This window comes from Rhizobium sp. BK313 (assembly GCF_014193655.1).
Classification (GTDB): Bacteria; Pseudomonadota; Alphaproteobacteria; order Rhizobiales; family Rhizobiaceae; genus Rhizobium.
In genome coordinates, this window is the sequence record NZ_JACHZQ010000001.1 from 227,818 (window position 1) to 683,952 (window position 456,135).

Consider the following 456,135-nt stretch of genomic DNA (forward strand, 5'->3'; position numbering starts at 1 on the left):
AAAGGTCTCATCCAACGCGTGCCGGGCTGCGCTATCCGGAACGAGTTCGTAACGCAGGAGCGATCGGCGCGAAGGACTTGGTGTCTGTGCCATGCTTAATAAGTAAAGTACCGCTCAGGTGCTTTTCAATAAGACGAACGGCCAAACATGGATGAATTGTAATGAACAATGGGGGAGCTAGGTTGCATTTTGTTGATGCTGCGCTCTACCTATGCGTAGACTACCATCGGCCCAGGCCGCAGTGTCGGCTTTCCGATGGTCTGGCGGCTCCGGGATTTATCCGGCGAGAACAGGCTAAGACAACTACCACCAGCAGAACGGTATTGGATCGATGCCGTTAATGACCAGAAATCAAGCGTTGAGGATCCGCCTCCGCACAGAACCGCCGTCCGCAGAAGACGGCGGTTTGCTCTGGCAGTGATTGCTATTTTATCGTGCGCACGATAGCCGCGCCGGACGTCATGCCACCGCCGAAGGCGACGAGGCCGAGGTTGAGCGGCTCGGAGCGTTCGTTGGCGACATGCATCATGGCGAGCGGAATGCTCGACGAGCTGGTATTGCCATAGGTTTCGATGACACTGAGCGCCGGCCTGCCACTGCGTTTGGCAATGGTATCGATGATGCGCTGGTTGGCCTGATGCGGCACCAGAAGGTCAAGATTGGCGAGTTCCAGCCCGGCATCGACGCAGGCGTCTTCGATCGAGCGCGACATGGAATGCACGGCTTCGGTGAAGACCGAGCGGCCGTTCATCGAAATGACGCCTTCATCCGGCAGCGGCACATAAAGCAGGTCGCCCGGCTCCGGACGGCCACTGATGACCGGGCGGCTGGCGGCAAACAGCGGATTGCGCGCCATGTCGCGGCTGGTTACCAGACAAGCCGTGGCGGCGTCGCCGAAGAGGATGGCCGTAGAGAAATCGTTCATGTCAAGCAGCGGCGAGAGCACTTCCGAGGTGACGATCAGCACCTTGGCGTCGTTCTGCTGGGCGATGAAGTCGTAAGCCTGCTGCAGAGCGTAGAGGTAGCCGGAGCAGGCGGCCCCCATATCATAGGCGGCCAGCGACGGCCGCACGCCATCTTCGGCGACGGCGACAGCAACGCGACTTGCGAGCGACGGCGTGGCGATATCCGGCGTGCCGGTGGCGGCGATGACGAGATCCATATCGTGGATCGTCGTATTGGTCTGACGCAGCAGATCGCGGACAGCCGTGGTCGCCAGGCTCAATGTGCCTTCATCAGGGCCGACCCAATAGCGGCTCTTGATGCCGGTCAGAGCGAAAATTTCCTCGGCGCGGCGGTTCGGCCAATTGTGGATGATATCTTCATTGCTGACGCGGCGGGCGCCGGTCGCAAAGCCCATGCCGCTTACGGCGATTTCGGAGAAGTTGCCGGAATGGCGGCGCAGCGCCGGGATCGCATGCGACTTCAGGCGGCGCAGCACGAATTTATTCTGGGTCTCCGAGGCCAGTGCGAAATTGCGCTCGCTCAGAGCGCGGTTGGCATCGACAGTCAGAAGTGCGCTGTCGGTAGCGATCTGATCGCCGATCTTGACAAAGACCTCTTGCACCACGCCGCCGATATTGGCGCAGATTTCGACCGAAGCCTTGGTCGCCTCGACCACGGCGACCAGCTGTCCGACCTCGATCGTATCGCCGGGCTTGACCAGAAGGTCGGTCACCAGCACGCTTTCATCTGCAGGGCCGGAGCCAATAGCCTTGATCGCCGCGGTCGGGCCGGTCTTATCCTCTTCGTGCCAGGTGACCTCGCATTCGAGAACCTCGGCCATCAGATCGACCAGCTTGCTGTAGGACGGCAGCGTTTCCAACTGGTTGCGGAAATTGAACGGCACATGCGCATCCGAGCGGGCGAGCCGGCGGACGATGACGGGCACGTCGGTCTTCTCGGTAACAGTCGCGACGATTTCCGCGCCCATGCCGACCGTGCGATTGTCTTCGTGCACCACGATCAGGCGCTTGGTGCGCTTGGCGCTCGCGAGCACTTCCTTTTCGTCCCAGGGCGAGATCGAGCGCAGGTCGATGACCTCCACGGAAAATCCTTGGGCTTCGAAGGCGCTGGCCGCCTTGGCACAAAGCGAAACCGTGTTGCCGTAGGTGACCAGCGTCAGGTCACGGCCGCGGGCGGCATAGCGCGAGAGGCCGGGACGGACGAAATGCTTGTCGAGATCGGTGGATGTGCGGCCATCGGAGTTGTTGAGCACGGCCTTCGGATAAAGGAAGACGGTCGGGCGTCGCGACTCGAAGGCAGCATTGAGCAGGCCGGCAGCATCGCCCGCGCTGGAGGGCATGACGACGTCGATGCCGGGCGTATGCGCGAGCATGCTCTCGAAGCTTTGCGCATGGAATGGCCCCAGGCCCGGCTTGTAGCCGCCGCAGCTCACCATGAGGATAACAGGCGATTCCCAGGCACCTTGGGTGCGCCAGTACATGCTGCCCATTTCCGAGACGATCTGGTTGTAGGCGAGCGGCAGGAAATCGGCGAACTGCAGGAAGGCGACCGGGCGCTGGCCCGCAAGCGCGCGGCCGACGGCGGTGCCGACGATAGTCGATTCACTCAGCGCCGCATTGCGCACGCGTTCGGGGTATTTCGTGCTGAGGCCGCGGGTAACACCGAAGACATCGCCCTTGGGGTCTTCGATATCCTGCCCGAAAAGGACAACATCGGGATTGTTGGCAAGCTGCTTGTCGAGCACGCCGTTCAACGCCTCGCGCATGGTCAGCGTCGCCGCGCTCTTGCCGCCGCGGTATTCGGTTGTCTTGTCGAAAGAGGCCGGGTAGGGCGCCTTTGCTTCAGGCTCGACGTGCGGCGCATCTTCCTTGCGGGCAAGGGCTGCTTCTGCCTGCACCTCGGCGGTCAGGTCTCTCTCGATCTTTTCCAGCGCGGCAGCGTCGACACCCGCCTTGTGGAGGGCGGCGCGTAGATTGACGAGCGGATCGCGGACGGAGCCGGTCTCGATCTCCTCCTGGGTGCGATAGGTCTTCTGGTCGTCGGCATTGGTGTGGTCGGACAGGCGCTCGACGTTGAGAACCACGAGGCTCGGCGTGCGGTTGTTGCGGCTATGGCGGATGGCTTTGCGGAAAGCTTCGCGCGACGCCTGCAGATCGTCGCCATCGGCGCGAATGATATCGAGGCCGTAGAAAGAAGGAGCGGGTCCGTCCGGCAGGTCGAAGAAGGTCTGCTTGGTGGTGCGCGTCGAGATGGAGAAACTGTTGTCTTCGACGATGAAGACGACGGGATATTGGCTGCGCACGGCTTCAGCCACGGCTTCGACGAATTCGCCCTGCTGTGTGGTGCCATCACCGACGCAACAAATGGCGATCGGCATGCTGGACTTGTGTTTCAGCGCCGCGCCAACGCCGACGGAATGCAATGCGTTGTTACCGACGGGGCCGACGATGGAGGTGATGTTGAGAGCGCGGGAGGAAAGATGCGCGCTCATCTGCCGGCCGGCGGAATGGGAATTGCTTGTTGCGAGAAGGCTCGAGAAAAACTCACGAATGGGCATGCCGCGCGCCAGCATCAAGGCTTTGTCGCGATAGTGCAGATGCAACCAGTCGTCATCATGGAGGAATTCATTGAGCAGCGCCGTCGACTCATGTCCAGCGCCGGAAACATGAAAATGTGCTATGCCTTGCTTGATGAATTCTCGTTCCAGTCGGTCTATTTCACGAGATGTGAAAAATATTCTATGGAGTTGCTTGAGATAATCTGTGGTAAATCTCCCTTCCATTTCAATGATTTTCCTAATCTGTCATGGCCATTAATTTGCGTGGGATAGGTAACCCCGTGGGGTGTCTTTTTCAATACACGTTAAATGACAATATCTTCTCGGTTTGAAATAGGTTTCCGAGCATTGGTTGCATGTTGGATTTCGGCGGCGCCGGTTTCAACGAAAAAATCTCTGCGCCTGCCATCCCGAATATGAATGCTGCGGAGACGCGAAAACCTATTTCGTCGCCGCATGAATCTCCGCGATATATCCCCCCGGAAACACCACCATCGCGGCTTCCCGGCTGTCGCTGGCGTAGGGGCCAGTGAGCACGGCAGCACCACTTGCAGTCGCCTTGGCAAGCGTATCCTTCATATCGGTGGTTTCATAGCCGGTGATCTCGTGGCCGTAGGGATAGGGAAGATGCCCGTCGGTGACGAGCACTGTCATCTTGCCAAAAATCGATTCGAGACAGATGCGATGAAAGGTGTCGTTCGGCCGGCCAATCTCAACGCCTGGGGCTTTGGGATCGTCGGAAACGACCCTGCCATGGGAAAAGGCGATGAAATCCTCAACGAAGGCACCGGCACGATCGGGCGAAACGTAGATCCGGTTTTCCGGCACGGTCTGCAACGGCGGATAGCTGGCGGTCACCGTGTGCCAATAGAGCTGCATGTTGACGCCGCCCGGCCACTGGATGACGGCATCGCGGCCGATCGGATCGGGGAAGGGCGCAACGAGGACGTCGGCGCCCGCAGCTTTTGCCGCTGAGACCGCCTCGTCCATGTCGGTGACGAGATAGCCGGTGCGTTCAAGGCCGAAGGGGTAGGGGATCGGCGTCGTGAAGCCGAAGAGCGACACGTAGCCGGCCGGTGTCTGCAACAGTTGTGATGTCGTGCTGCTCGGTGTCGGCGTCACCGTAGTCGTCACCTGCTTTGTGCTGGTGCCGCCGAAGGTGGCGAGGAAGCTTTTCGCAAAAGCATCGGCCTTGTCGGGTGCGACATAGACATGGGTCGTATCATATTGCGGGCCGACGCCTACCTGATCAGTCGCGAAAGCGGAAAGCGGAAAGCGGAGCGCCGAGCGCAAGGCAAAGGCTGGCGAATACCGCGCGTTTCGATGGCAAGCGAGGGATGCTGTTCATGATCATCCCTTAGCTCGTCTTGCGGATCGGCTCGTCGGCTTGTTCGCGAAGGGAAGCCGCCCTTGCTGCCTGTTCTTCCTTGGCCAGCAACTCTTTCGGCTTCTTCCCGATGATCTGTTTGCGGCCCTTGGTCGAGAAAGGCTGTACGAGCTGGGCAAGGAAGCCCTTTGCGACCTTGCCGCTGATACCGATGTCGGTGGAGGAAGGGCGGGGCGGGTTGTAATAGGTCCCAAGGATCTGGTCCCAGATCACGAGGTTTTCGCCGTAGTTGGTATTGCCCTCGGCAAGCAGCTTCGAGTGATGCCAGCGGTGCAGGCGCGGCGTCGAGAGGAACCAATCAAGCGGGCCGGTGCGTACATCAATGTTGCAATGGGTAAGGAGGCCGATGAAGGCCGTCACCGCGCCGATCCACAGGAAGACCGGCAGCGGCGCGCCCAAGAGATAGAGCGGGATCTGGCCGAGCGCGATCTTGAACAGCGAGTCGATGATGTGGAAACGTCCGGTATTGATGACCCACAACCGCTCGACGCTGTGATGCAAGGCATGAAAACGCCAAAGCGACAGGTACTCATGCGCAAGGCGATGGGCGACATAGAGGCCGAATTCGGCAATGACCAATCCAAGCACGACCTGCAAGGCCATCGGCCATTGCTCCGGCCAGATATTTGCCTGGTGGCTCAGGAAAGGTTGCGCTACGGTCGCTACCGCCATCGGAAAAGACGTGCCGATTGCCGCCGCGATCTGTACGCTACCTTTGCTCAAAAGCGTGTGCGCGACATTGTTGAACGTCTCGCCGTCGCGTTCCAGCCAAGTCTCCTCATAGGGCATGAGCCGCTCGAACAGCGCAATCGTCGCCACAATCGAGAGATAGACGACATTGAACCAAAGGAGCTGCATATGCGACTGAAACGCAAAATAGGCGCCTGTCAGCCCGGCGCAAAAGATAGCCGGCCACAACAAGGATGAAACAGCAGCGTAGACACGCGAACTGTTCTGAAATGTCATGCCATTGTCCTCGAATTCTCGTCAATCGGGTGGGTTGGCGCGCAAATATGCGCGATATGTACCGCGATGATTGTGGGCGAGGAAGCGAAATCTTCCGATGATCAATTCCAGTCTGATAAATTGGCTTCTCGGATTGTTGGAGGTCGAGCCATGCGGATAGAGGAAGTCAATCCCGAACATCTGGACGCATGGTCGCGTCTGCGTGCCGAACTTTGGCCGGAAAGCTCGATCGAATATCATCGTGCCGAGCTGACACAGCTTCTGTCGAATGAAAACGCCATTGCCTACCTTGCCTGTGGGCAGGCGGGGGATGTCGTGGGGTTTGCGGAGGCAACACTCCGGCACGACTATGTCAACGGCTGCGAGACGTCTCCGGTGCTTTTCCTCGAGGGTATCTATGTGCTGCCTGGGCATAGGCGGCAGGGCGTCGCGCGATCGCTCTGCAAAGCGGTTGCCGCCTGGGGACGCGCTGCCGGATGCCGCGAATTTGGCTCGGATGCGCTGCTCGACAACGTGGAAAGCCACGCATTTCATATCGCCTCGGGTTTCGAGGAAACCGAACGCGTGGTGTATTTTCGAAAGTCGCTTTAAGACCGCAGACGTGTGCCGAGAGGATAAGGCGTCACTCAAACGTCAGCTTGCTCTTCTGCTGCCCGGCCTCGTCGAAATTTTCAGGGCGTAGCCACCGCTCATAACCGGCCTTCAGGCGCGGCCAGTCGGCGTCGATCATGGCGAACCAGGCGGTGTCGCGGTTCTTGCCCTTGGCGACCATGTGCTGGCGGAAGATGCCTTCGAAGGTGAAGCCGAAACGCTCAGCGGCGCGCTTTGACGGGTCGTTGAGATTGTTGCATTTCCACTCGAAGCGGCGATAGCCAAGCGTGTCGAAGACGTACGTGGCGAAGAGAAAGAGCGTTTCGGTGGTAACGCGGCTGCGGGCGATCGCGGGCCCCCAGAGGATGCTGCCGATCTCGATGACGCCATGCACGGGATCGATACGCATCAGCGCCTGCCGGCCTTCGGCCTTGCCGGTCCGCTTGTCGATCGTAGCAAAGAACAGGGGATCGGTGCTGGCAGCAGCCTTTTCAAGCCAGGGCGTGAAGGCGGCAAGATCGGCTGGCGCTTGCTCAAACAGATAGCGGAAGCGATCCTCCGCGCCGGGCGCTCGCGCCGAAGCGTAGAGGTCGGCGCCATGACGCGCCATGTCGAGCGCCTCCAGTCGGGCATAGCGGCCTTCCAGGGTGATCCGTTCGGGGCGCGACACGCCGTTCCAATTCGCGAGGTCCATATCAAAGTCCTTTGGTATCAATGCGGAGACAATCTATCGAATCCGTCCCGATTGTATCAGCGCCGCGAGCGGTTCGGGTAGCTCTATCCCATCGGGCAATCCAGGCGCGGCTTCCGCTGGAACCAAATGGCTGCGCACCGGCAGGACGCCGGCCCAGACGGGAAAATCCGCCTCGCCGATATCGCCCGGCGGGCCGCTTCGGACCTTGGCCGTCGCCTCCTCGATTTCCATCCGCAATACCGATGTCGCTTTCAATTCCTGTCCGGTCATCGGCCGCAGGCTATCCCATCGGCCCGGAAACAGGTTCTCGACGAAGCGGCGCAGTGCGTCGGCCTTCTCCTCGGCATCCTCCAACAGGCGGGCCGTACCGAAAACCATGGCGGAACGGTAGTTGACCGAATGGTTGAAGGCAGAGCGGGCGAGCACATAGCCGTCCAAGATGCTGCAGGTGAGGCAGACGGGCATATCCTCTGCCGCACGCAGAAAGCGGCTTGCGGCGGAGCCGTGCCAATAGACGTGGTCGCCTTCGCGCCAATGCAGCGTCGGCGTCACATAGGGCGCGCCATTGATGACATAGCCGACGTGACAGAGGGGTACAGCGTCCAAAACCGTATAGACGTCAGCACGGGCATGGCTGCCGCGATGATGTTCCCGCCGCACGCGCGAGCGTTCAGCGGTCGGATAGTCGTCTGACTGCGGCGGATAAAGATCAGCCATGGTTTCCTCATTGGTATCCTTTGATCTTTGCTGCCAAAGAGGTAGGTTATAAACAGCCAGTTTTTCCATTTTTAGCAGACCACTTGAGGCGATGTTATGGCATCTGTTGCACAATGGCCGGCGCTGGATCGGGCCGCAGGCGACCTGGAAGGCCAAGTGTATCGCGTGATGCGCGATCGCATTCTCCGGGGGCAGATGCCGCCGGGGCAACGGCTGCCGTCGACACGGCGGCTGGCGGTCTCGCTCGGCGTCGCGCGCTCCACCGTCGTCAACGCCTATGAGCGGCTGAAAGCGGAGGGCTATCTGCAATCGACGACGGGTGCTGCGACTCGCGTCGCTGCTTTCACTACGCCACCTTTACAGGGACAAGTCGCGGCGACGACGCAGAGCCCGATGCCGGCGATCGAGGCTAACGTGGGCGGCCTCTTCGAGCCCGGCGTGCCGGATGTTGCGGCTTTTCCGCATGCCGCCTGGGCGCGTTGCCTCGGCGCTCGCGGCCGTTCGCTTCGGGTTCACGATCTTGGCTATGGCGCTCACAGCGGTATTCGCGAATTGCGGGAGGCGATCCTCGAGCATATCTCCACCACGCGCGGCGTGATCGCTCGTCCCGAACAACTGCTCATCGTTCCTTCGACCGGAGCCGCCATCGATCTGCTCTCACGCGTCCTGCTGCGGCCGGATCGTCGGGATGGGACCGTCGCCTGGATGGAGGAGCCAGGCTATGGGACGGCGCAAGCGTTGTTGCGGATGGCGGGTGCGGATCTCGTGCCGGTGCCATGCGACGAGGCTGGCATCAATGTCGCCCAGGCTGTCGGTCCGCCACCGCGGCTGATCTACGTCACGCCCTCTCACCAATATCCGACCGGTGTGGCGATGAGCCTGCCGCGCCGTCTGGCCTTGCTCGAATTCGCTCGCGCCAATGGTTCGGTGGTGTTGGAAGACGACTACGATAGCGAATTCCAATATGCCTCGCGCCCCATCGCCGCGCTGCAAGGTATCGATCGGGGGGAGGTGGTTGCCTATCTCGGCACCTTCTCGAAGACGCTCGCGCCGGGACTGCGGGTTGCCTACGCTGTCGTGCCGTCCTGGCTCGTGTCGGAGACTGCGGCCGCGCAGCGGCTGAGAGGGGCCGTCGTGCCGATCCATATCCAGGCCGCTCTTGCCGATTTCATCCGCGAGGGCCGCTTTCGCACTCATCTGAGACATATGAATGTGGTCTACGCTGCGCGCATGGCAGCAGCTGTTTCCGCGTTGCGCCGCCATTGCGGAGACCGGCTCGAGATCGGCGAAGGCACCGGTGGGCTGCAACTGGCGACCTGGTTCCGGGACGCAGGCGTGGATGACCGGGCGATTGTGCAGAGGATCAATGCCCAAGGCTTCGCACTTCGCGCCATGTCTGCCCTGCATCTTGGCCCGCCGCGGCCGGGGCTGCTGTTCGGCATAGCACGCATGGCACCCGAGGCTGCAGACGCCGCGGCGGCAAAGATCGCGCGGCTGACTAAACCTGATTCCAGCGGCGGATGACCGGCTCCGTCACGTCGTGTTCGTAGCCCAGAACGCTGATGCTGGTGGTGTCGAGCACGAGGCGTGCGCCGTCTTGCGGCGGCAGGCCGAGCCAGCGGGCGGCGAAGACCCTCAGGAAATGCGCGCTGGAGAAGATCAGGACGGTGCCGTTCAACTCTCGAAGCTGGCTGATGATCCGATCGGCTCTTGCACCGACATCCTCTGCTGTCTCGCCATCGGGACATCCGTCGCGAAACAGCTGCCAGCCCGGACGCTGAGCCAGGATTTCCTTGGTGGTGATGCCCTCGTAGGCGCCATAATCCCACTCCGCCAGATCGTCCTTGATGACACGCGCATCGCCGAAGCCAGCCAGCGCACTGGTGCTCTTGGCGCGCTGCGACGGGCTCGACCAGACCGCGGCGAAATCGATGGCGGGGAGGCGGCCGGCGACTTTGCGGGCGGCGTCTTCGCCGGCTGATGTCAGAGGGATGTCGGTTCGCCCGGTGTGCCTGCCGGACAGGCTCCACTCCGTCTGTCCATGCCGAACCAGGTAGATTTCCGGATGCGAGCTACTCATTTGAACGCCTCTCAATCGCGCTGAAACTCTCGTGCTTCTTCGCATCTGCGAGACGCTCTGTCGAGGGTGGATCGGCGACTTAGCGATAACCGGTCGCGTCCGCCGGCTTGCCGGCATCCTGAATCTCGGGAACGTAGCGCCAGGCATCCGGGCGGGAGCCGTCGAGGTCGGTGAAGCCATAGACCTGCGCAAGGCCGCCGCTGGAAAGCGATTGACCGTTCCAGCGGGCGCGATCCGGATCTGCGGCAAGCGCTGCGACGGCACGACCGACGAAGCGTGGGGTTTCCGAGATGATGAAATGCGGGACCTTGGCGGTGGCATCGCGCCAATTGTCCTCGCTGACACCATAGCCCTCGAGCATCATTTCCGACCGCAGCCAGCCAGGTGTCAGCGAAACGGAGGTTGCACCATAGGGAGCGAGATCCTTGGAATGCGCCCAGGCCATGCGTGTCGCAGCCACCTTGGCGAGATCGTAGAAGGGCGAAAGCCGGTAGTGGTCGGCATTGTATTCGGCGGTGCCGTCGGTCACTTCGACCAATAGACCACCGCGGCGCTCGATCAGGAGCGGCAGGGCGAAATGCGCGGTAATCAGATGCGTATCGATGCCGAGCCGCAGCAGGCGCAGGCCGGTATCCAGATTGTGTTCCCACACCGATTTGTTCCATTCGAACAATTTTTCGCCGCCCCAGATGTCGTTGACGAGAATATCGAGCTGCCCGTGTTCGGCGCGAATGCGCTCGACCAGCCGTAGTACTTCGTCGGCAATGAGATGGTCGGTCTGCACCGCAATGCCGTGCCCGCCGGCTGCCGTTACCAGTTCCGCTGTTTCCTCAATGGTCTCCGGGCGGGCGTAATCGGATTGATGGTTGCGCGTCGTACGCCCGGTGACATAAACGGTCGCGCCAGCGGCTCCCAATTCGACGGCAATGCCTCGGCCGGCGCCGCGCGTGGCGCCCGAGACCAGGGCGATTTTTCCCTGAAGAGTCATTTTGTCCTCCGATGTTTCCAATGCCTGCTCGACAAAGACTGGCGGAAAACCCCGTGCCTCTCAAGCCTTGAGCGGGATCGGATTGGGCTTGGCGAAGTGACAGGCGGCCCATTGAGCGGGAGCGACTTCGCGGAGCGGCGGTCGCTCTGCGCTGCAGATATCCTTGGCGAGGGGACAGCGGGTACGGAAGGCGCAGCCTGACGGCATATTTGTCGGGCTCGGCACGTCGCCTTCTAGGATGATACGGCGGCTTTTCAGATCCGGATCCGGCTCGGGAGCGGCCGACAGCAGGGCCTGCGTATAAGGATGCTGCGGGAGGTCATAGACCAGTTTCTTGGGGCCGATCTCAACGATTCGGCCGAGGTACATCACCGCCACCCGGTCGGCGATATGGCGCACCACGGCGAGATCATGGGCAATGAACAGGAAGGAAAAGCCCTTCTGCTGCTGCAGATCCTGCATCAGGTTGATGATCTGCGCCTGCACGGAAACGTCGAGCGCGGAGACCGGTTCATCGGCGACGATGAAATCGGGTTCGACCGAGATCGCGCGGGCAATACCGATGCGCTGGCGCTGGCCGCCGGAAAACTGCCGCGGATAGCGATCCATGAAGGCCGGAGTCAGGCCAACCTGCGTCAGGAGATCTGCCACCTTGTCGCGCCGTTCTTTTGCGGAGTGGAGCATTCCGAAAGCATCCAGCGGCTCGGCGACGATCTGCGCGATCGAGCGGCGGGGGCTCAACGATCCATAGGGGTCCTGAAATACCATTTGCAGCTTGCGGCGCATATTGCGCATCGCTTCGCTGGAAAGTGCCGTGATCTCCGTGCCGTCATACCAGACTTTGCCGCCGCTCGGCTGGATCAGCCTGAGCAGCAGTCGTCCCAGTGTGGATTTGCCGCAGCCGGATTCGCCGACCAGCGCGATCGTCTCGCCGCGCTTGATTTCCAGATCGACATCGTCGACGGCGCGAACTTCCTGTTTCGGGGTGCCGAACGACAGACCGCCGCCATCGGAGAAGACTTTGCTGATGCCTTCGGCTCGCAGGATGGCGTTCATTTCACCACCTCCTTCGTAGGTGTCGCCGACATTTCTCTCGACGTTACCCAGCAGGCGGCGCGGTGCGCAGCGCCGAAGGAAAACATCGGCGGCATTTCGGCTGCGCAGCGGTCGATGCGGAGCGTGCAGCGGGCATAGAAGGGACAGCCTCGCTTCACCGAGCCCGCCGCCGGAACCGAACCCGGTATCTGAAACAGGCGCGTCTGGTCGCCGCCGAGGCGCGGGATCGATTTCAACAAAGCGCGGGTGTAGGGATGGGCCGGCGCGCGGAAGACCGAGCGGACGTCGGCATCCTCGACCACCCGGCCGGCATACATGACGATCACCCGGTCGCAGACATCGGCGATGACGCCGAGATCGTGGGAGATGAGGAGCACCGCAGTGTTCAGCGTCTTCCTGATCTTGTGCATCAGCTCCAGCACCTGCGCCTGTATGGTGACGTCAAGCGCCGTCGTTGGCTCGTCGGCGATCAGAAGCTTCGGATTGCAGGCGACCGCCATGGCGATCATTACGCGCTGGCGCATGCCGCCCGAGAACTGGTGCGGATAGGCGTCGAGCCTGCCTTCCGGTTTGGGAATTCCGACAAGGCCAAGCAACTCGATGATGCGGGCACGGCGTTGCTCGCGGCTACCGGGGGAATGCAGCTTTAGCGCCTCGCCGATCTGGTCGCCGATGGTCATGACCGGATTGAGCGAGCTCATTGGCTCCTGAAAGATCATCGCGATATCACGGCCGCGGATCTCCGGCATTTTCGAGCGCGGCAGATCCAGCAGGTTGATGCCGTCATACTCGATGCGACCCTCGGCGATTTTCAGCGGCGGGTCCGGGATCAGCCTCATGATGGCCAGCGACGTTATCGATTTGCCGGAGCCGGATTCACCGACAATGCCGACCGCGCCGCCGGCTTCGATCTCGAAGCTGACGGCGTCGATGAGGCGCACCTTGCCCGCCTTGCTGCTCACTTCCACCGCCAGATTGTCGACCCTAAGCAGTGGTTTCATGAGGCAGTCTCCGGGTCCAGCACGTCACGCACGGCATCGCCGAGCAGATTGAAGGCGAGCACGACGCAGGTGATGGCGCAGCCAGCGCTGATGATAGGCCAGGAGGAGCCAAACATATTGTTGAGGCCGTCGCGGATGATGTTGCCCCAGCTCGGGTTCGGCGGTTGGGTGCCGATGCCGAGAAAGCTCAGCGCCGCTTCCAGACGGATGGCCGAAGCCACCCACAGCGTCATCAGCACGACGATCGGCGCGGCGATATTGGGGATGACATGGCGGAAGATGATGACGGGCGTGCGTACGCCGGCGGCAATCGCGGCTTCGACATAGGGCTCCTGCTTGACGGAGAGCGTCGAGGCACGGGCGACCCGGGCAAAGCCCGGAATGAAGGCGACGGTAATGACGGCGACGATATTCCAGAAACCGCCGCCCAGAACCGCGGCGATGATAATCGCCAGCAGCAGTTCCGGAAAGGCAAGGAGAATATCGATCAGACGCGATACCAGCCGGTCGAGCGTGCCGCCGAAGAAGCCTGCCGTGACGCCGAGCGTGGTACCGAACGCTGCGGCAAGGAGCGGCGAGACGAGGCCGAAGATCAGCGAGTTGCGCGAACCGTAGATCATGCGTGACAGCACGTCGCGGCCGAACTGATCGGTGCCAAGCCAATGCTGGGCCGATGCACCCTTATTGATCGCCAGGAAGCTTTGGGCGAGTGGATCATAGGGTGCAATCAACGGCGCCAGGAGCGCGACCCCGACGAAGATGACGATCAGCAGCAGCGAGAAGATGGTGGACACCCGGCCGAAGAGCAGATGCTGCAGGTGGGTGGAGAAAGTCGGAGCAGGGGCGATCTCGGGGAGATCGCGATCGATGGTCAGCGTCATCTCACTTCACCCTAATTCTCGGATCGACCACGATATAGAGAAGGTCCATCACCAGATTGACGAGAACGACGACCATGGCGAAGACGATGACGCCGCCCTGGATGACGGCATAGTCGCGCTCGGCGATGGCGTTGATCAGAAGCTTGCCGATGCCCGGCCGGTTGAAGACCATCTCGATGGCGACCGAGCCGGAAAGTGTCGTCAGCAGGCTGAGACCCATGCCGGTCGTCAACGGCAGCAGGGCGTTGCGCAGGCCGTGGCGGTAGATGACGCGGGTTTCGCCCGCACCCTTAGCGCGGGCTGTGCGCACATAGTCCTTGCCGAGCACTTCTAGCAGCGACGTGCGCGTCAACCGGCCGATAAATGCGGCCTTGACGAGAGCGAGGGTGAGTGCCGGCAAAAAGACGTGATAGAGGCTATCCAGAAAATTGCTGCCGCCGCCATTGATCGGGAACCAGCCGAGATTGAGGGCGAAGACGATCAGCAGCAACGCCCCGAGATAGAAGTCGGGGATGGCGTAGCCGATGAGCGAGAAGACGCGCATGCCGCTGTCCGGCACACCATTGCGATGGGTGGCGGCAGCGACGCCGAAGGGGATGCCGATGGCGGTGCCAATCAGCATGGCGACGGCGGTCAGCTCGATCGTAAAAGGCAGGTTATAGGCGATCAGACCGAGCACCGATTGGTTGGTCATCATCGACTTGCCGAAATCGAGCGTGCAGGCACCGAGGACGAAATGGATATATTGCAGCCAGAGCGGCGCATCGAGGCCCATCTTGGCGCGGAATTGCGCGAGCTGATCGGCGGTTGCCATGTCGCCGAGCGCGGCGATCGCCGGATCACCTGGTAGGATGCGCATGGCGATGAACACCAGCGTCAGGACCAAGAGAACGGTCGGGATCGCGTCCAGCAACCGCAGCAATAAGTATCGAGCCATAGTTCCATCTCCTCCACGCCACCGATGGGAAACGGCTCCCTCCGTCTCCGATCGGTGGTTTCAAAACGGCTTGGCATCGGGGACAGCCGCCTGCCCGCGCCCGATGTTCGTAAGCTCCTAGATTTGCAATGCCGTGCAATACGGCTCGTTCGCGAGGTTTTCCTCCAGCCCCGGCGACAGCACGGCGCGTCCGTCTTTCTTCGCGCTGATGAAATATTGCAGATGAAACTTGGAGTTCGTGTAGTCGCCGGGAACCACGGCTGAATAGCCTTGTCCGTTGCGCGTCATCGTCATCGCCTTCCAGCGTTCCGCCTGATTGATATGACGATAGTGAAGCACCGGCGCCTCGTCCACCGCGTCTGTGACACGGACTGTAAAGTCACCGCCGGGCTTGAAGGCGAGCGGCGCTTCGATATTGAATGTTTGCGTCAGCACAGGGTTACGGCCGATCAGGGCATCGATTGCCGCCTGCACCGCGGCCGTCGGCTGCACGGATTCCGTCTTGCCGCCGCCGCGGAGCGATTCCAGATCGAGGATCTCCGCCTGGATTTCCGGCAGGCGGGAGTGCCAGGAACCACGCAGCCAGGATTGCGGTCCATAGGTGAGGTCGTCATGATAGAGGTCGCGCGAGACGTCGGCGGCTGTCTGCCAGGCCATAACCGAGCGGCGGGCATGGTCGATGACAGGCTCGATCAGTTTCGACACCTTGGTGGCAATGAACAGCTCGGCCCAACAGGCGGCGCGGAACTTCTCCGCAAAGAAACGGGCGATGCCGCCGCAGATTTGGATATCGACGATCATCCGCTGCACAGCCGGCTTGCCGAAGCTCGCGGTCTTCTTGGCACCGAATACGGCCTGATCGCAGCCGTCGGCCATCTTTTCCAGCCAGTCGGCAACATCGAGCGGCGTATAGCGGTGCGACTCCTTACCGGCGAGCAGCAGTTCGGCGTATTCGCGCGGATTGGCAAAGAGAGAGGAATCGAAGGTCGGCGCGTTGCCGAAACGGACAGGTCCTTCCATGTCGAAGCCGTAGGCGCGCTGCCCGGTTCCTTCTATCAGCGGCATGTTGGTGTAGACCTCCGGCCAATAATGGTTGTTGGACGCGGAAGGACCATGGGTGAGGCTGATGAGGGGCAAAACGCGGCTCGCCCATGAGAGACCTTGTTCGCAGGCCTCGGCCGCATCGCCGCATTCGTGTTCGAGATAGCGCATCCAGCTTTCGCGCGGCGCTTCCGGACAATAGAGCAGACGGCCCCAGACACGGTATTGGTAGTCGTATTTCTGCCAGTCGTAGCGGGTCGGCATGCCGTGTTTCTGGTAGTTGAAGCGAGTGCCGGGGATGCCGGTGCCCATGCGTCCCTTGAAGCTCTGCGGTTCGCACCATTCCACGCCGTCGGAGCCCGCAAACATCGAGCTGCGGCCGTAGCCGGCGGCAAAGGCCGGATCACCCCAGAGTAATACGCGCTGGGTGCCCGCCCAGATGCGGTAGATGACCTTGTAGTCCTTGTCTTTGGTCAGGAGGTCGCCGTAGCTGTAGCGTAGGAATTTGCGCGAGCCTTCGCTCAGTTGCTCGCGCTCACTGCGCGCCACTTCCGGCGGATACTCCTTGTTGCGGATGGCGGACTGGTGGTAGGGCGGTCCCATATGCTCTGCGAGGTATTTCGGGGAAGCGGCGAAGGGCATGCCGGATTGCCGGGCGATCTGCAGCATCTCATGGTCGAGCCCTTTGCCGTGCATGTCGATCTCGACAGGCCGGCCGGCGGCGGCGACACCCGCGAATGCCTCGCGCCAGAAACCATAATCGCCCTCGGCAATGCCGCCTTCGACATGGACACGGAAGGTCAGGCCGGTGATTTCGGGCACTTCTTTCAGGAGCAGAGTCAGCGCATCGCGGCAATAGGGGGCAAGATTATCGTTGGTGACGCCGCGGACGGTATAATTGGCGCGCGGCACGTCGTCGAAATCATAGCGCTGCGTCCAGAGTGCGAGCTGGAATTCCAGCCCGCGTTTCGCCGCCTCGCGGGCGACGAATTTCAACATCTCCAGATTGGTATCGCGCTCCTCCTCGGAAAGCTCGATGACATCCACCTTGTAGCCTGGAACCTGCAGCAGGAACGGGTAGGGGAAATAGAAATAGACGTCTGATATCCAGGGATTGTGGTAGGGGTAGTTGTAGCCCATGCCGAGCGTCAGGGCGAAGCGGTTGAAGCGGTTCGAGACAAGCATGGTCAGATAATCGCGCCATTGCTGCTTGTCGTAGAACCAGACCTTGTCCTCCTCCTCGCTGCAGAACAGCCGCGCCATGCTGCGCACCCGCGCCGAGGGCTGCTCGACGAGCGGGAAGGTGCCGGCGAACAAATCCTCGCCGTCGGCATAACGAACGCGGTCGGCCAATTCCGTCAAAGCATAGACAAGGCCGCGCTCGTCCGCCCCCCAGGCGAGGATCCGGTTCTCTTCGCGGTGGAGCGCGAAGGATTCCTCTTTCTCAGGACGAGGCGCGGAAATCTTCGGCGGGAAACACTGGGCACCGCTCGCTATTTCGATGTTGAGCCCTGGCCCCGCTGTTCCGGCGATTGTTGTCGCGACATCACGTTTGTCCAGCGTCCGCTTCAGCTCAGCCGTCGCCCAGCGAACGGCGTCGGACCCGGATGCATCGTCGTCGCTAAGGACGATCGTGATGGCTGAAAAAATGCCCATATCAAGAGTTCCTCGTAAGATAAGACTAAGCTCCGCACCGCGGATATGAGGCTTGCGGTCCGGTCGTATCGGATCGCACAGGCGCAAAAACCACTTCACTCGAAAGCGAGGCTCCCGGGCGTTTTGAATTCGGTTGCGACGGAGGGTGGGTCAGCCCCCCCGTCAATTTACCGTCAGGTAATCTTCGTCTTCGTCAGACGCCAATGGGCGTAGCCAGACTTGAGTTCGTAGCCGAGATCGACGTTCGGGGCACGGACAAGCATGTAGCCGTTGTCGCAGATCGGCAGCAGCGGCATGTCTGTCAGGAACTTGACCTCGATATCATGCACGAGTTCGATGCGCTTGTTGATGTCCGGCTCGTCCTGTGCCTTCGCCAGCATATCGTCGATCCCAGGGATGACGACGCCATAGTGGCTGAAATTCGGACCGCCGGAACCGTCCGCCTTGACTTCCGCATCTTTGCTCAACTGCTCAATAATGGCGACCGTCGGAACCGGCGGATAGGCGGCAGAACGCTGGTAGAGCGTGTTGGTGTCCTTGCCCTGATCGGCATGGAACGCGGTATGATCCTTGATGTTGAGCTGCATCTCGATGCCGCCGACGCGTAGTTGCTGCTGGATGATCAGCATGATCGACTGATAGTCCTCGCGTTGCGAGGTGTCGGCCTTGAAGGTGAAGCCGCTCGGCAGGCCGGCATCGGCAAGGAGCTTCTTCGCCTTGTCGGGACTGTAGTCGTACCGCACTTCAGCGGGAATGGTGTCCGCGGTAAAGCCGCCGAGATAGGACGGCGGGTTGATGCCGTAAGTTCTGAGGCCGACGGGGGCAAGTGCTGCAGCGATCTCGTCGCGGTTGATCAGATAGGCCATGGCCTGGCGGACGCGGTGATCGTCGAAGGGCTTTACCTTCATATTGAACGAAACCGTAAAGATACTGCCCGGCGAAGCGACATCATAATGATAGCCGGCGCCGCGTTGCTGGATCGACGGTACCCAACCGGGTGCGCGTACGCCCTCGATCATATGCACATCGCCGGAAAACAGCGCCAGCGTGCGGGCCGTCGTGTCAGCGATGTAGAGAATATGCAGGTCCTTGGTCAGCGGCGCCGGACCGAAATACTCCGGATTGGCCGTCAGCTTGACGCCCTGCGAAGGATCGCTCTCGACGCTCACGAGCTGGTACGGACCGGTGCCGATCGGATCCTTTTCGAAATTCTTGCCCTTCTCGGTCACCGCCTTGCGCGGCACGATGCTGGATGAGAAATGACCAAGGGGGCCGACGAGGAATAGCGGATCGGGTTGGCTGAGAGTGAAGGTGACTTGATAGGGTCCATCGGCCTTCACATCGGCGATATTGTTGAAGAGAACGTGGTTGGCGGCGAGCTGCTTGGGATCACGCAGGCGCTCGAACGTGAAGAGCACATCGTCCGAAGTCATCTCGCCATAGCCCTTGTGCCACTTGACACCCTGGCGGAGCTTGAATGCCCAGGTCTTGGCATCCGGCGACATGGTCCAGCTCTCGGCGAGATTCGGCTGAACCTCATCCATGCTGTCGGGGAAATGGCCGAGCGGCACGTCGATCAGTTGGTCGAAGATGTGGATGATCGCCCATTCGTCGGCGCCCTGGATGGAAAAAGCCGGGTCGATGGTGCGCAGCCCGCGGGCGGCAAAGGCCAGTCTAAGCTCGGTGGTATTCTGCGCCGCTGCCGGCATTGCGAAATTGGCAGCCAGGCCGGCGCCGGCGATAACGGCGGCGGAACGGCCCATAAAGGTACGTCTGGTCAATGTCACGCTCGAATCCTCCTCTATCGAGGCGTCGCATCTCTTCCCTACAAATTTTATTGATTTTTTATTGGCTTAGGTGAGTTGACGAGCAACGCGCAGTTACGGTAGCGCTACCAATTAGGGTCGTCAAGCGCATTTCGAATGCCTGTGGCGAATTTCACAAACCGGCTTTGAACACGGGCCGACCTGCCTTACGATTGGTCTTCGTGCAGAAGGCAAGGGGTCTGCATTCGAGCATTTGGGGGAATGAATTTGCGTAGTCGCCGGACCGACGGCCGTCCTACAATCGCCGACGTGGCGCGCCGCGCCGGTGTCGGGGCCATTACCGTATCACGGGCACTGCGCGATCCCACTCAGGTTTCCGAAGCACTGCGGCGGATGATCGATGACGCCGTTCGCGAACTGAACTACGTTCCGAACTTGAATGCCCGCGCCTTGGCCTCGATCCGGACCGATGTGGTCGGCGTCCTTGTTCCCTCGTTGACCCAGAACATCTTCTCAGACGTTCTGAGGGGTGTCTACGACGGTGTCGACGGCAGCAATTTGCAGATACAGGTCGGCAACACCCATTATAACGAGGATGAGGAGGAGCGCCTGATCGGGCAGATGCTGCGACAGAAACCGGCCGGCATGATCATCTCCGGCACCGATCAGAATGCCAGATCCCGCACCATGCTGGAAAATGCCGGATGCCCGGTCATCCAGATCATGGATTTGACGGACGATCCGATCGACACGGTGATTGGTTTTTCCCACTACGAGGCCGGCCGGGCCATTACGCGTCATCTAATCGAGGCCGGTTATCGCAATATCGGTTTCCTGAGCGGCTGGATGAACAGCCGCTCCCTTGGGCGCCTCGCCGGATTGACGGATACGTTGAAAGAAGCGGGCATGTACAATCCAAAGCTGATAACGCCGATCGTTACAGGCCAGCCGGTGCACGAACACAAGGACGAGAAAAAAATGAGCTTCGCTACCCCGCTCGGCGCCCGTAAGCTGTTGAGCGGCCTTCTGGAAGCCGATCCGCGTATGGATGCCGTCTTCTGTAACAACGATAGCATGGCGCTCGGCGTGTTGTTCGAATGCATGCAGCGCGGCATCCGTGTGCCGGAGGATTTCGGTATTGCAGGCTTCAACGACTTCGACATCATGGAGGCGGCGCATCCTTCGCTGAGCAGCGTGCGGAGCCCGCGTTGGGAATCCGGTCATGAGGCCGTGCTGGCCTTGCGTCGCCGACTCGATGGCGATGAGGCGGGCCCGAAGGTCGTCGATCTCGGCTTCCAAGTCATGAAACGCGGCAGCACCGACCGTCATGGAGGTCTCGCCCGGAATCCCGCCAGGGGAACCTGGTAATATCGGGTATTCCGCCCGATTTTTTCCGCTGAAACAATCTTCCAAAACCTCCTGTCGTCCATCGGCGAATGAAAACATAGCCGTTGACGGCCAAAGACGGTAGCGCTACCATCATCACGTGACGACTTGGTTGATGGCCGCATCCGCTCGGCCTGAAAGGCTGAACCGGATGTCAGACCAAGCCGCCATTCGGGAGGATATTTCAATCGATGGGGATGTTGCAGGCGCTCGGCCGTGAGTGGGCGAGGCATGCCTGTGATCGTGCCCGGATTCATTCGGTCGAAAAGGGAGTGATGGCATTCATGGAGGAGAAGGATCTTCACGGTCGCGTCCAATCCGTAGAGAGGGCTATGATGTTGCTGGAAGTCCTGGGGGAGGACGATGAAGGCAACCGGCTGACCGATCTCGTCAGTCGCACCGGCCTTGCGCCATCGACGGTGCACCGCCTATTGACGACGTTGGAGCAGCGTCAGTTCATCCAGTTCAACCCAACGGACCGCCTTTGGCATATCGGCCGCCAGACCTTTGCCATCGGTTCGGCTTTCGCCCGCCAGCGCAGTTTCGTGGCACCGGCCTTACCGTTTCTGCGTCGCCTGCGCGACCAGTCTCATGAGACGGCCAATCTCGGCGTTGTCGAGGATGGCGAAGTGGTGTTGATCAACCAGGTCGAAAGCCGCGAAATCGCCCGTGCCATCAACCGCATCGGCGGTCGCGTGCCAATGCCGGCCTCGGGCATGGGCAAGGCCATTCTTGCTTCATATTCACAGGACGACATTACGGCTGTCCTGTCGCGCTCCGGCCTGCGCCGCTTCACCGCGAACACGCTGACGCGCCGTCCCGCGCTGGAGGCTGACCTCGAAACGATCCGCGAGAATGGCTACGCCATCGATGACGAGGAATTCGTCACCGGCCTACGCTGCGTCGCGGCTGCCGTGTACAATTACCAAGGCGAAAGTGTTTGCGCGATTTCCGTGTCGGGACTGCCGTCGCGTATTCCGATGGAGCGTATTCCGGTACTCGGGCGGCTGGTGGCGGAGACGGCGCGGGAGCTGACCATCGCTCTCGGTGGGGCGATGCCGGGATAAAGCGGGCACCGATAATTCCCTCTCCCGTCCGGGAGAAGAATTTTCGAAAGCTTATTTCAATCAATTATTTGGTGATTGTGAGGCACCGCCGTCGTTGCCTGGCCTCCGTGCACCCTAACCCTCTCCCCGCCGTGCGGGGAGAGGGGAGAGGTTCCCCGATTTCACCGTGACCAATCGACCACGACGACCTCATGGTCGAGTACGTCGCCGACCTCGATGACGAGTTCGTTGCCCTCGGATTTTGCCGCAACCTTCCGACCACTTACACGCAGTGACACTTCGGCGGAATTGCCTGCGCCGGGCTCCTTCCGCAACCGGACGGTCACCGGGCCGATCGGAAGCAGTTCGTTCTGCCGGCCCGGCACGCGCGAGGTCAGGATGCGATTGTTGAGGTGGATGATCTGCCTGCTATCCTGACTGTAGAGCGTCGCGGTGATGAAGCCATGGGTTCCTTCGAGGCTCAGCAGCGAACGGTCACCGAGCATCCAACGCGCGGCATTGGCGATCAACTTGGCATGTTCGAACTGTTCGTCGCGAGCATAGCATCGGTCGAGGTCAGCGACGAACCAGACGAATTTGCCGCCATTGGCCGTCTCGCGCACGGTAATGGCCGGGAGGTCCGAATAGGGCTGGCGCATCCAGGAGGTTTCCGGCGGATAAATCGGGAAATCCGGAATGTAGGTGGCCAATACCTTGACGTCGTGGTCGACGCTGACGACAGGCAGGTAGCCGCCGAAGGGCAGGGTATCGGTTCCGTCCAGCCCGGCAAGCACAGGATGGCGGCTGCCATCGGCGGCCGGCGCGGTCTTGTCCTTCGGGCCGTGTACCTTGGCGCGGAGTTCCGGGGAAAGACGCAGATAGGTGTGGCGGAAGCTGGTTTCGATGTCGGGGTTTGCCGGCTCCTGAGCGCCGCGGCTGCCACCCTTGGCATGGACGCCGAAGAGTTTCGCCAGAGCGAAATCGGCGCGCTTGTCGCCATATTCGCCGTAGAGGCTCGCTTCCGATGAGGCAATGACCGATCCGCCCTGGGCGGCGAAGGCTTCGACGGCGGCGACTTGAGTGTCCGACATCGCCGCAAGGTTGGGCAGGATCAGCACGCCGAAGCGGCCCGCCGCCTTGCCGATATCGTCGGCATGAACGGGCAGATAGGTGATGCCAGCCCTGTCGAGCGCCCGGGTGGCGCCTCGATAGGGGTTCATCGTGCGATCGTTGGCTTGATCCTGGCCGTGGAAGTTATGATTGTTTTGCGACCAGACGACGGCGACATCGGCCTGCGGCTTGCGGTTGACGAGGATGTCCTGATTGGCCTGATGCCAGGTGAAGATCGGCTCCGCGGTGTTGTATTGGCGCCGGTCCTCGTGCAGCGCGCCGATATGGTGCCACCATGGCTGGATGCCGCCGGCAAAACCGGAGGACGACCAGAGCCGCACTTCGGCCGGTGGCATGCTGGCAAGGCGGAAGGCTGGTGAACCGAGCTGATATTGCGGCGTGCTTTCGGGAATGAGCTTGTCCCAGCCACCGACTTCGTGCAGCCGCTTGCCGACTTCGGTATTGTCCTCGAAGCCGTCTGTCGTGTTGCGGCGCTGATGGTCGAGCATGACGATCGGGCTGCGGGCGAGGATGGACGGCAGGTCGATGAAGCGGTTGTTGTTGTTCAGGACATCGCCGCTGATCATGCCCATCCAGGCGCAATGCTCTCCGCCGGCCTTGGTGGTCACCCTGTTGTTGAGTTCCCAGAGATCTGTGCGCCGCTTGAAGTTCCAGCGGATCCAGAGGCGATAGCTCTCGTCGGCCCAGTCGTGGCGGCGCGGCAGCTCGACTTTTGACCATTCTCGGAATTGCTTGGTGCAGTGTTGGCAGTAGCAGATGTTCTTGCGTGGGATACCGGCCCAACTGTTGTCGGCGAAGCCATCGGGCTGGCTGCGGCCGATGATTTCCTCCATGATTTTCGGGAGGTATTCGCTGTAGTAGGGCGAGTTGATGCAGGTGACATACTTGTCGGCCTGGCGATAGGGTTTGCCGTCGATGTCGATGCAGATCCAATCCGGATGCGCGCGATAGAAATCCTCCGCCACACGGTTGGAGTCCATGCGGGCGATGACCTTCAGCCCTTCTTCACGGGCCGCTTTGACGATCTCGCCGTAGAGGTCGCGTTCGCCGAGCGTTTCGGCGCGATGGTGCAGTGGGAATTCGGAGGGGTAGTAGGCGACGATGCCGCCAGCGTTGACGATTACACCCTGGATGCGCGTCTTGCGCCAATGCTCCCGCCACCATTGCTCGTCATAGCGCGCCGGGTCGATTTCGACGAGATTCGTCTGGGCCCAGCGCAGCGTCGTCTTGTACCAGGGTTCCAATGCCATGGATATCGCTCACTCATGTCTCGGTTGATCTGCGTCGCCAAACTAGGGGAAATCCTGATGCAGTCGTCAGCCTTTACACGAGAATTCCACGATGCGGAAAAGCATCCGCAAACCATTCGATACCGGTCCGGGAATGTGATCAAAGAATCCCATGCATTCAGCGCTGGGCATCGGGAGGAGACGATGTCCGCACCCTGAACAGCCAGGAGGAGGGGATCGACATCATGGCCGAGAATAAGACCGCGGACGATTTGGCGACATTTGCAGGCGAGCTTAGTCGCCGGAACCTGCTGCTCGGCGCAGCGATGCTTGCCGGAAGCGGGCTCCTGCCCGAGATCGCTCGGGCGCAGGGAGCTGCCGAAATGCTCGTCGCTTGGTGGGGGTCCGACGATCGGCACCAGAAGACATTGAAGCTCCTGAAGCTGTTCGAATCCAAGCATCCTGGCCTGAAGATGGATGCGCAATATGGCGGCCTCATCGGCTACCAGGACAAGATTTCCACCCAGTTCGCCGGCGGCAGCGCTCCCGACATCATGCAGATCTCCGATAATCGCGAGGCGCTCATCGCCTCTGGTCGCTTGCTGCAGTTGGACGACGCAATAGCCAGCGACAAGATCAATCTCGTCGATGCCAACAAGAGCGTCGTTGAAACCATCAAGGTCGGCGGCAAGCTCTATAGCATCCCCTGGGGACTGGCCTGTGGCTGCTACTTCCTCGACACGAAAGTATTCCAGGACACCAATGTCGCTTTGCCGGGGCCGGATTGGACCTGGGATCAATATGCGGACAAGGCCAAGGCCATCACCAAGGCGAGCGGCGGCAAGGTCTACGGTTCCGCCGACATTTGGGCGCCGGCCGGAACACGCTCACTTTATCCGTTCGAATTCTTCCTGCGCCAGCGCGGCAAGTCCACCTTCACGACGGATGGCCAACTCGGTTTCGAACAAGCGGAGCTGACGGAGTGGTTCACTTTCTGGGACGATCTACGCAAGGCTGGCGGCGTGCCGCCGGCAGAGATCACAGCAGCCGAAGGCGGCTTCGAGACCTCGCCGATCATCACCGGCAAGGCGGCGATGTATCCGGTCAACAGCTCCATCGCATCATCGCTGCAGGCGCTGACCAAGAACAAGCTCGTCTGCGCCGTCGTCCCCAACGGCATCAACAGCAAGGCGCTGTCCGGGCCGACCTTCGGTGCCTTTATCAATGCCAGCATGCAGGTCTTCGTCAACGCCGCTTCGAAGCAGAAGGATTTGGCCGTCGATTTCCTTAACTTCGTGACCAACGACCCCGATGCCGCCAAGATCCAGCTGATGGCGCGCGGCGTACCGCTATCGGCGAAGGTTGCGGAGTCGATCCTGCCTGATGTCTCACCGATCGAGCAGAGCATGGCCGACGTCATCAAATACACCCAGGACCATACCGCCGCGCCCGGCGTCACCTGGCCGACGACCGGCGGGCAGGTGCAGGACCTGATGCAGCGGTCACACCAGGCAGTAGCCTTCGGCCAGAGCAACGTCGCCGATACCGTCACCAAGTTCTTCGATGAAGCCGGGATCATTTTGAACTGATGTCGTCCTCCCAACGTCAAAGCGACATGCAGGCAGCGCGACACGGCGCGCTACCTGCAGCGCTGGCCTCATCTTCTCCCCTGCAGCGCCCCCGGCAGCGTCGAAGACAGCTCGGCGACAACAGCTGGGGCTATCTCTTCCTCACGCCCTGGATCATCGGCATGCTGCTGTTCCTGGCGGGCCCGACGTTGGTGTCGCTCTATCTCTCCTTCACCAATTTCAACCTGCTGAACCCGCCGAAGTGGATCGGGGCGATGAACTATGTCCGGCTGTTCACGATGGACAGCCGTTATCTCACCTCGCTGAGGGTGACCTTCACCTATGTCGCCTTCGCCGTGCCGTTGAATCTCGCTTTCGCGCTGGCGCTTGCCATGTTGCTCAATTCGAAGATCAAGGGGTTGGGACTCTATCGCGCCATCTATTACGTGCCGTCCCTGCTAGGCGGCAGCGTGGCGATCGCCATTCTCTGGCGGCAGGTCTTCGGTCCGAGCGGCATTGTCGCCCAGGTTCTCGCTGTTTTCGGCATCGAGGGCGCGAGCTGGGTATCTTCGCCTAACTCGGCGTTATGGACTTTGATCATCCTGCACGTCTGGCAGTTCGGCTCGCCGATGATCATTTTCCTGGCGGGGCTGAAGCAGATCCCGAAGGAGCTTTACGAAGCGGCCATCGTCGATGGCGCCGGTCCATGGCAGCAGTTCCGGATGATCACGGTGCCGATGCTGACGCCGGTGATTTTCTTCAATCTGATCCTGCAGATCATCAATTCGTTCCAGGCCTTCACGCCGGCCTTCATCGTCAGCGGAGGCACGGGCGGGCCACTCGATTCCACGCTGTTCTATACGCTCTACCTCTACCTTCAGGGGTTCGGAAATTTCCGGATGGGCTATGCCTCGGCGATGGGCTGGGTACTTCTGATCATCATCGGCGTATTCACCGCGCTGGCGTTTCTTTCCAGCAAATACTGGGTTCACTACGAGGATGAGAGGTAGTCGGAGATGGCAAGCCTTGCAGCAAACCCGGTCAGGATGAGGCGCAAACGCCGGGACAAGCGTTGGCTGTTGCATGTCGTGCTTATCGCCGGCGCCTTTCTGATGCTCTATCCGCTGCTGTGGATGATCGGCAGTTCGTTCAAGCCAGAGGGAGAGATATTCTCCAATCTCAACCCGATCCCGACGAGCCTCGATTTTTCCAACTACATCAAAGGCTGGACGCTCGGCACCGGCGCGTCGTTTTCAACCTTCTTTCTCAATTCCTTCATCGTCTGCGTCGGTGCGATCGTCGGCAATCTGCTGTCCTGCTCGCTTGCGGCCTATGCCTTCGCGCGCATCAACTTCCGCTTCAAGGGCATTCTCTTCGCCCTGATGATCGGCACGTTGATGCTGCCGTTCCATGTCACCGTCGTACCGCAATACATCATTTTCAACTCACTCGGCTGGATCAACACCTTCCTGCCGCTGATCGTGCCGAAGTTCTTCGCGGTCGATGCCTTCTTCATCTTCCTAATGGTGCAGTTCATCCGCGGCATTCCGCTCGAGTTGGAACAGGCGGCGAAGGTCGACGGTTGCAATCGGTTCCAGATCTTCACGCTGATCATCCTGCCGCTGATGATGCCGGCACTGGTGACGACGACGATCTTCACCTTCATCTGGACGTGGAACGACTTCTTCTCGCAGCTTCTCTATCTCAATGCCGAGAAGAACTACACGGTTTCGCTTGGCCTTCGGCAGTTCCTCGATGCGTCGGGGCAATCGTCCTGGGGCTCGATGTTCGCCATGACGACGCTGTCGCTCGTGCCGGTCTTCCTTGTCTTCCTGTTCTTCCAGAAGCGTCTTGTCGAAGGCATCGCGACCACGGGCCTGAAGGGATGAGGCGGCCCCCATGGGCAATGGCAAGGACGGAGAAAGGCAATGACTGAGCGTTTGGTGGCAATTCAGGTCGGTGCGGTGTCCTTCATGGACGAGGGCGTCGAGACAGTACTGGACACGGTTCAGCAGCGGGCCGGCGTCAATACGCTGTTTCTTGCGACGCCGACCTGGGACCGCGCCACCGGCGGCCGGGCGGAGCCGGGCCGGCCGTTTCCCGATCATGGTGTAAAGGCGTATGAGCGCGACTGGCGTGGTGGCAACTATGCCAAGACCCATCCGGAATATTACGCCAACACCATCCTGGGGCCGGCGGGCAGAGCGCCGGAATATCCGGATTGGGACATGCTGGGTGACGTCATTCCCGAGGCAAATCGGCGTGGGATCCGAAGCTTCGCCATGATGGACGAAAGCAGCCACGCGCGGCATCTGCGCAGCTATCCGAATTTCCTGAAATGCCTGGAAGTCGATATCTGGAACAAGCCCGCGCGTCGGCCGTGCTTCAACAATCCCGACTATCGCAATTGGCATCTCGGCATGATCGAGGATTACATCAAGAGCTACGATCTTGACGGCATCATGTGGTCGTCGGAGCGCCCAAGCCCGCTCGATCGGCTGATCCAGGAGCCGACGCGGCAGGGTCTGGGGTTGATCACCTGTTACTGCAACCATTGCAAGGCGCTCGGCGCCGAGCGCGGCATCAGCTGGCGGCGGTCGCAGGAAGGATATCGCAAACTGGTTCTCTGGAATGCGGACATCGCCCGGGGAGCTATTCCTTCCGATGGTGCGTTCGTGACCTTCTGGCGCTTGCTGCTCAATTATCCCGAACTGCTCTCTTGGCAATCGCTCTGGGCCGACGGGCAGCATCAGATGTATCGCGACATCTTCGGCACGGTGCGCGCCTATCGGCCGGAGATGAAAGTCGGCTGGAGCATGCCGCAGAACATCACCTTCAGCCCGTTCTATCGGGCGAGCCAGAACTATGCCGATCTCAGCCATATCGCCGATTTCCTGAAGATATCGGCCTATGACAACGCCGCCGGACCGCGCTTTCATACGTTCATTGCTGGCGTCAGCCGCACGATCTTCGGCGATGCCGATCCGGAGCAGGTCTATCCGTTGATGCTGAAGATGTTGGGTCTCGACGAGGGTCCCTATGGCGATCTGCCGAAGACCGGCTTTTCAGCCGACTATGTCAGGCGCGAGACCAAGCGCGCTCTTGTCGGCGGCGAGGGGCGTTGCGTCATTTATGCCGGGATCGATGTCGATATTCCGGTCGGTCAGCCTGATGACACGGAGATTTCGGGGCCGGCGCTTGGCGACGCCGCCATGATCGATGCCGACGACACGTCGGGTCCCGACTTGAGCCGGACCACGCCCGAGCGGGTCAAGGCGGCTGTACTTGCCGCCTTCGAAGGCGGTGCCGCCGGCGTCGTGCTCGGTCGAAAATATTCGGAAATGCGCCTCGACAATTTGACGGGTGTTCGCGCCGCGCTGGCCGAACTCAACTGACGGCGCATGGCTTTCGGGGCAGCGGAGGCTGTCTCACAGATGACATGGAGAGATCGATGCAGAAAATAGCTCTTGGCAGAACCGGGTTGCAGGTATCGCGGATCGCCCTCGGCGGATATCCCTTCGGCGGGCTCAACCGCGCCAACAATTGGGACCCATGGTCGGAAGAGGGGCGGAAATCGGCGATCGCTACCGTCAACCACGCTCTCGATCTCGGCATCAACTATATCGACACAGCCCCCGCCTATGGCGAAGGCAACAGCGAGAGGCTGATCGGTGAAGTGATGAAGACCCGGCGCGAGGAGTGCGTGCTGGCCACCAAGGTTCGCTGGGACGGCGTCGGCAAGGCGGAAGTAATAGCCAGCGTGCACGACAGCCTGAAGCGCCTCAATACCGATCGGCTCGACATCGTACAATTCCACGGCGGCATGTTCTCGGCGGAAGAGTACGAGCATATCGTCAAGGGCGGTCCGCTCGAAGGGCTGCTAGAATTGCAGCAGAAGGGCGAGGTCGGTTTCATCGGGCTGACGGCGGAGGAGCCCTGGACAGCGCGGCAATTCCTGAAGCACAAGGAGTTCGATGTCTTCCAGCTCGCCTATAACTTCATCTATCAGTCGGCGGCGCGGCATATTCTTAACGAGGCGAAAGAGGAAAATGTCGGCGTCGTCACCATGCGCACGATGACCTCGGGCATTTTCCAGCGCGGTGCTCGTTATCTGGCACCCGATTGGCAGAAGGCGAAGGATCTCTTTCAGGTCTGCCTCGAATTCGTACTGTCGGATAGCCGCGTCCATTCGGCCATCGTCGGCATGCGCTGGCCAGAGGAGGTCGATCTCAACGTCAAGCTGGTCAATGATTTCCATCCGGCTTTCGACTTTGCGCAACTGCCCCGCATGACCGTCGATGTCTATCGCGCGCAGGATGCGGAATGACCGCGGCAAAAGGGGAGGACAGTGAGCCAGCCATGAGCGACAATCGTTTGTTGATCGATGCCTATGCCCATGTCGGCATGCCGCGCTTCCAGAGCGTTGCAGATTACGAAGGTGTCATGGCGCGCGCCGGGATCGGTCGCGCCGTGCTCTGCTCATTCGACAGCAGCCCGGATCTCGCTGCCATTCACACGGCGATCAGCCTGTCGCCGGACAAGTTCCGCGGCCTCGGCGTCCCTCTCGGCAAAGACCGCGAAGAGATGGAGAGCGTCGTTCGCGCGCAGCTTGCGGCTGGATTCAGCGGCCTTAGACTGACGGATGAGGATGTCGTTGAACGGTCATGGCTACTGGACATTCTCGCCGCCGAGGACCGGATTGCCATCGTCTGCGGACAGCCGTCTTCCGACAGCACCGCCCGCGCCCTGCTTGCCAATTTCGAGCGCAATCCCGACGCCATCGTGATCGGGGGACATTTCGCGGGCGTCGATAATCCCAGGATTCTCGCTTATGGTCCGGCTGCGATGCTGTTCGCCCATCCTCGTTTTTATGTCGTCTTCTCCCGGCATGGCGGCTTCCCGCCGGCGGCCGTTCTGACCTGGGCGGAGGCTGTCGTCGCTCGGACCGGATGGAGCCGCCTTCTTTGGGGCTCGGAAGCACCGGTTATGTTTTGGCGGACCGAGACCATGCCTGAGGCGATCGACTGGGTTGGGCGACTGTCGCCGACGCCGGAACAACGCGCGGCCTTTCACGGCGGCAATAGTGAGACGCTCTATTTCAGCCGGCCGGTCACTATCGGGCCACTGGTCCTGCCCTTCGATCCCCGCACGCGGGCGCGGTCGTTTCCGGCAACGCTTTGGGCAAACGGCCTGCCGGTGGAACAGGCACTTGCGGGGCGGATGGTTCACGCCTGGCTTACTGCCGGTGGAGAGGGAAATCTCGGTACCTTTATCGAGGCGCTTCTCGATCGCAGTCTTCCGCCGTTGCCTGAACACGAAAGATAAGAGCGTTTGTGTCTATGCCGATCAGGCCTTGTTTCGACCGCTATGAACAGGTGATTTCCCCCGCCGCCCAATAGCTTGCAGGGGAATACTTATCTTATCGTTTCACTGCACGACGGACACTGTAGATCAGGATGGCGAGACAGCCGACGAGCAGCAGAACTCCGCCGAACAGCGGTGGCAGGGCGACAAGCTTTACTGCCGCCGCAACGGCGAGAACCAGGATCAGCGACAGAGCCGCAAGGCTGCCGTCGTCGATGAACATACCGATAAGTTCGGATATGGCGATGCGGATAACGTTCATTGGGCTGCCTTTGCTGTGGGTTTGCCGGCGGAGCCGCGCAAGCTGCGGACAATGGCGAAGGACGCCAGAGTAACGATTGCGAAGATGGCGATAAGTGCAAGATCAGCGCCCGGCCAGTCCGCACCGATGCCTTCACCGGTCCAGAAGATGCCGAAACTGGTCAACATCAGCCCGACGACGAATTTAAGCGTATTTTCCGGCACGGTGGCGAGAGGGCGGTGCACCAGCAGGCCGATCAGCATGACGAGGATGAAGGCGGCCAGAGCGCCGAGGCCGGCATAGAGCGTCAAGCCATGGGCGCCGCCCACGGCGATGACGATGAAGACCACCTCGACGCCTTCCAATAGCACTGCCTTGAACGAGGCAAGGCCGGCGAGATAGTCGGCGCGCCGGTCCTCGGATTGCTGGCGCAAGGCCGCCGTTTCCTTGGAAAAAGCCGCTTCTTCATCATGCAGGGCTATGACGCCGAGTGAGCGCAGAATGGCCTTGCGCAGCCAGCGCATGCCGAACAGGATCAGGAGAACGCCGACAACGAATTGCAGCGTGGTGATCGGCACCAGCGCCAGCAGCGGGCCGAAGATGAGGACGAGGGCGGCAAGCACCGCGAGCGCGAGAGCAGCACCCGTCAACGCCGGACGCCAGCTTCGCGTGACCCCGACAGCAAGGACGATGGTGAAGGCTTCGACGACCTCGACGAAGGAACCGAGGAAAGAAGCCGTTATGGTGGAAAGGATGGGTGTGAGACTGTTCATGCAATGAATCCTGAGTAACGGATAGGTTTTTGATTTCGCATGATCTTATCCGAAAGCCGGTTACATTCTTCGGATAAGATCATGGTCTAGGCAGCAAGGACCATGCAACGTTCGGGCGGCAGGGAGAAGGTCAGTGGTGCGCCGGCGGGCATGGCTTGCGGCCAGTCGAGCCGGATGCGATGCGGCCCGATATCGATCATCAGGCGCCAACAGCGTCCCTGGAAAGCGCTGGACTGAACAATACCCTGAAGTCGGTTGTCGGGATAGGCATCGGATGGTCGCGCATCTTCCGGCCGAACGACGAGGAGAGCGCTGCCGCTTTGGGCGCCGGCCGTGCGCAACGCTTCGATCGGGGTATTCTCGATCTTGAAGTGGCCGTCGCGCGCCACGCCCGGAACGATGGAGAAGCCTCCGATGAAGCTGGCAACGAAGGCGTCGGCCGGCGCCTCGTAGATCGCTTGCGGCGTATCGAACTGCGCGATGACACCGGAGCGCATGACGGCGATACGATCGGACACCGCCATGGCCTCGGCCTGGTCGTGGGTGACATAGATCACCGTGGTGGCCTCGCGGCGCACCAGTTCCATCATCTCTACCCGCATATCCTCGCGCAGGGCGGCATCGAGGTTGCTGAGCGGTTCGTCGAACAGCATCAGGGCCGGCCGGGCGGCAAGGCAGCGGGCAATTGCCACGCGCTGCTGCTGGCCACCCGACAGTTCCGCCGGATAGCGGTTGCGATAGGGGGCCAGGCGGGTGACATCGAGGGCATGATCCAGCCGCGCCGCCACGTCCGTTTCGGACAGGCGTTGTGATTGCAGCCCGAAGGACAGGTTCTGGGATACGGTCATATGCGGCCAGAGGGCATAGTCCTGAAACACCATGCCAACGCGGCGCTTCTCCGGCGGCACGACGGATTGCCTGCTCCAAACGACGGCGTCGTCGAACTTGACGATGCCGCTGTCCGGATTGATCAGCCCCGCAATGATGCGCAACAAGGTCGTCTTTCCCGATCCGCTGGCGCCAAGCAGCGATACGACCTCGCCGGCTGCGATCTTCAGATCGAGATTGCTGAGCACTGCGCGGCCGCCGAGCGATTTGCAGATATCGGAGCAGTCCAGTGAAGCGGTCATTGTGCATTCTCTCCTCTGGTATTGCGGCTACGGTCCGGCATGAAGCGCCGCACCAGCATCCACGCAATGGCCGCGCCGCCGCCGGCAACCGCCATCGCCAACAATGCGATGGCGCAGGCGAGCCCGTCTTGATCGTGGCTGAACAGTTTCAGGATCAGCGTCGGGGCCGCCGGGCCGCTGAGCGGAATGAGCATTTGCGACATCGGCAGTTCGAAGACGGTGCGGATGAAGGTCAGGAGGAAGGCCGTCACCACACTTAGGAAGACCAGTGGCAGGGTGATGGCGAGCAGGCGCCGAATTGCGCCGGCGCCTTGCAGCCGGGCCGCATCCGTCAGGCTCGGCGCTATCTGGCCGATGGCCGAAAGGATGACGACGAGGCAATAGGGCAAGGCGGCTGCGACATAGCCGGTCACCAGGAGCGAGCCGTCACCATAATGCGGGAACGGCCAGTCGCGGAAGCCGGGCAGGCGGTTCCAGACGAGGATGTAGCCGAAGCCGAGGACGATGCCTGGAATGGCGACCGCGCCGAGAGATAGGCCTATGGCGATGGTGCGCATGAGCGAATTGGAGCGGTCGAGCCGGGCTGAGAGAAGCAGGGCGATGCTGCTGGCGATGATCGCCGTCAGGCCGGCATAGCCAAGACTGCGTAACAGGCCCTCGTTCGCCGCCGTGCCGAGGCTCAACGCCGTCTGGACATTGATCAGCGTGAAGTTGCTCCAATCCAGCCCGTGGCCGAGGGTCTGGCTCAATGCCCGGATAGCGACTGCAAGCAGTGGTAGGATCAGCGAAAGAAAGACGACGGCAAGCGCGGCAATCGTCGCAGGCCACCGCCAGAAACCAAGCTCATAACGGCGTGCTGGCCGCGCTCTTCCAGAGATCAAGCGGGGATCGGCGCGGCGGCGCAGCATCCTGTCGGCCGCCACCACGAGCAGGACCAAAGCCAGGAGGATCAGCGCCTGGGCGCCTGCCGAAGCAAAGTCGACGGGATAGTCGCTAGTCGCGGAATAGATGCCGTATGTCAGGACACCGAAGTTCGAGGTTCGGGCGATGGTCGAGGCGAGGCCAAAATCCGACAGCACCTCCGCAAAGGTGGCGATGACGCTGAGGGCGATGGCCGGCGCGAGTAGCGGGCCGTTGATCCGCAGCCATATCTTTAGCGGGGACGAGCCGGACAGCCGCGCCGCGTCCTCGAGCTCGCTGCCGAGCCCGGCAAGCGCGCTGGCGATGATGAAGCTCGCCAATGGGAAAAGGCCGAGCGTGTGGACGAAGACCAGGCCTTCAAGGCCAAAGAAAGCCTCGCTCCAGGACTGCGGCAGAATGCCGAGCTGGGCCAGATAGCCGCCGGACGACATCAGCAGCACCCAGGCCAGTGCCTTGAGATAGGAGGGCGTCAGGAACACCAGCCAGGGCGTGACGGCGATGACGCCGCGCAAGGGCACGTTGCATCGCTGCACGAGGACGGCGAAGGCGCCGCCAAGGGCGGTGGTTGTAACGGCGACTGTTGCGGCCAGTTCCAACGAATTCAGGATCGACTGGAGAATACGCGGCGAGGCGAAGGCATGCGCCAGCGGCTCCAGGCTGAATGCGGTACTGCCGGCCTGGATATCGAACAGCCGCGGCATCACAGCTTGAACCAGTACGAGCGCGAGAGGTAGCCCGATCAGGAGGAGGAACACTGCGTAAATAGCGATCGGCCCGCAGAGGCGGCCTAAGAGAGGCAGCAATTGGTTCGGCGATAAGCGTCCGCTGCTGGAGCCGCGGACGAATGCCGCGGCTCCTTCATGATTCAGAACGGTCATCATGAGCTCCGTTCAATCATGGGACGAAATGATCCTTGTACCATTGCTTCCATTCGGCCTCGTGCGCGGAGGCGACCTTGTCGTCGAGGTGAACGAAGGCGACTTCCGTCTGACGGCCGGGCTTTGCCTTGACGCCCGCAATGACGGGCATGAAGAAGAAGTCGGTGTCGTCGCCGTCCTGCATGGCGGCTTGGCCTTCGGCACTCGTCACGAAGTCGATGAACTTGCGGGCGGCATCCATATGCGTCGTCTTGGCGCTGATGCCGAGACCTTGCGGCAGGGCAATCGAACCCTCAGCCGGGTAGACCGCGATCACGGGTTCGCCACTGGCGATCTTCGCGAAAATGGCGCTGTCCTGGTTGATGCCGACGGAGGCGTTGCCGGTCAGTACGGCGGTGTTAACCTTGCCGCCGCTGGAAAGGCCAGAGAGCGATTTCGTGGTCAGCACCTTGCCGAGCAGATCCTTGCCGGCGTCGATGCCGTTGGTCTGGAAGAAGCCTGCGAGCCACTGATAGGCCGGACCGGAGAGGTTCGGGTCCTTGGCAGCGACTGTGCCGGCGAAATGCGCGAGGTCGGCCCAAGACTTCGGCGTCTTGTCAGCGGCGACTTTCTTGGTGTTCACTTCGAGAGCCGTAGTGCTGGCGCCGGTCGGCAGGAAGGCATGGCTTGCCGGGATCAGCGACTTGCCGAAATCGGTGAAGGCGGCCTTGTCATAGACATCGCCCGGGATCGGCTGCAGGACATGATCCGACGCCATGCGTTCCATCACCGCCGAGCCGTCCAGCCAGACGATATCGAATTGCGGATTGTTGCCTTCGGCCGCGATCTTGCCAAGCACTTCGCCGGTGCTGCCCGGCTCGACGACATCGACCTTGAGGCCGGTCTTGGCTTCGAAGGCCTTGGCGACCTTGCCGCTGAAATCGAGCGCATCGTAAAGGACCAGGTCTGCGGAAAAGGCCGGAGCGGCCATTGACGTCAGCGCTACGCCAAACGCAAGTCCAGCTATAGTTTTATGAAGCATTGCTTTCTCCCGTACTCTTTAGAGAGGATATAGTTATGGCAATTTTATACTATAATTCTTTCTTGAAATATTTATGTCTATCGAGAGTTACTTGATTATTTCTTTTTCTTCGTGCCACGTTTGCTCCATGCCTTGTCGATGGAGCCGCGCAGGACGCTGAGTTGATCGAGACTGTCGAAAGCTGCTTCCCGGCAACGTCCCGCCAGGCCGACGATCATGGCTTCGATCAGCACCATGGTGCCGCCATGCATGGCGAGATGATCGGCCTTGCCACGCGGGATGGGGATAATTTCCGCTACCTTGTCGGCGACGAGTGGGCCGAGATTGTCGCTGATCAGGATCACCGGCACGTCATGTCGGCCGGCCTGGTCGAGCACGACTTCGACTTCGCGGTAAAGCGGCGCATAGGCCATCATCAGAACGGCATCGCCCTTGCCAAGCCAGAGAAGGCGGTCCGCCAAGGCGACCCCCGATGCCGAAAGCGCGTTGGTGGGCAGTCCGATGCGATTGAATTGCAAGCTGGCATAATCCGCCATCGCGCCTGATGGGCCGATACCGAAGACATGACGCCTCGTTGCATCAGCCAGAATATTGATAGCGCGCGCAAAGCTTGCGGCGATTTCCGGACGGCGCAGAACGTCCAGCACGCTTTCGTGGATACCGATGACATGACGAAGCGCGCCGGTAGCATCGTCGCCCGTCTCGGCAAGCGTTCGTTCGAGGCGATTGCCGGGCGACGGCGTTCCGGTCAGTTCGGAGAGCAGGGCCGCACGGAGCGCTGAGAGGCTTTCGAAGCCGAGCGCCCGCGCGGTGCGCACCACGGTCGCGTCGCTGGCGCCAGCAAGTTGAGCGATCTGTGCGGCGGAACTCAACAGCACCGCCTGCTTCTGATCGACAAAGAAACGGGCCACGCGCTGTTCAGCGGGTGCGAGGCCCTCAAGCGCAGCGAGAATCTGAGCGTCGAATGTCGCCTGCGGTTGGGTGTCTGTAGTCATGCCAGTTGCCTATCTCTGCGTAGCAAATGCTACCGATGACGATATAGGTAATGTTTATTACATCAGCATGACAATGATGAGGCGGCGGCGATATCGGATCGCCGCGGAGGTAACCTCGCGATCTCAAGAAAGTTATCGGCAAATCCTTGTCCGCACGCCGCTTAGCCGCTACCGTAGTATTCATTGGAATATAACGCTTGGGAACGACATGTCGCTTTTGGCAGACTATAACCGCCACCGTCAGGCGCAGGGGCTCGGTCAAAGTATTGTCAGCGAACTGACTTTGCCGTCAAAAGCGACGAGTGGACCGATCGGCAGAGATGCCAAGCGGGAACAACGCCGGAAGACGTGGGAGATTTCGCCGACTTTTCATTGCTCGATTATCGGGACATGTTTGACGGCAGCCGAACTCAGGCAATTTCTGGTCAAGTTGGGTGAGCCCGATGCCAGGATGGCAAGCGATCATGTGTTGCACAGTCGCGGCGTGCGGGCGGCGAGCGAGCGCGGCGTAGCCGGAAAGCTGCTCAACAAGGCGCTCGACCGCCGTCATGAGACCATGATCAAACGGTTCTCAAAACTATCGACGGCTGACGAACTTCGCGCGCTCTGGAATGAATGCCTGGAGCAGGGCGAGATATCCGGCGCTTATTGGGCCGTGATGAGCCATCCCGCCACCGATCGGCCTCTCACACAGGAAGTGTTTGGTGAGGTGCATATGTTGTCGCATCTGGTCGGCAGCTCCAGTCGGCTGGATATCGCGCGCCTGCGGGCGCTGCAAATCGAGGTCGATGCGAAGAAGGAAAAGATCGTCCGTCAGGAAGAACGACTTCACGCAGCGGCGAGGGACCGGGCGCGGCTGCAGCAACGGATCGATGAGTTGGAGGAGAGCCTTGTTCGGGTACAAGCCGCAAGGCTTGCCGAGGACGATGTCGTCGAGAACTGTCCCGAACAGATCGCCGTTCTGCACCGGCTGGAGGCGGAGAGCGCGCGGGCAGACGCGCTTGCCGTTCGTCTCGCTCAAGCTGAAGAGCGGGTCAAAGAGCTGGAAAAGCGGGCGGCAGCGCTCGCCCAGCACAATACAGCCTTGCAGCACGAGGCAGACAGCCTGGAGGCCGCTTTTGCCGCAAACGAGATCGACGGCGCCATCGACAATGCGCCGGAGGCGGAGACCGCATCGATCCTCTATGTCGGCGGGCGCCGCAATTTGTTCGAGCGGCTGCGGTTGCTCGCGTCGAAACGCGGCATCGATTTAATGATTCATGACGGCGGCATCGAGGACAATAATTCACTTCTGCCCGGTCTGGTCAGCCAAGCCGTCGCCACGGTCTTTCCCGTCGATTGCATCAGTCATGCCGCTGCCGGCATGGTGAAGCGCCTCTGCCGTGAGAGTGGAAAACCGTTCGTACCGCTGCGTTCGGCGAGCCTTGCGAGCTTTGTTGCAGCAATTGCGGCGCCTGCTCTTTTTACCGACTCCTAGGACGGTGCGGAAAGCCGATCCTGCGATCACGTTTCAGTGCTTCGCCCGCACATGCGTAACAAAATTCGTGTCCGTCCCGTATTATCTATGGGACAGAAAATCGTCCCCTTCATGGGAGGTTCCAGGAATGTTGAACAGACGACTTCTCCTCATCGCGGCTGGCCTCGGTGCGGTCGCGACCCGACTTGGTTTGGAAACAGGCCCTGCCGTTGCGGCCGAGAAATTTCCCGTCACTCACACCGATGAAGAATGGCACAAGTTGCTGACCTCGGACCAATATGCGGTGCTGCGCGAGGAGGGGACTGAATATCCTTTTTCCAGCCCGCTGCTGCACGAAGAGCGCAAGGGCAACTTCGCCTGTGCCGGCTGCCAGCAGGACGCTTTCTCTTCGAGCACGAAGTTCGACAGCGGCACCGGTTGGCCGAGCTTCTGGGCGCCGATCGACGGCGCCGTCGGTACGACAGAGGACCATTCCTTCGGCACGACGCGGACGGCGGTGCATTGCAGCCGCTGCGGCGGCCATCTCGGGCATGTCTTTCCCGATGGGCCAAAGCCGACAGGCCTGCGCTACTGCATGAACGGCGTTGCCATGACATTCCACGAGGTTTCGGCCTAGCCGACGAAAGTTGCAGACTATGGTCCTTTTCGTTCTCGCCTATCTCGGCGGGGTGCTGACGATCGTCAGCCCTTGCATCCTGCCGGTCTTGCCCTTCGTTTTCGCGCGGGCCGGACAACCTTTCCTGAAGAGCACGCTACCGATGCTGGTCGGCATGGCGGCGACCTTTGCAGCCGTCGCGACCCTTGCCGCCGTCGGTGGCGGCTGGGCAGTGCAGGCCAATCAATACGGCCGTTTTGCCGCCATGGCACTGCTCGCGGTCTTCGGCATCATTCTACTGTTTCCGGCGCTGTCGGACTATCTGACCCGACCGCTCGTCTCGCTCGGTGCAAAACTGTCGCAATCCGCCGATCGTGGTAGCCGCGGTGGCGGTTCGACCATAGCCGCGTCGCTGCTGCTCGGCGTCGCTACCGGCCTGCTCTGGGCGCCTTGTGCCGGTCCTGTCCTCGGGCTGATCCTGACGGGCGCTGCTCTTCAGGGCGCAAGCGTCGGCACGACGCTCCTATTGCTGGCCTATGCGCTTGGTGCGGCGACGTCGCTTTGCCTTGCGCTGCTGATTGGCGGGCGGGTCTACCAGACGATGAAAAAATCTCTCGGCGCGGGCGAATGGGTACGCCGCGGTCTCGGAGCCTTGGTCCTTGTCGCCGTCTTCGCTATCGCCTTCGGCCTCGACACCGGTTTCCTGACGCAGGCTTCGCTTGCCAGTACGGCATCGCTGGAACAGGATCTGGTCGATCGCTTCCATGCCCAGCCGGGCGCGGAACAGGATCAGACACAAGGAGGTGCAATGAAATCCGTCGTCATGAACAGTGATGGCGGAGCGATGAAGTCTGTCGTCATGAAGGGTGACGGCGACGCGATCATGAGCGGTAATGCGCCGGTCGGCAATCAAGCCATGATGAGCGCTACAAACGCCATGATGATGCAGGCCAAGCCACAGGCACCGTCGGCCGAACAACTGCCTGTCGAAATGACAACGCCGAATTTTGACGGCGCAATCCAATGGCTGAATTCATCGCCACTCACCGCCGCTTCCCTGAAGGGCAAGGTCGTTTTGGTGGACTTCTGGACCTATTCCTGCATCAATTGCCTGCGCGCCATTCCTTATGTTCGCGCCTGGGCCGAGAAATACAAGGACCAGGGCCTCGTCGTCATCGGCGTGCATTCGCCGGAATTCGCCTTTGAAAAGGATGTCGATAACGTCAAGAAGGCGATCGGCGACTTGAAGATCAACTATCCCGTCGCCATCGATAACAACTATGCCATCTGGCGCGCCTTCGACAACGAGTACTGGCCGGCGCATTATTTCATCGATGCAGAGGGACGCGTGCGCCACCATCATTTCGGCGAAGGCAGCTACGACGAATCCGAACGCGTTATCCAGCAGCTGCTCGCCGAAGCCGGCAAGACCAACGTCTCGAGCGATGTCGTCGATGTCAAGGCAACCGGTGCAGAGGCGGCATCGGATCAGGCGGATGTAAAGTCGCCGGAGACTTATGTCGGCTACATGCGTTCCGAGAATTTCCTAGCCGGCGACAAAGCGGCTAATGACGCACCCTTTATCTATACGGCCTCAACACCGCGGCTGAACGAATGGGGCCTGACAGGCAACTGGACCGTCGGAGCCCAGCAAGCCAGCCTCAATGAAAGCAATGGCAGCGTCTACTATCGGTTCCATGCCCGCGATCTGCATCTGGTGCTTGGTCCCGGTGCCGACGGAAAGCCGGTCCGCTTCCAGGTAACGGTTGACGGCAAGGCACCGGGCGATAACCACGGCGTCGATACCGACGCCGACGGCAATGGCACGGTGACAGGCCAGCGGCTTTACCAACTTGTCCGCCAAAGTGGGCCTGTCGCCGACCATACGTTCGAAATCAAGTTCCTTGATCCCGGCGTCCAGGCATACGCCTTCACCTTCGGCTGAAAATCGAGCGTCAGATGCTCTCGTTTATCCCCGCTCTTACGGCGGGGATAACTTCCTTGGCGTAAAGTTCGATGCAGCGCATCAGTTTCTGATGGCTGAGGGTGCCTGCGCTGTATTTCAACTGGAAACGGCTGATGCCGAGCGTCTTGATGACCGGCGTCAGCTTGGCGGCAACCGTTTCGGGCGAGCCGACATAGAGTGAGCCGTTTTCGATCTCGCTTTCGAATTCGTCGCGCGTCATCGGCGGCCAGCCGCGTTCGCGGCCTATGCGGTCACGCATTGCCTTGTAGCTCGGCCACAGTTCTTCGCGGGCCTGCTCGTCGGTCTCGGCGATATAGCCCGGCGAATGGATGCCGATCGGCTGAACCACTCCGCCCAATTGCGCGAAGGCCCTGTGGTAGAGATCGATATAGGGCTGGAAACGATAGGGGCTGCCGCCGATGATCGCCAGCATCAAAGGCAAATTATACTGCGCCGCGCGAACGACTGACGCCGGACTGCCGCCGACGCCGATCCATGTCTTCAGATGACCGTTCTCGATCGTCGGGAAAACCCGCTGATTGTTGAGCGGCGGCCGGATGCTGCCCTTCCAGGTCACCGGCTCGTTGGTGAGCAGCGCGGCGAAAAGATCGAGCTTTTCCTCGAAAAGCTTTTCGTATTGCGACAGCTCGAAGCCGAACAGCGGGAAGGATTCGGTGAAGGAGCCACGACCGAGAATTACCTCTGCGCGGCCGTTCGATGCGGCATCCACGCTCGAAAAACGCTGGAAGACGCGGATCGGATCGTCGGAACTCAGAACGGTAACGGCCGATCCAAGATGAATGCGTGATGTGCGCCCTGCAATCGCGGCCAGCACGGTCTCCGGAGAGGAGACGGCGAAGTCCTGGCGATGATGTTCGCCGATTCCGAAGAAATCGATCCCGAGCTGGTCTGCGAGCACGCCTTCGTCGATGACGTTACGGATGACCTGTGCATGGGATTCCAGTTTTCCACTCTCGTCGTGGGTAACGTCGCCAAAGGTATCGAGCCCGAATTCGACAAAGCTTGCCGTCATGATCTTTTCCATCGCCTATCGCAATTAAGTTTGGGAGGCATTTACTCGCGTTCTCTCCTGCGAACTACCCGCAAAGTTTCGGAGGTTCCCTTCGAAGAATTCGATATCGCGGCGATGGCGGCATAGGCGGGGAGGATTTCACCCATGAATTCGCCGGGAAACGTTGCGTTTGGCGGAGCTGCCGTCAATATGTCCCGGGCATTCGATGGCTGATGCAAGAAGGAGGAGACGCATGTCAGGGCTGAAAAAAGTCAATCTCACGAAGGCCTTTGCGGCTTTCAGCGAGACCTGGAGTCCGCGGATCGGCGGCGACATCAACGACTTCCAGATCAAACTCGTCAAACTCGAGGGGGCCTTTCACTGGCATCATCACGAAGAGGAGGACGAGTTGTTCCACGTTATCAAGGGCACGCTTCGCATGAAGCTGCGTGAAGAGAACGGCGGCGATATCATCCTGGGCCCCGGCGAGTACATCATCGTGCCGCATGGCGTCGAACACTGCCCGACCGGAGAGCCGACATGCGAGGTCTTGCTATTGGAGAGGAACACGACCCTCAACACCGGCAATGTGGAGAACGAGCGCACGGTGCGTCAGCCGGCGCGACTTTGAACGATGCGGGGCGCATTGCGGTCTCGGCTTAGCGAGACCGCGATTCAAGTTCAAGGCTGGCCGCCATCAATTCAGCTGCGCCAACTTGTTCGGCGGACGGCGGCATTCGGCGAACACGTCCAGGCTGCGGTCATAGACCTTCGTCGCGATATCCATCAGGCCGAGGACGCTGTGGAAGATGTTGTCGTGCGAATGGGTGCCGTCAGCGGCACGTTTTGCTAGGCAGGCCATGTCATAGCCGCCCGTCTTCGCCAGATCGTCGGCCACCCAGACCAGGAAGGGTACATGGGTCTGTTGCGAAGGGGCGATGATATAGGGCGTGCCGTGCAGGTAGATCCCATTCTCGCCGAGCGACTCGCCATGATCCGAGAAATAAACGACTGCGCCGGATAGCGAGCTTGAGCGCTGCTTCAATTTATCGATCACCGCCGAAACGATATGGTCCGTATAGAGGATCGTATTGTCATAGGCATTGGTGATCTCTTCCGGCGTGCAACTGCCGAAATCATTGGCACGGCAGTCGGGCGTGAAGCGGCGGAACTCGTCGGGATAGCGCTGGTAATAAGCCGGGCCGTGGCTGCCGAGCTGGTGCAGTACGAGGACGCTGTCTCCCTTAATGTGGTCTAGCCAGTTGTCGACCTTGTCCACCAGGATCGCGTCCAGGCATTCGCCATCCTTGCAGAAGCGGGGATCGGCCGATGTCGGCAGATAGGTGTAGGGAACGCGGTCGGTGACGTGGTAGCTGCCCGTATCGTTGTCCAACCAGGTCACGTCGACCTTGGCATGGGTCAGCACGTCAAGCAGGTTCTGCGTTTCGAGGCCTTTCAGGTGGGTATATTGCGTCCGCGTATAGACGGAGAACAAGCAAGGGATCGAGGTCGCCGTCGCTGTTCCGCAACTGCTGGTGTTGGGGAAATAGACGACATTCTGTTTCGCCAACTCCGGATTGGTCATCTTGCCATAGCCGCCGAGCGAAAAGTTCTGGGCGCGCGCGGTTTCGCCTGCAACGATGATCGTTACGCGCGGCTTGCCGTTGTCGACCGTGCCGACCCTGTGGGCATCCGTGCCCAAAGGCTGTGCAACGATGCTCGAATCCTTCCGCGAGTCGATGGCGTAGCGCACGGCGCTGGCGATCGGCATAACCGGGTTAAGGGTATCTACCAGATCGCGGTGCGCACGGCCGACGCCCGCGAACGTCTTGTAGAAGCTGGTGCCGGCAATCATGAAGATGGCGACACAAGCGAGGACGACGACGGTGTTATAGGCTAGCTTCTTGAAAACGGGGCGATGGGCGATGCGCACCCAGGCAATTACCAGAGACGGCAAAATACCCGTCAGCAACACATGCGTCGCGAAGCGCAGCGTGATCAGGTGACCTGCCTCGGCGCCCGTCGATACCGCCGCATTGCGGATCATCTCCTTGTCGATGATGACGCCGAACTGATCGTTGAACCACGAGGACACCGACGCCACGAGAACGAAGAAGATCAGGATCGGCTTCGTGACGTATTTGGCGGAAAAAAGCGTGAAGAGCGCCATGATTGCGGCAGAGATACCAACGGCGAACGCGGCGAAGGCGGCAGGGTTAGCGACAAAATAGCCGTAAGCCTTCGTCCAAAACATCCGGTTTGTCACAAGAAGGATATAAAGAGTGGTTAAAAAGCACAGAGTAACGCTACCGATTGCTGGCCGGACGCCCTGTCGGCCAGGCTGAGTACTTTTATCGTTCAATGGTTTTCTCCAAGGCGTTTCCTGCAAGGCGGGTCGGGAAACCGTAAACCGCAGCACGCACAGGACGCGGCTTTGACTATTTAAGCGCGCGACGTTGCCCGCCATTCCTGACATTTACCTGAACAACGCACGCTTTTACACGGCTATTTGGCGATTGTTTGGCGAACGATTCCCGTTATCTGCGCTTTTCGTCGTGCAGTCACGCGGACTTCAGGTCGCCGTCAGAAATCCCGATCATAGCTTCATTCCTAGAATAAGGGGGAAGTCGTGCGGGTTTTGCTGGTCGAAGACAATGCCACTATCGGCAACGCAGTGCAGGATCATTTGCTTGCCGAAGGCTGGGCGGTCGATTGGTCGATGGACCTGAGGTCCGCGATGGCGGCGGTTATTGCCGGCGCTTACGGCGTGGTTCTCCTGGACCTTCGCCTGCCGGACGGAAGTGGCCTGGAACTGCTGAAATACATGGGGACGAAGGTCGATTCCACGCCGGTGATCATCACGTCCGCTTATGACCAGCTATCAGATCAAATGACTGGAATGAATATTGGCGCGGTCGACTATCTCATAAAACCGTTCGGGCTTGCCGAACTTACGGCTCGCATCCGCAAAGCAACGACATCTCCAAGCGCCGGAAAATTGAGGAATCGTCAGGCGAAGTTTCTTCCCAAAACCGGTTGAATGGCGCCGCCACAAAGCTGCTTTCAAGGCTGACGCAGCGATCTGGAGCCGAAGATTTCGAAGACAGTCAAAACGGCTGCAAAAATTACCAGCGACGAAAGCCAACCCAAGACCGCATCGGACAGATAGTGCGCACCGGTCAGAACACGCATCGTCGGCATCATGATCGATACCACGGCGAGCGGTACTCCTAGGGGAAGACGCCAGCGCGGCGGCAGCAGCAGGATGAGACAGAGAAGCCATCCGGCCGATGACGCCTCTCCGGAAATGAAAGAACAATTCCTGAGGCATTTCCCAGCAAACGAGCCTGCCTGAACGAAATCCAGCGTTCCGCCGAAAAGATCGGTATTGCGGGGGCGCGGCCGGCCGGAGAATCCCTTTAGGGCCAGGTTGACGATGAGGCCGCAGCCGAGGGCCAGTGACAACAGCGCCACTATGCACTGGTCGATTTTCGGCGTGCGCCAATGGGATCCAAGCTTCCTCCAGGACAGGAAGGGGACCGCGAGCAGCACGGCGACCGCGATGTAAGGCAAAGCAAGCGTGATGGAGCGCAGGAAGACGAAAAGCCGATCCTTGTCATAGGCAAACATGCCGCAGACCTCGCCGGCCGGATCGGTCGAAGCGCAAGGCGCATTCGTAAAGACGCTGCGGGCGACAGAAAGATCGATCTGGGGAAACCTGTTGAAGAGAAGAAGGAGCAAACACCAAAATACGAACAGCGCGAGGAACGAGGCAAGCGGCTTGCTGAACGACGTCGCATGTTTGGGGTAAGCAGCATAGTCATCATACATCAGGAAACGCCGTCTTCCGTCATCGCACACAGGGTGGGACAATGGTTCGTCGGCCTTCCGCGAAACGCGCTGACGATTCTCGCCCAGCCTTCCCTACGGCAGAAGCCTGACAGTAGCCTGAAACATCAAATGCTTAGGAAACATAGCGGACAGGAAGCTGCACTGATTGGTGTTCTCGCGGCGCTATGGTGGCCCAGCTTGTTTCTTTAAGATATCGTCGATATCGGCGTCTTGCATGATGCGGGCGCGATCGAGCTCGTTGGGAAGGAGACGAGGCGGCAATGAGGAAGAGCTATGGAGGAGGTTGCCATTGCGGTGCCGTCCGTTTCGAGGCGACGGTGGACATCAGCGCCGGCACGGGGAAATGCAATTGCTCGGTCTGCGCGAAACCGCGTCTCTGGACCGTCGACGTTCGTCCCGATGCGTTTCGATTGATCGCGGGCGAAGCTGAATTGATCGACTATCAATTCAATTCGAAAGTCGCGCATCATTTGTTTTGCAGGAACTGCGGCGTGCATGCCTTCGAATGGGTCGATGTTCCCAAATTGACCGGCGAAAAATATTTCAACGTGAACGTCGCCTGCCTCGACGGCGTCGATATCGACGAACTGATGGCTGCGCCGGTCACTTATTATGATGGGCGCAATGATGCCTGGGAGCGCGCGCCCGCGGAGGCGCGACATCTATAGGCCGGCTTGAAACGCGTCCGCCTGACCGTCGGCTCCTCGATTTGCCGTAGCCCTCACTCGCCGGTCTTGAAATAGGCTTCGAGGCGATAGCCGTCGGGGTCGATAATGAAGGCTGCATAATAGAACTGGCTGTAGTCCGGCCGGATACCTGGCTTGCCGTTGTCTTCACCGCCATTGGCGATCCCAGCGGCGTAGAAGGCGTCAACCGCCGCCTGGCTCGGCGCGACGAAGCAGAAATGCAGGCCGGAACCGCGATCCGCCGGGACCGGCCTCTCCACCTGGCTTACCCAGAACTGTGCACGTTCCGCGCCATAGCCGATCGTGCCGTCGAAGTTCGACAGCCGCTCATAGCCGAGCGGCGTTAGCGTCGCATCATAGAATTGTCGCGCTCTTTCCAGGCTTTTGACGCCAATCGAGATGTGATCGAACATAAAACGCAAACTCCTATTGTCCGCTTCCACGGCTTCATGCCTGCCAGGGCTGAGAGTACGTTACCTCTTCAAATTCCAATGGCTTTGGCGTTGGTTCCAACCATCTTTCAACGACCGTTCGAAGTCAATGAAGAGTGCCCGGCGCCCATTTGGAATATTGAGCATGGCGCGCCTTCGATTCTCGACATTCGGCAGGTTGCCCGCGTGTATGCAGAATTGATAGGGTGGTTGTGCTGACGGCTTTCGACGAATTGGAGGCTTTGGCGGGGCGTTCGATCGATCCGCTTCGCCCCCCTGATCGAGTTGGAATCTCAGCCACGCATTTTTTTCAAATCGTCTGTCGATTTCCGAGGGGTTGCTTCGTCGTCGTATTGAGCGAGACAATTCAGCGGCAATGGCGCCAGCGGCTCGCCTCGAAAGGAATGGTCAAATGCGTTTCATGTCTATCATCACTTCCGCCCAAATCGGCATGCCGACGCCGGAACTCATGGAAGCCATGGGTAAGCTCGCCGACCGCGAGATCAAGGCCGGCCGCATGATCGACACCGCTGGACTTATGCCGATGGAAACCGGAGCCCGCGTCAGTATCAAGGACGGAAAGCTCGTCATCGTCGACGGCCCGTTCGTCGAGGCCAAGGAAGTGGTCGGCGGCTACGCGATCTTCGAATTTCAGAACAAGGAGGAGGCACTGGCGCTGACCGTCGAATTCATGCAGCTCCACATCGATTACATGCCGGGCTGGGAAGGGACGTGCGAGGTTCGTCCGTTCTTCACGCCGGATATGGAGAACGTATGCAAACCGCACTCGGCTGCGGTCGCGTGAGGCGAATAGCCGAAAGCGGGGGCGGGCGGCCGTGACGGCCGCCGATGCCCATCGCACGATCCTGGCCGTCTGGCGGATCGAGCAGCCCAGGCTGATCACCAGCCTGGCAAGGATGCTGCGCGACGTGCCGTTGGCCGAAGACCTGACACAAGAGGCGTTGTTGGCGGCCCTTGAACGGTGGCCCGAGACCGGCGTTCCTGAAAGACCCGGCGCATGGCTCATGGCGACCGCCAAGCGCCGGGCGCTGGATCAGCTGCGCCGCCGGCAGATGCTCGAGCGCAAGCATAACATGATCGCCCGGGATATGGACGAGGAGCAGCAGGCCATGCCCGATCTGGACGCTGCCCTCGACGACGACATAGGCGACGAGCTGCTCCGTCTCGTCTTCACCGCCTGTCATCCGTTGCTATCGCGGGAGGCTCGTGTCGCCCTGGCGTTGCGCATGATTTGCGGTTTGACGACAGAGGAGATCGCAAGGGCTTTTTTGCTGCCCGAGGCTACGATCGCCCAGCGCATCGTACGCGCCAAACGAACCCTTTCGCAATCGGGGCTGGCCTATGAGACACCCTGCGGCGAGGAGATCGCACAACGGCTCGCCTCCGTGCTGGAGGTCGTCTATCTGATTTTCAACGAAGGCTATACCGCAGCGCACGGCCAGGACTGGCTGCGGCCGCAACTCTGCAACGAAGCGCTGCGCATGGGCCGCGTCCTGACCTCCATCGCGCCAAACGAACCCGAAGCGCATGCGCTGCTGGCGCTAATGGAACTGAACGCCTCACGCACTGCGGCGCGTACGGACGCAGCGGGCGAGCCGATCCTGCTATTGGAACAGAACCGCGCCCTTTGGGATCAGCTTCAGATCCGGCGGGGACTGCGAGCACTTGCGCGGGCGCGGGACCTTGGCGGTGCGGGCGGTGCTTACGCACTGCAGGCGGCAATTGTCGCCTGCCACGCGGAAGCTCGGACGGCGGACGCGACCGATTGGTCACGCATTGCCGGGCTTTATGGAGAGCTGGCGGCGATTGTGCCTTCGCCGATTATCGAACTCAATCGCGCGGTCGCGGTGGGCATGGCGGAAGGGCCGGAGGCGGGGCTGGCAATTGTCGATCGGCTCGCAGACGAGCCGGCGCTCAGGGGGTATCATCTGCTGCCGAGCGTTCGGGGCGATCTGCTCCAGAAGCTCGCTCGCTACGGGGAGGCGAGAGCCGCTTTCGAGGCGGCCGTTGCACTGGCAGGAAACCAGCGGGAGCGTGATCTGCTGATGCGGCGTGCCGCCGAGGCGGCAGCGCTGTCGTCATGATGGTATTCGCAAGTCGAAACTGTCTGATCGCGGATACCCGCACCCAAAACGGTGCGGGTACTCGCGACGCCGGCTATTCCGCCGCCTGGTAGGCATTCGAACGTGATGTCGATGTCCTTGGTCCCACGGCAGCCAGCAATGTGACCGCGGCAGCCAGTATGGCAATGAAGGCAGTACCGGCGATATAGGGGTTCCAGCCGAAGCTCGGCGCGGCGCTGAAGACCGCCGATGCCGCCGCCAGGATGATGCCACCGCCGATCTGGAAAGAGGCGAACAGCATGCCTGAAGCCAGGCCGGACTGTTCTTCGCTGACGTCAGACAGTGCGGCGACCTGGATCGACGGATAGGTCATCGCATAGCCGACGCCGAGCAGCAGCTGCGAGATGGCGACGAGCACAATCGTATCGATCTGGCCGGCCGACAATACCCAGAAGAGATAGCTGATTGCCTGCAGCCCGACGCCGAACGTCATCAGCAAGGTCGTGCCGCGATTCTGCCCGACCGTGGCGAAGCGAGGCGCGAGGAACATCACGCAGACGCCGCCGAGAGCGAAGGCGAAACCGGTGGCGAATGCCGACCAGCCGACGACCGTCTGGTAATAGAGCGTCGCGATGAACTGGAAGCCGACATAAGCCCCCTGGAACAGTGCGGCGATGGCATTGGCATGGCTGAGCTTGGCGCGGCGGAACATGGCAAGCGGCACCATCGGATCGTGATGGCGGGACTCTACGAGCAGGAACAGCAGGATCAGGATCAGCGCTGCAACGAGCGATCCCCAGGTTGCGAATGCCTGCCAGCCATCGGCTGCGGCATTGGTGACGCCGAAGACGAAGAGCAGCAGGCCTGGGGTGATCGTCAGGGCACCGGCCCAGTCGAAGCGGGCGCGCGCGCCGCTTCGCTTGTGATCGGCGGGCAGGACGAGCGGGGCAACGATGAGCGCCAAGATGGCGACCGGTGCACCCATGACCAGGGTCGCGCGCCAACTGATGATGGTTGCCGCACCACCCAGCACCATGCCGAGCACGAAGCCGGCAGCACCGGTGGAAGAGAATACGCCGAGCGCCTTGGCGCGGGCGCTGCCTTCTCCGAAGACGGAGAGCAGCAATGCAAGGGCTGCCGGTGCGGTGAATGCGGCGGCAATGCCCTTGATCAGGCGTGCGGCGATCAGGGTCGGCGCGCTATCGACGAAGCCGCCGGCAATGCTGGCGGCGGCAAATACGCCGAGCGACCAGAGAAACACGCGGCGGTGGCCGAAGAGATCGGCAACGCGGCCGCCGAGCAGCAGGAAGCCGCCATAGCCGAGCACATAGGCGCTGACGGCCCATTGCAGCGAGGTCGCCTGCATGCCGAGTTCTTTCTGGATTGCGGGCAGGGCCACCCCAATGGTGGAGACGTCCATGGCGTCCAGGAAGTTGGCGGCGCAAAGCAGCAGCAACGCCAATCCGGCCCCGCTTCGGGTAGTGGAAGAAGTCATCGGGATCGTTCCTTTCTATGCTGCCGCCTCTTGGGAGGCTGAGAGCGGCAGGGAACGAGAAAATGTACAGCTTCGAACCCTATTGCAAATTGATAGTAACCATGTCAGGTATTACTGGCGATGATGAATGATGCCACACTTCGAAAGATCGACCTCAATCTGTTGCTCGCCTTTTCCGTGCTCATGCAGGAAAGGAATGTGAGCCGTGCTGCCGAGCGCTTGCTGCTCGGCCAGCCCGGCCTGTCTGCTGCGCTGCGCCGGTTGCGCGAGACACTTGACGACGAATTGTTTGTGCGTGTTGGGCGCGGTTTGCAGCCGACGCCGCGCGCTCTTTCCATTGCTCCCGCCATCGAAGACGCGCTTTCGGGTATCGAACGCGCCATCCGTCCACCGACCGCCTTCGACCCGGCAAGCTGGCAAGGCGAGTTCCGCATCGGTATGTGCGACAATCTCGAATCGGCCTTTTTCGGTCCGCTGATCGCGCGATTGCGCCTGATGGCGCCGGGTTCGCGCTTGATCGGCGTGGCTTTTGACAAGCGCGACGCGGCGCGTTTGCTGGATGAGGGTGCGTATGATTTCAGTGTCTCGGTGCACGAGGAGCCGGCGTCCTGGCATATTCGCGCACCGTTGTTCGAGCAGGCATCGGTCTGTATCTACGACCCTCAGCAGTTAAGGCTCACAGCGCCGCTCAGCCTCGAGGATTTCGCCGCGGCCGCTCATGTCACCGTGTCCTTTGAGGGCAATACATCCAGCAATGTCGATGTCTCTCTGGCCCGCACCGGCCATCGCCGCCAGGTGGTGGCAACCGTGCCCCGCTTTTCGGCCTTGCCGACGGCTTTGCGGGCAATGCCGGCCATCGCCACGATCCCGGAATCGATTGCGCGCTGCATGGCTCAGCTTCATGACCTGACCATTTCGGAACCGCCGCTCGATCTGCCGGCCGAACAGGTGACGATGCTCTACCGGCGTGTCGACCGGACCGACAGCCGGGCCGTGTGGTTCCGCCGACTGTTCGTGGAAATCGCGGCAGAGGCATTGGAAGCTTCCGGATGCCGCATGGGTGTTTCCACCGCCGCCTGCTGCTTCGATCAGGTTCATTTGGCCGAGGCGGTATGAGCCTTCGAGAAATTCGACACACCAAACGTCTGCTTTTGCGAATGCCTGCAGAAGTGGATCTCGATTTCGTCACCGCGCTCTTTGCCCGCCGGGAACTCGTCGCGCATCGGCCTGATCCGACGCCGGATACTCCTGAAGAGAGTGCCCGACGTCTCTCTCGTGACATGGATCACTGGCACAATCATGGTTTTGGACGCTGGGCTGTCGAGGTGGACGGTCGGCTGATCGGCTTTGGCGGCGTGACGGTGTCGAAGGAGTTTGATGGTCTCAACCTTTCCTATCATCTGCACCCGGATAGTTGGGGGTACGGCTTTGCGACCGAATTGGTGAAGGAGGCTTTGGCCTTTTCATTCAACGACTTGCGTGCGGAACGGGTGATCGGCCTCGTCCGTTCAGTCAATGCCGCCTCCAGGCATGTTCTGGAAAAATGCGGCTTCACTTTCGAACGCGAAGTCATGTTGCACGGCGCGCCGACCAATCTCCTTGTACTCGACGCATCCCATCAAATGGTATGATCTCCAAATGGCTGTTATCCTGCCCATATGGGCGTAGACGAATTGCAGGCTCTTCTTTTTGCGCGTCCCATTCCACAATGGGTACGATAATTCGCGCCACGCGTGAGAGTGCAAAGGGGAGACCGCGATGACGGAAACTCGTCTGACAGGGGAAGACGCGCCCAATGCGAGCGTTGGTCAAAACGTGATCTCCGGTTCCGGTGCCGGACATCTCGCCCTGGTTCCCACGTGGCTGCCGTTGGATGTTGCCCCCGCCGCGAACGTCAATTCCGCTGGAAGCGGCGGCGACGGAATTGCGACCGGCCTGATCAGCAGCAATCCCTTGGCCATCTTCGTGCCATCCAACGCAGCATTGGCCGGTCCTCATTCGACAGTGAATGCCTACCAGGGCAATGATGCGTTTATGAATCAACACGTTACCGAACTGTCCGGTATCGGCGGCAATGGCGGAAGCGGCAATGTCGCGATTGGCGGAACTGGCGCTACCGTCAGTCATGCCGGAAGCGGTGGTAACGGCTTGTTTTTCGGCGGTATCGTGAGCTCGGATGTTGCCGTTTTCGCTCCGGTGAATACCGCCGTCGCCGGCGGCCCGGGTTCGGTGGCTCATTCGGAACAGGTGAACAACGCTGCATTTCTGCAAGGCGCAACCCAGATCGGCGGCATTGGCGGCTCGGGTGGCGACCATAACGTGGCTGCCGGGGGCGGGTCCTTCGAGAGTGCCGCTACACACTCTGGAAATTCTCTCATTCTCACCGGCGACAACTATGCGGGCCATGGCGGCGACGGCCACTTTATAGGCAGCATGATCGATGTGAATCTCGCCATTTTCTCGCCAATCAACATCGCGGTCGGTGCTGCCGGCGGCTCGGCGGAAGCCCATCAGACAAACAACGCGATTTTCGACCAGGGCGGTGTCCAGATTGCGGGTATCGGCGGTGATGGCGGTGGATTCAACATGTCGTCGGACACGATCTTCACTGGAAACAGTGTGGGCGGCGGTGGCGGACACGGATCCGCGAACGGTAGTTTGGTCGACGTCAGCATTGGATATTTTCATCCCATCAACATCGCCGTTCCTGCCGGCGGCACGGCCGATGCCCAGCAGATCGACCATGTCCTCACCGATCAGCATACGCTGCAATTGGCAGGCATCGGCGGCCATGGCGGCGAGGGCAACCTGACGGATGCCCATTCGGCCCTCGTCGACGATATCCTCAACTTCCTGCACAGCTAGAGGCGTGTGTTCGCAGGAACACACGCAGGTCGCTCCAATCCCATTCCAACTCTCAATGAAGCATTTGTAACGAAAGTATCGTCTCCGTCGTGGAGCCGTGCGCTCGCCATTCTCTTTTTTTGGGAATGACCTGAGAGTGGCGGGCAAGATGCTCTGGATTCAAAAGCCCGGAGCGTCCTTTGTGCGTTGATTTGAACGCAAGACGCTGTGGCGCCTGGGTATAACCATTTGGGATACATCCTCTTTCCCGGCCATACCCCACCCAAAGGGGCATCTCCGAATATCCGGCTGGTTCATCGGTTGAATCGCGAGCACTGTTTATGAGCGGTTTTCTTGCCTGGTATTGACATACCGGGTATCGGGCCGTGGGAGACATCCGGACCGAATAGGAGAGGAGTCAACTATGTCTATTCCACAGATAAATGACACGATCAAACTCAACGATTCCGACGCGGGCAATGCAAACGCCGGCAATGGCGGTGATGGCTATGGCAAGGGGGATATCCACTACGACCCCAGTGCATACATTAAGAACTCACAGTACGTCGACGGCGCCCACACTGATCTGCACAATGGCGATCATGTCTGGCAAAAGGCCGACTGGGACGCCGGTGGTGGCGGAGCTGGCGGAGCTGCTCACGCTCAGAACGGCTTGCTTGCCGTACAGACCGCCTTGGGTGGAGCTGGCGGCAGCGGCACATCGAACGGCAGCCAAGGCTCGCTGAGCGGTGGCGACACGGCAGCCGTTGCGGCAGACACGACCGCCACGCAATACAACCCGTCGTATGTCATTCAGAGTGGCACCATCCTGTCCGGCGTCGGTGGCGACGGCGGCAATGGCAACACGGCTAAAGGTGGCGATATCACGGCCGCGTTGGTTCATATGGATACCACAACCACAGCGGTGTCGAACGCTTTCGATCATTTCGACAATACTTTCGGCACCATCGACGTGCACCACCTCGGTTCATAATCGATTATGCCAGCCGGCCCGTGGATTCGGGTCCTGAGGATCGCCGGTTCCGACTAGCGATCCTCGTATTTATGACGATTCGATTAAGCATTCGCCTTGTCATAATCCAGAGTTGCGAGATCTGATGATGCCGACGAGTCTTGCACAACCCCAGCGTCCGCAGACTCAACTGGTCATGGCTCTTCGGGCCTGCGCCGGAGCCTTCGGCTTGGTTTTCCTCTATAGCTGCGGCTACAATCTCTTTCTTCTCGCGCCTTCTATCTATCTCTTACAAATATATGATCGGGTGCTGTCGAGCCGTAGCGCCGATACGCTGATCATGCTGACGCTCATCATCGCCGTTGCTGTTGTGGTGGGGTCCACCTTGGATATTGTGCGCAGGGCAGCGCTTTCGCGCATCGGCAGTTGGCTGGACCACCGATTGCGCCCGTACGTTCTGAATGCGTCGTTCGAATATGCATCCCGCGCCGATAGCAGCGTGGCGGCCGATTGTTACCGCGACCTTGCCTCGCTGCGCCAGTTCCTCGATTCGCCGGCAAGTGCGCTCCTCTTCGATGTCCCCTGGGCACCGGTATTTTTGATGCTGCTCTTTCTCGTCCATCCCTTGCTGGGTGCGATCGGCCTCATTAGCGCAGTCGCTCTTCTGGCGCTTGCTCTGCTGACGGAGTTGGCGACGCAGCAACCGATCGCGCAAGCGAATCTCGCGCTGTCGAGGAGCTACGTGCGGCTTGCGACGGCCCTTAGATATATTCAGGTGATCCGCGCCATGGGGATGCAGGACGGCGCGGCGCAAATCGTCTACCGCGATGCCGAGGCGGCAAGAAGAGCGCAGGACACCGCCATGCATCGGACCGAGATCATTTTGGGATTCTCGAAATCCATCAGGACGTTAACGCAAATTCTTGTCATGGGAGCAGCCACGTGGCTGGTTCTCGGAAATAATAGCAGTCCGGGAATCATCTTTGTCGCTAGCCTGCTACTCGGCCGCGGCCTTGCGCCGGTCGAGGGCGCGATCGGCGCGTGGCGCTCGTTTGCGTTTGCTCGAAATTCCTTCAATCGTCTCAACAAGATGCTGATCGTGGTTTCTTCCGAAGACGATGCGCGAACGATTCCCACCCTAGAGCCCAGCGGTCTTATCCTGGACAATGTCAGTTATGTTCTACCGTTTGCCGATCGGCCCATATTGAAAGGCGTCACGTTGCGGCTTGCGCCAGGTGATTGCGTTGCGCTCATCGGCCCGTCGGGGTCCGGCAAGTCGACGCTTGGCCGTGTCATGGCCGGCGTCCTGCGCCCCACGACCGGATGTACGCTCCTGGGCGGCGTCGACATATCGGCGCTGCGCCTCTGCAGCAATATGCATCATGTCGGCTATCTGCCGCAGGATATAGAACTTTTCGGCGGAGCCATTAAGGACGTCATCGGGCGACTGGATGGCACGGACCCAGCCAAGGCTATCGAAGCGGCAAAACTAGTCGGATTGCATGAAACGATCATGCGGCTGCCGCAGGGATATGAAACCGACATCGGCGATGGGGGAAGCTTGCTGCTTCGCGCTCAGCGGCAGCAGCTCGGATTGGCGCGAGCCGCCTACGGAAATCCTGAGCTTGTGGTGCTCGACGACCCAAATTCCAGTCTGGATTATGATGGCGAACGCATCTTGTTCAACGCGATCGAACGAATGAGATCCAGGCGAATGATCGTCGTTATCATTACCCACCGGATGGGCGTCTTGCCCGTCACCAACAAGATCGCCATCATCCGCAATGGCATGGTCAATGCGTTTGGAGAGAGCGAGCAGATATACGATACCTACCTTCGCCCTCCGTCGCCGACACCGACCTTGGAAGGAAAGGCTGCGCCATGACTGCTCTTCCTTCCGGCGCTTCGGCCAAATTTGTAAATACGTTAAGCCCAAGCAGCCGACCTGCCCAAAGATTGGAGGCTGCCAAGAAGCTCCTGAGCTATTCACCGGTCCTTGATGCGGATTTCACGAGGTTGGCGCCGCCGTCGCCGATGCCGGTGCTGCGATCGGTGAAGCGGACGGGCAACCTGTTGATCTGCGTGTTTGTCCTCGGTTTCGGAATATGGTCTGCCTTCGCCCCTCTCAAGAGCGCTGCAATTGCCGCCGGTGTCGTGGAACCAGAGTTTAGTCGCAAGACCATCCAGCATCTGGAGGGCGGGATCATCCGGCAAATACTCGTCAAGAACGGCGATACCGTCACTTCGGGGCAGGTTCTGATCGAACTCGACGATACGAAATCACGTTCCGACCGCGACAGTATTCAGGGACAGCTTTGGGACGCCGAGGGGATGCACGCGCGCCTGCTTGCCGAACAGAGCGATAGCGACCAGGTCACCTTTCCACAGGACCTCCGCGCGTTGATGAACAGTAATCCCGTGGTCAAGGCCATCATCGTCGGGCAGCAGACGATATTCGAGACGCGCCGTCAGGTCATGCAGTCCGAAATAGCGATCACGCAGGACAAGATTAGGCAGGTCCAGCAGGAAATCATCGGGCTCGGCGCGCAAAAGGCCTCGCTCGCCGACAGGGCCGAAATCTCGCGGCAGGAGTTAGAATCGGCCGCGAGTCTCGTCACCAAAGGAGCGGAGAGGAAGGGCAGAATTTTCATTCTGAACCGCGAGAAGGCTGACATCGAGGGTCAGGCCGGCGAAGTGGACGCTCAGATATCGCGCGCATATCAGGTGATCAGCGAGGCGCAGGGCAATCTGGTAAAGCTGCAGAGCGATCGGTTAAATGAAGTCGCCCAAGGTCTGCGCGACACTGAAGGCCAGATCCTGCAGTTGAGCGAACGTCTGCGGGCGATCGACGATCAGCTTGCCAGGACCGAAATCCGGGCTCCTGAGGACGGGGTGATCATGGACCTGCGCATTCACACGGCAGGCGGCGTGGTCGGCGCGGGCGAACCGCTTGTCGATCTGGTGCCGCGCGACGCCCCTCTTGTGATATCGGCACATGTACGGCCGGAGGATATCAATTTGGTTCGCCCGGGGTTGGAAGCGCAAGTTCATCTTCTACCTTATAATCAGCGGCGGGTTCCGCTGCTAAAAGGTACAGTGGACTATGTGTCCGCGGATCGCCTTGTCGATAAGCAGACCGGTCAGGCCTATTATGCGGCGACGATCCGTGTGACAGACGAACGGTTGGCGAAGATGCACGATGTCGCACTGGTTCCGGGCATGCCCGCCCAGACATTGATCGAAACGGGCAAGAGCAGTGTCGCGTTTTACGCAATCAGACCGCTTCTGGATAGCTTCAACAGAGCGTTTCGCGAAGACTGAAGCGAACTCCGAAGCATACGGCTTGGAAATGCGACGCGAATATGGATTGGTACTCCCACCATTCCTTCCCGGCGCCTTTGAATTTCTAGCATGTCGCCGTCGAAGGGACGCAGTGATGGGTAAGAGAAAATTCAACGACGAACGGATCATGGACATTCTGAAGGAACATCAGAGTGGCATGACGGTGACGGATGTCTGCAATAAATACGGGATCAGCGAGCCGACCTTCTATCGGTGGCAATCCCTGCAGCTCAAGAATGTCGGCTTCGACGTCAAGAGGCTGAGGGCTTTGGAGGAGGAGAACCGAAAGCTCAAGAAGCTGTTGGCCGAAACCATGCTTGCAGCGGCGACGTTGAGCGAAATGCTTGAAAAGACATCCAACAAGGAAAGCGCGTAGTTTATGATGCCGTCGCATCATGCCCGTTGGTTAGCCGATAGCCCAAACGGGCGACCACCTCGGTTCGGTTCTGCACTTGCAGCTTGCGCATAATATGCTGCACGTGCATTTTCACGGTGTGGCCTGACAGGTTGAGCTTTCCCGCGATGACTTTATTCGAGCAGCCGCGCTGCAGCTCGGCAAGCACATCCGCTTCGCGCGGCGTGAAGTCGGCAAGCTCCGGGCCATGCGCACGCGCCTCTATCACCCTTTGATCGCCATCTTGAGAGTCGGTGTGCCTGGTTGAGCCGTTGGTAAGCATGTCCAACGGCTGCGGGCAGAATATACCGCCTGCAAGAACGAGCCGCAGCCCGGCAAGAGCGATCTCTATGGGAATGGAGGTCGTGAAGAAGCCGCGAATGCCCATTTTCAGCGCCTGAGACGCGATTGAAACGTCATCCGTACTCGATAGCAGTGCGACGGGCGCGTCGGGAAAGCGTTCCGCGATCGCCGTGAGATCATCAAGCAGACAAGCACTCTCAACACTTCTGCCCGCCAAATCCAGAGCGATCAGACGAACATCCATTCCAAGAGCCCTATCAAGACTCTCAGTAGAGACCATATCAACAAAATCCCAGCCGGCGAGTTCGTGCTCAAGAAGCTTCACGATAGTCGTGCGGGCAAGTGTATGGTGGTCTATGATGATCACCGTCGGCGCATCGCGACCTATTCGGCGTTTCATTCGTGAACTGATGGACACGTGTCGCCCCCCAAGGATAAATGCGTTCCATCTCGGCGCGAATATTATACCCGTTATTGTGTCATGTCATGATAAAATGGGGATTAATCCGGCCGCAACCCAATGTGGCGAGATGTAGGGGTGCCCTAATCACAACCATCCGGAGCGGCGCTAAAAACCCATCAATTGTCGGGGGTGCTTGCTGCGCCTTTTCAGGATGCCGTTGCCTCGGATATCGGCAACCTGAAGGAGGTGATGGCAGTCGCGAGACAGCACTTACCGCGATGTGAATTCGAGGTGATTGATATTGAAATATAACGCGTGTTCGGACCGTCCGGCGTAGTCCTGGCGAGCAGGTGACTTCAAGAGCGGCAGGATCACGCATCCCGGATCCGCGTCCAATCCAAAATTTGATGGTGAGGGAGGCTGCGGTTCAAACGCCGTATGGATGGTTTATGCGAGCTAGTCATCTTGCTCCAGTCGTCGGAGAGATATCCTTTGCGAGCAACCTGGATTGCGTGCTGGAAGGTAAGAATCCAGGCCCACCCTCTCAACAAGCCTATTAAACTTTGATCGATATCCGATCAATTTATCCGTTGAGGCCGTGTCGGTCTTTCTCTCTCGATGCGGAGAGCTTTCAGAAGCGCGGCCTTTTCCAGGCGCTCGTCTACTTTACCAGTCGTGATCTCGCGAAACACGGTGTCGGTTTTCTCGCTCATCCCACAATGAGAATGTCCTCTGACTTTCAAAGTTCGACGATTTCCATCTCTGGTCATTGTGATTAAATCCTATGTCTTGAGGTCTGAGAGCATTATCCTGGCCCGCCGATGTGCAGTGCCATCGACTTACCGGACTTAACGGGAACGCTGTTCTCGTTTGCCCCAGCTATCTTCTCCCAAAAGAGGGAGCGGATATGAATTCGGCTGTGCTGCTGGAAAATAGCTGGTCACGGAAGACAGCGTGTCATCCGCCATGGGCTCGGGTTTGTGGTTCCCAAGCAGCAGTGCCCATATAATGATTGCCGATGCTGCACCGTGCGCTCTTTTCGGATGCAGTGCAACATCATTCCGCAGCAAGCATTGATGCCACCTTGAGCAAGCCAATGTTCAGGGGCCAATGCGAGGCGGGTCATCAATGCATTACGCATGGAATGATCTGATGTCGGAAGGAGCCGCGGACGCATTTCTGAGCCATGTGGCGCCCCAATAGGAACTTAATCTAAGCGTATAGTGTTTCATCGTTTGGTTGAGATGGCATCGCGGTAGAAGAGTCGCCTGGCCCATCATCTTTCCGAATTTCGATGAGATGCGCCCGCGTCGCCGGCAAGAGCGATGCTGCGGGTGTGTTTTCCATTTGTCCTGCATCGAGGCAGGTCCCGGCTCGACCCTTTGGAGGTCTTCGCCATGTCAACACGCACGACCGAGACTGTTGTCCATTTCTCGTTGCCGTTCAGATTGCCCGACCTGGATGAAATTCAGCCGGCCGGTGATTACAAGATCGAACAGGATGAAGAACTGATCGAAGGCCTATCACGGCTAGCGTACCAGCGCGTCGCAACGTTTATTCATCTACCGGCGATTTCCGCCGACACAAGGACGCGACAAGTTCTGAAGATCGATCCGAATGTTCTTGAAAAATTGTTGGGCGCGGCGGCGTTTCAGCGAGAAGGCGGTGCGATATGACCGCGCTCACAGACCGCGAGAAGGCATTGGAGGAAAAGTATTTTCTGGATTTCGAAATGGCCTTCAAGGTCAGGTCTCGGCGCGACAGGCTTTTGGCGCAGTGGGTCGCGGGCCGGATCGGTCTCGTCGACGTTGAAGCCTACGTCGCAGAAATCATCAACGCGCGAATGACTGGAGGCAACGACAAAGGCGTGTTGGATAAAATTCTTACGGACGCTCAGGCTGCAGGTACGAAGCTGGTCGAGAGCGAGTTGCAGGAAAAAATGCAGGCGCTCATGCTTGTCGCGGCGGGGCAGCTTGAAGCTGAAAATCGTCGCGTAGGTCCTTTGGTTAGCGGTTCGCCGGAGCTTGGGGGAAACCTATAGTCGCCAGCGACACTGCTGGACACGGCATATGCCTTCCGTTTGTAGGCAAAGGAGTTCTCAAATGAGATTTGAAATCCTCTCAAAGTTCCGGACAAACTCCATAATCTTCTTCATCGAGACTTCCATTCTCGCATCCCTGTTGTTCTCAGCAGTCATCATAGCGCAGCGCGCAATATCCTAAGTTCTCACGTTCGCGAGAGGAGATATTCGACGATTCGCGTCTCGTGCGGCAGCGGTGTAGGATTGCGCTCGCCCAGCATTTTACGGCTCGTCAGGAGCGAATGACCATTTGGCGACGGCAGAGCGGACAGCATCATCTCATGACTCTCTTTTCCGTTCGGCATATCACGACATACCGCTACTTCCGTGAGGTTGCGTTCGGGGAGCACAGGCTGATGTTCCGGCCTCGCGACAGCTTCGATCAGCGCTTGATTGGGGCATCGCTGGTGACCGACCCACAGCCTCGCCAGGTGCGCTGGATCCATGATGTCTTCGGCAATTGTGTTGCGATCGTCGATATTTTCCGTTCGGCTTTAACACTTCGATTCGAGTCATGGATCACGCTCGATCATACGCCGCAGGTCGGTTTGGATCTTAAAATCGACAGTGCGGCTTTGAACTATCCCTTCAGCTATGATGAGGAGGAGCTTCCGGATCTCGCGCCGGCGATGCTACGCCACTATCCGGATCCGAATGATGAGGTCGGGCGATGGGCGCGGCAGTTCATTCGCCATGGGCGGCCGACCGAGACCGGGCATCTGCTCATGACGCTTTGCTATGCCATTCGCGAAAGCTTCTCCTATTCGCGTCGTTCCGAACACGGGACGCAGACGCCGCTCGAGACCCTATTGCTTCGCTCCGGGTCCTGCAGGGATTTTGCTTTGCTGATGATGGAGGCCGCGCGCGCCCTCGGTCTCGCAGCTCGGTTTGTCACGGGCTACATCTATGTCCCGGACCGCGATGGCTCCACGACCCTTGGCGGTGGTGCGACGCATGCATGGTGCCAGATCTATCTTCCCGGTGCCGGTTGGGTGGAATTCGATCCGACCAACGGTATCGTCGGCAATCGGGATCTTATTCGTGTTGCGGTTTCCCGCGATCCCAGTCAGGCAGTTCCATTGAGCGGCAGTTTTGATGGAGAGGCGGCCGACTTCGACACCATGACCGTGCAGGTGAATGTAACAACCGCATAGGCGCGCCCATGAAGTCGTGCGCTTGGGGAACCGTCCATCGTTGACGGCGTTCAGCAATAGGCTTCGAGACGGAGTTTCAACAAGGAACACACGATGAAAATACGCGCTGGGTTTAATATCGGCTATGAGTGCATACAGCCGACGCCGATGCTGCTCGTCTTGAACATTCACCCCTCCCGCCGCGTCGATCTGCTCGGTGAGCAGGTGCTGATGTTCGACCAGCCGATCGAGGCATTCAGCTATACCGATGTCTTCGGCAATGCCTGCAGCCGGATCGTGGCACCGCCGGGGCCGATCACGATTTCCACCCAGTTCGAGATTTACGACGACGGACAACCCGACGTCATCCCCGAAAGCGCTGTGCAGCATGCCATCAAGGATCTGCCGAATGACGTTCTCGTATTCCTGCTGGGCAGCCGCTATTGCGACACAGACAGGCTGGCAGATTTCGCCTGGGCGAAGTTCTCGTCTACGCCGCTCGGTTGGTCCAGAGTTAAAGCCATCTGCAATTTTGTCCACCATCACATCACATTCGATTACATGAAGGCGGATGCGCTGAGGACAGCCTATGGGGGCTTCACCGACAGGATCGGCGTCTGCCGCGATTTCGCGCATCTTGCGATCGCGCTCTGCCGATGCCTGAATATCCCGGCGCGGTACTGCACCGGTTATCTCGGTGATATCGGCGTGCCGGCGGACCCCAATCCCATGGATTTCAGCGCATGGTTTGAAGTCTATCTCGGAGGTCACTGGCATACGGTCGATGCGCGCCACAACACGCCCCGCATCGGACGGATTTTGATGGCGACGGGGCGCGATGCCACCGACGTCGCCATGTCGACCGCCTTCGGCCCTGCAACACTTTCACGCTTCGAAGTAATCACCGAGGAAGTGCGCTAGAGCATCCCGCTTTCAGATGGGATCACGTGCAAGCGGGTAAGATGCTCTAGATTCAAAAATCATCGTTCCCGCGGCAGGACCGATATGGCTTCGTCGGCAATGACCTGTTCCTCGTCGGTCGGAATGACAAAAACGCCAATCCGGCTGTCTGCGCCGCTGATCGCGGTGGCGTTCTCTGCATTGGCGTCGGAGTCGATCGTCAGTCCGAGCCAGGCAAGATGTGCACTGATCGCCGCACGAATCTCCGGCTGGTGCTCGCCGATGCCGGCGGTGAAGACGATGCTGTCCAGGCCGCCGAGTGTTGTAGCCATCCGCCGGACCTCGCCGGCGACGCGCAAGCAAAACAAGTCGATCGCCTCTCGTGCTTCCGCACGCGGGTCCTTTAATAGGTCTCGCGTGTCGGCGCTGATGCCAGAGACGCCGATCAGACCGGATTTGTGATAGAGCATGTCTTCCGCATCTTTTAGCGTCCTGCCTTTCGGCCCAAGAAGATGCAGCAGCACGCCGGGATCGAGAGCGCCGCAGCGCGTCGCCATCGGAATGCCGTCCAGCGTTGAAAATCCCATGCTGCAATCACGGCTTTCACCCTTGTCGAGGGCGCAGAGGCTGGCCCCGCTGCCAAGATGGGCGACTACGACCTTGCCGGCGGCAGTGTAGGGGATATGACGCCGCAGCTCGGCGGCGATGAAAGCATAGGAAAGCCCGTGAAAGCCGTAGCGTTTGATCCCCTGATCATGCAGCGCGCGCGGCAGAGCGAAGCGGCGGACGAGATCGCTCTGCGTTGCGTGGAAGGCGGTGTCGAAGGAGGCGGTCTGCGCGAGAGCTGGTCGCAGATGCCTGACTGCGCGGATCAGGCGCAGCGCCTGCGGCTGGTGCAGCGGCGCAAGCGCGGTCAATCCTTCGATATCGCGGATACGGGCTTCGTCGAGGGGCACCGGACCGGTGAACAAATCACCCCCATGGACCACACGGTGACCGATGGCGCTCAATGTGGACATGTCGAAATGCGCGCTGAGGATGCCAAAAGTTTCGTCGACGACCTGGTGCAACTGTTCGCCAGCATCCGTGTGCAGAGAGCGATCGAGGGTCGTTGGGCCTTGCGTCAGATGAAAGGTGAGGGGGCGGCGGCGGAAATCAATCAGTCCCTTGCCGATGCGGCGGGCTTTATCTGCCTTGGTCTCAAACAGGCCGATTTTGACCGTCGATGATCCGGCATTGAAAGTCAAAAGCAGGTTTCCGTTCGCCATGGTGCCAGCCTCATCAAAGGAGTATCTGTCAATAGAACGAGATGTGAATGCACCGCCGTGCACAAAGCGAGGGCGGGGTGCCCTCAAACTGGAATCACGGCGGCGAAAGGCATTCAGCTGCCGTTTGTTCCATCGTACCTGGGCCGCTAGAGCATCTTATCCGCTTGCAGGTGGCCTCACCTGAAAGCGGATAAGATGCTCTAGCCCAGGCGCGACGAAAGCGCCGCGCCTGGGCAATCTGAAAGATCGACCTTAGGGAGCCTTCTTGGCCAGTTCTTTCGCCTTTGTATTGTCCTCGACGATTTCATACCACATTGCATTGAGGACGGCGAAGGCGGCGGCAAGGGGAAAGCCGAGGAGCCAGGCGAAGTACCACATGTTCTTTCTCCTTTTATCAAATCAATAGGCGTGACCGCTCTTGTCGTTGACCGTGTCGGCGTCGATCTTGCCCCACAGCACCCGGTAGACCCAGGCGGTGTAGAGAAAGATGATCGGCAGGAAGATCAGCACCACGACCAGCATAATGAAGAGCGTCATATGACTGGACGATGAGTCCCAGACCGTGAGGCTGGAGCGCGGATCGAGCGAGGAAGGCAGGATGAAGGGGAACATCGAGACGCCGACCGTCGAGATGATGCCGACGACGGCGAGTTCGCTAAAGATCAGCGGGGCTGCTTCACGACGGGCGAGCATCGACAGAAGAGCGCCGATTGCACCGAGGAAGCCTAGGATCGGAGCGATCATCATCCAGGGATGGCTGCCATAGTTAGCGAACCAGGCACCGGCTGTGGGATCGACGGTCTTCAAAAGCGGATTGGACGGACCGATCGGGTTGATCTCGCTGGTGATGCGATAGCCGTCGATGCCGTACCAGAGGGCGAGGCCACCAAGAGCGAAGAGCACGATCGTCACGAGCGCCGCCAGGCTGCCATATCTGCGGGCCCGCTCGGCTACGATGCCGTTCGTCTTCAACTGCAGCCATGCCGCGCCATGCATGGTGAGCATGGCGACGGAGAGTAGGCCGCAGAGCAATGCATAGGGATTGAGCAGGCCGAAGAACGAGCCCTCGTAATAGATCCGCATGTCGTCGGCGAAGCGGAACGGCACGCCTTGCAGGACGTTGCCGACGGCGACGCCGAAGATCAGGGAAGGAACGAAACCGCCGATGAACAGCGCCCAGTCCCATCCGGCCTTCCAGCGAGCGCTCTCGCGCTTGGAGCGGTATTTGAACGCTACCGGCCTGAGGATGAGCGCGAAGAGGATCGCGAACATCGCCAGATAGAAGCCAGAGAAGGAGACCGCATAAAGCGGCGGCCACGCGGCGAAGATGGCGCCGCCGGCGAGGATGAGCCAGACCTGGTTGCCTTCCCAGGTCGCGCCGATCGAATTGATGGCGATGCGCCGCTCGGTATCCGTCCTGGCGACGAAGGGCAGGAGTGCGCCGACACCGAGATCGAAGCCGTCGGTCACCGCAAAGCCGATCAGTAAGACGCCGAGCAGCAACCACCAGATGACGCGCAAAGTTTCATAGTCGATCAATTCATGCAGGATCATGGTCGTTACTCCGCAGCGGGAACGAGGGTTTCGGAAACAAGGTCGGCTTCCGGCTCGTCGTCCGGTTCCGGGCCCTTGCGAATGGCCTTCACCATCAGGCTCATCTCGATGACGATCAGCACGGTGTAGATCGCGGCAAAACCGAGCAGGGTGAGAAGCACGTTGCCAGCGCCGAGATTGGAGACGGCGGCGGCGGTCGGCAGCACGCCTTCGATGACCCAGGGCTGGCGGCCGAACTCGGCGACGATCCAGCCGAACTCGATGGCAACCCAGGGCAGCGGGATGGCAAAGACGGCGATTCTGAGCAACAGAGGATAACGGTCGAGCTGGCGGCGGGCCGAGAGCCAGAAGAAGGTTGCCGTCAGCAGGATGAAGAACATGCCGAGACCGACCATGACGCGGAAGGTCCAGAAGAGGGTGGGCACGTTCGGAATGGTATCGCGGGCGGCCTGATCGATCTGCGCATCGGTCGCCTGGCGGGGATCGTCGACATAACGCTTCAGAAGCAGGGCGTAGCCGAGCTCATGGCCGATATCTTCGAAAGAGGTGCGGGCCTGCTGGGTGGACGTATCCTGCGCTGCAGCACCGGCAACAGCCAGCTGGCCGGCTCGGATCTTCATCAGCGCGTCGTAGGCCTTGATGCCGTCGCGGATACGGGTCTTGGCCTGCTCCTCAAGCTGGTTGATACCGGGGATTTCGGTCGTCAGCGAACGGGTGCCGATCAGGCCCATGACCCACGGGATATGCACGGCATAATGGGTCTCGCGTGCTTGCTGATCCGGAAAGCCGAAGGCGGTAAAGGCGGCCGGCGCCGGCTCGGTCTCCCACATCGCCTCGATCGCCGCGAGCTTCATCTTCTGATGCTCGGTCGACAGATAGCCGCTTTCGTCGCCGAGGACGACGACCGATAGAGCCGAAGCAAGGCCGAACGAGGCGGCAACCGTCATCGAGCGCTTGGCGATCTCTATGTGGCGGCCCTTCAGCATGTACCAGGCTGAAACGCCGAGCACGAAGATCGAGGCGCAGACATAGCCGGCCGACACGGTATGGACGAATTTCGCCTGGGCGACCGGATTGAAGACGACATCGAAGAAGCTGGTAATCTCCATGCGCATCGTTTGCGGATTGAGCGCCGAGCCGACCGGGTTCTGCATCCAGCCGTTGGCGACGAGGATCCAGAGGGCTGAGAAGTTGGAGCCGAGCGCGACTGCCCAGGTGGCAACGAGATGTCCGACCTTGGAGAGCTTTTCCCAGCCGAAGAAGAACAGGCCGACGAAGGTTGCCTCCAGGAAGAAGGCCATGAGGCCCTCGATCGCCAGCGGCGCGCCGAAGATGTCGCCGACATAATAGCTGTAGTAGCTCCAGTTCATGCCGAACTGGAATTCCATGACGATGCCTGTTGCGACGCCAAGCACGAAGTTGATGCCGAACAGCGTGCCCCAGAATTTGGTCATCTGGCGCCAGATCTGCCGTCCGGTCATCACATAGGTCGTCTCCATGATGGCAAGCAACACGGAGAGGCCGAGCGTCAGCGGCACGAACAGGAAGTGGTAAAGCGCCGTCATGGCGAACTGCAGGCGCGATAGCGCCACGATGTCGAGTTCCATAGTGTTTCTCCCACGGTCCCACGGGGTTTGGTCGGTATGGCGCGCTATCAGACGCGCCGTCATTGCACTGTCAGTTTGCCGCCTCAGTCCGGTCGCAGCCGGTCCAGGATGGCATCGAATTCTTGTTCGCCGCGCTGCGCCGTCGCTGTAATGCGGCCATGTTCGAGCATCGCGATACGATCGGCGATCGCGGCTTCACGGCGGATATGCGTAGCGATGACGAGGCTGCGGCCGGCGGCTTTGGTGGCGATTTCTCTCAACACGGCGCGCGCGGTTTCGCCATCGAGCCCCTCGGTCGGTTCGTCGAGCAGCCAGAGCGGTGTGTCGCGCAGGAAAAGCCGGGCAAGCGCGAGCCTGCGCGATTGACCACCTGACAGGCCGATGCCGCCTTCGCCGAGGCGCGCCGAGAGCCCTTTCGGTAGCGCCTGGATATCTGCGAGAAGATTGGCGGCCTGCAGCACGTGACGGAGCTGCTCGTCGCTTGCAAGCGGATCGGCGAGCAACAGGTTGCCGCGGATCGTATCGTCGAAAAGCTCCGTGCGCTGCGTCAGCATCGTTGCCCTGAGGCAGGCGATCGTGCCGGAAGCCGGAGCGATTTCGCCGGCGAGCAAAGCCAGTATCGTGGATTTTCCGGCGCCGCTGACGCCGACAAGCGCAAGCCGCTCGCCGGCAGCTAGTGACAGGGAAAGGCTCTCCACGGCCGGATGCCGTGCGTTCTCGTAGGACGCGCTGACAGCCTTCAGCTGAAACGCATAACCCTGAGGCGGTTGCCTGATCTCCGGGGCCACGCCTTCTGTGGCCAGGCGCGGGGCAATGCGCTTGGCGGCAAGCAAGGTGCGGCCGAGCTCCAACGCGCCACGGCGCAGTGCCGCAAAAGGTTCTGTCGCGGCGAAGGCGACCAGCAAGCCGAAGGCGGCCGCTGGAGCGCCTATAATGCCCTGTTTGGTCAGCGTAGCGACGGTCAGAAGCGTAGCTGTCAGAAGAAGCGTGGAGACGAGCGAAAAGCCGACGCTGACGGCATTTTCGATCCTGTTCAATTCATGGTCTGCTTCGGCCAGCCTCCGGTCGGCATCGTCGATGGCGATGCGTTGCGCCCGCAGTTGGCGGGTCATGGCGAGCTCCGTCTGACCGGCGACCAGATCGATGACACGCGCGCGGAGCGCTTCCATCGCATGGGCACGGCGGCGTCCGGGCTTCATTGCCATCCGGCCGGCGATCAAAGGAATGCCGAGGCCGGTGGCAACAAGCCAAAGGCCGACCAAAATACCGAAGAGCGGCTGCATCAGACCCAGTGCAACGCCGATGGCGAGAGCCGACAGCAGGGCGACGCCCGCAGGCAGCAACACCCGCAGGTAAAGCGAATCCAGCGCATCTATATCGGCAGTCAGCCGGAACAGCAGTTTGGCCGGGCGACGCATCATGGCCGCGGCGTTGCCGGGTGCTGCCCAGCCGCGAAAGAGCCTTTCGCGCAATGCCGCGAGAACGCGCAGGGTCACGTCATGGGTCACCAGCCGCTCGCCATAACGCGCTGCCGTGCGGCCGATGGCGAGCAGGCGGATGCCGGCCGATGGTGCGAAAACGTCGAAGACAATAGCGCTCGTCGCCGAAATGCCGGCAAGCGCGGTGGCAGTGATGAACCAGCCGGAAAGGCCGAGCAATCCGGCACCGGCTAGCACAGCCAATGCCGAGAGCGCTGTGCCGAGGCAGAGGCCGCGTCCACGCTCGGCTTGAAACAGGCGGATGACCGGCAGAAGCGTTGTGAGGCTCCGTTTCATGCGGCAATCCCTTTGCGTTGCGTTTCAAGATGAATGATGCGGTCGAGGCGCGCCGCAAGCCGCGGATCATGGGTGGCGACGATCAGCGTCCGGCCCTTCGCCAGGGCCAGCAAAGCCTCGGTCACATCAGCCGCGGTCGCGGCGTCGAGGTGGGCCGTCGGCTCGTCGGCGATGATGATGCCGACGTCATGGTTGGCGGCCACGCGGGCCAGTGCCAGCCGCAGCGCCTCACCACCGGAGAGGCCAAGGCCGCCTTCGCCGACTGCGGCAATCTCGTTCGCAGCAATCACGCCGTCCAGGCGCACCGCGCGAAGCGCATCTTCGATGGCGCCATCGTCGATATCGGCACGGCCAAGACTGACATTTCTCTTCAGGCTGCCGGAGAAAATATGCGGCCTCTGTCCGATCCAGGCCATGCGACGGCGAAGGGCGCCGGCGTTGTTCTCGGTTAGTGGGACGCCGCCGATTCTGATCATGCCGGTTTCCTGGGATGCAAGCCCTGCGATCAGGGACAGGATGGTGGTCTTGCCCGAACCGCTGGCACCCCAAAGGGCAATATGTTCTCCGGTCGCGACGTCGAGACAAAGATTGTCGATCACCGTTGCAAGATCAGGCGCGTGGCGGAAGACCAATCCGTCGATCTGCACGGAGGGAGCCGCAAGCACGGCTCGTGCGTCGTCGGGGTCAGGCTCATCGCTACCGAGAATCGCAGATCCGTGCGAGGATAGGGCGTCGAGTGCTGCAAGCGCCGCTTCGCCGTTGGCGCGATCGTGCCATACGGTTGAGAGTTCGCGCAGAGGCTCGAAAAAGGACGGCGCGAGCAGAAGGATGAAAAGGCCTTGCGTAAGAGTCAGCTGGCCGTGCCACGTACCGATATTGATCGCACCCAATAGGCTGAAGCCGATATAGACGGCGGTTGCGGCAACACCGAGAGCGGCGAAGAGCTCCAGAACGGCGGAGGATAGGAAGGCGATCTTCAATACAGCCATCGTGCGGTTTCGCAGCGAGTCCGCATCGGCACGCAACCGCACGGCAGTGATGTCGACGGCGCCGAGTGCCCGGATCGTTGCAAGGCCGCGCAGGCGGTCGAGCAGAAAGGCGTTGAGACCGCCGGTCTCGGCTAGCTGCTTTTCGCTGGCCGCTTTGGCACGCCAGCCGATCAGAGCCATGAAGACAGGAATGAGCGGCGCTGACACAAGCAGGATAAGCCCCGCAACCCAGGAAACCGGGAGGATGCAGGCGAGAATGACTAGCGGTACGGCGCTTGCCTTCATTCGTACCGGCTGGAAACGGGCGAGATAGGGCACGACCGCCTCCGCCTGTTCGCCGACGACGCTTGCGGCGAAACCGGAGGCCGGCTTGCCAATGTCGAGGGGCGATCGGGCTGCAAGTGCGGCAACGGCTAGGTTGCGCCGCGATGTAAGCTCGTTTCTGGCCGTGCGGAAAGCGATGCGTCCGCCGGCGGCATCGATAGCGGCGCGAATGATGCCAAGTGCCAATATGGCAAGCGCCGCAAGTACCGCGTCGATTGTGTTACCACCATCGCTTATGATGCCGACGCTGAGGGCCAGAAGGGCTGCCTGCGGAATCCAGACCAGCGCTGCAGCGGTCTGCAGGCTTGCGGCAAGCAAAAGCCCAGCCGGCTTTTGCTTCCGGGTTGCCCGATCTCGCTTCGCGGCCGGTGCAGCTTCAGGCACCGCCGCCTGTGTTTCTTCCGGAGTGATGTCGGGATCGAAGAAAGCAGCCGTCATCGTTCAATCCTCTTTCGCCGTCTTGGAACGGCGGCGGCCGAGCGAGACGACGCGGTCCTTGGTCTCCAGCAGCTTCGTTACCTTCGAGCCGAGCAGCAGCAGAGTCGCAAGCCGCTCGGTCTCCAACTGCCTGACGTCTTCATACCAATTGGTCAGCCGCTCGATCAGGCCGTACATTTCGCTCATCCGCCCCTGGGCATGGCGCTCGGCATCGCTTGCCGGCTGTTGCATCAGGATTTCGCGCAGCATCGAAAGCGTCGGATCGACCTCGCGCTTCTTGCGCTCTTCGGCAAGCGTGCGCAGGATCTGCCAAACATCGTCCGGCGTCGTGAAGAAGTCGCGACGGTCGTCGGGCTTGTGCCTGAGAAGCACAAGGTTCCAGGTCTGCAATTCACGCAGGCTCATTGAGACGTTTGAACGGGAAATGCCGAGCGCATCAACGATCTCCTCCGCGCAGAGCGGTGTCGGAGAGACGAAGAGCAGGGCATAGATCTGTCCGACGGTGCGGTTGATGCCCCAGCGCGAACCCATTTCCCCAAAATGAAGCACAAAGGATTGTACGAGAGGCGGAAGATTCATGGTTGTACCCCATTGTCAGTGATTTCAGAAATTTCTGAAATCACTGTAAGTCATCTTGCCCTATTTGCAATCGACGTCTCACCCATGCGTCAATCTGCGCGAGCAAACTCTCGAGCGCCGCTTCCATTGCTTTCCCAAGGGACCATCGAAAGACTGGGCCCCGCTTCAGAAACAAGCGCGTGTTTGCTCTCATCCGCGCTCCACCAGGACGGAGCATTTCGCATGCCGCACAATCCGGTCGGCGGTTGCCCCCAGGAAATAATTCGAAAGGTCCGGAATATGGGAGCCGACGATGATGAGGTCGGCCTTCCTCTCTTCCGCAACCGCGAGAATGGCCGTTGCCGGCCTTCCGGTACGGATATTGACCATTGCCGAGATCGCCATGCGGCGGCAGAGATTCTCGAACTTTTCCTGAGAGTCTCTGATCGCGTCGGTAACGACCTCTTGCGGTAGGTCGGCGAGATAGCTCGGTACCTCCTCGACGACGTGCACTACATCAATCTCGCCACCGTCATCGACCAATGCTGCCGCCCGTTTCAGGAGCCGTTCGCACTTCTGCAACTTACCTATGTCAAGGGCACAAACAATTCTCCGATACATACGATCTCCTTACGCCGGGCTAAAAGCTCACCGGGTTTTCTATGCTGCGATTATGCCGGATATGGAACGAGCGAGCTTTGACCGAAATCAAACCTGTCGCTCGATCAACCATCCCTGCCAGGCTGCGAGTCAACCTACTGTCGAAATGCGCGACGAGATCATGAAAGCCGCAGCCAATCATTTGAAGGGGCACTGGAGAAGTTCCGCCAACAAACTTTCCAACGATGTCGCGCCCGATCGCTTGTTAGTCTGCTGTCGCAGCAATCCGGAAGAATATCACTCCGCCTCGGCTCGCGATGTCGAGCCTTCCATCTGGCCGATCTCGTGCAGATGCGCTTCCAGTGCCAGCCGGTCGATCGATGCAATCGGAAGGTTGACCAAGAGCATGATCCGATTTTTCAGATAACGGGCGGCTTGCGCGAAGGCACGACCTTTGTCCACGTCGGAGCCTTCGACAGTGGAAGGGTCCTCGATACCCCAATGCGCGGAAGCGGGATGTCCGGGCCATATCGGGCAGACTTCACCCGCGGCTTCGTCGCAGACGGTGATGATGAAATCCATATGCGGTGCGCCCGGCTCGGCGAAGACATCCCAGCTCTTCGAACTGAAGCCGGAAGAAGGATATCCAAGGGCTTCAAGCGTTTTGATGCTCCAAGGATTTATCTTGCCCTTGGGATAGCTCCCGGCCGAGAAGGCACGGAAGTGGCCTTTGCCTTCGGTGTTCAAGATCGATTCGGCAAGGATCGAACGGGCGGAATTGCCCGTGCAGAGGAATAGAACATTGTAGACGCGATCATCGCTCATTGCGGCTTCTCCCCCCATGTCGTGTGTAACGCAGGTGACGGTCACGGCAGCTGATGCGCAGTTTCCCGAATGGCTGCGGCGCAGTCCCTCTTCAGGACGCGCGCCAACCGCCGATCGCAGCAGCAACTATACACTACAAGGCGAGAAGTGCGTCACTCTTGAAGAAAACGGCTGCGATCAGATGCCGGTCTCCGATCGCAGCATGCCGACACGAACGGCCAATCTTTCTCCAGGACCGTGAACCGCGGCAAACAGCAGGCCGGCGAGGAAAGTGAAATGATCGATGAAGAAGCCGAATTCGGCTTGATTGCCGCTCCAGCGGCTTGGTCCGTGGAAGCTGAAGGCGAGGAAGATGACGTAGATTCCTGCAAGCAACGCCGCCTCCGAGAAGAAGGCCCCCGTCAGCAGGCAGATCGCAAGCGCGCTTTCGAAGAAGGCGGCGATCCAGGCGAGGAACAGCGGCAGCGGAAAACCGGCCGAGGCAATATAGCCCGCCGTCGATTGCATGTCCGCGAATTTGAAGGCGGCGGCCATCACGAAGACGGCGCCGAAGATCAGTCTGCCAAGGCAGATTGCGATTGTTTTGCCCATGTTGAAATCCTCCGTTTTTTCAAGTGTTCGGCGATCCACTATTGCCGTATCGCCGTTCTCGCCCAAGGACGGAGGATAGTCGGCATTTCCGACACGGCATGCGAATGTTTTTGCATTGCCGGTTAGATTGCGTGATCCGAACTCTCATGATGCCCGGTCCGTGCAGTTGTCGCGAAATTACTTGGCCGATGAGCGAACGGAAATTCCGGTATACGGGTTTGGATCATATTGTTTTATGTCGCCAAACGCATAGCCGCGTTGCTTCAACTGCTGGATGAGGGACTTGAGTTTTCCCTTGCCGTCGAAACGATCCTGAAACATCTCGTCATGCATCAGCAGGATCATCTCATTGCGTTTCATGAACCTGCCATAGGCGAACAGATGATCGATTTCGCTGACTAGAAGATCGACGGATTGTACCGGCTTGCCGTCGCTCGAATGCGCCCATTCGAAGTCCCATCCGTAGATCAGGAACTTCATCGCGGCAACATAGTCGTAGTCGACCACTTCGCGCTCGTAGTGGGCGGGATCCATTGAAAGATCGTCCTTGGAATAATCGATCAGGCGAAAGACGTCGCGTCCGGGCAAACGGGCGTAGACCCAAGGCGTCAGGCCAAGCACGGTGTTGGCCTTGAGCATATCCGCTACGACGCCGTCGGTGTTGGAATAGTAGTCTCTGTAATGATTGTTCGCATGACTATAGCTGTGATTTCCAACCGTGATCAAAGGCAGCGCCTTGGCACGCATCAACAGCGCCCTTTGCTCACCGCCGGATTCGACATGCAGCCCGACCATGAACATCGCTGCCGGCACCTGCTCTTCGGCAAGGACATCCAGAACATTCGCCGTCCCCGACAACGGGCCGTCATCGAAGGTCAGATAGATAATCCGCCCGGCCGCATCGGCGCATAGGGCGCTGCAAAGCAACGCGAGCGCGGACAGTATAGTGCGAAGGTAATTCCCAATGGACATGGATGGCGCCCCCCGTTTCTTGGCCCTTATCGCATGTCTATAGCGGCTATTCCATTAAGACTGCCTTATATTCTGCTCTTCGAGTCGGGGAACTGGCGCATGCTTCGTTCCGTGAACCGCTCTCGCCGCGCAGCGGCGGTCGGCCCACTCAGCGGGATCAGAGCGGGTCAGATTTGGGCTCCAGCCGGCCAATGCCGAGGAACGCCGCAATGGATATAGAGCCAAGCGCACCGGTGAACATGAGTGCCGCCGGAACGCCGATGTTTTCCATCATGAAGGCCATTGCGAAAGGGGCAGCCGAGGAGACGACGAGGCGGACGGCCAACACCTGCCCTTGGCGTTGGCCGTAGCCGTCGCTGCCGAAGAGGGCGAGGGTGAGGGTTCCCTGCACGATGCTGTTGAGGCCGGAACCGAGGCCGAAGAGGACTGCGAAGGCGAGGGCGCCAGATAGAGATGGCGCGGTCAAGGTGAGCAGTGCGACTGCACCCGGCATCAGCACGGCTGAGATAAGCGCCAAGGTCAATTGGGAGAGGTCGCGGCCGAAAATCATGTTGGTGAACCGGCTGAGAACCTGCGACGGTCCGAAGAGGGTGCCGACGGTGACGCCTGCACTGCCGAGACCGATGGCCGAGAGCATCGGTACCATATGGGCGAGAACGGCTGCGTTGACGAAGCTTTGCAGCGCAAAGCCGGTCACCATCAGGAGGAAACCTGTCATCCGCGCCGCGGGAGCCAAGCTGCCGGCGACGGCCCGCTCCGTCTTCGACGTGTCGCTCTTTCGCGTTTGCGCGAGGCCGCCCGATAGCCAGGCATGGATCGGCAGGCAGAGGAAGAGGTTGAGGGCCGCATAGATCAGGTAGACGTTCTGCCAGGACATGTGCGCATTGAGGGCGCTGGTGATCGGCCAGAATATCGTGGAGGCAAAGCCGGCAAGCAGGGTCAGATAGGTGATGCTGCGCTGCGCAGTCCGGGGGCGGATTTGCACGAGCAGCGCAAAGGCGGCGCCATATTGCACGAGGTTCGAGGAGATCTGGACGGCGATCAAAGCAACGACGAACACCGTCTTTCCCGGTGAGAAGGCGCAAGCGGTCAGCGCAAGGGCCGCAAGGATCGAGCCGATCGTCAACATGCGCCCCGCGCCAAACCGATCGATCCCGCGTCCGGTCCATGGCGCGGTCAACCCGCCGATTAAAAGGGCGACGGAGAGGGCACCGAATATCCACTCGTTCGACCAACTAAAATCTTTCGCAATGGAAGGGGCAAGAATGCTGAAGCTGTAATAGAGCGTGCCATAGCCAATATTCTGCGTCAGGCCGAGGGCTAGGATCACCGCAACCGGGACGCGCTCGACGTCGGGTTTTAGGGCGGCGCCGTCCATGACATTGGAGCTCATATCGATTTCAAGTCCACCCGCTGTTCCAGCTTTTCGGCCTCTTCCCTGCGCTCACTGTAGCGATTGGTGAGGTAGTCTGAGATATCGCGCGTCAACAGCGTGAACTTCACCAATTCTTCGCAGACATCGACCACGCGATCATAGAAGGAAGACGGCTTCATGCGGCCTTCAGCATCAAATTCCTGAAATGCCTTGGCGACCGAGGACTGGTTCGGGATAGTGACCATCCGCATCCAGCGGCCAAGGATGCGCATCTGGTTGACGGCGTTGAATGATTGCGATCCGCCCGACACCTGCATGACCGCCAGCGTCTTGCCCTGCGTCGGCCGAACGGAGCCGACGGAAAGCGGTATCCAGTCGATCTGTGTTTTCATGATGCCGGTCATTGCGCCATGGCGCTCCGGGCTGATCCAGACCTGCCCTTCCGACCATTCGGAAAGCTGACGCAATTCCTGCACCTTGGGATGTGTGACCGGCGCCCCATCCGGCAGTGGCAGACCTTCGGGATCGAAAAGGCGGACCTCGCAGCTGAAATGTTGGAGCAGGCGGGCGGATTCCCGTGCAAGAAAGCGGCTGTAGGACACCGTGCGTAACGATCCGTAGAGGATGAGAATGCGCGGCGGATGTGTGGAAATCGGTCGACGCAGCGCTTCCCGATCGGGCGAGCGCAAGTGCTCCATGTCGGCGGCCGGCAGATCAGACAATGCGCTTGCCCTCGCCGTCGAGCACTTTTTCTCCGTCTTCCTTGGTGAACGTGCCCTTGTGCGTATTCGGCAGGATGTCGAGCACAAGTTCGGAGGGACGCGACAGCCTGGTGCCGAGCGGCGTGATCACGAAGGGACGGTTTATCAGGATCGGATTGGCAAGCATGGCGTCGAGAAGCTGCTCGTCGGACAAGGCAGGATTGTCCAGACCGAGTTCGGCATAAGGCGTGTCTTTCTGGCGGATGGCTTCGCGGACGGTCAGGCCGGCATCGGCAATCATCTTGACCAGTTGTTCGCGCGAGGGCGGCGTTTTCAAATATTCGACGACCGTAGGTTCGATGCCGGCATTGCGGATCATCGCCAATGTATTGCGCGACGTGCCGCAGCCGGGATTGTGATAGATGGTGACGTTCATGATTTTGCCTCCGTGGAGTTGTTGGGCCGAAGCAGCCAGGTCATGAGAAGGAGGGCCGAGACCGCACCGATCAGCTCGGCGATGATGAAGCTGGGCAGATCGGCGGGGCGGATGCCGGCGAATGTGTCTGTCAATGAGCGGGCCAGTGCTACGGCCGGATTGGCGAATGAGGTGGAGGCCGTGAACCAATAGGCGGCGGTGATATAAAGCCCGACCAGCCACGGTACGGATTTTTGCTGAAAACGGATGCCGGCGAGAATGGTGGCGACCAGCCCGAACGTCGCCAGCCATTCGGCAAACCATTGGCCGCCGCCGGTGCGTACCTTTGTCGACAACTCCAGAACGGGATGGTTGAACATCAGATGCGCCGCCATGGTGCCGACGATGCCGCCGATGATTTGCGCAAGGACATAGCCGCCGAGATCACGCCTGGGTAATGATCCCGTCAAAGCGAAGGTGAGCGATACCGCCGGATTGAAATGCGCTCCGGAAATCGGCCCGAAAATAGTGATCAGCACCACAAGGATCGCGCCTGTCGCGAGTGTGTTTCCGAGTAAGGCGAGGGCCGTGTCCTGCGTCAGCGATGTAGCCATGATGCCGGAGCCGACGACGGTCGCAACGAGCAGCGCGGTGCCCAAACTTTCGGCCACCAGCCGGCGCGGCAGATCGAAGGAGGACATTATTGCAGTTTCTCCCCGTTACCGGGTGCGCAGCAGGCTGCGACCGCAGCAGCGGGCGCGCAAATCTCCGGGTGTCCGTTGCAGCAATCCTCCATCAGAAAGCGCACCAGGCCGCCAAGCGCATCATAATTGGCGCTGTAGACGATCGAGCGGGAGGCGCGCTGCGCCACAATCAAGCCGGCGCGTTCCAACTCCTTGAGATGAAACGACACATTGGAGGGAGAGACCTCCGCTCTTTCCGCAATCGCGCCTGCCGCCATGCCGCCGGGGCCTGAAACGACCAGCATGCGGATGATCTGCAGGCGGGTCTCCTGCGAGAGGGCGCCGAAGGCACCGAGGGCTTGACGTTCATCCATATTTCAATAATCCTTGAATCATTGAAATGAGGATTAACGCAAATGGACACGTTGAACAACTCAAAAATTGAGAATGACGACATCACCCTCGGCGAGCTTCTGAAGGCGCTCTCAGGTGCAAGGGATTTGCCGCTGGTGTTCCACTATGACGGGCAACCGGTAAAGGCGGGTTATCATGTGACCGAGGTCAAGGCAGGCCAGTTCTCGGCACTCGATTGCGGGGCCAATCCGGAAGCCTGGACGGAACTCTTCGTGCAATTATGGGATATCGACGAAGGCGGCCGCACCCATATGCCGGCCGGCAAATTCGCGGCCATCATCCGCAAAGTGTCCGATCATGTCTCTCTCGACGACTCGGCCAAGCTTACCTTCGAAGTCAGCGACGGTGTGAGGCCGATGCAACTTTATCGGGCAGCACTTCCAGCGTTGCGGATGGCCCAAGTCCATATCGACCTGTCGCCACGGCCGGCGAGCTGCAAGCCACGCGACCGCTGGCTCGCCGAGCAGGACCGAAAAGTGGCTGCCGCTTGTTGTGGCCCGACTGAGCAGGGTGGCGGTTGCTGCAGCTAGCGATGCGCCGGCGCGAAGATGCTAAGGTTCGAACCGGCGAATTTGATAGATATGTGATTCAGTTATGAAAACCGATCACGCGGAGCCGCACGGGGAGGGTGCGCCTGGGCGGCGTCCAGGCTGTTGAAGAGTTCTTGAACGAGCTGCGTTATCCGCTCCGGGGATGTTCCTTTGGCGCGTTCTTCTTCGATCCGGCGTCTGACGAGCATTTCCAAATTCGACATGTCTCTCACCTCAGTTATCCGGCGCAATAGAAGTGTCACGCTCAATGGGCGGAGAGGCAAGTTACGGTTTGTTCATGGATGTTTGGTGGAGCGATGCTTGGAGGGCTGGATAGACAGTGCCTGCCGTCAGTTCCAGCTGGCAGGTAGATTCTGCGTCAAGCTGGGAAGCGCTGTTCTTAGGCAGGCTACCGTCGCTTGCCTATCGGCGCCCAAAGCCGAGCATACGGCCAAAGACGGTGGTTTTTCGGGACGCCGTCGTCCTCGGCCAGAATTGAACACGGGCATCCTTGGCGCGCGGTCCTTCAAGCTGTGCCAAATTGCCGGCCGCGTTCTTTCCTATCTCGCGAACGTAGTAATGCTGACCTTGGGTGCCTGGTTTCGGGAAGGAATCGATCGCCCCGGTATACCCAAAGAAGGAGCATGACCGGTAACCGCGAGAAAAGAGTTCATCGGCTACGAGTTGCGCGAAAGCAGTCCCAACAAAACCGGGCATCATATTGGTCTGCCCGTCCGGCAGCGTGCTCGAGCCGGTCTCGGCACTGTGGCAATTGAAGAGTTTAATCTTGCCGTCATAGGCTTTCGGAAGGCCGGCTTCGATGAGACGGTCGGCGAGAAGTTTGCTGTTGACGCGCTCTCCGCCGCGACCACCTTCGATCGAGTCCATGCCGGCGACGCCGTGCCCGCGGATATAGATCTGACCTGTGCTCATAGATGACAGGAATGGGTCGCGTACGCCCGACTGCCACCAGACCGCAACCTGCGCTCGACCTTTCTGCAGTTCATGATCAAGGGCCAACTGCACTTTGTTGAACCCCCCTGGCATCGTACCATACTCGTTCTGAGCGAAGACAAAACGTTCGTGCTTCGGATCGAAGGGAAGGAAGATTAGCTTGTTCATGAAATGGACCTCGAAGTCGTGGCACCCGCTGTGTGACGCGAGCGCCTGATTTTGCTCTTCCGAAAAAATGAAACGCCGTGCCGACAGGGGTGTTTCAAAATCGATCGAAAGGGTTACAAGTGTAGCGATCTTGGGGGACGCAGGCTGACTGCGCCTATGCGATACGCGGCATGCAGTTCTGCGGCGCAGGGACAATCGGTTTCCATGTTTCGTCGACTCCTCCAGCCTCGGAGAGCTGGCAGTTGTCGGGAGAGAGCGATTGGGGATGGAGTACTTTCAGCGAGACCAGTTACAAGGCCTCCAACACCTCGGGCGCATTCCTATCGCGAAAGGACAGCAAAACCTTTAGCTCTGGGAGCAAACCTTCGCAGGCTTACCACAAAGAAACTGATAAGTTCTTGTTTTTGTTCGTGATTTTTGGCGCACCCGACAGGATTCGAACCTGTGACCTTTGGAATCGGAATCCAACACTCTATCCAGCTGAGCTACGGGTGCATGCCTGAGGCGATTTGACTCGCCTGTCCGATGAGGTGGTTCTTAGCCTAGGAAGCGTTTGGCTTCAATGCGGAAAATGCGGGAAACCACATATCGGTTTGTGTGAATGAAAAAGGGCCGCGATCTCTGGGGGGCGCGGCCCTGATTGTTTGCTTGCGATATCAGGCTCAGCTCTTCATCGCGCCGGGGCCGGGGATGGCTTTGGGCGGGACCTTGCCGAGGATGATCATACCGAGCACTTCGTCCTTGGTGACGTCTTCGGTGCGGGCGTGGCCGACGACCTGGCCGTTTTTCATTACAGAGACGCGGTCGGCGAGGTCGAAGACATCGTGGATGTCGTGGCTGATGAGGAAGATGCCGATACCGTCTTTCTTCAATTGCTTGATCAGGTCGCCGACCTGCGCGGTTTCCTGAGGGCCAAGGGCTGCCGTCGGCTCGTCCATGATCAGGATGCGGGCGTTGAAGAGGATGGCGCGGGCGATCGCCACCGACTGGCGCTGGCCGCCGGAGAGCGCCTTCACCGGCTCCTTAAAGCGCTTGAAGTTGGGGTTCAGGCGGCCCATCACCTTACGGGCCGAAGCCTCCATGGCGACGTCGTCGAGCGTGCCCCAGCGGGTCTGCAGCTCGCGGCCGAGATAGAGATTGGCGGCGGCGTCGACATTATCGGCGACGGCGAGCGTCTGGTAGATCGTCTCGATGCCGTATTTCTTGGCGTCGCGGGGCGTGCGGATATCGACCGGTTCGCCATTGATCAGGATATCGCCGCTGTCGCGCTTATAGGCGCCGGAAAGAATCTTGATCAGTGTCGACTTGCCGGCGCCGTTATGCCCGAGGAGGGCTACGACTTCGCCGGGGAAGAGGTCGACCGAGGCGTTGTCGACAGCGTGAATGCCGCCGAAGGAGATGGAAATGTTCTTCATTTCCACAAGCGGAGTGGTTTGATCCGTCATGGTTCCGAATTCCTTTTACTTGGCGCGCGAGCGGTAGACGATGTCGAGCCAAACGGCGAGCACCAGGACAACGCCGACGACGACGTTCTGAATTGGCGTATCGACATTGGCGAGACCCATGCCCGATTGCAGCGATTGCATGACCAGGGCGCCGATCATCGCGCCGGCGACCGTGCCGCTGCCCCCGGCGAGCGAGGTGCCGCCGATGACGGCTGCGGCGATGGTGAAGAGCTCGTAGGTGGTGCCCTGTGAGTTGACGGCCGAGTTCAGGCGCGCAGTGGAAATCGCGGCGGCAACGGCAGCCAGAAAGCCCATCAGCGCGAAGATCTTCACGATGACCCATCGGGTCTTGATGCCGGCAAGTTCAGCAGCTTCCGGATTGCCGCCGATCGCGAAGACATAGCGGCCGAAGCGCAGGCGCGTGGCGATGAAGGTCATCACGATGCCGATGAAGACGGCGATGAGAACCGGAACGGAGATGCCGTAGGGAATGTCCAATCCCGTCTCCGGCCAGGCAATATTATGGTCTGTGGCGTAGCGCTTGGCGATGCCGATCGGCCAATAATAGCTGTTGAAAAGATAGACCGTGCCGAGGACGATCAGGGAGCAGAGGCCGGCAAGGAAATATTCCGCCCAAAGCGGACGGCGCGGAAAGTGAAAGCGCTTTCGTTGCTGGCGCGAGCCAACGATGCCGACGATGATCAGCAGGCAGGCGATCACACCCACCACCCAGCTCCAGGTCGCGCCGATCGAACCGGTGGCGCCGCCGCCGCCCATGACGAGGAAGGTGGAGTCCATCGGTGCCACGGTCTGGCCGCTGGTGACATACCAGGCAAGGCCGCGCCAGACGAGAAGCCCGCCAAGCGTGACGATGAAGGAGGGGACATTCATGAACGCAGTGATCGCGCCCTGGAAGGCGCCGATTGCCGTGCCGATCGCCAGGCCGCAGATCAGCGTGATGATCCAGGTCCAGGAACTGTCGAAGCCCAGATATTGCGGCAGCCATTTGGCCTGGATGACACCCATGATCATCGCGACGAAGCCAAGCAGCGAACCGACAGAAAGGTCGATGTTGCGCGTGACGATGACCAGCACCATGCCGGTGGCAAGGACCGCGATTTCGCAGGTCTGCACCGAAAGGTTCCAAAGGTTTCTGGCGGTCAGGAATTCCCGGCCGTCGAATATCCGGAGATAAAGATCGAAGCCGATCCAGATGATCAGCAGCGCTCCGATCATGCCGAGCAGGCGGGTATCGATTTCGGTAGCACGCAGGAAGCGGGTGATTGCGCCGGCTTCTGCGTTGCGGGGACCGCTCGATGTTGTGGACTGTGTCATGTCGGCCATCGCTTTGCCGTTCTCCCACTGTTGGGCGCGGCCTGCGATGCAATCTAGGCTATCGCCGGCGATACCGCGCCAATCTCAAAAATGCGTCATCGCCTGTGTGGCCGGTCTTCGTTCCGGTCCCGATGACCGCCATCCGGCTGATCAATGGGATATGCGATGGCGCAGCACGATGCGGGAAGCTCTGTCTCCAAATGCAAGGGAGAGTTGTCAGCTCCTGATCCGCATTCGACGCCGCAACGGAATGCCGCTGCGGCGTCGCTATTATGATCGGGTCAACCGTTCAAGGACAGCTTATTTGCAGGCTGCAACGCTGCCGGCCTTTACGCCCTGGCAAGCTTCAGCCTTGGAGATCCAGCCGGCGTCGATGACGACGTTCAGATTGTCCTTGGTGATCGGCAGAGGCGTCAGGAAGACCGACTTCATGGCAACATGCTTCGGGCCGCCGTTGAAGGTCTGGACGCCACTGACCTGGTCCATGGTCTTGCCATTGGCGAGATCGATGGCGATTTCGGCAGCGCGCTTGCCGAGTTCACGCGAGTCCTTCCAGATGGAAACGGTTTGCGTGCCGAGTGCGATACGGTTCAGAGCTGCCTTGTCGGCGTCCTGGCCGGAGACCGGAACGGAGCCGGCGAGGCCCTGGGCGTCGAGAGCGGCAACAGCGCCGCCGGCGGTGCCGTCGTTGGAGGCGACGACCGCGTCGACCTTGTTGTTGTTGGCGGTCAGGAACTGTTCCATGTTGCGCTGCGCGTTCTGCGGCAGCCAGCCGTCCGTGTAGGCTTCACCGACGTTCTTGATCTTGCCTGCGTCGATGGCGGGCTTCAGCACTTCCATCTGGCCGGAGAAGAGGAAGTCGGCGTTCGGGTCGGACGACGAGCCCTTGATGAAGACATAGTTGCCTTCCGGCTTGGCCTTCAGGACTTCGCGAGCCTGCATGCGGCCCACTTCCTTGTTGTCGAAGGTGATGTAGAAGGCAGCCGGATTTTCGATCAGGCGGTCGTAGCCGATGACCGGGATGCCTTCGTCGGCAGCCTTTTCAACGGCCGGGCCGATGGCGTCGGAGTCCTGAGCCAGAATGATGAGAGCGTTGGCGCCCTGGGAAATCAGGGATTCAACGTCGGTCAACTGCTTGGAGGCGGAAGACTGGGCATCAGCAGAAATATACTTGGCGCCAACCGCAGCAAGTGCCTTCTTGATGGCAGCTTCGTCGGTTTTCCAACGCTCTTCCTGGAAGTTCGACCAGGAAACGCCGACGACGAGATCCTTCGCGAAGGCCGCTGTCTGCATGGTCAAAACAATGGCCGCACCAGCAGCCAGCTTAATAAAAGCTCTCATATTATCCTCCCGAGTGAATGCGACCGCACGTGCCCTGAGCTCCCGCCGGCCGCCGCGATAACGCTGACGAGAAAGGTTCGGATTTTTTTTCTCGACAGTCGAGAAATTTAGTGTCAGAGATTTTTTCAACTGTCAACACCGCACTGCCAGGTTTAATCGGCCACTGAAAAGAGCCCGCTGGAGATGCGGACAGGAGGGTGGAATGAGCGGGAGGCTTGATGATGCTGGCCAAATCGAGCACCGAATTGGTCCGCCAGAAGAACAGTGTTCTGGTGTTGACGGCGCTGCGCCGCCACGGTCCGCTCGCGCATACGGAACTCTCTGATTTCACCAAGCTTTCGTCTGCAACAATATCGGTCATCACCACCGATCTTGAGCGGGCACAGATCATCGAGAAGGCGGAGCAGCAGGCCGCAAGCGGGCGGGGTCGGCCGCGTGTACTGTTCTCGCAGCGGCGCGACTGCGGCTATCTCATCGTCGTCATCATTTCGTCGGACGCCGTGCAATATTCGCTTGTGGACTATGCTGGCCGGCTTATCGATCGCTTCACCGAGGACAGACCGCAGAAGGTCTCGGGCGTCGCTTCTTTCGTGACCGGTTTGCGTGATGCTTTGAACCGAATCGTCACCCGCTCGCAACTGCCGCGCGACAAGGTTGTAATGATTTCGATCAGCAGCAAGGGCCTGGTCGAGAGTTCGGAGCCGGTGCTGCGCTGGTCGCCGATCTTCGGGCGCGAGCAGATCGATTTTGCCGCGGTGCTGCGCGACGAATGGTCGGCAAAAATCATTCTTGGCAATGAGACGCTGCTCGTCGCCGCTGCCGTCGGTCGCCAAGAGGAAGATAAAGCGGGCCGCGACTTCCGGGCGCTTGCAGCACTCTCGCTCGGCCACAGCATCGGGCTTGGCATCGTGCGCCGGGACCATGAGGGCAATCACCAAATATCGGCACCGAATTTCGGGCATATGATGCATGTGCCGGGCGGCGGTCTCTGCCGTTGCGGCGCGCGTGGCTGCATCGAAGCCTATGCCGGGTTCTATGCCATGCTGCGCACGGCCTTCGACGTGCCGCTCGATACGATCCCGGCAAAGTTCGTTCCGATTGCCGAACTCGACAAGATCGCCGCGAGCGCGCGGCAAGGCGGACGCCGCAATGTGCTCGCCTTTCGCCAGGCAGGCCTCGCGCTCGGCAATGGCCTCTCGCGGGTCCTGAGCCTGCACGAGCGGATGCCGATCGTCATCACCGGTCCGGGCGTGCGCTACTACGATCTGCTGATCGAGGGCATAACGGAAGGGCTGGCGGAATCCCATGTCGTGCGGATGGAGGGCATGCCGGAACTGCGTGTCGTCATCGACGAGCCGACGCTCGTCTTCGAGGGGCATTTGAACCGCGCATTCTCGATCATCGATAATGACATCGTGAAGAGAGGGACTTCGGTCGCAGAATTGCGCGACGAGGCCAGTTGATGCCCGCGATAGAGCAGGGTGCGGCCACAAGGCCGGCACAGCCTAACGATTGAGATCAATCCGCCGGAACTAATGGCTGGTCTTCCTCGCGAACGTTCAAAATGCGGTCGATCAAGCCCCATTCCATCGCTTCTTCGGCCGTCATGAAGTAGTCGCGGTCCATGGCGCGTTCGAATTCCTCATAGGAGCGGCCGCAATGCTCGGCGTAAAGTCGCGTCATGCGGTGCTTGGTGCGCATGATTTCCTCGGCGTGGATCAGCATGTCGGAGGCCTGGCCCTGAAAGCCGCCCAAGGGCTGATGGATATGGATGCTGGAGTTGGGCAGGGCGGTTCGCTGGCCGGGTTCGCCCGCCATCAGCAGGAAGGACCCCATCGAGCGGGCGGTCCCCATGCAAAGCGTGTATACCGGCGCGCGGATGTAGCGCATGGTGTCATACATGGCGAGGCCGCTGGTCACGACGCCTCCAGGCGAATTGATATAGAGGCTGATCGGCTTCTTCGGACTTTCCGCCTCGAGAAACAGGAGTTGCGCGCAGACAAGGGCCGAGACGGTGTCATTGACCTCGCCATTCAGGAAGATGATCCTTTCGCGCAGCAGCCGGGAATAGATGTCGAAAGACCGCTCTCCCCGGCTGGATTGTTCGATAACCATAGGGACGAGTTGCATCGCTTCGCGCATCGGCGAACTCCAATGTTATTGAAATTGTTGATTTGTTTAGTGTGTCAGGCGGCGCGCATGACGGTCAGACCGTTGTTGTTGGCCGCTGCCTTTTCGGTCTTGCGAAGCCGCGCATCGTCAAGCTCGTGGATGATCCGCAGGTTCGTGCCGCCGGTTGCGTTCGGGGCGACCCTGAAGGTCACGGTGCTTTCGAGAAAGGGAGGCTGGTCATCCCGCAGCCTGTAGCAAACCTCTTTGCCTGGCGTGGCCGATATCGCCTCGGGATCGGCCAAAGCTGCCTTCGGCAGCCAGTTTTCCCGCAGTTCAGGGGTGCTGACCGCGCGCCAGACTTTTTGCGGCGGCTCGCTGAAGTCGTATTCCAGTTCGATGACGTTTTTCCGCTCCGGAATCTTCACGTGGTTCATTGGTCCATATCCTTCAGCAAGACCTTGAGAGCTTCAATGCGGGCAGGCCAATAGGCGCGGTATTTCGCCAGCCATTGGGCAATGAGCGCAAGCCCCTCCGGATCGACTTCGTAATTCACGAAACGCCCCTGCCGTTCCTCTCTGACCAGTCCGGCACTGCGCAGAACAGCAAGATGCTGGGACATCGCCGGCTGGCTGATGTCAATGCCTTCGCGCAGGGCGCTGGCATTCATGCTGCCCGCAGCCAGCTTCTCGAAGATGGCGCGGCGGGTCGGATCGGCCAAAGCCCGGAATATCTCATTCTCTATCATGAGAACAGATAAGCACGTACTTATGTGATTCGCAAGAGGTTTCCGTATGGACCCAGTCAGGACCAAGGCGAAGCACGCAAAGAAAATTCCGCCGCGAAGCGATTCGCGACGGATTTTGGGAGGATCAAGGTCCTTGCGGAATGGAGGCTGCTCAGTCGACCTTGACCAGGCGGCCTTCCTTGACCGACTGCAGCGCGGCATCTGCCAGCTTGAGCGCGGCGAGGCCATCGGCACCGGATGGCGTGATCGCAGCGCCTTTTTCGATCGCGGCGATGAAGCTCGCGATTTCGTTGGCGTAGGCTTCGGTGTACCGGGTCATGAAGAAGTCATGCAGGGGCGGGCGGGTATAGCCGTCGCCGTTGGCGACCTCAATGGAAAATGGCCGCTGGTTTTCGGCCGCGACCATGCCCTTCGAGCCGTGGATCTCGATGCGCTGGTCATAGCCGTAGGTGGCGCGGCGGGAGTTGGAAATGATCGCCTGTTTGCCGGATGTGGTCTGCAGGATGACGGAGACGCTGTCATAGTCGCCGGCCTCGCCGATCGCTTTGTCGACGAGGACCGCGGCGGTGGCGGTGACAGCGACCGGCTCCTCGCCGAGCAGGAAGCGGGCCATGTCGAAATCATGGATGGTCATGTCGCGGAAAATTCCGCCGGAGCGCTTGATATAGTCGACCGGCGGGGCGCCCGGATCGCGGGAGGTGATCGTCACCATCTCGACCGCGCCGATGCGACCGTCGTCGATGGCCTTTTTGACCGCCATGAAATGCGGGTCGAAGCGTCGGTTGAAGCCAACCATCAGCTTGCCCTTCACCTCTTCGACCACCTTGATGCAGGCCTTAACGCGGGCGACATCAAGATCGATCGGCTTTTCGCAGAAGATTGCCTTGCCGGCTCGGGCGAAACGCTCGATAAGATCGGCATGGGTGTCGGTCGGCGTGCAGATCACAACGGCGTCGATGTCATTGGCGGCCTCGATCGCTTCGATGGTCCGGACCTCGCAGCCGTAAGCGGCGGAAATCGCTTCCGCGGCGGCCGGAAACGCATCCGCCACGGCAACGAGCTTGGCGTTGGGGTCGCCGCTCACGGCTTTTGCATGCACCTTGCCGATGCGCCCGGCGCCGAGCAGACCAAATCTGACAGTCATCTTCACCTCCCTAATTCGGAATAAATGGACTGAATAATAATCTTTATGGAATTTTCATTCCATTTTCCGATGGCGGCGTCAAGCCGCCAGCATTTCACAATTCCGAAATTCATGTCGCGAAAATGGCTTATCTTCAAATCGCCTTCGTGCGCTAGATTGGACAGGCATGATCTTATGCGAAAACCGCTTCGCACTTTTCGGGATCATGCGCTAAAGACAAGATCTCTCCAACAGGCGAACGAGGCCCATGCAACTGATCGACCCCAATCATCCCGTCTATAAGCCGCTTTGGGTGCGGGTTCTGATCGTTGCCATCTGCTTCGGCTGGGCGATTATCGAGGCCCGAGGCCCGCAGCCTTTCTGGGCTGTCCTTGCGGGCGGACTTGGTATCTACGCTGCCTGGATGCTGCTCCTAAGCTTCAATCCGCAGCCGCCCAAGGTCGAGGCTGAAAGCGCTGTTGCGGGCGATGAGACAGAAGACGAAGAGCCGACGGACGAAAAGAAATAACTATCGCGTGAGACGCCGTATAGCCTCGTCGATCAGTTGATTGGCAATCATCATGCGTGTCGTCGCCTGTTCGCGGAAGGGTGGGGCGACACCGTCGGGATGATTGATCTTGGCGAAGGCGCGGCGTTTTTCATGGAGAGACTGAAGGGTGCTCTGCGAAGAAATCGCCAATTCGGCCGCTACGTCCTCCCGCGAAGTTCGCGCCAGATACTCCGGCATTACGGGCGGCTCCGGCTCTTTCTGTTCGGGCTCTGGTAACGGCTCGGGCGAGGGGATTTCGTTGCCGAGATTGTCGACATAGGCATCGTCCGGACGAGAAGATGCCGGCGCCTCGCCTCCGAAAACGGTCGCGGCAAAGCTCACATTGAGGCCGCGAATGCGATGCGCCGCCTCATCTTTCTCTGACTTGTCTTCTTCCGCGTCGAGACGATCGAGGACGGATTGAAACAGCGATTGCCCAAACAACATGCCTGCCTCCAGAAGCGTCTGGGATAGCGATGCAAGTTGGTGTGGAGCTTATGGGTGCAGGCGTGATCCTCAATCGGAAGGCCGCCCGACGAAACCGTGAGGCGGTATTTAGGCAAGCTCAGGCAGGATCGAGGTTCCTGCTTTCCTGCAGGATCATGTCGTGCAGCAGCCGGGCGCTCGGCGGCATGGCGCGCTCGCGGGCGGTAATCAGGCTGTAGGGTTTCACCTCGATATCGAAATCGATCGGCAAGATGCAGGATTCGCCGGCTCGCGATGTCTGTCCGCACATGAATTGCGCCATATCGAGCGCGACCGGGGTGATGGCGTCCGTCCTGCAGACGATGGCAAGCGTCAGAAGCAGCGAGGAGGTGTTGATGATATTTTCCGGCAAGGGCACGCCGGCCGTAATGAAGATATCCTCCACCTTGCGCCGGAGCAAAGTGCCTGGAGGCTGGAAGACCCAATCGTAGCCCGGGAGATCCTCGAGGCTGGCGACACCCTTCTTCAGCAGCGGATGGCCATTGCGGACCACGAGACAGGCTTTCTCCACACCGATCTCATGGGCGGTGAACAGGCGCGGATTGAGCTCGTCGGGAATGCGGCTGATGATGAAGTCGTGGCGGGCGGCGAGCAGTTCGCGGGCGAGCACGTTGCTGGTTTCTACCTCGATATTGATCTCGATACCGGGATAGGTACGCGTCACGCGTTGGATCGCCGGCACGACGAGGCTGATCGCAGGCGCCGTCACGGCGCCGAGAAAGACCGAGCCGCCTTTGCCGGTTCTAAGCTCGCCGATCTCGCGGTTCGCCTCGCGCAGTTCGAGCAGAATCTTGCGTGCCCGCTTGGCCAGCGCCAAGCCGAAAGGCGTCAGCACCACGCCGCGCGCGACACGCTCGTAGAGCGGGCTTTTGACAATCGACTCCATTTCCGAGAGCATCCGCGAAGCCGCAGGTTGTGACATGTTCATAGACTCAGCCGCCGCCGAAATCTGCCCATGGTCCTCGATCGTGACGATCATACGCAGGTGATTGAGCTTCAAACCGGCCTTGAGCAGGGTGTCGTCGCGAAAACTGTCCGAGTGAATCTCGGTGCCTTCGCTCGAATAATCGTTATATATTTTCTCCATGACGGCCAAATTTCCCGTTCGTCGGCAAAAAAGTACTATTTTTTAACATTATACCAAACTGGGTATATGTTGCGCCAGTTATTCTATTTGACAGTTATACGAAATCATACGAGTTTGCCGCTCGTGCGCTGGGTGCAGCTCATGCACGTGAGAGCGTGGAGGAGACCTACTTCGTTTCTCACAATTAGAAGTAAACCTTCCTTCTACGGAACCTGCCGCAGCTTCGGGCGGGCGTTTTTTCGTCCGCCGCATTATTAACAAGGGAGAGAGTAATGAAATCCATTATCTCATTGATGGCGGCCGCTGCGTTCAGCGTCGCTACGCTGGTGGCGCCTGCCTTCGCGGCAGACAAGGGCACTGTCGGTATCGCCATGCCGACCAAGGCTTCGGCTCGCTGGATCGACGACGGCAACAACATCGTCAAGCAGCTTCAGGCCGCCGGCTACGGCACCGACCTGCAATATGGCGACGACGACATTCCGAACCAGCTCTCGCAGATCGAGAACATGGTCACCAAGGGCGTCAAGGTTCTGGTCATCGCCGCAATCGACGGCACGACGCTGTCGGACGTTCTGCAGAAGGCTCATGACGCCGGCATCAAGGTCATCGCATATGACCGCCTCATCCGCGACAGCGGCAACGTCGACTATTATGCCACCTTCGACAACTTCAAGGTCGGCGTTCTCCAGGCTGGCTCGATCGTCGACGGCCTTGGCCTCAAGGACGGCAAGGGCCCGTTCAACATCGAGCTCTTCGGCGGTTCGCCGGACGACAACAACGCCTTCTTCTTCTATGACGGCGCAATGTCTGTCCTGAAGCCGTACATCGACAGCGGCAAGCTGGTCGTAAAGTCCGGCCAGATGGGCATGGACAAGGTCGGCACGCTGCGTTGGGATCCGGCGACGGCTCAGGCCCGCATGGACAACCTGCTCTCGGCCAACTACACCGACGCGCATGTCAACGCCGTTCTGTCTCCGTATGACGGTCTTTCCATCGGCATCATCTCCTCGCTCAAGGGCGTAGGCTATGGCACCGCCGACCTGCCGCTGCCGATCGTTACCGGTCAGGACTCCGAAATTCCGTCGGTCAAGTCCATCATCGCAGGCGAGCAGCACTCCACGATCTTCAAGGACACCCGTGACCTCGCAAAGGTCACCGTCGACATGGTCAACGCTCTGATGGAAGGCAAGACGCCTGAGGTCAACGACACGAAGACCTACGACAACGGTGTCAAGGTCGTTCCGTCCTACCTGCTGACCCCGGTTGCCGTCGACAAGAGCAACTATCAGAAGGTTCTCGTCGACAGCGGCTACTACAAGGCCGATCAGTTGAAGTAATCTTCCTACATGCCGGCCAGGGCTCGCTGAAAGGCGGGCCCTGGCTCTGATATTTATGACGATCGCCCGGTCTGCTATGTTCGGCCGTGGCGTTGGATACGGACAATGGACAATACCATCCTCGAAATGCGGAGCATTACCAAGTCGTTCCCCGGCGTGAACGCTTTGGAAAATGTCAATCTGAAGGTCCGTCAGGGCGAAATCCACGCTTTGGTGGGTGAAAACGGGGCCGGCAAGTCCACCCTGATGAAGGTGCTCTCAGGTGTCTATCCGGCCGGCAGCTATGACGGCGACATCTTTTACGACGGCGCGGTTCGCCAGTTCAAGACCATCAAGGACTCGGAAGAAGTCGGCATCATCATCATCCATCAGGAGCTGGCGCTCGTGCCGCTTCTGTCGATTGCCGAAAACATCTTCCTGGGCAACGAGGTCGGCGCCAAAGGCGTGATCAACTGGCAGGAAACGTTCAACCGCACCAAGCAACTCCTCGCCAAGGTCGGCCTCAAGGAATCTCCGAACACGCTCGTGACCGACATCGGTGTCGGCAAGCAGCAGCTCGTCGAGATCGCCAAGGCCCTGTCGAAGAGCGTGAAGCTTCTCATTCTCGATGAGCCGACCGCATCGCTCAACGAAAGCGACTCCGACGCGCTGCTCAATCTCCTCATGGAGTTCCGCAATCAGGGCATTACCTCGATCATCATCACGCACAAGCTTAACGAAGTGCGCAAGGTGGCCGACGAGATCACGGTGCTGCGCGACGGGATGACGGTGAAGACGCTGAACTGTCATGAAGAAGCGATCAGCGAAGACATCATCATTCGAAACATGGTCGGCCGCGAACTCGCGGACCGCTACCCGCCGCGTTCGGTGCCGATCGGTGAGACGATCTTCGAAGTCAAGAACTGGAGCGCCTTTCACCAGCAGCATCGCGACCGCCAGGTGTTGCACGACATCAATATCAACGTCCGAAAGGGCGAAGTGGTTGGTATTGCCGGCCTGATGGGCGCCGGACGCACCGAGTTCGCCATGAGCGTCTTCGGCAAGTCCTATGGCCACAGAGTCAGCGGCGAGGTGTTGGTCGACGGCAAGCCGGTCGACGTCAGTACCGTGCGCAGGGCGATCGATGCGGGTCTTGCCTATGTCACCGAAGATCGCAAGCAGCTCGGCCTCGTCCTCAACGAAAGCATCCTGCACAATACGACGCTCGCCAACCTGTTCGGTATCTCCAAGGCGACCGTGATCGACGATATTCGTGAGCTGCAGGTCGCGACCAATTACCGTGCCAAGCTGCGTATCCGCAGCTCCGGTGTTTTCCAGGAGGCGGTCAATCTTTCCGGCGGCAACCAGCAGAAGGTGGTGCTGTCGAAGTGGCTGTTCTCCGATCCCGAGGTGCTGATCCTCGACGAGCCGACGCGAGGCATCGACGTCGGCGCCAAATACGAAATCTATTCCATCATCAACCAGCTTGCCGCCGACGGGAAGGGCGTTCTGATGATCTCATCGGAAATGCCTGAACTTCTCGGCACCTGCGACCGCATCTACGTGATGAACGAAGGACGGATGGTCGCCGAACTGCCGAAGGGAGAGGCGAGCCAGGAAACCATCATGCGCGCTATCATGCGCTCAGGGGAGAAGCACTAATGACTACGGCCAGCCCAGCCACCGAAGATACCAGCAACGTGGTTTCCATCGGCGAATATATCCGCAACAACATCCGGGAATACGGCATGCTGATCGCGCTGATTGCGATCATGGTGTTTTTCCAGATTTCGACCGGCGGCGTTCTCTTCAGGCCCCTGAACCTTACAAACCTGATCCTGCAGAATTCGTTCATCGTCATCGTGGCGCTCGGCATGTTGCTGGTGATCGTCGCGGGACACATCGATTTGTCTGTTGGTTCGATCGTCGGCTTTATCGGCGCGGTCGCGGCTATTCTCATTGCTCAATGGCATATGAATTATGTGCTGGCGACCCTGATCTGCCTCGCCTTGGGCGGTGCGGTCGGTGCTGCGCAGGGCTATTTCATAGCTTATCACCGCATTCCGTCCTTTATCGTGACGCTTGCCGGCATGCTGATCTTCCGCGGTTTGACCCTCTCGGTCATGACGGCTGCAGGCAGCGGCACGAGCATCGGCCCGTTCCCCCCGGACTATCAGCTGATCAGCACCGGATTCATCCCTGACTTCATCAACATGGGGACGATCCATTCGACATCGCTGCTGCTGTCGATCATCATCCCGGTCGTTCTCTTCGTTCTCGCCTGGCGCCGTCGTAAAGTGAACGAAAGCCATGGCATCGACGTCGAGCCTTTCGGCTTCTTTATGGCGCAGAACCTGCTGGTAAGTGCGGCGATCCTGTTTCTTGGCTATCTGCTGTCCACCTACAAGGGCCTGCCAAACGTTCTGATCCTTATGCTGGTGCTGATTGCGGGCTATGCCTTCGTTACCCGCCGCACGACCATCGGCCGCCGCATCTACGCCATGGGTGGCAATGAAAAGGCGACCAAGCTGTCGGGTATCAATACCCAGCGCCTGAGCTTCTACACCTTCATCAACATCGGCGTGCTTGCCGGTCTGGCTGGTATCATCGTCGCCACGCGCCTGAACTCGGCTACCGCCAAGGGCGGCACGGGTCTGGAACTCGACGTTATCGCGGCCTGCTTCATCGGCGGCGCATCGGCCTCCGGTGGCGTCGGCAAGATCACCGGTGCCGTCATCGGCGCGTTTATCATGGGCGTCATGAACAACGGCATGTCGCTGCACGGCCTAGGCACGGACTACCAACAGATGGTCAAGGGCGCGGTGCTGCTCGCCGCGGTCTTCCTCGACGTCTACAATAAGAACCGGGGCTGATCGCGTCTCGCGCGACCAGCCAACGATCTAAAACCAAATCCATGACAGAGTCCGGCTCTCGTTAAGAGCCGGAACGGTAGGTTGCATCCGCCCTCTGTCCATTAGGAAAGGATGAAAATATGCTCATTTCCCAGATCAAGGGTTCAAACGGCGAGATCGTCGTCGCCGTCCGCAACGGACCGGGCGCTGCTGCCAAGGCTGTTGTCAACGCGGGCAGTGTCTACGCGTTGGCGTTGGAAGCTGCCGATAGCGGCAAATCCCTCGTCTCCGTCATCGAGGCGCATGGGCTCGGAGAAGCGATCGATCTGGAAAAAGCCTATGCCGAAGGCCGTTTCCTGTCGCCGATCACGCATCCCGACGCGGCTCATTTGCATCTGACCGGCACCGGCCTGACGCATCTCGGTTCCGCTGCAACCCGCGATTCAATGCACAAGAAGGCAACTGAAGCGGCCGAAGAGACGCTGACGGACTCGATGAAGATGTTCAAGATGGGCATCGAAGGCGGCAAGCCGAAGGCCGGCGAGAAGGGTGTGCAGCCGGAATGGTTCTACAAGGGTAACGGCTATGGTGCGGCAGCACCCGGCGCGGCGCTCGTCTCTCCCTCGTTCGCGCTCGATGGCGGCGAGGAACCGGAGATGGCCGGCATCTACGTCATCGCCAAGGACGGCTCGCCCTTCCGCATCGGCTTTGCGCTGTCGAACGAATTTTCCGATCACGTTACCGAGCGGATCAACTATCTCTATCTCGCCCATTCCAAGCTGCGCCCGGCAAGCTTCGGTCCGGAAATCCGCATCGGTGCCGCACCCGAGGATATCCGGGGCACCTCGCGCATCAAGCGTGGCGACAAGGTGATTTTCGAAAAGCCGTTCCTTTCGGGCGAGGCGAACATGTCGCATACTTTCGCCAATCTCGAATACCACCACTTCAAGTACGGCCTGTTCCGCGTTCCCGGCGACGTGCATGTCCACATGTTCGGCACGGCGACGCTCTCCTTCGCGGATGGCATCAAGCCGGAAGCGGGCGATGTCTTCGAAATCGAAGTGGCAGACTTCGGTCTGCCGTTGCGCAATCCGCTTGCAGTTGCTGCCGAGGAGAATGTGGCGGTTCGCCAGCTCTAATATATCGAGGCCGGCTGCCCTGTGTGACCGGCCGTTTCCAAGAAGATCCAGGGAGGCATGAAGCCATGACCATTCATCAGAATCTGATCGCCGGCGAATGGACCGGCACGACCAGCGCCGAAAATATCAACCCATCTGATACCAACGAGGTTGTCGGTCTCTATGCCAGCGCTAGCGTCCAGGACGTAGCCGACGCCATTGCGGCGGCGAAGGCAGCTTTTCCCGCTTGGTCGCGTTCGGGCATTCTCGAGCGCCATACCATCCTGAAGAAGGCCGGCGACGAGATCATGGCGCGCAAGGATGAGCTCGGCGCGCTGCTCGCCCGCGAAGAGGGCAAGACGCTTCCGGAGGCGATCGGTGAAACGATCCGTGCCGCCCAGATCTTCGAATTCTTCGCCGGCGAGGCCCTGCGCCTGGCAGGCGAAGTGGTTCCTTCCGTACGTCCGAACATCGGTGTCGAGATCACCCGCGAGCCGCTCGGCGTCATCGGCATCATTACGCCCTGGAACTTCCCGATCGCCATTCCGGCCTGGAAGATCGCGCCAGCGCTCTGCTACGGCAATACCGTCGTCTTCAAGCCGGCCGATCTCGTGCCCGGCTGTTCCTGGGCGATCGTCGATATTCTCCACCGCGCCGGCCTGCCGAAGGGCGTGCTCAACCTGGTCATGGGCAAGGGCTCGGTCGTCGGCCAGGCGATGCTCGACAGCCCGGTTCTATCAGGCATCACCTTCACCGGCTCGGTCGGCACGGGAAAACGCGTCGCACTCGCCTCCGTCGAGCACGGCCGCAAGTATCAGCTCGAAATGGGCGGCAAGAACCCGATGGTCGTGCTTGACGATGCCGACCTGACGGTTGCCGTCGAAGCCGCGGCCAATTCCGCTTTCTTCTCGACCGGCCAGCGCTGCACGGCCTCGTCGCGCCTGATCGTCACCGAGGGCATCCACGACAGGTTCGTGGCGGCTCTGACCGAGAAGCTGAAGACGCTGAATGTCGACAACGCCGTCAAGGCCGGCACGCATATCGGTCCGGTGGTCGACGCCAGGCAATTGAAGACCGACACCGACTACATCGAGATCGGTAAACAAGAAGGCGCCAAGCTCGCCTTCGGTGGCGAACTCGTCAGCCGCGAAACGCCCGGCTTCTATCTGCAGCCGACGCTGTTCACCGAAGCGACGAACCAGATGCGCATCAGCCGCGAAGAGATCTTTGGGCCGGTCGCCTCAGTCATCAGGGTAAAGGATTACGAAGAGGCGCTGGCAACCGCTAACGACACGCCGTTCGGCCTGTCTTCCGGTATTGCCACGACCAGCCTGAAGCATGCGACGCATTTCAAGCGCAATGCCGAAGCCGGCATGGTGATGGTGAACCTGCCGACGGCGGGCGTCGATTTCCATGTGCCCTTCGGGGGCCGCAAGGGTTCGTCTTTCGGCCCGCGCGAACAGGGCAAATACGCCGCCGAATTCTTCACCACGGTCAAGACGGCGTACACACTGGCCTGACCATCGATTTCAAGGTCCAGGCTCACACGAGGTTGCTTGGACAACTCAAAAGGTATTGAGACTATGAAGAAGAAAGCAGAATGGCCGCGCAAATTGCGCTCTTACGATTGGTTCGGCGGCACCGGTAAGAACGCAATCATGCATCGTTCCTGGATGAAGAACCAGGGCTTGCCGGCCGACACGTTCGATGGCCGGCCGATCATCGGTATCTGTAATACCTGGTCGGAGCTGACGCCCTGCAATGCGCATCTGCGCGACCTTGCCGAGCGCGTGAAGCGCGGCGTATACGAAGCGGGCGGCTTCCCGGTGGAATTCCCGGTTTTCTCGACCGGCGAAAGCACACTGCGCCCCACGGCGATGATGTTCCGCAATCTCGCCGCCATGGACGTCGAAGAGGCGATCCGCGGCAATCCTGTCGACGGTGTCGTGCTGCTCGGCGGCTGCGACAAGACCACCCCAAGCCTTTTGATGGGCGCGGCTTCCGTCGACATCCCGGTCATCCTCGTTTCCGGCGGCCCAATGCTGAATGGCAAGTGGCGGGGCAAGGATGTCGGTTCCGGCACAGCGGTCTGGCAGTTCTCGGAAATGGTCAAGTCCGGCGAGATGACGCTGGAAGAGTTCATGGACGCGGAGCAGGGCATGGCCCGCTCGGCCGGTAGCTGTATGACCATGGGTACCGCCTCGACCATGGCGTCGATGGCCGAAGCGCTCGGCATGACCTTGCCGGGCAACGCCGCCATCCCCGCTGTCGATGCCCGCCGCCGCGTGATCTCGCAGCTTTCCGGCCGCCGCATCGTCGACATGGTCAAGGAAGACCTGAAGCCCTCCGATATCCTGACCAAGGAAGCCTTCGAAAACGCCATCCGCGTCAACGGTGCGGTCGGCGGTTCGACCAATGCCGTGTTGCATCTCTTGGCGCTTGCCGGCCGCGTGGGCGTCGATCTGTCGCTCGATGATTGGGATCGCCTTGGCCGCGAAGTGCCGACCATCGTCAACCTCCAGCCTTCCGGCAAATATTTGATGGAAGAGTTCTATTATGCTGGTGGCCTGCCTGTCGTCATCAAGGCGGTCGGCGACATGGGACTGCTGCACAAGGATGCGATCACCGTCACCGGCGACAGCATCTGGGCCGGCGTCAAGGATGTCGTCAACTACAATGAGGACGTCATCGTTTCGCGCGAAAAGGCGCTGACGCAGTCGGGCGGCATCGCGGTTCTGCGCGGTAACCTGGCCCCGAAGGGCGCCGTTCTCAAGCCGTCAGCTGCTTCGCCGCATCTGATGCAGCACAAAGGCCGCGCCGTCGTCTTCGAAAGCATCGAGGATTACCACGCCCGCATCAACCGCGATGATCTCGACATCGACGAGAACTGCATCATGGTGCTGAAGTATTGCGGCCCGAAGGGTTATCCGGGCATGGCCGAAGTCGGCAACATGGGCTTGCCGCCCAAGGTGCTGAAGAAGGGCATCACCGACATGATCCGCATCTCGGATGCCCGCATGTCGGGCACGGCCTACGGCACCGTCATCCTGCACACGGCCCCGGAAGCTGCCGATGGCGGGCCTCTGGCGCTGGTTCAGAATGGCGATATCATCTCGGTCGACGTGCCGGCCCGCACGATTCAGCTCGAAGTCTCCGACGAAGAACTGGCCAAGCGCCGCGCTGCATGGGTTTCCCCGGTCAAGCCGCTCACCGGCGGCTACGGCGGCCTCTACGTCAAGACCGTCATGCAGGCCGACACCGGCGCCGACCTGGACTTCCTGGTTGGCTCACGCGGCTCCGAGATCCCGATGAATCGCGACAGCCACTGAGATTGTTGCTTGGAATTGGGAAAGGGCGGGACGAGAGTTCCGCCCTTTTTCGTAGGTCGCTGTCGTTCGGCAGGTATACGGCGTGTGTCGGGGCACGTTTCCGGCCGCACTGCTTTGATCAGCAGTTCATGATATAATTCTCTCCGGATTGCATCTTTAGTCCGACATCCGGGGGATCACCATGTCAGCCCTGCAGGCCGATACCTATCATCTCTTTGGCAATCTTTTTCGCTTTCATGCTCACAGCCTCGACACGGGTGGGGCTTATTGCCTTGTCGAGACGCTGACGGCACCGGGGGCGGGTGCGCCGCCGAACAGGCATCCCGATGACGATGAGGCATTTTATGTTCTGGACGGCCTGTTCGAATTCATGGTCGACGGCGAAACGGTCCAGGCGCGGACGGGTAGCTTCGTGAAGATACCGACCGGCGCCATTCACGCGTTCCGCAATATCGGTCCGGCGCCGGGACGGCTTCTGATCATCAATGCGCCCGGCCGCGTTCACGACGGCTTCTTCACGGAAGCGGGCGAGGCAATGCCCATAGGCACCAGCGATCTGCCGCCGCCAAGCGGAGAGCCGCTGGATATTTCGCGTGTGGTTGAGATCGGGCGGCGCAACGGGTTAGAATTCCTTTTGCCCAGTGGCGAGGCGCGTTGAGGAGGCACAGAGCCGCACCAGACCAGCATTGCCGCAGTTATGAGTTTGCAGGATTACTCAACCGCGGGACTTTCAGACTCGCGATGAGTGATCGACTGATCGGCGCTCGGCTCCAAACCGCTCGACAACGAAATCGACGAAGCTGCGCAGTTTTGGCAGCATGCGCCGGTCGCTCAGATACACGAGATTCAACGGCCGAATCGGATGATCGTAGTCAGGCAGAAGACGAACAAGGTGGCCTGCTTGGAGGTCATTCGATAGCATGATCTCAGGCAGCATGACGATACCCATCCCGGCGAGCGCGGCGCGACGCAGTCCTTCGGCGCTGTCGATGCGCAGACGCGGGGCAAAAGGGATGGTGATCCGACCGCCTGGCCCAGCTATGCGCCATACAGCCTCCGTCGAACGCCATTCCGAGCGCGATGAGAAATTGTAGGCCAAGCAATCGTGTCGGCTGAAATCCTCCGGTCGCTGCGGCCTGCCGCGCTCCGCCAGATATTGCGGAGCGGCGCATAGGATGAGTTGATACGGCGCCAACGGCCTAGCGACCAGATCCGCATCGCGCACATTGCCAATGCGGATAGCGGCCTCGAATCCATCCTCGGCCAAGTCGACCACCGTATCGGTGATAACGATGTCGAGCTCTACCTTTGGATAGCGCGCTGCATAGTCGGCAATCGCCGGCATGAGCTGCTCTGTACCGAATGTGACCGGCGCCGTAATTCGCAAGAGCCCCTTCGGCACCGACTGCGCCTCGAGGGCCAAGGCCTCGGCGCCACGAACGAGTTCGAGAATCTCCACGCAGCGTTGATAATAACTCTTCCCGAAGTCGGTCAGGTTCTGCCGCCGCGTTGTACGGTTCAGAAGCCGTGCGCCGAGCCGATTTTCCAGTGCATGCAGGTGATTGCCGACCATGGTCGGTGATAGATCGCAATCCGCCGCTGCGGCCGTCAGGCTGCCTTTGTCGACGATGCGGACGAAAAGATCCATCGCTCGGAAGATGTCCATTACCAATATTTCCTAGGTAGTGATGCGAGAAGCTGCCAGTTTATCAAATTTCCTTCCAGCAATACATAAAGCTCTACAGCGACGTTCTCACGCGGAACGTGCGTGTCCGAATGTCGTTTGGGAGCCACTCCGCATGAAAAATTCCAATGCCAAGACAGGCGCGTCGCCGCGCCTGACCCTGATCGCGACGAGCCTCGGCTTTGTCCTGATCATCCTCGATGTCACCGTGGTAAACGTCGCCGTGGAACGGATCGAAGTGTCGCTCCACGCTGGCGTGACTGGCTTGCAATGGGTCATCAATGCCTACGCGCTGTTGTTTGCGAGCCTCCTGCCGTCAGCCGGCACGTTCAGTGATCGCTTCGGCGCAAAACGCGTATTCGCGACAGGTCTTGTTCTCTTCACAACCGCCTCGCTCATCTGCGGCATGTCGACAAACCTTGGCATGCTGATTGCTGGCCGGATCGCGCAGGGCATAGGCGCGGCGTTCTGCGTGCCGTCTTCGCTGGCGCTCCTTAATGCCAGTTTTCCCAATGCAGCATCGCGCGCGCGAGCCGTAGGCATATGGGCTGGCGCCGGCGGCCTCGGGCTTGCGGCTGGTCCCGTCGTCGGTGGCGTAGTGGTCGATCAATTCGGCTGGCCGACCATTTTCTTTCTCAACCTGCCATTGGGTCTCATCGGTCTGTGGTTGACCATTGTTCACGCGCCATCAGGTTCGAAGGTGCCAGACCGAAGCCTTGATCTGATCGGCCAAGCGCTCGCGATCGTTGCCCTGGCTGCGCTGACTTTTGGCTTCATCGAAAGTGGCGAACTCGGATGGACGTCTCCTGCAGTCCTCGCGGGCTTCGCTTGTTCTATCGTTGCCGCAACATCATTCCTGTTAGTCGAGGCGCGCAGCGCTGATCCTATGCTGCCGCTGTCGTTGTTTGCGACGCCGGCAGTGGGAGCTGCGTGCCTGGTCGGGCTGTTGAGCAATTTCGCCTATTACGGATTGATGTTCGTGCTCAGTCTGTTCTTCCAGGTGGTGAAGGGCTTTTCTCCGCTCGCGACGGGACTGGCGTTTCTGCCGATGACGGCGCTCGTGACTGTCGCCAGTCTGGTGGCGGGTTGGCTCACTGCACGCTTCGGGCCGAGGCTGCCCATGGCGATCGGACAGGCCCTCGCAGGCTGCGGCTATCTTGCTCTTGCTGGCCTTGCCGACGCTGCGACGCCCTACGGCATTCTGGTGGGTCCGATGTTAGCGGCTGGGATCGGTGTTGCGCTTACCGTGCCGTCGATGACTACCGCGGTTCTCGCCAACGTGCAGCGCCAGCATGGCGGCGTTGCATCCGGTGCTCTCAATGCCGCCCGTCAAATAGGTGGTGTGATCGGTGTCGGTGTATTCGGCTCCTTGGTGGCGGGCGGATCGGACGATCTTCCGAGTGGCATGCACGTCGCGCTCCTCATTGCAGGGCTTGCATTGATGATCGGCTGCCTTATCAGCATCGTCGGAGTGAGGCGATCGCGCGCGCAAGAGTCCTGCTCGTCAGTAATCGCGGCGCAGGCTTGTGAATAAAGCCGCCAAGCCACCCGTCAGAGCCGTGCAATCCCTGGCGGAGCTTTTCTTTGAAAAATCTCGCTTTTGCCTGGTTGTCAGCTCTGGCTCTGGCTTTGGCCCTGGCTCGCGACCGTCACTTTGACCGAGAGGCTTTCGCCCGGCGTGCCGACGCGCATGCCGGAGACGGGGGCCGCGTCGCGGTAGCAGAGGCCGGTGGCGATGCGAACGTAGCGCGCGTCGGGGCAGACGTCGTTAGCCGGGTCGAAACCGACCCAGCCAAGACCGGGAATATGCGCTTCGGCCCAGGCATGCGTGGCGGCCTGCTCGGTCGTGCCTTCCATCAACAGATAGCCGGATATATAGCGGGCCGGGATCTGCAGCGCGCGGGCGCCGGCAATGAAGATATGGGCGTGGTCCTGGCAAACACCGCTCTTCTTTTCCAGCGCCTGTTCGGCGGTTGTTTCCGTGTCGCTGGTGCCGGGCTTGTATTCCACGGTCTGATGGATCGCGCCCATCAGTGCATGCATCTTGCCGAGTTCGTTGTCGCCGGAAAGGTTGCGCAACAGTTCCTTCGCCAGCTTGCCGGCCTTGGTGCGCGGCGTCTCCCGCAGGAAGAGCCAGAGCGGAGTGAAGCCGCTATGCTGGCCAATCACGCCGTTGAGGTCCTGCGTTTCGATTTCGCCGGTGGCGACGATCCGGGTTGCTTCCTGTTCGCCGTCCAGCGATACCAGCGTTACGCGATTGGCGAACTGGTCTTCATATTCCACCTCCGGATGAGCGCCCTCGACCGTGAGCTTCCAGTCGAGGACAGTCTGGCCAGGACCGGTGAGCGGCGTGAGCCGCAGGCGCTGCAATGAAAATTGCGCCGGTTCGTCGTAGCGGTATTCGGTGGTATGGCTGATCGTCAGTCTCATAGTGTGATCCGCTTACTGATAGAACCGGTAGCCGTCAGAGATTTCCGCGCCGAGCTTGTTGTTGCGCGAAACGAAATCCTCCAGGAATTCGTGCAGTCCCTGATCCATGATGTTCTTGATCGTGAGTGTCTGCAGCATCTTGCGAATAGAATCGGCCGTCTCATGCGCCGGCAGCCGCTGGTCGTATTCGGCTCCGAGATAGCTGATATTGCTGACAATCTTTTCGTAACAATAGGCAAGCGAACGCGGCATCTGGCCGTTGAGGATCAGGAAATCGGCAATATTGGCCGGCTTGTATTCCGGATCGTATGCCCATTTATAGGCGCGATGGGCGGAGACAGAGCGCAGGATCGATTCCCATTGCGCATTGTCGAGCGAGGAGCCGACATGCGAGATCGACGGCAGCAGGACGTAGTATTTCACGTCGAGAATGCGCGCCGTATTGTCGGCGCGTTCGATGAAGGTGCCGATGCGGGCGAAGTTGTAAAGCTCGTTGCGCAGCATCGAACCGTGAAACGCGCCACGGATCAGTCCGGCGCGGCGTTTGATGACCTCGATCATCTCCGGCACCTCGGCGGTCCTCAGGCGCTTGCCGAGCAATGTCTTCAGCTCGATCCAGCATTCATTGGTCGCTTCCCAGGTGTCGCGGGTCAGCGCCGTGCGCACCATGCGGGCATTGTTCCGGCCGTAATCGATGCAGGACATTACGCTCGACGGATTGGAGCGGTCGCGCATCAGATAGTCGATTGCGTCGGCGCCGGTCAGTTTGCCATGCACTTCGTCATAGGCTTCGCGCACACCGGCGCTTTGCAACACGCCGTCCCAATCGTCTTCGACCGCGCCGCTGCGGGTCAGCGACATGCGTTGGCCGGCATCGACCAGGCGGGCTATGTTTTCGGCGCGCTCGATGTAACGGAACATCCAGTAGAGGCCATTCGCGGTTCTTCCAAGCATGTCCGTGTCAGTCCTCCAGAACCCAGGTATCTTTTGTGCCGCCGCCCTGGCTGGAGTTGACCACCAGCGAGCCTTCCTTCAGCGCGACGCGGGTGAGGCCCCCGGGGATGATCCGCACCTTATCGGAAACGAGGACGTAGGGGCGCAGATCGACGTGGCGAGGTGCTATACCCTTGTTGACCAGGATCGGCACGGTCGACAGAGACAAGGTTGGTTGAGCGATATAATTGTTCGGCTTGGTTTTCAGCTTCTCGGCGAATTCCGTCCGCTCCTTCTTCGAGGCGGTTGGCCCAACCAGCATGCCGTAGCCGCCCGAGCCATGCACTTCCTTGACGACGAGATCGGCCAGGTTTTCCAGCACATATTTCAGGCTGTCCGGCTCGGAACAACGCCAGGTCGGCACGTTCTCGAGGATAGGCTTGCGGCCGGTGTAGAATTCGACGATCTCCGGCATGTAGGAGTAGATCGCCTTGTCGTCGGAGATGCCGGTGCCGGGCGCATTGGCGATGGTGATGTGGCCGGCTCGATAGACGTCCATGATGCCCGGGATGCCGAGCGCCGAATCCGGACGGAAGGTGAGGGGGTCAAGGAAGTCATCGTCCACGCGACGGTAGAGCACGTCGATCGCCTCATAACCGCGCGTGGTGCGCATCTTCACCTTGCCGTCGATGACGCGCAGGTCCGAGCCTTCGACCAACTCAACGCCCATCATGTCGGCAAGGAAGGAATGCTCGTAATAGGCGGAGTTGTAGATGCCGGGGGTCAGAACGGCGACGCGCGGCTTGCCGGTGCAGCCGGGAGGGGCAAGCGATGCGAGGCTCTGGCGCAGCAGCAGCGGATAGTCCTCGACGCGCTGCACCTTGTTCTGATGGAACAGCTCCGGGAACATCTGCATCATGGTCTCCCGGTTTTCCAGCATGTAGCTGACCCCGGAAGGCGTGCGAGCATTGTCTTCCAGCACGTAGAACTGGTCCTCGCCTGTGCGAACGATATCGGTGCCGACGATGTGGGTGTAGACGCCACCAGGGGGCCGGAAGCCGATCATCTCCGGCAGGAAGGCGTCGTTCTTCTCGATTAACTCGCGCGGGATGCGGCCGGCGCGGATGATTTCCTGCTTGTGGTAGATGTCGTCGAGGAACGCGTTGAGCGCGATGACCCGCTGCTCGATGCCCTGGGCGAGCTTGCGCCATTCACGGCCGGAAATGATGCGGGGGATGATGTCGAAGGGAATGAGTTTCTCGGCAGAGTCCGCATGTCCATAGACTGCGAAGGTAATACCGGTCTTTCGGAAGATGTTTTCCGCATCGCGGGATTTGGCAATTAGATGGCCCCTGTCCTGGCCGGAGTACCACTCAAAGTATTTTTCGTAAGGCGCGCGCGGACTTTCATCCGCAGTTATCATTTCATCAAATGCCAAAGGTGCGGTCCCCGTGTTTTTTCTCATTTGAATACAACAGTTTTGACAATGCAAGAAGTATGCGCGTTTCAATGCACGAATTTCAGAGCTGCCCAAAGTGCCGGATTTCCAGGCATTTTGGGTCGCTGCACCGGTAAATGAAAGACTACCGCCATTGGGCTGCGATCAAAATTTACGCATTTGCTTATTTTTGTTGTCGAGGTGGCTGCGGCATGCCTGATCTCCCTGAACCCAGCGGTCGGGAAACCGACGTGAAGAAAAATTGATGGTTGTTTTCAGCTGTTCGATTTTGACGCTCCGACCGTCTTCGGCTATCAGCGGCTGCAGCTTGCGCAAGTGACGTTCCGGTTTCAATTCAGGCCCGGTTCGAGCGTGCAAATCAATTTCAGTCTGAGCCTCCATGTCCCTCGACACTTTCGCGCCGGCGATCTTCGTTTTTCTCTGGTCCACAGGCTGGATCGTTGCGAAATATGCGGCGATGCACTCGGGTCCGTTCACCTTTCTTGTGATGCGCTACAGCCTTTCCGCGCTCGCTTTCGTCCTGTTTTGCGCTTTTACCGGTGCGAAATGGCCGCGCGATTGGTCCAGCGTCTTCCGCGCGATTTATTCCGGCATCTTTCTGCACGGGTTTTATCTCGGCGGTCTTTGGTGGGCGATCGCCAGCGGTGTACCTGCGGGGATTTCGGGCATCATCGCTGCCCTGCAGCCGCTAATGACGGCGATGGCTGCGCCTTATCTGGTCGGCGAGCGCCTGCAGCCGGTGCAGCGGATTGGTCTGGTGCTTGGCTTCATCGGCATCGCGATTGCCATTTCGCCGAAGCTTTTGACATCGGATGCCGCCAATCTCTGGCAATCGGCGATCCCGCTCGGCGTCAATCTGTTGGCGATGGTCTCGGTGACATACGGCACGCTTTATCAGAAGCGTCACCTGCAGACCGGCGACCTCCGCACCATCGCGACGCTGCAATATGTCGGCGCGCTCATCGTGACTGCGCCCCTGGCGCTGACGTTCGAGGACCTGCATTTCGACGGCACGCACGAGGCGATCCTTGCCCTCATCTGGTCGGTCTTCGGCTTGTCGATGGGTGCGGTCGGCCTGCTGCTCTACCTTATCCGCCGAGGGCAGGTGTCGCGCGCTGCTTCGCTGATCTATCTGATGCCGCCCGCCGTCGCCATCGAAGCAGCGATCGCTTTCGGCGAGCCGCTGACCCTGCCGATCATTATCGGCACGGCGGTCGTGGTGATCGGCGTCTACTTGACCAATCGGCGCACGGCGGATGTGGTGCCGGAATAGGGCAGGCGGCGGCATCCGCCGATCAGCGGCGAAATAATCTGCCGTCCACGACAAGCAGGCTGGAAACGATCAAGGCCAGTCCGGCGAATTCATAAGACTCAAGCCGCTCACCAAGAAAGGCCGTGCCCAGCATGATCGCGCTGGCTGGCACCAGCAGCGTCACGAGGGATGCATTTGTCGCGCCGGCCGAGGCGATGATGTTGAAATAGAGAATGAAAGCGAATGCTGTCGTAAAAACTGCGAGAACGCCGACGGCCATCCAGATGGAAAGGCTCGAGCTCACGATGTCCTGGGGTCCGTAGAAAAGGAAGACAATCGGCACCATCAAAATGGTGGAGGCGGTGAGCTGGCCGGTTGCAACGACGGATGGTTTGATATCCTTGAATCGCTTGGCATAGACGACGGCAAGCGCATAAGAGATCGCAGCTCCGATGACCGCAAGCTTTGCCCATGTTGGCCCGCCGAGATCGGAGAGAAGGCCGGGGCCGATCATGACAGCCGCTCCAGCGATCCCAAGCCCTATTCCCGCGAGTTTTGCTGTCGAGAGTTTCTCGTCGGCCGTCAGCAGGTTCGCCGCCAGCATCGTCCAGAGAGGCGTTGTCGCATAAAGCACAGAAGCGAGACCCGCGCCGATTTTCGTTTGTCCAGTGAAGATCAGCGAGAACGGAATGACATTGTTGAGCAATGCAAGGCACAGGAATGAGCCAGCTCTTGCCAAGGCGGGAGAGAACGAAATGCCGCGCAACCGCAGCCACAGATGCAGGACAACTGCAGCGATCGATACGCGGTAGAGGACCAGCGCCAGCGGCGGAATTTCGGCGACGGCGATGCGGGCAAAGAAGAATGAGCCGCCCCAAAGGGCGCCGAGAAGCAAGAGTTGCCCCCAGTCGCTTGCCGACATCGACCGTGTCAATGCTGTCGTGTGCAACGTCTTGCCTTAAAGATCGGGAATTCTGCAAATATGCCGATATTCTACCTATGCAGAGGCCGATTTAGGCGGAACAACCATCCAAATGTTCTTAACCAACCGGAACCAGATTTTCGTGAGATCCCCGCAATTTCGAAATTGCTGCCATTTTGTCCTGGGAAACAATCCCAATGGGGGATTTCTACGGAAGGGCTTGGGCGAGCATAGGTCGTGGCAGAACCTGTCGGTCTAGGTCGGGACGACCGTCTGACGGATCGCACATCTGTGGGATGATCTTCTCGCTCTGGTGCAAGAACCCCATGGCTTCGCAGAATAGTCGCAAAAAAGGGGGCCGATTGGCCCCCTTTTTTCATTCAATCAAGCACGTTCGCGACGCTGACCACCGCCACCGCCATTGCGAGGGCCGCTGCGTTTCATGCCGCCGTTGCCGCCTTCGCGGTGTTCGCCGTGGGCGTGGCCTTGGCCGCGCTCCTCACTATGGCGGCCCGAGGGGCGGCCGTGAGCATGGCGGGGGCCGCGATGGGCGCCGGCTTCGTGGGATGCGCCATTGGCGTTTGCCGGGCCATTGTGATGAGGCTTCTTGGCCGGACGAAAATCGGACGTCGAAGCGAGATCGTTGTCTATTTCCGGGCGCGGCGTGCGCTCGTCGCGTCGCTGGCCGCGGAAGTCAGCATTGCGATTGTTTTCGCGCTGCGGACGATCGTCACGCGGGCGGCGTTCCTGGCGTTCGCCGCTACGAGCGCGGGCTTCGCCATTTTCGCCGTCACGCTGCGGACGGCCGGCGGGGCGACCCGAACGCCCTTCCGGACGCCCTTGACCTGCACCACCACGGCCTTGACCTTGGCCACCACGACCACCTGCGCGGTTGTTGCCGCGAGCCGGACGGCCACGGTCAGCCGGAGCTTCGCCACTCGCAACGGCGATTTCGATGCCCATCAGGCGCTCGATGTCGCGCAGCAGGCGGGCTTCATCCGGAGCGCAGAAGGCAATGGCAATGCCGTCGCGGCCGGCGCGCGCGGTGCGGCCGATGCGGTGGACGTAGGCATCCGGCACTTCCGGCAGGTCGTAGTTATAGACATGCGAAACGCCGGGGATGTCGATGCCGCGGGCAGCGACATCGGTTGCGACGAGAATGCGGACTTCGCCATCACGGAAGGCTCGCAAGGCGCGCTCGCGCTGGCCTTGGCTCTTGTTGCCGTGGATGGAAGCGACGGCAAAGCCGACATGATCGAGATGCTTCATCAGCTTCTCTGCGCCGTGCTTGGTGCGCAGGAAAACCATGGCGCGGCCATCCGGATTTGCGGAAATCGTTTCCTTCAGGATCTCGGTCTTGTGGTTCTGTCCGGATACGAAGTGGACATATTGCTCCACCTTGTCGGCGGCCTTGCCAGGAGGCGAGACTTCGACCTTGACCGGATCGGTCAGGTATTCGGAAGCGAGATCGGCGATCGTCTTCGGCATGGTGGCCGAGAACAGCATGGTCTGGCGCTTGGCCGGGACGAGCTTGGAGATCTTGCGCAGGTCATGGATAAAGCCGAGGTCGAGCATCTGGTCGGCCTCGTCGAGGACGAGATAGCTGACCTGGCCGAGCGACAGGGCGCGGCGGCTGATGAGATCGAGCAGGCGGCCGGGGGTGGCGACGAGGATGTCGGTCCCGCGTTCCAGCTGGAGTTGCTGCTTGTTGATCGAGGCGCCGCCGACGACGACATTGATCTTCAGCGGCGTCTTGCGGACGAAGAGTTTCAGGTTATCAGCGATCTGGTTGACCAGTTCGCGGGTCGGGGCGAGGATCAGCGTGCGGACCGTGCGGTTGTCGGGGCGCTTGGCATCCTTCAACAGCATCTCGATGATTGGCAGGCCGAAAGCGGCTGTTTTGCCGGTGCCGGTCTGGGCGAGGCCGATGAGATCGCGGCCCTGAAGAACAAGCGGAATAGCCTGTGCCTGGATGGGCGTCGGCGTCGCGAAGTTGTTTTGCGACAGCGTATCGACGATCTGCTTGGAGAGACCAAGCGAGTGAAAATCGGTCAATTCAATACCTTTCGGGGCGCCAAAGCAAATAGGCCGGGTCGCACCATGCGGTCCGGTCTCTCTCTGGCGTCAAGAACCCCGCGTGAAGTGGGAACTTGTTAGTTGGAAAAAGCTTTCCAGCGCGTCCGACCGCCTTGGGGTGCGGTCTCATTTTAAAAGCGCTTTTGTCCTTCTCTTGCGTACGTCTAGTCCCGCAGGGCACGCTCACGCGGCGGCCGGAAGGTGAAAGCTGAGGCGCATTTGGTCTTATTCACCGCCAAAGTCAAGGGGTATCACCGAAAGCTTGTTCGCGGATGCAACAAAAACGCCGCCGGGAGCCGGCGGCGCTGTCAATTCAGGCATGGCATCACTGGAAGCGATGCGCTTCAAGCCTTAACGGCAAACTTCTACGCGGTGCGGGTGGCCCCAGCGGTCGCGGTGCCAACCCCAGGTGCAGTGATGGTGCGGACGCCAGTAAACGGGCTCGTAGGCCGGGCCATAGTAATAAGCCGGATAAGCCGGTCGGACGGCTTCGGCAGCGAGTGCGCCGCCAACGGCGCCGGCAGCGAGGCCGCCCCAGAAGGCGCCGCGCTCGGAAGCGCTTGCCGAAGTGGTGGTTGCGACAGCCGCGCCACCAAGGGTTAGCGCTATCAGGCCTGTCGCCATTACAGTGCGAAGCACGGACATTAAAATTCCTTTCCCTAACAAAAGGCCCCCAACTGAAGCCAGGACCGAAACTGGGCAGGAATCGAGGCGAAGTCGTGGCTAAATGAGAGGAGCCTCACATTAAATTTTTTTCATAATAGATGAGCAAAACTTGTTGATTTCACTCTAGAAATCAGTCGGAACGCCGCCTTCCTTTTTGCGCCTTGCAACGAAGGCGTCAAGCTCCTCCTCGATCGCTGGATCGAGCGGCGGGCGCTCGTAATGAGCGAGTGTTTCTTTGAAGACGCGGTTGGCATGATCATAGGTCGTCGGCCGGCCGGCTTCAGTCCAGGTCTCGTGATTGCGCCAGTCCGAAAGGATCGGCGAATAGAAGGCGGTTTCGTAGCGGGCGAGCGTATGCGCGGTGCCGAAATAGTGGCCGCCGGGGCCGACATCTCGCACGGCGTCAAGAGCCAGCGCGTCCTGGCTGACATCCAGCGGCGTCAGGAATTCGGCGACCATCTGCAGCATGTCGACATCGAGGATGAATTTCTCGAAGGAGGCGGTCAGCCCGCCTTCGCTCCAGCCAGCTGAATGCAGTACGAAGTTGCCGCCGCCCTGCGTCAGCGCCCAAAGCGATAGTGCCGATTCGTAGGCCGCCTGCGCGTCCAGCGTATTGGCGGCGTTGGTGTTGGAGGTGCGGTAGGGGATGCCGTAGCGGCGGGCGAGCTGGCCGCCACAGATGACCGCCTTCATATATTCGGGGGTGCCAAAGGCGGGCGCTCCGGTCTTCATGTCGACATTCGAGGTGAAGCCGCCATACATGACCGGCGCTCCCTTGCGCACCATCTGACTGAAGGCAATACCGCAGAGCGCTTCGGCATTCTGCTGCACCAGCGCGCCAGCGATGGTCACCGGCGCCATGGCGCCCGCCAGCGTGAAAGGCGTGATGATCACGACCTGACCTCGCGACGACATCTCGATAATGCCTTGCAGCATCGGCCCGTCGAGGCGCAGCGGTGAGGAGGAATTGATGACGGTGAAGAGCGAGGGCTCGCGCTCCATCTGTTCCATGCTGATACCGCGGCCGATGCGGGCGATCTCGATGGCGTCGAGATTGCGCTGCTTGCCGAGCGAATAGCAATGGAACGCCTTGTCGGTGAGCTTGACGATATCGGCGAGGCAGTCGAGATGGCGTACCGAGGCGTGGATATCGATGGGCTCCACCGGGTAGCCGCCGGTCATGTGGATGATGTCGTAGGATTGGGCAAGCTTGATCAGCTTGCGGAAGTCCTCCTGATTGCCGGCCCGCCTGCCACCTTCACGATCAGCGACAAAAGGTGCCGAGGCGACCTGGGCAAAGACGAGGTTCCTGCCGCCGATCTGAACGTTTCTGAGCGGATTACGGGCGTGCAGAGTGAAGGTCGAAGGGACTGAGGCGATCAGCTCCGTGATCATGCCGCGGTCGAAGCGGACGCGCTCCGTACCAGGCGCGATGACGGCGCCCGCGGCCTTCATGCGCTCGCGCGCTTCCGGCAGGATGATGTCCATGCCGATCTCTTCGAGAATGGTCAACGACGCCTCGTGAATGTCGTCGAGCGCTTCAGGCGACAGAAGTTCGGTGCGGGCGAGATTGTTGACGAGATTGAGATATTTCGCGCCGCTCGGCTTGCGGCTGCGCTCGGCGCCCCGACCCCCGGCTCGGCGGCGGCGCTCGACCGGAATGGTAGCGGTGTCAGTCTCGTGCAAGGCCGTGTTTCTATCGTCGCTCATAGTCTCGCTCCACCATTGTCCTGATGTGATTCTTGGCAGAGTTCGACGTCGAATGCTGCCGTCGTTTGCGACCTGGGAATGACTGTTCTGGGATAGTCAGTGGCCTGAACGCGACGTTCCACGCGCTGGTAATATGGTTAACGGCTTGTTAAAGCGATTTGTGATAAAGCATTGCTTCAGTAACCTATCGTGAGTGGTGAGAAGAGGGGTCCTGTTGAACTCGGACGGTGCACTGCTGGAGATGGCCTGTCGCCGGATCGCCGATCTGGATCAGCCGGCCTATGTCAAGAACAGCGATCTGCGATATGTCGCCGTCAACGAAGCCTATGCGCGCTTTTTTCGGCGCGATATCTCTGATTTCATCGGCAATCGCAGCCGCGATCTCTTCGACAGCGGCGAAGAGATCGACCGCGAAGACAAGGAGCGCCGGGCGTTGGTGTTCGGCTCCGAGGAGACGGCGCTATGCTTCGATCCCACGGGCAGTGACCGTTCGCGGGTGCAGATCGAAAGTTTTTCGCCCTCGCAAGACCGCTTCTACGTCTTCGGAATGTTTCTTGATTCGCCAGTTGTGCCTTCGCATTCGTCCTTGGCTCCGGGAGACCACGATATTCCGGGCAAAGGCGTCGATGAGATCGGACTTTATCGTACCATTCTCGAAGACCTGCCGGTTGCCGCTTTCGTGCGCGATGCCGGCCATCGGCTGATCTATTCCAACGAGGCCTATGCGGCCATCACGGGGCTCAGCCGCGCCGAGGCGCTGGGCAAGACAGAACACGAGATGTTCGAAAACGGCGCCGACGATTTCTTTGCGGAAAACGAGCGCGTGCTGAACGAAGGGCACGGGCTCGAATTCGAAGGCGAAGTGGTTGATCGGCTGCACGTGAAGCATCCGATCATGACGCGCGTCAACCGCGTCGTCACCTCGGACGGCAAGCGCTACGCCGTCGGATCCATGACCGATATTTCCGTTTTGAAGCTGCGCGAGACACAGTTGATCGAGGCGCAGGCGCAGGCGCAGGCATTGCATCAGGATCTGGAGAATATCCTGCGCTCAATGCCGATCGGCGTGATGATCCATGACGGCAACTATGATGTGGAATATACCAATGATGCCTTTTACGACATCTGGGGATTCCCGAAGGACGAGCGCTTCGAAGGCCGGCACTATCGCGATCTCGTTGCCAAGCATTTCGAGCTTGGCCGTTACGACGCCGATGCCGGCAGCATCGACGACGTCTATCAGGCGCGACTGGACGCCTTCCGCAACGCCGGACCGCATCTCCAGACCGAGATGAATTTTGCCGACGGTAAATCCGTCATCATGGATGCGCGCCGCATTTCGAACGGCCGCACGCTGATCGCCTATGCCGACATCTCCTCCGTGCGCCAGCAAGCCCGAGAGATCACCGAGGCGCGTGTTGCGCTGGAGCGCCTCGGCGAGCTGATGACAGACGCCACGCACGCCATGTCGCAAGGATTGCTGATCGTACAGGACGGCATCATCATGCTGGCGAGCGATGCATTGAAGGACATGCTGCGCGTTCCCGCAGATTATCTCGAGGTCGGCAAGCATTGGTCCATCGCCTTTGATCATTGCGCCGCGCGCGGCGATTTCGGCGACGAGCCGGAGGCGGTTCGCCTTGCCTGGGGCGAGAGCATGGCGGCGAACAAGCCGGTCTCGGCGGTGTTCCAGGTCGCCGGCGAGCGCTGGATGCAATTCGAAGCGACGATCAGCGAAAATCGCCGCTGGACCGTGGTTCTGACCGATGTCACCGAGATGAAGGAGCGCGAGGCCGAGCTGCAACTGCTGCTTTCCCGCAGCGAAGCCGCCGACCGCGCCAAATCCGAATTTCTCGCCAATATGAGCCATGAAATCCGTACGCCGATGAATGGTGTTCTCGGCATGGCGGAACTCCTGGCCAAGACCGATCTCGACGCCCGTCAGAAGACCTTCATCGATATCATCGTCAAGTCGGGCAATGCGCTGTTGACGATCATCAACGACATCCTGGATTTCTCGAAGATCGATGCTGGGCAGATGCGTCTGCGCAAGGCTGCCTTCGATCCGGCCGAGGCGGTTGAGGATGTCATGACACTCCTCTCGTCGCCGGCGGCGGAAAAGGATATCGAGCTGCTGGTGCGCACGACGCCCGATGTGCCGGCCATGGTGCTCGGCGATGCCGGCCGCTTCCGCCAGATCGTCACCAATCTCGTCGGCAATGCGATCAAATTCACCGAGCGCGGCCATGTGCTGGTCGAGGTGAACAGCCGGTCGATTGACAACGACGAGGTCATGTTAACGCTCCGTATCGAGGACACCGGTGTCGGCATTCCCGACGAGAAGCTCGATTCCATTTTCGAGAAGTTTTCGCAGGTCGATGCGTCCTCGACCCGCCGTCACGAGGGCACAGGTCTCGGCCTCGCCATTACCGCCGGGCTGGTCGATCTCTTCGGCGGCTATCTCGAAGTCGAAAGCGAATGGGGCAAGGGCTCGGTCTTCAGCGTACATCTGCCCGTGCCGCCGGCGGCCGTTCGCAATGAACCGCGCGCGGTGCCGGTCAATGTCAAAGGCGCCGGCATCCTGGTCGTCGACGACAACGAGATCAACCGGCGGATATTGACCGAGCAGTTGGCGCAATGGGGTTTTGACGGCTACGCCGCCGAAGACGGCAAGACGGGGCTCGCTATCCTCCATGCCGCTTTCGATATGGGTGTGCCGGTCGATGCCGTGATCCTCGATTACCACATGCCGGACATGAACGGAGATGACGTCGCGCGTGCCATCCGTGCCAATTCGCGCTTCGAAGGCGTCTCGCTGATCTTTCTGACATCCATGGATGTCGCCGGCAGCGACAAGGAATTCGCGGCGCTAAATGGTCAGGCGCATCTGATGAAACCCACTCGCGCCAATGTGCTGCGCAGCACCATCATCGATGTCGTGCGCACTGCGCGCCGGCAGCGGATGAACTGCGATGAGACCGCCTCCGCTCCGCAGTTGCCGATCGAGGCCGAAGCGGCCGCCGCAATCGATACCGTCGAACGCGAGGTGGCAGCGAAACCTGTCAGCGCCATCGATATCCTCGTCGCAGAGGATAACGAGGTCAACCAGATCGTCTTCACACAGATCTTGCAAGTCACAGGCCTGCGCTTCCTCGTGGTCCAGAATGGCCAGGAGGCCGTAGATGCCTGGCGTCAGCTTCGGCCATCGCTGATCATGATGGATGTCTCCATGCCGGTCATGAACGGCCACCAGGCGACCCGCATGATCCGGCAGTTGGAAGCGGAAGCCGGGCAGGGCTGGCACGTGCCGATCGTCGGCGTCACTGCGCATGCGCTCGAAGTCGACCGCGATATGTGCCTGGAGGCGGGCATGGACGATTACATGTCGAAACCGATCAGCCCCGAACTCCTGGAAGCCAAGGCCCGCCGCTGGCTCGGCGATGCTGCGCTTCAGAGCGAGCGTTCCAGCAACTAAGCCTGCCTCACGCCGCAGAGCATCTCGCGTTTTCCTGCAAATCCCTTACGTCGTTCGACCGTGAATCCTGCTGCCTGCAGGTTGCGGCGGACGAAGCCGGCGGCGGCGTAGGTGGCGAAGGTGCCGCCAGAGACTGTCTTGTCGTGGAGATGCTGCATCAGTTCCGGCGACCACATATCGACGTTTCGTGAAGGGGCGAAACCGTCAAGATACCAGGCGTCGAAGCCTGCTGCTGCTTGGCTCACGCCGTCGATCGCCGGGCCACAGACGACGCTGAGGCGCGTCTGGGCGTCGAGCGTGAGCGTAACGATGCCGCCCGGTACTTCTGGCCAAACAGCGACAAGCGCCTGACGCTCAGCATCGATTTCAGGCCAGCGTGACAACGCGCGATCGATCTCCTCGGAGCGCATCGGGTAAAGTTCGAAAGATATGAAGTGGAGTTTCGAATTCGATTGGCGATGTTGTCGCCATTGCCGCCAGGTCTCGCAAAAATTCAGGCCGGTGCCGAAGCCGAGTTCGCCGATCAGAAAGCTTTGTTGTTCATTCCAACGAGCGGGGAGGCCGTTGCCGGCAAGGAAGACATGGCCGCATTCCAGCCGCCCGTCGGTCTGGCAATAAAAATGGTCGCCAAAGGCGGTCGAATAGGGCATATCGCCGTCGCGCCATTCAAGCGCTTGGCTTGCATTGGCCTCAGCCGCTGGTGTCTGTTCGGAAACTGGGTCTGTCATGGGAAGAGCCGATAATCCTCCGGGGCTTGCCGGTCAATCGTCCGTCGAACTGCTGATCATCGGCGGCGGTATCATGGGCCTGTGGGCGGCGGTGCATGCGGAGCGCCTGGGCATCGAGGCGATGCTCGTCGATGCCGGTCGGCTGGGGCAGGGGGCAAGCGGCGGCGTTCTCGGTGCGCTGATGCCCTATATGCCGGATCGCTGGGACAACAAGAAGCAGTTTCAGCTCGAGGCGCTTGTTGCCTTGGAAACGGAAATCGCAGTCCTTGAAGCGGCGACCGGACTTTCGGCCGGCTATCGCCGCTCCAGTCGTCTCATTCCGTTACCGAGGCCGCACTTGCGCAAGATCGCTCTCGGTCACTCACGCGACGCCGAGACGAATTGGCGTCTCGGCGAGCACCGGTTCTATTGGCATGTCCTGGACTCGCCGCCCGCTAGCGGCTGGATCGAACCGGCCTCTGGCGAAAGCGGTTTCGTGCATGATACGCTCGCTGCACGCGTGGCGCCACGTTCGCTGATCGCGGTCCTTGCGTCATTCCTTCGTCAGGCGAAACATGTTCGGCTTGTCGAAGGACTGGACATCCAGAGCATCGATCCGGATCGCTGCGTTGCGGTGACCCCCGGAGGCGTTATCTGTTTCCACCGCTGCATTCTATCCGCCGGCCATCGCTCCTTTCCGATACTGGATGGATTGACGCCCGGTCGTCATTCTCCCCTCGGCCAGCCAGTCAAGGGGCAAGCGGCGTTACTGAAGGCGGATGTCGATGCCGGCCTGCCGGTGATTTTCCGTGACGGGCTCTATATCGTTCCGCATGAGGGCGGGTTGGTGGCGGTCGGCAGCACGAGCGAGAATCGCTTCGACGATCCGCTGTCGACGGATGATCAACTGGAAGACCTGCTCACCGCTGCGCGGATGATGACGCCGGCGCTGGCTGGTGCCGAGGTGATCGAACGCTGGGCCGGTTTGCGGCCGAAGGCGATCGATCGGGATCCCATGGTGGGAGCGCATCCGAACTATCCGCAGCTCATTGCGCTGACCGGCGGGTTCAAGGTCAGTTTCGGTCTGGCGCATCGCCTGGCCGAAGCTGCGGTCCGGGAGGCATTGGAAATTCCAAGTTCTTTCAAGTTGCCCCAAGGTTTCGCGCTTTCGAACCACATTACGGTAGCATCACATAAAACGTGAATATAAACCCGCTCGGGTCGTCAATCTGTCACGCAAATCACCTATCTCCTTGCCCATCGGCTTCCGGTTGGATCGGCCGGTTTGTCGCGCTCTGGAGGAGATTTTATGCGCTACGCCATTTGCTTCACGCCGTCTGCGAGCGATCCGCTGACGCTCGTGGCCGCAAATTGGCTCGGCCGCAATGTCTATTCCGGTGAGATGGTCGATCCGCCCGCCATTCGCGGGCTTGGTATTCATGAGATCGCCTTCCATACCGCCGTGCCGCGCCGCTATGGTTTTAACGGCACGTTGAAAGCGCCGTTTCGCCTGGCGGAGGATATGTCCGAGGCGACGTTGCTGCGCGACCTGATGCGTTTTTCCGGCACGGTAACGCCATTCGAGATTCCGCAGATGGAAGTTGCGCGCCTCGGCGGTACGTTCGGCCTGGTGCCGTCCGAGCCCTGTCAGCAAATGCATTTCCTGGCGGCGTCGCTGGTCCAGGCCTTCGATCACTATCGGGCACCCCTGACTGAAGCGGAAATCGAGCGCAGCGACCCCGATAGCCTGTCGGCCGCGCAATTCGCCAATCTGCATCGCTGGGGCCATCCACATGTCATGGATGAATTCCGCTTCCAGATGATGCTGACGGGCACGGTCACCCCCGCCGATCTGCCACGCATGGAGCGGGTGTTGCGCGATTTCTTCGAGCCGGCACTTACCGAGCCAGTGCCGGTATCGAATATCGCGCTGATGATGGAAGAGGGCACCGGCGGTCCGTTCCGGGTGCACTCTCTGCATCCAATGGGCAAGGTCAGCGCCCGCAAGATTGCCTAAGCGCTTATAAGCAAAAGGAAAGTGGGTTTCGCACTTTCCGTCTCGACTTTCCGGCCGTGAATGCTACCGTCTTCACATATTTGAGAAGGTGCTTTGATGTCCGATACCTACCCCCGCAATCTCATCGGCTATGGCCGCAATACGCCCGATCCGAAATGGCCGGGCGATGCCCGCGTCGCGGTGCAGTTTGTGATCAATTACGAAGAGGGCGGGGAAAGCTGCGTACTCGACGGCGACCCTGCTTCGGAGAACTTGTTGTCGGAAATCGTCGGTGCGGCACCCTGGCCGAACCAGCGCAATCTCAATATGGAATCGATCTACGAATATGGTTCGCGTGCCGGTTTCTGGCGGTTGTGGCGCATGTTCACCGAGCTCAAGGTGCAGGCAACCGTTTACGGCGTGACACTTGCCATGGCCCGCAATCCGGAAGCGGTCGCCGCCATGAAGGAGGCCGGCTGGGAGATCGCGAGCCACGGCTATCGCTGGCTGGAATACAAGGATTTTCCCGAGGATCTGGAGCGCAAGCACATCCTTGAGGCCGTGCGCCTTCATACCGAGCTGACCGGTGAGCGCCCCCACGGCATGTACCAGGGCAAACCTTCTGATAATACGCTGCGGCTGGTGATGGAGGAGGGCGGTTTTCTCTATTCCTCGGATTCCTATGCCGACGATCTGCCCTATTGGGTCGATGGTGTCGAGGGCAAGCCGTTCCTGATCATCCCCTACACGCTCGAAACCAACGATATGCGTTTCGCCACGCCGCAGGGCTTCAATTCCGGCGATCAGTTCTTCACCTATCTCAAGGATGCCTTCGACACGCTCTATGAAGAGGGCAAGCAGGGCAGCCCGAAGATGATGTCCGTCGGCCTGCATTGCCGTCTGGTTGGTCGGCCGGGTCGAGCGGCGGCGCTGAGGCGCTTCATCGAGTATGTGCTGAAGCACGACAAGGTCTGGCTGCCCAGGCGCATCGATATCGCCAACCATTGGTACCAGCATCACCTTCCCGTGGGTGCGCGCTAAAATGATATCACGCGACGATTTCGTAACCCGCTTTGGCGGTGTCTTCGAGCACTCCCCGTTCATTGCCGAACGTGCCTATGACGCCGGCAATATTGCCGAACCGTTGACGTCAGGCAGCGTACATGGCGCTCTGGTCGCCATCTTTCGCGCCGCCAGTGCTGACGAGCGGCTTGGCGTTTTGCGCGCGCATCCCGACCTCGCCGGCCGGCTGGCAATTGCGGGCAAGCTCACCGAGGACAGCCGCAAGGAGCAGGCAGGCGCCGGGCTTGACCGGCTCACACCAGCTGAGCATGCCCGCTTCACCGAGCTCAACACGGCTTACGTGACGAAATTCGGCTTTCCCTTTATTATTGCGGTTAAGGGGCTCGGCAAAGACGACATCCTTGCCGCCTTCGAGACGCGGATCGGCAGTGACCGGGACGCGGAATTTGCGACCGCAACGGCGCAGGTGGAGAAAATCGCCCTGCTGCGCCTGCAATCCATGCTTCCGGAGACTTGAATGACCGACAATGCCGATACCAGCCTTCCGTCCTTCGCGGTCGGTGCCATCAACCTTGCCTCCGCCCGCCTCGGCGCCAAGGGGCTCTATGCCACCGACGAGTTCTTCGCGCCGCTGGACCGCATGCTGCAGGATGTGCCGGCAAGCTTCGATCCGGATCTCTATGACGACAACGGCAAATACATGGACGGCTGGGAAAGCCGGCGCAAGCGCGTACCGGGGCACGACTGGTCGGTCATCCGCCTCGCCATGCCGGGCCGTATCTTCGGCTTCGATGTCGATACCAGCTATTTCACCGGCAATTATCCGCCGCACTGCTCGATCGAGGCTGCCTTCGTCGAAAGCGGCGATCCGACCGACGCGACCGCTTGGACCGAGATCCTCGTGAAATCGCCGCTCGGCTCGAGTGCGCATCATTTCTTCGAAGTGGCCGACAAGGAAAAGGTTTGGACGCATCTTCGGATGCACATCTATCCCGATGGCGGCGTGGCACGTTTGCGCGTTTACGGCTCAGCCTATTTCGACTGGTCGAAGGTCGGTAACACCGAGGAAGTCGACCTCGGCTATATTTTCAACGGCGCCAAGGCGCTTGCCTGGTCGGACGCGCATTATGGCCATCCCGACAAGATGCTCGGACCGGGCCGCGGCCTCAACATGGGCGACGGCTGGGAAACCAAGCGCCGGCGCGGCCCCGGCCATGACTGGACGATCATCCGCCTCGGCCATCCGGGCACCATCAACCGCGTCATCGTCGATACCGCCTTCTTCAAAGGCAATTTTCCGGACACCTGCGAACTGCTCGGTGCCTATCTGCCCGGCCACGGCGACACCTTCACCGATGCGGAGATCGCCGCCTCCGAACGCTGGAAGCCCATGCTTTCGCGCCAGAAGCTGCAGATGGACCATATTCATGACTATGGCAGCGATGTCCTCGCCGCGATCGGCCCGGTAACGCATGTGCGTTTCGCCATGCACCCGGACGGCGGCGTGATGCGGCTCAGGCTTTATGGGAACAAGGCCTAGGATATGACCGGCAGAGGTCTAGTCCACTACCTGGATCACATGCAGAAGGCCGCGTCCGACGCGCGTCTTTTTGTTCGGGGAATGGACAGGGCGTCGTTCCTGGCCGATGATCGTACCCAGTATGCTGTCGCCTATAGCCTCTGTGCCATTGGTGCGGCGGCCGCACAGTTGCTGAATGAACATCCGGAATTCGGACCGGATCATCCGGATTTACATTGGAATGAGATGCAAACTATGAGCGAGCGCCTGCTGTCGCACGGCGTCACTGCAAACGTCGAGGATATTTGGACGACGGTTGGGCATTCAGTCCCCGAATTGCTCACGCAACTCGAATCCATCCGCCACTGGCGGGCAGAAGGGGAGTGACGACCATGACCCAGACGCTCGATATTTTTCCTCTCACCAAGACTGCGTTCGCGCCCTTCGGCGACGTCATCGAGGCGGACCCGGCAACGATGAAGCTGATCAATGGCGGTACGACGGAACGGTTTCATGCGCTTTCAGGCGCTGAGGCCGTGGGCGAGGGCGCGCGAGTGATCATCAATCTGTTTCGCGGCCAGCCGCGGGCCTTTCCATACGCGATCGACATGATGGAGCGCCATCCCCTCGGCAGCCAGTGTTTCGTACCGCTGAACGATCGGCAGTTCCTCGTGGTGGTTGCGAAGGACGAGGACGGCAAGCCGGGTACGCCGCAGGTCTTCCTGGCGCGTGGCGATCAAGGCGTGAACTATCGCCGCAATGTCTGGCATTACCCGCTAATGACCCTCGATCAGCCGAGTGACTTTCTCGTTGTCGATCGTGACGGGTCGGGCAACAATCTGGTGGAATTCTTCTTCGACACCCCCTTCATCATCGGAGCGCCGACCCTATGACCGGACTGACCACCCATGTGCTCGACACTGCCCTCGGCAAGCCGGCCGAAGGCTTGGCGATCGATCTCTTCAAGATCGAGGGTGAGACGCGGAAGCATCTGAAGACGGTCACGACCAATTCCGACGGGCGCGTCGACGGTGGGCCGATCCTGATCGGCGACAATTTTGTCGCCGGCACCTACGAGCTGGTCTTCCGCGCCGGTGACTATCTACGAGCAACCGGGGCCAAGCTGCCCGAACCGGCATTCCTGGATCTGGTGCCGATCCGCTTCGGCATTGCCGACACGACGGCGCATTATCATGTGCCGCTGCTGATTTCGCCCTACGGCTATTCCACCTATCGCGGGAGCTGAGCCTTGCGTTTTGCTGTTATTGCGGATGTGCACGGCAATCACCTGGCGCTGGAAGTGGTGCTCGCCGATATCCGCGCGCAAGGCATCAACAATATCGTCAATCTCGGCGATTGCTTTAGCGGACCGCTGACGGCAGGGGAGACGGCCGATATCCTACTTGCGCTCGATGCAGTGACAGTTCGCGGCAACCACGATCGGTATCTGATCGAACAGCTGCCGGAGAAGATGCATATTTCGGACAGTGCCGCCCATGCGGAATTGTCCGGACACCATCTCGAGTGGTTGCACACCTTGCCGTTCAGCACCATCTACATGGACGAGGTTTACCTGTGTCATGCGACGCCGAAGGACGACAACGTCTACTGGCTCGAAGCTGTCGCGCCGGAAGGCCATATCTATCTGAAGCCGATCGAGGAGATCGAGGCGCTGGCTGCCGGAATCGATCTTCCGCTGATCCTATGCGGCCATAGCCATATCCCGCGTGCGGTTCGCCTTCGTGACGGGCGCCTGATCGTCAATCCCGGCAGTGTCGGCTGTCCAGCCTACGATGATGATCTGCCCCATTGTCACAAGGTCGAGGCAGGCCACCCCTTCGCCTCGTATGCAGTTCTGGAAAAGGTGGAAGGCATGTGGCTGCCGACATTCCGGCAGGTAGCTTACGATCATCAAGCGATGGCAGCACTTGCTGCGCGCGCAGGCCGTTCCGAGTGGGCGAGCGCTTTGGCGACAGGGTGGCTGCGTTAAACCTCGGCCAGAATCTCCCGGTTCACCGTCTTGATATCCCGCTTGCCGCAGAGGGCCATGGAAATATCCAGCTCGTTGCGGATGATCTCCAGTGCCCGCGTTACGCCCTCCTTGCCCATGGCGCCGAGGCCGTAGAGGAAGGGGCGGCCGATGAACGTGCCTTTAGCGCCGAGCGCCACCGCCTTCAACACGTCTTGGCCGGAGCGGATGCCGCCATCAACGTGCACTTCAATCTTGTCGCCGACGGCGTCGACGATCTTCGGTAGCATACTGATAGAAGAGGGGGCGCCATCAAGCTGACGGCCGCCATGGTTGGAAACGATGATCGCGTCTGCGCCGGTATCGACCGCGGCCTTGGCGTCGTCGACATCGAGGATACCTTTGATGATCAGCGGCCCGCCCCAGCGTTCCTTGATCCAGCCGACATCACTCCACGAAAGCTTTGGATCGAATTGTTCATGGGTCCAGCCCGCCAGTGACGCCAGGCTGGTGACGTTCTTGGCATGACCGATGACATTGCCAAAGGAATGCCGCTTCGTCCGCATCATGTCCAGGCACCAGCGCGGCCGCATCGCCACCTGCCACATATGTTTCGGGATGAGTTTTGGCGGCGCCGTCAGGCCGTTGCGCAGATCGTTGTGTCGCTGGCCAAGGATCTGCAGGTCGGCCGTCAGCACCAAAGCCGAGCATTTTGCGGCTTTTGCGCGGTTGATGAGGTTTATCACGAAGTCGCGATCCTTCATGACATAGAGCTGAAACCAGAAGGGTTGCTTCGTTACCGAGGCAACGTCTTCGATCGAGCAGATGCTCATGGTCGACAGCGTGAACGGAATGCCGAATTCCTCCGCGGCGCGCGCCGCCAGCATCTCGCCGTCGGCATGCTGCATGCCCGTCAGCCCGGTCGGAGCCAACGCTACCGGCATGGACACCGTCTGGCCGATCATGCGAGTTTCCAGCGAGCGGTTGGCCATGTCGACGAGGACGCGTTGGCGAAGTTTGATCTTTTTGAAATCAGCTTCGTTCGCATCGTAAGTGGACTCGGTCCACGAACCGGAATCGGCATATTGGAAGAACATTTTGGGGACGCGCCGTTTGGCGAGCTTCTTCAGTTCGGCAATGGTAAGCGGCGCGGTCATGGCTCTCTGCCTTTTCGATGACTATTACGGAGGATCTGGATCGCCTTACTGCAGGATCGATTTCGCGGCTTTTCCTGCAACATAGGTTTCGATGATCGCCCGATCGTCCCCCATGGTCTGCAACAGGAAGAGCTCCTCCGGGAGCGTCTTCACGACTTCCATCTTCAGCGCCATGGCCGGCGTGGCGGCAGCGTCGAGGATGACAAGGTCGGCGTCGGTACCGGGATCGAGGGTACCGATCTTGTCGGCCAGCGACAGGGCTTCGGCGTTGCCGAGCGTCATGTAATAATAGCTTTCCAGCGGGTTCAGGCGTTCGCCGAGAAGCTGCTGGATCTTGTAGGCCTCGTCCATTGTGCGCAGCATCGAATAGCTGGAGCCGCCGCCGATATCGGTGGCGACGCCGATGCGGACGGGCTTTTCGCGGCGTGCCAGAGCCTTCAGCGGGAAAAGGCCGGAGCCGAGGAACAGGTTGGAGGTCGGGCAATGGACGGCGATGGCGCCGGCCTCGCTCATGGCGTCGGCTTCGCGCTCGGAAAGGTGAATGGCGTGTCCGAACAGGCTCTTCGGCCCGAGCAGGTCGTAGCGCGCGTAGATATCGGTGTAGTCGATCGCGTCTGGATAGAGCTCGCCGGTGAATTTGATCTCGTCGTGGTTTTCGGAGAGATGCGTCTGGATATGCAGATTAGGGAATTCACGGGCAAGGGCTGCGGCTGCTTCCATCTGCTCAGGCGTCGAGGTGATGGCGAAACGCGGGGTGATGGCGACATGGTTGCGGCCCTTGCCGTGCCAATCGGCGATCACCTGGCGCGTCTCGTCGTAACCCATCTGCGGTGTGTCGAGCAGGCCCTGCGGCGCATGGCGGTCCATCATCACCTTGCCGCCGACCATGCGCATGTTGCGGCGCATGGCTTCGGCAAAGAAGGCGTCGGCGGAGGTCTTGTGCACGGAGCAATAGGCAACCGCCGTCGTCGTGCCGTGGCGGATCAGCTCGTCGTAGAAATGGGTGGCTATGCGCTGCGCATGGGCGCTTTCGACAAAGCGGCATTCCTCCGGGAAAGTATAGGTGTTCAGCCATTCCAGAAGGTTGGCCGCATAGGAGGCGATGACCTGCATTTGCGGAAAATGCAGATGCATGTCGATAAAGCCCGGCAAGATCAAATGCGGCCGATGGTCGACTTCGGCAACATGCGCAGGCGCTTTCGCCTTGACCTCTAGATAAGGGCCGATGGCGGCGATGATTCCGTTCTCGATCAGCAGGCCGCCATCGTGCTCATACGAATAGCTGTCCGTATCGGTCAGGTTCTCTGGCGCGCGCTTGAAGGAGAGCATGCGGCCACGCAAAAGGGTAGTCATTGGTCTTTTTCTCCGACGGAGCTTTCGAACCAGGCGGCCAGCAGCTTGCGCTCCTCCGGCGTCACGTCGGTGACATTGCCGGGCGGCATGGCATGGCTGCGGCCAGCCTGAATATAGATCTCGCGGGCATGCATAGCGATTTCCGCGTCGTTTTCCAGCATCACATCCTGTGGCGCACGCGCAATGCCTTCAAAAACAGGCTCAGCGGCATGGCACATCGAACAGCGCGTCGAGATCATCTGCTTCACCGCCGGAAAGTGCGCATCCGCAGCGAACTGCTGAAAAGCGGGCGCGACGGCGTCGGCATCCTTTTCGCCGGTCAACACCTTCGGCACGGTCGAAAGCCATATGATCAGAATGAAGAGAATGACGGTGACGATCCATGTCCAGGTGGGGCGGCCCTTGCGGGCATGGATCGTGTTGAACCAATGGCGGATGGTGACGCCCATCAGGAACACCAGCGCCGCGATGATCCAGTTATAAGCGGTGCCGAAGGCCAGCGGATAATGGTTCGACAGCATGAAGAAGATAACGGGCAGCGTCAGATAGTTGTTGTGCAAAGAGCGCTGCTTGGCGATGCGGCCATATTTCGGGTCCGGCGTGCGCCCGGCGATCAGGTCGGCGACTACGATCTTCTGGTTGGGTATGATGATCATGAAGACATTGGCCGACATGATCGTCGCCGTGAAGGCGCCGAGATGCAGGAAGGCGGCGCGGCCCGTGAAGAGGTGGGTATAGCCCCAGGCCATGAAGACGAGGACGGCATAAAGCACCGCCATCAGACCCCAGGTGTTGTTGCCGAGCGGCGATTTGCAGAGCAGATCGTAGACGATCCAGCCACCGGCGAGGGAAGCCAGCGAAATCAGAATGGCGACGGGAACGCTGACGTCCAGTACATGCCGGTCGATGAGGAAGAGATTGGCGCCCCCGTAATAGACGATGCAGAGCATCAGGAAGCCGGAGAGCCAGGTAAAATAGCTCTCATATTTGAACCAGGTCAGATGTTCCGGCATCGTGGCCGGGGCCACCAGATATTTCTGGATGTGATAGAAACCGCCGCCATGAACCTGCCACTCCTCGCCATAGGCGCCGGGCGGAAGATGCGGACGCTTCACCAGGCCGAGATCAAGCGCGATGAAGTAGAAGGACGAGCCGATCCAGGCAATGGCGGTTATGACGTGGAACCAGCGGGCAGCAAAGGCCAGCCATTCCCACGCTATGGCATATTCATACATTCAGTTCCCCTTTTCTTCCTCCGACTCGACACCTTGCAAAATGTTGGGCGCAGAGGGAAGGGGCGTTTCATCAAGGGATTGCTTTTCGTAACGGGACCACACACTTCCGTGACCGATATGCAGCCGCTCTTGTCGAGCGCCAACTTCGCCATAGATGAAAATTGGACGCGTTTTTTCAGCGTCATCGGCGATAGGCGGGCAGCGGAGCCCCCGGGGCGCCGTATCGTCGGAGATTTGCCCATGCGTGGTATACTGGCGTTTGCACTATTCCTTTTTGCAACCTCTGCCATGGCGCACGACGCGCCCTCCGGCTGGACCTACGATCCCTACTGTTGCAACGGCGACAGTCAGACCGGTGATTGCGAGATGATCCCCTCGCGCACGGTGACCGTTATCCCGGGTGGCTATCGGATTACGCTCTATCCCGGCGATCATCGCTATGTGACGCATGCTCATATCTTTACGCTACCACAGCGCAAGACAATGCGTTCACCGGATGGCGCCTATCACCTTTGTCTGTTTCCGGACGAGAACACGCCGCGCTGCTTCTATGCGCCGGATATGGCCTATTGAGCGGCGCTCATTCCAACGGCATACCGAATTCGCCGAGAATCCAGTTCCGGAAGGCACGGATTCTCGGCGTATGACGCCTGTTCTCGGGGTAGGCAAGCCAATAGTTCGAGCCATCGTTGCAGAGGATATCGAAGGGCTGGATCAGCCGACCGGCGGCTAAGTCGTCGGCATAGAATTCGGGTGTCAGGACGGCGACGCCTTGTCCGGCGATCGCGGCACTCGCCTCGAAGGATTGCGCCCCAAGCCTGCTTTTCGGTCTGCCTTGCAGGCCAGGGTCGGGAACTCCGGCTGCTTCGAACCATTGTGCCCACCAAGGGTCGCCGGCATCGATGATCCGAAGTTTGAGAAGATCGGCCGGCGTATGGACGCCGCCGATGCTGGCCGCCAACTCCGGGCTGAGCATCGGCGTGAAGTTCATTTTCATCAACAGATGCGCGCGCAGGCCCGGCCATGTTCCGCGCCCATTGCGAATGGCGATATCGGACGGTTCACGGGAGAAATCAATGAGCGCGTCTGATGTGGCGAGCCGTACTGCGACATTCGGGTGCTGTAGCTGAAATGAGCCGAGGTGGCGAGCCAGCCACTGCGATGCGAAGGTCGGCGTTGAATGAATGAGAAGCGTGGATTCGGCACCGCCGCTGACCGAAGCCATTGCCTCATGCAGCATGCTGAAGGCCTCGCTGACCTTCGGCGCCAGCCGCGCGCCCGCCTCCGTCAACTCGATCTGGCGCGGGCGGCGCAGGAACAGCGGCTCGCCGACATTCTCCTCCAAAAGCTTGATCTGATAGCTGACGGCCGTCTGCGTCATGCCCAGTTCCGTGCCGGCGCGGGTGAAACTGCCGTGCCGGGCGGCGGCCTCGAAGACGCGGAGTGCATTCAGCGGAAACTGTTTTGACAGTTTCATGGATAAGTTCTCTTTATGTATACAGACGGTTGTTCGATTGGAATTCCAGCATTTTCAGCGGCAAACTGCAATCCATATCATCGATTGGATTGAGGTGCTTTCATGGATTGCTATGCTATAGAGCAGATGAATGCCGCTAGACCCTCCGTTCTGGCTCGAGCGCTGGGGGTACTGACGCAGGTCTTTGCGGGGAGCACAGGGCCTTCACCGAGGCTGGATTTGGATGAGATGCCCGACCGGCTCAAACGCGATCTCGGTTTTCTCGACGGGCGCGGTCCGCGTTACGAGGATGATCGGATGGCGTAAGCCGCGAAGGCCGTCAGCAACTCTGCGGCCGTCATGGCGGCGATGACTTCCGGGCGCTTGTCCTTCACCGCGGCGCCGCCGATCGGCAGCGTCAGCCGCTCAAGCGAGGCCTTGTCACCGCCCTCGCGGGTTAGCCAATGGGAGAAGGTGGCGCGCTTGGTCACCGAGCCGATCATGCCGACATAGGCAAGGTCGGTGCGGGCGAGCGCTTCCTTGGCGATCAGGAAATCCAGGGCGTGATCATGGGTCAGGATGACGATCGCTGAGCCTGCGGGAATATCCTGCACCAATGCTTCCGGCATTGGCGAAAGCTTTGTCTTCGTCTCTGCCGGCAGGTTTGCCAATTCCTCCTTCCGGGTCTCGATCACCGTCACGGAAAGCGGCAGAGGCGCGAGCGCGGCGGCCAATGCATGCCCGACATGTCCTGCGCCAAAGAGATAGGTCTCCGGTCGATGTTCCGCTTCGCTCGCCCGTTTGGCTTCGAGCTCTTCCAGCAATTGTGTCGTCATTTTCTGGAAACGCAGCTGGGTGCGACCGCCGCAGCATTGGCCGATCTCCGGCCCGAGCGGTATGTCCATCATCTCGACGCCATCGCCCATCAACAATTCGCGGGCGTTCTGGATCGCCAAAAATTCGAACTGCCCACCACCGATCGTGCCCCAGATGGCATTTTCGGAAACGAGCATGAAGGTTCCAGCCTCGCGCGGGGTGGAGCCCTGCGTTCCGATGATCTCGACAAGGATGGAGACGGGGCGGCCCGCCAGAAATGCGCGGAAGTCGCTCCTGGGTATGACGCCGGAAAGCACTTCGCGGATCGCCATGGTCACATCCCTTTCAGGCGCTCGACCGCCATCAGCACCCGTTCCGGTGTTGCCGGCGCGTCGAGCCGCGGGCAGACACGGTAATCCGCGACGCTCGCGACGGCCATGGACAGAGCTTCAAGTACCGAGATGCTGAGCATGAAGGGCGGTTCGCCAACGGCCTTGGAGCGGCCGATGGTGGCCTCGGCATTTTCGGACCATTCGGCAAGGCGGACGTTGAAAATCTTCGGCCGGTCGGAGGCGAGCGGGATCTTGTAGGTGGACGGCGCGTGCGTGCGCAGCCGGCCCTTGTCATCCCACCAGAGTTCTTCCGTGGTCAGCCAGCCCATGCCCTGCACGAAGGCGCCTTCGACCTGGCCGATATCGATCGCCGGGTTCAGCGAACGGCCGACGTCGTGGAGGATATCGGTGCGGTCGATCAGATATTCGCCGGTCAGCGTGTCGATCGAGACTTCGGAGCAGGCGGCGCCATAGGAGAAATAATAGAACGGCGTGCCGCGGCCGGCCTTGCGGTCCCAATGGATTTTCGGCGTCTTGTAGAAGCCGGCGGCGGAAAGCTGCACACGGGCGAAATAGGCCTGCTTGATGAAATCGGGGAAGGGGATTTCGAGATCGCCGACGCGCACCCGGTTCGGCAGGAACTGCACCTCTTCGGCGCCAACGCTCCATTTCTCGACGGCGAAGGCAACGAGGCGCTCCTTGATCTGTCGGGCGGCGTCGAAGGCAGCCATGCCGTTGAGGTCGGAGCCGGAGGAGGCCGCAGTCGCCGAAGTGTTGGGAACCTTGCCCGTGGTGGTCGCAGTGATCTTCACCCGATCGATATCGACCTGGAAGCTATCGGCCAGCACCTGCGCCACCTTGGTGTAGAGGCCCTGGCCCATCTCGGTGCCGCCGTGGTTCAGGTGGATCGAGCCGTCCTGATAGACGTGCACCAGCGCGCCGGCCTGGTTGAAGGCGGTCATGGTGAAGGAGATGCCGAATTTCACAGGCGTCAGCGCAATGCCCTTGCGGATAAAGCGGCTGGAGCGGTTGAACTCGACGATGGCATCGCGCCGCGCCTGATAGTCGGAGGAGTCTTCGAGTTCATCGACGATACGGTGGATGATGTTGTCCTCCACCTCCTGGTGATAGGGCGTCAGCGTCCGGCCAGAGCCGGGCTGGCCGTAGAAATTCGCGCGCCGAATCTCCAGCGGGTCCTTACCGAGCGCATAAGCGATCTCTTCGATGAAGCGTTCACCGCCGACCATGCCCTGCGGGCCGCCGAAACCGCGGAAGGCGGTGTTGGAAACGGTGTGCGTCTTCAGCGGTTTCGAGACGAGATGCACATGCGGGTAGAAATAGCTCGAATCCGCGTGGAACAGCGCGCGGTCGGTGACCGGGCCGGAGAGGTCGGAGGAGAAGCCGCAGCGGGCGGCGTAGGTCGCATCGACGGCGTGGATACGGCCGTCATCGTCGAAGCCGATTTCGTAGTCGACCAGAAAGTCATGGCGCTTGCCGGTGGCTGCCATGTCCTCGTCGCGGTCGGGGCGGAATTTGATGGCGCGGCCGAGCTTCTTGGCGGCGACGGCGGCGAGTGCGGCGAACTGATTGCCCTGCGTCTCCTTGCCGCCGAAGCCGCCGCCCATGCGGCGCACATTGACGGTAACGGCATTGGACGGAATGTTCAGGACATGGCCGACGATATGCTGGATCTCGCTCGGATGCTGGGTGGATGACCAGACGGTCACTTCGTCGTCTTCGCCGGGGATCGCCATGGCGATGTGGCTCTCGAGATAGAAATGCTCCTGGCCGCCGATGCGCATCTGCGCCTTGATGCGGTGCTTGGCATTGGCCATCTCGGCTTCCGGCTCGCCCCGCTTCAGCGTCATCGGCTCGTAGACGACCGGTCCGCCGTTGGCGAGCGCCCCGTCGATATCGCTCCAATGGGGCAGGTCGCGGTAGTCGATCTTGGCGAGCCTTGCTGCCCGGCGAGCGATCTCGCGGGTCTCGGCGATGACGGCGAAGATCGGCTGGCCGTGGAACTCGACCTTGGTATCGGCGAGCAGTGGCTCGTCATGCATGCCGTTGGAACTGGTATCGTTGACCCCAGGAATATCCTCGGCCGTGAACACCCAGACGACGCCGGGATAGGCTTTGACTTCGGAGAGGTCGATGCCGGCGATGTCGGCATGCGCGCGGTCGGAGAGGCCGAGTGCTCCATGCAGCAGGCCGGCCGGTTCCGGTAGGTCGTCGATATAGTCGGCAGCACCCGTCACGTGCTTGTGCGCCGAGTCGTGCTTCAGCGAACCATGCATCGAGCCGTTGATGACCTTGCGTTCCTCGAAGGTGGATTTGTCCATGATTATGCCTCCACCGTTGCAAAGCGCTGCAATTCCTGCGGCGCACCGGCCGTTTCGAGATAGAAGCGGATGAGCAGGTTCTTGGCAGTCAATTGTCGGTATTCGGCGGTGGCGCGCCAGTCTGTGAGCGGCGTGTAGTCGGCATCGAAGGCGGGGCGGGCGGCGGTCACCGTCGCCTCCGTCCAGGGCTTGCCGATCAGCTCGGCTTCGACCGTGCGGGCACGCTTCGGCGTGCCGGCCATGCCACCGAAGGCGATGCGGATATCGGCAACGTTGCCGGCCGCATCCAGCGCCAGATGGAAAGCACCGCAGAGCGCCGAAATATCCTCATCACGACGCTTGGAGATCTTGTAAACAGCGAAATGAGTGCCTTCGGCCGGGTAGGGCACGAAGACGCTTTCGACGAATTCGCCGGGATTGCGGTCCTGCTTGCCGTAGTCGATGAAGAAGTCTTCCAGCGGCAACGCGCGGGTGCCAGTAACGGAGCGCAGCTTGACCGTCGCGCCGAGCGCGATCAGTGGCGGCGGCGTGTCGCCAATAGGCGATCCGTTGGCGATATTGCCGCCGATCGTGCCCATATTGCGCACCTGCTCGCCGCCGATGCGGTTGATCAGGCTTGCGAGCGCCGGGATCTTCTCGGCCATGGCGGCAAACGCCTGGCTGTAGGTGACACCGGCGCCGATGGTCAGGCCGGTGTCTTCCAAGGTAATTTTCTGCAAGTCGGTCAGATGATTGATGAAGACGACCGGGTCGAGCTTGCGCATCTGCTTGGTGACCCAGAGGCCGACATCGGTGGAGCCGGCGACGATGATTGCCTTCGGCTCGTCGGCCAACACTTGCGCAAGCGCTGCGACCGAGCCCGGTACGATCAGGCGATCCTCGCCGGAAGTGACGGTGATGGTATCGCCGTCCTGCATGGCCCAGAGGCGCGCGATGATGTCGGCCCTGGTTTTTTCCAGGGGGTCGAACAGGGCGCTCGGGCGCATCTGGCTCACCTGTTCGGCTGCCTTGACGATCGGCTCATAACCTGTGCACCGACAGAGATTGCCCTGCAGGGATTTTTCGATCTGCTCCCGGCTCGGCTTTTCGGTCGTAAGCCACAGGCCGTAGAGCGACATGACGAAACCCGGCGTGCAGAAACCGCATTGCGAGCCATGACAGTCGACCATGGCCTGCTGCACCGGATGCAGCGTGCCGTCCTTGGCGGCCAGATGTTCGACGGTGACGACATGGGTGGCATGCAGCGAGCCGACAAAACGGATGCAGGCATTGACGGCCTCGTAATGCAGTCCGCCATCGATCAGCCGGCCGACCAGAACAGTGCAGGCGCCGCAATCGCCTTCCGCGCATCCTTCTTTCGTGCCCGTCAGATGCCGGTTGAGACGCAGGAAATCGAGGAGCGTCTCAGTCGGGCGCAGGCTGGAAAGAGAGATATCCTCGCCGTTGAGGATAAAGCGGATGCTGTCGTTCATATCGTTCCCAATTGTTTTTTGCTTTTCAAGGAACGAGACAACTTTCTTCGAACCGCTATCTCGTTCCGTCTGTTTGGTTGATCATGATCTTAAAACCGCTTCGCACTTTTTGGGATCATGCTCGACCATCTATCGTTATTCCGCGGTCCAGCCACCGTCAATCGAGACGTGCGTGCCGGTGACCTGACGAGCATCGTCGCTGGCAAGATAGAGCGACAATGCTGCGATCTCTTCGGCCTTGACGAATTCATGCGTGGGCTGTGCCTTGAGGATGACCTCGCTCTTGACCTGCTCTTCCGTCATGCCGCGCGCCTTGGCTGTATCCGGGATCTGCGCTTCGACGAGAGGGGTCAAGACATAGCCGGGGCAGATGGCGTTGACGGTGACGCCGAATTCGGCAAGCTCGAGCGCTGCCGTCTTAGTCAAGCCCATTATACCATGTTTTGCGGCGACATAGGCGGACTTGAAGGGCGAAGCGACGAGGGCGTGGGCCGAGGCGATGTTGATGATGCGGCCGTATTTCTTCGCCTTCATCAGCGGAATAGCGGCGCGGATGGTATGGAACGAGCTCGATAGGTTGATGGCAATGATCTGGTCCCACTTCTCGATCGGGAAGTCCTCGATCTTCTCCACATGCTGGATGCCGGCGTTGTTGACGAGGACGTCGACGCTGCCGAAGGTTGAATTGGCTGTCGCGATCAGATCGGCGATCTCGGCGGGCTTGGTCATGTCGGCTGGATGGTAGATCACCTTGCCGCCACCAGACGCTTCGAGCGTGTTCCTGATGGCATCGATTTCTTCGGGCTTGCCGAAGCCGTTGAGGACGATGTTTTCACCTTTGGCGGCGAAGGCGGTCGCGATGGCGAGGCCGATACCGCTTGTAGAACCGGTGACAACGACTGTTCTTGCCATGATCTTCTCCTTGGACGGCGCGGCTGATGTTGCAGCGCAATAGCGGTTTGAGGTTAGTCCCAAACCGGCGGATATGGCAATCGCATCGCTGCAAGACTCTTTTGCGACGGTTCGCTTCATATATTCGCGAGGTGGAATGAAGCATTTCCGCAAAAATTTCGTTTTGCTTTCTTTTCACATTCGTTTTGCTGCCGTATCTGTTGATTTGGGACAGGAACAATTGGGAGGAATGCATGAGCGGTTATATCTTGGCGATCGACCAGGGTACGACGTCGACGCGGGCTATCGTTTTCGACGGTGACATGAAGATCGCCGGCATCGAGCAGAAGGAGTTCACGCAGCATTATCCGAAGCCTGGGTGGGTCGAGCATGACCCGGAGGAAATTTGGGCCTCCGTCGTTTCGACCGTTAACAAGGCTATTGAGACGGCCGGCATTACTGCAAAGGATATCGCCGCTCTCGGTATCACCAACCAGCGCGAAACCGTTGTGGTGTGGGACCGCAAGACCGGCAAGCCGATCCACAACGCCATCGTCTGGCAAGACCGCCGTACCGCAAGCTATTGCGAGAAGCTGAAGCGACAGGATCTGGAAAAGCTCTTCACCCGCCATACCGGACTGCTGCTCGATCCCTATTTTTCAGGCACCAAGCTGTCCTGGATGCTGGCCAATGTGAAAGGCGCCCGCGCGCGTGCCGCCAAGGGCGAGCTCTGCTTCGGCACCATCGACACCTTCCTGATCTGGCGGCTCACCGGCGGCAAGAGTTTTGTCACCGACGCGACCAACGCTTCTCGCACGCTGATGTACAATATCGGCAACAACGCGTGGGACGAAGATCTGCTCGAGATTCTGCGCGTTCCCGCCGCCATGCTGCCGGAGGTGAAGGACTGCGCCGCCGATTTCGGCGTTGCCGACACGTCGATCTTCGGGGCGGCGATTCCCATCCTCGGCGTCGCCGGCGATCAGCAGGCGGCGACCATCGGCCAGGCCTGCTTTGAGCGCGGCATGATGAAATCCACCTACGGCACCGGCTGCTTTGCGCTGCTCAACACCGGCACGGACATGGTGCGCTCGAAAAACCGCCTGCTGACCACCATCGCCTACCGGCTGAACGGAGAAACGACCTATGCGCTGGAAGGCTCGATCTTCATCGCCGGAGCGGCCGTACAATGGTTGCGCGACGGATTGAAGGCAATCAAGCGCGCCGCCGATTCCGACGGGCTGGCGGAAAAGGCCGATCCGATGCAGGAGGTCTATCTGGTGCCGGCCTTCACCGGTCTCGGCGCGCCGCATTGGGATCCGGATGCCCGCGGCGCGATCTTCGGGCTGACCCGCAATACCGGCCCTGCGGAAATCGTCCGCGCTGCGCTGGAGGCTGTTTGCTACCAGTCGCGCGATCTGCTGGACGCCATGCATAAGGATTGGCGCAACGGCAGCGGCAAGGAGACCGTTTTGCGGGTCGACGGCGGCATGGTCGCCTCCGATTGGACGATGCAGCGGCTCGCCGATCTGCTCGACGCGCCCGTCGACCGTCCGACCATCCTCGAAACCACAGCACTCGGCGCCGCCTGGCTTGCCGGTAGCCGCGCCGGCGTCTGGCCAGACCGCAAGAGTTTTGCCAAGGCTTGGGCCCGGGACCGGCGCTTCGAGCCTGAGATGGACGAGAAGACACGGACCGTGAAGCTGAAGGGATGGCGCGACGCAGTAAGACGGACATTGAGTACCGAGTAGGCGCGGTTAAGAGGCAGCTCACCTAAGATTAGACTGTGTAAGATTTCTTTATTTTCCTAATATAGCATGAAGCAGCGATAGTAAGCCGGGGAACGATTCAGCGACCTATGTCGTTGAAGCGGTTGTGGTTGGGCTCACCTGTCTTCGGGTGAACGCCTTTCGCGACTTCAGGGCGGGACATGGCAGCTAGTTTTACGGAATTGAAGAAACACCTTTATCGGAGCGTGAAATATTGGCTTTGCCGGCCGAAGCCTCCCACGCTCGTCGAGCCGTTTTCCGGACCCGTTGTCGTGGTCGGATCGGCGCCGGTGTCACACAAGCCCGCGGATTTCGACAGAACGTTCAAGGTCATCACCATCAACGGCTCTCAGGTCGTGACAAAGGCCTGGGGTATCGAGGCGCCGGATGTCACGTTCGTGCAATTCAACCAGATCGAGGGGACGAATACCAACGCCGTCGAAGTGCGCCGCGTCCTCAGTGGCGAGCGGACGAAGAAGCTTTACGTTCTGCTCTGGCGAAAAGGGCGCGAGCGGCTGGAGGACGGGCTGAAAGCTTTCGACTATCGATACGACAATCTTGAAATCGTCGATCGCTATAAGCGTATGGCGCTTCTCGACCTGGTTGGCGGCGTAAGATGCAGCGAACTGGGTGCGGACGACAAATGTTCGAACGGCATCAATGCCGTGCTCTTCGCGCTCTATAACGGTGCCACCGCGGTGATCATCACCGGAATCAATCCCGCTTCCGGTGGGCATATCTACAACCACGCAAATCTGGCCCGGCTGCACATTCAAAGGGATAGGGAAATTCTGTTGCGGTTGATGGAGCGGGGTTATCCGGTCTTTACGGCCGATCCAACCGTATCGGAATCCCTCGGATTGCCATTGTGGGACGGCAAGGCCCCCGCCCGACAGGAGTCGGAAAGCCCTGAAAAGTCTGCACGTCCGGCCTCAAAACGGGCTACTCTCTTGACTCCATCCCTGCGTTGATCGTGCAATCGTTCGTCTTTCCGACGAATGAGGAGATCAGCCATGGTGTCCGTGACCGTTGAATTGCGCAATGTCGAGGATACGCAGGCGGCGTTGGGCTGGGCCGGCGGCCACACCGTTGTCGTCGACCGTCCGCCAGGCCGTGCCGGCGGGCAGGGGCTTGGTTTCAATGGTGCGCAACTGCTGGGATTGGCGATCGGCGGATGTTTCTGCAACGATCTGCACTATGTTGCAGCCGAGATGGGTGTCGGGTTGGGAAAAATCTCCATCTCCGTGCGCGTGGACCTGGAGAGCGACCTGTCGTTTACCAAGGCTGCGACGATGACGGTATCATGCGAGACGCTCGACGGTTCCGATCCTCAGCCGGTGATCGATCAGGCCAAGGCGAGATGCATGGTCAGCAATTCGCTGAAGAGGGGAATTCCGGTCGCAATCGAGGCGGTCACATAGGCGCGCGACCGAAGGCTAACGCCCATCATCGTTCCGTGCCAAAATCCCGGCATGGAATCACTTGATCGAACCGAATCCGACCGCGTTCTCATGCCGCCGCCGCTCCGGCGCGGCGACAGAGTCCGTTTCGTTTCGCCTGCAAGCCCGCCCGACAAGGACCTTATTTTAAGGCATGCTGAAATGCTGAAGAGCTGGGGGCTCAACGTCGATTTCGGCGAACATGCTTTTTGCAAGCAGGACTATCTTGCTGGGACGGATGAGGAGCGATTGGCGGATTTCAATGCCGCGCTCCGTGATCCCGAGGTTCGGGCGATCTTCGCCACGCGCGGCGGCAAAGGGTCTTACCGCATCGCCGACCGGCTGGATTTCGCGGCAGTCCGGCGTGATCCGAAGTTTCTCATCGGTTTCAGCGATATCACCATGTTACATCTCAGCCTGTGGAAGCACTGCCGGCAGGTCGGTATCCATGGCGCGCTTTTCGTCAACGAGGGCGAACAGGATGTCAGCGTGGAAACCAGCAGTTCCCTTCGTCGGGCGCTCATGACTTCAGAGGATATCGTCATCCGCTCGCGCCCCGAGGAGCCGACGTCGGCTCTGACGACCGAGGGAGCGGTCACCGGGCGATTGATCGGCGGCAATCTCGATATGGTCGCTACGGCGGCCGGCTGGGCCTTGCCGGATTTGCGCGGTGCCATCCTGTTGCTTGAAGCCGTCAACATGTATCGCGGGCAGGTGGACCGGCAGTTGACGATGTTGCGTAAGGCGGGGCATTTGAATGGTCTGGCAGGTGTTGCGATTGGCCAATTCACCCGCTTTGAATTCGACCGCCGTTTCTCGGTCATCGATATCCTGCGCGAACATCTCGATGCACTCGGCGTGCCGGTGCTCGGTGGCCTGCCGCTTGGACATGGACCTAGTCCGTCGAGCGTGCCGATCGGCGCGGTTGCTGTCCTGGATGCAAAAGCTGGGGCGCTAATGGTCCGGCGCGGCGGCGTGTAGTTTTCTCCTGCGATAATTTTTGACGCGCCGTGTCGGCGCAGGCGATACTCTTTCGTCTTTATAAAAGAAGGATGTCCTGATGCTCTATGCGATCCTATGCTACAACGACGAAGACACCGTGTTTTCCTGGTCCAAGGAAGAGGAGCAGGTGACGATGGACCGGTTGATCGCGGTGCAGGCGCCGCTCGGTGAAGCCGGCAAGCTCGGCCCGGTCGCCCGGCTGATGCCGACAACGGCGGCAACGACGCTGCGCAAGGGCAAGAACGAGCCGCTCATCATCGACGGACCCTTCGCCGAGACGAAGGAACAATTGCTGGGCTTCTATGTCATCGACTTTGAGACGCTTGACGAAGCGATTGAATTTTCAAAGAAACTGGCCATCGCCAATCCTGGTGCCGGCTCCTATGAGATCCGCCCGCTTCATGCCTTTAGACCGGGGACGATGGCAACATGACGGATCTAGCCTGGATCGATATCGCGTTCACCAACGCCCGGCCGCAGGTGCTCGGCGCGTTGCTGCGGTATTTCCGCAATCTCGACATTGCCGAGGAAGCGTTTCAGGAGGCCTGCCTCAGGGCATTGAAGACATGGCCGGACAAGGGGCCGCCCCGCGATCCCGTTGCCTGGCTGATCTTCGTCGGCCGCAACAGCGGCATCGACGCGGTGCGCAAGCAGTCGAAGACGCAAGGCTTGCCGGACGAAGAGGCGATCTCCGATACTGGCGACGCCGAAAGCGATCTTGCAGACCGGCTCGACGGCTCCAACTATCGTGACGATATTCTGCGGTTGCTGTTCATCTGCTGTCACCCCGACCTGCCGGCGACGCAACAGATCGCGCTGGCGCTGCGCGTCGTCTCCGGTCTTAGGGTGGCGCAGATCGCTCGTGCCTTTCTCGTCAGCGAAAGCGCGATGGAGCAGCGCATCACCCGCGCCAAAGCGCGTGTTGCTGCTGCCGGCATGCCTTTCGAGACGCCGGGTGCCGTCGAGCGGGCCGAGCGCGTGGCGCTGGTCAGTGCCATGATCTATCTCATCTACAACGAGGGCTATTCCGCCGGCGGGCCGGGCCGCGAGGCTTCTGCCTTTGCCGATGAGGCGATCCGATTGGGACGACTGTTGCTGCGCATCTTTCCGGCAGAGCCGGAGATCATGGGTCTGCTGGCGCTGATGCTGCTGCAGCAATCGCGAAATACGGCCCGCTTCGATGCAGACGGCCAGATCATCCTGCTGGAGGAACAGGACCGGTCGCTCTGGAACCGCAAATTGATCGACGAGGCGCTTGCTCTGCTCGACAAGGCAATCCGCCATCGCCGCCCCGGACCCTATCAGCTTCAGGCCGCGATCGCGGCGCTGCATTCCAGGGCCAAGCGGGCCGAGGATACGGACTGGGCGGAGATCGATCTGCTCTATCAAACGCTGGAGCGGCTGCACCCGTCGCCGGTCGTCACCCTGAACCGCTCTGTCGCTGTTGCCAAACTCAAGGGACCGGAGGAGGCGCTGGCATTGGTCGAGCCGCTGACGGACAAACTCGATTGCTATTTTTACTTTCACGGGCTTCGGGGCGCATTGCTTGCGCAGTTGGGCCGGCCGCACGAGGCGCACATTGCCTTCGATCGTGCCATCGCGCTTGCCCATTCACCCGCCGAAGCTGCCCATATCCGTCATCAGCTCGATCGCCTCAGCGCGGCGGCCCCGGCAGTCGCAAAATAATCGGAAAATTAGCCTCACGCATGTCGGGAAGAGGCTGCTTTCGGCGTCCTTGAGGCATAGGCCGATCAGGCCGTTTCAGACGAAAGAAAGGAACACGACATGACCGAACGGAATACCCGCCACGAGCTTTCTCTCACCCGCGTCATCGACGCACCGCGGGAGAAGATCTTCCGCTGCTGGACGGAAGCGGTGCTTGTGAAGCAATGGTTTGCACCACTGCCCTGGACGACTTCGGCGGCCAAACTCGACGTTCGTACCGGCGGCACAAGCTCAGTCACCATGCGCAGTCCCGAGGGTGAGGATTACCCGAACGTCGGCGTCTATCTCGAGGTGGTGCCGAATGAGCGGATCGTCTTCACGGATGCCTTCACCAGTGCTTGGGTGCCGTCGGCCAAACCCTTCATGGTGGGCACCATCCAGCTCGACGATCTCGGCGACGGCAAGACTCGCTATACCGCGACAGTCCTGCATTGGACGGCGGAAGATCGCGAAGCGCATGAAAAGATGGGTTTTCATGAGGGGTGGGGCCAATGCACCGACCAACTGGCGGCTCTTGCTGCGAAACTCTGAATTTCTGATTCAATTCCGGGGGATACAGCAATGTCCTATGCAACAGAATCACCGTCCAGCTCGCGGGTACAGCGTGTGGCCGGCACTATTCTCAGCGGCTTGATTGTCGCCTTTCTTATTTTCGACGGCGTCATCAAGCTCATTCCTTTGCCTGTCGTCACAGAGACGATGGCAGCGCTCGGCTATTCCGGCGATCCGGCTTTGGCGCGGCTGCTCGGCGTCATCACGCTTGTCTGCGCCGTTCTCTATGCCATTCCGCAGACGTCGGTTCTCGGGGCGATCCTCCTTACTGGTCTGCTCGGCGGGGCGATGGCGACGCATCTCCGGGTCGCTAGCCCGGTGTTCTCGCATCTGCTGTTCGGTCTTTATCTCGGCGTCATCGCCTGGGGCGGACTCTATCTACGCTATGAAGCAGTTCGAAAAATGATTCCGTTTATGCGCTGAAGCTGTTGATTTTGGATTCGATTTGATATGGCTCGCTCCCTCATCTGTTCGTGGAGCGAGCCATGCCACAAGTCATCATCGCACCGGTCAGGCAATCGGATGCCGGCGAACTGATTGCGGCGAATGTCGCGAGCCGCGCTTACCATGAGCCATGGGCCTACCCTTTCGTGGATCGGGATGGCTTCGACGCCTGGTTCGGGCAGACCGTGACGGGATCCAATATCGGCCTGGTCGCGCGCGACGCCGGCTCAGGCGGCATTGTCGGGGTGGTCAATATCAGCCAGATGGTCTGGGGTGGTTTCCGTAGCGCCTTTCTCGGCTATCACGGTATGGTGGCCTTTGCCGGCCAAGGTTTCATGACCGAGGCGTTGCGTCTGGCGATCGCCCACGGTTTCGACGATGTCGGCTTGCATCGGCTGGAGGCGAATATCCAGCCTGCGAACCATACCTCCATCGCGTTGGTGCAAAGGCTCGGCTTCCGCAAGGAGGGATTCTCGCCCAAATATCTGAAAATCGGTGGAGTCTGGTGCGATCATGAGCGCTGGGCTTTGCTGGCGGATGACCCACGCCTTTGATGTTCAACATGAGGTGATTCCGAAGTAGCGAACAAAGCGTTGATTTCGGATTCGAATTAGAGGTCGCTATCAACTTCCTCGAACAAACCGTTCGACAATTCATATTTGCGATTTCCGCCTTGTCTTCTTATTTCGTCCGTCAACAACGGATGGATTTTTAATCATGGAACTTGGCCTCTATACGTTCGCGGACGTCGATCCCGATCCCGCTCTCAACAAGGGCGCGGAAGCAGCGCGCCGCCTGAGGAATTTGATCGAGGAGGTTGAGCTGGCCGATCAGGTCGGCCTCGATGTTTTCGGGCTCGGCGAGCATCATCGGCCGGATTATGCGGCGTCGGCCCCGGCTGTCGCGCTCGCAGCGGCTGCGGCAAAGACGAAGACCATCCGACTGACTAGCGCTGTGACAGTGCTGAGCTCGGACGATCCGGTGCGCGTCTTCCAGCAGTTCGCGACGCTCGACCTCATTTCAAACGGTCGCGCCGAGATCATGGCGGGACGGGGTTCCTTCATCGAGTCCTTCCCGCTCTTCGGTTATAATCTCGAAGATTACGACCAGCTTTTCGAGGAAAAGCTCGACCTGCTTTTGGCGATCCGCGACAGCGAGCACGTAAATTGGACGGGCGAACTCCGCGCGCCGATCCATGGGCGAGGTGTCTACCCTCGACCGCTGCAGGATCCATTGCCGATCTGGGTCGCGGTCGGCGGCACGCCGCAATCGGTGGCGCGTGCAGGTGCGCTCGGCCTGCCGATGGCGCTCGCCATCATTGGCGGCGAGCCGCGCCGGTTTGCCCCGCTTGTCGATCTCTATCGCGAGGCCGCCCGCCGCGCTGGTCAAGATCAGGCCAAGCTGAAAACCAGTATCAACGTCCACGGTTTCGTCGCCGATACGACAGAGGCGGCCGCTGATCAGTTCTACGGGCCGCAGGCCGAGGTGATGAACCGCATCGGCCGCGAGCGCGGCTGGGGGCCGACGACCCCTGCGCATTTCGAACAATCGCGCGGGCCGCATGGCGCGCTCTTCGTCGGCGATCCCGAAGTGGTGGCGGAGAAGATCGTCGCTCATCACAAACTGTTTAGGAATGACCGCTTCCTGCTGCAAATGGCGATCGGCACAATGCCGCATGAGCAGATCATGCGCGGCATCGAGCTCTATGGTACGAAAGTCGCGCCGCTTGTCAGAAAGGCATTGACTGAACAAAGCGAAGAGGCGAAAGCGACGGCTTGAGCCTCTGCCTCAGGAGGCGCATGCCAGCCGGAAGCCGTGGATGATCATCTCGAACGACGACGAACTGACCAAGCTGAAGGAGATAGGCCGCATCTGCGCCAATGCGCTGCAGGCGATGGCGGCTGCTTTGGAGCCTGGCATCACCACATTGGAGCTCGACGCCATCGGCCGAAAGGTGCTGGAAGACTCCGGCGCGCGTTCCGCACCGGAATTTGTCTATAAGTTTCCTGGCGCCACCTGCATCAGCGTCAATGAGGAAGTGGCGCATGGCATTCCCGGCCCGCGGGTGATTCAGGCCGGCGATCTCGTCAATCTCGATGTTTCCGCCGAGAAGGATGGCTTCTTTTCCGACACCGGGTCGTCCTTCGCGGTGCCGCCGGTCAAGCCGAAGGTCGAGCGTCTTTGCCGCGACGGTAAGAGGGCTCTATGGGTCGGGCTGAACCAGGTGCGCAGCGGCGCGCCTTTCTCGAAGATCGGCCACGCTGTCGGTGCCTTTGCCCAGAAGAATCGCTATACCCTGATCGCCAATCTCGCCAGCCACGGCATCGGCCGTTCGCTGCATGAGGAGCCGGCGGAGGTGTCGACCTGGGCCGATCCCGATGAAACCCGTATCATGCAGGACGGCCTGGTTTTCACCGTAGAGCCGTTTCTGTCGCTCGGTGCCACCTGGGCGGAGGGCGGCGACGATGCCTGGACGCTCTATGCTGATCCACGCGCGGCCACGGTTCAGTTCGAGCATACCGTTGTCGCCACCCGCAACGGGCCGATGATCCTGACCCTAGCGGACAACTGAGCGGCAGGATCTCAGTCTTCCGCCTTCGTCTCAGCACGGATGATATCCGCGGCGGCGCGTTCGAGAATCGCCGCGATGCGTGCACCTTCGGCCTTGCTCCATGGATATTTCGAGCGCAGCGCCGTGTGCAGAAGGTGGCGAGCGCGGTGAACATCGCCGGCATCGCGGCCGAATGGGCCGTCACGGCCTTCATCGTCGCCAGTGTTTTCGCCGTCAAAAGCCCGTTTGACATGCGCCATTCTTTCGCCGATGGCAGCCAGCTTGGCGAGCGTCGCCTCGACCAGCTCGCGGTTCTCTTCGACCCGCTTCTGGCCGCTCTCGGTGATGCGGTAGAGCTTCTTCGTGCCGCTGGCTTCGACTTCGGCTAGGCCGGTTTCTTCCAGATAGGTGAGGGCGGGGTAGATGACGCCCGGGCTCGGCACGTAAAAGCCGCCGGATCGCTCTTCCAGTGTCTTGATCAGTTCATAACCATGCCGGGGCTGCTCGGAAAGCAGGGCGAGGATGATGAGCTGCAGATCGGCGGCGTCGAATTTCCGGCCGGTACGAAACCCGCCGCCGAACATGCCGCCCTTGAAGCCTCTCATGAAGTCTCTCCTGTGCCGCCCGTGTGAATCACGGCTTTCGCCATGTCGTAGGATATATGCCTCGACGGTGTCAAAGCTATCGCCGAACATGCGATCTCTAAAGCCTCTCATAGCGTGTCTCCTTTGATGATGAGGATTTATATCGTTAGTCATGTCGTAAGATATATATCGTAAGATAGCGTCATGCAAGAGGGCGTCGAATTTTTGCTGTGTGGGGGTGCCGATTGCGGAGCGGCGACGGGTTCGACTTCCTAAAACGGGAAACCGGCGCTGAACAATCGCATCACGATCATGGGATAAGCGATTACATCTATGTAAGAATACGAGTAGGCCGGTTGCCGCCTCTACCGAACTGCCTTAGGTTCGCCGCGAATAAACGTCATTGCGGTCACTGGACCCAATCAAGAAAGCTTGCCTCTCGTGTTTCACTCTTTCTTCCCTCAGCCGAAGCTGTTCTTCACCTCTATGGTGGTCTGGGCGATTTTATGTATAGCGGTCTGGTATGCGTCTCTTTCCGATTTGGGGACGCATCTGGGCTTCGTCATGCCAGCAGAAGGGCAGGAGCCCTATGATCTCAGTTATTTCCTGCTGTGGGGGAATCTCTGGTTCTACGGGTTTTTCTTTTTATGCACGGTGATCTTCTGTGGCGCATGGCACATCAAAGCCTGGGATCATCCTTGGAAGCTCTGGTCGATCTGGGGCTCGGCATTGATTATTCTGGTCACCTATTTTGGTGTCCAAGTGTCTGTGGTCGTCAACAACTTCCGCCGTCCTTTCGGTGACCTATTGCAGGCTGCGCTCACGAAGCAGCCTGGGGTGACCGTGGAGAGTTTCTACACGTTGATGATTATCTTTGCGCAGATCGCTTTCCTCAGCATGTTTGTCTCTATCCTGACGGACTTCTACACCAGCCATTATATCTTCCGCTGGCGCACCGCGATGAACAGCTTCTACATGTCGAAGTGGGAAAAGCTGCGCCACATCGAAGGCGCTTCGCAGCGCGTGCAGGAAGATACGATGCGCTTTTCGAGCACGCTGGAAGGATTGGGTATCAGCCTGATCAATTCGGTGATGACGCTGATCGTGTTTCTGCCGATTCTGCTTGCGCTCTCGAGCTATGTCACCGAGCTGCCGATTATCGGCAAGATTTCCCACTCGCTCTTCTGGCTGGCGCTTTTCTGGTCGGTTTTTGGCACGGTGCTGCTGGCGGTTGCCGGCATCAAGCTGCCCGGCCTGAATTTCAAGAACCAGCGTGTGGAGGCGGCCTACCGCAAGGAGCTCGTTTACGGCGAAGATAATGCCGACCGCGCGCAGCCGGCGACCGTCGGGGAGCTCTTCGCAAATGTGAGGCGCAACTACTTCCGCATCTATTTCCACTATGTCTATTTCAACGTCGCCCGCTATTTCTATCTGCAGGCAGACTCGATGTTCGTGTTGTTCATGCTGGTTCCGACTTTTGTCGCAGGTGCAATCACCTACGGCATATACCAGCAGATCGCGACGGCCTTCGGCCAGGTCAGCAATTCGTTCCAGTATCTCGTCAATTCCTGGACGACGATCATCGAGCTATTGTCGATCCACAAGCGCCTCAAGGCCTTCGAAGCGGCAATCGATGATGAGCCGCTGCCGAAAATCGACCAGACTTATCTCGAGCGTGAGACTGGCGTCGTACATGTTGATGGGTGAGGGTGAGGAGCGGTCGGGCAGAGCCCGGACGAACACCCTGGGTACCAGCGAAGGGCTGGCTGGCGCCTCAAACGCAGGTCCAGCTAGCTCGGGAAAGGCGGGGCGGTGACCACTTCGCCTACCCCTGTTGCCCCTTACCCCGCGCCGCAATCAGCGGGATCGCCTGGGAATAGCTGACGCAGGCGACGCCGTCCTTGTGGCAGACGTCGCTGACGAAGCGGTCTAGGGCCCGCCAATAGGCGCCGTCGTTCATTTCGACGAAATGGAAGCCGAGCTGCAGCGGGATGCGGTCGCCGTCATATTGTTTGGCGAAGGCGGCTTCGAAAGCATCGAAGGTCCGGTCTTCGAAGGACTTGCTGTCCGCTTTGTCTTCGACGCCCTTGGAATGGTGGACATAGAAATTATAGTCCATGCCGATCACCAGATGGTGGTCGGGGCCTTCGGGAATCAGCGGCAGGCCGAAGCGGTAGATGCCGTCGACCACCTGCGGCAACATCGGCCCCTTGGTCACCAGACTGGCGTCGTATTGGAAACCCATGGCTTTTTCGGCCGGTACCAGGCCGTCGCTGGTGGAAAGATACGGCGCGCGGAAGCCTTTGACATCTTTTGTCGCAAACTCCTGCCAGCCCTGGGGCTCCTTGTCCGCTTCGCCGACATTCTTCCAGGCGTCGCGCAGCGCAATGCGTGCGTTCATGAATTCCTGTTGCCAGTCCGCCGATGTCCACTTCTTGCCGTCGAAATGGCCGCAGGCGTGGCTGGAAATATCATGGCCTTCGAGATGCGCGCCCCAGATATTGGCGACGCGGGTGCGCACGTCGTCCTCGCTCTTGGCGAAACCGACATTCGATTTGCCGGCCCTCTGTCCCGGAGCCTGATAGGCCTTGGCCTGATCATGATTCATCAGGAAGGTGCAGGACAGGAAATAGGTGAAATGCGCGCCATTGCGCGAAGCGATCTCGCGGCTCTTCGTCCACAGTGCATTGTCATGCGCGCCGTCGAAGGAGATCATCACAAGCTGCTTCGGCTTTTCATCGGCTTGTGCCGTAACCGGGAGAGCCAGGGAAAGGGCGAGAGAGGTAAAAGAGATAAAGCGAAACATGGGCACCGGGATTATTTGATTGGGCATGTTCTCCCCGAAAACCGCTCGCACTTTTCGCTTCGCGGGTTTTCGGGTCGGGATCATGCAAGAGGTTGGCTTTTCCCTGCTGTTGAAATGCGGCAAAGCTGCGGTCGCGCTGGCAATTTTTCGCCATAGTCGATACTGATGTCTTCACAAGACACGAACGGGATTTCACTCATGTCATTGCTCATCCTCGGCATTATTCTTTTCCTCGGCGTCCATTTGATCCGCGTCCTGGTACCCGGTTTCCGCCGCTCGATGATTTCGAGCCTCGGAGAACCCGGCTGGAAGATCGGCTATTCGATCGCCAGCATCGTTACGCTGATTCTGTTGATCTACGGCTTCGGGCAGGCGAGGGATGCAACGCCAATCTGGTCTCCACCGTTCTGGATGAGCCACATCACTATTCTGCTGATGCTTTTTGCGCTGATCTGTTTTGTCGCCTCGCTGCTGCCGGCGGGGCATATCGCGGTCAGAACCAAGCATCCCATGGTGCTCTCGGTGAAGATCTGGGCGCTGGCGCATCTGCTTTCCAATGGCGACGGCGCCGCCATGCTGCTCTTTGCCGCGTTCCTCGCCTGGGGCGTCATTCTGCGCATTTCGCTGAAGCGGCGCGAACGCGCTGGTGAGATTTCGCTTCGGCCCTTCGTTTCGGCGAAATACGATCTTTACGCCATCGTCATCGGCATCGTCGTCTGGGGATTGATCATTTGGAAGCTTCACGAGTGGATTATCGGGGTTTCGCCGCTCGTTATGTGACGATTTCTGCCGTTCCCCCTTACAACGGCCGTAAAATGGAGTAGAAGGCCCCACTACACTACCCCATAAGCTCTTTGGAATAATTTGGCCTGAGCCGGAGACGAGAATGGCATTCAACGACGATAGCTTCATCCGCGAGGTGAACGAGGAACTGCGTTCGGACCAGTTGCGGTTCGTATGGCGCCGTTTTGGCCGGCTTATCATCGGCGGCGCCGTGCTTATCGTTCTCGGCACCGCTGCCTATAGCGGCTATCGCTATTGGCAGGGTCATCAGGCGGGCAGCAGCGGGGATCAGTTCATTTCCGCGCTGACGCTTGCCGACCAGAACAAGACCGACGAGGCACTGGCTGCACTCGCTTCCATCGAGAAAAATGGACACGGCTCCTATCCGTTGCTGGCGCGTATGCGGGCCGCCACTCTGCAGGCGCAGAAGGGCGACACCGCTGGCGCGATTGCGGCCTTCTCGGCCATCGGCAAGGAAACCGGCGTTCCGACCGTTATCCAGGATTCGGCTCGCCTGCGCGCGGCTTATCTGCTTGTCGACACGGGCACTTACGACCAGGTCGCGGCAGAGGCCCAGGAATTGGCCGTGCCGGCCAATGCTTTCCGGCATTCTGCACGCGACGTGCTGGGTCTCGCCGCCTATAAAGCCGGCGATTTCGCCAAGGCACGGCAATGGTTCCAGGCGATCGTCGACGATCCCCAGAGCCCGCGCAATGTCGGCAACCGCGCCCAGATGCTGCTCGATCTCATCACCGCGTCCGGCAAGGCTCCGGTTGCAAACGGCTGAAGGGTAAATCACTAAATGAGTTTCACGGTCGCGATCGTCGGTCGCCCGAATGTCGGCAAGTCCACTCTTTTCAACCGTCTGGTTGGTAAGAAGCTGGCGCTTGTCGACGACACGCCGGGTGTGACGCGCGACCGCCGCCCTGGCGACGCGCGACTGATCGACCTTAAGTTTCGCATTGTCGATACCGCCGGTCTCGAAGAAGCCGACGAGGAAACGCTGGAAGGTCGAATGCGCGCCCAGACGGAAGCGGCGATCGACGAGGCCGATTTGACGCTGTTCGTCGTCGACGCCAAGATGGGCCTCACGCATGTCGACAAGGCGCTGGCTGAAATGCTGCGCAAGCGCGGCCGCCCGGTGGTACTTGTCGCCAACAAATCTGAAGCGCGTGGTTCCGACAGTGGCTTCTATGATGCCTTCACGCTCGGCCTTGGCGAGCCTTGCCCGATCTCTGCGGAGCACGGCCAGGGCATGATGGATCTGCGCGACGCGATCGTCGAAGCGCTTGGCCATGAGCGCGCGTTTCCGCCGAGGGATGACGAGGCGGAGACGAATGTCAGCATTCCACGCCCAGCCGTCGGCGAGGACGGTGAAGAAATCGACGAGGAGCCGGTCTATGACGAGACACGACCGCTGCGCGTCGCCATCGTCGGCCGCCCGAATGCCGGCAAGTCGACACTTATCAATCGCTTCCTTGGCGAGGATCGGCTGCTTACCGGTCCGGAAGCTGGAATTACCCGCGACTCGATCTCGGTCGACTGGACCTGGCGCGGCCGTACTGTGAAAATGTTCGATACCGCCGGCATGCGCCGCAAGGCCAGGGTCATCGAAAAGCTGGAAAAGCTGTCAGTCGCCGATGCGTTGCGCGCCATTCGTTTCGCCGAGACCGTGGTCATCGTCTTCGACGCCACCATTCCCTTTGAGAAGCAGGATTTACAAATCGTCGATCTCGTCATCCGCGAGGGCCGCGCTGCTGTGCTTGCCTTCAACAAGTGGGACATGATCGAGGATCGTCAGGCCGTGCTTGCTGATCTGCGCGAAAAGACGGACCGGCTGCTGCCGCAGGCGCGCGGTATTCGCGCCGTGCCGATTTCCGGTCAGACGGGCGATGGATTGGACCGGCTGATGCAGGCGATCGTCGATACCGATAAGGTCTGGAATAAGCGCGTGTCGACCGCCAAGCTCAATCGCTGGCTGGAGACGCAGCAGGTTCAGCATCCGCCACCGGCGGTTTCCGGTCGGCGCATCAAGCTGAAATACATGACACAGGTAAAGGCGCGCCCGCCTGCCTTCATGATTTCCTGCACGCGCTCGGATGCGCTGCCGGAATCGTATGTCCGCTATCTCATCAACGGCCTGCGTGAAGATTTCGCCATGCCGGGAGTGCCGATCCGCATCCATTTCCGCTCGTCGGAAAATCCTTACGAGACCAAAAAGAAGCGGTGAAGGCCTGAAGGGTCAGGCCGCGTTCCTGCTAAGCGCTTCGCGCAGCGTAATGATTTCTGCCTTCAACCGCGTCAGTTCGTCGGCCGTGGTATCCGATGCATCAAGGATGCAAGCGGGAATGGCTGCGGCTTTTTTCTTCAACGCTACACCCTCGCTCGTCAGGCGGATCAGCACCTGTCGCTCATCTTCCTTGCTGCGGGTACGCTGAATGAAGCCGGCAGCTTCCAGGCGCTTCAGCAACGGCGTCAGCGTGCTTGATTCCAGAAAAAGCTTTTCGCCGATACCGCCGACGGTCTGGCCGTCCTCCTCCCACAACGTCACCATGACGAGATATTGCGGATAGGTGAGGTTCAGCTCATCGAGCATGGGTTTGTATAGCCGGTTCATCGCATGGTTCGCCGAATAGAGGGCGAAGCATATGAAAGTGTCCAGTTTCAATGGATCGTCTGTCATCTCTAACACTCCGTAAGCGACTCTATTTAAATCGTGCGATAAATAATCGTATACATAAAAATGCATGACAGTTATGCATTTTCATAATTTTATCGATAAGCGGTCTTGCCCGATGCAAAATGCCTTAAGAACCGCCGCCGCCGATTGCGCCCTGGAGCCCAACTCAAAATTTGTTCGCCAGAGGTGCCATATCCTACCGCCCGCGAGCAGGCGTATGCCGCTATCAAGTATGTGGCGGAGTATGCCATGGAATTCAATGTCGACCCCTGCCGTCCGGTAGCGGCGGGTGACAGCACCGGCGGCAACATGACCGTGGCCGTCACATGCTGCCAAGGGATGCAGCGGCCCGGCCATTGCATTTCTCGCCGTCTATAGGGTCGAAGGGAATATTGAGCCGATACGCGCCTTGCACCGCGCGCGACAATTGCCGCCGGCGGGTGACGAACAGCTTACGCTCAGCGGTTTCGCGCCAACATCCGACCGCGATGATTGGCGACGCGGACGTTGCCGATGAATTGTGTCGTGGCAGCTTCCCAGGAATAGTTGAGCGCCAGGGCGCGAGCCGCTTCGCGGGAAGAGGAGAGTGCTGCACGGCAGGCTTTCGCCAAATCGTCGTCGACGACCCCTGCTGCATCGTTGCCGCCAAGAATATCGGCGGGGCCGGTGACGGGATAGGCAGCGACGGGAACGCCGCTCGCCAGTGCTTCCAGAATGGCATTGCCGAATGTATCGGTCTTTGACGGGAAGACGAAAACGTCTGCTTGCGAATAGGCATGCGCCAGCGCTTCGCCAAACTTCGAGCCGAGGAAGAGCACCTTCGGATAAAGTTTCTGCAACTCTGCGCGCGCCGGTCCGTCACCGACGACCACCTTTGAGCCGGGCAGATTAAGGTCGAGGAAGGCCGGCAGGTTCTTTTCGAGCGCCACGCGGCCAACGGTCATGAAAATCGGGCGAGGCAGGCCGAAGGGGTTGTCCTCCAGGGGCTGCGGACGAAAAAGCGTCGAGTCGATGCCGCGGCTCCAGGGTAGCAGATTGTGGATTCCCTTCTGCTTGAGCTCATTGGCGAGGCTCGGCGTTGCCACCATGCAGCCGGAACCGGCATTGTGAAACCATCTGACGAAGGCGTAGAGCCAGCTTTGCGGGATCGGCAGCCTGGCCGCGACATATTCGGGGAAGCGGGTGTGATAGCTGGTCGAAAACGGCATGCCGTTTTTCAGGCACCAGCGCCGGGCCGTCAATCCGAGCGGGCCTTCCGTTGCGATATGTACGTAGGTCGGCCGGACTGCTTCGATCCTGGCGGCGACTTTGCGGTAGCTTGCGATCGACAGGCGGATTTCCGGGTAGGTCGGGCAGGGGACGTTGCGAAAACCCTCCGGCGTGATCATGTCGACATCGACGCCGATGCGCGCCAGTTCGCGATTGGTATTTTCGATAGAGCGGACGACGCCATTCACCTGCGGATGCCAGGCATCGCTGACGATGAGCAGGCGCTCCGGCGTTGCGACCGGGGTAGCCGCTTCGGCCCATGCTCTGTGATCAATGTCTGACAAGCGTTGCAACATGTCCAAAAACGTTCCATCCGCACCGCACCCTCATAGTGTCGGTACAACCAACTACGGTGCAGCAAAGATGATTCCCGCGCCTCTTCTATTGTGCGGGGTGTCCATGATGGAAATATTACAGCGCCTACCTAGAGACTTGGAGCTTTTCCGGCGGCACTAAAGCCCCGTGTTCCTGGATGACCTTTGCAGCGATCTTGGCGGCAAAATGGGCGGCGGCGACGGGATCGTCATATTCCAGATAATGGGCGAGGAACGCGCCATTGAAGCTGTCGCCGGCGCTGGTGGTGTCGACGACTTTGGCGACCTTGACGGCTGGAACGAGCGTTTCGCCGGCGTCGGTGCCGACCGTCGCACCTTCGGCACCATTCTTGACGACGACCATATTGGCGCCGTGCAGCCGGTAGCGACGGATGGTGCTGGAGATCGAGTCGTCGCCGAAATGCGAGGCCTCGTCGTCGAAGCTCGGCATGACCAGCGTCGAGGCGCGGGCGCCTTCGCCGATCATCGTGTGCATGGCATCGAACCCCGACCAGAGACGCGGGCGCAGGTTGGGGTCGAAAACGACCAATTTGCCAACGGCCTTGGCGCGGCGAAGCTCGGAAAGCAACGTCTCCGCATCCTCATGCGTCAGGATCGCCAGCGTGATGCCGGAGAAATAAAGGACGTTGGAGGCTTCGATCGCTGTGCGCAGCTTGTCGCCGTCGGCTGCGAGCTGGCGGGCGGCAGAACTGTCGCGCCAGTAGCTGAAGGAGCGCTCGCCGTCCTTCAGGTTGATCATGTAGAGGCCGGGCGTCTTGCCACGGAGGCGGCGAATATTCGAAGTGCCGATGTCATGCGCGTTCATGAAATCCAGCATCTCGTCGGACATTGCGTCATCGCCGACCGCGGTGAAATAATCGACGGACCAACCGGCGGGCAGGCAAGCGCGGGCGTACCACGCCGTGTTGAAGGTGTCGCCGGCAAAACCCTTGCGCAGATGTCCGTCTTCGGCTTGCGACAGTTCCACCATGCATTCGCCGATCGATAGAAAATGCCCGCCCAAGACTTCCTCCTGCGTTTCGCTTTGCTGCTGCATACGCGGATGCGGCTGCTTGAGCAAGGTGGACCGCGGGGTGCGCCGTCCACCTCTTGAGCCTTACGGCCTGTCCATATGATAGCACGCCGCAGCCTGGCCGGGGCGAACCTGCTCGGTCGGCGGCATCTTGGTCCTGCAGATATCCGTCGCCTTCCAGCAGCGCGGCGAGAAGACGCAGCCGGGCGGCGGGTTGAGCGGCGAGGGCGGATCCCCCTGCAAGCGGATGCGTTCGCGGCCACGCGCCAATTTCGGGTCGGGGATGGGCGCGGCTGAGAACAAGGCCTGCGTATAGGGATGGGCCGGATGGTCGAAGACCGTGGCGGCGTCGCCCGCTTCCACCACCTTGCCGAGGTAAAGTACCAGCACATCGTCCGAGATCAGGCGCACGACGGAGAGGTCATGGCTGATGAAGATCAGCGTCAGGCCGAACTCCTTGCGCAGCTTGCGCAACAGCGTGATCACCTGGCCCTGGATCGAGACGTCGAGGGCGGAAACCGGCTCGTCGCAGACTATGAGCTTCGGCCGCGTCACCACAGCACGGGCGATACCGATGCGCTGTGCCTGGCCGCCCGAAAATTCGTGCGGGTAGCGGTTGATCATTTCCGGCACGAGGCCGACCGCGGCCATGATCTCGCGGACGCGCTCCTGCCGTTGCGCTTTTGTCAGCTTCGGCTCGAACACGGTCAGTGGTTCGGCGATGATGTCGCCGACCGTCATGCGCGGGTCGAGCGAGGCGATCGGATCCTGGAAGATGATCTGCATGTCGCGGCGGGCGGCACGCATCTCCTCTTCGGAAAGATCCAGCAGGTTGCCGCCCTGCCACATGATGCGGCCCTTCTGCGCCTTGATCAGCCGCAGGATGGATCGGCCGAGGGTGGACTTGCCGCAGCCGGATTCGCCGACGATGCCGAGCGTGCGCCCGGTCTTCAGCTCGAAACTGACATCGTTGACCGCCGTCAGGATCATCGGCGGTTTGAAGAAAGATTTCGATGGCAGCTCGAATTGCGTGGTCAGATGCTCGACCTTCAAAAGCGTCTGTTCAGCCATGGATGAAGCTCCGTTCCTGCTGGGCCGAGATGGGGTGGAAGCAGGCGGCGCAGCGTTGCGGCACAAGCTGGTCGAGCGGCGGCGGCGCGTCCAGACAGTCGTCCTGAACATGGGCGCAGCGCGGCGAGAAGGCGCAGCCGCGCGGCAGGTGCATCAGGTTCGGCGGTCGGCCGGGGATGACGGCGAGATCGTCGACATCCTGATCCGGCCGCGGGATGGAGGCGTGCAGCGCCGCGGTGTACGGATGAGCCGGATTTTCGAAAAGCTCTTCCACTGGCGCTTCCTCGACGATACGGCCGGCATACATAACGGCGACGCGATCGGCGAGGCCGGCAACGACGCCGAGATCATGGGTGATCATCACCAGCGCCGTATTCATTTCCGCTGTCAGCTCGTTGAAGAGATCGAGGATCTGCGCCTGGATGGTGACATCGAGCGCCGTCGTCGGCTCGTCGGCGATCAAGAGCTTCGGCTTGGTGAGCAGCGCCATGGCGATGACGATGCGCTGGCGCATGCCGCCGGAAAGCTCGTGCGGATAGAGGCTGAAGCGCCGTGTCGGATCGGGAATGCCGACGCGTTTCAGCATGTCCAGCGCCGCAGCCGAAGCCGCGCGCGCCGAAAGCCCGCCGTGGACTTCGAGCTGTTCCGTCAACTGCCTGGATATGCGCATCGACGGATTGAGTGCGGTCATGGGGTCCTGGAAGACCATGGCCATGTCCTTGCCGCGGACCTGGTCCAGTTCGCGCGGCTTCAGCGTCAGGAGGTCCTTGCCGTCCAGCAGCGCCTGACCGCTGGTGCGGCCGTTCTTGGCGAGCAGGCCCATCAGGCCAAGAAAGGTCTGGCTCTTGCCGGAACCGGATTCGCCGACGATGGCGATGCGCTCGCCACGGCCGATCTTCAGGTTCATCTTCGAAACGGCAGCGACCTCGCCTTCCGGTGTGCGGAAGGTGATGGAGTAGTCTTTGAGTTCGAGAAGCGTATCTGTCATGTCAGCGATCCTTCGGATCGAAAGCGTCGCGCAAGCCGTCGCCGATGAAGAGCAGGCTCATCAGCAGGGCGACAAGGAAGCCGGCGGGGAAGAACAAGAGCCAGGGCGTGGTCTCCATGCCGGCCGCGCCATCGGCGATCAGTGTACCAAGCGAAGTCAGCGGTTCCTGCACGCCGAAGCCGAGATAGGAAAGGAAGCTTTCCGTGGCGATGATCTCGGGAATGGTGAGCGTCGCATAGATAACGACTGGCCCGACGAGGTTTGGAACGATGTGCTTGAGGATGATCTTGATCGATCGCTGGCCAGAAGCCCGCGCCGCTTCGATGAATTCCCGCTGCTTGATGGAGAGTGTCTGGCCACGCACGATACGCGCCATGGTCAGCCATTCAAGCGCACCGATTGCTGCAAACAGCAGATAGACGTTGCGGCCGAAGATCACCATCAGCAGGATGACGAAGAGGACGTAGGGGAGCGCGTACATGATGTCGACGAAACGCATCATGATGGCGTCCACACGGCCACCAAAATAACCCGAGACAGCGCCGTAGAGCACACCGATGATAACCGAGACGAGCGTGGCGACAAGCGCGACGGTCAGCGAAACACGTGTGCCGTAGAGCGTACGCGCCAGCAGATCACGGCCGTTGCCGTCGGTGCCGAAATAGTGGCCGGCGGCGAAATCTGGCGGGCCACGAAAGGAGGTCCAATCCGGATCCTCGTAGTTGAAGGGCAGGAAGCTCGGGCCGAAGATGGCGATGAGGACCAGCAGTGCCAGCACGATGAGGGACAGGGCGGCAGCCTTGTTGCGCAGGAGGCGACGCATCGCATCGCCGGTCAGGGAACGTCCCTTCGGCGCGAGCCCCTCGGCGGACAGCAATTCCGCTTCCAGCAATTCTCGTTTTGCGGGGTTGAGGATCATCGCATTCTCACTTTCGGGTCGAGCCAGGCATAGGTGATGTCGACGAGCAGGTTCAGGAACACGATCAGCACCATGTAGAAGATGACTGTGCCGAGCACCATGCCGTAGTCGCGGTTGAGCGCAGCACCGACGAAGTAGCGTCCGACGCCGGGAAGGCCGAAGATGCTTTCCACCACCAGCGAACCGGTGAGCAGGTAGCTTGCCGCCGGTCCGAGATAGGAGACGACGGGCATCATCGCCGGCTTCAGCGCGTGGCGCATGACGGTCAGGCGCGGGCCGATGCCTTTGGCCTTGGCAGTGCGGATGAAGTTTTGGCTCATCACCTCGATCATAGAGCCGCGCATCAGGCGCGAGATGCGTGCTGCGTGCGGCAGCGTCAGAACGATGACAGGCAGGATGAGGAACTTGATCGAGCCGTCACCCCAGCCGCCGACCGGCAGCCAGCCGAGTTCGTTTCCGAAGACCAGTTGTAGAATGGGCGCGATCAGAAAGCTTGGCATGACCAGGCCGATGAGCAAGCCACCGCCCAGCCAATAATCGGCGCTTCGGTTCTGATAGAGCGCCCCAAGACAGCCGATGAAGACACCGACAACTGTAGCCAGCACGAAGGCGGCGCCGCCGATTGTCAGCGTATAGGGAAGACCGGTCAGGATCTGCTGCGTGACGGTGAAATCCTGGTTGGCGAAGGAAGGACCAAGGTCGCCCTTCAGCACATCGCCGACATAGATCACATACTGTTCGACGAGCGGCTTATCCAGATTGTAGTGGGCCGCGAGGTTGGCTTTGACTTCCGGTGGCAATGGCCTTTCGCCATCGAAGGGGCCGCCGGGAGCAAGGCGCAGGATGAAAAAACACACTGTTACGGCAATCCACAAGACGGGGATTGTCGACAGCAGGCGACGGAGAGCGTAGCGAAACATGGGTGCGTTGAGGCCCCGCCCGGCAAGAGCGGGCGGGGCCTTTTCCTATTATTCTTTGATGGACAGCCAACGGGTACGGTGAATGTCCTGAATATTGTCCACGAAGCCCTGGACCTTCGGAGCAACGATATTCTGGGAAACGTAATAGTAGATCGGAATGGCGGCACTGTCGTCGAGCGCAAGCTGTTCGGCCTGCTTGTAGATCTCGGCCCGCTTCTTCAGGTCGGTTTGCTCGTTACCTTGCTTGATCAGCGCGTCATATTGCGGGTTGCTCCAGCGGCCATAGTTCATTTCGACGCCGGTCGACAACAGGTTCAGGAAGTTGATGGGATCGTTGTAGTCGGCGAGCCAGCCGGCACGGCCGATTTCCACCTGGCCGCGTTGCATCTCATCGTAATGCACCTTGGTCTCGGTGTTGTAGAGCTCGATGTCGACGCCTAGCGGCTTCCACATGGCGGCGATCGCAACCGCGATGCGCTTGTGGTTGTCGTTGGTGTTGTAGCGGAGCTGGGCCTTCAGCGGATGGTCGGGGCCGAAGCCTGCTTCCTTGAGCAGCTTCTTTGCCTCTTCGACCTTCTGGCTATAGGGTTCGTCCTTCCAGCTTACATAGGCAGGCTCGCCATAGTTGGCGGTGCCCGGCGGCACCCAGGAATACATCGGCAGTTCGCCGGTGCCGAGGATCTTCGGGCCGATGACTTCGCGGTTGACGGCCATGGAGAGAGCCTGGCGGACGCGCTTGTCGTTGAAAGGCGGCTTGGTGGCGTTCAGGACGTAGTAATAGGTGCCGAGGAACGGAACCACATGCGCCTGGCCAGGAAGGTTCTTCTGGATCCAATCATACTGGTCGGCGGGGAAAGAGGTCAGGATATCGAATTCGCCGGCGCGGTAACGCTTCAGCGCCGCAGCCTGGTCTTCGAGCGTATAGAAGTTGACCTTGTCGATCTTGATGTCCTTGGCGTCATAATACTGATCGTTCTTGACGTTGGTTACATGCGAGCCCGGTACCCATTCGGTCGGCTTATAGGGACCGTTGGTGACGATGTTGCCGATCTTGACCCAGTCATCGCCCTTGGCTTCGACGACATGCTTCGGCAATGGATAGGCCGTGTAATGCATCAGAGCGTTGAGGAAATAGGGGGTCGGGTTTTCGAGCGTGATTTCCAGCGTCTTGTCGTCGATCGCCTTGACGCCGAGCTGGCTGAGATCCTTGATTTCGCCCTTGTTGATCTTTTCGGCGTTCAGGATCGTATATTGCAGGTAAGCGTATTGGGCGGCAGTCTTCGGGTCCATCAGGCGCTGGAAAGCGAAGACGAAGTCACTGGCGGTCACCGGCGTGCCGTCGGACCATTTGATGCCGTCACGCAGCTTGAAGGTGTAGACCTTCTGGTCTGCGGAGATGGTCCAGCTTGCCGCCTGGCCGGGGATCGGGTTGTCCTTTGGGTCTTCCGTCACCAGGCCTTCGAACATGTCGCCGTCGATACGGTTCTCCCAGTCGCCGGAAATCTTTTGCGGATCGAGCGACGTGGGGTCGCCACCATTGTGGATATTGAGGGTCGCCGCGTGCGCGGAGAAGCTCAACAAGGTGCCGACGAACGCCGACGCGATGAATTTTTTGGTGAAATGAGTCATGCCAATCCCCACCTTTCTGGAGTTATGGGCCTTGTTTTTCAAGGCTATTTTTGATCCCGCAGGTGACCTGTACGTGCAGGTCAATGTCGCAAGTTATCTGATGCAACGTCGCTTTCAAGTCCCAAAGCGAGCCGCGGTTCGTGGCTGTGAATATCTACATTGGCAGTTTTCCGAAACCACTTCACAATTTTTTGCTCACTCAATCCCAGGCTTCATACTTCGATTGGTTTGCGGCTTGCCGCCCAAGGCTTAGTGTGCGATCTGAAAGGCGACACGAAATCAAGGCGGATTGTTTCATGAAATCAACGGACAAAGCGGCGGGAGCCGATTGGTGGCGTGGTGCGGTGATCTATCAGGTCTATCCGCGGTCGTTTCAGGATACCGACGCAAACGGGCTCGGCGATATCAAAGGCATCACCCGTCGCCTGCCGCATATCGCCTCGCTGGGGGTCGATGCCATTTGGTTGGCTCCGTTCTTCACCTCTCCCATGGCCGATATGGGTTATGACGTCGCCGACTATTGCGACGTCGATCCGATCTTCGGCACGCTCGCCGATTTCGATGAGATGATGACATCAGCGCACGCGCTCGGCCTCAAGGTCATCATCGACCAGGTTATCTCGCACACGTCGGACCGCCACCCATGGTTCATCGAGAGCCGAGCGAGCCGGGACAATCACAAGGCGGACTGGTATGTCTGGGCCGATCCGAAGCCGGACGGCACGGCGCCGAACAATTGGCTGTCGATCTTCGGCGGACCGGGCTGGGAATGGGACGGCGTGCGCCGGCAATATTACCAGCACAATTTTCTGACCTCGCAGCCCGACCTAAATTTCCACAATAGCGAAGTCCAGGATGCGGTACTTACCGCGGTCAAGTTCTGGCTCGATCGCGGCGTCGACGGTTTCCGGCTGGATACAGTGAACTATTATTTCTGCGACAAGAAGCTGAGGGACAACCCGCCAGCCTTGGTTGCCATTGGCGGGCTCGATGCACCGGAAAGCAATCCCTACGGCATGCAGAACCATCTCTACGATAAGACGCAGCCGGAGAATATCGGCTTCCTGAAGCGGTTCCGCGCGCTGCTCGATCAATACGAGGGACGTACGACCGTTGGCGAAGTCGGCGATGGCGCCCGCTCGCTGCAGACGGTGGCCGCCTATACCAGCGGCGGCGACAAGCTGCACATGTGCTATACCTTCGATCTCCTGGGGCCGGATTTCACACCGGAACATTTCCGCCGCTGCGTTAGCGATTTCCAGGAGAACGTCACCGACGGCTGGGTTTGCTGGGCTTTCTCCAATCACGACGTCAACCGTCATGTCAGCCGCTTTGCCGAAACGGAGGCCGAGCAGCCACGTGTTGCCAAGCTGGCGATTTCCTTGCTTTCCACCTTGCGCGGCTCGATCTGTCTCTATCAGGGCGAGGAATTGGGCCTGCCCGAGGCGCAACTCGCCTTCGAGGATCTTCGCGATCCCTACGGTATCCGCTTCTGGCCGGCCTTCAAGGGCCGCGACGGATGCCGTACGCCGATGCCTTGGGAGGCGAGCCGCGTGCATGCCGGCTTCACCACGGCGGAGAAATCGTGGCTGCCGGTGCCTTATCAGCACGCAGCTCTCGCCGTCGACAAGCAGGAAGCGGATGCACAGTCCGTTCTTCACCACTATCGCGAGACGCTGGCCTTCCGAAAGCAGCATGCATCGCTGCTCGACGGCGACATGACCTTCCTCGATACCAAGGAGGATGTTCTTGCCTTCACGCGCAAGAAGGGCAGCGAAACGCTGCTCTTTGTCTTCAACCTGTCCCGCAAGCCCGTGAAGGTTGCTCTGCCAAAGGGGGTTAAGGTGACGAAGACCGTGCCGATGCCGGGCTTTGCGTCCGCCAACGCCAGCGACGTGGTGACGCTTGCGGCGTTGGACGTGTTTTGCGGACAGGTGGGATGATCAGCCGATCAGCATAAACTTATCGACATCGACAAGACCCCGATCTGAAATTTTCAGATGCGGGATGACCGGCAGCGGCAGAAAGGCGAGCTGTAGGAAGGGCTCTTCCAAAGTTGCGCCGAGGGCGTAAGCCGCCTGGCGCAGATGATGTAGAGTATCGCGCACGCTTTCATAGGGCTCGAGGCTCATCAGTCCGGCGACAGGCAGGGCGATTTCGCCGGTGACGACGCCATTTTCGACGACGACGAAACCGCCGTTGATTTCGCTGAGGCGATTGGCGGCGCGGGCCATATCGTCCTCATTGACGCCGACGACGCAGATATTGTGGCTGTCGTGGCCGACCGTCGAGGCGATCGCGCCCTTCTTCAGGCCGAAGCCCTGGACGAAACCATTGGCATGGTTGCCGTTTTTGCCGTGGCGCTCGATGACCGCAACCTTGATCACGTCGTTGCTAAGGTCGATGTCGGTCTGATTACCTTTGACTGGTAGGCGGTAGCGACGGTGTTCGGTGATGATCTTGCCGGGGGTGACACCGATGACCGAGCTTTCGCCCTCTGTCACCGGCACGCCAAAATCAGCGGCATTGATCGGGCGTGCTCTGACGCTGTCGAGGCCGACCGGGGCGACCGGCTTGCGGGTGGCAAAGAGTTCCGCGGTGACGCGCCGGCCCGCGGAGAAAACGGTTTCCGCCTTGCAGTTCTCCAGACTGTCGATGACGACCAGATCGGCGCGCCAGCCGGGTGCCACCAGACCGCGGTCACGCAGGCCGAAGGCGCGGGCAGCCGAGATCGAGGCGGCGCGATAGATCGCCAGCGGCTCGACGCCATGGGCAATCGCCGTGCGGATCATATAATCGAGATGGCCCTGCTCGGCGATGTCGAGCGGATTGCGATCGTCGGTGCAAAGCGCCAGATAGGGCGACAGGCGCTCCGTCAGGATCGGCATCAGCGCGTGCAGGTCCTTGGAGACCGAACCTTCGCGTACCAGGATATGCATGCCCTTGCGGATCTTTTCGAGAGCTTCCTCTGCGGTGGTCGATTCATGCTCGGTACGGATGCCGGCGGCGAGATAGCCGTTGAGATCGTTGCTGCGCAGCAGCGGCGCATGGCCGTCGATATGGCCGCCTTGAAAGGCGTCGAGCTTGGCGATGCAGATCGGGTCTTTGTGCACGACGCCCGGGAAATTCATGAATTCCGCCAGGCCGATGACTTTTGGGTGGTCGCGAAAGGGCAGGAGCCGCTCGATGGGCAGATCGGCGCCCGATGTTTCCAGATGCGTCGCCGGCACGCAGGAGGAGAGCTGGACGCGGATGTCCATGATGGTCTCCAGCGAGGAATCCAAAAAATACTGGATGCCTTCCGTGCCGAGCACATTGGCGATCTCATGGGGATCGCAAATCGCCGTGGTCACACCGTAGGGCAGGACGCAACGGTCGAACTCATGCGGCGTCACCAGCGAGGACTCGATATGCAGATGGGTGTCGATGAAGCCCGGAACAATAATCCGCCCGGAGACATCGATCTCCTCGCGGCCCTGATAGTCGCCGCAGGTGCCGACGATGCGGTCGCCGCAAATGGCGACATCCGAGGCGACGAGTTCGCCCGTCACCAGGTCGAAGAACCGCCCGCCCTTGAGCACAATATCCGCCGGCTCCCGGCCGACACCCTGGTCGATATAGCGTTCAAGTTTTTCCGACATGGTCATTCCTGGCATAAAGTTCGCCCCTCATGCCCGACCATTCTGCATTTGCAACAATGGGGGTATGAGGGGCTGATTCTTACGAGACTAAGCCTCAGATATTATTCTGCAAGATATCCCTGAGCTTGCCGAAGAGTTCGTCGATATGGTGCTTTTCGATGATCAGCGGCGGGGAGAGCGCTATGATATCGCCGGTGGTGCGGATCAGCAGGCCATTTTCATAGGCCTTGAGGAAGGCAGTAAAGGCGCGCTTGGTGGGCTCGCCGGCGATGGGGTCGAGCTCGATGGCGCCGATCAGGCCGGTGTTCCTGATGTCGATGACGTTCGGGCAGTCCTTCAGGGAGTGCAGCCCATCGGCCCAGTAGTCCGAAAGCTCGGTGGCGCGGGTCAGCAGGCCTTCTTCCTTATAGGTGTCGAGCGTGGCGAGAGCGGCTGCCGAGGCGATGGGATTGCCGGAATAGGTATAGCCATGGAAGAACTCGATCATGTGCTCGGGTCCCTGCATGAAGGTGTCATGGATTTCCGATGTGACGAAGACGGCGCCCATCGGGATGACGCCGTTGGTCAGACCCTTGGCCGTTGTGATCATGTCCGGAACGACGTCGTAATACTGAGCGGCGAAGGGGGCTCCCAGACGACCGAAGCCGGTAATGACTTCGTCGAAGATCAACAGGATGCCGTGCTTGGTACAGATCTCGCGCAGCTTCTGCAAATAACCCTTAGGGGGTATCAGGACGCCTGTGGAGCCGGCGACCGGCTCGACGATGACAGCAGCGATGGTAGAGGCGTCATGCAGCGTAACGATACGCTCAAGTTCAGTAGCGATATCGCCACCGTGCTCGGGTTCGCCGCGGGTGAAGGCGTTCTTGCCGGGAACATGGGTGTGCGGCATATGATCGACGCCGGTGAGCAGCGTGCCGAACATCTTGCGGTTGGAGACGATGCCGCCGACGGAAATGCCGCCGAAGTTGACCCCGTGATAGCCACGCTCGCGGCCAATGAGACGGAAACGCGAGCCGTTGCCCTTCACGCGATGATAAGCAAGCGCCACCTTGAGCGCGGTTTCGACCGATTCAGAGCCTGAATTGGTGTAGAGAACGTGGTTCATACCCTCGGGCGCGATATCCACCAGGCGGTTTGCCAGCTCGAAGGCCTTAGGATGGCCGAGCTGGAAGGCCGGTGCATAGTCGAGTTCGCCCGCCTGCTGGCGAATGGCCTCGGTGATCTTCGGCCGGCAGTGGCCTGCATTCACGCACCACAGTCCTGCCGTTCCGTCCAGTACCTGCCGCCCGTCATGGGTGGTGTAGTACATATCCTTGGCGCCGACGAAGAGGCGTGGTTCCTTCTTGAACTGGCGATTGGCGGTAAACGGCATCCAAAAGGCGCGCAGATCATTGGGGGTGGCATTCAAACGGTCGGACATGCTGTTCTCCATGGCCATTCGGGGGCCATTTCCCGATCGCGGCGTGGAACCGCGTAATTATTTACTACCCGGTCAAATTATCAGCAGGTCCCTTGGCGTCAAGACAAAGGTGGGGGCCAAGATAAAGGGTATGGCATGCGGTGGTTTTGTTTTGGTCCTGTCTCGACCGGCGTGCTGCTGCCTGCCGCGCAATACTGCCGCATGGCACTCACCCAAAAGGGTGAGCCACACGCGAAAAGGCTGGCAAATTAGAAAATTTGCCAGCCAAATCAGTTATATACGTGGTGATGAAAGTGGCCGGATCTTAAGGTTGGAACTATCGTTCCCCTACAGATCTTGCCTCCGCATACTTAGAGCCAATTTTGGCTATTAAGCAGCCGATCTACTTTTTTCCGGTTCGCAATAAATGTCTTCCAGCGTATCCAGAACCCGAATAACCGAGTCCGAAGTGCTAGAGTAATAAATCGTTTGAGCGTCACGGCGGGTCTTCACCAGCTTCTGGGCACGCAGCTTCGAAAGATGCTGGGAAAGTGCAGATTGGCTGAGCCCCACCTGGTTGGCCAATACACCAACCGGAACTTCACCCTTGACCAGGCTGCAAAGAATCATAAGGCGCTTCGGGTTCGCCATTGCAGATAATAATGCTGCCGCCACGTTGGAGTGTTCGGCCAAATTTCTTGTCTTCATCTTTTAATCTTCCTAATGCGGAGCGTACATCAGAAATTGCGATATTTCTAACCGGGGAGTTAATCCGATAAGTAACAATACCAATATAGGCCAAAGATTGTATATACCTAAATTTAAGGTATCGAGTATGCTATTTTAGATATGTATGTATGAGCGTCTGGCAACTCCCCTAAAGGTGGGTTGAATTCCCATCTCAGGGCCTCATCTCCCCAAATTAGGTCGATTCCTGCCATATCTAGGCCACAAATCCGCCAATTTTTGCCGCCCGATCCCTTCAGCCTACCCACAATGGTTGTGATGATATCCGGATGGTGGGCTAGTAATTCTCGCACTATCGCATCTGCCTGTTCGGCGAGCATGTCGTTAGCCGCCGAAAGAATCATCAGATCGTCACCCGATAGAATATAAGCCTTTCCGAAACCGCCATTCAGGCTGGCGGCGAGCGGTACGAGGCGGAAAAAGCAGAAATCCGGAAAGTCGGCATAGAGCTTCGCTTTGGGATGGCGGGCGAGAAAACGTGAACGAATGCGTCCGTGTAGACGGTTTCCGCGATCGATGCGCTCGGCGCTGCATTGAACGCTGAGGCGCGGATGGGCGAGCGGATCGCCCTTGCCGGGCTCGCCAAAGAGAGCCGAGGCGCGCGGGTCTTTCGACAGCGCCTTGGTATGAGCTGAAAGGCCGGAGACAAGAATGACCGGCACACCGTCGATATCCGTACCGGTCAACACGCGGCTGACGGAGGGAAAGCCGGTCTCGGGATCGATGACGGCAAGGGCCGCATAGCGGGCGGAGCGGAGCAGGATGCGCGCCTGCCTGCGCGCCTCGTCATCGGTTTCCCGCAGCACGGACGGCTTGTCGTTCATGGTGACCTCCGTCATTTGACACTCGGCGAACGTGATAGGTGTGTTGAATCGGGCTGCGGTATCGTATCGGCAACGGCGGGGGCATGCAAAGCGACGTGTTCCGAGGATAGTGGGACAACAAGACCGCTTCTTTCCCGGTCCCAACCAACATGTGGAATACTTGCCGCCGCAAGGTCGGGTCGCAGAACTCCGACTTTTGCGACTGAGTTTTGCGCCCGAAACGCTCCTGGTTTTTCCGTACTGACAATCTTATCGCGAATGTCAGCATTTTTGTGAAACAGTGCATCACTTGTCGGTAGCCAACTCGGAGCGGAAAAACCGCACCAGATCTCGATTTAAACTCTCTTGGAAAGCGACTCGATCAAACCCAGGTTGATCCGAGCAGATCTCCAGATTGAGGGCCCGAGCAGCTTCACTGCAGGGCTTTAGAAACGAGTAGTGCCTGGCATCCTTGACATCATGCACAGCGATTACATGAGGGAGGTAGCGTTGCAGGTATCCGACATTGCTTTCGAAGGGAACGACGTGATCCTCACTGCCGCCCCAAAGCTCGACGGGGATTTTGATCTTACTGAGCGAGCTTGGATCGAATGAGAACGCCCACCCCGGCGATACCAGCACCGCCGCCTTGATGCGAGCGTCATGCTGCCATTCGGACACCGGCCGTGCTGCTACCTGCGGTCGCGACAAGACCGCCGCGCTGCCCTGTTGGCACACACCTTCCAGCGGGTCGGCGGCGCAATGAACCGGGAAAAGCTTCCAGTCGGGAGTTCCGCCGATTGCGACCAGACCGGTGAAGCCGCCCGCTGAAAAGCCATAAAAGCCGATTTCAGATTTCTCCAGATGATCGCGTCCTGGCCATGTTTGCATCATGTAGTCCAGAACCCGGCTTGTTTGACGGGGGCGGTTCAGCAGAATTTGCACGACCTTGTCGCCGCTGTCTTTGTAGTTGTCTCCTGGATATGTCAGAGAGACAGCGACGAACCCTGCTTTCGCAAGGACAAGCGCCGATTCTGACCGATCGGTAAAGCGGCCCGCGCTGCCATGGGAAAAGATGACCATGGGTAGGTGATCACCTGCGATTTCACCGTTGACGGCAACGGTTTGCGCGACATCCCCCAAAGTTGTGGGCGCGGTGATCGAGTTGCTGGGATACCAGATGCCCAATTCGATCGGTCTGCCCGTATCGTCGGGAATGGAAAGGTATTGAAAACCGACAGCGCCTGCGGATTCGGCGATAAAAATCGGGAGCGTGATCGCTAGCAACCTCAACAGCCATTTCATGAAGAACCTCCCAAATTTCTGATGAGGACTTGTCGCAACTATGCCGAGCGATGCCGGCTTGAACGGCAGCACAATCGACATGCGCGCATTCCGGCGATTGCGAGCTGCCGGGGCTATGGCACTTGCACGATGCGGCCGCTGCCTCTGATTTCCGAGCGCCGCAAGATCGGGCGGCCGAACAGCTCGACGTTACCGCTTCCGGAAATCGAGACGTCCGCATCCGCCTGTGCGGTCATTTGCGCGTCGCCGCTGCCGCGAATGTCTATCTGAACGGATTTGGCGGCCAGGTCCTTGAGCCGTGCGGCGCCCGAGCCGGAGATGTTCAGGCCGACCGTATCGGCGGTTCCGGTGGCCGCGACGCTGCCGCTTCCCCGGATGTTCAACCGCAACTGGGGCTGATTGATTTGCGACAAGGTAAGATCGCCGCTGCCAAGCAGCTTCCAGTTTGATATTGCCGGCCCCGACAGGCTGACGTCGAGCCGGGACTCAAACCAGCCCGGATCACAATCCAAACTCAATCTGCCGCCTTCCATCCGCACATGGTCGATAAGCGCTGGGTCGCCGCTCACGATAGCCTCCGCTTTGTCCCCCGGCTGGTAGCGGACCGAAGCCGGCAGATCGATCGCCAGACTGTCGCTGGCGGTGAAGGGCAGGGTAACCTGCTGTTTGGTGGAGGCGGTCGATCCGCAGGTGGACGGCACCGCGCCCCACAAATGCGTTGCATTGGCCCATTCTCGTCCGGAAAGTCCGATACCCAGCGCCAGAAAGACCACTGCACCGATCAATCCCGTCGTCGCGACGAATGCCAATTTTCCAGTCATTGTCCGGTTTCCTTCAAGGTTGTGTCATGCCGGGCTCAAACGCGGTCTTGGTCCAGTTGAGCGAGGCGGAAATGCAGCCGGGCATAGTGCCCGAATATGCGTATGCCCGTGCCCAACCCCAGCAGCAGCAAAGCGCCACCGCCGATAAGGCAACTCACCAGCCCGGCGCCGATGAGGACGCGGCTCAAAGTCATCGTGACCGGGCCGCCAACCTCAAACAGCAGTGTGGTGAGGATGATCTTCAGACCCATTGCGCCGATAGCCACCAGCGCGATGGCAAGGCCGAGCGCAACGAAGATGGTAACAATGAGAAGCGGCAGCAGGAAAAGGATGTCGACGATGGCGAGGCCAGTCAGGGCCAGCGCAGCGGCCAACATGTTCGACACGCTCCAATGGGCTTCGAAGCGGCGCAGCCCGGCCTCGGCCCGCAACTCCCGGGCAATCCTGGCCGGGTCGCCCAACGCCGCCGCGACTTCCGTCTCGCTACGGCCGGAAGTTTCGGATTCGGCGAAATGGGCGGAATAGTCGTCAACGATATCGTCGATCTCCTGAGGCGGCAGGCCGGCGAGCCCCAGTCTCAGCGTGCGCAAGAAGGCGTCCCTGGTCATGGCAAATCCTCAAGGAGTTTATCGACTGCGCTCGCGAAGGAGCGCCAGTCGCGGCGATGAGCTTCGAAAATCGTCCGGCCCAAAGGCGTAAGCCGGTAATATTTACGGGGTGGCCCGTTGCTTGACTCGACGATACGGGTGGCGACGAGACCGTCATTCTGCATCCGGCGCATCAGAGGATAGATCGTACCTTCTCCCATGCCGACGGCGGCGACCAAAGTGCTGGCGATTTCATAGCCATAGCTTTCGCCCCGCGACAGCACGGCCAGGACGCATAGATCAAGGGCGCCTTTTCGTAATTGAACTTGGATCGAGTCGGTCATGAATGCCTCGGGTTTACAGTATGCATATAACAAGCTATCTGTTTATGCAAGGTAGTGGTTGATCTGTATTCTGGCGCGGCTCGCACGCGTCCTGATGCGGTCACGATGCTTCATCGCACCGACCATACCGAAGGGTACTTTTCGCTAAACGGAGCAATGACAATGAGCCGCCTGAGCTTCATCCTTACCGCCCTGCTTTGTCTTGCGACCTCGCTGGCGCACGCAGCCGGCTTCCAATTCATTGATGTCCCGGGCAGCGGGGCGCTTCAGCCACTGAAAGGGGCGGTCTGGTATCCGTGTGCTCAACCGGCAAACGAAGTGAAACTTGGCCCCTTCATCATGTCCGTCGCCAAGGATTGCCCGATTGCCGGCAAGAAGCTGCCGCTTGTCGTCATCTCGCATGGCAGGGGCGGCACCTTCCTCGATCATCGTGATACAGCCGAGATCCTGGCGGATGCCGGCTTCATCGTCGTCGCCATCAACCATCCCGGCGACAATGCGATGGACAAGAGCCGTACTGGCGAATTCTCGGTCTTCATGGAGCGCCCGGCCGATATCAAGCGGGTGATCGACTTCGTGCTCGGCTCATGGCCTGATGCCGCAAGGGTCGATGCCGGGCGCATCGGCATCTTCGGCTTTTCACGCGGAGGCTACACCGGGCTCGTCGCCGTAGGCGCCAAGCCGTATTTCGGCAAGCGCTTGAGGCTATGCGAAGGCAAGGACAGCGCACCCTGCGATCAGGTTCACAAAGGAGAGCTTCCTGAACTTGCCCACGACCCACGCATCAAGGCTGCGGTGGTCGCCGACCCGCTCAGCGTCTTCTTCACGGTGGAGAGTTTCAAGAATGTAAGGGTACCGGTGCAGCTATGGGGCTCCGAGCGGGGTGGCGGCGGCGTGACGCCCGAGAGCGTCGTGGGCGCGGCCAACCAGTTGCCGTCAAAACCCGATTTTCATGCTGTGCCCAATTCGCAGCATTTCGCCTTCCTGGCCCCTTGTCCGACCGAACTGTCGAAGATTGCGCCAGAAATCTGCGCCGATGGGCCCGGCTTCGACCGCACAGCGTTCCACAAGGAGTTCGATGCCGAAGTGCTCGCGTTCTTCCGCAAGCATCTGGTCGACGCGCAACAATTCTAAGGATGGCTCGCATTCAGTCGCAATATGCAGCGAAGGAGGGGATGGCTGGGACTTGCATTGCCCATTCGTCCCCAAATTCTCACAGCACATACCGATGTAGTTCCTTGCGTTCGCAAAGGACACGCCCGACGCCAATGATGTCCTAACTCTGGCAAGCCAGGGTGCTGAGCTCTTCCTCAGTTGGGCAAAGAGATCGTTCGGGAACTTATCGAGTGATCTACACGAAGCCCCTCTTCGCGGCGGAGGGGCTTCGAGATCTACTCCTTCCGCCGGTGGCTGGTGAGGCCAGCCACGACATCCTGGGCGGAAATCGTCCCGATGATCACACCGTTGTCAACGACGCCGATGTTGCCCGGCTGGCGTGTCAGCGCATCGAGAATATCGATGAGCGGCGTTGTAGATGTTGCCGTGGCGGTGACTGAGCCGCCTGTCGCGGCGTGGCCGAGGCCCTGTTGCATGACGTCGCGGGCGGTCAACATGCTGATCGGGTTCATGTGCTGCACGAAGTCGGCAACATATTGATCCGCAGGGTTCTTGACGATTTCCTGCGGCGTGCCGCACTGGATGATGCGCCCGCTCTCCATGATGGCGATGCGGTTGCCGATGCGGAATGCCTCGTCGAGATCGTGGCTGACGAAGAGGATCGTACGCTTCAGGCGGCGTTGGAATTCCAGAAGCTCGTCCTGCAGGCGGGTGCGGATCAGTGGATCGAGTGCCGAGAACGGCTCGTCCATGAGCAGGATCGGCGCGCCGGTGGCGAAGGCGCGGGCGAGGCCGACACGCTGCTGCATGCCTCCGGAGAGTTCGTTGACCCGGCGGCTAGCCCATTGCGTCAGGTTGACGAGTTGCAACTGTTCGTCGACGCGTTTCTTTCGTTCGGCCTCCGGTACGCCGGCAAGCTCCAATCCGAAGCCGACATTATCGGCGACGGTGCGCCAGGGCAGCAATGCGAACTGCTGGAACACCATGGACACGGTGTGCATACGCAGGTCGCGCAGCGCCTTGGGGTTGCAACTATAGGGATTGACCGGCCCCGTCTTGCTTTTGACGACGACATCACCGCGCACGACCGGCGCCAAGCCATTGACGGCGCGCAGCAGCGTCGATTTGCCGGAGCCGGACAGGCCCATCAGCACGAGGATTTCGCCTTCCTCGATGTCGAGCGTGGCGTTGGCGACACCGAGCACCAGGCCGGTCGCCTTGCTGATCTCGTCGCGGGACTTGCCCGCGTCGGCGAGCTTGAGCGCTGCTTCCGGACGGTCGCCGAAGATGATGCTGACATTGTTGAAACCGACGGCGGTGGTCATGAGCGTTCTCCTTCGCCGGGGGCACGGAACATGCGGTCGAGAATGATCGCCAGGATGACGATGCAGGCGCCGGAATCGAAGCTCTTGGCGACGTTGACGCTGTTCAGCGCGCGCAGCACCGGCACGCCGAGGCCAGGCGCGCCGACCAGCGCCGCGATCGACACCATGGAGAGCGAGAGCATGATCGTCTGCGTCAGGCCAGCCATGATCTGCGGCGTTGCGAAGGGGAGCTCGACCTTGCGTAGCACCTGGCGCGGCGTTGCGCCGAAGGACTCGGCGGCTTCGACGAGAGACGGCGGCGTCGAGATGATGCCAAGACGAGTCATGCGGATCGGCGCTGGGATGGCGAAGACGACGGTAGCGACCAGGCCCGGCACCATGCCGAGGCCAAGAAGGATCATCGCCGGCACCAGATAGACAAAGGTCGGGATGGTTTGCATCAGATCGAGAATCGGGCGCATGAAGGCATAGAGCCAGGGGCGGCGGGCGGCAGCGATGCCGAGGGGGACACCGACGAGCATGCTGACGAAGGTCGAGGCGAGCACCAGCGCCAGCGTCTCCGTCGTTTCCTTCCAATAGCCCTGATTGATGGTGATCAGCAGGCCGATCAAGGTCAGGACCGCGACCGGAATGCTCCGGCGCAGCCAGTAGGCAATGGCCGCGAAAACGACGACAACGACCAGCGGATGCGGTGCCTGCAGCAGGAAGAGCAGCGCTTTGATCACATGTGCGACGAGGAAGGAAAGCCCATCGAAAAACCAGGTGACGTTGGTCGTCAGCCAATCCACGACGGCTTTTGCCCACGGACCGATGGGGATGCGATAATCGGTTAACCAGTTCACGTCTTTGCCCACCATTGGGGCGGCGATTCCGGACGTCTCAAGTGGTTCCGGATAGGGCCGCCGGAGAATAACGGCCTATTGCGCCACACGGGTCGCTACCCGTTGTGTGGCGCAATAGAAGGGAAGTGGTCTCTCGTCCACGGAAGAGAAAGGGGCGGTTGAGCCGCCCCTTATCCCCCGACGTTACAGGCCGAGTTTGGACTTGACCGCTGCGAGCCCGTCACCGCCATCCTTGGTGGTGACGCCGGCGAGCCAAGGGGTGATCGCCGTCGGATTGGCCTTCAGCCATTCAGTCGCAGCCGCTTCCGGCTCCTTGCCGTCATTCAGGATCTTGCCCATGATCTCGTTTTCCATCGGCAGCGAGAAGACGAGGTTTTTGACGAAGGTGCCGACGTTCGGGCATTCCTGCAGGTAGCCGGCACGGACATTGGTGTAAACCGTCGCGCCGCCGAAGTTCGGTCCGAAAACGTCGTCACCGCCGGTGAGGTAAGTCATCTTGTAGGTGCTGTTCATCGGATGCGGGGCCCAGCCGAGGAAAATGATCGGCTTGCCTTCCTTGTCGGCGCGCGACACCTGGGCAAGCATGCCCTGTTCGGACGATTCGACCACTTCGAAGCCCTTGAGGCCGAAGCTGTTCTTGTCGACCATATCGATGACCAGGCGGTTGCCGTCATTGCCCGGCTCGATGCCGTAGATCTTGCCGTCGAGATCGTCCTTGTGGGCTGCGATATCCTTGAAGTCCTTGATGCCGAGTTCGGCGCCCTTTTCATTGGTTGCCAGCGTATATTTGGCGCCTTCCAGGTTGGCGCGAACGGTTTCGACCGACTTGTCTTCGGCGAACGGCTTGATGTTCTCGGCCATGGAGGGCATCCAGTTGCCGAGGAAGACGTCGATATCCTTGTTCTTCAGCGACTGATAGGTCACCGGAACAGCGAGTACCTTGACGTCGGTGTCGTAGCCGAGCGCCTTCAGAAGGATGGAGGCCGTCGCGGTGGTCGAGGTAATATCGGTCCAACCCACATCAGCGAAATGCACGGTGCTACAGCTTGCCGGTTCAGCGGCAGAGGCGGTGGTTGCACCCAGCGTCAGCGCGGAGAGAGCTGAAGCGAAGGCAAATGCGGTAAAAGTCATTTTTATCATTTTGTGACTCCCAGTGTAACGTTCCCAAGCAACCACCAATAACTGACATTTTCAAGCGACCTCAGTGTATTTGCGCCGGTTTGCAGGGGGTGATTGCGACTTCTGCATTTTCCGGTCGCGTGTGCCAGACGATCTTGTCCTGCGCGCGGCCAGTCGCAATTCCTGTGGTTTTCGCCAAAGGCATCTTTCCTTCCTGCAACGGAGCACCCATGAAACGCTCAAGGAGAATGTCATGGCCAAGCTCTATTTCCATTATTCGACGATGAATGCCGGCAAGTCGACCATGCTGCTGCAGGCCGCTTACAACTATCAGGAACGCGGCATGCGCACGGTTGCCTTCATCGCCGCGCTCGATGATCGGGCCGGTCGTGGCAAGATCGCCTCGCGCATCGGCCTGGAGATGGCCGCCACGCCCTTCGATGAAGCGGACGATCTCTTTGCGATGGTGGATAATCTGCATGTCGAGGAACCGCTTGCCTGCGTCTTCGTCGACGAGGCGCAGTTTCTGTTGCGCGAGCAGGTCTGGCAGCTTGCCCACATCGTCGACCGCCTCGGCGTGCCGGTCATGGCTTACGGTCTGCGCACCGATTTCCAGGGCAAGCTGTTTCCGGGCTCGCAGGAACTTCTGACGATTGCCGACGAGATGCGTGAAGTGCGCACGATCTGCCATTGCGGCCGCAAGGCGACGATGCTGGTGCGCCTGGATGGACAGGGCAGGGTAGTGCACGAGGGCGCGCAGATCGAGATCGGCGGCAGCGACAAATATGTTTCGCTCTGTCGCCGACACTGGGAAGAGGCAATGGCCGGGGAATGAGGCGCCCGCGGCATTGCGTCATCCGGCAGGCGGCGGCGAACTTCTCTATGGTCGCGGCAATTGGGGATCGCTTCCAGATGTCCGATCGGGAGGAGCTATGAAATTGCGCTGTCTGGCGGCCGTAGCCGCCGTTCTTTTGTTCGCCTCGTCTGCCCTCGCCGACGGAGACGCAGCCGCAGGCGCGGCAGTCTTCAAGAAATGCGCCGTCTGCCACACGGCGACCGAGCATGAGAACCACGTCGGGCCGTCGCTGATGGGGGTGGTCGGTCGCCCCGTTGCCACCGTACCGGATTACAACTATTCGCCGGCGATGAAGGCGTTCGGCGCCGGTGGCAAGGTCTGGGACGAGGCGCTGCTGCGAAAATACCTGCCCAGTCCGCAATTCCTGGTGAAAGGCACGAAGATGACTTTCCCGGGTTTGAAGAGCGACAAGGATCTCGACAACCTCATCGCCTATCTGAAGAGCCCGGCTGTGGCGCAGTAGGGCAGGTTTGAGCGTTCAGGCATTTTCTTTGCACGTTTAAGCGGTTAGTCTTGCTATCAACCGCAATTGAGAGATGCTTTCATGGTCAGGGCCCACTCCTTCGACGGCGAGATCGACAAGACGCGCGTGACGCTCAACGATGCGATCAAAGGCATGGACGCGGCTAATGCCGGGCTCGGCGGCCACGCCAAGGGCGACGGGCGTCTCGACACCATCAATTTCCCGGTAGAAGAGGCGTTAGTGCGTGAGACGATCGAGTTGCTCGACCGCTGGAAAACCCGGAGCCTGTCGCTGGTGAAAGAGCTCGATCTGGTCACTGCAACCGCAGACTTGCAGCATCGGCGACTGTTCGATGAAAAGGCCGGGATCGACACTTCGGGAGTGCAGGGGCGCAAGATCGGGCTGGGCCACGCCAAGCCGGCGTCGATAGCGGCCGATCTCGAGGCGCTACTGGCGGCTTCGGCTTCGCTCGATGAGCAGTTCAAGACCACCAGGTCGGCGCTGGTTCGGTCCTTTCGCGATTGTGAGGCGCATTTGGTGCGGATCATCGAGCGGCGTCGGCACATTGATTTCGATATCGAGGAAGTCCAGCGCCAAGCCGATGCGTTAATTCCGAGAATTTCCGACCGGCGCAATGGCGCCCCTTCTGCTCGCGATGCGGATTCACGGTCCGAACTGGAGGCGGAATATCATAGGCTGCTCGCCGAGCAGGATGATCTCCACGAGCAGGAGCGGGCTTTGCAGCCGGGGCGAGCGGCTCTACAGCGGCTGATCGATATCTACGAGGAACTGGCGCATGTCCTGAACGCGCAAATCGCTGCCGTCAATGCGATGACGGGCAAGCTCACTGTCGATATCGAGCAGCGAATTGCTTTGCTGAAGGCCGTGATGTCGGAAGCCGTGCCACCGCTACCCGCCACCGAAAGACCAGCGCCAGTGGCCGCCCTGATTACGGCCTTCGAGGCGAATGTGCTTGCTGGACATGATCTCGCAGCGCGCAAGTCTCGTGCCGACGATGTGTTTACGCGACGGCTGGAGCCCCATCTGCTGACCGCGCAGGCGACGCACATCGCGCCGCCGGCAGAGACCGAGCCTGAGACCTGATCATTGTCCTTGGCTGAAAAATGACAACAGCCGGTTGCTGTCTCCTCCGGGAACACATATCTGCTGGAGCAACAATAGCCGTATGGCCGCATATAGTGCTGCGCCTATTGCTCGTCCGAAGGGCGTGCGGCGTAGCAAAGGAGAGGTTGATGCTTGATTCGATCATTGCGTTCTTCAAGCGGATAGGTCGTGCCATTGCGCGCGGCTTGGGGCTTCTTGTCGTTGGGATCCTGTGGCCCTTCCTTGCTGCCCACGGCTGGTACCGGCAACGCAGTTGGCTGATCAAGCTGCCGATCGCCGCTTTCGTGGCGCTGATGCTGGTGCTTTACGTCTATTTCATCTGGCAGACGCAGGTCTGGAGCGGCTTCGACGCCAATTATCCCGACGTCTACAAGTTTTCAGACCGCAAGGTCGGGGCGGGACAGGAGTTGCCGGCAGCAGATGGACAACAGGCTGCCGCGAATGCGCCGAAAGCCTGTCAGACGTCGGCAATCGTCGATGTTACCGCCGACCTTACCGATTTCAACGTCAACCAGAATGCCTGGATCTCTTCGATGCTGCTCTTCAAGCTCGGATTCTTCGGCATGAGCTGGGATGACACGCCTTTCCTCGACAACAAGGCGGCTTTTCAGCGCGGCGTGAACCAGGCTGTACGGCGCACGTCGGTAGAATTGGTTGATACGCTTGGGCGCGTGCGCGGCACCTCCGGCATCAACGGCGACCTGCAGAGTGCCCGTGGCAATCTGCAATTCGACGAAACGAGCTGGTATTTCGGCATGCGGCCCTTTGGTCCGAAGACGCCGACGCCGAGCTATTTTCGCGCTGCCATCAACAGCCTACGCAAGTTCAATACGGACCTAGGCACCTGCAATGCCGTCTTCGACAGCCGCGCCGATAATCTTCTGCAATTCATCGATCGTGTCGCCAACGACCTCGGCAGCACGTCGGACATTCTGGCGGAGCGATCTGAGAACCACAATTACGGCTGGTTCGATATGCGCGCCGATGATCGTTTCTGGTTCGCCTACGGTCAGCTCTACGGCTACTACGGAATCCTGAGCGCTGTCGGCGCCGATTTCCAGCAGGTCATCGCTGAGCGCAATCTCGGCACGCTCTGGTCGGGCACCATGAAGCAGTTGCAGGCCGCCTTGCGGATCCAGCCCTTCATTATCTCGAACGGGCGCGAAGACGGTTGGATCATGCCGAGCCATCTCGCGACAATGGGCTTCTATATCCTGCGCGTACGCTCGAATCTGGTGGAAATGCGCACTGTTCTCGGTGGTCGTTAAAGGGCAAGGCGATCGTTATCGCTGAGAACGGAGGGACTTGCTAAAACGATTAACTGATCAGTTTCAAACGGATGGCTTTGGCGACCAACTGTGTCCGATTAACGCAATCGAGCTTCCTGATCGCATTGGTCATATAGGCGTTGACCGTGTGATCGGAGAGGGAAAGGATCTGGCCGATTTCGACCGAGGTCTTGCCCTGCGCAGTCCAGCGAACCACTTCCAGCTCCCGGGCGGAAAGCATATGCGGTATGGAACCGTCGTTGCGCTTGATGCAGTTGTAGGTGTCGAGCCCCTGCAACATGATCATGGCGAGCTCGTTGAGCTCGCTCTGGCCAAGGCTGCTGCGGTTGCCCATGAACCAGAAGACGAGACGCTGTCCGTCAGAGGAATTGATGGGAATGACAACGCCCATTGGACAATTATGGCTGGTCAGGAGTGTGCGCAGCTCGCGCGGCATCTCTATATCGTAGGCGGCGCCTTTTTCCAGCAGATGCCACGGACGCGGCATCACCGAGTCCCGCACGCGTATCAGCATTGGGCAGCGGCGGAGCAACTGATGACGGTCGAAATCACGCAGAAACTGCGGCGGCATCGAGCCTTCGATGACCAACGGCGTCAGCATGGAATCTTCGGAAACCGGAGCGCTGATGAGGGCCACGTGGCTGAAGCCGAAAGCGGAACTGGTACGCTCCAACGCCTGTGCAAAAGCCGTTTGTGTCCGGGCTGTGGCCAACTCGGCGGAAAGCAATAATTGTCTCTCAGCAGTGATGATATAGGACATTTTTATGTAAGCGCCCATAGCGTGTTATCGCTATCAAATACCGGATTTCCGGGCGAATGCTAGAGACAAATTTGCGACACCAATCAGAAATAATTCCATTTTCATATGTCTTAATATGGTAAAGTTCTGATTTGTATTACTTTTCGATAAAGTGGTCCTATACGGGCAGGAATGTTGTTCCCTTAACTTCCTCCATTACGGCGTAAGTGTGCGTCTCGCGCACCCCCGGCAACGGCAAAATGACTTCGGACAAAAACTGCCGATAGGCCTCCATGCCAGCCACGCGCGCCTTCACGAGATAGTCGAAACCGCCGGCGACCATATGACACTCGATCACGTCGTCACTGCGCTTCACCGCGTCGGAAAATGAGTCGAAGACATCCGGCGTGGTACGGTCAAGTTTGACCTGCACGAAGACGAGCAGGGAGCGGCCGAGCTTCTCCGGCGAGAGGATCGCCATGTAGCCGGTGATATACCCGTCACGCGTCAATCGTTTGACCCGCTCTGCCGTTGCGGTCGGCGAAAGATGGACCTGCTCGGCGAGTTCGATGTTGGTGAGCCGACCCTCCTTCTGCAGGGCGCGGAGAATTTTCCGGTCGAGCCTGTCGAGTTCCTTCATTTCTCACTACTCCGTCGCAAAAGCACAGCGAAACATCCATATAAGATGCCTCACTTCGGTGGAAAACACCAGAAAAGAACAGCTATGTTGCCGAAATCACGGAGAGGACCCTATGAAGAGCCAGATTTCGCCCGCATTTCCTCAATTCAACGCGCCATTCGCCGGTGACGACGACCGGTTGCTGCATGCCTTTGTCGATGATCTGTCGTTTACCGAGCGGCAGGATGCCGCGATCGATCAGCGCGCTAGCCGGATGATCGAGGCTATCCGCGACAATTCCGGCTCGATGGGCGGTGTTGAGGATTTTCTGCGCGAATATGGGCTCTCCACGCGAGAAGGATTGGCGTTGATGGTGCTTGCCGAAGCGCTGCTGCGCGTACCGGACGCACTGACCCAGGACAAGTTGATCGAGGACAAGCTGAAGGAGGGTGGCTGGAGCGAGCATGAGGCGAGGGGCGACAGCTGGTTCGTGTCGGCCTCTGCCTGGGCGCTTGGCGTTTCCGCCCGTATTCTGCGCCCTGGCGACACGCCAGAAGGCGTGGTGCGCGGTCTGGTCAAGCGGCTCGGCCTGCCGACGGTGCGCAACGCCACCAAGCAGGCAATGCGCTTCCTCGGCCACCATTTCGTCCTCGGTGAAACCATCAAGGATGCGCTATCCCGCGCTGCCAAAAGCGAGGAGAAAGGTTATCGTCATTCCTTCGACATGCTGGGCGAGGGCGCGAGAACCGCTGCGGATGCCAAGCGCTATTTCCAATCCTACGCCATGGCGATCGAGGCGATCGGTGGCTGGATGGCAAAGAATGCCAAGGGCAAAGCCCTGCCGGACCGCATGGGGATTTCCGTCAAGCTATCGGCTTTGCATCCGCGCTATCTCGCCACCCATCGCGAACGGGTGATGAAAGAACTGGTGCCCGATCTGTTGAAGCTGGCGCAGATGGCGAAGGCTCATCAACTGAATTTCACCGTCGATGCGGAGGAAGCCGATCGGCTGGAACTGTCGCTCGACGTCATCGCCGCCGTCTTCGCCGATCCGTCGCTGGAGGGCTGGGACGGCTTCGGCCTCGCCATCCAGGCTTATCAGAAGCGCTCGACCGCGGTAATTGACTACATTGACCAGCTCTGCGCCACCCATAACCGCCGGATGATGGTGCGCCTCGTCAAGGGCGCCTATTGGGACACCGAGATCAAGCGCGCGCAGGAGCGAGGACTTGAGGATTATCCGGTCTGGACGCGCAAGCAGGCGACGGACCTTTCCTATCTCGCCTGCGCTAAACTCATGCTGGACAAGCGAGCGCGTATCTTTCCGCAATTTGCCACACATAATGCGCTGACGGTTTCGACCATTCTCGAGCTCGCCGGCGATGACCGCTCGGGCTTCGAGTTCCAGCGGCTGCATGGCATGGGTGAGTCCCTCTACAATCATCTGCTTGCCGGAAATGACCGCATCGCTTGCCGCATCTACGCGCCAGTCGGCGGTTATCGCGACCTGCTCGCCTATCTCGTTCGCCGCCTTCTCGAAAATGGCGCTAACTCCTCGTTTGTCGCCATGGCCGGCGACAAGAACGTGCCAGTGAAGGTATTGCTCGAACGGCCGGCCATCAAGCTGCAGTTCGACGTTGGTGCCAGTGCCCGCAACAGCAGAATTCCGATGCCGGCAGAACTTTACGGCAAGCGTAGGAACAGCGCCGGCTTCGAATTCGGTTATCGTCAGGGTCTGGAAAAATTGATGACGGGCGTCGGCAAGGGTGTGAGCGCCATTCAAGCGAAGCCTCTGATCCCCGGTATCAACGCATCCGGCTCCGAAACGCCGGTCATCTCGCCGGCCGATCATCGACAGACGGTCGGCTCTGTGCGCAACGCGACGGCGGCGGATATCGATAAAGCCTTTGCAGTCGCGGCGAAGGGTTTCAGAGCTTGGTCACGCCGGCCGGTCGAGGAGCGCGCGGCCTGCCTGGAGCGGATGGCCGATCTGATGGAAGCCGACCGCGACCGATTGCTGGCGCTGCTCGCAGCGGAAGCGGGCAAGACGCTGGATGACGGTATTGCCGAAATTCGCGAGGCCGTGGATTTCTGTCGCTACTATGCGGGCGAGGCGCGCCGTCTCTTCTCCAGCCCGGTGAAAATGCCGGGGCCGACCGGCGAAGACAATCGCTATCTCTGGCGCGGGCGTGGCGTGTTCGCCTGCATCTCGCCCTGGAACTTCCCTTTGGCGATCTTCCTCGGCCAAGTCTCCGCTGCCCTCGTCGCTGGCAATGCCGTGCTCGCCAAGCCGGCGCCGCAGACACCGTTGATCGCCTATGAGGCGGCAAGACTGCTTCATCAGGCCGGTGTGCCGGCGGATGCCTTGTTGTTCGTTCCCGGCGGACCGGATGTGGGCGCAGCACTGACGGCGCATTCGGCCCTTGCCGGCGTCGCCTTTACCGGCTCGACCCGCACTGCCTGGGCGATCAACCGGGCGCTTGCCGCCAAGGATGGGCCGATCGTGCCGCTGATCGCCGAAACCGGCGGCCTCAACGCCATGGTCGTCGACGCCACCGCGCTTGCCGAGCAGGTGGCCGACGACGTCGTGATGTCGGCCTTCCGTTCGGCCGGGCAACGCTGCTCGGCCTTGCGCTTGTTGATTCTGCAGGAGGATGTCGCCGAGCATATGACGCAGATGATCGAAGGGGCGGCGCGCGAATTGAAGCTCGGCGATCCCAGTCGAGCCGATACCGACGTCGGTCCGATCATCGACGAAAAGCAGAAGGCAATGCTGGAAGCTCATATCGGCGATATGCAGAAGACGCAGAAAGTGCGTTATGCCGGCCAGGCGCCTGATGGAGGCAGCTTCTTTGCGCCGCACATCGTCGAACTCGACAAGCCGGCGGCCCTGACGAAGGAAGTCTTCGGTCCCGTGCTGCACGTCGTCAAATGGAAAGCGAAGGAGTTGCCTCGGGTGCTGGCCGATATCGCCGCCTCCGGCTATGGCCTGACGCTCGGCATCCATAGCCGCATCGAGACGACGATCAAGACCGTCACTGAAGCGCTCGATACCGGTAACGTTTATGTCAACCGCAATATGATCGGCGCCGTAGTCGGGACGCAGCCTTTCGGCGGCTCGGGGCTTTCCGGGACGGGCTTCAAGGCTGGCGGGCCGGCCTATCTGCAGCGATTTGCGCTCGAGCAGGTGATCTCGGTCAACACGGCCGCTGCCGGCGGCAATGCCAGCCTGATCGCCATGGGCGACGGTTGACGAACGACAATTGAAGCGCGCCTTGCGAAGGTCAAAAGCGATTGCTATCGGTCTTGCCATAGCAATTGCTTCCAGGCCTGTATTTCATGATGTTTCGTTTGTTCCCGCAGCGTGCCGCGCGGTGTTGCCAAAGGACCTTGTGGTTCCTGACAACAGTTTTTCTTCTGTTGCTTTCTTTCACGTCTGCTGAAGCTGCCGGTTCTGCCGTCGGTCAGCCCATGCAATTCCTGTTGGTTCATGGTGACATGGCTTGGTGCCGCGCCGACAACAACTGTCCGGACTGGATCTCAGCCGAGGGGCAGATCGTGGCGGGTTCGTCGAAGAAGTTGCAAAAGCTGCTGAAACGCCTCGGCGGCAGGAAATTGCCGATCATCGTCAGCTCGCCGGGTGGCGATGTCCGGGCCGCTATGGAGATGGCCTATGCCATCCGCAAGCAGAAACTTGCGATTGCGGTCGGCAGGACGCGCTCCCGCGATTGCCCTTATGCCGAGCCAATCTGTTCGGCTGCTCGCGCAAAGGATGGCTCCATCAAAGGTGAGACATTTTCGGTCGGTGCTATCTGCTTTTCGGCCTGCCCGCTGTTTTTCGCCGGCGGTATCCAACGGGTCTCCAGCCCCTTCGCGCTGCTCGGCGTGCATCAGATCACCACGACCTACCGAGAGGTACGCGTTCAGTATCGCACCGAATATGAAACGGTGAATGGCAAGCGAAAGATCCTCTCCAAGCAGGAGGTCGGGCGGAAATTCGTTGGTAAACACGACACGACCAAGCTCGACAGACAACAGAGGGCGAGGCTTGTCGGCTTCCTGAAGGAGATGGGCATCGACAAATCGCTCGTCGATCTGATGCTCGGCACCCAGCCGAGTTCCATCCATCTCATCACGCAGATGGATGCGCTGAAGCTGAGATTGACGACGGAACTTGCCGCTGCCGATCAACTCGTTGCCGCAAGGGATTGCAAGGACAAACAATCGATCGCGGAGTGCGCTACACCGCCGGCGGCTTCCGCTCCGCCGGCAGCGGTCGGCGAATGACCATGTTTTCGGACCTCAGGCGTCCTTGCTTTTGGCTTTCGCCATGATCCTTTCGAGATAGCCGAGCAGGAGCGCGGAGACGACGAAGGCAAGGTGCATAATGGTCAGCCACATCAGCTTGCCATTCTCGTATTGAGTGGCGTTGAGGAAGATCTGCAGCAGATGGATCGACGAAATGGCCACAATCGAGGAGGCAACCTTGATCTTCAGGCTGCCGGAATCGAGCTTGCCGAGAAAGGAGACTTCGTTATCAGCCTCGTCGAAGCGGCTGACGAAATTTTCGTAACCGGAAATCATCACCATGACGATGAGGCTGGCCACCAGTGCGGCATCGATGAGGCCGAGGATGGCCAGAATCATGTCCGCTTCGTCGTAGTCGAAGATGCCAGCGGCGACCTTCAGGAATTTGTAGCCGAACGAGACGGCATAGACTGCAAGCGCGGCTGCCAGGCCGAGGTAGAAGACGACTAGTATCCAACGGCTGGAAAGAATGATGCGCTCGACCAGCAATTCCAGGGACTTCATATCTTATCCTTTTCCGTTCATCCTGCAGCCAGTCCGCGAAAATAAGTGCGTGTCCGACTTGCGGCAAGACAGGACAGTTTCATGAAGCACTGCAATCTGCAGCTATTCACAGTAGATATTTATTGGGTTATCCCGACAGGATGATTGCCTCCATGTTCAGGGCGGGAACGGGTCTTATGACAGCGGTGAAATCCGACATAGAAATCGCGCGTGCCGCGAAGAAATTGCCGATCGTCGAGATCGGCGCCAAGCTCGGCATTCCGGCCGAAGACCTTGCGCCCTATGGGCATGACAAGGCGAAAATCGGCGCACATTTCATTGCCGCCCAGAAAGATAAGAAAGACGGCAAGCTGATTCTCGTTACCGCCATCAATCCGACGCCGGCCGGCGAGGGGAAGACGACCACGACCGTCGGCCTCGGCGATGGCCTGAATCGCATCGGGAAGAAGGCGATCGTCTGTGTGCGCGAGGCCTCGCTCGGACCCTGCTTCGGCGTGAAGGGTGGGGCGGCAGGTGGCGGTTATGCGCAGGTCATCCCGATGGAAGACATCAATCTGCATTTCACCGGCGATTTCCATGCTGTTACCTCGGCGCACAATCTGCTGGCGGCCCTGATCGACAATCACATCTACTGGGGCAACGAACAGAACATCGATGTCCGCCGCATTACGTGGCGGCGCGCCATGGACATGAACGACCGGGCGCTGCGCGATATCGTCGCCTCGCTCGGCGGCGTGGCCAACGGTTTTCCGCGTGAGGGCGGTTTCGACATCACCGTTGCCTCCGAAGTCATGGCCATCCTTTGTCTGGCTTCCGATCTGAAGGATTTGGAAAAGCGGCTCGGAAACATCATCATCGGCTATCGCCGCGACCGCACGCCGGTCTATGCCCGCGATCTCAAGGCTGACGGCGCCATGGCGGTGTTGCTAAGGGATGCGATGCAGCCGAACCTGGTGCAGACATTGGAAAACAATCCGGCTTTGGTGCACGGAGGCCCCTTCGCCAATATCGCCCATGGCTGCAATTCGGTGATCGCCACCCGCACGGCGTTGAAGCTTGCCGACTATGTCGTGACCGAGGCAGGATTCGGCGCCGATCTCGGCGCGGAAAAGTTCTTCGACATCAAGTGTCGCAAGGCCGGGCTTTCGCCAGATGCGGCTGTTATCGTCGCGACGGTACGGGCGCTGAAGATGAATGGCGGCGTCAAGAAGGACGATCTCGGCCAAGAGAATGTTGGCGCCCTCGTGAAGGGTTGCGCCAATCTCGGCCGGCACGTCGCCAACGTCCGCAAATTCGGCGTGCCCGTTGTCGTTGCCATCAATCACTTCATCTCGGATACGGATGCGGAGATCGAGGCGCTAAAGAACTTTGTTGCGCGGCTCGGCGCCGAGGCGATCCTCTGCCACCATTGGGCCGAGGGGTCTGCGGGGATTGAAGAGCTCGCTTATAAGGTGGTCGAGCTGGCTGAATCCGGCCAGGCGAAATTTCAGCCGCTCTATCCCGACGATCTGTCTCTACTCGAAAAGATCGAGATCGTCGCGTCGAAGATCTACCACGCCGGCGAGGTGACCGCCGATAAGGCCGTGCGTGATCAGTTGCGCGCCTGGGAGGATCAGGGCTACGGCCATTTGCCTGTCTGCATGGCGAAGACGCAATATTCCTTTTCGACGGACCCCAATGTCCGCGGCGCCCCGGAGGGGCACATCGTGTCGGTTCGCGAGGTGCGTCTGTCCGCCGGCGCCGGCTTCGTCGTCGTCATCACCGGCGAGATCATGACGATGCCGGGTCTGCCGAAATCACCGGCAGCAGAACGGATTTTCCTTAATGATCAGGGATATATCGAGGGATTGTTTTAAGTTCTGATTCCGGTGCAACTGGGTTTGTAGCCGGTCAAAATTTCCCAAGGACTCCACTGACCCCAGCGCATTTACGAATGCACGGTTGCCACCAGCTTCGAGAGATCGCGTAGCGTATCGAGCGCCGAAATATCGAAGTCGGCGGTCGCGAGATCGAGGCCGTAATCCTGCTCCAGCGCGACGATCAGTTCCGTTGCTGCAAGGGAATCGAGGCGGCCGGCTGTGAAAAGAGGTTCGGTATCGGAAAATGGGTTGCGGTCGCCGCGGGCAGCAAGCAGGTCGCCGACGGTGGCGCGCAATTTGTCGATCACGATGATGGTCATCACATTACTCCAAACAGGCTGAAAAAGAAGGCGACGCGATCGTGCATCGTGAAGAGTTCCGGCGTCTCGTTGAAGACAGCGACAAGGCAGAAGAACAGGCCGACGCCGATGCGCGGTAGGACCTCATAGCGCAGAAAGCCGTCTTCCGGCTTGGGCTTGCGGCCTCTCAATTGCGAGATGATCAATCCGCCGGCGAGCAGTAGCGAATAGACCGCGTAGCTTTCGAAATGCTGCATGGCGCCGAGCAGGCCGTAGTCAAGCGTCAGATTGAGATTCCAGGTGAAATGGAAAAGCACATTGCCGAAGGAGGCCGCGCAAAGCGTCGCGAAGGCCACTCTCAGCTTGGGTTGCTTCTTGAAGTAGCGCAGGAAAGCCGGGAAGAAGAAGAAATCGACCAGCAGTTCCTTGAAATAAAAATAATATCGGTTCCAGAATTCGGCGAGCGTGCGGGACGAGAGTGGGCGGACCGTGTTGCGCGGAATGGCATAGCCCGCCATGCGCACGATCGCCACGATGACATGGCTCCAGCCGGCAATGAAAGCAATATCGAGCAGATAGTGAACAACCAGCGCCGCCCAGGCTTCGTAAGCGGGGACAGGTGTGCCGGCTGCATAAAGCTCCATGGCGCGGTGCAAGGTCGGCAAGCCGGCATAGTCATTGAGCAGCTTCGTCAACGCTATGTAGAGGCCGGTGAGCAGCGCGCCCCAGACGATCAGCTTCAGTGCCTTCAATCGGGTAACGGCAAGGCTGGTTTCATCCTTGACTTCGAATTTCTTCAGATAGGCCGCGCCTTTGCCCGTGGGCAATGGCGGTCCATCCCAGAAGGGGTGAAACAGGCCGAGCCGCATGCCGTTGCGTGTCGAGTCCTTCGCTTTCTGGTCTGCCAATGCATAGGCGAGAAACCAGAATCCGGAGGCGAAGGCGGCCAGGAAGGTCCACAGGAACGCCTGCGGCAGTGCCGGCAGCATGCCCGCGACGGCGAGGAGTACAAGCAGCCAGAAGAGCATAATCATTGACAGCAGCGGGCGCTTGGCAGGCAGCGTCTCGCGGTACCGGCCCTGCAGGTAAAGGGCGATCCATGCGGCGATCATGAACAGGGCAGTTGCGGCCCAGGCCAGGATTTTCGGATTGGTGCCGGTGAGGCCAAGGCGTTCGATGATGGCAGGCGGTATTTCAGCTAATTCAAAGGCGTGAAAAGGCCGGACGATCAGGAACACCAGGGTGGAAGCTGCGATGACCAGGGCGCGCTTCGATGGAAGAAGGGCACAACCGATCAGCCCGGCGATGGCGATCGCCGCCGTGCCGAAGCCGATGTCCAGGCCGGCGAGAAGGAGGACGGCGAAGAAGGCAGCGTGAATGATCACCGAGCCGTGAACCGTGCCGGCGAACCGGATCATGTCTGGATTCTTGTCCATTTCCAGCCATGCGCGACGCCAGCCGAGCAATCTGGCGATCATGGAGGGGCGGACGATGGCGCCGGAAAGGGTGCTGTCGGTCATAGAGCATTCTCCGTGACTGCAGCGGTCCCTGTGTCGAGGCTTGTCAAAAGCGCTTTGCGATCCACCTTGCCGTTGCCGTTCAGCGGCAGATCACCGACGCGATGGACGGCGCTTGGGACCATATAGGAGGGCAGCCGCTGGCGAAGATCGTCCTTGATCGTGTTTTCATCGAGTGCCGAGCCCGACACAAATCCGACGATGCCTTTCGCGGAACCATCCGAGAGCGGCCAGGCGACGGCGGCAACATGATCCGACTGGGATGCCGCGCGCAGATGCATTTCGATCTCCTCCAGTTCGATGCGATTGCCGAGGACTTTGACCTGGTTGTCCAGGCGCCCGAGGTGGTGGAAGATGCCGTCTTCGTCCTCGACTCCGAGATCGCCGGTCAGATACCAGCGCTCGCCCTCGATGAGGGGAAAACGTTCCGCCGTGAGCTCCGGTTGACCGAAATAGCCTCTGGCAAGCTGCGCGCCGGAAAGGGCGATTTCGCCGGGAATGCCCGATGGCAATGGCCGCAGTGCCGAATCGACGATTCGTGCCGCCATTCCGGGATAGGCCCTGCCGATCGCGACAATCTCGCGGTTCGGCGTTATGGCGATGGGTTCGATGACGGGTTGGCGCAGGCAGGCGATCGTCGCCTCGGTCGGGCCGTAGATGTTTTCTACCCGGCTGTTCGGCGCAGCTTTCGCCCAGGCCCGGGCTGTTCCCGCCGGCAGCGCCTCGCCGCAGAAGAAGGATAGGCGAAGGCTCGGCAATGTGCCGGGTTCCAGCGTCCGGTTCTGCCGCATCATGGCGATGATCGACGGTACGGACAGCCAACTGGTAATCGCCCTATCGCGAATGAAGCGGGCAGGGGCAACCATCTGCAGCGGGTTCATCACATGCAGGGAGGCGCCGGCATACCACGTCAGAAACATGTTATGGACGGACAGATCGAAGGTGATGTCACAGGTTTCCGCTGCCCGGTCGTCCGGCGTCAGGCAGAACCAATCCTGCATGACTTTGAGATAGTGATTGACGGCGTTGGCCGGCACCATGACACCTTTGGGAACGCCAGTCGTTCCGGAGGTGAATTCGATGTAGGCGAGATGATCCTCTGTGATATCGGCGGGCTTTTCGGGGCCCTGATTATTCAGCATCGAGAACGATCTGATATCGGCACCTTCGGCTGAAGGAATGCCGTGAGCGTCATCGCCGACAAGGATGGTGCGGGGTGCCGCGGCAACTACCTCCGGCGTCAGAAGCGCCACGCCACGGGCATCGACGATCAGCGCGTCGAGTTCCAGAGTCGAAAAGAGATGAATGAGGCGCGTCTGCGGAAGTTTCAGATTGAGAGGGACATAAGTACCGCCTGACCATGCGGTGCCAAGAATTCCGGCGCAGGCGGCGAGGCTGCGGGACGCGAGAATGCCGATACGCCGGGTTCTTGCAATCGTCTGAAGGCAGCCGGCAATGCGGCGCGACAGGGTCGCAAGCTCACGATAGCTGAGCTCCCTCCCATTGACGGAGAGCGCCAGCGCATCCGGCCTTTCCAGACTGTGCCGATAAAGTGGCAATGCAATATTTTCGGTCATAGCAATCGCGGTCGCCCGTCGGGGGACCTTCCACATTCGCAACGGGCGCAGTTTTCGCGAAAAGCCCTGCGATGCAACGCTTTTCGACCATCATGGTTACTGTAGGGCGGGTAGAGGATTAACAGTCACGGTATTGTGAACATGCCGTTCCAATGAGGAGCCTGAGACTTAGGGTTCAGTGGCAATATCTGAACTCGCCTTTCCTCTTCAACACGTCCAGGTGGAAATGCGTTTCGTGCGCAGCGTCGCTGTCCGGGTCCAGGACGGTTGTGAAGTAGAGGCAGGCGGAGGCGCTGGCCGCGCGCTGGAATGCGCCTGTAAGCGTTGGATCTTCGTGGCGGGGCTCGATGCCGATGGTCTTGCCGTTTTCGAAGGTGAAGCTGGCGATATCGACGGCGTTGCCGCGGGCATGTTCCGAAATCTTGCCGGTGGTGGCGTTGTTGCGCAGCCGGCAGACATAGGTCGAGGCTTGGTTGATCGTGGTGATCTTGCCGTTGTCCTCCAGCGCGGTTGCGGCGGCGGGTATCACGCTTTCCTTCATCCAGTGGGCAAGCGCCAGGGCGGCCTCGCAGCGCATCGTGCCTTCCGGTTTCAATTTGATGCCTGGCAAAGGTTCGGAAAGAGCAATCGGCTTGTCGATGCCGCAGCCGTTGCCATCGTCGATGCGGGGGATATCCTTGAACACCGCACCGATCGCGCTCAACTTTCCAATGCAAGCTTGATGCTCTTCGTCCGATTCCGTCGCAATGGTCAGGGGCGGCCTGGGCGGACCCTGCATTTCCCTGACGGTCGGTTGGGTCTCCGAAACCGCCGGTTTTTGTGCCGGTATCGGCAGTTCGCCGGGCGACTGGGTTTGCTCACTATCCGGCTTGGGCTGTGGCATCGGGCCGGTTTCGGGGAGGGAGGCCGCTGTCAACATGGCGACGGCGGTCGTGACGGAGATGATCCGGAAAAGCATCAAGTATTTCACCCATTTCTAATAGCAACGTCGGGAGAACGCTCGATGCGGCGATTTCGTTGCAATTCAGCAACTTTATCGGTCTGCTTTTAAACATGATAATTTTATTCATGATTATATCAGTCGGATATATTGACAATAATAGTCATGTTTTTTATGCGGCAGAAAGAAGGCGGAAATTGCTCCGCTTCGTTCAACGGAATGAACCCAGCCAGCCCCTTGCGTGTGTCAGAGCACCAACCAGCCAGCCCGGTGAAGCAATTCGAAAGGAATGGTTATGGTTGTCCGGCGATCCCGCTCGGTTCTCTTGGCGTGCACTGCGTTTTTGGCCCTGGGGCTTTGCACGTCGTCTTATGCGCAGACGGCAAATCAGAATGATGCGACCGCAGACAAAGCGGCGCCGAAGGGCGACCGCGTAACGGAGCTGAAGCCGATCGTCGTCAAGGGGAAAGCATCGAAGGATGTGCTTGCCGACTCGCCGACGACCACAGAGACGACGGCGAAGGAGATCGATGACAATCAGATTTCCCGTATCGAGGACCTTGGCCGCAGCACTGAAGTCGGCGTCGGCTTCGACCGCACCAGCGGCAGCATCAATATTCGTGGTCTCGAAAACGACCGTGTGCTGACGACGATCGACGGCATCGAGATCCCGTTCTTGCTCGACGGCGCTCGCGACGCGGACGGCGGCGTCAACAGCTTCGACTTCAATACACTATCGACAGTCGACGTTGTGCGCGGTGCCGATTCCAGCCGTGCCGGTTCCGGTGCTCTTGGCGGCGCCTTCGTGCTGCGCACGCTGGAGCCGGAGGACCTGATCGGCCCCAACGCCACCTGGGGCGGCGTCTTCAAACTCGGCTATAATGGCGACGACCGCAGCCTCGGCGGCTCGGCGGCAATTGCCAAGCGCATCGACAATACCGCCGTCCTTTTCGAAGGCGGATACACGCATGGACATGAGCTGCAAAACAACGGTGACGTCGGCGGCTATTCCACCAAGCGCACTGAGGCCGATCCGGCCGACTATAGCCAGCGCAACGGCCTCTTCAAGATCCGCCAATACACGGATGTCGGCACCTTCGGCATCACGGCTGAACATTTCAACAAGGACACGGATACCGACTGGCGCAGCAAGCAGAGCCCGACGGGCAATTTCCGCCCCGGCAATTACGATGAGACCGATGGTATCGAGCGCAACCGTCTGTCGCTCGACTATAAATACGAGGCCGACAGCGCCGACTCGCTTGTCGATACCGCCAATGCGGTCTTCTATTGGCAGAACCTCATGCGCGAAAACGGTGCCGAGGGTTATCGTTATACCTCCGTTATCGGCGATTATTGGCGCCGGAACGAGGTCGAGGATCGCAGCATCGGCTTCAACGGCAATGCGTCGAAGGCCTTCGACACCGGCAGCCTGCATCACAACGTTACCTTCGGCCTCGACGTCGCCTTCACCAAGACGCATCAATATTCGGCCGGCGGCGACAACTGCGATCTTCCTCGTTGGCGCGCGACTTGCGCATTCCTGCACACCAACCAGTCTGATATGCCCGATGTCGACGGCAAGCGCGTCGGCGCCTTCGTCGACGACAAGATCGAGATTGGCTCCAGCGGCTTCTCTTTGACGCCGGGCCTGCGCTTCGATTGGTACGACTATTCGCCTGAAAACACCGACGCCTACCGCGACAGTGCCAACTATACCGCCTTGCCGTCCGGACAGTCCGATACCCGTTTCTCGCCGAAGCTGCGCGCGGCCTACCAGCCGCAAAATAATGTCGAACTTTATGCGCAATGGGCCATGGGCTTCCGTGCGCCGAATGTCAGCGAGCTCTATCTGAACTACGGCGTACCCGGCGGCTATGTCAGCTACGGCAATCCCGACCTGAAGCCGGAGACCAGCAACGGCGTCGAAATCGGCGCCAACCTCGGCGACGATGATTTCGGCGGCCATATCGGCGGGTTCTACAACAAATACAAGAACTTCATCGATACGGAAGTGTCCGTAGATCCGACAGGCACCTATCCGCTGGGGATCACCGATTATTTCAACCGCGCCAACGTCCGCATCTTCGGCATCGAGGTCAACGCGCACAAGAAGTTCGACAACGGCATCCATATCAAGGGTGCGCTCGCCTATGCCAACGGCAAGGACTCCGATACCGGCGAATGGCTTGACTCCGTCGCTCCGGCAAAGGCTGCCTTCACCATTGGCTATGCCACCGAGATCTGGGGAACGGACCTGACCTTAATCACCGCGACGAGCGAGCCGAAGAAGGATGGCGACAGCTTCCGCACGCCGGGTTACGGCATCTTCGACCTGACGGGATGGTGGGAGCCGGAGCAGGTGAAGGGCCTGACGCTGCGCGCCGGTGTCTACAACATCTTCAACAAGACTTACTACGACGCACTCAACGTCGCCTCGACGAGCCTGACCCAGCCGCACGAATTCTATTCGGAGCCGGGGCGAACCTTCAAGCTGACGCTGACGCAGAAGTTCTGAGCGAACTCATCGTGTGCAGCAAATTGGGCGGGCGGTGCTTCGGCATCGCCCTTTTTTTGCGGTGAGTTATGTGCGATGCGAGCAGGTGACGAACAATTGTATATCGCAGCGTTCAATGCTATCAAAGTTGCGCAACCTATTGAGAGAGGAGGACCGCATGATGACGTTTGTCTGGCGTAATCGCCAGTTCGGTCCGACTCATGCCCTGCAGATGCGTTTGCAGGGCTGATCAGAGGCTGTCACTCACTCATTTCCTTCTGGTCTGCCCTTTTGGGTAACGCAGCGCCGAACCTCTGTTCGCGTGGCTGTGTGACGATATTCAACCGAGTTCCCGCCGATAACCACGCCGATGGGCGTTGCGGCCGTGCTCGGCTCAGACCGGAAGAAGACCATGACTCTGATCAATCTCCGCAATTTCGGCGTCACTCTGGGTGTGCCGCTTGTTTCCAATCTCAATTTCACCGTTGGCGCGGGCGACCGCATCGGCGTCGTTGCCGCAAATGGTCGTGGAAAATCTACCCTGCTCAATTGCATTGCCGGCAGGCTGGAGCCGACGGTGGGCGACATTACCCGCTCGCGCGGGTTGCGGGTCGGCTACGTCGAACAGAATGTACCCGCCGATCTGGCGAATGTCTCTTTCTACGATGCGGTTCTGCGCGCTCTGCCGGCGGAACAGGCCGAGAGCGAGGGCTGGCGCGTCGATGTCACGCTGGATTCGCTCGATGTGCCGCAGGCGATGCGGGAGAGGGTGCTTGCCGAGCTCAGCGGTGGTTGGCAGCGGCTTGCCATGCTTGCCCGTATCTGGGTGACCGAACCCGACGTGCTGCTGCTGGACGAGCCGACCAACCATCTCGATCTCGCCAAGATCGCGCTGCTCGAAGATTGGCTGAACGCTCTGCCCCGCGACGTGCCGATTGTAATATGCAGCCACGATCGCGCCTTTCTCGATGCTGTCACCAATCGCACCCTGTTCCTGCGGCAGGAGCAATCGCAGGCCTATTCCCTGCCGTATAGCCGGGCGCGGGCGGCGCTCGATGAGGCCGACGCCTCCGACGAGAGGCGCTACCAGAAGGACATGAAGGTGGCACAGCAACTGCGCAAGCAGGCGGCCAAGCTCAATAATCTCGGCATCAATTCCGGCAGTGACTTGCTGACGGTGAAGACGAAGCAGCTCAAAGCGCGTGCGGAACGCCTGGAAGATACCACCCGGCCTGGCTATCAGGAGCGTTCGTCCGGCGCAATCAAGCTCGCCAATCGCGGCATCCAGGCCAAGATATTGGTGACGCTCGACGACGCTTCTGTCGAAACGCCGGATGGCACACTGCTGTTCAAGACTGGCAAACGCTGGATCTGCCAGGGCGATCGCATCGTCCTGCTTGGCCATAATGGCGCGGGCAAGACGCGGCTTGTGGAGATGATCCGCAAGGCCATTTTCGATCAGGCGAGCATGGGGGCGATCAAAGCCACGCCATCGCTGGCGCTTGGATATAGCGATCAGGCGCTGTCCAATCTCGGCCATGACGACACCCCGCTCGGCGTGATCACGCGGCTGTTCGAGCTCGGCGAACAACGGGCGCGCACGCTGCTTGCGGGCGCTGGTATGGGTGTCGACATGCAGGGCCGCGCTATCGGCAGGCTCTCGGGCGGGCAGAGGGCGCGATTGTCCATGCTGGTGCTGCGATTGACCGATCCCAACTTCTACCTGCTGGACGAACCGACCAACCATCTTGATATCGATGGGCAGGAGGCGCTGGAAGGCGAGTTGATGGCGCAAGAGGCAAGCTGCCTGCTCGTCTCCCACGACCGCAGCTTCGTCCGCGCCATCGGGAATCGCTTCTGGCTGATTGAGAAAAAGCGGCTGGTCGAAGTGGATGGGCCGGAGGAGTTTTTTGAGGGGGCACGCATGAGAAGCGATCGGCTGTAGCCGATGAGCCGCGAACCGAAACCGGATCTCAGCTCCGCGACAAGTGGATAGGCGATCTTCCTGGCTTCCCCGACACTCTCAAGCTGCGAGCAGGTGAGCGGGGGACGTCCCCCTTAGAATCGCGACACGCCCGGCGGTTGACCGAGGGCCACGCGGCCCGCAACAAGATAGTTGTTCGCGGACATGGCGACATGTTTTGTGGCGGCGGCCATATCACGTCCTATACGTTCGATCCGATGCGTTTCCTGGATCGCGGACGTGCCTGCGCACGCGGCAATGATATTTACCGCCTCGATACACGCATTGGCGGAATAGGTCAGCGCTAGACGAAAGTTGACCCGTGCTTCGATCCATCGCTCTGGAGCGCTGTCGATCGAGCTTGTGAGTTCATCGAGCGCTTTAAGAATGAAGGCATGGGCCCCTCGCTGATGGGCTTCCGCCCGGCCGATCTCGAACTGGATCCATTCGCGCTCGGCCAGAGGCAGGCTTGATCCGGCACGGGACCGCTTTGTTGCCAGGCTCCGAAACTCTTTGAGTGCCGCGCGTGCGAGCCCAAGCGGCACAATACTCACCGTCAACGGAAAAATCGACAAGGTTGGCAGGCGATAGAGCAACCCGGCTTCACGAGGCTCAGGATTGACAAATGGATGAACGCCGTTTGCCTCGACAAAGACATCGTCGACGACAACGTCACAACTTCCCGTTCCACGCAGTCCCGAGACCTGCCAATTGTCTTCGATCTTCACGCTGTCGATATCCAGATGAACAAAGATCAGCTCTGGCGTATCGGTTGAATTTTCCGGGGTCACAATTTCACAGAGGCCGCAAAAGCGTGTCGCCTCCTGGCTGCTGCTGCAAAACGGCCATCTGCCGCTTATCCTGTATCCGCCGTCAGCGGGTAGGGCGCGCCCGCTCGCCGCAGTGGAAACAGTCGTGAGCGAGCGTGGAGAAGCGAACCAGGCATGTGCGAAATGGGGCGGCAGGAAAGCGGCCAGGCGGCTGGCGGCGGCCGAATTCGTCAGCATCCAGCCGATTGCCCCTTCGATCTCTGACGCGGCAATGATTACGTCCACCAATTCATGGGCGGAAAGCGCCGCGCCGCCCACCGATGCCGGCGCCCACAGCCGCAGCAGGTCGTTGTCGATAATTGCTTGCATGACCGCCGGCGGCATCCGACGCAGCTGATCGAATTCAGCGCGATGGTCATTGGCTACCGATTCCAAAGCGCGAACACGGTCTATGACCGCAGCCTTTACGGTTGCTTCCCCCGTACCCATTCTGACCCCCCAATACCCGCCAAAGCCCGCAGAATAAGGATGAATGAGGTTGTTGGCAATTTGGGTTTTCTAATATGGCGATTAGCCGAGTTCGGTACTGTGAGCTGCATTTGCAGTTTCAAATAAACATGATGAATGGCTGGTGCATCACATTCCCGCTTGCACATCATCTCATCTGAAGCTAACAATTCCCCCATGAATATGTCCTTGAACAACATTGCAGTTTGGTGGTGGGCTCGCTGAAGCGGCCTCGACCAATCGTGTTCAAAGACGACGAGTGAGCCGCCCGAGATTTCGAGGCGGCTTTTTTGTTTTGAGGCCGCCTGTCATCCGGGCCCGATAACGGAGTGAGGAACAATGGTAACGATCCTTCGGGATGATGGTGCGGAAATCTACGAAACGAAGGGCGGGATCACCGTCACCCGACAACGCAGGCCGACGCCTTATGCGGATGCGGTTTCGTCCTATATCGACAAGCTCGACGAGCGCCGCGGCGCGGTGTTTTCGTCGAACTATGAATATCCCGGCCGCTATACCCGCTGGGATACCGCCATCGTCGATCCGCCGCTCGGTTTGTCCTGTTTCGGCCGAGACGTCTGGATCGAAGCTTATAACGAGCGCGGAGAGGTCGTTCTCACTTTCATCGCTGAAAAACTGAAGACGGTGCCGGAACTGACGCTTGGCGCATCGACCGCCCGCCGGCTCGACCTGACGGTGAAGACGCCGGATCGCGTCTTTACAGAAGAAGAGCGCTCGAAGATGCCGACGGTGTTCACCGTGCTGCGCGCGGTGACCGACCTCTTCTATTCGCAGGCCGATGCCAGCATCGGTTTCTATGGTGCCTTCGGCTACGATCTCGCCTTCCAGTTCGACGCCATCAATCTGAAGCTCAAGCGTCCCGACGATCAGCGCGACATGGTGCTTTACCTGCCGGATGAAATCCTGGTGGTCGACAACTATTCCGCCAAGGCCTGGATCGATCGTTACGATTTCGCCAAGGGCGGTGTATCCACGGAAGGCAAGTCGGGCGAGATCGCCGCCGAGCCGTTCCGCCACACCGATGCTATTCCGCCGAAGAGCGATCATCGCCCGGGCGAATATGCCGAACTGGTGGTCAAGGCGAAGGAGAGCTTTCGCAAGGGTGATCTCTTCGAAGTGGTGCCCGGCCAGAAATTCATGGAGCGCTGCGAGAGCAAGCCGTCCGATATTTCCAAGCGGCTGAAGGCGATCAATCCGTCGCCCTATTCCTTCTTCATTAATCTCGGCAATCAGGAATATCTGGTCGGTGCCTCGCCGGAGATGTTCGTTCGCGTCTCCGGCCGGCGCATTGAAACCTGCCCGATTTCCGGCACGATCAAGCGCGGCGACGATCCGATCGCCGACAGCGAGCAGATTCTGAAGCTGTTGAATTCGAAAAAGGACGAGTCCGAGCTGACCATGTGTTCGGATGTGGACCGTAACGACAAGAGCCGCGTCTGCGAGCCGGGCTCGGTGAAGGTCATCGGCCGCCGGCAGATCGAAATGTACTCGCGGCTGATCCATACGGTCGACCATATCGAGGGCCGCTTGCGCGATGATATGGATGCCTATGACGGCTTCCTCAGCCACGCTTGGGCTGTCACCGTCACCGGCGCGCCGAAGCTGTGGGCGATGCGCTTCATCGAGAGCCATGAGAAGAGCCCGCGCGCCTGGTATGGCGGGGCGATCGGCATGGTGGGTTTCAATGGCGACATGAACACCGGCCTGACGCTGCGCACTGTGCGCATCAAGGACGGCATTGCCGAGGTGCGCGCCGGCGCTACATTGCTGAACGACTCGATCCCTGAGGAAGAAGAAGCCGAAACCGAACTGAAGGCCTCCGCCATGCTCTCCGCCATCCGTGATGCCAAGGCTGCGAATTCCGGCAAGCAGCAGCGCGATGTCGCTTCCGTCGGCAAGGGCGTAAAAATCCTACTGATCGACCATGAAGACAGTTTCGTGCACACGCTGGCGAACTATTTCCGCCAGACGGGCGCGACCGTTTCGACCGTGCGCACGCCCGTGCCGGAAGAGGTCTTCGACCGGTTGGACCCGGATCTGGTGGTGCTGTCGCCCGGACCTGGCAACCCGAAGGATTTCGACTGCAAGGCGACGATCAAGAAGGCGAGGGCGCGAGGCCTGCCGATCTTCGGCGTCTGCCTCGGCCTGCAGGCACTGGCGGAAGCCTATGGTGGCGAGCTTCGCCATCTGGCATTGCCGATGCACGGCAAGCCGTCGCGCATCCGCGTGCTGGAGCCGGGCCTGGTCTTCTCTGGTCTCGGCCGCGAAGTCACCGTCGGCCGCTATCACTCGATCTTCGCCGATCCCTCGACCCTGCCGCGCGATTTCATGATTACGGCCGAAAGCGAGGACGGCACGATCATGGGCATCGAACACGTCAAGGAGCCGATTGCAGCGGTTCAGTTCCATCCGGAATCGATCATGACGCTCGGTGGCGATGCCGGTATGCGGATGATCGAGAATGTTGTCGCGCATCTGGCGCGCAAGGTGAAAACGAAGGCGGCGTGACGCAATATCATAGCCACTGGCGCTTGAATAATCCCCATGCACAAGAAAAAAGTGCATGGGGATGTTTTTTGCCTTGAAAGAGCCAACAAGCCCTAGAGACAATTAATGTCGGTAGGGGCTTACGGTCGGTGATTTCAAAGATATTCAAAAGCATTTTCTTCGCCGCGCTCGCATTCATAGCCATCGCTGGTCTCAGCATCGTCGTACCGCGGCCGCTCTGGCATGACGGGCAGGCGGCAAAGGCCGAGCGTTCGCAGCATATCCTTATGCTCAGCAATCCTATTCACACGGATATTGCCATACCCGTCGATCGCGATCTCACAACGCGTTTCGCACTCCTGCGGACAGCCGGGCTTGATCTCGACAATCCAAACGTGCGCTATCTCGTTTTCGGCTGGGGCGGCCGGAGCTTCTATACGGAGACGAGGACATGGGCTGATTTGAAGGCTGGCCCTGTCCTGAAAAGCTTCACTCTGGACCGTTCCGTCATCCATGCTGAGCTGGCGGGTGAAATTCCGGCGAATGCTCCGGGCGTCATGGCGATCAGTATCGATGCCGAGGGGCTGGAGCGACTCAAACGGTTCGTTCTCGGCAGTTTCGAGCAGACGGATAATCTGCCGAGCCCGCTGATTGGCAGCAATTACGGACAGAACGACGCCTTCTTCGAGGCGCGGGGTTATTTCAACGCGCTTATGGGATGCAATACCTGGACGGCCGCCGCGTTGAGACAGGCGGGTCTGGCCTCCGGTTTTTGGACCGCGTTGCCGTGGATGCTGAGGTGGTCGCTGCGCCTGCATAATGAGGATGAGCGTTTTGCTGTAAGTCATGCTCTGCCGTGAGGTGGTTTGACTTGCCGCAGGTTGTAAACTAATCTTTCTGCGTTCCTGTGGGGCACATCGGCATTGGGGCCGAAAGGGCTAGGCCTGCCCGCTGATTATCCTCAGCAGGAGTCTACCTATGCCAACCCTCGATACTTATCGCAAACAAGCCAAGCTGCTGATGCGCTGGCACCGTGATCATGACTATTCCATTGGCGGGAGAGTTCGAACACTCGACCGTTTCAAGTCGCTGACGGATCGCGAGATACTGGCTATGAAATTCCCTTTGACGTTGGCGCAGGAGATCGTCGCGGTCGAAGCGGGTCACAGGAATTGGGCCGAGTTGAAGGTCGTTGCGGCGGATGCGTTGAAGACGCCGGTCGCACCAACGGAACCGCCGGTTTTCAAAAGTGTCGTGCCGATCCTTTTCGTGCGGGATGTGACTGCCAGCGCGGCCTTTTTCAGGGACAAGCTGGGCTTCGTGGCGGATTTCCTGCATGGTGCACCACCATTCTATGGGGCGGTGTCGCGTGACGGTATTTGGATCCATTTGCGGCTCGTCCATGAGCCCTATTTTGCGGCCGCTGCGGTAAAGGAGAAGTCATTGATCCTGGCCTCGATCGAAGTTTCGAATGTCCAGGGATTATTCGAGGAATTCAAGGCCAGGGGGGTGGAGTTCGCTCAGCCGCTTACCAAGCAGGCATGGGGCGGCACCGATTTTCACGTGCGTGACCCGGATGGCAACGCGATCTCGTTTGTCGGGTTCAGATCGTGACGCCTGGACCTGTCGAGGGCGGCGGAGAGCGGCGGCCCTTACATGTCCTCGCAATCCTGCCAGCCTTCCTCGAAGACAAGCTTGTCGAGCGGAAGGCGATCGCGCCATCCCTTCACCGCAAGTTCGGGCATGTCGTAGAGCTCGTCGACGTAGCCGACGCATAGCCATGCGACGATTTTGACATGCGCCGGTATGTTCAGGATGTTCTTGATCGCGTCCTCGTGAAAAATGCTGACCCAGCCAACGCCTACACCTTCGGCACGCGCTGCAAGCCAGAGATTTTGAACGGCGCATACCGTCGAATAGACGTCTGTCGCTGGATTGTGCGTCCGCCCAAGCACAACGGGCCCGCCGCGCTGCGTATCGCAGGTAATGCAAATGCTGAGCGGGGCCTTCCGGATACCTTCCAGCTTTAGCCGCTGATATTGCGCGCGTCGTCCTCCTTCGAACATCAGGGAGGCTTCTTCGTTCGCCTGGTTGAACGCCTGCCACACCCGGTCCCGCGTTTCGGCCTGCCTGACCAGGATAAAGTTCCATGGCTGCATGAAGCCCACGGATGGCGCGCGATGGGCCGCCTCGAGCAGCCGCCTGACGAGATCTTCGGGCAGGGGGTCAGACCGGAACTGATCGCGTACGTCGCGGCGGGTTTCGATGGCGCGGTAGACGGCGGCGCGTTCCGCGTCCGAAAACGCGCATGCCGCTATCAGATGATCAGTTTCCTTTGGCGACAGCTCGGCGACCGAAGGGACATTGTGCGGATGAACGGGATCATCAAGGGAGGGCATGTTCCACCGTGGATCTAGAGGGAGCGGCGACGTTTCATTGGCGGAATGCCGCTCGCTGGGCCGTGCCGGGCTGATGTATAGCTTAGTGTACGCTTGCGCGGGAAGGTGCCACTATGATTTTCACAGGCAAGCATAGGTTCTGTTCGCAATCGTCGTGGAATGTCTACCCGGCTATTGTCGATCTTTGCGTGAGGCTGGTCCGGCGGCCTCTTAACTTTGTTTAACTGCTATATTTCGGATAAATTGTGATGCGCGAGGTCCAACCCGTCCTTTGACAAACGGCGCGTTCTGCATCATATGAGCCCAATGAACCGCCCGCGCGATTTTCGCGTGGGCGGTTTTGCATTTGAATGGCGCAGTTTTTGCAATTCACTCGCATAAGCATGGGCGCATCCGTATTGGAGAAACGCATGAACGAACAGGGCAACCAGACGATACGGCGGCTGGCCCTCTGGGGCATTCCGCTATCGCTCGGCGTCATGGGGCTGAAGATGGTCGCCTGGTGGGTGACGGGCTCCGTTGCGCTGTTGTCGGACGGTCTTGAATCCTTCGTCAATGTCGTAGCCGCTTTTATCGCCTTCTTCGTCATCCGCTATGCGCAGAAGCCGGCGGATCACGATCATCCTTTCGGCCACCATAAGGCGGAATACCTCTCCGCCGTCACCGAAGGTGCGATGATCATCGTCGCCGCGCTGATGATCGTGCAGGAGGCGGTAGGGCACTTGAGCAACCCGCAACCGATGCAGGCGCCCGTGCTCGGCCTCACTATCAACTTTGCCGCCGGCGTGATCAATGCCCTATGGGCACTGACGCTGATCCGAGCAGGACGCGAACATCGCTCGCCGGCACTGACGGCGGACGGACAGCATATCATGTCCGACGTCTATACCTCGGTCGGTGTGCTCGTTGGCCTGTTGTTGGCAATCGGCACCGGTTATCCGATTTTCGACCCGGTACTTGCCATTCTCGTCGCCATCAACATTCTCTATCAAGGCTGGAAAGTCATCTCCAATTCCATCGACGGGCTGATGGACAAGGCCGTCCTGCCGGAAGAGGAAGCGGTGATCAAGGCGGCGATCGCGACGCATGCGGAGGGTTCGCTCGGCGTGCACGATCTGAAGACGCGCCGGGCAGGCGCCGTCACATTCGTTGATTTCCACCTCGTTGTGCCAGCGGCGATGCCAGTCCGCGAGGCGCATCGCATCTGCGACCGCCTTGAAGACGCCATACGGGCGATCCATGCGGGCGCGGAAATAACCATTCATGTGGAGCCCGAGGGCGAAAAGGCCCATGGCATCCGCGTTAAAGTGATCAAGGAGAATTAAGATGCCTACAACCGATGTATCAGGCCTGTCGATGCTCGGTAGCCAGACCGAAACCGCCGCAAACCCCGAATCAGCCGTGCTTGAAAAGGTGCCCTCCGGCCATGCCGGCACGGACTATGTCGTGCGCTTCACCGCCCCGGAATTCACCTCGCTCTGCCCGATGACGGGGCAGCCGGACTTTGCCCATATCGTGATCGACTACGTGCCGAACGAATGGCTAGTGGAATCGAAATCGCTGAAGCTCTTCCTGCATTCCTTCCGCAACCACGGTGCTTTCCATGAGGATTGCTCGATCTATATCGCCAAGCGGCTGGTCGAGCTGCTGGAGCCGAAATGGCTCAGGATCGGCGCCTACTGGTATCCCCGCGGCGGTATCCCGATCGACGTCTTCTGGCAGACCGGCAAGCCACCGGAAGGTGTCTGGCTGCCGGATCAGGGCGTACAGCCCTATCGCGGGCGTGGGTGAGTTAGAAAAGCCGCCATCCCGAGGGAGGCGGCTTTTTGCAATCAGAGACAATTGGCTTCAAGCAAACGAACTGTCGTCGCCGCCATTGTCGGACGAGTCGTCATAGTCATCGTCGTTGTCGTCCTGATCATTCGACGCGTAGTCGACATTTGTCTGACCATTATCGTTCTGGTCGTTGCCGTCGTTGCCGAAATAATTGTTGTTGATGATCGTTTCCTGAACGGGCTGTTCGGCTGCGTTGGCAGTGCCGCCGAAGAGACCGCCGAGACCACCGGCGCTGGTGCCGCCGAGATGGGGACTGAATAGGCTGGAGAGCGATTCCGCCAGCATGACACCGCCGGCGACGCCGGCCGCCGTGCCGAGGGCGCCGCGCAGGAAGCTGCCGCCTGCCGAGGGAGCCGCGGCCTGTTGGCTCCAGGGACCGGTCGGCTGTTGCTGGCCGCCCCATGGGCCGGGTTGGGGAGGCTGCGCATTGCGGGCGTAATCGTCATAGAGACGGCCCTGCTGTTGCGGGTAACCGGCTTGCGGCGCCGGGCCACGCTGCGGTTGCTGCTGGCCGCCGAAAAGCGAGCCCAGACCGCCGAGAAAGCCGCCGCTCTGGGCCTGCGGATGATTATCGGCGCCTTGCTGTTCCAGCTCGTGCACGCGCGCTTCAAGCTGCTGGATGCGGTCGGCTGCGGCCTTCATGCCCTGTTCCTGGATGAGCACGGCTTGCGCGAGGAAATAGGGCGCATAAGGCTGCTCGCGAACCGACTGGTTGATGAAGGCTTCCGCATCGGCATCGCGCTGGGTGCTGCCCGTAGTGCGGACGCGATCGAAGAGGGACGCAAGCAATTGACGTTCTTCAGGCGACATGATGGCCTCCTTGGCTATCTGTTGCTGCAAATTTCGGGCGCGATTCTCCTCGCGCTCCAATGACGTAGGATGGAATTCCGGCTTTTCAAAGCCTCTTCAAGTTACATTTCGGTAATCCGCAACCATAACGCCAAGCTTTCCCTGGCTATTCGCGCCTTGCCTTTTTCCGGCATTGTTTTACGCATTGAGTCGCACTATGTGCGGTAGGACACATCTGCTGGAGACTTGCGAATGAACGACGAAGACGAACAGGAAGAAAAGACGAAAGAGCTGCCGTTGGGCAAGGACGCGGAGGCGAATCTTTTCAAATCGCGCTCGATCTTCATCTATGGCGGCATTACGCAGGAACTGGCGCAGAAGGTCTGCTCGCAGCTCGTGGCACTCGCCGCCGCCAGCGATGAAGATATCCGCATCTATGTGAATTCGCCCGGCGGCCATGTCGAATCCGGCGATTCCATTCACGACATGATCAAGTTCATCAAGCCGAAGGTTTGGATGATCGGTTCCGGCTGGGTCGCTTCCGCCGGTGCGCTGATCTACGTCGCGGCTCCCAAGGAACGCCGTATTTGCCTGCCGAACACGCGCTTCCTGCTGCACCAACCGTCCGGCGGCACGCGCGGCATGGCATCCGACATCGAAATCCAGGCTCGCGAGATCATCAAGATGAACGAGCGCCTGAACAGGATCTTCTCGGAAGCAACCGGCCAGCCGATCGAAAAGATCGCCAAGGATACGGATCGTGATTATTGGCTGTCTGCGGAAGAGGCCAAGGCTTATGGCCTGGTTTCGCGGATCGTGACGTCGCACGCCGATATCTGATCTAGCGGCTTTTGCTTATTGAAAGCGCCCTCGTTTGCCGGAAAGGCAGGCGAGGGCGTTTTTGTTGTCGCTAGTCCTCGTCGCGGGATTCCAATGGCGCACCGGGTAGATAAAGCGAAATCGGTCTGATTTCATAGACTGCCGTCGGATTGGCGCGACGGAGGTCGCGCGCTGCTGCAACTGCTGCCTCAAGCGTTGGAAAATCCACAACGTAGAAGCCCAGCAATTGCTCCTTGGTTTCAGCAAAGGGACCGTCCGTGACCATACCCGCACCCTTTCCTCGCAGCGTCACGGCGCGTTGCGTGGGGCCAAGCCGGGCGGCTGGTCCCAAAGACTTCTCCTGGACCAGGCGATCATTCACCTGGAGGAGCTCAGTCATCAAGGCCGCATCCTCCTCCTTGGTCCAGGATTCGACTACTTCCTCTTCGTGATAGGCCAGGATGGCGTAATACATAGATCGTTCCCCCTCATGTATTCATCAATTTGAGTCAGCCGAGTTTTATCAAGCTTACCCTGGGAGCCCAGGGTGATCGGTTGAAATTCAGAACCGTATGAGATGTGCATGACACATGTTTGATGGTCGATGCGCAACCCCGTCCAACCCTTCCCATCACCAGAATGGCGCTCCGTTGGGTGGATTGTCCGATCCCCGCGCGCCCCGTAGTCACCTCTCCGCACGTCGCTGATGCATGCTTTGCCTGACGCCGCTCCATTCTTCGCGAAACTGCACTTGCACGACCGCCGCTTGTGATGCTCCATGCGCTTTCCACCGCATTCACGAGTCTACAGCCGCCGTTATGCTCAAAGATTTTTCCGTTCAAAGCTTGTTTATGGGCTGCCTTACCGCCTTTGTCGGCTTTGCCAGTTCCTTCGCAGTCGTGCTGCATGGGTTGCAGGCGGTCGGTGCGACGGACGCGCAGGCTGCATCCGGGTTGACGGCCCTGTCGATTTCGATGGGGCTTTGCGCCATCTTGCTCAGTGTCGCGACGAAGTTGCCGGTCAGCATAGCCTGGTCGACGCCCGGGGCAGCACTTCTGGCCAGTGCGGGTGCCATCGATGGCGGTTTTCCCGCGGCGGTTGGTGCGTTTTGCGTCTGTGCGGTGCTGATCGTGATTGCCGGCCTGTTCCGGCCTCTCGGCCGCGCCGTCGCGGCGATACCGGCGCCGTTGGCGAACGCGATGCTTGCCGGTGTACTGCTCGGGCTTTGCTTTGCGCCCGTAAAGGCGATTGCTTTCAATCCGCTGCTCGGCTTGCCCATCATCATCGCCTGGATCGTCGTCGGGGCGTTCAAACGGCTCTGGGCAGTACCGGCGGCACTCGCCGCATTCGCGCTGGTGCTGGCGCTTGGTGTAAAGGTGCCGGATGGCGCGCTGGCATCGCTGGAGCATTCGCTGATGCCGAGCGTCGAACTGGTCAGACCGGCCTTCACCGTCGCCGGCCTCGTCTCCATCGCGCTACCGCTCTTCATCGTCACCATGGCGTCGCAGAACATTCCGGGCATCGCGGTGCTGAAGGTCCATCACTATGATCCAAAGCCCGGCCCGCTCTTTGCCGTCACCGGCCTGTTTTCAGTGTTCAGCGCTCCGTTCGGCGGCCATGCCGTCAATCTCGCCGCGATCACCGCCGCCATGTGCGCTGGGCAGGATGCGCATGCCGACCCGCAGCGGCGCTATTGGGCGGCAATCGTGGCCGGGGTCGTTTACATCGTCCTCGGATTGCTTGCCGGTGCGGTCACCGCCTTCGTGGCGCTGGCGCCGCCGATCCTGATCGAAGCCGTCGCCGGCCTGGCGTTGGTCGGCGCGCTTTCCAACTCGGCCATGAACGCTTTTCAAAAGGCAGAATCGCGCGAGGCCGCCGCGATCACCTTCCTAGTTACGGCATCGGGTGTTTCCTTTGCTGGGATCTCTGGCGCGTTCTGGGGCCTGATTGCCGGCGGATTGATGATGGCGCTGTCGCATGGGGTGCAGTTGCTCAAACGGTGAGCAAAGGGGTTGCTTCTTTTTTATGGCGCGGCTATAAGCGCGGCCATGAAGACGACTGGCGCAAAGATTTCCGAACAGATTGCACGTGGGCGCGTTGCCCTGCGTGACAATACGCGCGCCCTTACTTCGCTTCTCCTTCTCGGCCTTACGCGCGGTTGCCGGGTCCTTTGAGGAGCGCTCGGCGGCCGTAGAGCCCGCCCGGCCATCGCTCCTCGCGACATATCCCCAAAATCGACAGGATACCCCGTAGCGGGTCCGTATTTGTCATCGCCAAGCCGCACACGATCGGTTAAGACGCGGGGCAAATGACGGGAAAGGAAGAGACGAAACCATGGACGCGAACAGCCATTCCCCCAAAGGCATGCCCGAGGCAGCGGTGAAATACCGCGCTTATCCGCAGATCAGCATTCCCGACCGCACCTGGCCTTCCAACACCATCACCAAGGCGCCAATCTGGTGTTCAGTCGACTTGCGCGACGGCAATCAGGCGCTGGTCGATCCGATGGGTCACGATCGCAAGGCCCGCATGTTCCATCTGTTGCTGGAAATGGGTTTCAAGGAAATCGAGATCGGCTTCCCCTCGGCATCGCAGACCGACTTTGATTTCGCCCGCTGGTGCATTGAGCATGGCAATGTGCCTGACGACGTATCGCTGCAGGTCCTGGTGCAGTGCCGGCCGGAGCTGATCACCCGCACCTTCGAGGCCCTGGAAGGCGCTAATAAGCCGATCGTACATTTCTATAATTCCACCAGCGAATTGCAGCGCCGCGTGGTGTTCGCCAAGGATGTGCAGGGTATCAAGGAGATCGCCGTCGATGCGGCCAAGATGATCACCGACATGGCGGCCAAGGCCGGTGGCGGCTACCGCTTCGAATATTCGCCGGAAAGCTTTACCGGCACCGAACTGGACGTGGCGCTGGAAATCTGCAACGCCGTCATCGAGGTTGTGAAGCCGACGTCGGACAACAAGCTGATCATCAACCTGCCGTCCACTGTCGAAATGGCGACGCCGAACATCTATGCCGACCAGATCGAATGGATGTGCCGCAATCTCGACAACAGGGAAAACCTGATCATCTCACTGCATCCGCACAATGACCGCGGCACAGGTGTCGCTGCTGCCGAATTGGCTCTGATGGCCGGTGCCGACCGCGTCGAAGGCACGTTGTTCGGCAATGGCGAGCGCACCGGCAATGTCGATGTCGTCACCATGGCGTTGAACATGTTCACGCAGGGCGTCGATCCCGAGCTTGATTGCTCCAACATCGAGCGCATGAAGGAAGTCTTCGAATATTCCAACCAGATGGCGATCGGCGAACGCCACCCTTACGTCGGCGAACTGGTCTACACGGCCTTTTCGGGTTCGCATCAGGATGCGATCAACAAGGGCATGAAGGCGGCGAAGGTCGCCAACCATCCGGTTTGGGAAGTGCCGTATCTGCCGATCGATCCGCAGGATGTCGGCCGCACCTACGAGGCGATCATCCGCATCAACTCGCAGTCGGGGAAGGGCGGCATCGCCTACATCATGCAGCAGGACTACGGGCTCAACCTGCCGCGCAATCTCCAAGTGGAATATCGCGAGGAGATCCAGCGCATCACCGACGAAGAAGGCAAGGAACTGCCGTCGAAGCGCATCTACGAGCACTTCATCGAGCGTTACGTGACCCAGTCCGGCGCCCGCATCCGCTTCGTCGATCACCATACCTTCGCCGATCCCGAGCATAAGGGACAGCGTGTCGTCGCCGCCGAAATTACCGACAATGGCGAGGTGAAACGCATCGAAGGCCGTGGCAACGGCCCGATCGATGGCTTCATCAATGCTCTCTCGATCTATCTCGGCATCCCGATGACGGTTGAGGATTATTCCGAGCATTCGTTGCAGCATGGCTCCAATGCTTCGGCTATCTCCTATGTCGAGACCTCCCATCCCGGCGGCAAGCTCTTCGGTGCCGGAATCAACACCAACATCGTTGCCGCTTCTCTCGAAGCGATCGTCTCGGCGGCGAACCGTGTGCTCGATACCCAGGCCAAGAAGGGCTGAATTTCAGCCGTATAGTCCGCTGAAGACAAAATCCCCTCGATATCGTCGAGGGGATTTTTTGTTTTGTTCGGCGCTTACTCGGCCATGATGGGATCGTCGTCGCCGATGAAGCCGCCGGATTGACGCGCCCACAAAGCGGCGTAGATGCCGTTTTGAGTTAGCAGCTCGCCATGCGTGCCGTCCTCAATGATCCGCCCTTCATCGAGAACGACGATGCGATCCATGCGCGCGATGGTCGACAAGCGATGGGCAATCGCGATGACAGTCTTGCCCTCCATGACGCGATAGAGCGTATCCTGGATAGCGGCTTCCACCTCCGAATCGAGCGCAGACGTTGCCTCATCGAGCACGAGGATCGGTGCGTCCTTCAGGATGGCGCGGGCAAGCGCGACGCGTTGCCTTTGTCCGCCTGATAGCTGGACTCCGCGTTCGCCGACATGCGCGTCGTAGCCGATGCGACCTTCGTGATCTCGGAGGGTGGCGATAAATCCGCTTGCTGCCGCCTTGTCCGCTGCCGCCACAATCGCGCTTTCGGAAAACCGAGGGTCGCCATGGGCGAGGTTGTCGCGAACCGAGCGGTGGAGCAGAGCAGCATCCTGGGTCACCATGCCGATCTGCCGGCGCAGGCTCTCCTGAACGATCCCACGGATATCCTGTCCGTCGATTTCGATGGAGCCCGCCTCCGGATCGAAGAACCGCAGCAGTAGATTGACGAGTGTCGACTTCCCGGTGCCGGAGCGCCCGACAAGGCCGACTTTTTCGCCCGGTGCGATCTGCAGTGAAACGCCGTCCAGACCGCCATTGCCCTTGCCGTAGTGATGCGTCACCTCTTTGAAGCTGATCGCGCCGCGATTGACCACGAGTTGGCGGGCATCAAGTTCATCCGTAATGGCAAGCGGCTGCGCCACGGTCAGCAGCGATTGCCGCATCGCGCCGAGGTGGCCGAACAGCGACGATACGGCGTCGAGCATCCACTCGGCCATGCCGGTGATGCGGAAGCTCAAGGCGAGCGAGGCCGCAATCAGACCGAGCGGTGCACCGCCGGCCTGCCACAGGATCACGGCATAGCCGACCAGCCCGACGATCAGAAAGCTGCCCAGGAACAGCATGCTGGAATTGACCATGACTTCGAGCTTCTGAACTCGCACGAATGTCTTGCGGGCGGCAGCGAAGCGCTCCCGCCCTTCGCGGTCTTCTTCGGCTGCGTTGGCGAAAAGCTTGATGATGTCGATATTGGCATAGGTGTCGACCAGCATGCCCGTGAGCGAGGCGTAGGCGCCTTGAAACTCCTCGGATGCCTTGCGCAGCCGCGGGATGACAAACGCCATCAAACCCAGATAGCAGCAGACCCAGATGAGCAATGGCCAGATGAGACGCAGATCGATCGAGGCCATGAGCCAGAGCGATCCGGCAACATAGATCGTGACGAAGGATAGCGTGTGCAATACCGCATAGGCCGCCCCGGTCGCGGAATTGCCGATGTCGCGCACCTGGCTGGCGATGCGCCCGGAAAAATCCTTGCGGAACCAGCCTACGGATTGCCGCAGAACATGGCGATGGGCCCGCCATCGGAAGAGCGTCTCGGCATTCGGCCGAAACGCGATGTCATCGAGGCTTTCCCTGAGATAGCCGGCGAGCGGCCGTCCGATCAGCACAAGGGCGGCGGCGGCCAGCAATTCGGTGCCGTGGGATGCCCAAAGTTGCTCCGGCCGAGCGGCTGCCAGAATGTCGACGAGCTGACTGGTATAGCCGATGAGCCAGATTTCGATGGCAGCGCCGATGATGGTCAGGGCAAGGCTCATTGCCATGACGAAGCGGAACGGGCGCAAGTTGCGCTTAAGATACCGCCATGTATCCGGCGGTGGGTTCAGATCATCATAATGTTGGAATGGATCGACGAGCTTTTCAAAGCGACGAAACATGAGTGCCCTCCAGGGGCGAGAGATGGCAATTTGATGGATGGGCTGAACAGGCAGCCCGTCACGGCACTGCTTTTCAGCGGTGGTTTCCTGTGCCGTGAGTTCTCATCAAACGCTCTCCATTGAAGTCGCTTGGCGGTTGTATAGCGCATGATGGCGTCGATGTCAGCAAAAATGGCGGATGAGCGCGATGACAAGGGCCCGAGGCGCAACTCCGTCTCTTCCCAGAAGAGGCGCGAACCAGCGACGCTAGACGACCTACTATTGGCCATTAGGCTATATTCCAGCGAGAATGATTGGCGTGATATTTTAAGCTCCCGGCAAACCTATTGGGGGGAACTCATGCCACGCCTTGCCAATCTGTATTTCAAGACAGCAATCATCTTTCTGATCATTGGAATTGGGATGGGCCTGAAAATGGCTATCACCGAGGATCACAGCGTCATCGGCGCCCATGCGCACACGAATCTTCTTGGCTGGGTTACCAGCGCGATATTCGGTGGTTACTATGCGTTGAACCCGCGCAAGGCGGAGAGGCGGCTGGCGATGATTCAATATTATATCTACACAGCCGGCGTCGCAGTCATGGTGCCGGCACTCTATCTCATGCTTCTCGGCAACATGGCGATGGAACCGGTCGTGGCAGCGGCATCGATAGTGACCTTCATCGGCGTGCTGCTGTTCGCCTTCATCATCTTTACAGGTGAGCAAGCTGCGACGACGGTTTCGCCGGCGCCGTCTCGCTAATCTTGCAACAAGAGGGGGGCGGGGCAACCAGCGCCCGCCGTTCTCTCGCGGTCAGGATTTCTGCTTGGAAAGCTCGTCGCGCCGCTTCATCAGGCGTTCGAGTTCTTCTTCCTGTTCTGCGATGCGCTCCGCCGCCAGCTCCTCGTCCGCTGCGCCGGAGTAGGCGGCGGCCTGCTCGATCAACTCGCGAAGATTTTCTCTTATTGCCGCGACGCGCTCGTCAATCTCCGGGATGGTCAGCAGAATGTCGGACATGGTCGATCTCCAGGGAATGCGCCCCGTCGGATGATGCCTCCGGGTACGATTGGCAGACGAATAGTATCCTTGGCTGGACCGAAGTCGCAAGTTTAACCAGCGGCAAACTCAAATTTCTGTCGATACCCGGTTGGCGATCTCATCCAGCATCGCATCGGAGGAGGGGCCGACGACGGCATAGGCGGTGCCGTTGCGATGCCAGGATACGATGCTCACGTCATCCTTGATGGTTTCGTCAAAATTGCCGTCGTCGGCGACGCTGTCATCCTTCATGAAACAGATGGCGACGACATCGCCGTCGAGGTCCTTGTAGATCAACTGGCCGGCCGGCTTGCCATCGGCGATGAACATGCGTGCGCCCTGAAAGACCAGCCCGTCGGCGGCGAGATCAGGTACATTGAATTTCACACCGACGGTGCCCGTCAGCCATTTGTTAATTTCGTCCGCTTCGGTTGCCTGCACTTCGACGATATGGTGCGGCTGATGCGAATAGATACGGTGATAGGCGGCGATATCGTCCAGCCATGTGCGGTTCGGCGCCGGTGCTGCCGGAGCGACAGCCGGTGCGCCTGCCGGCTGGATGCCGAAGAGATAGCCTATGCCACCGCCGACGACGAACAGGATAAGAGCCGCAGCGAGCGCCTGGCGACCGGTCGGAGCGAGCTTCAGGGATGGCCGGGAAAGGCGAGGGGCGGGTTCGCGCGCCTTCGGCGCCTGCGCACTTTTGATGGAGCGCACCAGTGCCAGCGGCACCGGCTCCTTCAGCACCTCGTCGAAAGCCTTGCGGCCGACATCGGAGCCGTGCTTCAGCTCATTGAAGATCCGTCGCGCTTCCGGATCGGAGGCAATGAGCCTCTCCAGCTCCTCTTTCTCCTCGCGGCTTGTCTCGCCATCCATAAAGGCGGACAAGCGAGCTTCGAGCGGCATCTTCTTCATATCCTGCAATGCTTAAAACCTTCGCGGCGAGCGGCTGTGACCTTGAGCGGCAAGGCGAAGGCGGGCGCTGGAAAGCCGCGACGCCACCGTCGACAAGGGGATGCCAAGAATATCGGCCGTCTGCTTGTAGCTGTGCCCTTCGACATCGACGAGCAGGAAGACACTGGCAAGTCCTTCGGGCAAAGATGTGACCATTTGATGCGCTTCGTTTGCTTCGACCGGATTCGTATGCGTACCCGGCGTTGCCAATTCGCCTTGCTCCAGCGCGCTGCCCTTGGTGGCAGGCCGCAGCCTGTGGCGCCGGGCCTCATCGACCCATTGATGGCGGGCCATGGTGTAGAGCCAGCTTTCCAGCCGGCCGTCATTGTTCCAGAGATGGAACTTCGCGATGCCGCGTTGACAAACGCTCTGCACGAGTTCGTCCGCCTCCGCCAGATCGCCGGTCAGCGTTACGGCGAAGCGCCGGAGCTTCGGGAGAAGGCCGACCAGATCGCGTCTGATGTCGATGGCTGCTACCGGCGTAGGCATTGTCTTTCCAGAGAGACGTTGGGGGTTGTCGAGCTGCAGGCATCCTCCGGCAAAAGATGGCTTTTCTTTCGGAAAAAGCTGACTGAGCCGAAGGATTGTTCTGTGTTGGTATGAACCATTTTCGTGCCGTTTCGCAAGTCTTCAAAAAAGCGGTTGTGCGCTTCCTTTCCACTTCTCACACGATCTTGAGAAACGGAGTGTCCGCGCCCGTCTCAATATCTGATTTGACCATTCAGCGATTGCAGCAGCGAACGATAGGCCCAGGTGTTTTCGCCGCCACGGTCGCGGATTTCGACAAGCTGCACGCGCGCCGCCTGGACATCGCCCTGTTCAAGCAGCGCCTGGCCCATATAGGAGCGTGCGAGAATGTAGTTCTCGTCGCGCTGCAAGGCTTTGCGATAATAGGTCATGCCGAGCTGCATGCGACCGGCCTTGCGGTTGGAATAACCGAGATAGTTGAGAATGCGGGGATCGTCCTGGTTCTTGGCGAGCTTCAGAACGGTGATGGCGTTGTCATATTGGCCGGCATAGGCGAACTCGCGCGCTGCCTGGAAAAGCTGGTCGTCGTTGAAACCGCTTTTCTGCGGTTTCACGCATGCCTTCTTTTCCTTATCCCAGACCTTGCCATCAGTGCATCTTGTCGTGGTTTTGCTCTTCGGCGGCGGAGCCGTCTCGTCGCTATCGGAGCCGGCGGCAAGGGCCTGCAGGCTGGCACCGAACAGAAATCCCACGGCAAGCGCCGTCACGGCAGAACTCTTCATCGCTACACCAAAGCCCATGGTATCCTCCCGAAATCACAGGAGGGAATTGTAGCTCCGGATATTCGAAAACGCTACCGAAACGACGGGGCGGCATTCACAAAATACCACAGATTATGACGCCAGGATGTCGATGCCTTGGGCTTGTACGTCGTCACCTCGTGCATTGAGGCTGAAGCGCTCGGCCTTGAGCTCCCAGGCGCCGGGACGGCCTGCTATGGTGAAGAGATTGTAAGCGGCAGCGGGCTTCAGCCCGCCAGGACCTTGCGAGGCCGATGCGATGCCCACGACGGGTACCGGACCGGTCTGCCCTCTCAGCCAATGCAGCGTATTGAGATGGGTGTGGCCGTGCAGGACCAGTTCGGCGCCGCCGGTCGAGACGACGGCGGCGAAGCGGCGGATGCCGATCATGCGCTTATAGAAGCTAGTGGCGCCGCGGATTGGCGGGTGATGGATCATCACCACGCGAAAGAGGCCGGCCTCGCCGGTAGCGCGCAACATATTCACCGTCTCACGTGCCTGTCTGGCCGAGTAGAAGCCGCTGGCCGCAAAGGGCGGCGTCGCCACCGCCGTCGAGCAGCCGATCAGCGCGACACGATCGCGAATGCGCAAATAAGGGAAAATGTGCCAGTCCTGCGGCCACTCCGCCGGCGCGTGGTCACCCTGGACATAGGGATACCAGGCGCGCATGGCCTTCTCGTAGGAGCCGGGCACATAGGCATCATGGTTGCCGGGCACGACGGAGGTGAAGGCGGGGTCACCGAGAGTCCTCAGCCATTCGGCCGCGGTGCGGATCTCGATGCCGCTGGCGAGATTGACGAGATCGCCAGTCACGGCAAGATGATCGGCCTGCTTTGACCTGATGTCGTCGAGCAGAACATCGAGCGTACCGCCAAAAAGATGCTTGCGCCGGTTCCGGTGCCAGTTCACAAATCCCGTAATGCGTTTGGAGGCCAGTTCTCTGATCGAAAGCCGTGGCAGGGGGCCCAGGTGAACGTCGGAAATATGCGCGAGCTTGAACATGGGATGAGACATAGCTCAATCTATTGTCAAAACAAATACATCGGATTTTCAGTAGCGGATCGCAACGGCGGAGCCGCGGCATGAACGACAGTCCTGCTTCCGACGAAGCCCGCACCTGGCGGGCCAAGCTTTTCAGTCGAATGCTCCACAGTTATTTCGTGCTCACCCGCAGTATGACCATGGGTGTGCGTGCGGCGTGTTTCGACAAGCAGGGGCGGATTTTCCTGGTGCGGCATTCGTATGTTGCCGGCTGGCATATGCCGGGTGGCGGTGTCGAGCGGCATGAGACGGTGGAGCAGGCGCTGGCGAAGGAATTGCGGGAGGAGGGCAATCTGGTGATATCAGGTCGACCGCAGCTCTTTCACGTCTATTTTAACAACCGTGCCAGCAAGCGCGATCATGTCGTCTTCTACCGTGTGGAGGTCGAACAGACCGCACCGCGCAGACCGGATCTCGAGATCGTTGAAAGCGGGTTCTTTCCGGTCGACGCCCTGCCGCCTGGAACGACCAAAGCAACCTACCGGCGACTGAAGGAACTGGAGGGCGACGCGCCGCCCTCGAGTTACTGGTAGACGTTGCTGCCTCAAGCGGCCTTTGCAAGCCGCTCCCGTGCGTGGGCGCGATCGAGATCGAGGTCGGGGCCGACAGGGACGATGCCGGTGGGGTTGATCGTCTTGTGACTGCGATAGTAGTGATCCTTGATGTGCGCGAGGTTAGTCGTCCCGGCGACGCCGGGGACCTGGTAAAGGTCGCGCAGATATCCAGGCAGGTTGCGATAGTCCTCGATGCGGCGGATATTGCATTTGAAATGGCCGACATAGACCGCATCGAAGCGGACGAGCGTGGTGAATAGCCGCCAATCGGCCTCGGTCAGCCGGTCGCCAAAGAGGTAGCGATTTCCTTCCAGGCGCTTATCGAGCATATCGAGGGTTTCGAACAGGCGGCGGACATTTTGCTCATAGGCCTCCTGGGTGGTGGCGAAGCCGGATTTGTAGACGCCGTTGTTGACCGTATCGTAGACGACCTCGTTCAGCGCATCGATGTCGCCGCTCAGGTCCACCGGATAAAAATCGTCCTTGGAGCCAGTCAGGCCGTCGAAAGCGCGGTTGAACATGCGGATGATTTCGGAGGATTCGTTGTTGACGATGGTACCGGTCTGCTTGTCCCAGAGGACGGGAACGGTGACGCGGCCGGAATAATGTGGATCGGCCTTGATGTAGACTTCCCAAAGCGCCTTTGCGCCGAAGAGATGATCGACGGTGCCGCCATCCCTGCCTTTGAACTCCCAGCCGTTTTCCAGCATCAGCGGATCGACTATGGAGACGGAGATCAGGGTCTCGAGTTTCTTCAGCTTGCGGACTATCAAGGTGCGGTGCGCCCAGGGGCAGGCGAGCGAGACGTAAAGATGGTACCGACCTGCCTCGGCCCTGAAGCCGCCCGTGCCACTCGGGCCTGGCGCGCCGTCCGCGGTGATCCAGTTGCGGAACTGCGAAGCTGCGCGCTTGAAATGGCCCTTGCTTTCCTTTGTATCGTACCAGATGTCATGCCAGACGCCGTCAACCAACATGCCCATTGCTTTATCCTTTGGAGATCCTGTCGAAAAACTTGACCTGGAAAATACGGTATGCGCGCGGAATATCGAGACGGCAAACGATGAACAGTGCGTCACAAACATGACCTTGAAAGTGCGAAGCGGTTTTCGGATGAGATCATGCTTGAACCGGTGACATGATCCCGACATGATCATGCTTCAACAAACAACCGCTCGCATTTTACATTGGACGGGCGGAAAATTTCCTGCTATCGGGCTTGTCACACTTTGAGGACCACTTGTCATGAAAGCAACCAGAAGCCTGCGACGACGCCGATGATCCCGAACGCTCGACAAGCGTTTTCGAGAGCCATCCCGTCTGTCTATCTGGTTTCTTTGGTCTAATGTACAAGCACGATCTGGTCTACCTCACCGAGGACGCGTCGCATGACGCTGTCATCGAACTCATCAACGAAGAAGCATTTGGTCCCGGCCGGTTTACCCGTGCCGCAGCGCGGATCCGCGAGCAGGGGCCGCATGACCGCTCGCTCTCCTTCATCTGCGCCGATGACGGCGAGACGATCGCTTCTGTCCGGATGACGCCGGTGCTGGCCGGTTCGGTCAAGGGGCATCTGCTGGGACCGCTCGCCGTCCGGCCGTCGCACAAGAACCAAGGTATCGGCCGCGAGCTCGTCCGGATCGCCGTCGAAGCGGCCAAGCGCCGGGGCTCGGAAGCCGTGATCCTAGTGGGCGATCCGCCTTACTACGGTCCGCTCGGCTTCGAGAAGGTTGCCTACAACGCGCTCGCCTTTCCGGGGCCGGTCGATCCAAACAGGGTTCTCGTCGTGCCGATTGCCGCCGATACGCATGCGCGGCTGAACGGGACGATTGCCTGGCGTGACGCGGCTGTCTCGGTTGTCGTCGATGAAGAGGATGACGACGAAGATTTGCCGATGACGGCAATCGCGGTCTAGCCATAGCGATTTCCACAGGCTCGGCTAGCCTGCCGCCTGCGTGCCTCTTCGCGCAGGCATTTTTTCATTTACCTGTCATATGGCCAACCTAGAGTTTTCCTGGTCCTAATTTAGGGCAGTTGCTAAACCTGGGGGTAGTGCAATGACCGGAAATCTCACGCAGAAAGATATATTCCCGACCAGTCAACTGGAAGAGGCCGATGGGGAAGGCCACAATCGTACCGACAATCCGACGATGGGGGAGATCATCGGACGTCGCTTTTCACGCCGCGGCTTCCTGCAGGGGTCGCTCGCTGTTTCCGCAATCGCTGCGACGGTGGGGCCGCTCGCGTTGGTGAGCGCGGAGAAGGCGCGTGCAGCCGGCGGCTCGGCTTTCGCTTTCAAGGAAGTCGAGGCCGGTGTCGATGCCGATCATCACGTCGCTGAAGGCTATGACGCCAATGTGCTGCTGCGCTGGGGCGACGCGCTCTTTGTCGATTCGCCTGCCTTTGATCCCAAGAACCAGACGGCCGAGGCCCAACGCCGCCAATTCGGCTACAACAATGATTATGTCGGCTATATCCCGCTGAACGGCTCCTCCGAGCATGGCCTGCTGGTGGTCAATCACGAATATACAAACCCGCATCTGATGTTTCCGGGCCTGGTGACGATCGCCGACGGCAAGATCAAGCAGGCGCCGCTCAGCCAGGCGCAGGTTGACATTGAAATGGCCGCGCACGGCGGCACCATCGTCGAGATCCGCAAGGTTGACGGCAAGTGGCAGGTGGTGCCGGACGGCCAATATAACCGCCGCATCACCGCGACGACCGAGATGCAGGTGACCGGCCCGGCCGCCGGCAGTGACCGGCTGAAGACATCGGCCGATGCGACCGGCACCAAGGTCATCGGCACGCTGAACAATTGTGCCGGCGGCGTGACGCCCTGGGGCACCTACATCATGGCCGAGGAAAACTTCCACGGTTATTTCTCCGGCAAGCTGCCGGAAGGTCATAAGGAAGCCGCCAACTACAAGCGTTACGGCGTACCGGAAGGCGGCTACGAGTGGGCAAATTTTTATGATCGTTTCGATCTTTCCAAGGAGCCGAACGAGCCGAACCGATACGGCTGGATCGTTGAAGTCGATGCCTTCGATCCGCAGTCGATCCCGAAGAAGCGCACCGCGCTCGGCCGCGTCAAGCATGAGGGTGCAGCCAATATCGTCTCCAAGGATGGACGCGTGGTCCTCTATCTCGGTGACGATGAACGCTTCGATTATGTCTATAAGTTCGTGACAGCGGCCACGTATAATGCGGCTGACCGCTCGGCCAATCTCGACTTGCTTGATAGCGGCACGCTTTATGTCGCCAAGTTCTCCGAGGACGGCACGCTGCAGTGGCTGCCGCTGAGCTTTGGCCAAGGCCCGCTGACGGCGGAAAACGGGTTTGCCAGCCAGGCTGACGTGCTGATTGAAACACGTCGCGCCGCCGACCTGCTCGGCGCGACCAAGATGGACCGGCCGGAGGACATCGAGCCTAATGCCGTCAACGGCAAGGTCTATGTCATGCTGACCAACAACACCAAGCGCAAACCGGAACAGATCGACACCGCCAATCCGCGCGCTGACAACGCTTTCGGTCATATCATCGAGATCAGCGAGGATGACGGCGCGTTTTCCGCGACTTCGGGTAAGTGGGAAGTGCTGCTGAAATGTGGCGATCCTTCCGTCGCCGATATCGGCGCCTCCTTCTCGACGGACACGACGAAGAACGGTTGGTTCGGCATGCCGGATAACTGTTCGATCGATGCCGCCGGCCGTCTCTGGGTGGCGACGGACGGCAACAACAACAAGGCGACCGGCCGAACCGACGGCCTCTGGGCCGTCGATACGGAAGGCGATGCGCGGGCAACGTCGAAACTGTTCTATCGCGTGCCTGTCGGTGCCGAGCTTTGCGGCCCTCTGTTCCTTCCCGATGATCAGACGGCGTTCGTTGCTGTACAGCACCCTGGCGATGGCGGCGATGACTGGTCCGGCCACGGCCGTCCATCCTACTATGAGGACCTGTCGACGCGCTGGCCCGACTTCAAGCCGGACATGCCTGTCCGCCCGGCAGTGGTGGCCATCACCAAGACCGGCGGCGGCAAGATTGCCGTCTAAAGCTCTGGAACAGAAGCAAAAAGTGTCGCCTCGCTACTATCAGCGGGGCGACAGCTTTTTCTGCAGAAAGAAACGGCTGCGGCCAATCGGAAATTCCGGTAGTTCGCCGAAGATGGCATAGCCCTGCCGCTGATAGGCGCGCAGCGCCTGCGGATTGAAGGTGTCGATCCAGGCGCCGTGGCAGCCACGGGCGATCGCTTCCGTCTCGGCCGCTTCCAGCAGCTTGCCGGCCGTGCCCTGGCCGCGCAGCGTTTCCGGCACGAACAGCCATTGGGTAAACAGCCAGCCCCAGCCCGTATAGCCGGAGATGCCGCCGATCGTCTTGCCGCTTTCGTCGCGGATCAGGACAGCGAGCGGGCGACGCCCTGAGGGGCCGATATCGGCGGCGTTATAGGCAGTCAGGCCCTCGCCGATCGCAGCAAGGTCACCTTCGGAGGGAGCATCCGTCAAATCAAATAGTGGCATGAAATTCACCGTCCTTCACGCCACCACATGGCGGAGAAGGCGAAGAGGAGGGCGGAAAGGCCGGCAAAGCCCGCAAAGAGAGGCAGCGTGTTGACGCCTTTCAGAACGGTCTCGTCGGTCATGCGGATAGTCAGACGCTGATCGTCGGCGATGCGCACCGCACCACGCACCGGCAGGATCGGCGGGACTGTGACACCACCGCCGGCACCGGCGACACGAGTGACGAGCCCCTTCGTCTTTTCCGCCAAAGGTTTCAGCGTTTCAGTGGTCGAGATCATTGCCTTGAATTCCGGCGCGTCGACGGCACCGACATGCACCAGCGTCGAGAGATTGCCGTCGGTGATCTGATAGAGGCCGATCTCGTCCATATGCTTCTCAGCCTGAAACAGACCCGGCTGCGTCTGTTTCAACTGCATGGTCTGTGTCTTCCCGGAGGGCGCCCTGATGGTGGCAGGGCCGGGATCGTCGCCGATCGTCTGGCGAGTGACTTCCAGCGTGCGGCCGGCGGCGCGCGCCGTCAGCGCCTCTTCTTCCAGAGCCGGCTCCTTCAGCAGCCAATGCGCAATACGGCGATAGAGCGACACATGCGGTCCGCCGCCTTCAAAGCCGCGCGCCCAGAGCCAGCCTTCGTCTGACAGCAGCATGGCGACGCGGCCCTGGCCGACGCGGTTCAGCACCAGCAGCGGATGATTGTCGGCGCCGACCATCACGGTCTGGCCTTGCGGCTTCTCGACATCGACGCTGCGGAACCAGCGGCCCCAATGCGGCGGCTCGGTGTCCGATCCGTCAAGACCGCGCGTGACCGGATGCTTGCGGCCCTGTTCCGACAGGCGCGGATAGAAGGGCTTCTCGATCATCTGGCCGGTCGGTTCGGCCGGGAGCACCGAGGAAAGCGGTGTTAACGCGATCGAATTGCCGGCCGCATGTTCGGGACCGGCGGCCACCAGCAACGCGCCGCCGTTTTCGACATATTGGGCCATGTAATCATAATAGATCGTCGGCAGAACGTTGGGGCGGTCCTGATAACGGTCGAAAATGATCAGGTCGAAAGAATTGATCTTGTCGACGAAGAGTTCGCGTGTTGGGAAAGCAATCAGCGACAACTCGTTGATCGGCGTACCATCCTGCTTATCCGGCGGACGCAGAATGGTGAAATGGACGAGGTCGACGGAGGCGTCTGATTTCAGGAGATTGCGCCAGGCGCGCTCGCCGGCATGCGGCTCGCCGGAAACGAGCAGCACGCGCATGTTCTGGCGGATGCCCTCGATCAGTTGAACCGTGCGGTTGTTGATGGGCGTCACTTCGCCCGGCACTTCGGCGACGGCGAACTCGAGCACGCTGTTGCCTGCGCGCGGCACCTTGAAGCTGAAGGGCGTGTCCTGGCCGGGCGTTGCCTGCAGCGTGGCAATCTCATCGCCGTTCATCCGGACGGTCACGGCTGCGGAGCCGCCCGGGCTCTTGCCGTCATCGACCACGCGTAGCACGAGCTGCTGTTCATCGTTGACGATGCCGAAGCGAGGCGCGCGCACCACCTCGATGCGCCGATCGAACTCGTCCGGCTTGCCCGTAATCAGACCGTGGATCGGCGCGTCGAAGCCGAGCGCCTGATTGACGCCGGGAATATCGTGGATCTGACCGTCGGTCAGGAAGATCGCGCCGCCGACACGGGCAGGCGGCACATCGGCGATCGCCGAGGAGAGTGCAGCGAAGAGCCGTGTTGAGGGCGACTCGGATTCGGCAGGTTCGCGCACCTCGACGATGCGAGGCTCGATGCGCGGGAATTGCGCCAGTCGGTCTTGAAGGGCCGCCAGAGCATCGTCGGTCATCTTGAGGCGCTCCGGCGTCTCTTGGCTCGGACTACGGTCGACGATGACGGGGACGATGGTGGAGAGCTGGTCGCGGTCCTCCTGCATCAGCACGGGATTGGCAAGGGCGGCCAGCAGGGCGAATGCCGCGAGCGCGCGGATCCAACTGCCGCGCATGCGCCGGTAGACCGCGAGCGCGGCGATGCCAAGCGTCAACACCGCAAGGGCGGCGAGAACTGGCCAGGGCAGGAAAGGGGCGAAACCGATATTCATCTCATTGCCCCAATCGTTCCAGGATGTCCGGAATATGCACCTGGTCGGACTTATAGTTACCGGTCAGCATGTACATCATGATGTTAACGCCGGTGCGATAGGCATATTCGCGCTGCGTCTCATCGGGCGGCACGGTCGGCAGCAGCGGCGAGCCATTGTCGTCGGTCGCCCAGGCGCCGGCGAAATCGTTGCCCGTGATCATGATCGGGGTCACGCCGTCCGAAGAGGCGACTGCGTTGCCGTCGCTGCGCGTATCCTGCCGCGCCTCGATCCAGAGCGGGCTGTCGGCGTAGCGGCCGGGAAAGCTGGACAGCAGATAGAAGGATTTCGTCAGTACGTGTCCTGACGGCACGGGCTCCAGCGCCGGAATGTCGAGATTGGCAAGGATCGCCTGCAGCCGTTGGCCGTTCGGGCTCGGCGTGGTGTTGTCGCCCATCGTGTCGATGGCGTCACGCGTATCGAAGAGCACGGTGCCGCCGTTGCGCATATAGGCGTCGATGCGGTTGATGGCGTCATTGGACGGCATCGGCGCGGTGGCGGAAATCGGCCAATAAATGATGGGGTAGAAGGCAAGCTCGTCCTTGGCGGGGTCCAGACCGATTGGTGGGCCAGGCTCCAGCGTCGTGCGATAGGTGAGGAAATCGGAGAGACCGGCAAGGCCGCGCTCGGAAATATGGTCGACGTCGGATTCGCCGGTGACGACATAGGCGAGATGCGTCTTGTCGAGCCTCGAATAGATCGTGTCGTCGCCGGGCTTGGAATCATCGGCCCAGGTGCTCGTCGGATGCAGGAAGGCGGCAACCGAGATTGCCAGCAACAGCACTGCGGCACCACCGGCGATCGTTTTCGTCGATCTCCTGAGGCGCGGGAAGGCACCATTCATAAAGAGTACGATCAGGCTGTCTGCCAAAAGCACAAGGAAGGCGATGGTGAACAGGATCGGCTTGGCCGACCAAGCCTCGCCGCCGATAAGACCCTCACGCGCGACCGACAGGCTCGCGCCGGAGGCATCCAGCGGCTTGAGCTCCGTGCCGTCGGACAGGACATTGAGCGCGGTAAAGCCTTCCTCCGAGCCGTAGAGGCCGGGCGGATTGTCGAAATTGGCAGCGATTGCGCCTTTGTTGTTCGGGTCGAGCGGACGGGCATTGCCGGTTTCGCTGGTCAGTACGCCTTTGGCGGTCAGCAGCCGGAACGGGGGCATGGCTTCGCTGGTTTTCGGCGCGCTTTCGGTCGAGGTGACGCCACCGGAACGAGACAATTGGACGATACGGCGGAGCATCTCGACGAAGTCGCCTGAGATCGGCAGATCGGACCATTCGGGTTCGGCGCTGACATGGAACAGCACGATGCGGCCGGCCTGCATCTGCTTTTCGGTCACCAGCGGCGTTCCGTCGGCAAGGCTTGCCCATGTGCGCTCGGCAAGATCGGGTGTCGGCTCAGCCAGCACCTGCCGCTTGATAAGGACGTCGGTCGGCTTCGGCATGCCGGCAAAGGGGCCGAAGGAGGGGAAATCGGCAAGGGGCTGCGGTTCGGCCCAGGAGAGCGCACCGCCGAAAGTACGTTCACCCTGGCGCAAGGTCACCGGCACCAACGGGTCATCGGCGGGAGCGGCGGCAAGGCGCGGCCCGGCGAAGCGCACCAGCGTGCCGCCGTTCTGGATCCATTGCTGCAGCGGCGCATAGCTTTCCTGCGGCAGGCGACCGACGTCGGCCATGATGATGACGGACGGATTGCCGGCGAGCAGCTCGGGGATCGACTTTGCCAAATCCGCGCTGTTCGGCTGGACCAGATCGGCATAGGGCTGCAAGGCGCGCTGGATGTAATAGAGCGGCGACAGGATCGGCTGGAATTCGTCGGCGGCCTGCCCGGACAGCAGCGCCACGCGGCGGCGCTTGAAACCGTCATCGAGCAGATGCACGGCGCCAGCGCTCGCGTGGCGGTCGATGCTGATGCGGGCAAAATCATTGCGCATCTCGAAGGGGGCGGCGATGGTGCCGGTCGCGACGGTCTGGCCGCCGCTGAAATTCAACGAACCAGCCGCGATCGGCCGCCCCTGGTTGTCCAGCGCGCTGAGCCCCAGCCGGAGCGGGCTGTTGCTGTTGAGCCGCGTCGCGGTGACGGTCATGTTGTCGGCGGCGTTGGTGGCGCCGGTGATTGCCAACACTTCGCTACCGTCGCCTTCGATCAGGCGCAAATCGCTGGGCTCCAAGGCGGCGAGCTGGTTGAGAATATCGTCCTTGTCCTTGCTTTCGACGCCATCGGAGAGGAAGGCGATCGTACCTGGCTTGGTGCCGTTCAAAGCTGCCTTGACCGCTTGGGCTGCGCGCTGGCGATCCGGCACCAGCGGCCTTGCATTGGCCGCATGCAGCTTGTCGCGGGCGGCGGTGGCAGCGCCGGGCGTGGTGTCGTTGCTGTGGTCTGCGGTGAAGGCGATGGAGACGGGGATGCCTTTGGCATCGGCATCGTCGATCAGCGCATCGGCGGTCTGCACGCGGCGATCCCAGTCGGTGGCGCTCGCCCAGCTATTGTCGATGAAGAGTACCAAAGGCCCGCTGCTCGACAGTGTATTGGTGCGCGGATTGAACATTGGATTGGCGATGGCGAGGATGACGAGAGCAGCAAGCACCATACGTAGCAGCGTCAACCACCACGGACTGCGCGCCGGCGTTTCCTCGCGCTTCAGAACCGTTGCCAGGATACGCAACGGCGGAAAGACTTCCGCCCTCGGATGCGGCGGCGTCAGGCGCAGCAACCACCAGATCGCTGGAAGCAGGATCAAAGCGCCGAGGATCGCCGGCGAGGCGAAAGCGAAGGAGAGACCGCTCATGGCTGCCCCCCAACTGTCGCTTTGGCCGGCATGCCGGAGAGATACATATGGACGGCGACCAGCGCCTCCGACGCCAGCCGGTCGGTGCGGTGGCTCACAAAGGTCCAGCCGAGATGACGCAGCGCCTGGCCTAGATTTTCGCGGCGAGCGAGATAGGCGCGGTGATAATCCTCGCGCAGGTTTTCCGCACGGCCTGCCACCAGCTTCGCGCCGCTTTCCGGATCGCTAAATTCGGTGCGGCCACTATAGGGGAAGACTTCCTCGGCCGGGTCGGCGACCTCGACCACATGGCCGCGCAATCCCCGGCGGGCAAGCGGCCCTATCCGGCCCATGACACTGTCGGCATCGTCCAGAAAATCGCCAATCAGCACGATGTCGCTCCAGCCGCGGATCATGGCGGTCTGCGGCAGGCCACCTTCGAGTGGAGTGTGCATCAGCGCCGCCGCAAGCCGTTCGGCGGCGTTGCGGGCGGAGACCGGCTCCATGATGCCGGGGCAGCCGATACGTTCGCCGGAACGGGCGAGGATTTCGGCCAGCGCCAGCATCAGCACCAGCGCGCGACCTTCCTTCGAGACATGGCTGTAGGTCGATTTGTACATCATCGACGGCGACATGTCGGCCCAGAGCCAGATCGTATGAGCCGCTTCCCATTCGTGGTCGCGGATATAGGTATGGTCGTCGCGGGCCGAGCGGCGCCAGTCGATACGCGACAGGCTTTCGCCCTCGCTATAGGGGCGGAACTGCCAGAAATTCTCTCCGATGCCGCGCTTGCGCCGGCCGTGCCAGCCGGCAATCACGGTATTGGCGATGCGCTTGGCTTCGACAAGGCAATCCGGCACGAGGGCGGCGCGGCTGCGGGCGCGGGAGAGGGCATCATTGCCTGGGGTCGGGCTGACGATCTGTCCGATGGATGCCACGCGTTATACTCTCCTCGACACCCGGGGTTACGATCTAGACTGCTTGATCAGCCCTGCGATAACATCTCGCACCGACATGCCTTCGGCGCGAGCCGCAAAGGTCAGCGCCATCCGATGCTCCAGCACGGGCTCGGCCAGCGCATGCACATCATCGAGCGACGGCGCAAGCCGGCCTTCATAGAGCGCACGAGCGCGGGCGCAGAGCATCATCGCCTGGCCGGCGCGCGGACCAGGACCCCAGGCGACGTGCTTGTCGGTCGCTTCATTGCCCTGACCGGGGCGGGCGGAACGCACTAAGGAGAGAATGGCGTCGACAACGCCATCGCTGACCGGCATCCGGCGGATCAGCTTCTGGATTTCCATCAATCGCTCGGCATCGATTACGGCGTGCGGCGTTGCTTCGCCGAGGCCCGTGGTTTCGAGCAGGATCTTGCGTTCGTCGGCAAGTTCCGGATAGTCGACGTCGACCTGCAGCAGGAAGCGGTCCAACTGCGCTTCCGGCAGCGGATAGGTGCCTTCCTGCTCCAGCGGGTTCTGGGTTGCCAGGACGTGGAACGGCGCAGGCAAATCGTAGCGCTGACCGGCAATGGTGACGTGATATTCCTGCATCGACTGCAGCAGCGCCGACTGGGTGCGCGGCGAAGCGCGGTTGATCTCGTCGGCCATCAGCAATTGCGCGAAGACCGGACCCTTGACGAAACGGAAGGAGCGACGGCCGCTTTCATCCTGGTCCATGACTTCCGAGCCGAGGATATCTGACGGCATCAGGTCCGGCGTGAACTGTACGCGGTTGGCGGCAAGGCCGAGGACGGCGCCGAGCGTAGTCACCAGCTTGGTCTTGGCAAGGCCCGGTACGCCGACAAGCAGCGCATGGCCGCCGGCCAGCACGGCAAGAAGCGTATTCTCAACGACGCTTTCCTGGCCGAAGATAACCTTCGAGACTTCGGCGCGAATGGAGGCGATATCGCTCAACGCCTGTTCGGCGGATGCGATGATGGCCTGGTCGTCGAGGCTCGTTTCGGTCGATTTGATCATGCCCATTTGCGTCTCCAACGGCTGAAAAACGGTACGCGCGATTCGCAGACCTTACACATTTGCCTCATAATCAATACAACTTATCGCCATGAAGATGGCTGACAAGCGCGTTTCGAATGACTATCTCGTGAGAAACGGTCGTAATCGTGACTAAGCACAAACCGGGACGGAAGAATGGCAACCGACGAAATCAGAGCGGCGAGCGATGCAGCCAGTCTGGCGGCGCTGATTTCGCGCGCCGCCGGCGATGCCGGCGGACGCAAGAAGAGCCTGCCGCCTGTCGACCGCTGGAATCCCCCGTTTTGCGGCGATATCGACATGGAAATCCGCGCCGACGGCACCTGGTTTTATATGGGAACGCCGATCGGCCGTGCGCCGCTGGTCAGGCTGTTTTCGACGGTGCTGCGCAGGGATGCGGATGAAAAGACCTATCTCGTCACGCCTGTGGAAAAGGTCGGCATCCGCGTCATCGACGCACCCTTTATTGCTGTCGAGATGAGCGTGACCGAACGTGACGGCAAACGCGTGCTAACGTTCCGCACCAATGTCGGCGATGTTGTCGAGGCGGGCAGGGAGCACCCGATCCGTTTCGTCATTCGCGGTGAGAATGATGAGTTGAAACCCTATCTGCATGTTCGTGGCCGGCTGGAAGCGCTGGTGACACGCGCCGTGATGTATGATCTCGTCGAACTCGGCGAGACCGTGGAGATTGCCGGGCGCGAGATGTTCTGCGTGCGCTCCGGGGGCACGATCTTTCCTGTCATGCCGGTTGCCGAATTGGATGCCTTGACGCGATGAGCGAGTACCCCCTTTATTCCGCCGCCGAATTCCGGCGCCGGGCGCTGAACCAGAGCGGCGGCCCGGTCGAGCTTGCCTGGCGCGACCATGGCGATCATGCGCTCAATCCGCATACCACCTCGCACGTCGAAGGCCTCAAGTTGCGTGATGCCGCGGTGCTGGTGCCCGTGGTGGACGATGGCGACGACGCCAATGTCATTTTCACCCTGCGCACCTCGACATTGCGCAAACATTCCGGCCAGATCGCTTTTCCCGGTGGCGCCATCGATCCCGAGGACACTTCGCCGGAAATGGCGGCAGTCCGTGAGGCGGGTGAAGAGATCGGGCTGGCGGATGTTTTCATCGAGCCGGTGGCACGGCTGCCGTTTTATCTGGCTGCGACCGGTTTCCGCATCACGCCAATCCTTGCGGTGGTCAAGCCCGGCTTCGAACTGGCGCTCAATCCGACCGAGGTGGAGGATGCATTCGAAGTGCCGCTCTCCTTCCTGATGGACCCTGGTCATCATGTGACCGACAGCATGGTCTGGCAGGGGATCGAGCGTCATTTCTACCGTATGCCATACGGTCCGCGTATGATCTGGGGCATCACCGCCGGCATTGTCCGCACGCTTTACGAAAGGCTCTATTCATGACCTCGGTGGCCGGTGAAACCTGGTTCCAGGACGGGGCGCTGCAGCGGGTGCTGGCGTTGTTGAACGCCGATGGCGGCGAGGGGCGTGTCGTTGGCGGAGCAGTGCGCAACAGCCTGTTGGGACTTCCTGTTGCCGATATCGATATTGCCACGACGCTGCTCCCCGAGGCTGTCGTCGAAAGGGCTGCTGCCGCTGGTGTCAAGGCGGTGCCAACGGGCATCGCGCATGGGACGGTGACGCTCGTCGTCGACGGAAAACCCTTCGAAATCACGACCTTGCGGCGAGATGTTGAAACGGACGGCCGCCGTGCCCTCGTGGCCTTCAGCGATGATTGGCAAGCCGATGCCGAACGGCGCGATCTTACGATCAACGCGCTCTATGCCTCGGCGGATGGCGAGGTCTTCGATATGGTCGGCGGGCTCGCCGATCTGGAACGCCGCAATATTCGCTTCATCGGCGACGCGGCGACGCGGATTGCCGAGGATCATCTGCGGATCCTGAGGTTCTTCCGCTTTTTCGCCTATTACGGCAGCGGCAGACCGGATGCGGACGGATTGCGCGCCTGCGCGGCAGCGCGGTCGAAAATAGCGATGCTTTCGGCGGAGCGTGTCTGGTCGGAGATGAAGAAGCTGCTCGCGGCCAAAGATCCGGGTCGCGCGCTACTCTGGATGCGACAGGTTGGAATTTTGACCGAGGTGCTGCCGGAGACGGAGAAATGGGGTATCGATGCCGTTCCGGCGCTTGTGGCCACGGAACAAGCACTCGGTTGGACGCCCGATCCGCTGCTGCGGTTGGCGGCCATCGTCCCACCGGATGCGGCGAGACTGGCAAAGCTTGCCGAGCGGCTGCGGCTGTCGAAGGCCGAGGCGGCCTATTTGCAGGATTGGGCGAATGCGCCCGGTATCAAGGATGATGTGTCTGAAGCGGCCTTGGATCGCTTGCTTTACCGCCATGATGCACCTGGCATTGGCGCCCGGTTGAAACTGGCGCTTGCCGTTGCACGGGGCAAGGCGGAAGGCGATTTCGAGGAGATGGCACGCACGGCGCGGCTGAGCAAGTTGCTGGAGCGGACGACGCGCTGGAAAAGACCCGTCTTTCCGGTCAATGGCGCAGATGCCTTGGCCGCGGGGCTCAGCGCAGGGCCTCGGGTCGGCGATATCCTGGGTAAACTCGAGCAACAATGGCTCGACAGCAATTTCGCGCTGAACCGGACGGCTCTTCTCGCCCGGCTCAAGGAGTTGATCGAGTCCCTATAGTCGTCGTCAGTTAATCAGGCGGCGTTCGCTTCATCGCGAATGCGGGCCTTGATATTGTCGATCATGTTTTCGCGGATGATTGTCTCGCCATGGGCACTACGCATGTGCTCGACGGCACGGCGAACCACTTCGGCATCGTCATTGGCGCGAGTGTGCCAGTCGCAACCAGGCACGAGGGTACCACATTCGAACAGTCGCATATCTGCCTCCTGATATTTCGACGCCACGTCATCTTTCATGCCGAACGGCATGAAGATCAAAACGCAAAAGATGGGGAAAGGTTTCGGATATCCGGCAGGGCCTCCACCCTGCCGGACGATGCTTCCCGGATATTAATCCGGCATGGCCCAGGCTTTGAAGCAATCCGAAGATTGATACTTCGGAATGGGCGTTTGTCTTGCCGGGCGGTCGGATACCATGCGAGCGACATCGCTTGGCGACTTGCCGGCCAATTGCATTCTGACCTGCTCAATGAAGCAGGAGAGTGGCAGATCCGACCCGCTTCTGATCCTCATATCCTCAGCCAGCCGGACCATGAACTCCGGCGTATCGACTGCGCGCGAAAGCTTTTGTTCATTCGCGTTTTCTGCCACTTGATTCTGTACTGCCATTACAACCTCCTCCGATTGAAACGAGCATTACCTAACCTAGGTACTCCTCCTAACGATTACAGGGTTTTTCTGATTATTTATCTTCGGCATGCTACGGCCAACGCACGACGGGAGGCAAGGACGATAAGATTGACTCTACGTTGCCGCCAGTCTTCAGCCCGAATATTGTACCCCTATCGTAAAGTAAATTGAACTCCACATAGCGCCCGCGACGAATTAATTGTTCGTCACGATCCTCTTCGGACCATACGTCATTGAAATTCGAGCGCACTATCCGCGGATAGACCATGGAAAATGCGCGCCCGACATCGCGTGTGAAGGCGAAATCGGCGTCCCAACCACCTGCCTCCTCCCCAGAATGCAGCCAGTCGAAGAAAATGCCGCCGATGCCTCGCGGTTCATTGCGATGCTTCAAATAGAAGTAATCGTCGCACCATGTCTTATAGCGCTGGTAGTCGGCAACTGTATGACGGTCGCAAACAATCTGCATCGCGCGGTGGAAGAGGGCGCTATCGGAATCCTCTTGCGTACGCCGCCGGTTGAGCATCGGTGTCAGGTCGGCACCACCGCCGAACCAATGGCTGGTCGTCACTACCATGCGCGTGTTCATATGCACGGTCGGCACATTCGGATTGACGGGATGAGCGATCAGCGACAGGCCGGAGGCCCAGAAGCGCGGATCTTCCTCGGCGCCTGGGATTTGGCCGCGGAAGTCGGGCGAGAATTCGCCGTAAACGGTGGAAGTATGGACTCCGACTTTTTCGAAGACACGGCCTTCCATAATCGACATGCGTCCGCCGCCGCCTTCACCGTTCTCCCTCAGCCAGTCCTTGGCGACGAAGCGTCCCGGCTCCTGGTCGGAGAGGGGGCCGACAAGCTCGTCTTCCAACTGCTCGAACTGGGCGCAGATCGCGTCGCGCAGGCTCTCAAACCAGCCCCGCGCAGCTTCCTTTTTCTCTTCGATGTCCTCGGGCAGTCCTTTGGGTAGTTCCGGTCGTTCCATGCATGCTCTCCGGCGGTGCGAGCGGCAGAGGCCCGCGATTCGATTCCTGATGTGAATATCAGCAACACTGCACCGTCACCAGCGTGCAGCTCCGTCGGAAAATCGACTCGCAAATTGCCAAATGCGGTATTATGTTCCCTCTCAAAGGCGAGGTTTCATCATGAAAATACCCGGACCGCCGCCCCTTGACGGGTTAAGACGCAGAATATCACGCTACCGGCAGGAAAAGCCCGCTGGTGGCGGCAAAGGTGATTTTGTCCGCGAGACCTTTTGTCTCAGCCGCCCGGAAGCCCGGGCCAAGGCGCGCGAGTGGTTCGATGAATTTCCGAAAGCCGCCTATTGGACCGAAGTCGAAAGCTGGCGGCAGGTCGAAGGCGATCGCATCGAATTCACCATGCGACGCCTACCGTCGGCGGATTGAATCGACCGATATATTCAGGCGGTCGAACGCTCGCAGTTGATCATCCATGGCACGCCGAATTTGTCGACTAGCATGCCGAAACGATCTGCCCAGAACGTTTCGGTGATCGGCATGGTGACCGTCCCACCCTCTTGCAATGCTGCAAACAACTTCTCCGCTTCATCTGCCTTGTTGACTTGAACGGAAACCGAGAAACCGTATTTTTTGCCGGTTTCGCCTGGCCTGCCGTCCGAGGCCATCAAAACAGCGTCGCCGACCGTCAGCCGCGCGTGCATGACCTTTTCGCGCCAGTGCTCCGGCATGTGGCTTGCCACATCCGGATGGCTGTAATCCATGACTGTGAGTTCACCGCCAAGGCATTGGCGGTAGAATTCAAAAGCCTGCCGGCAATCGCCATCGAAGATCAGATAGGCATTCAGACGCATGACGCTTCCTCCGCTTGTCATCTGAGAATGCCCTACAGCATAGGCTTCTAAAGTGGCGGCAATATAATGCCTCTCGAATTTCGATATTATTGCGTGTAATCAATGCATAAGAGACGGTTTTTCTTCCCTTTTCCGATCTCTATATTCGCCCTCGCGCGGCGCGGATTACTTGAACCGGCTATTGTGTGTTCCGCAAGCGGCTCTCGATCAGCAGCCCGCTCTCATCAAGGATCGGATGCGCCACGGAGACGATGTGGGCGTTGATGCGCTTCAGGTCGCGTAGCATATCGAGATGCAGCGAACTGGTCTGGAGGCTGTCGACGCGGCCGTCGCGCAGGCGTTCGAGGTGACGCTCGGAAGATTGTTTTTCCAGCCGGCGAACATCAACCTTCACCTCCATGAGCTGGCGGGCGAGGTTGAAATCGCGGGTGACGAAGATGGTCTGGGCGATGCGGAGATTGTCGATCGTCAGGTTGAAGAGGCTCTGCAGCTCCTGATAGCCATCGTCCGAGAAGGTCAGGCCCTTGCCGATCTTCTTTGCCACCTGTTCCGCCAGGCCCTTTTCGATGATGTCGCCGATATGTTCGAGGTTGATGGCGTAATCGATGATGACGATCGAGCGGCGGCCGTTTTCGTCATCCAGCCCCTCGCGTCCCAGCTTCGAAAGGTAGATCTTCACCTCCTGCTGAATCCGGTCGACGCGCTTTTCCAGAACCGCGATTTCCTTCAGAGGAGCCAGATCGTTGTTGTTGAACGCGTTTTCCGTTCGGATCAGCATACGCTCGATGAGATCGCCGACGCCCAGGACTTCGCGCGTGGCGCTCGCCAGTGCTACGACCGGCGTGTTGAGCGCGTTGTGATCAAGAAACTTCGGCCCGTCGTCGGCCTGCGGATCGTCGGCCACTATCCGCTGCATCGTTTTCGATAGGAAGGAGGAGAAGGGCCAGGCGCAGATGGCAAGGGCGATGTTGAAGAGCAGATGCACATCCACCGGCAGCTTAGCCGGTGAAAAATGCAAGGCCTGCATCCACTCGCCGATATAGCCTGCAAAGGGCAGGACAAGGAGGCAGCCGATGGTGCGCACGATCAGATTGCCAAGCGTCACACGCCGCGCAGTGGCGGGGCCGGAGAGGGTGGCCATGACCGGCGGGATCGCGCCGCCGAGGTTGGCGCCGAGAACGAGCGCGACAGTCAGAGCTGGAGAGAGAATGCCGGTCGAGGCGAGCGACAGGATCAGCACGACCACGGCGAGACTGGAGGACGAGACGAAGGCGAGCACGGCCGAAAAGATCAACGCGACGGGCAGAGCGCCGTCGAGCAGGCTAATAAAGGCGGCAAGCGCCGGCGATTGCCGCATCGGCGCGGTGGCAAGGCTCAGCAATTGCAGCGACAGCAGCATCAGCCCGATGCCGATCAGCGCTGCACCCGCCCCCTGTTTGGTGGTGGATGAGCGGCGATAAAGCACGATACCGATGAGAATAATCAGCGGTGACAGCCATTCGATGCCGGTCGCGACGATCCAGGCCGTCACCGCGGTGCCGACATTGGCGCCAAGCAGCACGATTTGCGCCATGCTCGGCAGGACGAGATCGCGCTCAACGAAGGAAGCGATCATCAGCGCCGTTGCAGTGGAGCTCTGCAGCGCGACCGTTGCCACGAAGCCGGAGACGAAGGAGCGAAACCCGCTGCGCGTACCGCTGGCAAGACTGGTTCTCAGCTTGGCGCCAAAGGCGCGCGATACCCCATCCTTCACCTGTGCGAGGCCGAACAGCAGCAAAGCCACAGCCCCGAACAAATTGATCATGACGACAGTGGATTCCATTTCGTCTTTTTATATCTTTCTCATGCCGCCATGTTTTCAACGAGTATCGGAAACCGAAGGAAAACCACTGAAAAGGCACGGATTTCAGCGCTTGAATCTGTCTGGTGAATCGCAGCATTTTCGCTTGCCGGCTAAGGATTATATGCCTGTGATGGCTCGTGGTCCAACACTGCGAGCGACATATGGACACAATATTTGCGCAGTGCCCGATTTTAGTGCGGTTTCGGCGGCTGCATCTCGCCGGAAAAATCGGCTCGCATTGGGGAGATGTCGGCCAACGTTTTTTCGGAGAAAGCCTCTTTGACCTTCTTGATCGTTGCGGGCCGTCGCATCGGTCGCAGCGGGGACGATGGGACTTCGGTTTCGGTCGTTGCCACGGTTGATGCCTCCGCCTTGGCCACGACATGCAATGCCGGTGCCGGTTGAGCCTTTTCCGAAGTCGGGGCAGTGGCCAAAATCTCTTTGAGCACGGAGGTCACAGGCAGATGGCCGCTCAGATCCGTGTTGGTGTGATGCCATGCATGCGGCACGCGCTGATCGGCCGGAATGAATGGCCTGGAGTTCATCTCGCCGAACCAGTCCCATTCGCCGATGATATCGACCACATCGGAAAAGATCGGCGGCATGGCGATACGCGCGCCGATGGTGACGATCTTCACTCTTTCCGCCAGCTTTTCGGCTCGGACTTCGTCCTGTTTGCAGAGCTCATGAAGGGCAGCTGAAATGACCAGATTGCCTTTGGAGTGGCCGGCAAGCAGGCGGAAGGAGAAGCGGGGGTCGGCAAGAAGCGCGCGCACGGTCCTGGTGTCGAGGCTGGTGCGCGATGACGTCTCGTCGTCATTCATGTCAGCGGCGCCGAATTTGGGCCGACCGGCGAAATCGTCCAGCATTTGGAATACAGGCCGCAGGCCCTTCAGATGACCGAAGAAGAAGTGGCCGCCAAACGCCTCTGTGATGATGTCAGCCAGACCATAGCCTGAGATGACCACGGCGACCGGTGCGTCGATCGCGTCGGCGACGTTGCGGGCGAAGGCAGCCGCACCGAGAGCGGAGCCACCGATGCCCGCGACGGCAAGAGCTTGCGCATCGCCGCCGCCGCGGAGCGCGAACTCCTCCAGCGTTTCGCAAAGGGTGAGCGCGCCACCACCGCTCGGCGGTACGATCATGATCGAGCCTTCGGCCGCAAGCGAGCCGCTGATGTAGAAGGCCTCTTCCGGGGTGATGACTTTGACGTCGTAGAACAGCGCGTCGAACGCAGTGTTGCGCTGGCGAAGCGCTTCCAGGGTGAGATTGCGTAGCGGTGAGCGCTGCAGCCGTTCGGGGAGGCTGAGGGTGCGCGCGAACTGAGTGAGGGTGAGCGTGAATGCCGTCTGGAACATGGGTCACCTCGCCAGGCTGCCGTACGGTAAAGCATTCCGTAAAAAAGCTTCTCACACTTTACCCGACATGCCAACGGCAATTGGCCACCGCGGCTTTCAGATTTGCCGCGACATTTGCGACCAGTCTGTCTGCCGCAGCGCCTCGCCCGAGATCATCGCGGCGGACATCGCGACATTGATGGAGCGCTGGCCGCCGACCATCGGGATCAGGATGCGGCTATCGGCCTTTTCATGTACATGATCGGGCACGCCAGCGCTTTCGCGGCCGAAGAGCAGGATGTCGTCCTTGCGGAAGGCGAAATCCGTATAGCGTTCGGCTGCCTTGGTGGAGGCGAGCACCAATCGCCGCCCGCTTTCCGCTCGCCAGGCCTCGAAACGCTCCCAGCTGACATGTCGCGTCAGTGTGACGGCGGCGAGGTAATCCATGCCGGCGCGCTTGAGGTTGCGATCCGATATGTCGAAGCCGGCCGGCTCGATGATATCGACGCCGAGGCCGAGGCAGGCGGCGAGCCGGAGGATCGTGCCGGTGTTGCCGGGAATGTCGGGCTGGTAGAGGGCGATGCGCAGCGAAGTCATGTCCTGCAACTAGCGAAATTGCCGGGAGTTGTCTTTGCTTTTTGTCGAATCCCCTTGTTTCTGTGATGTCTTCATCAGCAGAATTGAAGATTCCGGCGCATTTTTGGGCACATTTCCCTTTTCAAACTGATCAATGCACGGTAAAACACAACCGCTCTACAACTTGCGACAGGGGAGGCTCAGATGAATATCTTGTTTGTGATGATGCGCCTCCCGGCCATGACCCCATGGCTATGATCCGGGCGCTTTAAGCGCGTTTTTGCGAGTTCCCCCTTTTCGATTCATTACGCGGCCGATATGGCCTCGTTCTTTCATCGCCCGGCCACCATATCAGTCTGCGATCCCTTTAGACGCAGAAGCGGTGGCGGAAGGGTCGAGTCTTTGGAGCATTTCATGTTTGGCTGGTTCGAACAGCGACTAAACCCCTTTCCGAGCGAAGTGCCGGACGTTCCGCCGCGGGGTCTCTTTGCCTTCTGCTGGCACTACACCAAGCCGGCCGCGCCCTGGCTGATCGCCATGGCCATTCTCACCATGTTGATCGCCATCGGCGAGGTGGCTCTGTTCCAGTTCCTTGGCGATATCGTCGATTGGCTGTCGCATGCGGACAAGGCGACATTCCTGCAGACGGAGTGGCAGAAGCTCTTCTGGATGGGCGCGATGGTGCTGGTCGGCCTGCCGCTGGCGGCCGTGCTCGATTCCATCATCATGCACCAGGTGCTGCTCGGCAACTATCCGATGATCGCCCGGTGGCAGATGCACCGCTTCCTGCTGCGCCATAGCATGACCTTCTTCGCCAACGAGTTTGCTGGCCGTGTCGCCACAAAGGTGATGCAGACCTCGCTTGCCGTGCGCGAAACCGTGATGAAAATCCTCGACGTCTTCGTCTATGTCGTCACTTATTTCCTGTCGATGATCCTGGTGATCGTCGCGGCGGATTGGCGGCTGGCGTTGCCGATCGTGGTGTGGCTCGCGGTCTATATCGGCATCGTCAGCTATTTCGTCCCGCGGCTGCGCAAGATCGCAGCCGCCCAGGCCGATGCACGCTCGACGATGACGGGGCGGGTGGTCGACAGCTATACGAATATCGCGACGGTGAAGCTGTTTTCGCATGCGGGCCGCGAGGAAGGCTATGCCAGGGCCGGCATGGATGAATTCCTGCAGACGGTCTACGGGCAGATGCGCAAGGTGACGCTGTTCTACATCGCAGTCTACGTCAACAACTGCGTGGCGTTGTTCGTCATCTCGGCGTTGTCGATCTGGTTCTGGCTGAGCGGCTCGATTTCGATCGGCGCCATCGCCATCGCCATCGGCCTCGCCATGCGTGTCAACGGTATGTCGCAATGGATCATGTGGGAAGTCTCGGCGCTGTTCGAGAACATCGGCACGATCTACGACGGCATCGAGATGCTGACGAAGCCGCATGATATCGTCGACGTACCGGCGGCACCCGCGATCACCGCCAAACAGGGGGCGATCCACTTCGATCATATCCGCTTCCACTATGGCAAGACCAAAGGTGTCATCGACAACCTGACCTTCGATATCCAGGCCGGCGAGAAGGTCGGTCTGGTCGGCCGCTCCGGCGCCGGCAAGACGACGCTGATGAATCTGCTGCTTCGTTTCTACGATCTCGAAAGCGGGCGCATCACCATCGATGGCCAGGATATCGCCAAGGTGACGCAGGACAGCCTGCGCTCGCTGATCGGCGTGGTGACGCAGGATACGTCGTTGTTGCACCGATCGATCCGCGACAACATCGCCTATGGTCATCCGGAAGCGATCGATGCGGAGGTGATCCAGGCGGCCAAGCGCGCCAATGCCTGGGAGTTCATCGAAGGGCTGGCCGACATGCAGGGTCGCAAGGGGCTCGACGCTCAGGTCGGCGAGCGCGGCGTCAAGCTCTCCGGCGGCCAGCGGCAGCGCATTGCCATCGCCCGCGTCTTCCTGAAAGACGCGCCGATCCTGGTGCTCGACGAGGCAACCTCGGCGCTCGATTCCGAAGTGGAAGCGGCGATCCAGGAAAACCTCTTCGCACTGATGCAGGGCAAGACGGTAATCGCCATCGCCCACCGGCTGTCGACGCTGACCGAGATGGACCGCCTCATCGTCCTCGACAAGGGCCGCATCGTCGAGACGGGTACCCATCACGATCTGGTCCAGCACGGCGGTATTTATGCCGACCTCTGGAACCGGCAGTCCGGCGGATTCCTGGCGGATCACGAAGAGGCCGAGGCGGCAGCAGAATGAGAAGGGGCGAGCTTCGGGCTCGCCCTTTTTTTGTTTCGGCTGGCGCTGCTCAATGATCCAACTCATTCGATGTCCGTTTGACGGTTTGCGGCCATCTCAAACATGACAAAAATATAACCTTTCCACTTACCCACCTTCCTTTGCACCCCAGGCAAAACCTCCTATATCGCTGGGATGCTGATCCGTTCCGTCTATCGCTTGTTCGAAACCTGGATTGATCCATATTACCGCACTGGCGATCTTCGGCCGCCGCGGTCGCTTTGGGCTTTCATCTGGTACTATGTCGGTCAAGCAAAAGGGCCGTTTCTGGCAATGGCGGCACTTGGCGGTGCCGTGGCGGTGCTGGAGGCGGCGCTGTTCTGGTTCGTCGGGCATCTCGTCGACATTTTGGACAAGGTACAGCCGGGAGCGGGCTGGGCAGGATTGCTTTCCGGCCATGGCGAAGCGCTGCTGGGCATGGTCTTCGTCGTGCTTATCGTCCGTTTCATGGTGGTCAGCCTTGGGGCGCTGGTTGAAGAACAGGTGGTTGTCCCCGGCTTTCTCAATCTCGTGCGCTGGCAGGCCTACATGCATGTCGCACGCCAGTCGGTAAGCTTCTTCCAGAATGACTTTTCCGGCCGCATCGTTACCAAGGTCTGGTCGGCGGGGCAGTCGACGGGCGATCTTGTCGTGTCGCTGCTGCAGGTGGTCTGGTTCATCATCATCTACGCGGCCTCGACCATAGCGCTGGTCGGCGGGCTCGATTGGCGCCTCGCGCTGGTGATCGCAGTCTGGATCGGTGTCTTCTCACTGCTCGCCCGCTATTTCGTGCCACGCATTCGCCGCCATGCGCGTAACGCCGCCGAGGCGTCATCGATGTTGAACGGCCGCATGGTCGATGCCTATGCCAATATCCAGACCCTGAAGCTTTTCGGCCGAGAAGAGCAGAACGACGACTACATCCGTAAAGGCTTCGATCGCTTTCAGGCGGCCGTCATGCCGTTCACGCGGCTTCTGACCGGCGTTCGTTCGTCGCTGGCGCTGCTGTCCGGCGTGATGATCACGACGATCGCGGCCCTCGCTATCCATCTTTGGCTCGCAGGCGAGATTTCAACCGGCGGGGTTGCCTTCACGCTCAGCATGGTATTGCGGCTCAACATGTTGTTCGGTCGCATGATGGCGCAATTCAATGCAATCATGCGCAATCTCGGCACGATCCAGAATTCCGCCGAGATGATCTCCGAGCCGATCGGCCTAGTCGATCAACCAGGTGCCAGGGATCTGCAGATCGTCCGTCCAGAAATCCGCTTCGAACACGTAACCTTTCACTATGGGCGCGGCAGCGGTGTCATAGACGATTTTTCGCTGACTGTTCGTGCCGGCGAGAAGGTCGGCATCGTCGGTCGCTCCGGTGCCGGCAAGACGACGCTGGTCAATCTGCTGCTGCGTTTCTACGATCTCGAAGGCGGGCGCATCCTGATCGATGGACAGGATATAGCCGCCGTCCGGCAGGAGTCGCTGCGCGGCGAGATCGGCATGGTGACGCAGGACACAGCGCTGCTCAATCGTTCCATCCGCGACAATATTCTTTTTGGTCGCCCGAAAGCGAGCGAGGAGCAGATGGCACAGGCGACGCGGCGGGCGGAGGCGGATAAATTCATCGGGACGCTGGAGGACCAGAAGGGCCGCAAGGGCTATGCCGCCCATGTCGGCGAGCGCGGCGTCAAACTGTCCGGCGGCCAGCGCCAGCGCATCGCGATTGCCCGCGTCATGCTGAAGGACGCGCCGATCCTGGTGTTGGACGAGGCGACCTCTGCTCTGGATTCCGAGGTTGAGGCGGCACTGCAATCCAATCTGGAAACGTTGATGGAAGGCAAGACGGTGCTTGCGATTGCACATCGCCTCTCGACCATCGCCAAGCTCGATCGCCTGATCGTCATCGACAAGGGTAGGATCATCGAACACGGCACCCACGAGGAATTGATTGCACGCGGTGGGCTCTATTCCGAACTCTGGGCGCGTCAGTCCGGCGGTTTTATCGCGGCAGACGCGGAGTAGGGTAATTCCCGATTGCCGGAACAGATCGCATAATTCTTCGCGGATTCAATACGCTATCTTGGGATGCTGAATTCCGTCACCAGCCCGTAATGGTTCGATCCCATTGCATCCGGTATCTGCTGGACCGAGTTCAGCTGGAGCGGCGCACGCGCGAAGACATGGTCGATGGCGATGCCGTAGGCGCCGCCGGAGATCGGCCACGTGGCGGGCTCGGGAAAACTATGGCGCAGGTCGGTCTCTTTCAGAAAATAGCGCATGTCGGGCGCGATGACGGATGCGTTGAAATCGCCGGCAAGGATTAGCGGGCCGCGTACGTCCTTGAGAAGCTGCGCCATGATATCAAGCTCGACCATGTGAAACTCATCGAAATAGGGCTTGCTGAGATGGGCCGACGCAAAATTCACCGGCTGGCCGTCCATGTCGATGGTTGCGAGGATAAAACGATTGTCCCAGAGGCTGCCGAGGCTGCGCATCGACTGCATTCGAAACGGTCGCTTTGACAATATAAGGGAATCGCAATCGTTCGTCATGACGCCGCAGCCAATGCGATACGGATAGATGTCGATTATGCGTTGAAGCTGCGAGCCGATCGGACTCGCCTCGAAAATCTCCACCACATCGGCTTTCGAGCCGACTATGAGGTCGGCGATGCGGGCGCCGTTTTCGAGATTGCTGTCCTCGATGTTGAAGGAAAGCAGCTTGAAGGTCTTGACTGCCTCCGCCGCGGCGGGAGGGTTCGCGGCAGGGGAGGCGGCATATTCGCGTAGCATCACGACCGAATGAACCGCAAGCCCGGCGCCGAAGGCGAGCAGGAAAACCGCATACCAATGCCGCTTGAAAACAAGGGCGAGCAGGGCGAGCGCGATGGCGAAAAGGCTGATGTGTGTCTGCAGGCTTTCGAAGAAGGCGAGCAGCCAGAGATCGGTTGCATAACGCGCCGCAAGTACGGCCAGCGCCAGCGAGGCAAGGACGCATAGAACGCAGTAGATCGTGTGTCTCATAATTGTGTCCTCAGCCATATTTCTAGTGGCTCTGGGAGCGGTGACGGCGCCATAAAGGCGCATAAGTCGCTCGTTAAATCCATTCAGATTTAAGGAGTAGGAAGTAAAGCTTAGTATAGATCAGCGGTGAGGATGTGGCCGATTATGTTGCAATGCAGCATTGAAATCGCTGTTTATTTTGCTCCGCGATACAAAAATCTATTGTGCGAATCTCGCGATATTTCATGTGTTTACGCCGGTTTGACTGACGGCTTGGATTTTAAGCTCGGCACTCGCGGGCAAATAGCGCAGTTTTCCCGCGACATTGTGCCCCCACCCCTTGCCAAGACTGGACATAATTTGCGATCAAGCTTAGAACGCGGCGGGTTACGGAGGAATCTATGGCGGAATTATGGTCCCGTTGATTCGTCGTGCGTGAGGGGGATACCGTAGCGTCTAGCTGCGGGTTTTGCGGAAGAGGATGGTCCAGCCTTGAGCGAGCATATTACAAGCAGTGATTCCACGGGCGAGCCAACTCGCCGAGATTTCCTTTATTTGACGACGGGAATGGCTGGCGCAGTGGGCGCGGTTGCCGTCGCCTGGCCGTTTATCGATCAAATGCGGCCGGATGCATCGACACTTGCTCTTGCTTCCATCGAAGTCGATGTGTCGAGCCTGGAGCCTGGCATGTCTCTGACGGTGAAATGGCGCGGTAAGCCGGTTTTCATCCGTAACCGCACGCAAAAGGAAATCGACGATGCGAAGGGCGCGCAGATCTCGGACCTGAAGGATCCAGTCGCCCGCAATGCCAATCTTCCGGCTGATGCCCAGGCAACCGATCTTGCCCGTTCGGCAGGCGATGGGAAGGAAAACTGGCTCGTTATGGTCGGCGTCTGCACCCACCTCGGTTGCATACCGCTCGGCCAGGCTGGGGAGTATGGCGGGTGGTTCTGTCCCTGCCACGGTTCGGTCTATGATACCGCCGGTCGCATTCGCCATGGGCCTGCGCCGCAAAACCTCTTCATACCGCAATATGCGTTCACGTCGGAAAAGAAGATCAAGGTCGGTTGAGGGGGAGCTGAATCATGAGTGGTCATTCGTCTTACGAGCCATCCACGGGGCTCGAAAAATGGGTCGACGCGCGGCTGCCGCTGCCGCGTATGGTCTATGACAGTTTCATCGCCTATCCGGTCCCGCGCAATCTGAACTATGCCTACACGTTCGGCGCCATGCTGGCCGTGATGCTCGTTTTGCAAATCCTGACCGGCGTCGTTCTCGCAATGCATTATGCAGCAGATACGACGATCGCCTTCAACTCCGTCGAAAAGATCGTCCGTGACGTCAACCACGGTTGGCTGCTGCGCTACATGCATGCCAACGGCGCGTCCTTCTTCTTCGTGGCGGTCTATCTCCATATTGCCCGTGGGCTGTATTACGGCTCCTACAAGGCGCCGCGCGAAATCCTCTGGATTCTCGGCGTGATCATCTACCTGCTGATGATGGCGACGGCTTTTATGGGTTACGTTCTGCCCTGGGGTCAGATGTCCTTCTGGGGTGCGACCGTCATTACCGGCTTCTTCTCGGCCTTCCCATGGGTTGGTGACTGGATCCAGACCTTCCTCCTCGGGGGCTTTGCGGTCGACGATCCGACGCTCAACCGCTTCTTCTCTTTGCATTACCTGCTGCCGTTCATGATTGCGGGCGTCGTTATCCTGCACATCTGGGCACTGCATGTGACCGGCCAGACGAACCCGACCGGCGTTGAAGTCAAGTCGAAGACCGATACCGTGGCCTTCACACCCTATGCAACGTTGAAGGATGCGCTCGGCGTTTCCATCTTCTTGCTGGTGTTTGCCTATTTCGTCTTCTACCTGCCGAACTTCCTCGGCCATGCAGACAACTACATTCCGGCCAATCCGCTGAAGACGCCGGCGCACATCGTTCCGGAATGGTACTTCCTGCCGTTCTACGCGATGCTGCGCTCGATCACCTTCAACATCGGCCCGATCGACTCCAAGCTCGGCGGCGTTCTGACGATGTTCGGCGCGATCATCGTGCTGTTCTTCCTGCCCTGGCTCGATACCTCCAAGATCCGTTCGGCGGTCTATCGTCCGTGGTACAAGCTGTTCTTCTGGCTGTTCGTCGCCGATGCCATTCTGCTCGGCTGGCTCGGCTCGCAGCCGGCCGAAGGCAACTTCGTCGTGATCTCGCAGTTTGCGACGCTGTTCTACTTCCTGTTCTTCCTCGTCGCCATGCCGGTTCTCGGCCTGGTCGAAACACCAAGACGCATCCCGAATTCGATTACGGAGGCGGTCCTTGAAAAGCAGAATGGCAAAACAGCCGCTCCGGTTGAAGCGTAACCGGCGATAGAGGAAGAGAACAATGAGAAAGCTTGTTGCCGGCCTTTTGTCGATCGCACTCATCGGGGGCAGCGCCACGGTTGCCGCCGTTGCCGCGGAGACCAAGCCCGCCGCGGAAGCCGCGACGCCGCATTATCCGCTCAAGGAACCGAGGGAGCAGCACTGGACCTTCTCCGGCCCCTTCGGTTACTACGACAAAGCGCAGCTTCAGCGCGGCCTGAAGGTCTATACGGAAGTCTGTTCCGCCTGCCATTCGATGAAGCTGGTTCCGTTCCGCACATTGGAAGAACTCGGCTATTCGGAAGCGCAGGTCAAAACCTTCGCGGCGAATTACGAAGTGCAGGACGGTCCGAACCCGCAGGGCGAAATGTTCACCCGCAAGGCTCTTCCATCCGATCATTTCCCGTCGCCGTTCCCGAACGACGAGGCGGCAGCCGCCTCGAACAACGGGGCGGTACCGCCGGATATGTCGCTGCTTGCCAAGGCGCGCGAAGTCGAACGCGGCTTCCCGCAGTTCATCTTCGATATCTTCACGCAGTATCAGGAAGGCGGCCCGGATTATATCTACTCGTTGCTGACCGGCTACGAAGATGCACCAGCCGGCTTCACGGTGCCGCAGAACTCGCACTACAATCCGTATTTCGACGCGGCCGCGACCTTCGCCATGCCGAAGCCGCTCTCCGACGGCCAGGTCACCTATGACGACGGCTCGCCGCAGACGGTCGATCAGTATGCGAAGGACGTGGCGTCGTTCCTGATGTGGGCCTCGGAGCCTCATCTCGAGGACCGCAAGCACCTTGGCTTCATGGTCATCGTGTTTCTGCTGATTTTCTCGGTGTTGATCTATCTCACCAAGCGGTCTGTCTACGCAAAGGCCGGCGCGCACTAAGCGGTCTAGCCATGCAATCAGAAAAAGGCGGCCCGTTGCGGTCGCCTTTTTTGTTGGTATCGGACACGGGTCTTGATAGGGTGCGCCGGCCCATTATAGCCTGAGAGTACATATTTACATGGACACTATCGCTTCGGAGCTTGCCGCCAGCATCCGCTCCATTCCGGACTATCCCAAGCCCGGCATCATCTTCCGTGACATCACCACGATGCTCGGCAATGCCAAGGCGTTCCGTCGTGCAGTCGACGCACTGGTGCAACCCTATGCCGGCACCAAGATCGACAAGGTCGCCGGCATGGAAGCACGCGGCTTTATTCTGGGCGGTGCCGTAGCGCATCAGTTGTCGGCCGGTTTCGTGCCGATCCGCAAGAAGGGCAAGCTGCCGCACGACATCGTACGCATCGCCTATAGCCTTGAATATGGTGTCGATGAGATGGAGATGCACCGGGACGCCGTAAACCCGGGCGAGAAGGTGATCCTGGTCGACGACCTCATCGCTACCGGCGGCACCGCTGTGGGCGCCACACAGTTGTTGCGCCAGATCGGTGCCGAGGTCGTTGCCGCCTGCTTTGTCATCGACCTGCCGGATCTCGGCGGCCGCAAGAAGCTGGAAGCGCTCGATGTGCCCGTTCACACTTTGGTTGAATTCGCCGGGCATTGAAGAAATCTCGCCCGCAGAGGGCGAGATAGGGCCCTACGTTTGCCACACGTTTCGCAACCGTGCTTCGCGAGGTGTTACTCAAACTCCAGCACAGTGCTCTCGAACCGCAACACCGCCGCGCCGTGCTGGTTGGTTCCGTCGCAGAGGAGAGTATTGAGCGTCCAGCCCGGGCGCGACGCCAGCGGGCGGCTGGCAAGCAAGGTGACCCCATAAATAACGGTGTCCCCGGCGAAGACCGGGCGTAGCCATTGCAGCTTCTGAAAGCCGGGGGAAGGGCCGAGATTTGGCGGTTTTCTGCCTTCGGCTTGGAGGCGGGTAGTTTCGCCTCCCCAATAATCGACGAAGGTGCGCATCCAGACAGCGCAGGTGTGCCAACCCGAAGCGCAGAGCCCGCCGAACAATGTTTGCTTGGCTGCCTCCGCGTCCATGTGGAAAACCTGCGGGTCGAAGCGCGAGGCAAAGCGGACGATGTTTTCGGCCGTGAACGTATGGCTGCCGATCTCGGCCCGTTCGCCGATCAGGAAAAGCTCCGTCATCTTCATGCGGAAGCCTCCATGGGCATGCGCATACGGACCATGGTCGAGTTCTCACCGAGGCAAACGAGCTCGCCGCGCTGGTTCTCCACCTCGTGACGGAACTTGACGATGCCGATGCCGGGGCGGGAACGCATGGCGCGGGATTCGAGTACGATCGAACGGCCCGAAAGCGTATCGCCCGCCAGCACCGGCTTTTTCCAATCCATGAAATCGATACCCGGTGCGCCTTCGGATTCGGTATTGAGCAGGTAGCTGTCGGTCATCATGCGCATGAACATCGCCGATGTGTGCCAGCCGGAGGCAGCAAGCCCGCCCAGAATGCTGGCGCGGCCGGCGGCCTCGTCGAGATGCATCGGTTGCGGATCGAACTCGCGCGCAAACTCGATGATCTCCTCGGCCGTCACATGTTTCGGTCCGAGCGGAAACACCTGTCCCGACTGAAAATCCTCATATGTCAGTTTTGCCATATCCGCCACCGGTCTCTTCATTCCGTCCGTGCGCAATCGCACGCCAAGCGGCAATGGCGCAAGCATTTTCATGGCCGCGATGGGAAAGAGGCGCGGCGATCACCCGCCAGCACTCGCAGCCCTTGATTGCGCGCCGGCGATGTGATGAGGCTTGGCAACATCGTCACCAAGCAGGGATAGACATGAGCGATCTCAAGACCGCGCTGGAAGGCGCCACCGGCGAGGGGATTATTTCCGCGGATCAGGCGGCTCGGCTTTTGCCTTATCTGGCCGAGCGAAATATCGGCGCCAGCAACACGGTCGTCAGGAACGATCTTTCGCAACCTCGCGAGGATGATCTGGCGAATCCGCTGGAGGACAGCGAAGCGCCGCGCTTCATCCGCGGCTTTCATGACGTGCTCATCACCATCGGCATCATTGTCCTCCTCGCGGGCTTGTGGGGCCTCACCGGCTACTACGGGCCGCTGCCGGCCATCATTGTCCTGGCCGAAATCCTGGTCCGTCGCCAGCGTCTTGCGCTTCCCGCTGTCGTGCTGACGATCGCGCTGGTCTATTGGACCTTCTGGGTAACCGTGATGTATTTCGGCGCGCAAAGTGCCGGCGGCCCGGGTCTCATGACCTCTTGGATCACGATTGCGTTGCCGTTTCCGCCGCTGCTTGCGCTGTATTATTGGCGTTATCGCGTACCGCTGTCGCTGGCGATGCTGCTCTTCTCGCTGTTTACACTATTGCTGGCCGCCGTCTTCTATCTGATCGGCCTTGCCACCGGCGCCTCGAATGTCGTGCTGAATTATCCGCTGCTGTCGCTCGGCATCATGTTCGCGGCCGCGCTCGGGGCATTCGCTGTGGCGATGTGTTTCGATCTCAGCGATCCCAGCCGCAGGACGCGTCGCTCTGATGTGGCTTTCTGGCTGCATCTCGCCACGGCGCCGGCGCTGCTCTACACGGCGATCCTGCTAATATTTCAGATTCAGGCCGGTAACAGCGACACCTTTTTCTTTACCGGCATCGAGCACGGCGGCTATCCACAGGCGCTGATCATCGTCGCTGTTGTGGTGATCATGATGTTGATCGGCCTGATCATCGACAGGCGCGCTTTCGTGACTGCGGGGCTGATGTCACTCGGCGTCGCGATCGGTGCCATTCTGCGGCAGAACAATGCCGGTCTCGACAAGGTCAGCTTCATCGTGCTGATGATCGTCGGCTTGATCGTGCTGGTGATCGGTGTCGGCTGGCCGCATCTGCGCCGCACTGTCGTCCGGTTGCTGCCGGCATCCGTCCAGGGAAGGCTGCCGGCGCTCAGGTGAGGCCGGAAATCCCGTCGTGTCTTAAGTGTTGAAGCGGAAGTGGATGACGTCGCCGTCCTGGACGACATATTCCTTGCCTTCGTCGCGCGCTTTGCCGGCTTCCTTGGCACCGGTTTCGCCGTTGAAGGCGATATAATCGTCGTAGGCGATGGTGTTGGCGCGGATGAAGCCGCGTTCAAAGTCGGAATGGATGACGCCGGCGGCCTGCGGGGCCTTGGTGCCCTGTTCGATCGTCCAGGCACGCGTTTCCTTCGGGCCGACGGTGAAATAGGTGATGAGGTGCAGCAGCTTATAGCCGGCGCGGATCAGCCGGTCGAGGCCGGCTTCATCGAGGCCGAGAGCCGCGAGGAATTCCTTAGATTCCTCTTCGGGAAGCTGCGCCACTTCCGCTTCGATGGCGGCGGAAATGATCACCACTTCGGAATTCTGCTCCTTGGCCATGGCGGCGACGGCGGCCGTATATTCATTGCCGGTCGCGGCATCAGCCTCGGCAACGTTGCACACGTAGAGGACGGGGTGCGAGGTCAGAAGGTTCAGGCCCTTGAGGATGCGGGTTTCTTCGGCATCGAGCTTCGACAGCAGGGTGCGCACCGGCTTGCCTTCGTTCAACAGGTTGAGCGAGGCGTCCATGAGCGGCAGCATCGCCATGGACTCCTTGTCCTTGCCCGTAGCGCGCTTGCGCGTCTGCTCGGTGCGGCGCTCCAAGCTCTCGAGGTCGGCGAGCATCAGTTCGGTCTCGATCGTCTCGGCGTCGGCCACCGGATTGATGCGGCCTTCGACATGGGTGATGTCGCTGTCTTCGAAGCAGCGCAGCACGTGTACGATGGCGTCGACTTCGCGGATATTGGCGAGGAACTGGTTGCCCAGGCCTTCGCCCTTCGACGCGCCGCGCACCAGGCCTGCGATGTCGACGAAGGAGATGCGCGTCGGGATCAGCTCCTTCGATTTGGCGATGTCAGCTAGTTTGCGCATGCGCGGATCGGGAACCGCCACTTCACCCGTGTTCGGCTCGATCGTGCAGAAGGGATAATTCGCTGCCTGCGCCGCCGCCGTCTTGGTCAGCGCGTTGAACAGAGTGGACTTGCCGACATTCGGCAACCCGACGATACCGCATTTGAAACCCATGGCACCTTGTCCATATCTTGAAAATCTTTGCTGTGCGTATGGGCGAAGGGCCGTTGCGGGTCAAGCCTTGCGCGGAGGATGCGCCGATTTTCTGCAGAGGAGGACGCTTTAGCGATGCAGCCGATTGCGCGGGGCCTGGACATTCGGTGCTGGGTCGATGGAATTGTAGTCCACGTCGGAGTTGCCTTCTCCTCACGGTCGATTGATCTGATAACCGTCCTGAAAACGTTGTTTTCCTTGAATGACTGGTTGCAGTGCAGTATAAATTTGCTATCAGCCACAAGCCCTTTTCCCTGTCATCAACGGTGACTCCGATGAGTGACAATGATGTTGTCCTAAAACCGAAGACCAAGACGAAGCCAAAGGTCGATCGGCCGAAGCTTTATAAGATTATTCTCGTCAACGACGATTACACGCCGCGTGAATTCGTCATCATGGTGCTGAAGGCCGTCTTTCGTATGAGCGAGGAGGCCGGCTATCGCGTCATGATGACCGCCCATAAGCTCGGTACATGCGTGGTCATGGTCTGCGCCAGGGATATTGCCGAGACCAAAGCGCAGGAAGCGATCGATCTGGCAAAAAGCGCCGGCTTTCCGCTGATGTTCACCACTGAGCCGGAAGAATAGGTTGGGGGTAGAGGGATGTCAGCCCGCGACGGGACGTCGTATCTGAAATCCGGTCTTGTCCTGTGAAAAACCGCAATTGGCGTAGAAGCGCAGCGTTGCCGGCTCCTTGGAGCCCGTGAGCAGCATCGCCTTATAGCAATTCTTCTCCCACGCCGTCGCGATGGCCGTTTTGATCAGCGCCCGCGCATGGCCGCGCTGGCGGCGATCGGCATGGGTGACGACATTTTCGATCAATGCATAGGAAGCGCCACAACGCGTCAGGTTGGGGATGACGATCAGGGTAACCGAGGAAACGGCGAGGTCGCCTTCGAAGGCTGCGAAGACCGTCATGCCGGGATGAGCGAGGACCTCCGCGAAGCGGTCCTCCGCAAGCCGGGAATCCATGTTGGGATCGTCGTGGTTAAGATGGCGGTAGAGGGCCAGCAGCGCAGGCAGGTCGCCGGTGGCGGCCGGGCGGATCACAATATCTATGGCCCCGTCCGTTGCTGCCGCCGCCATTCAATCGTCCTTCTTGCCGAACATTCGCTTCAGCATCTCGGCCATCGGGCCACTCTCAGGCATCCGCGGCTGGCTATGATTGCGAGCTTGATGGATGTGTGATTTTGCCACGGCCTTCTTTTCCGGCTTCGGCGTCTCCTCTTCCGCCTTGCCGCCCAGGGCAAGCGCGATCTTGTTCATGAGCTGCGAATCTTCGCCGCGCACCAGCATGTCGGCATTGTCGGCGAGAGCGTCGAACAGCGGCTCCAGCCAGCTTTGGTCGGCTTTGGCGAAGTCGCCGAGCACATGATTGTGCACGAGCTCCTTGACGCCGGGATGACCGATGCCGAGACGCAGCCGGCGATATTCCCGGCCGCAATGGGCATCGATCGACTTGATGCCGTTATGGCCGTTATGGCCGCCGCCGGTCTTCAACCGTGCCTTGCCGGCAGGCAGATCGAGTTCGTCATAGATGACGACGAGGTCGGAGGGCTCCAGCTTGTAGAAGCGCATGGCCTCGCCGACGGATTCACCCGAGAGGTTCATGAAGGTCTGTGGCTTGATCAGCAGAACTTTTTGGCCGCCAAGCTCGCCTTCCGCGATTTCCGCCCTGAATTTCTTCGACCAGGGCGAAAAGCTGTGGCGGCGATGGATCGCGTCCACGGCCATGAAGCCGATATTATGACGGTTGTCCTGATATTTGGCGCCGGGATTGCCGAGACCCGCGATAAGAAGCATTGCGCTTCACCTCTTGGAAAATGCTGATGCCCTTCACGACAGCGAATTGACGGCAAAGTCAAGGCGGCAATCTTGTCAGTTACCGAGGTGCAGCCCGTACTTCAAAAATATTTGCCTCTGCGTGCCGTTGGCGATCAAGCTATCGAGCTCGGTCTGCATCTTCTTCAGCAGATCGTCCGGGAAATCCTTCTGGCAGGCTATGCCCATCGGCTGTGCGGAGAGAACGGCGACCTCTTCTACCGCATTGCCATCCTTCTTCAGCTTGTCGAAATAGATTTCGGATATCGGCATCAAGTCGATGCGGTCACTCATCAGCTTCTTCAGCGTAGCTCTGAAGTCGCTAGCGATATCGATCCGCGTAAAGTTGGCTTGCCGCAACGTCGTCTCGGTATAATCTTCTCGCCATGTGCCGACGACGTAGTGCCGGGCGTCATCGAGCGTGGTGGCTGTGACGCTGGATCCGGTATGCTTGATCAGGATGTTGCGATCGATCAGCAGCGGCTGGACCCATTTGAACAGTTTGTCGCGAGCGTCATTGTGAGCGGTGGCAAAGACGCAGGTCATCGGGGTCGTCTGCGCCTGACTATAGGCTCGAGCCCAAGGCATCACGTCTATCGAATAGTCGACGCCTATATCGCTCATTATCTTTTCCACCTGTTCGACAGTCGCGCCGACGGGGGTTTTGCCGTCACGATAGTTGAAGGGGGGATATTCTTCGGTGGTAAAATTGACGGTATCGGCGTGGGCTATGATAGGGAAGCTGAGCGAGGACAGGCTGAAAAATACCGAGAGCAGCAGTTTTCGCATGTGTTTCCTCGTCTCGCTATGATGCTTGCGCCACAGGGGTGAGGTAATCAGCTCGCGGTCCGGCAAGCGTCTTCACGAGATCGTTCGGATGCTGCGGCCGGTGGAAAAGATAGCCCTGGCCATAATCGAGACCCATGGCGCGCAGGGTTGCGCACTCTTCCTCGGTCTCGATGCCTTCTGCAATAACGGTGCAGTTCATCTTGTGCGACAACGTTGTGATGCTTTCGACCAGCATGCGGCTCTTGGCGCTGACGTCGGAGGCGGTATCGTTGATTGCACGGATGAAGGATTGGTCGATCTTGATGATGTCGACCGGGAAACGGTTGATATAGCTCAGCGACGAGTAGCCGGTACCGAAGTCGTCGAGCGCGATACGGCAGCCATAGCGGCAGATCTCGTTGATGACCGTGCGCGTCTCCGGATTGTCGTCCATCAACACGGCTTCGGTGATTTCGACGACGATACGCTCCGGGCGGATATCGTGGCGGGAGAGCAGGGCGGCGATGCGCACCGGTAGTCCGGACTCGAATTGCAGCGGCGAGAAATTGATAGCGAGATAGGTGTCCTGCATGCCGTCGAGGTGCGAGAGGCGGGCGAAGTGAGAGATCGCCTTTTCCATAATGCGGTTGCCGATGCGCACGATCGAGCCGGTCTCCTCGGCGACGTCGATGATCCGGGCCGGCGGCAGGATGCCCTTCTGCGGATGGTGCAGCCGCATCAGCGCTTCGAAGCCGGCAATGGAGCGATCGTCGATATTGACGATCGGCTGCAGGTGCGCTTCGAACCAGTCGTCGCTCAAGCCGCTTTCGATGTAGCTCTCCAGCTCGGCACGGCGACGGGAATCGTCCAGCATGCTGTTATCGAAGATCTGCGCGCCATTCTTGCCGTCGCGCTTCTTGGCATACATCGCTATATCGGATTTCAGCAGTAGCTCCGCGGCATTGGCGGCATGGCGCGGATAAATGGCGATGCCGATGCTGGCGCTAAGGCGGGCGTCGCCACCGAAAGGCGTATCGAAGACTTCAGCAATGCGCGCCGCCATATCGAACGCCCTTTTCTCAGCGTCTTCGGCAAGCAGAAGGATGGCGAATTCGTCGCCACCGAGGCGGGCAGCGATGTCGCCCGGCACCAATCGTGCCTGCATGCGCGAAACCAGTTCGCGGAGCGCCGCGTCGCCGGCGGCATGACCCATATTGTCGTTGATCCATTTGAAGCGGTCGAGATCGACGAACAGGCAGGCGAGTTCGCGTTTGCGCAAATCCGCCTCGTTGATCTTGGCATCGAGCGCCGTCTCGAAGCCCTGACGGTTCAGCAGGCCGGTCAGGTGATCCGTGATCGCCTGGCGCAGGTTTCGGTCTTCGGATTGCTTGAGGTCGGTGACATCGGTCATGACCGAGAGCGAAAGGCCATCCTGGATCGCCGTCGTCTCGAGGATCAGCACATCCATGACCCGGTCATCCCGGCAAAGGAATTTCACTGTGACGTCGAGACGGGCGGCACTGTCCGGACGGCTGCGCTTGCGTTCGGTGTATTTCTCGCGAGATTCCGGCAGGACCAGGCTTGCAAACTTGCATCCAAGCACGTCGGATCGAGCGTAACCCGTGGCGGCCAACCAATAATCGCTGACGGCGGCGATGCAATCGTCCTTGTCGAGCGAGAACAGCATGGCCGGCGTCAGATTATAGGTGTCGGTGGCGCGACGGTGGGCAAGCTTCAGTTCGGTTTCCTCCCGCTCCAGCTTGCTCTGCATGTCGTTGAAGCTGCGCGCGAGACGCCCCATTTCGTCGTTCGACTGCCAATCGACATGATGGCGCGAGCCGAGCCGCCGGGTCGCTTCGATGGCATGGGTCAGCCGCATGAGCGGCTGAATGACGAAGATGCGATTGCCGATGAGGGCAGCGCCGAAAACGGTCAATACGGCGAAGATGAAGATCGAGATGAAGACGATCTCCTCATTCTTCAAGCCGTCGAAGAGGCCGAGCGCCGGGTAATAGACGGTGATGGTGCCGAGATTTCTCGCGCCGTCCACGCCGTTGTAGATGATTGGCCGGGCGATGGACTCCAGCAGGCCCTTGTAGGACCTCGGGATGGTTGATTGGGTAACATCGAGCTGGCCGGAGAGGTCGCGGACATTAACCTTGACGATTGCGCCCTCCGCGACCGTCGTTGCACTGATCTGGGTGACGCTGTCTTCGTCGAGGTCCCATAGCGGTTTCGCCAGCGCCTGGGCGTTGGCGACGAGCAGGACGGAAATATGGTCTTTGATTTCCTTTTCAGCGCGCTCTGACGAAAGAAAAAGGAATAACACGAAGAGCGGCGCGACGAAAATCAGCAGCGCGCCGCAGACGATCGCGAAAAACCTGTTTTCGACGGAATGGCTCATAGTTCCGCTTGCTCCCCAGTCGTAGACCGGCTGATCTTGGGGTTGGCCGTTCTCTACAACTCTTCGGCGTAAACTTTCACGAATGTGTTAAATGTTGCTGAAACCGTGGGGTTAATGGATTTAAATCGAGTATTGATTTCAGGAATTTTTAGATTTCTTACTGCTTTTATTAGAATCTATACATGAAAAACCCGCCATCCCCTTGAGGGGAGGCGGGTCTGACTGCGTCGCGATGAAGACGGCGATTAAGCGCCGGCTTCTTCTTCGCCGCTTTCTTCCGAAAGACCTGCAGCCGGAGCGACGATCGTTGCGATCGTGAAGTCGCGGTCGGTGATGACCGGGGACACGCCCTTCGGCAAGGTCACATCCGAGATGTGAATGCTGTCGCCGCTCTTGCGATCGGACAGGTCAACAGTGAAGAATTCCGGGATCGCATCGGCGGGGCAGTGGACTTCGACTTCGTGGCGAACGATGTTCAGCACGCCGCCAGCCTTGAGGCCCGGGGACTTTTCGTTGTTCACGAAGTGAACCGGGATATCGACGGTCACCTGGGTATTGCCGGAGACGCGCAGGAAATCGACGTGGACCGTGAAGTCGCGGACCGGATCGAGCTGGTAGTCCTTCGGCAGAACCTTGATCTTCTTGCCGTCGACGTCGATCGTCGCGATCGTGGTGAGGAAACCACCGGCATGAATGCGCTTCGTCACCTCATTGGTGTTGAGAGTGATCGAAATGGGGGCCTGCTTGTCACCATAGATGACAGCGGGAATGAAACCGTTGCGGCGAAGTTCACGGGCGGACCCCTTACCAACCCGTTCGCGCGCCTCGGCCTTGAGCTCGTAGCTTTCGTGGCTCATGGCTATTCCTTTCGAGGTTATTTGGAGAGTTCATCCGATCATAGGCATACCTGGATCGATTGAACTGGAGGAGAGCAAGCCCTGCCTCATCCGCGTTGCCTCCAAGGGTGTCTACGCGGACGCGTGGCGTATAATACAAAGAGGCCGACGGCGCAAGCATCTCCGGAGAAAGCGCATCTGTGATGACTTTGCAACTCATGGTAAAGAGCCGACGATGCTATTTCTATCAATGGCTTGACATATACTGTCGGCCTCTTCAACAGTCGACTCCAATCGATCAGCGTCAAAGGGAGAGGTCGGGTATGCGCCCCAAGGCTATCGCCGCCGCCGCAGTTTTTTCTATCGGTCTCGCTGGTGTTTCGCAGGCGGCCGACGTCAATGAGCAGGGCGCCAGGGAGTTGCGCAATATCCTGACGCATTCGCTCTCGCACGATCTCGCCCGCAGCGGTTTCGTCGCCGTCAAACCCGCGGGAGATCAATATGAGATTACCTACGATCTCGCGAAATTCTTCGACAAGATCAATTCCGGCGCGCTTTCGGTTACCGGCCTGAAGCCGCTGTCATTGTTTGCACAGCCGGTTGACCAAGGCAGGTGGCATCTCAAGGGCGACAATAGCCTCGACGTTTCGGTTCATTCGCCAGCATCCGACCTCACCTATTCGGTTGCATCCAGCTCCGTCGACGGCATTTTCGACCCGACGATCGAAGTGATGCGATCGATGGAGGTGAAGAGCAGTGGCGCCAAGTTCTCCAGTATCGGCAGCGGCAGAAATAGCGGGCATAGGATAGATGCCACGATCGATAGTGCATCATTCACCCATGCGGTGACTGACAGCAGCGAGGCCGGCAAAGTGGATCTGCAATCGCAGGGCACGCTGCAGCATCTCAGCGAACAAGTCGCCGCGCCCGGTGCCCCATCCGTCAATCTGAGTGCCGACAGCATCGATGTCAAAGTGACCGCGACGAGCTTGCCGGTGAAGGAGCTGCGTGAACTCGTCCGCTTCTTCATTCAGCACATCAAGGCCAAACAATTGTCGGAAAGCGGCAGCGAGAAGTTCGAGGAACTGGTGCGCCGCGCCTTACCGGTATTTGGTTCGCTGAACGAGACGGTGACGCTGAACAACGCGCTTGTGGAGACCGATAGAGGGAAAGTTGGCGTCAAAACGCTGGACTACAGTTTCAGGATGGATGGCCTGACCAAGGCCTCAAACATCAATTTTGGCCTGCGGGCCGAGCATTTCACACCGGACGCGGACCTTATTCCGCCCGCTTATGCGGCCTTCCTGCCAGAGACGGTCGATGTGCAGCTCGGGATTCCCAACGTCAATTTCGAAGGTCTTATCGACACGGCTCTGGAAGCGGTGACCGCGCGCGCGACGCCGGTCTCTGGCGAAGCATTGAAGCGCATCATGTTCCCGAGCGGCTATGGGACCCTTGAATTCCCGAGAATCAGCGTGGCTTCCGGCGTCTACGACGTCGAGGTCTCCGGCGCGTTGAAGGGCTCCACGAAGCATCACCCAAGCTACTCGCTGCAGGCGACGATCCTCGCCCGCAATTTCGACAGGACGGTCGCCGCCATTCAGGATGCTGCAAAGACGGAGCCGCAACTCAACAGCGTTTCCTTCAGCCTGATCGCCGCCAAGGGCTTTGCCAAGACCGATCCGGACGGCCGCCTGCGCTGGGATGTCACGATGGATGAGGATCGGACCGTCACGGTGAACGGGCAGGTGATGAAGGGGCTTTGAGGCCACGTCCGACTTGCTGGCCGGCGCGTGAGCGGCGTCATCATTCAATTGAGAATCATGTTTAGGGTTTTCCCGCTTTCAAACTATTTTTCCTAGCATCATGGGGGAGTGAATTATGCGTTTTAAGGCAGTTGCTGCCGCAGCGGTTTTCGCCGTTGGTCTGGCCGGCGCCTCGCAGGCGGCTGACGTCAATGAGCAGGGGGCCAGGGACCTGCTTGGCAACCTAACGCATTTCCTACCCGACGATCTCGTCAAGAGCGGGTTCATTGCAGTGACGCCGGCGGGCGGCCACTATGAAGTCACCTACGACCTGCAGAAACTCTTCGACAAGTTGAACGTCACCGGTTTCGACATTACCGGGCTCAAGCCGCTCATGGCTCTTGCGACGCCGCAGGATAGCGGCCTGTGGAATATCGAAGGCAATAACGCGATCGACGTAACGGCGCGCTCGAAGCCGGGCAGCGGCCCCGACGTCGAGTTTCGTTATGCGCTGGCGTCATCCAGCTTCGCGGGGGTCTTCGACCCTGCCATCCACTATGTTCGCTCGATGGACGTGAAGGGCAGCGGCATCACGCTCGCTACCAAGACCACCGACAACGGTGTGCAGAAGAACGACATCGCGATCGATGGTGCCAGCTACACGCTCTCCTCGTCCAGCAGCGGCGAGCCGGACAAGCTCGACCTGCAGATGACCGGCGGCTTGCAATCTTTCTACGACAAGATTTCCTCCGATACCGCGACGTTTGGCGAACTCAAGATCGGGGCGATCGATTTCAAGGCCAACGCGACCAAGCTGCCGCTGAAGGCGTTGAATGAAATCTTGCGCTTCATCTCGGACCATAAGGACACAAAAACCCTGTCCGACAGTGAGAGCGCGGCGCTCAAGGCTTTGCTGCAGAACGCGATGCCGCTTGCCGGTTCGCTTGAAGAGGCGGTATCCGCCAAAGACCTCTCCGTGACGACCCCGCTCGGCAATGGCGGGCTGCAGCAGATGGACTACTCATTCAAGGTAGCTGGACCGGCTAGCGCGATGAATGCCGATTTCGGCATGCGAGCTGAGAAGCTGACTCTAGCCTCCGGTCTAGTGCCTCAGGATTATGTCGCCTTTATTCCCGATGCCGCCGAATTGCAGATGCAATTGCCGAACCTGAATTTTACCGCGCTGATGGATGTTCTGCAGCAGACCGATTTCAACAATCCCGGGGGGACGGCACCCATGGATGACAAGTTGCAGCGGGCTATGTTTCCGGATGGAACGATGACGATCAATTTTCCGAAAATCAGTGCGGTCTCAGGCCTTTACGATATCGAAGCTTCCGGCAGCATGCGTGGCTGGTTGAACGAGAAGGACCGTGTCTCCGTGAAGATGACGGTGCTTGCGCGCGATCTCGATAAGACCATCGCCGCCGTTCAAAATGCTGCGAAGACGGAGCCGGATCTCAACCAAATGTCCTTCGGCCTGATGATGGCCAAGGGATTTGCCAAGACCGATCCGGACGGGCGCTCGCGTTGGGACGTCAGCATCGCCGACGACGAGTCCGTGACGATCAACGGACAAGTCATCAAGTAAGTCGATCTAATTTCAGAATGCAAACATGTTTGTCTTAAGGCCGCTGGCCCAGCGCTCGATTTCGCTCCTGTGGGCCGGCCAGGTGTTGGCGGCGACCGGATCCGAGTTCTATATGGTCGCCGTCGTGTGGATCGCGGCGGATTTCATTGGCCGCGACGCGGGTTATGTTTCCGCCTTGCAGTCGGGCGCGCTCCTCTTCGGCAGCCTGTTCGGCGGCATTCTGACGGATCGCTGGCGGCATAGCACGACGATGATCTCGGTGGACGTTCTGCGCGCTGTTCTCCTGCTGGTCCTGTCCGTCGCCGGATTCATGCATTTCATGAGCCTGCCGCTGTTGATGGTGCTCGCCGGATGCATTGCTTTGCTGACGGCTGCCTTCGATCCGTCATTGCAGGCAACGCTTCCCACAATCGCCATCGATCCAGACATTCGTCATGCGACCAACGGATTGTTCGACGCGACGAGGCGCATGGCCCGCATCCTCGGACCGAGCCTGATTGCACTGGTCAACGGGTTTCTGCCGAAATCGCAGTTTTTCACGGTAACGGCGGCGACATTCCTGCTTTCCGCCTTGGCGGTGTGGATGGCTGTCGCCAGATTGCCGTCCGCGCCACGCCGCCGCGAATTCTCGGGGACGGCCGCGGTGATTGACGGTGTGTTGGGTGGGTGGCGGATGGCGCGAGGCCATGCTGCCATATTGTATGGTCTATTCACGAACCTGATGGGGAACATCGCCTGGGCGATGGGCATTTTGCTCGGGATGATCCTGCACCTGCGCGAGACCAGCACCGATCCTCTGACGGATTACAGCCTGATGATGACGGCCTATGGTGTCGGCAACGTGACGACCAACCTGATCCTCAGCAACATAAAGCCGCGCCGACCAGTCGTGTGGATCATCACCGCAAAGCTCATTTTCGGCGCCGGCGTCTTCCTGCTGCCTCTGATGCATGATCGCCTGTGGCTGATGGTCGTCGCGTGCCTCGCCGCAATCAACGGTCCCTTCGAAAACCTTGCGATGCTGCATCTGATGCAAACGCGCAGCGAACCTCATCGTCTGGCCCAGATCTACCGACTGCTGATGTGTGCGATCTTCCTCGGCCTTTTCCTGGCCTATCTCATGTCGCCCAGCCTGTTTGCCTGGTTCGGCATCGGCCCATCGATCATGGGCGCCGGTGCAGCGGTCTTTGTTGCCGGGCTTATTGGAATAGGGCTGCTTGCCTGGAGGCAAAGCCATCCGGTTGACGCGAAACCTGCGTGAGAAGAGAGCCGGCTGGCCTTCAGTCAAACAGGCTCGATACCGATTCTTCCTGGCTGGTGCGGTTGATGGCTTCACCGATCAGGCTGGCGGTGCTGATGACGCGGATATTCGGGGCAGATTGCACCGCCGTCGTCGGCTGAATGGAATCGGTAATCACCAGTTCCTTCAGCTTCGAGTTTGTGACGCGGGTCACGGCGCCGCCGGAAAGAACGCCGTGGGTAATGTAGGCGGTGACGCTTGCTGCGCCTTGTGCGAGCAGGGCATCGGCCGCGTTGCAGAGCGTGCCGCCGGAATCGACGATGTCGTCGATCAGGATGCAATCCTTGCCGGCCACTTCGCCGATGATGTTCATCACTTCGGATTCGCCCGGGCGATCACGGCGCTTGTCCACGATCGCCAACAAACAGTCGAGGCGTTTGGCGAGCGCACGGGCACGCACGACACCGCCGACGTCCGGCGAAACAACCATGACGTTGCTGATGTCGTAGTTGGCCTTGATGTCACGGGTAAGCACCGGAACCGCATAGAGATTGTCGGTCGGGATATCGAAGAAGCCCTGGATCTGGCCTGCGTGCAGGTCGAGCGTGAGAACGCGGTCGGCGCCAGCCTCGGTGATCAGATTGGCCACCAGCTTGGCCGAGATCGGCGTGCGCCCGGAAGCGCGGCGATCCTGGCGGGCATAGCCGAAATAGGGGATGACTGCGGTTATGCGCCGCGCCGACGAGCGGCGCATCGCATCGATCATGATCAGCAGTTCCATCAGATGATCGTTGGTCGGAAACGACGTCGGCTGAACGACGAACACATCCTCGCCGCGCACGTTTTCCTGGATTTCAACGAAGATTTCCTGGTCCGCGAAACGCCGGACACTGGCCTTGCCTAAGGGAACATTGAGATAATTGCAGATCGCTTCGGCGAGGTGCCTGTTCGAATTCCCTGCGAAAATCTTCATTTTGGCCCGCCTGTTACCAACCTGATAGCCGCGCTTTTAACCGGCTTGGTCTCGAATGCAAGGGGCTAGAGTAAGATAGCTTTCATATTTCTGAAAAGCTTGTGGCTATCCACCGCGCGTGTCGCGCCAGGAATTGAATTCCGACATGGTTTCGGTGGCGATTTTCTGCATGACGGAGGGCGGGATGGCGGCCCATGGATCGCCGCGCTTCAGTGGCGCGCTTTCCGATCCCTGGATTCGGTGCAGGCGGGCACCGCTGTTGTCGAGGACGTCCCAGACATAGGTGACGGAAATCTGCGGTCCGTCCTCGAAGGCGGAGAGATAGCCCTTCAGGATATAGCCGGCACTGGAATCGCTCGAGCTCTTGATCGTCAGTCCGAGGGCGCGGGCCTCGGCGCCGAGCTGACGCGACAGCGGTGTGACGGCCTGGACCGGTGCACCGATGATCGGCAGGAAACGGACGCTGTTTCTATCCGTTGCCGTGGTGGGGGGAAGGGAGGCTTGCTGTTCCGGCTGTTGCTGATCGTCCTGCTGATCCTGAGCCGCTTGCTGCGGCTGTGGATCGTCGGCGAGGCGGCTGTCGGCTTCGCGCTGTTCGTCAGCGTCCGAAGCTTGCGTATCCTGCGACTGGATGGAGGCCGTCCGCGAGCCGTCGAGCGGGCGGGAGGCATAAGGATTGCGACCGCCGCTTCTCAGCGCGGCCGCCTGATCGTCGAGCGAGCCGCTGCCGCCATAGCTCTGCGGTTGGTAACCCTGCTGTTGATAACCCTGTCGTTGGTAGCTGTAGCTGTCCTGCGCGGTTTCATAATTCTGCTGGCGTTGCGGCGCGGAGGCCATACGCTCGACATCGCGTTGTGTAACCGGGCTGGAGCCGACATCGCCGATGCTCTCGGGTGGGGTCAGGGCATCTGTCGTATTGCAGGCGGCGAGCGCAAAGCAGAAACCAACGGAAATCAACGTTGTCCTGACCAGTCCCATTTGCGCGATCCTTTCCTTCGACGGTCTCCCCGTTCAGGATCGCTATTTTACGCTGCTAACGGTTAAGAAATTCGAGCTGATGGCGCGACAAAGGTTTCGGAGCCTGGGATGTCGTCAGATAGGTTTGGCCGAGCGTCATAGCGGTGCCGGTGTCCGAGTCCATGATAATCATGTGCACGAAGAGCGACATGCCCTCTTCGATCTCCCGCGGGTTGCCGACATGGAACATTTGGTGCTCCATCCAGGAGGGCGAGAAGCGCGCACCGAGCGAATAGCCGCATGCGTTCAGCCGGTGGCGGGCAAGGCCGCGCTCGTCCATGATCTTGGCGTGCATATCAAAGACGTCGCCGAAGGTATGGCCGGGCTTCAGCACGGTTTCGATCGCCTGGATGGTTTCGAGGCAGGCGTTGTAGAGTTCGCGGTGGCGATGACTGGGGGTGCCGACGACGACGGTGCGCATCATGGCGGCGTGGTAGTGGGCATAGGCGCCGGCCCATTCAAGGGTTAGCTGGTCATTGACATCCAGCTTGCGGCGCCCGGCCTTATAGCGGCAGAGCAGGGCCTCGGCGCCGGAGCCGATGATGAATTCGTTGGCGGGATAATCGCCGCCGCCGGAAAAGATCGCGCCTTGCATGGCGGCAAGGATATCGGCTTCGTCGGCGCCGGGTTTGATCAGAGCGAGCGCTGCGTCCAGCGCATCGTCGGCGAGCACGGCGGCGCGTTCGACATAGGCGATCTCGGTCGGGCTTTTGACGAGGCGCAGACGGCTGACGAGGTAGGACGCGTCGACGATCTGGCCGAAGGTGGATATCTGGCTGTCGAGCAGGCGGGCGACGCGGCCGGTCATGCCATGGGTATCGTATTCGACGCCGATACGGGCGCCGAGGAGATCGAGCTCCACCAGCAATTCCTTGAGATCAAGCGTCGGATCGGCGTTGACGCGGTCGACCCAGATGCGGATGTCGGATATGACCGACGTGAGCTGTGCCTGACGAAGATCGGCCGAGCGGGTGAGCAGCACCATCGTACCGTCAGCCTTTACCACCAGCGTTTGGAAGAAGCAGTAGCCGAACGTATCGTAACCGGTCAGCCAGAACATGCTTTCCTGCGCGAAGAGCAGCATGGCGTCGAGCTTCTCCTCCTGCATTTTCGCAAGGAGGCGGGCCAGGCGAGCAGCGAATTCGCTGCGTGCGAAATGCAGGGCCATTTAAAACGTCTCCTCGATGGCAATGGCGGAAATCTGCCTGCCGTAATCCGGCTCCTTCGCATGGGTGGTGCGGCGATAGGAGAAGAAGCGGTCGGGATCGGGGTAGGTACAGAGATTAAGGTTTTCGGCAGTTACGCCCGCCTTGTACAGGCGGTCGATCGTCAGACCCGGTAAGTCGAACATCGCGTGGCCGACCCGCTTGGACGGAATGAAATACCTGGCGTAGTCAGGGTCGTAGGCGACGAAGCGGTCGACGAATTCCGGACCGACCTCGTAGCTCGCCTGGCTGATCGAGGGGCCGAGGCAGGCGGTGATCATTTCCCGCTTGGCACCGAGCGCGACCATCGCTTCGATGGTGTTTTCCAGGACGCCGGTCAGCGCCCCCTTCCAGCCGGCATGGGCGGCGCCTACCACCCGGTTTTCAGGATCGGCGAAGAGGATCGGGCCGCAATCGGCGGCGAGCACGCCAAGCGCTATCCCCGGCGTCGCCGTCACCATGGCGTCGGCTTGCGGGCGAGTGCCGTCATAATTCGCGTCGACGGCTATCACGTCGGGCGAGTGGACTTGATGCACGGTCGCAAGCCGTTCCACCGGCAGGCCGAACCAGCCGGCGACCCGGCGACGGTTTTCCTGGACATGCTCCCGATTGTCGTGGGAACCGAGGCCGACGTTCAATCCGCGATAGAGGCCCTCTGAAACACCGCCGTCACGGGTGAAATAGCCATGGCGAATGCCGGCGCTTTTGGCGGCGCTCAGCAGCGTGCTTTCGATCGGAGTCGGCAATGCTGCGTCCCTTGATGTGTTCTTTCGTGATGAAATAACGCCTCTGTGGCGAAGCGGTTCGATTTGAGCGGGATGTTGGCCCAGCCATGCGCGCTCTGTCAATCCGCGGAGATCAACACTGTTGTTCAGCGGATGGGACGAAAGGGCAGAAGATCGATCGCTGGACTGGAGACTGCCAGTACCTTGAAAAGCTCGCCCATCTTGCCTTCGCCGGCGCCCGCAAGACGTTCGACGGCGGCACGGATGCCATCTTGTGTTGCGGCGTCATGGTCGCGCCCAAGCGCCGCGGCTCGCTCCAGCAGCCCAAGCCCGATAAGAAAATCGCCCTGATGGCAGCATCCGTTGATATGCAGTCCGGACGCAACAGCGGTTTCGGCCAGATGCTGGAAATCGACATGGCTGGTGAGATCCGCTTCGCCCGGGTGCTCCAGCGGCGGGTCGTATTCATGCATGCGCACGGCCTGCAGCGTATCGCCGAAACTCGTCGCCATGTGGCCGTAATCGATGGTGAGCATCGTGCCGCCATGGGTGGCAAGCCGGTCGCAGATCGTCGTCATCACCGCCTGGCGGGCAGGGGCGAACTCGAAGATCGTGCCGACCGGAGGAAGCGGCCCGTCTGGAAGAAGCGCGGGGTCCAAGCTTGCGACGCCGGCCGCGAACGTCAAGTCGTCATTGGCGTCGAGCCCGACCGTGCGTTCGCGAAAACCGTTGGCGGTGCGGACGAACTGGCGGATGGGAATAGCGTCGAACAACTCATTGGCAGCAAGCAAAGTGAAACCCGCCGGCACGTCATCGAAGTCCGAATGCCAGGAAACCTTGTCGCCGTGGATCTCAAGCGTCTGGCGCTGGAAGCCCTGCAGGCGCTCGCTGGTTTCAACCAGATGCACGCTCATCGCGTTATAGAGAGGCGGGGCCAGCTTTTCGATGACGCGCAGCATATCCGCCATCATCGTACCGCGGCCGGGGCCGATTTCGACGAGGCGTACATCGGCGGGTGTGCCGTGGCGCTGCCAGGCATGCACCATGAAGACGCCGATCATCTCGCCGAAGAGCTGGCTGATTTCGGGCGCGGTGACGAAATCCCCGACACGCCCGAAAGGTTCACGCGTCTTGTAGTAACCATGCTGCGGGTCGGCGAGGCAGAGTGAGAAATAGTCGGTGATGCTGACCGGTCCGTTGGTGCGGATGATGGCTTTGATTTTTTCCCCGAGCGCGGTCGTCATCGTTTGGTCTCGCTAAAGCATGGTCCCGAAAAATGTGAGGCGGCTTTCGGGAAGATCATGCGACATTAAACCCAGAGTTCAAGCCGTCTGCCTGGCTGCAACGTGGCGGGCCCGGATGACGGCCCACAGGCCGACCGCGACCATCGGCAGGGAGAGCACCATGCCCATGGTCAGCCAGTTCGTGCCAAGGAGATAGCCGAGCTGTTCGTCAGGCTGGCGGAAGAATTCGACAAAAATGCGCGAGAAGGCATAGCCGATGACGAAGACGCCGCTGACGGTGCCGGGTTTCTTCAACGCCAACGCCCAGCGCGTGAGGATGAAGAGGACGACGAAGAGGACGATGCCCTCGATGCCGGCTTCGTAAAGCTGGCTCGGATGGCGCGGATCAAGGCCGGCAGGGCAGACGCCCTCGTGAGCGGCGATGACATGCGGGCTGCAGAAAACCATCGCCCAGGGCACGTCGGTAGTTCGGCCCCAGAGTTCGCCATTGATGAAATTGGCGATGCGGCCGAAGAAAAGCCCCACGGGGGCGACGGCGGCTACGATATCGAACAGGCTCCAGACCGGGATCTTGTTGCGATTGGCGAACAAGATCATAGCGATGGTGGTGCCGATTAATCCACCGTGGAAGGACATGCCGCCATTCCAGACCTCGATGGCGCGGATCGGATTGGCGAGCACGGGATCGAGATCATAGAACAGGATATAGCCGATGCGACCGCCAAGCACGATGCCGAAGGCGACCCAGAGAATGAAGTCGTCCAGATGCGCACGCGTCAACGGTGCGGTGTCGTTCAGCCAAAGCTTGCCATTGTCGACCAGCCGCCTTGCGTAGAACCAGCCGAGCAGGATGCCCGCGACATAGGCAAGACCGTACCAGTGGACCGACAGCGGACCGAGCGAAAAGGCGATCGGATCGATATCAGGAAACGGTAGGATGGCGGCAAGGTTGGCGGATGTCAGCAAGATTCTCGGGTCCGTTAGAGCATGATTCCCAAAACTATGATGCAGTTTTTGGATAAGAGCATGCTAAATCCAGTGTGCGCGGAACATGGCGTTCGGTATTGAAACGGTCAAGTCGATTATTCGTGTGTCTCTCGCCGCGGGTCAGGTTGTCCCGTTCTATCTCAATTTGCTTGCATCGGACCCTGGGAAATCTTACCTCAGACCTATCTGGCCCCTATATGAAGCCGTCCATTTTTCGGGGCCGACGGCCGCAAGGAGACCACTATGAGCACTGGACCGAACCGTATCTTGGACGAATTCGCCAAGCTGATGACCGATGCCGCCGGTGCTGCCCAGGGCGTGCGCCGAGAGATCGAAACAGCGGTCAATGCCCAGGCCGAGCGTTGGCTGAACAGCCTCGATATAGTCAAGCGTGAGGAGTTCGAAGCCGTTCGCGAAATGGCGATCAAGGCGCGGGATGAAAACGAAGCGCTGCTCGCCAGAATCGAGGCGTTGGAAGCGCGTCTTTCCTCCGAAGGCAAATAATCGCGATTCATTTTGCGAGAAATCGGCGCGGCACGCATCTGCCGCGCATTTTTCCTCTAAAATTTTCGGTGGTTTTTCCACCTGTGGACACAGGCAAAAAAGCCAATCGCCAGAGTCAGTTATGACTCCCTTCTGAATAGACATCGGAAGAGCTTTCCACAGCGCCCTTCGCCAAAATCTCTGATGAGGGGCTGGCATGCCGGGCATGCCGCTATACACTGATTTTAAATGATGATTCGAAACGGACTTGGTAAGCTCCGGACAGGGTGGATGCGTTAGTCTGGCAGCCGTTCAACATCATCCCGAGGATGTCTCCGGAGTAAAAACTGTTTGCGTTCTTTCAGTGTTCGAACACAAGGAAGCTGCATTCGTTCCGGTCAAGAAGGTGCTGCATGAGCCTTATGGAAATGGAAGTCGAACGACAATCGAATCCGGTCGATATGATCGAATTCGTGGCCGCCAATAATGACTGGTCGTTCGAGCGATCCGGCGAGGATGAAATCGCCATGACCGTCGAAGGTCGATGGACCGATTACCATGTCTCCTTCTCCTGGATGGAGGAGTTCGAGGCGCTGCACATTGCCTGCGCCTTCGACATTAAGGTGCCGGAGATTCGCGTCAACGAGGTCATCAAGCTGCTGTCCTGCATCAACGGTCAGGTGCTAATGGGACATTTCGATCTGTGGCGGCAGGAGGATATCGTGATCTTCCGGCAGTCGCTACTGCTCTCCGGCGGCGCCGAGCCAACCAATCGGCAGGTGGAAGTGCTGCTGTCCAACGCTCTTGACACCTGCGAAGCTTACTATCAGGCTTTCCAATTTGTAGTGTGGTCCGGCCTTGACGCAAATCGCGCCATGGAGGCCGTGCTTTTCGAAACCGTAGGCGAAGCCTGATATGGCAACAGAGGCATCCTCGAGCGCTTTTGCATCCTCCGACCCCATCATCTTGATCGGGGCCGGGAACATGGGCGGCGCTCTGTTGACGGGTTGGCTGAAAAGCGGTGTGCCGGGTTCTTCGGTGACCGTCGTCGATCCCAAGCCGTCCGAGGCGATGCTGAAGTTGATCGCCGACGCGGGCGCAAGCCATGTCACCGGTGTTCCTACTGACGTCACCGCCGGCGTTCTCTTCATTGCCGTCAAGCCACAAGTTATGGAAGCGGTATTGCCGCCGTTCAAGGCGGCGATTGGACCGAAAACGGTGGTAGTGTCGATCGCTGCCGGCAGGACGCTCGCTTTCCTTGAGAAACACCTGGGTAGAACTGCGATGGTGCGCGCCATGCCGAACACGCCCGCCATGGTCGGTCGGGGGGTCACCGGTGCGTTTGCCAATGCAGAGGTCGGCGAGCGCCAGCGGCAGTTGGTGCAAAATCTCTTGAAGGTGTCCGGTCCGGTCGAATGGGTGCCGGAGGAAGCCGATATCGATTCCGTGACGGCCGTCTCCGGCAGCGGACCGGCCTATGTTTTTTATCTCGTCGAGTGCATGGCGGAGGCGGGCCGGAAGCTTGGCCTGCAGGCGGACCTCGCCATGCGACTCGCACGGGAAACTGTCGCGGGGGCTGGTGAATTGTTGCATCAGTCCCCCGATGACGCCTCGCGCCTGCGTCAGAATGTAACCTCTCCCGGCGGCACCACCGCCGCTGCCCTTGCCATTCTGATGGCGGAAGACGGCATGCAGCCTCTGTTCGACGAGGCGCTGGAGGCAGCGCGCAAGCGCGCGCAGGAACTGGCCGGTTAAGTTTCCCAGTATTAAGAGGGAGTGCGTATGGCGGAAGAGATCACCTACGGCGATTTTGAGCGCGTGGATATCCGCGTCGGCACGATCATCGAGGCGGAGCCTTTTCCGGAAGCACGCAAGCCGGCCTTCAAGTTGAAGATCGATTTCGGACCGGAGATCGGCATCAAGCGCTCATCGGCGCAGATCACCGTGCACTACACACTGGAATCCCTCATCGGCCGTCAGGTCCTAGGTGTCGTCAATTTTCCGCCGCGCCAGATCGGTCCCGTCCGCTCCGAAGTGCTCACTCTCGGCTTCGAGGATGAAGCGGGCGCGATCGTGCTTGCGGCTGTGACGCAGCCGGTGCCGAACGGCAAGAAGATGATGTAGTTCAACGGTGTATTGCCGTTAGTGAATATCCCGTGACACCGGATCGGTCAGACTGAAATCCAAAAATTCAGCCTCGAAACCTTCGCGCTGCGGGGAGCAGAAGGCCGGGCCGACGGAGACCTCTTCGAGAGCCGGATCAAACCAGGCGAGCCGGGCCATGCGCCACTCGGTCATCTTGTCGGTGCGATATTGGATGAAAAGCGCGTCGCCGTTGCGCGTCACCCGCACAGATAGGGCGTCGAACTCATGATCGAGCCGGAAGGCGGACCAGTCGGAATTGCCGTTGGTGACCACCACGCTGAAATGTTTGGCGCCGTCGGTATATTCGATCCCGCATTTCATCCAATGGGTGGCGTCATGGCGGACCATCAGGCCGGCCTGGTCGTAGAGTTCGCGGTAGTGTCCGATGAAGGTGATCTCGGCGGTGAAGTCGCCAAGGCGTTGGCGACCGAGGAAATGGCCGTCGTCGCGGTGGAAGCCGTAATAGGTTCCCTGCCAGAAGTCGGTCTTGTCGCCGGAGCGGACGATGAGCCGGCCGTTGTTCATTTCCCAGGCCGGCGGTAGATTCAGCCAATGCATGTCGTTGATGTCGATCGGCATGCGGCGTCCCCTCTTAGGCTGGAATGCGGATGGTGGCGCGCAGGCCACCCTGTGGACTGTCGCCAAGCGTGACGTTGCCGCCATGGCTGCGGGCAATGTCGCGGGCGATGGCAAGGCCGAGGCCTGTGCCGGAATTGTCGAGATTGCGGGCCTCGTCCAGCCGGAAGAACGGCTTGAATACATCTTCGCGCGCTTTGACGGGAATGCCCGGGCCATCGTCATCGAAAATGATCGTCAGCCATCTGGTGCTGTGCTTGGCCTCGATGTGGAGCGTGTGTGCGTAGCGGCGGGCATTGGAGGCAAGGTTCGTCACCAGCCGCGTAAAGGCGTTCGGCCGGACGGAGATTTCGTTGTCGCCCTCGATGGAAAAAGTCATGGATTTTCCGTGCAGCGAGAAGTCCTGTTCGACCTTGTCGAGGATATCGCTGAGCCGGAGCTTGCCGACATCCTCTTCCGCCTCGCCGCGGGCGAAGGCCATATAGCCCTCCAGCATGCTCTGCATGTCCTCGACGTCCTCATTGAGGCCGACGAGATCGGGACTATCACCAACGAGGGCGAGCTGCAGTTTGAAGCGGGTGAGCACGGTACGCAGGTCGTGGCTAACACCGGAGAGCATCGCCGTGCGCTGCTCGATCTGCCGCTCGATGCGCTCGCGCATCAGAATGAAGGCGAGGCCTGCACGGCGGACTTCATCGGCGCCGCGCGGCGAATAGTCGTCCCGCCGCTGGCCTTTGCCGAAGCTTTCCGCGGCCTGCGCCAGCGCCAGGATCGGACGGATCTGGCCGCGCAGAAACAACACGGCAATCCCGATCAGCACCAGCGATGTGCCGACCATCCAGAGAATGAAGATATGCGTATTCGAGGCGTAGGTCTGGCTGCGCTTGGCAAAGACGCGCAGCACCTTGTCCGGCAGCTTGATGCGAATTTCGACAAGGCTGGAATTGCCGACTGTGTCGATCCAGAAGGGCAGGTTGATCTGGTCGCGGATTTCGTCGCTCAAGATGCCGTCGAGAATCGAGAAGAACGGCTTCTCGCGCGGCGGAGGCAGCTCACCCTTCGGCTCGATCGAGATAGAGAGGTCGAGCTTTTGCCGGGCCATCTGCGTGACTTCGGAATAGTCGGCGTCTTGCGGATAGGTTTGGATAATATCGATGATGGCGGCGATGTCGCGAGTAGTGGCCATTGACAGGCGTTGCGTCACCATCTGCCAGTGGCGTTCCATGAAGACGATGGTCACGACCGCCTGCAGGATGATCATCGGCAGGATGAAGATCAACAGCGTGCGTGCGTAGATGCCGGTCGGCAGCCGCCGGCGCAACCAGCGAGAAAACCAGCGAAGACCATTGGAGGGCGTGTGCTCCTGATCGCGCCTGATCGAGTCGAATGTCACCATCGCCGCTGATCCCTGGGAGTTGATATTAGTCTATGCTCAGGCGGTAGCCGATGCCGCGCACGGTCTGCAGCCAGACAGGGTTGGCAGGGTCGTCCTCGATCTTGCGGCGCAAACGGTTGATCTGCACGTCGATGGTGCGCTCGCCGACTTCGGCATCGTTACCGATCAACTCGTGGCGGGGGATGGTGTCGCCGGCGCGCTTGGCAAAGAGCAGCATGATTTCCTGCTCCCGGTCAGTCAGGCGGATGAGCTCCGAGGCCTTCTTCAGCTCCTTGCGGGTCAGGGAGAAAGTATAAGGCCCGAACATCACCTGTTCGATCTTCGGCGCGTCGGCCGGCGCGTTGCGTCGGAGGATATTGTTGATGCGCAGCACGAGTTCGCGAGGGTCGAAGGGTTTCGGCAGATAATCGTCGGCGCCGGCTTCCAGCCCCGCGATACGGGCTTCCGACTCGGCAAGGGCGGTCAGCATGATGATCGGAATGTTCTTGATGGCTCGAAGGCTCGCCGTCAGCGAGATGCCGGATTCGCCAGGCATCATAACGTCCATGATGATCAGGTCGAAATCGAGCCCTTCGAGCTTGCGGCGGGCCTCGGAGCCATCGGCAGCGGTCGTCACCCGGTATCCCTTTTCCATGAGATAACGGTTGAGTAGGGCGCGGATACGCGTGTCGTCATCCACGACCAGGAGGTGCGCTGCATCGTCCGAAATTGCTGTTTTTGTCGTCATTCAATCCGTCTCGATCTTGTTCTATCTGTTTGATTGAGATGATCTTATCCGAGATCCGGTTCGCGGTTCTTCGGTTCGGGATCATGTCTCAGTCCTGCATTCCCCTCAGGAACCGTTTGACGCTTTCGCGCGTCGCATCAGACGCGCCTTCGAATGCCCGTTCAATACGGCGCGATTGCGGCTCCGCCAGCGCCAATGCCAAATCGCGGCCGGCTTGCGTCGGGTAGAGCTTACGCTGCCGACGATCCTCAGGCCCGGCCACCTGACGAATATACCCTGAATCGATCAATTGTTTGAGAACCCGCGCCAAACTCTGTTTGGTGATCTTCAACGTTTCCAACAGGTCCGCAACAGTCATGCCCGGTTCGCGGTTAACGAAATGAACGACGCGATGGTGCGCGCGCCCGAATCCGCTCTTGTCCAGGATTTGATCCGGATCAGACACGAAGTCGCGATAGGCAAAGAAAAGCAGCTCGATGATCTCGAAATCGATGATCCCCACATTCTCCATCGGCGTTGCCAGCAGCTCCGGTTTTGCCGCTCTTTGGCTCGTCTGTCGTGGCACGTTGGCATTTCCTTTCCTATTTTGGGGCAATCGGGAAACTTTACGCAAAAATATGTCAGCTTTATTGACGTATTTTTACGTCGCTGCTAGTTTCCGCCGATCTTGCGCCGCCCGGACGGATATGGCCATATTTGGAAACTAAGCCCGGCTTCGCAAAACTCCAATACGTCTCATATTTTCCCCACTACATCGTGGATAATGCGTAATGGGGACAACAATCAACAGTCATGGCGTCCGGGCGCCGGAGGAGATATTAAGATGGCATCGGTTCCTTTTGATCAACTGGATGGGGAGATCTGGTTCAATGGCGCGTTCGTGCCCTGGAAGGACGCTAAGATTCATGTGCTGACCCATGGTCTGCATTATGCGAGCGCGGTCTTCGAGGGCGAGCGTGCCTATGGTGGCCAGGTCTTCAAGCTGACCGAGCACAATCAGCGTCTTCACAAGTCCGCCGATATTCTCGGCTTCAAAATCCCCTACAGCGTTGCCGAGCTCGATGCGGCGACGATCGAGCTCTTGAAACGCCAGGGCTTTTCCGAAGCCTATGTGCGGCCCATCGCCTGGCGCGGCAGCGAGATGATGGGCGTGTCCGCCCAGAACAACCGCATCAACGTGGCAATCGCGATCTGGCAATGGGGCAGTTACTTCAATCCGGCCGAAAAGCTGAAGGGCATTCGTCTCGATGTCGCTGAATATCGCCGCCCCGATCCGAAGACCGCACCTTGCGCCTCGAAGGCGGCTGGCCTCTACATGATTTGCACAATTTCCAAACATGCCGCCGAAGCCAAAGGCTATGCCGACGCGATGATGCTCGACTACCGCGGCCAGGTGGCGGAAGCGACGGGCGCCAACATCTTCTTCGTCAAGGACGGTGTTATCCATACGCCGACGCCGGATTGCTTCCTGAACGGTATCACGCGCCAGACGGTGATCGAACTCGCCAAACGCCGCGGCTTGCAGGTGGTCGAACGGGCGATCCTGCCGGAGGAACTGTCCGGTTTCAGCGAATGCTTCCTGACCGGCTCGGCTGCTGAAGTGACCCCGGTGTCGGAAATCGGGCCTTATCGTTTCACGCCGGCATCGATCAGCGAAACGCTGATGAACGACTACATGAAGGAAGTCTACCCGACTGCCGCGGCTGCCGAATAAGGCTTTGGAACAGTCAACGAAGGCCGGGGTCCATTTGGTCGTCCGGCTTTCGTTGCGTCCGATACCTCGTCTTATTTGCGGCCGAGAACTGCGCCGACGATCGCGGAGAGCACGCCACCGGCGATCAGCGAGGAAATGCCCTGCGCGATAAGACCGGTCAGCGCTTCGCTGCCGATGAGGTTGAGAATAAGGCCGCCGCCAAGACCGCCGATGGCGCCGGCAACCGTTCTCGCGACGAGATTGATCCCTTGCTGCTTCAGGGCGGCGCTGGCCGCGTTACCGCCGATTGCACCGGCGATCAGTTGCGTGATGATAGGCCCCAAACTTTCCATAATTGCCCCTTCTCCCATTGTCCCGGAAGCCATTTCCGGATGCCCTCACGCCGCATCCCGGACCGAGCCTCGGGAGTGGCAGTAATCCTCACCGATATTAGGATTACATCATGCATCGGCCGGTGGAAATAGAAAGGCAACTCACACGGGAGAATTCTGCAATTATCTGGGGGAAAAACTGCGGAGAATGAATGGCGGCCCCTTGGCCGCCTATGATTTTGACGAATTGCTGCCTGTGACAACGAATCAGCGGTAGACGTAGACGATGCGCCGGGTACTTGGATCGACCAGCACGGGCTGGCGGTTCACCTCGACGTAGCTGTAATCATAATCCGGGATACGATGGACGATGACGCTCTGCGGCAGGGTGGCGCCGACCACGACATCGCCGCGCAGCCGAATGGTGTCGACTGGGTTTTGCGTGATGTAGGTGCGGACTTCAGCCGGTGGAGTGACGGCATCGACCTCTTCGACCGGGCCGATCAGTTCGTCGTCCGGTGAGGGAGAGACGCTGCCCGTCGTCGTCGAATCGGTCTCGGTATAGGTGACCGTCGGGACGCCGAGCTCCGTGTAATGCTCCTCGACGACAACAGGATTGCCGTTCTGTTCGACACTTAGGGCCTGGGCATCCACCCAGCCGCGCATGCCGTTGACATCGATGCGGCACCAGCTGCTGCCTTGGATGCAGCCATCAAGGGTCGCTTCCGAGCCGCGGGTCGCCATACCGACAGTCGGGTATTGCGGACCCGGACCGGTGCGGACGTTAAGATCGGTCGCCGTTGTCGCCGACATCTGCGCCTGCGCGAGCCCGGCGCTGCTCAGGAGCACGAGACCAGTCAGCAACAGGTTTCTCTTTGGGGACATTGGCTTTCTCCTTTTGCTCAGGGGAGTCTACCTGTGCAAACGCCCGGGAGGACTGAGTGTTCCGCCAGGCGTCCCGCGGCTTCGGCAATTTCCCAGGAGAAGGGGCTGTTTTGCCCGGTGTTTGGGACTATACCGGCAGGATATGCATTCAACAGACGAGGCGCTTCCCATGGGCATGCTCCAGGCCGGCATCATTCCGGTGACACCCTTCGAACAGAATTGCACCATCCTGTTCGATCCGGAGACGAAGGAGGGAGTCGTGGTCGATCCCGGCGGCGATGTCGATGTCATCCTGCAGACGGTGCGCGAAAATGGCATTACGCTGAAGGCAATCTGGCTGACGCATGGCCATATCGACCATGCTGGCGGCGCGGACGAACTCCGGGAAACTTTGGGCCTTGAGGTCATTGGACCGCATGAAGACGACCGGCCGCTGCTGCAGGATATCGAGGCTAAGGGCAAGATGTTCAACATCGAGGGCGTACGCAATGTGGTACCGGATCGCTTCTTGAACGACGGTGACAAAGTTTCCTTCGGCGAGCATGAATTCGAAGTCTTCCACTGCCCTGGCCATGCGCCGGGCCATGTCATCTATTTCAACAGAACACAGAAGTTTGCCCACGTCGGCGATGTGTTGTTTCAAGGCTCGATTGGCCGCACCGACCTGCCGGGCGGCAATCACCAGCAGCTTTTGGAGTCGATCCGCGACAAGGTATTTCCCCTGGGCGATGATATCGGCTTCATCTGCGGCCATGGCCCGGGCGGCCAGATTGGCGAGGAGCGCCGCACCAACCCCTTCTTGCGTGGGCTGTGAAGCCAAAACAAAAGCGCCGCAAAATGGCGGCGCTTCATTTTAAGACATCAGCCGGTATGGCGATCAGTCGGCCGTGCAGAAGTGGCGCATGCCGTCATAGCCGAGGTAGGTGCCGCTGCGCCCGTCGAAGCTGCTGTAGCGGTCGTAGCAATAGCGCATCCATTGCGACGACCAGGGACGCAAACCAACCGGCTGCGGAGCGTAATAGCCGACGTCACGCTCGACATAGACCCGGCGCGGCGGAGCGCGATAGTAGTCGGGCGCGGGTGGAGCGTAGTCGGGGTCGACGTAGACCGGACCAGGTTCGACATAACGTGGCTGGCTGGCGATCGCAGAACCGACGATCAGGCCGGTAGCGAGGCCCGCGGCGCCAATCGCCCAGCCGTCCCCATTGTGATGATGCCAACGATCATCGGCCGAAGCGGTGGAAATGGATGTCAGCGTCAGCGCTGCAGCCATAAGGAGGGATTTGCCGAGCATGTTCATAAGCCTGTCCTCTGAGGGGAACCGGAAGACCGTAATTCCCAATCTTACATGGAGGCAGACTAGACACGGCAAGCTGAATACAGACTGAATGACAAAACCCGGCATCTCTGCCGGGCTTCAACTCGAATGACAGCCGTAGGGCGCTCTCAGCCTGCAATCTGAAGATTGACGGCCTTCGGTCCCTTGCCGCGGCGATCCGGTTCCGTGTCGAAGCTTACCTTCTGGTTTTCCGACAATCCTGCCAGACCAGAAGCCTGTACTGCGGAAATGTGCACAAAGATGTCTGCGCCACCCTTGTCCGGTTTGATGAAACCGAAGCCCTTATCGGTATTGAAAAACTTTACAGTGCCAGTCTCGGCCATGCGTCAGGTCCTTTTCTCTCTGCCCACCATCCACACGGGCAGCATTGCTGTATTGCCCTTGCGGGCGCTTGCAGGCAGTTCTCGCAATTTGAAGGAAAAGGTCCCCTATACCTCGGCGTGGTCTCGAAGCGATTTTCGCGCTCGTTTCTCAACCAGGCTGACCGGAATATTAGCGTTTCCGGCGCGCAACTTTATTAAGGACTTCCCATGCTGTAAAAATGCCCGAACAACGCTGAGAGTGCTGTGTTTATGGGGAATTGGCAAGCAAAAGTTTTTTAACGTGTCACGGAGAGCACACTGCCGTAACGCAAGTGTGTTAACGCGATTCGGAAGTTTTCCCTCATTGAGAATGAGTTTCTAAGGTTTTTGTATCGTTTGCGATATAATTTTGGCGAAATTTTCCCAAATGATATACTCAGAATCCGTCTTTCGGATCATTCGAAAAAAATTCATAAACGACCGTGCAAGGCAGCCATAACGGGTATTTTCAACGGACTTTCACGCGACGACACTGCGCCGCCGGACGAGCTCAGGCACCAGTTCCACCGCAAGCATAGCGATAAACATCAGGGCACAGCCGGCATAGCCGAGCGGTCCCATGCTCTCGCCGAGCAGTAATCCACCAAGCGACGCGCCGAACAAAGCCTCCGAAGAGAGGAAGATCGCAGCCTGCGACGCGGTTGTATAGCGCTGGCCGATCACCTGGAGCACGAATGCAAGGCCGGACGAAAAGATGCCGACATAGAGGATTTGACCTAGCGCAGCTTGGATGTCGGCGATGCTGATCGGCTCGGCAACCACAGCGACTGCAAGGGCGGCGACCGCCGTGACAGCAAATTGCATGGCGGAGATCCCGAGCGGCCGGCCTGTTTCGCTGACGGATGAGCCGGCAAGGGTGATCTGCGCTGCCCAGAAGAGGGCGCAGACGACAGTCAGGAAATCGCCAATGGTCAGCCGCGAAAAGGAGCCGCCGGAAAGGAGGTAGATGCCGCCGAGCGCGGTCAACGCGGCCGGCCAGATAATCCAGTGTGGTGGCCGACGCAGGAAGACGACGGCGATCAGCGGCACGAAGACGACGTAAAGGCCGGTGATGAAGCTGGAATTGGTGACGGTCGTCGTCAAAAGTCCGATCTGCTGCGTTGCCGCCCCACCGAAGAGTGCGACGCCGATGAGAAAGAAGGAAAGCCAGTTCCGGCGTGTCAGGGGCTTCTCAGTCTTGCGGTTTTCCATCCAGACGAAGGGCAGGACAACGATGGTGGCGACGGCGAAGCGCAGGCCGATGAACCAGAACGGCCCTATCGCCTTCATTGCCGTCGACTGCGCGACGAAGCCGCCGCCCCAGATGGCGGCAGCCAACAACAACACCAAATTCGCCTGTATGCGAGTCATCTACATCCTACGGGAGGGGGAGAAGAGGGGAAGCCGACCGTTAGCAGTTGCTTTTCCCCTGGGCAAGGCGAAAGGGCACCAACGGCGACGCACTATTCCGCTGCCCGGGAAATACGCAGCAACGCGCCGTCCTCTTCGTCCGTCGTGATCAACAGCGCGCCGTCCGGCGCGACGACGACATCACGCAGCCGTCCAAAATCATCTTCGAACATGCGTTCCCGTTCGATCACCTTGCCGGTGCCATTGCGATCGAGACGCGACAGCAGCTTGAATTTCAGCGCGGTGACGAGGAAATTGCCCCTCCACTCCGGGAACATCCTACCGCGATAGACGGCGATGGCGCCGGGTGCGATCGACGGATCCCAATAGAAGATCGGCTGCTCCAAGCCTTTTTTTGCTGTACCGACGCCGATCTTGGTGCCGGAATAATTGCGTCCGTAGGAAATGACAGGCCAGCCGTAGTTCTTGCCCGCCTCTGGTGTGTTGATCTCATCCCCGCCTCTGGCGCCGTGTTCAGCCGTATAGAGCTTGCCGTCTGCGGTATCGAAGGCGATGCCTTGGGGGTTGCGATGTCCTTTGGACCAGATTTCCGGCAAAGCCCTTAAGCCATCCCTGAATGGATTGTCGGCGGGAATGCTGCCGTCGGCCCCGATATGGATGATCGAGCCGGCATCGTCGTGGAAATCCTGGGCGCGATTCTGTTGACCCCGGTCGCCGAGACTGACGAACAGGCTTCCGTCCTTGGCGATTGCGATACGCGAGCCATATTGGATGCTGCCGCGCGACAGCTTGTTCATCAGAAATATGCGCTTCACGTCGGTCAGCCGCCGCTCGTCCGGCGACAGGACGGCGCGGAAGACTGCTGTGCCGTTGCCGCTGTCCGTGGCGATGGAGGCGGTGAAATAAACGGTGCGGTTGCCGGCGAATTTCGGATCGAGAGCCACGTCGAGCAACCCGCCCTGGCCGCGGGCATAGACATCCGGCATGCCGGCGATCGGAACGGACTTCTTGCCGTCGCGGATGACGCGCATCTGGCCTGGTCGCTCCGTCACAAGATAGGCGCCGTCCGGCAACACTTCCACTGCCCAAGGATGATCGAGCCCGCTTGCGATTGTCTCGATCTTGACCTTGACCCTCAGCGTATCGATGGTCTTGACCGGATCGGCGAGGGCGGCATTCGCCGACAGCAACGCAGAAGCAGCAAGGACAACGGAAATTCCCGTTCCGTGAAGGCGTTTCAATCCGTCTCCTCCCTTGCCACGAACTGTTAATCCAACGTGGGATGGGCAGATTGTTGTTCAAGGCGCGCTACAGCCGCGATAACGTCTTTGTGTCCATCGAAGCTGTCTGTTCGCGCGGCGTGACCCCGTTGCCGTCCGTTTCCACCAGCTCGGCGTCCACGATATAGCGCAGCGGCCCGCGCGTGACGGCGCCGAACGGCCAGCAGGTGGCGAGCGCCAGGTGACGCCCGGCGGCTGCGGGATCGATGCCGTTCTGGTCCCAACGGGCGACGCGACCCTGGCCGGCACGGAAGGTGAGTACTTTGCCGTCACGCAGTGTGATTTCGATTAAATCACCCGGTTTGACGTCCTTCAGCCAGCGGAAATGCGTGTCGCGATGAGCGGCGATGACGGCGGTGCCTTCTTCACCCGGCTGTGGCGTATTTGTCAGCCAGCCAGGCCCGAAAGCCAGCGCCTGTCCGCTGGCGCCGGCAAGCACGATCGCCTCCGCGCCGATCCGCGGCGCCCGCACCTCAGCCTCGGTGGTAAAATCCGCCCAGGGCCAGGGTTTTGCATCCTCGCCCCGCAGCTCGGCGGCGAAAGCGCGTTTCAGCAAGATCTGCGCGAGCTCGGCTTTGGCTTTCATGTAGAGGCCGCTGCTGAGCAAGGTCAGGCCCGTTAGGGCGAGGACTGCGACGCAGGCGAAAGCAAGGTTTTCGAGGCGATGAAACCTCTTCTCTCCAGCGGATCCCTTGCGTACCTTCTCCCCGAGAGGAGAAGGGGAAAACAAAATACTTTCCCCTTCCATCGCAATCACCGTCCAAACACATAGCGGCGCAGCATCATGAGCCCCGCCGTAGTCGCCGCCAGAACGAGTAGCGCCAAGCCGATCAATATATTGCGTTCGGCCGGTGTCGCCGTTTGCGGCAGGTTGATGCTGGATGTGGCCTGGCGAGCGATCATGCTGGCGGTGGCGGGTGTCGGCGCAGCGGCAATCTGGCTTGCCAGCGCGGTCTGTCGTTTTGCCAACCCGCCCTTGGAGAGCATAGCTCCGTTGACATCAGCCTGATCCACTTTGGCCTGTTCATCCGTCGGGCCGATCGGCTCAACCGAGGCCTTGTGTTCGCCGCCAGGCGCAGTGATCGGCACTTCGTCTTCGCCGAAGACCTTGTCGAAATCCCAGCCGGCGGGCAGGTTCAGCGGCAGCTTGGCTGAACCGAGCGGTTGGTCGGCTGGACGTGAGGGCCTGACGTCGACGGCGACCAAGCTGGTGACGCGCGAGACGAGGTGATGCGCGAGCGCCACCGTTTCGACCTGCTTGTCCAGGGCTCCTTGATCCTGGGTCTCGTAAGCACGGGCTTCGATATCGTCGATCTTGCGACGCGCCCAAAGCTGCGAAATGCCCTTGCCTTCGGCGGCGTTGGCGATGTCCATCTCGACGCGCCAGGGCTGGGCGCCGGTCTTGCCTGATATCTGCAGCTTGCCGGTCGGCTGTGCGTCGGAGAGCGCGGCTGTCAGCACGACCGGTTCGCCGGTGTAGAGGTCAGGCATCGGGTTCGGTGTGATGTCGTCAGCCTTGGCATTGTCGAAGCTGGCGGCAATGTCGGTCATGGCGGGATTTTCGAGCTTGGTGAACAACTCGCCCATCCGCTCGGCGACCTGATCTTGAGAACCGATGGCGGTATAGGTGCCGCGGCCGGCTTCGGCTGCCTTGATCATGAAGTAGGTGTTCGGGGCAGAGCCGATACCGACGGTGAAGACGCGGGCGTCGGCGCGGTTCTGACTGATCTCCCGGAAGAGTTGCTGCTCGTTGCCGATCGCGCCGTCGGTTAGGAAGACAACCTGGCGGAGCGCGCCATTGGCGATCGGTCCCTGATTACGCAGCGCGTCCGAGAGAGCTGGCAGCATTTCCGTGCCACCGTCGGCTGTCAGGCCGTTGACATAGGCAATGGCTTTTTCCCTGTTGTCCGGCGTGGCGGCGACAAGACCGTGGAAATAGTCGGTCATCGTGTCGTCGAAACGGATGACGTTGAAGCGGTCGCCGGGATGCAGCTTGGAGATCGCAAGTGCCAGGCTGGCGCGGGCCTGTTCGATCGACGGGCCCGACATGGAGCCGGAATTGTCGATGACGAAGACCACCTCGCGCTTCGGCTGCTCGGTCGTTGCATCCGGCGTCGGCGGCGGGGTTACGAAGGCCAGCAGGTAGGTCTTGCCGTCCTTTGCTTCGCGGAACAGGCCGGCGCTTGGCGTTTTGCCGGGAGCCGCTTTCCAGCTCAACTCGAAATCACGATCCGCGGGCACCGAGTCGCCTTTCAGCGAAATCGTGCGGCCCTGTTCGCCGTTTTCGGTCACATTGACCTCATGAAAGGCGGATTTCACCTCGCCGAGCGGAAAGCCGGCCTTGAGATTGACGGTCAACGATACCGGATTGATCTTGGCGTTTTCACGCGGATCGAGAACCGGGGCTTCGATCTTCTCTCTGTCCGGGACCGGATCTTGCTGTACGGCGAAACCGGTGCCGTTGTTGAACTCGACACTCTGTACGATCGGCTGCGGGTTATAGCGTGGAGCTACGACCATCGGGAAGCGTAGCGAGAATTGGCCAGCCGACTGATGGACCGTCTGCTGGTATTCGATCTGTACGACGATGGTTTCGCCGGGACCGATATTGGCAACCTGATTGGTGAAGATGTTCGGCCGCTGCTGCTCGAGCAGGGCTGTCTTCTTGCCCTGCGCTTTGGCATCCTCATAAATCTGCCGGGCTTCTTCGCGCGGCTTGATCTGACCTTCGATGAAGCGGTCGCCGATCTGCATGCGCAGCGTATCGACTGCTGCATTGTCCGGCAGCGGGAAAACATAGGTGCCTTCGATCCAGCCCTTGCTCGGGTTCTGGAAGCGCTGGGTGACCTTGACGCGGGAAACCGGGCCGGTGACGTCGATCTCGACATCCGTCTTCAGGCGCGGCGCCTCGACATAATAGCCGGGCTCTTTGGATGGGAAGAGCAACGAGCCGCTGTTGACGTCGTTCGGACGGATGAGGCCGGCGAGTTGCTGGCCGGATTGGCTCGACTGGCCAGCAGTTTCGGCGCGCGCAGCCGTGATGAGACACAGCATCGTGACCGCCAGCGCGGCCAATGTTGTCATTGCGATTGAGAAAGAAGAGAGGAGATTGCGCGCCCTCAGGCGCTCGGTTGTGCATTCGTCATCCAGAAACATGGCTACCCCCTGCGTGACTGGCTGCGATTGCACGATAAGAGTGTGGGAAGCGGGCTGCTTCAGGACCGAATTGCGGCGCCGTAAAGCATTTGTTAAGGCTAATTTGTGGCAATCAAGATGTATGACGAACTGTATGATTTTGTGAAGGAATTTTGGCAGCGTGAGAGATTGAATCAGGCGCTTCGCAAAATGATTCAACCGTCGGGCAGCGTGTTCGCATCTGACCGCTTTCCATGCACTCACTTCAGCCGGAGCGTGTGGGGCAGCTTCGTTTGGGAAAATGGCGCGCGTTTGGCAGCCCAACGATGACGTGTGGCGCGCCGTCTACGGCGCCCGAAATAACGTCACTGTGACGCCTTTCTGCTTGAAACGGCGGCCTACATTCGACATAGAGCTTAGCGCAGAAATCTGGTCCACAGGCTTTCTGCCCACCTCAACCGATTAGGACCGATCATCATGGCCTTTCTTGCCGACGCTCTTTCCCGTGTAAAGCCTTCTGCCACCATCGCCGTTTCCCAGAAAGCGCGCGAACTGAAAGCAAAAGGCCGTGACGTGATCGGACTTGGCGCCGGCGAGCCGGATTTCGATACGCCTGATAATATCAAGAAGGCCGCCATCGACGCGATCAACCGCGGCGAGACGAAGTACACGCCGGTCTCCGGCATTCCGGAACTGCGCAAGGCGATTGCCGCCAAGTTCAAGCGCGAGAACAATCTCGACTATACCTGGGAGCAGACAATTGTCGGCACGGGCGGCAAACAGATCCTGTTCAATGCCTTCATGGCGACGCTGAACGCTGGCGATGAGGTCATCATCCCGACTCCTTACTGGGTATCCTACCCGGAAATGGTCGCACTATGCGGCGGCACTCCGGTGTTCGTTGCGACGACGCAGGCGAATAACTTCAAGCTCCAGCCTCGCGATCTCGAAGCTGCGATCACGCCGAAGACCAAGTGGTTCATGTTCAACTCGCCATCGAACCCGTCGGGCGCTGCCTATACGCATGCCGAGCTGAAGGCGCTGACGGACGTGCTGGTCAAGCACCCGCATGTCTGGGTTCTAACCGACGACATGTACGAGCACCTGACCTATGGCGACTTCAAATTCGCCACGCCGGTCGAGGTCGAGCCCAGCCTCTATGACCGTACGCTGACGATGAACGGCGTCTCGAAGGCCTATGCGATGACCGGCTGGCGTATCGGTTATGCCGCAGGCCCGCTGCAGCTCATCAAGGCAATGGACATGATCCAGGGTCAGCAGACCTCGGGTGCCACTTCCATTGCGCAGTGGGCTGCCGTCGAAGCGCTGAACGGTCCGCAGGATTTCATCCCGCGCAACAAGAAGATCTTCGAAGGCCGCCGCGACCTCGTCGTATCGATGCTGAATCAGGCGAAGGGACTTTCGTGCCCGGTGCCGGAAGGCGCCTTCTACGTATATCCGTCCTGCGCCGGCCTGATCGGCAAGACCGCGCCGACCGGCAAGGTCATCGAGACGGACGAAGATTTCGTGTCGGAACTGTTGGAATCGGAAGGTGTCGCCGTCGTCCACGGCTCTGCCTTCGGCCTCGGCCCGAACTTCCGCATCTCCTACGCGACCTCGGAAGAGCTTCTCGAGGAAGCATGCCGCCGCATCCAGCGCTTCTGCGCAGCCTGCAAGTAAGTAGCTTAGATAAATACTTCGGAAGCCCGTCAGCGATGGCGGGCTTTTTCGCGTCGATCGGTTGGCGTCAATGCCGGCTCATCAAGAGATTCAAGTCTCTCCGAATTTGATTCCACTACCCGCTCTAACCCTCTGAAATCAGAGTCAAAGCCCCAATCCCGTCAGCATGATGAAGGTGGCGAAGAGGATGAAGTGGGTCATGCCTTCGATGGCATTGGTCTCGCCATCGTTGAGATTGATGGCGGCGGCGATGAGGGTGATCATGATCATTACGGTCTGTACCGGCGACATGGCCATAATGAAGGGTTGGCCGCTATAGAGCGCGATCGCCTCCATGACCGGCACCGTGAGAATGACGGTCGAGAGCGAGGCGCCCATGGCGATGTTGATCGTCGCCTGCATACGGTTGCGTAGTGCCGCCCGCAGCGCCGTCAGGATCTCAGGGGCGGCGGAAATGGCGGCGACGACGATGGCGGCAATCGCCGGCGGCGCGCCGCTGTCTCTCAATCCGACATCCATGAAGGCCGACATGAATTCGGCTAGCCCGCCGATCAGTATGACGCCGATCAGGATCGTAACGATTGAGGTCGCGGTGGAGCCTTCGCCAAGATGGTCGTCTTCCGCGCCGTGTTTCTTCTCAATGCGGGGATAGCTGTAGCTGAAGAAATAGCTGTGCTTGCCGACCTGCATACGCAGAAAGAGAGCGTAAAGCGCGATCATCGCGATGATAGTGAAGGCTGAATAATAGTGCCACTTCGCGTCGGGAATGAATTCCGGCACGATCATCGAAATGCCCATGGCCGTCAGGATCATCACGCCGTAGGTCTTGCTGGAATCGTCGTTATAGGGCTGCTCTCCGTGTTTCAGTCCACCGATCAGGGCAGCCAAGCCGAGAATGCCGTTGATATCGAGCATGACGGCGGAATAGATCGTATCGCGGACCAGCGTCGGCGAGCTCTCACCGCCCATCAGGATCGCCAGCATGATGACTTCCACGGCGACGGCCGAGAGCGTCAGGATCATCGTGCCATAGGGATCGCCGACTTTAGTCGCCAAGATTTCGGCATGATGGGCGACACGCATCGAGACAAGTACGATGGTCGCAATCAGTGCGGCGGCGGCCACCAGCGATGCGGCCCGTCCCATATCCAGCACCGCATGTTCGCCGAGATAGGCGATCACTGCGACCGCAAATGCAATGATCAGGAACTTTTCCTGCTTCAGCCAGCTCGATATTGCCAAGATCCCCACCTCTTGCACCGATTCACTTTCCCACTCTAAATCAATGATTTCTCACATCAAGCATGCGCGTGGATGACAAAATTTGCAGTCCGCGCCGTTTAATGGAATACTGCATGGATCGGTCTGCCCAACCCAATATCGCGGCATCCTCGAAATCGTCTCAGATGGACCGCGGTCCTGCCGGGTGGCACCCGGATCCTAAGGTCTTGGCAGAGGAAAAGGAGGCTATGCATGGTCAAGGTCACTTATGAAATCGTGCCACATGACGGCGGATGGGCGTATCGCTTCGGCGACGTCTATTCAGAGGCCTTTCCGACCCATTCCGAAGCAGTGGAGGCAGCCAGGATCGTGGCGGCCGAGCAGCAGGTCGGCGGCGATTCGGCCGAGATCAGTTGGCAGGATGAACGGGGCAAATGGCACGAAGAATATACCGACGGCGGTGATCGACCCGAAACGGAGGTTGTCGACGGCAAGGTGCATTTCCCGCCGGTCGACACGGCCCCCGGGGCCTAGAACTGCTGCTAGCGTAACGCTCGGTCGATAATTGTATCAACAAAGGCCCGCTTCGAAGCGGTATAGCGATCGCCGTCATATCGGAATTTTGCCGCCAGATCCTGTTTAAGCGCAGCGTAAGCTGCTGCAGCCTCTGGATGCGATCGCAGGTGATCGCGGAAAATGATCCTCCTCTGGTGCGTCAAATTGTCTGGCGGGCAAATGTAAATCCGTTCGGGCGGCGTGCCGTCCCTGAGCATGAACGCCCAGACATCGTCATCGTAACGATTGCCGCGTGGTTCGTAATTTCGCGCAAGAAGGATTTGTGTAGCGGCTGGTACGTCATCTAGGCCGCGCAGAACGATGTCTATATCCAGGAGCGGTTTTGCCGCGAGGCCCGGAATGGATGTGCTGCCGACATGTTCGATCGTCACCACATAAGGCCTCAACAGCCCCTCAAGCTTCTCGCGGATACGTGTGAAGGCCACTGGCCAATCCGGATCATACGGCACGAGTTCAACTGGATTGCTCGCGGTCATGATCTCTCCTGCTCTCCGCCAGCCCTAATGTAGTCGAGCAACCCGACCACCAGCGCATTAAATGTCACGCGGCAGCGCGGTGAAGTCTTCAGGTTTTCATGCATGGCGACCCAGGTGTCGAGCGACAGTTCGATCTCGGGCAGCAACCGAACAAGATTCTCATCCCTTTTCGCAAGCGGCACTTGATAGAAGCCGATGCCGACGCCGGCGCGCAACGCGTTGTGCAGGGCGATGCTATGGTCCGACTTGAAGGCAAAGGAGATGCCGTCCAGCAGGGGATAGCGCTTCAACATGGCGCGGGTGAAAGCGGTCTGTCGGTCGAAGCCAATCAGCTTGTGCTGGCGCAACTGCCCGATGCTCTTGGGTTCGCCATACCGTTCAAGATAATTGCGATGTGCGAACAAGCCGAGGGAGACGATGCCGATACGACGCGCCAGCAGCGCATCTTGCGTAGGCGCTACCATGCGCACGGCGATATCGGCCTCGCGCTGCAACAGGTCTTCCACGGCATCCGAAGCGGAGAGCTCGATGACGAGATCGGGATGTGCTGCCTGCAGCCCGGCGAGGATCGGCGGCAGCACTTCCACACCGATGACTTCGCTGGCGCTGATGCGAACCGTGCCGCTGACGTTGTCCCGGGAACCGGAGGCGACGCGGAGAAGAGCAGCGGTCGTGCTGGCCAGTGTTTCCGCATAGGGCTTGAGGGCGAGGGCCGCGTCTGTCGGAAGAAGGCCTTGCTGCGAGCGTGTGAAGAGCTCTGCACCGACGGCTTCTTCCAGCGCGTCGATATGGCGGCCGATGGTCGGCTGGGTCAGGCCGAGATCTCGGGCGGCGGCCGAAAGCGAGCCATGATGGAGCACGGCGAGGAAGGTGCGGTAGAAATCCCAGCTTGGTTCCGATGCTGTCATAAATTTTTGTATATCATATGCAGATTTTTCGGCAATTTCGTTTATTGCGGTCGCGCGGCATAGTCACGCCATCAAATCGATGGAGATGACAATGACTGAGCAGATGAACAATGGAAAGACCGCTCTCGTGCTGGGCGCCACCGGCGGTATCGGCGGCGCGATGGCTCGCGGGCTCGCCGCCCGCGGCTGGCGCATCCGGGCGCTGAACCGCAACGCCGCAGAAGCAGCGCGCCGCGAGCCCGGCTTCGACTGGGTGCAGGGCGATGCAATGCAGGCGAGCGACGTGTTGAAGGCGGCGACGGGGGTTGAGGTGATCGTGCATGCCGTAAACCCGCCTGGCTATCGCAACTGGGCGCAACTTGTTCTGCCGATGCTCGACAGCACGATCGCAGCCGCGAAAGCGGTTGGCGCGCGCATCGTCCTGCCGGGCACGGTCTATAATTTCGGGCCTGATGTCCTTCCCGACGTGACCGAGGATAGCCCGCAGCATCCGCAGACACGCAAGGGTGCAATCCGCGTCGAAATGGAGCGGCGCTTGAAGGCGGCCGCAGAGGGCGGGACGCCGGTCATCATCCTTCGTGCCGGAGATTTCTTCGGCCAGCATACCAACAGCTGGTTCTCACAGGGCATCGTAAAACCTGGTAAGCCGGTGGCATCGGTGACCTATCCGGGCAGGGTAGGCATCGGCCATCAATGGGCTTATCTACCCGATGTCGCGGAAACGATGATCCGGCTTATCGAGAAGGGAGATGCGCTTCCGGCCTTCGCCGTCTATCACATGCGCGGCCATTGGGATGGCGATGGCCGGCAGATGGTTGGTGCGATCGAGCGCGCGGTCGGACATAGGGTGACGGAAAAATCCTTTCCCTGGTGGATACTGCCGCTTGCCGCACCCTTCGTGCCGCTGATGAAGGAGTTGCGTGAAATGCGCTATCTCTGGAAAGTACCGTTGCAGATGAGAAACGATAAGCTCGTGGCCGTGCTCGGCGAGGAACCGCATACCCCGATCGATGAGGCGGTGAAGGCGAGCCTTGCGGCAATCGGCTGCTTGTCGGCGCGATGAGGCGCGCCGTCAGATCTGGAGTTCGGCCAGCGCGATGCTGGCGACGGCAAAATCCGACTCGGCATTCCTGGTATCGCCGTCGCTGAGGAACCAGGCGGCGGAAAGGCCGGCGTAGGCGACGATCCATTGCAGCATGCGCTTCGGTTCCAATTTCGCCTCGGCGCAGACGATCGGCAATTGGCTCTGTAGGCGGCCAGGCGCGGTGACGATGGGGAGCTCCGGATTGCAGAAGGTGTTGGCGAAATCGTAGCCGCGCTCGCCGTAGACGCGCTTTGGGTCTATGGCGAGCCAACCGCGGGGACCGAAATCCATGACATTCTCGTGATGGATGTCGCCGTGCAATACGGTAAGGTCGCGTTGATCCGCGAGGAGGTGACGCGCAATATCGGCGCTGGTGGCGAGAAGACCGCCATGGCTGCGTGCGGCCGGCTCAAGCTCGCGAAACCAGTGGTCAAGCGGGACTAGATCCGGCAACGGCGTTGGCCGCGGCGCGTGGAGCTTCGCGGCCGTGCGGCAGATGATCCGGCTTGCCTCGTCATCACGGCCTTCCATCGCCATCGTCAGCAGCGAGCCAGGTCCGGTCGCCCGTTCCAGAAGTGCGGCGTCGCTATCATGTTCGTAGACATGTGCGGCGCCGTCTCCGTTCCACCAGCGCAAGACCTGGCTGCCGAGTTTCTCGTCAATATCAAGTGCGACTTTTAGCATGGCGGGCAAGCCGCGCCAGATAACGGGTAGGAGGTGGCTGGAATGTGTGACGATCGCTTCGCCATCCGGCGTGAGCGACCAGCGCTTTAGATAGGGTTCAAACATGCGGGTACTCTAACGGCTATCCCCAAAAAGAAAATCCCGCCTCGCAGCGGGATTTTCCATCATGGCCGAAACGGTGCGAGTTAAGCCACTTCGTCCAGCGTCGGATAGTCGGCATAGCCGTTTTCGCCGCCGCCATAGAGTGTTTCCCGATTGAGGGCCGAAAGCGGTGCGTTTTCCTTCAGCCGGCGAACGAGATCCGGGTTGGAGATGAAAAGCTTGCCGAAGGCAACGACGTCGGCCTTGCCGCTCTCGACGGCTTCGATCGCCATCTCGCGATCGTAGCCGTTGTTGAGCATCCAAGCCGACTTGCCGCCCGCAGCCTTATAAGCCGCGTGCAGGGCGTCGTAGTCGAAGGGCAGGAAGTCACGCGCGCCGCTGGTCTGGCCTTCGACGACGTGGATATAGGCGAGACCATACTTCGCCAGACCTTCGATGACATAGGTGAACAGCGCCTGCGGGTGCGGGTCGCTGGAATCGCCCGACGGCGTTACCGGCGAGATGCGGATGGCGGTGCGACCGGCGCCGACTTCCTTGGTTACGGCGTCGACCACTTCGAAGAGGAAGCGGGCGCGGTTTTCGATCGAGCCGCCATACTGGTCGGTGCGATCGTTGACGCCGGCGCGCAGGAATTGGTCGATGAGATAGCCATTGGCACCATGGATTTCGACGCCGTCAAAACCGGCTTCGATCGCGGCGCGGGCGGCCTTGCGGTAATCCTCGATAATGCCTGGAATTTCCGAGGCCTCAAGAGCGCGTGGCTCGGAGACCTCGGTAAAGGCGCCGGTGCCATCGCTGCTAACCAGATAGGTCTTGGCGTTAGCGCGCTTGGCGGTGGAGGAGACAGGCTTGCTACCGTTCGGCTGCAGCGTGGCGTGGGAAATGCGACCGACATGCCACATCTGCACGACGATCTTGCCGCCATTGGCATGCACGGCATCCGTCACTTTCTTCCAGCCGTCGAGGGCTTCCTTGGTATAGAGACCGGGTACATCCGCATAGCCCTGGCCCTGATGGGTGATGGCGGTCGCTTCGGTGATGATCAGGCCGGCCGTAGCGCGTTGGGCATAATATTTGACGTTCAAGTCGTTCGGAACCGCATTCGGAGAACGATTGCGGGTCAGCGGCGCCATGACGATCCGGTTGGCGAGGGAGATATCGCCAAGTTTCGTCGGTTCAAAGAGTTTGATCATGGAAGATCCTTTCCTGTTGTACGAGATGAAGAATTGAAGGAGAAGCTTACGAGGTGGGCGCGGCGCGCTTCGCTCTGACGGTCGTGAAGGTCAACGCGACGGTTGCAAGGCCGAGGAGCGCCATGGCAGCACCGGCGAGCGGCACGCGCGACAGCGAGAAGCCGGCGTCGATGACGGTGCCGCCGACCCAGGCGCCGAGTGCATTGCCGGTATTGAAGGCGCCTATGTTGATGGTTGACACCAGATTCGGCGCATCCTTGCCGAAACCAACGACGTTGATCTGTAGCGCCGGCACTGCGGCGAAGCATGCCGCAGCCCAGAGGAAGAGGGTGATCTCGGCTGGGATGAAGGAATGACTAGTAATGCTGAAGATGGCCGAGGTCAGTGCAATCGCCGCGAAGGTGCCGGCAAGCGTGGTACCGAGCCGCCAGTCCGCGAGCTTGCCGCCAATGAGATTGCCGATCGTCAGGCCGATACCCATCAACAGCAGCGTCAAGGCTACCCATCGCTGCGAAACGCCGGTGATGTCGCGCAGTAGCGGCGCAATATAGGTGAACAGCGTGAACATGGCCGCGGCGAAAAACACCGTTGTCAGCAGCGACAGCCACAGGCCGAGACCGCGCAGCGCCGAGATTTCGCGAGCGAGACTGTCCTGGCGGACTTCTTCGCCTTTAGGCAGGACAAGCACCAAGCCGGTAAGCGAGGCGACGCCCAGCAGGGTAATTATCCAAAAAGGCGCGTGCCAGCCGAAAGCGTGACCGAGCGCCGTACCGAGCGGCACACCGAGCACATTGGCAAGCGTCAGGCCGGTGAACATCAGCGCGAGGGCACGAGCCTTGCGATCTTCGGCGACCAGGCTTGCAGCAACGACCGAGCCGATGCCGAAGAAGGCGCCATGGCAAAGCGCAGTAACGATGCGGGCGATCATCAGGACCCAATAGCCGGGTGCGATCGCGCAGAGCAGGTTGCCGAGGATGAAGAAGCCCATCAACATGATCAACGTCGAGCGGCGACGCAGATGCGCCGTGGAGACGGCCATGATCGGCGCACCGATCGCCACCGCGAGCGCATAGCCGGTGACCAGCCAGCCGGCTTGCGGGATGGTGACGGACAGATCGGCGGAAATTTCGGGCAGCAGGCCCATGATGACGAATTCAGTCGTTCCGATGGCAAAAGAGCTCAACGCCAGGACAATGAGGGCGAGCGGCATGTCAAAGTTCCTTCTGCAGCGTGGCAAGGAATTCGGCGATGGTTTCCTCGTTCCGCTTGTAGAAAATCCACTGACCGAGGCGCCTGGTGGTCACCAGACCGGCGCGATGCAATGTGCCGAGGTGGGCGGAAACAGTGGATTGCGACAGGCCGCAGCGCTCGAACTGACTGGCACAGACACCCAGTTCCAGCGGGTGTTCCTGTGTCGGAAAATGTGTGTGCGGATCTTTGAGCTGATTGAGGATTTCGAGCCTGGCCGGATTGGCCAATGCCTTCAATATCTCAGTTCTGTCCATGACGCTCACCAAATGAATATCGAAAAGTAACGATTTATGTATCGTCGCTTTTCGATATATCAAGGTGCGTCGCAGCAAATTATCTTATGCAATGCACTTTGGTGGCCTGCTCAGAAATTGGGCAAAAAAAAGGGCCACCGGAATAAACCAGGGCCCTATAGGTGTGAAGGTTAAAAACCTCCAGAGGGGAACAGCTGCTGCGGTGGAACTGGGAGGAAAAGCCACCATGTGCATCAGCTATGTGCGGTATGATGCTAATTTGTGCAGTGCGCAATGCTTTTTTGTGCATGGCAGTTATGCGTTTGCGACGCCTGGCGCAAAAAGGCAAAAAAAAGGGCCTCCGGTAACAACCGAGGCCCTATAGGTATGAAGGTTAAAAACCTCCAGAGGGGAACAGCCAATGCGGTGGAACTGGGAGGAAAAGCCACCGTGTGCATCAGCTATGTGCGATATGGTAGTTAAATGGGCAGGCTTCAACTCTGTTTTGTGCATATCAGCCATGCGTCATACGCGTGACAGATATATTACGCTGAAAAAAGCTGAATTCCCAATGCGTTAGACCAGATCAGAAGTTCCAGTTACGTGCCTTGGCAACGATAAAATCCCGGAAAACCTTCAGTTTGGCAGCATTTTTCATTTCGTCGGGATAGCAGAAATAAGTGTCGAAAGACGGTACGTCGGCATTGATCGCGAGCTGAATGAGTCCAGGGTCGCGGCCGACGATATAGTCCGGCAGCACAGCGATGCCGATGCCGAGGAGGCAGGCACGCTTGATCGATGTCTGGCTGTTGATCTGCAGATGCGGAACGCGCTTGTTGTCCGACGAGCGGCCGGCGATCTCGAGCCAATTAACGTCGAGCAGATAGTTCGGCGCCGGTTCGCCGAAGCTGATGATGCGATGCTCGTCCAGAGCCTCCACCGACTGCGGTTCGCCGTAGCGGTTGATGTAGGAGGGCGCAGCGTAGACATGCATATGCACGGTAAAAAGCTTGCGCTGGATCAAATCCGACTGCTGCGGCTGGCGCAGCCGGATGGCGCAATCGGCATGGCGCATGTTCACGTCCAGCTCTTCATTGTCGAGGATGAGCTGGATCTGCATGTCGGGATAAAGCTGCAGGAATTCCTGGATCTTGTCGGTCAGCCAGCCCTGGCCGAGGCCGACCGTCGTCGTCACGCGCAATTTGCCGCTCGGCTTGTCGGTCGTCTCGGTCAGTTGCATCTTGACCGTTTCGAGCTTCAAGAGAACGTCATGCGCGGTGCGATAAAGCAGTTCGCCCTGTTCGGTCAGGATCAGGCCGCGGGCATGGCGATGGAACAGCTTGATGCCGACATCCTGCTCGAGTGCGCTGACCTGGCGGCTGATGGCGGATTGGGACAAGTGCAGTTTGTCGGCTGCGTGCGTGAACGATCCCGCTTCGGCAGCCGCGTGAAAAATACGCAGCTTGTCCCAGTCCAATGGCATGCCGCTTCCCCTCATCGGCTGCATCACTCCGCAGCCACGGCGACGGGCATGTGCCCGGTTAAATAGCGTTCCGCTTCAAGCGCCGCCATGCAGCCCATCCCCGCTGCCGTGACCGCCTGTCGGAACGTATCGTCGGTGACGTCGCCGGCGGCATAGATTCCTTCGACGTTGGTCGCCGTCGAATCCGGTGCGGTCCAGAGATAGCCATTGTCCTTGAGCTTCAGTTTGCCCTTGAAAAGCTCGGTCGCCGGCGCATGGCCTATGGCAACGAAAACGCCGTCGATCGTCACGTCGGTGACAATGCCCGTGTGGGTGTCGCGCAGGCGTGCGCCTGAAACTGACGGCGGCATCGGCGGCTTGGCCGGCGTGCCTGTGATTTCGGCGACTTCGGTGTTCCAGAGAATTTTTACATTCGGCTTGGCGAACAGGCGCTCCTGCAGGATCTTTTCAGCGCGAAACGAATCGCGACGATGCACGACGGTGACCGACTTGGCGATGTTGGACAGATAGAGCGCTTCCTCGACCGCGCTGTTGCCACCGCCGACCACGATCACATCCTTGTTGCGATAGAAGAAACCGTCGCAGGTGGCACAAGCGGAAACGCCGAAGCCCTGGAAATGCTGTTCGCTCTCGATGCCCAGCCACTTGGCCTTGGCGCCGGTCGCGATGATCAGCGTGTCGGCAGTCCAGACCTGGCCGCTGTCGGTGCGCGCGACAAAGGGGCGCTGGTTGGTGTCAACTTCGGTCACGAGGTCGTTGACGATCTCAGCGCCGACATGCTGCGCCTGCTGAAGCATCTGTTCCATCAGCCACGGACCCTGGATAGGATCGGCGAAGCCTGGATAGTTTTCGACATCCGTGGTGATCATAAGCTGGCCACCCTGTTCAAGGCCGGCGATCAGAACTGGCTTCAGCATGGCGCGCGCGGCATAAACGGCAGCCGTATAGCCGGCGGGGCCGGAACCGATGATGAGCACCTTGGTGTGGCGGGCAGGCATATAGTAAGTCCTTTCAATCTCAGCGCTTCGGAAGCGTCGGCTTCAAACGGGCAAAGCAGGCGATTTCACGATCCGCCGACCCATTTATGATTGCCGCATGCATTTATTCAAGGGCAGCCTTGCATTACTAACAGAGCAAATCTGCTTTGTGTAAGATTCGGTTACGCGAGGGAAACTTTCTTGCGTATTTCCTCGCTTTATATAGAAGCTGCCGGTGGGGAATTAAAGAAAGGCAATAAAAGTGCTGCGGGCTGAACTCGACGCCATCGACATCAAGATCTTACGGGAACTCCAGCGCGACGGGCGAATGACCAATGTCGAACTCGCCGATCGCGTCGGCATCTCCGCGCCACCTTGCTTGCGCCGGGTGCGCAAGCTGGAGGAGGCGGGCGTCATCGAGGGCTATCATGCCATGTTGAACAGCCCGAAGCTCGGCTTCGACCTTGTCGCCTTCTGCATGGTCGGTCTCAAGCATCAGTCGGAGGCCAATCTCAAGGCGTTTGCCAGTGCGACCGCCGAGTGGCCGCTTGTGCGCCAAGCATGGATGGTCTCCGGCGACAGCGATTTCCTGCTGCACTGCGTTGCCGAGAACCTCACCAGGTTCCAGGATTTCGTCATCGAGGTGCTGACGGCGAACGAGCATGTCGACACGGTGCGCACCATGCTGACCATCCGGCAGGTGAAGAAGCTCGGCCTGGTGGAGCTCTAAGGAGATGGCGGATCGCCCATGGCACCGATCGCTGATCAAGACGGGCGCGCGCCTGCTGCTCGGCGGTTCTCGTGCCCATGCACAGGACTGGTTTCCAGGGCTCGATATCGTCCGGAGGAATGGCGTAGGGGAGGTATTTTACCATCGCGCAAAGGTCGCGGACCTTTCTTCCACCGATCGTTTGCGCGAACAGTCCGGCCAAACCATCCATATCGTCGGCTCCGGCCCATCGATTCGCGACTGCGATCTGACCGATCTGGAGAAAGGCAGTGCCGTTCTATTGAACGGTGCCATCGGATTGATCGGCGAGCAGATCGCCGCGCCGCTTGCCATCGCCGTGGAGGACGAGCGTTTCGTCTGGCGGCATTCGGAGATGATGCGGCGCAGGATCAGGTCCGGTACGATATGCCTGTTTTCCGTCGCCGTGCTGCGGGCGATCTCCGAGCTCGACAGCCGCTGGCTGGCGGACAAGACGATCGTTCTGATTGACGACATCCGTAAGCCTTACGGCGCACGTCGGCGCTCCATCGACGACATCAAGCGGCTCGATTTCGTGCGGCTCAATGCAACCGGCTCCGCCGGTTTTTCCTTCGCGCCGGATCACGGTGTTTTCCAAGGCGGCTCGGTTGCCGTGTCGGCGCTGCAGTTCGCGCTTTATTGTTCACCCAAAACGATCGGCTTCCTCGGCATCGACATTTCTAATGCCGGTGAGCCCCGTTTTTACGAAACCAGCGATGAAACCGCCTTTTCGGGCATCGCCCAGGCTGAAGACCGCATCCTTGAACATTTTATTCTGGCAAAGGAAATCGCTTCAGAGCGAGGCGTGACATTTGTCAACTATTCGCCGGTGTCGGCATTATTGAAGCATGGATTTGGTTATGATGCGCGGTTTGCCGCCGTATCTACGATCTGAGTTGCAGGGAATAGATGTATGGGTTGGCTGAAGCCCAAGATATCGGACGGGAAGCGGCTTGCAATCGACCCGCCGCAGCCTCAAGAGGGTCGGCACGGGATCGCCGTCGCTGTCTGCGTCAAGGACGAGGCGCGCTACATCGAGGAATGGGTGCGGTTCCATCGCGCTGTCGGCATTCGCCATTTCTATATCTATGACAATGGATCAACGGACGAGACCCGCGCAATTCTGAGCGATCTCCTGGATGCCGACACGCTGACGATCATCCCTTGGGCAGGACGTATGACAGATGCCGCCACGGGAGCACCCCTAAACGGTCAGGTCATCGTCTTTGCCCACGCCATTCTCAATTTCGGTGGCGCGTACCGTTGGATGGCTTTCATCGACGTTGACGAATTTCTGTTGCCGAAAGAGGGGCGCACGGTGGAGGAGGCGCTTGAAGCTGTCGGCGACTTTCCGAATGTCTCGCTGCCATGGCACATGTTTGCCACCAGCGGCCATGCGACGCCTCCCGGTGGCCCGCTGGCGCTGAACTACACGATGCGCGGCGCCGACCCGATGACCCGCAAGGAAAATGTCAGTAATTTCAAGTGTATCGTCGACCCCTGCGAAGTGACGGAAGTCAGCGTGCACCAGTTCCAGACCCGCGCATTCGGCGATTTGACGGCGAACGATGCCGGAAAGCGTTTCACGCGCCGCGCACGAAAATCGCCGGATTTCTATTCGAACCGGTTTCTGCAGCTCAATCACTACTACACCAAATCCCGCGAGGAGCTGATGGCCAAACTGGCGCGCGGATGGGCCTATGATGCCTCGCCGACCAAGTACCGGGACAAGGTTTTGTCTGTGGTCAAAAGCATCGAGGAAGACGTGGTCGAGGATCGGGCCATGATCGATTTTATCGAGCGTAACCGCATCGACCTCGGCCAGTAAGCCGTCTGTTCAGCCGGCGCCACCGAGCAGTTGCCGATAGATATCACCGATCGCCGTCGCTTCCTTTTCCAGGGCAAATTCGCTGCGCACGTGCCGCACGGCGTTTTCGCCTTGGCTAAGCGTCTGTTCGGGATTGGCGAGATAGAAGGCGATCGCTTTCGTCAGCGCCTCGCCATCGCCGGCGGGCACGATCGCGCCGGTTTCACCTGGTACAACAAGCTCGGCATAGGCGCCGGCGTCGGAGGCGACGACAGCGGTCCGTGAAGCCATGGCCTCGAGCGGCGTCAGGCCGAAACCTTCATTGCGGGAAGGGGCAACATAAAGTGTCGCGCGGCGATACCAAGGCCTTATATCGTCGACTTCACCGAGAAAGCGGATGCGGTCGCTGAGGCCGGCTGCGGTCACCATTTTTACCAGTTCGTCGCCGAAGCCGCGATGCTCAGCGGTTACGCGTCCGCAGACAACGGCGGTCCAGTCCGGATAACGCGGCAGAAGTTCGATCATCGCCTTGACGAAAAGATCCGTCCCCTTCTGATGGCGGACGCGGCCGAAGCAGCCGATCAGATAGGTGCCGGGCAGGCCGGTGGCGGCCATGCGATCGTTGGGCACTTCCGGCGGATGAAACATGTTCAGGTCGATGCCATGTTGGATGACGGTGTGCGGCACCTGCAAGAAGCTGCCGGAGCGGGTGCTTGTTGCGATCACGGCATCCATGCGTCGTATCAGCCACCGCGTATAGGCGGTGTGGCGGCGCTGGGCCGCCGAGGTAAAGACAAGCTTCAGCGGCATGCGCAGCACGGAGCGCAGCAACAAGCCGACCAGCATCTCGTTGTTGCGGCGGGCGTGCCAGACACGGACGCGGTGGCGGCGTGGCCTCATCCAAAGGCCGGGAAGCCGCGCCCAGCCAAGCTTCGGTAGATCTTCTGGCAAGCCCGGACCAAGCGTGGCGATATGGCAGCCGAGTTCGATTTGCTTCGGGATCAATTGCACGATCGTAGACGTAACGCCGGAGAGCCGGCGTTTGAAGTTCGTCGCGATGACCTCGATCTCGCTGAGATCGGTTGAGTGCGATGCGTCGCGATCGCGCACGGGCGATCAGCCCCAGGAGACGGAGAGGATCTCGTAGGCCTTGGCGCCGCCAGGCGCATTGACCTCGATGGAATCGCCGACTTCCTTACCGATCAGCGCGCGGGCGATCGGCGACGAGATGGAGATGCGACCGGCCTTCACGTCGGCTTCCTGGTCGCCGACGATCTGGTAGATCTTCTCTTCTTCGGTGTCCTCGTCGACGAGCTTCACCTTGGCGCCGAACTTGATCTTCGAGCCGGACATTTTGGAGAGGTCGATAACCTCGGCGCGCGCCGTCAGGTCTTCGAGTTCGCCAATGCGGCCTTCGTTGTGGCTCTGGGCTTCCTTGGCGGCGTGGTACTCGGCGTTTTCGGAGAGATCGCCATGGGCGCGCGCTTCCGAAATTGCTTCGATGATTCGCGGGCGCTCTTCCTGCTGACGCCAGCGCAGTTCTTCCTGCAGCTTGACGAACCCGTTCTGTGTCATCGGTACCTTTTCAACCATTTTTCTTGTCCTTCACTCCCTGCGTTGCTCTGTCGCAGACACAAAAGAAAACAGGTCCCGAAGCGGTACTTCGGAACCATACAGAGCCATTATCCTGTCATCTATAGCAGATTGCGACAGCCGATTTCCAGAAAATTCGGTGACTTATGGCGAGGCTGGTCTTGGCCGATCTCCGCTGAAGCCTGATTTTATGCACTCATCGGCCGGCGGGTTGGAGCACTCGTCGACCGCTGAGCGGGCAGGGGTATGTCTTCGCTAATGCTCCGTCATTCCGCTCGTCGGTACGGTCTCCACATGATGGAGCGTCGGCATGATCAGGATCACGCAGGCCGCAGCGGCGATCAGGCCAACGGCGGAGATGATGCTCGCCATATGCATTTCGGCGACGAATTCACTGCCGGCCGCTGTGCCTAGGACGGCGCTGAACAGCGCAACGCCGATTGCGCCGCCGACCTGCCTTGCGGCATTCACCACGCCCGAAGCGATGCCGACGGATTGGGGATCGGCATAGGCCAATGTCGCTGACATCACCGAGGGGATCGCGAGCGCAATGCCTGCCCCGGCGATCATGAAGGTGGGGGCGACCATGAAGGCGCTCGCGTCAGCGCCGATGGAAAACATGGCGGCATAGCCGACCGTCGCCAACAGCAGGCCGACCATCATGGTTGGGCGTATACCGAAATGCGCGGCAAGCCGGCCGGCCGCGACGTTGACGATCATGATAACGGCGCTCATCGGCACGAAGGCGACGCCAGCGGCAAAGGCGGATTTACCCTGCACCGTTTGGAAGAACAGGCTGAAGACGAAGATCATTCCATAGAAGACGAAGTTCAGGATGAAGCCCGCGAACGTCGCGACGGTGAAGCCGGTATTGCGAAACAGGCCAAGCGGCACCATCGGTTGGCGAATGCTGCTCTCGATAAAGAAGAAGGCGACGGCAAACAGGACGGCCACGATCAGGCCTGCCGCGATCCAGACGCCGCTACCGGCAACGTCGGCATGAGAGACGGCGGCTGTCAGGCACGCGAGCGCGGCGGCCGCGGTAAATTGACCGGCAAGGTCGAAATCGCGCTTCGTCCTCGCGAGCAGGGTCGGCCCATGGCGAAGCGTCAACCAGATGCCGATGATGCCGATCGGCACGTTCATGAGGAAGATCGTTCGCCAGCCGACGAGGCTGATCAAGGCTCCGCCGACTAGCGGACCCGCAGCGATGGCGAGGCTTCCCGAGCCAGCCCAGAGGCCGACGGCCTTGGCGCGTTCCCGGCTTTCCGGAAAGGCGCGTTGGAGCAGCGCCATGGCGGAAGGCACCAACAGTGCTGCTCCCAGGCCCTGCGCCACACGCGCCAGCGTCAGGATCAGGAAATTCGGCGCTGCGCCGCAGACGAGCGACGCCGCGAGGAAGATGGCGAAGCCCCAGAGGAAGGTGGCGCGGGCGCCGATGCGGTCGCTGAGCGCGCCGGCGCTGAGGAGGAAGGTGGCATAGGAAAGCGTGTAGGCGTTCAGCACCCACTGCAACTCTTCAAGCGGCACGTGAAAAGAGGACTGCAACGATTCGACGGCGACGTTGACCACCGAGACGTCGAGCGAAACCAGCATGATGCCGGTCATGGCGGCGAAAAGTACCATGAACGGCCGTGCTTCATTGGCGGCTTTCGCCTCCACAATTTCTATGTCGGACATTTGACGATAACTTGTTTTCCAGGAGAGGAGCGAACGCGTGGGAGGGCATTCGCTCGAGATAGAGCACTCTCTAGACCGATATCGCCTGAGGGACTATCTGCTATAAACTGAAAACACTCTTTAGGGATTACGGCATAATCGGAGTCTAAATGCGCGGCAGCGAATTCGCCGACCTCAGGGCCTTCATCACCATCGTGGAGCTCGGCACCTTCGCCCGCGCCGCGGCCCAGCTTCGCATTTCCCCCTCGACGCTCAGCCAGCGGATTCGTGAACTGGAAGAGCGTTTCGGCGTGCAGCTTCTCAATCGCACGACGCGCAGAGTATCGCTGACGGATGCCGGAACGCGGTTGATCGAGCGCATTCGGCCGGCAATGGCGGAGATGGAAGCGGCGGTCGAGGACCTCGGGAACCTCGGCGACACGCCGCGCGGCACGGTGCGTCTGCATGCGCCGCGACTTGCGGCCACCACCTTCATCGAGCCGGCGCTTGGGCGCTTCCACCAGGCCTATCCGGAGATCACGCTCGACCTCGCCGTCGACGATACCGTCATCAATATCGTCGAGGCGGGTTTCGATGTCGGTATCCGCCTTGGCGAGCTCCTCGAAAACGACATGATCGCCGTACCGCTCGGGCCGGATCTGCGGCAGATAGCGGTGGCTTCGCCGGAATATGTCGCCCGGCATGGTTGCCCCGAAACGCCGGCGGATCTCTTGCAGCATCGCTGCATCAACTGGCGGCAGCCGGGAAGCAGCGGCATCTACAATTGGGATTTCCAGCGCAACGGCCAATGGTTCGTGGTCGCGGTCAATGGGCCGCTTGTGGTTTCGGATCGCGCGTTTGCTATATCGGCAGCGCTGCAGGGTGTCGGCATTGCCTACTGGGCAGAGCACCGCGTGAGGCCGTTCATCGAAGAGGGCCGGCTCGTTCCCTTGCTGGAGGACTATTCGCCATCCTTTCCGGGATGGCACCTCTACTATCCCCGTCAGCGCCATATACCGCCGGCAGTCCGCACGCTGGTAGATTTTCTGAGGCGGGAGGGTCGCGAACGCCGATGAGGGCAGCCCTTCTCTCAAATCAAGAGAAGGGCTGCCCATCAGAAATAGCTCTGCAGCGGTCGGACTTCGAGGTTGCCGGCCTTCAGCGCCTTGATCGCCATAGCCGCAGCTTCGGCGCCGGCCATGGTGGTGTAGTAGGGCACTTTCTGCATCAGCGTCGCACGCCGCAGCGATTTCGAGTCCGAGATCGCCTTGTTGCTGTCGGTCGTGTTGATGACCAACTGAACCTGGCGGTTGCGGATGGCATCCTCGATATGCGGACGGCCTTCCAGCACCTTGTTGATCTTGGTGGCGCTGATGCCCTGTTCGGCCAAGTAGCGCTGGGTGCCGCCCGTTGCGAGCACCTTGAAGCCTAGCTCGGTCAACATACGGATGGCGGGCAGGACGCGCGGCTTGTCGTCGTCGCGGACGGAGACGAAGACGGTCCCATCACGTGGCAGTTCGACGCCGGCGCCGAGCTGCGACTTGGCGAAGGCCAGCGCAAAATCCGTATCCAGGCCGATGACTTCGCCGGTCGAGCGCATTTCCGGTCCAAGCAGGATGTCGACGCCCGGGAAGCGGGCGAAGGGGAAGACGGCTTCCTTGACGGCGATATGCTTGAGCTTGCGCGGATCAGGCTTTTCGCCATAGGCGGCGAAGGTCGCATCCAGCTTCTCGCCGGCCATGACGCGGGCGGCGATCTTGGCGATCGGTGCGCCGATGGTCTTGGCGACGAAGGGCACGGTGCGAGAGGCGCGGGGGTTGACTTCCAGCACGTAGACCGTGCCGTCCTTGATGGCGAACTGCACGTTCATCAAGCCACCGACGTTCAGTGCCTTGGCCATGGCCTTTGCCTGGCGTTCCAGTTCGTCGATCATTGCGGGCGACAGCGTGCGCGGCGGCAGCGAGCAGGCCGAGTCGCCCGAGTGGATGCCGGCCTCTTCGATATGCTCCATGATCCCGGCAACGTAGACGTCGGTGCCGTCAGACAGGCAGTCGACGTCGACTTCGATGGCGTTGGCGAGATAGCTGTCAAACAGCAGCGGGTTCTTGCCGAGCAGGGTATTGATCTGGCCGGTCTTGTCGTTCGGATAACGCTGCTTGATGTCTTCCGGCACGAGTTCCGGCACGGTGTCGAGAAGATAGGTCTGCAGCATGCTTTCCGAATGGATGATCTGCATCGCGCGGCCGCCGAGCACGTAGGAGGGGCGCACCACCAGCGGAAAGCCGATCTCGGCGGCGACGAGGCGGGCCTGTTCCACCGAATAGGCGATGCCGTTGTTCGGCTGGTTGAGGTCAAGCTTCATGAGAAGCTTCTGGAAACGGTCGCGGTCTTCGGCATGGTCGATCGCGTCCGGTGCGGTGCCGAGGATCGGGATGCCGTTCTTTTCCAAGGCTTCCGCTAGCTTCAGCGGCGTCTGGCCGCCGAACTGGACGATGACGCCAACCAACTCGCCGTTTTCCTGTTCCGCCTTCAGGATCTCGATCACGTCTTCAGCGGTCAGCGGCTCGAAATAAAGCCGGTCCGAGGTGTCGTAGTCGGTCGAGACGGTTTCCGGGTTGCAGTTGATCATGATCGCTTCATAGCCGGCATCCTTCAGCGCGAAGGCCGCGTGGCAGCAGCAATAGTCGAACTCGATGCCCTGGCCGATACGGTTCGGACCGCCGCCGAGGATGACGACCTTTTTGCGGTCGGAAACCTGCGCTTCGGAGCGGGCGGAACCGACGAAGGGCGTCTCATAGGTCGAATACATATAGGCGGTGGGCGAGGCGAACTCGGCGGCGCAGGTGTCAATGCGCTTGAAGACCGGGCGGACGTTCAGGCCGTTGCGCAGTTCCGCAACTTCCTTCGGGCGCTTGCCGGTCAGCGTCGCGAGGCGCGCATCCGAAAAGCCCATGGCCTTCAGCATGCGCAGGTTGGAGGCATCGTTCGGAAGGCCGTGTTCGCGGATGCGGGCTTCCATGTCGACGATGTTCTTCAGCTGCGCGATAAACCAGGGATCGATCTTGCAGCCTTCATGTACCTCTTCCGGCGTCATGCCGAGGCGCAGAGCCTGAGCCACCATGCGCAGACGATCGGGAGTGGGCGTGCCGATGGCGGCGCGGATGGCATTCTGGCTGCCTTCGCCTTCTTCAGTGCCGGGGATTTCGATCTCGTCGAGACCGGTGAGGCCGGTTTCCAGGCCGCGGAGCGCCTTCTGCAGCGATTCGGCAAAGGTGCGGCCGATCGCCATGACTTCGCCGACCGACTTCATCGCTGTGGTCAGCACCGGCGATGCGCCGGGGAATTTCTCGAAGGCGAAGCGCGGAATTTTCGTGACGACGTAATCGATCGACGGTTCGAACGATGCCGGCGTCGCGCCACCGGTGATGTCGTTTTCCAGCTCGTCCAGCGTATAGCCGATCGCCAGCTTGGCCGCGACCTTGGCGATCGGGAAGCCAGTGGCCTTCGACGCCAAGGCCGAGGAACGGGACACGCGCGGGTTCATTTCAATGACAACGAGGCGACCGTCCTTCGGATTGACGGCGAACTGGACGTTCGAACCACCAGTCTCGACACCGATCTCGCGCAGAACCGCGATCGAGGCGTTACGCATGATCTGGTATTCTTTGTCGGTTAGCGTCAGTGCCGGGGCGACGGTGATCGAGTCGCCGGTATGAACGCCCATCGGGTCGATATTTTCGATCGAGCAGATGATGATGCAATTGTCCGCCCTGTCGCGGACCACTTCCATCTCGAATTCCTTCCAGCCAAGCACCGATTCTTCGATCAGCACTTCCGTGGTCGGCGAAGCATCGAGACCACCGCCGACGATCTCGAAGAATTCCGAACGGTTATAGGCAATGCCGCCGCCGGTGCCACCCAGGGTGAAGGAGGGACGGATGATGGCCGGCAGGCCGACATGGTCGAGCGCCTGGGCGGCGATTGCCATGGCGTGGCTCATATAACGCTGCTTGCGATCGCTTTCGCCGAGGTTCCACTGGTTCTCCAGTTCGTCGAGCGCCTTGTCGAGGTCGTCGCCGGAGAGCTGCGCCTTCAGCTTGGTGCGTTCGGCTTCATGCGTCTTGCGGTCAGTATCCTTGATGTCGGTGGCGTTCGCCAACATCGAACGCGGGGTTTCGAGCCCGATACGGGCCATGGCTTCGCGGAAGAGGGCGCGGTCTTCCGCCATGTCGATCGCGGCCGGCTTGGCGCCGATCATTTCGACATTGTAGCGGTCGAGCACACCCATGCGCTTCAGCGAGAGCGCGGTGTTGAGTGCCGTCTGGCCACCCATGGTCGGCAGCAGTGCATCCGGGCGTTCCTTGGCGATGATCTTGGCGACCACTTCCGGGGTGATCGGCTCGACGTAGGTCGCGTCCGCCAGGCCTGGATCGGTCATGATCGTCGCCGGATTGGAGTTGACGAGGATGACGCGGTAGCCTTCTTCTCGGAGCGCCTTGCAGGCTTGCGTGCCGGAGTAGTCGAATTCGCAAGCCTGGCCAATGACGATCGGTCCTGCGCCGATGATGAGGATCGATTTGATATCTTGGCGCTTCGGCATGGGCTCACATCCGTTTTTTGTTGCGCGAAAAACCGGCCAGGGTGGGAGATCACCGGCCGGGGCGCATGGGCAAGTCTTTTCAGGCTAGAAGCGGCTTATAGGCAAATGTATTTGCAAACGGAACCCCATAAATCGCGGAATCGACAGGAATTCGGAAGAGACGGACGATAGTGCGAGGCGATCTGCCCGCGCTCGGTTTTTCCCGACCCATATCCCGTGGTTTTTCCTCGAACTCAAGTATCGAGTATGTAATGCGGCACGAAGCGAGACGTATCGCGGGTGATGGGCGTATCATCCTCACGAATGCCGATGCCGGCGGGCTGGCCGGCGACAATCCACGAGCCGATCACGGTCCAGTCGTTGCCGAAGCGCGGAAGCAGGTGCAATGCCTGCACGATATGGCCTTCCTCGCCGTAGGGTCCCTCGACATGATAGCTGCCATTGCCGGCTTCATAGTTGACGAGTGTCACATTGGCACCTTCGCGAGACAGCAGCGGTTTACGGACATAGCGATCCCCGAGATCGCCGATGCGCGGATCATCCTCGAAATAAGCAGGCAGCAGATTTTCATGGCCGGGGAACATCTCCCATAGCACCGGCAGCAGCCCCTTGTTGGACAGTGTGAGTTTCCAAAGGGGCTCGATTACACGCGTGGGCGTCCACGGCAGATGCCGGCCGAAAGGCTCGCGCACCATGTCTTCTAGAGGATAGAGCTTGAACAGGCAGTCGATGCGCTCGTCCTGAAGATCGATCAGCCAATGTTTGTGGTCGACGCCGATATCGGGCATTGCAATCAGCTTCGTCTTGCAGCCTGCCTGGGCCGCGCAATCGACGAGGTAGTTGAGTGTCACCAGGTCCTCTTCCGATTCCAGCATGCCGGCGAAATGCAAGCGTTGGGATGGGCCGGCGAGAAAACGCAAAGCTTCGATCAGGCGTTCGTGGATGGAGTTGAACTGGTCGGCGGCCGGCGAGATCTGTCCGCGCGCCTTCATGTCCTCCAGCCATCGCCATTGGAAAACGGCGCTTTCAAACAGGCTGGTCGGCGTGTCGGCATTGAATTCGAGCAGCTTTGCCGGACCGTTGCCATCATAGGAGAGGTCGAAACGGCCATAAAGATCGCGCTCATGGCTGCGCCAGGAGCGGAGGACAGCGTCGTGATAGGCTTGCGGAATGGCCATTCGCTGCATCAGCGCACCATCCGAAACGATCCTGTCGACGGCGGCATAGCACATTCGCAGCAGCTTCGCGGAAGGATCTTCCAGCCTTGTTTCTACCTCCTCGAGGGTAAAGGCGTAGGCGTGCCGCTCATCCCAGTAACGCTGCCCGTACATAGAGTGGATGGTGAACCCACAAGCTTCGGCGTCGGCCTTCCAATCGGGCCGCTCGTTCATGACAACGCGTTTCATCGCCTCACCGCCTTAGCCCGAAAGGTGGAAGCCGCGAAAACCCCAGCCGCCGCGTTCCACTGCGCTGGCCGAGCGTGTGGACTGCTCGGAGGACGATCTCCAGATGCCACCACCTCCGCCGCCCGAAGACGACGACGATTGCGTATCGTCATCTCTTTTCTTTGCGGCATAGGAGGGCTTTCCAAGCAAAGTGCCGTTTGCAAGGCTGTGGCCGGTCGCCGTTCGGAAATCGTTGCTGCCGTTCGGCCGATAGAGTGCCTTGGCGTCGAGCGTTCTGGAGGCGCTGCCGACGATGTACCCAGCCAACAAAGGAATGAAGTGGCCTGTGCCTGCCTGATGCAGGCTGGTCGTCGGCTGGCAATTGTTGACGCCATAGTCCTTTTCGCAGTTCGCCGCAGTTTCATAGGCAGGCGCATTCTGTTCACGCTCGGTTTCGGCGGCGGCAAATTGGGATCGGCATTCGGCAGCAGAGAAGACTTCACCTGCGATACAGGCATCGACGTCCTTGTAGATCTGGACTGTTTCTTCCTTCTGGCCACAGCCTGTCAGCGCTGCCGTTCCCATCAGCAGCAGGGACACACTCATCGATCGTTTCATCAAACCCTCGGCGCATAGCGCATACGTTCACGCGCCTTTACATTTCAATTATGACGCGCATATAGGTCACTCAACTGCAATGTCCGCGAAAGGCGGGATTGCGGTTGTCCACATGACCGTAAAATGCAACGTAAAGAATATTGGCGCGTGCAACCAAGTAGGTTTGCGCCTGAGATATTTAAAGAATGGCCGCCCAGTTTTTGTTGGTATCGAAGGTTCGATGCGCGCAATGATGAATTTTTTCTTTCTGGTTTTCATAATTTACGGTGACACGGTATATTTCAGAAAGAGCTAGACTTGTTCTCTCAAGGACCTGCATCGCCGGGAGGTGCATTATGGATTGGAAGGGACGTCGGCAATCCGACAATATCGAGGATGAACGCGGCTCGTCGCCGATGAGGGGCGGCTCGGGAGGTGGTCCCTTCGGCGGCGGTATGGGCTTTCCCGGCGGCGGCATGCGGCGCGGCGGCGGCTTGAGCATCAGCACGATTATCATTCTGGTGGTGATTTTCCTGGTGCTGAAGGCCATGGGTATCGACGTGATGGGGCTGTTGCAGCAGGGCGGCGCCCTGGATGGTGGCACCGGGCCTGGTTACGAACAGAGCGATTCGAGCGGCGGTAATGCCCCGCCCGCCAACGACGAGATGAAGCAGTTCGTGGCGACGGTGCTCGCCGATACGGAAGACACATGGACCGGCATCTTCAAGTCGATGGGCCAGACCTACACCGATCCGAAACTGGTGCTGTTCTCGGGCCGTTTCCCTTCAGCCTGCGGCACGGCCTCGGCAGCAACCGGGCCGTTCTATTGCCCGAGTGACCAGAAGGTCTATCTCGACATGGCCTTCTTCCAGCAGATGAAGGATCAGTTCGGCGCTGCCGGCGATTTTGCGCAGGCCTATGTGATCGCGCACGAAGTCGGCCACCATGTTCAGGACCTGCTCGGCATTCTGCCGAAGTTCAATCAAGCGCGCCAGAATATGAGCGAGGCGGATGCGAACAAGTTGTCGGTGCGCATCGAGCTGCAAGCCGACTGCTTTGCCGGCATCTGGGGAAAGTTCACTCAACAGAAGGGCATTCTGCAGGAAGGCGACCTCGAAGAGGCGCTGAATGCCGCGCAGCAGATCGGCGACGACACGCTCCAAAAGCGCAGCCAGGGCTATGTCGTCCCGGACAGTTTCAACCATGGTACTTCGGCGCAGCGCGTGAAATGGTTCAAACAGGGCTTCGGATCCGGCAAGCTCAGCGACTGCGATACGCTGAACAATCCGGTGTGAGTTCCAGCGCCTTCTCCCCTCGGCCATACGAGGGGAGAAGGCGGAGCCGCTTTTATTTTTCACTGTCCATATGCGCCAGCTGCGCTTCCGGATAACGGCCGCCGACGGCGGCATCCTTCGGGACTGCGCGTTCGATCGCTGCGAAATCCGCTTCGGACAATTCGACGGATAGCGAACCGAGAGCCTCGGTCAGGCGATCGCGGCGGCGGGCGCCGACGAGTGGTATGATGTCCTTGCCCTGGGCGTCGACCCAGGCGATGGCGATCTGGGCGACGCTGACACCCTTGGTGTCGGCGATCTGGCGCAATGCTTCCACCAATTCCAGGTTCTTTTCGACATTGCCTCCCTGAAAGCGCGGGCTGAAGGCGCGGAAATCGCCCTTCTGCGCCGCATCCTTCTGCCAGTGGCCGCTGATCAGGCCGCGGGAGAGGACGCCGTAGGCGGTGATGCCGATGCCGAGTTCACGGCAGGTGGGCAGGATCTGATCTTCGATGCCGCGCGAGATCAGCGAATATTCGATTTGCAGATCGACGATCGGATGCACGGCTGCCGCACGGCGGATGGTGTCGGCGCCAACCTCGGAAAGGCCGATATGCCTGATATAGCCTTCCTTGATCAGGTCGGCCATGGCGCCGACCTGCTCTTCGATTGGTACGTTCGGATCGAGGCGGGCGGGGCGGTAGATATCGATATAGTCGACGCCGAGGCGCTGCAGCGTGTAGGCGAGGAAGTTCCTAATCGCGGTCGGACGGGCATCATAGCCCGACCAGGCGCCAGCCGGATCGCGCAGCGCGCCGAATTTGACGCTGAGCAGGAAATCGTCGCGCTTCAGCCCTTTGATCGCCTCGCCGATCAGCATTTCATTGTGGCCCATGCCATAGAAATCGCCGGTATCGAGCAGGTTGATGCCGGCATCGAGGGCAGCGTGGATGGTGGCGATGCCTTCGGCGCGATCGGAGGGTCCGTACATGCCGGACATGCCCATGCAGCCGAGGCCGATGGCGGATACTTTAGGGCCGGCCTTGCCCAATTGATGCATCTGCATTTCAGTTCTCCTTGGTCAGCGGCGCCCTCGTCATCTTTAAGCGGCGTCTTCGAGAATGGTTTTACTCTATCGGCTTTTGTGCGATAATCTGGGTAAATCGAAACGGGTTGTTTGAAATTTTGTACAATGGATGATTTGCCGCTTGCCGACCTCGATGCCTTTGCCGCCGTTGCCCGCGAGCGCAGTTTTCGTGAGGCAGCACGCAAGCGCCATGTCTCCGCGTCATCATTGAGTGAAGCGCTGCGACGGCTCGAAGAGCGGCTCGGTGTACGCCTGCTCAACCGTACCACCCGCAGCGTCACGCCGACAGAGGCGGGCGAGCGGCTGATCGAGCGGCTGACGCCGGCGATAGGCGAAATCGCCACCGCGCTCGACGATATCAATACATTTCGTGACAGTCTTGGCGGAACTTTGCGGCTGAATGTGCCGACGGTGGCTGCCATCGTCATCATGCCGGGGATCATCAACCGCTTTCTCAAAGCCTATCCAGGCATCTCGGTCGAAATCGTCGCCGAAGACAGTTTTATCGATGTGCTGGCGGCGGGCTATGATGCTGGCATTCGTTATGATGAGCGGCTGGAACGGGACATGATCGCCGTGCCGATCGGGCCGCGGCAGCAACGCTACATCACCGCCGCGTCTCCGGCCTATCTTGCGGCAAATGGTACGCCCCGTCACCCGCGCGACATTCTCGACCATCGCTGCATCCGCCACCGCTTCGTCAGCGGTTCGGCCTTTCCCTGGGAGTTCGAAAAGGACGGGGAGACGGTCGTTATTTCGCCACCCATGGTTCTCGCCACCAATTCGGTCGATATCGAACGCAGCGCTGCCGTGGAGGGTCACGGCCTCATCCGGACCTTCACGGAATTCGTTGCGCCACAGATCGCGAGCGGTGACCTGATACCGATTCTCGAAGACTGGGAAGCAGCTTTTGCCGGCCCGTTTCTCTATTATGCAAGCCGCCGCCACATGCCGGCGCCGCTTCGGGCCTTCCTCGATTTTCTGAAATTGGAGCAGCGCCGGATGAACGAGGTGTAGGCGTCATCTTTGCGCCAAGGATCAAAAAAATCGGCCGATAAATCAAGAAGATTGAAGCGTTCACTGATTGTTTCCGGCAAAATCTTTAGGTAAGGGGGACGCTCCGGTTTTTCGTTCACGTTCTGTCTCTTCATGGAGATGGGGCCCCCAATAGGCAAACTCCATGATGGATCAGAAATTCGTACGTCGCGGCCTGTTCCTGGTCTTCATCATCTTGTTCCTCGACGTCATCGGCATTGCCATCATCATGCCGGTCATGCCGAAATACCTGGAAGAGCTGACGGGCGCTTCGGTCAGCGAGGCGGCCACAGACGGCGGCTGGCTGCTGCTTGCCTATGCCGCCATGCAGTTCTTGTTCTCGCCGCTGATCGGCAATTTGAGCGACCGTTTCGGCCGCCGTCCGATCTTGCTTGCCTCCGTGCTGACCTTCGCGATCGACAATTTTATCTGCGCCATTGCCGGTACCTATTGGATATTGTTCGCTGGCCGTATCCTGGCCGGCATCAGCGGGGCGAGTTTCTCGACATGCTCTGCTTATATCGCCGACATCAGCACCGACGAGAACCGGGCGAAGAATTTCGGCCTGATCGGCATGGCCTTCGGTGTCGGCTTTGTGCTCGGCCCCGTCATTGGCGGTTTCCTCGGTGAGTTCGGTCCGCGCGCACCCTTTTATGGCGCCGCGGCGCTCTCATTCCTGAACTTTATCGGCGCTTTTTTCCTGCTGCCGGAAACGCTGGAAGCAAAGAACCGTCGTCGTTTCGAGTTCTGGCGCGCCAGTCCGCTCGGTGCGTTGCGGCAGGTGCGTCGTTATCGGGGCCTCGGTTGGATATTCGTCGTCATGTTCTTCAACTGGCTGGCGCATGGCGTCTTTCCGGCCGTCTGGTCCTTTGTCACATCCTATCGTTATGGGTGGACCTCGTGGGAGATCGGCATTTCGCTCGGCACCTACGGCATCGGTATGGCGCTGGTAATGGGGTTCGCTTTGCCCCGCATCGTGCCGATACTCGGCGAATGGAAGACTGTGGTGTTCGGGCTTATTTTCTCGGGAGTAGGCCTGCTGGGATATGCCTTCGCCTGGCAGGGCTGGATGGTCTATGCCGTCATCGTGGTTACGGTGATCGAAAACGTCTCGGATGCGCCGCTGCGCTCCATCGCTGCAAGTAAAGTGCCGCCGTCGGCGCAGGGCGAACTGCAAGGCGCTCTCGGTAGCCTCACCAGCATTACCGCGATCATCGGACCGGTGTTGTTTCCCTATCTGTTTCGCTATTTCACCGCGCCAACCGCACCGGTCGTCTTCGCCGGCGCGCCGTTCATCATGTCGGCGATCCTCATCCTTGCTGCGGTGATCGTCTTTGTTGCCAAGGTGCATAAGGATGAGCCGAAAGCCGTGGCGGAGCCATCCGTTCAAGAAGTGGCCTAAATAATCATCAGATATTTTGATGATCTGATGAATTCTTCAGCATCAAGGCTTTGCCGACTGGCTTTTCGGGCGAAGTTGCGTTAAGTCGACAAGCTTGCGCACCCTAGGGTAGGGCGGTTTGCGCTGTCTTAAAATCGAGTTTTCGAGATGGATATGCCGGTAGCTGCGCGCCCGTTCGCGCACGACAACAATAATTCGTGGTCTGCGCATGTCCGCGCCACGCTGGCGCTCGGCATTCCGCTGATCGGCGCGCAGCTGGCGCAGCTTGGCATCAACACCACGGATGTGATGATCGTCGGCCGTCTCGGTGCCGAGCAACTGGCCGCCATGGTTCTTGCCGGCCAGTTCCTGTTCACGATTCTGATCTTCGGTTCCGGTTTCGCGATCGCCGTCGTGCCGCTGGTGGCGCAGGCCTATGGTCATGGCGACGTCACTTCGGTCCGCCGGGCGTTGCGCATGGGGCTTTGGGTCGTCACTGCTTATTGGCTGGTGGCCCAGCCGGCCTTTCTCTATTCCGAGCAAATCCTGTTGGCCGCAGGCCAGAAGCCCGACGTGGCGAAGCTTGCCAGCGAATATATCGCCATCGGCCATTTCGCCGTGCTGCCGGGATTGCTTTACAACGTTATCCGCGCCCTGGTCAGCGCCATAGGCCGAGCCGGTGTCATTCTCTATGTCACCATCACCATGTTGGTGATGAATGCAGTGCTTGCCTATTGCCTGGTGCTTGGCCATTTCGGCATGCCGGCGCTCGGGCTGCATGGCGCGGCTATGGTGTCGGTCGCCGTTCAAACGGCGGGCTTCCTGTTTATCGTCGCTTATGTGCAGAGCCGCGAAGACACACGCCGCTACGAAATCTTCGTCCGTCTTTGGCGGCCGGATTGGCATGCATTGTGGGAAGTGGTTCGCCTTGGATTTCCGATCAGCATCACGGTTTTGGCAGAAGTCAGCCTCTTTACGGCCGCTTCACTGTTGATGGGACAGATCGGCACGATCGAGCTTGCCGCGCATGGCATCGCGCTGCAATGGGCATCGATTGCCTTCATGATCCCGCTCGGCCTCAGCCAGGCGGCGACCGTTCGGGTTGGTGTTGCGCATGGGCAGGGAGATCACGCGGGGTTGACGCGCGCGGCAATCGTCGTGCTCATCGTTTCGAGCTGCATCTCGCTGTTTGGCAGCATCCTGTTCGCCACCATGCCGACATGGCTCGGAAGCTGGTTTCTTGACGTGACCTCGGCCGATGCGCCGAAGGTGCTCGCCTATGCCGCACCGTTGATTGTTGTCGCGGGGTTGTTCCAGCTCGTCGACGGTCTGCAGGCGATCGCCAGCGGTCTGCTGCGTGGTCTGAAGGATGCGCGCGTGCCGATGATCCTTGCATTGATTGCCTATTGGCCGATCGGCTTCTTCCTGGCGTGGCTCCTTGCCTTCCCGCTTGGCTTCGGTGGCATCGGCATCTGGTTCGGCTTTCTTTTGGGGCTCGCCTCGGCGGCGACGATGCTCTGCGCGCGGTTCTATATCCTGGTCCGCTCGGAGAAAATGGCCGGCTGATGCCGGCCATTTTTTACGCCTGAGCGGCAAGACTGCTGACAAATATTGACAGCATGATCCCGTATATTGGTCATATACCAATTTGATGGGAGCAGATCATGACACTGAGAGCAAGCGATCACAGCGAGGCGACGCTCTTCTCGCTGGAAGAACATGCCAGCCGCGGTACTGTCGTGCACATGCTTGGGCATTCCAATGCTTCTCATCGATATGAGAAGCCGGCGGCAAAGTCGTATTGGCTGGCTGTGGCCTGTGCCGAGCACGTGCGGCATGGGCGGAGAAATGGCTTCATGCAAGTCAACCACGGCAAGCAGGGGCCACTGAAGCGCGTCAAACCGGGCGACGGCGTGGTCTATTACTCCCCGTCGGTGGCCACGGGTGAAAAGGACGGTTTTCAGAGCTTCACGGCGATCGGATATGTCCGGGACGGCGAGCCCTATCAGGGTGAGATGATGTCGGGCAAGGCATATCGCCGCGACGTCGACTGGCTGGACACGCCTGAACAGCCCATCCGTCCTTTGCTGGACTGGCTGGATTTCACACAGGACAAGAATTGGGGCTACAAGCTGAGATTTGGCCTGGTTCCCTTCGGCCAATCCGATTTCGAATTCCTGCAGGAAATCATGACGAGCGAACTCGAGGAAGTGAGGCGCCGTCGCATGTCGGCGTGATGAAGCGAATGGCCAAGTACCGGCCTCGCACAGAGAACCTCCCAAGAAAAAGCCCCGGATTGGCGATCGATCCGGGGCTTTGCTATTCGACGGCGATGATGGGCTACTTATGCGCGCTCGGCCAAAGCAGACTCGCCCTTCTTCTCGCGCACGAGATTGACGAAGCGGCGGAAGAGGTAATGGCTGTCCTGCGGACCCGGAGAAGCTTCCGGGTGGTGCTGCACCGAGAAGACCGGCTTGCCCGAAACGCGCAGGCCGCAATTGCTGCCGTCGAAGAGGGAAATATGCGTCTCTTCAACGCCTTCCGGTAGGGTGTTCGAGTCGACTGCGAAGCCGTGGTTCATCGAGACGATCTCGACCTTGCCGGTCGTGTGGTCCTTGACGGGATGATTGGCGCCATGGTGACCCTGGTGCATTTTCGCGGTCTTGGCCCCGAGCGCGAGACCAAGCATCTGGTGACCGAGGCAGATGCCGAACAACGGTATTTCCGTCTTCAGCAGGTCCTTGATGACAGGCACGGCGTATTCGCCAGTTGCCGCCGGATCGCCCGGACCGTTTGACAGGAAGATTCCGTCCGGCTTCAGCGCCAGCACATCATCGGTGGATGCGGTTGCCGGCAGCACAGTGACTTTGCAGTCGAGGCCGGAGAACAAACGCAGGATATTGCGCTTGACGCCGTAATCGAGGCAGACCACGTGATACTTGGCATCATCGGCGCTCAGTTCGCCGTAGCCTTCGTTCCAGACCCAGGGCGTCTGCGACCATTGCGACGACTGGCCGGAGGAGGCGACCTTGGCGAGGTCGAGACCTTCCAGGCCGCTCCAGGCCTTGGCGTCCGCTTTCAACTGGTCGATATCGAAGACACCGTTCGGATCATGGGCGATGACGCCGTTCGGCATGCCGTTTTCGCGAATCCAGGCGGTCAGGGCGCGGGTGTCGATGCCGCACATGCCGATAATGCCGCGAGCCTTCAGCCACTGGTCAAGATGTTTTGCGGCGCGGTAGTTCGAAGGTTCGGTGATGTCGGCCTTGAAGATGACGCCGACGGCGCCGTGACGGGCGGCAGGTGTCAGATCCTCGATGTCTTCCTCGTTGGTGCCGACGTTGCCGATGTGGGGGAAGGTAAAGGTGACGATCTGGCCGAGATAGGAGGGGTCGGTCAGGATCTCCTCGTAACCAGTCAGCGCCGTGTTGAAGCAGACTTCGGCCTGGACCTTACCGGTCGCGCCGATGCCCTTGCCTTCGATCACGGTGCCGTCGGCGAGAACGAGCAGGGCACTCGGCTTTTCAGTTGTCCATGGGGCTGTCGCGGTCATTGTCATCCCGTTTCCGGCGTCGTGCGCGGCCTTGAAAAGACCGGGGGCTTCCGCCATGTTTGTCGCAGATTGCAGCCGGCGACGTCTGTCGCGGCTCGAGACCTTAATATCGATCTAATGTGCAGATGCTGGACATAGCCAAACAAGGCGTGCCGGTCAATGCGCCCTGTTCGTTTCCCGCTAAGGAATTCGCCAGCTTTCGATCGGTCGGACGCAATTGCAATGATCGCCGCTCATGGTCTATGAGACTGGCAACGCGAAATGAGAGGCTAGGTGATCGTCGCCGGCCTGCTTTGGGAGTTAAAAACATGATCCGCGAAACGCTTTCCAGTGCCCAGAAGGATGCCATGAGGGCCAAGGATGCAGCGAAGCTTTCGACCGTGCGCCTCATCCTCGCCGCGATCAAGGACAAGGACATCGCCAATCGCGGTCTCGGCAAGGAACAGGCGAGCGACGACGAGATCCTGCAGTTGCTGGCGAAGATGATCAAGCAGCGCGAAGAGTCGGTGAAGATCTACATCGATGGCGGCCGTCCGGAGCTGGCCGACAAGGAGCGCGAGGAAATTGCTGTCATCCAGGGCTTCATGCCTGAGCAGCTTTCCGACGAGAAGGTGCGCGAGATCTGCGTCGCGGCCGTGGCCGAGCTCGGTGCCCAGGGTTTGAAGGACATGGGCAAGTGCGTCGCCGCGCTGCGTGAGCGCTATGCCGGTCAGATGGATTTCGCCAAGGCCTCGGCGATCCTCAAAGAGCTGCTGAAGTAAGCCTCTGCCCGTCCATCGGCGCCGGCTCCGGCTGAGCGCCGAAGGTCTCTTCCCAGACCGCGCCCATGATGGCGAATTTTTCGGCCTGGTAATCCCAATATTCCTGAATGAAGCCACGCGAAAGCCAGAAGTGGCTTTTGCCCGGACTACCCGTCCAGCCCACGCTCCCCATAGATGATGCTTTGCTCATCAGCCGCTTTACATGCGTTCTGGAGATAAGAAATCGATCGCAGATCTCGCTGAATGAAATCGGGCCGATGTCCGTTCGTGCGGCCGTTGGATCGACCGTTCCGATACGCGAGATCAGGTAGTCCATCATTACGCCGCCGGAATTTGCCCAGGTGAAGAGATCGAAGGTCTCGCCGGGATGACGGACTTGATCGCTGGCAATGATTCTTGCTGCGATTGCCGGCTGTAGCGTCGCAACGATTTCCGGACGATCGACAAAAGTTACAGTCCGCCTGCCGTCATCCAGGCTATCGAGCACCATCAGATGGATATGGAACCATTTCGCGAAGTTTTCGACCGCCGTTTCGGTCGGCTCCATCGGCCGAACACGTTTATCGGATGAATCAGGCAGATAGCGCATATAGCGATAGGCGAGCATTTCCTGGATGAAACTTAGCGCCGTATTGTGGCTGGCGATCTCATGTTTGAGAACGTAATCGACAAAGCGCCGAGCATAGATGCCCGGTTGCTCTCCGTCGATTCCACCGTAGTACAGCGCAAAGCCCGCCTGTGCCATCAGCCAGCGTTGCTGCGAGGCAAAAATCGAGCTCATGCGGGGATTTTCAGCGTAGGCGGCAACCATCTCGCGCGAACAGCCGAGAACAATCGTGAAGAAACCAAGATCAGAAGCAAGTTCTTTTGCTGTAAACGACATGCAAAGGTTTCCGATGAACTGGGAAATTCATTGGCACGGCCAGAACAATTGTCAATTGAATTTACGGAAGGCTATGTATAATAAAATCTTCTAATATAACTGCAATGACATGACGTTAATAAACTTGATGAGCCGGTAGTAGCGGCTGAAGGCACTTTGTTTTGGATGCCTCGCTCCACATCTGCAAAAATTAAAGAAGGCAGGAGCTGGGGGTGCTCCTGCCTTCTTGCGCTTTGCAGCCGTTTGATGACGCAGGGTGGGGCCCAAAAATCAAACGTCTATTGCAAAGGCACCCAGGTGAGGCGGCGCCGGGGGTAGGGATGGTGCCTCACCTGGGTATGGGGTGAACTTTACCTGATAATCCTGACTTGCTGAGGCGCGCCTTGCGTCTCCAACCAGGACACCTGAACTTTAATGCCGGTCTTGAGGGCCGGAACTTTCATATCAACCGGCAATTGATAGCCGGCACCGGTATAAAGCACGTTCCTCGTGGCCGCAGGGGCTACACTGTCAGTCGTCATAGCCGAGCTATAGGTAGCTGTGGCGAAGAGGGCAGCGGCAGCAAAGGGTACGAGCAGAACGCGCATTTGATTTCTCCCAAACTGAAAACCTGTACCTTTGGTTTCCCGTCCGTCGGGGCGTCTAGGCATGTCGCGTCGCGAAGCATTTTGTTCGCCGGCTTGTCTCGTCCCGTGAGAAGAAAGCTATTGCGGCGCACACCAACAATCAAATTACAAAAAAATAATGTTTGGCTTACGAACCGTGCCGCAAATGCGCCACCAATGGACAAGACCGCGTGCCCTCCAGCCTTCGGCCAATGGTTGCGGCAGGCGCCATTGCACGCCCTTGCTCATTTTCCCTGATAGTCAGCAACTCTTTGCTTTTTAATCGCTTTTCCTGCACGGTGAAGCTGTGGCCGCGGGTGTCTGCAATGCACATACAGGCTGCAAAGAGCTTTTCGGATTTTGTTTGAGATGATGTCAAAAATGCTTTTTAGGAGGGCATGCGAACGTTAATTGCGCCGAGGTTCTCACGGAGTTGTGATCGGAAGGGTTGCGCTTCAACCAACAATGACGGGCTGTGAATAGCGGGCGTGTTGGAGGGGTTCTCGTGGCAATGCGCGCCATTCCTGCTTATATGGGGCGAGCCAGAGGTAGTCATGCGATTTTCCAATACGTTTCTCGATGAGATTCGCGACCGCGTCCCCATTTCGGACGTGATTGGTCGACGTGTGACCTGGGATCGGCGCAAGACCAATGTGCCGCGAGGTGATTACTGGGCCTGCTGCCCGTTTCATGGCGAAAAGTCGCCGAGCTTTCACTGCGAGGACCGCAAGGGCCGTTATCACTGCTTCGGTTGCGGCGTCACGGGCGATCATTTCCGTTTCCTGACTGATCTCGAGGGCCTCAGTTTTCCCGAGGCGGTGCAGCAGATCGCCGATATGGCGGGCGTTCCCATGCCGGTCGCCGATCCCATGGAAGCAAAGCGTGAAAAGGAACGCACATCGCTGCTCGATGTCATGGAGATGGCGACGCAGTTCTTTCAGGATCAGCTACAGACGGCAAACGGGGCGAGGGCGCGTGCATACCTTCGCGACCGAGGTCTGACGGGGCGCACCATCGAGACCTTCCGCCTTGGCTATTCGCCGGACAGCCGCAATGCGCTGAAAGAGTTTTTAGCCGGCAAAGGCGTATTGAAGGAGCAGATGGAAGCCTGTGGCCTAGTCGTGCACGAGAATGTGCCGGTCTCCTACGACCGCTTCCGTGACCGCATCATGTTCCCCATTCTATCTTCGCGCGAGAAGGTGATCGCCTTCGGCGGCCGCGCCATGTCATCAGACGCACCGGCCAAATATCTCAATTCCAATGAGACCGAGCTCTTTCACAAGGGCAATGTGCTCTACAATTTCACCCGCGCGCGCCGTGCAGCTCAGGGAAATGAAGGCGCGGGGACGATCATTGCCGTCGAAGGCTATATGGACGTCATCGCGCTGCATCAGGCCGGAGTCGAGAATGCGGTTGCGCCGCTCGGCACGGCGCTGACGGAAAACCAGCTAGAGCTCCTATGGAAGATGACGCCACAACCGGTGCTCTGCTTCGATGGCGACGGCGCCGGAATTCGCGCCGCCAATCGCGCGGCTGATTTGGCGTTGCCGCATATCAAGCCCGGCCGCACGGTCCGTTTCGCACTTTTGCCGGATGGGAAGGATCCGGACGATCTCGTGCGCCACGATGGCCGCATGCCTTTTGACAAGGTTATGGCGCAGGCAAAGCCGCTCGCGGAAATGATATGGACCCGCGAAGTCAACAACGGCACCTTCGATACGCCAGAGGCGCGCGCCGAGCTTGAGGCGCGGCTGAAGCAGATGGTTTCGGTTATATCAGACGAGAACGTCCGCCGGCACTATCAACAGGACATGCGCGATCGGCTGAACGGGCTGTTCCAGCCGCAGTTTCAGCGTAGCGGCAATCAGCAGGGACGCGGTTTTTCCCGCGACGGCAATGGCCGCAATTTCGGCGGTCGTGGTGGCCAGAGCAGGGATCGGCAGCCGGTCGCCGACATGAGAGCTTCGGATCGCTTGACGCGTTCGGGCATGATCAAGGGCCATCAAGACATTCCGGGCCTGCGCGAGAGCGTGCTGGCGGTGACCATCGTCAATCATCCGCTGTTGCTGCAGGACGAATATGATGAAATAGCCGCGATCGATTACGAGAGCCGCGAATTGCAGCGTCTGTGGTCCGCCATGCTCGGCGCTGCGGCGGCCACGGCCGGTCCGCAGCTCAGTCGCGAACGGCTGCTCGAGCAGTTGGAGGAGCAGGGTTTCGCGGCTTTGTTGAGGAGCCTCGACCAGCAGGTGCGCAACGCCCGCCTCTGGACGGCGACCGAGGAAGCCGCCACGGAAGATGCGCGCGAGGGTTATCGCCAGGCGCTTGCGCTTCACAAGCGTTCGAAGGCGTTGCGTTGGCACAAGATCGAGCTGGAACGCGCAATCGCGGAGGCAACGGAAGAGGGTGACGGTGACCTTATCGAGCAGTTGATGCGCGCTTTGCAGGAAGTGCAGCTTGAAGCCGTGCGGCTGGAAAACCAGGAAGCGATCATCGATGGTTTTGGCGTGCTGTCCGGCCGCATCAAGGGATCTGCGGGGAAATAAGGAATAGATGTCACAGCCAGATCGACAGGAGCCGCGGTTTTCCGCCGACAATGCGCTGTTCGGAAACCGTAGCTCCGGTGCCTCACCGCTCGATATCCTCAAGCGGGTCTATGGCTATTCCGCTTTTCGCGGCAAGCAGCAGGAGGTGGTCGAACATGTCGTTTCCGGCGGCGATGCGGTCGTGCTGTTTCCGACCGGCGCCGGCAAATCGCTATGTTTCCAGATTCCGGCGCTGTGCCGCGATGGGCTCGGCATTGTCGTCTCTCCACTGATTGCACTGATGCGCGATCAGGTCGAGGCGATGAAACAACTCGGTATCCGCGCGGCGGCACTGAATTCATCGTTGTCTCGCGAGGAGGCAGGCGATGTTTATCGCACCGTCTCCAGCGGGACGCTCGATCTGCTCTACGTCACACCCGAGCGCATCCTGACGGACGGCTTTCAGCAGATGATTGCCAAGGCGAAGATTGCGCTGTTCGCAATCGACGAGGCACATTGCGTCTCGCAATGGGGGCATGATTTCCGGCCGGAATACCGCGACCTCGGCAAGCTTGCAGAACTCTTTCCCGATGTGCCGCGCATCGCGTTGACGGCGACGGCCGATCCGCATACGCGCGATGATATCATCGAGCGGCTGGCGCTTGATAACGCAGAGGTTTTCACCACCAGCTTCGATCGGCCGAACATCACCTATGAGATCGTCGAGCGCGATCAGCCGCGCCAGCAATTGCTGCGTTTCCTCGATGGTCATCGTGGCGATAGCGGCATTGTCTATTGCCTGTCACGAGCCAAGGTCGAGGATACCGCGGAATGGTTGAACGGGCAGGGCATCCGCGCGCGTGCCTATCACGCCGGCATGGATCGGTCGGTCCGTGACGCCAATCAGGATGCCTTCTTGAAGGAAGAGGATCTCTGCCTGGTGGCGACGGTCGCCTTCGGCATGGGCATCGACAAGCCGAATGTGCGCTATGTCGCCCATCTCGATCTGCCCGGCTCCGTCGAAGCCTATTATCAGGAGACAGGCCGCGCAGGACGCGATGGCTTGCCGTCCGAAGTCTGGATGGCCTATGGCATGGCCGACGTCATCCAGCGGCGGCGGATGATCGACGAGGGCAATGCGGCGGAAGAGATCAAGCGTGTCGAGCGCGCCAAGCTCAACGCATTGCTTGCCATCTGCGAGACGGCCGGTTGTCGGCGGCAGGCGATCCTTGCGCATTTCGGCGAGGCGCATGGCCGTGGTTGCGGCAACTGCGACACCTGCCTGAAGCCTGTTGAGACTTGGGATGGGACGGAAGCGGCGATCAAGGCGCTTGCCGCCGTCTATCGCACGGGTGAGCGTTTCGGCACCGGCCACGTCATCGATGTGCTGATGGGGATGGTCAATGAGAAGACCGAGCGTTTCGGCCATGTGAACATGCCGGTTTTCGGGGCCGGCAAGGAAATTCCGGCTCGCACCTGGCAGTCGGTTTTCCGTCAACTGCTGGCGAGCGGCTTCGTCAGCATCGATCATACTGCTTTCGGTGCGATGAAGCTGGAGCCGGAGGCGCGGGCGGTTTTCAAGCGCGAGCGTCAGGTTTTCTTCCGTAAGGATAGGCCGGAGACAGGCCGGCGCGCGAAGAAGGCGGCTCGGATCGAGAAGCGGCAGTCAAGCCTGTCGGGCGAGGCGCAACCTCTATTCGAGGCTCTGAGAAGCGAGCGCGCCAGGATCGCCAAGGCGCTCGGCGTGCCACCCTATGTGGTGTTTCCGGATACGACCCTGATCGCCTTTGCGACTGAGCGTCCGACGAGCCGCGAAGCGCTCCTAGGCATTTCCGGTGTCGGGCAGGCGAAGCTGGAACGTTACGGGGACGCGTTCCTGAAGGCGATAGAAAATTTCACCAATCGGTGACATTTTCTCCCCGGGTGTATTCACATCCTGACGGTCATGCCGCCGTCGACAGTCAGCACATGACCGTTGACAAAGGAGGCGGCGTCGCTGGCGAGAAACAGCGCCGCGCCAGCGATCTCGTCCGGGCGTCCCCAGCGCTGGACCGGAATGCGCTGGCGCACGAAGGGCATAAGCTCTTCGTTCGCCGCCATAGCGGCGTTCGTTTCCGTAGCGAACCAGCCCGGCGCAATGGCATTGCTTGTGATGCCGTGCGGGCCGAATTCCACGGCCATGCCACGCATAAGGCCGGTCAACCCCAGTTTGGCCGCGGGGTAGACGCAGTCGCCGGGCATAGCGACATGGCCGCTGATCGAGGTGACCGAAATCAGTCGCCCGTGATTGTGCCGCTTCATCAGACGGGCTGCGTCGCGGGAGAGCATGATCGAGGCAGCCAGATCCGTGTTGAGGAGATCGAGGATCGCTTCGTCGTCGAAGTCGGCCAGCGGGCGCCTGTCGCGAGCGCCTACATTGTTGATCAGTATGTCGAGGCGGCCATGGTTTCTTTCGATATCCGCCATCGTGGCCCGCTGTGCTTCTCGGTCGGCGATGTCGAAAGCGGCAGCTTCCGCGGTGCCGCCCGCCGCGCGAATGGCTTCCAAGGCATTGTCAAGCGTCGCAGCCGTGCGTCCATTGATGATGACATGCGCTCCAGCGTCGGCAAGCGCCTGTGCCATCTCGAATCCCAGACCACGTCCGCCTCCGGTAACGAGCGCGACCCGGCCCTTCAGCGAAAATCTATGGAATATGCTCATGGCTCTTTCATCTCACAATCAACAGCCTAGACCTACAGACAGATAGTGGACTCAGTCAAATAATTTTTTCAATATTTGCAATGTGGAACGAAGCCGAAAACCCGGCATTTGCTTCGTCAGTTCGACGGCTGATGTCGAGGCCATCGCGGTCATATCGCACTGACGTCACGGCTCGGTGCTTTTTTGACGCTGCTGGATGCAGCAGGAAGCCGAATCCTGTGTTATTTCTCGGCTTGCCTCCGTCAACGACCAGCATCGGAATGTGACGATGACATCTGCTTTCTTAACCCATTTGCGTACTGAACTTGCCGGTCTGAAAGAGGCCGGCCTCTATAAATCCGAGCGTGTCATCACCTCGAAACAGGCGGGCGAGATCGCCGTGGCTGGCGGCGAGAGGGTGCTGAATTTCTGCGCCAACAACTATCTCGGGCTCGCTGACAATGAGGAACTGGCCGAGGCTGCGAAGAAGGCGCTCGATCGCTATGGCTACGGCATGGCCTCGGTGCGCTTCATCTGCGGCACGCAGGAGGAGCATAAGCAGCTCGAGGCGCGGATTTCGGCCTTTCTCGGCATGGAGGACACCATCCTCTATTCCTCCTGCTTCGACGCCAATGGCGGATTGTTCGAGACGTTGCTGTCGGAAGAGGATGCAATCATCTCCGACGCGCTGAACCACGCCTCGATCATCGACGGCGTGCGCCTTTCCAAGGCGAAGCGCTTCCGCTACGCCAACAACGACATGGCGGCCCTGGAGGAGGAGTTGAAGAAGGCCGAGGGCAGCCGTTTTAAGCTCATCGCCACCGACGGCGTTTTCTCCATGGATGGCATCATCGCCAATCTTGAGGGCGTCTGCGATCTCGCCGAAAAATATGGCGCCATGGTCATGGTCGATGACAGCCATGCCGTCGGCTTTGTCGGCGATCATGGCCGCGGCTCGCCGGAATATTGCGGCGTCGAGGGCAGGGTCGATATCATTACCGGTACGCTCGGCAAGGCGCTCGGCGGTGCATCGGGAGGCTACACCTCCGCGAAAGCCGAGATCGTTGAATGGTTGCGGCAGCGATCGCGCCCCTATCTCTTCTCCAATACACTGGCTCCGGTCATCGCAGCCGCTTCACTGAAAGTCTTCGACCTGATCGAAAACGGCGATGATCTGCGCGAGCGGCTTTGTGGTAATGCGGAGTTCTTCCGCAGCGAAATGACCAAGCTCGGTTTCGCGCTGGCGGGCGCCGATCATCCGATCATCCCTGTTATGCTCGGCGATGCCAAGCTGGCGCAGGAGATGGCGGCGCTGATGCTGAAAAAGGGCGTTTACGTCATCGGCTTCTCCTTTCCGGTCGTGCCGAAGGGGCAGGCGCGCATCCGCACGCAGATGTCGGCGGCTCACTCACGCGCCGATGTCGAGCGCGCGATCGCCGCTTTCGCCGAGGCAGGACGTGAACTCGGAATCATTTGAATCGGATGGAGACGACTGCTCATGTCGAACATGATGAAGGCGCTGGTCAAATCGAAGCCTGAAGTCGGGCTGTGGATGGAGCATGTCCCGGTTCCCGAGGTCGGGCCGAACGATGTGTTGATTCGGGTCAAGAAGTCGGCGATCTGTGGAACGGATGTCCATATTTGGAACTGGGACCAGTGGGCGCAAAAGACCATCCCGGTGCCGATGGTCGTCGGTCATGAATTCTGCGGCGAGATTGCCGAGGTCGGTTCGGCGGTCACAAAATATCATGTCGGCGAGCGCGTCTCCGGCGAGGGACACATCGTCTGCGGCAAGTGCCGCAACTGCAGGGCGGGCAGGGGGCATCTCTGCCGCAATACGCTCGGCGTCGGGGTCAACCGTCCCGGTTCCTTCGGCGAATTCGTCTGCATACCGGAATCCAACGTCGTGCAAATCCCCGATGATATCCCGGACGAAGTGGCGGCGATCTTCGATCCCTTCGGCAATGCGGTGCACACTGCGCTTTCCTTCGATCTGGTGGGCGAGGACGTGCTGGTCACCGGCGCCGGACCGATCGGGATCATGGGCGCCATGGTCGCCAAGCGTTCCGGCGCGCGCAAGGTGGTCATTACCGATATCAATCCGAATCGCCTGGCGCTCGCCCGCAAGCTCGGCATCGAATATGTCGTCGACGCCTCGAAGGAAAATCTTGCCGATGTGATGAAGTCTATCGGCATGACCGAAGGTTTCGATGTCGGTCTGGAAATGTCGGGCGCTGCACCCGCTTTCCGCGACATGATCGACAAGATGAACAATGGCGGCAAGATCGCCATTCTCGGCATTGCGCCGGCCGGCTTCGAGATCGACTGGAACAAGGTCATTTTCAAAATGCTGAACCTGAAGGGCATCTACGGCCGCGAGATGTTCGAAACCTGGTACAAGATGATCGCCTTCGTCCAGGGTGGCCTCGACGTCTCGCCGGTCATTACCCACCGCATCGGCATCGATGAATTCCGCGAAGGTTTCGAAGCGATGCGCTCCGGTAACTCCGGGAAGGTGGTTATGGACTGGATTTGACCCGATTTGCGGCTTGATCTGGTCATCAAGCCGAGGAAATTCAGGCGGTTTCACAAACCTGCTCTTGTCATCGCGCGGGGACTTCCTAAATACGCAAAGCAATTGTTTGTGGCGTGCTGAGCCTGTGGATAAGGCTTTTTCACGATTTTAAGGGGCTTTTTTGCTGGAAAAGCTTGACGAAAGCAAAAATTGTAGGAATCACCGTTTGTCTTCGGAAAAAACGGTGAACTGGATCAGGCGGATCACATATACCATGGCCGGAAATCCAAACGCAATCCAGCTTTGCTGTCCGGTGCCGGTGATCGTGGTTAATCAGGCATTAAAGGTCATTCCGTTAGGTGTTTGTCGGTGATTCGGGGCTGGCGTGAGGCGCGCCGGGCCAGCGCGGCCATTCACCGCGTATAAGTTTTAAGCGTCAGGGAAAGCGACGATATAGAGATGGCAACCAAGGTCAAAGAGAACGAAGAAGCTGAAGTCGAACGCGACGGCGCCTCCGATGGCCCGCTTCTCGATCTTTCCGACGACGCGGTCAAGAAGATGATCAAGGCCGCGAAGAAGCGCGGCTACGTGACGATGGACGAGCTTAACGCCGTTCTGCCGTCCGAAGAAGTGACGTCCGAGCAGATCGAAGATACGATGGCTATGCTCTCTGATATGGGCATCAACGTCATTGAAGACGAGGATGTCGAAGAGGCGGGCGCAGCAACCAGCGGCGGCGACGACGACGATTCCAGCGGTGACGACGATGGAGAAGGCGGCGAACTCGCGCCTTCCGGCGGCTCGGCGCTTGCAACTGCCAAGAAGAAAGAGCCGACTGACCGCACCGACGATCCGGTGCGCATGTATCTGCGCGAAATGGGTTCGGTCGAACTGCTGTCGCGCGAAGGCGAAATCGCGATTGCAAAGCGCATCGAGGCCGGCCGCGAGACCATGATCGGTGGTCTCTGTGAGAGCCCGTTGACGTTCCAGGCGCTTATTATCTGGCGCGACGAACTCAACGAAGGCACGACGCTGCTGCGCGAGATCATCGATCTCGAGACCACCTATTCCGGTCCCGAGGCCAAGGCTGCGCCGCAGTTCCAGAGCCCGGAAAAGATAGAGGCCGATCGCAAGGCTGCTGAAGAGAAGGAAAAGGCCCGCCGCGGCCGTTCCTCCGGCGATGATGATATCACCGATGTCGGCGGCGAAGGCTTGCCGATCGAGGAGGAGGAAGAGGACGAGGACGAATCCAGCCTCTCGCTCGCCGCGATGGAAGCCGAGCTTCGCCCGCAGGTCATGCTGACCCTCGACACGATCGCCGAGACCTACAAGAAGCTGCGCAAACTGCAGGACCAGCAGGTCGAGCAGCGTCTGTCGGCTTCCGGCACGTTGTCGTCGGCGCAGGAGCGCCGCTACAAGGAGCTGAAGGACGAGCTGGTCAAGTCCGTCAAGTCGCTGTCGTTGAACCAGAACCGCATCGACGCTCTGGTCGAGCAGCTCTATGACATCAACAAGCGTCTCGTGCAGAACGAAGGCCGGCTGCTCCGTCTTGCCGAATCCTACGGCGTCAAGCGCGACTCGTTCCTGGAGCAGTATCAGGGCGCCGAGCTCGATCCGAACTGGATGAAGTCGATCGGCAATCTCGCTGCTCGCGGCTGGAAGGAATTCGCCAAGAGCGAAAACACCACGATCCGCGACATCCGCCAGGAAATTCAGAACCTTGCGACCGAAACCGGGATCTCGATTTCGGAATTCCGCCGCATCGTGCATATGGTGCAAAAGGGCGAGCGCGAAGCGCGCATCGCCAAGAAGGAAATGGTCGAAGCGAATCTTCGCCTGGTCATCTCTATCGCCAAGAAATACACGAACCGCGGCCTGCAGTTCCTTGATCTTATTCAGGAAGGCAACATCGGTCTGATGAAGGCGGTCGATAAGTTCGAATATCGGCGCGGCTACAAGTTCTCGACCTACGCCACCTGGTGGATCCGGCAGGCGATCACCCGTTCGATCGCCGACCAGGCCCGCACGATCCGCATTCCGGTGCACATGATCGAGACGATCAACAAGATCGTCCGTACCTCGCGCCAGATGCTGCATGAAATCGGTCGCGAGCCGACACCGGAAGAATTGGCTGAAAAGCTTGCCATGCCGCTGGAAAAAGTGCGCAAGGTGCTGAAGATTGCCAAGGAGCCGATCTCGCTCGAAACACCGGTTGGTGACGAAGAAGATTCGCATCTTGGCGATTTCATCGAGGATAAGAACGCACTGCTGCCGATCGACGCCGCCATTCAGGCGAACCTGCGCGAGACGACCACGCGGGTGCTTGCTTCGCTGACGCCGCGCGAGGAACGCGTGCTGCGCATGCGCTTCGGCATCGGCATGAACACCGATCATACGCTCGAAGAGGTCGGCCAGCAGTTCTCGGTTACCCGCGAACGTATCCGCCAGATCGAAGCCAAGGCGCTGCGCAAGCTGAAGCATCCGAGCCGCAGCCGCAAGCTGCGTTCGTTCCTCGATAGCTGAGCGGTTCGCTCCGTCAGAAAATCGAACCCGGTTCGCGAAAGCGAGCCGGGTTTTTGTTTGTCAGATACGCCTGCACTGCCGGCTTCCGGACAAGTTCTTCTAAATGCGCAACGTTGTGTGTTACTGTTTTGGCAAGGGTCTTCCTCCCAAACTTGCCTGGGATCACGCAGGATTGTTTTCCCGGCATCGTGGAGCTGTGATCAGACAAACAGTCTGCAATTTCCCGGCTGCCTCTTTCTCGCCTTGATGTTTAACACCATATGTCGGGAATCTAGGCGTCGTCTGTTGTCGTTTGTTCGGTAAGGTTTGCATGAAATTGTTGAGCGCTTCTCCGTCTGCCCTGTGTCGTCAGCCTTGCGGCCGCTGACCGATGGAGCGCGTCGCCGAACAGCGGGAACCGGATAAGCGTGGATGGGGACTGATCCCTTCCATCCTGCTGCATATCCTGTTTTTCGCAGCGCTTTTCCTGCTGCCGGTGGTGGCTGTGCCGATTCCGCAGCCTGAAGACAGCATCAATGTCGAGATGGTGCCGCAGCCCAAGGAGCAGGCGCAGAACGCTGCGACGCCGACCGATCGATCCGGCCGCGTGCCGACGCCGACGCCAAAACCTGATGAGAAGGACCCTTCGAAGGATCCTAAGGCCGCGTCCACCGACAAGACAGAGGGCGAACAGACCGCCGACAAGCTGAGCGACGAGAGCAAGACAAAGACTGAGAAGGCTCCCGATCCCAATGCGCAAGACCAGAACGCGAAATCGCAGGAGCAGACGCAGGCGGACAAGCCTACCGATGTAAAGGCCGATCAGCCGGCGCCGACTACGGAGCAGGCTGACGCGCAGTCGCAGCCGGGTGACACACCGTCGCCGACGCCGGCCGATAGTCAGACGAAGCCTCAAGACCAGGCGCAAGCGCAGCAGCAAGACCAGACGCCACCTAGCCCCGATCCGGCGACACAGGCTCAGCAGCAGGCCCAAACACCGCCTGCCGACTCGAATACCCAGGCGCAACAGCAAAGCGCGGATCAATCGACGCCCGATGCTCCGACCGAGCAGCCGAACGTTACGCCGTCTACCGAGCCTCCGGCACAGCAGACGCCAGCCGAGCAGGCCGCGGCAGATGCCAGCGCGCAGTCGCAGTCAGATACAACGCCGCCCGCGACCGATGCCGATGCCCAATCCCAGCAACAGGTACAGGCAGGAAAGGCAGCGCAGACCGATGCGCAGGCGGATGCGGCCCGGCCAAATGCCGCAGCGTCCGCGACCGATCCCAATTCCAGTGAGCCTGGGTCGACGCCGACGCCGGAAGAGCTGGCGACGGACCAGCCGTCCGACACCCAGATTGCCGAACCGGATAAGCCTTCGACGGACACAGCAGGCACACAGGCGGAACAAAAGGACGGTGCGGCATCCGATCTCGCAACGGCCCAGGAAGGGCAGTCAGACCCGAAGGCGCAACAGCAGCAGGCCGCAGCCGATCCCAAGGTCGCGCCGGATGTCGCCGTTCCGACAACCGGTGGAGCACAGCCACAGCAACAATCGCAGGACCCATCGTCTGGCGCCCCCAGCGACCCAACGGCTGGAACCACCTTCGTTCCTGAGCCTCAACCTCGACCGCAGCAGCAAGCGTCGGTAACGGACGGTGCCCCAGAGGCGTCGAAATCCGATCCGTCGCAGACCCAACAGAAGACTGGAGGCGGCCAGCAGGGCAAGTTCATCCAGGCCAAGCGTTTCTACTCCGGTACGGAGATGGCACGCATGTCGAAGGACGAATTGGACGCCTGGAAAAAGCTGCCGCGGCTCGATCGTGTTAGGCAGCTTTGCGCTAGCGAGCAAAAGCTGCAGTTCGGCCATGAACTTCGGGCAGTTGGTTTTTATAACTCGCTGATTACACCGAACATGATATCGGAAGTTGGCACCTACGGCGATGGCGTTGGAGTTCAAACGCCCAAAGGATGGCAACAGGTCCAATTCAAATGCCAGGTTGATGACGATGCCTTGAAGGTTGTCGCTTTCTCCTATGCCGTTAAAGGTCGCATCCCCGCCAGTCGGCTGGAGAAACTGGGCGTTCCCAGCAATTGATGGGCAACAACTGCCTCACCACCTTGAAACAATAGTTTATTTCCCCGCGTGATCGAAATTTGGCCTATTTCATCATACAATTGCTCGCAAGCGCTTGATTCAATTTCCCTCCCTTCGCATTGCACAATTCCGATGTCATCGATCACAGCCGATTCCAACTCCGTGGCCGCCGGTCATTCCACGCTTCGTGGTGTCCTCGTGGCATTTGCATCCTATGCCGTTTTCGCGTTCAGTGACGCGTCGATCAAGATATTGCACGGGACGCTGCCGGCCTACCAAGTGGCCTTTATCGGCTCGCTGTTCGGCTTCGCGGCGATCCCCTTTTTGAAGGCGCGCGGAGATGTCTGGCTGGACGTCATCAAGACGAGGAACCGGCCGTTGTGGATGCTGCGTTTCGCCTGTGGCGCCATCAGCGCCATCTGCTCGATCGTGGCTTTTACCGAGCTGCCGATGGCGGAGGCTTTCGCGCTGTTGTTCTTACTACCATCCTTTGTCACCATCCTGTCCGTTGTCTTTCTCAAGGAGGATGTGCGCTGGCAGCGTTGGACAGCGGTGATCCTCGGTTTCATCGGCGTGCTCATCGTATTGAGGCCAGGCTTTCGCGAGCTTTCGATCGGTCATCTATGTGCTGCAATTGGCGGTCTAAGCGGGGCAGTCTCGATCGTCATCAATCGCGCGCTTGGCTCGAAGGAGAAGCGTATCTCGCTCTATGGTGCGGCGTTGTTCGGTACGCTCATCGTCAGCGGTTTGCTAATGCTGCCCGAGATGATGTGGCCGACAGCGTGGCAATGGATATTCCTCGCGAGCTACGGCCTTCTCGGCGCCGTCGGCACCGTTTTGCTGATGAACGCCGCGCATTTGGCGCCGGCCAACCTCGTCGCGCCGCCGCAATACAGCCAAATGATTTGGGCGATCGGTTTCGGCTATTTGCTGTTTAACGACAGTATCGATCTGCCGATGGCACTCGGCATTGTCCTTATCGTGTTTTCCGGCCTACTTACGCTGGCACGCGAGCGCAAGCGCGGTACACCCTTGCCGGCGGCCGTTGTTGCGGCGGACACTCGGGCCGCGCTGGCGACAGCGCAACAGGCGAATGCCGATGCACCGGATCGGTAGTGCGCGTAGGTTGTGACCGCATCATCTCCTCACCCGAATGAATGGGGATTAGGTTTATTGTCGCTGCAGGGTGACAAGCCTATGGTTTTTCTTGGGGCGATTGCATTTGCGGGAGGGGACATCGAACCGGGGCGGCGGCGCGTAACCAGAAAATCCAGGTGGATTTTCGACGGCTTACGTGTGGGTCAAACCGTTACTGCGTCTTCAGAGGAGGTGTGAGATGACTACGTATATCGTTCTGATCAATTGGACCGAACAGGGGATACGCAACGTAAAAGAGTCGCCACGGCGGCTGGATGCTGCCAAGAAGCAGTTGGGAGAGATGGGCGGTTCGTTCAAGCAATTTTTCCTGACCATGGGTGAGTATGACATGGTCGCTGTTTGCGAGGCGCCCGATGATGCGGTGGTTGCCCGTTTCTCTCTGACGCTCGGGATGGGTGGCAACGTGCGTACGCGTACATTGAAAGCTTTTCCAGAGGCCGCTTATCGCGAAATCATCGCCTCCTTGGGATAGTGCGGGGATGATCTTGCCACTTTGAAAGTGGTAACCCGGCCAGCGGAGGCTGACCGGGTTGGAGGGGAAACGTGGCCGCGAACGATATTACAGCGATTTAGCAGCGTTCAGCTTTGCCACGAAAGCGTCCCCGAAAGCATCCGATGAGAAGGGCTGCTGGCCGCTCACCACTTCGCGATCCTCGACGACATTGACCTGCCAGGCGCCGATACGATCGACATGGGCGCCGGCTTGGGCCAGCGCGTCCGCGGCATAGAACTGGACCGAACCGCCGAGCTGATTGCCTTGGCCCTCGATCGCGTGCTCCTCACCCGACGAGAACACCGTCAGCCGATAGCCGGCATAGGGCCAGCCGGCGGCAAGTTTGGCGGTTGCGTTGAAATCGCCGGCAACCATCGCTTTACGGAAGGCGACGGGATCGGCGAGCGTCGACAGCAGCGCCGTCGGGCCATGGCAGATAATGCCTGTGGGGCGGCCGGAGGTATGGAAACTTGTCAGGATCTTGCCGAGCGTTTCATCCTGCGACAAGTCCTGCATCGGCGCATGGCCGCCGGGAATGAAGATGCCGACATAGTCGCTTGTGCCCTCAGCCAAGATTGCGGCCAGTGTTTTCGGGTGATGCAGCTCCTTGATCCCTTCGACATATTTCACGGCGTCCGCACGTGCTGCCTCGTTGCCACCATAGAACATCTTGTCATTCGAGACCGGATCAAAGCTGGGATCGTCACCCTTCGGATCGGCAAAGACCGGCGTATAACCGGCATCGACGATCTTACGAAGGGGAATTTCCAATTCATCGAGGTAGTAGCCGGTATGGTAGCTCTTGCCGTCGCGGAGTTCGAGCTGGTGGGCGCTGGACAGAATGACCAGCACCTTGCCGTGTTCCTGCGCGAAAGCGGTCACCGGCAGGGTAACCGCAGACAGAAGCAAGGCAGTGGAAAGAGCAAGTTTTTTCAGTGCATTAGGCATAAGCGGGTCCTTTCCCGTGTTGGCGCAGGTTCCCGGGAGCAGGTGATCCTCAGAAATGAAACTCTGCGCGAAATTAAATGGCATGCAGTATTCGTCGCGCGCCGTTTCGGCGCGGCGTGGGGCAGCGAGATCCAAAATTAGGTGATGTTGTCTGGGCGTTTAGTCGCCGGAAATATCCAGCAGGACCTTGCCACCGCGTTTGGCGTGCACGATGGCATCCTTGATGGCTGTCAGCGGATAGGTTGCCGCGACCGGCACATGCAGTTTTCCGGCGGTGACAAGGTTTGCCGATTGCTGGATCAAGGCTGGAAACTTGGCGGCGTATTGCTCGTGACCCAGGAAGAAGCTCCTGATCGTCAGCGCCTTGTAAATCAGGTCGCCGGGATTGAGCGCAATAGGCGCGCCGCTCATGGCACCGTAGCTGACAAGCATGCCGCCGTGGGAAAGAATGGCGCCTAGCATGGCTGTGGCCGGCCCGCTCAGGCAATCAAGGGCGAGAGCTATCTCGGCATTGTCGATTGACGCTTTGGCGCGCTCGACGATATCAGGCCCGTCAACCAAAACGACATCACCGCCTGCGGCTTTCAATTCCGCCACCAGCTCTTCGCGACGAACGATATTGACGGTCTTCAGGCCGCGCTCTTGCGCATAAGCGATTACCGATCGGCCGACGCCGGAATTGGCTGCACTTTGGACGATCCAGTCGCCGGGCTTCAGCGTTCTGAATTCGCTTAGCAGCAGGGCAGCAGTCACCGGGTTGACCGCGAGCATTGCCAATTGCTTCAGGTCGGCATGCTGTGGCAGGGCGGCCAGGCTTTTGGCGGGGATGACCAGACGCTCACGCCACAGGAAGCTTGACAGCGGTGGCACAACCCGATCCCCAATTTTGACATTGGTCACGCCATCGCCGACGGCGAGCACGATGCCAACGCCCTCGTTGCCAATGACGCTCGGCAGGGTGGGGCGCAGCGCATAATAGCCCATGGCGAGCAGCAGATCGGCCGGGTTGATCGGCGAGAATTCGACGCCGATGAGAACCTCGCCCGGCCCCGGTGCCGACGGCTCGGGAAGATTGACGAGTTCCAGGTTTTCGGCGGGATCGCCATAGGCATTCAGATGGATGGCAAGCATCTTACATTCCTCAACTCAAATTTTGGGTCGCCCGCCACGCTCGGCCGGCTCCCCGTTCAGATGATGTTTTAAATGTGACCGGTCACTTTGAAATGTCAAACGAAAAATTTGTATCCTTGAATGAGACCGCTAAAACCCAGGGAGGGGAAGCGGGCAAGTGAGGGGTAGTTTGTCGGTTGAAGCGGAAGGCGGCCTTATTTCAGCAATGCGCCAAAGCAGATGGTAAAGAATTCGTCCAGCGGCTGTCGATTTCGAACGACGCGCAAGCGAATAACCGCGCCTTCCCAACTATTTACCAGAAAGCGTGCCAACAGGTCGGCATCCTGCCGCGGGTCGATTTCGCCGGCCGCCTGAGCGCTGCGCAATACAGAAGCGATAGCGTCGGTCCAGCGTGTCAAGGCATCGAACAGGGCTTCGCGTATCGCGGGATAGGTATCTGCCATCTCCGTCGCGAAATTGCCAATCATGCAGCCGCGATTGAAGTCCCATCCCTCCAGCCTGTCGGCCAAGAACTCGAAATGCTGCCGTAATCGCTGGAGGGGTGGTTTGGTTTCATCGAATAGAAGATCGCCGCGACCGACCTCCTCGTATCGCGCCAACACCTCGAGTGCCAATGCCTCCTTCGTCTTGAAATGATTGAAGAAAGAGCCTTTCGGCACACCGGCGGCTTCGGTGATGTCCTGAATGGAGGAGCCTTGAAACCCCTGAGAAAAAAGGGTCTCATATCCGGCATCCACCAATTTTCCGCGCACGCTGGGTCTGGGCATGACAATATATCCTAATAGAAGCTGCACTCAAATTTATATGACCGGTCACTTTAACACAAGCCAATCGATTCGGCGACTTTCCGATGCCGTCAATTTACCGCAAATGGCGCGGAGGAAACCCTAAGGTTCGGCATCACAAGGTCAGGCCGGCCATTGCGCGTATCGCTTGCCAGCCATGTCATCTCGTTGCTTGACCTTCGTTCGGTTTTGACAAACCTGAAACTCCCATCATGTAGGCAAAGGAATTTTCAGCATGCGTATTCTCGTGGTTGGCGCCGGTGGCATTGGCGGATATTTCGGGGGCAGGCTGGCGGCGGCCGCACGTGACGTTACCTTTCTGGTGCGGCCGAAGCGGGCGGAGATTTTGCGCGAGAAAGGCCTTGTCATCCGCAGCCCGCTGGGCAACGTCCATATCGCCGCGCCGAAACTCGTCACTGCCGATGAACTTGGCGAGACCTTCGACCTCATTTTGCTGAGCTGCAAGGCCTATGATCTCGAAGATGCCATAGCCTCCTTTGCGCCGGCTGTTGGACCTGAAACGGCAATCCTGCCGCTCTTGAACGGCATGGCGCATCTCGGCCGGCTGGAGACGCGGTTCGGCGCCGAAGCTGTGCTCGGTGGCACCTGCTTCATCTCGACCACGATCGGGCCGGACGGCGAAATCCTGCATATGAACGACCTCCACCGCCTGACCTATGGCGACCGCCGTGGCGGCATGCCGGCGAGGATCGACGCAATCGCAGCGGCCTTTGCCGATGCCGGCTTCACGGCGCAGGCGAGCGAGACGATCCTCAGCGACATGTGGGAAAAGTGGATTTTCATCGCGGCGACAGCCGGTATGACCTGTCTGATGCGCTCCTCCATCGGCGACTTCGTTGCCGCGGGCGCCGGCAATCTGGCATTGAAGCTGATCGACGAATGCGCCGAGATCGCCGCGGGGCACGGCTTCGCACTCTCCAAGGCGGCGGACGAGCGCATCCGCGAAAATCTGACACGTGCCGGTTCGCCAATCACCGCTTCGATGCTGCGTGACATCCAGGCGGGCGGCCGCATCGAAAGCGACCAGATCATCGGCGATTTCCTGAATCGCGCCGATCCGGTGAAGCGGCCGTCCTACTTCATGCTAGAGACGGTTTATGCGCATCTCAAGGCTTACGAGGTGCGGCGAGCGCGGGAGGGTTGAGACGCTAGAGCTGACCATTGACCGCGACGGCCGAGTCCGAGAAGATGTCGGTTGATGAACCGAATGGCGTTGAGACATGGAAAAGCCTTGCCTTTTTGGCGCGGACTATAGCGTCTACGTGCGAATTGCGCGGCTCGCGCTGCTTGAAAAGGGTGTCGATCATCAGCGGGTGCCGATCGACATTTTTGCTGAGGGCGGGCCGTCGGCATCCTATCTGGAGCGGCACCCATTCGGCCGGATTCCAGCCTTCGAGCACGGTGATTTTCGTCTCTATGAGACGGCGGCGATCACACGCTATGTCGATGAGGCATTCGATGGGCCGCGCCTGCAGCCTGTAGCGCCTCGGCAGCGGGCGCGAATGAACCAGATCGTCAGCATAGCCGACGGATATCTCTATCCTCATCTCGTGTGGGGCGTTTGTGTGGAACGGGTCTCGAAGCCCGCAAAGGGCATTGCCGCCGACGAAGAGCGGATTGCTGCGAGCCTTTCCAAAGCCGCAATCAGCCTTGCCGCTCTGTCCGATCTGATCGGCGACAGTCCCTGGTTTTGCGGCTTGGACCTGACGCTTGCCGATCTCTATGTGGCGCCGATGTTCGACTATTTTCTCATGGCACCTGAGGGACGCGACATGATCGCGCCTCATCCGAACCTGGCATCGTGGTGGTCGCGTATCGCTGTCCGGCCAAGCATCGCAATGACAAGTTTCAGCAAACCGGAAGAGCGGCACGCATGAAGCCCGGTCAGTTCAGGATGTTTCGCTCTTCCATCGCCGGCATCGAAGCCGTGGCGGCGGAGACGGGGCATAGTTTTCCCAGGCATACACATGATCAGTTCGGCCTCGGCGTCATCGAGCGCGGTGCGCAGATATCGCTGAGCGGGCGTGGCGTAGTGCGGGCCGAGGCCGGCGACATCATCACCCTTAATCCGAACGAGGTGCATGACGGCATGCCGGTTGGAGAGAGCCGGGCTTGGTCGATGCTCTATTTCGATCCGCGACTGATTGCCGATCTCTTGGACGATATCGGCGTAGATGACGCTCGTGGCTCGGAATTTCCTTCCCCCGTCATTCGCTACGGGCAGGCGGCAGCGCATTTCAGGACGCTGTTTTCGATGGTGATCGTCCAGGATGGCGCGGAGGCTGGGCTGCGGCGGGATGGATTGTTGCTATCGCTTGTTGCCGATGTGATGCGCGAGCAGCGGCACGCGGATGACGATGTCACGGCTCCCGCCGCGATCATGCGTGCCCGCGATCTCATTGATGATGATCCGACGACACCCGTAACGCTGGCAGATCTCGCCGAGGTGAGCGGGCTTAGCCGTTTCCAACTCCTGCGCGGTTTTGCCAAAGCGACCGGGCTGACACCGCACGCCTATCTGCTTCAGCGGCGGATCCATCAAGCACGGCGACTAATTGGCGGGGGTATGCCGTTGGCTGAAGCGGCTTTTGCCAGCGGGTTTGCCGATCAAAGCCATATGACACGGATTTTTGTGCGCAATTTTGGTGTGTCGCCACGCGCCTATGCTGACACGATGCGCTGAAAGCATCTGCAATTTCCTTCAAGACCGAATGTCGGCATTGGGGCTCTTCTGCTGCTCCAAGTCAGAACCATGCAGAAGGAAAAGCCATGTATTTCCGCCATTCGAATGAGATGTGGAACGAATTCCCCGATCTGGTCGCCGGCGCACTCTTCGTGGAGGGGATCACCGCGGATGCTGCGGTTGCTGATCGTATCGCGAAGTTCCATGCGAAAGCCGAAGAACGGCTGGCAATCAGTTCGGAAGGTGAGATGCTCGAGATCCAAGCCTGGCGGCGCACCTTCTCGAAAATGGGGCTGAAGCCGACGCAATATCGCTGCGCTTCCGAGGCTTTGCTCAGACGATTCCGCCAGGAAAAATCGCTGCCGCAACTGCATCCGCTGGTCGATATCTGCAACGCCGTTTCGATCGCCTTCGCCATTCCCGTTGCCGTCTTCGATCTGGCGAAAATTTCCGGCGATCTCGAAGTCAGACATGCGACCGGCAGAGAGACGTATCTGACCTTCGCCGGCGAGACGGAGCATCCGGAGCAGCGCGAGGTTATCTTTGCCGACAGTGCGGAACGGGCGCATGCGCGGCGCTGGACCAATCGGCAGAGCGGCCTTTCCGCCGTTCGCGGGGATACGCGATCCGTACTGATCGTTGCCGAGGCTATGCATGACTCGGCCAGCAATGACGTGCCGAGGTTGATCGCGACCATTGCCGCGGAGCTCGCCGTCGCATGGCGGGTCAAGGCAAAGACCGAGCTGCTCAGCTGTTCTTCACCACGATTTGATCTCTAGGTCTTCGTGCTTTTGCAGCAATTTGTCGATCCAGGCAAAAACGCAGTTGACAAGGACGGCATTCGGGCAGAGCAGGGGACTTAAATAAATATTTCATATTGCTCATAAAGCTTATTCCGCGCGCTACGCCGGAGCCGAAGAAAGACATATGGACACCCTGCAAAGTCAAGACCGTGCGAGCGCGCTCGGCCATCCCGGATATCGTTCCTTCGCCGCCTCTCGCGTCTTTTCCTCCATCGGTTTCCAGTCGGTCACCGTTGCCATGGGTTGGATGATCTACGATCAGACGCATAGCGCCTTCTTCCTTGGCTTGGTTGGCTTCTGCCAGTTCTTGCCGATGGTGATCCTGACCTTCATCGTCGGCCACGTTGCCGACCGGTTCGAACGGCGGCGCATCGGTCTGGTCTGCCAGTTGATCGAAGCCTTGACGGCACTGGTTCTTGCCGTCGCCGTTTGGCAGCGCTGGATCGGTCCGGCCGGCATCCTCGCCGCCGTTGCCGTCATGGGCGCCGCCACGGCCTTCGAACGACCGACCATGGCTGCACTACTGCCGAATATCGTGCCGTCGTCGATGTTACAGATGGCGATCGCCACCTCCACGTCGATGATGCAGACCGCCTTCATCATCGGACCTTCGCTTGGTGGCCTGCTTTATGGTGTCAATCCTATTGCGCCTTTCGCGGTGTCCGCCGTGCTGTATGTCATCGCGAGCTTCAACGTCATTTCGATCCGTGTTGAGCGACGGCAGCCGTCGTCGCGCGAGCCGGTGACGCTGAGCTCGGTTTTTGCCGGTGTTTCCTTCATCAAGAGCAGGCCGGTGATGATGGGCACGATCTCGCTCGATCTCTTCGCGGTGCTACTCGGCGGCGCCACGGCACTATTGCCGATGTTTGCGCGCGACATCCTGCATGCCGGTCCCTGGGGTCTCGGCCTTCTGCGTGCCGCTCCTGCCATCGGTGCGTTGGTCATGTCGATCTGGCTGGCGCGCCGACCGCTGCAGACGGATGTCGGCAAAAAGATGCTGTTTGCCGTTTTCGTTTTCGGGATCGCGACTATCGTCTTCGCGCTCTCCAGCAACATCATCCTCTCCGTCGCGGCGCTGCTCATCGTCGGCGCGTCGGATACGGTCAGTGTCGTTGTGCGCAGTTCGCTGGTGCAGCTCCTGACGCCCGACAACATGCGCGGTCGCGTCAATGCCGTGAACTCGCTGTTCATCGGCACGTCCAACCAGCTCGGCGAATTTGAATCCGGGATGCTGGCCAGCGCGCTTGGCCCGGTGCTCACCGGCATTGTCGGCGGCGTCGGCACAATCGTGGTCGTGCTGCTCTGGATGCGGATTTTTCCGGACTTGACCAAGGTCAAGACACTCAACGGGTGATGTGCGGTCGACAAAACCGAGCATTGAAAGCGCCGAACGTTTGGGATCGTACGAAGGCCGGCGGTTCGCGGGTTCATGGATCATCCGCCATATTGTCCAGCCCGGCATCTCGCCTAAGGTGGCCGTTGACTGAGAGGATACTTTCGCGTCCGACCTTCTTTTCAGCACGTGGCTTTCGGACACAAGCGAGTTCCCGAAGCAGCCGCCTGGTCTGCTCTCCGACACAACGTATCAGAATGAATCCATGAATAGTTCTCATCTTTCATAAGCCGTATGCTCTCATGATTTAAAAGGATGCGGCGGGAAATCTGCGATGTATAATGAAGCTTTCAGCAATCATACATGAAGGATTTTCATGGGAAAAAGACCGCTTCCGCCGCTGGCCGTCTTGCAGGCATTTTGCGCCATCGCCGAAACCGGTGGTTTTGGCCGTGCGGCCGAGAGGATGGGGTTGACGCAGACTGCAGTCAGTCATCAGCTTTCACAGCTTGAAGGCTGGATCGGCGGCAAGCTTTTCGATCGCGGCCGGTCAGGCGCAAGATTGACGCCGCTGGGTGCGCGTCTCCACCCAGCGATTGTAGAGACAATCTCTCAATTGGAGACAGCGCTGTATCAGGCGCGGGCGAGCGTGTCGGTTCGCACCCTGACGCTGTCGGTGACGCCGGAATTTTCGAGCCAATGGCTGGCTTCGCGGCTCGGGGACTTTTGCCAACGCTACCCCGACATCGAGCTGAAGATGACTGTCGGCTATCAGCGACCCGATTTCGGGCCTAACGGCGCCGATCTCGCGATCTGGCTCGGGCGAGCCGAGGCCGGGCTTGTTTTGGAAGAACTACTGCTGGATGAGGAGTTTGTAGTCAGCTCGCCAGAATTGTCTGAGCGGTTGCCGAAGCGAAACGCCATAAAGGCGGCGCCCCTGCTGCGTTACTCCGGCATGCGGCATACCGTGCTGGATTGGCAGCGCTGGTACGAGCAGGTGGTTGGTCATGATAGCGGCGACAGAATAGCGGATTTCGACATCGGCAAGGCGACGGAGAACGGACCTCTATTCGAATCCTTTGCCGATATGCTTGGAGCATGTCGAGACAGCCTCGGCTTTGCACTGGTTCGTAGTTCTCTTGTCGCGAAAGACCTCGCGGAGGGACAGTTGGTGCGTTGTTTCGTGGAGGTTCAGCCGGCAGCCGTCAGCTACAATCTGCTCTATCCGCCGAATGCCTTGCAAAACCCATCGGCGGCATTGTTTCGCAATTGGCTGATATCTCGGGTCAACGCAATTGCTTGAGAGGGCGATCGCCGTCAATCGCGCAGCCTGATCAAGCCGGCTTCTGTCGCAGCAAAGCCAAGGTTCCGGTAGAAGCCGCCAAGATGCGGTTCGAAATCGACATGCAGCCACTCCGCGCCGCGTTCGCGCGCAACGTTCGTTGCCATTTCGACAAGGCTGGTTGCTATTCCCCGTCGACGGAATTCGGGGGCGACGCAGGTATCGAGGATAAAGGCATGTATGCCACCATCCCAGGCGACATTGACGAAGCCCACGAGGCGCACTCCGTCGAAGGCGCCGATATGGGTGAGGCTTCTTGATAGAATCAGCGAGAAATCGCGCGCGGCGGCGTCGTTCCAAGCCGTAGCCCACAAGGCGTTGAGCGCCTCGTTTTCAGGATACGGGTCGGTCCTGAATTCAATCGTCATAACCATCCCCTCGCTGATTGTTTATGAAACTGGAATGCCAAGCTTATTCGCATCGCGAGCGGACGCAACGGGCACACAAGGCTGACGACATTCGGGTAATCGGAATGGAAAAGTGCATCTCTTGTCGGATCACGCTATAGTCGGTCGTCCTTTGAGGGTGGAAACAGAACAAAGGAGACTGCCATGCCCTATGTGGATGGTTTTGTTATTGCAGTTCCGAAAGACAAGATCGAGACCTACAAGGCGTTGGCGCGGAAGGCCGGCGACGTCTGGAAGGAATATGGTGCGCTGAGCTATGTCGAGTCGATCGGCGATGATGTGCCCTATGGCGAGCTGACGTCTTTTCCCCGCTCCGTGCAGGCCAAGGAAGACGAGGTCGTTATTTTTTCCTGGATCACTTATGAAACTCGCCAGCATCGTGACGCCGTGCTGGAAAAGGTCATGGCCGATCCGCGGCTGAAGGACGAGATGACGAACATGCCTTTCGATGGCAAGCGTATGATCTACGGCGGTTTCGATATCTTTCTACAGCTCTGATTTATCTTGGCGACGGCGACCGGGCTTGACTTTCCGGTTGCCGCGGCCGACCTCAGGCGGCTCATTATGATCACCACCGGAAGATGCCATGCCGCAGACCGTCATTACCCTGTCCACCCATGGTCAAGGACTTTACGAATTCACAGGGCAGGCGGCGGATTTCGTCCGGGCGGCCGCTTCGGCAGGCTCAGGAGCAGGTGAGGGACTGCTGACCGTATTCGTCCGCCATACCTCTTGTTCCCTTCTGATCCAGGAGAATGCCGATCCTGACGTGAAGACAGATCTCAACGCCTTTTTCCGCCGGCTCGTGCCGCCGTCTTCTGACCCCTCCATGCGCTGGATCGTGCATACGGCGGAGGGGCCGGATGATATGCCGGCGCATATCAAGGCAGCGCTGACGCAGGTGTCGATCGGCATCCCCGTGATGGCCGGCCGTCTGGCGCTCGGCACATGGCAGGGCATCTATCTTTTCGAGCATCGTGATCGGCCGCATCGGCGCCAAATCATTCTGCATCTCTCCGCCTGAATCCTCAAAAAATTCGCGTAAGCCGACTGTTAATTGTCCTGAATACAATCTGAACGGACAATTCGTGTTCGGTTCAGCTTGGCTGACCTAATGTGGCTCCAATCCCACGGATATCGGGTCGAAGTATCGGGCCAAATATCGGGATCGCAACGATCCGTAGCAGGGACCTGAAGGAGAAACACCCATGATCAGTCTTTTCGCCAAGGCGGGCATTGCAGCTCTCATCACGCTCGGCGCCGTCTCCGCGACCGTTTCCACGGCATCCGCCAATGACTTTTCGGCCAGCATTCATCAAGTGCGCTACGACCCCTATCACAGCCGCATCTGCTCGCCGATATCTGCCATTCAGAAGGCTCGCGCCATGGGCCTGCGCCGCGCCAATATCGAAAACATCACGCCGCGCCGCGTCGTTGTTGAAGGTTTTGGCCGCCGTGGTCCGGACCGCGTCGTTTTCGCCAACGTGTCGGGCTGCCCGCTGATCCGCCGCTGATGTCGGTAGCTCGCGGCAGATAGCATGAGCGTTTGCCGTTGCGATCGCGATACCTTGGCGATATCTCAAGATTAGTGAAGCCGTCCTCATAAAAGGGACGGCTTTTATTTTCTGTTGCTCAATGATTCCGTCTCTGGCCTCGTTTTTGCTTTCATTGTACCTGAACAGCGTATGAACGGTTGATTCTGAACTTGTTCAGTTTCGTGCCGTTACTCCCAAGGCCCTCACTCAGGGATGCCGCGCGATACTGAGAGAGGCTTCTCGCTCCATGGAGGACACAATGAAACAATTGCTGGCAAAGTTGGGGATCGCAGCCGCGATCACCGTCACCGCGCTGACGGGCACGGCGGGATATGCTTCCGCCCAGGGCGTCGACATCTATATCGGCCCAGGTCGTCATCGGCCGCCACCGCCGGACTACGACAACCCGCCGCCGCGCTACGACCGCCGTGGCTGCGATCCGCGGGAAGCCATGGATGTTGCCCGCAGCTATGGCCTGCGGCGCGCTCGCGTCGTCGACGTGACGCCGCGTCGCGTCATTGTCGATGGTTTCGGCCGCCGTGGTCCGGATACGATGATGTTCGCCAATGTTCGCGGTTGCCCGCTGCTTGGCCGCTGATTTCGCTTGCTGACATATTGCGTCCGGCGGCCACCGCTTGACGCTTTCGCTTTATCGGCGGGGGCCACGAAACCGCCCTTTGTTCTGTCCGGTCGGACATGAGCGAAGGGCGGTTTTGTTTGCGGCTATTCCTGGATTGCGTAGGTGATGCTGACCGAGGCGTTATAGGTGTTTTCGCCGCTCGCCACCGGCACCGCCTTGTCAGCGGACGCCGTGGCCATGGAGCGCATATACGGCTGTGGCGGCGTGACGATGGCGCCCTCGTTGATCGAAATGACGCGACCGAGCTTGACACCCGCGGCGTCGGTCAACGTTTTTGCTTTGGCCGCGGCATCGGCCACGGCGTTCCTTCGCGCTTCTTCGAGCGCCGCATCCGGCTTGTCGTTGGTGAACTGGATATCACCGCCCTGGTTGACGCCAAGGTTGACCGCCTGGTCGAGGAGGGCGCCGAGCTTGGAGAGATCCCGAACACGCACTGTCAGACCATTGGTCACCTGATAACCGGTTAGTGTCGGCGGGACCGGCTGACCGTTCTTGTCGTTCTGATAGACATATTGCGGCTGGATCGAGAAGCCCGATGTCTGCAGGTCGCGCTCGGCAATGCCGCTGTCCTTCAACGTTGCCAGCACGGCGCCCATCGCCTTGTTGTTCTGATCGAGCGCGTCCTGGGCGGCTTTTGCCTGCTTGACGACCGAGAGCGTGACAACGGCCATATCCGGCGCAATGGCCGAATGTCCCTCGCCAGTGACAGTGATGATCGCCTCTCGCGGTTTTGCGTCCTCGGCGAAACTACGGGTGGCGGGCACGAGGAGAGTCGCGCCGAGAAGAGCAGCAAAAACAAAATCTCTGGTTTTCATCAGGGCCATGGCTCATTCCTTGGTTGGTGTTTCCTTCGGATTCGCTTTTGCGGATTGATTGTGAAGGTATTGCGGCAGTCCCTTGTGGGAAAAGACAAATTGGGCTAGAGCCAAATCGGCTCCCGGGGAACCATTGCCCCGGTGCTGCATGCACGATCATTTTTTAATCGTGCCGGGCCTGTAGCTCAATGGTTAGAGCCGGCGGCTCATAACCGCTTGGTTGGGGGTTCGAGTCCCTCCGGGCCCACCATCCTCCTTCTAATCATTATAAAATCGGGCTTGAGCCCACCCAAGAGTGGGCCCGACGTGGGTGTAACCGGTCGCGAATTTCCGGAATTTTGTCATGACGTTCGGGAATTTCTGATGTCATGCAGGGTGTAGCCGGTCGCGCCATTGTAGCCGGTCGCGCCTTTTTGCAATTTTGTCACCGGCTTTTGCAAATTTCCATTTTCACGACCAGTCAGCTTTTAGGTTCTAGCCAGCCGCCGTCGGCCGTCGGATGTCTCCCCTGCATCTGCTTCGTCCCTCAAAGCAGAAGTTGGCAACGATGGACCCTTTTCTCCGCATGTGTATTTCCTTTTAGCCTCGTCGCGCGCAAGGTTGTCCGGCAGACAGATCCACAATCACGGTCCATTCAACGGCGAAGGAGGTAAGTGCCATGAGTGACGACCACAACAAGACATCCGCAGCCGCTTCATTCTCTGCCAGCCGCCGGGAGCTGTTGCTCGGAGCCAGTGCGTTTGCCCTTGGGGGCATTGCGTTCGCTTCAAGTGCGCCTTCGGCCAGTGCTCAGCAAGCAGCCGCGCCGGGCAGAAGGCCGCCGAACTTTCTGATCCTCTGGGGCGATGACATCGGCTACTGGAACGTCAGCGCCTACAATCAGGGAATGATGGGATATAAGACGCCGAACATTGATCGGATCGCCAAGGAAGGAGGCCTTTTCACAGACTACTACGGCCAGCAGAGCTGCACCGCTGGACGCGCCGCTTTCATCACCGGACAGTCACCCTATCGAACGGGTCTTCTGAAGGTCGGTTTGCCGGGCGCCAAAGAAGGTATGCAGGCCGAGGATCCCACGCTTGCAGACTTGCTGAAACCCTTCGGCTACATGACGGGGCAGTTCGGCAAGAACCATCTCGGCGATCTGGACGAGCATCTGCCGACGGCGCATGGCTTCGACGAGTTTTTCGGCTCCCTCTACCACCTTAATGCCTCAGACGAACCGGAACACCCTGACTACCCGAAGAATCCCGAGTTCAAGAAACGGTTCGGGCCGCGCGGCGTCCTGCACACCTATGCCGACGGCCGCATCGAGGACACCGGACCCCTTACCAAGAAGCGAATGGAGACGATCGACCAGGAGGTGACCGATGCCGCGATCGACTTCCTGAATCGAGCCAAGGAGCAGGATAAACCATTCTTCCTGTGGTGGAACGCGACCCGCATGCATGTCTGGACGCGGCTAAAGGAGGAGAGCCAGGGCAAGACGGGCTTCGGCATATATCCCGATGGGATGGTCGAGCACGACGCGATGGTGGGGCAGATGCTGAAGGCCTTGGATGACCTCGGCCTCGCAGAGAACACTGTGGTCATGTACTCCACCGACAACGGTGCGGAGAAGTTCACGTGGCCGGACGGCGGCCAGTCACCGTTCCGCGGTGAGAAGAACACCAACTGGGAAGGCGGCTATCGCGTGCCCTGCGCGGTTCGGTGGCCGGGCGTCATAAAGCCGGGGACGACCTACAACGAGATCATCGCTCACGAAGACTGGATACCGACGCTGGTCGCCGCAGCCGGCGATCGGGACATCAAGGATAAGCTGCTAACTGGGCACACGGTCGGTGCTAAGACGTTCAAGGTTCGGCTCGATGGCTACAACATCACGGATTATCTCGCAGGAACCGGCGATGATCCGCGCAAAGAGTTCATCTACTTCGTGGATGACGGAAGTCTCGTCGGGCTCCGCTATCTTCAATGGAAAATTGTCTTCGCCGAGCAACGTGCTCATGGGCTTGACGTCTGGCAGGACCAGTTTGAGCCCCTGCGTCTTCCGAAGCTATTCAATCTTCGCTCCGATCCATTTGAGACTGCGGATGAGGAGGGAATGGACTACGAACGATGGCGGGTTGAGCATCTGTTCGTACTAGTGCCAGCGCAGGCCTATGTGGCCAAGTTCCTCGAGACGTTCAGGGAGTTCCCGCCGAGGCAGAAGCCCGGTAGCTTCTCGATCGACCAGGTTCTGGAAAACATGGAAGAGGCTTCGATGGGCGGGTAAATCCGGCCCTTAAGACGGGAGTGCTCGACTTACTACACCTCCAAAGCGGACCTGCGGGAGCGCCAAGCCAAGGTCCGCTTCTGGCGCAAAGCGCTCACGGATGTCCCAGCGGCATTTCTACCGAATTCCGCAATTCGAACGGTCTTTGATGTCCTCTCAAACCCTATTTAAAGTCCTTTCAAAGTGGGCATCTTTGAGAGTTCGCCACGCATACGTTGCAGCCAGAGAGACCACCCCGTTACCGGCTGCATCGGATCGGTCCACCCGATCGGCCATCCCATGATCCAGTCCGAAAAGTTCGGGTTGAAGGTCAGGTCGTTGGCCGGGTTCCTCAATGGTGAGGTTACTCGGCATGAAGGGCGGCACGATCTCCCGCCTGAAGCTTGGTGTTTTGTGGTTGCGCTCATCCTCATGGGGCTTGGGTTTTTGCGGCGCTCTGTGCACTGGTGGTATCTTGTGCCCGCTCGAGTCGAGAGTACGGTTGGCAGCATTGAAGACACCCGCTACGAACCTCCCGCACGCCTCTTTAGCGCACTTCAAAGCCCTTCAACCGATAGTCATGGAAGGCGGGCGACCGTAGCGGTGGGGTGTGGCGTTTCTGCGGACGATCGAATAGAGGCTTCGGACGCCGTCTTACAGCCGTAATCGACTTCTCCAGGTTCGAAATGGTTTTGTAGCGCGACGCCGGCAGTCTCTCCGCTGTCAACATCCGGCAGTTAGTGGAGAAAGAAAATGCATCTAAAAGGAAAATCACAGCGCACCATCGCCGCGAACGGTCACCCCGTAGGCGATCGGATCGCTCCTATGATCGCGTCCCAAAGCAAATATATCGCATTCGGTATCTTTCTCATCGCCGTCGGTGCCAGCACGCCCGCCAGCGCGATATCTCGGGTGAGCTCAATGAGCCACTCCTGCTCCCAGCTGCGTCAGATAATTAATACTCAAGGGGCCGTCATCGTCACCCATCCCGGTTCGCGCGCTTCGGGGACTTTATACGACCGATACGTCAGCGACAGCCGATATTGTGCTTCCGGAGACGTTGCGACCGACGACTGGGTTCCCGCGCAAGATGGCAGCTGCCGTCTTTCTAACTGTCAGACCTACGAGCCGCCATTTGACAATTGAAGGCGACCGTTCGTCGTCGCCTGTGCGAAATCATGCAGCGGTGTTCGTTGTGCTGGTTCTATTGGCGCCGGCTCACGAACGTCGCCACGGCGATGCAACTCGTTCTGGGCGCGGCCCACCATTTCCGAATTCATGCGACTAGACCAATAACAAGCTATAGCAAGATTTCCTGTTTGGTTTCCGGCACATCTGACTTAGAGAAAAGCCAGATGTGTTCGATAGGAAAGATACTCCATGATCATTAATCCCGAACGCGACGCCTCAGATTTGTCGGTTGATCGCGAGTTTTTCGATCTGCTCACCGGAAGTTATGCCCATATCGTCGGGAGGCCTCTTGTCGGCGAGGGGCAGGGGCCGGGTTGGCTTTATTACGATGCCCCCTTTGTGGTCGTGGCGCACAATACCGACGCTGATCCGCGTTTCATCTATGCCAATAAAGCCGGCCAGGCTTGTTTCGAATATCCTTGGGACGAATTTACCACTTTGCCGTCGCGTCTTTCGGCTGAGCTTCCCAATCGGGCCGAACGTCAGCAATTGTTGGATGCGGTTACACGCGACGGTTTTATCTCGGGTTACCGCGGGTTGCGAATTGCAAAATCGGGACGGCGTTTCTGGATGGAAGACGGCATCGTCTGGCAGCTCATCGATCGCGACGGAAATCGGCGCGGGCAGGCGGCGACGTTTTCGAAATGGAAAGACGTGTAGACCGGGTCGGCGGGAGCCCCGCTATCGCAGGAGCAATCTGATGCCGGGTTAGAGCCGTGACAACGCGATAGATGGCGACGATGACAGCTTCTACGTCGCGAATCGGCGGAAGTTCACGCCGTTGATCCGCCCCTTGCTTTGGTGGCAGGGGAAATCTGCAGGGATATCAAGCCACCGGTTCCAATGCCTTTTCCTGTTCGATTTCGCGAGTTGTATCGTAATCGGTCTCACTAGACTGTTCATATTCGGCGGAGAAGAACTCGGCGGCGTGACGGCCGGCAGATGTCCTGTCGTTTTCGATCACGGCGGCGATGCGCCGGAACAGTTCGGCCTCAAAGCCGCCTGCGTTATTGACGTGGTTCGGCCGTGCCAACCGCGCGCCTCCGTCCAATCGGATCGCGGAGACATAAAACTCGCCATCGTAACCGTCTCCTGCCGATGTCAATTCGGCGCTGCCGTAGAGGAGCAGGCCCGTTTCCCAGCGGTCGCAGAGGTTGATAGTGAGTTCGTCGAATGAGTATTCACAAGAAAAAACGGCGGCAGACATCATCACGCGGCCATTTGTGCAACTGATACGAGCGATTTGGCTGACAGGTGATGGATCTCCTCCATCATCGTTGCCCGATCCCTGGCAATTGACATCCCAAAGGGTCTGGCGTCGATGCGCAGCAATTCCAGCCATAAGTTTGCAATTCGCTCGGCTCGGCTCTGGTCTTCAGTTTTGGTCGCCTCGGTTGCTTGTTGGCGTGCCCATCTCCAAGCCCTCGAGAGTGCACGGGCGAACCATTTACGCCGGGCGGCCGCGGTCGAAGGCCGGCATAATCGCGTGTCTTGGTGGTAGAGCGTCCAGGCGGTAGTCATGACATCGGGTATCGCAGGCATGAATGACGTCTTCCCTTTCTGCACCCGTTGGGTTGCAACATCGATATTCATCCGACCTCCGATCCGGTTTCGCTGACTTCACGCAAGATCCCCAGACTTGCGCGGGCTCATTCCGTTTCGGGCCGCCGGCTCGTGAAAGGCAAACTGTCATATGGCACGATATGTGTCAACATATTTTGTGTCTTTTGATTGAAGAAAAACACAATAGATGTTCTTTTGTTTCCGCTAAGTGCACCCTGTCGATTCGCTTCGCGTAAGCTGGAAGCGGATGGCTGACGGGGCAGGGGAAGAGCTGTGCCGCTCTATTTCCTGGCAATATGCCCGCAGATGCGCCCGATGATCGTCAGCCGCGCCAATTCCACCGTAAAGGTTTCCAATGCCGGGTTGTCGGAGATGATCTTGACCTGGCTCGGCTGGGTGAAGGGAACGCGCTGGAGGCGTTTGATCTGTGGTTCTGAATAGCCGTCGCTGATGGCATAGACCGTGTCGGTCGCCATCTGGTTCTGCGAGAGATCGACGATCACGCGGTCGCCGGGCATATAGGTGGGCTGCATGGAATCGCCGATCACTTCCATGATGATGGTATGGTTCGGCGATGCCTTTGCCTCGTTGCGCAAATAGCCCGAAGGAATGAGCCATTCCGCAACGATCTTGTGGCCAGCGACATTGCCCGCGCCGACTGGCAGATTGATGACTTCGCCGACAATGCCGCTGCCGGCGCCGAGTTTGACGTCCACCTCCGGCGTCGCGCCTTCGATCTTCGGCTGCCAATGCTCCCGGCTGTAGCTGAGCTCTTCGCCGCCCTCGGCAAATCCCTCATTGTATTGTTCATCGGGATCGAAGGAGGTGACCACCATGCGTGGTCCTGGCCGCTCCACTTTCCTTGAACCTTCGCCGGTCAGAAGATAGCCGGCAGTAGTGCCAAATTTCTTGGCATAGCGATCGGCGATCTCGGGTCCGAATTCGTTCTGACCGTTTTCGTGAGCCCGATAGGTGGACAGGCCGATACCAAGTGCCTCCGCCGCCTTCGTCGCCGAGGAATAATTTGCGGCTTCGCGCGCCGCCTTCAGTCGTTCGCCCATGGATTTCTGCATGATCCAACACTCGCAAAATAATTAACATAAATCATGTTGACATCGACATTAATAACAACATATTTTGTGTCTATCAAGGTGTCGGCGGCGAAATTTGCTGCAGGCTGAAGTGCCGAGGCGGTTTGCGTTCGGCGAACAAGGGTTTTGGGAGTGATCGTATGATCTCGACTAGGAAGGGCCGAATGTTGGATTTGAGCTCAGGTTATTTCGACTTCTTCTGGGGCTGCCCCGGCTGTGGCCGGGCATTGTCGATTGCGGAGGTGATCGAGCGGCACTGTGAAAGCTGCGACGAGCACGTGCAGCCAACGGAGATGTTCGATCCCGGTTCGATCGGGAGCAAGCCCGGTACGGAGAAGGCGATATGAGCGAGATGATTCAAGGTTTTCTTGCCTGTGTCGGTGCCGCCCTATTCCTGATCTGTGTTCTTGCGGCTCTGAAGCCGATCATTTCGTCATGGATATCTGACAGCGAAGAGCATGATGCCAGCGGAGCGCTGGAGGGAGATCTGGTCCATTTCCGGATGACCGAAGATGAGCATCAGCGAGAGGCCAACCAAAGAGGGCGTCGAGCACTTTGGTCATTCGGGCCACGCTAGAGATTCCATGCGCCGTGAGCGCGGACGGCCTGCTGCTAGGCGTTTGAACCACTTCTAAAATTTAATTCGAAGAGCTGGCCCGAGGCGGCCAGAGGAGGTTTCCGTGAATGAATTTCAAATCGGTACTGAAGCTGTCGCCGGAGGTCATCTCGGCTGGATACGCAAGGTCCACCGCGCCACGAATGAAGTCCTGAGGGACCATCGCGGCGAACCCATCGTCTTCTCGACCCAGGATGCGGCCAAGGCGGCGGCCGGTGAGGCGATGGTTGCTTATCTCAACACACCGATGCTGCGCGATGGGGCGAGGGTGGAGGCGATGTCAAAGGCGGACGCCCTATTCAAGCCTAAGCATCCTTTTGCCGATGCCGGAGCTGCGAACGGGAAGGTGGCATGACCAAAAACTGCCGCTGATCGCGTTCATTTTTCTTCCGGAAGGGAGGCAATATACCCATGAGCAAAGGCAGGCTCGACACTCTTCTTGACGGCCTCGGCATCAAGTTGGTCCCGGTTCATCGCCGTCGCGCCCCGGCGCAAAGCCATGCGCGCGGCACAATGCAGGAGATTAGGGGGCAGCACGGCGACGGACATCTGGTCTTCGTGTTGCGCTGTATTCGCCAGACCGGCAACAATCGTGACGAACTATGGTCAGACACGATTGGAGCCGTCTCCGACATCCTCGTTCAGCGTCAGGATTGGGCGCTGCAACGGCCTGGCGATCTGCTGGCCGCCTTCGACGATATCGCGCTTGGCGCTTTGCGCGCCGACGCCGTGGCGCGGCGGCCGTGGCCGGTACGCGCGACGCTTCGGATTTTGATCTATCGGGAACTGGAGAAACGAGTTGATGCACCACAGCGCCTTGCAGTTTGATGACTTGTCGGAACGCGCGGCTGAGATTGCCGATCTAAGCCTGATAGTTCGTGCCCGTTTCATTGAGGCTGCCGACACGATGATCCATCTTGACGTGCGCGGTGTACGCCCCGATCAGGTGCGCACGCTTTGGCCGGATGTTCTTCCCGAACCAACCGATCATGCCGACATTCGCATCCGTTATCGCCCGAACGCAGCGGCAATCAGTCGTGCCGAAGAAGTGCTGCAAGGTTGGCTGCTGACACATGTCAGGGATGAGGAGCGCCGTATCCTGCTTTCCCGATGGTCGGTCTGTCTTGCCGCGCCCCATGTCGCCGGTTCCTTCCGCGATTTTTGTGGCAAGACCGGCCGGGTGAGGCGAACGGCAGAGCGGCGGATTCAGAGTGAATTTCAAAGCGTCGCCAATGCGCTGCTCGCAATTTCGCCCTCACTGCAGGAACCCGATTGGTCACGCATATCGCCGATGATGCCGAATTCGGGTGGCAGTCTCGAGCGGGTGAAAACACCGCTCGTGAAGCATGAGACGCATTGGCTGCCGGAAGACGCAAAGCCGGTATTCGATGCGGCCAGCCCGGAACTGGCGGCATTGGCCAAGCGACTGGAACGAGAGAATCGGCGGCGTGCAAAGATGAGAGCTTAAGCTCGCGCGCTCAGCCCCGGTCCAACCCCGGGGCTTTCGCCGTTGGGATTGATGTTAACCGCCCCGACTTTGCTGCGGCGGGTCCCCCTCAAATGCAAATACTCCGCTTGGCCTCGAGCCACCGGAGGCATCGCCAAAATCGGGCACGGCATATTCCGCCAGCAATCGCAGGCGCGAACGCGGCAGATGGGCGCGCCATGGATCTCCGATCAGGATTTCGATACCCTGCTGCAAGCAACGGTAAAGAAATGCGGTAACGTGTTCGGCAAGCGCGGCCTCATAAAAGAGATCGCCGACGCAGACAATGTCCGCGGCGGGAGGCTCGCCTTTCGTCAGATCGGCAAGAACCGGTAGAATTGTCACGTCATTGACGGCGGCATTCAACGCCATGGCGGCAACGGCATAGGGATCGACGTCGACCGCGACCACCTCCGTTGCGCCTGCCTTTGCGGCCGCTATGCCGACAATGCCTGAGCCAGCTCCCAGATCGAGCACGCGGCGGCCAACGACGGCGTCAGGCCGGTCGAGAAGATACCGCGCCAGTACCAATCCTCCACCCCAATAATGCGCCCAGTAGGGTGAGCCAAACTCCTGATCCTGCTCGGCAAGCCGCCACAAGCCGCTTTGCGGTCCGGCCTTATGCAGGCGAATCTCTGGAATTGAAGGGACAGGCAGGACGGGGAGATTGGCGGAGATGAAGTTCCGCGCTGCGTCAATCTTCGAATCCCATTCGCTCATAGGTATCGTGCGGATCTGTAAGAGATCTTGATCGGGATGATGTCGATCGTGTTTATTGGTCATTCGCTCGTCTGATGCTGAAGCCGCTTCGAGGGAGGAGGAGAGTAATCTTGCTTCGATCGTCGGACGATAGAATGCGATATTTTGATGTGATTTCAAATGATTATCTGTGGCGTCGTCAAAGATTTCCCAATCCTTGCAGCCGCCTTGCCGATCAAGGGTGTCGCCAACTGCGCCGAATTGGGGTATTGATTTTGGCATGATGAGAACAGTTGCAGCGACGCACTGTTGACCGCAAGCGGCTCTTTGTCAGGCGCTTGTTTCCTTTCAACGTTCCATCGGAAATTCCAAAGCATGTCCACTGCCGACAAGCCTGTCGCGCCGCGCAAGCCGCGTGTCCGCAGGCGCAAGACCGTGTCCGCCGGCGATACGCCGCTCGACTATATGCTGAAAGTCATGCGCGACGACGAGGCGGATCAGAAACGGCGGGATGAAATGGCGAAGATCGCCGCATCCTACGTTCACCAGAAACCGAGTGAACGCCAAAGTGGCGGGGCCAAGGGCGGCCAGAGTTTCACGATCGACTTAACCAATGCCACGGATGAGCAGCTTGCGACACTCGAATCCCTCTTCGGTCCGCTTGCCGGACCCGGCGGCGATGATGGCAGCGATCCGCGAGGAGAAGACGAGACGCAAGGCTGAGGCGGAGCAGGCCGAACTCGCCCGGCAGATTGCCGAGGATGCCGAGGGTATTCGGGCGCGGTGTCAGTCGCTTGTCGGTTTCGTCCGCGAGGCCTGGCACGTGATCGAACCATCCGTCGACTATGTCTATGGTTGGCATATCGACGCCATCTGCCGACATCTCGAGGCGGTGACGTCCGGCGAGATCACACGGCTGCTGATCAACGTGCCGCCTGGGACGATGAAGTCGCTGCTCTGCGGTGTCTTATGGCCCGCTTGGGAATGGGGACCGAAGAACATGCCGGAGATGCGTTATCTCGGCTCATCCTATTCGGAACACTATGCCAAACGCGATAACAGGCGCATGCGCGATCTCGTCGCCTCGGAATGGTATCAGACGCTCTGGGGCGACCGGGTTAAGCTGACGAGGACGGGCGAGACGGCCTTTGCCAATACACGCACCGGCTTTCGCCAGGGCGTGCCGTTTTCACGGCTAACGGGTGGGCGTGGCGACCGAGTGATCATCGATGACCCGCATTCCGTCGATGGTGCGGAATCCGAAGCGGAACGGCTGTCGACCATCCGCACCTTCCGTGAATCCGTGCCGACGCGGCTCAATGATCCGCAGCGTTCGGCAATTGTCGTGATCATGCAGCGACTGCACGAGGCGGATGTTTCCGGCACGATCCTGACGCTTGGGCTCGGCTACGAGCATCTGATGTTGCCGATGGAGTTCGAGCCGGAGCGTCGTTGCCGAACATCGATCGGGTTTGCCGATCCGCGCACGGAGGAGGGCGAGTTGCTCTTTCCCGAGCGGTTTCCGCGCGCCGTCGTGGAGCGGGATAAGGTGCCCCTCGGTTCCTATGCCGTCGCTGGGCAGTTTCAACAGCGGCCATCCCCGCGCTCCGGCGGCTTGTTCCAGCGTGGCGACTTCGAAATCGTCGATGCCGTGCCGGCGGGCGCGAAGCGCTGTCGCGCCTGGGATTTTGCGGCCTCGAAGGAACGTCCGGGCCGCCAGCCGGACTGGACGGTGGGGCTGCGCATGGCTGAGGCCAATGGCGTCTTTTATGTCGAAACTATCGCCCGTGGCCGTTGGTCGCCGGCGGAGGTCGAGCGCAATTTGAAGAACATGGGGACGCAGGACGGACCGACGGTGATGATCCGCATGCCTCAGGATCCCGGTGCCGCCGGCAAGGCCGATGCCGAAACGAAGATCAAGCTGCTTGCCGGCTTTCCAATAAAGGTTTTGTCCATCACCGGTGACAAGGCGACGCGCGCCAAGCCGGCTTCCGCGCAGGCGGAGGCTGGAAATGTCAAATTGTTGCGTGGTGATTGGAATGAGGCGTTCCTCGATGAAGTCTGCGCCTTTCCAAATGCGCAGTTCGACGATCAGGTGGATGCTTTCGCCGACGCGCTGAACGAGTTGGCGCTGGGCTCCTCCTTCAGCTTCAAGAATTTCTAGGCCTTCCGGATGAGGGCTAGTCCATCACATAAATGCCAAAGGATAATCCATGGGACACGTACTCTCGATGGTTCGCGATGGGCTGGTGAGCCTTGCGTCTCGCATGGGGACCGACCGAGACAAGGCAGCCTCGGTCTTCTATGCCCAGCCAATTTTGACCGACGAACAGATCATTGCCGCCTACCGTGGCTCTTGGCTGCCGCGCAAGATCGTCGACATTCCAGCGCTGGATAGTTGCCGCAAATGGCGCAACTGGCAGGCCGAGAGTGATCAGATCGGGGCAATCGAGGCCGAGGAGCGCCGGCTGAACCTGCGCGGCAAAGTACTGGAAGCGTCTAAGAAGGGGCGGCTCTTCGGTGGCGCGGCTTTGTTCATCGGCGCCGGCGACGCCGATCCCTCGCGGCCGCTTGATGTCGAGCGCATCGGCAAAGGCGGATTGAAGCATCTGACGGTGCTGACGCGTCGTCAGCTTGCCGCGGGAGAGATCGACCGCGACCCGACCTCGGAATGGTATGGCAGGCCGAAATTTTACACGCTGACCGGCGCTAACGGAGTGCAGGTCGCGATCCACCCGTCGCGACTGGTGATCTTCAACGGCGCCATGGCGCCGGACGAGGATTTTGGCGGGACGTTGGGGCAGGCCAGTCACGGCTGGGGCGAGAGCGTGCTCACTGCAACCTTAGATGCCATCAAGAATGCCGACAGCACGGCGGCCAATATCGCCAGCCTCGTCTTCGAAGCGAAGATTGACATTATCAAAGTGCCGCAGTTCTCGGCGAATATAGGCAATCAGGCCTACGAGGATGCCGTGTTGCGCCGCTATACGCTGGCCAACACCATTAAGGGGGTAAACGGCACGCTGATCCTTGATGCCGAGGAAGAATACGATAGCAAGAGTGCGCCGCTAGCAGGACTGACTGACATCCTCATGGCCTTCATGCAGGTCGTCTCCGGTGCCGCCGATATTCCAGTCACCCGCTTGCTCGGCCAATCCCCCGCGGGCCTCAACGCCACCGGCGACGGCGATATGAAGAACTATCATGATCGCATTCAGGCGATCCAGGAACTCGACTTCACGCCCGCCATGTCCCGCCTGGACGAATGCCTCATTCGTTCCGCAACCGGCGTCCGCGATCCAGATATCTACTACGCGTGGGCGCCCTTGGAACAGATGAGTGAGAAGGAGAAGGCCGACATGTTCAAGACCAAGGCCGACGCCGCGCGAGCCTTGTTCGGTTCAGCTTCCGGACAGGAGATCATCTCGCGGCAAGCGTTGTCGCAGGCACTGGTTAATACGTTTGTCGAGGACGGATCGTTGCCGGGGCTGGAGGCGGCAATCGAGGAATTCCGCGGGTTGGACCAGGTAGGTCAGCCAGCGACTGTTCCTGAAAACAACGGGGAACATAACCCGGCATCGGGCAAACCGCTGAGAAGCACCGCCGCCTAGTAGTTCGCGGGCATACCACCATCAACCAAAGTCGATTTCGACCAAGGGGCATCCATCATGAATTTTACAGACATTGTCACCGTCGCGGGAACGCGGCGGACCGGGGACGGCTATCTTGTGGCCGATGCCCGGATCGCTCGTACAGGTATTCAGAGCTATCTCGGCGCGGAGATCGGCAGGCCGGAGATGCGCACTGTACGGGTCTATCGACCGGGTGCGGAAGTCTTTTCCGAGGATACGCTGAAGAGTGCGGCTCACCGACCGGTGACAAACGAGCATCCGCCGGAAATGGTTACGTCGGAAAACTGGAAAAAGTACTCCGTCGGCCAGACCGGCGATGAGATTGCCGGTGAGGGAATTTTCATTCGCGTGCCTCTTATGGTTAGCGACGAGGCGGCCATTCAGGACATCGAAAGTGGCAAGCAGGAACTATCCGCCGGCTATGTCTGCGATCTCGATTTCACCGCCGGTCTGACGCCTGCCGGCGAACTCTACGACGCTATCCAGAAGAACATTCGCATCAATCACATTGCCATCGTGCGCCGTGGCCGTGCGGGATCCCAAGTCCGCATCGGCGATGCAGCCGCACCGTGGGGCTGCGCTCCTCTCGCAGCCCCACGTCCTGTTTCCGATCACCAGCAGAAGAAGGAAGGGACGATGTCTACAAAGACGATCATCGTCGACGGCGTCGAGTTCGAGGTCAGCGACCAGGCTGCTGAGGTTATCGCCACGCTGCAGCAACGGCTCGTCGATGCCGACGTCATATACCAGAAGGCCATCGCCACTCGCGATGCCGAGCTGCATGCCGCCAAGGCCGGGCTTATGTCCGATGCAGAGATCGAACGGCGGGCCGAAGCCCGCGCCGATCTCATCGGGCTTGCCAAAGCGATCATCGGTGATGTGAAGACATCAGGTCTTTCCGATGCGGCAATCCGCAAGGCGGTTGTCGTCGCCAAGGTCGGCGAAGGGGCGGTCGAGGGCCGGTCGGAGGTCTATATCGACGCTCGTTTCGACATGCTGGTCGAGACCATCCGTGAGACGCCGGATCGTTTTACCGCCGCCGTCAAGGACGGCATCGCCACATCGCAGACATCGATGTCCGCGGCGTTCACCGCCTATGCCGCCATGGTGCGTGACCTGCAGTCCGCCCATCTGCCGGCCAATCCCATCTAATCAGGTCAACGAAAAGGAGACGCTTCAATGGCGACTTATCAGACCACCTATGGAAACGCTCCTCAGAAGGGCCTGCACGGGCAGATCGCTTCAGAGGAAAAATCCAACAAGATCAGCCGCACGGTGGAAAATGCCGCCGGCATCAAGTTCGGCCAACCGGCTCAGCGCGGCCTCGCCGATCACGGCGTTGCGCCCTATGCCGCTGGCGGCAAGTTTCTCGGCATTGCCGTGTTGACGCCGACCGTGCTGCCCGGTGCCACGCAGGTGGACGGCTATGCGCAGTTCATCACCGGGGCCTTTCTGACCTCGGGCCAGATGTATGTGCGGGCGGGCGGTACGGTCGCCGACGGTGACGCCGTCTACTACAACCCGACCACCAACGCCTATGTCAACGCGGCCGGCACCGGCATCGTCGGTCCCATTCCCGATTGTTTCTTCGACACGAGCGGCGGCAATGGCGACATCGTCGAAATCTCGCTCAAGCACAGGAGCGCCTAATCCATGAACCAATTCGTTCGACAGCATTTCGCCGACGCCCAGGCGGCCTATTCCTTCGTCATCGCGCAGGGCCGCAATATCGAGACGCGCATCTATCAGCGCCGTTATCCCACGTTCAACTACGGCCTGCATGTGCCCGTGGTCACCGAGGGCAACGAATGGGCCGCTGGCACGACTTTCTTCACCGTCGACAGCGCAGGCGAGGCGAAATTCCTCTCGGGCGCCGGCACGGATATGCCCTTCAATCAGTCGACCCGCGACAGCGCGAGCCATGATTTCGCGATGATCGGCTCTGGCTGGGAATGGAATCTGGAAGAGGTCAATCAGGCGGCGCTCTACAATCTCGATCTCAACGCCTCCAACGCCATTTTTGCCGCCGACAAAATCGAGCGCCTGTTGAATTCCGTCGCCATGATCGGTTCGACGGAGAAGGGATGGACCGGGTTCGTCAACGATCCCAACGTCTCGCGCGTCGATGTCGCCGCCGACGGCACGGGCAGCTCAACGCTTTGGTCGGCAAAGACGGCCGATCAGATCTTGCGCGATGTCAACGATTTGATCGGCGGTGTGCGCGAAAGCACGGGCGAAGTCGAATGGGTGGACAGCCTGCGCCTGCCGCCGGAGGCCTTCCGTATGATCGCCACCAAGCGGCTTGCCGACGGCGACGGCTATATCACCGTGCTGGAATTCCTGCGCCAGGGCAATGTCTACACGGCGGAGACCGGCCAGCCGCTGGATATCCAGCCGCTGCGCGAGCTTGCTACGGCATCCCAGGACGGCGGCGGCCGGATGGTCGTCTATCGCCGCGACCCGGAAGTGCTGCGCTTCCATCTGCCGATGCCGCGACGCGTGCTGCAGCCGCGTCAGAAGTCGATCATGAGTTTCGAAACCGGCATCATCGCCCGCACCGGCGGCACGGAAGTGCGACTGCCGGCCGCCATGGCCTATGGCGACGAGATCACGGCTGCGGCGTGATTTGATCTTTCCTCTCTCCGTTTCGACGGGGAGAGGGCCTGCGTCCTCTTCATTCACCGCCGGAGTTCTCATGCCTGCATCGTTTTACGGCACGCTCGATGCTGCCGATATTTATTTTGCCGATCGCGGCATTACAGTCTGGGCCGCGGCCGGCGAAGATGAGCGCGCGGCGGCGTTGCTGCGCGGATCGCAGGTCGTCGACGGCTTGTACGAACGGCGGTTTCCCGGTCTTCGCGCTGGTGGCTACGACCAGGTGCTTTCTTGGCCGCGCAAGGCTGCCGTCACCGCCAACGGCGAGAGCATTCCCGAGGACGTCGTGCCGCTGCCGATTACTTACGCGGCCTATGAGGCGGCGGCTGTCGAGCTTGCCGAGTCCGGTAGCCTGAGCCCAGTTGTCATCGCGGCACAGGCCGTCAGGCGGGAAAAGGTCGGGCCACTGGAGACGGAATATGTGGTGGCAGGATCGCCAGCCGACATTATTGCTGCGGTAAGGCCGGTAATGACCATTCTCGACGGTCTGCTCTATCCCTTCTTGCGTCCGGTTTTGCCGGGCATTCTGGTGGTGTGATGACAGGCTTTGACTACGCCAAAAGCCGCGCCACGGCCGAGCGGTTGATCGCCAAGTTCGGCCAGCCGGCTCAGCTTAGGCGCATCACCAATTCGGGTTCGGACTACGATCCGGTGCAGACGAACCAGGACTTTGCCTGCATGCTGGTCGATCTCGATTATACGCAGGTGCATATCGGCGATACCCTGATCCAACGCGGCGACCGGATGATTTATCTGTCCACGGCGGGGCTTTCGATTGCGCCGATGCTTGCCGACAGATTGCTGATTGCCGGGATCGAGCATGCGATCGTCGATGTGCTGCCGCTGTCGCCGGGCGGGACTACGGTGTTCTGGCAATTGCAGGTGCGCCAGTGAGCGCTTTTGCCCGTTTTCGCGCTGCGCTTGCTCTTTGGTTGCTTCTCCGGTTCCTCCTGGCACTCGATCGGTTGATGTCACCATCCCAAATCGAGCGGCCGGCAAGTCGGAGTATGGCCCGGAAAAGCGGCGTCTCCGCAATCCGCGTGCGCTACGGCGCTTTGACCTTGCTAGATTTCGAACGGCCCGCTCCTTCATCGGGTTTGCGAGCGTGCCGTCAAAACCGAATCATTTCAGAGGGCTGATGCAATGGCCTCTTCCAATTTCTCCGCTGCCGTTTCCGCCTGGGTCGAAAAGACCAAGCGGCGGATGGAGGATGTTGTTCACACCTCGTCCCGGTTGTTGGCCGAGGCCGTTGTCGAAGGCACGCCCGACGATGGCGGGGCTCTGGCGCAATCCTTCCGGGTTTCGGGTTCGGCGATACCGGTCTTGCGGGCAGGGGCGTCGCCCGATCCTGCCTCTGCCGGCAGCTTTGGCTTCGATGCTGCGCCGGTCAATCTGGCGATCCTCGGCGTGCCGCTCGGCGGCATGATCTATATGGGCTTTACCGCACCCTATGCGGCCGCCGTCGAATTCGGCAACGAAGGCAAGGCGGGCGCCGGCATGGTGCGACTTGCCGCGCAGCGCTGGTCCGACATCGTCGAGCAGGCCGTGCGCGAGACGGCTTAAAGCAAAGCTTCTTCAACTCACAATCAGGCAGGATATATGGCGACGGCAACGGACGCACTCATTCTGGCTGCGCTGCTGGATCACCTGGCGGCGCTGACCTTCACACCGCCGCTACCGGTGGCGCAGCCCGGCATCGCTTTTCCTCCTTCGGGAGAAGATAAGCCGGATAATTATTTGGCCGTCGCTTTCCTGCCGAACCGCACCCGGCAGGTGACGCTGGGCGACGACCCGCAGCAAAAGCGCGGGCTTCTACAGGTGTCGGTCTATTGGAAGGCCGGCGCCGGGTTGATCAAGCCGCTCGATACCGCCGGCCTGATCATCGAGCATTTCAACAACAAGACGCTGTTTGCCTCTGACGTGAAGATCACGATCAGCGGCGAGCCGTGGGCCTCTGGCCCGATCCAAGAGGATGACCGCGTGCAGATACCGGTCACCATTCCCTACACCGCCTTTGAACCGGAGAGATGATCCATGGCGAACAAAAGTACCAAGAAGGGCTCCAAGGTCTACGTATGCGAGACCGCCCAGAATACCGATCTGACGGCCAGCACCTATGCCGCGCTGACCTGGGTGCAGGTCGGCAAGGTCGGCAATATCGGCGATTTCGGCTCCGACTCCACCATCAACAATTACAATACGCTGGACGAGCCGGTGCAGCAGAAGCAGAAGGGCGTCTCCAATGCGGGCGACCCGGAGCTTGAGGTCGCCTCTGTCGCCGACGATGACGGCCAGGTCATCCTGCGTACTTTCGGCGACCCGCTCAACGTCAACAACATGGCGATCAAGATCGAGCGCAACGACGCGCCGCAGGGCATGACCAACACGATCTTCTATTCGCGTGGCGTCGTTTCCGGCCCGCTCTATCCCGGCGGCGGCTCCGACGATTTCGATCTGGAGAAGTTCAAGATCGGCCTCAACCAGCTGCCGATCCGCGTCGATCCCGTCGCAACGCCGTAAACGCGCTCTTACGAGCCCACGCGCGCTCAAGCCGGGCGCGCGGCCACTTCCGTATTTTCCAACCGATAAGGTGTTTCCTTGGATATCTCCAGTCTCGTCAATTCCGAAGATCTCTTCGAGCTGCAGCTCCTGCATCCGGCAACCGAGGAGCCGCTCGGCATCTCCCTCATGATCCGCTCGGCCGAGAGCAACGAGGTGAAGAAGATCGTTCGCCAGCATAGCGATCGCTTCCTCGCCAGCCGCAAGAAGAAGCTGACCACCAGCAAGGTCGAGGCCGAATATCTCGACAAGGCCGCCGCCGCCATCGCTTCCTGGAATTGGGGCGAGCAGCAGTGGAAGGGCGAGCAGCCCGAGCTTTCCTTCGACAAGGCCCGCGAAGTCGTCGAGGAGGCCGGCTGGATCTACGACCAGGTGGCCGGCGCCTCGGAGGACCGCGCAAATTTTATGAAGAGCTTGCCGAAGGGCTCTCCGAAGCCGTAAGGATCGTCGCACGCTACGATTGCGTGCGCGACAAGAACGGCGAAACCCGGCGCGAGCGCAACGAGGCTTTCGAACTCGACAGTCCGGAAGCCGAAGTGCCGGAGGCCGGATATGCGCTCTGGGACTGGTTCTGGGACCTCCGTTCTGCGCAGGCTCCCGGATTTTCCGGCCCGGCGCCGCTCTCCCACCAGGAAATGCTGGCCTGGCTGCGCCTGACCGGCAACCTCCTGCGCCGTGAGGAGATCGCTGTGTTGAAGGCGATGGATGGGCGCTATTGCCAGGCCGTGGAGGAGGAGACGGAGGCGATCAGGGCGCGGGAGGCGGGGTAGAGGGTCTGGTTATAGAACTTCAGTAGGTAAGTCTCACATTGTCTACGGCAGCGCCGGCGTCGGTACCTTGTATGCCGACGTAGCTGCAGGCCGCTTCAATCCGCTGATATCGGCTTTGGACGATGGCGTTTGTGCTCAAATAGACATAAAACTCTACCGGTCTCAGAACGCCTTGATCGAACTGTTTCAGCTTCTCTTCCCGCATCGAAGGGCTGTCGTCGGTCTTTTCAAGGTAGCTTGCGAATGCACTGCGACCCATTGGAAATTGGGCTTTGGAATGGTCAACTTGAGTATAGGTAGCTGATGAACCCAGGCGAAATTTCAATGCAGCTTCGCAGGTTGCCACCATTGTTAGCACCGCTGCAGGTTTTGATGGTGTGGCCGCTTTCCACTCACTCGTGTTTTGAGGAAGAGGCTTCTTTTCTGGCTCAGCGTAGCCAAATTCTTGGTTGCACGCGTCAACCTCTTTGGTCGCCGCAGAGGTCATTTTGTCGAAAAAGTCGGTAGTTGCCCCTGCATTGAATAGCTTTACGTCTTTCCAGAGACGAAAGCAGAACGAGGCTCGAATATCAGGAAACTCCGCTCGGCAACTATCTGCTTCAGCAACCATGAGAGCTAATGAACCATATGTCTTTTCTCCTGCTTTCGCACGGACTTCTTCTCTCAATGCATCGGTGCATTTGAATTTTCGTTCGGCAAGCTTGGCAGCCTTCTCCTCCTGCCATGCCTGGTAGTATTGCCAGCCAACAACACCGCCGACAATCGCGGCGCTCGCGATTACCACTACGCATGCGGTTGCGATCAAAGCTTTTAGCCAAACGTCCATAAGTGTCTCTCAGAAATTTTAAGGAGTACCAGTGGGGTGCCGTTACTTCAGCTGAACAGCCGTCTGAATGTGTCGCGAATCCATCCCGTATAGGGGAGTGCACGCGGAGAATGCAGTCAGAAGTAGCTGAAACCTCATAGTCGCCCGCTTTTCTTAGCGCTGCGTCTCTAACCACTCCGCGTTCGTTTTGCCGTCAACCATTACGTAGAGACGGTCCGCTCTGGAGGTGTCTTCATTGTCAGTTGGATACTGACATCTGGAGGTGCCGCGAATTGGTGTGCCATAGGCGTTAGGAGCATCGTAAGTTATGAGAACCTCAAACATCTGAGGTTTTACACGGCCTCGGTCAAAATCCTTCATCCTGGCTCCCTGGATGAGTGGCCCATATTCGTCCCCGGCCAAATAACGTTTGTAGTCGTCGCGGCCGAGAGGCTCTTTGGATTCTTCGATTTCGACCCGCTTGTATCCTGCCGGCGCTATAAGTCTCAGTTTCAAAACCTCTTCGCACACGGTCACCAATTTCGATTCAGAAAAATTACAGCCGCCAATGGCTGGCAGCAGAAGAGCCAGACCGGCCAATCGCCACAATCTAATCACGAAATCCCCCACTCAAAGCGCAGGGTTGTATTTCGCATGTTTTGAAAAGGTATGCCAGTGACAGATATTGCAACTTTGGGTGTGAAATTCACGATCGTTGGTGCTGATCAGGCTGCTGCAGGCATAAATCGTGTTGCTGTTGCGGCAGACAACGTTGAGATGGAAGTAGGGGCGGCGGCTCGCGCGATTAGTACGCTAGGCGTCAAAGCGGCCGCAAGCACAGGAGCGATCGGCAAAGCGACGGCTGTCATGATAGAATGGAAGAACAGCTGTTCTTCTACAGCGGGAGCCGTTGACAAGGTTGCGGGTTCACTCACCGGCATGAATGTAGAAAGCCAGAGCAACCAAAATTCAATCGAGGCGGTGAGCATAAAGGCGAAAGACCTGAAGGATGTCCTCATTGAAATGGGCACCCGAATGGCAAGTGGCGACTCCCCATTTATGATTGGCCTTCAACAAGGCGGAAAATTGGGCGAAATGCTCAGCGGAGCAGGGGGGCTTACTGGGCTTGTGAAGGGCTTGGGCAATGCATTTCTAACAATGCTTAATCCCATAGGTTTAGTAACGCAGGCGCTCACCTTCGCAGGAGCTGCCGCAGTACAGTATTTTTTAAACGCTGGCCGAGACGTTAAGAGCGTTGACGAGATACTGAAGCGACATGCAGAGCATATTGCAGAGCTCGGGCCGACTTATCAGAAAATGAACGAGCAAAAAGAAGAGGCTTTAAAGCTAGGCCCCACTATTACAAACGCCAATCTGAAAGACGATTACAAAAACGCCCAGAAGACGCTCAAAGCTGAGGGTGAAAAGGCGTCTCGTTCAATTCTTGCGGATATGCTTGGGCAGCAAGCGCCTTATGCCGACCAGATATTATATATACCGCCAACTACTTTTGATCCGGCGATAGAAGCCATCGACAGATTCAATAAATCGATTGAATCTGGGAAGATAAAGGCGATAGAATTTCAGAATGAGATAATTGAGCTTCAGAATTCTGGTAAAATAACAGAGGAAGTTGCGGGAAAACTGCGAGAATATTCGAGCAATGCAGTTGCAGCTCAAAGTAAACTATCGGTCTTGCGTGATAAAATCGACCCTGTTGCACAGGCATTTGCCGAGATGCAGGATAAGGTTAGTAAAATAAATCCCTTTGGTGCCAGTAAACTGCAGGAACCTCAACGGGTGCTTGAGGATTTGCTTCGAAATTTGCAAGCAAATCAAAGCAGTGCAGAAGAACTGAATCAGAAAATCCGCGAACTCAGCAACGCTCATCCTGATCTCTCTCAGGCTTTGGAGGAAATTCGGCAATTTGGTTTGATCGCCCTACAAGCAATGAAGAATGTTCAAGGTTTGGGTAACGCGGTGCGTACCACACCCCATTCCAGCCGCTATTCTCAAGAGGAAACAGTTAGGCGCGTAAAAAATTTCGATGATCGATTTGGTCCAGATGCCGGTGCTCCCGTCAAATACAGCGATATACGCGAACGTCTGAACGCACAAAAAAAGGCACTTGAGCCGCCAAAAACTATCGACAATGGAGCAGGGCTCGGCTCAAGCCGCGGTCTGATTCGCCCAGCCCAAGAAGCTACGAGCGCATATGATACGCTGCAAAAATCCGTCGAGTCTCGTATCGAACAAATGCGGACGGAAGCCCAAACTATAGGGCTTAACAGCATTGCCGTCGAAACTTTGAAAATGAATTTGGAGCTCTTGCGCGCAACAGAAGATAAGTCTCATGCGGCGGCCCCCGGCCAAATACAAGATATCAAGAACAGAATTGCACAGTACAATGCCTTGGCGACGGCGACCGCGAATGCCAAGCTCGCGGGCGATATCCAGTTCCAGCAGGAACAGATGGGCCGCTCGACCATCGATCAAACGGTCGCTTCGACGCAGAAGCAATATGGCCTTCCGATCGACATGAATTCGGCCTCGGCCAATATCATTCGCTACAATGAACAGCTGAAATACGCCCGCGAGCTTGCCGGCGATTTCGCCTCGACGCTCGTCAGCGGCTTGCGCAATGGCGAAGGCCTTTGGAAATCCCTGGGGAAAGCGGCGATTTCCGTGCTCACCAAGATTTCCGACACGCTACTGAACGATGTGCTCAACAGCCTGTTCAAGGTCAACAGCGCAGCCGCCGGCGGCGGTTTGTTTGGTGGCGGAGGGCTCTTCGGTGGCGGCGGTGGCCTGGATCTCGGCATCCTTGCGCAGTCGCCTCAGGCGGCCGCCGCGATAGCGAGCGGTTCGGGCGGGCTCTTTGCCGACGGCGGCTACACCGGCGCCGGCGGGGTTAATGACCCCGCGGGTGTCGTGCATGCCGGCGAGATCGTCTGGAGCCAGAAGGATATTGCCCGGGCCGGCGGTATCGGTGTCGTCGAGGCGATGCGTGTCGGGCGGCGCGGTTATGCCGATGGCGGATTGGTGGCGGAAAGCGGGCCGCAATTTTCGAGGGCGCAGCCGAATGCCTCCGTTCCCAACCATCGCCTCAAGGCCGTCAATCAGAACAGCGCTTCCGGCGCCAATTCCGGTGTGCATGTGACGGTCGGGGTTTCGGTCGATGAGAACGGTAATCTGAAGGCCTATGTGAAGAATGTCGCGCAGAGCGAGGCGAAGAGTTCGACGCGGCAGGGGCTGAACGATTTCAATCAGCAGCTTCCCGATCGCGTCGCGCAGATCAACCGCAATCCTCGGAGGCGTTGATGGCCGTTTCCTATCCTTACAGCCTGCCGGACTTCGCCGATCTCCTGAAGATTTCGGGCGTGGTCTGGGATATCCAGCGCAATGACGAGCTTTCCGGCTCCGGCGATGGCCGGGTCTGGCAGGCGGAGCTGGCGCCGCCGCTCTGGACGGGAACGGTGACGCTGGCCGACATGTATAATGACGAGGCGAAACAGATCGCCGCCCGCATCCGCAAACTTCACGGCGCCCAGGAGGCGCTTTTTCTTTATGATCCGCTGTCTAGATATCCGCAGGCCGATCGCGACGGGACAAAGCTCGGCAGCGCTGGTGTCAGCATTGCCGCGCTCGGAGCCGACAATGCCTCGATGAGCCTCAAGGGGCTGCCGGAGGACTACAGGCTCACCATCGGCGACAAGATGCAGATCGCCTATGGCGACCGTTTTGCCTTTCTCGAAGTGTCCGAGACGGTGGCCGCTAACACCGCGGGCGTCACGCCCGTGTTCGGCGTCTTTCCGCATCTGCCGACCGGCATAACCGCCAATCTGGGCGTGGCGTTGCTGCGTCCGGCCTGCAGATGCGTCGTCATGCCGGGCAGCCACAATCCCGGCACCGCGAGCGGCCCCATCACCACGGGCGCTACCTTCAAGATCATTCAGAAGAAATAGCCGATGAAAAACATCACTTCCGCTTTCCTCGCGGCGCTGACCGGCGCGCGCGACACAGGGCTCGTGCCCCGTCGTTTCGTCTGGATCACCGGCAAGAGCTTCGATACCGGGGACGTCGCTTCGATCGGTCTTTGGACCGGGGACGACGATATCGACATCTCCGTCATCTCCGGTATCACGGGCGTGTCGGAGGGGCGGACCTATTATGGCGGCCTCAATCTTCAGTTGAGCCCGATCGCGCGCACGGCCGATCTGACGGTTCAAACCGTGACGATCACCATCGGACAGATCGCGCCGGTCGCGCAGCAGCTCCTGCGCGGCTACGATTTGCGCCTGGCGCCGGTGGAAATACACGACATGACCTTCGATCCGGTCACGCGCCAGCCGAGTTCCGCGCCGGAAATCTCTTTTCTCGGCATCGCCGACGGCGCGCCGATCAAGACGCCTGTTGTCGGCCAGGACGGCGATATCGAGATTTCTGCCATCTCGGCCGCCATCGCCATGCTGGAGCGCAACAATCCGGCCAAATCCTCCTATGAGGGCCAGAAGCGCCGCAGCGGCGACGAGTTTGGCCTTTATTCCAGCACCGTTGCCAACTGGCAGATCCCCTGGGGGCAGAAAGCATGACCGAGCTCCTGAGGGTCAAGAACTGGCGTGCCTGTTTCGTTGCCGAAATCGACCGCCTGAAGCGGACGCCCTTTGCCTGGGGCAGCCATGATTGCGGGCCGGGGCTTGCCGGCAATCTGGTGCTGGCGATCACCGGCGTCGATTGCGCCGCGCAGTTTCGCGGCGAGTATTCGACCGCCGCCGGCGCGCTGAAAACGATGAAGGCGGCCGGCTTCGACAATCTGGCCGATCTCGTCGCCACCATGCTGCCGGAAATCCATCCGAGCGAGGCGCATATCGGCGATATCGCCGCCATTCCGCATGAAGGCCCCTTCGGATACGCCCTCGGCGTCGTCAATGGCGAGCGCATCTTCGTGCTGCGCGAGACCGGCCTCGGCACTGTCGACCTGCTCGACGCCAAGCGGGCTTTTAAGGTCGGCTGAGCCGGCACGGAAATTACGCCTTTCCTCATCACCTATCGGTGACTTGTCGCTGTCGATCTCGTCGGCGGCGCACTCTCTTCATGCGTCATTCGAGGTCGCCAGATCCATGAAATTCCTGATCCTCCTCTTGAACGTTCTCGGTTTCTGGCTGATGGCGGATGCTGCCCATGCCGATCCGATCAGCCTGGCGATCACCGCAATCGCTCAAGCTATCGGCTCGATTGGTTCCATCGGCATTATCGGCAAGCTGGTGCTGACCGTCGCCCTCAATGTCGGCCTGTCGCTCATCGAAAAGGCGATGGCGAAGAAGGATCAGCCGCAGCCAGCCGGGACCAAGCTTGAGATCAGCATGGGGGACGATCACCCCATGTCTTTCGTCATCGGCAGCTATGCAACCGCCGGCAAGCGCAAATATGCAGGCACCTGGGGAGATGACGGCAAAACCCCGAATGCCTATTTCACCGATGTCATCGAGATCGGCAGTCTGCCCAACTATGCCGGCGAGCGCGGCCTGACCAGCGTGTGGATCGACGACCAGGAAGTCGGCGTGCTTTGGGAAGAACCGCATCCCGACGGACGCGGTTTTCCTGTTCTCCAATATCGCGTCGATGGCAAGGATTACCTTTGGATCAAGTTTCTCGATGGCACTCAAACGAGCGCTGATCCATTTCTGATGGCGCAGTTCGGCGCCAATGCCGACCGGCCGTGGAAGCCGACGATGATCGGGCGGGGATGCCAGGTCGTGATCCTGACGGCTCGCTACAACAGCGATCTCTTTTCCGGCATTCCGGCCGGCCTCTACCAGCCGCATCCGATACAGCTTTACGATATCCGCAAGGATTCTTCCGCCGGCGGCAATGGCGTACATCGCTGGGACAATCCGGCCAGCTGGGAGCCCTCCAGCAATCCGGCCATCATGATCTACAATCTGGCGCGCGGCATCTACTATGGTCAGGAATGGGTCTGTGGCGGCCAGAACATCGCCGCCTTCTGTCTGCCGGCTGCGAACTGGATGGCGGCTGCCAACGCCTGCGATGCGGGGGTCACTCTTGACGACGGCAGCGCCGAGCCGGCATTTCGCGCCGGTTATGACGTGCAATGCGATCAACAGCCGCTTGACGTCGTTTCCGAGCTTCTGAAGGGCTGCAACGGCCGCATGGCCGAGGTCGGCGGCATATTCAAGATATTGATCAGCGCGCCGGGTGGCGCCGTCTACTCCTTTTCCGATGACGACATCGTCGTGACCGAGGAGCAGGATTTTCAGCCGTTTCCGTCGCTTTCGGACACCTACAACGCCATCGAAGCCACCTATCCGGAACCGGCCGAAAAATGGGCGACGAAGGATGCGCCCGGCCGCTACAACGCGGATCTCGAAGCTCAGGATGGCAATCGTCGGTTGCCGGCGCAGATCCAGTTGCCGGCCGTGCCATTTGCCAATCAGGTGCAGCGCGTCGGTCTGGCAATGATCCAGGACTACCGGCGCTTTCGCGTGCAACAGATAGCGCTGCCGCCGGATGCCTATCCGCTGGAGCCGAACGATGTCGTTTCCTGGACTTCGGCGCGCAACGGTTATGACGAAAAGAAATTCCTTGTCGTCAAGGTCGAGCCACAGCCGAATTTCCTGATCGTCGTCACACTGAAAGAAGTCGATCCCGCCGACTACGACTGGCACAGCGGTCTGCAACTGCCCATCGCTACCGGCTGGATCGGCCCGATTGCGCCACCATCACAGCCAATGGTCGGCTGGACCGTCGAGCCGGCGACCGTGAAAGACGCCGGCGGCATCGATCGTCGGCCGGCGATCAAGATCAGCTGCGCGCCGGATATGGACGATGTCGAGCGCGTGTGGGTGCAAGTCCGGCTGAAGGAGACCGGCGATATCGTCTTCGATAGTGACAGCACTCGTTATGCCTCACCGTTCTCCTGGGTGCTCTCGGGGCAATGGACGCTGTCGAACACCGACTACGAGGCGAGGGGCCGTTACGTCCCCAAGTCCAACCGCGCCACGGATTGGTCGGCCTGGCTGGCAGTCAAGACACCGAATGTCCTAATCCAATCGGGCGACGTTCTCGATGGCGCCATCATCGCCTCCAAGATCGCCGACGCGGCCGTGACTGCCGAAAAGATCATGGATGAGGCGGTAAGCAATCTGAAGCTAGCCGATGCGGCCGTTTCGACAGCCAAGATTGAAGTCGCGGCGGTGACCGCGCAGGTGCTTGCTGATCAGGCGGTAATTTCGTCGAAGTTGGCCGATGCTGCTGTGACGGCTCAGAAGCTCGCTTCGGAGGCGATCGACGCCACCAAGTTTGCCTCCAGCATCGAGCCTGTCGGGATCGCCACGGGTGAGAGCCTGCCGACCACCAAATCCACGACGACGATCGTTTGGAACGGCAAGCTCTATCGCTGGGACGGCACTGCCTACGTGGCGTCTGTTGCGTCCACTGACATCACCGGCCAGCTTGCCTCGTCGCAGATTGCCAATGGGGCCATCGGCAATCCGCAGCTTGCCGCTTTGGCGGTCGATGCAAGCAAACTCGCGGACGGCTCAATCAGCGCGGCGAAGCTCGCCGCTGCTGCCGTTGATGCGACCAAGCTTGCGTCTAGCATAAAGGCGGTCGAGATCGTTTCGGCTCTGCCTTCTACAGGTAACGTCGAAGGCCGGTTCGTCTATTTGACAACAGACGAAAAGCTTTACCGGTACACCGGCAGCGCATGGACTTCAGCGGTCCCGGCCACGGATGTTGCCGGGCAAATCGTCAGCACGCAAATAACCGATGGTGCGATCTCGACACCTAAGCTTGCGGCCGGCGCGGTCATCGCATCGACCATTGCGGCCGGTGCGGTAACAGCGGGCGCAATCGCTGCCAACGCGGTCACGACAGGGAACATCGCGGCAGGCGCGGTTACGGCTGGACAGATAGCCGCGGGCGCGATCACCGCCGACAAGATGGTGCTTGGCGACTTCACGAACCGCGTCGAAAACCCGAACTTTGGCGCGGGCGATGTTAGCTGGTCGAAGTCCACCGGCATCACCATCGTGAATGACCCGGCAAACGCCTACGTCGGTAGCTGGTATATGAACGTCGGCGTAGGCGCGACTGGCCTCGCCTCCAGAAATTCGAACATCTTTCCCGTCCTTCCTGGCGAGCAGTATTTCCTGCAGGTGTTTGCGAAGGCGGTGGGGGCACCCAACAATCCCCTCACGGTGCGTATGCGCTTTCTGCTGGCAGACAAGATATCACTCGTCAGCGCACCAACTGTCGGGAACTACACGGCTGCCGACACGGCATATATTGAGAGGAACGCGGTTATCACCGTTCCGGCCACCGCTATATACGCATGGATCGACGTAACGGTGGCAGCCGGGTCTATCACCACAGGTGGCTACGCTCTTGGTTTCATTTCCTGCCAGCGCCGCGATACGGGCAATCTGATCGTTGACGGTGCGATCACGGCTACCAAGATCGCAGCCAATGCCGTTGCGGCGGCCAATATCGCGGCAGGCGCGATCACTGCTGACAAACTGGCTATCGGCAGCGGCGGCAACTTCCTGTCGAATTCTGATTTCTCGGCTGGCCTTGCGAATTGGAGCTATGAATACTCCAACGGTCCTGGATTTACGGTGTCCTACCGTACCGACACCTACGCACCTACAGGCGGTGCGATGCAGATTTTCTGCGCGAACAACACGCAAGGTATCGAATATGGTGTCGCTCCTACCATCGCTACAGTCAACTCCACAGGGTTCACGATAGGGCAGGTCGCCCGATACCCCTGCGTGGCGGGGCAATGGTTTGAGTTTTCAGGCTATTATCTGGGCCTGAATAGCAACGGCCTTCTGCCCTATATGGGCTTTTTCGATGTAAATGGCGCAGCGTTAGCATACCCGAACGCGGGTATTCTCCCAGCAGCGCAAAACATCGACCCGCATTTCAACTTGGCCAACTACCAAAGGTTCTGGTTCAAGGCGCAAGCTCCCGCTGGCGCGGTGACGTGCGTAGCGTTCCTGCGCCACAAAGGCACTCTGCCGAGTCAGGCAAACAGTTATATCTTCCTGACGCGGCTGTATTTCGGCGAGGCTAACGCGAACCAGTCACAGCCCACCCCCTGGTCACCATCTGGCATCACGATGGTTTCGGGCGGCAATATCATCACAGGGGCGATCACGGCGGATAAGATTGCGGCTAACACCATCACTGCCGCTCAAATAGCTGCGGACACCATCACCGGCGCTCAAATCGCTGTAGGCGCTATCTCAGCCTCTGAAATAGCTGCCGATGCCATCACGGCGGCCAAATTGGCATCGAACTCCGTCACCACGGACGCGCTCGCGGTTGGCTCTGGCAAGAACCTGCTGCAGAACGCAGGTTTCACTATGGGCATGGATTGCTGGGTGATCAGCTTCGCGAGTGGCCCGATCCCCAGCCCAATTTTTCGTATCCGTGCCGTCACTGAAACATGGGCCGGACCGAACTGCCCGACCCTGATGCTTTCTTATGGCGCACCGTCAGGCAACAACTATTACAGTGACGTTCAATGGTTGCGGCCTGACGCCCCGACGCTGCCGAACAGCCTCAAATATGGCGTGCCCTGTGCTCCGGGCGACTGGTTCGAAGTGTCCGCCTACGTCTCTGCCCATCGCTGCTTGGTCGAGCTGCGGCTGCAGTGGATCGGTTCAGATGGCCTCGCTGTCGGCTATTCCACGGCCAATCAGAACAACGGTATAGCTGGCAGCCCGACCAATCCGGACCTCTGGACACGTCTCAGGTGCGTTGGTGCTGCTCCTGCCAATGCGGTCGCGGTGGCCATTCATGTCCGCAAATGGGAAACGATCGCCGGCCAAACTGATAGCTATATGTTCCTCAACAAGCCGATGCTCTGCCGTTGCCCGGCGAACGCGTCGGAGTTTACGCCCTGGAGCGATGGTGGCGTGGTGATGATCACCAACGGCGGCATCGTCGCCGACGCCATCACGGCCGACAAGATTGCCACCAACGCCGTGACGGCGGATGCGATCGCAGCCAATGCGGTGACAGCCGGCAAGATCGCGGCGGGTGCGGTGACTGCAACCACCATTGCGGCCGCGACGATCACGGGTGACAAGTTGGCGGCCAATACGATCGGTGCTTCCCAGATCGCGGCCGATGCCATCACCGCAAAGCAGCTCGTGCTGACCGACTTCTCCAACATGGCCGACAACGGCTGGCAGGCAGGCAGCATCGACGGTTGGACGACGCAAAACAAACAGAACTTCTACCTCGACAACGGCCAGGGCGATGCTTCGGGCTACCTCCTGCAGTCGCTCGGCCGAGACTGCGCCTATTCTAACTTCGTCGCGGTCTCGCCCGGTGAAACCTATGCTTTTGATGTTTGGGTTCTTAATACCGATGCGAACTTGGCCAATGTCTATGCCTTCGCGCGCTCGCCTTCAGGCACGGTGTCGCCTGTACTAATTACTGGAACGAACACCAAAAACGCATGGGTGCGCCTTCAGGGCAAATACACCGTGCCCTCTGGCATTACAGCGCTTGCCATGGATTTGCAGGTCAACAAGACCGCAGGAGCAGGGAACTCTTGCTACTGGTCGCGGCCCGTCATGCGCCGGGCCGTCAGTGCCGAGCTGATCGTCGACGGCGCGGTTACCGCCAACAAGATCTCGGTGAACAGCCTTGATGCGCTTACCGCCAATCTCGGTGCGGTCAATATCAGTTCGGCCGTCATCGGCTCGCTGCAGGTCGGCACGTCTAACATCTCCGGAGGAGCGGTCACTGCTGTCGGCGCCGGACGCGTCGCTGGCACGCAGACCATCGGCGCTGGCGGGACCATCAATCTTGTGAGCTGCGTCGTCAATGTTGCCGGCGATGGCCGCGTCGTGATCGACGCCATGACACTCGGCCAATTCAACCAGAATGGCGGTAGCCAGAACTCCCAGCCGGTCGGCTGCAACATCTTCCGCGACGGGGGCGCGATCTTCAGCCAGACCTACTATCTCGGCGTTGTTCAGACCGTCGTCACTAGCACAGGTGGCAGCAACAGCCAGACCTCTCAAGCGACCTATACGGCCGGCCTTGTGGCGGTCTCGGGCCTATATGACGCTCCCGGCGCGGGCAACCATACCTACATCCTGCAGATTTTTTGCCCCGGCAACACCATCGGCTGGAACGAAAGCAACATCACCGCGACAGCGCTCAAGAGGTAACTCCGTGACAGCGTTAGAAGACCGAACGATTCACTACATCATCCATGGCCCGGACGGCAAAATCCGTCAGAGCGGCGACTGCGCCTTGAGCCTACTGCCGGATTATGCCGGCATCTATGGCGAGGGCTTTAAGGCTATCGAAGTGCGAGCCGACCAATACCGTCGCGATATCGACGCGCATTGCTATGTCCTCGACGGCATCATCACCACCAAGGGCACAGCCGTTGACGTGACGGATTTCACCATCAAGGCCGATGGCACGGAGGAGGTGCGCTTTGCCGTGCCGGCCGGAACCTCGGTCATTCATGAGGGCCGGATCGTCGCCGTCGCGGACAATGTCTTCGAATTCGTCACCGATGTGCCCGGCGATCACAAATTTTCTTTCCAGTCACCGGCCGCCTATCGCGATTTCGAGGTGACGATTCATGCGGTTTGATCATCGTGCCGACCTCAGCCAGCTCAAGACACAGATGATGGCCGAAATCGATCATCAGGTCGCCGTCGTTCGCGCCCTGTTCGTTACCCTCATACCCGGCCAGGAAGCCGTCTATTCGATCAAACGGCAAGAGGCTCTGTTGATCGTTGCCGATCTGCAGCAGGGTGCCAACGTACCCGATGGAGAGACGCCTAACCTTACTGCCGAAGCGGCCGACGATAGCGTTAGCCGTTTCGAGAAGGCCGTCGAGATCTTGACGCGAGATCAGCATTGGGCGACGGGGGCGCAGATGATCGAAAGCCGCCGCCGATCGGCAAAGGCCGCCCTCGCAGTCGCAACCACAGCCCCCGATATCCGCGCCGCCGCCGCCATCGATTGGCGGGACGTGCGCGCTTATGCCCAAACCTAAGCAAAAAGGACTGCCCATGTATCGCATTGACAGCATGTATGAACCGATGGTGGAGGCGCTGCTTGCAGCCCGTGCCGAGAACAAGGCCGATCGCTGGATGGCGTGCGTCGCCTTCTGGCTCGGCCGGCAGCAGATCTACAATGTCGCCGATTACTGGCTTGCGCTCGGCGCCAAGATCACTGCGGGACTGCCGGCCGCCGACAAGGATGCAGTCCTTGATCAGCTCAGCAAGCAGGAAACGGCTTTGGTCGATGCCGCTGGCGATTGGCCGGAAACGCCGTCCAGCCTTGTTTCAGTCGTCGCCGGTTGGTCACCGGAGCCCGTTCCCGTCGATCTGCAGGCTTATGCTGCAGCCAAGCGCTACGCGGTCGAGACTGGCGGCATCGTGCTTAACGGCATGTCGGTGATGACCGATCGCCAGAGCCAGGCGCTGATCACCGGAGCCTATGCCTACGTCCAGGCTAACCCGACCGTCACCGTGAGTTTCAAGACCCCAAGCGGCTTCGTCAATCTGGCGGCCGCTGAGGTGACCGCTGTCGCAAATGCGGTCGGCGCCCATGTGCAGGCGAGCTTCGCTGCAGAAGATGCGGTTGTCCAAGGCATCGCGGCTGGCACGATCAAGACGGCGGCGGATATTGACGCCTTTGCGTGGTCGGCGGTTGCAGCGTAAGGGGAAGAACTTCATGCCTACCCTTGTGAATTCTCTCAGGAAACAAAATGAGTTTCTGTAAGGTGAGGTTGAACGTTTTGCCAATGCTGTTGACGAACTTACCGAACAGGTGGCACAGGCGCGAGCGCAACAGAGGTAAAATAAGATGCTGAAGTTGCGTCTGAGAGGCCAGGAATGGGCCCCGTCGGTGAAGTAACGATGATCTCGCCGGGCGGTGAAGCCGTACAGAGTGGTCTCTGCGAAGTTGCAGAAACGTGACCCCCCAGTTGGAATAAAAGAGCCTAAAAGTTTCCGTCCGCTATGGAGGAACTAGGCGGCTAGATTGCCAGTATTGAGGAAGATCCAAGCGATCTTCAGAGCTCTGTCGCCGAATCTACAACAGCCAAAGGACCATTCATGGATCGCGCGAAATTCTTCGCGGCGGTGCGTTTGCCGTTGTTCGGCGGGCGGCTGTCGCAAAATCAGGTGAACGGCATCGAGGCCATCCTCGACAGCTGGGAGGCGAGCCCCTTCGATGTGCGCTGGCTCTCCTACATGCTGGCGACGACCTATCACGAAAGCGACAACACGATGTGCGCCATTGTGGAAAATCTCAACTACTCTGCCGCGGGCCTCAAAGCGATATTTCCGAAATGCTTCACGGCAGCGCAAGCGGCGACCTATGCCCGTCAGCCGCAACGCATAGCGAATCGCGCCTATGCGAACCGCATGGGCAATGGCGACGAGGCAAGTGGCGATGGCTGGCGCTATCGTGGGCGGGGTCTGGTGCAGATTACCGGTCACGACAACTATGAAAAATATGGCATTGCTGATGAACCCGACCTGGCACTCGATCCGGCCAAGGCTGTCGAGATCTTGCGCGACGGCATGATCAATGGCCGATTCACCGGCAGAAGGCTGGCCGACTGCTTCGGCGCGACAGTGACCGACTGGATCGGCGCTCGCAAAATCATCAACGGCACTGATCGGGCCGCGGACATTGCAGGCTATGCCAAGTCCTTCGCCGCAGCGATCGAAGCAGCGCGTTAATCGGCATCGCCGGACCGCGACAGCACAACACAATCATTTTCCCTTTAGCAAAAGGATTATCACATGCGCGCTCTGCTCTTTGCGGCGGCGGCCGGGTTTGCTTTGTCCGGTTGTCAGACTGCATCGCTCAATAGCTCGATCCAGCAAAGTCTTCAGAAGGCCTGTCAAGCATTGGAAACAGCGCATGCCGCTTTCATGTCCATCGCCACGCTCGGTGCAGTCAAGCAGTCGGTCATCGACAAAGAAGCCGCGGTTTACATCGGCGTTCGAACACTTTGCGCTGACCCGGAGCACGAAACAGCAGCGGAAGTCCTGGCACAAGTGGCGCAAGCCTACGCGACAATCAATGCTGCGCTCAACATCGCCCGACAGGTACAATAAATTTCACCTTTTCATAAAGGAAACCTTATGTTGAATACCAATGCTCTGCACAATGCTTTGAATATACTGATCACGTTGTCGGCGTTGTTGGTCGCCATTCTGCTGGCGACGGGCTGCACGCAGCTTGGCGACGGCACACTGGAATGTTCGCAATCCCTTATCGGTCCGAGTTTCACGGCCTATGTCGTTGCCGCCCTCGGGGCGCTCAAGATGGTAATCAATATTACCCGCGACGGGCTTCCCGGCTTGGTGAAGCCTCAGCCGCCAGTCGTTAAATGAGAGCGGCCTCCTTGGCTATCTTAGTTGGAAGGAAGCCGTAGATTCTCATTTCAAGATCTTGCAGAGACAGGTCATGACGGTCAACGAATTTCTCGATGCGTTAGGCATCAAGGTCGGTGTTGTCATCGCTGGCCTCTCCGGCGGCATTTTGCGCGGCCTATCTCGTCGTCGATACACCACGCGAGAAATCGTCGCATCACCCATCTGCGGGGCGCTGGCGGCGGCTTATTTGACAGAGCCGGCGCTTTACTATCTGCGTGCCGTCAATTGGCCATTGCCGCAAAAAGACGTTGCGGCCATGAATGCCACGGCCTTCGTGGTCGGTGTCTGCGCCATGTGGATCGCCGACTTGATTTTCGATTCGATTTCGCGGTGGATCAGAGGCGGAAGGGCCGTGCCCTGACACCGCCGTCATATGCCGTATTGTCGCAATTATTTCAGTCTGCCCCGATGGATTTGTCGGTTTCACCGCGTGCTGGCAATTTCCCTATCTCGCCCTCTCCTTAACGGGAGAGGGCCTTTTTTGCGTTTGTGGATTTTGCATCGTTCTGGACAGCGTTTTGCTGAAGCACATTAACTGAGCGGCGACGTGGGATTTCCGTTTCCATTGCCAAGCACGATGGCTTTCATCTGAACTAAACATTATCACCGCCGTCATTACGCTGGTAATAGTGATTGGCAGACATCGGAGATGAAAGGCGCCTGTGATGAGCCAATGGCCAGAAACCCGGATCCTTGACCTATTCGCCATCGACATCCCTATCATACAGGCGCCAATGGCAGGCGCGACGACGCCGGAGATGGTGATTGCGGTCAGTGAGGCCGGCGGACTCGGATCCTTGCCAAGCGCGCAATACAGCGCCGAGCAACTCCGGGCAGCTCTGGATACGATACGAGCGGCGACGAAAAAGCCGATCAATGTGAACTTCTTCGCCCACACTGTGCCCGAAAACGATCCCGCGCGGCAAATGGCGTGGCGAGCGCGGCTTGCGCCCTACTATGTCGAGGCGGGGCTTGATCCCGCCGCACCGATTCCGGCTGGCGGACGGGCGCCGTTCGATACCTTCTTCTGTGAAATTGTAGAGACCTATCGGCCGGAGGTCGTCAGCTTTCATTTCGGGCTGCCGGACGCGGGTCTAATTCAACGGGTACGGGCAACCGGAGCTAAGATCATCTCTTCAGCGACCACGGTCGCAGAGGCGCAATGGCTTGCCGAACGTGGCGTCGATGCTGTCATCGCCATGGGTTTCGAGGCAGGAGGTCATCGCGGCAATTTTCTGACGCAAGATATGGCGACGCAGGTGGGCACTATGGCGCTGGTGCCCCAGATTGCCGATGCTGTCGCCGTTCCCGTAATTGCCGCTGGCGGAATTGCGGACGGACGCGGGATTGCGGCAGCTTTCGCACTTGGCGCCGCCGCCGCGCAGATCGGTACCAGCTATTTATTTACGCCCGAGGCGAAAATTCCTCCGGTTCACCGCGCAGCGCTCGAGCGCGCAGGCGACGACAATACGGCGTTGACCAATGTCTTCACCGGACGCCCAGCGCGGGGGGTGATGAACCGTATCATGCACGAGGTTGGGCCATTTTCCCATTTGGCGCCAGCATTTCCAACGGCTGGTGGTGCACTGGCGCCGCTGCGTGCCAAGGCGGAGGCGGCTGACTCCGGCGATTTCACCAACCTCTGGTCCGGTCAGGCCGCGAAATTGGCGCGATCGCTTCCGTCGGCTGAGCTGACCACTGTTTTGGCGAATGACGCGATCGCGCTTATGAAGCGGTTGGCAAGGCATGATTAGTCAAGCAAATGAACGCGATGAAAGCTCAAGCCGCACCAACAAGGACCTTGCCGTTTTCGAATATCGACAAGCGGGTCTTGGGGATTCGTTTTGGAGCATATGGGGTGCGGGCGGTTTGCACTGGAATTTATGAACCGGGTCATGAGACGACCGACAAGAACGGTTTCGTCAGGATGCTCTGGATTATGTTCGCAATCTCGATATGCCGATCGTGCATTAAAAGGAGGAGATATCAATGGGTTCCACGGCTGATTTAGCAGATCGTTTTGCCGTTTCCACATGGTCGCTACATCGCGCGCTCGGAGGCACTTATCCTTACAAGCCTGGCGGCTTGGACGCGCCGGCGCGCCAGCCGACCTATGGTGAGGGTTCGGTCGAGCTGATCGATCTCCCGAGACAGTTCGCCGAACGTGGCATTTTCCGCATGGAGATCTGCTCGTTTCATCTACCGAGCTGCTCGCCTTCTTATATTGCCGACCTGCGGAATGCCCTCGATAAGGCCGGCGTCAAGCTGCAGACGCTATTGGTCGAAGACGGCGATCTCAGCAGTCCCGAGACGGCGGAGCGCGATGCTGAATGGATGGCGAGCTGGATCGAGATTGCTGTGGCCCTCGGCGCCGAGAATATGCGCGTAATTGCCGGCAAGTCGCAGCCGACTGACGAGGCGCTGACCCGGGCAGAAAAACATCTTCGTTGGCTGGCCGAACGGATTGCCGACACCGGTATCCGCCTGGTGATTGAAAACTGGTTTTCGCTGTTGCCGGGGCCGGTCGAGGTCAATCGTGTGCTTGATGCTCTCGACGGCAAGCTTGGTCTCAACGGCGATTTCGGCAATTGGAAAGGCGCGGGCAAATACGGCGATCTGGCCAGGATCATGGGCCGCGCCGAGCTCTGCCACGCCAAGGCGCATTATTCTGAAACTGGCCTCGATACCGAGGACTATGTTCGCTGTGTCGAGCTCTCCAATGCCGCCGGGTACAAAGGTCCGTTCACGCTGATCTACGATTCTCCGTTTTATGCAGACGAATGGTCAGGGATTTTGGAGGAGCGGAATTGCATCGCCGCTGTGTTGCGGAAGGCCGCGGCGTGATAGCCCTATGATTACGGCGGCGGAGGAGGGGCCTCCTTCGCTGCACGCGGACTTTAGGCATCGATCGGAAGAGCCGATGCAGAGGAAACGCCGGCATGTTCTCGATTTGTCAGGCTATCGCGGAAAGGCTCAAGTGTATAGTTGAGCCCGTAATAGGAGATCAACTTCCAGTTGAAGCGCTGGTTTTCGGCTGAACGGCGCTATGAATTTCAATGAAATTCGTACTCGTATAGGGCGCCCAGCAGTTGATCCTGTGTCTGATAACCGGCGTCATAGAGGCTGATCGCGACATTTGCCGCGGACAGGCCTTCCTGGCTTTGCAGTTTGATGCTGCGTTCGGCGCACCAAGCATAGAGCGCGCCGGCGAGAATGTCGACATCATCGGGATATAGGGGCGAGTTGACCATCATAGACATTCGCTACACCGTTGTTGGAAGCTCACACTTGAGCGGGGCGGAGCAGAGACTGCTTTGATTTCAAAAGATTGCAATCGACTTCTCTCGCCGGCGTTAATGCCAGCCTGATATGATACAGATCCAGTTTCGTATCGGGACATATGCTCGCTGGACGAGAAGCTATTGCGGCGTCTGATCGGGCGCGTGCGGCGCCGGATTTTCGAGCTGATCCTTGCCGTTACGCGGCACGGCGAACAAGACGACGCCCAGCGCAAGGGCCAGCGCCACCATGATCAAAAGGATAAGTCTCGGCCGCGAAGGCATCATTGATGGACCGGATGCGACGCTTCGACTGCTGCTTCAATCAATTCCTCGGCATAGGAGAGGGCGGAGGCTGTGTCTTCGCCATCGAGTTTCAGTTCGCGGCATTTCCGATGCATGGCCCTGCGAATCTCCGACAGCAAGGTCGCGTCGACGTCGACATGGCCTTCGTAGAAGACATGCGTCAGCGCGGATTGGGCGACGACTTCGAGGACTGCGACACGCCCCTCGATTTCGCCGAGTGAAGGAATGGCATTTTTCTCCACATGGTGTTTGCAATCGCGATGAGTGGTGAGCATTTCCGTGGTCCTCCTCTGCTGAGGCAGATAACCAATGAGAGGCGAAAAAGTTCAGCCAAATTCTATGAAATTATGGTCTTTCGGCAATTACTTTTCTGAGTTTCGTCGTTGATGGCGAAACATGCTGAAATCGGTCATTTCATCGGGCAGAGATTCGCATCCGTTAGCACATCGGAGCAGCGTGGCGAACGGCGGAAATCGTCGTAATAGAGTGTCCAATCCGTCGTATCGGCGGCGCGATAGGGGCCAAACTTGAAATACTGGTTTTTGCCCAGACCCTTGTCGGCATGACCGATATGTCCCTTAACGGTGACAATCCATTTGTCGTTGGCGAAGAGTTCGATATGGCCTGTGCCGTCAGGGCCTGGCTTGCTGTAGATGGCAAAATCGATCCAGCCGGAATCCGGCGTCGGCAGCTTGTTGCCGTGGTCGGTAACGGTGATGGCACTGGTGCAGCCGGTAAATTCCTTGCCGTCCTCCTTGCCCCACTTGCTGTCGGTGGCGACCAGGGCGCGCATCTGGTTGGTGTCGGAGCGAAACCAGACTGGCGTCTTATGGTCATCACATGTCTTTGTTGCGTCGCTGACGTCGGTCGTCGCTGGGGCGACATAGTTGGTTTCGACGGTGGCGAAGAGTTTGCCATTGTTTAGTCGCAGCGCCAGGAAAGGACTGAAGTCCCCCTTTGCCTTCGGCCCGATCTCGCGCTTCCACTGCGCAATGAGATAGCGGTGATCACCGGAGGGGATGGGATCGGCGAATTTGACGGCAAAACCGTACCAGACACCCTGGTTATAGGGGACACGATATTTCGTGCGCTCCCAGATTTCGGCTCGCTCGCTACAGTTTTCCTTACCTTGTGCGCACAACGGCTTGACGCTGAGTTTCAGCGCACCAGTGCCCGTGCGCTTCACCTCCGATTGGAATTCGACTTTGCCGGCTTCCTGTTCAAGATTGTTGCGATAGTAGAGATGTCCTGTGGGAGCGAAGTCCGTGCCGTCGAAGCCGTCGCGCAGCACCAATTGAGCGGGATCTTTAGCCAATGCCGGGGTCATAGCGCAGGTGCAAGTGCAGGCCAGAATGGCGGGCAGTGCATATTTTGCGTTCATGACAGGAGGCTCCTTCGGCGGGTTGATTGTGGAGCGCTATCAATGACCTGTTCGTCTTTGCGGGGCAAGGGGAGGCGACATTCGGTACCAGGTCACGGTCGCTGGTCGATGCCAGAAGACAGCGGTGGAAATTCATATCTGCGTAGATCTCAATATCTCAGCCGACTGGGGGGCCATGTCGGCGAGCTGACTTTTTAGCCGGATGGTGGTTCGAGGCTTTCGAGCCCGAAGACTACGATCCTTGCTTTTGGCAAAAATGGCGGCTCGGCTTAGACATGCCCAAGAGATGAGTGGACAAATCGCCTCGTCCGCGTTTGATAAGCCGAACAATTTTGGAGGAAGGATTTCCATGACGCTCGAACACGACCTTAGCCGCATTGCGCTGCAGGAGGAGACGCTGCGCTTCGATGCTTTCGATCTTTCGACGGCTTGGGTGCTTGGCAAATTGTTGCACGACCTTGCCAGCGAGCGCAATTTTGGTGTCGCGATCGACATTACGCTGCATTCCATGCCGGTCTTTTACATCGCGTTGCCCGGTTCGACGCCTGATAATTCCAACTGGATTCGCCGCAAGCGCAATATGGTGTTGCGTTATTTCCGCAGCAGTTACGCGAGCACGCTGCGGCTGGAACAGCAGGGTAAGACGATCGAGGACAACGGACTTTCCAGTGCCGACTATGCCGCATCGGGCGGCAGCTTTCCGATCTTTGTCAACGGCACAGGCTGCATTGGGGCCGTCACCGTGTCGGGACTTCCGCAGCGTGAAGACCACAATCTCGTCGTGGAAGCCCTGGCGCTCACGCTTGGCCACGAACTGCACAATCTCAGCCTGTCGTAGAGGTCAATTGCGGCGTCACGCTCAAAGCGGACGCCGCCCTTGATCTCAGATTTTCCCGCCGGCTTCGGCGATGACTTTGGTCAGGCTGCCGGTTGCTGGGAAGAGTGGGATGAGGCAGGCCTGCAGGGCGTGATAAATGTCGCCCTTGCCAGGGAAAATCGTGTGGGCAGGAACTAGGTCTTCCGTCAGTTCCTCATACCAACCACCATTTTTGTGGTCGATGAAGAAGTGGCCGATGGTGCCCCAGATCTTGCGATAACTTTCCTCGTGGAAATCGCTCGGCACGTGCTCGTTGAGATAGTGTGCCGCACCGGCACCTTCGCAGGCGGGCCACCAGAGCTTGTTACGCTTGGCAGGGACGTCAGCCCAATCGAGCGTATAGAAGAAGCCGCCCTTGTCATCATCCCAGCCCAATGACATCGATTGGGAGAACAAACCCTTAGCGGCGTCTGGCATCCAATCGTGTCGCTTGCCACCGAGAGACCAGAGTTGCAGGACGAGGCGCGCCCATTCCAGCCAATGGCCAGGCGTCGTGCCGGAAGGACGGAACATTTCGTTGCCGCGATAATCCTTGTCCAGCACCCAGTCGGCATTGAAGTGTTCGGCGACGCGCCAACCAACAGAACCGGCGGAACGACGGATGACGAGATCGGCTATGCTCTCGGCTTTGTCGAGGTACGTTTTGTCGCCGGTCGCTTCGAAGGCGGCCATCAGCGCCTCCGTCAGGTGCATATTGGAATTCTGGCCGCGATAGCTGCCGCCGTCGATCGGCGACCAATCCTGATTGAACTCCTCGGCGATTGCGCCGTGTTTATCTTCCCAAAATTTCGTGTTCAGAATTTCGGTCACATCGGCGAGCATGCCGTCAGCGAGAGGGTGGCCGATGGTCTTGGCAGAGGAGGCGGCGAGCAGCACGAAAGCGTGGCCATAGCCCTGCTTGCTTGCATCGACGGGACCGTCATTGTTGAGCGACCAGACATACCCTCCATGCGTGGCATCGCGGTGATGCTTCCAAAGGTAGTTCATGCCGTGATCGACGATATCTTCGGAGCCGGGACGCCCGAGCAGCGAACCGATCGAGAAACAATGCACCATACGCGCAGTCAAATGAATGCCGCGCACAGGATTGACCGCATCGAGCGGCCTGCCCGCATCGTCCATATCGTAGAATCCCCCCTTGGGATTGATGCCGCGATACTGGAAGAAATCGAAAAGCCCGCTCGCTTGATCAAGCAGCCAGCGCCGGTGGTAGGCTCGCGTGCTCCAATTTCCGAGTGCTGCCGTTTCACGCTGTATGCTCATGCTATCCTCCCAAGACTCTTTTGCCATAAGCCCTATAGCGCCGCCAGAAAGTCCTGTCATGACTCTATGGAATGAAACTGTGTCGGCTGCTTTGCTTTGTCCACGGCTGAAGGGGTTACCAGCCGGTCGCAATGGTATTTTCGGAAGTGCGGCAAACAATAGAAGCTTTATCCTTGCGTCAAGCTTCACCTGGGCATAGATATGTTGACATAAAGATATCTTTATGTGATCTGAGTGCGAAGTCGCAATCAGGCCAATGGAGTTCGCTTATGTTTGACAATCTTTTCGGATCGGAAACAGCGAAGCGCGATGGCAGCGAAGTGTTCGCGGCCCTGAGGCAGGCGGCGAGCGAGCGAATCCTCGTGCTCGATGGCGCCATGGGCACCCAGATACAGGGGCTTGGCTTTGACGAGGATCATTTCCGCGGCGATCGCTTCATTGGCTGCGCCTGTCATCAGAAGGGCAACAACGACCTTCTCATTCTTACTCAGCCAGATGCCATCGAGGAGATCCACTATCGCTACGCCAAGGCCGGCGCGGATATTCTCGAGACCAATACGTTCTCTTCGACCCGCATCGCGCAGGCCGACTATCAGATGGAAGGTGCGGTCTACGATCTGAACAAGGAGGGGGCGGCAGTTGCGCGCCGGGCGGCAATCCGCGCAGAACGCGAGGACGGCAGGCGCCGTTTTGTGGCCGGCGCCATCGGCCCGACCAACCGTACCGCTTCGATTTCTCCCGACGTCAATAATCCCGGCTATCGCGCGGTGAGCTTCGACGATTTGCGACTGGCCTATGGAGAGCAGATCGACGGTTTGATCGACGGTGGCGCTGATATCATCCTCATCGAGACGATCTTCGATACGCTAAACGCCAAGGCAGCCATTTTCGCTTGCGAGGAGCGGTTCGAGGCGAAAGGCGTTCGCCTGCCGGTTATGATCTCTGGCACGATCACCGATCTTTCCGGCCGGACGCTCTCCGGCCAGACGCCGTCGGCCTTCTGGAATTCGGTGCGCCACGCAAATCCCTTCACCATCGGCCTCAACTGCGCGCTCGGCGCCAACGCCATGCGGCCGCACCTGCAGGAGCTTTCGGGCGCTGCCGATACCTTCATCTGCGCCTATCCCAATGCCGGCCTGCCGAACGAGTTCGGCCAATATGACGAAACGCCTGACATGATGGCGGCGCAGGTCGAAGGCTTTGCTCGCGACGGCCTCGTCAACATCGTCGGCGGCTGCTGCGGCTCGACGCCGGAGCATATCGCCGCGATCGCTCAAGCGGTTTCGAAATGTCAGCCGCGCCAGCTTGCGGCGCACCGCCCGTTCATGTCGCTCTCCGGCCTCGAACCCTTCGAGTTGACCAAGGACATCCCCTTCGTCAACGTCGGCGAACGCACAAATGTCACCGGCTCGGCAAAGTTCCGCAAACTGATCACTAATGCCGACTATACTGCAGCATTGGCCGTTGCGCGTGACCAGGTCGAAAACGGTGCGCAGGTGATCGACATCAACATGGACGAAGGCCTGATCGATTCCGAAAAGGCGATGGTCGAGTTCCTCAACCTGATCGCCGCAGAGCCGGATATCGCCCGCGTGCCCGTCATGATAGACAGCTCGAAATTCTCGATCATCGAAGCGGGCCTGAAATGCGTGCAGGGCAAGCCGATTGTCAACTCGATCTCGCTGAAAGAGGGCGAAGAGAATTTTCTTAAGCAGGCGCGACTATTGCGCAACTATGGCGCTGCCGTCGTCGTCATGGCGTTCGACGAGCAGGGGCAAGCCGATAGCTATCAGCGCAAGGTCGAGATCTGCGCGCGTGCCTACAACCTTCTGACCGAAGAGGCGGGGCTGCCGCCGGAAGACATTATCTTTGATCCGAATATCTTCGCGGTCGCGACCGGCATCGAGGAGCATAATAATTACGGCGTCGACTTCATCGAGGCGACGCGGACGATCCGCCAAACCATGCCGCTGGTTCATATCTCTGGCGGCGTATCGAATCTCTCTTTCTCCTTCCGCGGCAACGAGCCGGTGCGCGAGGCGATGCATGCCGTGTTCCTCTACCACGCCATTCAGGCGGGTATGGATATGGGTATCGTCAACGCCGGTCAGCTTGCGGTCTACGACAACATCGATCCGGAGCTGCGCGAAGCCTGCGAAGATGTCGTGCTCAACCGCCGGCCCGATGGCACCGAGCGGCTGCTCGAAATAGCCGAGCGTTTTCGTGGCGCCGGCAACCGGGAGGCCAAAGTGCAGGATCTTGCCTGGCGTGATTGGCCGGTCGAGAAGCGGCTGGAACACGCGCTGGTCAATGGCATCACCGAATATATCGAAGCGGACACCGAGGAGGCACGGCAAAAGGCGGATCGTCCGTTGCATGTCATCGAAGGTCCGCTGATGGCCGGCATGAATGTCGTCGGCGATCTCTTTGGCTCGGGCAAGATGTTCCTGCCGCAGGTGGTGAAGTCGGCCCGTGTGATGAAGCAGGCCGTGGCCGTTCTGTTGCCCTACATGGAGGCGGAAAAGCTTGCCAACGGTGGCAGCGGTGAGCGTCAGGCGGCGGGCAAAGTATTGATGGCGACCGTCAAGGGCGATGTGCACGATATCGGCAAGAACATCGTCGGCGTTGTGCTCGCCTGCAACAATTACGAAATCATCGATCTCGGCGTTATGGTGCCGGCGACGAAGATCCTGGAAACGGCAATCGCCGAGAAGGTCGATATCATCGGCCTCTCTGGGCTGATCACCCCGTCCTTGGACGAGATGGTACATGTCGCCTCGGAAATGGAGCGTCAGGGGTTTGATATCCCGTTGCTGATCGGCGGCGCGACCACCAGCCGTGTGCACACGGCTGTAAAGATCCATCCGCGTTATGAAAAGGGGCAGACGGTGTATGTCACCGATGCCAGCCGTGCCGTCGGTGTCGTCTCGGCGCTGTTGTCGCCGGAGGCTCAGCAGGGCTATGTCGATACGGTCCGCGCTGAATATGCCAAGGTCGCCGCGGCGCATGCCCGCAGCGAGGCGGAGAAGGTGCGCCTGCCTATCGCAAGGGCCCGCGAGAATGCCGAGAAGGTCGATTGGGCTAATTACAAGCCGGTGACACCGCAGTTCTTCGGAACGAAGGTGTTTGAGAACTACGATCTGGCGGAACTGGCCACATATATCGACTGGACACCGTTCTTCCAGACCTGGGAATTGAAGGGCCGTTTCCCGGCAATCCTCCAAGACGAGAAGCAGGGTGAAGCAGCACGACAGCTTTATGCCGATGCGCAGGCGATGCTGGAAAAAATCATAGCAGAAAACTGGTTCCGTCCGCGCGCCGTCGTCGGCTTCTGGCCGGCGGGTGCGATCGGAGATGACATCCGCCTGTTCACCGATGAGGGTCGCACCGACGAACTCGCGACCTTCTTTACATTGCGTCAGCAATTGTCGAAGCGAGACGGCCGGCCGAACGTGGCTCTGTCGGATTTTGTGGCGCCGGTTTCGAGCGGCGTCGGCGATTACGTCGGCGGTTTCGTCGTCACGGCAGGTATCGAGGAAATAGCCATTGCCGAGCGTTTTGAGCGTGCCAATGACGATTACTCTTCGATCCTTGTCAAGGCGCTAGCCGATCGTTTCGCTGAGGCTTTTGCCGAGCGGATGCATGAGCGGGTACGGCGCGAGTTCTGGGGCTATGCCAAGGATGAAAACCTTAGCGGCGACGACCTGTTGTCGGAATCTTATGCCGGCATCCGCCCGGCACCGGGCTATCCTGCCCAGCCCGACCACACCGAGAAGGGGACCCTGTTCCGTCTGCTCGATGCGGAAGCGGCAACGGGCGTGAAGCTCACCGAAAGCTACGCCATGTGGCCCGGCTCCTCTGTCTCCGGCCTCTATATCGGCCATCCCGACTCCTATTATTTCGGTGTCGCCAAGGTCGAGCGAGATCAGGTCGAAGACTATGCGGCCCGCAAGGACATGCCGATTGCCGAAGTGGAGCGTTGGCTCGGACCTGTGCTCAACTACGTGCCGGAAAAGCGCGATGCTGCCGTGGACGATGCGGCGTGACGATCGGGTTCGAAGCCGGGGTGGAAAATGCCCGTTGCTGCGACCGCGATAGAAAACAATATGCCATTGATATCTGTCGACGAGGTTTGCGACGGGCTTGCCGATCACGCCGACTGGATTGCCCGGCTCTCGTGAATTCCGCGGTCTAGTCTTTTGAATTCAGAGAATCTTGTCCGCTTTCCGGTGGTTCCATCTGATAGCGGGATGCTCTAGGTCGGCCCGATCGTCAGCTCCGCAACAAAGTCATATGCGTCTCCTCGGTAAAGCGAGCGGGTGAATTCCACGGCGCGACCCGAGCCGAGGTAGGAGATGCGTTCGATCGATAGGCCGGCGGCGCCGACAGGGACACCGAGCAGACCAGCGTCGGCTTCTTTCATGTTAGTCGCGGAGATGCGTTGTACGGCACGAACCGGGCGGACCTGGCGCTTTTCGAGCTCGGCATAGAGCGAGGCGGTCACGGTCGATGGGTCGGGCAGGAACTCGCCGGAGACGCTGGCATGTTCGATGGCCAGCGGCTGGTCGTCGGCGATGCGCAGACGGCTGAGGCGGGAGACCTTGGTGTCGGCTGCGAGGCCGAGGATCATCATTTCATCGGGCGAAGGGGTGTGCACGCCCTTGTGCAGCCATTCGGAGCGTGCCGTCATGCCGCGCCGGGCCATATCTTCCGTGAAAGACGTTAGCTGGGACAGGCGTTGTTCGACCTTGGAAACAGGTTTGGCGACGAAGGTGCCGGAGCCGTGGCGACGGACGAGCACGCCTTCGGCGACGAGATCGTCGATCGCCTTGCGCACTGTCACGCGGCTGACGGCGGCATATTCGGCGATGTCGCGTTCCGGCGGCAGGGCATCGCCATGTTTCAACGTTCCGACCTTGACGGCGTCTTCGAGCGTCCGGCGAAGCTTGACATAGAGCGGACCGGTTCCGCCGGCGAGCAGGCGTCCTGGCGAAAAGATATGGCTCAGATCCTCTGTCATGGCGTGCCCCCCGTGTCATTTTGCAGGAGCTTGGCCGCCAGTTCGACCGCGCCGCGCAATACGTCGCCTTTCGGTTCCGTGAGAAGCGCCTTATGCCGCGCATCGAGCCAGGGATGATATGCCTTCGAGAGGCCGCCCAGCAGGCAAATCGACGGGCATTCGGGCCAGAGCAGGGCATCGAGACTTTCGGAGATGGCGCTTACCGCTGTCTTCACGATGCCGACAGCGATCACATCGCCGCTTTCGGCGTATTCGAAGACCATCGGTGCATAACGCGCGAAATCCTTTGGTTTGGAAACATGCGCGAATTCGACGATGCGTTCGGGATCGCCGCCAAATTCCGTCATGATTTTCTCGGTAAGCGGCGAGGGTTGGCGTACACCGTCCCGTGCCAGAAGCGATCGTTCCAGCAAATCGCGGCCGAGACGCGCACCGCTGGCCTGGTCGCCGACGACAAAACCCCAGCCGCCGATACCCCAGATCTTGCCCTTACAGCGGGCGTTGTAGACGGAGCCGGTGCCGAATGCGCCGATGACTCCGTCGGCATCGCCGAGCGCACCCTGAAGCGCAATCATTGCATCGGTGACGACGTGGCCGTTCGCAAAGGGCAGGGCTTTTTCGATGCGCTTGCCGTAGTCGCCGACATTGGCACCGGCCGTGCCAACAACTGCGGGCAGTTTATACGCCAGCTCCGGATCGAGTCCTGCATCGTTGAGTGCCTGTCGTGCGGATGCGACGATATTGATCAAAGAGTTTTCGAGATCGGAAAGGATGTTGGCGGCACCCGCCTTGCCGGTGCCGAGAACTTTGCCCATTCTGTCCGTCACAGCAGCGCGGCAGCTTGTCCCGCCGCCGTCGATACCGATCGCAAACTCCGCCATCGCATCCTCCGGATACCACCCATTCCCCATTTTTTCCTACAATACCAAAAAAATACCATTTACCAATAGGCAATGCGTCGCTTTTTTCGTCTCTGTATCATATTGAAAAATATTGATAAAATTTTTTTGTCGTTTTTTCTCGCTCCTAAAAGTTAAATTCGGCTGGACAATTGGTATTTTTTTGGCCTTAATTCTTGTCAAGGGAACAGTTCGAACAGGCATCGGCAGAACCGGCAGGATAACAATAGCCGGAAGGCCTAGCAGAAGGTGGCGGACCTCTGCCGTTGTCAGGAGCCGCGTGGATCAAGAGGGTCCATGCGACAGCGTTGTCATGAATTTCCCGTGTGTTGAGTTTCTGGTGTCTCTGTCCGGTCGTCCGGCAGGTCACGTCGGGCCGATCAGGCACAGTGCCTCGCGTGCCCTTGTGCATTTGGGGCCGGCAATGTTGGCGGTCCTTGTGGAGCGTTGGCTGTTTCCTCGGATATGCCAGCGGATTTTTCAGATCGAGAACAGTGCCTTATTCCAGGCGCTTAAACAGGAGAGGGAAATGAAAAACAATGTTCTGAAGGGCTTGCTCCTCGCATCCAGCCTGCTGACCTCGGTTAGCTTTGCGCATGCGGCGGACGTGACGCTGACGCTTGAAAGCTGGCGCAACGACGACCTGCAGATTTGGCAGGACAAGATCATCCCGGCTTTCGAAGCCAAGAACCCCGGCATCAAGGTCGTCTTCTCGCCGACGGCTCCGACCGAGTACAACGCAGCGCTGAACGCCAAGCTCGACGCCGGTTCTGCGGGCGACATCATCACCTGCCGCCCGTTCACCTCGCTGGACCTCTTCAACAAGAAGCAGCTCTCCGACCTGACGTCGCTGCCGGGCATGGACAACTTCTCGCCGGTGGCCAAGGCCGCCTGGACCACCGACGACGGCAAGTCGACCTTCTGCGTGCCGATGGCTTCGGTTATCCACGGCTTCATCTACAACAAGGACGCCTTCGACAAGCTCGGCCTGAAGGTTCCGACGACCCGCGACGAATTCTTCGCGGTTCTCGACAAGATCAAGGCTGACGGCACTTACATTCCGATGGCCATGGGCACGAAGGACCTCTGGGAAGCCGCTACGATGGGCTACCAGAACATCGGTCCGAACTATTGGAAGGGTGAAGACGGTCGTGAGGCCCTGATCGCCGGCAAGGAAAAGCTGACCGACGCTCCGTGGGTCGATCCCTACAAGGAACTCGCTAAGTGGAAGCCTTACCTCGGCGACGGTTTCGAGGCCCAGGGCTACGCGGACAGCCAGAACCTCTTCACGCTCGGCAGGGCTGCCATCTACCCGGCCGGTTCGTGGGAAATCGCGCTGTTCAATACGCAGGCCCAGTTCAAGATGGGTGCCTTCCCGCCGCCGGTCGCAAAGGCTGGCGACACGGCTTACATCTCCGACCATCCGGATATCGGCGTCGGCCTGAATACCAAGAGCGCACATCCGGACGAAGCCAAGAAGTTCCTGAGCTGGGTTGCTTCCGACGAGTTCGCTAACCTTTACGCCAACTCGCTGCCGGGCTTCTTCAGCCTGAACTCGCATCCGGTGAAGATGACCGATCCGCTCGCCCAGGAATTTGTCTCCTGGCGCGACAATCACAAGTCGACCGTTCGCTCGACCTACCAGATCCTGTCGCGCGGCACGCCGAACCTGGAAAACGACACCTGGACGGAATCCGCCAACGTCATCAACGGCACGGATACGCCGGACGCTGCTGCCGCAAAGCTGCAGAAGGGCCTCGACAGCTGGTACAAGCCGGCCAAGTGATCCTGCCTTGATGCATCCGGACGAGGGGCCTTTCTAAGCTCCTCGTCCTCGCTCTCTTCCCGCGCGGTAGGCGGTCAGAGAGAAAGATAGAGGGTGCGGCTTGCCGCTTTTCCCGGCTGCCGGGACAAGACAGAGCCGCACCCTTCTTCATTTTCTATGCGACAGGCGCCAGGCTGGCGACAGTCGAGATATCAGCATCGTGACGCGCCGGACGTCGTTTCTCCACAATTGTTTGGGGCCGGGATTGCGGACGAATTTGACCATTTGCGCTGCCGCCCTGAGCTGCAGCCAATAAAAACGGGCAGAATGCCATGAGCGAAGCCGAATTATCTGCCGCACACACCGCGGCACCGATCAAGCGCCAAATGCGCTGGCATATCCTCGTTTTCCTTCTTCCGGCCTTCATAGTCTATACGGCCGTGATGATCCTGCCTCTAATCGAGACGTTGCGGCTCTCGCTTTTCAATGTCGTCGACAACCAGCCTGTCTTTGTCGGCCTCAATAATTTCAAGGTCTTGTTTGGGGATGAACGTTGGGCGCATGATTTCTGGAATGCGCTGCGCAACAATGTGATCTTTTTCATCATCCATATGTGCGTACAGAACCCCATCGGTGTTGCGCTCGCAGCACTTCTTTCTCTGCCGAAGTTGCGGTTTGTCGCCTTCTACCGCACGGCCATGTTCCTGCCGACGCTGCTGTCCTTCGTCATTGTCGGCTTCATCTGGAAACTGATCCTGTCGCCGCTTTGGGGTGTCGCACCCGATCTGATGGGGCTGGTCGGCCTGAAGTCCTTCTTTGCGCCCTGGCTTGGTAAGCCTGGTACGGCGCTGGTTACCGTCGCGCTGATTTCGGTCTGGCAATATGTCGGAATTCCGATGATGCTGATTTATGCGGCGCTGCTCAACATTCCCGAGGAAGTTATCGAAGCTGCCGAATGCGACGGCATCACAGGCTGGAGCCAGTTCTGGAAGATCAAACTGCCACTTGTGCTGCCAGCGATCGGCATCATTTCGATCCTGACCTTCGTCGGAAATTTCAACGCTTTCGACCTTGTCTATACTGTTCAAGGCGCGCTAGCAGGGCCGGATGGTTCCACGGATATTCTCGGTACTCTGCTCTACCGTGTGTTCTTCGGCTTCCAGCTACAGGCCGGCGACCGCTCGATGGGCGCTACCATTGCGACGGTGATGTTCCTGATCATCCTCGCCGGCGTCTCGTTCTATCTTTTCATCGTCCAGCGGCGCATCCGCCGCTACCAGTTCTGAGGAGAGGCGACCATGTCCAAGGCACGCACTTCCCTTATCCGCACCGGCCTCGTGCATCTCGCGCTCATTGCTTACACGCTGATAGCGCTGTTTCCGGTGTTTCTCACCATCGTCAACTCGTTCAAGGACCGCGCTTCGATCTTTCGCGTGCCCTTGAGCGTTCCCACCCCGTCCACTTTCAGCTTGATCGGCTATAAGACAGTACTGGGGCAGGGTGATTTCGCCACCTATTTCCAGAACAGTTTCGTCGTGACAATCGTCTCGATCATCTTCACGCTGCTGTTCGGCGCCATGGCCGCGTTTGCGCTGTCGGAATACCGTTTCCGGGGCAATACAATCATGGGGCTTTATCTCGCGATCGGGATCATGATCCCGATCCGCCTCGGCACGGTCGCCATCCTGCAGGGCATGGTCGCCGCCGGTCTGGTCAATACGTTGACCTCGCTGATCCTCGTTTACACGGCGCAGGGCCTGCCGCTGGCGATTTTCATTCTCTCGGAATTCATGCGTACTGTTTCCGATGACCTGAAGAATGCCGGGCGCATCGATGGGCTCAGTGAATATGCGATCTTCTTCCGTCTCGTGCTGCCGCTGGTGCGTCCTGCCATGGCGACGGTTGCTGTCTTCACCATGATCCCGATCTGGAACGACCTGTGGTTCCCGCTAATCCTGGCACCGAGCGAGGCGACCAAGACTGTTACGCTGGGGTCGCAGATATTCATTGGCCAGTTCGTCACCAACTGGAATGCAGTGCTGGCGGCGCTGTCGCTCGCCATCCTGCCGATCCTCGTGCTTTACGTTATCTTTTCGCGCCAACTCATTCGCGGCATTACTTCTGGAGCAGTCAAGTGAGCTCATCCGAAAAGCCGATCCGTGTTCTCGTCGCCGGCCTGGGCAATATGGGCCGCAGCCATGCGCTCGCCTATCACAACAATCCTGGTTTCGAGGTGGTGGGCCTCGTTAACCGCTCCACGCCGAAGCTGGCGGATGAGCTGCGGGGGTACACGATCCATGCGGATTTCGAGACGGCTCTGAAAGAGCTGAAGCCTGATCTCTGCTCGATCAATACTTATTCCGACAGTCACGCCGACTATGCGGTGATGGCTTTCGAAGCCGGCTGCGACGTTTTCGTCGAAAAGCCGCTGGCAACGACCGTCGAGGATGCCGAACGTGTGGTGGCGGCCGCGAAGAAAGCCGGCCGCAAACTGGTGATCGGCTATATCCTGCGCCATCATCCGTCGTGGATGCGCTTGATCGCCGAAGCCCGCAAGCTCGGCGGCCCCTATGTTTTCCGCATGAACCTGAACCAGCAGTCGAGCGGCCCGACCTGGGAAACGCACAAGGCGCTGATGCGGACGACGTCGCCGATCGTCGATTGTGGCGTGCATTATGTCGACGTCATGTGCCAGATCACTGACGCCAAGCCGGTCGAGGTGCGTGGCATGGGCCTGCGTATGTCGAACGAGATCGCGCCGGATATGTACAACTACGGCCATCTGCAAGTGATCTACGAAGATGGTTCGGTTGGCTGGTATGAGGCCGGCTGGGGGCCGATGATTTCCGAGACCGCCTTCTTCGTTAAGGATGTCATGTCGCCGAACGGTGCGGTTTCTATCGTCATGGACCCGAATGCGAAGTCCGATGACATCGACACTCACACCAAGACGTCCGTTATCCGGCTGCACACCGCCGAAACCGGTCCGGACGGTAAGTTCATCCGGCCGGACCAGGATCTGCGCATGGACGGCGAGCCAGGTCATCAGGAGCTGTGCGACCTCGAGCAGGCCTTCGTACTGAAGGCGATCCGAGAGGATGCCGATCTCAGCCGCCATATGGCCGACGCCGTTCAATCGCTGCGTATCTGCCTCGCCGCCGACGAGAGCGTGCGCACCGGCAAGCCCGTTTATTTGTAAGGGATAAGAGACTGTGGGATCGCTTCAACTGAAATCCATCCGCAAAGCTTATGGCACGCATGACGTGCTGAAGGGTATCGATCTCGAGGTGAAGGACGGCGAGTTCGTCATCTTCGTCGGCCCTTCCGGTTGCGGTAAGTCGACCCTTCTGCGCAGCATCGCCGGTCTAGAAGATGTGACCTCGGGCGCAGTTTTGATCAATGGCCAGGACGTCACCGTGACACCGCCGGCCAAGCGCGGCATTTCCATGGTGTTCCAGTCCTACGCGCTCTATCCGCATCTTACGGTGAAGGACAATATGGGCCTCGGCCTGAAGCAGGCTGGCACCGCCAAGGATGAGATCGAGAGCCGTGTCGACAAGGCGTCCGGCATGCTCTCCCTCGGACCTTATCTCGCCCGACGTCCGGCTGAACTTTCCGGTGGCCAGCGTCAGCGCGTTGCCATCGGCCGCGCCATCGTGCGCGAGCCGGAACTCTTTCTCTTCGACGAGCCGCTGTCGAACCTCGATGCGGCGCTGCGCGTGCAGACCCGCCTTGAAATCGCCCGTCTGCATCGCAGCCTGAAGGCGACGATGATTTATGTCACCCACGATCAGGTCGAGGCCATGACGCTGGCCGACAAGATCGTCGTGATGAACGCCGGCGCGATCGAGCAGATCGGTTCGCCGATGGAGCTTTATAACCGCCCTGCCAACATCTTCGTCGCCGGCTTTATCGGTTCGCCGCAGATGAATTTCATCGCCGCGGAAAAGCTCGAGCAAGGTGGCGCCAAGACGATCGGCATCCGCCCCGAGCATATCACCTTGTCGCGCGAACAGGGAACTTGGGCCGCCAAGGTCATCCATGTCGAGCACCTCGGCGCCGACACGATCATCTATCTCGAATCCGACCATACCGGTCTTCTGACCGTGCGCCTGTTCGGCGAACACAAATACGAGCCGGACGAAACGGTCTATGCGACGCCGGACACAGGACATATGCATCGCTTCGACGCGAACGATCAGGCCATTCGGGCGTAAGCGTTGGTAATTAACAAATTGAAGAGGGCTCTGCTTCGGCAGGGCCCTCTTTTTATTTGTCCAACGATAGCTTCAAATAGTCCAGTCGTCCGGACGAATTCATGTGTTTGTCACAGAGCTGCGTTATTGCTCGCTCAGTCCACTCCAACAGCGAGCGCATCATGACAAACGCAGCAACTACCTACGCAACGTGGCATACCGAACCGAATGGCGACATCGCGATGGCGGAGTCGCATAGTCCGCTTTGGCGGCATTTCATCGAGACCGTGCCGGAGCGGGATTTTTCGTCGAAAACGGTGCTGGATTTCGGCTGCAATCGCGGCGGCTTCCTGCGGCTGCTTCACGCGATGCGGCCATTCCGCCGCGGTGTCGGCATCGACATCGCCTCGGACTCAGTTGCGGCGGCTGTCGCAGCCAAGGGTAACATGCCGCTGCAATTTCATGTGACCACTGATCTCACTCCCTTTGCCGACAGCTTCGATGTCGCCTTCAGCTATGAGGTCGTTTACCTCCTGCCGGAGCTCAAGCGGCATGCCGAGCAGATGTTCGAGGTCATGCGCAATGGCGGCGTCTATTATGCCGTCACTGGTTGCCACAATGAGATGCCGCTTTGGCCGAAGTGGCGCGAGCTGATCGGCGCCAACAGCAATGCGCCGGTGCAGGATCGCGCCCCGCAAGATTATATCGATGCCTTCGTAGCAGCGGGCTTTGATGTCTCCGTCAGGCGTTTCGGCTATGACGGCTTCGTCAGCGGGTCGAAGGATCGTAAATATTATCCGAGTATTCTTGATGCGCTGAGCTATCCTGCTGAATACAAGCTGTTGTTCCGGCTTGAGAAGCGCGTGTGACATGGAGACGATCGATCGCAAGAGCGGCAGCGCTCTCTGGCATCAGATCGGCGAAATCCTGGCGGCGGACATCGCCGCCGGGATTTTCGCGCCGGGGGACCGGCTGCCGACGGAACCGGAGCTGATGCAGCGCTTTGGTGTCAGCCGGTTTACTGTGCGACAGGCGCTCGGCCGTCTGGAGCAGCGCGGATTGGTGCGCGCGGAGCAGGGACGGGGAACCTTCGTTCACAAGGGCGTACTCGACTATACGCTCTCGAAGAAGACACGGTTTTCCCAGAATATGGTCGACCAGGGTTTCGAGCCCGGCGGCGAACTGTTGATCCACGAGATCATTCCTGCGTCCGAGCATGTGGCCGCGCGACTGCGGCTTGCACCGGGCGACCCGGTGATCCATCGCCGCGGTGTCATGACGGCCGATGGCATGCCTATCGAATGTGGCGACAGCTATTATCCGGCGGAACGTTTTCCCGATTTCGACAAGGCAAGGCTGCGCTATCCGACGATTACTGCTGCGCTCGCCAGCTACGGCGTCCACGACTATGTGCGTCTATCGACTGAGATCGAAGCACGCATGCCGACTGCCGAAGAGGCGAGGCTGTTGCGCCAGCCGAAGTCCTTACCGGTGCTTGTTACCCTCAAGGTGGACGTCGATACCGCCGGTGTGCCCATCGCCTTTGCGGAGGCGCTGTGGCCAGCGGAACGGGTGACCTTCAAAGTTGATGTGGGATAAAACGACGTGTCTATTTGTGCGACAGGATGTTCACCGTCTTGCCGAAAGGATCGCGAACATAGAAGCGCCTGACACCCCAGGGTTCGTCGGTCAGATCGTAGACAATATCGAACTGCATCGATTGGGCGCGGTGATAGATCTGGTCGACATCATCGACCTCTATGGACAGATCGGGGACAAGGGTTCCCGAGCCGCCTTCGCTGGCGATGCTGATCTGCGGCGCGGTCGGTGCTTTCGAGGCGAAGGTGATGATCCAGCCGTGGTCCATGACAATATCCAGGCCGAGCAGGTCGCCATAGAAGACACGAGCGCTAGCGGGATCAACGGCATGCAGATTGGGGACAATGCGCAGGACAGTCATACGATGCTCCTTGGCGGAGAAATGGAGGCGAGCCTTTGCCGCGCCTCCACCATCTTACCTTAGACCGTCACCGAGGGCAGCAGCTTGGCGCGTTCGCTCAGGATCTGCCGGCAGGCGTTCGCCACTTCCTGACCCTTGATGACGAAATGCTGCTTGAAGAAGTGAATATGCGCTTCCGTCTCTTGGAAATGATGTGGCGTCAGCACGGTCGAAAGAATCGGCACGCCGGTATCCAGTTGAACGCGCATCATCGCGTCGAGAACGGTATCGGCAACGAAGTCGTGGCGGTAGATGCCGCCGTCGACAACGAAAGCGGTCGCGATGATCGCTGAATAGCGGCCGTTTCGCGCGAGCGTCTGAGCATGCAGCGGGATTTCCAAGGCACCTGGTACATCGAAAATGTCGATGGGGGAGGCACCCTCGGTTTTCTGCCATTCGGTAACGAAGGAATTGACGCATTGGTCGACGATGTCGGCATGCCAGCGGGCCCGGATCAACGCTATGCGGCCCGGCTGTGTGGAAATGGAAATAGTCATGAACTTTGCCTTTCAAGGGTTTAACTTAATATCCCTTGGGCGAACACGCAGGATCGCTTAAGCCCCTCGCGCGGAGGAGCTGTCGATCCAGCTTGCTCTCTTCCATCCGGACTATACCGTCGGCTCCGGCTTCTCACCGGATCTGCTGACCCTTCCGGCGAAGCGGAAGGCGCTCGCGGGCTCGGAGACTAGTCTCCATACCGCCGGTGGGGAATTGCACCCCGCCCTGAGAACGGCTGGACTATAAATGCGGTGCAACAAAAAACAAAGAAAAACGCCGGGCGATTTACCCGGCGCTTGCGAAAAATCTGTCCAATTGTCCCGTCGATCAGTCCTGAATGACGAGCAGATCGGAGGAAGCGAAACGCAATGTCACCTTTTCCCCGACGCTGGGAGGCATCATGCCCGGGCTGTTGAACATGTCGAAGGAAATGGTGTTGCCGCCGACATTCATGCGCGTGCGGATGACCGAACCCAGGAAGTGCGCCGATGAGACTTCACCGGTCAAGGCCGTATCGCCCTTGGCCGATTCCGCCAGCGAGCCGGCTTCCGGACGCAGCGCCAGCGATACGGTGTCACCGGGCTTGTAGGCGGTGACCGATTGCTTCAGCGTCACACCCTGATCGCCGATCATGATGCGGTTGCTGTCCGGATCGACGACCTTACCTTCGATGAGGTTCAATGTACCGACGAAGGAGGCGACGAAGCGCGTGGCCGGCGTGTTGTAGATTTCGAAGGGCGTGCCGATTTGATCGGCACGGCCGGCGTTCATCACAACGATGCGGTCGGAGATCGACAGAGCTTCTTCCTGGTCGTGCGTCACGAAGACGGTGGTGATGCCGAGTTGCTGCTGGATGGCACGGATTTCTTCGCGCAGCGATACACGAATCTTGGCATCAAGCGCCGAGAGCGGTTCGTCCAGCAGGAGAACCTGCGGCTTGACGGCGATGGCTCGAGCGAGCGCGACGCGCTGCTGCTGGCCGCCGGACATCTGGAAGGGGTAGCGGCCGGCGAGATGATCGAGCTTGATCAGGCCGAGCATTTCCTTGACGCGCTTGTCGATCTCGGGCTTGGCGACACCGGCGACCTTGAGGCCGAAGGCGACATTGTCATGCACTGTCATGTTCGGGAACAACGCATAGGCCTGGAATACCATGCCGATGTTGCGCTGGTTCGGCTTCAGCGGACGCTGGTCCTTGCCGTTGATCGTCAGCGTACCGGCAGACGGGGTTTCGAAACCTGCGATCATGCGGAGAACGGTCGTCTTGCCGCAGCCAGACGGTCCGAGGAAGGAGATAAATTCCCCTTTCTCGATATGCATAGTGAAGTCGTGAACGACCTTGGTTTCGCCGAAGGACTTCTTGATGTTGGTAAGTTCGAGAAAAGCCATGGTGTGAAGCCTTACGCCTTAATCGGAGCGGATTTGGAGAAGCGGGAAACGAGCTGGAGGAGGCCCATGCTGAGCCAGGTCACAGCAAGCGCGATGATCGCCAGCGCCGACGGCTCGTAAGCCTTGTTGGCGCCGATGAGCTGCATATAGGGGCCGAAGGCCGGACGATTGAGCAGCGACGCCATGGTGAACTCACCCATGACGATCGCGAGTGTGATGAAAGCACCGGAAAGCACACCGCTCATCACATTCGGGAAGATGCATTTGAACATGATCGTCGTCCATTTTGCACCCAAGCTTTCCGCCGCTTCCGTCAGCGTCCCGACATCGATGGTGCGCATAGCCGTATCTACCGAACGGTACATATAGGGCAATGACAACACAATGTAGGAGCAGACGAGCAGAAGGTTAGTCGTCGAGTTATAGCCAGTCAGCGGCAGGATCGACGACGAATTATAGAGGCGGAGATAGCCGAAGACGATGACGATGGCGGGAATGACCAGCGGCATCAGCGTGACGAATTCGACGATAGGACGGATCTGCGGCAGACGCAGCCGCACCCAATAGGCAGTCGGCACGACGAGAAGCATGCCGAAGATGATGGTCAGAAGCGCCATCAGCATGGAAAAGCCGAAGGCGACCAGGAAGCCGAAGTCCGAAAAGACGGATCTGTAGGCGTCGAAGCTGTAGGCATCGCGGCGCATGCGCAGCGAAAACTCCAGCGTACCGATGAGCGGTACGAAGAAATAAATGACGCCAATGGCGACTGCGATCCAGGCAAAGAATTTTTGCAGCTTCATTTTTGCCACCGTTCAGCGCGCATGCGCATCAAGATATAGATGACGTTTGAAATACCTGTGATGACGATCATACCCAGCGCCAGAGCATAGCCAAGGTTGGCATTGTGCAGCACGTCGCCGCGGATCTGCGCATAAAGCACGATCGGGACGATGTTCAGCGAGCTGCCGGTAAGCGCAATTGCGGTTGCGATGGCACCAAAGGAGTTGGCGAACAGCAGCAGCGTCGTGCCGAGCAGGCTGGGCCAGAGGATCGGCAGGGCGACCATCAGCCAATATTGCTTGTTGGTGGCGCCGAGAATGGAGGCAGCTTCGCGCCATTCTTTCTTCATGCCGTCCAGCGCCGGCGTGATGATCAGCACCATCAGCGGGATCTGGAAATACATATAGGTAATGGTGAGGCCGAAGAAGCTCAGAAGATTGAAGCCGGTGGCGTAAAGGTTCAAACCGAAATGGGCAAGCAATATGGTCACAAGGCCTTGGCGGCCTAGCGTTGCGATGAAAGAGAAGGCTAGCGGCACGCCGGCGAAATTGGACGCGACGCCGGAAAAGGTCAGGAATCCGTGGCGGACCCAGGAGGGGAGACCGCCGAGTACAAGCGCCCAGGCAAGGTAGAAGCCGATGATCGCGCCGCCGAGTGCCGAGGCGACCGAGATTTTGATACTGATCCAATAGGCGCTCATGATGGTCGGCGTGAACAGGTCGCCGAGATTCTTGAGCGTGAAACTCCCGTCCGGCGTCAGAAACGCGCCCATGACGAGGTAGAGCGTCGGGACAATCAGGAACAACAGGGTGAAGATCGCGAAGGGGGCAATGCCCAACCAGTCGACGACGACACGCTTGTTGATCAGGGGTGCAGTACTGACCGTTGATGTTGTGACGGTGCTCATGAGGGGCCCCAATTTGCGGCGTCGGAAATGGAAAACCTCCCCGCCGAAACGGGGAGGTCATGTCGAATGAGATTACTGAACGTTCGAACCGACGACGCTGTCCCACTGCTTGGTGATGACAGCCGAACCGGCGTTCTGCTCGTCGAGCGTCGGGAAGACAGCCTTTTCATAGGCTGCTGCCGGCGGCAGCTTGTCGAGAAGGTCCTGCGGAACCTTCTTGTTCTTCGCGAGGTCGTTGAAGCGGATCGGGTGGCAATAGCCCTTCAGCCAGCCGATTTGGCCTTCGTCGGAATAGAGGAATTCCATCCAGAGCTTGGCAGCATTCGGGTGCGGAGCGAAAGCCGAGATCGCCTGAACGTAAACGCCAGCGATAACGCCCGAAGCCGGAACCGTAACGTCGACCGGCGGGTTGCCGTTCAGGCTGTCGCGCCATGCGAGGCCGTTATAGTCCCAAGCAACGACGATCGGGGTGGAACCCTGAGCGAGCGAAGCCGACTTGCCGATGATCGGAACGAAGTTGCCAGCCTTGTTGAGCTGGGCGAAGTACTTCAGGCCAGCGTCGCCAACCTTGGTTGCATCCTTCTCGCCAGCGGCGAGACCGGCTGCGTAAACGGCCTGAACAGCCTGGTTCGAGGCGCGCGGATCGCCAGCGAGCGATACCGTGTTGGCGTATTCCGGCTTCTGCAGGTCAGCCCAGTCCTTCGGCGGGTTCTTGACGACGTCCTTGTTCACGACGAAGGAGAGAACGCCGTAGTAGTCGCCGTACCAGAAGCCGTCGGCATCCTTGGCGCTGTCCGGGATCGAGTCCCAGGTCGAAACCTTGTAAGGCTGCAGCAGGCCGTCTTTCTTGGCCGTCGGGCCGAAGGAAAGACCAACGTCGATGACGTCGGGAGCCTGCGGACCGGTGTTGCCCTTGTTGGCGCGGATGGCTTCAACTTCGTCACCCGAACCAGCGTCCGGGTTCAGTTCGTTGACGTCGATGCCGTACTTTGCCTTGAAAGCAGCGATGAGATCGCCATAACCGCACCAGTTGTGTGGCAGAGCGATGGTGGTCAGCGTGCCTTCCTTCTTGGCGGCAGCGATGAGGTCTGCGCTCGGTTCAGCAGCAGCGATGGCAGTCGAAGCTACGAGCATCGCAGTGGAGAGCGTCAGAAGACGATGAATTTTCGAGATCACTGGTATTCCTCCTTTTGGGTTTTCAGTGTCTGGCGTTGCTGTTAATGACGTTGCATGAAGGTTGTGTGACGGGTTCCAGTGGGTTGCGTTTCTTGAAACATCGGGGATTTGCTTTTTAGTCGCTAATGATGACAGGCGCTGTCTTGCCGGCCGATCCCCAGAAGTAATTTTATACTTTCCCTTCCTCCCTAGCTCAGCTTACGGAACAGCCTTGTTTGTTCGAACAGGCCTTCGAGCGTTTTCATGCGCTCACTCGTCTCGTCCCAGGTCGAGCTTTGTACGGCTTCGATAAGGGCCTCGACGATGAAGAGGGTTACGACGGAGGAATCCCAGGCCGACGGTGCCTCGATCTGCACGCGAAACGTGTGTTTCGCATGCTTGGCGGCAGGGGTCGCCCATTGATCGGTGAAGACGATGATCTCGGCTCCGTGGCGGCGCGCCGCGGCGGCGAGGCTGACCATCTCCTGCTCATAGCGGCGGATATCGAAGATCACCAGCAGGTCGCCGGGGTTCATGTTCAGAACATATTGCGGCCAGGAACTGGAATTGGAGGAGAGCAGCGTCGTATTCGGACGGATGACCTGCATATGGGTGAAGAAATATTCGGCAAGTGCGCCGGTGATGCGTCCACCGACGAAATAAAGCCCGCGCTTGCGCTCCGACAACAGTGCAGCGACGCCATCGAAAGTTACCGCATCGATATCCGTCAAGGTCTGGCGGAGGTTGCCCATGATTGCGTCGGCAAAGCGATTGAGAATATGTGTACCAGGGGCATTGGATGCCCAGCGGTCATGCTTCGTAAGCGGATTTGAAATGGTCGCCTCAACCTCCTGATGGAGGCGGGACTGAAAGTCGGGATAACCCTTGAAACCGAGCTTCTGCACCATGCGTGCCACAGTCGGCGTGGAAACCCGCGCATTTTCGGCGACCGTCGTAATGCTGCCCAGCCCCGAAACCGGGTAGTTGTCAAGCAGGCTCTTGGCCAGCTGCTTTTCGGCGCGCGTCAGCGCGTCGAATTGGGCATTGATTACGTCTGAAACTGTTTTCGACGCATTGCTCACTCGATTTTTGCTCCCCGGGACGGTCTTATGCCAGTCTCCTGTAGGGATTTAACTACGCTGTCACATTTCGAGTCAATGTCACAAATGAAGAAATAATTTCAGTTTCTAGTTGACAGTCGCTGAAACCTGAAGAATTCTTTTCTTATAAAGATTTAATTAAGAAGGGGTAGGACGCCTTTGATGCTTGCCCAACAAGGCATTCTGACGGAAGCTGATGGCGATTGCGTCGCGGTCGAACGGCCGGACGGAAAAAGTGCGGTTTTGATCATCTGTGAACACGCTTCGCGCACGCTGCCTGAGTATTTCGGCGATCTGGGCCTTTCGATCGAAGCGCTTTCCAGCCACATCGCCTGGGACCCGGGCGCACTGGCCGTTGCCAGGAAAATGGGTGACAATCTTGATGCTACGTTGGTCTACCAACGATTTTCGCGCCTGATCTACGACTGCAACCGGCCACCGGAAAGCGCAGGCGCCATGCCGGAAATCAGCGAGATCTATACGATCCCCGGCAACCAGCACCTGCAGGCTGCCGACCGACAGGCACGCACCGACGCTCTTTATATACCGTTCCACGATCGCATTCGGGCTCTGTTGAAAGAACGGGCCGCGAGGGAACAAAATACCGTGATCGTCACGGTTCACAGTTTTACGCCTGTGTATAACGGCAAGCAGAGGGCAGTGGAGCTTGGCATTCTTCACGATGAAGACAGCTGGCTGGCCGATCGCATGCTCGATGCAGCGGCCCATTCGCCGCTTTACCGGACTGAACGAAACGAGCCTTACGGGCCAGAGGACGGCGTCACCCATACGCTGAAATTGCATGGGCTCGCCAATGGTTTGCATAACGTTATGATCGAGGTCCGCAACGACCTCATCGGAGATGACGTCGGCCAAGGGGTCGTGGCCGGCTATCTGACCGGGCTAATCCAGAGCAGTCTGGAAGCCTGAGCATAGAAGAAAGGACCCCGGGGAGCAGTTCAACTGCAGTCGGGCCGTACGGCAAAAAGCTGGCGGCACACATGATACATGGTTGCCCGCAATTCCGCGGACGACCGGGTTTTAGGGGGAATGACATGTCTGATTACACAGAGTTAGACAAGAAGCAGGACGTGCATATTCTGCACTCCATGGGCTATGCTCAGGAGTTGGAGCGGCGCATGAGCTCGTTCTCGAATTTCGCCGTGTCCTTTTCAATCATTTGCATTCTTTCGGGCGGCATCAATTCGCTCGCCCAGGCGACTTCGGGTGCAGGTGGTGCTGCGATCGGCATCGGCTGGCCGGTTGGATGCTTTATTTCTCTGGTCTTTGCCATTGCGATGGCGCAGATCAGCTCAGCCTATCCGACCGCCGGCGGGCTCTATCACTGGGGGTCGATTCTCGGCAACCGCTTCACCGGTTGGCTGACAGCCTGGTTCAACCTGCTCGGTCTCGTCACCGTTCTCGGCGCGATCAATGTCGGCACCTATTATTTCTTTCTCGGCGCTTTCGGCGGCTACTTCGGCATGGCCGATACGACATTGATTCGTATCCTGTTCCTGGTCGTCATCACCGGCCTTCAGGCACTCGTGAACCACATGGGTATCGGGCTGACTGCAAAGCTGACCGACTTCTCCGGCTATCTGATTTTCGCGACTTCGATCGCGCTAGCAATCGTGTGCCTGGTCGCAGCGCCGTCCTATGATTTCGCACGGTTGTTCACCTTCACGAATTACTCCGGCGTGGCGACAATCGCTGCCGACGGGTCGGCGACCGGAGCTCCGGTCTGGCCGCAGGTTTCCACCTTCTGGGTCTTTGCCCTAGGTCTCTTGCTGCCGATCTACACGATCACCGGCTATGACGCCTCGGCACATACCTCGGAGGAAACGGTCAAGGCAGCGCATTCCGTTCCGCGCGGCATGGTAGCCTCTGTGCTTTGGTCGGCATTGTTCGGCTACATCATGTTGTGTGCGTTCGTTCTGATGCTCCCGAATATGGACGATGCCGCAAAGCAGGGCTGGAACGTGTTCTTCTGGGCGATGGATTCCCAGGTTAACCCTATCATCAAGGATATCCTGTATCTCCTGATCTTCATCAGCCAGTGGCTATGCGGCCTCGCAACGGTCACGTCGGTGTCGCGCATGATCTTCGCGTTCTCGCGTGACGGCGGTCTTCCGGCATCGAAAGCGCTTTCCAAGGTCAGCCCAAAACATCGCACGCCGGTTTCCGCGATCTGGACCGGCTCGATCCTCGCGGTGCTGTTCGTCTGGGGTTCGTCGCTGGTGTCGATCGGCGATACGCCGGTGTATACCATTGTCGTTTCGTGCACCGTCATCTTCCTCTTCTTCTCCTTCGCGATCCCGATCACGCTCGGCCTGTTCGCATGGGGCACGGCGAAGTGGGATAAGATGGGACCGTGGAACCTCGGCGAGGGGCTGTTCAAGCTCTTTGCGGTGCTGACGATCATTTCGATGATCGTGATCTTCGTCATCGGCATTCAGCCGCCGAATGACTGGGCGGGTATCATCACCGTCGGCTTCCTCGTCCTGACGGCAATCGTCTGGTTCGGCTTCGAACGCCGCCGCTTCCGGGGTCCGCCGATCGGCGACGCGATCGCCAAGCGCAAGGCCGAGATCGCAGCAGCCGAAGCGGCTGTCGGCGAAGGCTAAGCGTCGGAGCTGCTTTTCTTAAACGGCGGGGCCGCCTGCGTGCGGCCCCTTCACCGGTACAAACGAAACGCACAGCGCCGGGTTGCTCCCTGCCGCGGACTGCCGTTTTGTTGTCCGACGTCCCAATTCACTGTTCAGGCGGATCACTCATGAGTACTAGCTATACGTTCGACGACCTCAAGAAGGATGTGGCCGAGGGGCGCATCGATACGGTTCTGGCATGTCAGGTGGACATGCAGGGTCGCTTGATGGGCAAACGTTTCCAGGCGGAATTCTTCGTCGAGAGCGCCTGGAAGGAAACGCATAGCTGCAATTATCTGCAGGCGACCGATCTCGAGATGGAGACCGTCTCCGGCTACAAGTCGACGAGTTGGGAGAAGGGCTACGGCGACTACACGATGAAGCCTGATCTCGCCACGCTTCGTCGTATTCCCTGGCTCGAGGGCACCGCGCTGGTGCTTTGCGATGTCCTGGACCACCACACGCACGAAGAGGTGGCGCATTCGCCGCGCGCCATCCTCAAGAAGCAAATCAGGCGGCTTGAAGCGATGGGCATGAAGGCTTTCATGGCCTCCGAACTGGAATTCTTCCTGTTCGACCAGAGCTACGACAGTGCGCGCGAGTCGGGCTATCGCAACCTGCATCTCGTCAGCGGCTATAATGAGGACTACCACATCTTCCAGACCACCAAGGAAGAGGATGTGATGCGGGCGATCCGCACCGGCTTGCAGGGCGCCGATATTCCGGTCGAGAATTCCAAGGGCGAGGCCTCGGCAGGGCAGGAGGAAATCAATGTCCGCTATGCCGATGCGCTAACCATGGCCGACCGCCATGCGATCATCAAAAACGGCTGCAAGGAGATTGCCTGGTCGAAGGGCAAGGCCATCACTTTCCTCGCAAAGTGGAACTACAATGCTGCCGGCAGTTCGTCGCATATCCACCAGTCGCTGTGGAGCGCCGACGGCAAGACGCCACTGTTCTTCGACAAAGGGGAAGAGCACGGCATGACACCGCTGATGAAGCATTATGTCGCCGGACTTTTGACGCATGCCAGCGAAATCACTTATTTCCTCGCGCCTTACATCAATTCCTACAAGCGTTTTGTGGCAGGCACTTTCGCGCCAACCAAGGCGATCTGGAGCACCGATAACCGCACGGCGGGCTATCGCCTCTGTGGCGCCGAGACCAAGGGAATCCGCATCGAATGCCGCGTCGGCGGCTCAGACCTCAATCCCTATCTCGCCTTTGCGGCACTGATCGCCGCCGGTCTCGACGGCATCGAGAACAAGCTCGAACTGGAGGCGCCTTTCGTGGGAGATGCCTATGGAGCCCGCGAGGTTCGTGAAATTCCACGCACCCTCCGCGACGCTGCGGTGGCGCTGACCGGTTCAAAAATGCTGCGCGCTGCCTTCGGCGACGACGTGATCGATCACTACACCCGTGCTGCCGAATGGGAGCAGGAGGAATATGATCGCCGCATTACCGATTGGGAGGTGGCAAGAGGATTCGAAAGAGCTTAAGCCTGTCGGTGGTTTTTGGTATCTGCCCAAATTTCGTCGCCAGGCGTGGGCAGGGAAGGCGGCTGCGGTAAATCGCTCCTTTGGACGGCGTAGGTCCTTGGGGTACTTCCTCTGGGGCGAGTCGAGAATATATTCGTGACTGTAAAAACAGGATTTCGATCATGACCATGATCACATGCGTATCCCCGGTAAACGGGGAGGTTTATGCCGAGCGTCCGGCACTGTCGCTGGATGCGGCCAAGGAAGTGGTGGCCCGCGCTCGCAAGGCGCAGAAGGATTGGGCCCGTCGCCCATTGGAAGACCGCGTCCAGCTTGTTTTGAAAGGTGTCGCCCGCCTCAACGAGATGGCCGATGTCGTCGTGCCGGAACTTGCCTGGCAGATGGGCCGTCCGATAAAATACGGCGGAGAATATCGAGGCTTCAACGAGCGCTCGAACTACGTTGCCTCGATCGCCGCCGATGCGTTGTCGCCGATGCTGGTGGAAGACAGCGCGAATTTCGCGCGTCGTATCGAGCGCGAACCACATGGCATCGTCTTCGTGATAGCGCCATGGAATTATCCCTATATGACGGCCATCAACACGGTCGCTCCGGCATTGATGGCGGGCAATACCGTCATTCTGAAGCATGCCAGCCAGACGCTGCTGGTCGGCGAGCGGCTGGTGCAAGCGTTCGTCGAAGCCGGTGTTCCCGCCGATGTCTTCCAAAATATCTATCTCGACCATGAAACCACCTCGGCGCTGATCGCCGCCGGCAGTTTCAACTTCGTCAACTTCACCGGTTCGGTCGAAGGCGGGCGCTCGATCGAGCGCGCTGCCGCCGGCACCTTTACCAGCCTCGGTCTCGAACTTGGCGGCAAGGATCCGGGCTATGTCATGGAAGATGCCGACCTCGAGGCCGCCGTCGATACGCTGATGGACGGCGCTACCTACAATTCGGGCCAGTGCTGCTGCGGTATCGAGCGCATCTACGTGCATGAATCGCTCTACGATGCCTTCGTCGAGAAGTCGGTCGCCTGGGTATCGAATTACAAGCTCGGCAATCCGCTTGATCCGGAAACCACGCTTGGCCCGATGGCGCACAAGCGTTTCGCCAAGGTGGTGCGTGAACAGATCGCCGATGCGGTTGCCAAGGGCGCTAAAGCATTGGTCGATCCCAAGCTTTTCCCGGCCGATGACGGCGGCGCTTATCTCGCCCCGCAGATCCTGGTTGATGTCGATCACTCGATGGCCTTCATGCGCGAGGAAACCTTTGGCCCGGCCGTTGGTATCGTGAAGGTGAAGAGTGACGCGGAAGCGCTGGAACTGATGAATGACAGCCCTTATGGCCTGACGGCTTCGCTGTGGACCAAGGATGTCGAGCGCGCCTCGCGCATCGGCCGCGACATAGAAACCGGCACGGTCTTCATGAACCGCGCCGACTATCTCGATCCGGCGCTGTGCTGGACCGGCGTCAAGGAAACCGGCCGCGGCGGCTCGCTTTCTGTGATCGGCTTCCACAACCTGACGCGCCCGAAATCCTACCATCTGAAGAAAGTCACAGCATGAGCAATATCTCAGCCAATTGGAGCTATCCCACCGCCGTCAAGCTCGGCCGGGGCCGGATCACGGAGCTGGCGGATGCCTGCAAAAGCCTGGGGATCAAGAAGCCGCTTCTGATCACCGACCGGGGGCTCGCCTCGATGGCGATCACCAAGACGGCATTGGATATTCTTGAAGACGCCGGCCTCGGCCGTGCCATCTTCGCCGACGTGGATCCGAACCCGAACGAGAAGAACCTCGATGCCGGCGTCAAGGCATTCAAGGATGGCGGTCACGACGGCGTCGTCGCGTTCGGCGGCGGTTCTGGCCTCGACCTCGGCAAGTGCGTCGCCTTCATGGCGGGGCAGACGCGCCCGGTATGGGACTTCGAGGACATTGGTGACTGGTGGACCCGTGCCAATGTCGAGGGCATTGCTCCGATCGTCGCCGTGCCGACGACCGCTGGTACTGGCTCGGAAGTTGGCCGCGCCAGCGTCATCACCAATTCTGCAACGCACGTGAAGAAGATCATCTTCCATCCGAAGTTCCTGCCGGGCGTCGTTATCGCCGATCCGGAACTGACAGTCGGCATGCCGAAGATCATCACCGCCGGGACAGGGATGGATGCTTTCGCCCATTGCCTGGAAGCCTATTCCTCGCCCTTCTATCACCCGATGTCTGCCGGTATCGCGCTGGAAGGCATGCGGCTCGTCAAGGAATTCCTGCCGCGCGCCTATAGGGAAGGCACGGACCTCGAGGCTCGCGCCAACATGATGAGCGCTGCCGCGATGGGCGCCGTCGCCTTTCAGAAGGGCCTCGGGGCCATTCACGCGCTGTCGCACCCGATCGGCGCCGTCTACAACACGCATCACGGCATGACCAATGCCGTCGTCATGCCGGCCGTCCTGCGTTTCAACCGCAAGGCTATCGAAGACAAGATCGCGCGTGCCGCTGCTTATCTCGGCATCACCGGCGGTTTCGATGGCTTCTATGACTATGTGCTGAAGCTGCGCGCCGAACTCGGTGTTCCCGAAAACCTCTCGGCCATGGGCATCGCACCTGATCGCATCGATGAGCTTTCGGCCATGGCGATCGAAGATCCGAGCGCCGGCGGCAATCCGGTGCCGATGACGCTCGAAAACACCAAGGCGCTGTTCCGCGACTGCTTCTGAGCAGTATCGTTTCAGCTTTCGGACGTGCCGTGAGACGATTGCGGCACGATTTTTTCTATTCAGTGGCAAATATCATCAACTGAATTCCGGCGCCGATGAACCGGATGTGATCACTATGCGCCCAGAAGCAGACATGGTCGTTGATGTTCTAACAATGCCGTCCGTAGGCCGGCTCTGAATAGTTGCAATGGCGTCTCACATTGAAGGTGGCTGACACCTTTGGAGGCCGAGTTAGAGTGTCTTGGCGAGAAAGAAGTCCGTTTCTTCGAAACGGCGGTTCTCCGCGAACAACTACCCTGTTTTGAATGAAGCGCGACTTATGTTAGGTTAAGTTGTGGAGGGGTCGCCATGCCAAAGCTGGTAGATGCGCATCCAGGAGAAGCTGATTCCCGTTCGCTTCGATATAGAGAACGACTCATCTTCTTCGCGCTCGCCTTTGGAATTTGGCCCCTGGTTGCCGTGGGTGTTGTCGGCGGCTACGGGTTCATCGTCTGGATGCTCCAGATCGCATTCGGCCCACCTGGTCCACCTTCGCATTGAGGGCTTCCCATGTCTTCGGAGCGTGTATCCCGTCGTCAGTTGTTGCTGGGCCGCCCGGTCGCGAGGGAGGTCGTCGCCCGCCCGCCCGGTGTTTCCACGAGCGGCCTTGAGAACTGTACGGGATGCGGGCTCTGCGCAGAGCGATGCCCCACCGGAATAATCCGAATGACCGATGGTTTGCCTTTCATCGATTTCGCATCGGGTGAATGCACCTTTTGCGGAGAGTGTAAGGCAACCTGTCCGGAGCCTGTTTTCGGGCCGGTGGAAATCAGGCATTTCCCGCATAGCGCTGTCGTCACCGACAGATGTCTGGCGAGGAATGATGTCGCCTGTCAATCCTGCGGTGAAAGCTGTCCTGAGCTGGCCATTCGGTTTCGCCCCCGTATCGGCGGTCCCTTCACACCGGAGGTTTGCGAAGACGCGTGCAGCGGCTGTGGCGCATGTCTGAGCGTCTGTCCAGTCGGCGCAATCGCGCTTCAGTCGCGAGCACTGGAGGCCGCAAATGTCTGAGACGCCGTTCGCCTATCATGTTTCGAGCGCCGTGGTCACCACGATGCCTGCTCACACGCAGTCCGTTCTTGCGATGTTGGCGCACATGGAGAACGTGGAAGTCCATGGTCACGGTGACGGCAAGATCATCATCGTTATCGAGGGGCCGAGTACGAGCGTTTTAGGGGAGCGCCTGGCGACGATCTCGCTGCTGGATGGGGTGATCGCGGCAAATATGGTTTTCGAGCATGTCGAAATGGAGGGGGTGCAGAGCCATGGCTGGAGAACTGACACGGCGTGAGCTTCTCAAGGCCCACGCAGCCGCCATTGCCGCTGCCACGGCGGGCATAGCGATCCCTGCTGCCGCGCAGCCTGTGCCGGGCGGTGTCAGCGCGCTGGAAATAAAATGGTCGAAAGCGCCTTGTCGGTTCTGCGGGACGGGCTGCGGCGTCATGGTCGGCGTCAAGCAGGGCCAGGTGGTTGCCACGCACGGCGATATGCAGGCGGAAGTCAATCGTGGCTTGAATTGCATCAAAGGGTACTTCCTGTCGAAGATCATGTATGGCGAGGATAGACTTCAAACGCCCTTGCTGCGCAAACGCGACGGCGCATACGCCAAGGATGGCGAGTTCACGCCCGTGAGCTGGGACGAGGCGTTCGACGTGATGGCCGACCAGTGCAAGAAGGTCCTGAAGGAAAAGGGGCCAACGGCTGTCGGCATGTTCGGTTCCGGCCAATGGACGATCTTCGAAGGATACGCCGCGACAAAGCTAATGCGGGCGGGTTTCCGCTCCAACAATCTCGATCCCAATGCACGCCATTGCATGGCATCAGCAGCCTACGCCTTCATGCGCACCTTCGGCATGGACGAGCCAATGGGATGCTACGACGATTTCGAGAACGCGGACGCCTTCGTGCTTTGGGGCTCGAACATGGCGGAAATGCATCCAATCCTCTGGACGCGTGTTGCGGATCGCCGACTTGGGCAGCCACACGTGCGCGTCGCGGTCCTCTCGACGTTCACGCATCGAAGCATGGACCTCGCCGACATTCCGATCGTCTTCAAGCCCGGAACCGATCTTGCGATCCTGAACTACATAGCCAACCACATCATCCAGACCGGGCGCGTCAACGAGCCTTTCGTCGAGCAGCATACAAAATTCGCCCGCGGCGTGACCGACATCGGGTACGGCCTGCGGCCGGACAATCCCATGGAAGTGAAGGCTGCCAACTCTGCTGATCCGGCGAAGACGACACCGATGGATTTCGAAGAATTCAAGGCATTTGTAGCCGAGTACACGCTCAAGAAGACGGCAAAGCTCACTGGCGTCGATCCAGAATATCTCGAGCAAGTCGCCGAACTCTACGCAGACCGTGGACGCAAGGTCATGTCACTCTGGACGATGGGCTTCAATCAGCACGTCCGTGGTGTCTGGGCCAACCAGATGATCTACAACCTGCACCTGCTGACGGGAAAAATATCGGAGCCTGGCAACAGTCCGTTTTCATTGACTGGTCAGCCGTCAGCCTGCGGGACCGCACGCGAGGTTGGCACCTTCGCTCATCGGCTGCCGGCGGACATGGTGGTGACGAACCCCGAACACCGCAAGCATGCGGAGGAAATCTGGCGCATCCCGCATGGCATAATCCCGGAGAAACCCGGTTACCATGCAGTCCAGCAGGATCGCATGCTCAAGGACGGCAAGCTCAATTTCTACTGGGTTCAGGTAAACAACAACGTCCAAGCCGCGCCCAACACCAGCAACGAGACCTATCAAGGGTATCGAAACCCCGACAACTTCATCGTTGTCTCCGATGCCTACCCGACGATTACGGCGATGAGCGCCGACCTCATTCTTCCCGCGGCGATGTGGGTGGAGAAGGAAGGAGCTTATGGAAACGCCGAGCGGAGGACCCACGTCTGGCATCAACTCGTGCAAGCCTCCGGCGAGGCGCGATCGGATCTGTGGCAGATGGTCGAGTTCTCTAAGCGGTTCATCACCGACGAGGTCTGGCCCAAAGATATTCTCGATGCGAATCCGGATTATCGCGGAAAAAGCCTCTTCGATGTGCTGTATCGCAACGGCGAGGTCGATCGGTTCCCTCTCAGCGAAGTCAGTGGCGAGTACGACAACAACGAAGCCCAGGCCTTCGGCTTCTACATTCAGAAGGGGCTATTCGAGGAGTATGCCGCGTTCGGCAGAGGGCACGGTCACGATCTTGCGCCGTACGACACGTACCATGAGGTCCGTGGGCTGCGTTGGCCCGTCGTCAACGGTCAGGAGACAAGGTGGCGCTATCGCGAAGGATACGATCCTTATGTTAAGCCGGGCGAAGGGGTGAATTTCTATGGCCAACCCGACGGAAGGGCGGTGATCCTTGCCGTGCCTTACGAGCCGCCTGCGGAATCTCCTGATGAGGAGTTCGACTTTTGGCTGGTGACCGGTCGCGTGCTCGAACATTGGCATTCCGGATCGATGACGATGCGGGTGCCAGAACTGTACCGGGCGTTTCCCGGTGCCCGCTGTTTCATGAATGCGGAGGATGCCCGTAAACGTGGCATCAACCAGGGAGCAGAAGTGCGGATTGTCTCGCGGCGGGGCGAAATTCGTTCCCGTATCGACATCCGCGGCAGGAACCGGATGCCTTCGGGTGTCATTTTCGTGCCTTGGTTCGACGCCAGCCAATTGATCAACAAGGTAACCCTCGACGCCACCGATCCTATCTCCAAACAGGCGGATTTCAAAAAATGCGCGGTCAAGATTCTCCCCGTCGCCATTTGAGGCGGCCAGAATGGATTGTAGTCGCTGCAGGCATATCGGTGTTTGTGACCACCGCCGCGATTGGTCAGGTTGTGACGCAAACGGTGCCACAGCTCGAAGGCCCCACGCCGTCCATGGAAACCGGTCCCGCTGCCGTGCTGCCGAAATGGATCATCGACGACCAGCGCAAGATGCGGGCATATCCCGACCAACCACCGATCATCCCGCATTCGATAGAGGGTTACGAGCTGTCGGTGAATGCGAACCGATGTCTCTCGTGTCACAAGCGCGAATTCACACAGGATTCAGGCGCACCGATGATTAGCGTAACACACTACATGACACGCGACGGCCAGATGATCGCGGACGTGTCGCCGCGTAGGTACTTCTGTACCGCCTGTCACGTTCCGCAGGCGAATACACCACCATTGGTGCGCAACACGTTCAAGGACATGAGCGAATTGGGCTTCAAGCCCGCAGGAAGCGAGTGAGGCATGATCGCGTGGATCAGGAAAGCTATTCTTTGGGCTTGGCGGATCATGGCGACGCCTGCCGGTACGATTGGTCTCGGCTTCCTAACGCTCGGCGGCTTCGTTGGTGGCGTCATGTTCTGGGGCGCGTTCAACACGGCGTTGGAAATAACCAACACCGAAAAATTCTGCACCTCCTGTCATGAGATGCACGACAACGTCTACCAGGAGCTGAGCCGCACCATCCACTTCTCCAACCGCTCAGGCGTGCGAGCAACCTGTCCGGATTGTCATGTACCCCATCAATGGACAGACAAGATCGCCCGCAAGATGCAGGCCTCGAAGGAGGTGTGGGGCAAGATATTTGGCACCATCGACACCCGTCCCAAGTTTCTTGCAATGCGCCTGGAGCTTGCAGAGCATGAATGGGCTCGCATGAAGGCAAATGACAGCCTAGAGTGCCGCAATTGCCATTCCTCGGTTGCCATGGATTTGCAGAAGCAGACACAACGCGCGGCGGAAATCCACACTAAATATCTTCTTCCGGGCAAAGCGACCTGCATCGACTGCCACAAGGGGATTGCACACGAACTCCCCAACATGGACGGAATCGATCCGGGGTGGAAAATGCCGAAAGAGTTGGAAGGTAAGAAAATGGCTGCAGAATCGCCCGTCGACGAACTTCAACGAGCCATTGCCGACTATCATCACGTTTCAGAGCAGTAGGAGTTGCTGCAAGTCCATCCTACCCTGTTCGTTTCCTTTAAGGGGAAGAGGCTGACCATCACGGTTTAGGACCGTAAGGGCCACAAGCGGCGAAATCCAATTCGCGCCCACAAGCGGAAGCTGGTAGCTGTCACTACCGTGCGGCGCTTTTGTGCGCATCGCACTGCCGATTCAACGAGCGGACATCGTTAAGCCTTCATTAACCATATTTCGAAACAATAGGTTAACTGCACCAATGACTCAGCCGGTGCTGAAAAGAGCGATGTTCGTGCTCGCCGCCATCTTGCCGGAGACCGACAATGCCAGTTATCACATTTGCGAATACCAAAGGTGGCGCGGGGAAGACGACTGCAGTTTTGCTGTTGTCCACGGAACTGGCGCGACGCGGTTATCGCGTTACCATTCTCGACGCAGATCCGCAGCACTGGATTTCGCACTGGTACGAAATCTCGGGCCATGTGCCAAACATCTCCGTTATCGATTTCGTGACCAGCGCATCCTTGCCCGTGCATCTTTCCGAGAATAGTGCGACGGATTACTTCATTCTCGATCTGCCCGGCGCTCGTACGCCGTTGCTGGCAACGGCTCTCGGTCTCTCCGATCATGTGCTCATTCCGATCCAAGGCTGTGCGATGGATGCGCGAGGCGGGGCGCAGGTGCTGGAGTTGCTGCAATATCTGGAGCAGCGGGCCGGCATTCACATCAATCATTCCGTCGTTCTGACCCGCGTGAATTCGATGGTAACCACCAGGGCGTTGCAGGTGGTGAAAACGCTGCTGTCCGAGCGTAGTGTCACGGTTCTCGAAACGCCGATCATCGAACGCTCGGCCTTCCGCGATATTTTCGATTGTGGCGGATCGCTCTATACGATGGATCCAAACCGGGTCAGCAATCTCGACAAGGCTCAGGAAAACGCCCGTGCTTTTGCCGAGGAAATGATGCGGCTTGTGCCGGCGCGGCTGACGGCTTCGGCCCGCAGCGTCGGCCATGAGGCGATCCGCAGCGCGGCCTAACAAGCGTTCTTAATAGAAAGGCCGCCGGATGGCACATCCGGCGGCCTTTCTATTTGTTCCAAGTGCGATCAATCGACGAATTCGACGACCACGCCGGGCTTGACCATCTTGGCGAGTTCGGTCGCATCCCAGTTGGTCAGGCGCACGCAACCATGGCTCTGCGACTTGCCGATCTTCGAAGGATCGGGGGTGCCGTGAATGCCGTAGGTCGGCTTCGACAGTGCCATCCAGACGACACCGACCGGGCCGTTGGGGCCAGGCGGAATGTCGAGGATCTTGTCGTTGGCGCCCTGCTTGAAGTTGATCTTCGGATTGTATGTGTAGCCCGGATTGAAGGCGACGCGTTCGACCGTGACCGTGCCGGAGGGCGAGGGCGTATCAGTCGAGCCGATGCTGGCAGGGTAGGCGGCAATCAGGGTGCCGCTGGCATCATAGGCAAAAACCTGCTTGCGGCCCTTGTCGGCGAGAATTTTTGCGACGGTGCCGGTTTTGCCCGGACCGGTATTCACCACTTTGACCGTGGTGCCGGGAACGGTGAAGTCAACGCCGGGATTGAGTTCTTTCAGATAGCCTTCGTCCATATGAAAACGTTCGGCCAGCATTTCCGTGGTCGAGGTATAGCCGAGCGACGGCATCTGCGCCTTTGCGGCGTAGTCTTCAGGGATCGATGCGACATACGGGCCGGCGGCATCCGCAGGCGTGATCGTGTAGTTTTCGATCGGCATGCCGCCCGACAGGCGCAGTTGCTCGAGGATCGAATCGGTATCGTTGGGGTTCAGCGTCTGGCCGGTCATCTGCTGGTACGCATAGATCGCCTTGGTGACATTGGCACCCATGCGGCCATCGATCGCGCCCGGCGAAATGCCTTGGCGAGAGAGGAAGACCTCAAGCGCGGTGATCTCCAATTTCGACTTGCCCTTTAGCGTGATGACGGGCTCGGCCGGCGGCTTGCGCTCGATGCCAGGCGTCTGCTCCTGGGGATCGATCGACGCATAGTCGTTGCTGTTCGGATTCGGTTGGGACTGATCCTGTCCTTGCTGGATTTGGCCGTTCACGTCCGGCAATGCTTGATTGTCGAGCGGCTCGCGCTGGATATCGCCGTCGCGCGGAATGCCGCTGGTGACAACGCCGCGATCCTGCTGTTGGCCATAGCCGTCGTCTGTGTAGCCGCCATTATTCCCGTAGTCATCGCCGCGATATTGGCGATAGTCGCGGTAGCCGCCATTGTCGGAAAGCTGCGTGTCGCCATATCGGTTGCCGTTACCGTAGCCGTCGTCATTGTAGACTTGGCGCCCCGGCGCGCGCGGGTAATAGGTGCTCGCCCGCATCTCGGTGGCGACGACATTGCCGTAGCGGTCGATCAATACACGATGGCCACGCCCGTCGCGGGCGACGGTCACGACGCTTTGGTCCGGATATTGATCGAGGATTCGTCCGTCGGGGGTCACCAGAATGATATCGTTGTTCCCGTTGCGATAGTACTGTGCCTGCGCATTGGTCAATGCGAGGGCAGATGCCGTGGCCGCGAGGGCCAGAGTAAGGCTGAGTTTCAGGAACCGGTTCACGTCTGTCGAATCCTCGGGTGATGGCTGAGCCGACACACACATGGCAATTTTGACGCCAGTGTGGAATTTAAGATTATCATGCTGAATAAAAGATAAAAATTCGTGTGATCAAGGCGTCAAGTTAACGATCGGTAAGACAAACCACCGCTAATTCTTGTCCTGTCCCGTTTTGAGGCCATTTTTGATGAGGCGGCCAATCGGGACCCGACCAGAGAGGATTGGAGGGATGATGGATTTTGCCGCAGCCAAGGGACCGAAACTGACGCTGGATGAAGGCTCCGTGCTGGATATCGGCGCCTGCATCGTCGACGGCAACAATCTTGCGCCAGGACGCGCCATTCCGGATGATGGTGACCCGCGCATCGATCATTCGCTGGAGGGCTTTCTCTTCACCTGTGGCCCGGATCATATCCGCCATCCGCAACCGATGTCGGGTGCTTTCGAGGGCAAACGCTATCCGCTGCACGGCTCTTTCTCCTCGCATCCCGCCAAAGTCCTGTGGACCCGTTTCGAGGATGGCAATGCGGAGTGCCGCGCCGATATAGATATTGTGACCGCCGAACACCGCACGGCGCGGCTGGAGCGCCATTGGCGCATTGACGGCGCGACGGGCGAAGTTTCGCTCACGGACCGTGTCGTCAACACCACCATCGAGGCGATGCCGGTCTTCCTGATGTATCATATGAATGTCGGCGGCAAATGGTTCGATGACGGCGTTCGCCTCTCCGGCCGGATGCTGGAAAACAGCGGTTTCCCCTGGACCTTCGGCGAGGAGTTGGGCGGCCTTTTCTGTGTGCCGGCGACGGCAAAGGGCGGGGATTGGTCGGAAGTGTGTCTCGGGCCGATCGCCGCCATCGGCGGCAAATCGCTGCGGGTACGATTCGGTACGGATACGCTGCCGTTCCTGCAGGTCTGGCGCAACCAGCGCGCGCCGGCGCATGTCCTCGGCATCGAGCCGGTTTCGCATCGCTTGACATCGCGCGCCGAGCTCCAGGAGGCGGGTGAATTCAATATTCTTCAGCCCGGGGAAGCCCGGAGTTTCGCGCTCAACTTTGCCTTCGTCTGAAGGCCTGAACGGTTGACGCTTGCTTTATGGCGGCGTAGACCATGGCCCTCGGTTTCACAGAGGAAATGAACCATGGATATCCGCCCGATCGATGACGAATACTCCGTTTCCGGCCAGATCACCCTGGAGGATCTCGATCAGATCAAGGCCATGGGTTTCAACTCAATCGTCTGCCACCGCCCGGACAATGAGAGCCCGGATCAGACACCGTTTTCCGCCATTGAAGCTCGCGCTAAGGAGCTGGGCCTCGAAATCGCGCATGTGCCCGTTGGACCGATGGGCGTGACTGAAGAGGCCGTGCAGGGCATGGTCGACGCGCTCGACGAATTTCCACGGCCGATGCTCGGCTACTGCCGCTCCGGAGCGCGCTCGACCGCGATCTATCAGAAGACGCATCACATCCGCGGCTGAGCGACGACTTCCAAACATACAAGAGATTGAGGGCGTTGCCGGTGGGCAGCGCCCGGTTTGTTACCCGTCACCGGACAACATCAGGAGAAAACCATGAGCATCAAGCGTATCGACGTCGGAGCCCGCATGAGCGGCGCTGTCATCCACGGCAACACTGTTTACCTCGCTGGTCAGGTTGGTGAAGGCGAAAGCGTCACGGATCAATGCAAGTCGGCACTGGCCGAAGTCGATCGCCTGCTCGCTGCCGCCGGCAGCAACAAGTCGAAGATCCTGCAGACGCTGATCTATCTCTCTGACATTTCCTATTTCGCCGAAATGAACGCCGCCTGGGAAGCCTGGATCGATCCAGCCAACACGCCGGCCCGCGCCACCAGCGAGGCCAAGCTCGCTGCACCGAAATACAAGGTCGAGTTCATCGTCACCGCCGCGATCGACTGATCTGATCCGACGTGTTTTGCAAGGCCGGTGAGCTCGCACTCACCGGCTTTTTGCTTGCGAAATTTCCGTCAAAGTGCGTGACGGCGTGATCGCCTCGGGATCGAGCACGATCTCGATGATTGCCGGCTTGCCGCTGGCGCGCGCGCGTTCAAAGGCAGGGCCGAATTCCTCGGTGGTCTTCACCGTTTCGCCATGGCCGCCGTAAGCGCGGGCAAAGGCCGCAAAATCCGGATTGTTCAGCGCCGTGGCGCTGACGCGGCCGGGATATTCCCGCTCCTGATGCATGCGGATGGTGCCGTACATGCCGTTATTGATCACCAGCGCGATCAAGGGCAGGTGATATTGCACGGCGGTCGCGAATTCCTGGCCGTGCATCATGAAACAGCCATCGCCGGCAAAGCAGATCACTTCGCGCTCGGGAAAGAGCTGCTTGGCGGCAACCGCCGCCGGCAAGCCATAACCCATCGAACCCGACGCAGGCCCGGCCTGGGTGTTGAAGCGACGAAAACGGTGAAAGCGGTGCAGCCAGGTGGCATAGTTGCCGGCGCCGTTGGTAAAGATCGTATCCTGCGCGGTATTGGCCTCTATCCAGTCCATGATGCGGCCCATATGCACGGCGCCGGGGCTCTTTTCCGGCGTCTTCGACCAGGCGAGATAAGCGGCGTGCATGCGCGCCGTCCGCTCTGCCCAACGCGGGTCTGCGGGCGCTTCCAGATCGGCGAGTGCCGCCACGAAATCGGCGGGGCTGGCGCAGATCGCCAGATCCGGGCGGTAAACGCGGCCGAGCTCAGATGGATCGGGATAAATGTGGATAAGCTGTTGCTGAGGGTAGGGGATGTCCATCAGCGTATAGCTGGAGGACGGCATTTCCGAGAAACGGCCACCGAGCAAGATCAGGAGGTCAGCTTCCTTGATCTCCTTTGCCAGCGCCGGATTGATGCCGATGCCGACATCGCCAGCGTAATTCGGATGCAGATGATCAAACAGCATCTGCCGGCGGAAGGAGCAGCCGACCGGCAGCTTGAAGCGTTCGGCAAAGCTTCTGAGATCGGCAACCGCATCCTCGTCCCAACGCGTGCCGCCGAGGATGACCATCGGTCGCTCGGCTGCGATCAGGCGCAGATAGAGATCGTCGATCTGGTTGCGGCCGGGATAGGCTGCCACCGGCATATAGTGCTTGGCATGCGGGGCTTCGACCTCGTCGCGCAGCATGTCCTCGGGCAGGGTCAGCACCACCGGGCCGGGCCGGCCTGATGTCGCAACGGCGAAGGCGCGGGTGACAAATTCCGGAATGCGGGCGGCGTCATCGATCTCACCGACCCATTTGGCGAATTCGGTGAAAGCGCGGCGGAATTCGACTTCCTGGAAGGCCTCGCGCTCGCGGGCATCACGCTGCACCTGGCCGATGAAAAGGATCATCGGGATCGAATCCTGTCGCGCGATATGAAGGCCGGCAGAAGCGTTGGTTGCCCCAGGGCCACGGGTAACCATGCAGATGCCGGGTTCGCCCGTCAGACGGCCCCAAGCGTCCGCCATCATCGCCGCACCGCCCTCCTGGCGGCAGACGAGCACGTCGATATCGCTGTCATGCAGCGCATCGAGCACGGCAAGAAAGCTTTCGCCGGGAACGCAGGAGATGCGTCGGACGCCGTTTGCCTTCAGTGCTTCGACGATGAGCTGGCCGCCGGTGCGTTTCATAGTTTTGCCTTTCCTTCCAGTTCCGCCAATTCGGCCAGAACCTCCTCCTGATGCTCGCCAAGACGCGGGCTCGGCCGCGTATACGTCAACGGCGTTTCCGACAAGACGACCGGCGTGCGCACGCTCGGGATGACGGTGCCGGCGGCATCCTCGAGATCGATCCGCAGGCCACGAGCCTGGATCTGCGGATCGGCGAACATGTCTTCGATCGTATTGATCGCGCCGGCCGGCACGGCATTGTCCTCGCAGGCTTTCATCAGATCCGCCTTCTTCCAGGAAAGCGTTTTTGCAGAGATGACAGCGCGGACATCGTGGCGATGGGCGACGCGGGCCTTGTTGGTTGCATAGCGCTCATCATTTGCCTGCGTATCGATGCCGAGGATCGCGCAGAGGCGACGGAATTGTCCGTCATTGCCGACAGCAAGGATCAGATAACCGTCAGCGGTCGGCACAACCTCATAGGGCGAGATATTGGGATGGGCATTTCCGAGGCGTGTGGGAGCCTTGCCTGAGATCAGATAGTTCATGTTCTGATTGGCGAGCACGGCGGATTGGACATCAAGCAGCGCCATGTCGACAAGCTGGCCTTCACCGGTCTTCAGCGCGTGGATCAATGCCGCTTCGATCGCGGAGACCGCATAGATGCCGGTAAAGATATCGGCGATCGCGACGCCTGCCTTCATCGGCTGCCCGTCAGGCTCGCCGGTGATCGACATGAAGCCGGACATGCCCTGGACAATATAGTCGTAGCCCGCGAGAGCGGCATAGGGACCGGTCTGGCCGAAGCCGGTAATCGAACAATAGACCAATCCGGGATTGATCTTCTTAAGGCTCTCGTAATCGAGCCCGTATTTCACCAGGCCACCAAGTTTGAAATTTTCGATCAGCACGTCGGCGGTCATGACCAGCCGTCGAACGAGAGCCTGGCCTTCCTCAGTCTTGAGATCGGCGATGACGGAGCGTTTGCCGCGATTGGCGGAATGGTAATAGGCGGCCGAAAGGTTTTCCCCATCCTTGCCCTCGACGAAGGGTGGCCCCCATTGGCGCGTGTCGTCACCCCCGTCCGGGTTCTCCACCTTGATGACATCGGCGCCGAGATCGGCCAGCATTTGTCCCGCCCAGGGGCCGGCAAGAACGCGGGCCAATTCGATGACGCGAATGCCGGAAAGGGGCGGTTTCTTGGTCTTATGATCGGTCATGTCGGTCCAGAGGGCGGCTAGGGCGCGAAAGTGGTCTCAGATGTATCGGATACGGGCTTGGAAGCAAAGCGTCGCTCGCGCCAGAGGATATAGAGGCCGGAGGCGATGATGATAAAAATACCGACCCATTTGATCAGATCCGGGAAGTTGTCGAAGACCAGCCAACCGAAGATCGTCGCGGAGACGATCTCGAAATATTGCAGCGGCGCCAGTGTCGATGCCGGGGCTGCGCGATAGGCATGGACGGTGAGAACGCCGGCGACCGCGGCGGTGACGCCGACACCAAGAAGATAGAGCATCGCGGTGCCATCGGGCATGACGGAATCGATGACTGGCGAGCCAGTGCCGTGGCCGATCGCGAGCAGAACGAGGCAGATCGCCATACCCCAGACACCGGTCTGGAACTGCATCGGCCAGGCATCCTCACTATGCGAGACGACGCGCGTGATCATCACATAGACGGCGATGCAGAGTGCGGTGACGACAGGTAGCAGAGCCACGAAGCCGACCTCCTCGAAACTCGGCTGAATGATCAGCATAGCGCCGAAGAAGCCGACAGCGCAGGCCGTATAACGTCGCCAACCGATCGTCTCCTTCAGGAAGATGCTGCTGAGGATGGTCAGCATGATCGGCTCCACGAAGAAAATGGCGATGGCGTCGGCTACCTCCATGACCTGCAGGGTTGTGACGAAGGAGACCATCGACAACGTCAACACGCCGGCGCGAATAGCATGTACTCCGCTGCGGCGCAGCGACCATGAGCCCCATTGGCCGCGCAAGGCCATCATCGGCAACGCGAAGAGCCACTGGAGGATGAAGCGGGCGGCGGTGACCTCCGCCGGCGGAACAGTGACGGCGGCGAGCTTCGAGAAGATGTCGATGATCGGCGACAGGACGACCGACAGGAACATCATCATCAAGCCGAATGTCAGCTCCGACTGACGCAAACGGGGCAGGGAACCGCCGATGGCATTCATTCTAACTTTCCTTTGGGATCAGGCTCTTGCCGTCACTTGCTGACACCAGTCCGAAAAATCCGAAATGGCTGCGGCCGCGCCGATCTCGTTCAGCGTTTCATGCCGCATGTCCTGATAGATGGACATGGTGATATGTGAGAATCCGGCCTTTTTCAAATGGTTTGACAGCCAGGAAATCGCTTTTCCATTGTTCGTCGCCGGGTCATGCCCACCGCCGATGAGGTGGATCGGCATCTCGCGCCGAAGCCGATCGAGATGGGCTTTTTGTGGTGCGCGGAAGGTCAGTTCGAAAATGTCCAGCCACAGCGAGACCGAGGCATCGAAGCCGCAGAGCGGATCGGCGATGTACTTATCCACCTCCGCAGGAATGCGCGACAGCCAATCGAATTTAGTGCGGCGGTTCGCGATCGATTGGCCCCAGGCGTCAAATGTCAGCTTCGGCAGCAGCCCGCTCGGTACGTCCGAACCTTTCAGCATGCGTTCCGCCTTCAGGATGACCTGCGCCGCGCGCCCGGAAAGGCCGGGGTTGAAGTTCGAGTTCCAAACCGTGACCGCATCGAATTTATCGGGATGCGTCACCGCCACGTTGAGGCTGATCAGGCCGCCCATGGAATGGCCGAAGAGGATGACCGGCAGGCCGGGATGGGCGGCGGCGGCAAGCTCGCGCATTGCCAGCACATCGGCAATAACCTGCCCGATACCATCTCTCCGGGCAAAGCGGCCGATCGGCGCGTCCGCAGCGATCGTCTCTCCGTGGCCGCGGTGATCATGGGCGTAGACATGATAGCCGTGTGCCACCATGGCTTCGGCGAAATGCTCGTAGCGACGGGAATGTTCGGCAAGGCCGTGGCTGATGAGAAGCACGCCACGCGCGCCGCCCTGTGCCGGCGAATGATGATAGGCGAGTGTCGCGCCCGTCGGACTATCCAGATGCCTCGTTTCGGCAAACATGCGCGTTTCCTCCCCATGCCGGACGAAAGGTCATTGCCGGCAGGATTGCAATGGAGGGTAGGTGAAGCTCACAGAAATAAATCTCCGCGACGTTTGCGATTCAGGGTTGCGTCCAGCCAATCAAGCTGCTTATTTGTTCTCATATTGTTCTGTTTGGAGGCGTGGAATGAGGCATTGGCTTCAGGGGTTTGCAGTTGCGGTTCTGGCCGCGATGGTGATGTCGACGAGTGTGATGGCGCAGGAGAATAGCCGGGGTCGGACGCGATTTATTCTGGCGGCAAGTTGGGAGCCGGCTTTCTGCGCGACGAACCAAAAGAAGGCAGAGTGCCGAAATCAGTCACCGAATGACTTTGATGCCAAGAATTTTTCCCTGCACGGTCTTTGGCCGATGCGGCAGGAATATTGCGATGTTTCCGATGATCTGAAGCAGTCCGATCGCAGTAGCGACTGGAAAGACTTGCCGGCTGTTCAATTGTCCGCGCAAACCAAGGCTGCGCTGGACAAAGTCATGCCCGGCACTCAATCCGGTCTGGAGCGGCATGAGTGGATCAGACACGGCACTTGCACCAAGCTCAGCGCTGATGATTATTTCGGGGCTGCGATCGGTTTGATCAATGAACTCAATGCTTCTGCCGTGCGCGATCTTTTTGCGCAGAATATCGGCAAGACACTCGACGCCGAAACCATCAAGGCCGCTTTCGACAAGAGCTTTGGCGAAGGCGCCAGCGATCGCGTGAAGATGAGCTGCCGCCGGGTCGGCAAGGTGCGCGTGATCTCGGAACTGACGATCGGTCTGTCGGAGGATGCCATCCGGCCATCGCAAGACGGCGAGCCGCGGCTCGAGCAACTGATCCAGAACGCCGGCAGCACATCATTCGGCTGCGATCAAGGCGTGGTGGACGCGGCAGGTTTCTGAGATCCAGCGACGGTTCGGCGCGGATAAATGCCCTCGGACAAGGTTTCGCCGTTGCCCGAGGGCGGGGTTTCGCCTACATAGCGGCACAATTCGCAATGTTATCCGCCCGTGGAGCAACCCAAGCTATGGCACGTCAGTTCATCTATCATATGGCCGGTCTGAATAAGGCCTATGGCGCCAAAAAGATCCTGGAAAATATTCATCTCTCCTTTTATCCCGACGCCAAGATCGGCATTCTCGGCCCGAACGGCGCCGGTAAGTCGACCGTCTTGCGCATCATGGCCGGCCTCGACAAGGAATATACCGGTGAGGCCTGGCTGGCTGAAGGCGCCACGATCGGCTACCTACCGCAGGAGCCGCAGCTCGATCCAGCCAAGACCGCGCTCGAGAACGTCATGGAAGGCGTCGCCAAGAAAACCGAGATCCTCAATCGCTACAACGAATTGATGATGAACTATTCCGACGAGACGGCGGAAGAGGGCGCCAAGCTCCAGGATATCATCGACAGCCAGAACCTTTGGGACCTCGAAAGCCAGGTGGAAATGGCGATGGACGCGCTTCGCTGCCCTCCGGGCGATGCCGACGTCACCAACCTCTCCGGCGGCGAACGCCGTCGTTTGGCGCTGTGCAAGTTGCTTCTGTCGCAGCCGGATGTTCTGCTGCTCGACGAACCGACCAACCATCTCGACGCGGAAACGATCGCCTGGCTGGAAAAGCACCTGCGTGCCTATCCGGGTGCGGTGCTGATGGTCACCCACGACCGTTACTTCCTCGATAACGTCACCGGCTGGATCCTCGAACTGGACCGCGGCCGCGGCATTCCCTACGAGGGCAACTACTCTGCCTATCTGCAGGCAAAGGCGAAGCGTATGCTGCAGGAAGGCCGCGAAGAGGCGAGCCGCCAGAAAGCTCTTGCCCGCGAACAGGAATGGATCGCTTCCAGCCCGAAGGCACGGCAGGCGAAATCCAAGGCCCGTATCCGTGCCTATGACCAGTTGGTCGACGCTGCCGAAAATCAGCGTCCCGGCGACGCGCAGATCATCATCCCGGTTGGCGAACGCCTCGGCCAGGTGGTGATCGAAATGGAAGGCATTACCAAGGGATATAGTGATCGTGTCTTGATCGAAGACTTGTCGCTGAAATTGCCGCCGGGTGGTATCGTCGGCGTCATCGGCCCGAACGGCGCCGGCAAGACGACGCTTTTCCGGATGATCACCGGCCAGGAAACGCCGGATAGCGGCTCCATCCGCATCGGTGACACGGTTCATCTCGGTTACGTCGACCAGAGCCGTGATGCGCTTGACGGCAACAAGACCGTTTGGGAGGAAATTTCTGGCGGCGCCGAAGTCATCAAACTCGGAAAATATGAAATGAACTCCAGAGCTTATTGCTCGACGTTCAATTTCAAGGGTGGCGACCAGCAGCAGAAGGTCGGCAACCTTTCCGGCGGCCAGCGCAACCGCGTGCACCTTGCCAAGATGCTGAAGGCCGGCGGTAATGTCCTGCTGCTCGACGAACCAACCAACGACCTCGACACCGAAACGCTCGGTGCGCTTGAGGTTGCGCTTGAAAACTTCGCGGGCTGCGCCGTGATCATCAGCCACGATCGCATGTTCCTCGACCGCCTGGCGACGCATATCCTCGCCTTTGAAGGCGACAGCCATGTTGAATGGTTCGAAGGTAACTTCGAAGACTACGAACAGGACAAGATGCGCCGCCTCGGCGTCGAAAGCATCAATCCGAGCCGCGTGACCTACAAGCGGCTGACGCGTTAAGTTCACGGATTTCGGTCTATCGAGAACCCCGGCTCGTCCGGGGTTTTTCTTTGTCTTCACACAGGATGCGCATATTCTCCCGCCGACAGAAACTAACAGATTTCCGACGTCGAATTCTCTTACGAACCAATTCGCTCTTGCAGAGCGCGAGCAAATCACATAAAGATATCTTTATATCTTGATTGGGTGGTGGATGACGGATCTGGTGAAATTCGGTTTGGACGATCTGGTGGATGTGCTGAAGGCGGCAGGCGAACCCACGCGGCTGCGTCTGCTGGCGCTTCTTGCTGCCGGCGATCTCACCGTCACCGATCTTACCGAAATTCTCGGCCAGTCACAGCCCCGTATTTCGCGGCATCTGAAGCTGCTCGGCGAGGCCGGCCTGATTGATCGCTATCAGGAGGGCGCCTGGGCCTATTTCCGTCTGAAGCAGGAGGGCAAGGCCGTCATCCTCGTGCGTACGCTTCTCCGGCACGCGGCCGAAAATGATCCTGTATTGTTGCGCGACGGTGAACGCCTTTCCGCCGTCAAGCGTATTCGTGCCGAGCGGGCGCAAGCCTATTTCAGCCGCAATGCAGCCGAATGGGACGAACTGCGCCGCCTGCACGTGGCCGACGAGGATGTCGATAAGGCCTTGATTGAGTTGATAGGCCCGCAGCAGATAGATTCTTTTCTCGATCTCGGCACCGGTACGGGCCGGATGCTGCAATTGTTGGCGGGCCATTATCGCCGCGCAGTCGGTATCGACGCCAGCCGCGACATGCTGGCCGTGGCGCGCGCCAATCTCGATCGATCGAACATTACCGCCGCTTCGGTGCGGCATGGCGACATCTTCAATCTGCCGCTCGAGGCGCAGGATTTCGATCTGATCACCATCCATCAGGTGCTGCATTTCCTCGACCAGCCGGAGATCGCCATCAACGAGGCGGCGCGAATGCTCAGGCCCGGCGGCCGGCTGGTGATCATCGATCTCGCCCCGCATGGGCTGGAGTATCTACGCGATGAACATGCGCATCTGAGACTCGGTTTCTCGCATCAGACCATATCGGAATGGCTGAAACTGGCGGGGCTCGATGTCGAGCAGGTGCTGGACCTTCATTCGGGGAGGGAGGGCGGTCAAGCGCTGACGGTCACGATCTGGCTGGCGCGCGACCCGCGGCTGCTGATTGCTGCCGGGCAGGACCGCCAGTCGTCCCCTGTTCTTGCCGGGAGAGCTTGATATGTCTTCAAAGACTGAAAACGGCCAGCGTGGCATCCGCATTTCCTTCGAATTCTTCCCACCGAAATCGGAAGAGGCCGAGGCGCAATTGTGGAACACGGTCGCAGATTTGACCGAGTGGCAACCGGAGTTCGTCTCCGTTACCTACGGCGCCGGCGGTTCGACGAAGGCGCCGACATTGTCCGCCGTGCGCCGGATGATTCACGAAACACCGTTCACGACCGCTTCGCATCTGACTTGCGTGGGCGCAACGCGCGAGGATACGCATCGCGTCATTGACGATTTCCTCGCCGCTGGGGTCCGCCGGTTCGTGGCGTTGCGTGGTGACCCACCCGGTGGCGTCGGCTCTGCTTACCAGCCGCATCCCGGCGGCTATGCCAATGCCGCCGAACTGGTATCGGCATTGCGCGAACGTGGTGATTTCGATATTTCCGTGTCGGCCTATCCGGAAAAGCATCCGGAAAGCCGGGACACTGCCGCCGATATCGACATGCTGAAGCGCAAGGCCGATAATGGCGCCAACCGGGCCTTGACCCAATTCTTCTTCGACAATGATGCCTTTGAACGCTATCACGACCGCGTTCGCGCTGTCGGCGTCAAGATTCCCGTCGTGCCCGGTATCATGCCGATACAGAACCTGACGCAGTTGAAGCGCTTTGCCGGCGCCTGCGGCACCAGCATCCCTTCCTGGCTGGACGAGCGTTTTGACGGCCTCGACGAGCTTGCCGATAAGCGGGCGAGCGTTGCCGCGGATGTCGCCGCGGAGCAGATCGAAGACCTGGTTCGTCGCGGCATCCATGAGTTTCATCTCTACACAATGAATCGCTCGCCGCTCGTCTCAGCGGTTCTCGAACGGTTGGGCATCCGGCGCAAGGCGGATGCACGCGCCGGCGCTGCAGCCTGACAAAGCTGGCATGCGAACATGAAAAAGCACATGCCGATTTCCGGCATGCGCTTTTTAAAGGGAATAGGTTGTTTTGTTAGCTTTCAGGAGTACGGCTGCCTGCGTTGTTCGTTACTTCGTCAGATGAAAAGCATCGTCACCACGAATACGAACGCTGCACTGACCACTAGGACGTTGATGGATCGCGTCAATCCCATGTCTTCCTCCTCAGTCAACTGTTAAAGTCTATGTCGGAAATGTGTCGCTTGGAAAGCGAATTCGATGCTGCGTCGCGGTAGGTTACGCAGGTTTTGAGTCGTGATAATCCAGTAAGTTGTTGTTATTTATGGAAAATTTTGAATGGCGCGCCATTCACGAAATTTAATGTAGCGTTAATTTAGCTGTGAATAAGATTAAGGCGGATGTCTTCCGCTGAACCACGAATCGTGCCGTTTGCGATTCGCAGGCTGGTCAGGCAGACTGTTGCTTGAGCTAGAGGCCACTCGTTCTCGCGTTCGGTCGCATGCGCGCATAAATCCGCCCGTCGAGAATGAGCAGGCCGGCGCTGATCAGCAGCATGCCGGCGATTTCGGCGATGCCCAGTCGCTCGCCCAAAAAGAGAGAGCCGAGCAGGATGGCGCTCGGCGGTACGAGCAGGGTCACCAGCGAGGCGTTGGTGGCGCCAGCAAGCGCCATGATGCGAAAATAGAGGATATAGGCGAAGGCGGTCGACAATAGTGCCATTCCGAGAATGGCGGCGAGCGCGCTGGCCGGCGGTGTTGCCAAGGTCCAGGGTTGATCAAGCAAAAGGGCCACCGGTAGCATGAGAGCCGCGGAGCCGGTCAATTGACCTGCCGCAATAACAGGTGGCGCCATGCCTTTGAAACGTTTGGCGTAGATCGCGGCGAAGCCATAGGAAACCGCAGCGAGAATCGGCAGCAGCAGCGCCCAGAGCGGAACCTCGGCGCGGCTTGTCATGCTTGGGCCGAGCAGCACGATTGTGCCGACGAACCCTGTCAGGCAACCGGCGAGTTTGGCTGATGTCAACCGCTCGTCGGTGGTGAAGTGGTTGCCGATCAATACGGTCCAGATCGGCGTCGTCGCGTTCAGGATGATGCGAGCCCAGCGCCCATGTGCGTTTGGCCGACGAAGATCAGCGCATGCGGCACGGCGTTGTTAATCAGGCCCAGCAACAGGAACTGCCGCCAATGTGCTCGCAGCAAATCGTAGATTCCGAAACGGCCGGCGATGTAGGCGTGCAGCGCTACTGCCGCCAGAGACAAGCGGAGGAAAACCAGCGTAAACGGCGGCACATAATGAACGGCGATGCGGGCGAAGAAGAACGAGCCGCCCCAGATCAACCCGAGCACCAGCAGCAGGCTCCAGGTCAATGCGTTCATGCCATTGGTGGTGTTCATCTGGTCTGCCTCCGCCATCGTGGGCTTATCTTGGCGGAAGGAGAGGCGCTTTCCACCCGTTTCTTGCCGAGCCCCGATCAGATGCCGAAAAGTCACCGGATAATTGTCGGTTCCACAAAACAAAAAGGCGGCCAGTGGCCGCCTTTCGTAGCAGAGCAGTAGCGGTTAGAGCGCGTTCAGCAGTGACTGCGTCGCCCAACCGTCGGCGGGAAGGCCGAGGCGAAACTGTTCCTTCTGGACGGCGACGCGTGTACCCGAGCCGAGAATGCCGTCGATCTTGCCGACATCGTAGCCCCGTGCCGTGAGCTTGGTCTGAAGCGCCTTCATATCGACGTCGTTCAGGCCCGCTTCCGGTGTGCCCTTGTTGTAGGTCGGAGCACCGCTGAAGCGCGTGGCGAAATAGGCCGCGGACGTCGTGTAGATGAACGACTGGTTCCATCCGAGATAGGCGTTGTAATTCGGATATGTCAGGAAAGCCGGGCCCTTGCGGCCCTGCGGCAGTATGAGGGCGGCCGGAAGCGAGCCGAAACTCGTGTTGCCGTCGCGCGGCTTGACGCCGAGCTGGAACCAGTCGGCCGCCGTGAGCGTGCCCCCAATGCCGGATTTCTCCCAGGGCAGATTATCCGGCACCGTGACCTCCTGCAGCCAAGGCTGACCGCGCTGGAAGCCGAGATGCTGGATAAATCTTGCCGTGGTCAGAATGACGTCGGGTGCGCTTGTCTTCAAATTGACGTGACCGTCGCCATCGCCATCGGTGCCGTAGGCAATGATATCGGGAGGCAGCATCTGCGTCTGACCGATTTCGCCGGCCCATGCGCCTGTCGTTGTTGCCGGGTCGACATCTCCACGCTGCACTAATTCGATCAGCGCGATCAGGCGCGGACGAAAGAAGTCCGGCCGGCGGCAGTCATGTGCGAGGGTGACCAAGGCGTTGCGGGTGTTGAAATTGCCCTGAACGGCGCCGAAGTCGGTTTCCATGGCCCAGAAGGCTGTGATGACGCCGGGAGGTACGCCGTAATCCTGCTCGGCCTTGGCGAAGACGTCGGCATACTGCTTCATCTTCTGGCGACCGATATCCAGGCGGGCCTGGCTGACAGTGCGCTGCGAGAATTCGAGAAAGGTCTGGCGGAATACGCCCTGGCCGCGGTCCATGGAGAGGACTTTCTGGTCGATCTGCGCACCGGCGAGGGTCTTGTCCGCGGCAGCAGCATCCGCGCCGGCAGCGATCGCATCGGCTTTGACGCCGGCTAGAAAGGAAGACAGGTCCCCGCCACAGGCCACTTGTGGGGCATTGGTTCCACCTGCATTCGGCGCCGCGGCAGGAGTCGCGTTCTGCGCCATTGCCACACTCGCCATGGCTGAAGCGAAGACCAACGCGAGTGCGCTGCGTCTGATGGTATAGGGGGCCATAGGCGATCCTTTTTGCTGACAGAATAAGGTCGCTTTCACAGAAGATTGTGACAGAAGCAAGAGAGAAATTCAGGCAGTCTCAAGAATTTCCCTGCTTCTGTACTGCCGCCACCCAGTTGTGCCAATTCTGTTCAGAACCGGCGAAGACATTGATATCCGTCGGTCCTTTTATACCAGGGATAAGCCCGGTGGATGTATACTGCCAAAAAGCCCAGCTGCGGTCGGCATAGATCTCCTTGGGATGCTTTGCGACCGACCGGACCCAGAACTGATAATCCTTGAAGTAACCGACAAGATTTTCACGATGGAAGTCGACCGAGGTATAGATGATCGGGCGCTTGCCGTAGTAGGCTTGAAGGCGATCCATGAAGCGCTTGATTTCCGTCCGCACCGTTTCCGGGTCCGGTCTGGTACGGCAGGTCGGGGAGCCGGGGTTCCACTCGACGTCGAGCACTGGCGGCAGCATCATCGCGTTTTTCGGCACATTGCGGATGAACCAGTCGGCCTGGTCGTCCGCAGTCGAGCAGAAGTAATAGAAGTGATAGGGTGCGTAGGGAATACCGGCCGTATTGGCCTCCTGCCAGTATTCGCTGAAACGGGGATCGATCCTGTCCTTGCCTTCGGTCGCCTTAATGAAGACGAAGGCGACACCGGAGCTCTTCACCGACTGCCAGTTGATGTCACCTTGGTATTTCGAGATATCGATACCGTGGATAGGGCGGCGTTCTGGATGGTCGCGACCGAAGTCCTGCGGCTTCGTATCCTTGAAACGCGGCTTCGCTAGCGACGCGGTCTGGAAGCTGTCATAGCCCATGGTGCAGCTGTTCAGCAGGAGGGCGAGCGGCAGTAAGCATGACAGAAGCCTGCGCATGGATATCCCGTTATGGCGCGAGTAATCTTGCTGCCCCAAGGTTTGGCTTCCGTGATCTGTGGTCCCCAAAAATCCAAAAGAGGCGACGGACCAAGCTGTTGTCAGCCGACCCTGCCACTTTTTCACCATATCAACGTAAAAAATGCGTTATCTTCAAGTAAATTCTTATACTTGGAATGCTGCTTGAGCGAATTTCATGCCGAATTCCACTCTTTTGGCTAGGCGCCGGGCTTAATGACGACGGCTCTCCATGCGTAACCCCGTCCGATCTCTTCGAACATCAGCTTCGCACCACGCGCCTGAACCTGATTCTCCAGCACGGTACGGAGGTCGGCTCGCGGCGTGACGTGAAACTTCTTCAGCCAGCCCTTCAGCATCGTGCGGAACCAGCCAGGCAGGCGCTCCTGCTGGCCGAAATCGACGATATGCAGTTCGCCGCCGGGGTTAACCGCATCGAGCGAGGCATCGATTGCGCTCTTCCAATCGGGGATCATCGACAGAGCGTAGGAGATCATGACGCGGTCGAAACCGTCGACACCGAAATCGGCTGCCGAAAAGGCAGTGGCATCGGCGACGCGGAAGTCCGGCGTCTGCTTCAGGCCACGAAAATTATTGCGGGCCGAGATCAGCATTTCCTGGGAGATGTCCAGGCCGCATAGCCTGGCCGATGGAAAGCGGCGATGCGCAAGCAGCATGTTGCGGCCGGTGCCGCAGCCTACTTCCAGCAGAGAGCCGCCGAAAGGCACGTTGAGGTGCGCGATGGTGCGGTCGCGGCCGAAGAGATAGTATTTGCGGGTCAGGTCGTAGATATGCCGCTGGTAGCGATACATGCCGTCCATCAGTCCGGCATGGTTCTTCGAGTTTGTCTGGAGACCTGTGTCCGCCTGGCTCACGCTTTTTTCCCGTAGATATGGAAGCCACCATAGATCGCCGAGCGGTCGCGGACGTTAAGCTGCTGCGAGCGCTCTTCGAAATAGACCCACTGGTCGCGAATGGCGGGGGAGAGACGGCCTTCGATGATGCTCTTTTCGGCGGCGGTGCGGAAAATGACGCGGGCGCCTTCGCGGGCCGTGCGGGTGATTTCCGCCCAGAGGTCGTTGAGCTGTTCGTCGGTCATCCAATCCTGCGCATCGAGCAGGATATAGCGGTCGCGCGAAGCGGCGGGCTTGGACGCCAAAAGTTCGGTGAAGTTGGCGTGATGTACGTCGACGCGATCGGCATTGGCACGAATGGCGGCGTAGTGCTCGGGCCTCAGATAGGTCGGCAGCGGTCCCTGATGCTGGGCCGCATAGCGCCGTGCGAAGGCCTGCCACGCGAAATAATTGTCACGCATCGGGAAATGGCACGACAGCTTTTCCAGGCGGTGCTTCAGGACGCCCGCGATGGAATCGTCACCGGCAAGGCTTGCAAGTTCGTCGTATTGCTGCGGCGGGATGCCGAGGCCGAAGAGCGAGCTCTTGCGGCCGAGCAGCCAGCGCACCATCGGCTTGTCGAAGATCGGCGCAATCTCGTCGTCGAAAAACTGCCGCTGTTCGCGGACCGTGCGCGCTTCCGTCATCTTGGCGAGACGGACGCCATGGAGGCGTGCCAACACGTGCGCGGCGCCGATGAAGCGTCCGAGCAGGCCCGTCTTGTAAATGTTGCGGTTGAACACGGTAACGCGGCGGCGGCCATACATATCGCGGCCGTCCCAATAGGAAGCGGTTGCCGGATCCAGCCGCGGCGCAATGAACTGGTCATAGGCCTGGCTGTTGGCGCTGACGCCGGGCGTGCCGAAGAAGCGCACCAGATCGGCATGAGCGGGCAGCAGCCGGAAGGCAGCGAGCTTGAGCTTGTTCAGCGCGATGTGATGACGATTGAGGTCGACGACATCGATCGAAGCCGGGTTCTGCGAGAGGTAGGCGAGCATGTTGCAGCCGCCGGAACCGATGGTGACGATACGATGGTGCGGCTGAAGCTCCATCGCCTCCATGTCGATATCTGGATCCTCCCAGATCTGCGGATACACAAGGCCGGAAAACAGCATGCCGAACAGGCGTTCGGAAAAGCCAGCCTTCGACAGGGCTTTGTGTTGCAGAACAGCTTCCTTGACTTTCCGGTTCTTGCGGACACCGGCATCCGGGGCGAATTCCGTCATCTGAGTCTTGTCACCAATTTGTCAGGTTCAGGGCGTGTAACCCGGCAATGCTACAGTCTGATGACGTCGGCTGTTGGTAGACCCAGCCGTAGGACCGTCTCGCTGACATTTGCAGCGCTGTGATGACGATAGGCCTTTCATATTGCAGCGTTTCCTGATTGTCTCCGCATGCTTTCGGAGGGTGTGTGACATGCGTTTGATATCGAGAGTGATCGGGGCTCTTTTTCTTCTGCTGCTGATCATTGTCGCAGGTGGTGCCGTCTGGCTTTCGGTCTCGCCACCGGAATTGCTGAGGGTCGGCGATGGCTACGCCGCCAAAATCGTCTGCTCGAATACCTTTATCGCCAAGCGCGATCCCGAGCAGATATTGGCCAATGATGTGCAGGCACCGGGTAATCCGGCGCTGAAACTCATCCGGGTCTCGGTTAATCGAGAGGATGGGGTGGTAACCGCCCGCTTCTTCGGCATGTTTGCACCAAACTATGCACTCTATCGTGGCGCGCTCGGTTGCACGACGGTGCCCGACGGCGATCTGCCGGCGGCACGCAGCGCAGTCTTCCTCAATAAGGTGAAGGCGGCCAAAAGCGATTCACTTTGGCCGGACGGCGATAAGGTCACGCCGGGTCAGGATGAAACCGGTGTCGCGCTCTCGAAGCTCGTTGCCAATTCCGACTTTGCCGGCCCTGCAATGCGTGCCATCGTTGTCGTCAAGGATGGCCGCATCGTCGCTGAGGCCTATGGCGACGGATTCGACAAGGGCACGCCGTTGATCGGCTGGTCGATGACGAAGACGGTCAATGCCGCCATCATCGGCCGCCTGATGCTTTCCGGCCGCATGTCCTTCGACGATCAGAACCTTTTTCCGCAATGGAGCAACGATGCCCGCAAGAACATCAAGCTCAGCGATCTCCTCGGCATGGAGAGCGGGCTGGCCTTCAATGAAGGATATGGCGCTGTCTCCGACGTGACGCGCATGCTCTATCTCGAGCCGGACTCGACGAGGGTTGCCGCCGACGCGCCTCAAGAGGCCGCGGTCGGCGAACGCTTCAATTATTCCAGCGGTACGGCGACGCTGCTCTCAAGGCTTTGGATGAACAAGCTTCCGAATGAGAGTGCTGCCATCGCCTATCCGCGTGATGCGCTGTTCGCGCCGCTCGGCATGTCCAGCGCGGTGTTGGAAGCCGATGAGCGCGGCACTTATGTCGGCAGCTCCTATCTTTATGCGACGGCGCGCGATTGGGCGCGCTTCGGGCAATTCCTGCTGCAGGATGGTGTCTGGAAGGGGCAGCGCCTGTTGCCGGAAGGCTTTGTCGGCGCGATGCGTACACCTACGACGGCATCGGAGGGCATCTATACGCAGGTTCAGGCTTGGCTTGCAGGGCCGGGTGGCTCGGATGCGCAATTCGGCCTGCCGACGGATACGTTCTGGATGCTCGGACATGATGGCCAGAGCGTCGCTATCGTACCATCAGCCAATCTCGTGTTGGTGCGCATGGGACTGACGCCGGGCTGGGTGGACTACAAGCCGCAAATTCTGCTGAAGAGGATTCTGGATATAACAACGCCGGCCAAGACCTAGGTCCGACCGGCGCTGGCAGAATGATCGGGGATGATCAGTAGTTGCCGTGGGCTATGTCCGCCAGGCCCTTGCGCTTGGCGTCATAATAATAGCCGCGTGCGTAGAGCTGAACAGCACTGGCTTCTTTGTTCTCAGTCTTGTTGTCCGCCACCATCCATGCGCCGCGCAGATATTTCGCGGCATATTTGATGTTGGTCTCCGCATCGAGCAGGCCTGAAGGCGGGCCTTCGTAACCCATCGACTTAGCCGTGTTGTATTTGATCTGCATCAGGCCGAAATAGCCGGCCCTGTTATAGGCGTTCGGATTGTAACGGCTCTCGCGATGGACAACGCGATGGATAAGCGATTCCGGAATTTCATAAAGTCTGGCGTATTTCTGGATGAGCTTCGAAACGTAGGTCTTCTCCGCCGGCGGCACATCGGAATCGTAATTCTGAGTGGTCAGCACTGCCGAAACGACCGTGGGGCCGCTGGCATCGAAGTTGAAATCGTAGTGCATGCGGGTATCCGCATAACCCATCCCGGGGATCTGCGTGGGTGCGGCATAGGCGACTTCAGCAGGCGCCATGATCGGCGCATTTTCATCGGGGCGGGGTGTCGGAACGACGGACTGGATCGCCGCTATGTCCGATGTCATCGGAATGGTCGCTTGCCCCTCAGCCACTGAACTCGATACGGGCAGAAGCGCGGTATCGCCCGGACGGGCCGGGTTCGGGATCGGGATGGCAACAACGGCGGGGACCACCGGTTCGTCGGAGGCCGCATACGCGGCCGCTGCGGACGTGTTTGCCGTGGGCGCGCCGGTCGCGGCCGCAATGGCGACGGTGCCTTGATTCACTGTGGTCGGCGCATTCGCCACCGGAGCGGCCATGCGGTCCTGGGCTGCCTGGACCTGATTTTGATCAACCGAACCGGCGACAATCCGATCGGATTTCATCAATGCTGCCTGCTGCTGCGGCTGGATCTGCGGGCCTGTTGCCGGTGTGGTGGATGCCATCGCTGCGCCGCCCAAAGACGATGCAGCACCGACCGTAGCCGGGTTTGTATTCGGATGCGGCACGTTGGTTTGTGCCGACGGGAGTTCTGCCTGGGACGTCTGTTGCTGAGTGCTTGCACACCCCGCAAGGACGCCGCACATCATTGCCGAAAAGGCAACGCTGCGCTTCAGGCTGGGAAATCCGATCGTTACCATTCTGTCACTTTCGAAAAAACCAAACCTCCCTGCGATGCAAATCAGTCACAGGGTTGATAAATTTATGAATCCCCCATTAACCTATCCGTGATCGCCCCGCAACCCTGGACGGGCCTCAAGCGGCCATCCGGCGGTATCCGGCGGTCACTGCGCCGGCCGCAATCAACAGGGTTCCGCCTGTCCGGTTGACGGCGCGTTGCACGCTTGCCTTGCGGATAAAACCACGGGCCATGTCGGCGATGAAAACGTAAAGCAATGAGTTCAACGCTGCCAAAGTCAGGAAAGTCGCCTCCAAAATAAGGGTCTGCTCAAGGAACGGCTTCGACATGTCGAGAAATTGCGGCACGAAGGCGATGAAGAAGACGATGCTCTTCGGGTTTAATGCCGTCACAACATAAGCGTGCAACAGAATCTTCAGTGGTTTTTCCTCTGGAAGATTGTCGTTATCGCCTATCGGGCCGGTCACGATCGGGGCACGCCAGAGCTTGATTCCCAGAAACATGAGGTAGGCTGCGCCGATCAGCTTGAGAATCGTAAACAGAGTCGCCGAAGTGGCGAGAAGTGCGCCAAGACCGGCAAGCGAGGCGGTCATCGCCGTGAAATCGCCAAGCGTCACGCCGGTCACGGTTGCCAGTGCCGTCTTGCGACCATGGCCGAGTGCATACGAGATCACAAGGAGAATGGTCGGACCGGGGATTGCCAGCATGATGCAGGATGCGGCGGCGAAAGCGAGCCAGGTTTCGATGGACATGGAATCCTCCTCTATTCCTATTCGCCGCCAGCAAAGACATTGGATTTATGATCCGTCAATTAGGACTGTGCGTATTTTTGCCCGATATGATCCATGACCTCGCCGAACCACGGCAATGACAGATCGAAGGGCTTGCCGCCCTTGATGCGCGGGAATTCGATGGTGCGCAGCTTGCCGCCCTGGCCTTCGTCGTGACCGGTGACACCGGACACTTTATTCAATGCGCTTTCGACCGCGAGATCGACCATGCCCTGGATAAGACGCAGGTCTTCGCCGTTGGCGGGCGCCGAGCGGGCAAAGTAGCCCGACTTCTGTACGAGAGAGCGCTCCGCACCGAGAAGGGTGGCGAATTGCTTCTGGAACCAGTTGCCGACATTGATGGTATCGATCTTCACATGACCGAAGGCATCGCGCTTGATGGTTTCACCGGCAGCTTCACGTTCGGCGACGATGGCGTCGAGGCCGGCACCTTCCGAAACGAACAGAGTCACCTGGCCGGTCTTGTCCATGATGCCATTCAGGCGATCGACTTCTGCTTCGATGTCGAAGGCCATTTCCGGCAGATAAAGGCCGTCGATGCTCTTCATGGCGGCGTTCATCATGAAGCCCTCGACATATTCATTGGCGCTGGTCTTCTGGATATAGGCCCGGGCCGTCGCCGCCGTCAGCCAGCCGCAGCTACGGCCCATGACTTCATGGACAACGAGGGTGCGCGGCGCGGCGGTTTGTTCGTTGCTGACATTGTCGAAGAAATGTGCGCCGACTTCGGCCGCCGTCCAGGCGCCAAGAGACTGACGGATCGGCACGACGTCGTTGTCGACCGTTTTCGGCAGGCCGACCACGGTCAGGTCGTAGCCGTTGGCGCCGAGATAGGCGGCAAGATCGGCGGCCGTCGTGTTGGTGTCGTCGCCACCGATCGTATGAAGAATGGTGACGCCGTCGGAGGCGAGGCGCTCAGCGGCGACGCGCAGCGGATTTTCACCTTCCTTGACGAGGCCGCGCTTGACGCAATCGGCGGCGTTGGTGAGCTTGACGCGACTGTTGCCGATCGGCGAGCCGCCGTAGCGGTGCAACAGATGGGCGCGTTCGCGCATGCCAGGCGTGATCTCGATACGATCGGCCAGCAGAACGCCCTGATAGCCGGAGCGATAGGCGATGATGTCGAGATCGGGCGCCACGTCGCTGTAGCGCTGGATCAGGCCGCCGACCGCGGAGGAGAGACAGGGCGCCAATCCGCCGGCGGTGAGCATTGCGACTTTTTGTTTGGCCATGGGGATCCTCCTTGCAGCCGAGCTGCTTCATTTTCGGTGATTGCCGTCCGAATGGATGCGACAGGCGGGCATTGCTGTAAAGTAAAGAATTTAAGAAAGGCGCCCATTGTTTTTTCATCCGGGCGATCAGCTGGCCGATCGTGCGGCATCACAAATTGCGGCTTCAAACACGCCATCATTACCGAATTGTGAAAAGTGTTTTCCGCCGTGCGACCAATGGGCTGCTTGCAATCGCAACCATTATTTGATCAAGGTGTTTCTATTCAGAAGGGGTAGTCGAGACCATCATGTCGTTTTGGGAAAAATTGCTGAATGCTATTGGTGGCACCGCTGGCAATGCCCTGTCGGCGGTGGTTGAAGCCATCCGTACGGTGTTCGAAGGCGATCCGGAAACCCGCCGCAAGGTGGCTGTTTCCGTTGCCATCATCGCGCTTTCCGCCAAGATGGCGAAGGCCGACGGCGTGGTGACCGAGAACGAGGTCAACGCCTTCCGGGAGATATTCGAATTTCCGCCGGATCAGGCGAAGAACGTCGCGCGTCTTTATAATCTGGCGCGCCAGGACGTCGCCGGCTACGAGGCCTATGCCGAGAAGCTATCGTCGCTTTGTGTTACCTGCACGAAGAATTGCCCGGTGCTGGAAGACGTGCTCGATGGTCTCTTCCATATCGCCAAGGCCGATGGCCTGATCCACGAGAAGGAAATAGCCTTCCTGCAGCACATTGCCCAGATCTTCCATATGAGTGAAGAGCGGTTCGAGCAGATCATGGCGCGCCACGTCAGTGTCGGCGGCCGCGATCCTTACAAGGTGCTCGGCGTGTCGCCCCAGGATGATTTCACGACCATCCGTCGTCGCTACCATGGCCTGGTCTACGAGAACCACCCTGACCGTCTCGTCTCGCGCGGCGTGCCGGAAGAGTTCCACCTTATCGCCAATGAGCGCATGGCGGCGCTCAATGCGGCCTATGCGGAAATCGAGAAAGAACGCCGCGCCGCATGAGTTCCTTTGCGGCAGATTTTTCCGGCGCCAGCGTGCAGCCGTCGCCAAACCATGGCGAGCGCAGGGGCGGGCATAAGCCGGACATGATCCTTCTGCACTATACCGGCATGGGTACGGCCGAAGTCGCGCTTGACTGGCTCTGTCGTGACGAGAGCCAGGTGTCGAGCCACTATTTCGTTTTCGAGGATGGGCGCGTGATCCAGCTCGTGCCGGAGGAACGCCGCGCATGGCACGCCGGCAAAAGCGTCTGGCACAATGAGGCCGATATCAATTCGTTGTCGATCGGCATCGAAATTGCCAATGCCGGTCATCCCGGCGGGCTGCCGGACTTTCCCGACGCGCAGATCGAAGCGGTCATCGAACTGTGTCGCGATTGCGGCCAGCGCTGGGCGATTTCACCTGAGCGTGTGCTTGGACACTCCGATGTCGCGCCTGTCCGCAAGGTCGATCCGGGCGAAAAATTCCCGTGGGCACGACTGGCTGCAGCAGGCGTCGGTCATTGGGTCGAACCGGCGCCGATCACTGGTGGACGGTTCTTCCAGAAGGGCGATGTCGGCCAGCCGATCGAGGCGCTGCAATCGATGCTCTCGCTCTATGGTTACGGCACGGAAATTACAGGCGAATTCTCCACGAAGCTGGAAGGGGACGTCGAGGCCTTTCAGCGCCATTTCCGCCAAGAGCGCGTGGACGGGATTGCCGATTTTTCGACCATCGACACGCTGCATCGTTTGCTGTCCGCGCTGCCTCGCTTTTCCTAAGGGTAGGCTGACCTCATTTTTGCGATGGCAGAGGCGCCGTAACGCTCAAAATGCGTAACGTGCTGCAGCGCCACATCATTTCCCTATTATCTCCGCATTGCGCTGGTCTAACGACGCTCGCTAAACGGCGGTCGCGCAAATCTCGTTTGTGTGTCGCGCGGCCGTAAAGAATAACGGGGACCGTGCACTCCGGCGGCTCTTTTTGCCTCGCGCCGGATCGATAGCTTTCTGCTATCCGCGGTCCCGCGCCCGGAGACAAAAGACTACATGAAAAATCTGATTGTTGCGGCGGCAGCATGCGTAAGCGTGCTGCTGACAGGATATGATTGCGCCTTTGCCGACCCGCTCGGCGAGAAAACCCAGACCTTTCCTCTGCAGGTCATCACGCGTACCACCGGCTATCCGATGCCCGGTGTCCCTGCCGAATTGCGCGATGCGGAAAATTCCTTCACTGAACAAAATCCCTATTCGGCCCTGATTGCCAAATATGCCAAGGAGAACGGCGTGCCGGTCGTATTGGCGACGGCGGTCATTCAGATCGAAAGCAATTTCAATCCAAAGCGGCGCGGCAGCGCCGGCGAGATCGGCCTGATGCAGATCAAGCCCACGACAGCGAAGCTGATGGGCTATTCCGGAAGTGCCAAGGGACTTTACGATCCCGATACGAACATCAAGTTCGGCATGAAATACCTCGCCATGGCGCAGGAACTTGGCGGTGGAGCGACGTGCAACACCATCCTCAAATACAATGCCGGTCACGCTGCGACGCGCATGAATCCGATCTCGCAGCAATATTGCGGTAAGGTGCTGGCGCTCCTTGATTAATGGCTGCTTTTGAGAGGATTGCGGGTAGGGCTGAACCGCTTTCCATGTTATCGAGTCGCGATCATTTGCGAGGGACATAACATGGCAGCGGATTTCAGGTTCATCGTCGTCGGTCGGGGGATGATGGGGGCGGCTGCCGCCCGCCATCTGGCCAAACAAGTGGACGGCATAGCCGTCATCGGACCGGATGAGCCCGAGGACCGCGCGAACCATCAGGGTGTTTTCGGTAGTCACTACGACGAAGGCCGGATTACCCGCACCATCGATCCCGACGCCGACTGGGCGCGACTCGCCAATCGCTCGATCGCTCGCTATGCCGAGATCGAGCGCGACAGCGGCATTCAGTTCTACGCGCCGGTCGGCTGCCTCGTGGTCGGGCCGAAGCGGGGCGGCACGCATGCCTATGTCGGCAGTGTCGTCGATGCCGCGTCTCGACTCGGTGTCCAGACAGAAGTTCTGAACGATGCCGGGTTGAGGGCGAAATTCCCCTTCTTCTCCTTTGCGGAAGGCAGTGAGGGCGTCTACGAGCCACACGGCGCCGGCCATATCAGCCCGCGTCGGCTGGTGAAGGCACAGTCGTTGCTGGCGGAGAAAGCGGGAGCTCGCATCATCAAGCAGACCGTCGTCTCGATCCGCGACGAGGGCGGCCTGGCGGTCGTCACCACGGCGGAAGGCGAGACATTCCGGGCGGAGAAAGTCCTCCTCGCCGCGGGCGGTTTTTCCATTGCCGAGAATCTGTTGCCGCGGCCGGTTGAGATGAAGGTTTATGGCCGCACGGTGACCTTCTTCGAGGTAAGCGAGGCGGAAGCCGAGGCGCTTTCGGCCATGCCGTCGCTGATATCTTCCAAGCCTGACAATATCGACAGCATTTACTTGCTGCCTCCGATCCGCTACCCGGACGGAAAATACTACATCAAGATCGGCGGCGACCCGGACGCTCTCCAATTCGAAAGCGAACCGGATCTGCGTAGGTGGTTTCGAACCGCCGGCCGCGACAAGGCACGCGATCACTTGACGCGGATCATCCACGAACTGGTTCCCGGCGTGACCGGGCCGTCGGCCTTTACCAATTCCTGTGCCGTTTCCTATTCGCCGACCAGCTATCCCATGATCGGTTACACGTCGTCGCCGCGCGTCGCTGTTCTGACCGGCGGGTGCGGCACGGCGGCGAAGAGTTCAGACGAGATCGGCAGGCTCGGGGCGGAATTGTTGCTTGAAGGTCGAATCAAGGATGACGGCTACCGCACGGATTTCTCTGCACATTTCCGTGCTTAGGCCTCAGCGGAGACAATGCCGCATATTTCGGTGGCAATTGCCGGCGGTCTCGGCTAATGGAGCCCTGCCAGTTGGCCGGGCAGCCGCGCTTCACCAATGCCGAAAGGCGGTGGGGTGAGGAAAGTCCGGGCTCCACGGAAACACGGTGCCGGATAACGTCCGGCGGGGGTAACCTCAGGGAAAGTGCCACAGAAAGCAAACCGCCCGGTCCTCGGATCGGGTAAGGGTGAAAGGGTGGGGTAAGAGCCCACCGCGTCTCTGGCAACAGCGACGGCACGGTAAACCCCACCGGGAGCAAAACCGAATAGGGATGACGCGGACCGCGAAAGCGGTCCAGCCCGTTTCCGGGCCGGTCATCCGGGTGGGTTGCATGAGGCGGCGCGCAAGCGGCGTCCCAGATGAATGGCTGCCACGTTCCGGCCTCGGTCGGAGCCATACAGAACCCGGCTTACAGGCCAACTGGCAAATCTTCCTTCCCCGATGCCGATGCTTATAGTGCGCCTTGCGGAAACAATTTTCAGGCTGTCAGAAGCCTTGGTTTTCAGCCTCTGCACTCTGCCGAGGAGAGGCGTTTTCGCCTGTGAAAACAAACCGTTTTGAAGCGTCCGTTCAGGGCGATCCTAACCTTTCGTTAAACTTAACGGCTTATGAATATTCAGGCTGTGGCCACGTCTCCGTGGCTTCATCCCATTGACGCCCATATGGTCCCATGGTATCCCAAGAGCACACTGCACAAGGGCAAATCAATGCCCATTCATCGCAAAGCCTTGATCCCTCCTTTATCGGAGGCGTCGGAAGGGTATTCTCTCTTTCGGCTTGCGAAGCTGTGTCCGATTTTGGCTATGTCTGCGGGCGAATGATCGCCCGTATGTCATGGGAAACGGGTGTTTCGCGTCATGAACCGCTTCCTGTCGAATGCGACCAACAGGATCGATGCCAAGGGCCGGGTATCCGTGCCGGCGGCATTTCGTTCGGTGTTGGTGGAGCGCAATATCCAGGAGCTGTATTGTTTCCAGGATTTTGTGTTCCCGGCGATCAGCGTCGGCGGTCTCGATCTGCTCGATCGGTTCGAGCGGCAGATTGCGGCGGACGATCCTTTTTCGCCGGCGGCGAACCAGATGTCGCTCCTGATTCACGGGGGCGGGGTCTTCATGAAGCTCGATGCGGAAGGGCGGCTGATGGTCACGGATTTTATCCGCGGCTTCACCGGTATCGCCAACGAAGTGACTTTCGTCGGGCGGGCAGATCATTTTCAATTGTGGCAGCCGGAGGCTTTCCAAGCCTTGCAGGCGCAGGCACGAGAGGAGCGCAAGCTGGCGGGCGGGCGCTCGGAATAGGACGGGGAAACGGAATGGCGGCGAATCCTGGCGGAGGCTCGACTGATGCCGGTGGCGGACCGGTTCGCCACATTCCGGTTCTCCTTGCAGAAGTGCTTGAGGTGCTGGCACCGGTCGCCGGCAAGCTCATTCTTGATGGCACGTTCGGCGCCGGTGGCTATACCTCGGCTATTCTGAGGGCTGGTGCGGATGTAATTGCGCTCGACCGCGATCCGACTGCGATTGCGGCAGGGCAGGCGATGGTTGCTGCTCATGCAGGCCATCTTTCTCTCGTTCATTCGCAGTTTTCGCAGCTTGCCGACCACGCGCCGCATAACGGGCTCGATGGCGTCGTGCTGGATATCGGTGTCTCTTCGATGCAGCTTGATGAGGCCGAGCGCGGCTTCTCGTTCAACAAGAGCGGCCCGCTCGACATGCGCATGTCGGCAAGCGGCGTATCGGCGGCCGATGTCGTCAATCGCGCCAAGTTGGCCGATCTCATTCGCATTTTCGCCTTTCTCGGTGAAGAGAAGCAGGCGCCGCGCATCGCGCATGCAATCGAAAAGCGGCGGGCGGAAGCACCGTTCGTCACGACCCGCGATCTCGCTGGACTGATCGAGATCGTCACGCCGCGGAAGGCCAAGGACAAGATCCATCCTGCGACCCGGGTTTTCCAGGCGCTGCGCATCTTTGTCAACGACGAGCTCGGCGAGCTGGCGCAGGCGCTATTTGCCGCCGAGCGGGCGCTGAAGCCGGGCGGTCGTCTGGTTGTTGTTACTTTTCATTCCCTGGAAGACCGGATCGTCAAGAAGTTCTTCGCCGATCGCTCGGGCCGCGCCACCGGCTCTCGCCATATGCCCATGGTGCACGAGCGGCTGGCGACCTTCGATCCGATTGGTAAGCCGATGATTTCGGCAAGCGACGCGGAGGCTGAGGTCAATCCGCGGGCGCGCTCGGCCAAGCTGCGCGCGGGTGTTCGCACCGCTGCGACGGCTGAGGCTGCCGATCTCTCGATCTTCGATCTGCCCAATCTCGCCAGTCTCGAAAAGCTCGGAGGTTGATATGCTGAAGACTTTTGACATCGTTCTGATTGGCGTCATGACGGCAATGGCCGCTGTCACCTACACGATCAAACATCGTGCCGAGCTGAAGCTCGAAGAGGTTCATCGCCTCGAATCGGAGATCAAGCTGGAGAAGGACACGATCGAGCTTCTGAAGGCGGATTGGGCGCTGGTCGTGCAGCCAAACCGCTTGGAGCGATTGGTCAATAACTATAACGACGAACTCAAGCTGCAGCCGACCCTGTCGACCGCGATTGTGCAGCCGAACGAGTTGCCGATGCTGCGCTCGCAGCTTCCGCCGGAAACCATTGCCGATGCCAAGGATGGCGCGAAGGACGGCAGCGCCAAAGCAGCCAGCAGCAAGGTGAATTCGGCCGCGGCGTCGAAGAATGGCGACACGACGGACGCGGAAATCAGAAAGGCGATTGCCGATGTCGCCGCCGCTCCTGCGCCGCGTCCGGTTGCCAAGGCGCCGTCGCTGCTGAAGCGCAAAAAACAAGAAGTCGACAATATCGCAACGGGATCGGTGGACGAGTGATGTCTTTTCTTTCGCGCATCATGGTCTTGAAAAGCAAGGCGCATTTCTCCACCGACGGCAATAACCGCCCGAACGACGGTTTCAGTGGATCGACCTTTGAAGGTGCCCGTAAACGCAAGTCCAATCAGGCCAAGAGCCGTGTCGTTCTGTTGGTCGCGAGCTTTGCCGTCGTCTACTGCATCATCGGCGGTCGTCTCGCCCAGTTCGCCATGACCCCGCCGGATACGACGTCGAGCATCCTGCCGCCTGACCGGCTGATGGCCTCACGCCCTGACATCGTCGACCGCAACGGCGCGCTGCTTGCGACCGATATCCGCACGGTGTCGCTGTTTGCCGAACCGAACAAGATCATCGATCCCGATGAGGCGGTCGAGGAATTGCGCACCGTCCTGCCCGACCTCGACACCAAGGGCACCTATAAGAAACTTGCCGTCAAGACCTCGCATTTTGCCTGGCTTCGCCGGCAGTTGACGCCGAAACAGCAGAGCCAGATCCTGGCGCTCGGCATTCCCGGCATCGGTTTTCGTCCGGAAAAGCGCCGCTTCTATCCAGGCGGCTCGACCGCCGCCCACATTCTCGGCTACGTCAATATCGATAATCGTGGCGTCGCGGGCATGGAGAAATACATCGACGACCAGGGGCTTGCCGATCTCGCGGCCGCCGGCATGACCAATGACCAGCCGCTGCAGCCGGTGAAACTGTCGATCGATCTGCGTGTGCAGGACATCGTCCATGATGCCGTTGTCAACGCCGTCAACAATTTCCAGGCAAAGGGCGCGGGTGCAGCGGTACTCGACGCTCGCACCGGCGAAGTGCTGGCAATGGCGTCGGCCCCCGACTTCGATCCGAACTATCCGAACGAGGGTGCCGCGGAAGGCTGGCTCAACCGCATGACGAACGGAACGTTCGAAATGGGGTCGACCTTCAAGACCTTCACCATGGCGATGGCGCTCGATTCCGGCAAGGTCACGCTGCGTGATGCCTTTGATGCCACCAACCCGATCCGCATCGGCGGCTTCACCATTCATGACTTCCACGGACAGCATCGCGTGCTGACCGTTCCGGAAATCTTCCAGTATTCCTCTAACATCGGCACGGCGAAGATCGCTGACCTCATTGGCATCGATGCGCACAAGGAATTCCTGACCCGGATGGGGCTGCTCAACAAAATGGACACCGAGCTGCCGGAAGTGAAGATGCCGAGCCAGCCGCATGTGTGGAAGAAGATCAACTCGATCACCATCTCCTTCGGCCACGGTGTCTCCACGACACCGCTGCAGACGGCGGTCGCCGGTGCGGCCCTCGTCAACGGCGGCAAGCTGATCGAGCCGACCTTCCTGCCACGAACCCGGGAGCAGGCCGATGCGATCGCCAAGACCGTCGTCAAGAAGAGCACCAGCGACGACATCCGCTTCCTGCTCGATTTCAACGGCTCCAAGGGGTCCGGCCGCGCCGCCCGCGTACCTGGCTATGACGTCGGCAGCAAAACCGGCACGGCCGATAAGGTCGTCAACGGCCGCTATTCGCACACACTGAATTTCAACACCTTCCTGGCTGCGTTCCCGATCGACAATCCGCAATATGTCATCATGACCTTCTGCGATGAGCCGAAGACCGGTGAGCATGGCGGCACCATCTCGGCCTATACGGCGGCGCCGATCGCTCGCGACATCATCGCACGGGCGGCGCCTATTCTCGGAATCCAACCCAGCTTCGGAAACGGCAACTCGGCCTTGCTGGTGTCTTATTAAGCGTGAAAGAATACACGGGTCGATTCGCGAGGGGCGGACTGATCGAGAAGGCGAAAAGTATATTCGATGAACTTGCGGGACATTGCCGGAAAAGCGTTTCCGGAACTCAACGAACAAGTCGGCGGGACACTTGGCGATCTTGAGATAACAGGCCTTTCCGCTGATAGCCGTAGGATTGCGCCCGGCATGGCTTTTATCGCTGTCGCTGGCACGAAAGCCGACGGCGCAAGTTTCATTGCCGATGCAGTTTCGCGCGGTGCATCGGTCGTTGTCGCGGGCCATGGCGCTGTTGCCGCCGGCGCGCCGCTGCTGACCGTTGCGGAGCCGCGCCGTTTCCTCGCCGTCGCCGCCTCGCACTTTTACGGCAGGCAACCCGAGACGATGGTCGCCGTTACCGGTACTGCCGGTAAAACCTCGGTCGCTTCTTTCACCCGTCAGATCTGGGCACATGCGGGTCATCCCGCGGCGATGATCGGCACGACCGGTGTCGTGTCGCCGACGCGCAACGACTACGGCTCGCTGACGACGCCGGATCCGGTGTCGTTGCACCAGTTGCTTGCCGAGCTTGCCGGCGAGGGCGTCACTCATGCGGCGATGGAAGCCTCTAGCCATGGCCTCGATCAATTCCGCCTCGACGGTGTCAGGCTCGCTGCCGCTGCCTTCACCAATCTTGGCCGCGACCATATGGATTATCATCCGACGGTCGAGGACTACATGGCTGCAAAGATGCGGCTGTTCCGTGATCTGCTGCCGAAAGGCTCCCCCGCGATAATCTTTGCCGATGATGCGTGGTCGGAGCCGGCGATCGCGGCTGCGCGCGACGCCGGGCAGGACATACGTACCGTCGGCCGCAAGGGCGATTTCCTGACGCTGAAGCGCGTCGAGCATTTCCGTCACAAGCAGATCGCGGAAGTGCATATTGGCGACGATATTTTCGAGGTTCACATTCCGCTTGCCGGCGATTTCCAGGTCGCTAATGCGCTGGTTGCGGCCGGTCTTGCCATTTCCACCGGCGTTGCCGCGCCGGTTGCCATGGCGGCGCTGGAAAAGCTTGCCGGCGCTTCCGGTCGATTGGAGCTTGTCGGTCATACCCCTGATGGCGCACTTGCCTATGTCGACTATGCGCACAAGCCGGATGCTTTGGAAAATGTGCTAAATTCGGTGAGGCCGTTCACCACCGGCCGCGTCATCGTCGTCTTCGGTTGCGGCGGCGACCGCGATCGCGGCAAGCGGCCGATCATGGGTGAAATCGCCTGCCGTCTGGCCGACGTGGTTGTCGTCACCGACGACAATCCGCGCTCGGAAGAGCCGGCGACGATCCGCGCCGAGATCATGGCGGCGGCGCCCTGCGCCACCGAGATCGGCGATCGCGCCAAGGCGATCCGCGAGGCGGTCGGCATGCTGAAATCCGGCGATACGCTGATCGTCGCAGGCAAGGGGCATGAGGAAGGTCAGACGATCGGCAGCGTCACGTTGCCCTTTTCGGACCACGCCGAACTGCGCAAAGCACTGGAGGAGGTAAAGTCTTGAGCTGGCTATGGACAACTGAAGACATGATCGCCGCCATTGCGGGCCGCTCCTTTGGGGGCTTGCCCGAGGGCATTACGGGGATTTCCATCGACAGCCGCACGATCAAGCCGGGCGAAGCGTTCTTCGCCATCAAGGGCGATCGCGTCGATGGCCACGACTACGCCAATCTGGCGATGGCGAACGGCGCGGCGTTGATCGTGATCAGCGAGGCGCGGCTGCCGGCGATGGGCCGACTGACTGTGCCGAAGATCGTTGTCGACGACGTATTGGCAGCGCTCGCCAGGCTGGGTGTTGCCGCCCGCCAGCGTACGCAAGCCCGCATCATCGCTGTCACCGGATCTGTCGGCAAAACCACCACGAAGGAGATGCTGCGCCGGACGTTGTCGCCATCAGGCAAGGTGCATGCCTCCGTAGCCTCTTTCAACAATCACTGGGGCGTGCCGCTCAGTTTGGCGCGCATGCCTCAGGATACCGATTTCGGTGTCTTCGAGATCGGCATGAACCATCCAGAGGAAATCCGGCCGCTGACCAAGATGGTGCAGCCGCATGTGGCGATCATCACCACGATCGCGCCGGCTCATCTCGGCAATTTCAGGAACATCACGGAGATCGCCGCTGCGAAGGCGGAGATTTTCGACGGCGTTGTGCCGGGCGGTCACGTCATTCTCAACCGCGACAACGACCAGTTCGATTTCCTGGAGCGCGCCGCGTTGGCCGCCGGCGTCGAGCACGTGCACAGTTTCGGCCAGCATGCCAAGGCGGACGTGCGGCTGGCGGAGTTCAATGCATCGGAAGAGAATTCGACGCTGTGGCTGACAATCGGCGGCGAGACGATGGAAGTGGCGATCGGTGCACCCGGTCGGCATATCGCGGAAAACGCGTTAGCCGTTCTCGGCGCAGTGATGCTTGTCGAGGCCGATCTCGACAAGGCGGTCGATGCGCTGGCGACGCTGCGGGCAGAAAAGGGCAGGGGGCAGCGCCACAAACGCGCGATCGGCAATGGTTATTTCACGCTAATCGATGAAAGTTACAACGCCAACCCCGCTTCGATGCGCGCGGCTATCGCGCTGCTGGCGACCTCGTTGCCGGATGCCAACGTCGGCAGCAGAGCGGGCAGGCGGGTCGCCATCCTCGGCGATATGTTGGAAATGGGGGATTATGCCCAGCGAGTGCATGCCAACCTTGCCGGTCCGCTGTTGGCGGCCGGCATCGAGCATGTCTGGCTGGCAGGTCCGGAGATGGCGGCGTTGAGGGATGCGCTGCCGGAAAGTGTTTATGTCGAATATCGTGAGAAGACGGAGGAGCTCTCGGAATTCGTGCTCAATTCGGTCGCCCCAGGCGACGTTTTGATGGTGAAATCGTCGCTGGGGATAGGGTTCGGGAAGATCGTGGCAGCTTTGCTTGACAAGTTTCCAGCATTCTCCGACACGGAGCCTCACTCCCATCAGGGGCTTTAGAAAGGGCTCTTATGCTGATCTGGCTTGCCGAACTGTCGGACCACGTTCATTTTTTCAGTACTCATTTCAGATTTCTCAATCTGTTCAGATACATCACGTTCCGCACCGGCGGCGCTTTGTTCACTTCGGCGTTGATCGTCTTCCTCTTCGGGCCGCGAATCATCGCCTCCCTGCGTGTACGTCAGGGCAAAGGTCAGCCGATTCGCGCCGACGGTCCACAGACTCATTTCAAGAAAGCCGGTACGCCGACCATGGGCGGGCTGATGATTTTGGCCGGTATCGTCGTGTCGTCATTGCTGTGGGCCGATCTCGCCAGTGTCTACGTGGTCGCGACGCTGCTGGTTACGTTGGGCTTCGGCGCCATCGGCTTCTATGACGACTATCTCAAGGTCACGAAGCAGAGCGACAAGGGCTTTTCCGGCCGTGCCCGCCTCGGCATCGAATTCGTCATTGCCGCCATCGCCGTCTACTTCATGATGAGCACGGCGCTGTCCTCCGGCACCGCCGGTTCGACCTTCGGTTCGTCGGTCGCATTCCCGTTCTTCAAGAACTTCATGCTCAATCTCGGCATGTTCTTCGTGCTGTTCGGTGCTTTCGTTATCGTTTCCGCGGGTAACGCCGTGAACCTGACCGACGGCCTCGACGGGCTTGCCATCGTACCGGTCATGATCGCGGCCGCCTCTTTCGGCATCATCGCCTACCTCGCCGGCAACTACGTCTTCGCCGACTATCTGGCGATCAACTTCGTGCCCGGCACCGGCGAATTGGCCGTGGTGCTCGGCGCGGTCATCGGCGCCGGCCTCGGTTTCCTTTGGTTCAACGCGCCGCCGGCGGCCATTTTCATGGGAGACACTGGTTCTCTTGCGCTCGGCGGCATGATCGGTTCGGTGGCTGTCGCCACCAAGCATGAGATCGTCATGGCGATCATCGGTGGCCTTTTCGTACTGGAGGCGCTTTCGGTCATCATCCAGGTCGGCTTCTTCAAGATGACCGGCCGCCGCGTCTTCCTGATGGCGCCGATCCACCATCACTTCGAGAAGAAGGGCTGGACGGAAAGCCAAGTTGTCGTGCGCTTCTGGATCGTTGCGGTCATCCTGGCGATGGTCGGCCTCTCGACCCTGAAGCTTCGGTGAGGCGGCGATGATCCCTGTCACCACGCTCAAGGGGAAAAAGGTCGCACTGTTCGGCCTTGGCGGCTCAGGTTTTGCGACCGCGCGGGCGCTTGTTGCCGGTGGTACCGAGGTGACCGCCTGGGACGACAATCCCGACAGCGTGGCAAAGGCTGGCGCTGAGGGCATCCCTGTCGCCGATCTCAGAACGATCGATTGGAACGGGCTGTCGGTTTTCGTGCTGTCACCCGGTGTGCCGCTGACGCATCCGAGGCCGCACTGGACCGTCGACCTCGCTCATGCCGCCGGTGTCGAGGTTATCGGTGACGTGGAGCTCTTCGTCCGGGAGCGGCGAGCACATGCGCCGGATTGCCCTTTCATCGCCATCACCGGCACCAACGGCAAATCGACCACCACCGCGCTGATTGCTCATATCCTGCAATCGAGCGGCCGCGACACGCAGCTTGGCGGCAACATCGGAACGGCAATCCTGACGCTCGAGCCGCCCAAGGCGGAGCGTTACTACGTCGTCGAATGCTCCTCCTATCAGATCGATCTTGCTCCGACCCTCAATCCTTCCGCCGGCATTCTGCTCAATCTGACGCCCGATCATCTCGATCGGCATGGTACGATGCAACACTATGCCGACATCAAAGAACGGCTGGTGGCCGGCAGCGGCGTTGCAGTTGTCGGGGTTGATGACAGCTATTCCTCACTGATCGCCGACCGCGTCGAACGGGCGGGCGGCAAGGTGATCCGCATCTCGCGCCGGCATGTGCTGGCTCACGGGATTTATGCCGAAGGCAGCCGCATCATCCAGGCATCGACTGGCGCGACCTCGGAGATTGCCGATCTCGACGGCATCGAGACGCTGAGAGGCGGCCACAATGCGCAGAACGCTGCAGCCGCGATCGCCGCCTGCCTGGCGGTCGGCGTTTCCGCTGACGATATCCGTGCCGGGCTCAAATCCTTTCCCGGCCTCAAGCATCGCATGCAGCCGGTCGGCCGACGCGGCCGTGTCGTCTTCGTCAATGATTCCAAGGCAACCAATGCGGACGCCGCCGCACCGGCGCTATCCAGCTACGATCATATCTACTGGATCGCCGGTGGCTTGCCGAAAGAGGGTGGTATCACGACGCTGGCGCCGCTCTTTCCGCGCATCGCCAAGGCCTATCTGATCGGCGAAGCGGCGCCCGCCTTCGCGGCGACGCTCGGCGAGCAGGTGCCCTACGAAATATCAGGAACGCTGGAGCGCGCGGTCGCCCACGCCGCAGCCGATGCGGATAGCGACGAACATGAGGCGGCGGCGGTGATGCTGTCACCGGCTTGCGCAAGCTTCGATCAATACAAGAATTTCGAGGTCAGGGGTGATGCCTTCGTGAGCCACGTGGCTGCGATCGAGGGCGTCACCATGCTGGTCGGGTCAGCAACAGGAGGCGATTGATATGGTAAGCCGCGTTGAACGTGGGGCCTTGGCCGATTGGTTCTGGACCATCGACCGTGTATTCCTGGCATTATTCATCCTGTTGATCGGTATCGGCTTCATGCTCTCCTTCGCGGCGTCGCCTGCGGTCGCCGAGCGCATCGGGCTCGAACCCTTCCATTTCGTCAAGCGTCATGCCTTGTTTCTGGTGCCGGCGATCGCGACGATGATCGGTATCTCCTTCATGACGCCCCGGCAGGTACGCCGGACGGCGGTCATTCTGCTGATCGTCTCGCTGGCGATGATGCTGTTCGCGTTGTTCTTCGGTGTCGAGGTCAAGGGATCGCGGCGCTGGGTCAACATCGCGGCGCTCTCCATCCAGCCATCGGAATTCATGAAACCGGCCTTCGTCGTTGTCTGCGCCTGGCTGTTTGCCGAGCATGCGCGCCAGCCGGAAATTCCGGGTAATCTCTTTGCCATCATCCTCTTCGGTATCGTTGCGGCTCTCCTTGTTGCGCAGCCTGACCTTGGGCAGACGATTCTTACCACTGCTGTCTGGGGCGGTATGTTCTTCATGGCCGGCATGCCCTGGCTGTGGATCGGGGTGCTTGGCGGCCTCGGTGCCGGTGGCTTTGTGGCGGCCTACTACGTCTTTCCCCACGTGGCGCTTCGCGTCGACAAGTTCATGACCGGTGAGGGCGATACGTTCCAGGTCGATACCGCCAAGGAAGCAATCATCCACGGTAACTGGTTCGGCGTCGGGCCGGGGGAAGGCATCGTCAAGCGCATCATTCCGGATGCTCATACCGACTTCATCTTCTCCGTGGCTGCCGAGGAATTCGGTGTCGTTTTCTGCATGGTACTGGTTTGCATTTTCGCCTTCCTGGTGCTGCGCGGCCTGTCGCATGCCTATAGGGAAAAGAACGATTTCAACCGCTTTGCCGTCGCAGGCCTTGTGCTGCAGATTGGTATTCAGTCGATCATCAATGTCGGCGTGAACCTGCAGCTGCTGCCGGCCAAGGGTATGACCCTGCCGCTGATCTCCTATGGCGGCTCGTCAATGACCGCTATATGCGTAACGGCGGGCTTCATTCTGGCCCTGACGCGTCATCGGCCGGAAAAGAGGGCGCAGGACCGCAGTCTCTTTCGTGTGACGCACGGATTGCCGGCGGAGTGATCGTCTTGGACCCGTCTGCGCTTCACCCCCATCGCCCGGATTACGCCTATTCTTTGTTCGCTTTCGCGATGACGCGGAGCTATGAAGGAAGCTTGACGCACTTCGGTGACGCGGACGTGGCGGCTTCCTATATTAGGGGGATGCCCTGTCTAGAGGGGTATTCGCGGGAGCGAAGATCATGAGTAAAGGTATTATCCTGCTTGCCGCCGGCGGAACCGGCGGCCACGTATTTCCGGCTGAGGCGCTGGCTTACAAGCTGAGGGAGCGCGGTTATTCCGTGCACTTGGTCACCGACAGCCGCGCCGAACGCTATGCCGGCAAGTTCCCGGCCGATGAGATTCATGTCGTACCATCGGCAACGATCGGCTCGAAGAATCCTGTAAAGGTCGCAAAGTCGCTCTGGAAGTTGTGGATGGGCATGCGCGCCGCGCGCAAGCTGATCCGCAATACCAAGCCGCTCTGCGTCGTCGGCTTCGGCGGCTATCCGACCGTGCCGCCCCTGCTTGCCGCTACCCGCATGGGCGTGCCGACCATGATTCATGAGCAGAATGCTGTGATGGGCCGCGCGAACAAGGCGCTTGCTGGGCGAGTTCAGGCGATAGCCGGCGGTTTCCTGCCCGAGAAGGGCGGCGCGTTTCCGGAGAAGACGGTGACGACGGGCAATCCCGTGCGTCCGGCCGTGATCGAGGCGGCCAAGCGGCCCTATGTGCCGTCCGGCCCGGATGATCCGTTCAATCTGGTCGTCTTCGGTGGCAGCCAAGGTGCGCAATATTTCTCGAAGGCGGTGCCGACGGCGATCAGCCTGTTGGAGGAGCCGTTGCGCAAGCGCCTGCGGATTACGCAGCAGGTGCGTCGGGAAGACATGGAGACGGTCAATAGCTGCACCAGGAGGCTGGAGATGGGCGCCGATGTCGCGCCGTTCTTTACTGACATGGCCGAGCGCATTGGTGCTGCACATCTCGTTCTCTGCCGGTCTGGCGCTTCGACCGTGTCTGAACTCGCCGTCATTGGCCGCCCGGCAATTCTTGTGCCCTATCCTTACGCGCTGGATCACGATCAGGCGGCCAATGCGGCTGCCCTTGCCGCCACGGGGGGCGTGAAGGTCATTCCGCAAGCCGAGCTCACGCCGGAGAAGCTCTCGACGATCCTGCGCGGCGCGATGACGATGCCGGAGAAGCTTGTAAAGATGGCGGCGGCGGCCAAGCAGGCGGGCAAACCGGACGCGGCGGGCTTGCTGGCCGATATGGTCGAGGCTGTTGCCGCAAAACGTTCAATTCAGGAATTCAAGGGGGCGGGCGTATGAAGCTGCCGAAGGCTATCGGCCTTGTACATTTTATCGGTATCGGCGGCATTGGGATGAGCGGCATCGCGGAGGTGCTGCATAATCTCGGCCATCGCGTGCAGGGGTCAGATCAGTCGGAGAGCGCCAACGTACAGCGGCTCCGCGACAAGGGCATCCCGGTCCATATCGGTCACAAGGCGGAGAATCTCGGCGACGCGGAGGTCGTGGTCGTTTCGACTGCCATCAAGAAGAGCAATCCGGAACTCGCCGCCGCGCGCGAAAAACTCCTGCCGGTGGTGCGCCGTGCCGAGATGCTGGCCGAGCTGATGCGCTTCCGCAACGCCATCGCCATCGGCGGCACGCATGGCAAGACGACGACGACCTCGCTGGTCGCGACCCTGCTCGAGGCCGGCGGACTTGACCCGACCGTCATCAACGGCGGCATCATCAATGCCTACGGCACAAATGCCCGCATGGGCGAGGGCGAGTGGATGGTGGTCGAGGCTGACGAATCGGACGGTACGTTCCTGAAGCTGCCCGCCGACGTCGCAGTCGTCACCAATATCGACCCGGAGCATCTGGATCACTACGGCAATTTTGACGCTGTGCGCGCCGCCTTCCGGCAGTTCGTCGAGAATGTGCCGTTCTACGGTTTTGGCGTCATGTGCCTCGACCATCCGGAAGTGCAGTCGCTGGTCGGTCGCATCGAGGATCGCAAGGTCATCACGTATGGCGAAAATCCGCAGGCCGATGTGCGCTTCATGAATGTGCGCATCGACGGGACGCGCTCGCTGTTCGACATCGAAATTCGCAGGCGCCGCACGGGGAAGGTCATCGGAATCAAGGATCTCGTCATGCCGATGCCCGGCCGGCACAATATTGCCAATGCGACCGCGGCGATCGCCGTTGCCAACCGGCTCGGCATCTCCAATGAGGCTATCGCCAAGGGGCTCGCCTCCTTCGGCGGCGTCAAACGTCGCTTCACGCTGACCGGCGAATGGAACGGCGTAAAGGTCTTCGACGATTACGGTCATCATCCGGTCGAGATCAAGGCCGTGCTGAAGGCGGCACGCGAGGCCTGCAAGGGCCGGATCATCGCCGTTCACCAGCCGCATCGCTATACGCGCCTGTCGAGCCTGTTCGAGGAGTTCGCGGCCTGCTTCAACGATGCCGACAGTATTTTCCTGGCACCGGTGTACGCCGCTGGCGAAGACCCGATCGAGGGTGCGGATTCGCAGGCGCTGGTGTCGCGCATCAAGGCAGGCGGCCATCGTGACGCGCGCTATCTGCCGTCCCAGGAAGAGCTTGCGCGCATGGTCGCGGAGATTGCGCGACCGGGTGATTTTGTGGTTCTGTTGGGGGCTGGCAGCATCACTTATTGGGCAGCTTCATTGCCAAAGGAATTGGAAGGCCTCTCGGGTAAGTCCGCATGAAACAGGTGAATGGGGAAAAGCTTCTGGCGTCGCTCGGCGACAGCGTAAAGGATATCCGGGGCCGGTTGACGCCGGATGCGCCGATGGATCGTGTCACATGGTTTCGCGCCGGTGGGCTGGCGGAGCTGATGTTCCAGCCACATGATACGGACGACCTGATCGATTTCCTGAAAGTCCTGCCGGCCGAAGTGCCGCTGACGGTGGTGGGTGTCGGTTCGAATATCCTGGTGCGCGACGGCGGTATTCCGGGTGTTGTTCTGCGCCTATCGGCCAAGGGCTTCGGTTCGGTCGAGCTTGCGGGTGAGAACCGTATCCTGGCTGGCGCCATTTGCCCGGATAAGCATGTTGCCGCCATGGCCATGGATAACAGCATTGGCGGCTTTCACTTCTATTACGGCATTCCCGGCGGTATCGGAGGCGCGGCACGCATGAATGCCGGCGCCAACGGCTCCGAGACGCGCGATCGCGTCGTCGAAGTGCACGCGGTTGACCGCAAGGGTAAGAAGCATGTGCTGACCAATGCCGAGATGGGTTACACCTATCGTCATTCGACGGCATCGGACGATCTGATCTTTACCCATGTTCTTTTCGAGGGATATCCTGAGGATCGGGCCAAGATCCGCGCCGAGATGGATGCCGTGCGTGCGCATCGCGAGACGGTGCAGCCGATTCGAGAGAAGACCGGTGGTTCGACATTCAAGAACCCCGAGGGACATTCCGCCTGGAAGCTGATTGATGAAGCCGGCTGCCGTGGCCTCGTCATCGGCGGCGCGCAGATGTCGTCGCTGCACTGCAATTTTATGATCAATATGGGGCAGGCGACCGGTTACGATCTTGAATATCTCGGCGAGCAGGTCCGTCGCGAGGTCTTCGAAAATTCCGGCATCAAGCTGGAATGGGAAATCAAGCGTCTCGGCTGCTTCATGCCTGGTCGCGAGGTCCGGCCGTTTCAGGGTGTGACGACGGAATAGGCTTTTCGCCGCACCTTTCCCTAGTGTTTGATTCAGCAAAAAGAAGGCCGGGTTTTCACCCGGCCTTTTCAATTGGTTACGGCGAAGCTCTCAAAATTCTCTCAAACTTCGTCGTTGCCCGACAGCAGAATGCCGATCAACGAGAGAACAGCGGCCAGCGCCAGATAGTAGCCGACATAGCCGAGGCCGTAGTTCGAGGCGAGCCAGGTGGCGATATAAGGCGCCAGCGAGGCGCCGACGATGCCGCCGAGGTTGAAGGTCATCGATGCGCCAGTATAGCGCACGGCGGTCGGGAAGGGGGCGGCAAGTGCCGCGCCTATCGGGCCGTAAGTGAAGCCCATCAAAGCCAGGCCGATGATCGAGCAAGCGAATGCGCCGGCGAGGCCCGCGGTCAGCAGCGTCGAATAGAACAGGCCGAAGATCAGGATGCCGATCGTCGTCAGGATCAGAACCAGCCGGCGCGAGTAGCGATCCGACAACAGGCCGGAGATCGGGATCGTCAGGCCGAAAAAGACGACGCCAACGAGCTGGACGACCAGGAACTGGCCCTGCGAATAGCCGAGACCTGCCGGGAGCGGCCCTGTGCCGACCGGTCGGGTGCCCCAGCTCAGCGTGAATGCCGTCATCAGATAGAAGAGCACGAAGGTCGCAACCGCGATAATGGTGCCGAGCACAAGGCTGCGGAGATGCGAGCGGAAGATGACTGCGATCGGAACCG

General features: G+C 59.6%; 432 protein-coding genes, 2 tRNA genes, 1 other RNA gene, 1 pseudogene and 1 riboswitch (2 of these 437 cut by a window edge). Of the genes and pseudogenes, 227 read left to right on the plus strand and 209 right to left on the minus strand.

What is annotated here, in order from left to right:
* The 4 genes from FHT86_RS01070 to FHT86_RS01085 all read right to left on the minus strand — a co-directional run.
* Positions 1-93: the beginning of a PspA/IM30 family protein gene (locus FHT86_RS01070; protein ID WP_133705022.1), read on the minus strand. The gene continues 1,053 nt to the left of window position 1, outside the view; 93 of the gene's 1,146 nt are visible here — the first part of the coding sequence; its start codon is at positions 91-93; the stop codon falls past the left edge of the window.
* Between the two features lie 331 nt (positions 94-424).
* Entirely contained in the window at positions 425-3,748 is a 3,324-nt protein-coding gene (locus tag FHT86_RS01075) for a thiamine pyrophosphate-dependent enzyme (RefSeq protein ID WP_133705023.1), read from the minus strand.
* A gap of 216 nt (positions 3,749-3,964) precedes the next feature.
* The gene (locus tag FHT86_RS01080; RefSeq protein ID WP_246779353.1) at positions 3,965-4,816 is read right to left on the minus strand and encodes a glyoxalase; all 852 of its coding nucleotides are present in this window, start codon (positions 4,814-4,816) and stop codon (positions 3,965-3,967) included.
* Positions 4,817-4,880: 64 nt separating this feature from the next.
* A complete protein-coding gene (locus FHT86_RS01085) occupies positions 4,881-5,876 on the minus strand; it encodes a sterol desaturase family protein (RefSeq protein WP_133705024.1) in 996 nt (331 codons plus the stop codon).
* Between the two features lie 150 nt (positions 5,877-6,026).
* Here FHT86_RS01085 and aac(6') point away from each other — a divergent pair, with 150 nt between their 5' ends.
* Positions 6,027-6,467 carry an aminoglycoside 6'-N-acetyltransferase gene (aac(6'), locus tag FHT86_RS01090; RefSeq protein ID WP_133705025.1) on the plus strand — a complete coding sequence of 147 codons (441 nt, stop codon included), beginning with the start codon at positions 6,027-6,029 and terminating at the stop codon, positions 6,465-6,467.
* A 31-nt stretch (positions 6,468-6,498) separates the two neighbouring features.
* Here aac(6') and FHT86_RS01095 read toward each other — a convergent pair whose 3' ends face one another.
* Both FHT86_RS01095 and FHT86_RS01100 read right to left on the minus strand, forming a co-directional pair.
* Positions 6,499-7,161 (minus strand): GNAT family N-acetyltransferase, encoded by a 663-nt coding sequence (locus tag FHT86_RS01095; RefSeq protein ID WP_133705026.1) that lies wholly within the window; start codon positions 7,159-7,161, stop codon positions 6,499-6,501.
* A gap of 33 nt (positions 7,162-7,194) precedes the next feature.
* A complete protein-coding gene (locus FHT86_RS01100; protein WP_133705027.1) occupies positions 7,195-7,878 on the minus strand; it encodes a pyridoxamine 5'-phosphate oxidase family protein in 684 nt (227 codons plus the stop codon).
* 96 nt (positions 7,879-7,974) lie between these two features.
* Between FHT86_RS01100 and FHT86_RS01105 the strand changes: the two genes are divergently transcribed.
* Positions 7,975-9,402, plus strand: a complete 1,428-nt coding sequence (locus tag FHT86_RS01105) for a PLP-dependent aminotransferase family protein (protein ID WP_133705028.1) — start codon at positions 7,975-7,977, stop codon at positions 9,400-9,402.
* Here FHT86_RS01105 and FHT86_RS01110 read toward each other — a convergent pair.
* The 8 genes from FHT86_RS01110 to FHT86_RS01145 all read right to left on the minus strand — a co-directional run bounded on the left by FHT86_RS01110 (position 9,377) and on the right by FHT86_RS01145 (position 19,305).
* Entirely contained in the window at positions 9,377-9,958 is a 582-nt protein-coding gene (locus FHT86_RS01110; RefSeq protein ID WP_133705029.1) for a histidine phosphatase family protein, read from the minus strand. The two genes, FHT86_RS01105 and FHT86_RS01110, sit on opposite strands and share 26 nt — an antisense overlap.
* Positions 9,959-10,037: 79 nt before the next feature.
* Complete coding sequence (locus FHT86_RS01115) at positions 10,038-10,946, minus strand: SDR family oxidoreductase (protein WP_133705030.1); 909 nt, start codon at positions 10,944-10,946, stop codon at positions 10,038-10,040.
* Positions 10,947-11,006: 60 nt separating this feature from the next.
* Entirely contained in the window at positions 11,007-12,002 is a 996-nt protein-coding gene (locus FHT86_RS01120; RefSeq protein ID WP_133705031.1) for an ABC transporter ATP-binding protein, read from the minus strand.
* Entirely contained in the window at positions 11,999-13,003 is a 1,005-nt protein-coding gene (locus FHT86_RS01125) for an ABC transporter ATP-binding protein (RefSeq protein ID WP_133705032.1), read from the minus strand. Before FHT86_RS01125 ends, FHT86_RS01120 begins: the two co-directional genes overlap by 4 nt.
* The gene (locus FHT86_RS01130) at positions 13,000-13,884 is read right to left on the minus strand and encodes an ABC transporter permease (RefSeq protein ID WP_133705033.1); all 885 of its coding nucleotides are present in this window, start codon (positions 13,882-13,884) and stop codon (positions 13,000-13,002) included. Before FHT86_RS01130 ends, FHT86_RS01125 begins: the two co-directional genes overlap by 4 nt.
* Position 13,885: 1 nt before the next feature.
* Entirely contained in the window at positions 13,886-14,821 is a 936-nt protein-coding gene (locus FHT86_RS01135; RefSeq protein ID WP_133705034.1) for an ABC transporter permease, read from the minus strand.
* 117 nt (positions 14,822-14,938) lie between these two features.
* Positions 14,939-17,518, minus strand: a complete 2,580-nt coding sequence (locus FHT86_RS01140; protein WP_133705035.1) for a hypothetical protein — start codon at positions 17,516-17,518, stop codon at positions 14,939-14,941.
* 173 nt (positions 17,519-17,691) lie between these two features.
* Positions 17,692-19,305 carry an ABC transporter substrate-binding protein gene (locus FHT86_RS01145; protein WP_133705036.1) on the minus strand — a complete coding sequence of 538 codons (1,614 nt, stop codon included), beginning with the start codon at positions 19,303-19,305 and terminating at the stop codon, positions 17,692-17,694.
* A 240-nt stretch (positions 19,306-19,545) separates the two neighbouring features.
* Here FHT86_RS01145 and FHT86_RS01150 point away from each other — a divergent pair, with 240 nt between their 5' ends.
* Positions 19,546-20,652, plus strand: a complete 1,107-nt coding sequence (locus FHT86_RS01150; protein WP_133705037.1) for a LacI family DNA-binding transcriptional regulator — start codon at positions 19,546-19,548, stop codon at positions 20,650-20,652.
* Positions 20,653-20,861: 209 nt separating this feature from the next.
* Positions 20,862-21,737 carry an IclR family transcriptional regulator gene (locus FHT86_RS01155; RefSeq protein ID WP_246779354.1) on the plus strand — a complete coding sequence of 292 codons (876 nt, stop codon included), beginning with the start codon at positions 20,862-20,864 and terminating at the stop codon, positions 21,735-21,737.
* A gap of 161 nt (positions 21,738-21,898) precedes the next feature.
* Here FHT86_RS01155 and FHT86_RS01160 read toward each other — a convergent pair whose 3' ends face one another.
* Complete coding sequence (locus FHT86_RS01160) at positions 21,899-24,097, minus strand: alpha-amylase family protein (protein ID WP_133705038.1); 2,199 nt, start codon at positions 24,095-24,097, stop codon at positions 21,899-21,901.
* A gap of 224 nt (positions 24,098-24,321) precedes the next feature.
* Here FHT86_RS01160 and FHT86_RS01165 point away from each other — a divergent pair, with 224 nt between their 5' ends.
* The 6 genes from FHT86_RS01165 to FHT86_RS01190 all read left to right on the plus strand — a co-directional run bounded on the left by FHT86_RS01165 (position 24,322) and on the right by FHT86_RS01190 (position 30,969).
* On the plus strand, positions 24,322-25,665 hold the full coding sequence (locus tag FHT86_RS01165) for an ABC transporter substrate-binding protein (RefSeq protein WP_166656715.1): 1,344 nt from the start codon (positions 24,322-24,324) through the stop codon (positions 25,663-25,665).
* A gap of 161 nt (positions 25,666-25,826) precedes the next feature.
* Positions 25,827-26,654, plus strand: a complete 828-nt coding sequence (locus tag FHT86_RS01170; protein WP_246779439.1) for a carbohydrate ABC transporter permease — start codon at positions 25,827-25,829, stop codon at positions 26,652-26,654.
* Between the two features lie 6 nt (positions 26,655-26,660).
* The gene (locus FHT86_RS01175; protein WP_133705041.1) at positions 26,661-27,533 is read left to right on the plus strand and encodes a carbohydrate ABC transporter permease; all 873 of its coding nucleotides are present in this window, start codon (positions 26,661-26,663) and stop codon (positions 27,531-27,533) included.
* A gap of 39 nt (positions 27,534-27,572) precedes the next feature.
* Complete coding sequence (locus FHT86_RS01180; RefSeq protein WP_133705042.1) at positions 27,573-29,039, plus strand: hypothetical protein; 1,467 nt, start codon at positions 27,573-27,575, stop codon at positions 29,037-29,039.
* A 56-nt stretch (positions 29,040-29,095) separates the two neighbouring features.
* Entirely contained in the window at positions 29,096-29,971 is an 876-nt protein-coding gene (locus tag FHT86_RS01185; RefSeq protein ID WP_166656716.1) for an aldo/keto reductase, read from the plus strand.
* A gap of 32 nt (positions 29,972-30,003) precedes the next feature.
* Positions 30,004-30,969: an amidohydrolase family protein gene (locus FHT86_RS01190; RefSeq protein WP_166656717.1), complete on the plus strand. Its 966-nt coding sequence runs from the start codon at positions 30,004-30,006 to the stop codon at positions 30,967-30,969.
* 94 nt (positions 30,970-31,063) lie between these two features.
* Here the strand turns inward: FHT86_RS01190 and FHT86_RS01195 are convergent, their stop codons facing one another.
* From FHT86_RS01195 to FHT86_RS01220, 6 genes are all read right to left on the minus strand, one after another.
* Complete coding sequence (locus tag FHT86_RS01195) at positions 31,064-31,270, minus strand: hypothetical protein (RefSeq protein ID WP_133705045.1); 207 nt, start codon at positions 31,268-31,270, stop codon at positions 31,064-31,066.
* Entirely contained in the window at positions 31,267-32,022 is a 756-nt protein-coding gene (locus FHT86_RS01200) for a COG4280 domain-containing protein (RefSeq protein WP_133705046.1), read from the minus strand. The genes FHT86_RS01195 and FHT86_RS01200 overlap by 4 nt, the downstream gene beginning before the upstream one ends.
* A gap of 86 nt (positions 32,023-32,108) precedes the next feature.
* Entirely contained in the window at positions 32,109-33,152 is a 1,044-nt protein-coding gene (locus FHT86_RS01205) for an ABC transporter ATP-binding protein (RefSeq protein ID WP_133705047.1), read from the minus strand.
* The gene (locus tag FHT86_RS01210; RefSeq protein ID WP_166656718.1) at positions 33,149-34,951 is read right to left on the minus strand and encodes an iron ABC transporter permease; all 1,803 of its coding nucleotides are present in this window, start codon (positions 34,949-34,951) and stop codon (positions 33,149-33,151) included. The genes FHT86_RS01205 and FHT86_RS01210 overlap by 4 nt, the downstream gene beginning before the upstream one ends.
* A 16-nt stretch (positions 34,952-34,967) precedes the next feature.
* The gene (locus tag FHT86_RS01215) at positions 34,968-35,972 is read right to left on the minus strand and encodes an ABC transporter substrate-binding protein (RefSeq protein WP_133705049.1); all 1,005 of its coding nucleotides are present in this window, start codon (positions 35,970-35,972) and stop codon (positions 34,968-34,970) included.
* A gap of 95 nt (positions 35,973-36,067) precedes the next feature.
* Positions 36,068-36,967: a MurR/RpiR family transcriptional regulator gene (locus FHT86_RS01220; RefSeq protein WP_133705050.1), complete on the minus strand. Its 900-nt coding sequence runs from the start codon at positions 36,965-36,967 to the stop codon at positions 36,068-36,070.
* 208 nt (positions 36,968-37,175) lie between these two features.
* On the opposite strand from FHT86_RS01220, the gene FHT86_RS01225 reads away from it, so the two are divergent.
* The 3 genes from FHT86_RS01225 to FHT86_RS01235 all read left to right on the plus strand — a co-directional run bounded on the left by FHT86_RS01225 (position 37,176) and on the right by FHT86_RS01235 (position 40,984).
* Complete coding sequence (locus FHT86_RS01225) at positions 37,176-38,444, plus strand: DUF2325 domain-containing protein (protein WP_166656719.1); 1,269 nt, start codon at positions 37,176-37,178, stop codon at positions 38,442-38,444.
* 127 nt (positions 38,445-38,571) lie between these two features.
* On the plus strand, positions 38,572-39,060 hold the full coding sequence (msrB, locus tag FHT86_RS01230; protein ID WP_133705052.1) for a peptide-methionine (R)-S-oxide reductase MsrB: 489 nt from the start codon (positions 38,572-38,574) through the stop codon (positions 39,058-39,060).
* A 19-nt stretch (positions 39,061-39,079) separates the two neighbouring features.
* Positions 39,080-40,984 carry a cytochrome c biogenesis protein DipZ gene (locus tag FHT86_RS01235; protein WP_133705053.1) on the plus strand — a complete coding sequence of 635 codons (1,905 nt, stop codon included), beginning with the start codon at positions 39,080-39,082 and terminating at the stop codon, positions 40,982-40,984.
* Between the two features lie 10 nt (positions 40,985-40,994).
* Here FHT86_RS01235 and FHT86_RS01240 read toward each other — a convergent pair whose 3' ends face one another.
* Positions 40,995-42,038 (minus strand): LLM class flavin-dependent oxidoreductase, encoded by a 1,044-nt coding sequence (locus FHT86_RS01240; RefSeq protein WP_133705054.1) that lies wholly within the window; start codon positions 42,036-42,038, stop codon positions 40,995-40,997.
* 232 nt (positions 42,039-42,270) lie between these two features.
* Between FHT86_RS01240 and FHT86_RS01245 the strand changes: the two genes are divergently transcribed.
* Positions 42,271-42,648, plus strand: a complete 378-nt coding sequence (locus FHT86_RS01245; RefSeq protein ID WP_133705055.1) for a cupin domain-containing protein — start codon at positions 42,271-42,273, stop codon at positions 42,646-42,648.
* A gap of 66 nt (positions 42,649-42,714) precedes the next feature.
* Here FHT86_RS01245 and FHT86_RS01250 read toward each other — a convergent pair whose 3' ends face one another.
* Positions 42,715-44,484 (minus strand): phosphoethanolamine transferase, encoded by a 1,770-nt coding sequence (locus FHT86_RS01250; protein ID WP_133705056.1) that lies wholly within the window; start codon positions 44,482-44,484, stop codon positions 42,715-42,717.
* Positions 44,485-44,646: 162 nt separating this feature from the next.
* Between FHT86_RS01250 and FHT86_RS01255 the strand changes: the two genes are divergently transcribed.
* Positions 44,647-45,057 carry a response regulator gene (locus FHT86_RS01255; protein WP_133705057.1) on the plus strand — a complete coding sequence of 137 codons (411 nt, stop codon included), beginning with the start codon at positions 44,647-44,649 and terminating at the stop codon, positions 45,055-45,057.
* A gap of 23 nt (positions 45,058-45,080) precedes the next feature.
* On the opposite strand, the gene FHT86_RS01260 is transcribed toward FHT86_RS01255, so the two are convergent.
* Entirely contained in the window at positions 45,081-45,848 is a 768-nt protein-coding gene (locus FHT86_RS01260) for a phosphatase PAP2 family protein (protein ID WP_133705058.1), read from the minus strand.
* Positions 45,849-46,129: 281 nt separating this feature from the next.
* On the opposite strand from FHT86_RS01260, the gene FHT86_RS01265 reads away from it, so the two are divergent.
* Positions 46,130-46,537 carry a GFA family protein gene (locus tag FHT86_RS01265; protein WP_133705059.1) on the plus strand — a complete coding sequence of 136 codons (408 nt, stop codon included), beginning with the start codon at positions 46,130-46,132 and terminating at the stop codon, positions 46,535-46,537.
* Positions 46,538-46,590: 53 nt separating this feature from the next.
* Here FHT86_RS01265 and FHT86_RS01270 read toward each other — a convergent pair whose 3' ends face one another.
* Entirely contained in the window at positions 46,591-46,968 is a 378-nt protein-coding gene (locus FHT86_RS01270; protein ID WP_133705060.1) for a VOC family protein, read from the minus strand.
* 430 nt (positions 46,969-47,398) lie between these two features.
* On the opposite strand from FHT86_RS01270, the gene FHT86_RS01275 reads away from it, so the two are divergent.
* Together FHT86_RS01275 and FHT86_RS01280 are read left to right on the plus strand one after the other, a co-directional pair.
* Positions 47,399-47,791: a YciI family protein gene (locus FHT86_RS01275; RefSeq protein ID WP_133705061.1), complete on the plus strand. Its 393-nt coding sequence runs from the start codon at positions 47,399-47,401 to the stop codon at positions 47,789-47,791.
* A 31-nt stretch (positions 47,792-47,822) separates the two neighbouring features.
* Positions 47,823-49,091 carry an RNA polymerase sigma factor gene (locus FHT86_RS01280; protein ID WP_133705062.1) on the plus strand — a complete coding sequence of 423 codons (1,269 nt, stop codon included), beginning with the start codon at positions 47,823-47,825 and terminating at the stop codon, positions 49,089-49,091.
* 73 nt (positions 49,092-49,164) lie between these two features.
* Here the strand turns inward: FHT86_RS01280 and FHT86_RS01285 are convergent, their stop codons facing one another.
* Positions 49,165-50,565 carry an MFS transporter gene (locus tag FHT86_RS01285; RefSeq protein ID WP_133705063.1) on the minus strand — a complete coding sequence of 467 codons (1,401 nt, stop codon included), beginning with the start codon at positions 50,563-50,565 and terminating at the stop codon, positions 49,165-49,167.
* Positions 50,566-50,685: 120 nt separating this feature from the next.
* Here FHT86_RS01285 and FHT86_RS01290 point away from each other — a divergent pair, with 120 nt between their 5' ends.
* The 7 genes from FHT86_RS01290 to FHT86_RS01320 all read left to right on the plus strand — a co-directional run bounded on the left by FHT86_RS01290 (position 50,686) and on the right by FHT86_RS01320 (position 58,100).
* The gene (locus FHT86_RS01290) at positions 50,686-51,681 is read left to right on the plus strand and encodes a LysR family transcriptional regulator (RefSeq protein WP_133705064.1); all 996 of its coding nucleotides are present in this window, start codon (positions 50,686-50,688) and stop codon (positions 51,679-51,681) included.
* On the plus strand, positions 51,678-52,196 hold the full coding sequence (locus FHT86_RS01295; RefSeq protein WP_133705065.1) for a GNAT family N-acetyltransferase: 519 nt from the start codon (positions 51,678-51,680) through the stop codon (positions 52,194-52,196). The genes FHT86_RS01290 and FHT86_RS01295 overlap by 4 nt, the downstream gene beginning before the upstream one ends.
* Positions 52,197-52,323: 127 nt before the next feature.
* A complete protein-coding gene (locus FHT86_RS01300) occupies positions 52,324-53,430 on the plus strand; it encodes a hypothetical protein (RefSeq protein WP_133705066.1) in 1,107 nt (368 codons plus the stop codon).
* 403 nt (positions 53,431-53,833) lie between these two features.
* Positions 53,834-54,403, plus strand: a complete 570-nt coding sequence (locus FHT86_RS01305) for a PE-PGRS family protein (RefSeq protein ID WP_133705067.1) — start codon at positions 53,834-53,836, stop codon at positions 54,401-54,403.
* 127 nt (positions 54,404-54,530) lie between these two features.
* Entirely contained in the window at positions 54,531-56,267 is a 1,737-nt protein-coding gene (locus FHT86_RS01310) for a type I secretion system permease/ATPase (RefSeq protein WP_133705068.1), read from the plus strand.
* Positions 56,264-57,703 (plus strand): HlyD family type I secretion periplasmic adaptor subunit, encoded by a 1,440-nt coding sequence (locus FHT86_RS01315; RefSeq protein WP_133705069.1) that lies wholly within the window; start codon positions 56,264-56,266, stop codon positions 57,701-57,703. The genes FHT86_RS01310 and FHT86_RS01315 overlap by 4 nt, the downstream gene beginning before the upstream one ends.
* Positions 57,704-57,818: 115 nt before the next feature.
* Positions 57,819-58,100: a transposase gene (locus tag FHT86_RS01320; RefSeq protein ID WP_166656720.1), complete on the plus strand. Its 282-nt coding sequence runs from the start codon at positions 57,819-57,821 to the stop codon at positions 58,098-58,100.
* A 1-nt stretch (position 58,101) separates the two neighbouring features.
* Here the strand turns inward: FHT86_RS01320 and FHT86_RS01325 are convergent, their stop codons facing one another.
* Positions 58,102-58,821: a LuxR C-terminal-related transcriptional regulator gene (locus FHT86_RS01325; protein ID WP_133707037.1), complete on the minus strand. Its 720-nt coding sequence runs from the start codon at positions 58,819-58,821 to the stop codon at positions 58,102-58,104.
* A gap of 1,400 nt (positions 58,822-60,221) precedes the next feature.
* On the opposite strand from FHT86_RS01325, the gene FHT86_RS01330 reads away from it, so the two are divergent.
* The 4 genes from FHT86_RS01330 (at position 60,222) to FHT86_RS01345 (ending at position 62,958) form a co-directional block, all read left to right on the plus strand.
* The gene (locus FHT86_RS01330; RefSeq protein WP_133705071.1) at positions 60,222-60,500 is read left to right on the plus strand and encodes a hypothetical protein; all 279 of its coding nucleotides are present in this window, start codon (positions 60,222-60,224) and stop codon (positions 60,498-60,500) included.
* Complete coding sequence (locus FHT86_RS01335) at positions 60,497-60,865, plus strand: DUF1476 domain-containing protein (RefSeq protein WP_133705072.1); 369 nt, start codon at positions 60,497-60,499, stop codon at positions 60,863-60,865. The genes FHT86_RS01330 and FHT86_RS01335 overlap by 4 nt, the downstream gene beginning before the upstream one ends.
* Before the next feature lie 320 nt (positions 60,866-61,185).
* Positions 61,186-62,058 (plus strand): transglutaminase family protein, encoded by an 873-nt coding sequence (locus tag FHT86_RS01340; RefSeq protein WP_133705073.1) that lies wholly within the window; start codon positions 61,186-61,188, stop codon positions 62,056-62,058.
* Positions 62,059-62,151: 93 nt separating this feature from the next.
* Positions 62,152-62,958, plus strand: coding sequence for a transglutaminase-like domain-containing protein (locus FHT86_RS01345; protein ID WP_133705074.1), 807 nt, complete (start codon positions 62,152-62,154; stop codon positions 62,956-62,958).
* Between the two features lie 59 nt (positions 62,959-63,017).
* Here the strand turns inward: FHT86_RS01345 and FHT86_RS01350 are convergent, their stop codons facing one another.
* The 16 genes from FHT86_RS01350 to FHT86_RS01425 all read right to left on the minus strand — a co-directional run bounded on the left by FHT86_RS01350 (position 63,018) and on the right by FHT86_RS01425 (position 77,986).
* Entirely contained in the window at positions 63,018-64,205 is a 1,188-nt protein-coding gene (locus FHT86_RS01350) for an acetate/propionate family kinase (protein ID WP_133705075.1), read from the minus strand.
* Positions 64,206-64,457: 252 nt separating this feature from the next.
* Positions 64,458-64,583: a cytochrome bd-I oxidase subunit CydX gene (gene cydX, locus FHT86_RS01355; protein ID WP_133705076.1), complete on the minus strand. Its 126-nt coding sequence runs from the start codon at positions 64,581-64,583 to the stop codon at positions 64,458-64,460.
* A 21-nt stretch (positions 64,584-64,604) separates the two neighbouring features.
* The gene (gene cydB, locus FHT86_RS01360) at positions 64,605-65,759 is read right to left on the minus strand and encodes a cytochrome d ubiquinol oxidase subunit II (protein WP_133705077.1); all 1,155 of its coding nucleotides are present in this window, start codon (positions 65,757-65,759) and stop codon (positions 64,605-64,607) included.
* A 5-nt stretch (positions 65,760-65,764) separates the two neighbouring features.
* Positions 65,765-67,366 (minus strand): cytochrome ubiquinol oxidase subunit I, encoded by a 1,602-nt coding sequence (locus FHT86_RS01365; protein WP_133705078.1) that lies wholly within the window; start codon positions 67,364-67,366, stop codon positions 65,765-65,767.
* Positions 67,367-67,449: 83 nt separating this feature from the next.
* Positions 67,450-69,141 carry an amino acid ABC transporter ATP-binding/permease protein gene (locus FHT86_RS01370; RefSeq protein WP_133705079.1) on the minus strand — a complete coding sequence of 564 codons (1,692 nt, stop codon included), beginning with the start codon at positions 69,139-69,141 and terminating at the stop codon, positions 67,450-67,452.
* Positions 69,138-70,892, minus strand: a complete 1,755-nt coding sequence (cydD, locus tag FHT86_RS01375; protein WP_133705080.1) for a thiol reductant ABC exporter subunit CydD — start codon at positions 70,890-70,892, stop codon at positions 69,138-69,140. Before cydD ends, FHT86_RS01370 begins: the two co-directional genes overlap by 4 nt.
* Before the next feature lie 3 nt (positions 70,893-70,895).
* Positions 70,896-71,471: a GbsR/MarR family transcriptional regulator gene (locus FHT86_RS01380; protein WP_133705081.1), complete on the minus strand. Its 576-nt coding sequence runs from the start codon at positions 71,469-71,471 to the stop codon at positions 70,896-70,898.
* 189 nt (positions 71,472-71,660) lie between these two features.
* Positions 71,661-72,071, minus strand: a complete 411-nt coding sequence (locus FHT86_RS01385) for a universal stress protein (RefSeq protein ID WP_133705082.1) — start codon at positions 72,069-72,071, stop codon at positions 71,661-71,663.
* Between the two features lie 276 nt (positions 72,072-72,347).
* A complete protein-coding gene (locus tag FHT86_RS01390) occupies positions 72,348-72,875 on the minus strand; it encodes an arsenate reductase ArsC (RefSeq protein ID WP_133705083.1) in 528 nt (175 codons plus the stop codon).
* Positions 72,876-73,052: 177 nt separating this feature from the next.
* Entirely contained in the window at positions 73,053-73,466 is a 414-nt protein-coding gene (locus FHT86_RS01395) for a DoxX family protein (RefSeq protein ID WP_133705084.1), read from the minus strand.
* Between the two features lie 177 nt (positions 73,467-73,643).
* A complete protein-coding gene (locus FHT86_RS01400) occupies positions 73,644-74,438 on the minus strand; it encodes a polysaccharide deacetylase family protein (protein WP_133705085.1) in 795 nt (264 codons plus the stop codon).
* Between the two features lie 157 nt (positions 74,439-74,595).
* Positions 74,596-75,831, minus strand: a complete 1,236-nt coding sequence (arsK, locus tag FHT86_RS01405) for an arsenite efflux MFS transporter ArsK (RefSeq protein ID WP_246779356.1) — start codon at positions 75,829-75,831, stop codon at positions 74,596-74,598.
* The gene (gene arsH / locus FHT86_RS01410; protein ID WP_133705086.1) at positions 75,828-76,535 is read right to left on the minus strand and encodes an arsenical resistance protein ArsH; all 708 of its coding nucleotides are present in this window, start codon (positions 76,533-76,535) and stop codon (positions 75,828-75,830) included. The genes arsK and arsH overlap by 4 nt, the downstream gene beginning before the upstream one ends.
* Positions 76,528-76,950: an arsenate reductase (glutaredoxin) gene (gene arsC / locus FHT86_RS01415; RefSeq protein ID WP_133705087.1), complete on the minus strand. Its 423-nt coding sequence runs from the start codon at positions 76,948-76,950 to the stop codon at positions 76,528-76,530. The genes arsH and arsC overlap by 8 nt, the downstream gene beginning before the upstream one ends.
* On the minus strand, positions 76,947-77,630 hold the full coding sequence (locus FHT86_RS01420; protein ID WP_133705088.1) for an MIP/aquaporin family protein: 684 nt from the start codon (positions 77,628-77,630) through the stop codon (positions 76,947-76,949). The genes arsC and FHT86_RS01420 overlap by 4 nt, the downstream gene beginning before the upstream one ends.
* Complete coding sequence (locus tag FHT86_RS01425; protein ID WP_133705089.1) at positions 77,630-77,986, minus strand: helix-turn-helix transcriptional regulator; 357 nt, start codon at positions 77,984-77,986, stop codon at positions 77,630-77,632. The genes FHT86_RS01420 and FHT86_RS01425 overlap by 1 nt, the downstream gene beginning before the upstream one ends.
* A 42-nt stretch (positions 77,987-78,028) precedes the next feature.
* Between FHT86_RS01425 and FHT86_RS01430 the strand changes: the two genes are divergently transcribed.
* A complete protein-coding gene (locus FHT86_RS01430; RefSeq protein ID WP_133705090.1) occupies positions 78,029-78,556 on the plus strand; it encodes a DUF6428 family protein in 528 nt (175 codons plus the stop codon).
* A gap of 62 nt (positions 78,557-78,618) precedes the next feature.
* Here FHT86_RS01430 and FHT86_RS01435 read toward each other — a convergent pair whose 3' ends face one another.
* The 6 genes from FHT86_RS01435 to xylF all read right to left on the minus strand — a co-directional run bounded on the left by FHT86_RS01435 (position 78,619) and on the right by xylF (position 83,799).
* The gene (locus FHT86_RS01435) at positions 78,619-78,780 is read right to left on the minus strand and encodes a hypothetical protein (RefSeq protein ID WP_166656709.1); all 162 of its coding nucleotides are present in this window, start codon (positions 78,778-78,780) and stop codon (positions 78,619-78,621) included.
* A 199-nt stretch (positions 78,781-78,979) separates the two neighbouring features.
* On the minus strand, positions 78,980-79,678 hold the full coding sequence (locus FHT86_RS01440) for a hypothetical protein (RefSeq protein ID WP_133705091.1): 699 nt from the start codon (positions 79,676-79,678) through the stop codon (positions 78,980-78,982).
* Positions 79,679-80,096: 418 nt separating this feature from the next.
* Positions 80,097-80,173 (minus strand) — tRNA-Arg (locus FHT86_RS01445).
* Between the two features lie 167 nt (positions 80,174-80,340).
* Complete coding sequence (locus FHT86_RS01450; protein ID WP_133705092.1) at positions 80,341-81,123, minus strand: ATP-binding cassette domain-containing protein; 783 nt, start codon at positions 81,121-81,123, stop codon at positions 80,341-80,343.
* Positions 81,124-81,138: 15 nt separating this feature from the next.
* Entirely contained in the window at positions 81,139-82,467 is a 1,329-nt protein-coding gene (locus FHT86_RS01455) for a sugar ABC transporter permease (RefSeq protein WP_133705093.1), read from the minus strand.
* A 291-nt stretch (positions 82,468-82,758) separates the two neighbouring features.
* Entirely contained in the window at positions 82,759-83,799 is a 1,041-nt protein-coding gene (gene xylF, locus FHT86_RS01460; RefSeq protein ID WP_133705094.1) for a D-xylose ABC transporter substrate-binding protein, read from the minus strand.
* A gap of 221 nt (positions 83,800-84,020) precedes the next feature.
* On the opposite strand from xylF, the gene FHT86_RS01465 reads away from it, so the two are divergent.
* Complete coding sequence (locus FHT86_RS01465; RefSeq protein WP_133705095.1) at positions 84,021-85,262, plus strand: ROK family transcriptional regulator; 1,242 nt, start codon at positions 84,021-84,023, stop codon at positions 85,260-85,262.
* Between the two features lie 55 nt (positions 85,263-85,317).
* Here FHT86_RS01465 and FHT86_RS01470 read toward each other — a convergent pair whose 3' ends face one another.
* The 4 genes from FHT86_RS01470 to iolG all read right to left on the minus strand — a co-directional run bounded on the left by FHT86_RS01470 (position 85,318) and on the right by iolG (position 87,800).
* Positions 85,318-85,941, minus strand: a complete 624-nt coding sequence (locus FHT86_RS01470; RefSeq protein WP_133705096.1) for an ATP-dependent Clp protease proteolytic subunit — start codon at positions 85,939-85,941, stop codon at positions 85,318-85,320.
* Positions 85,942-85,985: 44 nt separating this feature from the next.
* On the minus strand, positions 85,986-86,345 hold the full coding sequence (locus tag FHT86_RS01475; RefSeq protein ID WP_133705097.1) for an SRPBCC domain-containing protein: 360 nt from the start codon (positions 86,343-86,345) through the stop codon (positions 85,986-85,988).
* Entirely contained in the window at positions 86,342-86,656 is a 315-nt protein-coding gene (locus tag FHT86_RS01480) for an ArsR/SmtB family transcription factor (RefSeq protein ID WP_133705098.1), read from the minus strand. Before FHT86_RS01480 ends, FHT86_RS01475 begins: the two co-directional genes overlap by 4 nt.
* A gap of 151 nt (positions 86,657-86,807) precedes the next feature.
* Positions 86,808-87,800: an inositol 2-dehydrogenase gene (gene iolG, locus FHT86_RS01485; protein WP_133705099.1), complete on the minus strand. Its 993-nt coding sequence runs from the start codon at positions 87,798-87,800 to the stop codon at positions 86,808-86,810.
* Positions 87,801-88,047: 247 nt separating this feature from the next.
* Here iolG and FHT86_RS01490 point away from each other — a divergent pair, with 247 nt between their 5' ends.
* On the plus strand, positions 88,048-88,308 hold the full coding sequence (locus FHT86_RS01490; RefSeq protein WP_133705100.1) for a hypothetical protein: 261 nt from the start codon (positions 88,048-88,050) through the stop codon (positions 88,306-88,308).
* On the opposite strand, the gene FHT86_RS01495 is transcribed toward FHT86_RS01490, so the two are convergent.
* Entirely contained in the window at positions 88,309-88,776 is a 468-nt protein-coding gene (locus FHT86_RS01495) for a hypothetical protein (RefSeq protein WP_133705101.1), read from the minus strand.
* Between the two features lie 118 nt (positions 88,777-88,894).
* Complete coding sequence (locus FHT86_RS01500) at positions 88,895-89,902, minus strand: LysR family transcriptional regulator (protein ID WP_133705102.1); 1,008 nt, start codon at positions 89,900-89,902, stop codon at positions 88,895-88,897.
* A gap of 272 nt (positions 89,903-90,174) precedes the next feature.
* Here FHT86_RS01500 and chvE point away from each other — a divergent pair, with 272 nt between their 5' ends.
* The 7 genes from chvE (at position 90,175) to FHT86_RS01535 (ending at position 99,175) form a co-directional block, all read left to right on the plus strand.
* The gene (gene chvE, locus FHT86_RS01505) at positions 90,175-91,239 is read left to right on the plus strand and encodes a multiple monosaccharide ABC transporter substrate-binding protein (protein WP_133705103.1); all 1,065 of its coding nucleotides are present in this window, start codon (positions 90,175-90,177) and stop codon (positions 91,237-91,239) included.
* A 105-nt stretch (positions 91,240-91,344) separates the two neighbouring features.
* The gene (gene mmsA, locus FHT86_RS01510) at positions 91,345-92,880 is read left to right on the plus strand and encodes a multiple monosaccharide ABC transporter ATP-binding protein (RefSeq protein WP_133705104.1); all 1,536 of its coding nucleotides are present in this window, start codon (positions 91,345-91,347) and stop codon (positions 92,878-92,880) included.
* Entirely contained in the window at positions 92,880-94,091 is a 1,212-nt protein-coding gene (gene mmsB, locus FHT86_RS01515; RefSeq protein WP_133705105.1) for a multiple monosaccharide ABC transporter permease, read from the plus strand. The genes mmsA and mmsB overlap by 1 nt, the downstream gene beginning before the upstream one ends.
* Positions 94,092-94,210: 119 nt before the next feature.
* On the plus strand, positions 94,211-95,209 hold the full coding sequence (araD1, locus tag FHT86_RS01520) for an AraD1 family protein (RefSeq protein WP_133705106.1): 999 nt from the start codon (positions 94,211-94,213) through the stop codon (positions 95,207-95,209).
* A 65-nt stretch (positions 95,210-95,274) separates the two neighbouring features.
* Positions 95,275-96,708, plus strand: a complete 1,434-nt coding sequence (locus FHT86_RS01525) for an aldehyde dehydrogenase family protein (RefSeq protein ID WP_133705107.1) — start codon at positions 95,275-95,277, stop codon at positions 96,706-96,708.
* A 63-nt stretch (positions 96,709-96,771) separates the two neighbouring features.
* Entirely contained in the window at positions 96,772-98,517 is a 1,746-nt protein-coding gene (gene araD, locus FHT86_RS01530) for an L-arabinonate dehydratase (RefSeq protein ID WP_133705108.1), read from the plus strand.
* Positions 98,518-98,698: 181 nt separating this feature from the next.
* Complete coding sequence (locus tag FHT86_RS01535) at positions 98,699-99,175, plus strand: cupin domain-containing protein (RefSeq protein WP_133705109.1); 477 nt, start codon at positions 98,699-98,701, stop codon at positions 99,173-99,175.
* 72 nt (positions 99,176-99,247) lie between these two features.
* Here FHT86_RS01535 and FHT86_RS01540 read toward each other — a convergent pair whose 3' ends face one another.
* Positions 99,248-100,183 (minus strand): LysR family transcriptional regulator, encoded by a 936-nt coding sequence (locus tag FHT86_RS01540; protein ID WP_133705110.1) that lies wholly within the window; start codon positions 100,181-100,183, stop codon positions 99,248-99,250.
* Positions 100,184-100,316: 133 nt separating this feature from the next.
* Here FHT86_RS01540 and FHT86_RS01545 point away from each other — a divergent pair, with 133 nt between their 5' ends.
* Positions 100,317-101,735, plus strand: a complete 1,419-nt coding sequence (locus FHT86_RS01545) for an MFS transporter (protein WP_133705111.1) — start codon at positions 100,317-100,319, stop codon at positions 101,733-101,735.
* A gap of 77 nt (positions 101,736-101,812) precedes the next feature.
* Here the strand turns inward: FHT86_RS01545 and FHT86_RS01550 are convergent, their stop codons facing one another.
* From FHT86_RS01550 to FHT86_RS01565, 4 genes are all read right to left on the minus strand, one after another.
* Positions 101,813-102,631, minus strand: a complete 819-nt coding sequence (locus tag FHT86_RS01550) for a transglutaminase domain-containing protein (RefSeq protein ID WP_133705112.1) — start codon at positions 102,629-102,631, stop codon at positions 101,813-101,815.
* Positions 102,632-102,643: 12 nt separating this feature from the next.
* Positions 102,644-103,585: an alpha-E domain-containing protein gene (locus FHT86_RS01555; protein WP_133705113.1), complete on the minus strand. Its 942-nt coding sequence runs from the start codon at positions 103,583-103,585 to the stop codon at positions 102,644-102,646.
* Positions 103,586-103,592: 7 nt separating this feature from the next.
* Positions 103,593-105,002 (minus strand): circularly permuted type 2 ATP-grasp protein, encoded by a 1,410-nt coding sequence (locus FHT86_RS01560; protein ID WP_133705114.1) that lies wholly within the window; start codon positions 105,000-105,002, stop codon positions 103,593-103,595.
* A 165-nt stretch (positions 105,003-105,167) separates the two neighbouring features.
* A complete protein-coding gene (locus FHT86_RS01565) occupies positions 105,168-105,404 on the minus strand; it encodes a hypothetical protein (RefSeq protein ID WP_133705115.1) in 237 nt (78 codons plus the stop codon).
* Here FHT86_RS01565 and FHT86_RS01570 point away from each other — a divergent pair.
* On the plus strand, positions 105,403-106,296 hold the full coding sequence (locus tag FHT86_RS01570) for a DMT family transporter (protein WP_133705116.1): 894 nt from the start codon (positions 105,403-105,405) through the stop codon (positions 106,294-106,296). The two genes, FHT86_RS01565 and FHT86_RS01570, sit on opposite strands and share 2 nt — an antisense overlap.
* A gap of 22 nt (positions 106,297-106,318) precedes the next feature.
* Here FHT86_RS01570 and FHT86_RS01575 read toward each other — a convergent pair whose 3' ends face one another.
* The 4 genes from FHT86_RS01575 to FHT86_RS01590 all read right to left on the minus strand — a co-directional run bounded on the left by FHT86_RS01575 (position 106,319) and on the right by FHT86_RS01590 (position 111,649).
* Positions 106,319-107,197 (minus strand): DMT family transporter, encoded by an 879-nt coding sequence (locus FHT86_RS01575; protein WP_133705117.1) that lies wholly within the window; start codon positions 107,195-107,197, stop codon positions 106,319-106,321.
* A 384-nt stretch (positions 107,198-107,581) separates the two neighbouring features.
* Complete coding sequence (locus FHT86_RS01580; protein ID WP_133705118.1) at positions 107,582-109,252, minus strand: DEAD/DEAH box helicase; 1,671 nt, start codon at positions 109,250-109,252, stop codon at positions 107,582-107,584.
* 372 nt (positions 109,253-109,624) lie between these two features.
* Positions 109,625-109,918, minus strand: coding sequence for a hypothetical protein (locus FHT86_RS01585; protein WP_133705119.1), 294 nt, complete (start codon positions 109,916-109,918; stop codon positions 109,625-109,627).
* A gap of 144 nt (positions 109,919-110,062) precedes the next feature.
* Entirely contained in the window at positions 110,063-111,649 is a 1,587-nt protein-coding gene (locus FHT86_RS01590) for a trimethylamine methyltransferase family protein (RefSeq protein WP_133705120.1), read from the minus strand.
* Between the two features lie 214 nt (positions 111,650-111,863).
* Between FHT86_RS01590 and FHT86_RS01595 the strand changes: the two genes are divergently transcribed.
* Positions 111,864-115,124 (plus strand): response regulator, encoded by a 3,261-nt coding sequence (locus FHT86_RS01595; RefSeq protein WP_133705121.1) that lies wholly within the window; start codon positions 111,864-111,866, stop codon positions 115,122-115,124.
* Here the strand turns inward: FHT86_RS01595 and mnmD are convergent.
* Complete coding sequence (mnmD, locus tag FHT86_RS01600; protein ID WP_133705122.1) at positions 115,121-115,852, minus strand: tRNA (5-methylaminomethyl-2-thiouridine)(34)-methyltransferase MnmD; 732 nt, start codon at positions 115,850-115,852, stop codon at positions 115,121-115,123. The two genes, FHT86_RS01595 and mnmD, sit on opposite strands and share 4 nt — an antisense overlap.
* Here mnmD and FHT86_RS01605 point away from each other — a divergent pair.
* The 9 genes from FHT86_RS01605 (at position 115,851) to FHT86_RS01645 (ending at position 122,359) form a co-directional block, all read left to right on the plus strand.
* Positions 115,851-117,035, plus strand: coding sequence for an NAD(P)/FAD-dependent oxidoreductase (locus tag FHT86_RS01605; RefSeq protein WP_133705123.1), 1,185 nt, complete (start codon positions 115,851-115,853; stop codon positions 117,033-117,035). The genes mnmD and FHT86_RS01605 overlap by 2 nt on opposite strands.
* 105 nt (positions 117,036-117,140) lie before the next feature.
* Complete coding sequence (locus tag FHT86_RS01610) at positions 117,141-117,848, plus strand: DUF1045 domain-containing protein (RefSeq protein WP_133705124.1); 708 nt, start codon at positions 117,141-117,143, stop codon at positions 117,846-117,848.
* A gap of 93 nt (positions 117,849-117,941) precedes the next feature.
* Positions 117,942-118,868 carry an allantoinase PuuE gene (gene puuE / locus FHT86_RS01615; protein WP_133705125.1) on the plus strand — a complete coding sequence of 309 codons (927 nt, stop codon included), beginning with the start codon at positions 117,942-117,944 and terminating at the stop codon, positions 118,866-118,868.
* Position 118,869: 1 nt separating this feature from the next.
* Positions 118,870-119,367: a 2-oxo-4-hydroxy-4-carboxy-5-ureidoimidazoline decarboxylase gene (gene uraD / locus FHT86_RS01620; protein WP_133705126.1), complete on the plus strand. Its 498-nt coding sequence runs from the start codon at positions 118,870-118,872 to the stop codon at positions 119,365-119,367.
* Entirely contained in the window at positions 119,368-120,390 is a 1,023-nt protein-coding gene (alc, locus tag FHT86_RS01625) for an allantoicase (RefSeq protein ID WP_133705127.1), read from the plus strand.
* Positions 120,391-120,393: 3 nt separating this feature from the next.
* Positions 120,394-120,756 (plus strand): DUF86 domain-containing protein, encoded by a 363-nt coding sequence (locus FHT86_RS01630; RefSeq protein WP_133705128.1) that lies wholly within the window; start codon positions 120,394-120,396, stop codon positions 120,754-120,756.
* 5 nt (positions 120,757-120,761) lie between these two features.
* Positions 120,762-121,262: an ureidoglycolate lyase gene (locus FHT86_RS01635; protein WP_133705129.1), complete on the plus strand. Its 501-nt coding sequence runs from the start codon at positions 120,762-120,764 to the stop codon at positions 121,260-121,262.
* Positions 121,259-121,615, plus strand: coding sequence for a hydroxyisourate hydrolase (gene uraH / locus FHT86_RS01640; protein ID WP_133705130.1), 357 nt, complete (start codon positions 121,259-121,261; stop codon positions 121,613-121,615). Before FHT86_RS01635 ends, uraH begins: the two co-directional genes overlap by 4 nt.
* A gap of 3 nt (positions 121,616-121,618) precedes the next feature.
* A complete protein-coding gene (locus FHT86_RS01645) occupies positions 121,619-122,359 on the plus strand; it encodes a metallophosphoesterase (protein ID WP_133705131.1) in 741 nt (246 codons plus the stop codon).
* Here FHT86_RS01645 and FHT86_RS01650 read toward each other — a convergent pair.
* The 3 genes from FHT86_RS01650 to FHT86_RS01660 are packed head-to-tail and all read right to left on the minus strand — an operon-like array spanning position 122,356 to position 126,083.
* A complete protein-coding gene (locus tag FHT86_RS01650) occupies positions 122,356-123,495 on the minus strand; it encodes an alpha-hydroxy acid oxidase (protein WP_133705132.1) in 1,140 nt (379 codons plus the stop codon). The two genes, FHT86_RS01645 and FHT86_RS01650, sit on opposite strands and share 4 nt — an antisense overlap.
* Positions 123,496-123,540: 45 nt before the next feature.
* Positions 123,541-124,848 (minus strand): guanine deaminase, encoded by a 1,308-nt coding sequence (gene guaD, locus FHT86_RS01655; protein WP_133705133.1) that lies wholly within the window; start codon positions 124,846-124,848, stop codon positions 123,541-123,543.
* The gene (locus FHT86_RS01660; RefSeq protein WP_133705134.1) at positions 124,845-126,083 is read right to left on the minus strand and encodes a urate hydroxylase PuuD; all 1,239 of its coding nucleotides are present in this window, start codon (positions 126,081-126,083) and stop codon (positions 124,845-124,847) included. Before FHT86_RS01660 ends, guaD begins: the two co-directional genes overlap by 4 nt.
* Positions 126,084-126,323: 240 nt before the next feature.
* On the opposite strand from FHT86_RS01660, the gene FHT86_RS01665 reads away from it, so the two are divergent.
* The gene (locus FHT86_RS01665) at positions 126,324-126,656 is read left to right on the plus strand and encodes a hypothetical protein (RefSeq protein WP_133705135.1); all 333 of its coding nucleotides are present in this window, start codon (positions 126,324-126,326) and stop codon (positions 126,654-126,656) included.
* Positions 126,657-126,663: 7 nt separating this feature from the next.
* Here FHT86_RS01665 and FHT86_RS01670 read toward each other — a convergent pair whose 3' ends face one another.
* A complete protein-coding gene (locus FHT86_RS01670; protein WP_133705136.1) occupies positions 126,664-127,560 on the minus strand; it encodes a LysR substrate-binding domain-containing protein in 897 nt (298 codons plus the stop codon).
* Positions 127,561-127,662: 102 nt separating this feature from the next.
* Here FHT86_RS01670 and FHT86_RS37715 point away from each other — a divergent pair, with 102 nt between their 5' ends.
* Entirely contained in the window at positions 127,663-127,866 is a 204-nt protein-coding gene (locus tag FHT86_RS37715) for a hypothetical protein (protein WP_133705137.1), read from the plus strand.
* Here FHT86_RS37715 and xdhC read toward each other — a convergent pair.
* The 4 genes from xdhC to FHT86_RS01690 all read right to left on the minus strand — a co-directional run bounded on the left by xdhC (position 127,842) and on the right by FHT86_RS01690 (position 133,410).
* The gene (xdhC, locus tag FHT86_RS01675) at positions 127,842-128,687 is read right to left on the minus strand and encodes a xanthine dehydrogenase accessory protein XdhC (RefSeq protein WP_133705138.1); all 846 of its coding nucleotides are present in this window, start codon (positions 128,685-128,687) and stop codon (positions 127,842-127,844) included. The genes FHT86_RS37715 and xdhC overlap by 25 nt on opposite strands.
* Before the next feature lie 2 nt (positions 128,688-128,689).
* Positions 128,690-131,026: a xanthine dehydrogenase molybdopterin binding subunit gene (gene xdhB, locus FHT86_RS01680; protein WP_133705139.1), complete on the minus strand. Its 2,337-nt coding sequence runs from the start codon at positions 131,024-131,026 to the stop codon at positions 128,690-128,692.
* A gap of 2 nt (positions 131,027-131,028) precedes the next feature.
* Positions 131,029-132,498, minus strand: a complete 1,470-nt coding sequence (gene xdhA, locus FHT86_RS01685) for a xanthine dehydrogenase small subunit (protein WP_133705140.1) — start codon at positions 132,496-132,498, stop codon at positions 131,029-131,031.
* A gap of 135 nt (positions 132,499-132,633) precedes the next feature.
* Complete coding sequence (locus FHT86_RS01690; protein ID WP_133705141.1) at positions 132,634-133,410, minus strand: 3-hydroxybutyrate dehydrogenase; 777 nt, start codon at positions 133,408-133,410, stop codon at positions 132,634-132,636.
* A 233-nt stretch (positions 133,411-133,643) separates the two neighbouring features.
* On the opposite strand from FHT86_RS01690, the gene glpK reads away from it, so the two are divergent.
* From glpK to map, 11 genes are all read left to right on the plus strand, one after another.
* Positions 133,644-135,140: a glycerol kinase GlpK gene (glpK, locus tag FHT86_RS01695; protein ID WP_133705142.1), complete on the plus strand. Its 1,497-nt coding sequence runs from the start codon at positions 133,644-133,646 to the stop codon at positions 135,138-135,140.
* A gap of 179 nt (positions 135,141-135,319) precedes the next feature.
* On the plus strand, positions 135,320-136,129 hold the full coding sequence (locus tag FHT86_RS01700; RefSeq protein ID WP_133705143.1) for a membrane-anchored protein: 810 nt from the start codon (positions 135,320-135,322) through the stop codon (positions 136,127-136,129).
* Positions 136,130-136,171: 42 nt separating this feature from the next.
* Entirely contained in the window at positions 136,172-136,579 is a 408-nt protein-coding gene (locus FHT86_RS01705; RefSeq protein WP_133705144.1) for an OsmC family protein, read from the plus strand.
* 90 nt (positions 136,580-136,669) lie between these two features.
* A complete protein-coding gene (locus FHT86_RS01710) occupies positions 136,670-137,578 on the plus strand; it encodes an LD-carboxypeptidase (protein WP_133707039.1) in 909 nt (302 codons plus the stop codon).
* A gap of 79 nt (positions 137,579-137,657) precedes the next feature.
* Complete coding sequence (locus FHT86_RS01715; RefSeq protein WP_133705145.1) at positions 137,658-138,032, plus strand: YciI family protein; 375 nt, start codon at positions 137,658-137,660, stop codon at positions 138,030-138,032.
* On the plus strand, positions 138,029-139,285 hold the full coding sequence (locus FHT86_RS01720) for an RNA polymerase sigma factor (protein ID WP_133705146.1): 1,257 nt from the start codon (positions 138,029-138,031) through the stop codon (positions 139,283-139,285). Before FHT86_RS01715 ends, FHT86_RS01720 begins: the two co-directional genes overlap by 4 nt.
* 99 nt (positions 139,286-139,384) lie before the next feature.
* Positions 139,385-139,855, plus strand: a complete 471-nt coding sequence (locus FHT86_RS01725) for an SRPBCC family protein (protein ID WP_133705147.1) — start codon at positions 139,385-139,387, stop codon at positions 139,853-139,855.
* A 30-nt stretch (positions 139,856-139,885) separates the two neighbouring features.
* The gene (locus FHT86_RS01730) at positions 139,886-140,299 is read left to right on the plus strand and encodes a DoxX family protein (protein WP_133705148.1); all 414 of its coding nucleotides are present in this window, start codon (positions 139,886-139,888) and stop codon (positions 140,297-140,299) included.
* 62 nt (positions 140,300-140,361) lie between these two features.
* The gene (locus FHT86_RS01735; protein ID WP_133705149.1) at positions 140,362-140,874 is read left to right on the plus strand and encodes a GNAT family N-acetyltransferase; all 513 of its coding nucleotides are present in this window, start codon (positions 140,362-140,364) and stop codon (positions 140,872-140,874) included.
* 163 nt (positions 140,875-141,037) lie between these two features.
* On the plus strand, positions 141,038-142,099 hold the full coding sequence (locus FHT86_RS01740) for an LLM class flavin-dependent oxidoreductase (RefSeq protein WP_133705150.1): 1,062 nt from the start codon (positions 141,038-141,040) through the stop codon (positions 142,097-142,099).
* 40 nt (positions 142,100-142,139) lie between these two features.
* Positions 142,140-142,892 carry a type I methionyl aminopeptidase gene (gene map, locus FHT86_RS01745; protein ID WP_133705151.1) on the plus strand — a complete coding sequence of 251 codons (753 nt, stop codon included), beginning with the start codon at positions 142,140-142,142 and terminating at the stop codon, positions 142,890-142,892.
* An 11-nt stretch (positions 142,893-142,903) separates the two neighbouring features.
* On the opposite strand, the gene FHT86_RS01750 is transcribed toward map, so the two are convergent.
* Positions 142,904-143,476 (minus strand): PadR family transcriptional regulator, encoded by a 573-nt coding sequence (locus FHT86_RS01750; protein ID WP_133705152.1) that lies wholly within the window; start codon positions 143,474-143,476, stop codon positions 142,904-142,906.
* A 420-nt stretch (positions 143,477-143,896) separates the two neighbouring features.
* On the opposite strand from FHT86_RS01750, the gene sbmA reads away from it, so the two are divergent.
* Positions 143,897-145,162 carry a peptide antibiotic transporter SbmA gene (gene sbmA, locus FHT86_RS01755; protein WP_133705153.1) on the plus strand — a complete coding sequence of 422 codons (1,266 nt, stop codon included), beginning with the start codon at positions 143,897-143,899 and terminating at the stop codon, positions 145,160-145,162.
* 118 nt (positions 145,163-145,280) lie between these two features.
* Here sbmA and FHT86_RS01760 read toward each other — a convergent pair whose 3' ends face one another.
* Positions 145,281-146,261 (minus strand): polysaccharide deacetylase, encoded by a 981-nt coding sequence (locus FHT86_RS01760; protein WP_133707040.1) that lies wholly within the window; start codon positions 146,259-146,261, stop codon positions 145,281-145,283.
* 198 nt (positions 146,262-146,459) lie between these two features.
* Between FHT86_RS01760 and FHT86_RS01765 the strand changes: the two genes are divergently transcribed.
* The 3 genes from FHT86_RS01765 (at position 146,460) to der (ending at position 149,274) form a co-directional block, all read left to right on the plus strand.
* The gene (locus FHT86_RS01765; RefSeq protein ID WP_133705154.1) at positions 146,460-147,041 is read left to right on the plus strand and encodes an NnrU family protein; all 582 of its coding nucleotides are present in this window, start codon (positions 146,460-146,462) and stop codon (positions 147,039-147,041) included.
* Between the two features lie 106 nt (positions 147,042-147,147).
* Positions 147,148-147,831 (plus strand): tetratricopeptide repeat protein, encoded by a 684-nt coding sequence (locus tag FHT86_RS01770; RefSeq protein ID WP_133705155.1) that lies wholly within the window; start codon positions 147,148-147,150, stop codon positions 147,829-147,831.
* Positions 147,832-147,846: 15 nt separating this feature from the next.
* The gene (gene der, locus FHT86_RS01775) at positions 147,847-149,274 is read left to right on the plus strand and encodes a ribosome biogenesis GTPase Der (protein WP_133705156.1); all 1,428 of its coding nucleotides are present in this window, start codon (positions 147,847-147,849) and stop codon (positions 149,272-149,274) included.
* 12 nt (positions 149,275-149,286) lie between these two features.
* Here der and FHT86_RS01780 read toward each other — a convergent pair whose 3' ends face one another.
* Complete coding sequence (locus tag FHT86_RS01780; RefSeq protein ID WP_133705157.1) at positions 149,287-149,727, minus strand: MarR family winged helix-turn-helix transcriptional regulator; 441 nt, start codon at positions 149,725-149,727, stop codon at positions 149,287-149,289.
* Positions 149,728-149,910: 183 nt separating this feature from the next.
* Between FHT86_RS01780 and FHT86_RS38575 the strand changes: the two genes are divergently transcribed.
* Entirely contained in the window at positions 149,911-150,102 is a 192-nt protein-coding gene (locus FHT86_RS38575) for an alpha/beta hydrolase fold domain-containing protein (RefSeq protein ID WP_409527576.1), read from the plus strand.
* Positions 150,103-150,182: 80 nt separating this feature from the next.
* Here the strand turns inward: FHT86_RS38575 and FHT86_RS01790 are convergent, their stop codons facing one another.
* The 7 genes from FHT86_RS01790 to FHT86_RS01820 form a co-directional block, all read right to left on the minus strand.
* A complete protein-coding gene (locus FHT86_RS01790) occupies positions 150,183-151,289 on the minus strand; it encodes a glycosyltransferase family 1 protein (protein ID WP_133705159.1) in 1,107 nt (368 codons plus the stop codon).
* Positions 151,290-151,413: 124 nt separating this feature from the next.
* Complete coding sequence (locus FHT86_RS01795; RefSeq protein ID WP_133705160.1) at positions 151,414-152,331, minus strand: sugar kinase; 918 nt, start codon at positions 152,329-152,331, stop codon at positions 151,414-151,416.
* A 93-nt stretch (positions 152,332-152,424) separates the two neighbouring features.
* Positions 152,425-153,411, minus strand: coding sequence for an ABC transporter ATP-binding protein (locus tag FHT86_RS01800; RefSeq protein WP_133705161.1), 987 nt, complete (start codon positions 153,409-153,411; stop codon positions 152,425-152,427).
* Complete coding sequence (locus FHT86_RS01805; protein ID WP_133705162.1) at positions 153,404-154,399, minus strand: ABC transporter ATP-binding protein; 996 nt, start codon at positions 154,397-154,399, stop codon at positions 153,404-153,406. Before FHT86_RS01805 ends, FHT86_RS01800 begins: the two co-directional genes overlap by 8 nt.
* Before the next feature lies 1 nt (position 154,400).
* A complete protein-coding gene (locus FHT86_RS01810; protein WP_133705163.1) occupies positions 154,401-155,318 on the minus strand; it encodes an ABC transporter permease subunit in 918 nt (305 codons plus the stop codon).
* Positions 155,315-156,238 carry an ABC transporter permease subunit gene (locus FHT86_RS01815; RefSeq protein WP_133705164.1) on the minus strand — a complete coding sequence of 308 codons (924 nt, stop codon included), beginning with the start codon at positions 156,236-156,238 and terminating at the stop codon, positions 155,315-155,317. The genes FHT86_RS01810 and FHT86_RS01815 overlap by 4 nt, the downstream gene beginning before the upstream one ends.
* Positions 156,239-156,286: 48 nt before the next feature.
* A complete protein-coding gene (locus FHT86_RS01820; RefSeq protein WP_133705165.1) occupies positions 156,287-157,867 on the minus strand; it encodes a peptide ABC transporter substrate-binding protein in 1,581 nt (526 codons plus the stop codon).
* A 296-nt stretch (positions 157,868-158,163) separates the two neighbouring features.
* Between FHT86_RS01820 and FHT86_RS01825 the strand changes: the two genes are divergently transcribed.
* The gene (locus tag FHT86_RS01825; RefSeq protein WP_133705166.1) at positions 158,164-159,810 is read left to right on the plus strand and encodes an alpha-glucosidase family protein; all 1,647 of its coding nucleotides are present in this window, start codon (positions 158,164-158,166) and stop codon (positions 159,808-159,810) included.
* On the opposite strand, the gene ade is transcribed toward FHT86_RS01825, so the two are convergent.
* The 8 genes from ade to FHT86_RS01865 all read right to left on the minus strand — a co-directional run bounded on the left by ade (position 159,811) and on the right by FHT86_RS01865 (position 167,517).
* Positions 159,811-161,508 (minus strand): adenine deaminase, encoded by a 1,698-nt coding sequence (gene ade / locus FHT86_RS01830; protein WP_133705167.1) that lies wholly within the window; start codon positions 161,506-161,508, stop codon positions 159,811-159,813.
* A 94-nt stretch (positions 161,509-161,602) separates the two neighbouring features.
* The gene (locus tag FHT86_RS01835; protein ID WP_183868515.1) at positions 161,603-162,931 is read right to left on the minus strand and encodes an aspartate aminotransferase family protein; all 1,329 of its coding nucleotides are present in this window, start codon (positions 162,929-162,931) and stop codon (positions 161,603-161,605) included.
* A 369-nt stretch (positions 162,932-163,300) separates the two neighbouring features.
* Positions 163,301-163,618, minus strand: coding sequence for a helix-turn-helix transcriptional regulator (locus FHT86_RS01840; RefSeq protein ID WP_133705169.1), 318 nt, complete (start codon positions 163,616-163,618; stop codon positions 163,301-163,303).
* Between the two features lie 113 nt (positions 163,619-163,731).
* Complete coding sequence (locus FHT86_RS01845; RefSeq protein ID WP_133705170.1) at positions 163,732-164,481, minus strand: HugZ family protein; 750 nt, start codon at positions 164,479-164,481, stop codon at positions 163,732-163,734.
* A gap of 285 nt (positions 164,482-164,766) precedes the next feature.
* Positions 164,767-165,846: an alpha/beta hydrolase family protein gene (locus FHT86_RS01850; RefSeq protein ID WP_133705171.1), complete on the minus strand. Its 1,080-nt coding sequence runs from the start codon at positions 165,844-165,846 to the stop codon at positions 164,767-164,769.
* A gap of 32 nt (positions 165,847-165,878) precedes the next feature.
* Entirely contained in the window at positions 165,879-166,586 is a 708-nt protein-coding gene (locus FHT86_RS01855) for a GIN domain-containing protein (RefSeq protein WP_133705172.1), read from the minus strand.
* 35 nt (positions 166,587-166,621) lie between these two features.
* Positions 166,622-167,194 carry a DUF1700 domain-containing protein gene (locus FHT86_RS01860; RefSeq protein ID WP_133705173.1) on the minus strand — a complete coding sequence of 191 codons (573 nt, stop codon included), beginning with the start codon at positions 167,192-167,194 and terminating at the stop codon, positions 166,622-166,624.
* Positions 167,191-167,517, minus strand: a complete 327-nt coding sequence (locus tag FHT86_RS01865; RefSeq protein WP_133705174.1) for a PadR family transcriptional regulator — start codon at positions 167,515-167,517, stop codon at positions 167,191-167,193. Before FHT86_RS01865 ends, FHT86_RS01860 begins: the two co-directional genes overlap by 4 nt.
* Positions 167,518-167,679: 162 nt before the next feature.
* Here FHT86_RS01865 and FHT86_RS01870 point away from each other — a divergent pair, with 162 nt between their 5' ends.
* On the plus strand, positions 167,680-168,651 hold the full coding sequence (locus tag FHT86_RS01870) for a dienelactone hydrolase (protein ID WP_133705175.1): 972 nt from the start codon (positions 167,680-167,682) through the stop codon (positions 168,649-168,651).
* Positions 168,652-168,908: 257 nt separating this feature from the next.
* On the opposite strand, the gene choV is transcribed toward FHT86_RS01870, so the two are convergent.
* The 3 genes from choV to FHT86_RS01885 form a co-directional block, all read right to left on the minus strand.
* On the minus strand, positions 168,909-169,958 hold the full coding sequence (choV, locus tag FHT86_RS01875) for a choline ABC transporter ATP-binding protein (protein WP_133705176.1): 1,050 nt from the start codon (positions 169,956-169,958) through the stop codon (positions 168,909-168,911).
* Positions 169,955-170,812, minus strand: coding sequence for a choline ABC transporter permease subunit (gene choW, locus FHT86_RS01880; protein WP_133707041.1), 858 nt, complete (start codon positions 170,810-170,812; stop codon positions 169,955-169,957). Before choW ends, choV begins: the two co-directional genes overlap by 4 nt.
* A 171-nt stretch (positions 170,813-170,983) precedes the next feature.
* Positions 170,984-171,940, minus strand: coding sequence for a choline ABC transporter substrate-binding protein (locus FHT86_RS01885; RefSeq protein ID WP_133705177.1), 957 nt, complete (start codon positions 171,938-171,940; stop codon positions 170,984-170,986).
* A gap of 232 nt (positions 171,941-172,172) precedes the next feature.
* Here FHT86_RS01885 and FHT86_RS01890 point away from each other — a divergent pair, with 232 nt between their 5' ends.
* The 4 genes from FHT86_RS01890 to FHT86_RS01905 all read left to right on the plus strand — a co-directional run bounded on the left by FHT86_RS01890 (position 172,173) and on the right by FHT86_RS01905 (position 175,631).
* A complete protein-coding gene (locus FHT86_RS01890; protein ID WP_133705178.1) occupies positions 172,173-172,754 on the plus strand; it encodes a thymidine kinase in 582 nt (193 codons plus the stop codon).
* A gap of 97 nt (positions 172,755-172,851) precedes the next feature.
* Positions 172,852-173,238, plus strand: a complete 387-nt coding sequence (locus FHT86_RS01895) for a cytochrome c family protein (RefSeq protein WP_133705179.1) — start codon at positions 172,852-172,854, stop codon at positions 173,236-173,238.
* Positions 173,239-173,319: 81 nt separating this feature from the next.
* Positions 173,320-174,342, plus strand: a complete 1,023-nt coding sequence (locus FHT86_RS01900) for a hypothetical protein (RefSeq protein WP_133705180.1) — start codon at positions 173,320-173,322, stop codon at positions 174,340-174,342.
* A gap of 149 nt (positions 174,343-174,491) precedes the next feature.
* On the plus strand, positions 174,492-175,631 hold the full coding sequence (locus FHT86_RS01905) for a DUF2333 family protein (protein ID WP_133705181.1): 1,140 nt from the start codon (positions 174,492-174,494) through the stop codon (positions 175,629-175,631).
* Positions 175,632-175,680: 49 nt separating this feature from the next.
* On the opposite strand, the gene FHT86_RS01910 is transcribed toward FHT86_RS01905, so the two are convergent.
* A complete protein-coding gene (locus tag FHT86_RS01910; RefSeq protein ID WP_133705182.1) occupies positions 175,681-176,412 on the minus strand; it encodes a LuxR family transcriptional regulator in 732 nt (243 codons plus the stop codon).
* A 157-nt stretch (positions 176,413-176,569) separates the two neighbouring features.
* The gene (locus FHT86_RS01915; RefSeq protein WP_133705183.1) at positions 176,570-177,031 is read right to left on the minus strand and encodes an Lrp/AsnC ligand binding domain-containing protein; all 462 of its coding nucleotides are present in this window, start codon (positions 177,029-177,031) and stop codon (positions 176,570-176,572) included.
* Between the two features lie 112 nt (positions 177,032-177,143).
* On the opposite strand from FHT86_RS01915, the gene putA reads away from it, so the two are divergent.
* A complete protein-coding gene (gene putA / locus FHT86_RS01920; RefSeq protein ID WP_133705184.1) occupies positions 177,144-180,263 on the plus strand; it encodes a bifunctional proline dehydrogenase/L-glutamate gamma-semialdehyde dehydrogenase PutA in 3,120 nt (1,039 codons plus the stop codon).
* Between the two features lie 218 nt (positions 180,264-180,481).
* Complete coding sequence (locus tag FHT86_RS01925) at positions 180,482-181,297, plus strand: hypothetical protein (RefSeq protein WP_246779358.1); 816 nt, start codon at positions 180,482-180,484, stop codon at positions 181,295-181,297.
* Between the two features lie 15 nt (positions 181,298-181,312).
* Here the strand turns inward: FHT86_RS01925 and FHT86_RS01930 are convergent, their stop codons facing one another.
* Positions 181,313-181,822: a TIGR00645 family protein gene (locus FHT86_RS01930; RefSeq protein WP_133705186.1), complete on the minus strand. Its 510-nt coding sequence runs from the start codon at positions 181,820-181,822 to the stop codon at positions 181,313-181,315.
* A 176-nt stretch (positions 181,823-181,998) separates the two neighbouring features.
* On the opposite strand from FHT86_RS01930, the gene FHT86_RS01935 reads away from it, so the two are divergent.
* A complete protein-coding gene (locus FHT86_RS01935; RefSeq protein ID WP_133705187.1) occupies positions 181,999-183,678 on the plus strand; it encodes a formate--tetrahydrofolate ligase in 1,680 nt (559 codons plus the stop codon).
* A gap of 71 nt (positions 183,679-183,749) precedes the next feature.
* Here FHT86_RS01935 and FHT86_RS01940 read toward each other — a convergent pair whose 3' ends face one another.
* From FHT86_RS01940 to FHT86_RS01955, 4 genes are all read right to left on the minus strand, one after another.
* Entirely contained in the window at positions 183,750-184,001 is a 252-nt protein-coding gene (locus tag FHT86_RS01940) for an acyl carrier protein (protein WP_133705188.1), read from the minus strand.
* Positions 184,001-185,500 (minus strand): hypothetical protein, encoded by a 1,500-nt coding sequence (locus FHT86_RS01945; RefSeq protein ID WP_133705189.1) that lies wholly within the window; start codon positions 185,498-185,500, stop codon positions 184,001-184,003. The genes FHT86_RS01940 and FHT86_RS01945 overlap by 1 nt, the downstream gene beginning before the upstream one ends.
* The gene (locus tag FHT86_RS01950) at positions 185,497-187,074 is read right to left on the minus strand and encodes an amino acid adenylation domain-containing protein (RefSeq protein ID WP_166656721.1); all 1,578 of its coding nucleotides are present in this window, start codon (positions 187,072-187,074) and stop codon (positions 185,497-185,499) included. The genes FHT86_RS01945 and FHT86_RS01950 overlap by 4 nt, the downstream gene beginning before the upstream one ends.
* 175 nt (positions 187,075-187,249) lie before the next feature.
* Complete coding sequence (locus FHT86_RS01955; RefSeq protein WP_133705191.1) at positions 187,250-188,032, minus strand: extensin family protein; 783 nt, start codon at positions 188,030-188,032, stop codon at positions 187,250-187,252.
* 277 nt (positions 188,033-188,309) lie between these two features.
* Here FHT86_RS01955 and FHT86_RS01960 point away from each other — a divergent pair, with 277 nt between their 5' ends.
* Positions 188,310-190,532, plus strand: a complete 2,223-nt coding sequence (locus FHT86_RS01960; protein ID WP_133705192.1) for a TonB-dependent hemoglobin/transferrin/lactoferrin family receptor — start codon at positions 188,310-188,312, stop codon at positions 190,530-190,532.
* A gap of 391 nt (positions 190,533-190,923) precedes the next feature.
* The gene (locus FHT86_RS01965) at positions 190,924-192,456 is read left to right on the plus strand and encodes an ABC-F family ATP-binding cassette domain-containing protein (RefSeq protein ID WP_133705193.1); all 1,533 of its coding nucleotides are present in this window, start codon (positions 190,924-190,926) and stop codon (positions 192,454-192,456) included.
* A 113-nt stretch (positions 192,457-192,569) separates the two neighbouring features.
* Here FHT86_RS01965 and FHT86_RS01970 read toward each other — a convergent pair whose 3' ends face one another.
* On the minus strand, positions 192,570-193,733 hold the full coding sequence (locus FHT86_RS01970; protein WP_133705194.1) for an acyl-CoA dehydrogenase family protein: 1,164 nt from the start codon (positions 193,731-193,733) through the stop codon (positions 192,570-192,572).
* 357 nt (positions 193,734-194,090) lie between these two features.
* Here FHT86_RS01970 and FHT86_RS01975 point away from each other — a divergent pair, with 357 nt between their 5' ends.
* The 3 genes from FHT86_RS01975 (at position 194,091) to FHT86_RS01985 (ending at position 197,873) form a co-directional block, all read left to right on the plus strand.
* A complete protein-coding gene (locus tag FHT86_RS01975; protein WP_133705195.1) occupies positions 194,091-196,280 on the plus strand; it encodes an anthranilate synthase in 2,190 nt (729 codons plus the stop codon).
* Positions 196,281-196,408: 128 nt separating this feature from the next.
* Complete coding sequence (locus FHT86_RS01980) at positions 196,409-197,119, plus strand: TIGR02117 family protein (RefSeq protein ID WP_312862253.1); 711 nt, start codon at positions 196,409-196,411, stop codon at positions 197,117-197,119.
* 118 nt (positions 197,120-197,237) lie between these two features.
* Positions 197,238-197,873, plus strand: a complete 636-nt coding sequence (locus FHT86_RS01985) for a glyoxalase superfamily protein (protein ID WP_133705197.1) — start codon at positions 197,238-197,240, stop codon at positions 197,871-197,873.
* Between the two features lie 38 nt (positions 197,874-197,911).
* Here FHT86_RS01985 and bluB read toward each other — a convergent pair whose 3' ends face one another.
* Entirely contained in the window at positions 197,912-198,658 is a 747-nt protein-coding gene (bluB, locus tag FHT86_RS01990) for a 5,6-dimethylbenzimidazole synthase (RefSeq protein WP_246779359.1), read from the minus strand.
* A gap of 410 nt (positions 198,659-199,068) precedes the next feature.
* On the opposite strand from bluB, the gene emfA reads away from it, so the two are divergent.
* Positions 199,069-199,983, plus strand: a complete 915-nt coding sequence (emfA, locus tag FHT86_RS01995; protein WP_133705198.1) for a CDF family cation efflux transporter EmfA — start codon at positions 199,069-199,071, stop codon at positions 199,981-199,983.
* Between the two features lies 1 nt (position 199,984).
* Entirely contained in the window at positions 199,985-200,449 is a 465-nt protein-coding gene (gene queF, locus FHT86_RS02000) for a preQ(1) synthase (RefSeq protein ID WP_133705199.1), read from the plus strand.
* Between the two features lie 57 nt (positions 200,450-200,506).
* On the opposite strand, the gene FHT86_RS02005 is transcribed toward queF, so the two are convergent.
* Positions 200,507-201,304, minus strand: coding sequence for a DUF2076 domain-containing protein (locus FHT86_RS02005; protein ID WP_133705200.1), 798 nt, complete (start codon positions 201,302-201,304; stop codon positions 200,507-200,509).
* A gap of 231 nt (positions 201,305-201,535) precedes the next feature.
* Between FHT86_RS02005 and FHT86_RS02010 the strand changes: the two genes are divergently transcribed.
* Positions 201,536-202,123, plus strand: a complete 588-nt coding sequence (locus tag FHT86_RS02010) for an ATP-dependent Clp protease proteolytic subunit (protein ID WP_133705201.1) — start codon at positions 201,536-201,538, stop codon at positions 202,121-202,123.
* Between the two features lie 70 nt (positions 202,124-202,193).
* Here the strand turns inward: FHT86_RS02010 and FHT86_RS02015 are convergent, their stop codons facing one another.
* The gene (locus FHT86_RS02015) at positions 202,194-202,577 is read right to left on the minus strand and encodes a YciI family protein (protein ID WP_133705202.1); all 384 of its coding nucleotides are present in this window, start codon (positions 202,575-202,577) and stop codon (positions 202,194-202,196) included.
* Positions 202,578-202,920: 343 nt separating this feature from the next.
* On the opposite strand from FHT86_RS02015, the gene FHT86_RS02020 reads away from it, so the two are divergent.
* Together FHT86_RS02020 and leuA are read left to right on the plus strand one after the other, a co-directional pair.
* On the plus strand, positions 202,921-204,105 hold the full coding sequence (locus FHT86_RS02020) for a benzoate/H(+) symporter BenE family transporter (protein WP_133705203.1): 1,185 nt from the start codon (positions 202,921-202,923) through the stop codon (positions 204,103-204,105).
* 331 nt (positions 204,106-204,436) lie between these two features.
* Positions 204,437-206,149 (plus strand): 2-isopropylmalate synthase, encoded by a 1,713-nt coding sequence (leuA, locus tag FHT86_RS02025; protein ID WP_133705204.1) that lies wholly within the window; start codon positions 204,437-204,439, stop codon positions 206,147-206,149.
* A gap of 74 nt (positions 206,150-206,223) precedes the next feature.
* On the opposite strand, the gene FHT86_RS02030 is transcribed toward leuA, so the two are convergent.
* Positions 206,224-208,071, minus strand: coding sequence for an ABC transporter ATP-binding protein (locus FHT86_RS02030; protein WP_133705205.1), 1,848 nt, complete (start codon positions 208,069-208,071; stop codon positions 206,224-206,226).
* Positions 208,072-208,410: 339 nt separating this feature from the next.
* Here FHT86_RS02030 and FHT86_RS02035 point away from each other — a divergent pair, with 339 nt between their 5' ends.
* A complete protein-coding gene (locus tag FHT86_RS02035; protein ID WP_133705206.1) occupies positions 208,411-208,815 on the plus strand; it encodes a hypothetical protein in 405 nt (134 codons plus the stop codon).
* 51 nt (positions 208,816-208,866) lie between these two features.
* Here FHT86_RS02035 and FHT86_RS02040 read toward each other — a convergent pair whose 3' ends face one another.
* From FHT86_RS02040 to FHT86_RS02060, 5 genes are all read right to left on the minus strand, one after another.
* Positions 208,867-209,070, minus strand: coding sequence for a hypothetical protein (locus tag FHT86_RS02040; RefSeq protein ID WP_133705207.1), 204 nt, complete (start codon positions 209,068-209,070; stop codon positions 208,867-208,869).
* A gap of 108 nt (positions 209,071-209,178) precedes the next feature.
* The gene (locus FHT86_RS02045; protein ID WP_133705208.1) at positions 209,179-209,997 is read right to left on the minus strand and encodes an anti-sigma factor; all 819 of its coding nucleotides are present in this window, start codon (positions 209,995-209,997) and stop codon (positions 209,179-209,181) included.
* A gap of 21 nt (positions 209,998-210,018) precedes the next feature.
* The gene (locus FHT86_RS02050) at positions 210,019-210,534 is read right to left on the minus strand and encodes an RNA polymerase sigma factor (RefSeq protein ID WP_133705209.1); all 516 of its coding nucleotides are present in this window, start codon (positions 210,532-210,534) and stop codon (positions 210,019-210,021) included.
* Positions 210,535-210,746: 212 nt separating this feature from the next.
* A complete protein-coding gene (locus FHT86_RS02055) occupies positions 210,747-211,313 on the minus strand; it encodes a tetratricopeptide repeat protein (RefSeq protein ID WP_133705210.1) in 567 nt (188 codons plus the stop codon).
* A gap of 93 nt (positions 211,314-211,406) precedes the next feature.
* Complete coding sequence (locus FHT86_RS02060) at positions 211,407-212,315, minus strand: metallophosphoesterase (RefSeq protein WP_133707043.1); 909 nt, start codon at positions 212,313-212,315, stop codon at positions 211,407-211,409.
* An 80-nt stretch (positions 212,316-212,395) separates the two neighbouring features.
* Here FHT86_RS02060 and FHT86_RS02065 point away from each other — a divergent pair, with 80 nt between their 5' ends.
* The gene (locus tag FHT86_RS02065; protein WP_133705211.1) at positions 212,396-212,887 is read left to right on the plus strand and encodes an NUDIX domain-containing protein; all 492 of its coding nucleotides are present in this window, start codon (positions 212,396-212,398) and stop codon (positions 212,885-212,887) included.
* Positions 212,888-212,898: 11 nt separating this feature from the next.
* Here the strand turns inward: FHT86_RS02065 and FHT86_RS02070 are convergent, their stop codons facing one another.
* A complete protein-coding gene (locus FHT86_RS02070) occupies positions 212,899-213,888 on the minus strand; it encodes a glutathione S-transferase family protein (RefSeq protein WP_133705212.1) in 990 nt (329 codons plus the stop codon).
* Between the two features lie 362 nt (positions 213,889-214,250).
* On the opposite strand from FHT86_RS02070, the gene FHT86_RS02075 reads away from it, so the two are divergent.
* Entirely contained in the window at positions 214,251-214,820 is a 570-nt protein-coding gene (locus FHT86_RS02075; protein ID WP_133705213.1) for a GNAT family N-acetyltransferase, read from the plus strand.
* Between the two features lie 142 nt (positions 214,821-214,962).
* Positions 214,963-216,954: a PhoX family protein gene (locus tag FHT86_RS02080; RefSeq protein ID WP_133705214.1), complete on the plus strand. Its 1,992-nt coding sequence runs from the start codon at positions 214,963-214,965 to the stop codon at positions 216,952-216,954.
* Between the two features lie 39 nt (positions 216,955-216,993).
* On the opposite strand, the gene FHT86_RS02085 is transcribed toward FHT86_RS02080, so the two are convergent.
* Genes FHT86_RS02085 through FHT86_RS02105 form a run of 5 tightly spaced genes read right to left on the minus strand, consistent with a single transcriptional unit; the run spans position 216,994 to position 224,282 of the window.
* A complete protein-coding gene (locus tag FHT86_RS02085; RefSeq protein WP_133705215.1) occupies positions 216,994-217,419 on the minus strand; it encodes a GNAT family N-acetyltransferase in 426 nt (141 codons plus the stop codon).
* Positions 217,420-217,424: 5 nt separating this feature from the next.
* The gene (locus FHT86_RS02090) at positions 217,425-219,497 is read right to left on the minus strand and encodes a hypothetical protein (RefSeq protein ID WP_133705216.1); all 2,073 of its coding nucleotides are present in this window, start codon (positions 219,495-219,497) and stop codon (positions 217,425-217,427) included.
* A 1-nt stretch (position 219,498) separates the two neighbouring features.
* The gene (locus FHT86_RS02095; protein ID WP_133705217.1) at positions 219,499-222,324 is read right to left on the minus strand and encodes a DUF4159 domain-containing protein; all 2,826 of its coding nucleotides are present in this window, start codon (positions 222,322-222,324) and stop codon (positions 219,499-219,501) included.
* Positions 222,321-223,241, minus strand: a complete 921-nt coding sequence (locus FHT86_RS02100) for a DUF58 domain-containing protein (RefSeq protein WP_133705218.1) — start codon at positions 223,239-223,241, stop codon at positions 222,321-222,323. Before FHT86_RS02100 ends, FHT86_RS02095 begins: the two co-directional genes overlap by 4 nt.
* 27 nt (positions 223,242-223,268) lie before the next feature.
* On the minus strand, positions 223,269-224,282 hold the full coding sequence (locus FHT86_RS02105; RefSeq protein WP_133705219.1) for an AAA family ATPase: 1,014 nt from the start codon (positions 224,280-224,282) through the stop codon (positions 223,269-223,271).
* A 168-nt stretch (positions 224,283-224,450) separates the two neighbouring features.
* On the opposite strand from FHT86_RS02105, the gene FHT86_RS02110 reads away from it, so the two are divergent.
* The 3 genes from FHT86_RS02110 to FHT86_RS02120 are packed head-to-tail and all read left to right on the plus strand — an operon-like array spanning position 224,451 to position 226,962.
* Entirely contained in the window at positions 224,451-225,074 is a 624-nt protein-coding gene (locus FHT86_RS02110; RefSeq protein WP_133705220.1) for a DUF1285 domain-containing protein, read from the plus strand.
* On the plus strand, positions 225,071-225,706 hold the full coding sequence (locus FHT86_RS02115; protein WP_133705221.1) for an NUDIX hydrolase: 636 nt from the start codon (positions 225,071-225,073) through the stop codon (positions 225,704-225,706). The genes FHT86_RS02110 and FHT86_RS02115 overlap by 4 nt, the downstream gene beginning before the upstream one ends.
* On the plus strand, positions 225,703-226,962 hold the full coding sequence (locus FHT86_RS02120; protein ID WP_133705222.1) for a CCA tRNA nucleotidyltransferase: 1,260 nt from the start codon (positions 225,703-225,705) through the stop codon (positions 226,960-226,962). Before FHT86_RS02115 ends, FHT86_RS02120 begins: the two co-directional genes overlap by 4 nt.
* A 14-nt stretch (positions 226,963-226,976) precedes the next feature.
* On the opposite strand, the gene FHT86_RS02125 is transcribed toward FHT86_RS02120, so the two are convergent.
* From FHT86_RS02125 to hemF, 3 genes are all read right to left on the minus strand, one after another.
* Positions 226,977-227,162, minus strand: a complete 186-nt coding sequence (locus FHT86_RS02125; RefSeq protein ID WP_133705223.1) for a DUF1059 domain-containing protein — start codon at positions 227,160-227,162, stop codon at positions 226,977-226,979.
* A gap of 132 nt (positions 227,163-227,294) precedes the next feature.
* Positions 227,295-227,573 carry a hypothetical protein gene (locus tag FHT86_RS02130; protein ID WP_133705224.1) on the minus strand — a complete coding sequence of 93 codons (279 nt, stop codon included), beginning with the start codon at positions 227,571-227,573 and terminating at the stop codon, positions 227,295-227,297.
* A gap of 91 nt (positions 227,574-227,664) precedes the next feature.
* Positions 227,665-228,576, minus strand: coding sequence for an oxygen-dependent coproporphyrinogen oxidase (gene hemF / locus FHT86_RS02135; protein WP_133705225.1), 912 nt, complete (start codon positions 228,574-228,576; stop codon positions 227,665-227,667).
* Between the two features lie 157 nt (positions 228,577-228,733).
* Here hemF and FHT86_RS02140 point away from each other — a divergent pair, with 157 nt between their 5' ends.
* Positions 228,734-228,997 carry a hypothetical protein gene (locus tag FHT86_RS02140; protein WP_133707044.1) on the plus strand — a complete coding sequence of 88 codons (264 nt, stop codon included), beginning with the start codon at positions 228,734-228,736 and terminating at the stop codon, positions 228,995-228,997.
* Positions 228,998-229,011: 14 nt separating this feature from the next.
* Here the strand turns inward: FHT86_RS02140 and FHT86_RS02145 are convergent, their stop codons facing one another.
* The 4 genes from FHT86_RS02145 to FHT86_RS02160 form a co-directional block, all read right to left on the minus strand.
* Positions 229,012-229,422 (minus strand): VOC family protein, encoded by a 411-nt coding sequence (locus FHT86_RS02145; protein WP_133705226.1) that lies wholly within the window; start codon positions 229,420-229,422, stop codon positions 229,012-229,014.
* Positions 229,423-229,600: 178 nt separating this feature from the next.
* A complete protein-coding gene (locus tag FHT86_RS02150) occupies positions 229,601-231,244 on the minus strand; it encodes a Na/Pi cotransporter family protein (protein WP_133705227.1) in 1,644 nt (547 codons plus the stop codon).
* Between the two features lie 212 nt (positions 231,245-231,456).
* The gene (locus FHT86_RS02155; RefSeq protein WP_246779361.1) at positions 231,457-232,623 is read right to left on the minus strand and encodes a hypothetical protein; all 1,167 of its coding nucleotides are present in this window, start codon (positions 232,621-232,623) and stop codon (positions 231,457-231,459) included.
* Between the two features lie 96 nt (positions 232,624-232,719).
* A complete protein-coding gene (locus FHT86_RS02160; protein ID WP_133707045.1) occupies positions 232,720-233,199 on the minus strand; it encodes a tRNA (cytidine(34)-2'-O)-methyltransferase in 480 nt (159 codons plus the stop codon).
* 393 nt (positions 233,200-233,592) lie between these two features.
* Here FHT86_RS02160 and FHT86_RS02165 point away from each other — a divergent pair, with 393 nt between their 5' ends.
* Both FHT86_RS02165 and FHT86_RS02170 read left to right on the plus strand, forming a co-directional pair.
* On the plus strand, positions 233,593-235,446 hold the full coding sequence (locus tag FHT86_RS02165; RefSeq protein WP_133705228.1) for an ABC transporter ATP-binding protein: 1,854 nt from the start codon (positions 233,593-233,595) through the stop codon (positions 235,444-235,446).
* Between the two features lie 174 nt (positions 235,447-235,620).
* A complete protein-coding gene (locus tag FHT86_RS02170; RefSeq protein WP_133705229.1) occupies positions 235,621-237,483 on the plus strand; it encodes an ABC transporter ATP-binding protein in 1,863 nt (620 codons plus the stop codon).
* A 53-nt stretch (positions 237,484-237,536) separates the two neighbouring features.
* Here FHT86_RS02170 and FHT86_RS02175 read toward each other — a convergent pair whose 3' ends face one another.
* Positions 237,537-238,484, minus strand: a complete 948-nt coding sequence (locus FHT86_RS02175) for an endonuclease/exonuclease/phosphatase family protein (RefSeq protein ID WP_133705230.1) — start codon at positions 238,482-238,484, stop codon at positions 237,537-237,539.
* A gap of 471 nt (positions 238,485-238,955) precedes the next feature.
* Here FHT86_RS02175 and petA point away from each other — a divergent pair, with 471 nt between their 5' ends.
* The 4 genes from petA (at position 238,956) to FHT86_RS02195 (ending at position 242,373) form a co-directional block, all read left to right on the plus strand.
* Positions 238,956-239,534, plus strand: coding sequence for a ubiquinol-cytochrome c reductase iron-sulfur subunit (petA, locus tag FHT86_RS02180; RefSeq protein ID WP_133705231.1), 579 nt, complete (start codon positions 238,956-238,958; stop codon positions 239,532-239,534).
* Positions 239,535-239,548: 14 nt separating this feature from the next.
* The gene (locus tag FHT86_RS02185) at positions 239,549-240,823 is read left to right on the plus strand and encodes a cytochrome b N-terminal domain-containing protein (protein WP_133705232.1); all 1,275 of its coding nucleotides are present in this window, start codon (positions 239,549-239,551) and stop codon (positions 240,821-240,823) included.
* A 22-nt stretch (positions 240,824-240,845) separates the two neighbouring features.
* Positions 240,846-241,712 (plus strand): cytochrome c1, encoded by an 867-nt coding sequence (locus FHT86_RS02190; protein ID WP_133705233.1) that lies wholly within the window; start codon positions 240,846-240,848, stop codon positions 241,710-241,712.
* Between the two features lie 118 nt (positions 241,713-241,830).
* Positions 241,831-242,373, plus strand: a complete 543-nt coding sequence (locus FHT86_RS02195; RefSeq protein ID WP_133705234.1) for an adenine phosphoribosyltransferase — start codon at positions 241,831-241,833, stop codon at positions 242,371-242,373.
* Positions 242,374-242,447: 74 nt separating this feature from the next.
* Here the strand turns inward: FHT86_RS02195 and FHT86_RS02200 are convergent, their stop codons facing one another.
* The gene (locus FHT86_RS02200) at positions 242,448-242,915 is read right to left on the minus strand and encodes a MaoC family dehydratase (protein ID WP_133705235.1); all 468 of its coding nucleotides are present in this window, start codon (positions 242,913-242,915) and stop codon (positions 242,448-242,450) included.
* Positions 242,912-243,376 (minus strand): MaoC family dehydratase, encoded by a 465-nt coding sequence (locus FHT86_RS02205; protein WP_133705236.1) that lies wholly within the window; start codon positions 243,374-243,376, stop codon positions 242,912-242,914. Before FHT86_RS02205 ends, FHT86_RS02200 begins: the two co-directional genes overlap by 4 nt.
* Positions 243,377-243,558: 182 nt before the next feature.
* On the opposite strand from FHT86_RS02205, the gene FHT86_RS02210 reads away from it, so the two are divergent.
* Positions 243,559-244,683 carry a hypothetical protein gene (locus tag FHT86_RS02210; protein ID WP_133705237.1) on the plus strand — a complete coding sequence of 375 codons (1,125 nt, stop codon included), beginning with the start codon at positions 243,559-243,561 and terminating at the stop codon, positions 244,681-244,683.
* Positions 244,684-244,704: 21 nt separating this feature from the next.
* Here FHT86_RS02210 and ychF read toward each other — a convergent pair whose 3' ends face one another.
* Positions 244,705-245,808: a redox-regulated ATPase YchF gene (gene ychF, locus FHT86_RS02215; protein ID WP_133705238.1), complete on the minus strand. Its 1,104-nt coding sequence runs from the start codon at positions 245,806-245,808 to the stop codon at positions 244,705-244,707.
* Between the two features lie 314 nt (positions 245,809-246,122).
* Between ychF and clpS the strand changes: the two genes are divergently transcribed.
* Complete coding sequence (gene clpS / locus FHT86_RS02220) at positions 246,123-246,434, plus strand: ATP-dependent Clp protease adapter ClpS (RefSeq protein WP_133705239.1); 312 nt, start codon at positions 246,123-246,125, stop codon at positions 246,432-246,434.
* An 18-nt stretch (positions 246,435-246,452) separates the two neighbouring features.
* On the opposite strand, the gene FHT86_RS02225 is transcribed toward clpS, so the two are convergent.
* The 5 genes from FHT86_RS02225 to FHT86_RS02245 form a co-directional block, all read right to left on the minus strand.
* On the minus strand, positions 246,453-246,932 hold the full coding sequence (locus tag FHT86_RS02225) for a GNAT family N-acetyltransferase (RefSeq protein WP_133705240.1): 480 nt from the start codon (positions 246,930-246,932) through the stop codon (positions 246,453-246,455).
* Positions 246,933-247,649: an aminoacyl-tRNA hydrolase gene (gene pth, locus FHT86_RS02230; RefSeq protein ID WP_133705241.1), complete on the minus strand. Its 717-nt coding sequence runs from the start codon at positions 247,647-247,649 to the stop codon at positions 246,933-246,935.
* Positions 247,650-247,724: 75 nt separating this feature from the next.
* Positions 247,725-248,456 carry an ABC transporter substrate-binding protein gene (locus FHT86_RS02235; RefSeq protein WP_133705242.1) on the minus strand — a complete coding sequence of 244 codons (732 nt, stop codon included), beginning with the start codon at positions 248,454-248,456 and terminating at the stop codon, positions 247,725-247,727.
* 16 nt (positions 248,457-248,472) lie between these two features.
* On the minus strand, positions 248,473-250,839 hold the full coding sequence (locus FHT86_RS02240) for a bifunctional diguanylate cyclase/phosphodiesterase (RefSeq protein ID WP_133705243.1): 2,367 nt from the start codon (positions 250,837-250,839) through the stop codon (positions 248,473-248,475).
* Between the two features lie 245 nt (positions 250,840-251,084).
* Positions 251,085-251,696 (minus strand): 50S ribosomal protein L25/general stress protein Ctc, encoded by a 612-nt coding sequence (locus FHT86_RS02245; protein ID WP_133705244.1) that lies wholly within the window; start codon positions 251,694-251,696, stop codon positions 251,085-251,087.
* A gap of 302 nt (positions 251,697-251,998) precedes the next feature.
* On the opposite strand from FHT86_RS02245, the gene FHT86_RS02250 reads away from it, so the two are divergent.
* The 3 genes from FHT86_RS02250 (at position 251,999) to FHT86_RS02260 (ending at position 256,272) form a co-directional block, all read left to right on the plus strand.
* Complete coding sequence (locus FHT86_RS02250) at positions 251,999-253,441, plus strand: hypothetical protein (RefSeq protein ID WP_133705245.1); 1,443 nt, start codon at positions 251,999-252,001, stop codon at positions 253,439-253,441.
* A gap of 115 nt (positions 253,442-253,556) precedes the next feature.
* Positions 253,557-255,011 (plus strand): hypothetical protein, encoded by a 1,455-nt coding sequence (locus tag FHT86_RS02255; protein ID WP_133705246.1) that lies wholly within the window; start codon positions 253,557-253,559, stop codon positions 255,009-255,011.
* A 25-nt stretch (positions 255,012-255,036) separates the two neighbouring features.
* Positions 255,037-256,272, plus strand: a complete 1,236-nt coding sequence (locus tag FHT86_RS02260; protein WP_133705247.1) for an MFS transporter — start codon at positions 255,037-255,039, stop codon at positions 256,270-256,272.
* Between the two features lie 19 nt (positions 256,273-256,291).
* Here the strand turns inward: FHT86_RS02260 and FHT86_RS02265 are convergent, their stop codons facing one another.
* The 6 genes from FHT86_RS02265 to lgt all read right to left on the minus strand — a co-directional run bounded on the left by FHT86_RS02265 (position 256,292) and on the right by lgt (position 262,381).
* Positions 256,292-257,224, minus strand: coding sequence for a ribose-phosphate pyrophosphokinase (locus FHT86_RS02265; protein ID WP_133705248.1), 933 nt, complete (start codon positions 257,222-257,224; stop codon positions 256,292-256,294).
* Between the two features lie 105 nt (positions 257,225-257,329).
* Complete coding sequence (locus FHT86_RS02270; protein WP_133705249.1) at positions 257,330-258,202, minus strand: hypothetical protein; 873 nt, start codon at positions 258,200-258,202, stop codon at positions 257,330-257,332.
* 55 nt (positions 258,203-258,257) lie between these two features.
* Positions 258,258-259,409 (minus strand): M24 family metallopeptidase, encoded by a 1,152-nt coding sequence (locus FHT86_RS02275; RefSeq protein WP_133705250.1) that lies wholly within the window; start codon positions 259,407-259,409, stop codon positions 258,258-258,260.
* The gene (gene pgeF, locus FHT86_RS02280; protein WP_133705251.1) at positions 259,410-260,192 is read right to left on the minus strand and encodes a peptidoglycan editing factor PgeF; all 783 of its coding nucleotides are present in this window, start codon (positions 260,190-260,192) and stop codon (positions 259,410-259,412) included. It abuts the gene before it with no gap.
* Between the two features lie 125 nt (positions 260,193-260,317).
* Entirely contained in the window at positions 260,318-261,415 is a 1,098-nt protein-coding gene (locus tag FHT86_RS02285; RefSeq protein ID WP_133705252.1) for a class I SAM-dependent methyltransferase, read from the minus strand.
* A 78-nt stretch (positions 261,416-261,493) separates the two neighbouring features.
* Entirely contained in the window at positions 261,494-262,381 is an 888-nt protein-coding gene (lgt, locus tag FHT86_RS02290; protein ID WP_133705253.1) for a prolipoprotein diacylglyceryl transferase, read from the minus strand.
* A gap of 264 nt (positions 262,382-262,645) precedes the next feature.
* Between lgt and FHT86_RS02295 the strand changes: the two genes are divergently transcribed.
* The 4 genes from FHT86_RS02295 to FHT86_RS02310 all read left to right on the plus strand — a co-directional run bounded on the left by FHT86_RS02295 (position 262,646) and on the right by FHT86_RS02310 (position 265,009).
* Positions 262,646-262,906 (plus strand): accessory factor UbiK family protein, encoded by a 261-nt coding sequence (locus FHT86_RS02295; RefSeq protein WP_133705254.1) that lies wholly within the window; start codon positions 262,646-262,648, stop codon positions 262,904-262,906.
* Positions 262,907-263,298: 392 nt separating this feature from the next.
* A complete protein-coding gene (locus tag FHT86_RS02300; protein WP_133705255.1) occupies positions 263,299-263,799 on the plus strand; it encodes a YbjN domain-containing protein in 501 nt (166 codons plus the stop codon).
* A 1-nt stretch (position 263,800) separates the two neighbouring features.
* On the plus strand, positions 263,801-264,640 hold the full coding sequence (proC, locus tag FHT86_RS02305; protein ID WP_133705256.1) for a pyrroline-5-carboxylate reductase: 840 nt from the start codon (positions 263,801-263,803) through the stop codon (positions 264,638-264,640).
* Between the two features lie 27 nt (positions 264,641-264,667).
* Positions 264,668-265,009, plus strand: a complete 342-nt coding sequence (locus tag FHT86_RS02310; RefSeq protein WP_133705257.1) for a tRNA-binding protein — start codon at positions 264,668-264,670, stop codon at positions 265,007-265,009.
* 18 nt (positions 265,010-265,027) lie between these two features.
* Here FHT86_RS02310 and FHT86_RS02315 read toward each other — a convergent pair whose 3' ends face one another.
* The 4 genes from FHT86_RS02315 to FHT86_RS02330 form a co-directional block, all read right to left on the minus strand.
* Positions 265,028-265,609: a DUF1349 domain-containing protein gene (locus tag FHT86_RS02315; RefSeq protein WP_133705258.1), complete on the minus strand. Its 582-nt coding sequence runs from the start codon at positions 265,607-265,609 to the stop codon at positions 265,028-265,030.
* Between the two features lie 13 nt (positions 265,610-265,622).
* Positions 265,623-267,002, minus strand: a complete 1,380-nt coding sequence (locus FHT86_RS02320; protein WP_133705259.1) for an ATP-binding protein — start codon at positions 267,000-267,002, stop codon at positions 265,623-265,625.
* A gap of 25 nt (positions 267,003-267,027) precedes the next feature.
* Positions 267,028-267,729 (minus strand): response regulator, encoded by a 702-nt coding sequence (locus tag FHT86_RS02325; RefSeq protein ID WP_133705260.1) that lies wholly within the window; start codon positions 267,727-267,729, stop codon positions 267,028-267,030.
* An 88-nt stretch (positions 267,730-267,817) separates the two neighbouring features.
* On the minus strand, positions 267,818-268,294 hold the full coding sequence (locus tag FHT86_RS02330) for a MarR family winged helix-turn-helix transcriptional regulator (protein ID WP_133705261.1): 477 nt from the start codon (positions 268,292-268,294) through the stop codon (positions 267,818-267,820).
* A 258-nt stretch (positions 268,295-268,552) separates the two neighbouring features.
* Between FHT86_RS02330 and FHT86_RS02335 the strand changes: the two genes are divergently transcribed.
* On the plus strand, positions 268,553-269,443 hold the full coding sequence (locus FHT86_RS02335; RefSeq protein ID WP_133705262.1) for a branched-chain amino acid aminotransferase: 891 nt from the start codon (positions 268,553-268,555) through the stop codon (positions 269,441-269,443).
* Positions 269,444-269,514: 71 nt separating this feature from the next.
* Here the strand turns inward: FHT86_RS02335 and FHT86_RS02340 are convergent, their stop codons facing one another.
* Both FHT86_RS02340 and FHT86_RS02345 read right to left on the minus strand, forming a co-directional pair.
* Positions 269,515-269,775 (minus strand): hypothetical protein, encoded by a 261-nt coding sequence (locus FHT86_RS02340; protein WP_133705263.1) that lies wholly within the window; start codon positions 269,773-269,775, stop codon positions 269,515-269,517.
* A 246-nt stretch (positions 269,776-270,021) separates the two neighbouring features.
* On the minus strand, positions 270,022-270,639 hold the full coding sequence (locus tag FHT86_RS02345) for a DUF1236 domain-containing protein (protein WP_133705264.1): 618 nt from the start codon (positions 270,637-270,639) through the stop codon (positions 270,022-270,024).
* A gap of 169 nt (positions 270,640-270,808) precedes the next feature.
* On the opposite strand from FHT86_RS02345, the gene FHT86_RS02350 reads away from it, so the two are divergent.
* A complete protein-coding gene (locus tag FHT86_RS02350; protein WP_133705265.1) occupies positions 270,809-271,453 on the plus strand; it encodes an MBL fold metallo-hydrolase in 645 nt (214 codons plus the stop codon).
* A 63-nt stretch (positions 271,454-271,516) separates the two neighbouring features.
* Here FHT86_RS02350 and FHT86_RS02355 read toward each other — a convergent pair whose 3' ends face one another.
* The 6 genes from FHT86_RS02355 to FHT86_RS02380 all read right to left on the minus strand — a co-directional run bounded on the left by FHT86_RS02355 (position 271,517) and on the right by FHT86_RS02380 (position 278,126).
* Positions 271,517-271,939 (minus strand): BA14K family protein, encoded by a 423-nt coding sequence (locus FHT86_RS02355; protein WP_133705266.1) that lies wholly within the window; start codon positions 271,937-271,939, stop codon positions 271,517-271,519.
* 146 nt (positions 271,940-272,085) lie between these two features.
* Positions 272,086-272,301, minus strand: coding sequence for a cold-shock protein (locus FHT86_RS02360; protein WP_004116423.1), 216 nt, complete (start codon positions 272,299-272,301; stop codon positions 272,086-272,088).
* Positions 272,302-272,799: 498 nt separating this feature from the next.
* Positions 272,800-273,690, minus strand: a complete 891-nt coding sequence (locus FHT86_RS02365; protein ID WP_133705267.1) for a DMT family transporter — start codon at positions 273,688-273,690, stop codon at positions 272,800-272,802.
* A gap of 92 nt (positions 273,691-273,782) precedes the next feature.
* Positions 273,783-274,931, minus strand: a complete 1,149-nt coding sequence (locus FHT86_RS02370) for a PQQ-dependent sugar dehydrogenase (RefSeq protein ID WP_246779362.1) — start codon at positions 274,929-274,931, stop codon at positions 273,783-273,785.
* A 67-nt stretch (positions 274,932-274,998) separates the two neighbouring features.
* Positions 274,999-275,718: a class GN sortase gene (locus FHT86_RS02375; RefSeq protein WP_133705268.1), complete on the minus strand. Its 720-nt coding sequence runs from the start codon at positions 275,716-275,718 to the stop codon at positions 274,999-275,001.
* Between the two features lie 5 nt (positions 275,719-275,723).
* Positions 275,724-278,126: a marine proteobacterial sortase target protein gene (locus tag FHT86_RS02380; protein WP_133705269.1), complete on the minus strand. Its 2,403-nt coding sequence runs from the start codon at positions 278,124-278,126 to the stop codon at positions 275,724-275,726.
* Between the two features lie 117 nt (positions 278,127-278,243).
* Here FHT86_RS02380 and FHT86_RS02385 point away from each other — a divergent pair, with 117 nt between their 5' ends.
* Positions 278,244-278,435 carry a hypothetical protein gene (locus FHT86_RS02385; RefSeq protein WP_133705270.1) on the plus strand — a complete coding sequence of 64 codons (192 nt, stop codon included), beginning with the start codon at positions 278,244-278,246 and terminating at the stop codon, positions 278,433-278,435.
* 147 nt (positions 278,436-278,582) lie between these two features.
* A complete protein-coding gene (locus FHT86_RS02390; protein ID WP_133705271.1) occupies positions 278,583-279,785 on the plus strand; it encodes a pyridoxal phosphate-dependent aminotransferase in 1,203 nt (400 codons plus the stop codon).
* Positions 279,786-279,929: 144 nt separating this feature from the next.
* On the opposite strand, the gene FHT86_RS02395 is transcribed toward FHT86_RS02390, so the two are convergent.
* Positions 279,930-281,027, minus strand: coding sequence for a calcium:proton antiporter (locus tag FHT86_RS02395; protein WP_133705272.1), 1,098 nt, complete (start codon positions 281,025-281,027; stop codon positions 279,930-279,932).
* A gap of 231 nt (positions 281,028-281,258) precedes the next feature.
* On the opposite strand from FHT86_RS02395, the gene FHT86_RS02400 reads away from it, so the two are divergent.
* Positions 281,259-281,540, plus strand: a complete 282-nt coding sequence (locus FHT86_RS02400) for a DUF2188 domain-containing protein (RefSeq protein ID WP_133705273.1) — start codon at positions 281,259-281,261, stop codon at positions 281,538-281,540.
* A gap of 8 nt (positions 281,541-281,548) precedes the next feature.
* Here the strand turns inward: FHT86_RS02400 and FHT86_RS02405 are convergent, their stop codons facing one another.
* On the minus strand, positions 281,549-282,058 hold the full coding sequence (locus tag FHT86_RS02405; protein WP_133705274.1) for a GrpB family protein: 510 nt from the start codon (positions 282,056-282,058) through the stop codon (positions 281,549-281,551).
* On the minus strand, positions 282,055-282,966 hold the full coding sequence (locus FHT86_RS02410) for a LysR family transcriptional regulator (protein ID WP_133705275.1): 912 nt from the start codon (positions 282,964-282,966) through the stop codon (positions 282,055-282,057). Before FHT86_RS02410 ends, FHT86_RS02405 begins: the two co-directional genes overlap by 4 nt.
* A 91-nt stretch (positions 282,967-283,057) precedes the next feature.
* Here FHT86_RS02410 and FHT86_RS02415 point away from each other — a divergent pair, with 91 nt between their 5' ends.
* Complete coding sequence (locus FHT86_RS02415; RefSeq protein WP_133705276.1) at positions 283,058-284,029, plus strand: SDR family oxidoreductase; 972 nt, start codon at positions 283,058-283,060, stop codon at positions 284,027-284,029.
* Positions 284,030-284,038: 9 nt separating this feature from the next.
* On the opposite strand, the gene FHT86_RS02420 is transcribed toward FHT86_RS02415, so the two are convergent.
* The 6 genes from FHT86_RS02420 to trxB form a co-directional block, all read right to left on the minus strand.
* On the minus strand, positions 284,039-284,839 hold the full coding sequence (locus tag FHT86_RS02420) for an aminoglycoside phosphotransferase family protein (protein WP_133705277.1): 801 nt from the start codon (positions 284,837-284,839) through the stop codon (positions 284,039-284,041).
* Between the two features lie 80 nt (positions 284,840-284,919).
* Positions 284,920-286,029: an alkene reductase gene (locus FHT86_RS02425; RefSeq protein ID WP_133705278.1), complete on the minus strand. Its 1,110-nt coding sequence runs from the start codon at positions 286,027-286,029 to the stop codon at positions 284,920-284,922.
* A 46-nt stretch (positions 286,030-286,075) separates the two neighbouring features.
* Positions 286,076-287,239, minus strand: a complete 1,164-nt coding sequence (locus tag FHT86_RS02430) for an MFS transporter (RefSeq protein ID WP_133705279.1) — start codon at positions 287,237-287,239, stop codon at positions 286,076-286,078.
* Position 287,240: 1 nt separating this feature from the next.
* Positions 287,241-287,534, minus strand: a complete 294-nt coding sequence (locus tag FHT86_RS02435; protein ID WP_133705280.1) for an ArsR/SmtB family transcription factor — start codon at positions 287,532-287,534, stop codon at positions 287,241-287,243.
* A gap of 565 nt (positions 287,535-288,099) precedes the next feature.
* Positions 288,100-288,996, minus strand: a complete 897-nt coding sequence (locus FHT86_RS02440; protein WP_133705281.1) for a LysR family transcriptional regulator VtlR — start codon at positions 288,994-288,996, stop codon at positions 288,100-288,102.
* A 23-nt stretch (positions 288,997-289,019) separates the two neighbouring features.
* Positions 289,020-289,994, minus strand: a complete 975-nt coding sequence (gene trxB, locus FHT86_RS02445) for a thioredoxin-disulfide reductase (RefSeq protein WP_133705282.1) — start codon at positions 289,992-289,994, stop codon at positions 289,020-289,022.
* Between the two features lie 241 nt (positions 289,995-290,235).
* Here trxB and FHT86_RS02450 point away from each other — a divergent pair, with 241 nt between their 5' ends.
* Genes FHT86_RS02450 through FHT86_RS02460 form a run of 3 tightly spaced genes read left to right on the plus strand, consistent with a single transcriptional unit; the run spans position 290,236 to position 292,549 of the window.
* Positions 290,236-290,703: an Lrp/AsnC family transcriptional regulator gene (locus FHT86_RS02450; protein WP_133705283.1), complete on the plus strand. Its 468-nt coding sequence runs from the start codon at positions 290,236-290,238 to the stop codon at positions 290,701-290,703.
* A gap of 4 nt (positions 290,704-290,707) precedes the next feature.
* Positions 290,708-291,616 carry a glycosyl transferase gene (locus FHT86_RS02455; protein WP_133705284.1) on the plus strand — a complete coding sequence of 303 codons (909 nt, stop codon included), beginning with the start codon at positions 290,708-290,710 and terminating at the stop codon, positions 291,614-291,616.
* Between the two features lie 18 nt (positions 291,617-291,634).
* Positions 291,635-292,549, plus strand: coding sequence for a glycosyltransferase family 92 protein (locus FHT86_RS02460; RefSeq protein ID WP_133705285.1), 915 nt, complete (start codon positions 291,635-291,637; stop codon positions 292,547-292,549).
* 9 nt (positions 292,550-292,558) lie between these two features.
* Here the strand turns inward: FHT86_RS02460 and FHT86_RS02465 are convergent, their stop codons facing one another.
* The 3 genes from FHT86_RS02465 to FHT86_RS02475 all read right to left on the minus strand — a co-directional run bounded on the left by FHT86_RS02465 (position 292,559) and on the right by FHT86_RS02475 (position 295,801).
* Positions 292,559-293,638: a glycosyltransferase family 4 protein gene (locus FHT86_RS02465; RefSeq protein ID WP_133705286.1), complete on the minus strand. Its 1,080-nt coding sequence runs from the start codon at positions 293,636-293,638 to the stop codon at positions 292,559-292,561.
* A 6-nt stretch (positions 293,639-293,644) separates the two neighbouring features.
* Entirely contained in the window at positions 293,645-294,121 is a 477-nt protein-coding gene (greA, locus tag FHT86_RS02470; RefSeq protein ID WP_133705287.1) for a transcription elongation factor GreA, read from the minus strand.
* Positions 294,122-294,376: 255 nt separating this feature from the next.
* Complete coding sequence (locus tag FHT86_RS02475; RefSeq protein WP_133705288.1) at positions 294,377-295,801, minus strand: MFS transporter; 1,425 nt, start codon at positions 295,799-295,801, stop codon at positions 294,377-294,379.
* A 149-nt stretch (positions 295,802-295,950) separates the two neighbouring features.
* Here FHT86_RS02475 and FHT86_RS02480 point away from each other — a divergent pair, with 149 nt between their 5' ends.
* Positions 295,951-296,856, plus strand: coding sequence for a LysR family transcriptional regulator (locus tag FHT86_RS02480; RefSeq protein ID WP_133705289.1), 906 nt, complete (start codon positions 295,951-295,953; stop codon positions 296,854-296,856).
* Between the two features lie 38 nt (positions 296,857-296,894).
* Here the strand turns inward: FHT86_RS02480 and carB are convergent, their stop codons facing one another.
* From carB to FHT86_RS02495, 3 genes are all read right to left on the minus strand, one after another.
* Positions 296,895-300,380: a carbamoyl-phosphate synthase large subunit gene (gene carB / locus FHT86_RS02485; RefSeq protein WP_133705290.1), complete on the minus strand. Its 3,486-nt coding sequence runs from the start codon at positions 300,378-300,380 to the stop codon at positions 296,895-296,897.
* 233 nt (positions 300,381-300,613) lie between these two features.
* The gene (locus tag FHT86_RS02490) at positions 300,614-301,786 is read right to left on the minus strand and encodes a glutathionylspermidine synthase family protein (protein WP_133705291.1); all 1,173 of its coding nucleotides are present in this window, start codon (positions 301,784-301,786) and stop codon (positions 300,614-300,616) included.
* Positions 301,787-301,798: 12 nt separating this feature from the next.
* Entirely contained in the window at positions 301,799-302,371 is a 573-nt protein-coding gene (locus FHT86_RS02495) for a DUF1190 domain-containing protein (RefSeq protein ID WP_166656723.1), read from the minus strand.
* Between the two features lie 347 nt (positions 302,372-302,718).
* Here FHT86_RS02495 and FHT86_RS02500 point away from each other — a divergent pair, with 347 nt between their 5' ends.
* Complete coding sequence (locus tag FHT86_RS02500) at positions 302,719-303,657, plus strand: neutral zinc metallopeptidase (RefSeq protein ID WP_133705293.1); 939 nt, start codon at positions 302,719-302,721, stop codon at positions 303,655-303,657.
* Between the two features lie 52 nt (positions 303,658-303,709).
* On the opposite strand, the gene FHT86_RS02505 is transcribed toward FHT86_RS02500, so the two are convergent.
* Positions 303,710-304,702: an aldo/keto reductase gene (locus tag FHT86_RS02505; protein WP_133705294.1), complete on the minus strand. Its 993-nt coding sequence runs from the start codon at positions 304,700-304,702 to the stop codon at positions 303,710-303,712.
* A 126-nt stretch (positions 304,703-304,828) separates the two neighbouring features.
* On the opposite strand from FHT86_RS02505, the gene FHT86_RS02510 reads away from it, so the two are divergent.
* From FHT86_RS02510 to FHT86_RS02525, 4 genes are all read left to right on the plus strand, one after another.
* Complete coding sequence (locus tag FHT86_RS02510) at positions 304,829-305,740, plus strand: LysR family transcriptional regulator (RefSeq protein WP_133705295.1); 912 nt, start codon at positions 304,829-304,831, stop codon at positions 305,738-305,740.
* A gap of 163 nt (positions 305,741-305,903) precedes the next feature.
* The gene (locus tag FHT86_RS02515; RefSeq protein WP_133705296.1) at positions 305,904-307,160 is read left to right on the plus strand and encodes a TCR/Tet family MFS transporter; all 1,257 of its coding nucleotides are present in this window, start codon (positions 305,904-305,906) and stop codon (positions 307,158-307,160) included.
* Positions 307,161-307,307: 147 nt separating this feature from the next.
* Positions 307,308-308,705, plus strand: a complete 1,398-nt coding sequence (locus FHT86_RS02520) for an MATE family efflux transporter (RefSeq protein ID WP_133705297.1) — start codon at positions 307,308-307,310, stop codon at positions 308,703-308,705.
* Positions 308,706-308,803: 98 nt separating this feature from the next.
* Complete coding sequence (locus FHT86_RS02525) at positions 308,804-309,376, plus strand: EVE domain-containing protein (protein WP_133705298.1); 573 nt, start codon at positions 308,804-308,806, stop codon at positions 309,374-309,376.
* Positions 309,377-309,483: 107 nt separating this feature from the next.
* Here FHT86_RS02525 and carA read toward each other — a convergent pair whose 3' ends face one another.
* The gene (gene carA / locus FHT86_RS02530) at positions 309,484-310,692 is read right to left on the minus strand and encodes a glutamine-hydrolyzing carbamoyl-phosphate synthase small subunit (protein WP_133705299.1); all 1,209 of its coding nucleotides are present in this window, start codon (positions 310,690-310,692) and stop codon (positions 309,484-309,486) included.
* Between the two features lie 308 nt (positions 310,693-311,000).
* Between carA and FHT86_RS02535 the strand changes: the two genes are divergently transcribed.
* Positions 311,001-311,453, plus strand: a complete 453-nt coding sequence (locus FHT86_RS02535; protein ID WP_133705300.1) for a GatB/YqeY domain-containing protein — start codon at positions 311,001-311,003, stop codon at positions 311,451-311,453.
* On the opposite strand, the gene FHT86_RS02540 is transcribed toward FHT86_RS02535, so the two are convergent.
* Together FHT86_RS02540 and FHT86_RS02545 are read right to left on the minus strand one after the other, a co-directional pair.
* Positions 311,434-312,336 carry a hypothetical protein gene (locus FHT86_RS02540; protein WP_133705301.1) on the minus strand — a complete coding sequence of 301 codons (903 nt, stop codon included), beginning with the start codon at positions 312,334-312,336 and terminating at the stop codon, positions 311,434-311,436. The two genes, FHT86_RS02535 and FHT86_RS02540, sit on opposite strands and share 20 nt — an antisense overlap.
* A 350-nt stretch (positions 312,337-312,686) precedes the next feature.
* Complete coding sequence (locus tag FHT86_RS02545) at positions 312,687-312,923, minus strand: hypothetical protein (protein ID WP_133705302.1); 237 nt, start codon at positions 312,921-312,923, stop codon at positions 312,687-312,689.
* A gap of 572 nt (positions 312,924-313,495) precedes the next feature.
* On the opposite strand from FHT86_RS02545, the gene dnaG reads away from it, so the two are divergent.
* Both dnaG and recQ read left to right on the plus strand, forming a co-directional pair.
* On the plus strand, positions 313,496-315,487 hold the full coding sequence (dnaG, locus tag FHT86_RS02550; RefSeq protein ID WP_133705303.1) for a DNA primase: 1,992 nt from the start codon (positions 313,496-313,498) through the stop codon (positions 315,485-315,487).
* Between the two features lie 7 nt (positions 315,488-315,494).
* Entirely contained in the window at positions 315,495-317,375 is a 1,881-nt protein-coding gene (gene recQ / locus FHT86_RS02555; RefSeq protein WP_133705304.1) for a DNA helicase RecQ, read from the plus strand.
* 20 nt (positions 317,376-317,395) lie between these two features.
* On the opposite strand, the gene FHT86_RS02560 is transcribed toward recQ, so the two are convergent.
* Positions 317,396-318,166 (minus strand): SDR family oxidoreductase, encoded by a 771-nt coding sequence (locus tag FHT86_RS02560; RefSeq protein WP_133705305.1) that lies wholly within the window; start codon positions 318,164-318,166, stop codon positions 317,396-317,398.
* A gap of 268 nt (positions 318,167-318,434) precedes the next feature.
* Between FHT86_RS02560 and FHT86_RS02565 the strand changes: the two genes are divergently transcribed.
* The 6 genes from FHT86_RS02565 (at position 318,435) to FHT86_RS02590 (ending at position 326,890) form a co-directional block, all read left to right on the plus strand.
* Positions 318,435-319,622 carry a glycine C-acetyltransferase gene (locus FHT86_RS02565; RefSeq protein ID WP_133705306.1) on the plus strand — a complete coding sequence of 396 codons (1,188 nt, stop codon included), beginning with the start codon at positions 318,435-318,437 and terminating at the stop codon, positions 319,620-319,622.
* Positions 319,623-319,643: 21 nt separating this feature from the next.
* Positions 319,644-320,681 carry an L-threonine 3-dehydrogenase gene (gene tdh / locus FHT86_RS02570; protein ID WP_133705307.1) on the plus strand — a complete coding sequence of 346 codons (1,038 nt, stop codon included), beginning with the start codon at positions 319,644-319,646 and terminating at the stop codon, positions 320,679-320,681.
* Positions 320,682-321,119: 438 nt separating this feature from the next.
* A complete protein-coding gene (gene rpoD, locus FHT86_RS02575; RefSeq protein ID WP_133705308.1) occupies positions 321,120-323,183 on the plus strand; it encodes an RNA polymerase sigma factor RpoD in 2,064 nt (687 codons plus the stop codon).
* Between the two features lie 370 nt (positions 323,184-323,553).
* A complete protein-coding gene (locus FHT86_RS02580) occupies positions 323,554-325,260 on the plus strand; it encodes a DUF930 domain-containing protein (protein ID WP_133705309.1) in 1,707 nt (568 codons plus the stop codon).
* Positions 325,261-325,392: 132 nt separating this feature from the next.
* A complete protein-coding gene (locus tag FHT86_RS02585; RefSeq protein ID WP_133705310.1) occupies positions 325,393-326,376 on the plus strand; it encodes a DMT family transporter in 984 nt (327 codons plus the stop codon).
* A gap of 220 nt (positions 326,377-326,596) precedes the next feature.
* Entirely contained in the window at positions 326,597-326,890 is a 294-nt protein-coding gene (locus FHT86_RS02590) for a GYD domain-containing protein (protein ID WP_133705311.1), read from the plus strand.
* 87 nt (positions 326,891-326,977) lie between these two features.
* Here FHT86_RS02590 and FHT86_RS02595 read toward each other — a convergent pair whose 3' ends face one another.
* The 3 genes from FHT86_RS02595 to FHT86_RS02605 form a co-directional block, all read right to left on the minus strand.
* The gene (locus tag FHT86_RS02595) at positions 326,978-327,859 is read right to left on the minus strand and encodes a type 1 glutamine amidotransferase domain-containing protein (RefSeq protein ID WP_133705312.1); all 882 of its coding nucleotides are present in this window, start codon (positions 327,857-327,859) and stop codon (positions 326,978-326,980) included.
* Positions 327,860-328,018: 159 nt separating this feature from the next.
* Complete coding sequence (locus FHT86_RS02600; protein WP_133705313.1) at positions 328,019-328,990, minus strand: zinc-dependent alcohol dehydrogenase family protein; 972 nt, start codon at positions 328,988-328,990, stop codon at positions 328,019-328,021.
* A gap of 194 nt (positions 328,991-329,184) precedes the next feature.
* A complete protein-coding gene (locus tag FHT86_RS02605; protein ID WP_133705314.1) occupies positions 329,185-329,757 on the minus strand; it encodes a TetR/AcrR family transcriptional regulator in 573 nt (190 codons plus the stop codon).
* A 253-nt stretch (positions 329,758-330,010) separates the two neighbouring features.
* On the opposite strand from FHT86_RS02605, the gene panE reads away from it, so the two are divergent.
* The 6 genes from panE (at position 330,011) to FHT86_RS02635 (ending at position 335,918) form a co-directional block, all read left to right on the plus strand.
* Positions 330,011-330,940: a 2-dehydropantoate 2-reductase gene (gene panE / locus FHT86_RS02610; RefSeq protein ID WP_133705315.1), complete on the plus strand. Its 930-nt coding sequence runs from the start codon at positions 330,011-330,013 to the stop codon at positions 330,938-330,940.
* Between the two features lie 76 nt (positions 330,941-331,016).
* Positions 331,017-331,673, plus strand: coding sequence for a glutathione S-transferase family protein (locus FHT86_RS02615; protein ID WP_133705316.1), 657 nt, complete (start codon positions 331,017-331,019; stop codon positions 331,671-331,673).
* On the plus strand, positions 331,670-332,479 hold the full coding sequence (locus FHT86_RS02620; RefSeq protein WP_133705317.1) for an AraC family transcriptional regulator: 810 nt from the start codon (positions 331,670-331,672) through the stop codon (positions 332,477-332,479). The genes FHT86_RS02615 and FHT86_RS02620 overlap by 4 nt, the downstream gene beginning before the upstream one ends.
* Before the next feature lie 86 nt (positions 332,480-332,565).
* Complete coding sequence (locus tag FHT86_RS02625) at positions 332,566-333,258, plus strand: B3/4 domain-containing protein (protein ID WP_133705318.1); 693 nt, start codon at positions 332,566-332,568, stop codon at positions 333,256-333,258.
* A gap of 148 nt (positions 333,259-333,406) precedes the next feature.
* Entirely contained in the window at positions 333,407-334,636 is a 1,230-nt protein-coding gene (locus tag FHT86_RS02630) for an MFS transporter (protein WP_133705319.1), read from the plus strand.
* A gap of 355 nt (positions 334,637-334,991) precedes the next feature.
* Positions 334,992-335,918 carry a LysR substrate-binding domain-containing protein gene (locus FHT86_RS02635; RefSeq protein WP_133705320.1) on the plus strand — a complete coding sequence of 309 codons (927 nt, stop codon included), beginning with the start codon at positions 334,992-334,994 and terminating at the stop codon, positions 335,916-335,918.
* A 14-nt stretch (positions 335,919-335,932) separates the two neighbouring features.
* On the opposite strand, the gene FHT86_RS02640 is transcribed toward FHT86_RS02635, so the two are convergent.
* A complete protein-coding gene (locus FHT86_RS02640) occupies positions 335,933-336,325 on the minus strand; it encodes a GNAT family N-acetyltransferase (protein WP_133705321.1) in 393 nt (130 codons plus the stop codon).
* Positions 336,326-336,508: 183 nt separating this feature from the next.
* On the opposite strand from FHT86_RS02640, the gene FHT86_RS02645 reads away from it, so the two are divergent.
* The 4 genes from FHT86_RS02645 to FHT86_RS02660 all read left to right on the plus strand — a co-directional run bounded on the left by FHT86_RS02645 (position 336,509) and on the right by FHT86_RS02660 (position 338,497).
* Positions 336,509-336,862 (plus strand): DUF1428 domain-containing protein, encoded by a 354-nt coding sequence (locus FHT86_RS02645; protein ID WP_133705322.1) that lies wholly within the window; start codon positions 336,509-336,511, stop codon positions 336,860-336,862.
* Positions 336,863-336,950: 88 nt separating this feature from the next.
* Positions 336,951-337,388: a secondary thiamine-phosphate synthase enzyme YjbQ gene (locus tag FHT86_RS02650; protein ID WP_133705323.1), complete on the plus strand. Its 438-nt coding sequence runs from the start codon at positions 336,951-336,953 to the stop codon at positions 337,386-337,388.
* A gap of 184 nt (positions 337,389-337,572) precedes the next feature.
* Positions 337,573-337,878 carry a hypothetical protein gene (locus tag FHT86_RS02655; protein ID WP_133705324.1) on the plus strand — a complete coding sequence of 102 codons (306 nt, stop codon included), beginning with the start codon at positions 337,573-337,575 and terminating at the stop codon, positions 337,876-337,878.
* 280 nt (positions 337,879-338,158) lie between these two features.
* A complete protein-coding gene (locus FHT86_RS02660) occupies positions 338,159-338,497 on the plus strand; it encodes a hypothetical protein (RefSeq protein WP_133705325.1) in 339 nt (112 codons plus the stop codon).
* Positions 338,498-338,622: 125 nt separating this feature from the next.
* On the opposite strand, the gene FHT86_RS02665 is transcribed toward FHT86_RS02660, so the two are convergent.
* Positions 338,623-339,363 carry an SIMPL domain-containing protein gene (locus tag FHT86_RS02665; protein WP_133705326.1) on the minus strand — a complete coding sequence of 247 codons (741 nt, stop codon included), beginning with the start codon at positions 339,361-339,363 and terminating at the stop codon, positions 338,623-338,625.
* Positions 339,364-339,528: 165 nt separating this feature from the next.
* Between FHT86_RS02665 and FHT86_RS02670 the strand changes: the two genes are divergently transcribed.
* From FHT86_RS02670 to FHT86_RS02685, 4 genes are all read left to right on the plus strand, one after another.
* Positions 339,529-339,604: transfer RNA gene (locus FHT86_RS02670), tRNA-Ile, on the plus strand.
* A gap of 408 nt (positions 339,605-340,012) precedes the next feature.
* Positions 340,013-341,629, plus strand: a complete 1,617-nt coding sequence (locus FHT86_RS02675; RefSeq protein WP_133705396.1) for an arylsulfatase — start codon at positions 340,013-340,015, stop codon at positions 341,627-341,629.
* A 732-nt stretch (positions 341,630-342,361) separates the two neighbouring features.
* Entirely contained in the window at positions 342,362-342,754 is a 393-nt protein-coding gene (locus FHT86_RS02680; RefSeq protein ID WP_133705397.1) for a hypothetical protein, read from the plus strand.
* A gap of 234 nt (positions 342,755-342,988) precedes the next feature.
* Positions 342,989-343,459, plus strand: a complete 471-nt coding sequence (locus tag FHT86_RS02685; protein ID WP_133705398.1) for an MEKHLA domain-containing protein — start codon at positions 342,989-342,991, stop codon at positions 343,457-343,459.
* A 166-nt stretch (positions 343,460-343,625) separates the two neighbouring features.
* Here FHT86_RS02685 and FHT86_RS02690 read toward each other — a convergent pair whose 3' ends face one another.
* From FHT86_RS02690 to FHT86_RS02700, 3 genes are all read right to left on the minus strand, one after another.
* Complete coding sequence (locus FHT86_RS02690; protein ID WP_246779364.1) at positions 343,626-344,006, minus strand: hypothetical protein; 381 nt, start codon at positions 344,004-344,006, stop codon at positions 343,626-343,628.
* Between the two features lie 2 nt (positions 344,007-344,008).
* Entirely contained in the window at positions 344,009-344,392 is a 384-nt protein-coding gene (locus FHT86_RS02695; RefSeq protein WP_133705400.1) for a hypothetical protein, read from the minus strand.
* 251 nt (positions 344,393-344,643) lie between these two features.
* Positions 344,644-345,435 (minus strand): S24 family peptidase, encoded by a 792-nt coding sequence (locus FHT86_RS02700; RefSeq protein ID WP_133705401.1) that lies wholly within the window; start codon positions 345,433-345,435, stop codon positions 344,644-344,646.
* Positions 345,436-345,617: 182 nt separating this feature from the next.
* Between FHT86_RS02700 and FHT86_RS02705 the strand changes: the two genes are divergently transcribed.
* From FHT86_RS02705 to FHT86_RS02725, 5 genes are all read left to right on the plus strand, one after another.
* Positions 345,618-345,800 carry a hypothetical protein gene (locus FHT86_RS02705; protein WP_133705402.1) on the plus strand — a complete coding sequence of 61 codons (183 nt, stop codon included), beginning with the start codon at positions 345,618-345,620 and terminating at the stop codon, positions 345,798-345,800.
* Positions 345,797-346,030 (plus strand): hypothetical protein, encoded by a 234-nt coding sequence (locus FHT86_RS02710; protein ID WP_133705403.1) that lies wholly within the window; start codon positions 345,797-345,799, stop codon positions 346,028-346,030. Before FHT86_RS02705 ends, FHT86_RS02710 begins: the two co-directional genes overlap by 4 nt.
* A gap of 103 nt (positions 346,031-346,133) precedes the next feature.
* Complete coding sequence (locus FHT86_RS02715; RefSeq protein ID WP_133705404.1) at positions 346,134-346,424, plus strand: hypothetical protein; 291 nt, start codon at positions 346,134-346,136, stop codon at positions 346,422-346,424.
* 56 nt (positions 346,425-346,480) lie between these two features.
* On the plus strand, positions 346,481-346,897 hold the full coding sequence (locus tag FHT86_RS02720; protein WP_133705405.1) for a hypothetical protein: 417 nt from the start codon (positions 346,481-346,483) through the stop codon (positions 346,895-346,897).
* Complete coding sequence (locus FHT86_RS02725; protein ID WP_133705406.1) at positions 346,872-347,537, plus strand: DUF6362 family protein; 666 nt, start codon at positions 346,872-346,874, stop codon at positions 347,535-347,537. The genes FHT86_RS02720 and FHT86_RS02725 overlap by 26 nt, the downstream gene beginning before the upstream one ends.
* Before the next feature lie 54 nt (positions 347,538-347,591).
* Here FHT86_RS02725 and FHT86_RS02730 read toward each other — a convergent pair whose 3' ends face one another.
* Positions 347,592-348,275 carry a class I SAM-dependent methyltransferase gene (locus tag FHT86_RS02730; protein WP_246779442.1) on the minus strand — a complete coding sequence of 228 codons (684 nt, stop codon included), beginning with the start codon at positions 348,273-348,275 and terminating at the stop codon, positions 347,592-347,594.
* A gap of 354 nt (positions 348,276-348,629) precedes the next feature.
* On the opposite strand from FHT86_RS02730, the gene FHT86_RS02735 reads away from it, so the two are divergent.
* The 13 genes from FHT86_RS02735 to FHT86_RS02795 all read left to right on the plus strand — a co-directional run bounded on the left by FHT86_RS02735 (position 348,630) and on the right by FHT86_RS02795 (position 357,870).
* A complete protein-coding gene (locus tag FHT86_RS02735; protein ID WP_133705408.1) occupies positions 348,630-348,977 on the plus strand; it encodes a hypothetical protein in 348 nt (115 codons plus the stop codon).
* Positions 348,934-350,418, plus strand: a complete 1,485-nt coding sequence (terL, locus tag FHT86_RS02740) for a phage terminase large subunit (RefSeq protein WP_183868517.1) — start codon at positions 348,934-348,936, stop codon at positions 350,416-350,418. The genes FHT86_RS02735 and terL overlap by 44 nt, the downstream gene beginning before the upstream one ends.
* A gap of 49 nt (positions 350,419-350,467) precedes the next feature.
* Positions 350,468-351,865 carry a DUF1073 domain-containing protein gene (locus FHT86_RS02745; RefSeq protein ID WP_246779365.1) on the plus strand — a complete coding sequence of 466 codons (1,398 nt, stop codon included), beginning with the start codon at positions 350,468-350,470 and terminating at the stop codon, positions 351,863-351,865.
* A 57-nt stretch (positions 351,866-351,922) separates the two neighbouring features.
* Positions 351,923-353,038: a DUF2213 domain-containing protein gene (locus FHT86_RS02750; RefSeq protein WP_133705409.1), complete on the plus strand. Its 1,116-nt coding sequence runs from the start codon at positions 351,923-351,925 to the stop codon at positions 353,036-353,038.
* 27 nt (positions 353,039-353,065) lie between these two features.
* Positions 353,066-353,536, plus strand: coding sequence for a DUF2190 family protein (locus tag FHT86_RS02755; protein WP_133705410.1), 471 nt, complete (start codon positions 353,066-353,068; stop codon positions 353,534-353,536).
* 3 nt (positions 353,537-353,539) lie between these two features.
* Entirely contained in the window at positions 353,540-354,511 is a 972-nt protein-coding gene (locus FHT86_RS02760) for a DUF2184 domain-containing protein (RefSeq protein ID WP_133705411.1), read from the plus strand.
* Between the two features lie 70 nt (positions 354,512-354,581).
* On the plus strand, positions 354,582-355,079 hold the full coding sequence (locus tag FHT86_RS02765; protein ID WP_133705412.1) for a DnaT-like ssDNA-binding protein: 498 nt from the start codon (positions 354,582-354,584) through the stop codon (positions 355,077-355,079).
* Entirely contained in the window at positions 355,079-355,435 is a 357-nt protein-coding gene (locus FHT86_RS02770) for a hypothetical protein (RefSeq protein WP_133705413.1), read from the plus strand. The genes FHT86_RS02765 and FHT86_RS02770 overlap by 1 nt, the downstream gene beginning before the upstream one ends.
* 249 nt (positions 355,436-355,684) lie before the next feature.
* Positions 355,685-356,104: an HK97 gp10 family phage protein gene (locus FHT86_RS02775; RefSeq protein WP_133705414.1), complete on the plus strand. Its 420-nt coding sequence runs from the start codon at positions 355,685-355,687 to the stop codon at positions 356,102-356,104.
* Positions 356,105-356,140: 36 nt separating this feature from the next.
* Complete coding sequence (locus tag FHT86_RS02780) at positions 356,141-356,572, plus strand: phage tail terminator-like protein (protein WP_133705415.1); 432 nt, start codon at positions 356,141-356,143, stop codon at positions 356,570-356,572.
* A 3-nt stretch (positions 356,573-356,575) separates the two neighbouring features.
* The gene (locus FHT86_RS02785; protein WP_183868520.1) at positions 356,576-357,061 is read left to right on the plus strand and encodes a hypothetical protein; all 486 of its coding nucleotides are present in this window, start codon (positions 356,576-356,578) and stop codon (positions 357,059-357,061) included.
* A gap of 78 nt (positions 357,062-357,139) precedes the next feature.
* On the plus strand, positions 357,140-357,541 hold the full coding sequence (locus FHT86_RS02790; protein WP_133705417.1) for a hypothetical protein: 402 nt from the start codon (positions 357,140-357,142) through the stop codon (positions 357,539-357,541).
* 23 nt (positions 357,542-357,564) lie between these two features.
* Positions 357,565-357,870 (plus strand): hypothetical protein, encoded by a 306-nt coding sequence (locus tag FHT86_RS02795; protein ID WP_133705418.1) that lies wholly within the window; start codon positions 357,565-357,567, stop codon positions 357,868-357,870.
* A gap of 19 nt (positions 357,871-357,889) precedes the next feature.
* Here the strand turns inward: FHT86_RS02795 and FHT86_RS02800 are convergent, their stop codons facing one another.
* On the minus strand, positions 357,890-358,696 hold the full coding sequence (locus FHT86_RS02800) for a hypothetical protein (RefSeq protein ID WP_133705419.1): 807 nt from the start codon (positions 358,694-358,696) through the stop codon (positions 357,890-357,892).
* Positions 358,697-358,849: 153 nt separating this feature from the next.
* On the minus strand, positions 358,850-359,293 hold the full coding sequence (locus tag FHT86_RS02805) for a hypothetical protein (RefSeq protein WP_133705420.1): 444 nt from the start codon (positions 359,291-359,293) through the stop codon (positions 358,850-358,852).
* A gap of 57 nt (positions 359,294-359,350) precedes the next feature.
* Between FHT86_RS02805 and FHT86_RS02810 the strand changes: the two genes are divergently transcribed.
* The 14 genes from FHT86_RS02810 (at position 359,351) to FHT86_RS02875 (ending at position 375,978) form a co-directional block, all read left to right on the plus strand.
* Positions 359,351-361,996: a phage tail length tape measure family protein gene (locus FHT86_RS02810; RefSeq protein WP_166656734.1), complete on the plus strand. Its 2,646-nt coding sequence runs from the start codon at positions 359,351-359,353 to the stop codon at positions 361,994-361,996.
* Complete coding sequence (locus FHT86_RS02815; protein WP_133705422.1) at positions 361,996-362,640, plus strand: hypothetical protein; 645 nt, start codon at positions 361,996-361,998, stop codon at positions 362,638-362,640. Before FHT86_RS02810 ends, FHT86_RS02815 begins: the two co-directional genes overlap by 1 nt.
* Before the next feature lie 3 nt (positions 362,641-362,643).
* The gene (locus FHT86_RS02820) at positions 362,644-363,267 is read left to right on the plus strand and encodes a hypothetical protein (RefSeq protein WP_133705423.1); all 624 of its coding nucleotides are present in this window, start codon (positions 362,644-362,646) and stop codon (positions 363,265-363,267) included.
* Positions 363,264-363,689 (plus strand): DUF6950 family protein, encoded by a 426-nt coding sequence (locus FHT86_RS02825; protein ID WP_133705424.1) that lies wholly within the window; start codon positions 363,264-363,266, stop codon positions 363,687-363,689. The genes FHT86_RS02820 and FHT86_RS02825 overlap by 4 nt, the downstream gene beginning before the upstream one ends.
* Positions 363,690-363,795: 106 nt before the next feature.
* Entirely contained in the window at positions 363,796-369,888 is a 6,093-nt protein-coding gene (locus tag FHT86_RS02830; RefSeq protein ID WP_133705425.1) for a phage tail protein, read from the plus strand.
* Positions 369,889-369,892: 4 nt separating this feature from the next.
* On the plus strand, positions 369,893-370,324 hold the full coding sequence (locus tag FHT86_RS02835) for a hypothetical protein (protein ID WP_133705426.1): 432 nt from the start codon (positions 369,893-369,895) through the stop codon (positions 370,322-370,324).
* Positions 370,314-370,733, plus strand: coding sequence for a hypothetical protein (locus FHT86_RS02840; RefSeq protein WP_133705427.1), 420 nt, complete (start codon positions 370,314-370,316; stop codon positions 370,731-370,733). The genes FHT86_RS02835 and FHT86_RS02840 overlap by 11 nt, the downstream gene beginning before the upstream one ends.
* Positions 370,734-370,749: 16 nt before the next feature.
* Positions 370,750-371,403 (plus strand): DUF4376 domain-containing protein, encoded by a 654-nt coding sequence (locus FHT86_RS02845; protein ID WP_133705428.1) that lies wholly within the window; start codon positions 370,750-370,752, stop codon positions 371,401-371,403.
* Between the two features lie 396 nt (positions 371,404-371,799).
* A complete protein-coding gene (locus tag FHT86_RS02850; protein WP_133705429.1) occupies positions 371,800-372,432 on the plus strand; it encodes a hypothetical protein in 633 nt (210 codons plus the stop codon).
* A gap of 63 nt (positions 372,433-372,495) precedes the next feature.
* Complete coding sequence (locus FHT86_RS02855; protein WP_133705430.1) at positions 372,496-372,813, plus strand: cell wall anchor protein; 318 nt, start codon at positions 372,496-372,498, stop codon at positions 372,811-372,813.
* Positions 372,814-372,840: 27 nt separating this feature from the next.
* Positions 372,841-373,092, plus strand: a complete 252-nt coding sequence (locus tag FHT86_RS02860; RefSeq protein ID WP_133705431.1) for a hypothetical protein — start codon at positions 372,841-372,843, stop codon at positions 373,090-373,092.
* 73 nt (positions 373,093-373,165) lie between these two features.
* Positions 373,166-373,495, plus strand: a complete 330-nt coding sequence (locus FHT86_RS02865) for a hypothetical protein (protein WP_133705432.1) — start codon at positions 373,166-373,168, stop codon at positions 373,493-373,495.
* 304 nt (positions 373,496-373,799) lie between these two features.
* Entirely contained in the window at positions 373,800-374,888 is a 1,089-nt protein-coding gene (locus FHT86_RS02870; protein WP_133705433.1) for an NAD(P)H-dependent flavin oxidoreductase, read from the plus strand.
* A 235-nt stretch (positions 374,889-375,123) separates the two neighbouring features.
* On the plus strand, positions 375,124-375,978 hold the full coding sequence (locus tag FHT86_RS02875) for a sugar phosphate isomerase/epimerase (RefSeq protein WP_133705434.1): 855 nt from the start codon (positions 375,124-375,126) through the stop codon (positions 375,976-375,978).
* Positions 375,979-376,187: 209 nt separating this feature from the next.
* Here the strand turns inward: FHT86_RS02875 and FHT86_RS02880 are convergent, their stop codons facing one another.
* From FHT86_RS02880 to FHT86_RS02890, 3 genes are all read right to left on the minus strand, one after another.
* Positions 376,188-376,394, minus strand: a complete 207-nt coding sequence (locus FHT86_RS02880; protein ID WP_133705435.1) for a hypothetical protein — start codon at positions 376,392-376,394, stop codon at positions 376,188-376,190.
* A gap of 302 nt (positions 376,395-376,696) precedes the next feature.
* A complete protein-coding gene (locus FHT86_RS02885; RefSeq protein WP_133705436.1) occupies positions 376,697-376,993 on the minus strand; it encodes a hypothetical protein in 297 nt (98 codons plus the stop codon).
* A gap of 134 nt (positions 376,994-377,127) precedes the next feature.
* The gene (locus FHT86_RS02890; protein ID WP_409527577.1) at positions 377,128-378,045 is read right to left on the minus strand and encodes a polysaccharide lyase; all 918 of its coding nucleotides are present in this window, start codon (positions 378,043-378,045) and stop codon (positions 377,128-377,130) included.
* 403 nt (positions 378,046-378,448) lie between these two features.
* Between FHT86_RS02890 and FHT86_RS02895 the strand changes: the two genes are divergently transcribed.
* Positions 378,449-378,937, plus strand: a complete 489-nt coding sequence (locus FHT86_RS02895; protein ID WP_133705438.1) for a heme-degrading domain-containing protein — start codon at positions 378,449-378,451, stop codon at positions 378,935-378,937.
* Positions 378,938-378,982: 45 nt separating this feature from the next.
* Here the strand turns inward: FHT86_RS02895 and FHT86_RS02900 are convergent, their stop codons facing one another.
* Entirely contained in the window at positions 378,983-380,239 is a 1,257-nt protein-coding gene (locus FHT86_RS02900) for an AGE family epimerase/isomerase (RefSeq protein ID WP_133705439.1), read from the minus strand.
* 269 nt (positions 380,240-380,508) lie between these two features.
* On the opposite strand from FHT86_RS02900, the gene metH reads away from it, so the two are divergent.
* Positions 380,509-384,285, plus strand: a complete 3,777-nt coding sequence (metH, locus tag FHT86_RS02905; protein ID WP_133705440.1) for a methionine synthase — start codon at positions 380,509-380,511, stop codon at positions 384,283-384,285.
* A 209-nt stretch (positions 384,286-384,494) separates the two neighbouring features.
* Here the strand turns inward: metH and FHT86_RS02910 are convergent, their stop codons facing one another.
* Both FHT86_RS02910 and FHT86_RS02915 read right to left on the minus strand, forming a co-directional pair.
* Positions 384,495-385,259, minus strand: a complete 765-nt coding sequence (locus FHT86_RS02910; RefSeq protein ID WP_133705441.1) for a GntR family transcriptional regulator — start codon at positions 385,257-385,259, stop codon at positions 384,495-384,497.
* Positions 385,256-386,140, minus strand: coding sequence for a BadF/BadG/BcrA/BcrD ATPase family protein (locus FHT86_RS02915; protein WP_133705442.1), 885 nt, complete (start codon positions 386,138-386,140; stop codon positions 385,256-385,258). The genes FHT86_RS02910 and FHT86_RS02915 overlap by 4 nt, the downstream gene beginning before the upstream one ends.
* Before the next feature lie 547 nt (positions 386,141-386,687).
* Between FHT86_RS02915 and FHT86_RS02920 the strand changes: the two genes are divergently transcribed.
* The 7 genes from FHT86_RS02920 to phnF all read left to right on the plus strand — a co-directional run bounded on the left by FHT86_RS02920 (position 386,688) and on the right by phnF (position 393,718).
* Positions 386,688-387,944: an ABC transporter substrate-binding protein gene (locus FHT86_RS02920; protein ID WP_133705443.1), complete on the plus strand. Its 1,257-nt coding sequence runs from the start codon at positions 386,688-386,690 to the stop codon at positions 387,942-387,944.
* A 311-nt stretch (positions 387,945-388,255) separates the two neighbouring features.
* A complete protein-coding gene (locus FHT86_RS02925) occupies positions 388,256-389,209 on the plus strand; it encodes a carbohydrate ABC transporter permease (RefSeq protein ID WP_133705444.1) in 954 nt (317 codons plus the stop codon).
* A gap of 12 nt (positions 389,210-389,221) precedes the next feature.
* Positions 389,222-390,061: a carbohydrate ABC transporter permease gene (locus tag FHT86_RS02930; protein WP_133705445.1), complete on the plus strand. Its 840-nt coding sequence runs from the start codon at positions 389,222-389,224 to the stop codon at positions 390,059-390,061.
* A complete protein-coding gene (locus tag FHT86_RS02935; RefSeq protein ID WP_133705446.1) occupies positions 390,058-391,122 on the plus strand; it encodes a Gfo/Idh/MocA family protein in 1,065 nt (354 codons plus the stop codon). Before FHT86_RS02930 ends, FHT86_RS02935 begins: the two co-directional genes overlap by 4 nt.
* Positions 391,123-391,135: 13 nt before the next feature.
* Positions 391,136-392,140, plus strand: coding sequence for an ABC transporter ATP-binding protein (locus tag FHT86_RS02940; protein ID WP_133705447.1), 1,005 nt, complete (start codon positions 391,136-391,138; stop codon positions 392,138-392,140).
* 161 nt (positions 392,141-392,301) lie between these two features.
* Complete coding sequence (locus tag FHT86_RS02945) at positions 392,302-392,988, plus strand: bifunctional 2-polyprenyl-6-hydroxyphenol methylase/3-demethylubiquinol 3-O-methyltransferase UbiG (RefSeq protein ID WP_133705448.1); 687 nt, start codon at positions 392,302-392,304, stop codon at positions 392,986-392,988.
* 1 nt (position 392,989) lies between these two features.
* Positions 392,990-393,718 (plus strand): phosphonate metabolism transcriptional regulator PhnF, encoded by a 729-nt coding sequence (phnF, locus tag FHT86_RS02950; protein WP_133705449.1) that lies wholly within the window; start codon positions 392,990-392,992, stop codon positions 393,716-393,718.
* Between the two features lie 10 nt (positions 393,719-393,728).
* Here the strand turns inward: phnF and FHT86_RS02955 are convergent, their stop codons facing one another.
* The 7 genes from FHT86_RS02955 to FHT86_RS02985 form a co-directional block, all read right to left on the minus strand.
* Complete coding sequence (locus FHT86_RS02955; RefSeq protein WP_133705450.1) at positions 393,729-394,079, minus strand: VOC family protein; 351 nt, start codon at positions 394,077-394,079, stop codon at positions 393,729-393,731.
* Positions 394,080-394,138: 59 nt separating this feature from the next.
* Positions 394,139-394,615 (minus strand): 6,7-dimethyl-8-ribityllumazine synthase, encoded by a 477-nt coding sequence (locus tag FHT86_RS02960; protein WP_133705451.1) that lies wholly within the window; start codon positions 394,613-394,615, stop codon positions 394,139-394,141.
* 90 nt (positions 394,616-394,705) lie between these two features.
* A riboswitch (FMN riboswitch) is annotated at positions 394,706-394,853 on the minus strand.
* A 90-nt stretch (positions 394,854-394,943) separates the two neighbouring features.
* Positions 394,944-396,005 carry an ABC transporter ATP-binding protein gene (locus tag FHT86_RS02965; protein ID WP_133705452.1) on the minus strand — a complete coding sequence of 354 codons (1,062 nt, stop codon included), beginning with the start codon at positions 396,003-396,005 and terminating at the stop codon, positions 394,944-394,946.
* An 11-nt stretch (positions 396,006-396,016) separates the two neighbouring features.
* The gene (locus tag FHT86_RS02970) at positions 396,017-396,805 is read right to left on the minus strand and encodes an iron ABC transporter permease (protein ID WP_133705453.1); all 789 of its coding nucleotides are present in this window, start codon (positions 396,803-396,805) and stop codon (positions 396,017-396,019) included.
* The gene (locus tag FHT86_RS02975; RefSeq protein ID WP_133705454.1) at positions 396,802-397,692 is read right to left on the minus strand and encodes an ABC transporter permease; all 891 of its coding nucleotides are present in this window, start codon (positions 397,690-397,692) and stop codon (positions 396,802-396,804) included. The genes FHT86_RS02970 and FHT86_RS02975 overlap by 4 nt, the downstream gene beginning before the upstream one ends.
* A gap of 72 nt (positions 397,693-397,764) precedes the next feature.
* The gene (locus FHT86_RS02980; RefSeq protein ID WP_133705455.1) at positions 397,765-398,868 is read right to left on the minus strand and encodes an ABC transporter substrate-binding protein; all 1,104 of its coding nucleotides are present in this window, start codon (positions 398,866-398,868) and stop codon (positions 397,765-397,767) included.
* A gap of 188 nt (positions 398,869-399,056) precedes the next feature.
* Positions 399,057-399,929, minus strand: a complete 873-nt coding sequence (locus FHT86_RS02985) for a MurR/RpiR family transcriptional regulator (protein WP_133705456.1) — start codon at positions 399,927-399,929, stop codon at positions 399,057-399,059.
* Between the two features lie 180 nt (positions 399,930-400,109).
* On the opposite strand from FHT86_RS02985, the gene FHT86_RS02990 reads away from it, so the two are divergent.
* The 12 genes from FHT86_RS02990 to FHT86_RS03045 all read left to right on the plus strand — a co-directional run bounded on the left by FHT86_RS02990 (position 400,110) and on the right by FHT86_RS03045 (position 412,786).
* A complete protein-coding gene (locus FHT86_RS02990; RefSeq protein WP_133705457.1) occupies positions 400,110-400,877 on the plus strand; it encodes an N-formylglutamate amidohydrolase in 768 nt (255 codons plus the stop codon).
* A gap of 125 nt (positions 400,878-401,002) precedes the next feature.
* The gene (locus FHT86_RS02995; protein WP_133705458.1) at positions 401,003-402,574 is read left to right on the plus strand and encodes an amino acid permease; all 1,572 of its coding nucleotides are present in this window, start codon (positions 401,003-401,005) and stop codon (positions 402,572-402,574) included.
* 149 nt (positions 402,575-402,723) lie between these two features.
* The gene (locus FHT86_RS03000) at positions 402,724-404,094 is read left to right on the plus strand and encodes a glutamine synthetase family protein (RefSeq protein ID WP_133705459.1); all 1,371 of its coding nucleotides are present in this window, start codon (positions 402,724-402,726) and stop codon (positions 404,092-404,094) included.
* A 161-nt stretch (positions 404,095-404,255) separates the two neighbouring features.
* Complete coding sequence (locus tag FHT86_RS03005; protein ID WP_133705460.1) at positions 404,256-405,641, plus strand: aldehyde dehydrogenase family protein; 1,386 nt, start codon at positions 404,256-404,258, stop codon at positions 405,639-405,641.
* The gene (locus FHT86_RS03010; RefSeq protein ID WP_133705461.1) at positions 405,638-406,786 is read left to right on the plus strand and encodes an iron-containing alcohol dehydrogenase; all 1,149 of its coding nucleotides are present in this window, start codon (positions 405,638-405,640) and stop codon (positions 406,784-406,786) included. Before FHT86_RS03005 ends, FHT86_RS03010 begins: the two co-directional genes overlap by 4 nt.
* Before the next feature lie 357 nt (positions 406,787-407,143).
* Positions 407,144-407,326, plus strand: coding sequence for a nitrate reductase (locus FHT86_RS03015; protein WP_409527578.1), 183 nt, complete (start codon positions 407,144-407,146; stop codon positions 407,324-407,326).
* A gap of 9 nt (positions 407,327-407,335) precedes the next feature.
* Positions 407,336-407,836: a ferredoxin-type protein NapF gene (locus FHT86_RS03020; RefSeq protein ID WP_133705463.1), complete on the plus strand. Its 501-nt coding sequence runs from the start codon at positions 407,336-407,338 to the stop codon at positions 407,834-407,836.
* The gene (locus tag FHT86_RS03025; protein WP_133705464.1) at positions 407,829-408,116 is read left to right on the plus strand and encodes a chaperone NapD; all 288 of its coding nucleotides are present in this window, start codon (positions 407,829-407,831) and stop codon (positions 408,114-408,116) included. The genes FHT86_RS03020 and FHT86_RS03025 overlap by 8 nt, the downstream gene beginning before the upstream one ends.
* Complete coding sequence (gene napA / locus FHT86_RS03030; RefSeq protein ID WP_133705465.1) at positions 408,091-410,598, plus strand: periplasmic nitrate reductase subunit alpha; 2,508 nt, start codon at positions 408,091-408,093, stop codon at positions 410,596-410,598. Before FHT86_RS03025 ends, napA begins: the two co-directional genes overlap by 26 nt.
* Positions 410,565-411,068 (plus strand): nitrate reductase cytochrome c-type subunit, encoded by a 504-nt coding sequence (locus FHT86_RS03035; RefSeq protein WP_133705466.1) that lies wholly within the window; start codon positions 410,565-410,567, stop codon positions 411,066-411,068. Before napA ends, FHT86_RS03035 begins: the two co-directional genes overlap by 34 nt.
* 3 nt (positions 411,069-411,071) lie before the next feature.
* A complete protein-coding gene (locus tag FHT86_RS03040) occupies positions 411,072-411,773 on the plus strand; it encodes a NapC/NirT family cytochrome c (RefSeq protein ID WP_166656735.1) in 702 nt (233 codons plus the stop codon).
* A gap of 299 nt (positions 411,774-412,072) precedes the next feature.
* Positions 412,073-412,786 (plus strand): ParA family protein, encoded by a 714-nt coding sequence (locus FHT86_RS03045; RefSeq protein ID WP_133705467.1) that lies wholly within the window; start codon positions 412,073-412,075, stop codon positions 412,784-412,786.
* Between the two features lie 68 nt (positions 412,787-412,854).
* Here FHT86_RS03045 and FHT86_RS03050 read toward each other — a convergent pair whose 3' ends face one another.
* Positions 412,855-414,351, minus strand: coding sequence for a L,D-transpeptidase (locus FHT86_RS03050; protein WP_133705468.1), 1,497 nt, complete (start codon positions 414,349-414,351; stop codon positions 412,855-412,857).
* A gap of 226 nt (positions 414,352-414,577) precedes the next feature.
* On the opposite strand from FHT86_RS03050, the gene FHT86_RS03055 reads away from it, so the two are divergent.
* The 3 genes from FHT86_RS03055 to FHT86_RS03065 all read left to right on the plus strand — a co-directional run bounded on the left by FHT86_RS03055 (position 414,578) and on the right by FHT86_RS03065 (position 416,266).
* Complete coding sequence (locus FHT86_RS03055; RefSeq protein WP_133705469.1) at positions 414,578-415,417, plus strand: DUF4432 family protein; 840 nt, start codon at positions 414,578-414,580, stop codon at positions 415,415-415,417.
* Positions 415,418-415,489: 72 nt separating this feature from the next.
* Positions 415,490-415,828 (plus strand): TIGR01244 family sulfur transferase, encoded by a 339-nt coding sequence (locus tag FHT86_RS03060; RefSeq protein ID WP_133705470.1) that lies wholly within the window; start codon positions 415,490-415,492, stop codon positions 415,826-415,828.
* 93 nt (positions 415,829-415,921) lie between these two features.
* On the plus strand, positions 415,922-416,266 hold the full coding sequence (locus FHT86_RS03065) for a RidA family protein (protein ID WP_133705471.1): 345 nt from the start codon (positions 415,922-415,924) through the stop codon (positions 416,264-416,266).
* A gap of 39 nt (positions 416,267-416,305) precedes the next feature.
* Here FHT86_RS03065 and FHT86_RS03070 read toward each other — a convergent pair whose 3' ends face one another.
* Genes FHT86_RS03070 through FHT86_RS03085 form a run of 4 tightly spaced genes read right to left on the minus strand, consistent with a single transcriptional unit; the run spans position 416,306 to position 421,091 of the window.
* On the minus strand, positions 416,306-417,964 hold the full coding sequence (locus tag FHT86_RS03070; RefSeq protein WP_133705472.1) for a thiamine pyrophosphate-binding protein: 1,659 nt from the start codon (positions 417,962-417,964) through the stop codon (positions 416,306-416,308).
* Positions 417,961-419,163 (minus strand): CaiB/BaiF CoA-transferase family protein, encoded by a 1,203-nt coding sequence (locus FHT86_RS03075; protein ID WP_133705473.1) that lies wholly within the window; start codon positions 419,161-419,163, stop codon positions 417,961-417,963. The genes FHT86_RS03070 and FHT86_RS03075 overlap by 4 nt, the downstream gene beginning before the upstream one ends.
* A gap of 17 nt (positions 419,164-419,180) precedes the next feature.
* Positions 419,181-420,140, minus strand: coding sequence for a DMT family transporter (locus FHT86_RS03080; protein WP_133705474.1), 960 nt, complete (start codon positions 420,138-420,140; stop codon positions 419,181-419,183).
* Between the two features lie 18 nt (positions 420,141-420,158).
* Entirely contained in the window at positions 420,159-421,091 is a 933-nt protein-coding gene (locus FHT86_RS03085; protein ID WP_133705475.1) for an alpha/beta hydrolase, read from the minus strand.
* A gap of 166 nt (positions 421,092-421,257) precedes the next feature.
* Here FHT86_RS03085 and FHT86_RS03090 point away from each other — a divergent pair, with 166 nt between their 5' ends.
* From FHT86_RS03090 to metF, 4 genes are all read left to right on the plus strand, one after another.
* Positions 421,258-422,007 carry a ribonuclease T2 family protein gene (locus tag FHT86_RS03090; protein WP_133705476.1) on the plus strand — a complete coding sequence of 250 codons (750 nt, stop codon included), beginning with the start codon at positions 421,258-421,260 and terminating at the stop codon, positions 422,005-422,007.
* 125 nt (positions 422,008-422,132) lie between these two features.
* Positions 422,133-423,782, plus strand: coding sequence for an energy-dependent translational throttle protein EttA (ettA, locus tag FHT86_RS03095; protein WP_133705477.1), 1,650 nt, complete (start codon positions 422,133-422,135; stop codon positions 423,780-423,782).
* Positions 423,783-423,975: 193 nt separating this feature from the next.
* Positions 423,976-425,001: an ArsR/SmtB family transcription factor gene (locus tag FHT86_RS03100; protein ID WP_133705478.1), complete on the plus strand. Its 1,026-nt coding sequence runs from the start codon at positions 423,976-423,978 to the stop codon at positions 424,999-425,001.
* 1 nt (position 425,002) lies between these two features.
* On the plus strand, positions 425,003-425,905 hold the full coding sequence (gene metF, locus FHT86_RS03105) for a methylenetetrahydrofolate reductase [NAD(P)H] (protein WP_133705479.1): 903 nt from the start codon (positions 425,003-425,005) through the stop codon (positions 425,903-425,905).
* A 471-nt stretch (positions 425,906-426,376) separates the two neighbouring features.
* Here the strand turns inward: metF and FHT86_RS03110 are convergent.
* From FHT86_RS03110 to FHT86_RS03130, 5 genes and pseudogenes are all read right to left on the minus strand, one after another.
* Positions 426,377-427,302 (minus strand): annotated as a pseudogene (locus FHT86_RS03110) (DMT family transporter).
* 165 nt (positions 427,303-427,467) lie between these two features.
* The gene (locus FHT86_RS03115) at positions 427,468-428,712 is read right to left on the minus strand and encodes a lytic murein transglycosylase (protein WP_133705480.1); all 1,245 of its coding nucleotides are present in this window, start codon (positions 428,710-428,712) and stop codon (positions 427,468-427,470) included.
* A gap of 79 nt (positions 428,713-428,791) precedes the next feature.
* Positions 428,792-429,583: a GH25 family lysozyme gene (locus tag FHT86_RS03120; RefSeq protein WP_133705481.1), complete on the minus strand. Its 792-nt coding sequence runs from the start codon at positions 429,581-429,583 to the stop codon at positions 428,792-428,794.
* Between the two features lie 218 nt (positions 429,584-429,801).
* Positions 429,802-430,476, minus strand: coding sequence for a class I SAM-dependent methyltransferase (locus FHT86_RS03125; RefSeq protein WP_133705482.1), 675 nt, complete (start codon positions 430,474-430,476; stop codon positions 429,802-429,804).
* Positions 430,473-431,720: a DUF3419 family protein gene (locus FHT86_RS03130; protein WP_133705483.1), complete on the minus strand. Its 1,248-nt coding sequence runs from the start codon at positions 431,718-431,720 to the stop codon at positions 430,473-430,475. The genes FHT86_RS03125 and FHT86_RS03130 overlap by 4 nt, the downstream gene beginning before the upstream one ends.
* Before the next feature lie 190 nt (positions 431,721-431,910).
* On the opposite strand from FHT86_RS03130, the gene FHT86_RS03135 reads away from it, so the two are divergent.
* Positions 431,911-433,299, plus strand: a complete 1,389-nt coding sequence (locus tag FHT86_RS03135) for a serine hydrolase (protein ID WP_133705484.1) — start codon at positions 431,911-431,913, stop codon at positions 433,297-433,299.
* A 34-nt stretch (positions 433,300-433,333) separates the two neighbouring features.
* On the opposite strand, the gene FHT86_RS03140 is transcribed toward FHT86_RS03135, so the two are convergent.
* The 3 genes from FHT86_RS03140 to FHT86_RS03150 all read right to left on the minus strand — a co-directional run bounded on the left by FHT86_RS03140 (position 433,334) and on the right by FHT86_RS03150 (position 436,513).
* A complete protein-coding gene (locus FHT86_RS03140) occupies positions 433,334-434,491 on the minus strand; it encodes a lytic transglycosylase domain-containing protein (RefSeq protein WP_133705485.1) in 1,158 nt (385 codons plus the stop codon).
* Positions 434,492-434,606: 115 nt separating this feature from the next.
* On the minus strand, positions 434,607-435,242 hold the full coding sequence (locus FHT86_RS03145; RefSeq protein ID WP_133705486.1) for a LysE family translocator: 636 nt from the start codon (positions 435,240-435,242) through the stop codon (positions 434,607-434,609).
* 59 nt (positions 435,243-435,301) lie between these two features.
* Positions 435,302-436,513 (minus strand): pyrophosphate--fructose-6-phosphate 1-phosphotransferase, encoded by a 1,212-nt coding sequence (locus FHT86_RS03150; protein WP_133705487.1) that lies wholly within the window; start codon positions 436,511-436,513, stop codon positions 435,302-435,304.
* Between the two features lie 287 nt (positions 436,514-436,800).
* On the opposite strand from FHT86_RS03150, the gene FHT86_RS03155 reads away from it, so the two are divergent.
* From FHT86_RS03155 to murB, 17 genes are all read left to right on the plus strand, one after another.
* Complete coding sequence (locus FHT86_RS03155; protein ID WP_133705488.1) at positions 436,801-437,511, plus strand: J domain-containing protein; 711 nt, start codon at positions 436,801-436,803, stop codon at positions 437,509-437,511.
* On the plus strand, positions 437,508-438,269 hold the full coding sequence (locus FHT86_RS03160) for an N-acetylmuramoyl-L-alanine amidase (RefSeq protein ID WP_133705489.1): 762 nt from the start codon (positions 437,508-437,510) through the stop codon (positions 438,267-438,269). The genes FHT86_RS03155 and FHT86_RS03160 overlap by 4 nt, the downstream gene beginning before the upstream one ends.
* A gap of 267 nt (positions 438,270-438,536) precedes the next feature.
* On the plus strand, positions 438,537-439,094 hold the full coding sequence (locus tag FHT86_RS03165; protein WP_133705490.1) for a lytic transglycosylase domain-containing protein: 558 nt from the start codon (positions 438,537-438,539) through the stop codon (positions 439,092-439,094).
* An 81-nt stretch (positions 439,095-439,175) separates the two neighbouring features.
* Positions 439,176-440,369: an FAD-binding oxidoreductase gene (locus FHT86_RS03170; protein WP_133705491.1), complete on the plus strand. Its 1,194-nt coding sequence runs from the start codon at positions 439,176-439,178 to the stop codon at positions 440,367-440,369.
* A 67-nt stretch (positions 440,370-440,436) separates the two neighbouring features.
* Positions 440,437-440,836, plus strand: an RNA gene (gene rnpB / locus FHT86_RS03175) — RNase P RNA component class A.
* Positions 440,837-441,265: 429 nt separating this feature from the next.
* Entirely contained in the window at positions 441,266-441,706 is a 441-nt protein-coding gene (gene mraZ, locus FHT86_RS03180) for a division/cell wall cluster transcriptional repressor MraZ (protein WP_133705492.1), read from the plus strand.
* A gap of 14 nt (positions 441,707-441,720) precedes the next feature.
* Positions 441,721-442,746, plus strand: coding sequence for a 16S rRNA (cytosine(1402)-N(4))-methyltransferase RsmH (gene rsmH / locus FHT86_RS03185; RefSeq protein WP_133705493.1), 1,026 nt, complete (start codon positions 441,721-441,723; stop codon positions 442,744-442,746).
* Between the two features lies 1 nt (position 442,747).
* Positions 442,748-443,284, plus strand: coding sequence for a hypothetical protein (locus FHT86_RS03190; protein WP_133705494.1), 537 nt, complete (start codon positions 442,748-442,750; stop codon positions 443,282-443,284).
* Positions 443,284-445,035 (plus strand): peptidoglycan D,D-transpeptidase FtsI family protein, encoded by a 1,752-nt coding sequence (locus FHT86_RS03195; RefSeq protein ID WP_133705495.1) that lies wholly within the window; start codon positions 443,284-443,286, stop codon positions 445,033-445,035. The genes FHT86_RS03190 and FHT86_RS03195 overlap by 1 nt, the downstream gene beginning before the upstream one ends.
* A 66-nt stretch (positions 445,036-445,101) precedes the next feature.
* Entirely contained in the window at positions 445,102-446,565 is a 1,464-nt protein-coding gene (locus tag FHT86_RS03200; RefSeq protein ID WP_133705496.1) for a UDP-N-acetylmuramoyl-L-alanyl-D-glutamate--2,6-diaminopimelate ligase, read from the plus strand.
* Positions 446,562-448,022 carry a UDP-N-acetylmuramoylalanyl-D-glutamyl-2,6-diaminopimelate--D-alanyl-D-alanine ligase gene (locus FHT86_RS03205; RefSeq protein ID WP_133705497.1) on the plus strand — a complete coding sequence of 487 codons (1,461 nt, stop codon included), beginning with the start codon at positions 446,562-446,564 and terminating at the stop codon, positions 448,020-448,022. Before FHT86_RS03200 ends, FHT86_RS03205 begins: the two co-directional genes overlap by 4 nt.
* A gap of 11 nt (positions 448,023-448,033) precedes the next feature.
* Positions 448,034-449,155: a phospho-N-acetylmuramoyl-pentapeptide-transferase gene (mraY, locus tag FHT86_RS03210; RefSeq protein WP_133705498.1), complete on the plus strand. Its 1,122-nt coding sequence runs from the start codon at positions 448,034-448,036 to the stop codon at positions 449,153-449,155.
* 7 nt (positions 449,156-449,162) lie between these two features.
* Positions 449,163-450,575 carry a UDP-N-acetylmuramoyl-L-alanine--D-glutamate ligase gene (gene murD, locus FHT86_RS03215; RefSeq protein ID WP_133705499.1) on the plus strand — a complete coding sequence of 471 codons (1,413 nt, stop codon included), beginning with the start codon at positions 449,163-449,165 and terminating at the stop codon, positions 450,573-450,575.
* Between the two features lies 1 nt (position 450,576).
* Entirely contained in the window at positions 450,577-451,731 is a 1,155-nt protein-coding gene (gene ftsW / locus FHT86_RS03220) for a putative lipid II flippase FtsW (protein ID WP_133705500.1), read from the plus strand.
* A 178-nt stretch (positions 451,732-451,909) separates the two neighbouring features.
* Positions 451,910-453,034, plus strand: a complete 1,125-nt coding sequence (murG, locus tag FHT86_RS03225; protein WP_133705501.1) for an undecaprenyldiphospho-muramoylpentapeptide beta-N-acetylglucosaminyltransferase — start codon at positions 451,910-451,912, stop codon at positions 453,032-453,034.
* Positions 453,031-454,446, plus strand: a complete 1,416-nt coding sequence (murC, locus tag FHT86_RS03230; RefSeq protein ID WP_133705502.1) for a UDP-N-acetylmuramate--L-alanine ligase — start codon at positions 453,031-453,033, stop codon at positions 454,444-454,446. Before murG ends, murC begins: the two co-directional genes overlap by 4 nt.
* The gene (gene murB, locus FHT86_RS03235; protein ID WP_133705503.1) at positions 454,443-455,417 is read left to right on the plus strand and encodes a UDP-N-acetylmuramate dehydrogenase; all 975 of its coding nucleotides are present in this window, start codon (positions 454,443-454,445) and stop codon (positions 455,415-455,417) included. The genes murC and murB overlap by 4 nt, the downstream gene beginning before the upstream one ends.
* 101 nt (positions 455,418-455,518) lie before the next feature.
* Here the strand turns inward: murB and FHT86_RS03240 are convergent, their stop codons facing one another.
* Positions 455,519-456,135, minus strand: the 3' end of a protein-coding gene (locus FHT86_RS03240) for an MFS transporter (RefSeq protein WP_133705504.1). It continues 715 nt past the right edge of the window; only the last 617 of its 1,332 coding nucleotides appear in the window; its start codon lies off the right edge, out of view — the gene reads right to left on this strand; its stop codon occupies positions 455,519-455,521.

Bases quoted from the DNA above. Each gene is read 5' to 3' on its own strand.
- FHT86_RS01075 (WP_133705023.1), bottom strand. From the start codon at position 3,748: ATGGAAGGGAGATTTACCACAGATTATCTCAAGCAACTCCATAGAATA.
- FHT86_RS01085 (WP_133705024.1), bottom strand. From the start codon at position 5,876: ATGACATTTCAGAACAGTTCGCGTGTCTACGCTGCTGTTTCATCCTTG.
- FHT86_RS01095 (WP_133705026.1), bottom strand. From the start codon at position 7,161: ATGGACCTCGCGAATTGGAACGGCGTGTCGCGCCCCGAACGGATCACC.
- FHT86_RS01100 (WP_133705027.1), bottom strand. From the start codon at position 7,878: ATGGCTGATCTTTATCCGCCGCAGTCAGACGACTATCCGACCGCTGAA.
- FHT86_RS01105 (WP_133705028.1), top strand. From the start codon at position 7,975: ATGGCATCTGTTGCACAATGGCCGGCGCTGGATCGGGCCGCAGGCGAC.
- FHT86_RS01110 (WP_133705029.1), bottom strand. From the start codon at position 9,958: ATGAGTAGCTCGCATCCGGAAATCTACCTGGTTCGGCATGGACAGACG.
- FHT86_RS01115 (WP_133705030.1), bottom strand. From the start codon at position 10,946: ATGACTCTTCAGGGAAAAATCGCCCTGGTCTCGGGCGCCACGCGCGGC.
- FHT86_RS01120 (WP_133705031.1), bottom strand. From the start codon at position 12,002: ATGAACGCCATCCTGCGAGCCGAAGGCATCAGCAAAGTCTTCTCCGAT.
- FHT86_RS01125 (WP_133705032.1), bottom strand. From the start codon at position 13,003: ATGAAACCACTGCTTAGGGTCGACAATCTGGCGGTGGAAGTGAGCAGC.
- FHT86_RS01130 (WP_133705033.1), bottom strand. From the start codon at position 13,884: ATGACGCTGACCATCGATCGCGATCTCCCCGAGATCGCCCCTGCTCCG.
- FHT86_RS01135 (WP_133705034.1), bottom strand. From the start codon at position 14,821: ATGGCTCGATACTTATTGCTGCGGTTGCTGGACGCGATCCCGACCGTT.
- FHT86_RS01140 (WP_133705035.1), bottom strand. From the start codon at position 17,518: ATGGGCATTTTTTCAGCCATCACGATCGTCCTTAGCGACGACGATGCA.
- FHT86_RS01150 (WP_133705037.1), top strand. From the start codon at position 19,546: ATGAATTTGCGTAGTCGCCGGACCGACGGCCGTCCTACAATCGCCGAC.
- FHT86_RS01155 (WP_246779354.1), top strand. From the start codon at position 20,862: ATGGGGATGTTGCAGGCGCTCGGCCGTGAGTGGGCGAGGCATGCCTGT.
- FHT86_RS01160 (WP_133705038.1), bottom strand. From the start codon at position 24,097: ATGGCATTGGAACCCTGGTACAAGACGACGCTGCGCTGGGCCCAGACG.
- FHT86_RS01165 (WP_166656715.1), top strand. From the start codon at position 24,322: ATGGCCGAGAATAAGACCGCGGACGATTTGGCGACATTTGCAGGCGAG.
- FHT86_RS01170 (WP_246779439.1), top strand. From the start codon at position 25,827: ATGCTGCTGTTCCTGGCGGGCCCGACGTTGGTGTCGCTCTATCTCTCC.
- FHT86_RS01175 (WP_133705041.1), top strand. From the start codon at position 26,661: ATGGCAAGCCTTGCAGCAAACCCGGTCAGGATGAGGCGCAAACGCCGG.
- FHT86_RS01180 (WP_133705042.1), top strand. From the start codon at position 27,573: ATGACTGAGCGTTTGGTGGCAATTCAGGTCGGTGCGGTGTCCTTCATG.
- FHT86_RS01185 (WP_166656716.1), top strand. From the start codon at position 29,096: ATGCAGAAAATAGCTCTTGGCAGAACCGGGTTGCAGGTATCGCGGATC.
- FHT86_RS01190 (WP_166656717.1), top strand. From the start codon at position 30,004: ATGAGCGACAATCGTTTGTTGATCGATGCCTATGCCCATGTCGGCATG.
- FHT86_RS01195 (WP_133705045.1), bottom strand. From the start codon at position 31,270: ATGAACGTTATCCGCATCGCCATATCCGAACTTATCGGTATGTTCATC.
- FHT86_RS01200 (WP_133705046.1), bottom strand. From the start codon at position 32,022: ATGAACAGTCTCACACCCATCCTTTCCACCATAACGGCTTCTTTCCTC.
- FHT86_RS01205 (WP_133705047.1), bottom strand. From the start codon at position 33,152: ATGACCGCTTCACTGGACTGCTCCGATATCTGCAAATCGCTCGGCGGC.
- FHT86_RS01210 (WP_166656718.1), bottom strand. From the start codon at position 34,951: ATGACCGTTCTGAATCATGAAGGAGCCGCGGCATTCGTCCGCGGCTCC.
- FHT86_RS01215 (WP_133705049.1), bottom strand. From the start codon at position 35,972: ATGCTTCATAAAACTATAGCTGGACTTGCGTTTGGCGTAGCGCTGACG.
- FHT86_RS01220 (WP_133705050.1), bottom strand. From the start codon at position 36,967: ATGACTACAGACACCCAACCGCAGGCGACATTCGACGCTCAGATTCTC.
- FHT86_RS01225 (WP_166656719.1), top strand. From the start codon at position 37,176: ATGTCGCTTTTGGCAGACTATAACCGCCACCGTCAGGCGCAGGGGCTC.
- msrB (WP_133705052.1), top strand. From the start codon at position 38,572: ATGTTGAACAGACGACTTCTCCTCATCGCGGCTGGCCTCGGTGCGGTC.
- FHT86_RS01235 (WP_133705053.1), top strand. From the start codon at position 39,080: ATGGTCCTTTTCGTTCTCGCCTATCTCGGCGGGGTGCTGACGATCGTC.
- FHT86_RS01240 (WP_133705054.1), bottom strand. From the start codon at position 42,038: ATGACGGCAAGCTTTGTCGAATTCGGGCTCGATACCTTTGGCGACGTT.
- FHT86_RS01245 (WP_133705055.1), top strand. From the start codon at position 42,271: ATGTCAGGGCTGAAAAAAGTCAATCTCACGAAGGCCTTTGCGGCTTTC.
- FHT86_RS01250 (WP_133705056.1), bottom strand. From the start codon at position 44,484: ATGGCGGGCAACGTCGCGCGCTTAAATAGTCAAAGCCGCGTCCTGTGC.
- FHT86_RS01260 (WP_133705058.1), bottom strand. From the start codon at position 45,848: ATGTATGATGACTATGCTGCTTACCCCAAACATGCGACGTCGTTCAGC.
- FHT86_RS01265 (WP_133705059.1), top strand. From the start codon at position 46,130: ATGAGGAAGAGCTATGGAGGAGGTTGCCATTGCGGTGCCGTCCGTTTC.
- FHT86_RS01270 (WP_133705060.1), bottom strand. From the start codon at position 46,968: ATGTTCGATCACATCTCGATTGGCGTCAAAAGCCTGGAAAGAGCGCGA.
- FHT86_RS01275 (WP_133705061.1), top strand. From the start codon at position 47,399: ATGCGTTTCATGTCTATCATCACTTCCGCCCAAATCGGCATGCCGACG.
- FHT86_RS01285 (WP_133705063.1), bottom strand. From the start codon at position 50,565: ATGACTTCTTCCACTACCCGAAGCGGGGCCGGATTGGCGTTGCTGCTG.
- FHT86_RS01290 (WP_133705064.1), top strand. From the start codon at position 50,686: ATGATGAATGATGCCACACTTCGAAAGATCGACCTCAATCTGTTGCTC.
- FHT86_RS01295 (WP_133705065.1), top strand. From the start codon at position 51,678: ATGAGCCTTCGAGAAATTCGACACACCAAACGTCTGCTTTTGCGAATG.
- FHT86_RS01300 (WP_133705066.1), top strand. From the start codon at position 52,324: ATGACGGAAACTCGTCTGACAGGGGAAGACGCGCCCAATGCGAGCGTT.
- FHT86_RS01305 (WP_133705067.1), top strand. From the start codon at position 53,834: ATGTCTATTCCACAGATAAATGACACGATCAAACTCAACGATTCCGAC.
- FHT86_RS01310 (WP_133705068.1), top strand. From the start codon at position 54,531: ATGCCGACGAGTCTTGCACAACCCCAGCGTCCGCAGACTCAACTGGTC.
- FHT86_RS01315 (WP_133705069.1), top strand. From the start codon at position 56,264: ATGACTGCTCTTCCTTCCGGCGCTTCGGCCAAATTTGTAAATACGTTA.
- FHT86_RS01320 (WP_166656720.1), top strand. From the start codon at position 57,819: ATGGGTAAGAGAAAATTCAACGACGAACGGATCATGGACATTCTGAAG.
- FHT86_RS01325 (WP_133707037.1), bottom strand. From the start codon at position 58,821: ATGAAACGCCGAATAGGTCGCGATGCGCCGACGGTGATCATCATAGAC.
- FHT86_RS01330 (WP_133705071.1), top strand. From the start codon at position 60,222: ATGTCAACACGCACGACCGAGACTGTTGTCCATTTCTCGTTGCCGTTC.
- FHT86_RS01335 (WP_133705072.1), top strand. From the start codon at position 60,497: ATGACCGCGCTCACAGACCGCGAGAAGGCATTGGAGGAAAAGTATTTT.
- FHT86_RS01340 (WP_133705073.1), top strand. From the start codon at position 61,186: ATGACTCTCTTTTCCGTTCGGCATATCACGACATACCGCTACTTCCGT.
- FHT86_RS01345 (WP_133705074.1), top strand. From the start codon at position 62,152: ATGAAAATACGCGCTGGGTTTAATATCGGCTATGAGTGCATACAGCCG.
- FHT86_RS01350 (WP_133705075.1), bottom strand. From the start codon at position 64,205: ATGGCGAACGGAAACCTGCTTTTGACTTTCAATGCCGGATCATCGACG.
- cydX (WP_133705076.1), bottom strand. From the start codon at position 64,583: ATGTGGTACTTCGCCTGGCTCCTCGGCTTTCCCCTTGCCGCCGCCTTC.
- cydB (WP_133705077.1), bottom strand. From the start codon at position 65,759: ATGATCCTGCATGAATTGATCGACTATGAAACTTTGCGCGTCATCTGG.
- FHT86_RS01365 (WP_133705078.1), bottom strand. From the start codon at position 67,366: ATGGAACTCGACATCGTGGCGCTATCGCGCCTGCAGTTCGCCATGACG.
- FHT86_RS01370 (WP_133705079.1), bottom strand. From the start codon at position 69,141: ATGAAACGGAGCCTCACAACGCTTCTGCCGGTCATCCGCCTGTTTCAA.
- cydD (WP_133705080.1), bottom strand. From the start codon at position 70,892: ATGACGGCTGCTTTCTTCGATCCCGACATCACTCCGGAAGAAACACAG.
- FHT86_RS01380 (WP_133705081.1), bottom strand. From the start codon at position 71,471: ATGAATCTTCCGCCTCTCGTACAATCCTTTGTGCTTCATTTTGGGGAA.
- FHT86_RS01385 (WP_133705082.1), bottom strand. From the start codon at position 72,071: ATGTATCGGAGAATTGTTTGTGCCCTTGACATAGGTAAGTTGCAGAAG.
- FHT86_RS01390 (WP_133705083.1), bottom strand. From the start codon at position 72,875: ATGAGCGATGATCGCGTCTACAATGTTCTATTCCTCTGCACGGGCAAT.
- FHT86_RS01395 (WP_133705084.1), bottom strand. From the start codon at position 73,466: ATGGGCAAAACAATCGCAATCTGCCTTGGCAGACTGATCTTCGGCGCC.
- FHT86_RS01400 (WP_133705085.1), bottom strand. From the start codon at position 74,438: ATGTCCATTGGGAATTACCTTCGCACTATACTGTCCGCGCTCGCGTTG.
- arsK (WP_246779356.1), bottom strand. From the start codon at position 75,831: ATGAGCTCCAATGTCATGGACGGCGCCGCCCTAAAACCCGACGTCGAG.
- arsC (WP_133705087.1), bottom strand. From the start codon at position 76,950: ATGAACGTCACCATCTATCACAATCCCGGCTGCGGCACGTCGCGCAAT.
- FHT86_RS01420 (WP_133705088.1), bottom strand. From the start codon at position 77,630: ATGTCCTCCTTCGATCTGCCGCGCCGGCTGGTGGCCGAAAGTTTGGGC.
- FHT86_RS01425 (WP_133705089.1), bottom strand. From the start codon at position 77,986: ATGGATGAACGTCAAGCCCTCGGTGCCTTCGGCGCCCTCTCGCAGGAG.
- FHT86_RS01430 (WP_133705090.1), top strand. From the start codon at position 78,029: ATGGACACGTTGAACAACTCAAAAATTGAGAATGACGACATCACCCTC.
- FHT86_RS01435 (WP_166656709.1), bottom strand. From the start codon at position 78,780: ATGTCGAATTTGGAAATGCTCGTCAGACGCCGGATCGAAGAAGAACGC.
- FHT86_RS01440 (WP_133705091.1), bottom strand. From the start codon at position 79,678: ATGAACAAGCTAATCTTCCTTCCCTTCGATCCGAAGCACGAACGTTTT.
- FHT86_RS01450 (WP_133705092.1), bottom strand. From the start codon at position 81,123: ATGACGGATCAAACCACTCCGCTTGTGGAAATGAAGAACATTTCCATC.
- FHT86_RS01455 (WP_133705093.1), bottom strand. From the start codon at position 82,467: ATGGCCGACATGACACAGTCCACAACATCGAGCGGTCCCCGCAACGCA.
- xylF (WP_133705094.1), bottom strand. From the start codon at position 83,799: ATGAGAGCTTTTATTAAGCTGGCTGCTGGTGCGGCCATTGTTTTGACC.
- FHT86_RS01465 (WP_133705095.1), top strand. From the start codon at position 84,021: ATGCTGGCCAAATCGAGCACCGAATTGGTCCGCCAGAAGAACAGTGTT.
- FHT86_RS01470 (WP_133705096.1), bottom strand. From the start codon at position 85,941: ATGCGCGAAGCGATGCAACTCGTCCCTATGGTTATCGAACAATCCAGC.
- FHT86_RS01475 (WP_133705097.1), bottom strand. From the start codon at position 86,345: ATGAACCACGTGAAGATTCCGGAGCGGAAAAACGTCATCGAACTGGAA.
- FHT86_RS01480 (WP_133705098.1), bottom strand. From the start codon at position 86,656: ATGATAGAGAATGAGATATTCCGGGCTTTGGCCGATCCGACCCGCCGC.
- iolG (WP_133705099.1), bottom strand. From the start codon at position 87,800: ATGACTGTCAGATTTGGTCTGCTCGGCGCCGGGCGCATCGGCAAGGTG.
- FHT86_RS01490 (WP_133705100.1), top strand. From the start codon at position 88,048: ATGCAACTGATCGACCCCAATCATCCCGTCTATAAGCCGCTTTGGGTG.
- FHT86_RS01495 (WP_133705101.1), bottom strand. From the start codon at position 88,776: ATGTTGTTTGGGCAATCGCTGTTTCAATCCGTCCTCGATCGTCTCGAC.
- FHT86_RS01500 (WP_133705102.1), bottom strand. From the start codon at position 89,902: ATGGAGAAAATATATAACGATTATTCGAGCGAAGGCACCGAGATTCAC.
- chvE (WP_133705103.1), top strand. From the start codon at position 90,175: ATGAAATCCATTATCTCATTGATGGCGGCCGCTGCGTTCAGCGTCGCT.
- mmsA (WP_133705104.1), top strand. From the start codon at position 91,345: ATGGACAATACCATCCTCGAAATGCGGAGCATTACCAAGTCGTTCCCC.
- mmsB (WP_133705105.1), top strand. From the start codon at position 92,880: ATGACTACGGCCAGCCCAGCCACCGAAGATACCAGCAACGTGGTTTCC.
- araD1 (WP_133705106.1), top strand. From the start codon at position 94,211: ATGCTCATTTCCCAGATCAAGGGTTCAAACGGCGAGATCGTCGTCGCC.
- FHT86_RS01525 (WP_133705107.1), top strand. From the start codon at position 95,275: ATGACCATTCATCAGAATCTGATCGCCGGCGAATGGACCGGCACGACC.
- araD (WP_133705108.1), top strand. From the start codon at position 96,772: ATGAAGAAGAAAGCAGAATGGCCGCGCAAATTGCGCTCTTACGATTGG.
- FHT86_RS01535 (WP_133705109.1), top strand. From the start codon at position 98,699: ATGTCAGCCCTGCAGGCCGATACCTATCATCTCTTTGGCAATCTTTTT.
- FHT86_RS01540 (WP_133705110.1), bottom strand. From the start codon at position 100,183: ATGGACATCTTCCGAGCGATGGATCTTTTCGTCCGCATCGTCGACAAA.
- FHT86_RS01545 (WP_133705111.1), top strand. From the start codon at position 100,317: ATGAAAAATTCCAATGCCAAGACAGGCGCGTCGCCGCGCCTGACCCTG.
- FHT86_RS01550 (WP_133705112.1), bottom strand. From the start codon at position 102,631: ATGAGACTGACGATCAGCCATACCACCGAATACCGCTACGACGAACCG.
- FHT86_RS01555 (WP_133705113.1), bottom strand. From the start codon at position 103,585: ATGCTTGGAAGAACCGCGAATGGCCTCTACTGGATGTTCCGTTACATC.
- FHT86_RS01570 (WP_133705116.1), top strand. From the start codon at position 105,403: ATGTCCCTCGACACTTTCGCGCCGGCGATCTTCGTTTTTCTCTGGTCC.
- FHT86_RS01565 (WP_133705115.1), bottom strand. From the start codon at position 105,404: ATGGAGGCTCAGACTGAAATTGATTTGCACGCTCGAACCGGGCCTGAA.
- FHT86_RS01575 (WP_133705117.1), bottom strand. From the start codon at position 107,197: ATGTCGGCAAGCGACTGGGGGCAACTCTTGCTTCTCGGCGCCCTTTGG.
- FHT86_RS01585 (WP_133705119.1), bottom strand. From the start codon at position 109,918: ATGTCCGTGCTTCGCACTGTAATGGCGACAGGCCTGATAGCGCTAACC.
- FHT86_RS01590 (WP_133705120.1), bottom strand. From the start codon at position 111,649: ATGAGCGACGATAGAAACACGGCCTTGCACGAGACTGACACCGCTACC.
- FHT86_RS01605 (WP_133705123.1), top strand. From the start codon at position 115,851: ATGGGAAGAGCCGATAATCCTCCGGGGCTTGCCGGTCAATCGTCCGTC.
- mnmD (WP_133705122.1), bottom strand. From the start codon at position 115,852: ATGACAGACCCAGTTTCCGAACAGACACCAGCGGCTGAGGCCAATGCA.
- FHT86_RS01610 (WP_133705124.1), top strand. From the start codon at position 117,141: ATGCGCTACGCCATTTGCTTCACGCCGTCTGCGAGCGATCCGCTGACG.
- uraD (WP_133705126.1), top strand. From the start codon at position 118,870: ATGATATCACGCGACGATTTCGTAACCCGCTTTGGCGGTGTCTTCGAG.
- alc (WP_133705127.1), top strand. From the start codon at position 119,368: ATGACCGACAATGCCGATACCAGCCTTCCGTCCTTCGCGGTCGGTGCC.
- FHT86_RS01630 (WP_133705128.1), top strand. From the start codon at position 120,394: ATGACCGGCAGAGGTCTAGTCCACTACCTGGATCACATGCAGAAGGCC.
- FHT86_RS01635 (WP_133705129.1), top strand. From the start codon at position 120,762: ATGACCCAGACGCTCGATATTTTTCCTCTCACCAAGACTGCGTTCGCG.
- uraH (WP_133705130.1), top strand. From the start codon at position 121,259: ATGACCGGACTGACCACCCATGTGCTCGACACTGCCCTCGGCAAGCCG.
- FHT86_RS01650 (WP_133705132.1), bottom strand. From the start codon at position 123,495: ATGACCGCGCCGCTTACCATTGCCGAACTGAAGAAGCTCGCCAAACGG.
- guaD (WP_133705133.1), bottom strand. From the start codon at position 124,848: ATGACTACCCTTTTGCGTGGCCGCATGCTCTCCTTCAAGCGCGCGCCA.
- FHT86_RS01660 (WP_133705134.1), bottom strand. From the start codon at position 126,083: ATGTATGAATATGCCATAGCGTGGGAATGGCTGGCCTTTGCTGCCCGC.
- FHT86_RS01665 (WP_133705135.1), top strand. From the start codon at position 126,324: ATGCGTGGTATACTGGCGTTTGCACTATTCCTTTTTGCAACCTCTGCC.
- FHT86_RS01670 (WP_133705136.1), bottom strand. From the start codon at position 127,560: ATGAAACTGTCAAAACAGTTTCCGCTGAATGCACTCCGCGTCTTCGAG.
- FHT86_RS37715 (WP_133705137.1), top strand. From the start codon at position 127,663: ATGGATTGCTATGCTATAGAGCAGATGAATGCCGCTAGACCCTCCGTT.
- xdhC (WP_133705138.1), bottom strand. From the start codon at position 128,687: ATGGCGATCCGCGAAGTGCTTTCCGGCGTCATACCCAGGAGCGACTTC.
- xdhB (WP_133705139.1), bottom strand. From the start codon at position 131,026: ATGGACAAATCCACCTTCGAGGAACGCAAGGTCATCAACGGCTCGATG.
- xdhA (WP_133705140.1), bottom strand. From the start codon at position 132,498: ATGAACGACAGCATCCGCTTTATCCTCAACGGCGAGGATATCTCTCTT.
- FHT86_RS01690 (WP_133705141.1), bottom strand. From the start codon at position 133,410: ATGGCAAGAACAGTCGTTGTCACCGGTTCTACAAGCGGTATCGGCCTC.
- glpK (WP_133705142.1), top strand. From the start codon at position 133,644: ATGAGCGGTTATATCTTGGCGATCGACCAGGGTACGACGTCGACGCGG.
- FHT86_RS01700 (WP_133705143.1), top strand. From the start codon at position 135,320: ATGGCAGCTAGTTTTACGGAATTGAAGAAACACCTTTATCGGAGCGTG.
- FHT86_RS01705 (WP_133705144.1), top strand. From the start codon at position 136,172: ATGGTGTCCGTGACCGTTGAATTGCGCAATGTCGAGGATACGCAGGCG.
- FHT86_RS01710 (WP_133707039.1), top strand. From the start codon at position 136,670: ATGCCGCCGCCGCTCCGGCGCGGCGACAGAGTCCGTTTCGTTTCGCCT.
- FHT86_RS01715 (WP_133705145.1), top strand. From the start codon at position 137,658: ATGCTCTATGCGATCCTATGCTACAACGACGAAGACACCGTGTTTTCC.
- FHT86_RS01720 (WP_133705146.1), top strand. From the start codon at position 138,029: ATGACGGATCTAGCCTGGATCGATATCGCGTTCACCAACGCCCGGCCG.
- FHT86_RS01725 (WP_133705147.1), top strand. From the start codon at position 139,385: ATGACCGAACGGAATACCCGCCACGAGCTTTCTCTCACCCGCGTCATC.
- FHT86_RS01730 (WP_133705148.1), top strand. From the start codon at position 139,886: ATGTCCTATGCAACAGAATCACCGTCCAGCTCGCGGGTACAGCGTGTG.
- FHT86_RS01735 (WP_133705149.1), top strand. From the start codon at position 140,362: ATGCCACAAGTCATCATCGCACCGGTCAGGCAATCGGATGCCGGCGAA.
- FHT86_RS01740 (WP_133705150.1), top strand. From the start codon at position 141,038: ATGGAACTTGGCCTCTATACGTTCGCGGACGTCGATCCCGATCCCGCT.
- map (WP_133705151.1), top strand. From the start codon at position 142,140: ATGATCATCTCGAACGACGACGAACTGACCAAGCTGAAGGAGATAGGC.
- FHT86_RS01750 (WP_133705152.1), bottom strand. From the start codon at position 143,476: ATGAGAGGCTTCAAGGGCGGCATGTTCGGCGGCGGGTTTCGTACCGGC.
- FHT86_RS01760 (WP_133707040.1), bottom strand. From the start codon at position 146,261: ATGTTTCGCTTTATCTCTTTTACCTCTCTCGCCCTTTCCCTGGCTCTC.
- FHT86_RS01765 (WP_133705154.1), top strand. From the start codon at position 146,460: ATGTCATTGCTCATCCTCGGCATTATTCTTTTCCTCGGCGTCCATTTG.
- FHT86_RS01770 (WP_133705155.1), top strand. From the start codon at position 147,148: ATGGCATTCAACGACGATAGCTTCATCCGCGAGGTGAACGAGGAACTG.
- der (WP_133705156.1), top strand. From the start codon at position 147,847: ATGAGTTTCACGGTCGCGATCGTCGGTCGCCCGAATGTCGGCAAGTCC.
- FHT86_RS01780 (WP_133705157.1), bottom strand. From the start codon at position 149,727: ATGACAGACGATCCATTGAAACTGGACACTTTCATATGCTTCGCCCTC.
- FHT86_RS01790 (WP_133705159.1), bottom strand. From the start codon at position 151,289: ATGTTGCAACGCTTGTCAGACATTGATCACAGAGCATGGGCCGAAGCG.
- FHT86_RS01800 (WP_133705161.1), bottom strand. From the start codon at position 153,411: ATGGCTGAACAGACGCTTTTGAAGGTCGAGCATCTGACCACGCAATTC.
- FHT86_RS01805 (WP_133705162.1), bottom strand. From the start codon at position 154,399: ATGACAGATACGCTTCTCGAACTCAAAGACTACTCCATCACCTTCCGC.
- FHT86_RS01810 (WP_133705163.1), bottom strand. From the start codon at position 155,318: ATGATCCTCAACCCCGCAAAACGAGAATTGCTGGAAGCGGAATTGCTG.
- FHT86_RS01815 (WP_133705164.1), bottom strand. From the start codon at position 156,238: ATGTTTCGCTACGCTCTCCGTCGCCTGCTGTCGACAATCCCCGTCTTG.
- FHT86_RS01820 (WP_133705165.1), bottom strand. From the start codon at position 157,867: ATGACTCATTTCACCAAAAAATTCATCGCGTCGGCGTTCGTCGGCACC.
- FHT86_RS01825 (WP_133705166.1), top strand. From the start codon at position 158,164: ATGAAATCAACGGACAAAGCGGCGGGAGCCGATTGGTGGCGTGGTGCG.
- ade (WP_133705167.1), bottom strand. From the start codon at position 161,508: ATGTCGGAAAAACTTGAACGCTATATCGACCAGGGTGTCGGCCGGGAG.
- FHT86_RS01835 (WP_183868515.1), bottom strand. From the start codon at position 162,931: ATGTCCGACCGTTTGAATGCCACCCCCAATGATCTGCGCGCCTTTTGG.
- FHT86_RS01840 (WP_133705169.1), bottom strand. From the start codon at position 163,618: ATGAAGACAAGAAATTTGGCCGAACACTCCAACGTGGCGGCAGCATTA.
- FHT86_RS01845 (WP_133705170.1), bottom strand. From the start codon at position 164,481: ATGAACGACAAGCCGTCCGTGCTGCGGGAAACCGATGACGAGGCGCGC.
- FHT86_RS01850 (WP_133705171.1), bottom strand. From the start codon at position 165,846: ATGTCGATTGTGCTGCCGTTCAAGCCGGCATCGCTCGGCATAGTTGCG.
- FHT86_RS01855 (WP_133705172.1), bottom strand. From the start codon at position 166,586: ATGACTGGAAAATTGGCATTCGTCGCGACGACGGGATTGATCGGTGCA.
- FHT86_RS01860 (WP_133705173.1), bottom strand. From the start codon at position 167,194: ATGACCAGGGACGCCTTCTTGCGCACGCTGAGACTGGGGCTCGCCGGC.
- FHT86_RS01865 (WP_133705174.1), bottom strand. From the start codon at position 167,517: ATGACCGACTCGATCCAAGTTCAATTACGAAAAGGCGCCCTTGATCTA.
- FHT86_RS01870 (WP_133705175.1), top strand. From the start codon at position 167,680: ATGAGCCGCCTGAGCTTCATCCTTACCGCCCTGCTTTGTCTTGCGACC.
- choV (WP_133705176.1), bottom strand. From the start codon at position 169,958: ATGACCACCGCCGTCGGTTTCAACAATGTCAGCATCATCTTCGGCGAC.
- FHT86_RS01885 (WP_133705177.1), bottom strand. From the start codon at position 171,940: ATGATAAAAATGACTTTTACCGCATTTGCCTTCGCTTCAGCTCTCTCC.
- FHT86_RS01890 (WP_133705178.1), top strand. From the start codon at position 172,173: ATGGCCAAGCTCTATTTCCATTATTCGACGATGAATGCCGGCAAGTCG.
- FHT86_RS01895 (WP_133705179.1), top strand. From the start codon at position 172,852: ATGAAATTGCGCTGTCTGGCGGCCGTAGCCGCCGTTCTTTTGTTCGCC.
- FHT86_RS01900 (WP_133705180.1), top strand. From the start codon at position 173,320: ATGGTCAGGGCCCACTCCTTCGACGGCGAGATCGACAAGACGCGCGTG.
- FHT86_RS01905 (WP_133705181.1), top strand. From the start codon at position 174,492: ATGCTTGATTCGATCATTGCGTTCTTCAAGCGGATAGGTCGTGCCATT.
- FHT86_RS01910 (WP_133705182.1), bottom strand. From the start codon at position 176,412: ATGTCCTATATCATCACTGCTGAGAGACAATTATTGCTTTCCGCCGAG.
- FHT86_RS01915 (WP_133705183.1), bottom strand. From the start codon at position 177,031: ATGAAGGAACTCGACAGGCTCGACCGGAAAATTCTCCGCGCCCTGCAG.
- putA (WP_133705184.1), top strand. From the start codon at position 177,144: ATGAAGAGCCAGATTTCGCCCGCATTTCCTCAATTCAACGCGCCATTC.
- FHT86_RS01925 (WP_246779358.1), top strand. From the start codon at position 180,482: ATGCAATTCCTGTTGGTTCATGGTGACATGGCTTGGTGCCGCGCCGAC.
- FHT86_RS01930 (WP_133705186.1), bottom strand. From the start codon at position 181,822: ATGAAGTCCCTGGAATTGCTGGTCGAGCGCATCATTCTTTCCAGCCGT.
- FHT86_RS01935 (WP_133705187.1), top strand. From the start codon at position 181,999: ATGACAGCGGTGAAATCCGACATAGAAATCGCGCGTGCCGCGAAGAAA.
- FHT86_RS01940 (WP_133705188.1), bottom strand. From the start codon at position 184,001: ATGACCATCATCGTGATCGACAAATTGCGCGCCACCGTCGGCGACCTG.
- FHT86_RS01945 (WP_133705189.1), bottom strand. From the start codon at position 185,500: ATGACCGACAGCACCCTTTCCGGCGCCATCGTCCGCCCCTCCATGATC.
- FHT86_RS01950 (WP_166656721.1), bottom strand. From the start codon at position 187,074: ATGACCGAAAATATTGCATTGCCACTTTATCGGCACAGTCTGGAAAGG.
- FHT86_RS01955 (WP_133705191.1), bottom strand. From the start codon at position 188,032: ATGCTTTTCCGGATCATCTCCGTCACGACCGCCGTCGCCATGTTGACA.
- FHT86_RS01960 (WP_133705192.1), top strand. From the start codon at position 188,310: ATGGTTGTCCGGCGATCCCGCTCGGTTCTCTTGGCGTGCACTGCGTTT.
- FHT86_RS01965 (WP_133705193.1), top strand. From the start codon at position 190,924: ATGACTCTGATCAATCTCCGCAATTTCGGCGTCACTCTGGGTGTGCCG.
- FHT86_RS01970 (WP_133705194.1), bottom strand. From the start codon at position 193,733: ATGGGTACGGGGGAAGCAACCGTAAAGGCTGCGGTCATAGACCGTGTT.
- FHT86_RS01975 (WP_133705195.1), top strand. From the start codon at position 194,091: ATGGTAACGATCCTTCGGGATGATGGTGCGGAAATCTACGAAACGAAG.
- FHT86_RS01985 (WP_133705197.1), top strand. From the start codon at position 197,238: ATGCCAACCCTCGATACTTATCGCAAACAAGCCAAGCTGCTGATGCGC.
- bluB (WP_246779359.1), bottom strand. From the start codon at position 198,658: ATGCCCTCCCTTGATGATCCCGTTCATCCGCACAATGTCCCTTCGGTC.
- emfA (WP_133705198.1), top strand. From the start codon at position 199,069: ATGAACGAACAGGGCAACCAGACGATACGGCGGCTGGCCCTCTGGGGC.
- queF (WP_133705199.1), top strand. From the start codon at position 199,985: ATGCCTACAACCGATGTATCAGGCCTGTCGATGCTCGGTAGCCAGACC.
- FHT86_RS02005 (WP_133705200.1), bottom strand. From the start codon at position 201,304: ATGTCGCCTGAAGAACGTCAATTGCTTGCGTCCCTCTTCGATCGCGTC.
- FHT86_RS02010 (WP_133705201.1), top strand. From the start codon at position 201,536: ATGAACGACGAAGACGAACAGGAAGAAAAGACGAAAGAGCTGCCGTTG.
- FHT86_RS02015 (WP_133705202.1), bottom strand. From the start codon at position 202,577: ATGTATTACGCCATCCTGGCCTATCACGAAGAGGAAGTAGTCGAATCC.
- FHT86_RS02020 (WP_133705203.1), top strand. From the start codon at position 202,921: ATGCTCAAAGATTTTTCCGTTCAAAGCTTGTTTATGGGCTGCCTTACC.
- leuA (WP_133705204.1), top strand. From the start codon at position 204,437: ATGGACGCGAACAGCCATTCCCCCAAAGGCATGCCCGAGGCAGCGGTG.
- FHT86_RS02030 (WP_133705205.1), bottom strand. From the start codon at position 208,071: ATGTTTCGTCGCTTTGAAAAGCTCGTCGATCCATTCCAACATTATGAT.
- FHT86_RS02035 (WP_133705206.1), top strand. From the start codon at position 208,411: ATGCCACGCCTTGCCAATCTGTATTTCAAGACAGCAATCATCTTTCTG.
- FHT86_RS02040 (WP_133705207.1), bottom strand. From the start codon at position 209,070: ATGTCCGACATTCTGCTGACCATCCCGGAGATTGACGAGCGCGTCGCG.
- FHT86_RS02045 (WP_133705208.1), bottom strand. From the start codon at position 209,997: ATGCCGCTCGAAGCTCGCTTGTCCGCCTTTATGGATGGCGAGACAAGC.
- FHT86_RS02050 (WP_133705209.1), bottom strand. From the start codon at position 210,534: ATGCCTACGCCGGTAGCAGCCATCGACATCAGACGCGATCTGGTCGGC.
- FHT86_RS02055 (WP_133705210.1), bottom strand. From the start codon at position 211,313: ATGGGCTTTGGTGTAGCGATGAAGAGTTCTGCCGTGACGGCGCTTGCC.
- FHT86_RS02060 (WP_133707043.1), bottom strand. From the start codon at position 212,315: ATGTTCAAGCTCGCGCATATTTCCGACGTTCACCTGGGCCCCCTGCCA.
- FHT86_RS02065 (WP_133705211.1), top strand. From the start codon at position 212,396: ATGAACGACAGTCCTGCTTCCGACGAAGCCCGCACCTGGCGGGCCAAG.
- FHT86_RS02070 (WP_133705212.1), bottom strand. From the start codon at position 213,888: ATGGGCATGTTGGTTGACGGCGTCTGGCATGACATCTGGTACGATACA.
- FHT86_RS02075 (WP_133705213.1), top strand. From the start codon at position 214,251: ATGTACAAGCACGATCTGGTCTACCTCACCGAGGACGCGTCGCATGAC.
- FHT86_RS02080 (WP_133705214.1), top strand. From the start codon at position 214,963: ATGACCGGAAATCTCACGCAGAAAGATATATTCCCGACCAGTCAACTG.
- FHT86_RS02085 (WP_133705215.1), bottom strand. From the start codon at position 217,419: ATGCCACTATTTGATTTGACGGATGCTCCCTCCGAAGGTGACCTTGCT.
- FHT86_RS02090 (WP_133705216.1), bottom strand. From the start codon at position 219,497: ATGAATATCGGTTTCGCCCCTTTCCTGCCCTGGCCAGTTCTCGCCGCC.
- FHT86_RS02095 (WP_133705217.1), bottom strand. From the start codon at position 222,324: ATGAGCGGTCTCTCCTTCGCTTTCGCCTCGCCGGCGATCCTCGGCGCT.
- FHT86_RS02105 (WP_133705219.1), bottom strand. From the start codon at position 224,282: ATGGGCATGATCAAATCGACCGAAACGAGCCTCGACGACCAGGCCATC.
- FHT86_RS02110 (WP_133705220.1), top strand. From the start codon at position 224,451: ATGGCAACCGACGAAATCAGAGCGGCGAGCGATGCAGCCAGTCTGGCG.
- FHT86_RS02115 (WP_133705221.1), top strand. From the start codon at position 225,071: ATGAGCGAGTACCCCCTTTATTCCGCCGCCGAATTCCGGCGCCGGGCG.
- FHT86_RS02120 (WP_133705222.1), top strand. From the start codon at position 225,703: ATGACCTCGGTGGCCGGTGAAACCTGGTTCCAGGACGGGGCGCTGCAG.
- FHT86_RS02125 (WP_133705223.1), bottom strand. From the start codon at position 227,162: ATGCGACTGTTCGAATGTGGTACCCTCGTGCCTGGTTGCGACTGGCAC.
- FHT86_RS02130 (WP_133705224.1), bottom strand. From the start codon at position 227,573: ATGGCAGTACAGAATCAAGTGGCAGAAAACGCGAATGAACAAAAGCTT.
- hemF (WP_133705225.1), bottom strand. From the start codon at position 228,576: ATGGAACGACCGGAACTACCCAAAGGACTGCCCGAGGACATCGAAGAG.
- FHT86_RS02145 (WP_133705226.1), bottom strand. From the start codon at position 229,422: ATGCGTCTGAATGCCTATCTGATCTTCGATGGCGATTGCCGGCAGGCT.
- FHT86_RS02150 (WP_133705227.1), bottom strand. From the start codon at position 231,244: ATGGAATCCACTGTCGTCATGATCAATTTGTTCGGGGCTGTGGCTTTG.
- FHT86_RS02155 (WP_246779361.1), bottom strand. From the start codon at position 232,623: ATGTTCCAGACGGCATTCACGCTCACCCTCACTCAGTTCGCGCGCACC.
- FHT86_RS02160 (WP_133707045.1), bottom strand. From the start codon at position 233,199: ATGACTTCGCTGCGCATCGCCCTCTACCAGCCCGACATTCCCGGCAAC.
- FHT86_RS02165 (WP_133705228.1), top strand. From the start codon at position 233,593: ATGTTTGGCTGGTTCGAACAGCGACTAAACCCCTTTCCGAGCGAAGTG.
- FHT86_RS02170 (WP_133705229.1), top strand. From the start codon at position 235,621: ATGCTGATCCGTTCCGTCTATCGCTTGTTCGAAACCTGGATTGATCCA.
- FHT86_RS02175 (WP_133705230.1), bottom strand. From the start codon at position 238,484: ATGAGACACACGATCTACTGCGTTCTATGCGTCCTTGCCTCGCTGGCG.
- FHT86_RS02185 (WP_133705232.1), top strand. From the start codon at position 239,549: ATGAGTGGTCATTCGTCTTACGAGCCATCCACGGGGCTCGAAAAATGG.
- FHT86_RS02190 (WP_133705233.1), top strand. From the start codon at position 240,846: ATGAGAAAGCTTGTTGCCGGCCTTTTGTCGATCGCACTCATCGGGGGC.
- FHT86_RS02195 (WP_133705234.1), top strand. From the start codon at position 241,831: ATGGACACTATCGCTTCGGAGCTTGCCGCCAGCATCCGCTCCATTCCG.
- FHT86_RS02200 (WP_133705235.1), bottom strand. From the start codon at position 242,915: ATGAAGATGACGGAGCTTTTCCTGATCGGCGAACGGGCCGAGATCGGC.
- FHT86_RS02205 (WP_133705236.1), bottom strand. From the start codon at position 243,376: ATGGCAAAACTGACATATGAGGATTTTCAGTCGGGACAGGTGTTTCCG.
- FHT86_RS02210 (WP_133705237.1), top strand. From the start codon at position 243,559: ATGAGCGATCTCAAGACCGCGCTGGAAGGCGCCACCGGCGAGGGGATT.
- ychF (WP_133705238.1), bottom strand. From the start codon at position 245,808: ATGGGTTTCAAATGCGGTATCGTCGGGTTGCCGAATGTCGGCAAGTCC.
- clpS (WP_133705239.1), top strand. From the start codon at position 246,123: ATGAGTGACAATGATGTTGTCCTAAAACCGAAGACCAAGACGAAGCCA.
- FHT86_RS02225 (WP_133705240.1), bottom strand. From the start codon at position 246,932: ATGGCGGCGGCAGCAACGGACGGGGCCATAGATATTGTGATCCGCCCG.
- pth (WP_133705241.1), bottom strand. From the start codon at position 247,649: ATGCTTCTTATCGCGGGTCTCGGCAATCCCGGCGCCAAATATCAGGAC.
- FHT86_RS02235 (WP_133705242.1), bottom strand. From the start codon at position 248,456: ATGCGAAAACTGCTGCTCTCGGTATTTTTCAGCCTGTCCTCGCTCAGC.
- FHT86_RS02240 (WP_133705243.1), bottom strand. From the start codon at position 250,839: ATGAGCCATTCCGTCGAAAACAGGTTTTTCGCGATCGTCTGCGGCGCG.
- FHT86_RS02245 (WP_133705244.1), bottom strand. From the start codon at position 251,696: ATGAGCCACGAAAGCTACGAGCTCAAGGCCGAGGCGCGCGAACGGGTT.
- FHT86_RS02250 (WP_133705245.1), top strand. From the start codon at position 251,999: ATGCGCCCCAAGGCTATCGCCGCCGCCGCAGTTTTTTCTATCGGTCTC.
- FHT86_RS02255 (WP_133705246.1), top strand. From the start codon at position 253,557: ATGCGTTTTAAGGCAGTTGCTGCCGCAGCGGTTTTCGCCGTTGGTCTG.
- FHT86_RS02260 (WP_133705247.1), top strand. From the start codon at position 255,037: ATGTTTGTCTTAAGGCCGCTGGCCCAGCGCTCGATTTCGCTCCTGTGG.
- FHT86_RS02265 (WP_133705248.1), bottom strand. From the start codon at position 257,224: ATGAAGATTTTCGCAGGGAATTCGAACAGGCACCTCGCCGAAGCGATC.
- FHT86_RS02270 (WP_133705249.1), bottom strand. From the start codon at position 258,202: ATGGGACTGGTCAGGACAACGTTGATTTCCGTTGGTTTCTGCTTTGCG.
- FHT86_RS02275 (WP_133705250.1), bottom strand. From the start codon at position 259,409: ATGGCCCTGCATTTCGCACGCAGCGAATTCGCTGCTCGCCTGGCCCGC.
- FHT86_RS02285 (WP_133705252.1), bottom strand. From the start codon at position 261,415: ATGACGACCGCGCTCGGGGAAAAAATCAAAGCCATCATCCGCACCAAC.
- FHT86_RS02295 (WP_133705254.1), top strand. From the start codon at position 262,646: ATGAGCACTGGACCGAACCGTATCTTGGACGAATTCGCCAAGCTGATG.
- FHT86_RS02300 (WP_133705255.1), top strand. From the start codon at position 263,299: ATGAGCCTTATGGAAATGGAAGTCGAACGACAATCGAATCCGGTCGAT.
- proC (WP_133705256.1), top strand. From the start codon at position 263,801: ATGGCAACAGAGGCATCCTCGAGCGCTTTTGCATCCTCCGACCCCATC.
- FHT86_RS02310 (WP_133705257.1), top strand. From the start codon at position 264,668: ATGGCGGAAGAGATCACCTACGGCGATTTTGAGCGCGTGGATATCCGC.
- FHT86_RS02315 (WP_133705258.1), bottom strand. From the start codon at position 265,609: ATGCCGATCGACATCAACGACATGCATTGGCTGAATCTACCGCCGGCC.
- FHT86_RS02320 (WP_133705259.1), bottom strand. From the start codon at position 267,002: ATGGTGACATTCGACTCGATCAGGCGCGATCAGGAGCACACGCCCTCC.
- FHT86_RS02325 (WP_133705260.1), bottom strand. From the start codon at position 267,729: ATGACGACAAAAACAGCAATTTCGGACGATGCAGCGCACCTCCTGGTC.
- FHT86_RS02335 (WP_133705262.1), top strand. From the start codon at position 268,553: ATGGCATCGGTTCCTTTTGATCAACTGGATGGGGAGATCTGGTTCAAT.
- FHT86_RS02340 (WP_133705263.1), bottom strand. From the start codon at position 269,775: ATGGAAAGTTTGGGGCCTATCATCACGCAACTGATCGCCGGTGCAATC.
- FHT86_RS02345 (WP_133705264.1), bottom strand. From the start codon at position 270,639: ATGTCCCCAAAGAGAAACCTGTTGCTGACTGGTCTCGTGCTCCTGAGC.
- FHT86_RS02350 (WP_133705265.1), top strand. From the start codon at position 270,809: ATGGGCATGCTCCAGGCCGGCATCATTCCGGTGACACCCTTCGAACAG.
- FHT86_RS02355 (WP_133705266.1), bottom strand. From the start codon at position 271,939: ATGAACATGCTCGGCAAATCCCTCCTTATGGCTGCAGCGCTGACGCTG.
- FHT86_RS02360 (WP_004116423.1), bottom strand. From the start codon at position 272,301: ATGGCCGAGACTGGCACTGTAAAGTTTTTCAATACCGATAAGGGCTTC.
- FHT86_RS02365 (WP_133705267.1), bottom strand. From the start codon at position 273,690: ATGACTCGCATACAGGCGAATTTGGTGTTGTTGTTGGCTGCCGCCATC.
- FHT86_RS02375 (WP_133705268.1), bottom strand. From the start codon at position 275,718: ATGGAAGGGGAAAGTATTTTGTTTTCCCCTTCTCCTCTCGGGGAGAAG.
- FHT86_RS02380 (WP_133705269.1), bottom strand. From the start codon at position 278,126: ATGTTTCTGGATGACGAATGCACAACCGAGCGCCTGAGGGCGCGCAAT.
- FHT86_RS02385 (WP_133705270.1), top strand. From the start codon at position 278,244: ATGTATGACGAACTGTATGATTTTGTGAAGGAATTTTGGCAGCGTGAG.
- FHT86_RS02390 (WP_133705271.1), top strand. From the start codon at position 278,583: ATGGCCTTTCTTGCCGACGCTCTTTCCCGTGTAAAGCCTTCTGCCACC.
- FHT86_RS02400 (WP_133705273.1), top strand. From the start codon at position 281,259: ATGGTCAAGGTCACTTATGAAATCGTGCCACATGACGGCGGATGGGCG.
- FHT86_RS02405 (WP_133705274.1), bottom strand. From the start codon at position 282,058: ATGACCGCGAGCAATCCAGTTGAACTCGTGCCGTATGATCCGGATTGG.
- FHT86_RS02410 (WP_133705275.1), bottom strand. From the start codon at position 282,966: ATGACAGCATCGGAACCAAGCTGGGATTTCTACCGCACCTTCCTCGCC.
- FHT86_RS02415 (WP_133705276.1), top strand. From the start codon at position 283,058: ATGACTGAGCAGATGAACAATGGAAAGACCGCTCTCGTGCTGGGCGCC.
- FHT86_RS02420 (WP_133705277.1), bottom strand. From the start codon at position 284,839: ATGTTTGAACCCTATCTAAAGCGCTGGTCGCTCACGCCGGATGGCGAA.
- FHT86_RS02425 (WP_133705278.1), bottom strand. From the start codon at position 286,029: ATGATCAAACTCTTTGAACCGACGAAACTTGGCGATATCTCCCTCGCC.
- FHT86_RS02430 (WP_133705279.1), bottom strand. From the start codon at position 287,239: ATGCCGCTCGCCCTCATTGTCCTGGCGTTGAGCTCTTTTGCCATCGGA.
- FHT86_RS02435 (WP_133705280.1), bottom strand. From the start codon at position 287,534: ATGGACAGAACTGAGATATTGAAGGCATTGGCCAATCCGGCCAGGCTC.
- FHT86_RS02440 (WP_133705281.1), bottom strand. From the start codon at position 288,996: ATGCCATTGGACTGGGACAAGCTGCGTATTTTTCACGCGGCTGCCGAA.
- trxB (WP_133705282.1), bottom strand. From the start codon at position 289,994: ATGCCTGCCCGCCACACCAAGGTGCTCATCATCGGTTCCGGCCCCGCC.
- FHT86_RS02455 (WP_133705284.1), top strand. From the start codon at position 290,708: ATGGCGGATCGCCCATGGCACCGATCGCTGATCAAGACGGGCGCGCGC.
- FHT86_RS02460 (WP_133705285.1), top strand. From the start codon at position 291,635: ATGGGTTGGCTGAAGCCCAAGATATCGGACGGGAAGCGGCTTGCAATC.
- greA (WP_133705287.1), bottom strand. From the start codon at position 294,121: ATGGTTGAAAAGGTACCGATGACACAGAACGGGTTCGTCAAGCTGCAG.
- FHT86_RS02475 (WP_133705288.1), bottom strand. From the start codon at position 295,801: ATGTCCGACATAGAAATTGTGGAGGCGAAAGCCGCCAATGAAGCACGG.
- FHT86_RS02480 (WP_133705289.1), top strand. From the start codon at position 295,951: ATGCGCGGCAGCGAATTCGCCGACCTCAGGGCCTTCATCACCATCGTG.
- carB (WP_133705290.1), bottom strand. From the start codon at position 300,380: ATGCCGAAGCGCCAAGATATCAAATCGATCCTCATCATCGGCGCAGGA.
- FHT86_RS02490 (WP_133705291.1), bottom strand. From the start codon at position 301,786: ATGAAACGCGTTGTCATGAACGAGCGGCCCGATTGGAAGGCCGACGCC.
- FHT86_RS02495 (WP_166656723.1), bottom strand. From the start codon at position 302,371: ATGAGTGTGTCCCTGCTGCTGATGGGAACGGCAGCGCTGACAGGCTGT.
- FHT86_RS02500 (WP_133705293.1), top strand. From the start codon at position 302,719: ATGGATTGGAAGGGACGTCGGCAATCCGACAATATCGAGGATGAACGC.
- FHT86_RS02505 (WP_133705294.1), bottom strand. From the start codon at position 304,702: ATGCAGATGCATCAATTGGGCAAGGCCGGCCCTAAAGTATCCGCCATC.
- FHT86_RS02510 (WP_133705295.1), top strand. From the start codon at position 304,829: ATGGATGATTTGCCGCTTGCCGACCTCGATGCCTTTGCCGCCGTTGCC.
- FHT86_RS02515 (WP_133705296.1), top strand. From the start codon at position 305,904: ATGATGGATCAGAAATTCGTACGTCGCGGCCTGTTCCTGGTCTTCATC.
- FHT86_RS02520 (WP_133705297.1), top strand. From the start codon at position 307,308: ATGGATATGCCGGTAGCTGCGCGCCCGTTCGCGCACGACAACAATAAT.
- FHT86_RS02525 (WP_133705298.1), top strand. From the start codon at position 308,804: ATGACACTGAGAGCAAGCGATCACAGCGAGGCGACGCTCTTCTCGCTG.
- carA (WP_133705299.1), bottom strand. From the start codon at position 310,692: ATGACCGCGACAGCCCCATGGACAACTGAAAAGCCGAGTGCCCTGCTC.
- FHT86_RS02535 (WP_133705300.1), top strand. From the start codon at position 311,001: ATGATCCGCGAAACGCTTTCCAGTGCCCAGAAGGATGCCATGAGGGCC.
- FHT86_RS02540 (WP_133705301.1), bottom strand. From the start codon at position 312,336: ATGTCGTTTACAGCAAAAGAACTTGCTTCTGATCTTGGTTTCTTCACG.
- FHT86_RS02545 (WP_133705302.1), bottom strand. From the start codon at position 312,923: ATGCGCGTTCTGCTCGTACCCTTTGCTGCCGCTGCCCTCTTCGCCACA.
- dnaG (WP_133705303.1), top strand. From the start codon at position 313,496: ATGCGATTTTCCAATACGTTTCTCGATGAGATTCGCGACCGCGTCCCC.
- recQ (WP_133705304.1), top strand. From the start codon at position 315,495: ATGTCACAGCCAGATCGACAGGAGCCGCGGTTTTCCGCCGACAATGCG.
- FHT86_RS02560 (WP_133705305.1), bottom strand. From the start codon at position 318,166: ATGAGCATATTCCATAGATTTTCGCTGAAGGGCCGGGTCGCGCTCGTT.
- FHT86_RS02565 (WP_133705306.1), top strand. From the start codon at position 318,435: ATGACATCTGCTTTCTTAACCCATTTGCGTACTGAACTTGCCGGTCTG.
- tdh (WP_133705307.1), top strand. From the start codon at position 319,644: ATGTCGAACATGATGAAGGCGCTGGTCAAATCGAAGCCTGAAGTCGGG.
- rpoD (WP_133705308.1), top strand. From the start codon at position 321,120: ATGGCAACCAAGGTCAAAGAGAACGAAGAAGCTGAAGTCGAACGCGAC.
- FHT86_RS02580 (WP_133705309.1), top strand. From the start codon at position 323,554: ATGGAGCGCGTCGCCGAACAGCGGGAACCGGATAAGCGTGGATGGGGA.
- FHT86_RS02585 (WP_133705310.1), top strand. From the start codon at position 325,393: ATGTCATCGATCACAGCCGATTCCAACTCCGTGGCCGCCGGTCATTCC.
- FHT86_RS02590 (WP_133705311.1), top strand. From the start codon at position 326,597: ATGACTACGTATATCGTTCTGATCAATTGGACCGAACAGGGGATACGC.
- FHT86_RS02595 (WP_133705312.1), bottom strand. From the start codon at position 327,859: ATGCCTAATGCACTGAAAAAACTTGCTCTTTCCACTGCCTTGCTTCTG.
- FHT86_RS02600 (WP_133705313.1), bottom strand. From the start codon at position 328,990: ATGCTTGCCATCCATCTGAATGCCTATGGCGATCCCGCCGAAAACCTG.
- FHT86_RS02605 (WP_133705314.1), bottom strand. From the start codon at position 329,757: ATGCCCAGACCCAGCGTGCGCGGAAAATTGGTGGATGCCGGATATGAG.
- panE (WP_133705315.1), top strand. From the start codon at position 330,011: ATGCGTATTCTCGTGGTTGGCGCCGGTGGCATTGGCGGATATTTCGGG.
- FHT86_RS02615 (WP_133705316.1), top strand. From the start codon at position 331,017: ATGGAAAAGCCTTGCCTTTTTGGCGCGGACTATAGCGTCTACGTGCGA.
- FHT86_RS02620 (WP_133705317.1), top strand. From the start codon at position 331,670: ATGAAGCCCGGTCAGTTCAGGATGTTTCGCTCTTCCATCGCCGGCATC.
- FHT86_RS02625 (WP_133705318.1), top strand. From the start codon at position 332,566: ATGTATTTCCGCCATTCGAATGAGATGTGGAACGAATTCCCCGATCTG.
- FHT86_RS02630 (WP_133705319.1), top strand. From the start codon at position 333,407: ATGGACACCCTGCAAAGTCAAGACCGTGCGAGCGCGCTCGGCCATCCC.
- FHT86_RS02635 (WP_133705320.1), top strand. From the start codon at position 334,992: ATGGGAAAAAGACCGCTTCCGCCGCTGGCCGTCTTGCAGGCATTTTGC.
- FHT86_RS02640 (WP_133705321.1), bottom strand. From the start codon at position 336,325: ATGACGATTGAATTCAGGACCGACCCGTATCCTGAAAACGAGGCGCTC.
- FHT86_RS02645 (WP_133705322.1), top strand. From the start codon at position 336,509: ATGCCCTATGTGGATGGTTTTGTTATTGCAGTTCCGAAAGACAAGATC.
- FHT86_RS02650 (WP_133705323.1), top strand. From the start codon at position 336,951: ATGCCGCAGACCGTCATTACCCTGTCCACCCATGGTCAAGGACTTTAC.
- FHT86_RS02655 (WP_133705324.1), top strand. From the start codon at position 337,573: ATGATCAGTCTTTTCGCCAAGGCGGGCATTGCAGCTCTCATCACGCTC.
- FHT86_RS02660 (WP_133705325.1), top strand. From the start codon at position 338,159: ATGAAACAATTGCTGGCAAAGTTGGGGATCGCAGCCGCGATCACCGTC.
- FHT86_RS02665 (WP_133705326.1), bottom strand. From the start codon at position 339,363: ATGGCCCTGATGAAAACCAGAGATTTTGTTTTTGCTGCTCTTCTCGGC.
- FHT86_RS02675 (WP_133705396.1), top strand. From the start codon at position 340,013: ATGAGTGACGACCACAACAAGACATCCGCAGCCGCTTCATTCTCTGCC.
- FHT86_RS02680 (WP_133705397.1), top strand. From the start codon at position 342,362: ATGCATCTAAAAGGAAAATCACAGCGCACCATCGCCGCGAACGGTCAC.
- FHT86_RS02685 (WP_133705398.1), top strand. From the start codon at position 342,989: ATGATCATTAATCCCGAACGCGACGCCTCAGATTTGTCGGTTGATCGC.
- FHT86_RS02690 (WP_246779364.1), bottom strand. From the start codon at position 344,006: ATGTCTGCCGCCGTTTTTTCTTGTGAATACTCATTCGACGAACTCACT.
- FHT86_RS02695 (WP_133705400.1), bottom strand. From the start codon at position 344,392: ATGAATATCGATGTTGCAACCCAACGGGTGCAGAAAGGGAAGACGTCA.
- FHT86_RS02700 (WP_133705401.1), bottom strand. From the start codon at position 345,435: ATGCAGAAATCCATGGGCGAACGACTGAAGGCGGCGCGCGAAGCCGCA.
- FHT86_RS02705 (WP_133705402.1), top strand. From the start codon at position 345,618: ATGTTGGATTTGAGCTCAGGTTATTTCGACTTCTTCTGGGGCTGCCCC.
- FHT86_RS02710 (WP_133705403.1), top strand. From the start codon at position 345,797: ATGAGCGAGATGATTCAAGGTTTTCTTGCCTGTGTCGGTGCCGCCCTA.
- FHT86_RS02720 (WP_133705405.1), top strand. From the start codon at position 346,481: ATGAGCAAAGGCAGGCTCGACACTCTTCTTGACGGCCTCGGCATCAAG.
- FHT86_RS02725 (WP_133705406.1), top strand. From the start codon at position 346,872: ATGCACCACAGCGCCTTGCAGTTTGATGACTTGTCGGAACGCGCGGCT.
- FHT86_RS02730 (WP_246779442.1), bottom strand. From the start codon at position 348,275: ATGAGCGAATGGGATTCGAAGATTGACGCAGCGCGGAACTTCATCTCC.
- FHT86_RS02735 (WP_133705408.1), top strand. From the start codon at position 348,630: ATGTCCACTGCCGACAAGCCTGTCGCGCCGCGCAAGCCGCGTGTCCGC.
- terL (WP_183868517.1), top strand. From the start codon at position 348,934: ATGATGGCAGCGATCCGCGAGGAGAAGACGAGACGCAAGGCTGAGGCG.
- FHT86_RS02745 (WP_246779365.1), top strand. From the start codon at position 350,468: ATGGGACACGTACTCTCGATGGTTCGCGATGGGCTGGTGAGCCTTGCG.
- FHT86_RS02750 (WP_133705409.1), top strand. From the start codon at position 351,923: ATGAATTTTACAGACATTGTCACCGTCGCGGGAACGCGGCGGACCGGG.
- FHT86_RS02755 (WP_133705410.1), top strand. From the start codon at position 353,066: ATGGCGACTTATCAGACCACCTATGGAAACGCTCCTCAGAAGGGCCTG.
- FHT86_RS02760 (WP_133705411.1), top strand. From the start codon at position 353,540: ATGAACCAATTCGTTCGACAGCATTTCGCCGACGCCCAGGCGGCCTAT.
- FHT86_RS02765 (WP_133705412.1), top strand. From the start codon at position 354,582: ATGCCTGCATCGTTTTACGGCACGCTCGATGCTGCCGATATTTATTTT.
- FHT86_RS02770 (WP_133705413.1), top strand. From the start codon at position 355,079: ATGACAGGCTTTGACTACGCCAAAAGCCGCGCCACGGCCGAGCGGTTG.
- FHT86_RS02775 (WP_133705414.1), top strand. From the start codon at position 355,685: ATGGCCTCTTCCAATTTCTCCGCTGCCGTTTCCGCCTGGGTCGAAAAG.
- FHT86_RS02780 (WP_133705415.1), top strand. From the start codon at position 356,141: ATGGCGACGGCAACGGACGCACTCATTCTGGCTGCGCTGCTGGATCAC.
- FHT86_RS02785 (WP_183868520.1), top strand. From the start codon at position 356,576: ATGGCGAACAAAAGTACCAAGAAGGGCTCCAAGGTCTACGTATGCGAG.
- FHT86_RS02800 (WP_133705419.1), bottom strand. From the start codon at position 358,696: ATGGACGTTTGGCTAAAAGCTTTGATCGCAACCGCATGCGTAGTGGTA.
- FHT86_RS02815 (WP_133705422.1), top strand. From the start codon at position 361,996: ATGGCCGTTTCCTATCCTTACAGCCTGCCGGACTTCGCCGATCTCCTG.
- FHT86_RS02820 (WP_133705423.1), top strand. From the start codon at position 362,644: ATGAAAAACATCACTTCCGCTTTCCTCGCGGCGCTGACCGGCGCGCGC.
- FHT86_RS02825 (WP_133705424.1), top strand. From the start codon at position 363,264: ATGACCGAGCTCCTGAGGGTCAAGAACTGGCGTGCCTGTTTCGTTGCC.
- FHT86_RS02830 (WP_133705425.1), top strand. From the start codon at position 363,796: ATGAAATTCCTGATCCTCCTCTTGAACGTTCTCGGTTTCTGGCTGATG.
- FHT86_RS02840 (WP_133705427.1), top strand. From the start codon at position 370,314: ATGCGGTTTGATCATCGTGCCGACCTCAGCCAGCTCAAGACACAGATG.
- FHT86_RS02845 (WP_133705428.1), top strand. From the start codon at position 370,750: ATGTATCGCATTGACAGCATGTATGAACCGATGGTGGAGGCGCTGCTT.
- FHT86_RS02850 (WP_133705429.1), top strand. From the start codon at position 371,800: ATGGATCGCGCGAAATTCTTCGCGGCGGTGCGTTTGCCGTTGTTCGGC.
- FHT86_RS02855 (WP_133705430.1), top strand. From the start codon at position 372,496: ATGCGCGCTCTGCTCTTTGCGGCGGCGGCCGGGTTTGCTTTGTCCGGT.
- FHT86_RS02860 (WP_133705431.1), top strand. From the start codon at position 372,841: ATGTTGAATACCAATGCTCTGCACAATGCTTTGAATATACTGATCACG.
- FHT86_RS02865 (WP_133705432.1), top strand. From the start codon at position 373,166: ATGACGGTCAACGAATTTCTCGATGCGTTAGGCATCAAGGTCGGTGTT.
- FHT86_RS02870 (WP_133705433.1), top strand. From the start codon at position 373,800: ATGAGCCAATGGCCAGAAACCCGGATCCTTGACCTATTCGCCATCGAC.
- FHT86_RS02875 (WP_133705434.1), top strand. From the start codon at position 375,124: ATGGGTTCCACGGCTGATTTAGCAGATCGTTTTGCCGTTTCCACATGG.
- FHT86_RS02880 (WP_133705435.1), bottom strand. From the start codon at position 376,394: ATGTCTATGATGGTCAACTCGCCCCTATATCCCGATGATGTCGACATT.
- FHT86_RS02885 (WP_133705436.1), bottom strand. From the start codon at position 376,993: ATGCTCACCACTCATCGCGATTGCAAACACCATGTGGAGAAAAATGCC.
- FHT86_RS02890 (WP_409527577.1), bottom strand. From the start codon at position 378,045: ATGACCCCGGCATTGGCTAAAGATCCCGCTCAATTGGTGCTGCGCGAC.
- FHT86_RS02895 (WP_133705438.1), top strand. From the start codon at position 378,449: ATGACGCTCGAACACGACCTTAGCCGCATTGCGCTGCAGGAGGAGACG.
- FHT86_RS02900 (WP_133705439.1), bottom strand. From the start codon at position 380,239: ATGAGCATACAGCGTGAAACGGCAGCACTCGGAAATTGGAGCACGCGA.
- metH (WP_133705440.1), top strand. From the start codon at position 380,509: ATGTTTGACAATCTTTTCGGATCGGAAACAGCGAAGCGCGATGGCAGC.
- FHT86_RS02910 (WP_133705441.1), bottom strand. From the start codon at position 385,259: ATGACAGAGGATCTGAGCCATATCTTTTCGCCAGGACGCCTGCTCGCC.
- FHT86_RS02915 (WP_133705442.1), bottom strand. From the start codon at position 386,140: ATGGCGGAGTTTGCGATCGGTATCGACGGCGGCGGGACAAGCTGCCGC.
- FHT86_RS02920 (WP_133705443.1), top strand. From the start codon at position 386,688: ATGAAAAACAATGTTCTGAAGGGCTTGCTCCTCGCATCCAGCCTGCTG.
- FHT86_RS02925 (WP_133705444.1), top strand. From the start codon at position 388,256: ATGAGCGAAGCCGAATTATCTGCCGCACACACCGCGGCACCGATCAAG.
- FHT86_RS02930 (WP_133705445.1), top strand. From the start codon at position 389,222: ATGTCCAAGGCACGCACTTCCCTTATCCGCACCGGCCTCGTGCATCTC.
- FHT86_RS02945 (WP_133705448.1), top strand. From the start codon at position 392,302: ATGACAAACGCAGCAACTACCTACGCAACGTGGCATACCGAACCGAAT.
- phnF (WP_133705449.1), top strand. From the start codon at position 392,990: ATGGAGACGATCGATCGCAAGAGCGGCAGCGCTCTCTGGCATCAGATC.
- FHT86_RS02955 (WP_133705450.1), bottom strand. From the start codon at position 394,079: ATGACTGTCCTGCGCATTGTCCCCAATCTGCATGCCGTTGATCCCGCT.
- FHT86_RS02960 (WP_133705451.1), bottom strand. From the start codon at position 394,615: ATGACTATTTCCATTTCCACACAGCCGGGCCGCATAGCGTTGATCCGG.
- FHT86_RS02965 (WP_133705452.1), bottom strand. From the start codon at position 396,005: ATGGCTTTTCTCGAACTTACCAACATCAAGAAGTCCTTCGGCGAAACC.
- FHT86_RS02970 (WP_133705453.1), bottom strand. From the start codon at position 396,805: ATGAAGCTGCAAAAATTCTTTGCCTGGATCGCAGTCGCCATTGGCGTC.
- FHT86_RS02975 (WP_133705454.1), bottom strand. From the start codon at position 397,692: ATGAGCACCGTCACAACATCAACGGTCAGTACTGCACCCCTGATCAAC.
- FHT86_RS02990 (WP_133705457.1), top strand. From the start codon at position 400,110: ATGCTTGCCCAACAAGGCATTCTGACGGAAGCTGATGGCGATTGCGTC.
- FHT86_RS02995 (WP_133705458.1), top strand. From the start codon at position 401,003: ATGTCTGATTACACAGAGTTAGACAAGAAGCAGGACGTGCATATTCTG.
- FHT86_RS03000 (WP_133705459.1), top strand. From the start codon at position 402,724: ATGAGTACTAGCTATACGTTCGACGACCTCAAGAAGGATGTGGCCGAG.
- FHT86_RS03005 (WP_133705460.1), top strand. From the start codon at position 404,256: ATGACCATGATCACATGCGTATCCCCGGTAAACGGGGAGGTTTATGCC.
- FHT86_RS03010 (WP_133705461.1), top strand. From the start codon at position 405,638: ATGAGCAATATCTCAGCCAATTGGAGCTATCCCACCGCCGTCAAGCTC.
- FHT86_RS03020 (WP_133705463.1), top strand. From the start codon at position 407,336: ATGTCTTCGGAGCGTGTATCCCGTCGTCAGTTGTTGCTGGGCCGCCCG.
- FHT86_RS03025 (WP_133705464.1), top strand. From the start codon at position 407,829: ATGTCTGAGACGCCGTTCGCCTATCATGTTTCGAGCGCCGTGGTCACC.
- napA (WP_133705465.1), top strand. From the start codon at position 408,091: ATGGCTGGAGAACTGACACGGCGTGAGCTTCTCAAGGCCCACGCAGCC.
- FHT86_RS03035 (WP_133705466.1), top strand. From the start codon at position 410,565: ATGCGCGGTCAAGATTCTCCCCGTCGCCATTTGAGGCGGCCAGAATGG.
- FHT86_RS03040 (WP_166656735.1), top strand. From the start codon at position 411,072: ATGATCGCGTGGATCAGGAAAGCTATTCTTTGGGCTTGGCGGATCATG.
- FHT86_RS03045 (WP_133705467.1), top strand. From the start codon at position 412,073: ATGCCAGTTATCACATTTGCGAATACCAAAGGTGGCGCGGGGAAGACG.
- FHT86_RS03055 (WP_133705469.1), top strand. From the start codon at position 414,578: ATGATGGATTTTGCCGCAGCCAAGGGACCGAAACTGACGCTGGATGAA.
- FHT86_RS03060 (WP_133705470.1), top strand. From the start codon at position 415,490: ATGGATATCCGCCCGATCGATGACGAATACTCCGTTTCCGGCCAGATC.
- FHT86_RS03065 (WP_133705471.1), top strand. From the start codon at position 415,922: ATGAGCATCAAGCGTATCGACGTCGGAGCCCGCATGAGCGGCGCTGTC.
- FHT86_RS03070 (WP_133705472.1), bottom strand. From the start codon at position 417,964: ATGAAACGCACCGGCGGCCAGCTCATCGTCGAAGCACTGAAGGCAAAC.
- FHT86_RS03075 (WP_133705473.1), bottom strand. From the start codon at position 419,163: ATGACCGATCATAAGACCAAGAAACCGCCCCTTTCCGGCATTCGCGTC.
- FHT86_RS03080 (WP_133705474.1), bottom strand. From the start codon at position 420,140: ATGAATGCCATCGGCGGTTCCCTGCCCCGTTTGCGTCAGTCGGAGCTG.
- FHT86_RS03085 (WP_133705475.1), bottom strand. From the start codon at position 421,091: ATGTTTGCCGAAACGAGGCATCTGGATAGTCCGACGGGCGCGACACTC.
- FHT86_RS03090 (WP_133705476.1), top strand. From the start codon at position 421,258: ATGAGGCATTGGCTTCAGGGGTTTGCAGTTGCGGTTCTGGCCGCGATG.
- ettA (WP_133705477.1), top strand. From the start codon at position 422,133: ATGGCACGTCAGTTCATCTATCATATGGCCGGTCTGAATAAGGCCTAT.
- FHT86_RS03100 (WP_133705478.1), top strand. From the start codon at position 423,976: ATGACGGATCTGGTGAAATTCGGTTTGGACGATCTGGTGGATGTGCTG.
- metF (WP_133705479.1), top strand. From the start codon at position 425,003: ATGTCTTCAAAGACTGAAAACGGCCAGCGTGGCATCCGCATTTCCTTC.
- FHT86_RS03115 (WP_133705480.1), bottom strand. From the start codon at position 428,712: ATGGCCCCCTATACCATCAGACGCAGCGCACTCGCGTTGGTCTTCGCT.
- FHT86_RS03120 (WP_133705481.1), bottom strand. From the start codon at position 429,583: ATGCGCAGGCTTCTGTCATGCTTACTGCCGCTCGCCCTCCTGCTGAAC.
- FHT86_RS03130 (WP_133705483.1), bottom strand. From the start codon at position 431,720: ATGACGGAATTCGCCCCGGATGCCGGTGTCCGCAAGAACCGGAAAGTC.
- FHT86_RS03135 (WP_133705484.1), top strand. From the start codon at position 431,911: ATGCGTTTGATATCGAGAGTGATCGGGGCTCTTTTTCTTCTGCTGCTG.
- FHT86_RS03140 (WP_133705485.1), bottom strand. From the start codon at position 434,491: ATGGTAACGATCGGATTTCCCAGCCTGAAGCGCAGCGTTGCCTTTTCG.
- FHT86_RS03145 (WP_133705486.1), bottom strand. From the start codon at position 435,242: ATGTCCATCGAAACCTGGCTCGCTTTCGCCGCCGCATCCTGCATCATG.
- FHT86_RS03150 (WP_133705487.1), bottom strand. From the start codon at position 436,513: ATGGCCAAACAAAAAGTCGCAATGCTCACCGCCGGCGGATTGGCGCCC.
- FHT86_RS03155 (WP_133705488.1), top strand. From the start codon at position 436,801: ATGTCGTTTTGGGAAAAATTGCTGAATGCTATTGGTGGCACCGCTGGC.
- FHT86_RS03160 (WP_133705489.1), top strand. From the start codon at position 437,508: ATGAGTTCCTTTGCGGCAGATTTTTCCGGCGCCAGCGTGCAGCCGTCG.
- FHT86_RS03165 (WP_133705490.1), top strand. From the start codon at position 438,537: ATGAAAAATCTGATTGTTGCGGCGGCAGCATGCGTAAGCGTGCTGCTG.
- FHT86_RS03170 (WP_133705491.1), top strand. From the start codon at position 439,176: ATGGCAGCGGATTTCAGGTTCATCGTCGTCGGTCGGGGGATGATGGGG.
- mraZ (WP_133705492.1), top strand. From the start codon at position 441,266: ATGAACCGCTTCCTGTCGAATGCGACCAACAGGATCGATGCCAAGGGC.
- rsmH (WP_133705493.1), top strand. From the start codon at position 441,721: ATGGCGGCGAATCCTGGCGGAGGCTCGACTGATGCCGGTGGCGGACCG.
- FHT86_RS03190 (WP_133705494.1), top strand. From the start codon at position 442,748: ATGCTGAAGACTTTTGACATCGTTCTGATTGGCGTCATGACGGCAATG.
- FHT86_RS03195 (WP_133705495.1), top strand. From the start codon at position 443,284: ATGTCTTTTCTTTCGCGCATCATGGTCTTGAAAAGCAAGGCGCATTTC.
- FHT86_RS03200 (WP_133705496.1), top strand. From the start codon at position 445,102: ATGAACTTGCGGGACATTGCCGGAAAAGCGTTTCCGGAACTCAACGAA.
- mraY (WP_133705498.1), top strand. From the start codon at position 448,034: ATGCTGATCTGGCTTGCCGAACTGTCGGACCACGTTCATTTTTTCAGT.
- murD (WP_133705499.1), top strand. From the start codon at position 449,163: ATGATCCCTGTCACCACGCTCAAGGGGAAAAAGGTCGCACTGTTCGGC.
- ftsW (WP_133705500.1), top strand. From the start codon at position 450,577: ATGGTAAGCCGCGTTGAACGTGGGGCCTTGGCCGATTGGTTCTGGACC.
- murG (WP_133705501.1), top strand. From the start codon at position 451,910: ATGAGTAAAGGTATTATCCTGCTTGCCGCCGGCGGAACCGGCGGCCAC.
- murC (WP_133705502.1), top strand. From the start codon at position 453,031: ATGAAGCTGCCGAAGGCTATCGGCCTTGTACATTTTATCGGTATCGGC.
- murB (WP_133705503.1), top strand. From the start codon at position 454,443: ATGAAACAGGTGAATGGGGAAAAGCTTCTGGCGTCGCTCGGCGACAGC.